Annotated in this window: 380 protein-coding genes, 5 tRNA genes and 2 pseudogenes (1 of these 387 running past the window's edge); 203 read left to right on the top strand and 184 right to left on the bottom strand. The window is 44.7% G+C overall.

Going from position 1 to position 428,194, the window contains the following annotated elements; all coding sequences use genetic code 11:
• Both IM792_RS08595 and IM792_RS08590 read right to left on the bottom strand, forming a co-directional pair.
• Positions 1–321 (bottom strand): annotated as a pseudogene (locus IM792_RS08595) (phosphoglucosamine mutase); the annotation flags it as partial.
• Positions 322–406: 85 nt separating this feature from the next.
• Positions 407–1,111, bottom strand: a complete 705-nt coding sequence (locus IM792_RS08590; RefSeq protein WP_194101412.1) for a hypothetical protein — start codon at positions 1,109–1,111, stop codon at positions 407–409.
• 243 nt (positions 1,112–1,354) lie between these two features.
• Between IM792_RS08590 and IM792_RS08585 the strand changes: the two genes are divergently transcribed.
• Together IM792_RS08585 and IM792_RS08580 are read left to right on the top strand one after the other, a co-directional pair.
• Complete coding sequence (locus IM792_RS08585) at positions 1,355–1,918, top strand: phosphatase PAP2 family protein (protein ID WP_194101411.1); 564 nt, start codon at positions 1,355–1,357, stop codon at positions 1,916–1,918.
• Between the two features lie 9 nt (positions 1,919–1,927).
• On the top strand, positions 1,928–2,638 hold the full coding sequence (locus IM792_RS08580; protein WP_194101410.1) for a ZIP family metal transporter: 711 nt from the start codon (positions 1,928–1,930) through the stop codon (positions 2,636–2,638).
• Between the two features lie 4 nt (positions 2,639–2,642).
• Here IM792_RS08580 and IM792_RS08575 read toward each other — a convergent pair whose 3' ends face one another.
• The 8 genes from IM792_RS08575 to nusB form a co-directional block, all read right to left on the bottom strand.
• Entirely contained in the window at positions 2,643–3,092 is a 450-nt protein-coding gene (locus tag IM792_RS08575; RefSeq protein WP_194101409.1) for a MarR family transcriptional regulator, read from the bottom strand.
• 35 nt (positions 3,093–3,127) lie between these two features.
• Entirely contained in the window at positions 3,128–3,286 is a 159-nt protein-coding gene (locus IM792_RS08570) for a DUF5522 domain-containing protein (RefSeq protein ID WP_194101408.1), read from the bottom strand.
• A complete protein-coding gene (locus IM792_RS08565; protein WP_194101407.1) occupies positions 3,286–4,224 on the bottom strand; it encodes an MBL fold metallo-hydrolase in 939 nt (312 codons plus the stop codon). The genes IM792_RS08570 and IM792_RS08565 overlap by 1 nt, the downstream gene beginning before the upstream one ends.
• Entirely contained in the window at positions 4,224–4,817 is a 594-nt protein-coding gene (coaE, locus tag IM792_RS08560) for a dephospho-CoA kinase (RefSeq protein WP_194101406.1), read from the bottom strand. Before coaE ends, IM792_RS08565 begins: the two co-directional genes overlap by 1 nt.
• Positions 4,817–5,764 (bottom strand): YbbR-like domain-containing protein, encoded by a 948-nt coding sequence (locus IM792_RS08555; protein WP_194101405.1) that lies wholly within the window; start codon positions 5,762–5,764, stop codon positions 4,817–4,819. Before IM792_RS08555 ends, coaE begins: the two co-directional genes overlap by 1 nt.
• A 66-nt stretch (positions 5,765–5,830) precedes the next feature.
• Entirely contained in the window at positions 5,831–6,124 is a 294-nt protein-coding gene (gene yajC, locus IM792_RS08550; RefSeq protein ID WP_194101404.1) for a preprotein translocase subunit YajC, read from the bottom strand.
• A gap of 35 nt (positions 6,125–6,159) precedes the next feature.
• Complete coding sequence (locus IM792_RS08545; protein ID WP_194101403.1) at positions 6,160–6,600, bottom strand: DUF1573 domain-containing protein; 441 nt, start codon at positions 6,598–6,600, stop codon at positions 6,160–6,162.
• A gap of 44 nt (positions 6,601–6,644) precedes the next feature.
• On the bottom strand, positions 6,645–7,592 hold the full coding sequence (nusB, locus tag IM792_RS08540) for a transcription antitermination factor NusB (RefSeq protein ID WP_194101402.1): 948 nt from the start codon (positions 7,590–7,592) through the stop codon (positions 6,645–6,647).
• A gap of 202 nt (positions 7,593–7,794) precedes the next feature.
• Here nusB and IM792_RS08535 point away from each other — a divergent pair, with 202 nt between their 5' ends.
• On the top strand, positions 7,795–9,579 hold the full coding sequence (locus tag IM792_RS08535; protein ID WP_194101401.1) for an ABC transporter ATP-binding protein: 1,785 nt from the start codon (positions 7,795–7,797) through the stop codon (positions 9,577–9,579).
• A gap of 131 nt (positions 9,580–9,710) precedes the next feature.
• Complete coding sequence (locus IM792_RS08530; RefSeq protein WP_194101400.1) at positions 9,711–10,037, top strand: DUF3276 family protein; 327 nt, start codon at positions 9,711–9,713, stop codon at positions 10,035–10,037.
• A 114-nt stretch (positions 10,038–10,151) separates the two neighbouring features.
• Here the strand turns inward: IM792_RS08530 and IM792_RS08525 are convergent, their stop codons facing one another.
• Positions 10,152–10,736, bottom strand: a complete 585-nt coding sequence (locus IM792_RS08525; RefSeq protein WP_194101399.1) for a hypothetical protein — start codon at positions 10,734–10,736, stop codon at positions 10,152–10,154.
• Between the two features lie 235 nt (positions 10,737–10,971).
• On the opposite strand from IM792_RS08525, the gene IM792_RS08520 reads away from it, so the two are divergent.
• The gene (locus IM792_RS08520; protein ID WP_194101398.1) at positions 10,972–11,571 is read left to right on the top strand and encodes a Crp/Fnr family transcriptional regulator; all 600 of its coding nucleotides are present in this window, start codon (positions 10,972–10,974) and stop codon (positions 11,569–11,571) included.
• Positions 11,572–11,576: 5 nt separating this feature from the next.
• Here IM792_RS08520 and mgtE read toward each other — a convergent pair whose 3' ends face one another.
• The gene (mgtE, locus tag IM792_RS08515; protein WP_194101397.1) at positions 11,577–12,947 is read right to left on the bottom strand and encodes a magnesium transporter; all 1,371 of its coding nucleotides are present in this window, start codon (positions 12,945–12,947) and stop codon (positions 11,577–11,579) included.
• A gap of 197 nt (positions 12,948–13,144) precedes the next feature.
• Between mgtE and ychF the strand changes: the two genes are divergently transcribed.
• From ychF to IM792_RS08500, 3 genes are all read left to right on the top strand, one after another.
• Positions 13,145–14,245: a redox-regulated ATPase YchF gene (gene ychF / locus IM792_RS08510; protein ID WP_194101396.1), complete on the top strand. Its 1,101-nt coding sequence runs from the start codon at positions 13,145–13,147 to the stop codon at positions 14,243–14,245.
• A 266-nt stretch (positions 14,246–14,511) separates the two neighbouring features.
• Entirely contained in the window at positions 14,512–15,330 is an 819-nt protein-coding gene (locus IM792_RS08505; protein ID WP_194101395.1) for a GNAT family N-acetyltransferase, read from the top strand.
• A gap of 91 nt (positions 15,331–15,421) precedes the next feature.
• Positions 15,422–17,224, top strand: coding sequence for a DUF885 domain-containing protein (locus IM792_RS08500; protein WP_194101394.1), 1,803 nt, complete (start codon positions 15,422–15,424; stop codon positions 17,222–17,224).
• A 71-nt stretch (positions 17,225–17,295) separates the two neighbouring features.
• Here IM792_RS08500 and IM792_RS08495 read toward each other — a convergent pair whose 3' ends face one another.
• From IM792_RS08495 to IM792_RS08455, 9 genes are all read right to left on the bottom strand, one after another.
• Positions 17,296–20,673: a ThuA domain-containing protein gene (locus IM792_RS08495; protein ID WP_194101393.1), complete on the bottom strand. Its 3,378-nt coding sequence runs from the start codon at positions 20,671–20,673 to the stop codon at positions 17,296–17,298.
• A gap of 38 nt (positions 20,674–20,711) precedes the next feature.
• The gene (locus IM792_RS08490) at positions 20,712–21,611 is read right to left on the bottom strand and encodes a TIM barrel protein (RefSeq protein ID WP_194101392.1); all 900 of its coding nucleotides are present in this window, start codon (positions 21,609–21,611) and stop codon (positions 20,712–20,714) included.
• A 193-nt stretch (positions 21,612–21,804) separates the two neighbouring features.
• Positions 21,805–22,785 carry an arabinan endo-1,5-alpha-L-arabinosidase gene (locus IM792_RS08485; RefSeq protein WP_194101391.1) on the bottom strand — a complete coding sequence of 327 codons (981 nt, stop codon included), beginning with the start codon at positions 22,783–22,785 and terminating at the stop codon, positions 21,805–21,807.
• Positions 22,786–22,789: 4 nt separating this feature from the next.
• Positions 22,790–25,144: a glycoside hydrolase family 127 protein gene (locus IM792_RS08480; protein WP_194101390.1), complete on the bottom strand. Its 2,355-nt coding sequence runs from the start codon at positions 25,142–25,144 to the stop codon at positions 22,790–22,792.
• 6 nt (positions 25,145–25,150) lie between these two features.
• Positions 25,151–26,146 carry a glycoside hydrolase family 43 protein gene (locus IM792_RS08475; protein WP_194101389.1) on the bottom strand — a complete coding sequence of 332 codons (996 nt, stop codon included), beginning with the start codon at positions 26,144–26,146 and terminating at the stop codon, positions 25,151–25,153.
• Between the two features lie 15 nt (positions 26,147–26,161).
• Entirely contained in the window at positions 26,162–27,799 is a 1,638-nt protein-coding gene (locus tag IM792_RS08470) for an alpha-L-fucosidase (protein ID WP_228084988.1), read from the bottom strand.
• Positions 27,800–27,809: 10 nt separating this feature from the next.
• Complete coding sequence (locus tag IM792_RS08465) at positions 27,810–29,783, bottom strand: alpha-L-arabinofuranosidase C-terminal domain-containing protein (protein WP_228084987.1); 1,974 nt, start codon at positions 29,781–29,783, stop codon at positions 27,810–27,812.
• Between the two features lie 29 nt (positions 29,784–29,812).
• A complete protein-coding gene (locus IM792_RS08460; protein ID WP_194101388.1) occupies positions 29,813–31,354 on the bottom strand; it encodes an alpha-L-arabinofuranosidase C-terminal domain-containing protein in 1,542 nt (513 codons plus the stop codon).
• 40 nt (positions 31,355–31,394) lie between these two features.
• Positions 31,395–32,531, bottom strand: coding sequence for an aldose epimerase family protein (locus tag IM792_RS08455; protein ID WP_228084986.1), 1,137 nt, complete (start codon positions 32,529–32,531; stop codon positions 31,395–31,397).
• A gap of 312 nt (positions 32,532–32,843) precedes the next feature.
• Here IM792_RS08455 and IM792_RS08450 point away from each other — a divergent pair, with 312 nt between their 5' ends.
• The 17 genes from IM792_RS08450 to IM792_RS08370 all read left to right on the top strand — a co-directional run bounded on the left by IM792_RS08450 (position 32,844) and on the right by IM792_RS08370 (position 57,687).
• Positions 32,844–33,554 (top strand): NUDIX domain-containing protein, encoded by a 711-nt coding sequence (locus IM792_RS08450; protein ID WP_194101386.1) that lies wholly within the window; start codon positions 32,844–32,846, stop codon positions 33,552–33,554.
• A 131-nt stretch (positions 33,555–33,685) separates the two neighbouring features.
• A complete protein-coding gene (locus tag IM792_RS08445; RefSeq protein WP_194101385.1) occupies positions 33,686–35,386 on the top strand; it encodes a ribulokinase in 1,701 nt (566 codons plus the stop codon).
• Positions 35,383–36,084 carry an L-ribulose-5-phosphate 4-epimerase gene (locus IM792_RS08440; protein ID WP_194101384.1) on the top strand — a complete coding sequence of 234 codons (702 nt, stop codon included), beginning with the start codon at positions 35,383–35,385 and terminating at the stop codon, positions 36,082–36,084. Before IM792_RS08445 ends, IM792_RS08440 begins: the two co-directional genes overlap by 4 nt.
• A 16-nt stretch (positions 36,085–36,100) precedes the next feature.
• Entirely contained in the window at positions 36,101–38,005 is a 1,905-nt protein-coding gene (locus IM792_RS08435) for a glycoside hydrolase family 97 protein (protein WP_194101383.1), read from the top strand.
• A gap of 36 nt (positions 38,006–38,041) precedes the next feature.
• On the top strand, positions 38,042–39,532 hold the full coding sequence (gene araA / locus IM792_RS08430) for an L-arabinose isomerase (protein ID WP_194101382.1): 1,491 nt from the start codon (positions 38,042–38,044) through the stop codon (positions 39,530–39,532).
• Between the two features lie 73 nt (positions 39,533–39,605).
• On the top strand, positions 39,606–41,306 hold the full coding sequence (locus IM792_RS08425; RefSeq protein ID WP_194101381.1) for a sodium/solute symporter: 1,701 nt from the start codon (positions 39,606–39,608) through the stop codon (positions 41,304–41,306).
• Between the two features lie 179 nt (positions 41,307–41,485).
• Positions 41,486–42,067, top strand: coding sequence for an HPP family protein (locus IM792_RS08420; protein WP_194101380.1), 582 nt, complete (start codon positions 41,486–41,488; stop codon positions 42,065–42,067).
• 96 nt (positions 42,068–42,163) lie between these two features.
• Complete coding sequence (locus tag IM792_RS08415; protein ID WP_194101379.1) at positions 42,164–43,048, top strand: oxidoreductase; 885 nt, start codon at positions 42,164–42,166, stop codon at positions 43,046–43,048.
• Between the two features lie 83 nt (positions 43,049–43,131).
• Complete coding sequence (locus IM792_RS08410) at positions 43,132–43,950, top strand: AraC family transcriptional regulator (protein ID WP_194101378.1); 819 nt, start codon at positions 43,132–43,134, stop codon at positions 43,948–43,950.
• 125 nt (positions 43,951–44,075) lie between these two features.
• Positions 44,076–46,841: a substrate-binding domain-containing protein gene (locus IM792_RS08405; protein WP_228084985.1), complete on the top strand. Its 2,766-nt coding sequence runs from the start codon at positions 44,076–44,078 to the stop codon at positions 46,839–46,841.
• 352 nt (positions 46,842–47,193) lie between these two features.
• A complete protein-coding gene (locus tag IM792_RS08400) occupies positions 47,194–48,519 on the top strand; it encodes a sugar porter family MFS transporter (RefSeq protein ID WP_194101377.1) in 1,326 nt (441 codons plus the stop codon).
• 11 nt (positions 48,520–48,530) lie between these two features.
• A complete protein-coding gene (locus IM792_RS08395) occupies positions 48,531–49,433 on the top strand; it encodes a carbohydrate kinase (RefSeq protein WP_194101376.1) in 903 nt (300 codons plus the stop codon).
• An 18-nt stretch (positions 49,434–49,451) separates the two neighbouring features.
• On the top strand, positions 49,452–52,535 hold the full coding sequence (locus tag IM792_RS08390; RefSeq protein WP_194101375.1) for a TonB-dependent receptor: 3,084 nt from the start codon (positions 49,452–49,454) through the stop codon (positions 52,533–52,535).
• A gap of 13 nt (positions 52,536–52,548) precedes the next feature.
• Positions 52,549–54,264: a RagB/SusD family nutrient uptake outer membrane protein gene (locus IM792_RS08385; RefSeq protein ID WP_194101374.1), complete on the top strand. Its 1,716-nt coding sequence runs from the start codon at positions 52,549–52,551 to the stop codon at positions 54,262–54,264.
• A gap of 67 nt (positions 54,265–54,331) precedes the next feature.
• Positions 54,332–55,981: a DUF4980 domain-containing protein gene (locus IM792_RS08380; RefSeq protein WP_194101373.1), complete on the top strand. Its 1,650-nt coding sequence runs from the start codon at positions 54,332–54,334 to the stop codon at positions 55,979–55,981.
• 25 nt (positions 55,982–56,006) lie between these two features.
• A complete protein-coding gene (locus IM792_RS08375; RefSeq protein WP_194101372.1) occupies positions 56,007–57,545 on the top strand; it encodes a glycoside hydrolase family 172 protein in 1,539 nt (512 codons plus the stop codon).
• Between the two features lie 70 nt (positions 57,546–57,615).
• A tRNA-Arg gene (locus IM792_RS08370) sits at positions 57,616–57,687 on the top strand.
• A 59-nt stretch (positions 57,688–57,746) separates the two neighbouring features.
• Here the strand turns inward: IM792_RS08370 and IM792_RS08365 are convergent.
• Complete coding sequence (locus IM792_RS08365; protein ID WP_194101371.1) at positions 57,747–58,874, bottom strand: carboxypeptidase-like regulatory domain-containing protein; 1,128 nt, start codon at positions 58,872–58,874, stop codon at positions 57,747–57,749.
• On the opposite strand from IM792_RS08365, the gene IM792_RS21395 reads away from it, so the two are divergent.
• From IM792_RS21395 to IM792_RS08345, 5 genes are all read left to right on the top strand, one after another.
• On the top strand, positions 58,864–58,995 hold the full coding sequence (locus tag IM792_RS21395) for a hypothetical protein (RefSeq protein WP_255521460.1): 132 nt from the start codon (positions 58,864–58,866) through the stop codon (positions 58,993–58,995). The two genes, IM792_RS08365 and IM792_RS21395, sit on opposite strands and share 11 nt — an antisense overlap.
• A gap of 105 nt (positions 58,996–59,100) precedes the next feature.
• Positions 59,101–59,718 carry a hypothetical protein gene (locus IM792_RS08360; protein WP_194101370.1) on the top strand — a complete coding sequence of 206 codons (618 nt, stop codon included), beginning with the start codon at positions 59,101–59,103 and terminating at the stop codon, positions 59,716–59,718.
• Positions 59,719–59,759: 41 nt separating this feature from the next.
• On the top strand, positions 59,760–60,455 hold the full coding sequence (locus IM792_RS08355; RefSeq protein ID WP_194101369.1) for a GNAT family N-acetyltransferase: 696 nt from the start codon (positions 59,760–59,762) through the stop codon (positions 60,453–60,455).
• A 170-nt stretch (positions 60,456–60,625) separates the two neighbouring features.
• Positions 60,626–62,362, top strand: a complete 1,737-nt coding sequence (locus IM792_RS08350; protein WP_194101368.1) for a phospho-sugar mutase — start codon at positions 60,626–60,628, stop codon at positions 62,360–62,362.
• Positions 62,363–62,490: 128 nt separating this feature from the next.
• The gene (locus tag IM792_RS08345; RefSeq protein WP_194101367.1) at positions 62,491–64,482 is read left to right on the top strand and encodes a PAS domain S-box protein; all 1,992 of its coding nucleotides are present in this window, start codon (positions 62,491–62,493) and stop codon (positions 64,480–64,482) included.
• A gap of 52 nt (positions 64,483–64,534) precedes the next feature.
• Here the strand turns inward: IM792_RS08345 and IM792_RS08340 are convergent, their stop codons facing one another.
• Both IM792_RS08340 and IM792_RS08335 read right to left on the bottom strand, forming a co-directional pair.
• Entirely contained in the window at positions 64,535–65,380 is an 846-nt protein-coding gene (locus IM792_RS08340) for an SPFH domain-containing protein (protein ID WP_194101366.1), read from the bottom strand.
• A 16-nt stretch (positions 65,381–65,396) separates the two neighbouring features.
• A complete protein-coding gene (locus IM792_RS08335; protein WP_194101365.1) occupies positions 65,397–65,576 on the bottom strand; it encodes a hypothetical protein in 180 nt (59 codons plus the stop codon).
• A 276-nt stretch (positions 65,577–65,852) separates the two neighbouring features.
• Here IM792_RS08335 and IM792_RS08330 point away from each other — a divergent pair, with 276 nt between their 5' ends.
• Entirely contained in the window at positions 65,853–66,593 is a 741-nt protein-coding gene (locus IM792_RS08330) for a peptidase (RefSeq protein ID WP_194101364.1), read from the top strand.
• Positions 66,594–66,602: 9 nt separating this feature from the next.
• Entirely contained in the window at positions 66,603–67,451 is an 849-nt protein-coding gene (locus IM792_RS08325; protein WP_194101363.1) for a transglutaminase family protein, read from the top strand.
• Here the strand turns inward: IM792_RS08325 and IM792_RS08320 are convergent.
• Both IM792_RS08320 and IM792_RS08315 read right to left on the bottom strand, forming a co-directional pair.
• Positions 67,448–67,849, bottom strand: a complete 402-nt coding sequence (locus IM792_RS08320) for a transmembrane 220 family protein (protein WP_194101362.1) — start codon at positions 67,847–67,849, stop codon at positions 67,448–67,450. The two genes, IM792_RS08325 and IM792_RS08320, sit on opposite strands and share 4 nt — an antisense overlap.
• Positions 67,850–67,882: 33 nt before the next feature.
• Positions 67,883–68,245 (bottom strand): hypothetical protein, encoded by a 363-nt coding sequence (locus tag IM792_RS08315; protein WP_194101361.1) that lies wholly within the window; start codon positions 68,243–68,245, stop codon positions 67,883–67,885.
• Positions 68,246–68,320: 75 nt separating this feature from the next.
• On the opposite strand from IM792_RS08315, the gene IM792_RS08310 reads away from it, so the two are divergent.
• Positions 68,321–68,821, top strand: coding sequence for a TspO/MBR family protein (locus tag IM792_RS08310; RefSeq protein WP_194101360.1), 501 nt, complete (start codon positions 68,321–68,323; stop codon positions 68,819–68,821).
• Between the two features lie 45 nt (positions 68,822–68,866).
• Complete coding sequence (locus IM792_RS08305) at positions 68,867–69,397, top strand: hypothetical protein (protein WP_194101359.1); 531 nt, start codon at positions 68,867–68,869, stop codon at positions 69,395–69,397.
• Positions 69,398–69,406: 9 nt separating this feature from the next.
• On the opposite strand, the gene IM792_RS08300 is transcribed toward IM792_RS08305, so the two are convergent.
• A complete protein-coding gene (locus IM792_RS08300) occupies positions 69,407–71,746 on the bottom strand; it encodes a BamA/TamA family outer membrane protein (RefSeq protein ID WP_194101358.1) in 2,340 nt (779 codons plus the stop codon).
• 44 nt (positions 71,747–71,790) lie between these two features.
• Here IM792_RS08300 and IM792_RS08295 point away from each other — a divergent pair, with 44 nt between their 5' ends.
• The 3 genes from IM792_RS08295 (at position 71,791) to IM792_RS08285 (ending at position 72,866) form a co-directional block, all read left to right on the top strand.
• Entirely contained in the window at positions 71,791–72,540 is a 750-nt protein-coding gene (locus tag IM792_RS08295; protein ID WP_194101357.1) for an RNA methyltransferase, read from the top strand.
• A gap of 49 nt (positions 72,541–72,589) precedes the next feature.
• A tRNA-Cys gene (locus IM792_RS08290) sits at positions 72,590–72,660 on the top strand.
• A gap of 35 nt (positions 72,661–72,695) precedes the next feature.
• Positions 72,696–72,866, top strand: a complete 171-nt coding sequence (locus tag IM792_RS08285) for a spore protein (RefSeq protein WP_194101356.1) — start codon at positions 72,696–72,698, stop codon at positions 72,864–72,866.
• A gap of 39 nt (positions 72,867–72,905) precedes the next feature.
• Here the strand turns inward: IM792_RS08285 and IM792_RS08280 are convergent, their stop codons facing one another.
• The gene (locus IM792_RS08280) at positions 72,906–73,943 is read right to left on the bottom strand and encodes a quinone-dependent dihydroorotate dehydrogenase (RefSeq protein WP_194101355.1); all 1,038 of its coding nucleotides are present in this window, start codon (positions 73,941–73,943) and stop codon (positions 72,906–72,908) included.
• A 295-nt stretch (positions 73,944–74,238) separates the two neighbouring features.
• Here IM792_RS08280 and IM792_RS08275 point away from each other — a divergent pair, with 295 nt between their 5' ends.
• Genes IM792_RS08275 through IM792_RS08265 form a run of 3 tightly spaced genes read left to right on the top strand, consistent with a single transcriptional unit; the run spans position 74,239 to position 78,044 of the window.
• Entirely contained in the window at positions 74,239–76,149 is a 1,911-nt protein-coding gene (locus tag IM792_RS08275; RefSeq protein WP_194101354.1) for an ABC-F family ATP-binding cassette domain-containing protein, read from the top strand.
• 55 nt (positions 76,150–76,204) lie between these two features.
• Positions 76,205–77,470, top strand: coding sequence for a DUF5103 domain-containing protein (locus IM792_RS08270; protein ID WP_194101353.1), 1,266 nt, complete (start codon positions 76,205–76,207; stop codon positions 77,468–77,470).
• 46 nt (positions 77,471–77,516) lie between these two features.
• Positions 77,517–78,044, top strand: a complete 528-nt coding sequence (locus IM792_RS08265) for an acyl-CoA thioesterase (RefSeq protein ID WP_194101352.1) — start codon at positions 77,517–77,519, stop codon at positions 78,042–78,044.
• Here the strand turns inward: IM792_RS08265 and IM792_RS08260 are convergent, their stop codons facing one another.
• A complete protein-coding gene (locus IM792_RS08260) occupies positions 78,045–78,836 on the bottom strand; it encodes a DUF3050 domain-containing protein (RefSeq protein ID WP_347343804.1) in 792 nt (263 codons plus the stop codon). It abuts the gene before it with no gap.
• A gap of 116 nt (positions 78,837–78,952) precedes the next feature.
• Between IM792_RS08260 and IM792_RS08255 the strand changes: the two genes are divergently transcribed.
• A complete protein-coding gene (locus tag IM792_RS08255; RefSeq protein ID WP_194101351.1) occupies positions 78,953–79,714 on the top strand; it encodes a hypothetical protein in 762 nt (253 codons plus the stop codon).
• A gap of 65 nt (positions 79,715–79,779) precedes the next feature.
• Entirely contained in the window at positions 79,780–80,406 is a 627-nt protein-coding gene (locus IM792_RS08250; RefSeq protein WP_194101350.1) for a hypothetical protein, read from the top strand.
• 8 nt (positions 80,407–80,414) lie between these two features.
• Here the strand turns inward: IM792_RS08250 and fmt are convergent, their stop codons facing one another.
• Both fmt and IM792_RS08240 read right to left on the bottom strand, forming a co-directional pair.
• Positions 80,415–81,332, bottom strand: coding sequence for a methionyl-tRNA formyltransferase (gene fmt / locus IM792_RS08245; RefSeq protein ID WP_194101349.1), 918 nt, complete (start codon positions 81,330–81,332; stop codon positions 80,415–80,417).
• A gap of 83 nt (positions 81,333–81,415) precedes the next feature.
• Complete coding sequence (locus IM792_RS08240; RefSeq protein ID WP_194101348.1) at positions 81,416–82,666, bottom strand: DUF1343 domain-containing protein; 1,251 nt, start codon at positions 82,664–82,666, stop codon at positions 81,416–81,418.
• A gap of 85 nt (positions 82,667–82,751) precedes the next feature.
• On the opposite strand from IM792_RS08240, the gene IM792_RS08235 reads away from it, so the two are divergent.
• Positions 82,752–83,972: an FtsX-like permease family protein gene (locus IM792_RS08235; protein ID WP_194101347.1), complete on the top strand. Its 1,221-nt coding sequence runs from the start codon at positions 82,752–82,754 to the stop codon at positions 83,970–83,972.
• A 2-nt stretch (positions 83,973–83,974) separates the two neighbouring features.
• Here IM792_RS08235 and IM792_RS08230 read toward each other — a convergent pair whose 3' ends face one another.
• The gene (locus tag IM792_RS08230) at positions 83,975–84,808 is read right to left on the bottom strand and encodes an aminotransferase class IV (protein WP_194101346.1); all 834 of its coding nucleotides are present in this window, start codon (positions 84,806–84,808) and stop codon (positions 83,975–83,977) included.
• A gap of 71 nt (positions 84,809–84,879) precedes the next feature.
• Positions 84,880–85,923, bottom strand: coding sequence for an RluA family pseudouridine synthase (locus IM792_RS08225; protein WP_194101345.1), 1,044 nt, complete (start codon positions 85,921–85,923; stop codon positions 84,880–84,882).
• A gap of 117 nt (positions 85,924–86,040) precedes the next feature.
• On the opposite strand from IM792_RS08225, the gene IM792_RS08220 reads away from it, so the two are divergent.
• The 6 genes and pseudogenes from IM792_RS08220 to IM792_RS08195 all read left to right on the top strand — a co-directional run bounded on the left by IM792_RS08220 (position 86,041) and on the right by IM792_RS08195 (position 91,154).
• Positions 86,041–86,418 carry a hypothetical protein gene (locus tag IM792_RS08220; RefSeq protein WP_194101344.1) on the top strand — a complete coding sequence of 126 codons (378 nt, stop codon included), beginning with the start codon at positions 86,041–86,043 and terminating at the stop codon, positions 86,416–86,418.
• A gap of 64 nt (positions 86,419–86,482) precedes the next feature.
• Positions 86,483–87,370, top strand: a complete 888-nt coding sequence (locus tag IM792_RS08215) for a pyridoxal-phosphate dependent enzyme (RefSeq protein WP_194101343.1) — start codon at positions 86,483–86,485, stop codon at positions 87,368–87,370.
• A 176-nt stretch (positions 87,371–87,546) separates the two neighbouring features.
• Complete coding sequence (locus IM792_RS08210; protein WP_194101342.1) at positions 87,547–88,518, top strand: hypothetical protein; 972 nt, start codon at positions 87,547–87,549, stop codon at positions 88,516–88,518.
• Positions 88,519–88,534: 16 nt separating this feature from the next.
• On the top strand, positions 88,535–88,972 hold the full coding sequence (locus IM792_RS08205) for a hypothetical protein (protein ID WP_194101341.1): 438 nt from the start codon (positions 88,535–88,537) through the stop codon (positions 88,970–88,972).
• Between the two features lie 218 nt (positions 88,973–89,190).
• A pseudogene (gene lat, locus IM792_RS08200) lies at positions 89,191–90,516 on the top strand (L-lysine 6-transaminase).
• A 218-nt stretch (positions 90,517–90,734) separates the two neighbouring features.
• Positions 90,735–91,154 carry a hypothetical protein gene (locus IM792_RS08195; protein WP_194101340.1) on the top strand — a complete coding sequence of 140 codons (420 nt, stop codon included), beginning with the start codon at positions 90,735–90,737 and terminating at the stop codon, positions 91,152–91,154.
• A gap of 3 nt (positions 91,155–91,157) precedes the next feature.
• Here IM792_RS08195 and bshB1 read toward each other — a convergent pair whose 3' ends face one another.
• From bshB1 to IM792_RS08180, 3 genes are read right to left on the bottom strand one after another with little or no spacing between them, the layout of a single operon-like run.
• Entirely contained in the window at positions 91,158–91,883 is a 726-nt protein-coding gene (bshB1, locus tag IM792_RS08190; protein ID WP_194101339.1) for a bacillithiol biosynthesis deacetylase BshB1, read from the bottom strand.
• A 5-nt stretch (positions 91,884–91,888) separates the two neighbouring features.
• The gene (locus tag IM792_RS08185; RefSeq protein WP_194101338.1) at positions 91,889–92,392 is read right to left on the bottom strand and encodes a glutathione peroxidase; all 504 of its coding nucleotides are present in this window, start codon (positions 92,390–92,392) and stop codon (positions 91,889–91,891) included.
• Position 92,393: 1 nt separating this feature from the next.
• Positions 92,394–93,017: a DUF4294 domain-containing protein gene (locus IM792_RS08180; RefSeq protein WP_194101337.1), complete on the bottom strand. Its 624-nt coding sequence runs from the start codon at positions 93,015–93,017 to the stop codon at positions 92,394–92,396.
• 111 nt (positions 93,018–93,128) lie between these two features.
• On the opposite strand from IM792_RS08180, the gene IM792_RS08175 reads away from it, so the two are divergent.
• The 4 genes from IM792_RS08175 to IM792_RS08160 all read left to right on the top strand — a co-directional run bounded on the left by IM792_RS08175 (position 93,129) and on the right by IM792_RS08160 (position 98,732).
• Entirely contained in the window at positions 93,129–95,369 is a 2,241-nt protein-coding gene (locus IM792_RS08175) for a bifunctional (p)ppGpp synthetase/guanosine-3',5'-bis(diphosphate) 3'-pyrophosphohydrolase (RefSeq protein ID WP_194101336.1), read from the top strand.
• A 231-nt stretch (positions 95,370–95,600) separates the two neighbouring features.
• Positions 95,601–96,068: a transcriptional repressor gene (locus tag IM792_RS08170; protein ID WP_194101335.1), complete on the top strand. Its 468-nt coding sequence runs from the start codon at positions 95,601–95,603 to the stop codon at positions 96,066–96,068.
• A gap of 36 nt (positions 96,069–96,104) precedes the next feature.
• Entirely contained in the window at positions 96,105–97,382 is a 1,278-nt protein-coding gene (locus IM792_RS08165) for an adenylosuccinate synthase (RefSeq protein ID WP_194101334.1), read from the top strand.
• 75 nt (positions 97,383–97,457) lie between these two features.
• On the top strand, positions 97,458–98,732 hold the full coding sequence (locus IM792_RS08160; RefSeq protein WP_194101333.1) for an anthranilate synthase component I family protein: 1,275 nt from the start codon (positions 97,458–97,460) through the stop codon (positions 98,730–98,732).
• Here IM792_RS08160 and IM792_RS08155 read toward each other — a convergent pair.
• Genes IM792_RS08155 through IM792_RS08130 form a run of 6 tightly spaced genes read right to left on the bottom strand, consistent with a single transcriptional unit; the run spans position 98,715 to position 103,411 of the window.
• Complete coding sequence (locus IM792_RS08155) at positions 98,715–99,791, bottom strand: serine hydrolase (protein WP_194101332.1); 1,077 nt, start codon at positions 99,789–99,791, stop codon at positions 98,715–98,717. The genes IM792_RS08160 and IM792_RS08155 overlap by 18 nt on opposite strands.
• Positions 99,792–99,830: 39 nt before the next feature.
• Complete coding sequence (locus IM792_RS08150) at positions 99,831–100,571, bottom strand: DUF2071 domain-containing protein (RefSeq protein WP_194101331.1); 741 nt, start codon at positions 100,569–100,571, stop codon at positions 99,831–99,833.
• Between the two features lie 46 nt (positions 100,572–100,617).
• Complete coding sequence (locus IM792_RS08145) at positions 100,618–101,427, bottom strand: M48 family metallopeptidase (protein ID WP_194101330.1); 810 nt, start codon at positions 101,425–101,427, stop codon at positions 100,618–100,620.
• A gap of 5 nt (positions 101,428–101,432) precedes the next feature.
• On the bottom strand, positions 101,433–102,080 hold the full coding sequence (gene plsY, locus IM792_RS08140; RefSeq protein WP_194101329.1) for a glycerol-3-phosphate 1-O-acyltransferase PlsY: 648 nt from the start codon (positions 102,078–102,080) through the stop codon (positions 101,433–101,435).
• Positions 102,081–102,127: 47 nt separating this feature from the next.
• On the bottom strand, positions 102,128–102,970 hold the full coding sequence (gene nadC / locus IM792_RS08135; protein WP_194101328.1) for a carboxylating nicotinate-nucleotide diphosphorylase: 843 nt from the start codon (positions 102,968–102,970) through the stop codon (positions 102,128–102,130).
• Between the two features lie 45 nt (positions 102,971–103,015).
• On the bottom strand, positions 103,016–103,411 hold the full coding sequence (locus tag IM792_RS08130; RefSeq protein ID WP_194101327.1) for a DUF4783 domain-containing protein: 396 nt from the start codon (positions 103,409–103,411) through the stop codon (positions 103,016–103,018).
• A gap of 98 nt (positions 103,412–103,509) precedes the next feature.
• On the opposite strand from IM792_RS08130, the gene gpmI reads away from it, so the two are divergent.
• Both gpmI and IM792_RS08120 read left to right on the top strand, forming a co-directional pair.
• Positions 103,510–105,033: a 2,3-bisphosphoglycerate-independent phosphoglycerate mutase gene (gene gpmI / locus IM792_RS08125; protein WP_194101326.1), complete on the top strand. Its 1,524-nt coding sequence runs from the start codon at positions 103,510–103,512 to the stop codon at positions 105,031–105,033.
• On the top strand, positions 105,020–105,559 hold the full coding sequence (locus IM792_RS08120; protein ID WP_194101325.1) for a hypothetical protein: 540 nt from the start codon (positions 105,020–105,022) through the stop codon (positions 105,557–105,559). The genes gpmI and IM792_RS08120 overlap by 14 nt, the downstream gene beginning before the upstream one ends.
• On the opposite strand, the gene IM792_RS08115 is transcribed toward IM792_RS08120, so the two are convergent.
• Positions 105,556–106,188 (bottom strand): tetratricopeptide repeat protein, encoded by a 633-nt coding sequence (locus tag IM792_RS08115; RefSeq protein WP_194101324.1) that lies wholly within the window; start codon positions 106,186–106,188, stop codon positions 105,556–105,558. The genes IM792_RS08120 and IM792_RS08115 overlap by 4 nt on opposite strands.
• Positions 106,189–106,525: 337 nt before the next feature.
• On the opposite strand from IM792_RS08115, the gene lon reads away from it, so the two are divergent.
• Together lon and IM792_RS08105 are read left to right on the top strand one after the other, a co-directional pair.
• A complete protein-coding gene (gene lon, locus IM792_RS08110) occupies positions 106,526–109,003 on the top strand; it encodes an endopeptidase La (protein WP_194101323.1) in 2,478 nt (825 codons plus the stop codon).
• Between the two features lie 83 nt (positions 109,004–109,086).
• Entirely contained in the window at positions 109,087–110,040 is a 954-nt protein-coding gene (locus tag IM792_RS08105) for a lipid A deacylase LpxR family protein (protein ID WP_194101322.1), read from the top strand.
• Here the strand turns inward: IM792_RS08105 and arfB are convergent.
• The gene (gene arfB / locus IM792_RS08100; protein WP_194101321.1) at positions 110,037–110,447 is read right to left on the bottom strand and encodes an alternative ribosome rescue aminoacyl-tRNA hydrolase ArfB; all 411 of its coding nucleotides are present in this window, start codon (positions 110,445–110,447) and stop codon (positions 110,037–110,039) included. The two genes, IM792_RS08105 and arfB, sit on opposite strands and share 4 nt — an antisense overlap.
• Before the next feature lie 60 nt (positions 110,448–110,507).
• Here arfB and cmk point away from each other — a divergent pair, with 60 nt between their 5' ends.
• The gene (gene cmk, locus IM792_RS08095) at positions 110,508–111,185 is read left to right on the top strand and encodes a (d)CMP kinase (protein WP_194101320.1); all 678 of its coding nucleotides are present in this window, start codon (positions 110,508–110,510) and stop codon (positions 111,183–111,185) included.
• Here the strand turns inward: cmk and IM792_RS08090 are convergent.
• Positions 111,175–111,639, bottom strand: coding sequence for a dCMP deaminase family protein (locus IM792_RS08090; RefSeq protein WP_194101319.1), 465 nt, complete (start codon positions 111,637–111,639; stop codon positions 111,175–111,177). The two genes, cmk and IM792_RS08090, sit on opposite strands and share 11 nt — an antisense overlap.
• A 165-nt stretch (positions 111,640–111,804) precedes the next feature.
• Positions 111,805–113,415 carry an MFS transporter gene (locus IM792_RS08085; protein WP_194101318.1) on the bottom strand — a complete coding sequence of 537 codons (1,611 nt, stop codon included), beginning with the start codon at positions 113,413–113,415 and terminating at the stop codon, positions 111,805–111,807.
• A 168-nt stretch (positions 113,416–113,583) separates the two neighbouring features.
• Here IM792_RS08085 and IM792_RS08080 point away from each other — a divergent pair, with 168 nt between their 5' ends.
• Complete coding sequence (locus tag IM792_RS08080) at positions 113,584–114,318, top strand: LysE family transporter (protein ID WP_194101317.1); 735 nt, start codon at positions 113,584–113,586, stop codon at positions 114,316–114,318.
• 380 nt (positions 114,319–114,698) lie between these two features.
• Here IM792_RS08080 and IM792_RS08075 read toward each other — a convergent pair whose 3' ends face one another.
• The 12 genes from IM792_RS08075 to nuoH all read right to left on the bottom strand — a co-directional run bounded on the left by IM792_RS08075 (position 114,699) and on the right by nuoH (position 129,700).
• Complete coding sequence (locus IM792_RS08075; protein ID WP_194101316.1) at positions 114,699–116,606, bottom strand: class II glutamine amidotransferase; 1,908 nt, start codon at positions 116,604–116,606, stop codon at positions 114,699–114,701.
• Between the two features lie 109 nt (positions 116,607–116,715).
• On the bottom strand, positions 116,716–117,771 hold the full coding sequence (locus IM792_RS08070) for an acyltransferase (protein WP_194101315.1): 1,056 nt from the start codon (positions 117,769–117,771) through the stop codon (positions 116,716–116,718).
• A gap of 72 nt (positions 117,772–117,843) precedes the next feature.
• Positions 117,844–119,151, bottom strand: coding sequence for an ammonium transporter (locus IM792_RS08065; RefSeq protein ID WP_194101314.1), 1,308 nt, complete (start codon positions 119,149–119,151; stop codon positions 117,844–117,846).
• A 107-nt stretch (positions 119,152–119,258) separates the two neighbouring features.
• The gene (locus IM792_RS08060) at positions 119,259–120,764 is read right to left on the bottom strand and encodes an NADH-quinone oxidoreductase subunit N (protein ID WP_194101313.1); all 1,506 of its coding nucleotides are present in this window, start codon (positions 120,762–120,764) and stop codon (positions 119,259–119,261) included.
• On the bottom strand, positions 120,765–122,618 hold the full coding sequence (locus IM792_RS08055) for a DUF4139 domain-containing protein (RefSeq protein WP_194101312.1): 1,854 nt from the start codon (positions 122,616–122,618) through the stop codon (positions 120,765–120,767). It lies immediately after the preceding gene.
• Positions 122,619–122,712: 94 nt separating this feature from the next.
• Positions 122,713–124,314, bottom strand: coding sequence for an NADH-quinone oxidoreductase subunit M (locus IM792_RS08050; RefSeq protein ID WP_194101311.1), 1,602 nt, complete (start codon positions 124,312–124,314; stop codon positions 122,713–122,715).
• Positions 124,315–124,321: 7 nt separating this feature from the next.
• The gene (locus IM792_RS08045) at positions 124,322–126,379 is read right to left on the bottom strand and encodes an NADH-quinone oxidoreductase subunit L (protein ID WP_228084984.1); all 2,058 of its coding nucleotides are present in this window, start codon (positions 126,377–126,379) and stop codon (positions 124,322–124,324) included.
• Between the two features lie 3 nt (positions 126,380–126,382).
• The gene (locus tag IM792_RS08040; protein ID WP_194101310.1) at positions 126,383–126,952 is read right to left on the bottom strand and encodes a TonB-dependent receptor plug domain-containing protein; all 570 of its coding nucleotides are present in this window, start codon (positions 126,950–126,952) and stop codon (positions 126,383–126,385) included.
• Between the two features lie 2 nt (positions 126,953–126,954).
• Complete coding sequence (nuoK, locus tag IM792_RS08035) at positions 126,955–127,260, bottom strand: NADH-quinone oxidoreductase subunit NuoK (RefSeq protein ID WP_194101309.1); 306 nt, start codon at positions 127,258–127,260, stop codon at positions 126,955–126,957.
• On the bottom strand, positions 127,257–127,805 hold the full coding sequence (locus IM792_RS08030; protein WP_194101308.1) for an NADH-quinone oxidoreductase subunit J: 549 nt from the start codon (positions 127,803–127,805) through the stop codon (positions 127,257–127,259). Before IM792_RS08030 ends, nuoK begins: the two co-directional genes overlap by 4 nt.
• Positions 127,802–128,389, bottom strand: coding sequence for a 4Fe-4S binding protein (locus IM792_RS08025; protein WP_194101307.1), 588 nt, complete (start codon positions 128,387–128,389; stop codon positions 127,802–127,804). The genes IM792_RS08030 and IM792_RS08025 overlap by 4 nt, the downstream gene beginning before the upstream one ends.
• 240 nt (positions 128,390–128,629) lie before the next feature.
• Positions 128,630–129,700, bottom strand: a complete 1,071-nt coding sequence (nuoH, locus tag IM792_RS08020) for an NADH-quinone oxidoreductase subunit NuoH (RefSeq protein WP_194101306.1) — start codon at positions 129,698–129,700, stop codon at positions 128,630–128,632.
• Positions 129,701–130,061: 361 nt separating this feature from the next.
• Between nuoH and IM792_RS08015 the strand changes: the two genes are divergently transcribed.
• Positions 130,062–130,436, top strand: coding sequence for a hypothetical protein (locus IM792_RS08015; protein WP_194101305.1), 375 nt, complete (start codon positions 130,062–130,064; stop codon positions 130,434–130,436).
• Here IM792_RS08015 and IM792_RS08010 read toward each other — a convergent pair.
• Positions 130,433–131,101: a phosphatase PAP2 family protein gene (locus tag IM792_RS08010; protein ID WP_194101304.1), complete on the bottom strand. Its 669-nt coding sequence runs from the start codon at positions 131,099–131,101 to the stop codon at positions 130,433–130,435. The two genes, IM792_RS08015 and IM792_RS08010, sit on opposite strands and share 4 nt — an antisense overlap.
• Before the next feature lie 84 nt (positions 131,102–131,185).
• On the opposite strand from IM792_RS08010, the gene IM792_RS08005 reads away from it, so the two are divergent.
• Positions 131,186–132,913, top strand: coding sequence for an amino acid permease (locus IM792_RS08005; protein WP_194101303.1), 1,728 nt, complete (start codon positions 131,186–131,188; stop codon positions 132,911–132,913).
• On the opposite strand, the gene IM792_RS08000 is transcribed toward IM792_RS08005, so the two are convergent.
• The 18 genes from IM792_RS08000 to dnaE form a co-directional block, all read right to left on the bottom strand.
• Positions 132,910–133,917: a glycosyltransferase family 4 protein gene (locus IM792_RS08000; RefSeq protein WP_194101302.1), complete on the bottom strand. Its 1,008-nt coding sequence runs from the start codon at positions 133,915–133,917 to the stop codon at positions 132,910–132,912. The two genes, IM792_RS08005 and IM792_RS08000, sit on opposite strands and share 4 nt — an antisense overlap.
• The gene (locus IM792_RS07995) at positions 133,918–136,194 is read right to left on the bottom strand and encodes a glycosyltransferase family 4 protein (protein WP_194101301.1); all 2,277 of its coding nucleotides are present in this window, start codon (positions 136,192–136,194) and stop codon (positions 133,918–133,920) included.
• A gap of 258 nt (positions 136,195–136,452) precedes the next feature.
• Entirely contained in the window at positions 136,453–137,640 is a 1,188-nt protein-coding gene (locus IM792_RS07990) for an aspartate aminotransferase family protein (RefSeq protein ID WP_194101300.1), read from the bottom strand.
• A gap of 652 nt (positions 137,641–138,292) precedes the next feature.
• Positions 138,293–139,123 (bottom strand): glutamate racemase, encoded by an 831-nt coding sequence (murI, locus tag IM792_RS07985; protein ID WP_194101299.1) that lies wholly within the window; start codon positions 139,121–139,123, stop codon positions 138,293–138,295.
• A 65-nt stretch (positions 139,124–139,188) separates the two neighbouring features.
• Positions 139,189–139,698 carry an OmpH family outer membrane protein gene (locus tag IM792_RS07980; RefSeq protein ID WP_194101298.1) on the bottom strand — a complete coding sequence of 170 codons (510 nt, stop codon included), beginning with the start codon at positions 139,696–139,698 and terminating at the stop codon, positions 139,189–139,191.
• A 56-nt stretch (positions 139,699–139,754) separates the two neighbouring features.
• The gene (locus IM792_RS07975; RefSeq protein WP_194101297.1) at positions 139,755–140,285 is read right to left on the bottom strand and encodes an OmpH family outer membrane protein; all 531 of its coding nucleotides are present in this window, start codon (positions 140,283–140,285) and stop codon (positions 139,755–139,757) included.
• Positions 140,286–140,300: 15 nt separating this feature from the next.
• Complete coding sequence (bamA, locus tag IM792_RS07970; protein WP_194101296.1) at positions 140,301–142,829, bottom strand: outer membrane protein assembly factor BamA; 2,529 nt, start codon at positions 142,827–142,829, stop codon at positions 140,301–140,303.
• A 63-nt stretch (positions 142,830–142,892) separates the two neighbouring features.
• The gene (locus IM792_RS07965) at positions 142,893–143,627 is read right to left on the bottom strand and encodes an isoprenyl transferase (RefSeq protein WP_194101295.1); all 735 of its coding nucleotides are present in this window, start codon (positions 143,625–143,627) and stop codon (positions 142,893–142,895) included.
• A gap of 217 nt (positions 143,628–143,844) precedes the next feature.
• A complete protein-coding gene (locus IM792_RS07960; protein WP_194101294.1) occupies positions 143,845–144,372 on the bottom strand; it encodes a biopolymer transporter ExbD in 528 nt (175 codons plus the stop codon).
• A gap of 92 nt (positions 144,373–144,464) precedes the next feature.
• Positions 144,465–145,256, bottom strand: coding sequence for a DUF6089 family protein (locus IM792_RS07955; RefSeq protein WP_194101293.1), 792 nt, complete (start codon positions 145,254–145,256; stop codon positions 144,465–144,467).
• Positions 145,257–145,265: 9 nt separating this feature from the next.
• Complete coding sequence (locus IM792_RS07950) at positions 145,266–146,147, bottom strand: NAD kinase (protein WP_194101292.1); 882 nt, start codon at positions 146,145–146,147, stop codon at positions 145,266–145,268.
• 11 nt (positions 146,148–146,158) lie between these two features.
• A complete protein-coding gene (locus tag IM792_RS07945; protein WP_194101291.1) occupies positions 146,159–146,821 on the bottom strand; it encodes a CBS domain-containing protein in 663 nt (220 codons plus the stop codon).
• Between the two features lie 3 nt (positions 146,822–146,824).
• Complete coding sequence (locus tag IM792_RS07940) at positions 146,825–147,586, bottom strand: alpha/beta hydrolase (protein WP_194101290.1); 762 nt, start codon at positions 147,584–147,586, stop codon at positions 146,825–146,827.
• Positions 147,587–147,693: 107 nt separating this feature from the next.
• Entirely contained in the window at positions 147,694–148,143 is a 450-nt protein-coding gene (locus IM792_RS07935; protein WP_194101289.1) for a GatB/YqeY domain-containing protein, read from the bottom strand.
• A gap of 314 nt (positions 148,144–148,457) precedes the next feature.
• Entirely contained in the window at positions 148,458–149,222 is a 765-nt protein-coding gene (locus tag IM792_RS07930) for an SDR family oxidoreductase (RefSeq protein ID WP_194101288.1), read from the bottom strand.
• A gap of 76 nt (positions 149,223–149,298) precedes the next feature.
• Complete coding sequence (locus IM792_RS07925) at positions 149,299–150,042, bottom strand: outer membrane beta-barrel protein (RefSeq protein ID WP_194101287.1); 744 nt, start codon at positions 150,040–150,042, stop codon at positions 149,299–149,301.
• Entirely contained in the window at positions 150,039–150,770 is a 732-nt protein-coding gene (gene ubiE / locus IM792_RS07920) for a bifunctional demethylmenaquinone methyltransferase/2-methoxy-6-polyprenyl-1,4-benzoquinol methylase UbiE (RefSeq protein ID WP_194101286.1), read from the bottom strand. The genes IM792_RS07925 and ubiE overlap by 4 nt, the downstream gene beginning before the upstream one ends.
• Before the next feature lie 686 nt (positions 150,771–151,456).
• A complete protein-coding gene (gene dnaE / locus IM792_RS07915; RefSeq protein WP_194101285.1) occupies positions 151,457–155,047 on the bottom strand; it encodes a DNA polymerase III subunit alpha in 3,591 nt (1,196 codons plus the stop codon).
• A gap of 238 nt (positions 155,048–155,285) precedes the next feature.
• Here dnaE and IM792_RS07910 point away from each other — a divergent pair, with 238 nt between their 5' ends.
• The 7 genes from IM792_RS07910 (at position 155,286) to IM792_RS07880 (ending at position 167,029) form a co-directional block, all read left to right on the top strand.
• Positions 155,286–160,436 carry a translocation/assembly module TamB domain-containing protein gene (locus tag IM792_RS07910; RefSeq protein ID WP_194101284.1) on the top strand — a complete coding sequence of 1,717 codons (5,151 nt, stop codon included), beginning with the start codon at positions 155,286–155,288 and terminating at the stop codon, positions 160,434–160,436.
• 4 nt (positions 160,437–160,440) lie between these two features.
• Positions 160,441–162,732 (top strand): BamA/TamA family outer membrane protein, encoded by a 2,292-nt coding sequence (locus IM792_RS07905; RefSeq protein WP_194101283.1) that lies wholly within the window; start codon positions 160,441–160,443, stop codon positions 162,730–162,732.
• A gap of 245 nt (positions 162,733–162,977) precedes the next feature.
• Complete coding sequence (locus IM792_RS07900) at positions 162,978–163,730, top strand: glucose 1-dehydrogenase (RefSeq protein WP_194101282.1); 753 nt, start codon at positions 162,978–162,980, stop codon at positions 163,728–163,730.
• Positions 163,731–164,377: 647 nt separating this feature from the next.
• Positions 164,378–165,712 carry an argininosuccinate lyase gene (argH, locus tag IM792_RS07895; protein ID WP_194101281.1) on the top strand — a complete coding sequence of 445 codons (1,335 nt, stop codon included), beginning with the start codon at positions 164,378–164,380 and terminating at the stop codon, positions 165,710–165,712.
• Position 165,713: 1 nt separating this feature from the next.
• On the top strand, positions 165,714–166,043 hold the full coding sequence (locus IM792_RS07890; protein WP_194101280.1) for a multidrug efflux SMR transporter: 330 nt from the start codon (positions 165,714–165,716) through the stop codon (positions 166,041–166,043).
• A gap of 4 nt (positions 166,044–166,047) precedes the next feature.
• On the top strand, positions 166,048–166,290 hold the full coding sequence (locus tag IM792_RS07885; RefSeq protein WP_194101279.1) for a YwbE family protein: 243 nt from the start codon (positions 166,048–166,050) through the stop codon (positions 166,288–166,290).
• Between the two features lie 52 nt (positions 166,291–166,342).
• Entirely contained in the window at positions 166,343–167,029 is a 687-nt protein-coding gene (locus tag IM792_RS07880; RefSeq protein ID WP_194101278.1) for a DUF1345 domain-containing protein, read from the top strand.
• 52 nt (positions 167,030–167,081) lie between these two features.
• On the opposite strand, the gene IM792_RS07875 is transcribed toward IM792_RS07880, so the two are convergent.
• Entirely contained in the window at positions 167,082–167,753 is a 672-nt protein-coding gene (locus tag IM792_RS07875) for a lipid-binding SYLF domain-containing protein (protein ID WP_194101277.1), read from the bottom strand.
• Between the two features lie 156 nt (positions 167,754–167,909).
• Between IM792_RS07875 and IM792_RS07870 the strand changes: the two genes are divergently transcribed.
• The 3 genes from IM792_RS07870 to IM792_RS07860 are packed head-to-tail and all read left to right on the top strand — an operon-like array spanning position 167,910 to position 170,810.
• Entirely contained in the window at positions 167,910–168,896 is a 987-nt protein-coding gene (locus IM792_RS07870; protein ID WP_194101276.1) for an acyl transferase, read from the top strand.
• Between the two features lie 60 nt (positions 168,897–168,956).
• Positions 168,957–169,616 (top strand): PH domain-containing protein, encoded by a 660-nt coding sequence (locus tag IM792_RS07865; RefSeq protein WP_194101275.1) that lies wholly within the window; start codon positions 168,957–168,959, stop codon positions 169,614–169,616.
• A gap of 30 nt (positions 169,617–169,646) precedes the next feature.
• Complete coding sequence (locus tag IM792_RS07860) at positions 169,647–170,810, top strand: hypothetical protein (protein ID WP_194101274.1); 1,164 nt, start codon at positions 169,647–169,649, stop codon at positions 170,808–170,810.
• A gap of 4 nt (positions 170,811–170,814) precedes the next feature.
• On the opposite strand, the gene IM792_RS07855 is transcribed toward IM792_RS07860, so the two are convergent.
• Genes IM792_RS07855 through tyrS form a run of 3 tightly spaced genes read right to left on the bottom strand, consistent with a single transcriptional unit; the run spans position 170,815 to position 173,086 of the window.
• Entirely contained in the window at positions 170,815–171,270 is a 456-nt protein-coding gene (locus tag IM792_RS07855) for an RES family NAD+ phosphorylase (protein ID WP_194101273.1), read from the bottom strand.
• Between the two features lie 6 nt (positions 171,271–171,276).
• Positions 171,277–171,753: an antitoxin Xre/MbcA/ParS toxin-binding domain-containing protein gene (locus IM792_RS07850; RefSeq protein ID WP_228084983.1), complete on the bottom strand. Its 477-nt coding sequence runs from the start codon at positions 171,751–171,753 to the stop codon at positions 171,277–171,279.
• A gap of 52 nt (positions 171,754–171,805) precedes the next feature.
• Positions 171,806–173,086 carry a tyrosine--tRNA ligase gene (gene tyrS / locus IM792_RS07845; protein ID WP_194101271.1) on the bottom strand — a complete coding sequence of 427 codons (1,281 nt, stop codon included), beginning with the start codon at positions 173,084–173,086 and terminating at the stop codon, positions 171,806–171,808.
• Between the two features lie 112 nt (positions 173,087–173,198).
• Here tyrS and IM792_RS07840 point away from each other — a divergent pair, with 112 nt between their 5' ends.
• The 3 genes from IM792_RS07840 to IM792_RS07830 all read left to right on the top strand — a co-directional run bounded on the left by IM792_RS07840 (position 173,199) and on the right by IM792_RS07830 (position 176,528).
• Positions 173,199–173,885: a hypothetical protein gene (locus IM792_RS07840; protein WP_194101270.1), complete on the top strand. Its 687-nt coding sequence runs from the start codon at positions 173,199–173,201 to the stop codon at positions 173,883–173,885.
• 119 nt (positions 173,886–174,004) lie between these two features.
• On the top strand, positions 174,005–175,951 hold the full coding sequence (rpsA, locus tag IM792_RS07835; RefSeq protein WP_194101269.1) for a 30S ribosomal protein S1: 1,947 nt from the start codon (positions 174,005–174,007) through the stop codon (positions 175,949–175,951).
• Positions 175,952–176,126: 175 nt separating this feature from the next.
• Complete coding sequence (locus IM792_RS07830; RefSeq protein WP_194101268.1) at positions 176,127–176,528, top strand: hypothetical protein; 402 nt, start codon at positions 176,127–176,129, stop codon at positions 176,526–176,528.
• 63 nt (positions 176,529–176,591) lie between these two features.
• Here IM792_RS07830 and IM792_RS07825 read toward each other — a convergent pair whose 3' ends face one another.
• Positions 176,592–177,395 carry an SDR family oxidoreductase gene (locus IM792_RS07825; protein WP_194101267.1) on the bottom strand — a complete coding sequence of 268 codons (804 nt, stop codon included), beginning with the start codon at positions 177,393–177,395 and terminating at the stop codon, positions 176,592–176,594.
• 167 nt (positions 177,396–177,562) lie between these two features.
• Here IM792_RS07825 and IM792_RS07820 point away from each other — a divergent pair, with 167 nt between their 5' ends.
• Entirely contained in the window at positions 177,563–180,367 is a 2,805-nt protein-coding gene (locus IM792_RS07820) for an ATP-binding protein (RefSeq protein WP_194101266.1), read from the top strand.
• 512 nt (positions 180,368–180,879) lie between these two features.
• Positions 180,880–182,460: a M20/M25/M40 family metallo-hydrolase gene (locus IM792_RS07815; protein ID WP_194101265.1), complete on the top strand. Its 1,581-nt coding sequence runs from the start codon at positions 180,880–180,882 to the stop codon at positions 182,458–182,460.
• Between the two features lie 78 nt (positions 182,461–182,538).
• On the opposite strand, the gene IM792_RS07810 is transcribed toward IM792_RS07815, so the two are convergent.
• Positions 182,539–182,748, bottom strand: a complete 210-nt coding sequence (locus IM792_RS07810; RefSeq protein ID WP_194101264.1) for a hypothetical protein — start codon at positions 182,746–182,748, stop codon at positions 182,539–182,541.
• Positions 182,749–182,850: 102 nt separating this feature from the next.
• On the opposite strand from IM792_RS07810, the gene IM792_RS07805 reads away from it, so the two are divergent.
• Positions 182,851–183,252, top strand: coding sequence for a hypothetical protein (locus tag IM792_RS07805; protein WP_194101263.1), 402 nt, complete (start codon positions 182,851–182,853; stop codon positions 183,250–183,252).
• A gap of 805 nt (positions 183,253–184,057) precedes the next feature.
• Here the strand turns inward: IM792_RS07805 and IM792_RS07800 are convergent.
• The gene (locus tag IM792_RS07800) at positions 184,058–184,636 is read right to left on the bottom strand and encodes a GNAT family protein (RefSeq protein WP_194101262.1); all 579 of its coding nucleotides are present in this window, start codon (positions 184,634–184,636) and stop codon (positions 184,058–184,060) included.
• 116 nt (positions 184,637–184,752) lie between these two features.
• On the opposite strand from IM792_RS07800, the gene IM792_RS07795 reads away from it, so the two are divergent.
• Together IM792_RS07795 and IM792_RS07790 are read left to right on the top strand one after the other, a co-directional pair.
• Complete coding sequence (locus IM792_RS07795) at positions 184,753–184,974, top strand: hypothetical protein (RefSeq protein WP_194101261.1); 222 nt, start codon at positions 184,753–184,755, stop codon at positions 184,972–184,974.
• Positions 184,967–185,323, top strand: coding sequence for an addiction module toxin RelE (locus IM792_RS07790; RefSeq protein WP_194101260.1), 357 nt, complete (start codon positions 184,967–184,969; stop codon positions 185,321–185,323). Before IM792_RS07795 ends, IM792_RS07790 begins: the two co-directional genes overlap by 8 nt.
• 6 nt (positions 185,324–185,329) lie before the next feature.
• Here IM792_RS07790 and IM792_RS07785 read toward each other — a convergent pair whose 3' ends face one another.
• Together IM792_RS07785 and IM792_RS07780 are read right to left on the bottom strand one after the other, a co-directional pair.
• On the bottom strand, positions 185,330–186,394 hold the full coding sequence (locus IM792_RS07785) for a M20 family metallo-hydrolase (protein ID WP_194101259.1): 1,065 nt from the start codon (positions 186,392–186,394) through the stop codon (positions 185,330–185,332).
• Positions 186,395–186,468: 74 nt separating this feature from the next.
• Positions 186,469–187,782: an MFS transporter gene (locus IM792_RS07780; RefSeq protein WP_194101258.1), complete on the bottom strand. Its 1,314-nt coding sequence runs from the start codon at positions 187,780–187,782 to the stop codon at positions 186,469–186,471.
• Between the two features lie 184 nt (positions 187,783–187,966).
• Between IM792_RS07780 and IM792_RS07775 the strand changes: the two genes are divergently transcribed.
• The 5 genes from IM792_RS07775 to IM792_RS07755 all read left to right on the top strand — a co-directional run bounded on the left by IM792_RS07775 (position 187,967) and on the right by IM792_RS07755 (position 193,691).
• On the top strand, positions 187,967–189,253 hold the full coding sequence (locus IM792_RS07775; protein WP_194101257.1) for a DUF2851 family protein: 1,287 nt from the start codon (positions 187,967–187,969) through the stop codon (positions 189,251–189,253).
• 1 nt (position 189,254) lies between these two features.
• On the top strand, positions 189,255–189,476 hold the full coding sequence (locus IM792_RS07770) for a PspC family transcriptional regulator (protein WP_194101256.1): 222 nt from the start codon (positions 189,255–189,257) through the stop codon (positions 189,474–189,476).
• Positions 189,477–189,619: 143 nt separating this feature from the next.
• Complete coding sequence (locus IM792_RS07765) at positions 189,620–192,622, top strand: PAS domain S-box protein (protein ID WP_194101255.1); 3,003 nt, start codon at positions 189,620–189,622, stop codon at positions 192,620–192,622.
• Between the two features lie 39 nt (positions 192,623–192,661).
• The gene (locus IM792_RS07760; RefSeq protein ID WP_194101254.1) at positions 192,662–193,042 is read left to right on the top strand and encodes a response regulator; all 381 of its coding nucleotides are present in this window, start codon (positions 192,662–192,664) and stop codon (positions 193,040–193,042) included.
• Between the two features lie 211 nt (positions 193,043–193,253).
• A complete protein-coding gene (locus tag IM792_RS07755) occupies positions 193,254–193,691 on the top strand; it encodes a DUF2147 domain-containing protein (RefSeq protein ID WP_194101253.1) in 438 nt (145 codons plus the stop codon).
• 43 nt (positions 193,692–193,734) lie between these two features.
• Here the strand turns inward: IM792_RS07755 and IM792_RS21275 are convergent, their stop codons facing one another.
• The 3 genes from IM792_RS21275 to IM792_RS07745 form a co-directional block, all read right to left on the bottom strand.
• The gene (locus IM792_RS21275) at positions 193,735–193,971 is read right to left on the bottom strand and encodes a hypothetical protein (protein ID WP_228084982.1); all 237 of its coding nucleotides are present in this window, start codon (positions 193,969–193,971) and stop codon (positions 193,735–193,737) included.
• A gap of 201 nt (positions 193,972–194,172) precedes the next feature.
• Positions 194,173–194,796, bottom strand: coding sequence for a type I restriction endonuclease (locus IM792_RS21270; RefSeq protein WP_228084981.1), 624 nt, complete (start codon positions 194,794–194,796; stop codon positions 194,173–194,175).
• Between the two features lie 150 nt (positions 194,797–194,946).
• Positions 194,947–195,516, bottom strand: a complete 570-nt coding sequence (locus tag IM792_RS07745; RefSeq protein ID WP_194101252.1) for a YceI family protein — start codon at positions 195,514–195,516, stop codon at positions 194,947–194,949.
• A gap of 276 nt (positions 195,517–195,792) precedes the next feature.
• On the opposite strand from IM792_RS07745, the gene IM792_RS07740 reads away from it, so the two are divergent.
• Positions 195,793–198,747 (top strand): T9SS type A sorting domain-containing protein, encoded by a 2,955-nt coding sequence (locus IM792_RS07740; RefSeq protein WP_194101251.1) that lies wholly within the window; start codon positions 195,793–195,795, stop codon positions 198,745–198,747.
• Positions 198,748–198,750: 3 nt separating this feature from the next.
• Here IM792_RS07740 and IM792_RS07735 read toward each other — a convergent pair whose 3' ends face one another.
• The gene (locus IM792_RS07735) at positions 198,751–198,903 is read right to left on the bottom strand and encodes a hypothetical protein (protein WP_194101250.1); all 153 of its coding nucleotides are present in this window, start codon (positions 198,901–198,903) and stop codon (positions 198,751–198,753) included.
• 90 nt (positions 198,904–198,993) lie between these two features.
• Positions 198,994–199,290, bottom strand: a complete 297-nt coding sequence (gene trxA / locus IM792_RS07730) for a thioredoxin (protein WP_194101249.1) — start codon at positions 199,288–199,290, stop codon at positions 198,994–198,996.
• 146 nt (positions 199,291–199,436) lie between these two features.
• Here trxA (IM792_RS07730) and IM792_RS07725 point away from each other — a divergent pair, with 146 nt between their 5' ends.
• The 6 genes from IM792_RS07725 to IM792_RS07700 all read left to right on the top strand — a co-directional run bounded on the left by IM792_RS07725 (position 199,437) and on the right by IM792_RS07700 (position 204,509).
• The gene (locus IM792_RS07725; RefSeq protein ID WP_194101248.1) at positions 199,437–200,000 is read left to right on the top strand and encodes a hypothetical protein; all 564 of its coding nucleotides are present in this window, start codon (positions 199,437–199,439) and stop codon (positions 199,998–200,000) included.
• Positions 200,001–200,090: 90 nt separating this feature from the next.
• On the top strand, positions 200,091–200,963 hold the full coding sequence (locus IM792_RS07720; protein WP_194101247.1) for a helix-turn-helix domain-containing protein: 873 nt from the start codon (positions 200,091–200,093) through the stop codon (positions 200,961–200,963).
• A 4-nt stretch (positions 200,964–200,967) separates the two neighbouring features.
• Positions 200,968–201,402 (top strand): DUF983 domain-containing protein, encoded by a 435-nt coding sequence (locus IM792_RS07715; protein WP_194101246.1) that lies wholly within the window; start codon positions 200,968–200,970, stop codon positions 201,400–201,402.
• Between the two features lie 280 nt (positions 201,403–201,682).
• Entirely contained in the window at positions 201,683–202,030 is a 348-nt protein-coding gene (locus IM792_RS07710; protein WP_194101245.1) for a hypothetical protein, read from the top strand.
• A 229-nt stretch (positions 202,031–202,259) separates the two neighbouring features.
• The gene (locus tag IM792_RS07705; RefSeq protein WP_194101244.1) at positions 202,260–203,516 is read left to right on the top strand and encodes a metallophosphoesterase; all 1,257 of its coding nucleotides are present in this window, start codon (positions 202,260–202,262) and stop codon (positions 203,514–203,516) included.
• Positions 203,517–203,855: 339 nt separating this feature from the next.
• On the top strand, positions 203,856–204,509 hold the full coding sequence (locus tag IM792_RS07700; protein WP_194101243.1) for an HAD family hydrolase: 654 nt from the start codon (positions 203,856–203,858) through the stop codon (positions 204,507–204,509).
• Positions 204,510–204,573: 64 nt separating this feature from the next.
• On the opposite strand, the gene IM792_RS07695 is transcribed toward IM792_RS07700, so the two are convergent.
• Together IM792_RS07695 and IM792_RS07690 are read right to left on the bottom strand one after the other, a co-directional pair.
• Positions 204,574–207,624 carry a DUF2723 domain-containing protein gene (locus tag IM792_RS07695; RefSeq protein ID WP_228084980.1) on the bottom strand — a complete coding sequence of 1,017 codons (3,051 nt, stop codon included), beginning with the start codon at positions 207,622–207,624 and terminating at the stop codon, positions 204,574–204,576.
• 83 nt (positions 207,625–207,707) lie between these two features.
• Complete coding sequence (locus IM792_RS07690; protein ID WP_194101242.1) at positions 207,708–207,989, bottom strand: hypothetical protein; 282 nt, start codon at positions 207,987–207,989, stop codon at positions 207,708–207,710.
• Positions 207,990–208,136: 147 nt separating this feature from the next.
• Here IM792_RS07690 and IM792_RS07685 point away from each other — a divergent pair, with 147 nt between their 5' ends.
• The 3 genes from IM792_RS07685 to IM792_RS07675 all read left to right on the top strand — a co-directional run bounded on the left by IM792_RS07685 (position 208,137) and on the right by IM792_RS07675 (position 211,264).
• Positions 208,137–209,741 (top strand): gliding motility protein RemB, encoded by a 1,605-nt coding sequence (locus IM792_RS07685; RefSeq protein ID WP_228084979.1) that lies wholly within the window; start codon positions 208,137–208,139, stop codon positions 209,739–209,741.
• 77 nt (positions 209,742–209,818) lie between these two features.
• The gene (locus IM792_RS07680) at positions 209,819–210,592 is read left to right on the top strand and encodes a DNA-formamidopyrimidine glycosylase family protein (RefSeq protein ID WP_194101241.1); all 774 of its coding nucleotides are present in this window, start codon (positions 209,819–209,821) and stop codon (positions 210,590–210,592) included.
• Positions 210,593–210,604: 12 nt separating this feature from the next.
• Entirely contained in the window at positions 210,605–211,264 is a 660-nt protein-coding gene (locus tag IM792_RS07675; RefSeq protein WP_194101240.1) for an MBL fold metallo-hydrolase, read from the top strand.
• 145 nt (positions 211,265–211,409) lie between these two features.
• On the opposite strand, the gene IM792_RS07670 is transcribed toward IM792_RS07675, so the two are convergent.
• From IM792_RS07670 to IM792_RS07660, 3 genes are all read right to left on the bottom strand, one after another.
• Entirely contained in the window at positions 211,410–211,556 is a 147-nt protein-coding gene (locus IM792_RS07670) for a hypothetical protein (RefSeq protein ID WP_194101239.1), read from the bottom strand.
• Between the two features lie 1,015 nt (positions 211,557–212,571).
• Positions 212,572–212,988 carry a hypothetical protein gene (locus IM792_RS07665; RefSeq protein ID WP_194101238.1) on the bottom strand — a complete coding sequence of 139 codons (417 nt, stop codon included), beginning with the start codon at positions 212,986–212,988 and terminating at the stop codon, positions 212,572–212,574.
• A gap of 120 nt (positions 212,989–213,108) precedes the next feature.
• Positions 213,109–213,312: a hypothetical protein gene (locus tag IM792_RS07660; RefSeq protein ID WP_194101237.1), complete on the bottom strand. Its 204-nt coding sequence runs from the start codon at positions 213,310–213,312 to the stop codon at positions 213,109–213,111.
• Positions 213,313–213,454: 142 nt separating this feature from the next.
• Between IM792_RS07660 and IM792_RS07655 the strand changes: the two genes are divergently transcribed.
• The 4 genes from IM792_RS07655 to IM792_RS07640 all read left to right on the top strand — a co-directional run bounded on the left by IM792_RS07655 (position 213,455) and on the right by IM792_RS07640 (position 215,533).
• Positions 213,455–214,159 carry a S24 family peptidase gene (locus IM792_RS07655; RefSeq protein ID WP_194101236.1) on the top strand — a complete coding sequence of 235 codons (705 nt, stop codon included), beginning with the start codon at positions 213,455–213,457 and terminating at the stop codon, positions 214,157–214,159.
• Between the two features lie 28 nt (positions 214,160–214,187).
• A complete protein-coding gene (locus IM792_RS07650; RefSeq protein ID WP_194101235.1) occupies positions 214,188–214,691 on the top strand; it encodes a GNAT family N-acetyltransferase in 504 nt (167 codons plus the stop codon).
• A gap of 78 nt (positions 214,692–214,769) precedes the next feature.
• On the top strand, positions 214,770–215,111 hold the full coding sequence (locus tag IM792_RS07645) for a hypothetical protein (protein WP_194101234.1): 342 nt from the start codon (positions 214,770–214,772) through the stop codon (positions 215,109–215,111).
• 65 nt (positions 215,112–215,176) lie between these two features.
• On the top strand, positions 215,177–215,533 hold the full coding sequence (locus IM792_RS07640) for a helix-turn-helix transcriptional regulator (RefSeq protein ID WP_194101233.1): 357 nt from the start codon (positions 215,177–215,179) through the stop codon (positions 215,531–215,533).
• A 59-nt stretch (positions 215,534–215,592) separates the two neighbouring features.
• Here the strand turns inward: IM792_RS07640 and IM792_RS07635 are convergent, their stop codons facing one another.
• The 5 genes from IM792_RS07635 to IM792_RS07615 form a co-directional block, all read right to left on the bottom strand.
• Complete coding sequence (locus tag IM792_RS07635; protein WP_194101232.1) at positions 215,593–216,048, bottom strand: PA2169 family four-helix-bundle protein; 456 nt, start codon at positions 216,046–216,048, stop codon at positions 215,593–215,595.
• A gap of 45 nt (positions 216,049–216,093) precedes the next feature.
• Entirely contained in the window at positions 216,094–217,812 is a 1,719-nt protein-coding gene (locus tag IM792_RS07630; RefSeq protein WP_347343803.1) for an FAD/NAD(P)-binding protein, read from the bottom strand.
• 127 nt (positions 217,813–217,939) lie between these two features.
• Positions 217,940–220,855: an FAD-binding and (Fe-S)-binding domain-containing protein gene (locus tag IM792_RS07625; protein WP_194101231.1), complete on the bottom strand. Its 2,916-nt coding sequence runs from the start codon at positions 220,853–220,855 to the stop codon at positions 217,940–217,942.
• A gap of 3 nt (positions 220,856–220,858) precedes the next feature.
• On the bottom strand, positions 220,859–222,397 hold the full coding sequence (locus IM792_RS07620; RefSeq protein WP_194101230.1) for an aldehyde dehydrogenase family protein: 1,539 nt from the start codon (positions 222,395–222,397) through the stop codon (positions 220,859–220,861).
• Positions 222,397–223,302 carry a DUF1338 domain-containing protein gene (locus IM792_RS07615; RefSeq protein WP_194101229.1) on the bottom strand — a complete coding sequence of 302 codons (906 nt, stop codon included), beginning with the start codon at positions 223,300–223,302 and terminating at the stop codon, positions 222,397–222,399. The genes IM792_RS07620 and IM792_RS07615 overlap by 1 nt, the downstream gene beginning before the upstream one ends.
• Before the next feature lie 211 nt (positions 223,303–223,513).
• Here IM792_RS07615 and IM792_RS07610 point away from each other — a divergent pair, with 211 nt between their 5' ends.
• The 3 genes from IM792_RS07610 to IM792_RS07600 all read left to right on the top strand — a co-directional run bounded on the left by IM792_RS07610 (position 223,514) and on the right by IM792_RS07600 (position 226,314).
• Positions 223,514–224,380, top strand: coding sequence for an alpha/beta hydrolase (locus tag IM792_RS07610; RefSeq protein ID WP_194101228.1), 867 nt, complete (start codon positions 223,514–223,516; stop codon positions 224,378–224,380).
• Positions 224,381–224,390: 10 nt separating this feature from the next.
• Entirely contained in the window at positions 224,391–225,239 is an 849-nt protein-coding gene (locus IM792_RS07605) for an alpha/beta hydrolase (RefSeq protein ID WP_194101227.1), read from the top strand.
• Positions 225,240–225,348: 109 nt separating this feature from the next.
• Positions 225,349–226,314, top strand: coding sequence for a hypothetical protein (locus tag IM792_RS07600; protein ID WP_194101226.1), 966 nt, complete (start codon positions 225,349–225,351; stop codon positions 226,312–226,314).
• Between the two features lie 70 nt (positions 226,315–226,384).
• Here IM792_RS07600 and IM792_RS07595 read toward each other — a convergent pair whose 3' ends face one another.
• The 3 genes from IM792_RS07595 to IM792_RS07585 all read right to left on the bottom strand — a co-directional run bounded on the left by IM792_RS07595 (position 226,385) and on the right by IM792_RS07585 (position 227,915).
• The gene (locus IM792_RS07595) at positions 226,385–226,774 is read right to left on the bottom strand and encodes a RidA family protein (protein ID WP_194101225.1); all 390 of its coding nucleotides are present in this window, start codon (positions 226,772–226,774) and stop codon (positions 226,385–226,387) included.
• 90 nt (positions 226,775–226,864) lie between these two features.
• Positions 226,865–227,422: a Crp/Fnr family transcriptional regulator gene (locus IM792_RS07590; RefSeq protein WP_194101224.1), complete on the bottom strand. Its 558-nt coding sequence runs from the start codon at positions 227,420–227,422 to the stop codon at positions 226,865–226,867.
• A 13-nt stretch (positions 227,423–227,435) separates the two neighbouring features.
• Positions 227,436–227,915, bottom strand: coding sequence for a hypothetical protein (locus IM792_RS07585; RefSeq protein ID WP_194101223.1), 480 nt, complete (start codon positions 227,913–227,915; stop codon positions 227,436–227,438).
• 221 nt (positions 227,916–228,136) lie between these two features.
• On the opposite strand from IM792_RS07585, the gene IM792_RS07580 reads away from it, so the two are divergent.
• Together IM792_RS07580 and IM792_RS07575 are read left to right on the top strand one after the other, a co-directional pair.
• A complete protein-coding gene (locus IM792_RS07580; protein WP_194101222.1) occupies positions 228,137–229,003 on the top strand; it encodes a DUF808 family protein in 867 nt (288 codons plus the stop codon).
• Between the two features lie 104 nt (positions 229,004–229,107).
• Complete coding sequence (locus tag IM792_RS07575) at positions 229,108–230,178, top strand: glycoside hydrolase family 43 protein (protein ID WP_228084978.1); 1,071 nt, start codon at positions 229,108–229,110, stop codon at positions 230,176–230,178.
• A 3-nt stretch (positions 230,179–230,181) separates the two neighbouring features.
• Here the strand turns inward: IM792_RS07575 and IM792_RS07570 are convergent, their stop codons facing one another.
• Positions 230,182–230,517 (bottom strand): hypothetical protein, encoded by a 336-nt coding sequence (locus IM792_RS07570; protein WP_194101221.1) that lies wholly within the window; start codon positions 230,515–230,517, stop codon positions 230,182–230,184.
• Between the two features lie 239 nt (positions 230,518–230,756).
• Here IM792_RS07570 and IM792_RS07565 point away from each other — a divergent pair, with 239 nt between their 5' ends.
• Entirely contained in the window at positions 230,757–231,836 is a 1,080-nt protein-coding gene (locus tag IM792_RS07565; protein ID WP_194101220.1) for a glycosyltransferase family 1 protein, read from the top strand.
• On the opposite strand, the gene IM792_RS07560 is transcribed toward IM792_RS07565, so the two are convergent.
• From IM792_RS07560 to IM792_RS07535, 6 genes are all read right to left on the bottom strand, one after another.
• Positions 231,837–232,439: a sugar transferase gene (locus tag IM792_RS07560; protein WP_194101219.1), complete on the bottom strand. Its 603-nt coding sequence runs from the start codon at positions 232,437–232,439 to the stop codon at positions 231,837–231,839. It lies immediately after the preceding gene.
• The gene (locus IM792_RS07555) at positions 232,436–233,086 is read right to left on the bottom strand and encodes a PIG-L family deacetylase (protein ID WP_194101218.1); all 651 of its coding nucleotides are present in this window, start codon (positions 233,084–233,086) and stop codon (positions 232,436–232,438) included. Before IM792_RS07555 ends, IM792_RS07560 begins: the two co-directional genes overlap by 4 nt.
• Entirely contained in the window at positions 233,080–234,027 is a 948-nt protein-coding gene (locus IM792_RS07550) for an NAD(P)-dependent oxidoreductase (protein ID WP_194101217.1), read from the bottom strand. Before IM792_RS07550 ends, IM792_RS07555 begins: the two co-directional genes overlap by 7 nt.
• A gap of 183 nt (positions 234,028–234,210) precedes the next feature.
• Positions 234,211–235,356 carry a glycosyltransferase gene (locus tag IM792_RS07545; RefSeq protein WP_194101216.1) on the bottom strand — a complete coding sequence of 382 codons (1,146 nt, stop codon included), beginning with the start codon at positions 235,354–235,356 and terminating at the stop codon, positions 234,211–234,213.
• A complete protein-coding gene (locus tag IM792_RS07540) occupies positions 235,353–236,744 on the bottom strand; it encodes an FAD-dependent oxidoreductase (RefSeq protein WP_194101215.1) in 1,392 nt (463 codons plus the stop codon). Before IM792_RS07540 ends, IM792_RS07545 begins: the two co-directional genes overlap by 4 nt.
• Before the next feature lie 242 nt (positions 236,745–236,986).
• A complete protein-coding gene (locus IM792_RS07535) occupies positions 236,987–238,138 on the bottom strand; it encodes a glycosyl hydrolase (RefSeq protein ID WP_194101214.1) in 1,152 nt (383 codons plus the stop codon).
• Positions 238,139–238,429: 291 nt separating this feature from the next.
• Between IM792_RS07535 and IM792_RS07530 the strand changes: the two genes are divergently transcribed.
• Both IM792_RS07530 and IM792_RS07525 read left to right on the top strand, forming a co-directional pair.
• Positions 238,430–239,809 (top strand): glycosyl hydrolase family 28 protein, encoded by a 1,380-nt coding sequence (locus tag IM792_RS07530; protein WP_194101213.1) that lies wholly within the window; start codon positions 238,430–238,432, stop codon positions 239,807–239,809.
• A 171-nt stretch (positions 239,810–239,980) separates the two neighbouring features.
• Entirely contained in the window at positions 239,981–241,408 is a 1,428-nt protein-coding gene (locus IM792_RS07525) for a TonB-dependent receptor (RefSeq protein ID WP_194101212.1), read from the top strand.
• Positions 241,409–241,460: 52 nt separating this feature from the next.
• Here IM792_RS07525 and IM792_RS07520 read toward each other — a convergent pair whose 3' ends face one another.
• A complete protein-coding gene (locus tag IM792_RS07520) occupies positions 241,461–242,240 on the bottom strand; it encodes a Shedu anti-phage system protein SduA domain-containing protein (RefSeq protein ID WP_194101211.1) in 780 nt (259 codons plus the stop codon).
• Positions 242,241–242,459: 219 nt separating this feature from the next.
• On the opposite strand from IM792_RS07520, the gene IM792_RS07515 reads away from it, so the two are divergent.
• A complete protein-coding gene (locus tag IM792_RS07515) occupies positions 242,460–242,792 on the top strand; it encodes a hypothetical protein (RefSeq protein ID WP_194101210.1) in 333 nt (110 codons plus the stop codon).
• 151 nt (positions 242,793–242,943) lie between these two features.
• Here the strand turns inward: IM792_RS07515 and IM792_RS07510 are convergent, their stop codons facing one another.
• The 8 genes from IM792_RS07510 to IM792_RS07470 all read right to left on the bottom strand — a co-directional run bounded on the left by IM792_RS07510 (position 242,944) and on the right by IM792_RS07470 (position 253,006).
• The gene (locus IM792_RS07510) at positions 242,944–243,783 is read right to left on the bottom strand and encodes a hypothetical protein (protein ID WP_194101209.1); all 840 of its coding nucleotides are present in this window, start codon (positions 243,781–243,783) and stop codon (positions 242,944–242,946) included.
• Between the two features lie 283 nt (positions 243,784–244,066).
• Positions 244,067–245,830 (bottom strand): ATP-binding protein, encoded by a 1,764-nt coding sequence (locus tag IM792_RS07505; RefSeq protein ID WP_194101208.1) that lies wholly within the window; start codon positions 245,828–245,830, stop codon positions 244,067–244,069.
• On the bottom strand, positions 245,827–246,954 hold the full coding sequence (locus IM792_RS07500) for a sensor protein KdpD (protein WP_194101207.1): 1,128 nt from the start codon (positions 246,952–246,954) through the stop codon (positions 245,827–245,829). The genes IM792_RS07505 and IM792_RS07500 overlap by 4 nt, the downstream gene beginning before the upstream one ends.
• A 72-nt stretch (positions 246,955–247,026) precedes the next feature.
• Entirely contained in the window at positions 247,027–248,109 is a 1,083-nt protein-coding gene (locus IM792_RS07495; protein ID WP_194101206.1) for a porin, read from the bottom strand.
• Positions 248,110–248,189: 80 nt separating this feature from the next.
• On the bottom strand, positions 248,190–248,747 hold the full coding sequence (locus tag IM792_RS07490; RefSeq protein WP_194101205.1) for a K(+)-transporting ATPase subunit C: 558 nt from the start codon (positions 248,745–248,747) through the stop codon (positions 248,190–248,192).
• Between the two features lie 83 nt (positions 248,748–248,830).
• Entirely contained in the window at positions 248,831–250,864 is a 2,034-nt protein-coding gene (kdpB, locus tag IM792_RS07485) for a potassium-transporting ATPase subunit KdpB (RefSeq protein ID WP_194101204.1), read from the bottom strand.
• 108 nt (positions 250,865–250,972) lie between these two features.
• Complete coding sequence (gene kdpA, locus IM792_RS07480; RefSeq protein ID WP_194101203.1) at positions 250,973–252,688, bottom strand: potassium-transporting ATPase subunit KdpA; 1,716 nt, start codon at positions 252,686–252,688, stop codon at positions 250,973–250,975.
• Between the two features lie 93 nt (positions 252,689–252,781).
• On the bottom strand, positions 252,782–253,006 hold the full coding sequence (locus IM792_RS07470; protein ID WP_194101449.1) for a hypothetical protein: 225 nt from the start codon (positions 253,004–253,006) through the stop codon (positions 252,782–252,784).
• A 208-nt stretch (positions 253,007–253,214) separates the two neighbouring features.
• Between IM792_RS07470 and IM792_RS07465 the strand changes: the two genes are divergently transcribed.
• The 3 genes from IM792_RS07465 to IM792_RS07455 all read left to right on the top strand — a co-directional run bounded on the left by IM792_RS07465 (position 253,215) and on the right by IM792_RS07455 (position 256,590).
• Positions 253,215–253,532 (top strand): DUF6660 family protein, encoded by a 318-nt coding sequence (locus IM792_RS07465; protein WP_194101202.1) that lies wholly within the window; start codon positions 253,215–253,217, stop codon positions 253,530–253,532.
• Between the two features lie 63 nt (positions 253,533–253,595).
• Entirely contained in the window at positions 253,596–255,776 is a 2,181-nt protein-coding gene (locus IM792_RS07460) for a TonB-dependent receptor (protein ID WP_194101201.1), read from the top strand.
• Between the two features lie 178 nt (positions 255,777–255,954).
• Positions 255,955–256,590 (top strand): class I SAM-dependent methyltransferase, encoded by a 636-nt coding sequence (locus IM792_RS07455; RefSeq protein WP_194101200.1) that lies wholly within the window; start codon positions 255,955–255,957, stop codon positions 256,588–256,590.
• Here IM792_RS07455 and IM792_RS07450 read toward each other — a convergent pair.
• The 4 genes from IM792_RS07450 to IM792_RS07435 all read right to left on the bottom strand — a co-directional run bounded on the left by IM792_RS07450 (position 256,582) and on the right by IM792_RS07435 (position 262,742).
• The gene (locus IM792_RS07450; RefSeq protein WP_194101199.1) at positions 256,582–257,778 is read right to left on the bottom strand and encodes a PepSY-associated TM helix domain-containing protein; all 1,197 of its coding nucleotides are present in this window, start codon (positions 257,776–257,778) and stop codon (positions 256,582–256,584) included. The genes IM792_RS07455 and IM792_RS07450 overlap by 9 nt on opposite strands.
• A gap of 113 nt (positions 257,779–257,891) precedes the next feature.
• Positions 257,892–259,118, bottom strand: coding sequence for a DUF4374 domain-containing protein (locus IM792_RS07445; RefSeq protein WP_194101198.1), 1,227 nt, complete (start codon positions 259,116–259,118; stop codon positions 257,892–257,894).
• A gap of 25 nt (positions 259,119–259,143) precedes the next feature.
• Complete coding sequence (locus IM792_RS07440; protein ID WP_194101197.1) at positions 259,144–261,471, bottom strand: TonB-dependent receptor; 2,328 nt, start codon at positions 261,469–261,471, stop codon at positions 259,144–259,146.
• A 203-nt stretch (positions 261,472–261,674) separates the two neighbouring features.
• Positions 261,675–262,742 (bottom strand): hypothetical protein, encoded by a 1,068-nt coding sequence (locus IM792_RS07435; RefSeq protein ID WP_194101196.1) that lies wholly within the window; start codon positions 262,740–262,742, stop codon positions 261,675–261,677.
• A 503-nt stretch (positions 262,743–263,245) separates the two neighbouring features.
• Here IM792_RS07435 and IM792_RS07430 point away from each other — a divergent pair.
• The gene (locus IM792_RS07430; RefSeq protein ID WP_347343802.1) at positions 263,246–263,863 is read left to right on the top strand and encodes a TIGR02117 family protein; all 618 of its coding nucleotides are present in this window, start codon (positions 263,246–263,248) and stop codon (positions 263,861–263,863) included.
• Positions 263,864–264,365: 502 nt separating this feature from the next.
• Here IM792_RS07430 and IM792_RS07425 read toward each other — a convergent pair.
• A complete protein-coding gene (locus tag IM792_RS07425; protein WP_228084977.1) occupies positions 264,366–264,746 on the bottom strand; it encodes a response regulator in 381 nt (126 codons plus the stop codon).
• Positions 264,721–266,277 carry a PAS domain-containing protein gene (locus tag IM792_RS07420; protein ID WP_228084976.1) on the bottom strand — a complete coding sequence of 519 codons (1,557 nt, stop codon included), beginning with the start codon at positions 266,275–266,277 and terminating at the stop codon, positions 264,721–264,723. Before IM792_RS07420 ends, IM792_RS07425 begins: the two co-directional genes overlap by 26 nt.
• Positions 266,278–266,619: 342 nt before the next feature.
• On the opposite strand from IM792_RS07420, the gene IM792_RS07415 reads away from it, so the two are divergent.
• Positions 266,620–267,951 (top strand): putative sensor domain DACNV-containing protein, encoded by a 1,332-nt coding sequence (locus IM792_RS07415; protein WP_228084975.1) that lies wholly within the window; start codon positions 266,620–266,622, stop codon positions 267,949–267,951.
• On the opposite strand, the gene IM792_RS07410 is transcribed toward IM792_RS07415, so the two are convergent.
• The 4 genes from IM792_RS07410 to IM792_RS07395 form a co-directional block, all read right to left on the bottom strand.
• Positions 267,935–269,617, bottom strand: coding sequence for a HAMP domain-containing sensor histidine kinase (locus IM792_RS07410; RefSeq protein WP_194101193.1), 1,683 nt, complete (start codon positions 269,615–269,617; stop codon positions 267,935–267,937). The genes IM792_RS07415 and IM792_RS07410 overlap by 17 nt on opposite strands.
• 39 nt (positions 269,618–269,656) lie before the next feature.
• Positions 269,657–270,097: a hypothetical protein gene (locus tag IM792_RS07405; protein ID WP_194101192.1), complete on the bottom strand. Its 441-nt coding sequence runs from the start codon at positions 270,095–270,097 to the stop codon at positions 269,657–269,659.
• Positions 270,098–270,199: 102 nt separating this feature from the next.
• Entirely contained in the window at positions 270,200–270,919 is a 720-nt protein-coding gene (locus IM792_RS07400; protein ID WP_194101191.1) for a LytTR family DNA-binding domain-containing protein, read from the bottom strand.
• Between the two features lie 424 nt (positions 270,920–271,343).
• Positions 271,344–272,363, bottom strand: coding sequence for a hypothetical protein (locus tag IM792_RS07395; protein ID WP_194101190.1), 1,020 nt, complete (start codon positions 272,361–272,363; stop codon positions 271,344–271,346).
• Positions 272,364–272,621: 258 nt separating this feature from the next.
• On the opposite strand from IM792_RS07395, the gene IM792_RS07390 reads away from it, so the two are divergent.
• Positions 272,622–272,891: a hypothetical protein gene (locus IM792_RS07390; protein ID WP_194101189.1), complete on the top strand. Its 270-nt coding sequence runs from the start codon at positions 272,622–272,624 to the stop codon at positions 272,889–272,891.
• A gap of 637 nt (positions 272,892–273,528) precedes the next feature.
• On the opposite strand, the gene IM792_RS07385 is transcribed toward IM792_RS07390, so the two are convergent.
• The gene (locus IM792_RS07385; protein ID WP_194101188.1) at positions 273,529–273,903 is read right to left on the bottom strand and encodes a hypothetical protein; all 375 of its coding nucleotides are present in this window, start codon (positions 273,901–273,903) and stop codon (positions 273,529–273,531) included.
• 528 nt (positions 273,904–274,431) lie between these two features.
• On the bottom strand, positions 274,432–275,562 hold the full coding sequence (locus IM792_RS07380; RefSeq protein WP_194101187.1) for an alpha/beta hydrolase: 1,131 nt from the start codon (positions 275,560–275,562) through the stop codon (positions 274,432–274,434).
• Positions 275,563–275,961: 399 nt separating this feature from the next.
• Here IM792_RS07380 and IM792_RS07375 point away from each other — a divergent pair, with 399 nt between their 5' ends.
• Positions 275,962–276,990, top strand: coding sequence for a hypothetical protein (locus IM792_RS07375; RefSeq protein WP_194101186.1), 1,029 nt, complete (start codon positions 275,962–275,964; stop codon positions 276,988–276,990).
• A gap of 643 nt (positions 276,991–277,633) precedes the next feature.
• On the opposite strand, the gene IM792_RS07370 is transcribed toward IM792_RS07375, so the two are convergent.
• Positions 277,634–278,527 (bottom strand): bestrophin family ion channel, encoded by an 894-nt coding sequence (locus IM792_RS07370; protein ID WP_194101185.1) that lies wholly within the window; start codon positions 278,525–278,527, stop codon positions 277,634–277,636.
• Between the two features lie 332 nt (positions 278,528–278,859).
• Here IM792_RS07370 and IM792_RS07365 point away from each other — a divergent pair, with 332 nt between their 5' ends.
• Positions 278,860–282,045 carry a CheR family methyltransferase gene (locus IM792_RS07365; protein WP_194101184.1) on the top strand — a complete coding sequence of 1,062 codons (3,186 nt, stop codon included), beginning with the start codon at positions 278,860–278,862 and terminating at the stop codon, positions 282,043–282,045.
• A 6-nt stretch (positions 282,046–282,051) separates the two neighbouring features.
• Here IM792_RS07365 and IM792_RS07360 read toward each other — a convergent pair whose 3' ends face one another.
• The 3 genes from IM792_RS07360 to IM792_RS07350 all read right to left on the bottom strand — a co-directional run bounded on the left by IM792_RS07360 (position 282,052) and on the right by IM792_RS07350 (position 284,417).
• Positions 282,052–283,167, bottom strand: a complete 1,116-nt coding sequence (locus IM792_RS07360) for a sensor histidine kinase (RefSeq protein WP_194101183.1) — start codon at positions 283,165–283,167, stop codon at positions 282,052–282,054.
• 111 nt (positions 283,168–283,278) lie between these two features.
• The gene (locus tag IM792_RS07355; protein ID WP_194101182.1) at positions 283,279–283,509 is read right to left on the bottom strand and encodes a hypothetical protein; all 231 of its coding nucleotides are present in this window, start codon (positions 283,507–283,509) and stop codon (positions 283,279–283,281) included.
• A gap of 260 nt (positions 283,510–283,769) precedes the next feature.
• Entirely contained in the window at positions 283,770–284,417 is a 648-nt protein-coding gene (locus IM792_RS07350; protein WP_194101181.1) for a response regulator transcription factor, read from the bottom strand.
• A gap of 232 nt (positions 284,418–284,649) precedes the next feature.
• Here IM792_RS07350 and IM792_RS07345 point away from each other — a divergent pair, with 232 nt between their 5' ends.
• On the top strand, positions 284,650–285,681 hold the full coding sequence (locus tag IM792_RS07345; RefSeq protein WP_194101180.1) for a fatty acid desaturase: 1,032 nt from the start codon (positions 284,650–284,652) through the stop codon (positions 285,679–285,681).
• A gap of 31 nt (positions 285,682–285,712) precedes the next feature.
• Complete coding sequence (locus tag IM792_RS07340; protein ID WP_194101179.1) at positions 285,713–286,243, top strand: DUF892 family protein; 531 nt, start codon at positions 285,713–285,715, stop codon at positions 286,241–286,243.
• Positions 286,244–286,504: 261 nt separating this feature from the next.
• On the opposite strand, the gene IM792_RS07330 is transcribed toward IM792_RS07340, so the two are convergent.
• The 5 genes from IM792_RS07330 to IM792_RS07310 form a co-directional block, all read right to left on the bottom strand.
• The gene (locus IM792_RS07330; RefSeq protein WP_194101177.1) at positions 286,505–286,768 is read right to left on the bottom strand and encodes a hypothetical protein; all 264 of its coding nucleotides are present in this window, start codon (positions 286,766–286,768) and stop codon (positions 286,505–286,507) included.
• Between the two features lie 168 nt (positions 286,769–286,936).
• Positions 286,937–287,686, bottom strand: coding sequence for a DUF72 domain-containing protein (locus IM792_RS07325; protein WP_347343801.1), 750 nt, complete (start codon positions 287,684–287,686; stop codon positions 286,937–286,939).
• 24 nt (positions 287,687–287,710) lie between these two features.
• Positions 287,711–288,409 carry a DUF2490 domain-containing protein gene (locus tag IM792_RS07320; protein WP_194101176.1) on the bottom strand — a complete coding sequence of 233 codons (699 nt, stop codon included), beginning with the start codon at positions 288,407–288,409 and terminating at the stop codon, positions 287,711–287,713.
• Positions 288,410–288,807: 398 nt separating this feature from the next.
• A complete protein-coding gene (locus IM792_RS07315) occupies positions 288,808–289,779 on the bottom strand; it encodes an SMP-30/gluconolactonase/LRE family protein (RefSeq protein WP_194101175.1) in 972 nt (323 codons plus the stop codon).
• Position 289,780: 1 nt separating this feature from the next.
• Positions 289,781–290,959: a PQQ-dependent sugar dehydrogenase gene (locus IM792_RS07310; protein ID WP_194101174.1), complete on the bottom strand. Its 1,179-nt coding sequence runs from the start codon at positions 290,957–290,959 to the stop codon at positions 289,781–289,783.
• Positions 290,960–291,167: 208 nt separating this feature from the next.
• On the opposite strand from IM792_RS07310, the gene uvrA reads away from it, so the two are divergent.
• From uvrA to IM792_RS07290, 4 genes are all read left to right on the top strand, one after another.
• Positions 291,168–293,690, top strand: coding sequence for an excinuclease ABC subunit UvrA (gene uvrA / locus IM792_RS07305; RefSeq protein ID WP_194101173.1), 2,523 nt, complete (start codon positions 291,168–291,170; stop codon positions 293,688–293,690).
• On the top strand, positions 293,687–294,172 hold the full coding sequence (locus IM792_RS07300) for a DUF4385 domain-containing protein (protein ID WP_194101172.1): 486 nt from the start codon (positions 293,687–293,689) through the stop codon (positions 294,170–294,172). Before uvrA ends, IM792_RS07300 begins: the two co-directional genes overlap by 4 nt.
• 410 nt (positions 294,173–294,582) lie before the next feature.
• Complete coding sequence (locus tag IM792_RS07295) at positions 294,583–295,524, top strand: manganese catalase family protein (RefSeq protein WP_194101171.1); 942 nt, start codon at positions 294,583–294,585, stop codon at positions 295,522–295,524.
• A gap of 19 nt (positions 295,525–295,543) precedes the next feature.
• Complete coding sequence (locus IM792_RS07290) at positions 295,544–296,071, top strand: ferritin-like domain-containing protein (protein WP_194101170.1); 528 nt, start codon at positions 295,544–295,546, stop codon at positions 296,069–296,071.
• Positions 296,072–296,379: 308 nt separating this feature from the next.
• Here the strand turns inward: IM792_RS07290 and IM792_RS07285 are convergent, their stop codons facing one another.
• Positions 296,380–296,961, bottom strand: a complete 582-nt coding sequence (locus IM792_RS07285) for a hypothetical protein (RefSeq protein WP_194101169.1) — start codon at positions 296,959–296,961, stop codon at positions 296,380–296,382.
• A gap of 75 nt (positions 296,962–297,036) precedes the next feature.
• Positions 297,037–298,296, bottom strand: a complete 1,260-nt coding sequence (gene tal / locus IM792_RS07280) for a transaldolase (RefSeq protein ID WP_228084974.1) — start codon at positions 298,294–298,296, stop codon at positions 297,037–297,039.
• Positions 298,297–298,470: 174 nt separating this feature from the next.
• Between tal and IM792_RS07275 the strand changes: the two genes are divergently transcribed.
• The 3 genes from IM792_RS07275 (at position 298,471) to IM792_RS07265 (ending at position 302,410) form a co-directional block, all read left to right on the top strand.
• A complete protein-coding gene (locus tag IM792_RS07275) occupies positions 298,471–299,787 on the top strand; it encodes a paraquat-inducible protein A (protein WP_228084973.1) in 1,317 nt (438 codons plus the stop codon).
• On the top strand, positions 299,788–301,080 hold the full coding sequence (locus tag IM792_RS07270) for a paraquat-inducible protein A (RefSeq protein ID WP_194101168.1): 1,293 nt from the start codon (positions 299,788–299,790) through the stop codon (positions 301,078–301,080). It abuts the gene before it with no gap.
• A 220-nt stretch (positions 301,081–301,300) separates the two neighbouring features.
• Positions 301,301–302,410: an AI-2E family transporter gene (locus IM792_RS07265; RefSeq protein ID WP_194101167.1), complete on the top strand. Its 1,110-nt coding sequence runs from the start codon at positions 301,301–301,303 to the stop codon at positions 302,408–302,410.
• A gap of 8 nt (positions 302,411–302,418) precedes the next feature.
• Here IM792_RS07265 and IM792_RS07260 read toward each other — a convergent pair whose 3' ends face one another.
• The 3 genes from IM792_RS07260 to IM792_RS07250 form a co-directional block, all read right to left on the bottom strand.
• Positions 302,419–303,639, bottom strand: a complete 1,221-nt coding sequence (locus IM792_RS07260) for a BamA/TamA family outer membrane protein (protein WP_194101166.1) — start codon at positions 303,637–303,639, stop codon at positions 302,419–302,421.
• A gap of 187 nt (positions 303,640–303,826) precedes the next feature.
• Entirely contained in the window at positions 303,827–305,293 is a 1,467-nt protein-coding gene (locus tag IM792_RS07255) for a PAS domain-containing sensor histidine kinase (protein WP_194101165.1), read from the bottom strand.
• Complete coding sequence (locus IM792_RS07250) at positions 305,294–306,094, bottom strand: alpha/beta hydrolase (RefSeq protein WP_194101164.1); 801 nt, start codon at positions 306,092–306,094, stop codon at positions 305,294–305,296.
• A gap of 239 nt (positions 306,095–306,333) precedes the next feature.
• Between IM792_RS07250 and IM792_RS07245 the strand changes: the two genes are divergently transcribed.
• The 5 genes from IM792_RS07245 to IM792_RS07225 all read left to right on the top strand — a co-directional run bounded on the left by IM792_RS07245 (position 306,334) and on the right by IM792_RS07225 (position 311,312).
• Complete coding sequence (locus IM792_RS07245; RefSeq protein ID WP_194101163.1) at positions 306,334–306,528, top strand: cold shock domain-containing protein; 195 nt, start codon at positions 306,334–306,336, stop codon at positions 306,526–306,528.
• A 169-nt stretch (positions 306,529–306,697) separates the two neighbouring features.
• Positions 306,698–307,789 carry a glycosyltransferase family 4 protein gene (locus tag IM792_RS07240; protein ID WP_194101162.1) on the top strand — a complete coding sequence of 364 codons (1,092 nt, stop codon included), beginning with the start codon at positions 306,698–306,700 and terminating at the stop codon, positions 307,787–307,789.
• 3 nt (positions 307,790–307,792) lie between these two features.
• Positions 307,793–308,911, top strand: coding sequence for an acyl-CoA dehydrogenase (locus IM792_RS07235; RefSeq protein ID WP_194101161.1), 1,119 nt, complete (start codon positions 307,793–307,795; stop codon positions 308,909–308,911).
• Between the two features lie 3 nt (positions 308,912–308,914).
• The gene (locus IM792_RS07230) at positions 308,915–310,258 is read left to right on the top strand and encodes a bifunctional PIG-L family deacetylase/class I SAM-dependent methyltransferase (protein WP_194101160.1); all 1,344 of its coding nucleotides are present in this window, start codon (positions 308,915–308,917) and stop codon (positions 310,256–310,258) included.
• A gap of 40 nt (positions 310,259–310,298) precedes the next feature.
• Positions 310,299–311,312, top strand: a complete 1,014-nt coding sequence (locus IM792_RS07225) for a hypothetical protein (RefSeq protein ID WP_194101159.1) — start codon at positions 310,299–310,301, stop codon at positions 311,310–311,312.
• Here IM792_RS07225 and IM792_RS07220 read toward each other — a convergent pair.
• Together IM792_RS07220 and IM792_RS07215 are read right to left on the bottom strand one after the other, a co-directional pair.
• Positions 311,309–312,127, bottom strand: a complete 819-nt coding sequence (locus tag IM792_RS07220; RefSeq protein WP_194101158.1) for a galactosyltransferase-related protein — start codon at positions 312,125–312,127, stop codon at positions 311,309–311,311. The two genes, IM792_RS07225 and IM792_RS07220, sit on opposite strands and share 4 nt — an antisense overlap.
• Positions 312,124–313,281, bottom strand: a complete 1,158-nt coding sequence (locus IM792_RS07215; RefSeq protein WP_194101157.1) for a glycosyltransferase — start codon at positions 313,279–313,281, stop codon at positions 312,124–312,126. Before IM792_RS07215 ends, IM792_RS07220 begins: the two co-directional genes overlap by 4 nt.
• A gap of 343 nt (positions 313,282–313,624) precedes the next feature.
• On the opposite strand from IM792_RS07215, the gene IM792_RS07210 reads away from it, so the two are divergent.
• The 6 genes from IM792_RS07210 (at position 313,625) to IM792_RS07185 (ending at position 317,374) form a co-directional block, all read left to right on the top strand.
• Positions 313,625–314,386: a hypothetical protein gene (locus IM792_RS07210; protein ID WP_194101156.1), complete on the top strand. Its 762-nt coding sequence runs from the start codon at positions 313,625–313,627 to the stop codon at positions 314,384–314,386.
• 235 nt (positions 314,387–314,621) lie between these two features.
• Positions 314,622–314,888 (top strand): helix-turn-helix domain-containing protein, encoded by a 267-nt coding sequence (locus tag IM792_RS07205; RefSeq protein WP_194101155.1) that lies wholly within the window; start codon positions 314,622–314,624, stop codon positions 314,886–314,888.
• Positions 314,885–315,229, top strand: a complete 345-nt coding sequence (locus IM792_RS07200; protein ID WP_228084972.1) for a hypothetical protein — start codon at positions 314,885–314,887, stop codon at positions 315,227–315,229. The genes IM792_RS07205 and IM792_RS07200 overlap by 4 nt, the downstream gene beginning before the upstream one ends.
• A 336-nt stretch (positions 315,230–315,565) precedes the next feature.
• Positions 315,566–316,120 carry a BfmA/BtgA family mobilization protein gene (locus tag IM792_RS07195; RefSeq protein WP_194101154.1) on the top strand — a complete coding sequence of 185 codons (555 nt, stop codon included), beginning with the start codon at positions 315,566–315,568 and terminating at the stop codon, positions 316,118–316,120.
• A gap of 63 nt (positions 316,121–316,183) precedes the next feature.
• A complete protein-coding gene (locus tag IM792_RS07190) occupies positions 316,184–317,098 on the top strand; it encodes a DUF5712 family protein (RefSeq protein ID WP_194101153.1) in 915 nt (304 codons plus the stop codon).
• A gap of 21 nt (positions 317,099–317,119) precedes the next feature.
• Entirely contained in the window at positions 317,120–317,374 is a 255-nt protein-coding gene (locus IM792_RS07185; protein ID WP_194101152.1) for a hypothetical protein, read from the top strand.
• A gap of 386 nt (positions 317,375–317,760) precedes the next feature.
• On the opposite strand, the gene IM792_RS07180 is transcribed toward IM792_RS07185, so the two are convergent.
• From IM792_RS07180 to IM792_RS07170, 3 genes are all read right to left on the bottom strand, one after another.
• On the bottom strand, positions 317,761–318,996 hold the full coding sequence (locus IM792_RS07180) for a site-specific integrase (protein ID WP_194101151.1): 1,236 nt from the start codon (positions 318,994–318,996) through the stop codon (positions 317,761–317,763).
• A gap of 249 nt (positions 318,997–319,245) precedes the next feature.
• A tRNA-Lys gene (locus IM792_RS07175) sits at positions 319,246–319,318 on the bottom strand.
• A gap of 133 nt (positions 319,319–319,451) precedes the next feature.
• Entirely contained in the window at positions 319,452–320,462 is a 1,011-nt protein-coding gene (locus tag IM792_RS07170; protein WP_194101150.1) for a YCF48-related protein, read from the bottom strand.
• 103 nt (positions 320,463–320,565) lie between these two features.
• Here IM792_RS07170 and IM792_RS07165 point away from each other — a divergent pair.
• Positions 320,566–320,649 (top strand) — tRNA-Leu (locus tag IM792_RS07165).
• Positions 320,650–320,712: 63 nt separating this feature from the next.
• Positions 320,713–320,796, top strand: a tRNA-Leu gene (locus tag IM792_RS07160).
• Between the two features lie 11 nt (positions 320,797–320,807).
• Here the strand turns inward: IM792_RS07160 and IM792_RS07155 are convergent.
• The 5 genes from IM792_RS07155 to IM792_RS07135 are packed head-to-tail and all read right to left on the bottom strand — an operon-like array spanning position 320,808 to position 323,673.
• A complete protein-coding gene (locus tag IM792_RS07155; protein ID WP_194101149.1) occupies positions 320,808–321,239 on the bottom strand; it encodes a hypothetical protein in 432 nt (143 codons plus the stop codon).
• 2 nt (positions 321,240–321,241) lie between these two features.
• Positions 321,242–321,400, bottom strand: coding sequence for a hypothetical protein (locus tag IM792_RS07150; RefSeq protein WP_194101148.1), 159 nt, complete (start codon positions 321,398–321,400; stop codon positions 321,242–321,244).
• A gap of 8 nt (positions 321,401–321,408) precedes the next feature.
• Entirely contained in the window at positions 321,409–321,987 is a 579-nt protein-coding gene (locus IM792_RS07145) for a hypothetical protein (RefSeq protein ID WP_194101147.1), read from the bottom strand.
• 20 nt (positions 321,988–322,007) lie between these two features.
• Positions 322,008–323,219: a terminase large subunit gene (locus IM792_RS07140; protein ID WP_194101146.1), complete on the bottom strand. Its 1,212-nt coding sequence runs from the start codon at positions 323,217–323,219 to the stop codon at positions 322,008–322,010.
• 49 nt (positions 323,220–323,268) lie between these two features.
• On the bottom strand, positions 323,269–323,673 hold the full coding sequence (locus IM792_RS07135; RefSeq protein WP_194101145.1) for a terminase small subunit: 405 nt from the start codon (positions 323,671–323,673) through the stop codon (positions 323,269–323,271).
• 472 nt (positions 323,674–324,145) lie between these two features.
• Between IM792_RS07135 and IM792_RS07130 the strand changes: the two genes are divergently transcribed.
• The gene (locus IM792_RS07130) at positions 324,146–324,721 is read left to right on the top strand and encodes a hypothetical protein (RefSeq protein ID WP_194101144.1); all 576 of its coding nucleotides are present in this window, start codon (positions 324,146–324,148) and stop codon (positions 324,719–324,721) included.
• 10 nt (positions 324,722–324,731) lie between these two features.
• On the opposite strand, the gene IM792_RS07125 is transcribed toward IM792_RS07130, so the two are convergent.
• Positions 324,732–325,097: a VOC family protein gene (locus IM792_RS07125; RefSeq protein ID WP_194101143.1), complete on the bottom strand. Its 366-nt coding sequence runs from the start codon at positions 325,095–325,097 to the stop codon at positions 324,732–324,734.
• A gap of 206 nt (positions 325,098–325,303) precedes the next feature.
• Between IM792_RS07125 and IM792_RS07120 the strand changes: the two genes are divergently transcribed.
• A complete protein-coding gene (locus tag IM792_RS07120) occupies positions 325,304–325,537 on the top strand; it encodes a hypothetical protein (protein ID WP_194101142.1) in 234 nt (77 codons plus the stop codon).
• Positions 325,538–325,630: 93 nt separating this feature from the next.
• Here the strand turns inward: IM792_RS07120 and IM792_RS07115 are convergent, their stop codons facing one another.
• The 3 genes from IM792_RS07115 to IM792_RS07105 form a co-directional block, all read right to left on the bottom strand.
• Positions 325,631–326,842 carry an MFS transporter gene (locus tag IM792_RS07115; protein ID WP_347343800.1) on the bottom strand — a complete coding sequence of 404 codons (1,212 nt, stop codon included), beginning with the start codon at positions 326,840–326,842 and terminating at the stop codon, positions 325,631–325,633.
• Between the two features lie 454 nt (positions 326,843–327,296).
• A complete protein-coding gene (locus tag IM792_RS07110; protein ID WP_194101141.1) occupies positions 327,297–329,756 on the bottom strand; it encodes an outer membrane beta-barrel family protein in 2,460 nt (819 codons plus the stop codon).
• An 89-nt stretch (positions 329,757–329,845) separates the two neighbouring features.
• Positions 329,846–330,253 carry a Dabb family protein gene (locus IM792_RS07105; protein WP_194101140.1) on the bottom strand — a complete coding sequence of 136 codons (408 nt, stop codon included), beginning with the start codon at positions 330,251–330,253 and terminating at the stop codon, positions 329,846–329,848.
• 234 nt (positions 330,254–330,487) lie between these two features.
• Between IM792_RS07105 and IM792_RS07100 the strand changes: the two genes are divergently transcribed.
• The 6 genes from IM792_RS07100 (at position 330,488) to IM792_RS07075 (ending at position 335,857) form a co-directional block, all read left to right on the top strand.
• On the top strand, positions 330,488–330,961 hold the full coding sequence (locus IM792_RS07100; protein WP_194101139.1) for a VOC family protein: 474 nt from the start codon (positions 330,488–330,490) through the stop codon (positions 330,959–330,961).
• A 4-nt stretch (positions 330,962–330,965) separates the two neighbouring features.
• Entirely contained in the window at positions 330,966–331,373 is a 408-nt protein-coding gene (locus tag IM792_RS07095; protein WP_194101138.1) for a DUF1801 domain-containing protein, read from the top strand.
• Between the two features lie 53 nt (positions 331,374–331,426).
• Entirely contained in the window at positions 331,427–332,242 is an 816-nt protein-coding gene (locus IM792_RS07090; RefSeq protein WP_194101137.1) for an MBL fold metallo-hydrolase, read from the top strand.
• Between the two features lie 512 nt (positions 332,243–332,754).
• Complete coding sequence (gene trxA / locus IM792_RS07085) at positions 332,755–333,072, top strand: thioredoxin (RefSeq protein WP_194101136.1); 318 nt, start codon at positions 332,755–332,757, stop codon at positions 333,070–333,072.
• Between the two features lie 97 nt (positions 333,073–333,169).
• Complete coding sequence (locus tag IM792_RS07080; protein ID WP_194101135.1) at positions 333,170–334,090, top strand: DUF58 domain-containing protein; 921 nt, start codon at positions 333,170–333,172, stop codon at positions 334,088–334,090.
• Between the two features lie 300 nt (positions 334,091–334,390).
• Positions 334,391–335,857, top strand: coding sequence for a glycoside hydrolase family 130 protein (locus IM792_RS07075; RefSeq protein WP_194101134.1), 1,467 nt, complete (start codon positions 334,391–334,393; stop codon positions 335,855–335,857).
• Positions 335,858–335,922: 65 nt separating this feature from the next.
• Here IM792_RS07075 and IM792_RS07070 read toward each other — a convergent pair whose 3' ends face one another.
• Complete coding sequence (locus tag IM792_RS07070; RefSeq protein ID WP_194101133.1) at positions 335,923–337,866, bottom strand: KUP/HAK/KT family potassium transporter; 1,944 nt, start codon at positions 337,864–337,866, stop codon at positions 335,923–335,925.
• Positions 337,867–338,056: 190 nt separating this feature from the next.
• Here IM792_RS07070 and IM792_RS07065 point away from each other — a divergent pair, with 190 nt between their 5' ends.
• The 9 genes from IM792_RS07065 (at position 338,057) to IM792_RS07025 (ending at position 345,601) form a co-directional block, all read left to right on the top strand.
• Positions 338,057–338,542 carry a T9SS type A sorting domain-containing protein gene (locus tag IM792_RS07065; protein WP_194101132.1) on the top strand — a complete coding sequence of 162 codons (486 nt, stop codon included), beginning with the start codon at positions 338,057–338,059 and terminating at the stop codon, positions 338,540–338,542.
• A 278-nt stretch (positions 338,543–338,820) separates the two neighbouring features.
• The gene (locus tag IM792_RS07060) at positions 338,821–339,432 is read left to right on the top strand and encodes a fumarylacetoacetate hydrolase family protein (protein ID WP_194101131.1); all 612 of its coding nucleotides are present in this window, start codon (positions 338,821–338,823) and stop codon (positions 339,430–339,432) included.
• 6 nt (positions 339,433–339,438) lie between these two features.
• On the top strand, positions 339,439–341,154 hold the full coding sequence (locus IM792_RS07055) for a M23 family metallopeptidase (RefSeq protein WP_194101130.1): 1,716 nt from the start codon (positions 339,439–339,441) through the stop codon (positions 341,152–341,154).
• Between the two features lie 6 nt (positions 341,155–341,160).
• Complete coding sequence (gene bcp / locus IM792_RS07050; protein WP_194101129.1) at positions 341,161–341,622, top strand: thioredoxin-dependent thiol peroxidase; 462 nt, start codon at positions 341,161–341,163, stop codon at positions 341,620–341,622.
• A gap of 42 nt (positions 341,623–341,664) precedes the next feature.
• On the top strand, positions 341,665–342,540 hold the full coding sequence (locus tag IM792_RS07045; protein ID WP_347343805.1) for a transketolase: 876 nt from the start codon (positions 341,665–341,667) through the stop codon (positions 342,538–342,540).
• A 119-nt stretch (positions 342,541–342,659) separates the two neighbouring features.
• Positions 342,660–343,625, top strand: a complete 966-nt coding sequence (locus IM792_RS07040; RefSeq protein ID WP_194101127.1) for a transketolase C-terminal domain-containing protein — start codon at positions 342,660–342,662, stop codon at positions 343,623–343,625.
• Positions 343,626–343,654: 29 nt separating this feature from the next.
• Positions 343,655–344,212, top strand: a complete 558-nt coding sequence (locus tag IM792_RS07035) for a sigma-70 family RNA polymerase sigma factor (protein ID WP_194101126.1) — start codon at positions 343,655–343,657, stop codon at positions 344,210–344,212.
• A gap of 64 nt (positions 344,213–344,276) precedes the next feature.
• Positions 344,277–345,107 carry a hypothetical protein gene (locus IM792_RS07030; protein ID WP_194101125.1) on the top strand — a complete coding sequence of 277 codons (831 nt, stop codon included), beginning with the start codon at positions 344,277–344,279 and terminating at the stop codon, positions 345,105–345,107.
• Positions 345,108–345,109: 2 nt separating this feature from the next.
• Positions 345,110–345,601 (top strand): hypothetical protein, encoded by a 492-nt coding sequence (locus IM792_RS07025; protein ID WP_194101124.1) that lies wholly within the window; start codon positions 345,110–345,112, stop codon positions 345,599–345,601.
• A 364-nt stretch (positions 345,602–345,965) separates the two neighbouring features.
• On the opposite strand, the gene IM792_RS07020 is transcribed toward IM792_RS07025, so the two are convergent.
• A complete protein-coding gene (locus IM792_RS07020; protein WP_194101123.1) occupies positions 345,966–346,445 on the bottom strand; it encodes a DinB family protein in 480 nt (159 codons plus the stop codon).
• Between the two features lie 115 nt (positions 346,446–346,560).
• Between IM792_RS07020 and IM792_RS07015 the strand changes: the two genes are divergently transcribed.
• The 3 genes from IM792_RS07015 (at position 346,561) to IM792_RS07005 (ending at position 352,426) form a co-directional block, all read left to right on the top strand.
• A complete protein-coding gene (locus tag IM792_RS07015; protein WP_194101122.1) occupies positions 346,561–348,441 on the top strand; it encodes a DUF885 domain-containing protein in 1,881 nt (626 codons plus the stop codon).
• Between the two features lie 822 nt (positions 348,442–349,263).
• Entirely contained in the window at positions 349,264–350,454 is a 1,191-nt protein-coding gene (locus IM792_RS07010) for a phosphoglycerate kinase (RefSeq protein ID WP_304609750.1), read from the top strand.
• 88 nt (positions 350,455–350,542) lie between these two features.
• Complete coding sequence (locus IM792_RS07005; protein ID WP_194101120.1) at positions 350,543–352,426, top strand: CocE/NonD family hydrolase; 1,884 nt, start codon at positions 350,543–350,545, stop codon at positions 352,424–352,426.
• 19 nt (positions 352,427–352,445) lie between these two features.
• Here the strand turns inward: IM792_RS07005 and IM792_RS07000 are convergent, their stop codons facing one another.
• The 12 genes from IM792_RS07000 to hemC all read right to left on the bottom strand — a co-directional run bounded on the left by IM792_RS07000 (position 352,446) and on the right by hemC (position 364,253).
• Complete coding sequence (locus IM792_RS07000) at positions 352,446–353,444, bottom strand: ABC transporter ATP-binding protein (protein ID WP_194101119.1); 999 nt, start codon at positions 353,442–353,444, stop codon at positions 352,446–352,448.
• Positions 353,445–353,514: 70 nt separating this feature from the next.
• Positions 353,515–354,357 (bottom strand): PorT family protein, encoded by an 843-nt coding sequence (locus IM792_RS06995; protein WP_194101118.1) that lies wholly within the window; start codon positions 354,355–354,357, stop codon positions 353,515–353,517.
• Between the two features lie 31 nt (positions 354,358–354,388).
• On the bottom strand, positions 354,389–355,204 hold the full coding sequence (locus IM792_RS06990; RefSeq protein ID WP_194101117.1) for a hypothetical protein: 816 nt from the start codon (positions 355,202–355,204) through the stop codon (positions 354,389–354,391).
• A complete protein-coding gene (locus tag IM792_RS06985) occupies positions 355,176–355,745 on the bottom strand; it encodes a sigma-70 family RNA polymerase sigma factor (protein ID WP_194101431.1) in 570 nt (189 codons plus the stop codon). Before IM792_RS06985 ends, IM792_RS06990 begins: the two co-directional genes overlap by 29 nt.
• A gap of 65 nt (positions 355,746–355,810) precedes the next feature.
• Positions 355,811–356,344 carry a protoporphyrinogen oxidase HemJ gene (hemJ, locus tag IM792_RS06980; RefSeq protein WP_194101116.1) on the bottom strand — a complete coding sequence of 178 codons (534 nt, stop codon included), beginning with the start codon at positions 356,342–356,344 and terminating at the stop codon, positions 355,811–355,813.
• Positions 356,345–356,737: 393 nt separating this feature from the next.
• Entirely contained in the window at positions 356,738–357,763 is a 1,026-nt protein-coding gene (gene hemE / locus IM792_RS06975; RefSeq protein ID WP_194101115.1) for a uroporphyrinogen decarboxylase, read from the bottom strand.
• A 64-nt stretch (positions 357,764–357,827) separates the two neighbouring features.
• Positions 357,828–358,355, bottom strand: a complete 528-nt coding sequence (locus tag IM792_RS06970) for a tetratricopeptide repeat protein (protein ID WP_194101114.1) — start codon at positions 358,353–358,355, stop codon at positions 357,828–357,830.
• Entirely contained in the window at positions 358,355–359,062 is a 708-nt protein-coding gene (locus IM792_RS06965; RefSeq protein ID WP_194101113.1) for a response regulator transcription factor, read from the bottom strand. The genes IM792_RS06970 and IM792_RS06965 overlap by 1 nt, the downstream gene beginning before the upstream one ends.
• 15 nt (positions 359,063–359,077) lie before the next feature.
• The gene (locus IM792_RS06960) at positions 359,078–359,947 is read right to left on the bottom strand and encodes a HAMP domain-containing sensor histidine kinase (protein WP_194101112.1); all 870 of its coding nucleotides are present in this window, start codon (positions 359,945–359,947) and stop codon (positions 359,078–359,080) included.
• Between the two features lie 51 nt (positions 359,948–359,998).
• A complete protein-coding gene (gene hemL / locus IM792_RS06955) occupies positions 359,999–361,369 on the bottom strand; it encodes a glutamate-1-semialdehyde 2,1-aminomutase (protein ID WP_194101111.1) in 1,371 nt (456 codons plus the stop codon).
• Positions 361,370–361,620: 251 nt separating this feature from the next.
• The gene (hemB, locus tag IM792_RS06950) at positions 361,621–362,592 is read right to left on the bottom strand and encodes a porphobilinogen synthase (protein WP_194101110.1); all 972 of its coding nucleotides are present in this window, start codon (positions 362,590–362,592) and stop codon (positions 361,621–361,623) included.
• Positions 362,593–362,678: 86 nt separating this feature from the next.
• Positions 362,679–364,253: a hydroxymethylbilane synthase gene (gene hemC, locus IM792_RS06945; RefSeq protein WP_228084971.1), complete on the bottom strand. Its 1,575-nt coding sequence runs from the start codon at positions 364,251–364,253 to the stop codon at positions 362,679–362,681.
• Between the two features lie 310 nt (positions 364,254–364,563).
• Between hemC and IM792_RS06940 the strand changes: the two genes are divergently transcribed.
• The 11 genes from IM792_RS06940 (at position 364,564) to IM792_RS06890 (ending at position 379,487) form a co-directional block, all read left to right on the top strand.
• Positions 364,564–364,920, top strand: a complete 357-nt coding sequence (locus tag IM792_RS06940) for a response regulator (protein WP_194101108.1) — start codon at positions 364,564–364,566, stop codon at positions 364,918–364,920.
• Positions 364,921–365,773: 853 nt separating this feature from the next.
• Positions 365,774–366,145, top strand: coding sequence for a response regulator (locus IM792_RS06935; RefSeq protein WP_194101107.1), 372 nt, complete (start codon positions 365,774–365,776; stop codon positions 366,143–366,145).
• A 146-nt stretch (positions 366,146–366,291) separates the two neighbouring features.
• Positions 366,292–369,396, top strand: a complete 3,105-nt coding sequence (locus IM792_RS06930; protein ID WP_194101106.1) for a tetratricopeptide repeat protein — start codon at positions 366,292–366,294, stop codon at positions 369,394–369,396.
• 37 nt (positions 369,397–369,433) lie between these two features.
• A complete protein-coding gene (locus tag IM792_RS06925) occupies positions 369,434–371,242 on the top strand; it encodes a TonB-dependent receptor (RefSeq protein ID WP_194101105.1) in 1,809 nt (602 codons plus the stop codon).
• Between the two features lie 21 nt (positions 371,243–371,263).
• Complete coding sequence (locus tag IM792_RS06920; RefSeq protein ID WP_194101104.1) at positions 371,264–372,613, top strand: SPOR domain-containing protein; 1,350 nt, start codon at positions 371,264–371,266, stop codon at positions 372,611–372,613.
• Positions 372,610–373,314 (top strand): MotA/TolQ/ExbB proton channel family protein, encoded by a 705-nt coding sequence (locus IM792_RS06915; RefSeq protein WP_194101103.1) that lies wholly within the window; start codon positions 372,610–372,612, stop codon positions 373,312–373,314. The genes IM792_RS06920 and IM792_RS06915 overlap by 4 nt, the downstream gene beginning before the upstream one ends.
• A complete protein-coding gene (locus IM792_RS06910) occupies positions 373,311–373,712 on the top strand; it encodes a biopolymer transporter ExbD (protein ID WP_194101102.1) in 402 nt (133 codons plus the stop codon). Before IM792_RS06915 ends, IM792_RS06910 begins: the two co-directional genes overlap by 4 nt.
• 183 nt (positions 373,713–373,895) lie before the next feature.
• The gene (locus tag IM792_RS06905; RefSeq protein WP_194101101.1) at positions 373,896–374,705 is read left to right on the top strand and encodes a TonB family protein; all 810 of its coding nucleotides are present in this window, start codon (positions 373,896–373,898) and stop codon (positions 374,703–374,705) included.
• A 185-nt stretch (positions 374,706–374,890) separates the two neighbouring features.
• Positions 374,891–376,183 (top strand): folylpolyglutamate synthase/dihydrofolate synthase family protein, encoded by a 1,293-nt coding sequence (locus tag IM792_RS06900; protein WP_194101100.1) that lies wholly within the window; start codon positions 374,891–374,893, stop codon positions 376,181–376,183.
• A 101-nt stretch (positions 376,184–376,284) separates the two neighbouring features.
• Entirely contained in the window at positions 376,285–377,274 is a 990-nt protein-coding gene (mgrA, locus tag IM792_RS06895; protein WP_194101099.1) for an L-glyceraldehyde 3-phosphate reductase, read from the top strand.
• Between the two features lie 107 nt (positions 377,275–377,381).
• Positions 377,382–379,487: a M48 family metallopeptidase gene (locus tag IM792_RS06890; RefSeq protein WP_194101098.1), complete on the top strand. Its 2,106-nt coding sequence runs from the start codon at positions 377,382–377,384 to the stop codon at positions 379,485–379,487.
• Between the two features lie 32 nt (positions 379,488–379,519).
• Here IM792_RS06890 and IM792_RS06885 read toward each other — a convergent pair whose 3' ends face one another.
• Positions 379,520–381,181, bottom strand: coding sequence for a RagB/SusD family nutrient uptake outer membrane protein (locus IM792_RS06885; protein ID WP_194101097.1), 1,662 nt, complete (start codon positions 381,179–381,181; stop codon positions 379,520–379,522).
• 28 nt (positions 381,182–381,209) lie between these two features.
• Entirely contained in the window at positions 381,210–384,224 is a 3,015-nt protein-coding gene (locus IM792_RS06880; protein WP_194101096.1) for a SusC/RagA family TonB-linked outer membrane protein, read from the bottom strand.
• A 492-nt stretch (positions 384,225–384,716) separates the two neighbouring features.
• Between IM792_RS06880 and IM792_RS06875 the strand changes: the two genes are divergently transcribed.
• The 3 genes from IM792_RS06875 to IM792_RS06865 all read left to right on the top strand — a co-directional run bounded on the left by IM792_RS06875 (position 384,717) and on the right by IM792_RS06865 (position 387,604).
• Complete coding sequence (locus IM792_RS06875) at positions 384,717–385,400, top strand: SGNH/GDSL hydrolase family protein (protein WP_194101095.1); 684 nt, start codon at positions 384,717–384,719, stop codon at positions 385,398–385,400.
• Between the two features lie 110 nt (positions 385,401–385,510).
• Positions 385,511–386,605, top strand: coding sequence for an AI-2E family transporter (locus IM792_RS06870; protein WP_194101094.1), 1,095 nt, complete (start codon positions 385,511–385,513; stop codon positions 386,603–386,605).
• Positions 386,606–386,647: 42 nt separating this feature from the next.
• Positions 386,648–387,604, top strand: a complete 957-nt coding sequence (locus tag IM792_RS06865; RefSeq protein ID WP_228084970.1) for a 3',5'-cyclic-nucleotide phosphodiesterase — start codon at positions 386,648–386,650, stop codon at positions 387,602–387,604.
• Here IM792_RS06865 and IM792_RS06860 read toward each other — a convergent pair whose 3' ends face one another.
• Positions 387,605–388,189, bottom strand: coding sequence for a hypothetical protein (locus IM792_RS06860; RefSeq protein ID WP_194101093.1), 585 nt, complete (start codon positions 388,187–388,189; stop codon positions 387,605–387,607).
• 289 nt (positions 388,190–388,478) lie between these two features.
• Between IM792_RS06860 and IM792_RS06855 the strand changes: the two genes are divergently transcribed.
• Positions 388,479–390,875 carry an ABC transporter permease gene (locus IM792_RS06855; protein ID WP_228084969.1) on the top strand — a complete coding sequence of 799 codons (2,397 nt, stop codon included), beginning with the start codon at positions 388,479–388,481 and terminating at the stop codon, positions 390,873–390,875.
• Between the two features lie 91 nt (positions 390,876–390,966).
• Here IM792_RS06855 and IM792_RS06850 read toward each other — a convergent pair whose 3' ends face one another.
• Together IM792_RS06850 and IM792_RS06845 are read right to left on the bottom strand one after the other, a co-directional pair.
• Positions 390,967–391,461 (bottom strand): GNAT family protein, encoded by a 495-nt coding sequence (locus IM792_RS06850; protein ID WP_194101091.1) that lies wholly within the window; start codon positions 391,459–391,461, stop codon positions 390,967–390,969.
• A 4-nt stretch (positions 391,462–391,465) separates the two neighbouring features.
• A complete protein-coding gene (locus IM792_RS06845; protein ID WP_194101090.1) occupies positions 391,466–392,611 on the bottom strand; it encodes a thioredoxin-like domain-containing protein in 1,146 nt (381 codons plus the stop codon).
• Positions 392,612–392,780: 169 nt separating this feature from the next.
• Between IM792_RS06845 and IM792_RS06840 the strand changes: the two genes are divergently transcribed.
• The 7 genes from IM792_RS06840 to IM792_RS06810 all read left to right on the top strand — a co-directional run bounded on the left by IM792_RS06840 (position 392,781) and on the right by IM792_RS06810 (position 401,067).
• Positions 392,781–393,575 carry a succinate dehydrogenase cytochrome b subunit gene (locus IM792_RS06840; RefSeq protein WP_194101089.1) on the top strand — a complete coding sequence of 265 codons (795 nt, stop codon included), beginning with the start codon at positions 392,781–392,783 and terminating at the stop codon, positions 393,573–393,575.
• A 56-nt stretch (positions 393,576–393,631) separates the two neighbouring features.
• Positions 393,632–395,566: a fumarate reductase/succinate dehydrogenase flavoprotein subunit gene (locus tag IM792_RS06835; RefSeq protein ID WP_194101088.1), complete on the top strand. Its 1,935-nt coding sequence runs from the start codon at positions 393,632–393,634 to the stop codon at positions 395,564–395,566.
• Between the two features lie 82 nt (positions 395,567–395,648).
• Complete coding sequence (locus IM792_RS06830) at positions 395,649–396,434, top strand: succinate dehydrogenase/fumarate reductase iron-sulfur subunit (protein WP_228084968.1); 786 nt, start codon at positions 395,649–395,651, stop codon at positions 396,432–396,434.
• Between the two features lie 219 nt (positions 396,435–396,653).
• Positions 396,654–397,340 (top strand): DUF4397 domain-containing protein, encoded by a 687-nt coding sequence (locus IM792_RS06825; RefSeq protein ID WP_194101087.1) that lies wholly within the window; start codon positions 396,654–396,656, stop codon positions 397,338–397,340.
• 240 nt (positions 397,341–397,580) lie between these two features.
• The gene (locus IM792_RS06820; protein WP_194101086.1) at positions 397,581–399,029 is read left to right on the top strand and encodes a circularly permuted type 2 ATP-grasp protein; all 1,449 of its coding nucleotides are present in this window, start codon (positions 397,581–397,583) and stop codon (positions 399,027–399,029) included.
• Positions 399,030–399,124: 95 nt separating this feature from the next.
• On the top strand, positions 399,125–400,060 hold the full coding sequence (locus tag IM792_RS06815; RefSeq protein WP_194101085.1) for an alpha-E domain-containing protein: 936 nt from the start codon (positions 399,125–399,127) through the stop codon (positions 400,058–400,060).
• An 11-nt stretch (positions 400,061–400,071) separates the two neighbouring features.
• On the top strand, positions 400,072–401,067 hold the full coding sequence (locus IM792_RS06810) for a transglutaminase family protein (protein ID WP_194101084.1): 996 nt from the start codon (positions 400,072–400,074) through the stop codon (positions 401,065–401,067).
• A gap of 3 nt (positions 401,068–401,070) precedes the next feature.
• Here IM792_RS06810 and IM792_RS06805 read toward each other — a convergent pair whose 3' ends face one another.
• The 3 genes from IM792_RS06805 to IM792_RS06795 form a co-directional block, all read right to left on the bottom strand.
• On the bottom strand, positions 401,071–401,589 hold the full coding sequence (locus tag IM792_RS06805) for a redoxin domain-containing protein (RefSeq protein ID WP_194101083.1): 519 nt from the start codon (positions 401,587–401,589) through the stop codon (positions 401,071–401,073).
• A gap of 14 nt (positions 401,590–401,603) precedes the next feature.
• The gene (locus IM792_RS06800; protein WP_194101082.1) at positions 401,604–402,620 is read right to left on the bottom strand and encodes a Gfo/Idh/MocA family oxidoreductase; all 1,017 of its coding nucleotides are present in this window, start codon (positions 402,618–402,620) and stop codon (positions 401,604–401,606) included.
• Positions 402,621–402,722: 102 nt separating this feature from the next.
• Complete coding sequence (locus tag IM792_RS06795; protein WP_194101081.1) at positions 402,723–403,316, bottom strand: DUF4142 domain-containing protein; 594 nt, start codon at positions 403,314–403,316, stop codon at positions 402,723–402,725.
• A 142-nt stretch (positions 403,317–403,458) separates the two neighbouring features.
• On the opposite strand from IM792_RS06795, the gene gcvH reads away from it, so the two are divergent.
• The 9 genes from gcvH (at position 403,459) to IM792_RS06755 (ending at position 409,817) form a co-directional block, all read left to right on the top strand.
• A complete protein-coding gene (gene gcvH, locus IM792_RS06790) occupies positions 403,459–403,839 on the top strand; it encodes a glycine cleavage system protein GcvH (protein ID WP_194101080.1) in 381 nt (126 codons plus the stop codon).
• Between the two features lie 75 nt (positions 403,840–403,914).
• Positions 403,915–404,235: a VanZ family protein gene (locus IM792_RS06785; protein ID WP_228084994.1), complete on the top strand. Its 321-nt coding sequence runs from the start codon at positions 403,915–403,917 to the stop codon at positions 404,233–404,235.
• Positions 404,236–404,447: 212 nt separating this feature from the next.
• Positions 404,448–404,663, top strand: a complete 216-nt coding sequence (locus tag IM792_RS06780; protein ID WP_194101428.1) for a FeoA family protein — start codon at positions 404,448–404,450, stop codon at positions 404,661–404,663.
• 10 nt (positions 404,664–404,673) lie between these two features.
• Positions 404,674–406,788: a ferrous iron transport protein B gene (gene feoB, locus IM792_RS06775; protein ID WP_194101078.1), complete on the top strand. Its 2,115-nt coding sequence runs from the start codon at positions 404,674–404,676 to the stop codon at positions 406,786–406,788.
• A gap of 36 nt (positions 406,789–406,824) precedes the next feature.
• Positions 406,825–407,442, top strand: coding sequence for a sprT domain-containing protein (locus tag IM792_RS06770; protein WP_194101077.1), 618 nt, complete (start codon positions 406,825–406,827; stop codon positions 407,440–407,442).
• Positions 407,443–407,504: 62 nt separating this feature from the next.
• Entirely contained in the window at positions 407,505–407,924 is a 420-nt protein-coding gene (locus tag IM792_RS06765) for a hypothetical protein (RefSeq protein WP_194101076.1), read from the top strand.
• A 17-nt stretch (positions 407,925–407,941) separates the two neighbouring features.
• Positions 407,942–408,073, top strand: a complete 132-nt coding sequence (locus IM792_RS21390; protein WP_255521452.1) for a hypothetical protein — start codon at positions 407,942–407,944, stop codon at positions 408,071–408,073.
• A 91-nt stretch (positions 408,074–408,164) separates the two neighbouring features.
• The gene (locus IM792_RS06760; RefSeq protein ID WP_194101075.1) at positions 408,165–408,548 is read left to right on the top strand and encodes a hypothetical protein; all 384 of its coding nucleotides are present in this window, start codon (positions 408,165–408,167) and stop codon (positions 408,546–408,548) included.
• A gap of 99 nt (positions 408,549–408,647) precedes the next feature.
• Positions 408,648–409,817, top strand: a complete 1,170-nt coding sequence (locus IM792_RS06755) for a glycoside hydrolase family 172 protein (protein ID WP_194101074.1) — start codon at positions 408,648–408,650, stop codon at positions 409,815–409,817.
• Positions 409,818–409,879: 62 nt separating this feature from the next.
• Here the strand turns inward: IM792_RS06755 and IM792_RS06750 are convergent, their stop codons facing one another.
• On the bottom strand, positions 409,880–410,614 hold the full coding sequence (locus IM792_RS06750) for a DUF3667 domain-containing protein (protein WP_194101073.1): 735 nt from the start codon (positions 410,612–410,614) through the stop codon (positions 409,880–409,882).
• An 85-nt stretch (positions 410,615–410,699) separates the two neighbouring features.
• Here IM792_RS06750 and IM792_RS06745 point away from each other — a divergent pair, with 85 nt between their 5' ends.
• A complete protein-coding gene (locus IM792_RS06745) occupies positions 410,700–411,461 on the top strand; it encodes a helix-turn-helix transcriptional regulator (RefSeq protein WP_194101072.1) in 762 nt (253 codons plus the stop codon).
• A gap of 7 nt (positions 411,462–411,468) precedes the next feature.
• On the opposite strand, the gene IM792_RS06740 is transcribed toward IM792_RS06745, so the two are convergent.
• Positions 411,469–412,005 carry a hypothetical protein gene (locus IM792_RS06740; RefSeq protein ID WP_194101071.1) on the bottom strand — a complete coding sequence of 179 codons (537 nt, stop codon included), beginning with the start codon at positions 412,003–412,005 and terminating at the stop codon, positions 411,469–411,471.
• 351 nt (positions 412,006–412,356) lie between these two features.
• Between IM792_RS06740 and mraZ the strand changes: the two genes are divergently transcribed.
• The 14 genes from mraZ to ftsZ form a co-directional block, all read left to right on the top strand.
• Entirely contained in the window at positions 412,357–412,821 is a 465-nt protein-coding gene (gene mraZ / locus IM792_RS06735; protein WP_194101070.1) for a division/cell wall cluster transcriptional repressor MraZ, read from the top strand.
• Complete coding sequence (rsmH, locus tag IM792_RS06730; protein WP_194101069.1) at positions 412,814–413,719, top strand: 16S rRNA (cytosine(1402)-N(4))-methyltransferase RsmH; 906 nt, start codon at positions 412,814–412,816, stop codon at positions 413,717–413,719. Before mraZ ends, rsmH begins: the two co-directional genes overlap by 8 nt.
• Positions 413,716–414,126, top strand: a complete 411-nt coding sequence (locus IM792_RS06725; protein ID WP_194101068.1) for an FtsL-like putative cell division protein — start codon at positions 413,716–413,718, stop codon at positions 414,124–414,126. The genes rsmH and IM792_RS06725 overlap by 4 nt, the downstream gene beginning before the upstream one ends.
• Positions 414,116–416,218, top strand: coding sequence for a penicillin-binding protein (locus IM792_RS06720; protein ID WP_194101067.1), 2,103 nt, complete (start codon positions 414,116–414,118; stop codon positions 416,216–416,218). Before IM792_RS06725 ends, IM792_RS06720 begins: the two co-directional genes overlap by 11 nt.
• A complete protein-coding gene (locus IM792_RS06715; RefSeq protein ID WP_194101065.1) occupies positions 416,215–417,675 on the top strand; it encodes a UDP-N-acetylmuramoyl-L-alanyl-D-glutamate--2,6-diaminopimelate ligase in 1,461 nt (486 codons plus the stop codon). Before IM792_RS06720 ends, IM792_RS06715 begins: the two co-directional genes overlap by 4 nt.
• Positions 417,676–417,749: 74 nt before the next feature.
• Positions 417,750–418,091: a four helix bundle protein gene (locus IM792_RS06710; RefSeq protein ID WP_194101064.1), complete on the top strand. Its 342-nt coding sequence runs from the start codon at positions 417,750–417,752 to the stop codon at positions 418,089–418,091.
• Between the two features lie 108 nt (positions 418,092–418,199).
• Entirely contained in the window at positions 418,200–419,441 is a 1,242-nt protein-coding gene (mraY, locus tag IM792_RS06705) for a phospho-N-acetylmuramoyl-pentapeptide-transferase (protein ID WP_194101063.1), read from the top strand.
• A 145-nt stretch (positions 419,442–419,586) separates the two neighbouring features.
• On the top strand, positions 419,587–420,957 hold the full coding sequence (murD, locus tag IM792_RS06700; protein ID WP_194101062.1) for a UDP-N-acetylmuramoyl-L-alanine--D-glutamate ligase: 1,371 nt from the start codon (positions 419,587–419,589) through the stop codon (positions 420,955–420,957).
• 89 nt (positions 420,958–421,046) lie between these two features.
• A complete protein-coding gene (locus tag IM792_RS06695) occupies positions 421,047–422,198 on the top strand; it encodes an FtsW/RodA/SpoVE family cell cycle protein (RefSeq protein ID WP_194101061.1) in 1,152 nt (383 codons plus the stop codon).
• Between the two features lie 45 nt (positions 422,199–422,243).
• Positions 422,244–423,398 carry an undecaprenyldiphospho-muramoylpentapeptide beta-N-acetylglucosaminyltransferase gene (gene murG / locus IM792_RS06690; protein WP_194101427.1) on the top strand — a complete coding sequence of 385 codons (1,155 nt, stop codon included), beginning with the start codon at positions 422,244–422,246 and terminating at the stop codon, positions 423,396–423,398.
• A 49-nt stretch (positions 423,399–423,447) separates the two neighbouring features.
• Positions 423,448–424,806, top strand: coding sequence for a UDP-N-acetylmuramate--L-alanine ligase (gene murC, locus IM792_RS06685; protein WP_194101426.1), 1,359 nt, complete (start codon positions 423,448–423,450; stop codon positions 424,804–424,806).
• Positions 424,796–425,668, top strand: coding sequence for a cell division protein FtsQ (locus IM792_RS06680; protein ID WP_194101060.1), 873 nt, complete (start codon positions 424,796–424,798; stop codon positions 425,666–425,668). Before murC ends, IM792_RS06680 begins: the two co-directional genes overlap by 11 nt.
• Position 425,669: 1 nt before the next feature.
• Positions 425,670–427,019, top strand: coding sequence for a cell division protein FtsA (ftsA, locus tag IM792_RS06675; protein ID WP_194101059.1), 1,350 nt, complete (start codon positions 425,670–425,672; stop codon positions 427,017–427,019).
• Positions 427,020–427,145: 126 nt separating this feature from the next.
• A protein-coding gene (gene ftsZ / locus IM792_RS06670; RefSeq protein ID WP_194101057.1) for a cell division protein FtsZ crosses the window boundary here: on the top strand, positions 427,146–428,194 show its 5' portion. The gene runs 547 nt beyond the window's last position; the window shows 1,049 of its 1,596 coding nt (coding positions 1–1,049); its start codon is at positions 427,146–427,148; its stop codon lies off the right edge, out of view.

The following is a 428,194-nucleotide window of genomic DNA, read 5'->3' as shown; positions in this document are numbered from 1 at the left end:
GGGGTTATGGCTCGCGGTCAGGATGATACCACCTGCTGCTTTTTCAAGCGGTACGGCTATTTCTACCGTGGGTGTGGTGCTCAGGCCAAGGTCTATTACATCAATGCCCAGACCTTGCAGGGTGCCGGTTACCAGGCTGCTCACCATTTCGCCCGAGATGCGGGCATCCCGGCCGATAACGATCTTATTGATACCTGCTTTTTTTACCGCCCAGCTGCCATAGGCCGACGTGAATTTTACGATATCCAGTGGCGTTAGCCCATCGCCGGCCATGCCGCCGATGGTGCCGCGGATGCCGCTTATTGATTTGATCAGTGTCACTATAAATTAACTTTGGGGCAAAAGTAGTTATATTTAACACATATCCATAAACCACATTTTCTCCACTCTATAATGGTCAGTTTCATTAAATTTTTGATTCTAATAATTTCTGTGCTCCAACGGGGAGATATTCACTTAATAACTTAATAAAATTAGGTTTTATGTTCTCCCAAATAAATTCAAAAGACTTTTCTGTAGCTAAACTTACAGCTATACCAGTTGCCTTTTGAAAAAAATTCTCCTTACCTAACGTTAAAATATTTTCCAATCTTTCAAGAATATTTTTTACATCTTGAATCTCATCCCCTAATGCGTGATGTCCCATTTTAAGTATTTCAAGAGTTTGATTAATTGAATAAAAAGCATCTTGAATATTTGAAGTTTCCTCTGATGAAAAAACATCACCGTCTACGTTGATCCCATTCTCAGATAATTTATTATATAGAAAGAAAAGCAATAAATTAAAATTGTCTACTTGGCGGCTATGTTCAATAAGTTGTTGTTCTAATCTGTAATTATCTGATATGTCATACATGCTTTTTTGACGATCAAATTCCTCTCTAATCTTAAAAACATGAATTATTAGTTCATTAATAAAAAATGTCAATTGTTTTTGATTAGGGAATTGATATAAGTTGTCTATTATAACCTCATGTATCTTTTCACTATCGTAGCTATAATCATAAGCTATTGTGTGTATTTTTAAATAAGACTGTATTAGATTCTTGGCCTTCAGTTTAATGATACTCTGAAAATGAAAATCTGGAGCAGGTATTGATATAGTATTCATGAGTGATAAGTTTCGATGTTTAAATATTTTGGGGGATTTAGATTTAATACGTTAGTCTATAATTATAAATCTAACGTATTAGAATATATCAAAAAACAAAACCTAAGCTATAGTTTGGTTAATTTTATTTTTAAACCCGAACTATTATATTCAACTGACACAATGTAACGCCCACCATGTTTTAACCGACAATATATTGGCTATATTTGCACTCGCAAAAAAATTGGCGCTAACGTTACCCTGATGCCCGAACAACTTTTACAACTCGACCGGCATTTATTCTACTTTATTAATCACGACCTATCGAACCCGTTTTTCGACTGGCTGATGCCACTTTTGCGTAATCCTCGTTTTTGGATTCCACTGTACGTTTTCATCATTGCCTTTTGCACTTATAAGTACCGTAAAGCGGGTATTGTAATAGTATTAATGCTGGTCGCCAGCGCCGGTGTTGCCGATTTTGTGAGCGCGAGCATCATCAAACCCGCCATACAACGGGTACGCCCCTGCCGCGACCCTATTACCGCCGAAAAAGATATTCCGCGTGTGCGCTGTGGTTCGGGTTACAGCTTCCCGTCAACCCATGCCAGCGATCATTTTGCTATGGCGGCCTTTATTAGTCTTGTTTTCGCACGTCGCTGGCGGTGGATATGGTACATCAGCATGTTTTGGGCGGCAAGCATCTGCTTTGCCCAGGTATATGTAAGCGTACACTTCCCTATTGATGTAATAGGCGGCGCCTTATTCGGCATGGTGGTAGGCTTTGGCATGGCCCAACTTTTCAAAAAAATTCAACCCGGTTTCTAACATAAATTAATGAGCAACCTGCAACTTTTACTCCTGTTTTTCAGCGCCTTTTTTGGCGGTACCGCTGTTTTTTTATTTAAGGGGGGCAATCATAAATTATTAAAGATAGTGCTTGCATTTAGCGGGGCATACCTGTTTGGCATCACCGTTTTACACCTGATACCTGATGCTTACCACGGCAATGATAACCTGGTGGGCGTGTTCATCCTGATCGGTTTTATATTTCAGATAGTGCTTGAGCAGTTTTCGGATGGTATTGAACACGGGCACATACACAAGCACGGGCACGATCATGCCGCTTTTCCGTTTGGTATAATGGTAAGCCTTTGCCTGCATGCCTTTTTAGAGGGCATGCCTATTGCCGAAGGTCATCAGCATGAATTGGTTTTCGGCATAGCGCTGCATCACATCCCGGCATCATTCGCGTTGGGTAGTGTGCTTATCGCACACCATCAAAGCAAAGGGCGCATCGTGTTTTTTATCGTGCTTTTCGCGCTGATGGCACCTGCTGGTTACCTGCTGAGCAACGCGCTAAGCAATGGCGGCATAGGCAACCTGCAACAATACTTTAACCGTATTATGGGCGTGGTTATCGGTATATTTCTCCATATATCAACCACCATATTATTTGAGTCGAGCGCCGATCATAAATTCAACCTGCGCAAAATGATAGCCGTGTTGCTGGGTATCGGTATCGCCTTAGCGGGATTTTTACTGTAACAGACTATCCCCTCAACTTATCCAGTAGATCGCTTAATTGCGCGGCTTCTTCCTGGGTAATGTTATCTTTTAGCAGATCCTTTGACTTGAATTCCACATCCATTTTGGCGAGAATGTCTAAGCCTTGCTGACTGATCTGGATATCAACCGCGCGCCTGTCCTTTGAGTTCGTGCAGCGTGATACCAGACCCTTTTGTACTAGGCGGTCAACAATGCGCGACGCGTCAGACATCTTGTCGATCATGCGTTCCTTTAACAGGTTAATGGTGGCTGGTTTGGGGTACTGCCCGCGTAATATGCGCAGTATATTAAACTGTTGCGAGGTAAGGTTATACTTCTCAAAATGCGGCCGCGACTGGTTACTCATCCAGCTCGACGTGTATGTAAGGTTGATGATTACCTTATGGTAATTATCCTCAAACTTAGTGCTTTGTATCTCGTCCTCTATGCGCATAGTGTATATAATTGCCGAAACGGCAAATATGTTTATTATTTTTTAATTTGTGTATACCGTTTTTTAGCCCTAAAATTCCAGGGGCAATGCAAACATTGGTTTTTACAGCAATAACCGCGTTTTGTGTGATATTCTTTTGTGAAAACCATCAACCCATCGGCGTTAAAATAATAATCGATATTCTCCTTAAGCATTAGTTTAACAGCTTAACAAACAGGGTATCATTAAAATGCTCGCGCAGGTGTTTGCCATCGCCGTGCAGAGTCCAAACTTGTTGGGGTCGTACCTGGTTTATCATCTCCAAAATATCATTCCAATCGGCATGGTCGGATATATAGAGTGTATCCTGGCTATTCACCTGCAAATTCTTCCAGCCCGAGGCAAATAACCTCTTTACATCCTTAGCCCTGATGTAGCTATCAAAGGTGAACGGCGGCACTATGTACACATAGTCCTCCTGATTTTTCATCAGCTTACGATTATACAATTGGTGTTTGCCTAAACTAAAACCCGCCTTTTCATACACACTATTTAGCGGCATTATGCGGTGATGTACCAACACAGTTTTTTGCGGAGCATGATCATTGATCAAACGAATTAGCCTTTGGCTTTTACCCAGGCCGTAAGCGCCGAGCAGGATGTTTATCTTAATATCATTCAGCTTGCTGATCTCCGCCACCGGATCGGGGTGTTGGGTGGCAGGATTGGCAAAGGTGCTTTCGGTGATCAGCACATCGGCCTTCACCCATTCCAAAGGGTCGCAGGTGGCATCGGGTTGCAACTTAAAATCGCCGGTATATAAATAGGTTTTACCCTTGTAAGCCATTAGTATTTGTGCCGAGCCCAGCATGTGGCCTGCTGATATAAAAGTTATATCAACCCCGCCAATATTAAATGGCTGCCTGTAAGTCACTATATTAAATATACGGCCTGCATTTTTAGCGTAACGCAATTGCATAAAAGCCTGTGTGCCCGCGGTGCACCATACCTCGCGGTTACCGGCAACAGCATGGTCGGCATGGGCGTGTGATATTACGGCCTTATCAACCGGATGCACCGGGTCGATATAAAAATTGCCGTATTTGCAATAGAGGCCGTGGGCATCAAACTGCACAAAATCATCCAGTATCATCAGGCCTTAACTGCTATAAATTGCTGATGCAGGCTAAGCACCTGCGGTATAACCAATTGGCTGCCATCATTAATAATAATATGGTTGGCCAGTATTTTCTTTTCTTCTTCGTTCATCTGGCGGGCGTCGCGGCTGGCAGCTTCGTCATGGCTGATGCCGTCGCGCTGCATTACCCTTTCCAGCCTTTGCTCCAGCGGTGCCGAAACCAGTATGGTTTGATCGCATTTTTTGTATGACCCGCTCTCGAACAATATCGCCGCCTCCTTTATAACATACGGTGCCGATGTTTGGCGCAGCACCCACTCATCAAACGCCCTGAAAACGGCAGGATGCACCAAAGCATTTAACCGGGCCAGTTCATCAGCGTTATTAAAAACAATATTGGCTATATGTTTACGATTAAGTATGGCATCGGCAAAATAGGCATCGCTGCCAAAGGCTTGCTTCACCCCTTCTATCAATTCGGCATCGGTAACCATTACATTTTTGGCGGCGGCATCGGCATAAAATACGGGTATGCCCAGCACCTCAAACACGCCTGCAACGGTGGTTTTGCCGCTGCCTATGTTACCTGTTAATCCTATTTTAAGCATTATTTTTTTATAACGAAATCAACAACTGCCGGTTCAATTTTTACGATGCGGCAATACGGAGGTATACGTTTCAGTTTTACAGGCAGCGTATTATAGCCTTTTTGCTCCCACAAATTAAGGTCTACAGTGGCCTCAAAAAAGGCATCGTCCATATCGGGGTAATCGGTAAGCGAGGTCATGAAGGTTACCTTTACCTTTTGCGGCAGCACCTTAACGTTGTAGTAGTTATGATTATTGGTAACCTTTACGGGTATCTCCAGCGTTTTCTCGGTAAACTCGTCAACCGGTATTTTTACCTGTATGGTTTTGGGGTACACAGTCATGTTGATCTCGTTAACCGATTGCAGTTTAAGCTGCTTGTTAACCGATTCATCCACATTATCCATTTGCAGGGTATCGGTATTCCATGAGGTTATTCGGCTTATCAGATCGGTAGGGCCGCTAATAGTTACCATATCCGGCTTTAAAGCGATATCACCCGATTGCGCGAACTGTTTTTTATAATCAATAGAGGTAATCAGCTCAACGGGTACCTTTTTTACCCTGCGGCTCGAGAAATCGAAATACAACGTATCCGGGTCGAAGCCGATAATCTGCCGATTTGTCGGCTGGTTGGTATTGATGCGCCGTAACTGCGAGCCTAACACCACATAATCGTGCTGATCGAGCGTGCGCAGATCAACCGTGATGCTGTTATTATCATCATTAAGGCGCGAGAAGAGCATTTGCCAGCCATTACCCTGCACGGTAGCGTTAACCGTATCAGACTGTAGCGAGCGGAAAGCCCTGCGCTGCGGTACATTCTTAAAAATGATCACCTTGGGCATAGTAAAGCTATGCGGGTTTGATAGTACCGCGAATACCCAGGCAACCATAGCCAGTATAATACAGGTTGTGAATGCCGTAAGCCGTCTGCGTTCTGCCGGTGATAATTTTAATATGGGCATCGTTATAAATTAAAATGCCGTTCAATTTATAAAAACTGAACGGCACTATAAATTTAACAACTTAATTTATGATTTTGTTGCCACCGGTGCGTTAAGCGCCTTTGAGGCTTCAAGAGAGATGGCCGTTTTATCGAAACGAATTTTAGTGCCACCTTCAACTTCAATTAAAACTGTTGTTTCGGTCAGTTCAAGTACACGGCCGTGTATGCCTGATGTTGTGATTATTTTATCACCTTTTTTAAGCTCATCAGAAAATTTCTTTTGATCTTTTTGTTTCTTGATCTGCGGACGTATCATAAAGAAGTAAAACACCAATATGATGAGGCCCATCATTATTAATGATTGTGGATTAGAACCCATAGCTTTTCTTATTTAAATTAATATAGTTTTATTACTTACTTGGTTACCTCGCCTACCAAATGCACCACGGTTTGGGCAGGTATGGTATTGGCGGTAACGGTTACCAGTTTATCTTGCAGGCCGTTTTTGTTGGCGCTGTCAAAAGTTACTTTAATAGCGGCGCTCTCGCCCGGTTTTACAGGGGTTTTAGGCCACTCGGGCACAGTACAGCCGCAGCTTGCAGTAGCGTTTATTATTACCAGCGGAGATTTACCCGTGTTGGTGAACTTATATTCAAAATTCACTTTTTCGCCAGCTTTTACCTTGCCAAAATCGTGCGTTTCAACCTCAAACTTAACTACAGGCGCATTGGCCGAGTCAACTTCGGTAGTAGCTGTAGTGTTTGATTCAATACTTTCGGTATTACCTGAGTTACGCTGATTACAGGCAGCCAATATAATTACTGAGGCAGCCAGGCTAAATAATACTTTCTTCATTTACTTATACTAATATTGGTTGAATGTTGGTTCAATAATACTATTTACTCAATTAAACCACGACCGGTTTTTTTGATCTTGTTAGCGGCCTTAAGTTCAGCCAAAATCTTATCCAGTATACCGTTGATGAATGAGTTACTTTTAGGCGTACTAAATTCCTTTGATATCTCCAGGTACTCATTAATAGTAACCTTAACCGGTACTGATGAAAAATTCAGGAACTCGGTAAGCGCCATCTTCATCAACAGGGTATCCATCATGGCTATACGCTCAGGCTCCCAGTTTTGGGTTTTAACGGCAATAAGTGCCTGGTACTCCTCATCGTGGCGAACACACTCGTTGAACAGCTCGATAATAAATTCCCTGTCCTCCTCCCAGTTAACGGTAACCTCGGCAAGCTTGTTAAGCTCATAATTATCGTTCGAGAAGTTTTTGAATGTTTTGGCGATCAGGGCTTGTAACACATCCTTATCAACCGGCCAGTTAATAAATTTATCCTCAAAAACCTGCTCGGCTAATGATGATTTCAGGATCACCTTTTTAAAGATGAACTTGATGATATCCTTATCGCTATGCAGCGAATCCTCAGTCCTGTCCTGGTATTCTTTGTACTCAGGCGCGGCTTTCAGGGTGTTGAACAGTGATTTAAAAAGTTCGGGATCAAACGTCCAGTCAATCTTATACTTTTTAACCGCGGCAATATACTCCTTGTTAGCAGCTAACGAGGCGATGAAACGGTTATTAAGAATTTTAAGATTAGGGTTAAGATCTTCGGCTGTAGGCAGGTGTTTGTTGGCGCGCTCGTCGGCATCGTTTGCCGCGTAGCCTACCACTTCCTGAATAAGTGAAAGCATCCAGATGTACATCTCGTACACGGAATCAACGCTGTTTAAAAGATTTTTTTGATGGATTTTGATGTCGCGGTTGCTCGACTGGTGATAGCCGTATAACGACTGTAATACCTTTACGCGTAAGTGCCTTCTGTTTAACATTGTGTAAGAACGATCTTTGGTTCAGCTTGTTTTTGTACTTAATGTACTTATTTATTTGCTAAATGTTGTACGGCGCAAAAGTATGTGTTTTTTTCGTGTTAGCCAAGCACGATTTTATTGTTCCGGATATGTCACTAAAAAATCGCAATAGTTAATTGCCGTGCATGCCATAACAAATTGCCTATCTTTGCCGCCAGGGCTTATGAAACACCTCGCTTACCTCAATAAGTTTTTTATAAAATACCGCTGGCGCTTATTGCCGGGCATATTTTTCGTTATAGCATCAAACATATTCAGCGTATTGCCTGCACAGGTTATCCGCATAGCGTTTGATCTGGTTGCCGAGAATATCGACCTGTACCGCCTGTACGATGGGTTTAACCGCCAGCAGATCATTTACGATATTTTTGGCGCGAGCCTGATGCTTTTCGGAGCGCTAGTGCTGGTGCTGGCCTTGATACGTGGCATGTTTTTGTTTTTTATGCGGCAAACCATCATCCTGATGTCGCGGCATATTGAGTACGATCTTAAGGACGAGATATACAATCATTACCAGGCCCTGTCCATGGCATTTTACCGCCGCCACAACACCGGCGACCTCATGAACCGTGTTACCGAGGATGTTAGCCGCGTGCGCATGTACCTTGGGCCGGGCATTATGTATACCGTAAACACGGTAGTACTATTTATATTGGTGATATATGCCATGCTCACCGTAAACGTAAAGCTGGCCATTTATTCGGTATTGCCGATGCCTATACTGGCGGGTATCATTTACTACGTTAACAATATCATCAATACCCGCAGCGAGATGATACAGGAGCGCCTGTCGTCATTATCGGGCTTTGTGCAGGAAACATTTTCGGGTATACGGGTGGTAAAATCATACGTACGTGAGGCCTTTATTCGCAAAAGCTTTGCCGCCGAGAGCGAGGATTACAAAACCCACTCTATGGAGCTAGCGCGTGTGCAGGCATTATTCTTCCCGCTGATGTTGTTGCTGGTTGGCCTGAGCAATGTTATTGTATTATATGTTGGCGGCATTGAGGTAATGAACGGTAACATCACCCCCGGCAACATAGCCGAGTTTATTGTGTACCTAAGCCAGCTGATGTTCCCGGTAATGGCATTGGGTTGGGTAACCTCGCTGATACAAAGGGCTGCGGCTTCACAAAAGCGCATCAACGAGTTTTTGCATGAGCAGCCGGAAATCATCTCGGTAAACGGCATTAAAAAAACCGTAGCCGGGAATATCGAGTTCAACAATGTATCATTCACCTATCCTGATACGGGCATTAAGGCACTTAACGAGGTATCGTTCACTATAAAACCCGGCCAAATGCTGGCCATCATCGGGCGTACAGGTTCGGGCAAATCAACCATTGCCAACTTGCTAATGCGTATGTATGATACCACCGGCGGACAGATACTGATAGATGGCACGCCGATAAACCGGCTCGACCTGGATAATTACCGCTCGCAAACCGGTTTTGTACCGCAGGATGTTTTCCTTTTTTCAGACACCATTGCCCGCAACATTGCATTCGCTATTGATGTGATGGACCAGCCACGTGTTGAGCAGGCCGCCCGTGACGCGGCCGTTTATAATAACATTATTGAGCTTGAGCAGGGCTTTGATACCATGATAGGCGAGCGTGGCATCACCCTATCGGGCGGGCAAAAGCAGCGGGTATCCATAGCGCGGGCTATTTTAAAGCATCCGCAGATCATGGTTTTTGATGATTGCCTTTCGGCAGTTGATACCCGTACCGAGGAGGAGATACTGAACAACCTGGGTAAGGTAATGCAGGGCAAAACCAGCGTGATTATTGCCCACCGTATATCAACCATAAAAAATGCCGACCATATATTGGTGCTTGATGAAGGCAGCATAATTGAACAAGGTGACCACAATACCTTAATGAGCCAGAAGGGCCCCTATTTTGCTTTGTACGAAAAGCAGTTATTGGAAGAAGAAAGCGTTTAAACTGTCCCGTTTTATACAAAAATTGATAATAAAAGTTTCAAACTTTAACATAATTGCTAAGAAAATACTTGCTAATTGAATTTTTCTTTATATTTATCCCAGTCAATTCTAAAACACAACAATTTGTTAACATGGGAGATTTTGAAAACAGAGAGCGTGAGGAGGTTTTCTCAAAGAAGGTAAGAGCAGGGAAAAGAACTTATTTTTTTGACGTTAAAGCAACCCGGTCAAACGACTATTATATTACAATAACTGAAAGTAAAAAACGCCTTGAAGATGGCGCTTTCATAAAACACAAGATCTTTTTATACAAGGAAGACTTTGAAAAATTTGCCGAAGGCCTGAAAGATACCGTAGAGTATATAAAAGCCAACCAGGAGGTTAACGAAAAACGCTACGAATTTAACGAAGCCCCAGAAACCGCCAAAGCCGACGAAGACTTCTCTTTTGAGATATAACAACCCTTGTTAAAATAAACTCCTTATACTAAGCCCCGCAACAGCGGGGCTTTTTTAATGGCAAAAGCCTCCATATGTGAGGCTTTTGTTGTATAAATTAACGTTTTAGGCTTCTTACGCAGCAACAACTTTAGCAGTTTTGTTCAGCCTGAATGCTGCCAACAGGTAGTAGAATGCGCCAAAAGCGGCGTAGCCTGCCAGGCTGGTTATTCCCTTGGTTGGATCGTGCGCCAACAGGATGAACGAGGTACCGGCCAGTGTTGATTGCGCCCCGCTGATGATCATGGGCCATTGGCCGGTTAAATATCTTTTGCGGCGTATGCCTAATATCAGCTGTATCAAACCCGTGCCTATTGCCCAGGTGCCAAATACTATCAATGTTTCGGGCACGCCTTTTTGCAGGGCAAATATTACCGCTATGGTAGTTATGGTGCTGATTGCCGCATTTACAAATTGTGTAGTTTTTGATGATGTGTTGGGATTGGCACGCATATCTAAAAAGGTACCTACAACATCCCAGGCCGGATAAATTATGAGTAGAATTTCGGCAATATCCGTTCGGGCTTTGCCAACTACGGCCATCAAAATAACCCATACTATGGAGAATGCGGCACGCGTAAAATAAAGATTACGTAACGATGTGGAGGTGGCAACAGCGCTTCCTGCTACTGTTGTGTTAGGTTGTGTACTTGCTGTCATGATTCTTAAATATTTATGTTGGTTCAAAAATCCGCCTTATCACAGTACCCGTTTTTCACTTAAGTTAAAATACAAACAAAAGCTGACATTAGCATTGCAGTTACCATATTGATACTAAAGTGTGGCAACTTACTTTAGCAACCTGTATTTTATTAACTTAAGTTAAATTTTGGCAGACCCATAATGCTGAAATTTGTAACATACACCGCTTTACAGAACCACCAAAATGCTTAACATGACCGATAAGAACGATGTTGTATTTCAACATCTACAAACATTTGCCCCGCTAAATGATAAGGATATTATTGACAGCCAACCCTTTTGGAAAGCGCGAAAAATAAACAAGGGCGATTATTTTAATATGCAAAGCATGGTATGCAAGGATCTGGGTTTGGTGGTAAAGGGCATCTTCCGCATATATTACCGCAACCCGGAAACTAACGAGGAGAAGAACATCTTTTTCTTTTCCGAAAATCAGTTTGTGGTTTCATTCCGGAGTTTTATTTCGCAAACGGCCTGCTGGTATTTTATTGAAGCGATGGAGGATTCGGAGATATTCTTTATCTCGCATAAGGATCTGAATGACTTGTACGACACCCACCCCAACTGGGCTAAGTTTGGCCGCATACTGGCCGAATCTTTCTTCTCCATAGCCCAAACCCGTACCGAAGAATTTATCTTTTTCTCGCACGAGCAGCGCTATCTCCGCTTACTGGATGAGCATCCGCATATTATTGAGCGTATCCCGGCTTACCACATATCATCATACCTGGGTATAACCAACCCATCGTTAAGCCGCATGCGTAAACGTATCGAGAAAAAGAAGATTGAGTAATTAGCTTAAAGCATTATCCCTCGCAGCAGCAGTACAGCTATCGAGAAGTAGATCACCAAGCCGGTAACATCAACCAATGTAGCCACAAATGGCGCGGATGATGTGGCAGGGTCGGCACCTAAACGTTTGAGCAGTATGGGTAGCATTGATCCGCTTAGTGAGCCCCATAGTACTACTCCTATCAGTGTTATACCTACGGTCAGTCCCACCAAAAACCAATGCGGGCCATATATATCCGAAAATAACGACCACACGTATATCCTCAAAAAGCCTATGCAACCCAATACAAAACCCAGCATCAGGCCGGCCATTATTTCGCGGCGCATAACGCGCCACCAATCGCTCAGGGTAACCTCGCCCAAAGCCATCGCCTGTATAATTAATGTTGATGCCTGCGAACCACTATTACCACCGCTTGATATAATAAGCGGAATAAACAGCGCCAATATCACCGCCTTTTCAATTTCCTTTTCAAAAAAGCCCATCGCGGTAGCGGTAAGCATCTCACCTAAAAATAGTATCACCAACCAGCCCACACGCTTTTTAACAAGGGTGAATAATGATACATCCAGGTAAGGCTCGTCCAGCGCTTCGGTACCACCAATTTTTTGTATATCCTCGGTATATTCTTCGTTGGCTATCCAAAGGATATCATCCACCGTAACTATACCCAGCAACACATTTTCATCATCAACCACGGGCAGCGCCACACGGTTATTCATCCTGAAGGTGTTAATGGCTTCCTCCTGCGGGTCGGCTGCGTGGAGGGCAATCAACCGGCCATCCATCAGGTCGCTTACGCTGGTTTCGGGTTTTACCAGCAGTATCTCGCGTATACGAATATCATCCAACAGTACGCGGTTATCATCAACCACGTAAATAACATCAATGGTTTCGGAGTTTTTACCAAAACGGCGTATGTGCGATAGTACCCGGTTAACATCCCAGGTCTTTTTTACGGCGATGTAGTCGGGCGTCATCAAACGGCCAACACTATCCTCCTCATAACCTAACAGGGATAATGCTTCTCTGCGGTCGGCAGGCGGCAGGTGTAATATCAGTTTGGCCACGGCATCACCATGCAGCTCGCTAAATAGCGCTGTACGGTCATCCGGCGGCAGGCCGTTAATAATTTCGGCTACCTTGCCTCCTGAAATTTTCTTGATTATACGCTCCTGCTTGCGGAAGTCCAGTATCCTGAAAACGTTTACCGCGCGGTTTACAGAGAGTATCTCGATGAATTTAGGGCCATGCTCAGGGAGTTCGTCTATCAGCTGTTCCACATCTGATATATTCAGGTTGTTCAAGTACTCCTGAAGCGCCGCATCGTCCTCCTGCTCCAGTATTAGTTCTACCTGTTCAACCATTTCTTCCATAAGCCCTATTTTTTACATTGTTATAAACCTGATTTTCTGCTGGCAAAAGTCGTTTATTTTTTCAAAATACAGGAATTTTTTTGTGTTATCTTTGCGGCGTTTTCAAGTCCATAGCCCATAGACCATTGTCGATGGCAAACAGTACACTTAACCAGGCTATGGACCATTGGCTATCGACTATGGACTTTTAGAAACAAATGGGTTTACAATGTGGTATAGTAGGTTTGCCGAATGTGGGCAAGTCAACACTTTTTAATTGCTTATCAAACGCGAAGGCGCAGGCTGCCAACTTTCCGTTTTGTACTATTGAGCCCAATGTGGGTGTAATTACGGTGCCCGATGAGCGCCTGACCAAACTTACCGAACTGGTAAATCCTAAAAACGTGGTGCCCAACGTTATCGAGATCGTTGACATTGCGGGCCTTGTAAAAGGTGCCAGCAAAGGCGAGGGTTTGGGCAACCAGTTTTTGGCTAACATTCGCGCTACCAACGCTATCATCCACGTATTGCGTTGCTTTGATAACGATAACGTTATTCACGTTGACGGCTCGGTTGACCCTATCCGCGACAAGGAGATCATCGATACCGAATTGCAACTAAAGGATCTGGACTCGATAGAGAAAAAGATACAAAAGATAGAAAAGGCCGCCAAGGTTGGTAACGACAAGGAAGCTAAAAAAGCCTTTGAGGTATTAACCACCTACAAAAACCACCTGCTTGCCGGTAAATCGGCACGTACCGCGCCTGTTGAGGAAGAAGATAAAGAGCATATTGCTGATATATGGCTGCTTACCGCAAAACCGGTAATGTATGTTTGTAACGTTGGCGAAGCCGAAGTAAATACCGGTAACGCTTATGTTGAGGCTGTACGCGAAGCGGTTAAGGAAGAAAACGCCGAGGTACTGATCATATCTGCCCAGATAGAATCAGAAATAGCACAGCTGGAAACTTACGAGGAGCGCGAGATGTTTCTGGAAGATCTTGGTCTTGCCGAATCGGGCGTTAACAAGCTGATAAAAGCCGCTTATAAGTTGCTGAACCTGGCTACCTACTTTACCGCCGGTGTGCAGGAAGTTCGCGCGTGGACCATCACCCAGGGCTTTACCGCCCCGCAAGCAGCAGGTGTTATCCATACCGATTTTGAGAAAGGCTTTATCCGCGCCGAGGTTATCAAGTATAAGGATTTTGTGCACTACGGTTCAGAAGCCGCCTGTAAAGAAGCCGGCAAGCTATCTGTTGAAGGCAAAACTTATATAGTTGAGGATGGCGATATTATGCACTTTAGGTTTAATGTGTAAGCCCCCCAGCCCCCTGAAGGGGGAGTTAAAGAACTAAAATAATTCCTTGTCATTCCGAACGATAGAGAGGAATCTAACAGCGTTTATAAGTAAGCGACAGATTTCTCCTCGTACCTCGTTCGAAATGACAACAGTTTAGAGAGAGATTAAAACCACTCATTTTATAATATACAGAAGTCACCTTTGGGTGGCTTTTTTTGCAAGTAGTAATTTGTTGATTATCATCAACTTTATTATTAAATTTAATGCACCTTTTCGCAATTAAAATGAATAAGAGAGCATTAAAATACCTTACCTTTCTTTCTACAAGCTTATCTGTTGTTTCTGGCATCGCCGGACTATTATCTATTCAAAATAAAACACAAGCAATATTGGCTTTTGCTATAATGGCAGCACTTGCAATTTGTGGGTTGATATTTTTCTTGAAATTCAAAAGATACAATAACGGAGCTGCATACTTACAAGATTGCATTAATGCCATACAATCACCATCCGAAGAATGGGTATATCATTACGTACAAAACGAGGCTGAACTTAGATCAATATGGCGTATTAGCCAGGATTTGTATCAAGAGGATAATGTTGATTACAACACAGTATTGTCATGGTGGAAATGCTACCCTGCCGGAATATTTATTTTATGCCGAAACTCTAATATAGTTGGCTATTTTTCAATGTGGCCGATAAAGGAAGCCACCTTTAAGCAAATATCATCGGGACGCAGGCGCGAAAGGGAACTTAAAAGGCAATCCATTATTGGTAAGGATTCTACCGAACAACGCCCTTACTGGTATATCACAAATATTGTTGTTCAGAAGAAATACCGAAAAACCGACGCTATAAAAACATTGTTAAGGGAAGCATTAAGGAAATGGGTAAATGAAGGAAATTTGGCGGATGATGTAAAACTATGTGCTTTTGGCTATTCAAAAGAGGGTAAAGCGTTAATAAAAGGTTTTGGATTTCATGAGCTAAAAAGCGCTGATGAAACCGCAGATAATCTACCGCTTTATGTATTTACTTCAACTAATCAAAACATAAATATTTTGGTAAACAGATTGACAAATAATACTATTCCGAATTAATGTTTTTCCTGGTATCATATCTGGCAAAATCATTTCATTTGTAACATCAACAAAGCGTAATATTCTAATCAATATTACAATCTACTTTATAATGAATATAAGATACATCATTTCATTCTCGTCTGTAAAAAAATACCTACTTAGTATAATATTTATAACCACACATGCTGTTGTAGCACAATGTCAAGCTCAGCATAATAAAGACTGGGTAAAAACATCTGACAAGTATACGCAGATGCTGATCGAGCTGGATAAAAAGTACTCGCCGGAGTATGGTTCGTCGCAGGGTTTGGCGGAGTATGATACACTGATCAGCACCCCTACCCTGGTTAATGATATTGCCGAGCGTAAAGAGGAAGAAGCCCTGGTAAATACCTACACCAAAGCCCTGCAAACCGAAAAGGAGATACATGTACAGCAGGATCTGCAAATACTGATAGATCACCTTAAGCTGGGTTTCCGTCAGCAGGATTTTAGTCGTGGCCGTAAGGTGCCGTTTTACAACCCAACAACCTCGGTTTACGGTGGTTTAGAGGCTTTGCTTGACGAACAAACAGAGGCTTCGCGCCATGCGGCAGCGGTGGCAAGACTGCGCAAATATGCCGGATTGGAGAAAGGCTATCGCCCGCTGGTTGATATTTTGAAGGAGCGCGCGCAGCAGCAAATGGCCAAGCCGAACATGATCTACCCGGACAAGCAACAGATGGAAACTGATCTGTCGCGTAACGCGAGTGTGGTTGAGGGTATTGCCGAGCTATGTAAAAAATATGAGCTGAAAGGCTGGGAAGAACCGTACAACCTGCTCAAAAAACAACTTCTTGCTTTTGACGAATGGACCAAAACCACCATACTCCCTAAAGCCCGTACCGATTTCCGCTTACCTGCCGAGGAATATGCTATGGAACTGGAGGGTTATGGTATTGACATTCCTCCTGCCGAGGTTGCCAAAATGGCCCACACCGCCTTTACGGATATACAGAACCAAATGAAGGACATTGCCGTACAGGTAGCTAAGAACCGCAACCTGCCATCAACCGATTACCGTGATGTAATGCGCGAGTTGAAAAAAGCACAGGTGCATGGCGATTCGATAATGCCGCTGTACAAACGTACGCTTGCCGGTGTTGAGGATATCATCCGCAAGCAGCAATTGGTTACCCTGCCTAACCGCCCGGCCATAATCCGCCTGGCTACTGAGGCCGAAACGGCACAACGCCCGGCTCCTTACATGCAACCGCCGCCATTCCTTAATAATACCGGCCAGCGCGGTGTGTTTGTGCTGCCGCTTAACATGCCGCCAAAACCGGGCGAAAAGGCTGATAAGTATGATGATTTTACTTTTGATGCCGCATCATGGACGCTGGTTGCCCACGAAGCCCGCCCCGGCCACGAATTACAGTTTGATAAGATGGTGGAAGAAGGTGTATCAACCGCGCGTTCATTGTATGCCTTTAACTCTACCAATGCCGAGGGTTGGGGTTTGTATGCCGAATACATCACCAAACCTTACATGCCGCTGGAAGGGCAACTGGTATCGTTAGATTACCGCCTGCTGCGTGCCGCCCGTGCCTTCCTCGATCCGGAACTGCAAGCCGGTAAGGTTACCCAGCAACAAGCTTTGGATGTGTTGATGAAAGATGTTGTACAATCGCACGCCTTTGCGCAACAGGAGGTGGAGCGCTACACCAACCGCGCCCCCGGCCAGGCCAACAGTTATTTTTATGGCTTTACCAAGATGATACAATTACGTAAGGATACCAAAAAAGCGTTAGGCAACAAGTTCAGCGCATTACGTTTCCACGATTTCATCCTGTCGCAGGGTTTGCTGCCACCCAAGCTGATACGCCAGGCGGTGATGGATGAATTTATCCCTGCGGAAAAGGCTGCTAAGTAAGCATCTGTTTATTAAACAAAAAAGGCCTGAGTTTTATCAACTCAGGCCTTTTCGTTTATATGGCGGTCTGTTTATTTACTGCCGAAGTTTATCCAATCCACACTAATTAAGTGTTGGTTTGGTTTGTCCTTTTTAACAAATACAAAGTACAGATCATGGCGGCCTCCCGGGTCGGTTATCGGGGCGCTTAGCTCGGCGTACTTGTTCCACTCACCGGTCGGAGTAAAGTTGAGCGTGCTTATCAGCTGTCCTTTTACCGAACCTACGTGCACTTCAATAGCGCCCGCGCGGTTTAGTGATGAGTAGCGGTAAGTAAGTTCATTGATGCCTTTCAGGTCAATATCCTTAAACACCAGGAATGCCTTGTTATGTACCTCGCCTACCTTTTTGTCCTGAATGCTCATGTTGTAATGCTCATCAGCATCACCAGCCTGAACTTTTGATGGCCTGAAGATAAGGCTTGATCCGCCTGTTAATTTAGGTGCATCAGTAGCGCCTTTATCGGTATAGGCGGCAGAAAGTATATAACGGCCCTCAAACGGATTTTTAAGGTGATCTTTCAGCGTAATGGTACCTTGCGATGGTAGTATCACATCCTCTTTTTGGGTATTCAGCGTCAGTATGTATTTTACTATCTCCTGCGCGTTAGGTTTTGATATTTGCGGGTGAGCGGCCATAGAGTGCTCGCCCCAATTACCGCCACCACCTTTAATAACCTTATCGGCCAGTTTATCAACCGCGCTCTTGTCATTGGCGTAGCGTTTAGCCACCTCAACAAATGACGGCCCTACCGATTTTGCATTCACCTGGTGACAAGCCTTACAATCGCTATTCGCTATCAGCTCCTTACCGTAGTTGTAAGTTGGCGTTAAAGCCTGGTGGCCAATCAACGATTTATTGCTTTGTACCTTGGCAATGTAGTTCAGCACCACACGCACTTGTTTAGGGTCGATGGTTTTATCCTCGCTATCCTTAACATCAACCTTGTATTTTAGGGTTTGCGTTTGAGGGGTAAAGAAGGTGCCGTTTTTATCAGTGCTGATGGCTACCTGCGGCGTAGTATTACCTACCACAACCTTTACGGTATCCATGCTGCTTTTACCTGCATTGTCGGTAACTTTAAGGGTTACATTGTAAGTACCGTTTTTGGTGAAGGTAAAAGTAGGGTTAAGCTCGGTTGAACCTACCTGATCGCCATTAAAACGCCATTCGTAGGTTAGCTTATCCTCATCATCATAGTCAAAGCTTTTTTGATTGAAGGCCACCTTATATGGCGCGATGCCGATGGTATCCTTAACGTCGATCTTAGCGAACGGCGTGCGGTTGCCACCATTGTAGTCGATACGTACCAGGCGGGCATCTACGTTGTCGATACCGTAAACTGAGCCATACTCCAGCATGTAGATAGAACCATCAGGACCGATCTCCATATCAACCGGGCGACGGAAATCGCCATTGGTTTCCATAAAGCGCTCCATGCGTTTAAAGTTATGGTTTTCATCCATACGGATAATAAATACCCAGTTACGCATCCAATCGTACACAAACCAACCCTTATCAAAATACTCAGGCAATTTATTGGCCGATTGAATTTTAGGATCAAAATGAAAAACCGGGCCACCCATAGCACAACGGCCACCCTGCCCCAGCATCGGGAATTCTGAATAAGATGCGTACGGATACCAAACCATAGCGCTGGTTGTTGGCGGCAGATCCTTTAAACCGGTATTGTATGGCGATGTATTTTTAGGCGCTTTAGGGTCAAAGTTATTACCGATCACCTTTGTAGCGAAATCATAATCCTTATATGGTTTGCTGTCGCCAACAAAGTATGGCCAGCCATAGTTACCCGGCTTGCGGGCCTGGTTAAATTCATCATAACCGCGCGGGCCTTGCTTGCCATCATTACCTGCATCCGGGCCAACCTCACCCCAGTAAACGTATGATGTAGCCGTATCAACCGACATACGGTAAGGATTACGGCAGCCCATTACATAAATTTCGGGGCGGGTATTCGCCATACCTTTCGGGAACAGGTTACCCTCGGGGATAGTGTAGGTACCGTCGGCCTCCGGGTGAATACGCAATATTTTTCCGCGCAAATCATTAGTATTACCTGCCGAACGCTCCGCATCAAAAGTGACACGGTTAGGGCGTTTATCTATCGGCGCATAACCTTCTGACTCAAAAGGCACAGTATTATCACCTGTAGAGATGAACAGGTTTTTGTTTCTATCCCAAGCTAATGAACCGCCGGTGTGGGCACTCACTTCCAGCTCGATAGGTATCTCGATCAGTACTTTCTCCGATTTCAGATCCAACACGTTATCCTTGCTGATAGCAAAGCGCGAAATATGTTGCTTGGTTTTACCATCGGCTTGCGCGGTGTTGAAGAAGTACAAGAAGTTGTTTGTAGCGAAATCCGGATCGATGGTCATGCCCAACAAACCGTTCAAATACTCATCAACCGCCTTAACCGGAAATTTGTATACCAGCGTGGTTTTATTGTCTGAAGGGGTGTAAACGTAAAAGTTACCCGCACGCTCAATAAAGAACACGCGACCATCAGGCGCTACAGCCAGTTCCATCGGCTCATTTAAATCGTTTGAAAGCAGGGTTTTGGTGAAGCGGTTATCCTCCGGCTTTTTCTCTGAGTAAGCCTTTGAATAATCGAGCGGGGCATTGCTGCCAATAGCGTATTTAATACCACCTAAAACGTGTTGTAAAAACAGCGGTTCACTATAGCTTTCGTCGGTATGGCCGCCACCGGTGTAAAATGCACGACCGCCATCAAACTCATGGTACCAGGCTATAGGATGCTCGGCACCGTTGGTACCGCCCTCGTAGCTGTCCTCATCCAAATTGGCCAATACTTTCAGATCAGGCTGAATATTTTTATAGTTATACCATTCGTCGGTACGCTCCCAACGTTTTGGCAGTCCTTTGGTTGATATGTGGGTAGTATCCAACACATCAATCGCAGCGGCACGCACATTAGGGTTATTAGGGTGGCTGCTAAAGTAAGCGCCCACCAGTTTATTGTACCAGGGCCAATCGTACTCGGTATCGGCAGCGGCATGTATACCGGCGTAACCACCACCGGCCTCAATATAACGCTCAAATGCCACTTGCTGATCGGCATTTAACACGTTCATGGTAGTGCTCAAAAACACTACGGCGCTGTAGTTTTTCAGGCTATCCTCAACAAAATAATCGGCATTTTTGGTGGTATCAACTATAAAGCCGTTGGTTTTACCCAGTTGTTGCAGGGCGGCAATACCTTTTGGGATAGAGGTATGATACCAGCCCTTGGTTTTGCTGAACACCAATATACGTGGTGTTTTGTTGCTTTTTTGCGGAGATACCGTTTTACAGGCATAAAAAACGGCCGATATACAGCCGGTTATAAGTACTAATGATAATACTTTGTGGTAAACAGTTTTAAACATAAACCCTTGTTTATTATGAATGGCGGTTTGGCCTTTAATTAAACATCGCAAATTTGAACACCCTGCTTTAACGAGGCCAGCTTGTCCGGTCTTTTCGGGATAAACTCCTGGGCTACAAAGCCCTTAAAGCCGGTATCAACAATGGCTTTCATAATGGCCGGGTAGTATAGTTCCTGGCTTTCGTCAATCTCGTTACGGCCGGGTACACCACCGGTATGGTAGTGCGAAAAGTATTTATTGTACTTACGGATGGTAGCAATTACGTCGCCATCCATTATTTGCATGTGGTAAATATCGTACAGTAGCTTAAAGTGTTCTGAACCTACGGCATCGCACAGCGCTGCGCCCCATTTGGTATGGTCGCACATATAATCGTGGTGATCAACCTTACTGTTAAGCAGTTCCATCACCATTACCACCTTATGTTTTTCGGCAATCGGCATCAGGCGTTTAAGGCCAACGGCGCAGTTTTTTAGTCCTTCGGCATCATCCATACCATTACGGTTGCCCGAAAAGCAAATGATCTGCTTAAAACCGGCTGCCGCCACTTTAGGTATCACTTCCTCGTAGCTTTTCACCAGCTCATCGTGCAGTTTGGGGTTGTTAAAACCTTCGGCAATGCCTTTGCCCGCGCCTTGTGTAAGCGCGCAAACCAACCCGTATTTTTTAAGGGTTGGCCATTCTTCGGGCCCGGTCAAATCAATTGATTTAATGCCCATGGCTTTAGCGCCTTTGCAAAGATCCTCTAATGAGATATCGCCATAGCACCAACGGCAAACCGAGTGGTTGATGCGGCCTTTCAGATCATCGCTGAGTAGTGCCTCGGCGGCTGATACGCGGTTCAATAAACTTTGGCCAACAAAGGCTGCTGCTGAGGTGGCTGCCACTTTTTTGATCATATCTCTGCGTGATGAAGAGTTGTGGTTTTCGCTTTTCATTTTTTGAGTAAAGGGTTATATACCTGGTTTAATGGATGGTTTTTAAATGTACAATATAAGGTATAATTGTCAAAACTACTATTTTACCGTTCATATCAAAAAAGAGTGTTAAAATAGGTCAAAATTGTGCAATAAACGGCTAATATTAGGTTGTTAAGCTATTATTAAGCCGCTATTGTAACAGCAAAGATACTTAGTTTGCCAGTTCGGGCCAGCCGCTTTTCCAATGCATTTTTAATATCCTTAATTTCGGCCGGCCATTGTCGCGCGCGTCATACCCGTGAAACACCAAATAATCCGTTCCGTTAAGCCTTGCTACCGCGTTATGCCCGGCACCATACCAGTTACTATCCGGTTTTAATATCAGGCTGCCGCCGCCCTTGCTCATGGCGATGCCCTGCTTATCTACATAAGGGCCTTTTATATTTTTTGATCGCCCTACTATCATCTTATAATTACTTGCCGGGCCTTTGCAGCAATAATCTATCGAGGCAAACAGGTAGTAATATTTATTCTTTTTAAAGATGAATGGTGCCTCAATAGCATTAGCCCCACTTGCCGATGCATCCTTTTTACGGCTGGCTAAGGTGGGTATATTAGTTATATCATCCGCTACACTCAGCCTGCCAGCATTTAGTTTCACCATTTTCAGGCCACCCCAAAAGGAGCCGAACACGAGGTAAGGCGTACCTTTATCATCCGTGATCAGGTTTGGGTCGATAGCGTTCCAGTTGGTTTTGCCGGGATAGGATTGTATAACCCGACCGTGATCTACCCATTTAAAATCAGGGCTATCGGGATGCAGGGTTTTATTGGTAGCCACGCCTATGGCCGATGTATTTTTACCGAATGCCGATACCGAATAATACAGGTAATATAGCCCGTTGTGATATGATATATCGGGCGCCCATATATGCCCCTTAAAGCCGGGGATAGTATCAACCGCCCATTGAGGAGCTTCGGCAAAAACGAGTTTCTCACGCTTCCAATCCACCATATTAACCGACGACCACACCGATATGCCACTGCCCGTGCAGAAGATGTAATACACGCTATCCTGCTTAATAATAACCGGATCGTGAACGGATATATCCTGCTTCAAACCCTGCCCCATCCCCGCGAGGGAGAACATAAGCAAGGCAAGTATAGCAAACGGTTTCGCAAGCAGCTTCATAAGGTTATTTGATAAGCCTTACCTCAAAAACATCCGCTGTTGATGAACCCTGCTGCGCCTGGAATTTCAGCTCAAAAGTCTTTTTATTCTTCACCCCTACCGGGATGGTATACTCGGCGGTGTAAAAGCCTTTACCATCGGCATCGTTAAGCTTTGCAGCAGATATCTTTTCACCATCAATAATTACATCAAAGGCACGGTTATCGGCTTTGCTGTAGGTTACTATTAAGGTTTTTGCTGATGCGTTCGGGTTTTTAAGCATGTAGCTGAACCAAGCTCTTGAAGTACGGAAATGCCTGTCTTTATAAGTACCCGCCCAGGTTTGTTCGCCTTTAAAGGCGTGGTCGTTTTCGGGTTGCTGTTCTCCAGCGGTGAGGCGGTCAACGGTAATGGCATCCAGCTTCAGTTTGGCATCCTCTGCCTTGCGGATGCTATCCTTCATGGTCACCAGTCCGGCCTTATTGGTGTACGGCCAGTACAACATGTAGCGGGTATTGTAAAGGGTATAAAATGGTACCAGCTTCAGGTTTTTATACTGAGGCTGATCGATGCCATCAACCTTAAATTCCAACTTACTTTCGTTAACCGGCTGTACGGCGGCGGCTATATTATCCTTTTCGGCTACTATCAACGGCGCTTCATTCAACGGGCGAAGCGGCCCACCGGCCACGTGCCCCATACGACTATCATCGGCAAACAACCCGGTTTGCCCGGAGGTATCTGTAGCGGCGGCAAGCACTACCGGGCCATGTATGAACGATACCCAATCAGAGCCATCGGGCAGCGCCTCGGCCTTGGTTTGCATGGGTAGTTTTACCCTTACCACATCGCCGGTTTTCCATTTTTGGTTGATGGCTATGTAGCCGTCGGCATTGCGAGTTGCCTTTACCGGTTTATTGTTTACCCAAATCTGCATAGCGCCCACCTGAACCCATGAGGGATAGCGAAGATGCAAGGCGAATGTTTGCGATTTGTTTAACGTGATTTTGATGGTTGATTCATCACTATAAGGCAATCGTGTATTTTGCTCCAGCTTTATGCCTTTATTTGCCCAGTTTAGGATTGATGGAATAAACAGGTTCACAAAAACATCATTTGCACTGTGCGCGTAAATGTACTCGCCGTAACGACCATGATTTTCCAGCCCGCTACCCACACAGCACCAAAAGCTTTGCTGCGCACTTGAATAAACCCTGTAATGCTGCGGCCTTATCGGCGTAAAGTAAACAAAGCCGCCATCAGGGTTTTGTGAGGATAGGATATGATTATATAACGTACGCTCATAATAATCCATATACGCTGCCGAGGGCTTTGACAAAAACAAATGCCCCGTAAGCTTTAGCATGTTATACGAGTTACAGGTTTCGGGCCCCTCGCGGGTTTCTATCATCCCCGAAAAATCATTCACCGGGTTAAAGTGTTCGCTCACGCTGTTACCACCTATGGATATGGTACGATGATCTACCACATTATGCCAAAAATAATCAGCCGCGCCTGCCCAGGCCTTATCATGTGCCAGTTCGGCCACACGCATGTAGCCTATCACTTTAGGTATTTGCGTATTGGCATGTACCCCGGTAAGCGAATCCTGGTGGTGCAGCAGCGGGTTCAATATTTTTTTGTGCGAGAACTTGCGGGCCAACTCCAGGTATTTTTTATCGCCGCTTATGGCGGCAACATCAGCAAATACCTCGTTCATGCCGCCGTGTTCGCTGGTAAGCATGCGTTGTATCTGCGCGTCGCTTAGCTTTGAGGTAAGCCGGTAAGCCCAATCGGCATATTTTAACAATATGGTTTTAGCCTGCTGATTACCGCCAACTTTGTAAGCATCAATCAACCCGGCAAAAGTTTTATGTATATTGTATAGCGGCACCCATTTTTTATTGAGCGAAAAGTTATCGGCCTGAATATCTCCTGCCCCAACCTGTGCCCACATGGTTTTACCGCCGGACACACCGCCAATATAGCCGTCGCCATCTTTTTGCTGGCATAGTGCAAGCTGGGTTATCATGTAATTCAACCTGTCTTTCACCTGCTTATCGCCGGTTGAGGCATACATATAAGCCAGTGCCGAAAGGTAATGCCCGCCTATGTGCCCATCGAGCCCGGTATCTTCCCAATTGGTATAGCTTTTGGCTTTGGGTGTAAGCCCTGCTTCGCGCAGGTATGGGGCTAATAACCGGTCGGCATCCAGTTCCAATATATATTTCAGATCCGTTTGCTGTGCCGACATGAACGGCCCCGGCAACAGGCGCACCTGCGATACCGGGAAAGCCTGTAAGCCCTGAGCTGTAACCTCTCCGCAGGATAAGGCTAAACTCCCGGCCACTATCAGCATATACCACAAACGCTTCCTCATAAAATATTACTTAGCAGGCTTAATGCCCTCAGTGGTCATGATAATTTTTTTGATGGTGCCATCGGCATTGTAATACAACTGATCGATACAAACCGAACGCCTGTAACTGCCGCCATTGGTTGGCAACGAACCGTTGTGATAAATAAAATATGATTTGCCCTTAAAATCAATAATAGCCTGATGGTTGGTATTTGAATTGCCTGCCACCTCGTTTATAATACCCTTAAACTCCCAGGGGCCATTAATGCTTTTACTCATGGCATAGGCTATTTTTTCGGGGAATTGATAGGCGTACGACAGGTAGTACCAGCCTTTGCGCTTGTGTATCCAGGGTGCTTCGGTAAAGTTTGGCAGGCCGGTTATGGCTTGTATTGGGCCGTCGAGTTCCGTCATGTTGGCTTTCAGCTTGGCATAATAGCAAACTGTGTTGCCCCAAAACAGGTAGGCCTGCCCATCGTCATCAATAATTACCGATGGATCGATATCATCCCAGCTGATGCCGGTCTGCTTGGTCATATCATTAGTGATCAGCGCCGAACTACGTGCATCCTTAAATGGCCCTGTCGGACTGTCGGACACGGCAACACCTATGGCCTTACCATGAATAGTACCATGCTCAACCGCAACGTACCAGTAAAACTTACCGTTACGCTCAATTACCTGCGATGCCCAGGCATCATCCCTGGCCCACTTAAACTCCTTTACATTCAGTGGCGATGGATGCTCTTTCCAGGTCACCATATCGGCCGATGAATAGCAAAGCCACTCGTGCATTTCGTAAAAATTCTTTTCAAGCGGCGGCACATCATGGCCGGTATACAGGTAAACGCTATCCTTATACACAAAAGCAGCCGGATCGGCAGTGTATTTATTTTTGATGATGGGATTCCTCGCCAGGGTATCGGGCACTCCTTTACCTTTTTTAGCCGCCTGACCAAAGACAGTTAGCTGACCAAAGGCCAAAGCCACCAATACTGATACCTTTAAAAATTTGATATTCATTTATTTAAATACTTATTAAACAGCTCCGGTTATTTTTAAAACATAGGCATCGTTACATGGCTTCTCGGCAGGCAGCTCAACGCTCAGCCCATCCGTAGTTTGCTGAAAGGTTAACTTAGCGCTATTGCCCAGCAATAGCACATTGGTAACCTTGCCCGCGTTACCCATTGTTTTTATAAAGCTTTTGTTGTTAGCAGGCCAATCCAATAGCGTAGCATAAACGATATCGCCTTTGGTGGTAAAACGGATATCTTCGGCGGTGTATGGTTTATTTTTACCCTCGTTAAAACCCTGCGCGGCCAACGGCGCGGCAGATGCCATGGCGGGCCCTTCGCCGTATACCTTCCAGGGGCGGGTACCGTAAATACATTCGCTGTTCACCTTCATCCAGGCGGTGATGCCATCAACTACGGCGCGTTCCTTTTCGTCCATACTACCATCGCCCCTAAGCGGAACGTTGAGTAGCAGGTTACCGTTTTTGCTCACCACATCAACCAGTGTATGGATAACCGTTTTGGGCGTTTTATAGCCATTACCATCATACACCCGCCTGTCATAATGCCACTGGCCTATGCAGGTATCGGTTTGCCACGGGAATGATTCTATCTTGTTGCTTTGCCCGCGTTCAATATCCCATATCATGCACTTGCGCTGCTGCTCATCCAGTATCTTACCGAAAACAGCCGCGCGGTTTTTTCCATACTTTTTAAGGCTTTTGTTGTACAGATAAGCTGTTACCTGCAAGCCCACATCACTTACGGGCCATAGCGGCAGGGCGGTATCATCAAAGTACATCAGCTCCGGGTCGTACTGATCTATCAGGTCTATCATCCGCTTATAAAACGTATCGCAATAAGCTTTTGATGGTGGATAGGCGCCATTTTGCCAATCCCATTGCCCGTGTATGGAGCCACCGTCTAAACTATTCTTGCTTAAAGGGTGGTTCTGGGCATACAATTCCTGCGGATCTAAGCCGTCCCACCATTTTCCTTTACCATCAGCAATGGTGGCTTTACCGTCATAAGGCACACCGGCGTAGGGGCCATTTTTATCTGAACGTTGGGCTACCTCGAGCCAGCGCCAGGCATGAGCGGCATGTACGCTCACCCCAAATGGTAAGCCCTGCCTTTTAGCGGCATTGGCCCAACCCTTAAGCAGATCCTTTTCGGGGCCGATGCGTGTTGAATTCCAGCGCTGGTGCTTGCTGTTGTACAGATCAAAGTTATCGTGATGGTTGGCTAAGGCGATGAAGTATTTCGCGCCAGCATTCTTGTACAGTTCTAGCGTTTCCTCGGGATTCCAGCGCTCGGCTTTCCACTCGTTTATAACATCCTTAAAGCCAAATTTAGATGGGTGGCCGTATTTTTGGCAATGGTATTTATACTGATCACTCCCCTCCTCATACATACCACGGGCATACCAATCGCCATACTCGGGCTGACATTGCGGGCCCCAGTGCGCCCATATACCAAACTTGGCATCGCGAAACCAATCGGGCACCTGGTATTGCTCCAGCGAAGCCCAGGTTGGCTTGAACTTATCGGCCATGCTATCGCCCTGTAACGACAATAACTTGCCCGCTTTTGATCTTGATATATATAGAGCAGACAAACCCGTCAACCCTGTTTTTAATAACGATCTTCTGTTCATCATGATATATTTTCTACTTCATTTTGAGTTTGATCACTTTAAACGAGTATGGCTCGGCATCAATAACCAAACTACTGCCTGCAACAGTCAGGCTACCCTCCTTCGGCGCTATCAGTTGCGGTTGCTCCAGCGAGTTTACCACATCGGGCTTGTCGCTGGTTAAGGTGGTTACCCAAGCCTTGCTTTGGTAGCTGCTTAAACCCTTAATATCTAAACTTGCCTTATGGCTTTGGCCTGATACGTTTACCAATTTTATCAGCAACTCCTTAGTGTTTTTATTGATGGTAGCATTGGCGTAAATACCCTCCTGCCCCGCTATAGGTTGGCCGCCAAGCAGTATAGGCACCACGTTGGTACCCTTGTTTAGCGAGTACAGCTTTTGCACATAATAGTTAGGTGTGCCGTAGTGTTCCAGGTTATCAAACCATATCAAATCGGGTGCCCACTGCCAGGCATCCACATGGGCAAACAATGGCGCGTACGAGGCCATGTTCACTACATCGGCATTACGTTCAAGGCCGGTCATGAAAGCGGCTTCGGCCAACGCGGCTTCCAGGTTGTTCTTTTTCAGCGCATCGTTAACGCCCGGTACGTGGGCGGCATATTCGCCCGCGAATATTTTAGGACCATTACGGTCGTAACTATCATAACGCTTGGCATTATCCCTAAACCATTGCGGCGGGCGGTAGTAATGCTCATCCAGTATATCGGCCTTTAAACCACGAAAAGCGGTGTTCAGCGTATCAAACCTTGCCCCATCAGGATCGGTACCGGTACTGGTCACGATCTTTACCTGCGGGTATTTCTTTTTTATAGCATCGCGAAACAGCGTCCAGCGTTCAACATAGTTAGGGCCCCAGTTTTCGTTACCCACGCCCAGCATCTTCAAATTAAATTTAGCCGGATGCCCCAGGCTGATACGCAGTTTACCCCATTTGGTGCTGGCATCGCCATTGGCAAACTCGATCAGGTCGAGCGCGTCCTGCACGTAAGGGTCTATCTGGTCTACCGGTACCAGCTCGCCGCTGTTGAACTGGCAAGCCATACCGCAATTAAGTATCGGTAATGGCTCGGCACCAATATCCTCAGCCAGCATAAAATACTCCATAAAACCTAAACCAAACGACTGGAAATAATCGGGTGTTGAGCGGTGCTTGAACTCGGTATTCCAACGGTTAATAATGGTTTCGCGTTTATCAACATCGCCAATGGTTTTTTTCCATTGATAACGATTAACCAAGTATCTGCCCTCAACAATACATCCACCCGGAAAGCGGATAAAGCCGGGTTTCATATCGGCCAGCATCTGTACCAGATCGGCACGCAGGCCGTTGGCTCTGTTTTTCCAGGTATGCTGCGGGAACAGCGAAATCATATCCAGATCGATATTACCCTTGCCCTTCAGCGTGATATAAAGACTCCCCTTTGCCGCCTGTGCCGAGGCTGCAAAGCTTACATTAAACTTTTTCCATTGGGTTGATCTGGGTTGTACAATGGCACTGCCTATTGCCCTCCCGGATTCGTCACGCAGCTCAATTTGCAGACTGATGTTGCTGCCTGCCGCCTGTTTGGCTATCACCGAAAAGTTATAACCCTCGCCCTTACGGATGCCCATGCCACGGAAACCCTCGTTAGCCAGGCCAATACCCTGTGCTGATGGTACCGTCACATTAATATAATGCGGATTATCCGGTCTTTCGGCCTTGCGGTCAACCACCTTTACGGCGGTGCTGTCGCCGGTAATTTTCCAGCCCATCAGCGACTTATCAAACTCGAACGAGCGGTTTTTTACCAGTTCGGCATACAAACCGCCATCGGCACCCATATTAATATCTTCAAAAAACACACCGTACATGGTAGGTTGTATGGTTGCTTTCAGTTGTGTAGGATCAATCGTGTAAACAGCGCTGGTTTGGGCAAACGCGCTTACCGATAAGCACATCGCGCCTGCGGCCAACGCTATTTTACCTGTTTTAAAATTCATCATTAGCTATTAAACTTTATACTGATTCAATTTTATTTTTTAAGCTCTAAAACCACTATTGATATAGCCGGAAGTTTCACCTTTAACTTACCCGCCTTTACAGAGGCATCCTTAAACGCCACAGGTTTTAACTTATCGGGCACCTCGAACGTGTTATGATCCTGTAATGATTTTGAGGTGAGTATTCTGCCTGTTACCCCTTTAAAGGCTGAGCCTTCAAGATTAATATCAATATCCTGCGCGTTCTTTGGGTCGATGTTGGTTAGGGTGATGTGTGTTACGCCTGCCTTATCAACCGATGCCGAAACGGATACGGCAGGTAGCTTTTCGTTACCGAACACGTAATCCTTAGTGCTTACCTCTACCGGCAACAGCGTAGCATCTTGGTGCACGTTATACATCTCCATAATATGGTAGGTTGGCGTAAGTATCATCTTTTCCTTATCGGTTAATATCACGGCCTGCAAAACGTTGATGGCTTGCGCCAGGTTGGCCATGCGTACCCTATCGGCATGGTTGTTAAATATATTGAGTGTAACACCGGCTATCAAGGCATCGCGCATGGTATTTTGCTGGTACAGGAAACCCGGGTTGGTGCCGTCTTCAACATCGTACCAGCCGCCCCACTCGTCAACCACCAGGGCTATCTTTTTCTGCGGATCGTACTTATCCATTATGGCCGAGTGTTTGGTAACCAGTTCTTCCATAAACAGGGCACTTTTCATGGTGCGGAAGTACTGATCATCAGTAAATTTTACGGCCGGACCCTTTTTATTCCATTCAATAACCGAGTAATGGTGCAGTGCCACGCCCTCCATTAAATGGCTGGGAATGTTCTTCATCAGTGTTTCCGTCCAGTGATAATCGGCCGAGTTAGCGCCCGATGCTATGCGGAACAGCTTATCACCCGTCATGAAGGTTGAATATTTACGAAACTCGTTCGAGTAGTATTCCGGCGTCATGTTACCACCGCAGCCCCAGGCCTCGTTACCTACCCCCCAAAAGCGTACGCTCCAGGGTTTATCACGCCCGTTCTCGCGGCGCAGATCGGCCATCGGGTTTTTATTGTCTGAGCCTACGTATTGTACCCAGTCGGCCAGTTCCTGTACGGTGCCGCTGCCAATGTTACCGGCCAGGTAGGGGTCGGTACCCAGCAATTCGCACATATTTAAAAAGTCGTGCGTACCAAAGCTGTTGTCCTCGGTAACGCCGCCCCACCATTTATTTACAAGGGCCGGTCGTTTATCCTTTGGGCCAATGCCGTCTTTCCAGTGATAGGTATCGGCAAAGCAGCCACCCGGCCAGCGCAGCGATGGTATCTTCATTTTTTTAAGCGCGGCCACAATATCATTACGCACACCATTGGTGTTGGGTATTTTTGAGGTATCGCCCACGTAAAAGCCGCCGTAAACACAACGGCCCAAATGCTCGGCAAAGTGGCTGTAAATGTATTTACTGATGGTGGTTTTATCCTTTGCAGCATGCACGGTAATGGTATTTTGCTGCTGGGCATAACTGCTGCCGCTTATCAGCAACAGCAGTAACACCTTTGCCGGTTTACCAAATAAGTTCATAATTCAGGTTTATTTAATGGTTATAAGTTGGTTGGATTGGTTACTTGGCTACTAAGAATTTGTAGGTAGTATAGGTTTTATACTCCTGCCCCGCCTTTAAGGTAGTGGTAGGGAACGTTGGCTGGTTCGGCGAATCCGGAAAGTGCTGTGTTTCCAAACACAATGCTGAGCGATGCTTGTAAGCAATACCGCCTTTACCATCCTGATCGGCACCGTTTAAAAAGTTACCGCTGTAAAACTGTACACCCGGCTCGGTAGTATAAACCTCCATGCTGATGCCCGTTTCCGGGCTGGATACGGTGGCTACCGGTTTTTCAAAATCGTGCTGGTTAAGTACAAAGTTATGGTCGTACCCTTTGCCGTATTTCAATTGCTGATCGTCAGCATCAATATCATGCCCAATCACTTTTGCCGAAGTAAAATCAAACGGTGTGCCTTTTACCGGTTGTAGTTTACCGGTTGGTATCAGCGTGCTATCAACCGGGGTAAAGCGGTCGGCAGCTATGTATAACTGGTGGTTGGTAATTTCGGCACCGTTATGCCCGTTCAGGTTAAAGTAGGCGTGGTTGGTAAGGTTGATAACGGTAGCCTTATCGGTAGTTGCCTTGTAGGCTATCTTAAGTTCATTTTCATCAGTTAGTTCGTAAGTAACATCAACGGTAAGCGTACCGGGATAGCCGCCCTCACCATCTTTTGATACATAGCTTAGTTCGAGCGTTTTATTATCAGCTTTTTTAACATCCCAAACCCGGGCGAAAAAGCCTTTAAAGCCACCATGCAAGGTATTCACGCCATCATTAATATCCAGTTGATATGGCTTACCATCAAGCGTAAATTTACCTTTAGCTATGCGGTTGCCATAACGACCTATCAACGCGCCAAAATATGGCTCGCCCTTTTTTTGATAGCTCTTTAACGAGTCGTAACCCAAAACCACGTCGGTCAGTTTCCCTTCACGGTCGGGCACGCAAAGGCTAACTATCCGGCCACCATAATTGGTGATGGCTACTTTGGCGCCATTGCTGTTTTTTAGGGTATAAAGGCTCACGGCTTTACCGTCAACATTGCCTTTAATATCAAAGGTCGCGCTATCGGTACGGGTGGTATCGGTGTTGTCGGTTTGTTGTTTTGCAGGGCCTCCGCAGGCGGTAATGGCTGTGGCTATCACTAAGGTCATAATTATCTGTATAGATGTATTCTTCATAAAAACGGACAATAAACAGGTTATAAGTTTTATAATTGGAGCGGTACCGCATGGGTTGGTCGGCCGCCCAAGCAGTGCTTCGAAAGTATAAATAAAAATTTAATTGTTATAAAAACACTTAAAAAAATTTAAATTTATCGCATGTAAACCTGATGAGGGCATGACAAACATTATTGCTAAAACGAACTTTTAGTACAAAAGCCCGGCCTCTTAAACATTTTTATTTTTTATAGTTCGATTAATTACATTTGCGGTTAGCTTAAAGCCCTTTTATACCAATTAAATATGCAGAAATATTCAAAACAGACCCGTTTGCTACTCGCGGTAGATTGTATTGTTTTCGGTTTTGACGGTGAAGCTTTGAAGATATTGCTGATAAAAAGAGGCTTTCAGCCCGAAAAAGGCAACTGGAGTTTAATGGGCGGCTTTGTGCAGCCCGACGAAAGTTTAGACCAGGCATCAAACCGCATACTAAAGGAGCTTACCGGCCTTGAAGGGGTTTACCTTGAACAACTGCATACCTTTGGCGACCCGCAGCGCGACCCGATTGAGCGCACAGTATCAGTAGCTTATTTTGCCCTGATTGATATTAATAAGTACGAAAAGCAGATAAATGACGATTATCATGCCGAGTGGTTCACGCTTAAACGCACCCCCAAAGTGATATTCGATCAGCAGGAAATGGTGGAGATGGCTAAGAAACGCATCAGGTATAAAGCCGCTATGCACCCTATATTATTTGAGCTTTTGCCATCAAAATTCACCATTCCGCAATTGCAAAACCTGTACGAGAATGTGTTTAACACCTCTATTGATAAACGCAACTTTAGTAAAAGGGTGTTGGCTACAGGTTTACTTATTAAGCTTAACGAAAAGGATAAGGCAGGTTCAAAACGCGGCGCATATTACTACCAGCTAAATATGCACAACTACTATTCTAAATTCCAGGCGTTTATGAACTTCATACCTAACCCCGACAGCATTTCGGCATCCTGATACAATTTAGCGCGCAGGCATTTCGTTTTTGATTAAATAATCCCCTAATGCAGAATTTTAAAAAAAAGTTCTGCAAAATTTTTATTTATCAAAATTTAAGTGTTAATTCGACACTAATTATAAATCTAATCATGAGTAATAAAGCATACGTGATCGGGGTCGACTATGGGTCAGACTCTGTACGCTCGGTTATTGTTGATGCCGCCAACGGGCAGGAAATAGCCTCATCGGTATATAATTACCCGCGCTGGCAAAAAGGCCTGTACTGCAACGCCGCCGAAAACCAATTTCGCCAGCACCCGCTCGATTATATTGAGGGTTTGGAAACCACCATTAAGGATTGTTTGCAGCAGGCCGGTGCCGATATTGCCGCCAATGTAAAAGGTATATCAGTTGATACCACGGGTTCAACCCCGGTAGCGGTTGATGCCACCGGCCATCCGCTGGCCTTACTCCCCGAGTTTAAGGAGAACCCCAACGCCATGTTTGTTTTATGGAAAGACCATACCGCTGTTGACGAAGCAGCCGAAATAAACGAGCATGCTACAAAATTCGATACCAACTATCTTAAATATGTAGGAGGCATCTACTCGTCCGAGTGGTTTTGGGCCAAGCTGCTGCACGTTATCCGTACGGATGAGGAGGTGAACAGTGCCCTGCACTCGTGGGTTGAGCATTGCGATTGGATTCCGTTTTTGCTTACCGGCGGTAATGATGTTAAGCAGATAAAACGCAGCCGTTGCGCCGCGGGCCATAAAGCCCTTTGGGCTGAGGAATTTGACGGCCTGCCGCCTGATGATTTCTTTTCATCCCTTGATCCCTTGCTGACCGGCATTACAGGGAAGCTTTTTGCAGACACCTATACATCCGACGTTGCCGCCGGAACATTGAGTACCGATTGGGCCGAAAGGTTAGGCCTGCCAACCGATGTGGTGGTTGGCGTTGGCGCTTTCGACGCGCACATGGGTGCCGTGGGTGGGCAAATTGAACCTTACTACTTAAGCAAAGTAATGGGTACCTCAACCTGCGATATGATGGTGGTACCCACTGCCGATATTGAAGGCAAAACCGTACGCGGTATTTGCGGGCAGGTAAATGGCTCGGTAATACCCGGCATGATCGGCCTCGAAGCCGGGCAATCTGCCTTTGGCGATACCTATGCCTGGTTTAAAAACCTGTTGAGCTGGCCGCTGAATAACCTGCTGGCAAACTCAAAAGTGATCGACGAGGCTACCGCCGAAAAACTGAAGGAAGAAATAGCCGACCAGATCATCCCCGAACTAAGTCGCCAGGCAGCCTTACTACCTATTGAAAATGACAGCGAACTGGCTATCGACTGGTTTAACGGTCGCCGTACACCTGATGCCAACCAGTTGCTTACCGGCACCATAGCCGGGTTAAGTTTAGGTAGCGATGCACCCCGTGTTTTCCGCGCGCTGGCCGAGGCTACCTGCTTTGGCGCGAAAAGTATTGTTGACCGTTTTATTGAGGAAGGTATCCCGGTTAAGGGTATCATCGGTATAGGTGGTGTGGCTAAAAAATCACCGTTCGTTATGCAAATGATGGCCGATATTTTGGGTATGCCTATCCGTATCCATCAGTTTAAACATACCTGTGCGCTGGGCGCGGCCATGTTTGCCACGGTAATTTCGGGTATCTACCCTACTACCGAGGAAGCGATGGAGGCTATGGGGCGTGGTTTTGATGTGGAGTACACGCCAAACCCTGACAATGCCGCCGTTTATGCCGACCGCTATCAGCAATATAAAACCCTGGGTGCCGACATTGCCAAACAGATAACCGATAAAGAAAAAACCACCGTAACGGCATGAGCAAAAAATATAACGATATAAGGGAAAGCGCTTACGAGGCCAACATGCAACTACCCAAATTAGGGCTGGTGCTGTTCACCTTTGGCAACGTTAGCGCCGCCGACCGCAACGAGGGCGTATTTGCCATAAAGCCCAGCGGCGTACCTTACGAAAAGCTATCGCCAAAAAAAATGGTGATAGTAGATTTTGACGGTAATACTATTGAGGGCGATCTGAGGCCATCGTCGGACACTAAAACGCACGCTGTTTTATACAAACATTGGGAGAACATTAACGGCATAGTGCATACCCACTCAACCTACGCCACCGCCTGGGCGCAAACCCAGCGCGATATACCCATTTACGGTACCACCCATGCCGATCATCTAACGGTTGATGTGCCTTGCGCCCCGCCAATGGATGATGATATGATAAAGGGAGATTATGAGCATGAAACCGGTTTCCAGATCATGAACTGCTTTAAGGAGAAAGGCCTGAGTTACGAGGATGTGGAGATGATACTGGTAGGCAACCACGCCCCCTTTACCTGGGGCAAAACGCCCGATAAGGCGGTATACAATAGCGCCGTGCTTGAAAGCGTAGCCCAAATGGCATACCTCACCGAGCAGATAAAGCCGCTTACCCCCCGCATGAAAGATGCCCTTATACAAAAACACTTTGAACGCAAACACGGCCCAAACTCATACTACGGCCAATAACCTAAAGCCCCCTACTATGTATAAATATATATTTTTAATATGTATCAGTATGCTGGCGGTTTGTGCCAATGCGCAAACTGTTAGCAGTCCCGACAAGAACATCACGGTTAATTTTAGTCTGAAAGCGGGTAAACCCGTTTACTCGGTAAGCTATAAGGGCACACCGGTAATATTACAGTCGGCTTTGGGTATAGCGCAAAGCAACGGCAACTTTTACAGCGGCTTAAAGCTTAGAGGCATCAAAAACAGTTTGGGCGGTCAGATGTATACTATGGTGAACGCCAAAAAGCATCACATCACCTATAATTTTTCTCAATTTATTTACAAACTTACCAACCAGACAGGTAAGCAAATGGATGTGATATTCCAGGTATCAAATGATGGAGTGGCATTCCGCTATTACTTTCCGGATGGTGGTAAAAATGGCGCTGTTATCAATAAGGAATATACCGAATACCGCTTTGCTCGATCAACCAAAACATGGCTGCAACCCAAGGCCGACGCGCAAAGCGGCTGGGAAAAAAGCAATCCATCGTACGAGGAATATTACGAGCAGGATGTTAAGGCGGGCAACTACGCTAAAAACGGCTGGATATACCCTGCCCTATTTAAAAGCGGAAATACATGGGCACTGATAACTGAGGCGGGTATGGATGGCAGCTATTGCGGTACTACCTTAAAAAACAATTCGTTAAGCAGCACTTACCATATCAATTTCCCTAACAAGATTGAAGTTTTTACAGGGCAGGATGCCTTGCCTAAAAACGTTGTTTATACTCCTTGGCGCGTTATCGCTATAGGCGGTTTAAAAACCATTGTTGAATCAACCCTGGGTACCGATGTAGCTGCGCATAATATTTCTTTGCCCGATAAATCAATCGTAAAACCCGGCAAAGCTGCCTGGAGCTGGATAACCAGCAAGGATGATTCCATTACCTATACCGAGCAGATACGCTATGTTGACCTGGCTGCCAAAATGAAATGGCAATACTGCCTTGTGGATGTTAACTGGGATAGCAAGATAGGTTACGACAAAATAAAGCAATTGGCCGATTATGGCGCTACTAAAAACGTAGGCATCATATTATGGTATAACTCCGCGGGTGATTGGAACACGGTAAAATATCAACCTAAAGATAAATTACTGACACACGAAAGCAGGGATAAGGAGTTTGCCCGTTTGCATAAAATGGGAATAAAGGGCGTTAAGATCGATTTCTTTGGTGGCGATGGCCGCTCGATGATACAGTATTATGTAGATATTTTAAAGGATGCCGCGACACATGGTTTACTGGTGAACTTTCATGGCGCTACCCTCCCGAGGGGCTGGGCCCGCACCTACTCGCACCTGATGACCACCGAGGCCGTTAAAGGTTTTGAAATGGTGACCTTTGAACAGGTTGGTGCCGATAAACAGGCCAACCATTGCGCCATGCTGCCATTTACCCGCAACGCGTTCGATCCGATGGATTTTACGCCCATGAACCTGTACAAAATAAACACGCATGTAAAACGCAAAACTACCAGTGCCTTTGAGCTGGCTACCAGCGTGCTGTTTTTGTCGGGCATACAGCACTATGCCGAATCGCCGGAGGGAATGACGCATGTGCCTGATTACGTGGTATCGTTCCTGCAAACACTGCCTAACTATTGGGATGATGTTCGCTTTGTAGATGGCTACCCGGGCAAATCAGTAGTAATAGCCCGCCAAAGTGGCAAAAAGTGGTACATAGCAGGTATTAACGGCGAAAATGAAGGTAAGGAAGTTACCATCAACCTTAAGGATTTCAAAACTACCAAAGCCAAACTGATAACTGACGGTGCTGAACCATTAAGCTTTACGCAAAGCGATGTACCGGCCGATCAACCCGCAAAAATCACCATGAAGGGCAATGGCGGCTTTGTACTGGTATTAGAATAAACAACCGAAAAACTGATTAAAATACGCAATAAGAACATGATAGATCTGAAAACATTTGAAGTTTGGTTTATAACCGGCAGTCAGCACCTATACGGCGAGGAAACCCTGAACCAGGTTGCCGAGCACTCAAAGCAATTAGCGGCAGCGCTTGATAGCGCGGCGCAAATTCCGGTGCGTGTGGTGTTCAAGCCTACGGTAAAAACTACCGAAGAAATTTACGCTACCATACAAGAGGCCAACGTTGCCGAAAACGTAATAGGCATCATTACCTGGATGCATACCTTTTCGCCTGCCAAAATGTGGATTCGCGGGTTAAGCATCCTCAAAAAACCGATGCTGCATTTGCATACACAATTCAACCGCGATATTCCGTGGAGTTCGATAGATATGGATTTCATGAACCTGAACCAAAGTGCGCATGGCGACAGGGAGTTTGGTTTCATGGTATCGCGCATGCGTAAAAACCGCAAGGTGGTAGTTGGCCACTGGCAGGATGAAGAAGTACTGAGCCAGATAGGTTCATGGACACGTGCTGCCGCCGGCTGGCATGATTGGCAGGGAGCGAAATTTGCCCGCTTTGGCGATAACATGCGCTACGTTGCCGTTACCGATGGCGACAAGGTAGAAGCCGAACTTAAATTTGGCTTCGCGGTAAACAGCTATGGTATTGGCGATCTGGTGGCGTTGATCGATGGCGTTAGCGAAGAAGCGATCGATACACTGATCAGTGAATATGAAAGCACTTATACCCTTGCTGATGATTTGAAACGCGGCGGTGCAAAGCATTCATCGGTGTACGAGGCAGCTAAAATTGAGCTTGGCCTGCGTAAGTTTTTAGCTGATGGCAACTTTAAGGGCTTTACCGATACGTTTGAAGACTTGCACGGTATGGTACAATTACCGGGCCTTGCCGTACAACGTTTATTAGCCGATGGCTATGGCTTTGCCGGTGAGGGCGATTGGAAAACCGTGGCCCTGGTACGTGCCTTTAAGGTGATGGGCAGCGGCCTGCCGGGTGGCAACGCCTTTATGGAAGATTATACCTATCACTTCGACCCGAATAACGCGCTGGTATTAGGCTCGCACATGCTGGAGGTTGATGCCTCATTGGCTAACGGCAAGGCAAGCTTAGAGGTGCACCCGCTGGGTATTGGCGGCAAGGCCGATCCGGCGAGGCTGGTTTTCAACGTATCAGGCGGCGCGGCTTTAAATGCTTCGCTGATTGATATGGGTAACCGTTTCCGTTTGTTGGTGAATGAGGTGGAGGCTGTTGAACCGCAGAATGATCTGCCTAACCTACCTGTAGCCCGTGTGTTATGGAAACCACTGCCTGATATGAAAACCGGCTGTGCCGCGTGGATATATGCCGGTGGCGCCCACCATACCGCCTACAGCCAAAACCTGACCGCCGAAATGATACAGGATTTTGCCGACATGGCCGACATCGAATTCCTGCGCATTGGCAAGGACACCACGATAGAAAGTTTCCGTAATGAACTTCGCTGGAACGAAGTAGCCTACAAATAATTATATTAGCGGGCCGACAATATAAGATGGGCTTTTATTGTCGGCCTTTAAAATCAATAAAACCCTAATTTTTATGAGTAAATTCTCAACTATTGATATTGTTGTGTTCGTTATCTACTTCATTGTAGTAACAGGATACGGAATATGGGTGTATCGCCTAAAAAAACACAAAGGCGTATCCGATTCAAAAGACTTTTTTCTGGCCGAGGGGTCATTAACCTGGTGGGCCATCGGTGCCTCGCTCATTGCCTCCAACATCTCGGCCGAGCAATTCATCGGCATGAGTGGTAATGGCTTTGTGGTAGGTATTGCCGTTGCCGCCTACGAATGGGTAGCTGCCATAGCGCTAATTATTGTGGCGGTGTGGTTTATACCTGTCTATCTCAAAAACAAGATATTCACCATGCCGCAGTTCCTCGAAACGCGGTACAACGAAACGGTGAGCCTTATCATGGCCATATTCTGGCTGTTTTTGTACGTATTTGTAAACCTTACCTCCATCCTTTACCTGGGTGCTTTGGCTATTGACAACATTGCAGGCGGCGGTTATTTCCATTTAATTATTATCGTAATGGCCCTGTTCGCCCTCATTATCACCCTGGGTGGTATGAAGGTTATTGGATTTACCGATGTGATACAGGTATTGGTATTGATCATCGGCGGTTTAGCTACAACCTACATTGCCCTTACGTTGGTGAGCGAGCAATTTGGTTTGGGTAAGGATGTTTGGGGAGGCGTTACCGCCATGATGAAGGATGCGCCCGATCACTTTAAAATGATCATCGAAAAACCAAAACCGGGTGCAACGCAGGGCGAGATCAATAAATACCTGATGCTGCCCGGCATAGCCATGTATTTTGCCGGCCAATGGATAGTGAACCTGAACTATTGGGGCTGTAACCAATACATTACCCAACGCGCGCTGGGTGCCGATCTGAAAACTGCACGTACCGGTATCTTGTTCGCCGGTTTCTTAAAACTGGGTATGCCTGTTATTGTGATGCTGCCGGGTATTGCCGCTTATGTATTGTATAAAAACGGCGGTATACAAAACGAAATGGCACCGGGTGGTCACTTTAATGCGGATAATGCTTACTCGGCCATATTGGGCTTTTTACCTACGGGATTAAAGGGCTTATCATTGGCGGCATTAACCGCGGCCATTGTAGCCTCATTAGCAGGTAAGGCCAACAGTATATCAACCATATTTACATTAGATATCTACAAGAAATACATTAATAAAGAAGCCGGTGAAAAGAAACTCGTTATCATAGGTCGATTAACCATTTTGGCAGCCATGGTACTTTCTATCCTGCTTACCTGGAAAGATTTGCTGGGCATTGGCGGTGAGGGTGGTTTTACCTTCATCCAAAAATATACGGGCTTTATTAGTCCGGGTATATTCGCCATGTTCCTGCTGGGTATGTTCTGGAAACGTACTACAGGCCCTGCGGCTATCGCGGGTATACTTACCGGTTTTGGCATGTCGGTATTGTTTAACAACTACGCCCCTGCCCTGTTCGGTAACGAAACCTTTTTGTACACCGCCTACCCTAACGGCAAGGGTGGTTACGAAATACCGTTCCTGATCTGTATGGGCTTATCATTCTTGTTCACCATGATAGTGATGGTACTGATCAGCTTACGCGGACCAAAGGTAAACCCGAAAGCCTTTGTGCTGGACACATCGATGTTCAGGGTAGCGCCATCAACCATGGCACTTATTGTAGTTACCTTATTGGTTATAGCAGCGCTTTACGTACGCTTCTGGTAAAAAAGTCTTTTGTTCCACTTAACTAAGTAATGGGCAGTTCCTGAAATATCAGGGCTGCCTTTTTAGTTTGATGCGGGTGATGTGAATCAACTACTACAGCAGAAGCATTATAAAAACCATCCCGAAATACACTTTATCCTAACCAAACACTTCATAAATATTAAATTCGCAATATTTTTATGAAGAAAGCAATTCAACATCACGCCAAAAGAGCTAAATATATCATCTATAAAGAAACCCTTGTCGATTTCAGGGAGCACTTGTGGACATTCATCGGATCGTTTTTAGGTATCGGTATTATCGGTTTTTTGAGCAGCCAACACTTTACCGCTTATGATAATCTTTTCCTGATAGGCTCGTTCGGGGCATCGTCGGTATTGATATACGGGGCTATTAATAGTCCGCTGGCGCAACCGCGTAACTTAATTGGCGGCCATGTGCTTTGCGCCATTGTTGGTGTAACTATTCATAAGCTGATACCGGGTGAGGTGTGGCTCACGGCGGCTCTTTCGGTTTCGTTAGCCATAGTTACCATGCAGATCACCAAAACCCTGCACCCACCCGGCGGTGCTACCGCGCTGATCGCCAACATTGGTTCGGCTAAAATACAGGCTTTGGGATACTTTTATGTGTTGAGCCCGGTACTGTCGGGTGTGCTGATACTGTTTTTTGTGGCGGTAATTTGTAATAATGCAACTTCGCACCGTAGCTATCCTAAAAATAAGGGTTGGTATAAATTCTGGCTGCGCAGGTACAATTAAGCCATGAGCTTTTTAACAAAGTAAACTTGAGCCATACAACAAAGCGCCGGGCTTAAAAGTGCCATACTTTTGTGTTGTAATCAAATAAAAAATACAATGACAAAAATATGGTTCATAACCGGCAGCTCCCGCGGATTGGGACGCAGCCTTACCAAAGCGGTATTAAAAAGCGGCGATAAAGTTGCCGCCACAGCACGCAACATCAGTCAGCTGGATGATCTGGTGCAACAATATGGCGACCAGATATTACCCATCAAATTAGATGTTACCAATTACGAACAGGTATACCAAACCGTTGCCGATACCATAAAGCATTTTGGCCGTATTGATGTGCTGGTAAACAATGCAGGCTTTGGCATCATTGGCGCTGCCGAGGCTTATACGGATGAGCAGGTACGCAGCCAACTGGAAACCAACCTGTATGCCCCTATCGAGATAACCCGCGCGGTATTGCCTTACATGCGCAAACAAGGCAGCGGCCGCATATTGCAGATCAGTTCGGTAGGCGGGCGGGTAGGCAACCCGGGGTTAACCATGTACCAGGCCGCTAAGTTTGGTTTGGGTGGCTTTACCGAGGCTTTGGCTAAAGAGGTTGCCCCGCTGGGTATTTATGTAACCAGTGTTGAGCCGGGCGGTTTCCGTACGGATTGGGCCGGCGCATCCATGAGTTACGCTCCCGAAATTGAGGGCTACGATACTGTTAAACAGCGTACCGACTTTTTTAAGAGCGGCAACTTTGTACCCGTGGGCGATCCGGACAAGGCGGCCCAGGTAATGGTTGATCTGGCTGTACACCCCGCCCCGCCGGTGCATTTGGTGTTAGGCAGCGAGGCTATCGGCATACTCAAAAATGCCAACCAAACCCGTGATGCCGAAATGGAAACATGGCTGCCCGTAAGCCTTTCAACCGACCACGATGAGGCTGCCGACTTTTTAAACTCGCCGCAAGGCCAGTGGTATACCAAAAACAATAAGAAGTAAAAACAGGTATCTGTATTTTGCAGCGGTAGCGCACGGCTTGGCAAACACCGTGTGCTACCTGCTTTTTTGTAAATTTGAAAATAATGGCCGATACAAAAACCGATAAGCTAAGCTCACCCATAACCTACTCGTGCTATTACAGCCGCAACCGTTCGGGCGAGCAGTTTGTGCCCGAGCACGTGCTGAGCTATCAGATATCGGGCACACTTACCGTAAATAATGGCGATAAGGATTTTATTTTTAACGAGGGCGATTTCCGTTTTGTGAGGCGCAACCAACTGCTAAAGTTCACCAAGCAGCCGCCACAGGGCGGTGTGTTCAAATCGGTATCCATCTATCTCGATCAAATGGCGCTGCAAAATTTTAGTCGCGAATACGCCCATGATGCCTTACATGGTAAGCCCTTCACCAACGACCCGGTGATATTACTGAACGGCGATAGTTTTTTAAAAGGCTTTATGGATTCGCTGATGCCTTATATTGAGGGCGATCAGCCTGCCGACCAACAGCTACAAGTACTGAAACAGCGTGAGGCCATCATGCTACTGCTGCGCTCACACCCTGAAATGAAGGATATTCTGTTTGATTTTAGTGAGCCGGGTAAAATCGATCTGGAAGCTTTTATGAACAAGAATTTCCATTTTAACGTGCACCTTAACCGCTTTGCTTACTTAACCGGGCGCAGCCTGGCCACCTTTAAGCGCGATTTTGAACATATCTTCCACAACTCGCCAAGCCGCTGGTTACAGCAACGCCGCCTGCAGGAAGCCTATTACCTTATGCGCGAGAAAGGCCGCACTCCGTCTGACGTATACCTCGAAGTTGGGTTTGAGGATCTGTCGCATTTCTCGTTCTCGTTTAAAAAGATGTATGGTACGCCGCCGTCAAAAATAGCGGGCTAACAGAGCGTAGTCAGCTGTTTAAATCAGCATATTAAACTTGCCTTTACCCTATTTTTTCTTAGATTTAGTGCTTAAAATCCTGTATCCTATCGGGCATACCAGTTTTAAACCTGCACTTACATTCAATGAGAAAGATCCATACAGCTTATATATTGCTGGCATTGCTATTGCCGTTAATGCTGTTTACCGGCTGTCAAAATAAAAAAGAGCGCACGGCATACCGCATAGGTTTTTCGCAATGTGTGGGTACCGATCTGTGGCGCAAAACCATGCTCGATGAAATGAAGATAGAGCTATCGCTGCACCCCGGTACAAAATTCATTTATACCGATGCCCAAAACAGCAGCAGCAAACAAATAGCGCATGTACGCAAAATGTTGCGCCAGGGTATCGATCTACTCATCATCTCCCCTAACGAAGCCCAACCCCTTACCGAAATTGTTGAGGAAGTTTATAATAAAGGCATACCCGTAGTTATTATCGATCGTAAAACATCATCGGCACTTTATACGGCTTATGTTGGGGCCGATAACTATCAGCTGGGCAAAATGGCGGGCGAGTATATTGGCTCTACCTCAAAGGGCAAAGCATCGGTTTTAGAAGTAATGGGACTGCCCGGTTCATCGCCCGCTATTGAACGCGACAGGGGTTTTCGGGATGGATTGAAACAGTTTCCGGATGTGCATATCGCCACAAAGGTTTATGGCGACTGGCTAAAACCCAACACACGCAGGCAACTGGCCCGCATAAAAGATGAACTACCGGGTATAGATGCCGTTTTTGCCCATAACGATGTAATGGCTTCGGGCGTTAGCGAATCGTTACAGGCGCTGCAAACCGCATCGGCAGCACGTATTGTAGGGGTTGATGCGCTGCCCGGTCAGGGTGGTGGTTTGCAAATGATAGCCGGTAAGGTTATTGATGCCAGCGTACTATACCCTACCGGCGGTAAGGAAGCTATTGCCACCGCTTTTAAGATATTGAATAAGGAACCTTTCTCACGCGAGAACATCCTTAAATCGCTGGTGATCGACTCGGCCAACGTGCAGCTCATGAACCTGCAATGGGACAAGGTGCAAAGCCAGCAAAAGGATATTGAGCACCAGCAATTACTGATAGCCGAGCAGCAAAACATATACAACAACCAGCAAATAGTACTCGATATTATTGTGATAGCCCTGGTGCTTACGGTAATATTTGGCGGACTGGCATTTTACTCGCTTAACGAGAATCGCAAGATCAACAAAAGCCTGAATGCCAAGAACGGGGAGATCATGTCGCAGCGAAACCAGTTGCTCGAAATGTCGGCACGTGCGGAGGTAGCTACAGAGGCCAAGCTAAACTTTTTTACCAATGTATCGCACGAGTTTCGTACGCCGCTTACGCTGATATTATCGCCCTTGCAAGATATGATGAACAATCAGAAACTGATGGCCATGGAGGGCAAAAGCATGCGCCTCATACATCAGAACAGTCACCGCCTGCTGCGCATGGTTAACCAGATAATTGATTACCGAAAAATAGAGTACGATAAACAAAGCATTAAAACCGCCGAGGGTAACCTGGTAGCCTTTGTGCGCGATGTGGTTGATAACTTTAGGATGCATGCGCAAAAGCAGCATATATCGCTCACCATATCATCGGCAGAGAGTGATATAAAATGCTGGTTTGATGCCGCCATGCTCGAAAAGGTATTTTTTAACCTGCTGGCCAATGCCATAAAATTTACCGGCGAAAAGGGGCGCATTAAGGTAAAGATAACCCGGTTAAATGACCATGTAGAAATTGACGTGCAGGATACCGGCGTAGGTATGAGCACTGAGGAATTGAAACTTGTTTTTGATCATTTTTATCAGAGCGATCACATACCTTTGAATGGCTCGGGTATCGGGCTTTCGTTGTCAAAGGAGATCGTAGCCCTGCACCACGGCCACATTAACGTAACCAGCGAAAAATGGCATGGCAGCACCTTTACTGTAAGCCTGCCATTAGGTAACACGCATTTAAGCGATGATGAACGATCAGTACTGCCGGGCAACTGGGCGGGGATGGAAACACGATCGGCCATATATAATGCCGATATTAAGGAGCCGGTAAAGGTTACTGATAACCGTCCGTTTGATGAGCCCAAGCATCACTCCATACTTATTGTTGAGGATAATACCGAACTGCTGGATTACCTGGCAGATAAATTTTCGGCAGACTATGAGGTGTTCACCGCCACCACCGGTACCGATGCCATTACCAAGGCTTATGAGCTGGTGCCTGATCTTATTCTGTCCGACGTGGTTTTGCCTGAAGTATCAGGCAAAACGCTGTGCGAAAAGTTGAAGTCGGATGTGCGCACATCGCATATACCTATTATACTGCTTACCGCGCAGGGCAGCATGGAGCAGCAAATATCGGGCATTAATGCCATGGCCGATCTGTACATTACCAAACCATTTAACATGGAGCATTTACAGGCCAGCGTAAATAACCTGCTGCATAACCGCCGCTTGCTTAAGGATAGGTTCACCAGCGATATTACGCCACTTGAACGCGCATCAGGCTCAAGGCAAATAGACAAGAAATTCCTGAATGACTTTGCCGGTATTGTAGAGCAAAACCTATCGAACGATAAATTTAATGTTGATGATATATGCAAGGTGATAGGCGTATCGCGCATACAATTGTACCGCAAGGTTAAGGCCCTGCTGGGTTGCAGCATTACCGACTATATTTTAAACAGGCGACTAAAAAAAGCCACCTACCTGCTGCTTAACGAAGACATGACCATTGCCGAAATAACCTACGCCGTAGGCTTTTCAAACCCCAACTATTTCGCCACCGTATTTAAGGGCAAATACAACTGTACCCCCAGCGAGTACAAGCGCAAAACTCAGGTTTAATATATAACACATAAAACTTATTCAAGGCCGGTTAATCCGGCCTTTTTTGTTTTGCAGCGTTGGGTAAACCTGGCAAACTATTACCGTCATCATAAAAAAGCACCATAATTAGCGCTAAGGTGTGCTTAATGGTGTATTAAACACACCCCTACAGCTATGTAACATAACCAAACATACATAGTAACAAAACCTAACATCGGTTTAAATAAACCGCACCATCAAAACATCAAAATACTAAAAATCAACACATTAACAAATGTTACATTTTTAATGCTTTTTGATAGAAGATTGCAGCCTGCACCCTACCCGGCAACATAATTTGCGGCAGTAACCAATAATAAAACTATACTTTATGAACAAAAACTCTGTGCTGGCCTGGTCAATGGTCGTGGCGCTTGGCGGCTTCCTGTTCGGGTTTGATACCGCCGTAATTTCCGGAGCCGAGAAGGCCATACAGCAATATTGGGAGCTTACCGTATTTGAACACGGCCTCACCATATCCATTGCCTTAATAGGCACAGTGATCGGTTCATTGTTAGGCGCCAAACCGTCGGATATGTTTGGCCGTAAGAACACGCTTTACTTTGTGGCCGCTGCCTACCTGCTATCATCATTAGGTACTGCATTCGCCAATAACTGGACCATATTCCTGATATTCCGGTTTTTGGGTGGCTTGGGTGTAGGCATATCATCGGTAACGGCTCCTATCTACATTTCAGAAGTATCGCCTGCCGACAGGCGGGGTAAGCTGGTAGGACTTTTTCAATTTAATGTAGTGCTGGGCATCCTGGTATCATACCTGTCAAACTACCTCATCAGCCAAATGGGCGACGATAGCTGGCGCTTTATGCTGGGTGTACAGGCCGTGCCGTCATTGGTGTTTCTTGTACTGATCAGGTTCATCCCCGAAAGCCCGCGCTGGCTCATTCTGCATAAAAAAGAATTTACCAGGGCCAAAGCCATATTAGATATTATTGACCCCCTAAACAGCGAGCAGGAGCTGCAAACCATAAAGGCATCAACCCATTCAACTCCCGGCCATCAGGATAATTTATTATCGGGCCATTACCGTACGCCAATAGTTTTGGCCGTGCTGTTCGCCTTTTTTAACCAGGTATCGGGCATCAATGCCATTATATATTACGCTCCGCGGATATTTGAAATGGCCGGGCTTGGGGCTCATACCTCGCTGCTATCAACCGTGGGTATTGGCGTTATTAACTTTGTGTTTACGCTGGCGGCAATTAATATTATTGACAAGGTTGGCCGCCGTACGCTGATGCTCATTGGCTCATTCGGGCTCATCAGTTCGTTATTATTGGTTGCATTCTCATTTAACAACGCGGCGCAAAGCGGGTTCTCCATACCGGTATACATCATGATATTTATCGCCTTTTTCGCCTTTTCGCAGGGGGCGGTTATATGGGTATTTATATCCGAGATATTCCCTAACTCGGTACGTGCAAAGGGGCAAACCCTGGGCAGCTCTACCCATTGGATAATGGCGGCGGCGATAGCCTTCTGCTTCCCCTACTTTGCCGAGAAACTGGGCGGCCAAACCACCTTCCTGTTCTTCGCCGCCATGATGGTGTGCCAACTCATTTTTGTATGGAAGTTTATGCCCGAAACCAAGGGTCGCAGCCTCGAACAAATTGAAACCAACCTTATCACGCATTAATCCCGAAAGCTATGTTACATCAACAAAATTTAGCTGTTTGCTACGGCGAAGTATTATGGGATATTTTACCCGATGGACCACAAGCAGGCGGCGCGCCGCTCAATGTATGCTATCACCTCAATAAGTTGGGCCTACCGGCAGGCATGATCAGCCGCATTGGTGATGATGAGAATGGCCGCGAGCTGATGGCATTGATCAAATCGGCCGGTATTGCTGCCGGGCTGATACAAACCGACAACGTTTACAAAACCGGCGTGGTTATAGCCGATGTTAACGGTAGCGAGGAGGTAAAATATACCATAGTATCGCCCGTAGCGTGGGATCATATCGTGTATAACGATGAGCAAACAGAGGTATTATCCGCCGCGCGGTACCTGGTTTACGGCACCCTGGCATCACGCGAGGCTACCTCGCGCGACACCCTTTTTAAACTGCTTGAAACAGATGCCATAAAGGTGTTTGACGTTAACCTTCGTCCGCCGCATTTTACACCTACCCTGCTGCACGATCTGCTTTTGAAAACCGATATACTGAAATGTAACCAGGAGGAGATCAACATTATATGCGAACTATTCGGCGCGCCGGATGATAACCATAGCCAGATACTTTTTTTGCAGGAGAAATTCGGCCTGAGCGAGATAATACTAACCCGTGGCCGCAACGGGGCACTATATTTTAATGGCAGCGATGTTTTCCAGGCGCATCCGCCGATCATAAAAATGGCCGATACCATTGGCAGCGGCGATGCTTTTTTAGCTGCCTTTATTTACAACCATAATCAGAGTAAACCCGCACAAACCATTATAGATAACGCCGTAGCCATGGGCGCTTTTGTGGCCTCAAAAAAAGGTGGCTGCCCTGCCTACCAACCAACCGAACTGCACGAGTTTTTGAACTTACACCTACAGTTATAAACCAAATTAAAACCAACAATGAGAAAACTATTACTTTTTTGCTGCCTGCTAACAGCGCTGGCGCAAAGCGGGTTGGCACAAACGCCAACCATTACCGGTAACGTTACCGATCAAAATTCGGCGCCGCTTGAGGGCGTTACCGTTACCGTGATCGAAACACAAAAGGCCATGATCACTGATGCTAAGGGTGGCTTTAGCATACAGGCAGCCGTGGGCCAAACCCTGAATTTTAGCTATATGGGCGCGCAAAGCGTTACCCGTAAAATTAGCAGTACCGATAAGCTTACCATTACTTTAGAGGTAAGCAACACCAACCTGAACGAGGTGGTGGTAACCGGTTACCAAAAGGAACGTAAAAAGGATTTAACGGGTGCCGTATCGGTAGTAAACACTAAGGATATTAAGGATATTCCGCTGGGTAACCCGGTTAAGGCATTACAGGGCCGTGTGGCCGGTGTTAACATTACTACTGATGGTAACCCCGGTGGCGGCGCTACGGTGCGCATACGTGGTATCGGTACGTTAAATAATAACGACCCATTGTACGTAATTGACGGAGTACCAACCAAGCGCGGTTTGCAGGAGCTTAACCCTGATGATATTGAATCGATACAAGTACTGAAGGATGCATCATCGGCATCAATTTATGGTTCGCGCGCGGCAAGCGGTGTAATTATTGTTACTACTAAACGCGCCAAAGCAGGCCAAAGCCGTATATCATTCAACGGGTCAACCTCATTGCAATTCAACACCTCAAAGCTTGATGTATTGAACACTAACGACCGTGGCCGTGCATACTGGCAAGCGGCAGTTAACGACAGGCAAGACCCTAACCTTAACTCAACCTATAAATATGAGTGGAATAACAATTTTGATAATCCTGCACTTACACGTGTGGTATTACCTGAGTTTTTGGATGCCGCGCAAACCATGCGCCCGGCAGATACCCGTTGGTTTGATGAAATATCGCAAACATCAGTAATTCAACAATATGGCCTTGATGTATCAAACGGTACCGAAAAAAGCAACTCCCTGTTCTCAGTTAGTTATTATGATAATAAAGGCATCATCAAAGAAACCCGTAACCAAAAAATGACCGTAAGGTTCAACTCTGATTATAGTTTATTTGGCGGACGTTTAAAAATTGGCGAGAACTTCTCAGGCTCATACATCCGTAACCCAATGTTGCCTTTGGGCGATATTACAGGCTTATCGCAGATCAACTTCTCTATACTGCCGGTACGTACCATTGATGGTGGCTGGGGTGGCCCGGTGGCCGGTATGGCCGACAGGCAAAACCCGGTTAGGCTGATAGAGGATAACAAGCAAAACATCAACCACCTGGGCCGTGTGTTCGGTAATGCTTATGCTGATCTGTCTATACTGCCAAACCTTAAATTTTCAACCAGTTATGGTATTGATTATGCTGTGAACTTTAACCGTACGCTGCGTAAATCATACGTTTCGGGCTATTTGGTCGATCCATCAAACGCGGTAACCGCCAACAGTGCTTACGATGGTAACCTGATATGGAAAAACCAGTTATCATACAACCTGGAGATGAAGAAGCATAAACTGGATATGTTCATCGCCCATGAGCAGATCAGTGTAATGAACCGTAATCACTCGGGCAGTCGCCAGGGTTTCGCCCTGGAGGATATGAGCTACGCTTACCTTAGCGTGGGCGCATCCGATCAGTTGAATGGCGGCGGCGGTACCGGCAATGCGTTATTATCAGTTTTCGGTCGTGTTAACTACTCTTATAATGATCGTTATATAGCCTCTGTTACGCTTCGTCGCGATGGTTCATCAAGATTTGGCGCCAACAACAGGTATGGTATATTCCCGGCAGCATCATTAGGCTGGCGTGTAAGCGAGGAGGCATTTGTTAAAGATCACCTGCCATTTATTTCGGACTTGAAAGTACGTTACGGCTGGGGTAAAACCGGTAACCAGGAGTTTGGCGACTACGGTACCCAAACGCTGTACTCGGCTATATATGGCACCAACCCTACAGGCGGGTTTGATGGCGGCGCCGCTTACGATATAGGTGGCGGTGGTACCGGTCAGCTCCCATCGGGCTTTGTGATGGTGCAAACCGGCAACCCTAACCTGAAATGGGAAAGCAAGGTAGAAAACAACTACGGTATCGATTTTGGCTTGTGGAATAACAAGATAACAGGCTCTATCGATTACTTTACAAAAACCACCAGCGATATATTGATCAGGCCGGCATACCTTGCTGTAAAGGGCAACGGCGGCGACCGTTACGCCAATGGCGCTACTGTTGATAACAAAGGTTTTGAGATGGTGTTGAACTACTCGACCTCGTTTAGCGATTGGCGCGTTGACCTAACCGGTAACTTCTCAACCTATCGTAATAAAATAACTGAATTACCTGCGGAGATATTAACCTCATACCCGGGTAATGGTACCGATAAAAATATCCTTGGCCGATCAGTTAACTCCATGTTTGGTTGGGTAGCTGATGGTATTTTCCAAAACCAGGCCGAGGTTGATGCCTCACCCGCGCAGCCGGGTAAAGGTGTTGGCCGTATCCGCTACAAGGACTTAAATGGCGATAACGTGATCAACGATCGCGACCGTGATTACATTGGCCGTGGCGACCCTGACTTTATGTATGGTTTTAATGCCAACATCAGCTACAAGAATTTCGATCTGTCGTTCTTTTTGCAAGGCGTGCAGGGTAATGATGTAAACAATACCTACAAAGGATTGAGTGATTTTTCATCACTTGCACCGGGTGCTAACTGGGGCTCACGCACCTTACAAGCCTGGACACCACAAAACACATCATCAACCATACCGGCGCTTACCACGGTTGACAGAAATAACGAAGGCCGTTTTTCAACCTATTTTATTGAAAGCGGATCGTACCTGAAATTACGTAATGTGCAGATAGGTTATAACCTGCGCAACGCTTTAGAAAAATTGAAAGTGCAAAACGCGAGGATATTTATACAAGCCAACAACCTGCTTACTATAAAATCATCGTCGTACACCGCGCCCGATCCGGAAAACCCGGGCAACGGTTTCCCTATCCCGGTAATAACTACAGTTGGGTTAAATATTACTTTTTAAACATTAAATCAACATGAAAAAATATATTCTATTGCTGATTGCGGTTACGTTGATAGCCGTATCATGTCAGAAGAATCTTGATCAATTACCGCAAGGCTTTGCATCAGATGAATTATTGAACAAGCCCGAAAACGTTGAAAAAATGCTGATCTCGGCATACTCAGCATTGGGTAACGATGCCTTTGCCGCGCCTTACAGCAACCTATGGTCATACGGTAGTGTGCGTAGCGGTGATGCTTACAAAGGTGGTGATGGCCCGGGTGATGTGGGTGACTTTCACGCTTACGAAACATTCGCCCTTAACCGTGTTGATATCGGCGCGTCGGATGTTACCTGGTTCAGACTGTATGTTGGTGTTGGCCGTGCTAATGATGCCCTTGCCAGGATCAACAACCTGACCGAAGATGTTTACCCGCTAAAGGTTCAGCGCCAGGCCGAGGCTCGTTTTTTAAGAGGCCACTTCTATTTTTTGCTTAAGATACTTTACAAGCACATACCTTACATTGACGAAAATATGGATAAGGCAAGCTACGATTCGGTATCAAACCGATCGTACTCAAGCAACCAGCTTTGGGATAAGATAGCCGATGATTTCAGATTCGCGGCGGATAACCTGCCGGGTACTCAGACTGATAAAGGTCGCCCAACATCACTGTCGGCAAAGGCTTATTTGGCTAAAACATTACTTTATCAGGCTTACACGCAGGATGAGAACAACAACGTAACCGGCATTGATCAGGCTAAACTTACCGAGGTAAACAGCTTGTGCGACGATGTAATAGCCGGCCCTTTCTCCCTTTTCCCGGATTATGCCCAAAACTTTTTATCGCAGTTTGAAAACGGTTCTGAATCGGTATTCGCTATACAATACTCGCAGAATGATGGTACACAGTTTGGCCGTATTGATAACGGGCACTCGCTTAATTACCCCATGAACCAGGAGTATGGCTGCTGCGGTTTCCACGTGCCAAGTTATAACCTGATCAACGCCTTTGTTACCACAACACAGGGTTTGCCTGATTTTGCCAACTATAACAACAACGAAATAGGCAAACAAGGCGATTACGATACCCACTCGTTCGATCCGCGACTTGACCATACTGCCGCTATACCGGGGCACCCATATAAATACCGTCCGTCGTTCATTTATCAGTCTACATGGTCGCGCGCGCCGCAAATTTACGGGCCGATGCTGAGCATGAAAGAAACCGTATTGTTTGATGACCCGGCATTTAAACGTTTCCCTCCTTTTATGTCGAGCTCAAAGAACTGGATGATCATTCGCTTCTCGGACGTGATGCTGATGAAAGCCGAAGCGCTTATTGAGTTGGGCCGTGAGATGGAAGCCCTGCCGCTGATCAACGCCATCAGAACACGTGCGGCCAACAGTACCGGCAGGTTGAAAATGACTGATGGATCATTTACATCAAATTACCTGATCAACACCTATCAGCCCGGCGTAAACTGCACCTGGACCAATGATTATGCCCGCCAGGCCATGCGCTACGAACGCCGCGTAGAGTTTGCCATGGAAGGTTACCGCTTTTTTGACCTGGTGCGCTGGGGTATTGCGGCTGAATACATGAATGCGTACTTTGCCAAAGAGAAAACACGGGTTACCCACCTCAATGATGCATTGTTTAAAAAGAACCGCGACGAGTATTTGCCTATACCATTAAACCAGGTAAACTTTAGTAAAGGGCTTTACAAACAAAATACCGGATGGTAAATTGCACATGGTAAGCCCGCGGGCTTACCATGCCATTATAAACTTGTTAATATAAAAATACTGAACCATGAATACTACTATTAAAGCTATGCTTACCTGTTGTATTGCCGCTTGCAGCATACTACAGGCCCAGGCTGCCGATCTGCCCATCAAGATCACTAAACGTTATTTGAATTTCCCCATATCGCAGGAGCAAAAAAGGGGGAACATGAAATTCTCAATAGGTGGCAAAAAAGAACGTGAGTTTAAGATACGCCTGGCAAACGGCGAGCCTGAATACTGGGTATTTTGTGATATGACGCAGTATAAGGGCAAAACCATCACCATTAGCTATGATGGCGATAACGCGGGCCTCTCAAAAATTTATCAGGATGACAAGATAGCCGGGCAGGACTCCATGTACCACGAAAAGAACCGCCCGCAGTTTCATTTCAGCACCCGTCGTGGTTGGATAAATGACCCTAACGGCTTGATATTTTACGAGGGTGAGTATCACCTGTTTTATCAGCATAACCCTTATGAAAAGGAATGGGAAAACATGTCATGGGGCCATGCCGTGAGTAAGGATATGATACACTGGCAGGAGTTGCCGGTAGCGCTTCACCCTGATGATCTGGGTACCATGTTCTCGGGCTCGGCTGTTATTGACTATAATAATACCGCCGGTTTTAACAAAGGCAAAACCCCGGCCATGATAGCTACTTACACGGTTGACGGGCACGACAAGCAGGTACAGTGCATGGCCTACAGCCTTGATAAAGGCCGCATCTGGACCAAGTATAAAGGCAACCCGCTTATTGACTCAAAGGAGAAATGGAACAGCCGCGATACCCGCGACCCGCGTGTATTTTGGTACGAGCCGGGCAAGCACTGGGTATTGGTGTTGAACGAGCGTGATGGTCACTCTATCTACAACTCTGCCAACCTTAAAGACTGGACCTTTCAAAGCCATACAACCGGTTTTTGGGAATGCCCTGATCTGTTTGAACTACCTGTTGATGGCGACAAGAGCAAAAGCAAATGGGTGATGTACGGCGCTTCGGACACATATATGATAGGCTCGTTTGATGGTAAAAAATTCACGCCTGAATCGGGCAAGCATTACTTTACTACGGGTACTATTTACGCCGCGCAAACCATAACCAATATACCGGAGAGTGACGGCCGCAGGATACAGATAGGCTGGAGCCGTTTATCGCACCCGGGCATGCCATTTAATGGTATGATGCTGTTGCCTACCGAGCTTACCTTGAAAACTACCAAGGATGGTATACGCCTGTTCAGCACACCGGTAAAGGAAACCGAGCAGCTGTTTGAAAAAGCCGGGCAGTGGAGCAACCTTAAAGAGGCCGACGCTAACGATAAGCTGAAAACATATAACACCAGCGATCGCCTGCGTATAAAAACAACCGTCAAACTATCGCACGCTACAAGCGCGGGGCTTAACCTGTTCGGTCAGCATATTATTGATTACGATATGAACATGAACCTCATTAACGGCACCTTCTACTCGCCAGAGGACATGACCAGCATGGAACTGACCGCCGATATTTACATTGACCGCACATCGGTTGAAGTATTTATTGATAACGGGGCTTACTCCTACTCGTTCCAGCGCAAGGCGGATGCTAAAAACACCGAGGGTTTCCATTTTTGGGGTACTAACATCGATGTAAAGAACCTGGAGGTTTATACCGTAAAATCAATATGGGAATAGCATGATCCTATAAAAATCATCGGCTATGAAAAGCAAAATTCTATGTATTACAGGGTGGCTAATATTGGCCACCCTTAATAGTTTCGGCCAAAATAAGGTTACACTGGCATCATTACTCAAAGAGATGACAGACCCCGAAGCGGTTACCCGTATGCCTAAACCGGCCTATATTTTAAAGCAAACCAGCAGTTACGACAGGCATTCCATAGCACCTGGCAAGCCTGGGTGGTTTGCCAATGATGATCATACCCATTACATCCGTAAGGAAGTAAACTCCGGCCGTACCGAACAGGTAATGCTTGATGAGGATGGCCCCGGCGCTATTGTACGCTTTTGGGAAACTACCTTTAAACGCCCCGGCAAACTGCGCATCTACTTTGATAATGAAACCGATGCCCGCATCACCATAGATGGGTACGATTTGATGAAGTTCCCGTACGCGGCGGGTAAGGCCCTGCTGGCACCGCACTCCAGCTACGAGCCTTTGCAAAAAGGCGGCAGTACCTTATACCTGCCTCTACCCTTTAGCAAGCATTGCAAGGTTACCTGGCAGGAGGCTGACAGTACCGCCAAAGAGCCTCGTTACTACCAGATAAACTTTAGGCGATACCCCAAAGGCACCCGTGTTGAAACCTTTAGCGATGAAGTATTTGCACGTAACACCCAACTGATAACACAGGTAAATGAGCAGCTTTTAAATCCTAAGCATTCACCGTCAATAAGGTTGGTGCATAAGGTGGCTAAAGACTTAAAACCTGGTGATGAACTGCCTTTAAAATTAGGCGGCAGCAATACCGCTATCGGTTTCATCCAGGTATGGTTGGATGATTCGACCGCTTATACCGATAAGAATTTGCGCTCGCTATACATTAAAGCTGAGTTTGATGGCAAAACCACCATCAACTGCCCCGTGAGTGATTTTTTTGGCAGCGGTGCCGGCAATAACGCTATACAAAGCTGGTATCGTACCGTAACAAGCGGCGATGTTTTGGAATGCCGGTGGGTTATGCCTTATACCCGGTCGGTACGTATCAGTATAATAAATATGGGCGATACCATGCTGCATACCCATCTTGAAGCGGATTCTCAGCCTTACAAATGGACATCACGCAGTATGTATTTTAACGCGGCCACAAGGGCGCAAAAGGATGTACCCATCCGCCGCACAGAGGCCGATAAACCTTTGGAGTGGGACTTGCTCAACCTAACAGGCAAAGGCGTATTTATGGGCGAAACCCTGGCCATAGACAACCACATACACAAATGGTATGGCGAGGGCGATCAAAAGCTTTGGGTTGATGGTGAGCCGTTTCCATCCGAATATGGTACCGGGTTGGAAGATTACTACAATACATCATGGGCGCCGGTGGTACTTTATCAAACCCCGTTCGCCAATGCTGTACGTGCCGATCAGCCTGATTCATTCGGCGAGAACACCTTTACCCGCACCCGTAATCTGGACGCGGTACCGTTCGACAAAAGTTTCAGGTTTAGCCTGGAGATGCTGGGCTGGGACAATGGCACAGCCGACGTAACAGCCACCAGCTACTGGTACGCCCGGTAAAAAGAAAAATAAACCCAATTGAACAACAAGGTACAGCCGTTTTGGTAATTTACCATATATTTACGCCATTGTTCCCGTAGTTCAATGGATAGAATGGCTGATTCCGGTTCAGCTGATATGAGTTCGAATCTCGTCGGGAACACCGGTTAAAAAGCCTCTCTTTTTAATTAAAAGAGAGGCTTTTTTTGTATCAGGATAAAACTACAATTTTGCTGTAGGCTGACCAGGTTTTGCAGGATAATACTCAAACGGCAACTGATCGGCAACACGGCGCAGGGCCATATTGCCTTGTATGGTAAAGTTATGCTGGCCGGAGGCATCGCCTTTCTGGTCTATCATGGCACCGTCGGTTAGCAGATACATGAGCGTACAATTAGTTGTGATAGGCACCTGCTTTTTGCGGGCATCAACATATAACAGCCGTTGTTTGGCGGCTTGCTTGGGCGCGTATGTAATAAACAGTTTGGTAAACTGCAATCGCATTAAACTATCCAGCCCAAGTTTTGATATGGTATACAGATCGATCTCATTCGGGTCAATGTTAACATACTCGCGATCGTCGCCGCCACCGACTACGGGCACCCTTTCATAAGCCTGGTGTATCAGGAAACCCTCCTCGCGGGCGTTGCTGTTATATAATCCCCTGAAAAACTGCATTAACGAACCTTGATAGGCTTTTGCCCTGGCATCGGCCCAAATACCTTTTTGCTTGTCGTTACCCGGCAGCTCCTCGAAAGTACTGTTACCTGAAAAGCTCGCGTGATCCTGCGTGGCATGGTAGCTAAAGTTATTGAGCAGATACCGCACCTTATAGCCCAGCGCTTCGTTCTCTACTATGATCAGATCATCAGCATAAGCTGTGAGCATGTCCGCTTTTTTATCAAACTTTAAATGCAACGTTTCGGGGTTAAGTATCCGGCATTTTTTGGCATTGACCGAACCACCCAAAAACACCTTCTGAAACATTTTGTAGTTCTCCTCCCTATCCTTTTTATTGCCTCCGGAGCTTATAATCACCTCGGTCAATAAAATATCTGTGGGGTGCAGGGTTATTTTCAGGTCTATTACAGGTTCAGTTAAAATAACCGTTTCGGTGTGTTTGGCGAACCCCATCATAGATACTGATAGCTGGTAAGTACCCGCCTGCAATCCATCAAAGCGGAAGGTACCATCCTTGCCGGTGCTGGTCATTTTGGTCATGCCCACAATAAATACTGTTGCGGATGGGATGGGGCGGCTCAGGCTGTCGGTGAGTTTACCGGTTAACAAATGGGTTGATTGTGCTGCGGATGATAGCGTGCATCCGAATGTCAATACAATGAAAAACATAAGCGATCTGGTAGCTCTGCTTAACGTTGTACAAACTGATAAGGGTGATTGGTTGGCAGACATTGTAAAGGTTTATGTTGAAACAATTATACAAAACGAAACCCATTTACAGCAACTATAAAAAGTTATTTTTTAAGCACTTATAAGTGATTCGATATCCTTTATTGATTTCTGATTAAACCAAAAGCGCGGCCAACACTCCTACCTGTATAACACAACCAAAACCATGAACAACATACTTAAACACATCACCGTATTCTCTCTATTTTTTGTAATAGGCAACTACTGTAAGGCGCAAAGTAATTTTAAGATAAATGCCAATATATCCGGTGGCAAGGCCCGCATAACATCGGTATACCTGGAAGATGAAGGCATAACCATTTTTATGGATAACCTTGGCCGCCTGCACGATGTTTATTTGTATGATACCGACCAATATTACGATGCCGTGTATGATAACCAAACATCAGCCCTGGGCAACGAGGTTGAATATTACCCTGCCGACTATATATGGACCGAGTTGCGGAACAAGATAAAGCGCATAGGCAAAACCTATATTACCTATTACGATCGCTTTAGTTTTGACGAACTACAAGGCAAAATAAAATCAATAGGTAATTTATACCTCACCTATTACGACCGTTTTGGATGGGATGAACTGAAAGGCAAGGTAAGATCAATAGACACCATAAACTTTACTTATTACGACCGCTTTGGCGCTAATGAGGATATAGGTAAAATGAAAAGCATCGGCAATACAACTTTCAGCTACGCAGGCCGCATGGTTAATGTGGCTGGTGATCGGGATGGGGTTGTTAATATTCGTAGGGCAGGAATTAGATAAACCACACACATCGGCATTGCATTTTTTTATAGGTTTGCCGCATGATTGATGTATTGAGCAACCCGGCCTGGTATGCCCTAACCACAGGGAATGCACGGCTTGCGCTGGGTAATAGCAGGGTTAAGTATTTTGATGAACGTGTTTCGCCTTTTGTAGGGCTTGAAGATAGCAGCGAGGATAGTTTTATTGAGCTGGCGGACATGGTGAATAACGAGGAGGGCATCCGTTTATTTATTAGTCCGGTTGAGGTGAATGTGCCTGCACCCTGGCAGGTAGTGGCTTGCGTTAACTGTTACCAAATGGTGTGGAAAGGTTCGGCCCTACCGTCTGCTTATGATGATGAGGTTACGGTATTGAACGAGAGCCATATACCCGATATGCTAGCCTTAACAAAATTAACCAACCCGGGGCCGTTCGCCATGCAAACCATTGAGTTTGGCCATTACCGTGGTGTGTTTGCCGATGGTAAACTGGTAGCCATGGCCGGGCAGCGCCTTAATCCATCACCTTATGCCGAGATCAGCGCGGTATGTACCCACCCCGATCATTTGGGCAAAGGTTATGCCCGTATGTTACTGAACCATCACATCAATCGGGTAACGGCTGCATCGGGCATTCCGTTTCTGCATGTAAAGCACGATAACGACAGGGCCATCACCGTTTATAAAAGCTTAGGATTCGAGATAAATAAGGAGCTTTTGTTTTATGTACTCCACAAAGCGGAGGGCGCTATTTAAGGTCGCTTGCCGGTTTCACATCTATTTTACTTTTTTTCACAAAAACTTAATTCAAAACGTGATTGTTATTGCTTTTAAAAGCTAAAAAAACTCGCCATATTAGCACCTCCACTGGCCGATAGCTTTTTAACAAATGGCTTATCATCAACAATAATCAAAAACATCACCATATGCAGGAAATAGATCCTATCATTCTACAAAAAGTTAACACCTGGCTCGAGGGTAATTACGATGAGCAGGTAAAGCAGGACATTCAGAAATTACTTGACGATAAAGCTTATACCGAGCTTACCGATTCGTTTTATAAAGACCTTGAATTTGGCACCGGCGGCTTACGCGGCATTATGGGTCCGGGTTCAAACCGTATCAATAAATACACCATCGGTTCGGCTACGCAGGGCCTGGCCAACTACCTTAAAAAAACCTACCCTAACGAGCAGGTTAAGGTAGCCATTGCACACGATAGCCGTAACAACTCCGATCTGTTCGCGCGCATTACTGCCGAGGTATTTTCGGCCAATGGCATATACGTTTACTTTTTTGAGGCGCTGCGCCCAACGCCTGAACTATCTTTCGCCATACGTACGCTGGGTTGTAAAAGTGGTGTAATGCTTACCGCATCGCACAATCCTAAAGAGTACAATGGTTATAAAGCTTATGGCGAGGATGGCGGCCAGTTCGTAGCACCTGCCGACGCGGCCGTTATGGACGAGGTTGCTGCCATTAAGAGCATTGACGAGGTTAAGTTTGACCGTGTTGACAGCAATATTGAACTGATAAGCACCGATATTGACGAGCAGTATCTTGATAAAATAGTAACGCTTTCGGTATCGCCGGAGGCTATCAAACGCCAAAAGGATCTGAAGATCGTGTTCTCGCCTATACATGGTACAGGTATTACCCTGGTCCCAAAGGCCTTGGAACTGTTTGGTTTTGAAAATGTGGTATTGGTTGATGAACAATCAACCCCTGATGGTAACTTCCCTACCGTGGTTTACCCTAACCCGGAGGAGAAAGAAGCCCTTACCCTCGCCCTTAAAAAAGCGCAGGAAGTGGATGCCGACCTTGTTTTGGCAACCGACCCTGATGCCGACCGTGTGGGTATCGCCGTAAAAAATACCGATAACGAGTTTATACTGCTTAACGGTAACCAAACCGGCAGTATGCTGATCAACTACCTGTTAACCGCATGGCAGGAAAAAGGCAAGCTTACCGGCAAGGAGTACATTGTTAAAACCATTGTAACATCGAACCTGATAGAAGCCATTGCCCGCGCTAAGGATGTAACTTTTTACAACACCCTTACCGGCTTTAAATACATTGGCGAGCTGATGACTCAGTTTGAGGGCAAGCAAACCTTTATTGGTGGTGGCGAAGAAAGCTACGGTTACCTGGTTGGCGAATTTGTGCGCGATAAGGATGCCGTTGTTTCAGCAGCGTTTATTGCCGAGATGACCGCTTATTACAAGGATAAAGGCAGCAGCTTGTTCGAGGCCTTGTTAGATACTTATGTTGAGTATGGTTTCTATAAAGAAAAGCTGATATCCATCACCAAAAAAGGAAAGACCGGTGCTGAGGAGATCAAGGCCCTGATGGAGAAATTCCGTAACAACCCACCTGCTACTTTGGGTGGCTCAAAGGTTATTACTTTGAAAGATTATGAACTGCGTGTTGAAACCGACCTGATCAGCAATACCACTCAGCCTATTGAGTTGCCTAAGTCGGATGTATTGCAGTTCATTACCGAGGATGGCAGCATTATATCAGCACGCCCGTCAGGTACCGAGCCTAAAATTAAATTTTATTGCAGCGTTAACGGCAAGCTGGAAAGCAAGGAAGCCTACAAGCTTACCGAAGAACAGCTTGATGCTAAGATTGATAATATAATGCAGGATCTGGGCGTGTAATATAACGCTTAACCAATACCTGTAGCAAGGCATTCGCTTTACGGCGGATGCCTTGTTTTTTTTATTTCATATATTATACATTATATTTACAACAACGACACGTTGTAGCCCATTCACCAGCAGATAAGATGATAGAAACCGATGATAAAGTTGGTGCCCCTAACCCGGTATCGGCATTGATAGATAGCCTGCCGGTAGCTGTTTACATTTGCGATACCAATGGCTATATCACGGCTTACAACAAACCCGCCCAGCAGCTATGGGCAACCACACCCATAATTGGCGAAACTAAATGGTGCGGCGCGTTTAAAACTTACACCATTGATGATACATTGCTATTGCCCGAAAAAAACGCGGCAGCGCACAGTATGTTCACCGGGGTATCGGCACCAAGCCAGGAGCTGATAGTTGAGCGGGAGGATGGCAGCAGGCGATACGTGGTGCATCATCCATCTGTAAATTATAATAACGATGGCGAGATAACCGGCATTACCAATACCTTGATTGATATTACCGCCCAAAAATTCGATGAGAATAAGCAGGCCATGCTGGCGGCCATTGTACAATCATCACAGGATGCTATTATCAGTAAAACGCTCGATGGTATTATTACCAGCTGGAACCAGGGCGCCGAGCGCCTGTTTGGCTATACCGAACAGGAAGCCATAGGCCGATCCATCATTATGCTGATACCGTATGATAGGTTGATTGAAGAAGAACTGATCATAGACCGTGTACGCAACAACCTGAGCGTTGAGCATTTTGAAACGCTGAGGAAACATAAAGACAGACACCTCATCCCGATATCGCTCACTGTATCGCCCATTAAGGATAGTAAGGGCAACATTATAGGCGCATCAAAGATAGCGCGCGACATTAGTCGCCAAAAAATGGCCGAAGAACAGTTGCAGCACTACGCCGGTAACCTGGAGATACTGAACTCGTTTGGCAAAACCATATCAGAGGATATGGATGTTCAGGGCATCCTGCAAAAGGTTACTGATGCTACTACACAGCTTACGGGTGCCAAGTTCGGCGCTTTCTTTTATAATAAATTGAACGAAAATGGCGAGGCTTATATGCTTTACACGCTATCGGGCGCGCCAAAGGAGGCTTTCGAGAAACTGGGCATGCCCCGCAACACCGATGTTTTTAAAACCACCTTTAAGGGTGAAGGCATCATCAGGGTTGATGATATAACCAAAGATGCCCGATATGGCAAAAACGCGCCGCACCATGGTATGCCTAAAGGGCATTTGCCGGTGGTTAGCTACATGGCCGTACCTGTAATTTCAAAAAGCGGGCTGGTAATTGGCGGCTTGCTGTACGGGCACCCCGAAGCGGGCAGGTTCACTAATGAGCATGAGCATTTGGTGGCAGGCGTAGCATCGCAAGCGGCTATCGCTCTTGATAATGCCAAGCTTTACGAGGAAGTACGCATGCTGAACGCCAAGAAGGATGAATTCATCGGCCTGGCGAGCCATGAGCTTAAAACTCCGGTTACGAGCATAAACGGTTACTTACAGATCATTGAACGATCGTTAGCCGGTAACGACCGTAATACGGCCTTTGTTACCAAGGCACGTATGCAGGTTAGCAAACTCAGCGCACTTATTGCCGACTTGCTGGATGTATCAAAGATCATCACCGGCAAACTCCCCCTATCATACACCGTTTTTAATTTGCAGGAGTTATTGCTTGAATCGGTTGATGTATTGCAGCAAACGCACATCAGCCATGCTATACAGATAGAGCATTGCGATAAACCCATACTCATCAAGGCCGACCAGCAACGTATTGAGCAGGTGATCATCAACCTGCTATCCAACGCGGTAAAATACTCGCCCGATGCTGATAAGGTGCTTATAAAACTGGTTGAGCGTGATGGCTACGCCGTAATTTCGGTACAGGATTTTGGCATCGGCATACCAAAGGATGAGCAGGAACGTATATTTTCACGCTTCTACAGGGTTGATAATATTGCCGATCATATATCAGGCCTTGGCATTGGCTTATACATCTGCAACGAGATCATCAGCAGGCATCAGGGTCGTTTGCGGGTAAGCAGCGAGTTAGGCAAAGGCTCCACCTTCTCGTTCGAGCTGCCCATCATCGCATAAAAAAGCCCCCGGCTGTTAACCGGAGGCCTTCAACAATACTGATAATATCCTTTTAGTCCTTAGTAATATCTTTAAACAGCTGTGGCACTGCGCCGTAGGTTGGCAACTGGCCGTTCCACTTTTCTATCATACGGGTTTGCACCAGCAGCGGGGTAAGGCTTTGCTGCCTTAGCTTATTAGCTTCTGATTCAGCACGTGCCTTAATTAGCAAGGCGGCAGCCTCACCTTCGGCTTTAGCTTTACTCACCTGCGCTTCGGCAATGGCTTGTTTGGCCTCGTTCTCGGCCTTTAAGCGGGCTTGTATAGATGCGTTCTTTTCGTCGATCATGCGCCTTAATGATGCTGGCGGCGTAATGGCCGATGTCAGCTGATCGTACACAAAGCCATCTTTAGCCAGGTTTTTGGTAAGCAGGTTCTGAATCTTATCTTCAAAGCGCTCACGGTTACTCATCACACTGTCTGATGTAAAGCTGTTGGCCACAATGCGGTAAGCATCGTAAATAGTGTTGCGCATAAACTGCTGCTCTATCTCGTTAAGCGGCTTGCGGTACTGGCGGTAAATATTGGGCACCATGGCCGGGTTAACATGATAGTTCAGTTTAGGGTCAACCTGAAATTCGGCGGCATCTTTGGTGGTTACAACAAATGGCTCGTAATCCACATTCTGTGTATAGGTAGGGAATTCAACTATCTTGGTTGTCCAGGTGTTGTACCATACACGGCCGGTAACAATGGTAATATTATCCACGCCCCTGTCGGTACCATACAGGTTTATTTTGATGCCTACGTTACCAGCATCAATATTCTCGTAAGTAAAAGGCTGAATAAATAAGGCTACAATAAGTACAATTACTATCCCACCTATGCGGAATACACGTTTAAGGTTGTTAGGTTCCATTAATAAGTATGTGTTGTTAAGTTAATTTGCGATAAATATAGCGAATGATGTAAAACACGAACACCAGGCCCAATACGGCTTGGAATATGCCTATGCCTACATACAAATTGCTGGGTTTTGATATGTTGGCCGCAGCCCACGAGAAAAGCAGAACAGCCAACACAACATCTAATAAAAGTATCAGAATATGCTTCATATGTAAAAATATAAATTCATTTGGGCGAAAAAAGAGCTGTTGTGTATATTTGTATGTGTTTTTTCTGTTTTCATAAAAGCACAAATAACCGAGCCGGGTCCCGCCTGACCCGGCTTACTTTTTTATGTAGCCGGGTATTCCCTCCATTACCATTACCGGTAAAATCAGTTTATGTTAGATAGCACACCCTTTTAAATGTTACAAAGCCTGCATTACGTTACCTTTTGTATTGCTTAATTGCTTACTTTGCCGTTGTACACCACATAGTATTTTATCATGACTTATTGCTTAGGTATAAAAGTGAAGGAAGGCTTGGTGGCCATTGCCGATACCCGCATAACATCGGGCACCGAAACCACCAACAAAAAGAAGGTTAGCATACAACAAAAAGATAATTTTTCGCTTTTTATCATGACCAGCGGGTTACGCTCGGTACGTGATAAGGCGATGGAGTATTTTACCGAATTACTTGAAACACAGGAATACAACAAGGTATACAAGGCCGTTAACGCCTTTGGCGAGCAGGTAAAACGCGCCGCCCTTGAGGATGGCGCCGCCCTTGAAAAGGCCGGACTAAAGTTTGATCTGCACACCATTATAGGTGGCCAGCTAAAGGATGATGCCGAGCATAAACTGTATCTGCTCTATCCCGAAGGTAACTGGGTGGAGCTTGGGCAGGGCGCACCGTATGTGGTTATAGGTAACTCCGGCCACGGCAAAGCCATACTGAACCGTGTGCTAAGCGAAAACTCGAGCATGAGGCTGGCATTAAAGGCTGGTTTCCTCTCTTTTGATTCGACCCGGGTAAGCTCAAATAATGTTGATTACCCGATTGATGTGATATTGTACAAAAAGGATTCGTACGAGGTTATTGAGCAGCGGTACGAGTCGCGCGATCTTGCAGCTATATCCTCGCAATGGGATGATGAATTGAAGAATGCCTTGCTCAACGTATCAGAAGACTGGATGGAAGTTGCCTTTGATAAATTACAGGACACAAATGAAAACGAAAGTTAACCACACTATATGAAGTTTAATGTACAGGCTGACATGACCTATACGGCAAATACCGCCGGTACACTCATACTAAACATCCACGCTTTGCATAATAATGCCGGCCAGGCAGTATTGCAAGAGCATTTAAACATACAGCCTTACATACCAGCCGAACAACTGCTTAATGTTAACGGCGAAAATCATTTAATACGCTTAAATGTTGAAGAACCCGGCAATATTGCCATAAGCTACCACGCCACTGTATTTAACGCCTGGAAAATGGTAGATATGGATGGCCTTGTGGAAACACCGGTACATGCGCTGCCTGCCGAGGTGTTACCGTATTTGCACCCAAGCAGGTATTGCCAGTCGGACAAGTTATTCAGGCTGGCGCATAATATGTTTGGGGAGATCAGCAATCCGTTTGTTACGGTGCTTAACATGGTGGAGTGGATACATGCCAATGTACAGTACCTGAGTGGCTCAACCAATTCAGAAACCTCGGCTTTTGATACCGTTACAGAGCAATCGGGTGTGTGCCGTGATTTCGCGCATCTGGGCATTGCCCTTTGCCGCGCCTTAACTATACCCGCGCGTTACTTTACGGGCTATGCCTACAAACTGCAACCGGCCGATTTTCATGCCTGTTTTGAGGCTTACCTGGGCGGCCAATGGGTATTGTTTGATGCCACCAAACTGGTGCCACTAAATGGTTTGGTTAAAATAGCCACCGGCCGCGACGCTGCCGACGCCGCCATTGCCAACATATTTGGCGAAATTGATTTTAACACCATGCTGGTTAACTGCACTTTTGCCGATGAGGTTTTTATACCGTTTCAATACGCGCCCAACAGCCTGCAAGGCATCAGCTACTTTTAAAATTTGTATTTGTTTTTAGGCAGCTTACCCTGACTAAAGCGGTAATATATAAAGTTGATGAGCAGCACAATCCAGCAGATAAGCAGGCCAAAAAATTCACGGGCTTCTTCTATCCAGGGCTTGGTGGCTTTCATGGTTTGTACCAGGCTTTCCTCATCGTGCTGGGTTACCCAATCAATTACGCCATTGCTGTCAAATATCTTATATATCGCGTAAGCTAAATAACCCACCAGGCCTATGTAATAAGTTACCGGGTAATACTTACCTTTTACAGCCCAAAAGCATAATAAAGCGGCGTAAAGGTAAAGGGGCACCCACAGGTATGGGTCAGGATCGTTATACTGCAAGCCTGCCGATATAACGAATAGTACGATGAAAACTATGTTAAATATCTTCATAAGCTGATTTTTTTTATTTGCCGAAGGAGGATGTTAAGCTTCGTCGGGTATAAAGTTTATCTCATCATTTTTATCAAAGGCTACATAGGCGCGTTTCCAGGGCTGATCATCGATCATTTGCCAGCGGTGTGCCGAGCCTGTGGTATCAAGCGCTATGAGTACCTCGCCGGGTTTAAGGATGAACTTTTCGCCCAGGCGGGTTTCAAACTCCAATGTACCGGTAAGGCTTATTACGTATTGTTCGGTTGGGGCATTATGCCAATCGTATGATGAACCTGCCGGCGATTCGCGAAAGCGTATACTGTTTGCCTTATGTAATTCATTCTCAACTAAAGTGCCTGTTATAAAGTGTGAATGGCCATCAGGGCCGGTATATAATTTTATAGCTTTTATCATTATCAGTAAGGTTGCCGCTAAAGTACAATAATAGCGCAAACTTATCATCAGTTGCAATTGTTGCTTAGCTGTATCATGAATACTGTAGCACAACCACATCGCAGCCCGCATTTAGGCGCACTCATAATCAGCATATTAATTACTTTGGCTATCGGCTTCACGGCCTCTTATTTTACCCGGCCCGAAATACCAGGTTGGTACGCGGGCTTGCAAAAGCCATCGTTTAGTCCGCCTAACTGGCTGTTTGCCCCGGTGTGGACCAGCCTGTACATTATTATAGGTATTGCCGCTTACCTGGTATGGCAACGGCGCGATGGCAGCAAGCTGTATGCTACTACACGCAATATATACATCGCACAGCTGGTGTTGAATTTTTCGTGGTCGATGGTGTTTTTTGGTATGCACCAGATGCTGGCCGCCTTTGTAATTATAGTACTGTTACTGATCAGTATAATTAGCTGTATCGCTAATTTTTCAAGGTTCAATAAGGCAGCATCCTGGTTAATGGTGCCCTACCTGCTTTGGGTAAGTTTTGCATCGATATTAAATTTTAGCGTTTATTTGCTCAACAAATAGCACAAAACGCTATTTTTATTTGCCGAAATCAACCGGCCCCCTTTCATGAAAAAACTTTTACTTGTTTGCCTAACCCTGCTGTTTTTTGCACCCGCTTTTGCCGATACGGTATCTATCGATCATTTCGCCGTGGTTGAAAACCCCTTCGCGCAGGATGAGGTAGCCATACAGGCAACCGATACTTTAGGCAAAGTGCGCGAGGATGTTAATGGCACCTTCAATTTCTCGATGAATGGCTTTAACGAAACATTGCAGTTTGATAAGGGGACGGCATTTTACAGGCATAAAATAGAAAAATCGACCTTTTTGTACGCCAAGCATGTAAATGATAACGGCACGCATTCCATATTATATTATGTGTATAAAAACGGCAGCAAGTTAGCTCCGTGGCATATCAGCTGGGTTTTATTGCTGGCTATACCCTGCGCGCTGATATTGCTTGCTTATATGTTTAAGCGTTTTATCATCATCGCGGTAATTATATTCATTATCTTCTTCTACTTTAACCACCACAATGGGTTAAGCGTAAGCCGCTTTTTCGAGAGTATTGTTGATGGCCTGAAAGGTATGTTTTAATACCCTTTTTTAGAAAGGTAAGCCCACGCCAAAGTTAAGCTGCATAAAGCTGTAACCCTCGCCCAATATATTACCATCGGTATCAACACCGGTTTTGTTGGCTTCGCGATAGGCACGCTTAAAGTCGCCGGTGCGGAATATTTCATCGCCATGTTTGATGAGCACCCATTGGTCGGAGCCATTGAATTGTGGGTCTTTAAATTTCAAGCCGATATCAAAACGGAACACAAAGAATTGCAGATCAAAACGCAGGCCGGTACCAATACCAATAGCGGTTGAGTTCCACAGGTTACCCAGCCTAAACTGTCCCTTCGGGTTATCCTCCTCATTTTTAAGGCGCCATACGTTACCAAAGTCCATAAAAAAGGCACCCTTCAATTTTGAGCCAAAGAAGTTATTGGCCAGCAAGTAACGATACTCGGCATTACCTACCAGTTTAACTTCGCCTACCTGATCAATGTACCTTAACTGGCTACGCAGGGTATCGGCCAAACTGCTTGTGCCATAGCTGGCACGGTTAAACTGACCGGGGCCAAGCGTACGCGGCAACCATGCCCTTATATCATTAGCGCCACCAGCATAAAAGTTCTTCTCGAATATCAAGTCGTCACTATTGCCATAAGGTATACCAACACCCGGGTTTATACGGAAGATGAACTGGCGCTCGTGCGAGAAGGTGCGGTAAAAGCGAAGATCTATTTCAGTTTTAGCGTACTGGGCGTAGTTGTAACCAAACAAGGTGCGCTTGCCGGTACTATCGGGCTTGGTGTTAAACACATGGCTTAACAAACTGAACGCGTTGCCGCCAATATCAATGCTCCCCCTAAAATACATAAAGTTGGTTAGCCAGTTCAGTTTATTGGCATTAAGCTGATAAGTATACTGGCTACCCGATGTTAATATAGTACGCCCGATAAGGTATATGTACGAGAACCTGTTTTGGCTCAGCAATAACCGGTAAGCGTTCGGGTCGATAGTACCGCGCGAAAACTCAACGAACAACGGCGTAACCGTGTGGCGTTTATCGGGAGTTTCAAAAAAGTCGTACGTAATGGAGTTTACAAAGCTTTGCCGCTTAACCAATCCTTTTTGATAAAACAACTGGTAGTTACTGGCAAAAGTAGTATGCGGCACCCCGTATTTACCCAATATGGGCGCTTTAAACGGCAATATCAATCGAGGATAGCTCAGGCTTAAACCTACCTTAAAATCCTGATTTTCTATGCTTCCGCGCGATGCTGAGTTGCTGCCGTTATCAAACAATACGCTCCAGTTTATTTTAAGCTGTAATGTTGCAGCCTGCTTAAACATGTTACGGTTGGTAAACGTGTTACCAATGTTGTAACCATACCGGCCACTGCTAAACAGAAACTCCCCCTCAATACGGTCATTCATCCTTTTCAGCGGAATGATGTCGATACGGGTATCGAGCCTGTTACTGCTATCGGCCAGTTTAGTATAAGTTGGGTTGGGCACGTTACGAAAAACGTTCAACTCCGAAAGGCGGGCAGTGGTGAGCTGCTGCCTATCAATATTATAAAGCTCTCCTTTTTTCTGGAAGATATAATCGGTTACTGTGCGTGACTTAAACCGGCCCGAGTAATCAACAAACCTGAACTGCGAATCAACCTGCAAGGTATCGGCCTGCCCTGTAGAGCGGCCTGTACTGCGCGCAATGGTAATCAGCGTGTTGTTGATCTTATATATCGGGTGATCTTTTTTGCCCGGAGGATTATCGATTACCACTTTCAGATCGACCACGCTGCTGTTATAGGTCGAATCGTAATCGTAGCTGATGTATTGGCGATAAAAATCAAAATAGCCATTACGTTTCATCACCGTGTATATCTCATCACGATCAGAAGCCAGGCTATCCCTGTCAAACCGGCTGCCCGGCTTAACGTGGGCTTTGCCTTTGTAACCTTCGTACAACGAGCGTACGCGACCATCGGCAATGCTATCGGTAAAGTTACGCACCTTAAACATCGGGCCTTCTTCGGCAGTGAATATCAGCTCGGCCTTTTTCTTTTTTATGTAGATGCTATCCTTAACCTTAGCTTTCAGGTAGCCCTTATTTTGCAGGAATTTTTCGATCTGCAAACGCGAATACTCAACCAGGCTACTATCTAAAATAGAAGGAGCCTCACCAATATTTTTTTTACCGTTTTTACTGAACAGGTAATAAAATTGCAGGTTAAGCCAGTTGTTGGGCTGCTGCTCTTTATCAACATAATTTAACGCGAGATCCTTATAATCATCATCAATACCCTTAATGGTAACCTTGCGCACAAGTGCCTGGTCGTCCTTAAGTTTGCGGGTTAAACTACAGCCCGAGGATATTATGAGCAAAAGAATAGTTAATATTGTAAGGCGATATTTAGCAGGATAAGTGTATGCTTTCAAAATCTCAGATCAATTTATTAAAATCCTTACAACATAAAAAGTTTCGTACCGAGCATGGCCTGTTCCTTGTTGAGGGCCACAAATCGGTTAATGAGTTTGCCAATTCGGCATACCAGGTTGATACCGTTTTCCAAACGTATACATCCGACCCAAAATTGCTGAATTTATCGCAAAAAATAAACAGCCAGCAAATATCATTGAACGATCTGGAAAAGATCAGCGCGTTAAAAACACCACAGGATGTTGTCGCGCTGATAAAGATACCCGATTGGCCCGCACTTAGTAACGATACGTTAAGCAAAAAGTTTTCAATTGTTTTAGATGGCATACAAGATCCCGGCAATTTGGGCACTATCATTCGCACGGCGGATTGGTTTGGCATTACCGATATTATTTGCTCGGCCGATACGGTTGATGCCTATAACCCCAAGGTGGTACAGGCCAGCATGGGTTCACTATCGCGCACCAGGCTGCATTATGTTGATATTGAACAGTTTTTAAAGCGCACGCAACTGCCCGTATTTGGCGCCCTGTTTAACGGAAAAAACATTTACGAAACTCAATTTGGCGGCGAAGGCCTCATTGTTATGGGCAATGAGGGCAACGGTATAAGGCCGGCTGTTGAGAAGCTGATACAAAAAGCCATCACCATACCAAGGGCAGGCCAGGCTGAATCACTGAACGTTGGCATAGCTACCGCCATATTTTGTTCAGAAATAAAAAGAAATACATTGAAATAAAGTTGGTAGTCAACAAAAATATTTGCTACTTTTGCGTTCCTTAAAAAATGGTCGGGTGGCCGAGTGGCTAGGCAGAGGTCTGCAAAACCTCGTACAGCGGTTCGAATCCGCTCCCGACCTCACAGGATTATTAAAGTATTAAAAAATTAAGTATCATGGGCGTTACTCGTTTAAAAAGAAAAGATAGAAGAAATAAAACTTTCTCACGTTTGGAAGTTCAATTCCTGAAACTGGCTACTAACCTGCAACCAGGCAGCCGTTCAGCTCAATCAACTAAAGATCAGTTAGCTAAAAACAACGAAGTTTTAGCTTCTTTGACCAAATAAGTTTAAAAGATCTTATTTAAAATAAAAAAATCCTGTTGGTTATACCGACAGGATTTTTTTGTTGATACGCTTTATAAGCGATGGCCCCTCGTAAATAAAGCCGGTATAAAGTTGCACCAATGATGCCCCGGCATTCAATTTCTCCACGGCATCTTCAGCCGAATGTATGCCCCCCACCCCAATGATAGGGAAAGCGCCATTTGATTTTTTATGCAGATAAGCAATAACCTCGGTTGAACGCTGCGTTAATGGCTTGCCGCTTAATCCGCCGGTTTCGGCTTTATGCGTGCCGGTTAACCCTTCACGACTGATAGTAGTATTGGTAGCTATAACACCCGCTATTTTAGTTTCGGTAACTATCTCAACAATATCATTCAGTTGATCATCGGTTAAATCAGGTGCTATTTTAAGGAGGATTGGTTTGCTTATGCCGTTTTTATTATTGCGCTGTTGCAGCGTGTTCAATATATGCATTAGCGGCTCCTTCTCCTGTAAGGCACGCAGACCGGGTGTGTTGGGCGAGCTTACGTTCACCACAAAGTAGTCAACCACATCAAATAACCTGTCAAAACATTTTATGTAATCGCTTACGGCATCCTCATTAGGTGTTACCTTATTTTTGCCGATGTTACCACCAATAATAATGCCCTCCTGCCCTTTTGGTCGGTTTTTACGGTAGGCAGCCAAACGCGCGGCAACCACATCAACTCCCAGGTTATTGAAACCCATACGGTTGATCAGCGCCTCATCAGGCGGCAGGCGGAACATGCGCGGCTTGGGGTTACCCGGTTGCGGTAGCGGCGTTACGGTTCCTACCTCAACAAAACCAAAACCAAGATTGGCCATTTCGGCTATTACTTCGCCATTTTTATCAAACCCGGCAGCAAGGCCAACAGGGTTGATAAATTTTAGTCCGAATACTTCCTTTTCCAGTCGACTATCCTTCAAATCCCACGTGGCACGACTAACGGCCGCCCCGCCGGGAAATTTATTGAACCTGCGCAGGTTGCGGGTAACAAAATAATGCACCTTCTCCGGGTCAAACTGAAACAGCAATGGTTTAAGTAAACTATACATGCCGCAAAGGTATATATTATGGTGATATTGCTGAAAGCGAATAGAGCAGAAAGCTTAAAGACCAAAGCTGAAGGCTGAAAATTGAGCAGAAGGCTGAAAGATTAAAGCCGAAAGCGAATAGAGCAGAAAGCTGAAAGACCAAAGCTGAAAGCAGAAAATAGAGCAGAAGGCTGAAAGATTAAAGCTGAAAGCTCTTTTGGCAATTACAAAATACTAAAGCTTTCTGCTTTGGTCTTTCCGCTTTAAGCTATAGACTTTAAGCTTTAAGCTCCAAAAATCGTATCTTTGCGCCCAAATGATCGCAATAAATAATCTGACGTTTGAGATAGGTGCAAGGAAATTGTATGACGAGGCTAACTGGCATATTAAACCGGGCGAAAAAATAGGCCTGATAGGCGCTAACGGAACCGGCAAAACCACGCTGCTGCGTATGATAGTGGGCGAATACAAACCTACATCGGGCACTATATCAATGGCGAAGGATCTGACCCTGGGTTATTTGAACCAGGATTTGTTATCCTACGCGTCGGACAAGAACATACTGCACGTGGCTATGGAGGCCTTTGAGCGCCAAAACCAGCTGCATACCGAAATTGAGAACCTCCTCAAAAAACTGGAAACAGATTACAGCGAAGACTTATTACACAAGCTAAGCGACAAGCAAACCGAATTTGAGGCGCTTGACGGTTACAATATTGAATACAAAGCCCACGAAATTTTGGCGGGTTTAGGTTTTAGCGAGGCCGATACACACCGCAAGCTAAGCACCTTTTCGGGTGGATGGCGTATGCGTGTTATGCTGGCTAAAATTCTGTTACAGGCACCTGATATACTGCTGCTGGATGAGCCTACCAACCACCTGGACTTACCATCAATACAATGGTTGGAGCAGTACCTGAAAGACTTTGACGGTGCGGTGATCATCGTATCGCACGATAGATGGTTTTTGGATAAGGTGATCAATCGTACGGTTGAATCGCGCAAGGGTAAACTGACCGTTTACGCGGGTAATTACTCTTTCTATCTGGAAGAAAAAGCCCTTCGTGAGGAAATTCAGCGTGGAGAGTTTAAAAACCAGCAATCAAAAATAAAGCAGGAAGAACGCCTGATTGAGCGTTTCCGTGCCAAGGCATCCAAAGCTAAAATGGCACAATCGCGCATCAAAATGCTCGATAAAATGGAGCGTGTAGATGATGTGGATGATGACAACCCAACGGTTAACTTCACGTTCAGGTTCTCTAAACAATCGGGCAGGCACGTGGTAACCCTTGAGGATATTACCAAGAAATACCCGGCTATTGATATTCTGGATAGTGCCGAGGCGGTAATTGAGAAAGGCGATAAGATAGCCCTGATTGGTGCTAACGGTCGTGGTAAATCAACCCTGTTGCGTATCATTGCCAATGCCGATAAGGACTATACCGGTACGGTAACCACAGGACACAACGTTTCAACAACCTTCTTCGCGCAGCACCAGTTGGAATCACTCCATCTGGAGAACGAGATACTGGCCGAACTGCAATCATTCGCGCCAAAACATACCGATACCGAGCTGCGTACCATATTGGGTTCGTTCCTGTTTACGGGCGATGATGTGTTTAAAAAGATCAAGGTGCTTTCGGGTGGTGAAAAATCGCGCGTGGCATTGGCCAAGGCCCTTACCGCCGATGCTAACTTTTTGGTTCTCGATGAGCCTACCAACCACCTTGACATACAATCGGTAAACATACTGATACAGGCTATACAGCAGTACGAAGGTACGGTGGTAGTAGTATCGCACGACAGGTATTTTCTGGATAATGTGGCTAACAGGATTTGGTACATTGAAGATCAAAAGATCAAGATCTACCCCGGTACTTATGCAGAGTACGAGGAATGGAACTCGAAACGTAAGTTTGATAAAGCCACTCCCACGCCTCAGCCTAAAAAGGAAGAAAAGAAGCCCGAGCCGGTTAAACAACAAAGCGACGATAAAACCCAGCAGCTTAAAAAGCTTAACCAGGAGCTTGGCAAAATGGAAAAGCAAATTGCCGATATTGAAGCCGAGGTAAAGAAACTGGAAAGCGACCTGGCCGACGATAAAATTTATTCGGACCAAAACCGGTTAAAGCAAACCAACACCGCCTACCAGCAGAAAAAGGATGAACTGGGCGCTGTAAAAGATAAATGGGAGGCTTTGGCCGAGCAGATATTGGAGTTGGAGTAAAGCCCCACCCGGCCTCCCCTAAAGGGGAGGAGATTTAACCATATTATAAACAGTTATGAGGAGAACGATCTATACTTTAATACTTTTTATTCTTCACTTAACTGCTTATGCTCAGCAATATACTGATAGCGTATACCGCACTAACATAAAAAGTATTGAGCTTTATAATCAGGGTAAAGCGGGTTCTCTGCCTGTTATCAACCTTAACTCGGGCGATAAGCTGGTGCTGGGGTTTGATGACCTTACAGGCCAAACCAGCAATTTTTATTATACCCTTGAGCATTGCGACGCGCTGTGGAATTCATCGCGCCTATCCCCTGCCGAGTACCTGCAAAGCTTTACCGAGGATCAAATCATCAACTATAAATATTCATCGGGCACATATCAAAAATATGTGCATTACGAGATCATCTTCCCTAACAGCAACATTATACCCAAATACGCGGGCAACTATATTTTAAAGGTTTATGAGGGTGGCGATCAGCAAAAGCTGGTGTTTACCCGTAAAATGTATGTGCTTAACTCGCGGGTATCGGTATCGGCTACCATGGTGCCATCAAACAATGTACAATACAGGCAAACCAACCAAAAGCTGAATTTTACAATTGACTACGGCACACTACGCATACAAAACCCGGCTACGGATATGCGTGTGCTTGTTATGCAAAACTACCGTGCCGACGCCACCATTTTAAACCGTGAGCCAATGAGCATACGCGGCACTCAGTTGGTTTATAATGATGTTAACGCTAACGATTTTCCGGGGCGTAATGAGTTCCGCTATTTTGATACGCGTACGCTTAAGGCCGGTGCACATGGCATCAACCGCATTTACCGGGATACGGGTTTTTCGGTTCAATTGAATACCGATGTTAACCGCAATGGCCAGCCTTATGAGTTTCAGTTTGATAATAATGGCAATTGGTACATTTTGAATCAGGATGGCAGCGACCCGCGGATTGATGCTGATTACGCCAAAGTATATTTTAGTTTGGATGCCCGCAAGGATGCTGCCGAGGGTACGCCTTACGTTATCGGCAGGTTTAACAACTTTAAGCCTGATGCCAACAGCGTACTGAAGTTTGATGCGGCTACCGGCAGGTTTGTAACCATGCTACAGCTAAAACAAGGCGTGTACGATTATGAATACCTTTGGGTGAACAACGCCACCAAAAAGGCTGATGATACCGTGATAGAGGGCAGCCATTACGAAACCGGGAATGAATACCAGCTGTTTATTTACTACCGTGCCCCTGGCGCCCGTTGGGAGGAGCTTGCCGGCATGCAGCAAATAAGCACCGCCAAAAACCAAAACCGGTAGCGGCTTGTATTTTGCTATATTTGCAGCAAACATCGCCGATTGTAATATGACTTTAAAAACCCCGCAAGACTCGCTTACCATAATGAACGAGCTGGTATTACCTAATGATACCAACTACCTGCACAACCTTATGGGGGGCCGCCTGTTGCATTGGATGGATATTGCCGCCGCCATATCGGCGCAAAAGCATTGCAACCGCATTGTGGTTACCGCATCGGTTGATAATGTGTCATTTCAGCAGCCTGTTAAGCTGGGCGATGTGATCAATATTGAAGCCAAGGTTACCCGCGCGTTCACTACCTCTATGGAAGTTAAGCTGGATGTATGGGCGCAAAACATGCCATCGGGCACTAACATTAAATGTAACGAGGCCTACTACACCTTTGTAGCGCTTGATGAAAATGGCCGCACCATAGCCGTGCCCGAAATTGAGCCGCAAACCGAAAAGGAACTGGAGCTTTACGCGGGCGCGTTACGTCGCCGTCAATTAAGGCTGATACTTGGCGGCCGTATGCACCCCGATGATGCTACCGAGCTTAAGGCACTGTTCACAGCCGCCAAAAAAGATATTTAATTACGCTTCCTGCTTTAAAGCGTTTATTTCGCTCAGGATACCATCCCACAGATCGATACGTGCTTGCAGGGCCTGCTTAACTACTTCGGTAGCGGCTTGCCATTTGGCATCGTCGTCGCCGCAAAGTTCAGCTGTCATTTCATACGCCAGGTGCGAGTGGTGGTCGCCGTCAACCTCAATATGACGTTCCAAATAATAAACAAAGGTATCTATCTTACCCGGGGCACTGTTGCTTATCTGCTTCACCATGCTGATGAACATACCCGGTATCAAATCCTCACGCCCAAAGGTGAATACGGCAGCTATTAAATGCTCGTGCCCTGTGGCTATCACCTCAAAAGTATGCTTTACAAATTGGGCGGCAGCGGCAGGTATACCTTCGGCATTTAGGGCCCCGGTAACGTTTTTGCCTTGGGCCAATTGCTGTAGCAGGTTGTTTATGGGCTGCACATTAAAACCGGCCTGCTCCATAGCTTGCAGGTACAGCTCAAAGTGGCTTACACGGTTGCCGTGCTGGTCAACATCGCTCTCCTCGCCCGTAACAATTTCGTTAATTAAGTAGCGGGTATTGGCGCTGCCAACAGGCACCCAGGGCACATTGGTACAGGTTAGTTTTTGTTGCAGGGCTTTTAAAAGCGACATAAAATCCCACACGGCAAAAATATGATGCTCCATAAAAACACGCAGATCATCAGCACTTTGCATTTGTTTATACAACTCATGATCTATCAATTCCGCACGTAAAGGGGCTATGGCCTGCTTTAATTGTTCTATCCTGTCCATGTACTTCATGCGGCAAAATTAACACCTTAAATATTTTTTGATTGTCATTATTCCGAAGCGCTATAAATTAGATATTTGCACAACATTTTTTAAAATGCAGTGTTGAAATATAAAACTGCCCTTACATGCTAACAGAGATATTACCAGCCGATGGTTCAGCCTTATACACTGAAACCAATATGCACAATTTGTTCCCTGAGCCGTGGAACATGGTTTCATCTGCATTATTCCTGATACCCGGTATATATTGGCTTATTAAATTAAAAGGCTTTAACAAGCGCCATGCTTTTTTAAGCTTAGCTACCTTTTTAATGCTTACCGGCTGCATTGGCAGCACGGTATACCACGGCTTTAGGCAATGGCGTTTTTTTATGTATCTGGATTGGGTGCCTATCGCGCTGCTTTGTATGCTGGCCAGCATGTTCTTTATTATTAAGGTTACGGGTAAATGGCAGTCGGCAGCGGTTGCGGTAGCGGCATTTGGCCTGGTTGAACTTGGCTTAAAGCAGTTATACATGCTGTACGATAAGCACATTATGTTCAGCATAAATTATGGAGTGATGGTATTGATGATAGTAGTGCCCCTGCTGATGCTGCTCATCAAAACCCGCTGGCGAAACGGATCATTAGTAGCGGCGGCCTTTGTAAGTTTTGGCTTCGCGCTGTTTTTCAGGATAATCGATACCGAGGCCTTGCTGCCGATGGGCACACACTTTTTATGGCATACCTTTGGCGCCATAGCCACCTCATTCATCTTCCTGTACATCTATCGCTTAAACGGCTTTACCTACATGAAGAAACGCCTGAAACACCTGAAAGAGGAAGCCCTTGTGCTGCCTATGTACAGTGATAAGGATAGTGATGTTGAAGAACGCACGGGATCGTAAGTATTTCATCTTCAAAATAATTTTAGCAAAGCGATGGTATTACTGCCATCGCTTTTTTATTTTTAATGCATGAAACCGTTATCACAAATCATTTTTACACACTTATAATTACCTCGCTTTTTTCTTGTTCATCAAATGATGAAAATAATAAACAAGCGGTTAAACCGGTAATAGACGAACAATACGCGTCAAGACTTTCGGACAGCAGGGAATATTCAAGCCCGATTGATAAGATATATAACGATCTGCTTAAAAAAGATTCAGATCTGCATGATCTTAATATGGCGATAATCAGTTTTAAGGAAACTAAATACGATAGTCTGAAAAACTACAGGCTATTCAATGGCGAATCAACCGATTACTATGTTGCCGGAAAGATAGCCGCGAAAGAGATTACAGACAGTGCTCTAAAGAAAAGCTCATTACAAATACTCGCATTAAGTGAGCAGCAATACAAAAGTAAAACCAAGGCACTTAATGAAACTGTTTTGAGCATCGCCAGGCACGATACCAGCATTCAAAATTATAACACTACCTTGAAAATCGCGGCAACTTTGGCTGTGTTAGAGAAATATCAAAACAGCAATCTCTCGAAATTCCAGAATGTTAAACGGCTTGACAGCACCGCTGCCGCTTTAGATGCCAAAACAAAGGCTATGGCCGAGGCCCACATCAAAAAGCTGAAGAAATAAGCAGGAAACTACAGCCTCACCCCTCGCAAAAACTCCTCGATGCCCATTCGCTTTTTACCTTCCAGCTGTACATCCGTTGGGGATATGTAACCGTTGGGCGCAGCGAACTTAAGGTTGGTTTTACCATCGCTTAAAAAGCCGCCGGGTTGTATGCCGGGTTCGGTTTCGGTGTATTCGGCGTTGTATATTTTTAATACCTTGCCGTTAAGGGTAGTGTAAGCGGTTGGTACAGGGCTGAGGCCGCGTATCAGGTTATATATTTTTGCTACAGGTTGTGTCCAGTCTATCGCGCCCAACTCCTTAGTTAGTTTTGGGGCGTGTTGCAATTCCTCGCCGGTAGCTAACTGATGCTGCGGATGTTCGTGGTAGCGGCCGCTCTCAATGGCCTTAACTGTTTTAACCAACAGGCCCGCGCCTTTATTCATCAGGCGGTCGTGCAGATCGCCGGCGGTTTCCTGGCCGGTAAGAGTTACTTTTTCGGTGAATAATACATCGCCGGTATCTATCTCATGTTTTAAAAAGAAGGTGGTTACACCGGTTTCCCTTTCGCCATTAATAAGCACCCAGTTTATAGGCGCGGCACCACGATATTGCGGTAACAGCGAGGCATGCAGGTTTATAGTACCCTTTGCAGGCATACTCCAAACCACCTGCGGCAACATGCGGAAGGCTACCACCACCTGCAAATCGGCATTAAGGGCGGCAAGCTGGTCTAAAAAATCGGGGCTTTTTAGCTTTTCGGGTTGTAATACCTTAATTCCGTTAGCTACGGCATATTGTTTTACGGCACTCTCGCTTACCTTTTGCCCCCTTCCGGCGGGCTTATCAGGGGCTGTAACTACAGCCACTATATCGCAACCGGCTGTTATTAACGCGTCTAACGATGCTACGGCAAATTGCGGTGTGCCCATAAATACAATTCTCATGGTAGATATTATTTTAGATGTATTGCATAAAAATAAGCAACTGGCTCGAATTGTTTGGCAACAAAATTCAGTTTTGTGCCATTTTAAGGGTACAGCAAATATTTTTTACGCATCTGCTTAAAATTGCTCAGGCCGGGCTCCCAGCTGGCCCTTATTTCGGCCTCGGTTTTACCGGCCACAATTTGTTGCTGTAAGTTTTTTGTGCCCACCAATTTCAGGAAATAAGCATTAAAAAACTTACTCTTATCCGGAAAAACCTTGTACATATCAATCACCCAGCTCAGGTTAAGCTTGCCTGTTTTTTTGAATATCGATGCATCGTATTTTCGCAAGTCGATACCATAGCAAACATTACCCTTTTGCGGCGGATTATCGCTCACTCCCGGGATGCTTACCGGCGTAAATTCAAAATCGAACTTACCCTTTAACAACGGGTGCCCCGCCACCTGGAACGGAAAATCAGTACCCCTGCCCAAACTAAACGTAGTGCCCTCAAACAAACAAATGCTTGAGTACAATAAAATAGATTGCTGCGTATTCAGGTTGGGCGATGGGTGTACAGGCAAAGTATAATCTGACTGATGGGTATAGCCCTCCATCTTCACTATCTTTAAATCGCATTGTATCCCTTTGTTGAGCCATTTTTCGCCGTTTATCATTTGGGCATACTCGGCCATTGTCATACCATGACTAATGGGTATAGGGTGCATCCCCACAAAACCTTTATAGGCAGGCTCCATAATAGGGCCATCAATTATAAAACCGTTTGGGTTAGGCCTGTCAAGCACCATAAGCGGTATCTTGTTTTCGGCGCAGGCTTCCATCAGGTAGTGCAGGGTTGATATATAGGTGTAAAAACGCGCGCCCACATCCTGAATATCAAACACCATAATATCAATGCCTTTCAAATCCTCGGGAGTGGGTTTGTAGTGCTTTCCGTATAGCGATACCACCGGCAACCCTGTAGACGGATCAACCTCATCGCCAACCTTGGCGCCATTGGCGGCGTTGCCTCTAAAACCATGCTCAGGGCCAAATATCTTTTTTATGCTGATGCCGCTTTTCAGCAGGCTATCAACCGTAAGCTTGCCATTGGTGCCAATGATAGATGTTTGGTTGATAAGCATACCCACGTTCTTACCCTTAAGCTGATCTATGTAGGCATCGGTACGGTCGGCAGCGGTAACTATGGTTGCCGGGGCATTGGTATTTACGGCAACGGTATCGGTTTTAACGGTAGCCGTCTGGTTTTCTGTGGTCGGCTGGCCGCAGGTAGTAGCGCCCAGCAACATGCCCGTGGTAGCCAAACGTAAAAATATGGTAGTATGTATCATTTTATGTTTTTCTATTGGTTATTTTAAGTAAACGTTTTTTAGCGACAAAACCGCATATTTGCGAAGTTACAAAAATCATACTGCTTTGAATTTTTCGTCGTTTATTGCCGGCCGCATCACCTTTAAGTCCAGGCGCACGTTCTCAAAACTGATCGTGCGTATTGCCGTGGTGGGCATTATGCTCGGCCTCGGGGTAATGATACTTTCATTAGCCATTGTAAAGGGCTTTAAGCAGGAAATACGCGAAAAGATACGCGGCTTTGCCGGAGATATGCAGGTAGTAAAGTTCGACCTCAACAACTCCTACGAAAATTCCCCATTTGTAAAGGATGATCATTTTGTAAAACAGGCGCTCCATAATAAAGAGATAATCAGCATAAAGCCTTTTGCTACAAAACCGGCCATTATTAAGGCCAATGACGAAATTGAGGGCATTGTACTGAAAGGCGTTGATAAAACCTACGACTGGCAGGTATTCAAAAAAACCTTGCTCGAAGGTGATGTGATCAACTTTAGCGATTCGGTAAAGGCTAATGAGCAGATCATTGTATCGCGCCAAACGGCCGACAGGCTAAAGCTTAAGGTGGGCGATGATATACTGATGTATTTTGTGCAGGAGCCCTTGCGCAAGCGTAAGCTGGTTATCAGTGGCATATACAGTTCGGGGGTTGATGAGGTTGATAAAACCTTCGTAATCGGCAGCCTGGCGCTGATACAGCGTTTGAATAACTGGGAAAGCAACGAAATTGGCGGTTATGAAGTGCGCGTAGCCAACTTTGACAGACTGGCGAAAGCCGACGCCTTTTTAGATACTGTAATACCTGTCCGCTTAAAATCATACACCATACAGCAAAACTACCCTACCATATTTGAGTGGCTTAAACTGCTTGATGTTAATGCCCGTGTAATGCTGGTGCTAATGCTTATAGTAGCGGTGATCAACATGATATCAGCCCTGCTGATCATGATACTGGAGCGTACCTCCATGATAGGTATGTTCAAGGCCTTGGGTGCCAACAACTGGAGCATACAAAAAGTATTTTTACTGAACGCCTTTTACCTGATAGGCTTAGGCTTGATATTAGGCAATATTTTCGGCCTGGGGTTGAGCCTGTTTCAATTTAAAACCCACTTCTTTCAGCTCGATCCGGCATCGTACTACATGTCATTCGTACCGGTACAGCTTAATGTAATGGATGTAGTTCTGTTGAATATAGGCACGCTGGTTATCTGCCTGCTGGTTATGCTAATACCATCAGCATTGGTGAGCAAGATACAGCCTGTTAAGGCCATCCGCTTTAAATAAGTTTAGAGTTTATTCAGCTCGTCCATCAGGCCTTTGCTCAGGCGGTTAAAATAGCGCTTTACGCCAAAACCCATTACTGATTGTATGCCACGGGTAGCATTGGTTAGGAACACCTCATCGGCCTCATACAATATCTCGGGGTTTATCTGCGCCTCGGTAACCTCAATTTTGTTGGCCTTGGCCACATTGATAATAACCTGGCGCATAACACCCTCCACACAACCCTCGCTTAAAGCCGGAGTGTACAGATGATTATTATACCAAATAAAGATGTTTGAACTGCTGGCCTCGCACAGGTAACCATTCTGGTTAAGCAGAAACACATCATCCAACCGGTTTTGCTCCTTATAAATACCCGCCATTATATAAATGAGCGAATTGCAGGTTTTGATATTTGACAGGTAGTTAGATGGCTTGGGCAGATCGGTATATACATCCATGATCAGCCCTTTTTCATTCAAAAAATAGCGTGGCTCATCAAGCGGTTGCAACTCCAGGCAGTAACCCATTTTGTTTTGCGATGGCGTGTACAACCCCTCCGCATCACGATAAACCGTTAGGCGCAAACGCGCGTGCTTTACCTTGTTGCGGGTAGCCAGTTCTTCGGCCTTATTTTTCAGGAACCAGGCATCCGTTTGCGAGTAGCCGTCAATCTTAAGTGCTTTCATGCCGCGTTGCAGTCTGTCGGCATGCAGGTCGGCAAACTTTAGCTTTCCTTTCATTAGGCGCATGCTCTCAAACAGGCCATCACCATACCTGAAACCACGGTTGCCCGTAGTTAAAAGTTTGGTATCGGCCGGTACAATTTCACCATTAAAATTGATGTATAAAGGCATGCCCTGTAATTGCGTTTTGGTGTTAGATATGAGTTTTTAGACAATGATAGCCTTATATTGTTTCGGGCAAATTACAAGTTATCATGATTGGCGGTGGCTACATACTTACGCCATTTCTCTAAAACCGCTACAAAATCGGCAGGCAACGGCGCCTCAAAGCTCACCTGTTTTTTTTGTGCAGGATGCTTAAAGCCCAACGACTGCGCATGCAGCGCCTGGCGAGGCATCAGGGCGAAACAGTTGTCAACAAACTGCTTATACTTGGTGAATACCGTGCCCTTTAATATCTTATCGCCCCCGTAAGTAGCATCGCTAAATAGTGGGTGACCAATATGTTTCATATGCGCGCGTATCTGGTGGGTACGGCCGGTTTCCAGCTGGCATTCTATCAGCGTAACATAACCCAGGCGTTCCAACACCTTATAGTGCGTAACAGACCATTTTCCTTTCTCCTCATCATCATAAACACTCATTACACGCCTGTCGCTATGGCTGCGGCCAATGTAGCCGGTAACGGTGCCATCCTCGGCAACATCGCCCCAAACCAAGGCTATGTATTTACGGTAGATGGTGTGGTCAAAAAATTGCTTGGCCAGGTAGCTCATAGAACGTTCGTTCTTGCTGATCACCAGCAAGCCTGAAGTATCCTTATCAATACGGTGTATCAGGCCCGGGCGGCCATCATTACCCGGCATGGTAGGCAGTTGCTGAAAGTGATGCACCAGCGCGTTAACCAGCGTACCGGTATAATTATTATATCCGGGGTGAACCACCATGCCCGGCTCCTTGTTCACTATCAATACATCATCATCCTCGTAGGCAATGTTTATTGGTATATCCTCAGGGTAAACTTCGGTATCGCGCGGCGGGTGAGGCAATACTACCGATATAACATCAGCCGGTTTAACCTTGTAGCTCGATTTTATTACCTTATCATTAACCAGCACATTACCCAGATCAATGGCGTTTTGTATGCGGTTGCGCGACGCGTTTTCAACACGGTGCATCAAAAATTTATCAATACGCAACAGCGATTGACCTTTATCAACCACTATACGCAGGTGTTCGTACAGATCCTGCTCGTCCTGTTCTATCAATTCTATATCTTCGGCCATTTGTGCAAAAGTAACCGTTTTTACACACATTGTTGCGCATTCGTTTAAGGTTTGTAACCTTGATCACCGGCCTGCCGTAAAATCATTTTTAACCACAACCATTTTAACCGCATCACTGTGAAAGAAGAATTTACCATATCATTATCAGAGGACGATTTAACCAATTTATTGGACTCCAATATCAGCGCCGATGAATTTATCCGGTCTGTTTTTCTTGACGAGGAGAACAGCGAAGTGCTGCAAACAAGCTGCCTTTACTATCACCACAACAAAGGCGGTGAACCTGAAATAGCCGATTTTAACATAGTTACCGATGCCTTTGACCCGCAAAACTTAAAGGGGAGCATTGTTTGTAATTTTACGGTAGAACACAGGCATCGTGGGTCAAAACTTAATTCGGAATGGAGCGAAACCGTTAAGTGGATATTTAAGATAGACCAATCAAAACAACTAATACAATTTGTGGGCGAGGATGTGCCCATAACCGACAAATAAATTTAGCACGGCGAACGATATATAGCTAATATTGCAATTTGATATTATTGCCGTATTATAGTTTATGAGTTTGGATCTGGAAATATTTAGTCCGCTACAGCAGGTGCGTTTGCCGTTGTTTACGCAGCACGGCGTGGAAGTATTCATTAAGCGCGACGACCTGATCCATCCGCTTATATCGGGCAATAAATGGCGTAAGCTTAAGTACCTGTTAAAACGGGCACAGGCCGAGGGCAAAGCCCACCTGGTAACCTTTGGCGGCGCTTACTCAAACCATTTGCTGGCAACCGCGGCGGCGGCGGCTAAATTCGGCTTTAAGGCTACGGGCTTTGTGCGCGGCGAGGAGGTGCAGAACGACACCCTGTTTTTATGCCGACTGCACGGCATGCAGCTAATATTTACCGACCGCGAAAGCTATCGCGATAAGCAGACAATATTTAGCAAGCATTATGCTGATGATACCGATGCCTTGTTTATTGACGAGGGCGGCGCATCGCCCGAGGCGGCGCTGGGTTGCAGCGAGCTGGTTGATGAATTACCATCAGCTTTCGATCACCTTTTTTGCGCCTGCGGTACCGGCACCACAGCGGCAGGCATTATAAATGGCCTGGCTAAACATGGGCACCATACCGAATTCCATGCCATAGCGGCATTAAAAGGCGGCGAGTTTTTAAGGGCCGATATTGATCAGTACCTCGATGCATCTGCCCCCTATCATCTGCACACCCAATACCATTTTGGCGGCTATGCCAAAACAACACCGGAACTGATCAATTTTATAAAGATGTTCACTTCAAGCACCGGCATCATGATAGAACCTGTATATACCGGCAAAATGATGTACGCCTTGTTTGATAGGTTAAAACAAGGTCAATTCGCGCCTGGCAGCCGCATACTGGCCGTTCATACAGGTGGTTTAATGGGCATTTTGGGGATGAAGGATAAGTTTTGAAATCTTCTATCATTCGCACATCCGTAACACATTATAGATAAATACACCGTAAAAGCACTATACAAGCACAGTTTTTTACACATAAGACACAATAGGTCAACCAATTAAGCAAATTAGGTTTACATTTATGTAACCCATAATATCCAAATCACTACCTTTTTTTTAACCTTATTGCCATGATTGATTTAAAACGCAATTGCAGTTGCAATTTATTGATCTCTTTACTCGTATTGATATGCTTAAGCGGATGTTACACTACGCGAGTTGAAACTAAATCCGGGCCCGGAACTGAAGTTAGATCTAAAACTGTTCATTCATTATTTTGGGGCTTAGTTAATAAACCACAAGTCATTACGACACCGCTTTGCGATTCATTGGGTTCAAAAGGCATGGCCGAGGTAACCGTTAAAAATAACTTAGGTTATTCGCTCATCACTGTTGTAACATTAGGTATCTGGAGCCCTATGCGTGTAGCATGGAAGTGCAGCAAGCCATGCCAAATGGCAGGGCATTTAGGTGGTGACGATAACAATTACGCTTTAGAAATTGACAATGGAACACCATTATTTCCATGGCCGCCACCCGAATTTTCAGCACGACACGTACTGAAAAAGAAATATTTTAAGGATGATAAAACACTCGGGGATATGAATAAAACCCTGGAGAATGTATTAGACCCTTTAAATTACAGCGACAGATCATATTATTATATTCCTAATGGCTTTGCTTTGGTAACCCGTATAGAGCAAATTACTAAAGACGGTCAATCTCTTAACCCGCCTGAAAGATGGAGCGTAAAGGCAAGCCCAATGAAAAATCTGAGCTTTCCCGCTTATATAAAAGCGCTCCTGTTTCCGCCGGATGGACACTTTAGGATAATAGTTTTCGCGGTTACTGATCAGCCTTTTAATTCTTCGGGTAGGAGCGTTAGCCAAAGCACAGCTATGAATTGGCTGCATGATGGTTTAAATGTTTTGCCCGACCCAATAGCTAAAAATAAACTAAGCAACAACCACAACTGCACAGTGTTGATATATGAGTTTAAAAAAGATGTTTCAAAAGATGCCAAACTGCTAAATCCGGGTACGCTTACAGGGGCCGATCATTTAATAAAATCAAAATTAATGAAGCTTTTTGATCATCAATAGCAAGCCTGATAATGTTATGAACCAATACACTCATTTAGATACAGCCCGAAATAAACTGGCAAAAATATGGTTCATCGGCGGCGGTATACCATTTGTTTTACTGATACTGCAATCAATACTCGGTAAATACGGCGATAATGTAGAGGATGCATGGACATGGTTTATACCTGCCGTTTTTCCGACGCTTACTTTAATGGTAAGTGTTATTGGCGCGGCTGCCATGAAACCCAAAGAGGATAGAATGGTACAAGGGAATTTTTTAGCGCTCACAAAAGCAACATCATATGCTTATTTAATAGCGCTTACCCTGGTTATGTTAATGCAGCCCTTTAGCCCTTACGAAGACCCTATTAAGCTTTTCTCTATATCTAATTATTTTCTGACTCCCTTACAGGGAATAGTAGTTGGGGCTTTGGCATTTCTTTTCACATCAGATACAAAACCTAACGAATAATTCGCTCACCGGCATCTAACCATATCAACACATAATCACTTTCGGGTAATTATTAATAATGATATTTCGACAATATTGATCTTGTAAATCATCCTCCTTTCTATAAAAAACGGGTTTAAACCATTTAAACCCATTTTTTTATATCCATCGGTTCAAAAACCGCTTAAATTTCATTATTTGGGCGTTTTTAGTAAGTTTGTTTATAAACCTACTAAGTTATGTACCATTTAGAAGTATCTCCGGAGAACGTGCACAACGTTTTATCTCAGCATGTTTTGGCTGATGGTTTCGACCTCACCTTTGATATGGAGAAAAGCCTCGGCGTGCGCATTTACGATTCCAAGAACAAACGCACCCTGCTCGATTTTTTCTCCTGCTTCGCGTCCGTTCCATTAGGCTATAATCACCCTAAAATGCTGAACGATGAGGAGTTTAAAAAGAACCTGTTGCTGGCCGCGCTTACCAATCCATCAAACTCTGATATATATACCGAGCAATACGCCCAGTTTGTAAGCACCTTTGCCCGTGTAGGCATGCCCGACTATCTGCTACATGCCTTCTTTATTTCGGGCGGTGCACTGGCTATTGAGAACGCCCTGAAGGTGGCTATGGACTGGAAGGTGCAAAAGAACTTTGCCCGTGGTTACACGCAGGAGAAAGGCCACAAAGTGCTGCACTTTGAGCACGCCTTTCATGGTCGCTCGGGCTATACACTGAGTTTAACCAATACCCAGGCCGTTAAAACCAAATGGTTCGCTAAGTTTGATTGGCCCAGGGTATCATTCCCTTATGTAAGCTACCCGCTTACTGATGCAAGTATGGATGAATTGCTGAAACGCGAAGCCCATTCCGTTGCTCAAATACGTAAAGCCTTTGAGGATAATAAGGATGATATATGTGCCATTATAGTGGAGCCTGTACAGGCCGAGGGCGGCGACAACCATATGCGCCGTGAATTTGCCGAGCAGCTACGCCAACTGGCCGACGAATACGAAGCCCTGCTGATATACGACGAAGTGCAAACCGGCGTTGGCCTAAGCGGTAAGTTTTGATGCCACGAACATTTTGGTGAGAAAGCCCGCCCTGATGTTATTGCCTTTGGTAAAAAAATGCAGGTTTGCGGTATACTGGCCGGTACCCGGGTTGACGAGGTTGAGCATAACACCTTCAATACCTCATCACGATTAAATTCAACCTGGGGTGGCAGCCTTACCGATATGGTGCGTGCTACTAAAATATTGGAGATAGTTGAGGAGGATAACTTGTGCGATCATGCTGCTAAAATGGGCGAGTATTTGCAAAGCGAGCTGGCACGCATAGCCCAAAAAACATCGGTAATAAGCAATATACGTGGCAAGGGTTTATTAACCGCTTTTGACTTTGCCGATCAGCAAACCCGGAACAACTTTTTGCAGGATGGATTGAGCCATAATGTTATGTTTTTAGGCTGTGGTGAACGTACTATTCGTTTCAGGCCATCGCTTATTATTGAGCAAAAAGAGATAGACGAGGGGTTAAACATTCTCGAAAAAATATTGCCTTAAATTATAAGCATAGTGTAATAATATTGCTACAAGTGCCTTTTTGACGTTAAAAAGGCACTTTTTTTATTTCAAAAGTACTATAATCGTTACAACACGTTATTATACTTGTATTATTAACGATTATAAAGCACTTATTATATACATATACTTTTTGGCACGCATACTGTTTATAGGTATGTGAAACTAACAAACAGATCTATCCTGTCATGAACAAACAAATGGAAAAACTGAAGAAGCAACTTACCGAAATATCGGAGGTGGTGAACACTTTTAAATCAGAAGCCGTGCAGGTAAAGATTGCCGAAAAGCTGTTTGATGTGCTTATCGATGCCGACCGGTTTGAAGATGGTGAGTTTGGACGCAGAGGCCAGCGTTACAGAAACGATGGCGAAAGCAGCCACGGTCTGCCTATCCGCAAAAAACCGGGCGCTACCCGTGTACTTAACCAATTGCTTGCTACCGATTTTTTCAATGTACCGCGCTCTATATCATCAATAGCTAACTACTGCAAGGAGCATTACGACTCAGACTTTAAAACATCCGAGCTATCAGGCATATTGCTTAAGCTGGTGAATGAAGATAAATTACGCCGCGAAAAAAGCCGCGATAACAACCGCTTTGATTACGTTAAGGCTTAAGCCTTAACGTAAATTAAACAGGTTATCAACCCCCAGTATTTTGGTTGATGTAAAACCTTCGGCATAGCGTACGCCAATATTTTTACCAAACTCCAGAGCGCGTGCCTCAACCACCTTAATAAAATCAGGAGATGATATGTAGGTTTGCGGCTCGTTCGGGTCCCAATCCGGGTTATGGAATTGCGAGCCGAAAGCCATTACACTCGCCACCTTTTTATCCCAATGTTCGGTAATATCAATTAAAATATCAGGCTGTATATACCTGTCCTGTATAAAATGCAGCAGCAGGTTTGGGCGCCATACATCCTGCAATTCTCCATTGCTAAATGTTTCTATACGGCGTAAGCCCGATAAAAACACCGATGCCTCAACCAGTTGGTTAGCCCGGCCATGATCGGGATGGCGGTCATGATAAGCGTTGGTAATGATAATTTCAGGCTGATATTTACGTATGGCCTCAATAACCTTTAGCTGGTACTCCTTGGTATTCTCAAAAAAGCCATCAGGTATTTCCAGGTTTTCGCGTACGGCAAGGCCCAGTATTTCGGCAGATGCGGCGGCTTCAGCGGCACGTATTTCGGCGGTGCCGCGTGTACCCAGTTCGCCAAGGGTCAAATCAATAATGCCTGCTTTTTTACCCAAAGCGATATGCTTAAGCAAGGTACCGGCACAACCTAATTCGGCATCGTCAGGATGTACAGACAATACCAGTATATCTAATTTTAACATATATTTTAAACTTTACCGGCCTCTAACAACCGGGTAATTTTTTTGCGGATCTTGGATGAAGTGGGATTGGTGAACGGATAAAAAAAGTCGACCACCCTGCCCGTACGATCGATCAGGTATTTATGAAAGTTCCATTTAGGGGTCGACGTTAAAACGCCGTTTTGCTTTTTATCAGCCAAAAATTTAAACAGGGGGTGCGCATAAGGGCCGCGTACACGCAGCTTATCAAACACCATATAGTTGGGCACATTCGCTTCACAAAAAGCGAGTAGTTCGTCGCCTTCAAGTGGTTCCTGTCGGCCAAAATCATTTGATGGAAAGGCAAGTATCTCAAAATCCTGCCCGGCAAATTCTTGTTTCAGGGCAGCCAGATCTTTAAGCTGCGGGGTAAAACCACATTGCGATGCCGTGTTAACGATCAGTAAAACCTTATTTTTAAATGCTGCTAAGTTAAGATGATCGCCGTTAAGCTTTTGAATGTCGTACTGGTAGATAGTATTCTCGGTCATTTTAATAATAAGCCCTGTCGTATCCGGATGTGCGGATAACCTCCTCAATATCCCTTTCAACTTCAGGGTCGTACTCTTGTTTTAAGTTATGCCCAAATATTCGCGCTACCGACTGCATCATAAACGCGTTCAGGCCGCCTTTTAGTTCTTTGAGCATAGCATAACTGCTGTTACCGGTTTCGCGGTCAATCAGTTTTATCAGCACCTCGCCCTGGCTAATGGTCATGTTTTTTATCTCGCGGTTAAACAGGTCTTTTATCTGTTTTTCGCAGGCCTTTACCAACTCCTTTTGTTTCTTTTTGTCGGATGTTAGTGCAAGGTCGCGCTGCAACTGGCGGTACCTTTCGCCGGCATAGCGGGCATAAGGCATAACCTTCATTACATTGTAGCGCAGGCGTTTGTATTTAAGCCGATCTTCTTCGCTGGCAAATATACGGGTATCAACTATCTTGATATCCTGCAAAACTATCCACGGCATCAGCTCACCATTATTTTCGGTAAGGTAAGTTTTGATGGTATCGTTTTTGCCTAAAACCATTTGCGGTTTGGCACCATCAGTTTGCGCTGCTACCAGCATAGGCAAACAACAACAAATGGATGACAGTATAAAACCGATAAATTTCATATATTTACTTGTATGCAAAATTAGTGCAAATTTTCAGCTAATTGGTTATTACTGGCAATTTACATTTTTTGTTACAAAATAATTATAAATACTTACACTGCAAGGCTATACATGAAAGATTTGGTGATTGACCTGGAAGCTGAGAAAAATGAGATACTAAAACGTTACCGGGCATTGCTGCGTGCAAGCAAATCAACCCTGCAAAAGGGAGATAAGCGCATGATACGCAAAGCCTTTGAAATGGCTGTTGAAAGCCATAAGGATATGCGCCGCAAATCAGGCGAGCCTTATATATACCACCCTATAGCCGTAGCGCAAATAGCCGCCGAGGAGATAGGGTTGGGTACCACATCAATTGTATGCGCCTTACTGCACGATGTTGTTGAAGATACTGATGTACAGTTAGATGATATTGAGCGCGAGTTTGGCAAAAAGGTAGCCAAGATAATTGACGGGCTCACCAAAATATCGGGCGTGTTTGATACCAACAGCTCACTACAGGCCGAGAATTTTCGTAAGATGCTGCTTACCCTGGCTGATGATGTTAGGGTGATACTGATAAAACTGGCTGATAGGTTGCATAACATGCGTACCATGGAATTCATGCCGCGCGATAAGCAGCTCAAGCTATCCTCAGAAACCGTGTACCTGTACGCTCCCCTCGCCCACCGCCTGGGGTTGTATGCCATAAAATCGGAGTTGGAAGATCTATCCATGAAATACATGGAGAAGGATACCTACCAGCTCATCAAGCGTAAGCTGAACGAGAAAAAAACTGAGCGCGAAAAATTCATCCGCGATTTTATTGAGCCTCTAAAACGCACGCTTGAAGGCCAAGGCCTGCACGCTGATGTTTTCGGGCGACCAAAATCCATCCATTCCATCTGGAACAAGATGAAGAAAAAGTCGATACCTTTTGAGGAGGTGTACGATCTGTTCGCCATACGCATTATACTGGATAGTCCGCCGGAGAGTGAAAAATCTGATTCGTGGAAGGCCTACTCTATCGTTACCGATCTGTATCGCCCTAACCCCGACCGCCTGCGCGACTGGATATCATCGCCGAAGGCAAATGGCTATGAATCGCTGCACACAACAGTAATGGGACCACGCGGCCAATGGGTTGAGGTACAGATACGTACCACCCGCATGAACGAGATTGCCGAAAAGGGTTTTGCCGCGCACTGGAAGTACAAGGAATCGAGCACAGACAGCGGGCTTGACCAATGGGTACACAAGGTGCGTGAGCTATTGAAAAACCCGGACTCGAACGCGCTCGACTTTATTGATGATTTTAAGATGAACCTCTTTTCGGACGAGATATTCATCTTTACCCCAAAAGGCGCGCTTATACAATTGCCCCTTAACGCCACCGCGCTCGATTTCGCTTTTGAGATACATACAGACGTGGGTGCAAGCTGCATAGGCGCTAAGGTAAACCATAAACTGGTGCCGCTTAACTACAAGCTGCAAAACGGCGATCAGGTGGAGATCATTACCTCGGGTAAGCAAACACCTAAAGAGGATTGGCTAAACTTTGTGGTTACCGCCAAGGCTAAAGCCAAGATAAAATCGGCCTTAAAAGAAGAAAAACGTAAGATTGCCGAAGATGGCAAAGAGATACTGGAGCGTAAGCTTAAATCGCTTAAGATAACTTATAACTCCGATAACCTGCATAAGCTGAGCTATTACTTTAAGCTGCTATCTACTCAGGATCTGTTTTATAATGTGGCCAAAGGGCTTATTGATATAAAAGATCTGCGCGAGTACCAGGCATCTGAAAAGATAATTGAGAACAAACCGCAGGATAAAATAGAGGCCGAACAGGTACAAAACCTGATCAAGAGCATTAAGGCTAAGGACAGCGATATGCTGCTGATAGGTGAAGATATGCAGAAGATAGACTACAAGCTGGCCAACTGCTGTAACCCTATCCCCGGCGATGATGTTTTTGGTTTTATTACCGTGAGCGAGGGCATCAAGATACACCGTACCAACTGCCCTAATGCCGCCAAGCTGATGGCCAATTACGGCTACCGCATTGTTAAAGCCCGCTGGACAAACCAGCACGAACTGGCCTTTTTAACCGGTTTGCGCATACGTGGTATTGACGATGTAGGTCTGATCAATAAGCTGACCACCGTAATATCAAACGATTTTAAGGTGAACATGCGCTCCATAACCGTTGATAGCGATAATGGTATTTTTGAAGGCTCAATAATGGTTTACGTGAACGATACCCAACACCTGGAAGACCTGGTGAAGAAACTGAAACAGGTACGCGGCGTAACCTCTGTTGATCGCTTTGACTCGGCCGTTGAAAAAGCCACGGTAGGTAGCGGGGAGAAATGAGTTTGTTAGTGATTGGAGGTTAGTAGTTGGTGATTGGTTTTTGCCAGCTACATTTTTAGGATTTAGAAATTAGTGTTTAGAATTTAATCCTAATTAGTATTTAGAATTTCAACGCTCAATTTTCAATTCAAAATCATAATTAATAACTAATCACTAATAACTGATCACTAATCAACTATTTTCTCGCCCATTATTAATACCTTTACTTTTTATTTTACTGCACTACTAATTATGCCCCAACAGGAAACTATAGCACTGGTAAAGAAGATATTCGAGGCCTATCTTGAAAATAAAAGCCTGCGCAAAACACCTGAGCGCTTCGCTATATTAGAGGAGATCTACTCTCGTAATGACCATTTTGATGTGGAATCGTTATACATCCACATGAAAAATAAGAAGTATCGCGTTAGTCGCGCTACGGTTTACAACACGCTCGAATTGCTGGTATCATGCGATTTGGTGACCAAACACCAGTTTGGCAAGAACATGGCCCAGTTTGAGAAATCGTACGGCTTTAAACAGCACGACCATATTATTTGTATTGACTGCGGCAAGGTGGTTGAGTTTTGCGACCCGCGCATACAGCAAATACAAAGCATGATGGGCGATATCCTTAAATTCGAGATAAAACACCACTCACTTAACCTTTACGGAAATTGTGTTAAATTAAAAGAAGGTGTTTGTGACAGAAAAGTTTAACTTTGCCGCCTTTCACACAATATTGCAATTTAAATAATGGCTGTTGATGTTTTATTAGGCCTCCAATGGGGCGACGAAGGTAAAGGTAAGATAGTTGACGTACTAAGCGCCGAATACGACCTTATAGCGCGTTTTCAGGGCGGCCCCAATGCCGGCCACACGCTGGAATTTGATGGTAAGAAATTTGTACTGAACACTATCCCTTCAGGCATTTTCTTTGATAACACCCTTAACCTGATAGGTAACGGTGTGGTTATTGACCCTATCACCCTTAAAAAGGAACTTGATAAGTTAAAAGATGCCGGCCACGATCTGCTGGCTAAAAAGAACCTGGTGATCGCTAAAAAAGCGCACCTGATATTACCAACCCACCAATTGCTTGATGCCGCGTCTGAAAAGAAAATGGGCGAAGGTAAAATTGGTTCAACCCTTAAAGGTATCGGCCCTACTTACATGGACAAAACCGGCCGTAACGGCTTGCGTATTGGCGATGTTACCCTGCCTGATTTTAAGGAACGTTACAATAAGCTGGTTGAAAAACACAAATCAATGCTGCAATCGCTTTACGGCGAAGTGGCTGATTTCAGCGAGCGCGAGCAAGCATTTTTTGAGGCTATTGACCTGATCAAACAATTCCCTTTGGTTGATTCAGAACATTTAGTGAACGATCATATTAAACAAGGTAAAAAAGTATTGGCCGAAGGTGCTCAAGGCGCCATGCTGGATATCGACTTTGGCTCGTACCCTTTTGTTACCTCATCAAACACTACCGCTGCCGGTGCGTGTACCGGTTTAGGTATCGCTCCTAAGCAAATTGGTGATGTAATAGGCATCTTCAAGGCTTATTGCACCCGCGTTGGTGGCGGCCCCTTCCCTACCGAATTGCACGACGAAACCGGCGAAGAACTGCGTAAAATAGGCCATGAATTTGGCGCTACTACCGGTCGCCCGCGCCGTACAGGCTGGATTGATCTGCCTGCTTTAAAATACGCCATTATGCTTAACGGCGTTACCCAACTGGTAATGACCAAGGCCGATGTATTAAGCGGTTTTGAGAAGATATACGCCTGCACGCATTATGATTACGCCGGCGAAACTATCGACTACATGCCGTATGATATTTGCACCATTGAACCGAAACCTGTTTTAAAGGAAATTGACGGCTGGCACGAGGATATCACCGGTATTACTGAGCTTGACCAGATACCTGCCAAACTGGCCTCGTATATTGATTTTCTGGAAGCTGAACTGGGTGTTCCGGTTAAATACCTTTCTGTTGGACCAGACAGGGTACAAACTTTGATATTACACTAAGTATCATCTAACAAAATACAGATACATTGAAAGGCCGGTTAACTCCCGGCCTTTTGTTTTTACTATTTTTGCATAGTGATTATCACACTAAACAATCCGGAAGAATTTAAACAAAAAGCACTTGCCTGGGCCAACAGCTTTGATGTAGCCTGCTGCCTTAACTCCAATAACTTTACCGATAAATACGGCAGGTTTGAAGCGCTGATAGCCGTCGGAGTAAAAGATGAACTGAGCGCCAACACAGGCAATGCCTTTGAACAGCTGGAACAATTCAGGAAAAAGCATCAGGGTTGGATAACCGGCTTTTTTGGGTACGATCTGAAGAATGAGGTGGAGAGTCTGTCCTCCACCAATCAGGATGGTTTGAACTTTCCGGATATGTATTTCTTTGCGCCAGAGCATATCATCGTAATTAAAAGTAATGAAGCTGAGGTGATCAGCAATAATGCGGATGATGTGTTAAAGAACATCGAGCAAACTTCATTACATGCAACTGATCTGCCGGTATCGGCCAATGTAAAAACGCGTTTCAGTAAAGATGAATACCTGCAAACGGCCAACAAAATAAAGCAGCATATTGCCCGTGGCGATATTTACGTAACCAACTTTTGCCATGAGTTTTATGCTGAGGATACGGTAATAGATGCCCTGGATATTTACAATAAGCTGAACAGCATCTCTCCCAACCCATTCTCTACCTATTTTAAGTTGAGGGATAAGTACATTATTTGCGCCTCGCCCGAGCGTTTTATGGCCAGGCGTAGTGATAGGCTGATATCGCAACCCATAAAAGGCACCGCCAAACGTAGCGATAACCCAGCCGAGGATGAAGCCAACAAAGCATCCTTAAAGCAACACACCAAAGAGTTACAGGAGAATGTAATGGTAGTTGATCTGGTACGAAATGACATGACACGCTCGGCCAAACCGGGTACTGTTAAAACGGAGGAACTGTTCGGGCTGTACAGCTTTAAGCAGGTACACCAAATGATATCGACCGTGGTATGCCAAAAGGATGAAGCCATAAGCGATGTGCAGGCCATAAAAAACACCTTCCCGATGGGTAGCATGACGGGCGCACCCAAAGTAAGCGCCATGCAACTGATGGAACAATACGAACGCAGTAAACGCGGCGTATACTCCGGCGCTATAGGCTATTTTAGCCCGGATGGTGATTTTGATTTTAACGTAGTGATACGCACTTTGCTGTACAACGCCAACAACAAATATCTATCCTTCCAAACCGGCAGCGCCATCACCTTTAATGCCGATGCAGAGCAGGAATATGAGGAATGTTTATTGAAGGCTAAAGCTATTTTGGAGGTATTGAACTCATCGGCTGTTTCTTAATGCAGGTATAATGTACTTGCCCAGCAGTTCAAACGCCTGTTTGGCTTTCCACGAACTATAGTTTCCCTGTGTAAACACAATTACCGCGTTTAATCGCTTAATAACAAAAATGTATTGGCCGCCGTTGCCTGATGCAAATAATAATTCCTCGTGCAAATTGGGCGTTTCCAAAACTTCGCGGTACCAGTAATTACCATAAAACGTTTGCTGCGGTATCAGTAAAGAACTTTGGCTCACTTTGGCAAAGGAAAATTGGGGGATAGGTATTCCAACATTATTCACCGCTTTTATCCATTTTTTTGAAACGATCTGATTGCCGTTCCATTTACCTTCATCCCTTACCAAGCGGCCTATCTTTAACAAGTCCGCAGGTTTTATGTAGAACGAACCACCGGTCATTCCGTTACCACTTGGGTCTACAGTCCATTTGTAATCAGTTATGCCAAGAGGATCAAAAAGATATTGCCTGGCAAAGCTCATAACTGACATATTAGTAGTTCTGGAGATGATACCACCAATAATTACCGGATTGCATGAAGTATAAGCGAATACTTTACCCGGTGTATCTTTCATCGGTCGCTCCAGCGAGAATTTAACCCAGTTATTACTTCCGGCCATCTCATCTTCACAATCTTTGGTACCGTTAAACTCCTCGCAATCAAAACCCGATTGCATATCCAGCAAATGTTGTATGGTTAATTGTTTCCTCAGAGGATCATTGATTAGTAATGAAGCATATTCAGGTAAAAAGTCATAAACCTTTTTATCGGTACTTTTTATGAATCCCTTATCAATGGCGATACCCAGCAGCAAGGCTGTTATAGACTTGAATGAAGAACGGGAATCATGCAATGAATCAGGGCTAAATTCATTAAAATATTGCTCATATATTAAACTATCAGCAACCAAAACGGAAATGCTATGTATTCCCGGGTATTCGTTTCTTGATATAGCAGCCGACATGTTTTCCAACAGCGTGCCTGCATCAACAGGTTGCTTTTGAGCCCTCAACTGCAAACAGTTGCTTATTAAAATTATGACAATAAGTACCTGTTTCATTTACAACTAAATTATGTGCGCTGGTAGTACAAAACCCAATTAAACAGTTACACGATTAATCAGCACCCGTTTCGCAGCCCTTACATTGATTTCCGACCCTTCGGCAAAGAAAACTGAATAGGGTTTTACCGTCAGGTATGGCACGAACGCGTCGCCATATAATTCCTTAATATTTACATCGAACACAAAGTCCGTCACCTCGCCTGTACTCCAGGATACATGTTCTACCTGGTATTCCATCGAGTCGGCATCCGTACGCCTGTTGTAGCCCCAGTAAAGCTCTAATATAAATTCTTCGGCACTGCCGGGTGTCATCGGCACAAAATTGTTGTTTACCGTTGCGCCGAGTTTATTCCAGTAGCCATTTAGTCGCCATTCGTACAGGTACTGCGTATGCTGGGCATCTACCTTATTGATGGCATGCCGCATGGGTAAACAGCGGTAATGCTCTTTGTACAGGGTATTGGCTATGAGGGGTATCATCGCTTTCGGTACTATCTCACTTATAAAAACAGTTCCGCGTTTCCATTCGGTACCATCAAAGTGCCGTACATAAAAGCGCAGGTTTACTTCTTCAAAGTTTACATGCCCGGGCCATTTTACGCCTAACACACGGGTATTATTAAACAGAAAACCCACCATGCTCACCAAACATTTGCCCTGCCAAAAATCAAGTTCGGTTGCGGCAGGCAGGTAAGGTTTCAAAATCTGCGGATCAACCTCGTAATTGAGCATCACCAGGTTTTTCCACGTAGCGGTAAGGAATTTAATTTTTGCCATTATCAAAAAAAATCCCGCCCCTATGAGGGGCGGGATGTAAAATACTTTATTTCTTGTAATACTTCATCGCTTCGGGAATGCGGTTTTGTATGTTTCGGATACGGGTAGCATCCGAAGGGTGAGTGCTTAAAAACTCAGGAGGCGCGCCTCCGGCTTCTTTTGATGCCGCCATGCGTTGCCAAAAACCTACCGCCTCGTTAGGGTCATAACCGGCCATGGCCATAAAGGTTAAACCTAATCTATCGGCTTCTGATTCATTATCCCTTGAATACTTCAACAATGCCAGCTGACCGCCTACACCATATAGCTGACCAATTACAGCCTGCGCGGCTTGCGATTGTCCGCTTGAGGCAGCGCCTACTACGGCACCACCGGCCTGCGCGGCCATTTGTTTTGACATTTGCTCGGCCGAGTGGCGGGCAATGGCGTGGGCTATCTCGTGGCCCATTACAACGGCCAAACCGGCATCGGTTTTAGTTACAGGTAGTATACCGCTGTATACGGCCACCTTACCGCCCGGCATACACCACGCGTTAATTTCAGGGCTTTGTATCAGGTTAAATTCCCATTTAAAGTTATACTGATCGGCATAGCCATTATCTTTCAGATATTTTTCGATAGCTACGGCCAGCTTGTTGCCTATAGTTTTTATACGCTGAGCATCGCTTGTGCCGCTAATTACCTTTGTTTTTGGGTCTGACAGTAGTTGCTGGTAGCTGGCTGCCGCCGATTGGTTTATCTGATCATCGCTAACCAGGCTGAGCTGCCTGCGGCCGGTGAGCGGTACGGTTGAACATGAATAAATAACAACACTTGCTACTAAGGCCAGCATTGCAATTGGTTTAAACGGTTTCATAGAGTTTAAGTGACTTTTTTTTTAAATAAATTAACCTTCGACTCCTTGCCTTTTAATAAGCGTTCGATGTTTTTTTGATGCGTTACCAATACCAGCAAACAAATGCACATGCCATATATAATGACCGATTTTATATACACCGGAAATATGAATGCCACACCGATGGGATAAGTAAAACCAGCCATTATTGAGCTTAATGACACATATTTGGTTACCAGCAACACAACAATGAACACCACTACACAAAGCAGGGCCGCGTGCAGGTTTATAGCCAATATCATTCCAAACAATGTTGCAACGCCCTTGCCGCCCCTAAAACCGGCAAATACCGGGAACAGGTGGCCCATTACCGCCGCTATGCCCAGGGCCAGCGCGTAATTGGTAAAGGCTACAGAATTATGAGGCCCGGTGGTTGATACACCTATAATATAAGCAAGGTTAGTGGCTGTCCATCCCTTTAAAATATCAATAAGCATTACGGGGATGCCCGCCTGCTTACCCAATACCCTGAAAGTGTTGGTAGCACCGGCATTACCGCTGCCATATTCACGCACATCAATGCCGTAAAATGATAAACCTATCCAAACAGCCGTTGGTATAGACCCGCAAAGGTAAGCCAGTATAAGTGCTGTAATTGAATAAATGGATATCATATACCCGCCGTGTGAATAAAGTTGTTAAGCGTATAGTTTATTATCATTTATTTAATTGCTTTCAGGCTCAGATCGAGGCTTTTTACCGAATGTGTTAAAGCCCCCATTGATATATAATCAACACCGCAGGCAGCATAATCGCGCACGTTTTCAATAGTGATACCGCCCGATGCCTCGGTAATATACCGGCCTTCAATAATGTTAACTGCCTGTTTAAGTACATCAAACTTAAAATTATCAAGCAATATACGGTCAACACCGCCAGTTTGCAATACCTGCTCCAATTCGTCAAGGTTACGCACCTCAATTTCAATGGCCAGTTTTTTATATGTGCCGATGTATTGCCTTGCATTTTCAATAGCCCGCCTTATGCCGCCCGAGTAATCAACATGGTTATCCTTGATCAGGATCATATCATACAACCCAAAGCGGTGGTTAACGCCGCCACCAATACGTACCGCCCATTTTTCGAGGTAACGCATGCCCGGTGTGGTTTTACGGGTATCAAGCACTTTGGTATTGGTGCCTTTAAGCAGGTCAACTATCTGGCTGGTGCGGGTGGCAATGCCACTCATGCGCTGCATGCAGTTAAGCACCAGGCGCTCGGCCACCAAAATGCTGTGCACGCTGCCCTCCACCTCAAAGGCTACATCCTTAACCTTAACGCTGTCGCCATCCTTTAAAAAGGTGGTAACCTTAAGCTCAGGGTCAACAATACTAAATATATAAAGGGCCAGCTCAACACCGGCCAGTATTCCATCTTCTTTAACCAGCAAACGCGCCTTACCAGTGGTTTGGGCCTGAATTGTGGCTAACGAGGTATGGTCGCCGTCGCCTACATCTTCGTGTAATGAGTTGGTTATAAAGTCTTTGATCAGTTCTTTGTCCAAAATTGCGTGTTTAGTGCCCCCAAAAATAAAAACAATTGATAATTATTAAGCTTTTTCGGCTTCAATCCGCAGATCAATTATCTGTAGCGTGCCTTTAACACTGTTCAGGGTGAAAGATATACGGAAAGCGCCTTTATCGGTATCTAACAGTAAAACACCTAACCGGTAGGTATTGCTTGTATTTACACGATGTAGAACCTTAACGCTTTTGGGCTTATTTTGTGTGAAGAATTTACTTAATAGCGCACCAGCCTGAGTATTAGAGTAGGTATCCTCCTTTTTCAGCAGCGAAACATCAAGCGTGGGCGCCAGCTGCTTGGTCAGGTCGGTGGCGTTGCCTTGTTTAAACAGCTCGGCAATTGTATCTATCTGGTCGGCCAGCGCGGCGGTTGGCAGCAGATAAAAAATAATTAATACCGGCAAAAAATGCAGCTTTTTCATAATCCTCGTTAGCAATTTACAATAAATTATTACAATAAAACAAGCATATTACTGCTTATAAAGTATTAAAGTTTACACAAGGCCTTTATATTTGCGATGTGGAAAATAACAAAAAACTTGTACTGATGATACTTGACGGCTGGGGATATGGCCGCCAGGATCAGTCGAACGCTATATATACAGCCAATACGCCATTTTTCGATTCGCTGTTACAGCAATATCCAAATTCTAAACTCGAAGCTTCAGGAACAGCCGTTGGTTTACCTGCCGGACAGATGGGTAACTCCGAAGTTGGGCACATGAACCTTGGCGCGGGCCGTGTGGTTTACCAGGAGCTTGGCCGCATAAATAAAGCGGTTGATGAGAATGAACTTGCCGGCAACCCGGTAATTAAGGATGCTTTTGATTATGCCAAACAAAACGGCAAGGATGTGCACTTCATCGGCCTGGTGTCTGACGGGGGGGTGCACTCACACATTTACCACCTTAAGGGTTTGGTTGATGTTAGCCAGCAATATGGTTTGGATAACGTATATATTCACGCCTTTTTAGATGGCCGCGATACCGATCCGCAATCGGGTTTAGGTTTTGTGACCGACCTGGAGCAGTACATAGCCCCTACTTCGGCCAAACTGGCATCGGCAATCGGTCGTTATTATTCAATGGACCGTGATAACCGTTGGGAGCGTGTAAAACAAGCTTATGACCTATTGGTGAACGGCACCGGCAAGCCGGTACAAAGTGTTACCGAAGCCATTGAGCAATCGTACGCCGAAGGCGTTACCGATGAGTTTGTATTGCCGATAGTAAAAACAAATAACGAAGGCGGCCCATTAGCGGTTATAAAAGAAGGCGATGTGGTGATCTGCTTCAACTTCCGTACCGACCGTGGCCGCGAGATCAGTTTGGCGCTTACCCAAAAGCCATTCCCTGAATACAATCTGCATCCGCTTAAAATAAAGTATGTAACCATGACATCGTACGACGAAACGTTCAAGGATGTTGAGGTGGTATTCCGCAAGGAGGACCTGACCAAAACCATTGGCGAGGTGTTACAGGATGCCGGTAAAACGCAAATACGTATTGCCGAAACAGAGAAATATCCGCACGTTACCTTCTTTTTCTCAGGCGGGCGTGAAAAGGAATTCGAGGGCGAAAAACGCTTATTGATCCCATCGCCAAAAGTGGCTACTTATGATCTGCAACCCGAAATGAGCGCCGAGGGTATACGAGATGCCATCATCCCTGAATTGCAGCAAAAATGGCCTGACTTTGTATGCCTTAACTTTGCCAATACCGATATGGTTGGCCATACTGGTGTATTTGAGGCCGTAGTTAAAGCTGCCGAAACAGTTGATGCCTGCACCAAAGCGGTTGTTGAAACCGGCATACAAAATGGTTACTCATTCATCATAATTGCCGATCACGGTAATGCTGATTTTATGATAAATGAGGATGGATCGCCAAATACGGCGCACACTACCAACCTGGTACCTTGCGTTATTATTGACAGCGATGTTAAAACTGTAAAAGACGGAAAGCTTGGCGATATTGCCCCAACCGTACTTAATATTCTGGGCGTTAATATCCCGGCAGAAATGACGGGCGATGTATTGGTATAAACATTTCAGAACATTCATATTATCCATAGCGATCACATCAGGCTTTAGCGAATGCAAGCCTGATGTGGCCGTTAATGGCGAGCAGTATTTTGACGTTAAGGGCTATTTTGGAAACGAAGTTGACCGGCTGACGCAAAAGCATCCGCACGTAAAAAAAACTGTGAAGCATAATCTGGAAAGCGAAAGCCACGATCTGGGTATTTCGAGCTGGAAGGATGAGCTGGGTTTGTTCACCGGATCGGACATTAATAAACCGGCCTGGCGCAGCAGCTACTCGGTTACCAAACGCGGCAATACCACCATCTACAAAGCTAAATTACCTGAGCTTAAAACCCAATCGATCACCGTTACCAATAATGGCGATAAGGTTAGCTCCATACTTATTGTTAATCATACCAGCAACCTGCTGTACACCAGTACCGAGAAATTGAATTATTACCCCGACTCGGCTTACCATATCAGCAAAGTGCAGCATGTACGCCTGCTTGGCGAAAACAGCTACGATATTGACAGTATATTTAATTAATTGCGCTTGCCGGTAGCGGTGGCCAGCTTTTCTTTTGAGAGATCGATAAGCGTTGATATATCGCTGCGGGCGGGATTGCTTTCCATCACCTTTTCCAGATCGGTAATTGAGGCGCGCAGTGAGTTGATACCGCGATTCCTGTCTGTACCGTTGGCAGCATGCTCCAATTTGAACATACCATACTCGCGGTAAGCTATACCACGATTTTGATACAATTTCATATCGTTCGGGTCGGCGCTGATGCCTATGGCTTTGGTCAGGTCCTGAATGGCTCCTAACAAATGCTTTTCCTTTTCCTGTACCGAGAGTGATACATCACGCCCTAAAAAGCTTTTTGAACGCGCCCTGTAATAATACGCCGAAGCATCAACCGGTTTAATGGCAAGCACCTTGGTGTAAGCAACAATCGATTTTTTGTAATTCTCGCTGTGGTAATAAGAGTAACCCAGCATCCAAAGGGCGTTGGCGTTGGTTGAATCAACCAGGCAAGCCTTCTCTAATTGCTTTACGGCCGATTTGAAATTACCATCCAACAAGGCCTGCTCACCCAATTTTACATAGGCGCTTTGTGCCATTGAGGTTTCAATGGTTGATACCAGTAGTAACGATATAATGGCCGATAATCTCACAATAGCTGCGCGGGTGAACAAAATTAGTATAACATTAACTAACTTTGCAACAAAATATTATGCGCTCTTGCACTAATAATGAAATTTATACCCGGTATAAATAGCAACACCGGGTGACTTTTTTTCAGCACTTAGTAATAACATACATAGTATTTATATTTTAATACAAGCTTTCTTTTTTAGCTTGTTTACAGCACGTTAACACCTTAAAGCTATATTACTGTGGTTATCACGATTATTGGCACAAGTGTTGAACCATGTATACTATCTGTTTAGAAGCATCGTTTTAAAAGCCCGTTTATACATCAGGCTGACAATATGGCGCTAAAATTTTATATTGATGAGTTACGACCCTTTTGACTTTAAAAACACTTTACCGATAATAAATGATGAGTCGGAATTCTTCCCGCTAATGTCAACCGAAGACGAAGCGGAGATGAATAACGAAGAACTCCCCGCCTCATTGCCCATATTACCGTTGCGTAATACTGTGCTTTTTCCGGGGGTGGTTATACCTATTACCGTAGGGCGCGATAAATCAATAAAACTGATACGTGATGCCAATAAAGGCGACCGCATGATAGGCGTTGTGGCCCAGCAGGATGTATCTATTGAAGATCCGGTTTTTACACAGCTGCATAATGTAGGTACGGTTGCTGTTATTATTAAAGTACTGCAAATGCCTGATGGTAACACCACGGTTATTATACAGGGTAAAAAGCGTTTTATATTAAAAGAGGAATTACAGAGCGAGCCTTACTTAAGGGCTACTATTGAACCTTTCCGCGATCTGCCAAGCAAGGAGGATAAGGAGTTCAAGGCCATGATATCATCCGTTAAGGATATGGCCATGAGCATTATACAGCTATCGCCAAACATACCGAGCGAGGCCGGTATCGCCATAAAAAATATTGAGAGCATTGCCTTCCTGATCAACTTCATCGCATCAAACATGAATGCCGATATGGAGGCCAAGCAACGTTTGCTGGAGGTTTCAAACCTGCGCGATCGTGCCAATATGGTGCTGGAGCATTTAACGCTCGACCTGCAAATGCTTGAACTGAAAAATCAGATACAAACCAAGGTACGTGTTGACCTTGACAAGCAGCAGCGCGATTATTTCCTGAATCAGCAACTGAAAACCATTCAGGAAGAACTGGGCGGTAACACCCCTGATCTGGAAATTGAGAACCTGCGCCAGCGTGCCACCAAAAAGAAATGGGCCAAAGAGGTAGCAGACCATTTTAGCAAGGAGCTTGAAAAGCTTGCCCGCACCAACCCGGCCGCTGCCGACTACTCGGTACAGATAAATTACCTGGAACTGTTGCTCGATTTGCCGTGGAGCGAATTCACCAAAGATAATTTCGACCTTAAACGCGCCCAAAAGGTGCTGGATAAGGATCACTTTGGTTTAGATAAGGTTAAGCGCCGCATTATTGAATACCTGGCCGTGCTTAAATTAAAGCACGATATGAAAGCCCCTATACTGTGCCTTGTTGGCCCTCCGGGTGTGGGTAAAACCAGTTTGGGTAAATCAATAGCCAAAGCGTTGGGGCGTAAATATGTACGTATGGCGCTGGGTGGCGTACGTGATGAGGCCGAAATTCGCGGTCACCGTAAAACCTACATTGGCGCTATGCCGGGCCGTATCATACAATCGGTAAAAAAGGCAGGCGCGGCCAATCCTGTATTTATATTGGATGAGATTGATAAAGTAGGTAACGATTTTAGGGGCGACCCATCATCAGCCCTGCTTGAGGTGCTCGACCCTGAACAGAACAGCACTTTCTACGATCATTATGTTGAGCTGGATTTCGATCTGTCGAACGTAATGTTCATCGCTACCGCTAACTCATTGAGCACTATACAGCCTGCTTTGCTTGATCGTATGGAGATCATCGAGGTGAACGGTTACACCATTGAGGAGAAGATAGAAATAGCCAAACAACACCTGTTACCTAAGCAACGCGAAGCCCACGGCCTTAAAGCGAAGGACATCGCCCTTAAAAGTGATGTTTTAGAAAAGGTGATAGAGGATTATACCCGTGAGTCGGGCGTACGATCGCTGGAGAAAAAAATAGGTTCGGTAGTACGTGGCATTGCCAAAAGCATAGCACTTGAGGAGCCATATAACACCAACGTTAACAAAAAGGATATTGAAACCATATTAGGCGCTCCTATTTACGATAAAGACCTATACGAAGGTAATGACGTTGCCGGTGTAGTTACAGGCCTGGCCTGGACATCAGTAGGCGGCGATATCCTGTTCATTGAAGCCAGTCTGAGTCCCGGCAAAGGCAAGCTAACGCTTACCGGTAGCTTGGGTGATGTAATGAAGGAGTCGGCAGTGATAGCATTAGCCTATCTGCGCGCGCATGCGGCACAGTTTAATATTGATGCCCGTTTGTTCGATCAGTGGGATGTGCACATTCACGTACCGGCTGGCGCTACACCAAAGGATGGTCCATCGGCAGGTATCACCATGCTTACTGCCCTTACATCGGCCTTTACACAGCGTAAAATAAAGCAAAATCTGGCCATGACAGGCGAGATCACCCTGCGCGGTCGTGTATTGCCTGTAGGTGGTATTAAGGAAAAGATACTGGCTGCAAAGCGCGCTAATATCAAGGATATCATCCTGTGCAAATCAAACAAGAAGGATATATTGGAGATCAAGGAAAACTATATTAAAGACCTTAACTTCCATTACGTAACCGATATGCGCGAGGTGATCAACCTGGCCCTGCTTAACGAAACAGTAAAAGAGCCTATCGACCTCACTATAAAAGAAGAACTAAAGCCTGCGCTGAATTAAATTTTAAGCAAAATATACTTTACCTTTAAAGCCGGATGCAAACCCATCCGGCTTTTTTAATTTACACTCCCCCTGTAATATTAATGAACTTTAAAAATACACTGCTATTGCTGTGCCTGCTGTTGGGCATGCAATCATTCGCGCAAACTCACCGCAACGAGTTTGGCTTTCAAAGCGATAATGACTCCTTTCTGGCTCAAGGGTCTGACCGATATTATACCAATGGCCTGTTCGTATTTTTTAGGCGAGGATTAAATGTTGATGATACCGTTCGCTTTAAAAACAAGGTATTAGGCATTGAGCTGGGCCAAAAGATATTTAACCCCGCCAGCGGTCAAATGCCCGATCGTAACATGGTTGACCGCCCCTTTGCGGGTTACCTGTACGCGGGCGCCAACCTCAACCTTTTATACAGCAACGAAAGCAACCTTAAACTGGGCGCGCAAGTAGGCATGGTTGGCCCGGCAGCGCTTGGTCGCCAGGCGCAGGAGGTTATCCATAACACCTTCGGCTTTTATGAGTTGCAGGGTTGGGAATATCAGATACGTAATAACTTCCAGTTCAATTTAGCGGGCGAATATAACCGCTTGCTTGCCCGTGCGGGTAAGGATGTGGATGTAGCCTTAAATACCTATGCCAACCTGGGTACTGGCTTTACCGGTGCGGGCGCGGGTTTTTTGGTACGATTAGGCAACTTTAATCAGCTGTTCAACTCGGTAAGTACACAAAGTACCGCCATTAAACAACGTGGCTTTGAGCCGCTTAATAAGCATGAATTTTTCTTTTACCTGCGCCCTACTTTGCGCTATGTAGCTTATGATGCTACTATAGAGGGCAGCCTGTTTAACAATAGTGCCGACGGCGTTGAGGTAAGGCTTACCCGCAAGCCTGTGGTCTTCAGCCAGCAATTCGGCATTACTTACGGCGGTGAGCGCTGGATATTTGACCTATCGGCCATCTTCCAGACAAAGGATACCAAGGAGATGCTCAAAGCCCATCAATGGGGATCGGCAACCATATTGTACCGCTTTAATTAATAATCAAATTTACGTTTGCGGCTTTCTTTTTTGGCTGATTGCTGGCGCTTGTTTTCGGCGCGGGCGGCTTTAATGGAGCGGCTTACTTTGGTAGCCTTGCGGGGCTTGTCAACTATAAGGGCTTTAGTTAGCAGGTTGACAAGCTTTTCAATCGCTTTCTCTTTATTGAGGTATTGGCTGCGTTCTTCATCACACACCACCTGCACAAAGCCATCCTTGTTAAAGCGCGATTGCAGGCGGGTGTTTATCAGCTGCTTTTCATCATCATTAAACAACAGCGAATCATCAACCGAAAAAAGTAATTCTACTTTGGTTGATACCTTGTTAACGTTTTGCCCGCCCTTGCCGCCACTCCTTGAGGTTTTATAGATCACCTCCTTTTGCAGCTCGGCCTTGTTTGCATTCATGCGGCAAATATAAATTGTTTGGCGGCGCAAAGCTTATATTTTGTATCTTGTAAGCACATTATGAATAACAATATAGTAGTAGCCATTGACGGTTTCTCGTCGTGCGGAAAAAGCACCATTGCCAAAGCCTTAGCCAAAAAACTTGATTTTGTTTACATTGATACCGGCGCCATGTACCGTGCCGTTACCCTGTATTTTTTACGTAACGAGATAGACCTGACCAACCAAACCCAGGTTGAAACCGCCTTAAGCAATATTCATATCACCTTTAAAACTAAGGATGGCCAGGCCAACCTTTTTTTAAATGATGAAGATGTATCTGAGGAGATCAGGCAGATGCATGTGGCCTCGAACGTGAGCAAGGTGGCCGCTATACCCGCCGTGCGCCATGCTATGGTTAAGCAGCAACAACTGATGGGCAAATCTATCAATATCATTATGGATGGCCGCGATATTGGTACTACCGTATTCCCTGAAGCGCAGGTAAAACTATTTATGACCGCCGACCCTAAGATACGTGCCGAGCGCCGTTACAAGGAGCTGGTAGTTAAACAGCCCGATATTACCATGGAGGAGGTTTTTGACAACCTTGCCCTGCGCGACCATGACGATACCACCCGTAAGGAAAGCCCATTGGTACAGGCCGATGACGCTATTGTTTTAGATAACAGTTACCTCACGCCCGACGAGCAATTAGCCTTCGCGCTGGATAAGATAACACCTTTTATTAAGGCATAATATCACCCTCAAACCGCTCGGCAACCACGCCGAAGCGGTTTAAAAAATCCACCCCCTCATCGCTTGGCAAACCCTTGTACGCCGCGTACGATTTATTGAAGAATACATGCTTTATGCCTGCCGAAAATATCAGCCTGGCACATGGCAGGCATGGCGATAGCGTGGTATACAATGTGGCACCCTGCAAATTAGCACCATTTTTAACAGCATACAGTATAGCGTTCTCCTCGGCATGCAATGCTAACGAGCAGCTTCCGCGCGCGTCGCGTGGGCAGCCTGTATCGGGCCATTCCTCATCGCAGTTATGGGTTCCCGCGGGCGGGCCGTTGTAGCCTATAGAAATAACGCGGGTATCTTTAACCAATACCGCACCCACATGCGCTTTAATACAATGCGACCGGCGTGCTAAGTCGGTTGCGAGGTTCATGAAAATATTATCGAAACTGGGACGCATTTTGGTGAGTAGTTAGTGGTCAATGGTGAGTGGGCATTTGTCATTAGCCAATAGTCATTGGGATGTTTTTAATACCCTATTAAACAACATTGGCCAGTTATCATCAGCATACAAAAATAATGACTAATGACAACTGACCAATGAAAAATGACTTTGTACTAAAAATTAGTGCCCGCCTCCGGTTTCTACACTATCAATATCAATACCTTGTGATTTAAGTATGGCACCTGCTTTCCAGGCAAAGAATGCCAGGTAAGCGAAGCCGATAACCGGTACGATGTATGACAGGTGGATGCCTTCCGAATCGGCCAGGATACCCTGTACCGGCGGGATGATAGAACCACCCAATATCATCATGATCAGGAATGCTGAGCCCTGGCTGGTGTATTTGCCTAAGCCTGTAACTGACAATGAGAAGATTGACGGCCACATAATTGAACAGCATAAACCACCGCTCAGGAAAGCGAAGATAGCGAACATGCCTGTAGTCATTAAACCTACAACCATTGCTATAACACCTAAAATACCGAATAAGGCCAATGTACGCACCGGTTTTTGCTGACCGATAAGGAAGCCTACGATCAGTATAGCCACACAAATTGCGTAAGGGTAAAGGTTGCTTACATCAGTACCGGTAGCACCGTTAACACCCAATATAACACCAAAGGCAACAAAAGGCACAATGATGGTCAAAATCAATTTAGCAGTTTTTGAAAGATTAAATGCCGCGATGGCACCTGTCCATCGGCCAACCATTAAGCTACCCCAGTATAGTGATATAAATGGCGCAACCTGGTCGGTAGTATAACCGCCAAATGCAGGGCTCTCTAACAAGGCACCCATATTACTTTGGATGGTTACCTCAACACCTACATACATAAAAATGGCCAGCATACCGTAAACCAATTGCGGATACTGCATAGCGCCCCAACCAGCTTTGCTTTTGCTTGATGCCGATACCGAACCTATCAATGTTAACAATACTATAGCAAGCGATGCGTATACAAAGTAAGGTTGCGGAACACCGGTAGCGGTGCTCAGCGGATCAGCCGCCAAGATAAGCAGGAACGCCACGAAAAGGATGCCCAATGGCTTATTAGCCTTATTGCTTGGTTCCATTTCCTCATCGCTGGTTACGCTTGGTAATTTTGATATCCAAAAGAATATAGCTACCGCTATGAACAAGCCCGCCAATATTAAATACAAGCTGTTTACCGAAGCTATTTTAACCTCAGATGCAGGTATTTTAGCCGCTGCTGAGCCAAACAATACAATGTTTACAATGATGGGCCCCATGATGCTGCCGAAGTTGTTGATACTACCGGCAAAATTTAAACGGTGGGTACCTGTTTCGGGGCTACCTAACGCTATAACGAACGGGTTAGCAGCAGTTTGCTGTAACGAGAAACCTAAAGCTATAATAAAGAAGGTAACCAATATAAAGGCGAACGAGCCTGAGTTGATGGCCGGTACCATAATTAACGCGCCAATGGCCGAGATGATAAGGCCAACGATGATACCATTCTTATATCCCATTTTGTTCAGTATATCAATACGTGATGCTGCTGAGGCAAAATACAGGATAAGTGAACCCATAAAATAACCACCGTAAAAGGTAAAGTCGATCAATTGCGACTCGAATTGCGTTAGGTTAAAATGTGCTTTACAAAATGGTATGAAAATACCATTTGATGCTGCCAGGAAGCCCCAGAAAAAGAACACTGTAATAATGGTATACAATGCCGATCCGTAGCTTTTCGTTTTGTTTTGTTCCATTTTATAACTTGGTTGTACGAATTTAGTTTAAAGCACTAACATAAATCAATTTTTATAATTTCCTGTTATAAGATTACATTTATTACCGCGGCCAATAGATTTTTGTACGGTTTATGAGATAAAATTGCATATTCGCATGTTCAAAAAATGCCGCCCAAGATATAGTTAATGATAGACGCCATTATTTCAGGAATCGGTATAGGGTTGATACTAACCTTTATAACCGGGCCGGTTTTTTTCTCGCTCATAAAGGTGAGTATTGAAAGGGGCTTTCAGGCAGGTGTTGCCTTCGCGCTGGGTGTAGTATCAACAGATGTTGTATTTGTTGGTGCCATACTTTTTGGCTCACAATTGATAGATATTACCCCGCAAACCAAAATTTACGCGGGTGTGGTGGGCAGTGCCATACTGCTTATTATTGGCATCTACTATATATTTAAAAAGGCCGATGTTAACTACAACAACTCTACCCCATCAAAGCTTAAGCGTACCGGTTATTTTTTGAAGGGTTTTTTTATGTGTATTTTCAACCCTACCATCCTGTTTCACTGGATGATGGTTATCGGCACCGCCAGTACCACCTACCACGAGGGCATTCCCGATCGTCGCTTAAAAATAGCTATCATGTTTTTAACGGTGCTGATCGTGCAGTTCGGCTTAGATACGCTCAAGGCCTTTTACGCCAACAAACTGCGCGACCGTATATCAGTAACCCTGGTACACAAACTAAACCAGGTGGCGGGTATAGCGCTCATCATCGCCTCGGTTATTCTGTTCGACAGGCTGATCAGCCATATTGTATTTAAGTCAGATAAGGTTTCTTACTCTCCCGAAATTCATATTGGTAAAATACCATTTAAGCAATATGTGGCTACAACAGATAATAAATATACAATCCGATAATAAGTACAACGCTTAAGATCAACTGTATATATGTTTTAATGATCGTCTTTTTATAAAACAATAAAAGCACTATCATCAATTGTAGCAACGCAAAAAACGTTGATACTCTTAGAGTATACTTATCACTTGATACTCCCTCACCGTAAATAAAGAAATGAACGAATTGAGAAGCTATTTGCAATAAGATAAATAGCAAAACATTCAGAATCGCGATCATTATAAAATTCAATACATTCTTCAATTCACGATTCATAAATATCAATTCTAAGCATTTCAAATATATCAACTCCACGCTCATTCTTGTTTATACCCCACAAACAAGAAACGCCCCGTTTCCGGAGCGTTCTGTAAATTGTGTGCAGGTTATAACCAAATAAGGCTTACATGTAAGCACGTTGGTTTTTGCCTTCCATCCAGTTAACAAAAGCGCGGTTAACCACCTTGTTGCCACCCGGAGTTGGGTAGTTACCCGAGAAATACCAATCGCCGGTATGGCCAGGGCAGGCAATGTGCAGGTTATCCAGTGTTTGGTAAATTACCCTTACCTCTGCATTTGTATTTTTTGGAGTAATGATCTGTGCAATACGATCAGATATTTCCTGATCGGTAAATGGCTCGTAAATGGCCTTTACATAGTTTACCACCTGCTCTTTAGGCAACTTGGCGCTATCCTTACATTGCTGGTAAACCTTTAATAGTACATCCTCTTTACCGGCATCCTTAAGCAAGCTTACCGCCGCCTCAAAAGCCACAAACTCGCCCATGCGCGACATATCGATACCGTAACAATCCGGGTAACGTATTTGCGGAGCTGATGACACTACCACTATTTTTTTAGGGCCTAAACGGTCAAGTATCTTCAGGATGCTTTGCTTAAGCGTAGTACCACGAACTATGGAATCATCCAGTACCACCAGCTGATCGGTTCCGTTTTTTATCAAGCCATAAGTGGTATCATAAACGTGGGCAACCATTTCGCTGCGGTCGGCATCCTGGGTGATGAAGGTACGCAGCTTAACATCCTTAATAGCGATCTTCTCTACACGTGGAGCTAATTGCAGCACCTCGGTCAGTTCTTCATCGCTAATTTTGTCGGCGCGGTTAAGCAGCCTGTCGCGCTGGTATTTTTTAATGTATTTGTGCACACCCTCAACCATGCCGTAAAAGGCAACCTCGGCAGTGTTGGGTATATATGAGAATACAGTATTCTTAATATCGTGATCAACAAAATCCAATATCTGCGGGCATAACAACCTGCCTAATTGCTTACGCTCACGGTAGATAGATGAATCGCTGCCGCGCGAGAAATAGATACGCTCAAATGAACATGCCTTTTTCTCCAATGGCTCGCTGAACATATCTTCAGATACTTCGCCATTCTTTTTAACGATCAGGGCGTGGCCGGGTTTGATCTCGTTGATCTCATCAACCGGAATATTGAAGGCGGTTTGGATAGCCGGGCGCTCAGATGCCGCAACAACTATCTCATCGTTATAATAATAGAATGCCGGGCGTATACCTACAGGGTCGCGCATTACAAACGCGTCACCGTGGCCCATTATACCGGCAATAGTATAACCACCATCCCAGTTTTTGGCTGATTTACGGAGAATTTTGGCAACGTCCAGATCATTAGCTATCAGCTTGCTGATCTCAACGTTATCATCCAGTCCCTCGCGTTTGTACTGATCGAACAAACCCTGGTTCTCGGTGTCTAAAAAGTGACCTATCTTTTCCAACACGGTAACGGTATCGGCTTTCTCTTTAGGGTGTTGCCCTAAATCGTAAAGCTGTTGCAGTAGCTCGTCAACATTGGTCATGTTAAAGTTACCGGCAATTACCAGGTTACGTGTTTTCCAGTTGTTTTGGCGCAGAAAAGGGTGACAGTTTTCGATACTATTTTTGCCATGCGTACCATAACGCAGGTGGCCTAAAAGCACCTCGCCTGTAAAGCTCACATGCTCTTTTAACCATTCGGCATCGGCAAGCTTTTCAGGAAACTCCTTTTCAATGTCAGCAAATTTTTTCTGGATGTACTCAAAAATATCAGCAACGGCGTTTGAGGCCATTGAGCGGTGGCGACTAATGTAGCGCTTACCCGGTTCAATATCCAGTTTAATGGTAGCAACACCTGCGCCATCCTGGCCGCGGTTGTGTTGTTTTTCCATTAAAAGGTACAGTTTGTTTAAGCCGTACAGCGCAGTGCCGTACTTTTGCTGATAATAAGAGAGTGGCTTTCTTAGGCGGATAAATGCCACACCGCATTCATGTTTAATCTGATCGCTCATGATTTGGAATGAGGTTGCAAAAGTAAACTTTTATTAGCGATAATCACCTATCCTATTGTCATTAAAAAAGCATTAATATTGATATTAATTTAACATCTATTTAATCACCCTAAACGGCACGTGTTGGAACAAGCTTTTTGCGCAACCATTTGCGCACAGGTTCATCGTACCATTTTAAGGCCGCTAAAGCGAATAATATAAAAAACACAAATAAGCCAATGGCTATGGGTACGTTTTGCCCGGCAGTTGGCTTGGTAACACTTATCCAATAACCATATATGTAGATAAACGGGTAATGGATGAGGTAAAGCGGGTATGATATATCACCTGCGAATTTACAAACGGCCGCCCACCTGCCGCTTACCCTGCCCCCTGCCCCGGCGGCTACCATTAACGGGAATATCAGGATGATACAGCTTACATCATATAAACCATTAAGCTGGAATCTCGGCATAAAAAATAATACGATCAATAGTAACGAGCATAGCGGATAGGTCATGGGTATACGGATCAGCTTACCCATACGGAACAGCAGTAAGCCCCCAAAGAACGGGAACACCATGCGTACCGGGCCTGCCCAAAATGTTTCAAAACTCCAGCCTAAGCCTAAATAGTTTTGATACAGGGCTGTCACAATTAAAACTATGCCCGATATAATTACCAAACCGATCAATGCCGGTTTATTTAACTTTCGGCCTGTTACCGCGTAAAGGATATTGGCGATATACTCCTGCAATAACGACCAGCATGGGCCATTAAGCGAATGGATCTCGCCCCAGCCGCGAACATCCGGCGCGGGTAAAATGGTATAGCTGATTAGGGTGACGCCAATGAGTTTGATCAGGCTGATATCAAAAGAACTGCTGCGAAACGGATCGACCCAGAAAGCAATAGCGCCCACGGTAATGCTGAATATCACCATGGGGTGCAGGCGCGCGAACCTTATTTTCAGGAATTGCCATACCGTCATATTCCCCCCCCATCTATCATCATAAGCATAGCCTACCACAAAGCCCGATAGCAGGTAAAAGAAATCAACCGCGAGGTAACCGTGGTTCATGGGGTGTGTTTCGGGCGGAAAGTTAACCTCAAGTATGTGGAAGATAACAACAAGAATGGCGGCCGTACCCCGCAATCCATCCAATATAGGGTAATGTGGTTTCATCAAATAAAAAAATGCTTATGACACCTGTAAAGTAGTCATAAGCATTTAAAATTTTAGTATGTAAACGGTTTGTTATAGTTTTTCGCCGTGCTGGCTAACGTCCAAACCAACAATTTCTTCTTCCATTGATACACGTAATGGCGATATCAGGTCGGTAACCTTTAATAATAATAACGAACCAAAGAACGCGAATATTGATGTACCTACCAGGGCTACCATCTGTATCATGAACAATTTAGTTTCACCAAAAAACAGGCCGTTACCGTTGGCAATACCCGGGTTAACGTTTTGATGAGCGAACACACCGGTAAGCACCATACCCACCATACCGCCAACACCGTGGCAAGGGAATACATCCAGCGTATCATCAATTGAGGTACGGGTGCGCCACTCTACTACCAGATTACTTACCACAGCTGATATGATACCAATTGCCAGCGAGTGCGGTACCGATACAAAGCCCGCGGCCGGTGTAATAGCCACCAAACCAACCACAGCGCCTATACAGGTACCCATGGCCGATGGCTTGCGCTTGCGCAACATATCAAAAAATATCCAGGTGATGCCTGCCGCTGCTGACGCTGTTGTGCTGGTTGCCAGCGCGCTTACCGCCAAAGCGTTTGCGCCCAAAGCCGAACCTGCATTAAAGCCGAACCAGCCAAACCACAGCAAACCTGTACCGATGATAACATACGTGATGCGCGCCGGTGAGTGCGTAGCCTCGTTACGCCGTTTTAAATAGATGGCCGATGCCAAGGCCGCCCAACCTGCCGACATGTGTACAACGGTACCACCGGCAAAATCAAGCACACCCATTTTGGCCAGTATACCATCAGGGTGCCAGGTGCTGTGTGCCAGCGGCGAGAATATGAATATGGAAAATAATATCAGGAAGATGATGTATGAATTGAAACGGATACGCTCGGCAAAAGCACCGGTAATTAATGCCGGGGTGATGATTGCGAACTTTAACTGGTACATGGCAAACAACAGCAATGGAATGGTTGGTGCCATTGGCCAGGTAGCTGTGCCCAGCATACCCTTCATCATAAAAAAGGTTGATGGGTTGCCTATAACCCCGCCTATGCTTTCGCCAAAAGCTAAACTAAAGCCGAATATACCCCAAATAACCGTGATGATAACCATACATACGATGCTTTGCAGCATGGTTGAAATCACATTTTTTTTGTTGACCATACCACCATAAAAAAAGGCTAAACCAGGTGTCATGATCAGCACCAGAGCCGTCGACATCAGCATCCAGGCGATGTCAGCACCGTTGAATTGCGATTTCTCAGTGGTATTCAGTTCAACCGAAGGATAAATAAAGGTGAGTACTAAAGCAATCAGGATTAAAAGGAAGGGAAAGTACCGTTTCATTAATTTTTCAGACAATTAAATTTAGAATGGCGTGAAAATATGATTTTTATTATAAAATCACTACTATTTTTATAGTTTTTGAAAAATTTTGAAACAAAGTATGATCTTTACAATACTTCGTACAGCCAATTTGGGAAAATACCGAACAAAATAAGCAACAACGACAACACCAGTCCTAAAAAAATCACTTTTTTATCCGAATAGTCGTGCTCAAATGATGAGGCTCCTTTCCTTAAAAACAGGTTAAGCGGAATTTTGATATAGTAAAACAGCGATACCACGGTAACAACGGCACCGGTTATCATTAAAGCAAGCAACCAAACATCATGATTTTGCTGATAAACGCTGTAAACCGACGAGAAAACGAAAAGCTTACCCGTAAATCCCGCCGAAACCGGCAAACCCGTTAGCGATATCAATACAATTACAAAGCAAACCGATACTATGGGGTATTTAAAGCCTAAGCCTTTGTATTCGGTTACCTTTTCGGCACCGGCCTGGTTGCTGAAGTAGCTGGCCAAAAGCAGCGCGGCAATATTGGCAATGGCGTATACAGCTAAATAATAGATGAGTGAATTTAACCCCTGCGGCGAATAGGTTACCACCGCCATCAGCGCGAAACCGGTATGCCCTATGCTTGAGTAGGCCAGCATACGTTTTACGTTTTGCTGCGCCACGGCGGCAAAGTTACCGGCTATCATGGTGATGACACCTATGGCCGACAGCACCAGCCTGAAATCAAAATCGGGATGAGGCACTACGGCTACAAAGGCATTCACAAAGTTTATCAGCAAGGCAAAGGCCGCAATTTTAGGCACGGTTGAAAGGTAGGCCGTAACAGGCGTAGCGGCACCTTCATAAACATCGGGCACCCAAAAATGCACGGGTACAAATGATAGTTTGAAGCCTATACCTATCAACACCAATGTGAGGGCTAACCCTACCCCGGCGCTGCCGGTAGCGGTGAGGTTCACCATAAACTTAGGGTCCCAAATATCGAGCGAGCCGGTAAAGCCGTACAGTAATGATATGCCATACAGCAGCACAGCCGACGATGCCGCACCGAATAACACGTATTTTAAACCAGCCTCGGCACTCAAACCAGTTTCAGAACAGTATGCCACCATCAAATATGATGCGATGGATACCATCTCGACCGCCAAAAAGATGGACAGCAGGTTGGTAGCCATGGCAAGTAAATGCAACCCAAGTACCGAGCCTATGGTGATGGTATACAGATCAGACAATCCTTTTTTGTGCGAGGCGAGCTTATTATCCCAAGGGAAATAAACCATAAGCAACATCGTGAGCAGATCGATGACCGCTTTAAATGATACCGTTTTACGATGAAGCAACAGCATGCCATTAAATAGCGGCTGCATACCACTACCCTTTAAAAGCATCCACCATTGGTCATAATCCTTAAAGAATACAATGATCAATCCTGCTATACCAATAGCCCGGCAGTATCTTTCGGAGTGCTTACCTATAAACAGATCGGCAAGCAGCACCAAAATAAACAGCGCGCTCAAATACAGCTCGGGCACAAAATAGTGTACGTCGCCTAATATACTGCTTAGCTGCTGGGATATGGTGGGTAACAGGTCGTGCATTTATTCTATAATAACGGATTGATCTTTAGGGTAACTTACCTGGTATTTAACCTGCAATTTTTTATCCTGCTGCGAATTTAGCATAAAACTCCATGAAAGCTTACCGTTAAGTTTATCGCTTTCGGCACCGGATGTTTGCTGCACATCTACCCCTATTGATGAATTTTGCGATACCGGAACCTGATCCTCTATCAACAAATTAACCGGCTGACTTTTGCGGTTTTTAACAGCTATGAGCCAGTCGCGGGTTACTTTACGGGTTGAGCCGAAGCTTTTTTTCTCTTTCAGATCCTTTTGCAGCGTGCGGGTAACCTGTATGCTTTTATCAACACCTAACGACAGGCTGAGCGTGTCATTAGTTGAGCGTGTATCAATCAATGATTTACCGATGAACGTGCCCTCAAAAAACAGGTTAGCCTCGCCCGATAAAAAGTTGTATTTGTTCCAGTCGGTCAGCGTTGCGGTTAAAAACACATCGGTACTCAACTTGGGCGCAACATAATACTGATAGTTTGCAGGCAGCTCAAAGCTGTTTATCTCAACCAAATATTGTTTGCCATCACCCGGAATATTATAGGGGTTTTGAATAGCGAACTCAATATTAGTTTGATTTTCAATCTGCTTAACAGTTATAGGAATGCTACTATCCACAACGGCAAGCCCGGCAACCTTGCCTCTTAGCGCCTTATCTGCATTATTGCTATAGCCATAGCCCACAACTACCACTTCGTTCAGGGTATTTTTATTCTCATTTAAATTCACGTTAAGCACCGGCTGTGTGGCCGTCATCTCACGTGTTTCATAGCCAATATAGCTATACTCCAACACCGGGTTACCGGCAGGTACTTGTAATGAGTATGAGCCTGAAGCATCAGTAACCGTACCGATTGATGTGCCCTTAACTTTAACAGTTGCGCCTATCAACATTTCGCGGCCGCTAAAAACCTTGCCGGTTACTTTGGTTATGCTGGTTGTGCTATTTAAAGCGTACATGCCAACATTCAAATAATACGGTGTTAACTCGGGTTTTGAGCCACTGGTTGTTGGGTTGCCTGTTGAGAGGGTAAGCTTTACATTACGCCAATCTTCGCCGCATTGTTGCGATACATTGGCTTTATAAACTATATTGATAGGGCTGTTAACGTTTTTAGCCCTGATATCGTAAACCGGGAACCACGACGCGTTTTTAACTACGTAGCTAAGGGTAAATGCCGCTTGCAATATTTTGGTTGATGACACAGTTACCAATACATTACTGGTAGCTTTGCTATTGCCTGCATCCATATCGTTGATCTGCTTATCAAACTTGCGCAACTGGATGTTTAGCGTGGCTATTTCATTTTTAATAGCCTGCTGCTTTTTCCTGATATCGGTTAAGCGGGTGGTTTGAAACTCCAGGGCCTGGCGCAGCTTTACCAGATCGAGGTTGTTATTTTGCCCCGATACCTGCTGATTTTTTAACAGCATGGCACTTTCTTCCTGGTATATGTTCAATAAATTGTTCTGCATGTCCAGCTTATCCTGTATCAGTTTCTTTTGCTCCTCTAACTCCTCTATCCTTTTTTCTTTCGTTTGTTCGTTTAAATAATCAAGCTCATGCTTAACCGACAGTATGGTAAACTCACCTGCCGCTTTTACCTGTATACTTTGCACATCAACATCGGGCGATATATTATCAAAAACCAATGTTGATGTTCCGGGCGTTATGCTAACCGCTGCCGTACGCATTACCTGCGCGCTGTTTAAAAACACGGTTACCCTGGTAACCTTTGAGTTTATTTTTTGCCCCTCGTAGCCTTTTGCCAGTTGCACAGCAAATAGCATACAGGCAACCATAAATAATTTTTTTAGCATGATCGTTTCAGATTTAGATGAATACTTCTGTTGTTGTTATGTACAGAAGATGCACGATCATGCGCCTTTCCATAACGAAAAGGCAGTTTTTTATTTATTTCTTTAAAAACTCCACCAAAGCCAGCACGCTGCCGTTGGCCACATCCAATACCAGCGATGGGAATATGCCCAGCGCCAGGGCCATAATGGCTAAGGGCACCAGCGTTAATGTTTCGCGGGTGTTGATATCCTTGAGGGCTGTGCGCCATATTTCGCCGCCCTTTAACAGGGGCTGGCCGAAGAACATGCGTTGCAGCGTCCATAAAAAGTAGGCCGCGCTTAATAATATGCCTATTGAACCGCCAATGGCCATCCAGTAAGGCAGCAGTCCGTTTGTGGTTGATGATTTGAAAGTACCGGCCAGCGTGAATGCCTCGGCAACGAATGCTGAAAAGCCCGGCAAACCCAGCGACGCGAAAAACGCGATCATCACAAATACGGTATACTTCGGCATAATGGTACCCAGGCCGCGGAAGTTGTAAATATCCCTGTCGTGCACGCGATTGTACACCACCCCTACCAAATAGAATAACATTGACGACAGAAAGCCGTGGCTGATCATCTGCAACACCGCACCGCTGATACCTTCGGCAGTTTGCGAGGCTATGCCCAGCAGCACAAAACCCATGTGCGATACGGATGAATAGGCTATCATACGTTTCAGATCGCGCTGGGCAAGGGCATTAAGCGCGCCATACAATATGGATATCACACCCAGCAAGCCCAACCAAAACGCTCCGGAAGATGCCACCTCCGGGAAGATGCCCAAACATATACGGATGATACCATAGCCACCTATTTTAAGCAGCACACCTGCCAGTATGATAGATACCGGGGTTGGGGCCTCTACGTGGGCAACCGGCAACCAGGTATGCAACGGCACCACAGGCACCTTAATAGCAAAGGCTACAAACAACACTACAAAACCCAATACACGGGCAGGTATACCTAATATGGTTTGCTGCGCGGCAACCGAAAATACCGAGCCATCACTGTAATTGGCAGGGTTCATCATCTGTACTATGTTGAATGTGTGACTACCTGTAGATGGATCGGTAACGGACAGGTATAAACCTACCATCACCAGCAGCATAAATACCGAACCAAATAATGTATACAGAAAGAATTTGATGGCCGCGTACTCGCGCCTAACGCCGCCCCACATCCCTATCAGGAAGTATAGTGGCAACAGCATCAGCTCATAAAACAGGTAGAACAGGAAGAAATCCAACGCGCAGAACACGCCGATAACGGCCATATCCAACAGTAAAAATAAAGCAAAAAAGCCCTTAACATTACTGCTTATCTCCCATGATGCTACCGTGGCTATCACCATAACCAAAGTACTCATTACCAGCAACGGTACCGATATGCCATCAACCCCTACAAAATAATCGATCTGCATGGTACCCATAGAGCCAAGGTCGAGGTGTATCCAGGGTAGTTTTTGAACAAACTGAAACTGATCTTCGTGGTTAATACCGCCAAAGCCCGCTCCTGTTTTAAAGTCGAGGTACATCCAAATACTCAACGCGAACTGTGCCAGCGTAGCCAGCAGGGTAATATATTTATAGCTTGCCCGTAGTGATGACGGCAGCAGCAATATTATCGCGCCGAACACTATGGGTATGAATATCAGTATCGTTAAAAGGTTCATCAGGTTATCAGATGAGTAATTTAAAAATAAACACTAAAAGCACCACCGCCAGCATGCTGTACAGGTAGTACTGCAATTTACCACCCTGAAACAACCGCACCAGGTTACCAATGCGCCGTACCAGTACGGTGATCATATAAATAATGCCGTTCACAATATAGCGATCGGCCCATTCAGCAAGTGATGATAGCAGGCCGACGATATTGCGCAGCAGGTTCACCACGCCGTCAACAACGGTACGGTCAAACCAATAAAGCAGGTTGCCTAATGCCAGCGCGCCCTTTACAAACAGCTTGTTGTAGGCAACATCAAGATACCATTGGTTGTATGATAGTTTGAACAGCCAGCCGTTTTGCCGCGCCACATAATTGCGTTTTACATACATGGCATAGGCCAGGTATATCACCATCACACTAAAAATATTTACCCCTATGGGGATCATGGTATGGTAAATATTCATCCTTTCCAAATGGTTTGATGGCAGGAAACCCTCGTACAGCCAGGCATGTTCATACAACCACGGATGCAAAGAGAACAACGGGAACAAGCTGCAAAGCGCCAGCAATATCAGCGGCAGTTTATAATTCCAGCCGCCATCGCTAATGTGCAGCTTTATATCCGGCTTAATATCCAGCAAACGGAATTTGCTGAAAAATACTTTTACTATCAGTCGGCTTACGTAAAAAGCCGTTAGCAAACTGGTTAACAATGCACCCGCGGGCACCAGTTGAAAGTACCAGGCTTTGCCTTCGGCCCATTCAAAGGCCTGTATCAGTATACCATCTTTTGACAGGTAGCCCGATGTGAATAGTAAACCGATCAACGCCAAGCTGCCTATTACTGACGTGATAAAAGTTAAAGGCAGTTTTTTACGCAGCCCGCCCATGTATAATATATTCTGCGGATCGATGTCGAGATGATTTTCGTGCTTGATGTGCTGCATCTCGTGGATAACAATACCGGCCACCAAAAACAGCAGACATTTAAAGAAAGCATGCGTAGCCAAATGGAAAAGCGACGAAGCATAAGCCCCTACTCCCATAGCCAGCACCATAAACCCAAGCTGCGATATGGTAGAATAGGCCAATATCCTTTTCAGATCGTTTTGCGTAAGGGCGATGCTCGCGGCCATAAAGGCGGTAAAGCAGCCGATAATGGCGAACACGCTTAATTCTTCGGGCGTGAATAATGGATATGCCCTGCCCAACAGGAATACACCGGCGGCCACCATGGTTGCGGCATGTATTAAGGCTGATACAGATGTTGGGCCCTCCATAGCATCAGGCAGCCAGGTATGCAGCGGAAACTGCGCCGACTTAGCCGCCATGCCTAAAAATATACCCGTAAAGGCCACATATTGCCAAAATACAGGCAACTGACCATTGGGTGCTATCCATACACCATTTTCGATGACCGACCGTGAAACCAGGCCGCCATCGCCAAATAGCTGAACCAGATCAAACGTACCATATTGCGCGAACAGGATGATGATGGCCGATAATAGTCCCACATCGCCTATCCTGTTCATGATGAAGGCTTTTTTATTGGCCTGTACCGCTTTATCGCGCGTAAACCAAAAACCTATAAGCAGGTATGATGAAAAGCCCACCAACTCCCAAAAGGCATAAAGCAGTATAGTACTATCAACCACTACCAGCGCCAGCATGCTGAAACAAAAGAAGCTGAGATAGGTAAAGTATCGGTTAAAGCGTTCATCCTCCTTCATGTAAGCCATGGAGTAGATGTGTACCGGCAGGGCGATAACAGGCACCAAGGCCAACATCATTACCGATAGGTTATTGAGCCATACACCGGCGTAAACCTTAGTAGCGCCAATGGTAAACCAAAGTTGCTGTGTATGTACGGTAGTAGTATTCCAAATGGCGGCAAAAACACTGATGGCAAACACAGCGCTCAGTAATATGGCGATGGTTGATATCCACCCGGTGATCTTTACCTTATTAGGAATAAAGTTATTGATAACCGCGGCAAGCAATGGCAATACCACCGCCACCACCGTGTGGAACGTTTGTATATGAGCTATATGGGCCTGATCGGGTATCAATGTTTAGTTTTTTTTCTTTTTGTTTTTTGTAGTTATGATGATCACACCATGAGAAGCCTTTATGCCGTAAACAGCAGTTGCCGCAACATCTTTAAGCACCTGGATTTTCTGTATATTTTCAGGCTTTATTTTTTCGAGTTTTTTGATATTCTTTTCAACGCCATCAACCAGCAATAAAGGATCACCGGGAGCTACCGTACTTAAGCAAACTAATCGTACAGGTTTTTTACCGGTTCCTAATTTATTTGTATCGATTAATCCATCTTTAGCTTTCTGTAAATAATCAGGATCAATATGTTCTAATAACGTTTCAGATGTGTCAAATACACTGACGCGGCGGTTATCAGTTTCTTTTGGGCTGATAATAATAGATACAGGCTTTTTGTATTCAAAATCACCTTTAACAGTCCACAACCCGACCAACCCGGTCGAATCAACCGCTCCCTCTTTAGCTAAAGGAATTATCGCGCCATCAGCTGATACAATATGGGGCACATATATCACTTTTTGAGCAAACGCCTTACCCGCGAATACACCCATCAGCATAAAAACAATGTAAAATATCCTTATCATGCTCAATCTCCCAGGTTATTAATTTTAGATGGGTCAATGGTTTTGTACTGCCTGTAAACATTCAGAATAATGGCCAGTGCTACGGCAGTTACCGCCGCGGCCAGCACTATGGCAAACAGGGCGAACACCTGGCCGCCATTGTTAATTTTATCGTACTTCCCAAAGGCTACCAGGTTTAATATGGCGGCATTCAGCATCAGTTCAACGCCTATCAGTATTTGTATGGCGTTGCTTTTAGCCACAACCATGTATAGGCCTATGCAAAACAGCGCCGCACTAAGCAGCAAAAACTCATTTAAGCCGATCATGCCTGCGGCTCCTTTCTGGACAAGTGTGCCGCCCCTACCAGCGCGAACATCAGCAGTATGGAGATAGCCTCAAAGGGCAACAGGTAGCGCGTCATCAGGTTTATGCCGATGTGTTCAATCAATACCGTATCAGGCTTGATCACGTTCCCCTCGGCTACGGCGGTTTTTACCCAATCGGCTTCGTTCACGTTGATCTGCCTTAAGGCAACAAACATCACCACAAAAAACATAACCGCCAGCAACACGGCAGGCAGCTTACTCAGGTTGATAAAATTGCTTTTTTGGCTCTGGATAACCTCCAACGTTTCGCGACCGGACAGCATAAAGGCGAACAGGATAAGCACCAGGATGCCCCCTACATAAATTACTATTTGGGTAACGGCCACAAAATCGGCCAGGGCAAGCACATACAAACCCGCCAGCGCGAACAGCGTAACAAAGAACATGAATACCGAACGCACCAAATTTTTAGCCGCCGCCACATACAACGCCGAAGCCAGCGCAATGGCCGACAGGATGTAGAACATAATCTTTACCAACGTCATTGCCCTTCCTCCTTCTTTTTCATGGCGGCAAGTTTGGCGGCTTGCTTTTCGGCATTTTGTTTTTCAAGGAGCATACGTTTTTCGTCGGCCTCCTCCTTCGTCATGTCCGAAAATTCGTATACCAGGTCGCTCAGTTCAAACACTGTACGGTCGTAAGTATTGGTCATGGTGATGCACTCGGTAGGGCAAACTACGGTACACAAGCCGCAGTACATGCACTTGGCCATGTCAATATCAAACTTGGCGGCATACAGTCGCTTGGTGGTACCATCAGATGTTTGGCCGATAGCTTCCGTAGCCTTTATCGATACAATATCGATACAATCAACCGGGCATATCTTAGCGCACAGATCGCACACAATACAGTCGTCCATCTCCACATCCAACTGGTATCGCCCCACTTCGGGCACGGGCAGCTGTTGTTTTGGATATTGTATAGTATTGGTTCCCTCAAGCCTTTTAAAGTAATTATCATCACTCACCCGGGTAACCTCACGTGTTTTTTTCGACGCGAACAAGTGGCCCACGGTAAGGGTCATCCCCTTCCATGCAGTAGTTAAGCCATTTATCGCGCTTTTAAACATGCTTTGTAAATTCTAAAATCTAATTTCTAAATCCTAAAATCTAAACTCTAAGTGCTAATTTCTAAATCCTAAAATCTAAACTCTAAGTGCTAATTTCTAAATACTAAAATCTAAATTCTAAACACTAAAATCTAAATCCTAAACACTAAATACTAATCTAATCTCTAACCACAAATCACCAACCTCTAACCACTGATCTCTACCCCCCACCTCACCAATCACTACTCCCCGCTCACAAAACTACATCAACCACAACCGCCATACGCCTGATATTAGTATACAGGCAAAAGCCAGTGGGGTAAGTACCTTCCAGCACAGGTTCATCAGCTGATCCACGCGCAGGCGGGGTAGCGTCCAGCGTATCCACATTTGTACGCCAACCAGTGCCAGGCTTTTTATGGCTACCCAAAATATACCCCAGAATATGCCGGTTGTCCAGTCGGCTAACCTTAACCCTGCAATGTTGGGCAGTGGCGTATTCCAGGCACCTAAAAATAGTACAACGCCTATCATTGATACCAGGAACATCATCGAATACTCGGCCAAAAAAACAAAGGCGAAACCCAAGCCCGAATACTCGGTGTGAAAACCGGCTACCAGCTCTGATTCCGCTTCCGGGATATCGAACGGGGCACGGTTCGCTTCGGCCAGCGATGCTATAAAGTATATAACGAACGCCACAATTAAATGTGGTGCCCTAAAAATGTTCCAACTCAAAATGCCGCCAATGTTGGTAACATCCCAAAAACCCAAAAACTTAACCGTTTCTGCCGATGCTACACCTTGCTGGGTGGCTATAACTTGCAGATCTAGCGATTGGGCTATCATTACCGCCGATATGATGGCGAAGCCCGCCGGTATCTCGTACGAGATTATCTGCGCGGCCGAACGCATAGCGCCCAATATGGAGTATTTATTGTTTGAGCCCCAGCCCGCCATCAATATACCCAATGTTTCTATCGAGATAATGGCGAACACATAATAGAGGCCTATGTTAATTTTTGATGGCACCAAACCCGGCCCCCAGGGTAGCGCGGCAAAGCCCATATAAACGGCTACAAAAATGATTACCGGAGCCAGCACAAACAGCCATTTATCGGCCTTGGCAGGGATGATGAGCTCCTTTTGGATCATCTTTAATATATCGGCAAAGGTTTGCAGGGTACCGAATTTTCCGGTTTCTGTAGGGCCCAGCCTATCCTGTATATAAGCCGATATTTTACGCTCGGCATATACCCCGAACAGCGCGAACAGGGCGGCAAAGGCGAATAGTCCGACAGCTACAAGAAAATATATTAGGTAATTACTCAACGTCCAAAAAAATCACTTGGCTGCAAACTTAGCAAATGCGCCGTAAATATTCTATGTATTTGGTAGATTATAATAGGATTTTGATTTATGAATTCGGGAGAGGGTTTTTTGATCTTGAATTTCGGATGTTGAATTTGGGATTTGCGTTGGATGATTGGGATATACAAATGTTAAGATAAAATAGCTTAGGCCATGTCACCCTGAGCTTGTCGAAGGGCTAACGAGTTGTGAATTAAGCGGCGAGTGCTTCGAAAAGCTCATCATGACAAAACGGTCGAAAATCGTTCGAGGATTGCTTCGTACCTCGCAATGTCGCGTTTTTAGTATCCTTTTACGATAGTGGATTTACTACCTTTACCCCGTGCCCGAAACATTAGAATTCCCCCTAACCATTACTATCCCTGATAACCATGTTCACGTTGAGCAATTCCTCAATAAACTGCTATCTATCAAAGAAAACCACGCGCTGATGTGTAACCGGTTAGAGCGTTACCATTGGGGTATGGGTACCAGTCCGGAGGTTAAGGCGTTTAGTGTTGAGTTGGTGAAGCCTGCTGCTGATGGTTTGTCGGGATCATTCAGGTGCAGGTTCAGGGTGAATTATAGCTTTACCTGTTCGGGTATTGAAAGCGGCGAGAACAATACCATTAGTTGGGATTACACAATAGACGAGATAAAAAGCGCCATCTTTTTACAGGGCGAAACACCCCTTACCCGTGATGGTGATGATATTTAGGCGGCCTGCTTTTTAAGTAACGCGTTCTGCCATTTAGGGGCATGCAAAAATTGCTTGTTATCAATAAAGCTCAGCCATAAAACAGTGGTTATTACCCCCGTTACCGAACCTGCTACCACATCCTCAAAAAAATGCTCGCTGAGGTACATGCGCGAGTAACCCGCGAATACCGCCAAAACAAAAAGCACAACACCCCAGGCCTTTTGTCGCGAAAAATAGGTAAGTACTACAGCCGTTGAAAATGCCGTAACCGAATGCCCCGAAGGGAAGCTATGCACCAGGTAAATATGTACATCTTTAACAAAGTGTATACCCTGTAAACGTTCGGCAAAGTATAGTTTGGGGCGGGGGGCATCAAACGCGAACTTTAATATCTGGGCTATAATTGATGATACGGCATAGCTTGTCGCCAACAAAAAGGCCTTTCGGTAACTTACGAACAATACCAGCACAACAGCTATCGCGATGGTGAAAAGCCCATCGCCAATGTTGGTGTAGAAACGAAAGAACAGATCGGCAGCCTCGTTATACTGGGAATTTACCGCGAAATAGATCTCCTCGCGCGAGTAAATGAATTTAAGACTCAAACAGATGACTAAAAATAACAGATACAGGACAAAAAAAATATCAATACGTCGCAGCACATCTTTTATTCCTATATTCATGGGTGCAAATTAAACCTTATACAGGTGCTATGCAAAAAAATGGTTATGTTTGGGGTTGATTGGCCTCATAAAAGCATTTAATAAATGTCGAAAAGTATATTTCGTAGAAAATCCGTTTCAAAAATTTTAGCCGATGTTGAAAGCGGTTTCAGCGACAGCGAGCATTCAGGCGGCGCAACCCACCTCACCAAAGCACTTAAAGTAAAGGATCTGACCCTGATGGGTATTGCCGCCGTAATTGGCGCCGGTATTTTCAGTACCATTGGCGAAGCCTCTTTTCATGGCGGGCCGGGGGTAAGTATCCTTTTTGTTATTACAGCCATTACCTGCGGTTTTTCGGCATTATGCTATGCCGAGTTTGCCTCGCGCATACCGGTTGCGGGCAGTGCCTATACCTATGCCTATGCTTCGTTTGGCGAACTGGTGGCCTGGATAATAGGTTGGGATTTATTAATGGAATATGCCATTGGTAACATTGCCGTGGCCATATCATGGAGTACCTATTTTGTGAATTTGCTGGAGGGTTTTCATATCCACATCCCGGCATATCTCACCATGGATTATTATACCGCCCTTAAAGCGCACGAGGACATTGAACAACTTACAGCCGGAGGCCACATTGCCGATATAACCGACAAAATGCGCCATGCTGCCGCGGCCTTCGCCAACGCGCCGGGTGCAGGTAATTTTAAGCTGATAGCCAACATACCGGCACTGCTTATTGTAGTAGCCATAACCTACCTGGTATACATCGGTATACGCGAAACTAAAAAAGCAACCAATGCTATGGTGATGTTAAAGATTGCTGTAGTGATAGCCGTTATATTGTTAGGCTTCTTTTACGTTACGCCAGCCAATTGGGACCCATTTATGCCTAACGGCTTTGGTGGTGTGATGAAGGGGGTATCGGGTGTCTTCTTTGCTTATATCGGGTTCGATGCCATATCGACCACAGCCGAAGAATGCGAGAACCCGCAGCGCGATCTGCCTCGTGGTATGATCTATTCGCTAATTATTTGTACTGTTTTATACGTGCTGATCGCCCTGGTATTAACGGGTATGGTGAGCTATAAAGATTTGCAGGTAGGCGACCCATTGGCGTTTGTATTCGCTAAGGTAGGCTTGCCTAAAATAAGCTATGTAATTTCGGTAAGCGCGGTTATTGCTACCGCCAGCGTATTGCTGATATTCCAGTTAGGGCAGCCTCGTATTTGGATGAGCATGAGTCGTGACGGTTTGTTGCCAAAGGTATTTTCACGCATTCACCCTAAATTCAAAACACCATCATTCGCTACTATAGTTACCGGTTTTGTTGTGGCCATACCAGCCCTATTCATGAACCTTACCGAGGTTACCGACCTAACCAGCATCGGCACACTGTTCGCCTTTGTATTGGTTTGCGGTGGTGTGTTGCTTTTACCTAAAGAGGCTGCTGTACAAGGGCGCTTTAAGCTACCTTACATCAATGGTAAGTTTATTGTACCTGCCTTGTTTATTGGTGCGGTTATTGGCTTTCACAAACCAGTATTTGAATTACTTTCGGGCGAGAACGTGCACGAGCGTTTCCCGCTGATATTGTTCATTATTGTAAGCGCGGGTATAGCTGTAGTATCATTTATTAAAAACCTGTCGCTAATACCGGTACTGGGTTTGTTAAGTTGCCTTTACCTCATGACCGAGCTTGGCTATATCAACTGGCTGCGCTTTTTGGCCTGGCTGGTTATCGGTTTGGTGATCTACTTTACCTACAGCTATAAAAACAGCGCGTTGGGGAAAAATCCAATTGAACTGCCGGATAATAAAACACTTTAAGCGCCCAGTATCTGCCGGTATAGTTTATAGTAATCGCCAACCATTTTATCGCACGAGAACTGTGAGGCTGCCCATTGGTAGCATTCATTCCTTTTAATGTTGGGTAGCAGACTAACGGCCTTTATGGCTTCGTCAACGTTATTTACAAGGTAACCTGTTTGCTCATGTTTTATTAACTCCGGCATCGAGCCACGATTGAATGCGATAACCGGTGTACCACAAAGCATGGATTCGGCTACACTCATGCCAAACGGTTCATCAAAGTTTATGGGGTGCAGCAAAGCTGATGCCTTGCCTAATAACTCCTTTCGTTTATCCGGCCCGGCATGACCAATGTATTGTATCTGATCATCAAGATGTGGTTCAACCTTTTCGCGGTAATAGCCCTCATCCTGAATAATGCCAGCTATCAGCAAACGTTTGCCGCTACGCCTGGCTATCTCAATAGATTCGGCAGTGCCTTTATGGTGATGTATGCGGCCAAAATAAAGCAGGTAATCTTCAGGTTCGGCGTTGAAAGCGAAATCCTTTACATCCAATCCGTTGTAAACCGTGGCCAGGTAATCCAGTTCGGCGCTTCGATCTGAATTACTGATGGACACATAATGCCCCCTCGAATTATATTTTTTATAAACCGGGATTATCTTCTCCGATGAAAAACCATGTATGGTAGTGATCAATGGTGTTTTGATCAACCCCGAATAGGTAAGCGGCAAAAAGTCAAAGTTGTTATGGATCAAATCGAACTCACTTGCCTTTTCCATCAGGTTGCTAATGTGCAGGCACTCTAAAACCTTGGCATCCTGGCCGCGGTCTTCCTCATAGCCTTGCTCGCATATCGCTTCCAGTTTACCGGCAGTAATTGAATCGCCCGTGGCAAAAAGGGTAACATCAACGCCCAGCTTTATCAAGCCCTCGGCAATGTTTGATGCTACCTGCTCCCACGGCCCGTAATGCCTGGGCGGTGTGCGCCAGGCTACGGGTGCTAATACCGCTACCTTCATTTAGCAGATCTGTACGCTGTGGCCAAACTTGTTGTACTCGTACTCCAGCTCAAAGGCTTTCAATACAGTAAGGTGCGATATCAGGTAAGCCAATGTACTTTCGGCACCCTGATTACGGTTAATGCCCGTTGGCAGTAAGCCATCGCAGCAGCCTTTGGTTTCATGGTCGTAAAGCGGTGCGCGCAACGTATTTTCGCCCAGGAACCATTTATAGCTCAGGAACATTTTTTCGATATACTCCGGCGTGCGGAATATTTTGTAGGCCTGGAAGTGCATTAATACCATGGCCATGGTTTCAATAGCCTGCTGATCGTAAGTAGGGAAGGTGCCACCACGGTAGTACCATCCATCGTTACCCACAGGGCTTAAATATCCATTAGATAAAGTCAGTTTATCCAGGAACGACATGGCTTTCATGGCTACTACACGTACTTCCTCATTACCGGTAATCTCGCATGAGTGTAGCAGTGCTAATGGCAGGATGGCGTTATCATACGTCATGCCTTCCTCAAACCATTGCCAATCGTCGCTTGCGGTATTGTTGAACGCGTCAACCAATGGTTGTGTTAGCCTTACCAGTTCCTGCATCATACCTTCGTCGGCAGGTACTGCTTGCAGGTAGAGGCTGATGCCGATAATGGTATTGGCCATTCCACGCAAATATTTAAGGGCACGAAAATGCGGGTATGATTTCTGGAATATTTCGAGCGCGAACTCACGATACGAGTTGCTGGCCGCGCAGCCTATTAAATGACCCAAAGCCCAAACGGTACGACCGAATGAATCCTCAGAACCAATCTCATCCAGATACCTCCTGTCGAAACTCAAAAAGTTGCGGAAGTTGCCATCATCAGTTTGCATGTAGTGAATGTAGCTCAAGTATATCGGCAATAACTCAAAGGCCTCTTCGCTTTTATTACGCTGATAAGCCATCAGCGCCATAATGAGCGCGCGGGCATTATCATCCAAACAATAACCTTCCTTTAAGTTAGGAATGCCATATTTAGCGTGTTGAACAATACCGGTATCATCCGTTAAGCGCAAAACATGTGTTAAGCTGAATTTTGGCAATATCTCGGGGTCAACAATGCTGTTCTTAAGTATCTTGTCGCTAAAGTCATGGCTCATGCATGATTCCTGCGCTACCTTAATAAATTCGGCACCAATAACGGGGTAACGCAAGTGCAGGCCATATTGATAAGCGTTTGTTTTCAGCTCATTCAATACAATGCTGTTATCAAGCAGTTCGTTCACAATATCGGCAAGGGCTTCTGAATTTTTAAAATCGAACAAACGGCCACGGTTATGGTCAAGCAATTCCTGCGCGTGCCAGTATGGTGTTGATACCACCGCCGCACCCGAACCAACAGCGTATGATAATGTACCGCTGGTGATCTGTGCCTCGTTTAAATATGGCGTTACATACACCTCGCAGGCGGTAAGGTAATTGATCAATTCCTCCTCAGATACGAACTTATTGATGAACGCCAGGTTTTTTGAAACGCCCAATTGAGCGGCAAGGCTTTTTAAAGAATCGCGGTATTCCTCGCCTGAGTTTTTAAGTACGCCGGGGTGCGTGTTACCTAAAATAACATACATCACATCAGGGTGCTTTTCTACAATTTTCGGTAAGGCTTTGATAACCGTTTCCAAACCCTTATTGCGGCTTAACAAACCAAAGGTGAGCAACACCCGGTGGTTTTTAAATGAAGAAAGCGACTTTACCGGATTTTCTGCGGGTGCTTCCAGATCAGGCACACCGTGTTCAATGATCTGTATCTTTTCTTCCGGAATATCATATATCGATGTAAGAAACTCTACCGCGCGCTGGCTCATCACCACAACCTTTGATGATTGCTCGGCTATCTCGCGGATGATGATGCGCTGCACATAGCTGGGTTCTTTTAGTACAGTATGTAATATCGAGATCAACGGTTTCTCCAAACGATTGATGAGCGGTAAAATATAGATTCCACTTTCTCCGCCAAAAATACCGAACTCATGCTCCAATATACAGGCATCAACCGTGCTGGTGTTGATATAGTTGGCGGCACGGATGTAATCCTTTTGATTATTTTGGCGCACTACATATTTTACCTCCTCGGGGTACTCATATTCTTCCAGATCACCCGAGTCATTCAGGGCAACTACATAACCACCGTCCGAGGGCTTTTTGCGTTCCGAAAAGTTAGCATTTATGGCGCGCATCAGGTTTTGGTTGAATGTAGCTATCCCGCATTCTCTCGGCGGATAGGTTGATATGTAGGCGATCTTCATTGGTATATGTTGATTTTAATTTTTAGTTGAATGTGCTAATGATACAATGTGTCTACGCGAACGGCTTAAAAAAAGGACACGGAATCGTCAAAAAGATGCGTTTAAAGGCTATAAATCTATCATAGGGCATCAGCACAAGCTATGTTGCACAAAGCGTACCAAAACACACTCGTTTTAATTAAAACTCAAATAGCCAACAAGCAGCTGAAGGGGCTGCCGTAAGAATGAATTATGAAAAGTGATATGTGCGTGAACTACTTAGCTATAATATTCAACAGCCTCAAGTATTATAGCACACGCTTTTTTGATCTCGGCATGACTGATGATCAAAGGCGGAGCGATGCGCATGGAGTTAGAACAATGCAAAAACCAATCGGTAATTATACCATTTTCTATACAGCGGTCGATTATTTTTTTATTCAGGTCGAAATCCTCAAACTCGGCAGCCAGCATCAATCCTTTACCCCGAACCTCTTTTATAGCCGGATGAACCAGTAACTCCTTAAACAACCGCTCTTTTTCGGCAACCTGTTCGGTCAGGTTTTCATCAAGCAGGGCTTCGAGCCCAGCCAGGCCCGCGGCGCAGCTTACCGGGTGCCCCCCAAACGTGGTGATATGCCCCAGTATCGGGTTATCCTTTAAGGCGCCCATTATTTGGTTCGATGATATGAAAGCGCCTATCGGCATACCGCCACCCAGCGCCTTGGCCAGCAGCAAAATATCCGGCTCAATACCATAATGCTGAAACGCGAACAGTTTGCCCGTACGCCCCATGCCTGCCTGTATCTCATCCAGTATAAGCAGTGTTCCGGTTTTGTCGCAACGGTGTCGCAGGGCCTGCATATATTGTATTTCGGGCACACGTATGCCCGCCTCGCCCTGTATGGTTTCAACAATTACGCAGGCGGTTTTATCCGTTATCTGTTGCAGATCGGCCAGGTTATCAAACTCAATAAAATCAACATCAGGCAACAAGGGACCGTAGCCACGCTTAAACTCATCGCTACCCATAATGCTCAACGCGCCGTGTGTACTGCCATGGTAAGAGTTTTTGCAGGCGATGATCTGCGTGCGACCAGTATGGCGCTTGGCCAGTTTCAGCGCGCCCTCCGCAGCCTCGGCACCTGAATTTACAAAGTATACCGACTGCAAATGATCAGGCAATATGGATACCAGCTTCTCGGCAAAGCGTACTTGCGGGGTTTGAACATACTCGCCGTAAACCATCAGGTGCATGTATTTATCAACCTGATCTTTTATAGCCTCAACCACCCGCGGATGCCTGTGCCCGATGCTGCTAACGCCAATGCCCGATATCAGATCCATATACGCCTTGCCCTCCGCATTATACATATACAAACCCTCGGCACGCTCAAACTCCAACAACAGCGGAAAATCAGTAGTTTGTGCATTGTGCGATAAAAATAGCTGACGTAGGGTGGGCATGAGGGGGGAGAGTTTTGAATTATTGAGTTATTGAATTATTGATTGGTGCAAAGATATTGGGTTTGGAGGTATGAGTGGAGAGTTTTGAATTATTGAATTATTGATTTTTGTGCAAAGATATTGGGTTTGGAGGGATAAATAAGCATAGAATAAAAGTACAAACCGTAAATAACCAATTCTACCGGCATCAGAAATGCCCGGAGTAGCACAAGCCCTGCCAAAGCACAAACTTTCACCGGGCAGGGCGTAGCCGGCGACTTTTGTTTCTTTTGGTCGCTCAAAAGAAATTGAGGACAGGTAATGAACTTTGCTTTATTTAGAATTTGTACTTTATTTTAGAGGTTGTGCTTTTACAATCGTCAGTCTGCTCTTGGGCGCAGAGCCCAGTTAATTCCCTTGGTGCGAAAGTAACCAAACATCAAGGCAGAAAAAACCTTCCACCCACAGGCCATACTCCCTGGCCCGGTTTTCTGCCAGGCCACCCCGCATTAGTTAATACTTCTTTTTGTCATTTCGACGAGGTACGAGGAGAAATCTTCCGCTTTACTAATGAACGTGTACAGATTTCTCCTCCGTCGAAATGACAAATTGGAATAAAAAACGCGTCATTGCGATTTCCAATGTCCTCCCCCCGGGGAGGATTTAGGAGGGGTTACTTCACCGATACATACTCCGCTACAACAGGCTCGCCGAAAAAGGCGGAGGCATGGTGGTCAAAGTCGGTGGTATCGTCGGATGTGGTGTAGAACTGTTTAGTGCTGGCCTTGGTTAGCTGCCCTTCAATTTCGGGATGGCGTTGCAGGTAGTCGGCAAGGCTGGTGGCTACTATATCGCCTTGGGCGACTACCTTAATGGTGTCGGGCAGGTGAGCCTTTATCTTGTCCTGCAATAGCGGGTAATGGGTACATGCTAATAAAAGCGTGTCAATATTGGTGGACTGCGCTTGTATGGCATCCAGGTACTCCTTTACAAAATAATCGGCACCGGGTTTTTCATATTCTCCTGTTTCAATCAACGGCACCCACATGGGGCAGGCCTGCTGGTGAACGGTTAGCTGCGGAAAAAACTTCTCTATCTCTAACAGGTACGATTGTGATTGTACCGTGCCCTTTGTGCCCAACACACCTATTTCGCCGGTTTGGGTATAGTTGCCTATTACCTCGGCTGTGGGGCGTATAACGCCAAGCACACGTTTATCATCATACTTACCAGGCATATCCTGCTGCTGTATGGTGCGCAGGGCCTTTGCCGATGCGGTATTGCATGCCAGTATAATCAGCGGACAATCCTGCTTAAAAAGCCATTGCACGCACTCCCACGTATACTCATGTATGGTTTTGAACGATCGGTTACCGTAAGGTGAGCGACCGTTATCTCCCAAATAAATATAATCATACTGAGGTAGCTGATCGGCAATGGATCGAAACACGGTTAAGCCACCGTAGCCCGAATCAAATATGCCTATAGGTTTTGTTGCTGACACTTTGCAAAAATAAAAAAAGCGCCCGTTAATGCGGGCGCTTTCAGTTTCATTATCTTGTTAATTTCTTATTTCAAACCTAAGTCAGCTTTTACTGAAGCTAACAGGTCATCAGCATCCGGAGATACTAAAAGTTCAGTTTGTGATGAATCTAACACGTAAGTATAACCTTTAGCTTTAGCAACTTTGCTTATTGAAGCGCGTGCTTTTGTAAATAATGGTCTGGTTAACTCGTTGCTTTTAGCTTCAACTTTACCTTGCGCATCCTTTTGGAAATCCTGAATACGTTTTTGCAGATCCTGCAATTCAGTTTCTTTAGCTGAACGGGTAGCATCGTTCATTGTAGCTTTATCTTTCTCGTAAGCTTGTGCTTTAGTTTGAAACTCATTACCCATAGTAGTGTAAGTGTCAACAAAAGTTTTTTGGTAAGCTTCCATTTGTGTCCTGATAGTTTTGGTTTCAGGCATTTGCTCAATCAGCTGGTTAAAATTAATGTGCGCGATCTTTTGTGCTTTTGCATACGTCCCCACAAATAACATACATACCGCAACCAAAGCAACTTTAAATAATCTTTTCATTTTTTCGTTCTGTGTGTGTTTAATATAAATAGTTCGCTATTTTATAAAATATAAATTTATTGGGCAAATGTTCCTGGTTTTAATCCTAAACGGGTTATTACCGCCGCGCTCTTATCATAGCGTGGGTTGGCATATAACATCATTACCTCGCTGTTCTTGTCAAATATCATATCAAGGTTTTCGCTTTCGGCCACTGCCTGTACCGCTTTTGACACCTTATCCTGAATTGGTTTAATCAGCGTATTGCTTTTTTGTGTCAATTCACCATCAGGGCCAAACTTAAGGCGTTGAAAATCCTTAGCGGCTTTCTCCTTGCCTACAATTTCGGCCTCGCGGCGTTTCTTCATCTCAGGGGTCATCAAAACCTGGTCGGCCTGGTAGGCTTTGTACAAGCGGTCAATCTCCTGAAACTTAGCATCAGCCTCTTTTTGCCATTGCTGTGATTGCGCGCTCAGTTGTTTTTGTGCCGATGAATACTCCGGTATATGTTTCAAAATATAATCAGAGTCAACAAAAGCAAACCTTTGTGCAAATGCACCTAAACATGCTGAAAACGTTAATAAGGCTGTAAAAATTATCTTCTTCATAAAATAATTACACAATTAATTAAATCCACCCTGTAAGCTCTGTGATATAGAGAAGTGGAATTGTCCTTTACCCGCGTCAGGCTGGCCAGGTATCTGGTCGAACCCATAACCGTAATCCAAACCAAGCAAGCCAAAGATAGGTAAAAATATCCTCGCGCCCATACCAACCGACCGTCTAACGTTAAACGGATTAAAGCGGCTAAAATTATCCCATGTGTTACCACCTTCGGCAAATGCCAGCAGGAATATGGTTGCTGATTGGCTCGCGATAACCGGGTGACGAAGCTCAAGGGTGTACTTGTTATAGATAGCGTTACCCGGGTTATCATTAGCAGTATATTGCGAACCTACCGGCACTATCGAGAAGTTTTGATAACCACGCATACCGATGATCTCGCTACCTTGCAGGAATTGATAGGTTTGCATACCATCACCACCTAACTTAAAGCGCTCGAACGGTGAAGGACCAACCTGTGAGTTATACGACCCCAGGAAACCGAAACGTGCCTGCGACATCAATACCAGTTTACCGGTAATACGCTGGAACCATTGCGCGTCAAACTTCCATTTATGGTATTCCACAAATTTGTAACGCTCCTCTGGTGTGGCAATAGCGTAGTTGGTATTGTTAAACAACGAGTATGGCGGCGTAGCCTGTACCGTGAACCTGATGTTTGAACCCGATGTTGGGTAGATAGGCGCATCTAACGAGTTACGGCTTAACTCCTGAGTAAATTTAATGTTGTATGAGGTACCGTTACGGAACAGGTACGCTGAGTAGTTATCAAGGAAGTAATGGTCAAAGTTAACCGAATAGTTTAACTGGAAGTAGTTATCAGGCCAGTTTAAACGTTTACCCAGGGTTACACCAATACCATTGATACGTAATTTATTGTAGTAAGGGCTTGATTTTGGATAGTACTGCCCTGTTGAGCTACCTTGTGTATAAGCCGATAAGCTGAAGAAGATTGGTTTTTTACCACCCAGCCAAGGCTCAGAGAACGTGAACGAGAAGTTTTGATAAGTACGACCGCTCGACTGGCCACGTATGCTCAGCCTTTGTCCGTCGCCTTTTGGCAGCGGCCTGTAAGCTTTTAGGTTGAACAGGTTGCGCAGCGAGAAGTTGTTGAACGATAAGCCCAAGGTACCCACCAGCTGGCCACCACCAAAACCACCGGATAGCTCGATCTGGTCTGAAGGTTTTTCAACCACGTTGTAAACAATATCTACCGTACCCTCCGCCGGGTTAATGTTGGTTGGGCGTGGTTCGGTTTTCTGCTCGTCAAAACTACCCAGTTGCGAAAGCTCACGGGTACTACGAATTAACAAGGTTTTATTGAATTTTTGACCGGGTTTGGTACGTATCTCACGGCGTACAACCTTATCGTTAGTTACATCATTACCCTTAACCAATACACGGTTAATGGTGTATTGCGGGCCTTCGTATACACGGATGTCCAGATCGATGGTATCGTTGTAGATACGCACCTGTACCGGATCGGCATTATAGGTCAAATATCCATCATCAAGGTAAAGGGTTGATATATCATCATTGCTCGGCGTAGGGCCTGATAACCTTTTGGTCAGCTCCTCCTCGCTAAATATATCGCCTTTTTTAATGCGCAATATCCTGTTCAAAAACTCCGAGGTATACTTTGCATTGCCCGACCATTTGATGTTACCGAAGTAATATTTAGGGCCTTCGTATACTTTTATCTTTACGTCAACGGTACGCTCATCATGCTTGGCAACAGTATCATCAACTATCTGCGCATCGCGATAACCTTCGGCCTGCATCTTTTCAATAAGCGTTTGCTTATCTTCCAGATACTTGTCATCCTTGAATTTTTTTGAACCGAATATGTTATACCATTTTTTGGTACGGGTGTTCTTTAAAAACTTACGCAGCTTTTTATCAGTAAATGCCTGGTTGCCGTCAAAGTCAATACTGTGTACCTTGATCTTGGTTTTTTTGTCAACCTTTACGTTCAATATTACTGAGCTTGAGTCGCCAGGATCGGGCTGCGGGTCCATCTTAACCTCGGTAAACAAAAAGCCTTTCTCGTTAAAGTGGCGTTTGATGATACCTGTTGTAGTATTGATAAGATTTTGGTTTACTATTTTACCTGTCTTGTCGTTCAGTTTTTTAGTAACATCCTCAATCTCGCCCTTTTTAATACCGGTAATTTTTAACCTTGATAAACGCGGCCTTTCAACCACGGCAATTTCAAGGTATACGGTATCCATATTTACTTTGGTGATATTAAGTTGAACATCATCAAACAATCCCTGGGCAAACATGTCTTTAACTACACGGGCGTTTGCTTCGCCGGGCAAAATGAGCCTGTCGCCTTTGTTTAGTTTTGATATGGTAAGGAGAACTTCCTTATCGAGGTTTTTAGCGCCGGTAACGGTTACACCACCAACAATATACTCTTTTGGGTTAAGATAATTCAAGCTATCCGCCGACTCGGTAGGTACCTGCGCCATAGCGGTTACAGAGCTTATCAGCAAAGAAAATACAGCAACTATATATTTATACATTCGGATATTTTAGTGGGCTAAAAATAATTTAAACAGTTGTTAAATAGTGTTAAAAGTAAAAATTTAGTTAAGCTGCTCGCTTGTCATACCAAAACGGCGCTCGCGCTGCTGGTAGTTAAGTATAGCCTCAAACAAATCTTCACGCCTGAAATCGGGCCATAATTTTTGAGTGAAATACAGCTCGGTATAAGCCATTTGCCAAAGCAGGTAATTGCTTATACGGTGTTCGCCGCTTGTCCTGATCATCAGTTCAGGATCGGGCATATTATGGGTATATAAATTATCGGCAAATGTTTGCTCGGTAATATCGGCAGGGTCAAGCTCACCGCTTTTAACCTTCTCGGCAATGCTTTTAACGGCATGCACCATCTCGTTACGTGAGCTGTAGCTTAATGCCAGGGTAAGTACCAGGCCGGTGTTACCCGCGGTTTTATCCATAGCCTTGGTAAGCTCGCGGTGGTTACGGGCAGGCAACATGCTTAGATCGCCAATGGCGTTAAGGCGCACGTTGTTATCCATAAAGGTACTTATCTCCTTATTAATGGTGCTTACCATAAGCTCCATCAGGGCCATTACCTCCAGTTTGGGGCGGTTCCAGTTCTCGGCCGAGAAAGCGTAAAGCGTTAAATACTTTAAGCCCAACTCGCACGATCCCTCAACTACATCCCGTACGGCAAGTACACCGTTATGATGGCCAAATACCCGGAGTTTCCCCTTGGTTTTTGCCCAGCGGCCGTTACCATCCATAATAATGGCAATATGCGCGGGCAATTTCAACAAATCGATCTGGTCTTTCATTCCTGCCGTGTTAAATAGCGGTAATTAATGGGCGCCGCAATTGTAATAAGTAAGCGCTCAGCTATTTAAATTATTTAAAATAAGCCTGTTTTTTCAGGCTACAAAGGTAAAACTTACTTTGTATTTTTTTAGTATGACGGCATAAAAGAAAAAATAAGCTTTTTTTCAACAAAAAAGCCGGGCTTGCGGGCCCGGCTGTATGGTTAAGTTCATCTTGTTAATATATACCCTTTTGCTTTAAAAGCTCAATATCATGCGGGGCGATATCGGCAATGGCGTATGCCGGTACCTGCGTTATATCCAGCTCATCAATGGTGTTCACCAGGTTTTCGTACTTGGAGCTATCGGCAGGTTTTACAATTACCATCAGGGTTTTGCCGTAGTTCTTTTTCACATAAGCCCTTGCATCCAGCAAAGCTTTGCGAACGCCGTTTTTGCCATAACCCGCTACGGTAGGTTTAAGTATGGTTTGCTCTGCACGCCCCAAATACCAAAGTGCCTTGTTATCCTTACCCAGGCATACTGTCAGTGTGCGGTTTTCTGATACCCCGTCCACAACATCCCCATTTTTATCCGGCATAATTATCGGCATCATTTTGGGCTTGCTCAACGTGGTGGTGAGCATAAAAAAGGTGATCAAAAGAAAAGCAAGGTCAACCATAGCTGTCAGATCTACACGGGTTGATGCGCGTTTGCGGGTTGGTTTTCTGCCTGATCCGGCGGCAGATGTGTTTAATTCGGCCATAATAAATAATAGTTTAGATATGTAATATATCTATTACGCCAAATTATATTTTTTATTATATGTATTTTATAAAATTTTATTCTTTTATAAAATCAATTTTGATAATAACATTTCTCTGTAACGAAAGTAAATGATATTGAGAGATTTAGGAACAGATAGGTATCGCGCTTCCGGAAATCGCCACGTTGCGTACCTGCCGTGCCTGTGTATGTTCCGGTTCGTTCGCCCGTACGATCCGATAATAAAACCGATGTTTGATTAGGCAGGGCTGATTTATCAGCATATACACCGCTAACATCATCCAGGTAATCGGTATTAGCCCAACGGTAACCTAAGTCGGCTATCAGCGTCCATTTACCGCCTATGTTATACTTTACACCTGCACCATAGGGTACTGATAGTACGGTGCCAGCGTATTGATCTTGCTGCCCTTCGGTACGTAAGGCTCGTAAACCTATTTGCCTGCCGTTAAGCTCGGTACGGGGGGCATGGCTCGCTAAACCTATACCGGCAAATACAAACGGGGTGAACACGTTTTTACCGGCATCAGGGATATAATGCATAAAATTGAACTCGCCTATCAGGCTGGTTTCCATTATGCGGTTGCTAAAGCTCAGGTTACGGTCGCGTTGCTGGCGGTTGCCTGATGTACTATCGGCAGCGCCTATCTTACCATAAGTAAACTGTAGTTTTGCCGACAAATAGCCATCAAAGTTGCGCTTAAAAAACAGGTTACCGGCAAGCCCGCTTATTTGTACAGGGTTATGCTGATTCAGATCGCCCATGTAACCGGCACCGCCTATACCTCCGCCTACTTCCCAGGTTTGGGCTTTGAGCGTTATGGTGGTAAAAAGAATTAATAGTGTAAGTAAATATTTTTGCATCCGGTAAGGCTAATAATTACGGGTATCGAGGCCCCACAACAACTTATGTCTTAACGTTGATAAGTAGTTTTCATTATTCAGCCTGATGAGATTAAGCTGAAAATCGGCCTTACTTACATTAATGCGTACCGGCTGATCGAGCACGGCAATGCGCGAATCGCACGATATAAGGTAATTGGCACTACGGGTTTCCACATCAAACGATAGTGTGCAGCAATCGGGCAGTACGGCCGGCCTTACGTTAAGGTTATGCGGAGAGATAGGCGTCAGCACCACGGTATTTGACTCCGGGAAGATGATAGGCCCGCCGCAGCTCAGCGAATAAGCGGTTGAACCTGTAGCTGTCGACACGATAATACCATCACACCAGTACGAGTTCAGGAAGTTACCATCCAGAAAGGCATGGGTGGTGATCATGGCCGAATCATCGCGCTTATGTATCGTGATCTCGTTCAGCGCGAAGTTATCTTCACCAAACAGCTTAACTTCCGAGTCGATGCGGAGCAGCGCCCGCTTATCAAGCGTATATTGTTTATTAACTACGGCATGTATGGCTGCCGCTATATCGCTTTTATTAATACTGGCCAAAAAGCCCAGCCTGCCAAAGTTGATGCCTATAACCGGGATGCCGCTGTCGCGTATCAGGGTAACGGTATCAAGCATGGTACCATCGCCGCCAAGGCTCAAAAATATGTCGATCAACCCTTTAAATGGTTGGCCCTCGGCAAGTACAGTGTAATCAACTTTGGTTATCTTATCTTGCAGATACTCGTGCAGGCGGCTGTGCACATATATTTCAACCCCGTGTTGCTGTAGGTTATCAAACACCTGCTGTATAAAGGGCAGCACCTCATTATCACTAAATGGCCTGCCGTATACTGCTATTTTCATTTGCGGGGGAATTATAGATTGAGATAATTCATCAGCGAATCATAGCGCTCCATTGAATTATCGTTTTGATTGTGATGATTAAAGGTGGCCTTTATATCATAATTATACCTTAAAAAAGTAGCGGCTATGTTTGATATATCCAGCTTATTTATCTTGAGGGTTACTTCCATGCGGGTTGAATCGGGAAAGGTGCGGATGTATGAGCTCAGCACCTGCGCGTTGTCCGACTCTATTATTTGTGCCATGTGCGCCAGCGAGTTGTTACGATTACTGATCTCCAATACAATAATGCCGCCGGGTACCGATACCGATGTAAGCTCAGCAAAGTACTCGTTCATGCTGTTAATGGATACCACACCCTGGTAATTGTTCTTTTTATCGAGCACGGGTACCACACTGAGCTTTAGTTCATGGAACATCCTGATCACATCATATATATGCTGATCAGTAAATACATACGGGTTTACCAGCGATAGCGATAGCGAACCTATCTGTGTTTCGTAATCAGGTTCTTCTATCAGGTCATCCTCAGATATAAGACCCAGAAACTGCTCCTCGTTAACAACAGGCAGGTGACTGACCTTGAACTCGGCCATCCTGTCCATCACTTTCTGCACCGTGTCAGACGTGTGGAGTGGTGGTATGGCATTCCCGATCAGGTCAATCGCAAACATGTTTTACTTTTTTAGTTTATCCAAAAACTGCCTCAGCAGTATGTTAAATCTCTCCGGCTGCTCCATCATCGGGGCATGGCCGCATTCGTCTATCCAGTGCAACTCCGCATTCGGCAGCAGCTGGTTAAATTCCTCGGCTACTTCCGGCGGGGTTATCTTATCATTCTTGCCCCAAAGCAAACCTACCGGCACGGTTATCTTATGCAGATCCTTAGCCATGTTATGCCTGATGGCTGATTTTGCCATGGCCAGTATTCTGATAACGCGGTTACGATCATTTATTGTTTGAAAAACATCGTCAACCAATTCTTTTGTAGCCGTTTTTGGGTCGTAAAAGGTGAATTCTACCTTTTCCTTCACAAAATCGTAGCTCTCGCGGCGCGGAAACGAACCGCCAAAAGCGTTCTCGTACAAACCCGAACTGCCTGAAAGCACCATCGCCTTAACATATTCGGGGTGCGACAGTACATATATTAACGATACGTGGCCACCTAACGAGTTACCTAAAACGGTAAAGTTGGTTAGCCCCTTATGTTTAACAAACTTATGCACATACTTACTCAGGGTTTTAACACCGGTGGTAAGCAGGGGCAGATCGTAAATAGGCAAAACAGGTATAATTACACGGTATTGAGATTTAAACTCCTCAATAACATCTTCCCAGTTACTAAGGGCTCCCATTAAACCATGTAACATTAGCAGTACCTCGCCTTCGCCCTCTTCAATATAGTTAAAATCTTTTTCCTGTTTAAGTGCGAACTTCATATATATACTGCCTGATCAATTAATTATAATTGCAAGTTTAGTTAATCTTGCTGTTATTATGCTGTAAAAATAGTTTATTGCCGTGTAGTTGCAATAGCGGGCAATAATTATCCTAAAATCTGTTTAATTACTTCAGATATTGTTTTGCCATCGGCTTTGCCTGCCAGCTCCTTGTTGGCGGTGCCCATAACCTTGCCCATATCCTTAACAGATGTTGCGCCAACACGGGTAATTACATCCTTTAAATAAGCCTCTAATTCGGCCCTGTCCATTTGCTTTGGCAGGTAAGCCTCAATCACGGTCATCTCCGCAGCCTCTATCTCGTACAAATCCTCACGGTTTTGCGCCTTATAAATATCAGCCGACTCCTTACGTTGCTTGATCAGCTTTTGCAGTACCTTGATCTCCGCTTCTTCACTTACTTCTTCGGCAGCGCCCTTTTCGGTTTTAGCTAATAATAATGCTGACTTTATAGCACGCAGGCCACGCAGCTTGTCGGCATCCTTTGCCAGCATGGCTTGTTTAATATCCTGATCTATTTGGGTTGATAATGACATTTCTTTATTTCGGATTTCGAATTTTCAATTTCGGATTTAAGCTGCAAAGCTAATCAATTATTGATTTACTGAATTATTGAGTTATTGATTGTGTTTAATTATTGAGTTAATGAATTAGTGATTTATTGAATTTACACTATTCTTAATTATTGGATTAGTGAATTATCGATTTATTGATTCATCTTCTCATCTGCATATCTGCACATTCGCACATCAAATTCATTTGCACATCTGCACATTCGCACATCAAATTCATTTGCATATCTGCACATTAGCACATCTGCACATCAAACTCATCCGCACATCAAACTCATCTACACATTCTTCCTATAAATACTCGTAGCACCTGCTTGCGCGGTTGGCATTACGGTAAGTTCATTAATATTTACATGCGCGGGGCGCGATGCCGCGAACCAGATGGTTTCGGCAATATCCTGCGCTACCAGTGGTTCAAAGCCCTCGTAAACTTTTTTGGCCCGATCCTTATCGCCCTTAAAGCGTACTTCAGAAAACTCCGTTTCAACCGCGCCGGGATGAACAGCCGTTACTTTGATGCCGTGCGGCAATAAGTCGAGGCGCATACCTTTATTAAGCGCGTCAACAGCGTGCTTGGTGGCACAATATACATTACCATTCGGGTAAACCTCTTTACCGGCAATTGAGCCCAGATTGATGATGTGGCCAAATCCGTTAGCGATCATCCAGTTTGATACCACCTTACTGGCATACAACAAACCTTTAATATTGGTATCTATCATGGTATCCCAATCATCGGGGTTACCATCCTGCAATGGGTCAAGCCCCTGACTAAGGCCTGCGTTGTTGATCAGTACATCCACCTTTTTCCATTCGGCCGGCAGATTCTCCAGATTGTCGATCACGGCCTGGCGGTTGCGGATATCAAACGCGGCGGTAGCCACCTCTACATTATATTGTGTGTTTATTGCCGATGCCAGGGTTTCAAGCCTATCCCGGCGGCGACCGGTAAGTATCAGATTATATCCCTCTCGGGCAAATACATGGGCACACGCTTCGCCAATGCCGGCGGTAGCCCCTGTTATTAATGCAATTTTTGCCATAAGTATGTATAACTATCGGCAGCGAAATTATGTTTTTCAAAGTAACAATATGTCGCTTTAGGGTAATGATATGGTATTATTCAAAGTACAAACTGAACTGTACCGTGTGCATACCCAGGCCGCTGAGCGGATATGTAGCCGGGTGATTTTCGGGCACCAGCACATTGCCAAAGGAGTTGGATATTTTTATTTCGGGGGATAATTTGAAGAATTCAAAATAGATATCGCAACCCAAACCCACTTCGTAAGAGGCATAGAAACGTTGTATCTTAACCATTTTTTCGAGCAGTCCTCTATCAGCATCCGGGTTTTTGCGCCCTAACGATTGGCTCAGCTTAACGCCGCCTATCAGGTAACCACGCAGATCGCCAATACGATCCGACTTTAATTTTAATTGCAGCGGAATATCAAAGCCTGTGGTGTTTATCTGCTTTTCTACAACCTGGGTTTCCGGGTCGGGCGAATCGTAGGTGTAGATCAGTTTACGGTCGGCAAATACAATGGATGGTGTTACCCGTGCTTCAAGATGATCGGTCAGGCTGTATCGTGCCAAAAAACCCACCGCGAAACCCGGCGAATTAGGCGAGCTAACACTGGTTAAGTTACCGGTTAAAGGCATCCCGGTTTCCGGATCATTAAAAGGAACCGTCCAATCGGGCTGTTTATTAATTTTGAGGTAGCTGCTGATGTAGCTGAATGAAAAGCCAAAACTAAAATCGTTCAGATCGGCGCCGCCACCCCATGCGGGCGGGCGTTGGCCAAAAGCCAATCCGGTAAAGCAAAAAATAAATATAAACGCTGTGTAAAAGGTTTTTATCATTTAACGCCTGTGTAAATTGAACAGATACCAAACGTTAAAGCGCGGTTTTTGGTATTCTTAAAACCTACTTTGTCCATAACGGCGGTAAAATTCTTTCCATCCGGAAAAGCGGCAACCGATTCGGGCAGATACGAGTACGCCCTCGCATCCTTTGAGAATAGTTTACCTATACCCGGGGTAATGTATTTAAAATAAAAATTGTAAAGCTGCTTTATCGGGAATGTGCGTGGTTTAGAGAACTCCAGCACCACTACCTTACCACCCGGTTTCAATACCCTGAAAATATCGGCCATGCCTGCTTCCAGGTTCTCGAAGTTACGTACACCATAAGCCACCGTAACGGCATCGAACTCGGTATCGCCAAAAGGCAACTTCTCCGAATCGCCCAGTTTTACCGAAAACTTATGCCCCAGATTACGCTTCGCTATCTTTTGCTCGGCAATATCAAGCATACCCCTTGAAATATCAACGCCGGTAATTTTTTCGGGCTTTAATATAGATAAGGCTTCAAAGGCAAAATCGCCGGTGCCGGTGGCAACATCCAATATATGCTGAGGCTTATCGTGCTTAAGTTCATTAATAGCCTTTTTACGCCAGATGATATCAATACCCAGCGACATAAAATGGTTCAGAAAATCGTATGTTTTTGATATGTTGTTAAACATATCGGCTACCTGCTCTTTTTTGGTAACCTGCTCGTTTTGGTATGGAGTAACTACTTTGCTCATGGCCTGTGGGCGGTAAAGATAGGTATTAGTTGATTAAATGCCGTTGCTTTAGCTTTTCTTGATTTTTATATGATTTGCGAACCCCTCCTAAATCCTCCCCGAGGGGGAGGATTTAAAAAACTTTTGTCATTTCGAACGAGGTACGAGGAGAAATCTATCGCCAGATTAGTAAACGTGTACAGATTTCTCCTCCGTCGAAATGACAAAATTTTAATAGTATAAGAGAAAACCCTTTCCCTCGGGGAGGATTTAAGAGGGGTTTAACCGAGATAAACCCATCGCTTTAATATTAAATAGGGTTACCTATTTAATACAATAGTATTAATAGTAAAACCATTATCGCATGGAATTGGTCTTATTCACAACTTCCTTAATACTTTATTTTACAGCCCCTATTGTACAATTAGTACTGTCAGCAAGGCGGACAAAAAATCGCATAAGATTTTCTGTTGGAAGTATAACAGCAGCTATATTTTTGGCGGGTGTTGTTTTGTACATTATTGCCCTCAATTTGGTAACAAGCAATATGAGTTATATTGGAGAACCATCCGATAAATTTCGCTGCGGCACCGGGCCAATGTCCTTGGCGTTTCTCATGGTTATAATTAATACCATCGTGATAATAATCACGGGTATTATCAGCTGCGCTGTTTATTTCAACAACCGCAAAAAACTACAGCACCAACTTACTTAGTATGCAACACCGGCTGCACCCTTGTTAGGTTGAATATCTCCTCCATCAGGTCATCGCTGGGGTTTACTTTGAATACCTTTGATGTGCCGCCGGTGATGAGGTCGTCCTCAAAATCTTTGATGGTGATGCGCAGGCCGCAGTTTTGTACGGGATATTTCTCGTTGTTTTGTTGAATGATGCCGAGCAGCGCGTGGATCATTTGTCCGTTAATATCGTGCAGACTTAGCGGCACCTCGATGGATTTGCTGCGGTTGTCGCGCATTTCGGAGAGCAGGCTCATTACCGTGATGCGCAGATCCCAGTTATCTTTTTGTCTGAATTTCTCTTCGATGTTACCCTTGATGTGCATAAAGAAACCATCAACCAGCAGGTTGCGGAACTTTACATAATCTTCACCAAACAAGGCAAACTCGTACGAATCATTATAATCCTCCAGCACAAAGGTACCGAATGGCTTACCGGTTTTAGTGGTTTTGTGCTGTACCGATGTCATCAAACCGCCGATGCATATTTCGCCGCGTTTACGCAACTGCGCGAAGGCTTGCATTATATCTTCGCCGCCCTCACCTGAGCGTGCCTTTTGCATCGTTTTCAGGTCGGACACATTGGTGTTGCAGAATTTTTCGAGCTCCAGCTTATAGTTATCCAACGGGTGACCGGTAAGATATATACCGATTACCTCACGTTCGTATTTCAGTTTTTCTATCAGCCCATACTCATCAGCCTCGGGCATTGGTGGCTCGGGGATATATGAGGCTACCGACCCGCCGAACAGTGATGCCTGCGAGCTGTTTTGCGTATTCTGATAATCGTTAGCGTACTTGATCAAACGCTCAACTCCTGTTAGCAACCCATTCTCCGTTTTAGTAAAGAATTGCGACCGGTTATAGCCAAAGGCATCAAAACCACCGCCATAAACCAGGTTCTCGTAGGATTTACGGTTAACACTGCGCACGTTCGAGCGGCGGGCAAAATCGTAAACAGACTCATACGGCCCGTTGGCCATACGTTCTTCAATAATACTTTCAACGGCCTTTTCGCCCACGCCCTTAACACCGGCCAAACCGAAACGCACCTCCCCTTTCCTGTTTGCCGCGAACGACATCTCTGACTCGTTAATATCCGGCCCCAAAACAACCACCCCCATGCGGCGGCACTCCTCCATAAAAAAGGAAATCTTATCGATACTGTTCTGGTTGTTCAATACCGCGGCCATGTATTCTGACGGGTAATGCGCTTTCAGGTAAGCCGTTTGGTAGGCCACAAAGGCATAACAGGTAGAGTGCGATTTATTGAACGCGTATTGCGCAAAGGCCTTCCAATCGTTCCATATCTTGGTCAGTTTATCTTTAGGGTGACCTTTGGCCATAGCCCCATCCATAAACTGCGCTTCCATTTTATTCAATACCTCTATCTGCTTTTTACCCATTGCCTTACGCAAAACGTCGGCGTCACCTTTGGTAAAGCCACCCAACTTTTGCGACAAAAGCATCACCTGCTCCTGGTAAACGGTAATACCATAGGTTTCGGCCAGGTATTCTTCCATCTCGGGCAAATCGTAAGTAATCGGCTCCTGGCCATGCTTACGCTTGATGAAGTTGGGGATGTACTCTATCGGCCCCGGGCGATACAGGGCATTCATGGCTATCAAATCCTCAAACTTATCGGGCTTAAGATCGCGCAGGTACATTTGCATACCGTCACTTTCAAACTGGAACGTACCGTTGGTATCGCCACGCTGGTAAAGTTCAAAAGTAGTAAGGTCGGTAAGCGGTATATAGTCAATATCTATCTCAACACCGTGATTTTGCTTAATGAGGCGCAGGGCATCCTTAATAATGGTTAAGGTTTTAAGACCCAAAAAGTCCATCTTGATTACGCCCGCATCCTCAATTACGCGCCCGTCAAACTGGGTAACCAACAGGTCGGAGTCCTTGGCGGTGGCAACGGGTACAATATTGGTCAGGTCATCCGGGGCGATGATGATACCCGCGGCATGCACACCCGTATTACGTACCGAGCCCTCCAGCTTTTCGGCCTCGCGAAGTACGGTACCTTTTATATCGTTTGATTTATAGATGAGTTGCAGCTCGGGCACCTGCTCAATAGCTTGTTTCAGGGTGATGCCCAACGTTTCGGGTACCAGCTTTTTAAGGGCGCTCACATCGGCCAAAGGCATATCCAGCACACGGCCAACGTCCTGTATACTGGTACGGGCAGCCATTGAACCGTAGGTAATGATTTGCGCTACCTGGTTCTTGCCATATTTATCAACCACGTAATCAATAACACGCTGACGGCCGGAGTCGTCAAAGTCGGTATCAATATCGGGCATTGACTTACGATCAGGGTTCAGGAACCTCTCGAACAGGAGGTTATACTTTATCGGGTCGATATTGGTGATGCCGATACAGTATGCCACCACCGATCCCGCTGCCGAACCACGGCCCGGACCAATGAATACGCCCATATCGCGCCCGGCCTTAATAAAGTCGGCCACGATGAGGAAGTAACCCGCGAAACCCATGGTACGTATGGTGAACAGCTCAAAGTTAATACGCTCCTCAGCTTCCGGACTAATATCAATATAACGCTCCTTGGCACCCATAAAGGTAAGGTGCTTCAGGTACTCCCACTGGTTCAGGGTATCAGCATCGGGCGTGTTGTGTATCTTAAATTCTTCGGGGATAACGAAGTTGGGCAACATGATATCGCGCTTTAGTTTCAGCGTTTCAATCTTGTCAACAATCTCGTTGGTATTATCTAATGATTCGGGCAGGTCATGAAACAGCTTGCCCATCTCGGCCTGTGTCTTAAAATAGAACTGATCGTTCGGGAAACCGAAACGGTAGCCCTTGCCTCCCTCCTCGTCTGTAGCTATGGGCGTGCTCTGCATATCGCCGGTGTTCACACACAGTAAAATATCGTGCGCGTTCGAGTCCTGCTGATCCACATAGTGCGAATCATTTGAGCAGATTATTTTTACGTTATGCTTTTTAGCGAACTTAAGCAGGGCGTTGTTCACTATCTCCTGCTCGGGTATGTTATGGCGTTGCAGCTCGATGTAAAAGTCCTCACCAAACAGATCCAACCACCATTTCAGCTCACGCTCACCGGCTTCCTCACCATTCTTCAATATCTCCTGCGGTACCGATGCACCTATGCAACAGCTGGTAGCAATAAGGCCTTTATGATATTTCAGTATCAATTCCTTATCAATACGCGGCCATTTACTGTACAGGCCCTCCATGTAACCCAGCGAACATAATTTGACCAGATTACGGTATCCTTCCGGGTTTTTGGCCAGCAGTAACTGGTGGCGCCTTATGTCCTTTTTCTCTTTGGTAAATTGCTTAATATGCCTGTCCTCAACCACGTAAAACTCGCAGCCTACAATAGGCTTTACGTTGTGCTTGCTTGCTTCCGCCACAAACTTGAACACACCGAACATGTTACCATGATCGGTAATGGCGAGGGCTTTCATACCATCGGCAGCAGCCTTTTTGTAAAGCTTGCCTATATCGGCAGCACCATCAAGTAGTGAAAACTGGGTATGTACGTGTAAGTGAGAAAAATCGGGCATAGCAACAACTCCAAATCAATTTTAAAGGCAGAATACAAAGTTATTAAAAAACAACTTCTACCCATCGAGTGTTGAAAAAACAAAAGACCGCATTTGCGCAGGCAAAAATTGCTTTTATGCTCTGTCAACCCCTTTTTATCACTATTTCCGGATTGTTTGCCCGCGGTAAAATTTCAGGTTGCACGTTTATTGTTGTTAAACACGAAGTTTTTGCTTCACCCTAAAATACATTACAATTTTGAAAAAATTTGGACGCATCGCCCTTAAAACCCTCCTTTGGATAATTGCAAGTGTTATATTTTTAATACTGCTTGTAGTTATTTTGATACAGGTACCCGCTGTACAAAACTTCGCCAAAAATAAAGCGGTAACTTTTTTACAAAATAAAATAGGCACCAAAGTAGCGATAGGTCATTTGTCGTTAGGCTTGCCAAAGCTTATTGTTTTGGAGGATGTATATTTTGAGGATCAGAAACGTGATACCCTGATAGCGGGCGATAAGCTAAAGGTAGATATCAGCCTGTTTAAATTGTTGGACAATACCGTTGAAATAAACGAGATAAACCTGCAAGGCATAACCGCCAACATTAGCCGTGGCCCCGATAGCCTTTTCAACTTTGATTATATAATGAAGGCTTTTGCCGGTGAGCAAAAAAAGGAGGTAAAGCCTACAGATACCACATCAACCATGAAGTTTGCCATAGGCGATATCATCCTCGACCGTATCAACATAAAATACAAGGATGCCACCACGGGTAACGACATTAAATTCCTGTTAGGCCACTTTGATACCCGCATTAAGGATTTTGACTTGGATAAGATGAAGTTCGGCATCCCGAAGATAAACCTATCGGGCATTAACGCTACCATTATACAAACACCAATGGGCAGCAGTGTGGCCCAAACCGCGGCAACCGATACCGCAGCCACCGAGCCGCTAAATATGGAGCTTGACCTGGGCGAGGTAGACATATCAAAAGTAAAGGTTGATTACCGCAGCGGCGAAATGGCCGCCAAGGTTGACCTGGGTAAACTGCTGGTAGCTATGGATAAGATAGACCTGAAGAAACAACAGGTAGGCATAGCCAACATCACCTTAGATCAAACCAACGCTACCGTAACCTTTGCCAAACCGCAAACCGTAGCCAAGGCTGCCGAAAAAGCGGCTAAAACGGTTGATACACTGGTATCATCACCTGCACAATCAGCATGGGCGGTAACTCTAAAGAAATTCACCATCACCAATAACAATATTAAGTTTGATAACAATGCGCAAAAGCCGCTTAAGGCAGGTTTAGACCCGGCGCACATGTTCATCAAAAACCTGAATGTTGATATCGAGAATGTATCATACAATCCTGATAGTTCATCGGGCCGCATCAATGCTGTTACCTTTAACGAGAAAAGCGGCTTCGCCCTTAAAAAATTCAATACCGACTTTTTTTACGGACCAAAAAGCGCTTACCTGAAAGACCTGCTGGTAGAAACGCCGAATACCGTGCTGCAAAAATCAGTTGAGGTTAGCTATCCATCTATTGATGCCCTGAGCAAGGATATAGGCTCATTGGGTGTTAATGCCAACCTGGATGGCAGCCGCCTGGGTATGAAGGATGTTACCCTGCTGATGCCTGCCATGGCTACCATGCCGCAAATGCGCAACCTGAGCAATGCCGTGTTCCGCATAAATGGTAAGATAGATGGCAAGGTGAGCGACCTGCACATTCGTGACTTAGAATTGCTGGGCTTTGGCACCACCCGCATCCGTGCCTCGGCAGATATGCGTGGCCTGCCCGATATGAACAAGGCCTACTTTAATGTAAACCTGAAAGAATTTAATACCAGCCGTGCCGACATATACAAACTGGCATCGGCAGGTATGATACCGCCTACGGTGAGCATACCGGCCAACATCAACCTTAAGGGTACCTTTAAAGGTAGCATGACAGATTTTGATACCAAAATGGCGCTCCGCTCAAGTTATGGCGCGGTTGATCTGACCGCCAATATGCGCGGCGGCAAACGTAAGGGCAAAGAAAAATATTCGGCCAATATAAGGGCGGTTAACCTGAATGTGGGAGCGCTTACCAAACAGCCGCAAATGGTGGGCATGGTAAGTATGTCGGCCAATATAAAAGGCGTAAGTCTCGACCCTAAACGTGCCAGCCTAAGCTTTAACGGCAATGTAGCCAAGGCTTATGTAAAGGGTTACAACTATCAAAACCTGGTAATGGAAGGCAGCGCCAGCAACGGCAGCTACGTAGCCAAAGCTTACATGAAGGACCCGAACATCAACTTTAACCTTGATGCTACGGCCAACATGAACAAAAAATATCCATCGGTAAATGCTACGCTTTTGGTTGATAGCATCAACATGCAAAACCTGAAGCTGACTAAAGACCCGATGCGTTTTCACGGCAAGCTGGTGGCTGATGTACCTACCGCCGACCCGGATTACCTGAATGCCGATATTATGCTGACCGATATGGTGCTGATACAAAAAGCGCAACGCATTCAGCTGGATACGGTAAGCCTTAAATCTACCGCTACGGCAGACAGCAGTTCATTGTGGCTTAAAACACCGATGCTTACCGCGCACATGGGCGGCAAGTACACCCTAACCGGCATTGCCCCTGCCATGCAGGACATGATAGCTAAATACTTTAACGCGGCATTAGCCACCGGCGCCAAGCCCGCGCCAAAGGTTAAATACCCGCCGCAGCAATTTAAATTTGACATGCGCTTTGTTAAAACGCCGCTGATAGAGCAGTTCGCGCCTGATTTAAAAACGCTTGACCCGGTATTGATTAACGGTAGTTTTAACAGTACAAGCGGCGAGCTATTGGTTAAGGGCACCATGCCTAAAATTGTTTACGGCGAACAGATAGTGAACAACATGGCCTTAGACATTAACACTGCCGACAGCGCGCTGAACTACAAACTATCTGTTGATGAGGTGAAGGTGTCGCCATCTATTGATATTTTGTACACCACCATATCGGGAAACCTGAAAAATGATAAACTGTTCACCAGCCTGCAAGTACGCGACCACGATAAAAAGGAACGCTACCGCATAGCCGGTACTTTGAGCGTGCTGCCACAACAATATCAGTTCAGTTTTGTGCAGGATGGCTTGTTGCTGGATTATATGCCTTGGGCTGTTAATGCCGATAACGCCTTGAGCTTTGGCAACAAGGGCATACTGGCGCACAACTTTACCATAACCAATACCAACCAGGTGCTAAGCGTTAACAGTAACCCGCAGCAGCCTAATTCGCCTATTGATGTGCAGTTCCGCAACTTTAAGATAGAAACCCTGACCAAGATGGCTCAGCAGGATTCGCTACAGGTGGGCGGTACCATTAATGGCGATGCCAACATCAGCAACTTCCAGGCATCACCGGTATTTACCGCCGCCATCAACGTTAACGATTTTAACTTTAAAGGCGATACCGTGGGCAACATAGCCCTTAAGGTTGACAACCAAACCGCCAATGCCTATGCCGCCAATGTTAGCATTACGGGCAAAGGTAATCAGGTTAATCTGAGCGGCTTGTACTATACCGCGCCTGATAGCCGTATGGATATGACGCTGAACATTGTGAAGCTGGATATGAAAAGCATACAGGGCTTTAGCTTTGGCGCTATACGTAACTCCACCGGTGATATTACCGGCTCACTAAAAATAACGGGCACCCCAACGGCACCGGCAGTACGCGGCGATATCAACTTTAATAAGGTTGGCTTCAATGTATCGATGCTTAACTCCTACTTCCGTATGCCGCAGGAGAGCATCACCTTTAATGAGCAAGGCATCCGCTTTAATGATTTTACCCTGGTTGATTCAACCGGGAACAAGGCCGTGGTATCGGGTAGTGTTTATACCAAGACCTATACCGACTTCGCTTTCGGCATGAATATTAATGCCGATAACTTCAGGGTGATCAACTCTACACAGGCAGATAACAAACTATTTTGGGGTAAACTATACATTGATACTGATGTGAAGATACGCGGCGACATGAACTCGCCTGTGGTTGATGCTACCCTCACCGTGAACGAAAAAACCGACATGACCTTTGTACTGCCAACCGCCGACCCAAGCGTTGAGGATCGCGAAGGCGTAGTTGAGTTTATTGATAAGGACGCGCCAAAACTCGACTCCATATTGCTGGCCCGTCAGCTGGATTCACTCCGTAAATCTGACGTTACGGGTATGGACGTATCGGCAACTATCAACGTACATAAAAACGCCAACTTTAACATAGTAGTTGATGAGCGCAGTGGCGATATGGTGAAAGACCTGCGCGGCGAAGCCAGTTTGAATGGCGGTATCGATCCAAGCGGTAAGATCAACCTTACCGGTAGTTACACGGTAAATCATGGTTCGTACAACTTATCGTTCGCTACGGTTAAACGCCAGTTCCTGTTCAAGAGCGGCAGTACCATACAATGGACTGGCGACCCAACCAGCGCTAATATTGACCTGACGGCCATCTATGTTGCCAATGTACCACCAGTTGATTTGATCGCCAGCCAAAGCGATGCGCAAACACTGGTAATGGCCAAGCAAAAGCTACCGTTCAATGTTAATTTGAACCTTAAAAATGAGCTTTTAAAACCAAACATCAGCTTTGATATTATTTTGCCCGACAGCAATTACTCCATGCCGCAAACTGTACTCACTACTGTTGAGAACAAGCTGGCACAGGTAAGGCAAGACCCTAACGAGCTTAATAAACAGGTATTAGGCGTATTGATACTCGGCCACTTTATAGGCGATAACCCGCTGCAAAGCCAGGGTGGTGGCGGCGGTGTTGAGGGCGCCATCCGTAACAGCGTAAGCGGCCTGCTTACCGATCAGTTGAATAACCTTGCAGGTGGGTTGGTATCAGGTGTTGATCTTGATTTTGGTTTATCATCCGGCGAGGACTACTCATCCGGTACGGCAACAAACCGAACCGATCTGAACGTAGGTGTATCCAAACGGTTCCTGAGCGACAGGCTCACGGTATCGGTAGGTAATAACTTTAACCTGGAGGGTGCACAGGCCGGGCAAAAAACCACCAATATTGCCGGTAACGTGTCGGTTAATTATAAGCTGAGCCGTGATGGTCGCTACACCTTAAGGGCTTACCGTAAGGATGAATTTGTGGTGATACAGGGTCAGATAGTTGAAACCGGCTTAGGCTTTACCCTCACTATGGATTACAATCGCTTTAGCGAGATATTCCACAAACGCACCGAAGAAGAAAAAGCCATGCGTCGTAAATACCGTCAGGAAGAAAAACGCAAAAAAGAGGAAGAAGACAAACGCAACCAGGCTCTTGAACTTAAGGATGAGCAGCAACAACAGCAACAAGAACAAAAGAAAGAGCAACCTACAAACTAAACTCATGATAAAACACATAAAATATATTTTAGTACTGTGCATATTTTTAAGCGCCTGTAGTAACACCAAATACCTGCAACCGGGGCAAAAGCTGTATACCGGCGGCAAGGTTAAAATAGTGGATAACGACAGCCTTAAAAAAAGCGACCGCAAAGCTTTGGAGGCCGACCTTACCCCTATGTTGCGCCCAAAGCCAAATTCATCATTATTAGGTTTAAGGTTTAAGCTCTACATCTATAATAAAACCCGTACTAACAAAACCAAGGGCTTTAAGCACTGGCTTAACACCAAGTTTGGCGAGCCGCCTGTATTGGCCAGCCAGGTTAATCTTGAAAAAAACAGCCAAATATTGCAAAACCGCCTGCAAAACAAAAGCTATTTCCAGGCAACGGTAAGCGGCGATACCATCAGTAAAAACAAAACCGCCAGTGCTGAATATACTGTTAGTACCGGCCCGGCATACAAAATTCGCAGTGTAACCTTCCCGAAAGGTAATGAGAGCCTTGATACCGCCATTGCGGGCACAGCCGGCGAAACACTGCTTAAACCGGGCGAAAAATACGATCTGGATATTATCAAGAACGAGCGTTTGCGCATTGATGCCAAGCTGAAAGAAAAAGGTTTTTTCTATTTCGCCCCGGAGGATATCATTATGCGGATAGACAGCACGGTGAACAATCACCAGGTTGATATTTTTGTGGCTATTAAGCCTGAGGTTAATGACCGCGACCGCCGTATATATACCATTAACAAGCTGTATGTATATCCAAACTATTCGCTTACTGATACAGCCCTGCACCTGGACGACGCGGTATCATACCGTTGGTATAACGTGGTAGACAGGAGGAAAACCATTCGCCCGTTCGCGTTTAAAAATACCGTGTTGATGCAGCCGGGTAATGTGTACAATCGTACCCAGCATAATAATTCGCTTAACCGCTTTGTGAACCTGGGGCCTTACAAATTTGTAAAGAACAGGTTTGAGCCTGCCGCAGGCGATTCATCAAAACTTGATGCATATTACTTTTTAACCCCCTACCCTAAAAAGTCTATTCAGTTAGATCTGCTTGGTCGTACCAACTCGGCCAACTTTACGGGTACCCAAATAAACTTGAACTGGAAACACCGCAACGCCTTTAAGGGTGCCGAGTTGTTAACCATGCGTTTATTCGGAAGTTCGGATGTGCAGTTCTCCGGCCAGGGTGGTGGCTTTAACGTGTACCAGGTGGGTGGTGAAATGAAGCTGACCTGGCCAAGGTTCATCGCCCCGATAAACATACGGTCGGATAACGCGTACATACCGCATACTAACCTTACTTTGGGTTATACGCTTATTAACCGTACTAATCTGTATACCCTTAACTCCTTCAACGGGTCATTCGGGTACGACTGGAAACAAAACGTACACAGAAGCCATGAGCTGAACATCCTGAACATCAATTTTGTTAATCCGGCTAACGTAACTCAGCTATATCGTGATAGTATTGCCCGCACTAATAACCCGGCCCTGCAACACGTTATTGACAGACAATTTACCTTTGGCCCAAGCTATGGCTACACATTTACTAATACTACCGAGGAATATCGTACCAATACTTTGTTCTACAACGGTCGTATAAGTTCATCGGCAGTGCTAACCGGTTTAATTTCGGGTGCTGATACATTGGCTGGTAATGTTAAAAACCTGTTTGGCACGCCATTCAATCAATACGTAAAGATTGAGAACGACCTGCGCTTTTACCATAAAACAGGCCAAAACAGTTCGATAGCTACACGTTTGATGGTTGGTGTGGGTGTACCATTCGGCAACTCAACGGTGATGCCTTATAGCCAGCAATTCTTTATAGGCGGCTCAAACAGCTTACGTGGTTTCCGGGCACGTTCAATTGGCCCGGGTACTTACTATGCCGGTCGCCCCGAAGATGGTGGTTTCCTGCCCGATCAGGCCGGTGATATACGTATTGAAGGTAACGTTGAATGGCGACCAAAACTGTTCAGCATAGTACGTGGTGCCGTATTTGTTGATGCCGGTAACATTTGGCTTATGCGCGACAACGGTGCTCAACCCGGTGCCACATTCGGCAAAGACTTTTATAAAGAACTGGCCGTGGATGCCGGTATAGGTTTACGTTTTGATGTAACAGTACTGGTGCTGCGTACCGATCTTGGCTTCCCTATCCGCAAACCGTGGCTGCCTGAAGGCCAGCGCTGGGTGATTGACAAGATAGACTTTGGCAGCAGCGCCTGGAGGCACGAGAACCTGGTGTTCAACCTGGCTATCGGTTATCCGTTTTAATCAGTTTGCGGTGAGCAGTTAACAGTTTGCTGTTAACAGTTTGCGATGGGCAGTTTGCATGCTGATCATCTTTAATTAAAATATAACCATTATAACATTTACAAAAGGCTATGTAGCGATACATGGCCTTTTGTGTTTTTGTCATCTTCCAAATCGTGCTAACATTAGGGCATATTGTGCGCATGGTTATTTAACTCAATAAGGCACTTTGTGCGTTATATATACATAAACAAATAAATAAAGTCATGTCGTTATTATTAAATAAAGTAGCCCTGGTTACCGGTGCCGGTTCGGGCATTGGTAAAGCGGTTGCACTAAAATATGCCGCCGAAGGTGCAAAGGTTGTTGTGAGCGATATTGTAGAGGATGCCGGCAATACTACCGTTAACGAAATTAAAGCCGCCGGTGGCGAAGCCATCTTCATTAAAGCTGATACCTCAACCGCCGAAGCTAACAAGCAATTAGTTGAGCAGATACTACAACATTACGGCGCGCTGCACATAACCTGCAACAACGCGGGTATAGGTGGCCCCCTATCGCAAATTGGCGATTACCCTGTTGATGGCTGGGATAAAGTGATCGCCATCAACCTGTCGGGTGTGTTTTATGGCATGCGTTACCAGATACCGGCGTTGCTGCAATCAGGTGGCGGCTCTATCATCAATATGGCATCCATATTAGGGCAGGCAGGTACTGCCAACTCAGGCGCTTATGTAGCTGCTAAACATGGTGTAGTTGGTGTTACCAAAACCGCCGCTATTGAATACGCACAACAAGGCATCCGCGTAAACTCGGTAGGCCCGGGCTACATCAAAACCCCGCTGGTTGAACGCAGCCTTGACCAGGACGCCTTAGACGCACTGGTTGGCCTGCACCCTATCGGTCGTTTAGGTACGCCTGATGAAGTAGCTGAGCTTGTGGTGTGGCTAAGTTCAGACAAGGCATCATTTGTAACCGGCGCCTACTACAATGTAGATGGTGGTTACCTGGCACGCTAATAATTTTTTCAAATATCAGGAGTAAACGCCCTGAGCCAACTGAGGGATCGATAGTAAAATGTCGGTCCTTTTTTTTGTTACGATCTATTTCAGTAACTACTAAATTTTGTCATTTCGAACGAGGTACGAGGAGAAATCTGTCGCTTAGTTATCGAACGCCTACAGATTTCTCCTCCGTCGAAATGACAAAAACAATAATGAGTGTAAATAAAAAGAGCGTCGGCCTGGCAGAAAACCGGGCCAGGGAGTATGGCCTTGCGGGCGGAAGGTTTTTTCTGCCTTGACTTTTAGTTACTTTGTGTCTAAGACAAAGTAACTGGGCTCTGCGCCCAAGAGCAGACTGACGATGGCAAAAGCACAACCACTGATTAAAGTACCTTCACTGCTCATGAGCACAAGGATGTACTTTATTTATCGTTAGTGGTTGTCACTTTCTTTTTTGCAGAAAAAAGAAAGTAACCAAAGAAAAACTGCCGGCTACGCCCTGCCCGGTGAAAGTTCCTACTTTGGTAAGACTTGTGCTACTCCGGGCATTTCTGATGCCGGTTGGTGAGGTTATTTAAGGTTTGTGCATTTGCAAAATTCACTCACTTGCGAGGTTCTTCTTTAAGACCCTCACATTCCCCTAAAATTACCATATTTGCAGCATGAGCAAACTTTGGCAAAAAACAACCAACGTTAACCAGTTAGTAGAAGATTTTACCGTAGGTCGCGACCGTGAGTTCGACAGGCAGATGGCGGCTTTTGATGTGCTTGGCTCGCTGGCACATACCCGCATGTTGCAAAGTATTGACCTGATGAGCGCCGGGGACCTTGATCTGGTGCAAGCCGAACTAAAAAACATCTACAAGGAAATAGCCAACGGCGATTTTGTTATTGAAGATAATGTAGAGGACGTACACTCGCAGGTGGAACTGCTGCTTACCCGCCGCATTGGCGAGGCCGGTAAAAAAATTCACAGCGGTCGTTCACGTAACGATCAGGTTTTGGTTGACCTGAAACTGTTTTTTCGCCACGAGTTGCAGCAGGTGGTTACCGAAACCGAGAACCTGTTTAAACAACTCATTGAACTAAGCGAAAAACATAAGGATGTTTTACTGCCGGGTTATACCCACTTACAGGTGGCCATGCCATCATCATTCGGCCTGTGGTTTGGCGCTTATGCCGAAAGTTTGGCCGATGACCTGGAGTTGGTATTAGCCGCTTACAAGATCACCAACAAAAACCCCCTGGGTTCGGCGGCGGGTTATGGCTCATCGTTCCCGCTTAACCGTACGCTTACCACGCAGTTGCTGGGTTTTGAGCGTTTAAATTATAATGTGGTTTACGCCCAAATGGGCCGTGGTAAAACCGAGCGCATTATCGCGCAGGCGCTATCGTCTATCTCGGCTACACTGGCTAAAATGGCTATGGATCAGTGCCTGTACCTGAGCCAGAATTTCGCCTTTGTAAGCTACCCCGAAAACCTGACCACCGGCAGCAGTATTATGCCGCACAAAAAAAATCCGGATGTGTGGGAGATCATGCGTGGTAAATGTAACCGCCTGCAAGCCCTGCCTAATGATGTAGCCATGATGACCACCAACCTGCCATCGGGCTATCACCGTGAGTTACAGCTATTAAAAGAGCTATTGTTCCCTGCGTTTACCGAGCTGAAGAATTGCCTGCACATGGCCACCTTTATGCTGCAAAACATCGAGGTAAAAACCAATATACTGGATGATGCCAAATACGCTTACCTGTTCAGCGTTGAAGAAGTGAACAAACAGGTGCTTAACGGCGTGCCATTCCGCGATGCTTACAAGCAGGTGGGTTTAGCCATTGAGCAAGGCAACTTTAACCCCGAAAAAACAGTGAACCACACCCACGAGGGCAGCATTGGCAACCTGGGTAATGAGCATATCACGGCGACGTTCAACGAATTGCTCTCAAACTTTAAGTTTGATAAGGTTGAACAGGCTGTAAATAAATTGGTTGAATAAAATGAACTGGTTAATATTGATCATTGCCGGCCTGTGCGAAGTGGGTTTTACTACCTGTTTGGGTAAGGCTAAAGAAGCTTCGGGCAGTTTGTATTGGTGGTGGATAGGCGGCTTCCTGTTTTTCCTGACGGTGAGTATGTTGTTGTTATACAAGGCTACCCAAACTTTGCCGCTGGGTACGGCTTATGCCGTATGGACAGGTATTGGCGCTGTGGGTACGGTGATCATCGGTATTATATTTTTTAGGGAGCCGGCCAGCTTTTGGCGCTTATTTTTTATAGCTACGCTGATAAGTTCAATTGTGGGGCTTAAATTTGTATCATCACACTAAGGTTATGGCAGGTATTCCAACATTCAGGCTCACCAGCGAGGGCGGCGGCAGCAACGGCCAGCGCCGTGAGGATATTTATCCCGGTTTAGAGGTGGATATCATCCTGAAAAAAGATCAGCGCAGCGGCAAACGCACACGCGGCATTGTCGAAAAATTACTTACCAGCGCCGCCTTTCACTCGCGTGGTATAAAGGTAAGGCTGGAGGATGGGCAGGTTGGCCGGGTAGCTGAAATAATCGGCGACTAAAATTCATCATCAACACATATAATATTTGCCGTTGTTTATCCATATTTGATATATGAGCGGCATCCCATCCAAACTGCGTACACCCAAGGGTTTCTTTCTGCGTATTGATTCGCATTACCGCCTGCTGTTTTCGCTGCTGGTGGCCGGTGGGGCATTCTTTATTTTTAAGGGCGAGTCGGTACCCGCTACCATACTAACCACGTGGATAGGTTTTGCCCTAAGCGTTATCATACTGGAATGGGTGGTATTTTTCGGTGCCCATCCGCGTGAGATACGCAAGATAGCCAGTATTGAAGATTCAAGCCGAACGCTCATATTCATCATCACGCTTTGCTCGGCACTGATCAGTCTGTCGGCTATTTACATCCTGCTCAAATCAACCAAAGGTCATTCAGACGAGGAAGTTGCCGCCCACGTGTTCCTGGCCCTGGGTGCGGTGATCACCTCGTGGTGGCTGGTGCATACCATTTTCACCATGCGTTATGCCCATGTTTATTATGATATTAAGGAGAAAGACCATACCCACGGCCTGCAATTCCCGGATGAGGAACTGCCCGATTACATCGACTTTGTATACTTCTCCTTCGTTATCGGGATGACGTTCCAGGTATCTGATGTTGAAATATCCTCGCGCCGCATACGTCGTTTAGCACTGGTGCACAGCCTGGTATCATTCGTATTCAATACCGCTATTGTTGCCCTCAGCATCAACATAGTTTCGGGCCTGGTATCAAACTAAAAAAGCCAACCCTTTCGGACTGGCTTTCAGTATATGCGTTTTAGTTCGCTGCTTACATTTTAGCTAAGGTAGCTTTCAAGGTTTTAACGGCTTCACTTTGGTTTTTTGATGCCGCGAATATCTCTTGCGATGTAGCTTTGGCACCATAAAAATTAGCTATTGATGTTTTATCGATAGCCAGGTTTGATCCGTTGATGCTTATACCGGCAAACAAGCCTTTGCTACGCGAGTATGAGTATATCTCGGCATCAAGCTCATGGTCGGTACTGGCAGTTGAGCTACGCCCAACCGGACCGGCCGTTGCCGATACATCGCCACCTATGGTAAAATCGCCGTTCTTAACTTTGGTAAGTACACCTTTGCTCTTGAATACCAATACCAGGTCTACCGATTGTACACCTATCTGGAAACCAATGCTACCACCGGTAAGGGTAATGAATACCGGGTCGCTCCAGCTGCCATCGGCCAGTTTTACCATGGCTACGCCTTTTCCGCGTTTGCCGCCAATGCCAAAACCGGCGTTTATCATTTTAGGTATTACTACCAGGCCCTGGTATTCCTGCAAAAGCTCGTGCGGTATGCTCTCCTTCATGTTGGTAAAGGCGGTTAATACCTCGGTTGATTTGGTTATTCTTTCAGTTTCCTTGCCTGCATCAGCGGCTGATGTCAGTATAAAAAACACGCTTAACAAAAGCGGGAGTTTTAAAAATTTTAGCGTTTTCATAAGTCCTTCAAATTCTTTATATCATCTATGTATTTAGCTGCAATGTTACAACCATTAACTATATAGCTTGTTTACTAAACGTGCATTTTACTTTAATATGATAGGCATAGGGTATGCTTAATTTGCATGGCCGGGCAATTAATTATCTTTGCAGCGATGAACAAACCGGGTAAAGAGCAAGTATTTTCAATAACCAACGAGGCTGAGTTTAACCGTACCGCGCTTGAGGTGTTCAACTATCAGGCTGAGCATAACATTGTTTACAAGGAGTTTCTAAGCGGATTGAATGTTGATGCCGCCTCGGTAACGGAGGTAAGTAACATCCCTTTTTTGCCTGTTGAATTCTTTAAATCGCAGGCGGTAGTTACCTCGCACGACGATATTGAGCTAACCTTTACCAGCTCGGGCACTACAGGCATGATCACCAGTCGCCACCACGTAACCGATGTAAGCTGGTATGTGGATAGCTTTCGCAAGGCGTTCAGTTTATTTTATGGCGATATAAGGGATTATACGGTGCTGGCCTTGCTGCCATCATACCTGGAACGTGAGGGATCATCACTCATTTATATGGCCGATGATCTGATCAAGCAATCTAATAATCCCGATAGCGGTTTTTACTTGTATAATCATGCCGACCTGTTTCATCAGCTTAAAAAACAACAGGAGCTAAAAAAGCCTACCTTGCTATTGGGCGTAACCTTTGCCTTGCTGAACTTTATTGAGCTGTACCCCATGAATTTCCCCGAACTGATAGTGATGGAAACCGGGGGAATGAAAGGCCGCCGTAAGGAAATGATACGCGAGGAATTACATACCACACTTTGCAAGGGCTTTGGTGTGAGTTCGATACATTCGGAGTATGGCATGACGGAGTTGCTGTCGCAAGCCTACTCCAAAGGCGAGGGTATATTTAACTGCCCGCCCTGGATGCGCATCATCACCCGCGACCCTAACGACCCATTGAGTTTAATAGGTACCGGACAAACCGGCGGCGTTAATATTATCGATCTGGCCAACATCAATTCATGCTCATTCATTGCCACTCAGGATCTGGGTAAAGTTTATGCCGATAGCTCGTTCGAGATACTGGGGCGCTTTGATAATTCGGATATTCGCGGCTGTAATTTGCTGATAGCCTAAACTTAATTTGCAGCTATCAGTATTTTGCTATTTTTGCGTTAAAGCCTAATAGCTAAACATATGATAGAGAAATTTCTAAACGATCAGCAAGATGCAGCTGCCGTTGAAAAAGTATATACCCGCCTTGTCGACTTACTTACAACCGGCGAGGAGATATTATACATAGCCGTACAAAAAAAGCCGCTGGTAAATTTATTTCCGGATTGTATAGCGCTTACTAACAAGCGTGTGCTTTTCTTTACCCCGGCCAACCTTGGTCTTTCCATTAAATTTATTGATTTTGTTTGGAAGGACATTGTTGACGTACATACCAAAGAAGAAATTATTGGCGCCGTATTCACTGTGAAAACGGTTAACGGTGCCGAAATGGGTGTTGATTACCTGCCAAAAGTGCAAGCCCGCAAGCTTTACCAATATTCGCAGGAGCGTAAAGAGGCTGAGCGTGAAGCCCGCCGCCTACGCGAACTGGAAGAAAAACGTGCCGAATCGGGCGCGGTAATGATCGATAGTCCAGGTCATGTGGCTATACAGCCGCCAGCACCTGCACCGGTTGCCGCCCCTGAGCCTGCCCCTATTCCTGAACCTGTTAAGGAAGAACCGGTAGCCAAGCCTGATGAGCTGACCGAAAAGCTGAAAAAATTAAAAATGCTTTTTGATAACAGCCTCATCTCGCAGGAAGAATACAACCAAAAGAAACTGGAATTATTAAAGGATCTGTAAGCAGATCGCGCAGCTAAGGCCGGTGTAGGTATGAAGCATATTTATTTGTTGATAATTGTATTATACTTTAGCCCGGCCTTAGCTCAACAAAAGCTGCCTGTTATAAAGGCTACCTCAAAAAGCGTTACCATTAAGGATGGTGACTTTTTGGATAAGAATGCCTGGAACCTCTCGCCTAAAATAAGGCCCGACGTTTACACGGCCGACAGAACCCGCGAAATCAAATGGGTTACCTTTTATACCGATATTGATTCTATCAGGGTGAAAGTTAAGCCTGGTACACGGTTCAACTTTGTGGTTTTGCTTAACGGTACCGATTCATGCTATACTCAAATAGCCAGCGCCATTCCGCCAAAAAAAAAGCAATTAACAGCAACAACTGATACCATCCCTTTTGAGCTCACTGCATTTAACGCCATTAAGGTTAAATGTTTAATAAACGGCACTGATACTATTAACGTCCATTTTGATGTAGGCTCGTTTGACTTTAGGATCACGCGGGATGCCATGCTCAAAAAAACGCAGCTACTTGCAGGGCAGCGCGATGCCGCCAAGCCCGATTTCAGCAAGGCTGAGAAGATCAGTAAAATACAAATGGGTAACATGGTATGGACCGATCCGGAGGTTGCCACTACTCTACAAACCGCCCACGAAATGGATGGCCGTTTTGGCTGGAACCTGTTTGAAGGTAAAGTGGTTGAAGTGAATTATGATAAACATCTGTTGCTTATCCATCCAAAATTACCCGCTTATTTAACCGGGTACGATAAGTTGAAGCTGAAATTCATCCGCTCGTTTGTTTGTGTTGGCGGTACTTTCCTGATAAACGGCAAGCGCTATGCCGGTGATTTTTTAATGGATACAGGCTCAGACAGGGCTATGATATTAGATAGCGGCTGGATAAGCCGCAATAATTTCCCTCAGAATTTAAAAGTGGCCAAACTGCTGGAGGCAACTGATCCGCGAGGGAACAAATATCCGGTTAAAACGGTGTTTACTCCTGTATACCAATTAGGCAAATTTAGGCTTGATAATGTGCCGGCACTCATGTTAACCGGTAAAAACCCGGTGGGTTTTGAAATGAATTACTTAGGTAATGATCTGCTTAAGCGCTTTAACCTGGTGTTTGATTTTCAGCACGATCTGCTGTATCTGAAGCCCAACACGCTGATAACTTCAGATTACAGGAGCTAAGGCCTTACAGCAGCCTGTCATCAAACCTGAATGGGGCTACATTCACAATTCGGGCCTTGTCCATATCCGCATGGCGTGGGTTTATCAGGTAATTAAATTCGGCAGGTACTACAATTGATGGTACGGCCATTATTAAATACTCTTGCTTTTTCAGGAAGGCATCGCCCATTTGCCGTGTCAGGGTCGATACCGATATATCATCATGCCAGTTATCCGGCAGGGTTTGGGCGTCAATATGCAGTATGCTGTCGCCGGGTATTTCGATCTCTACCAGGCAGTAATTATCGGGCACTAATAAAGGCGGTAAATGCACCAGCACTTCAAGTACGGCTAATGATCGGGATGAGGCGGTGTACAGCATCGGTCGGCCTTCGCTGTTCCAGCGGCCACCGTATAGGCGGGCGCCGGTTCCGGCAAGGTCGCGGCCGTAATCGCAACTGGTAATACGGTATACTATCATGCAGGTTTACGCGAATATGCCGTGCTCAATGCGGCCAAGTTCACGAAATACCATATCAAAGCCTGCCGAGGTATCAAGTAAAGATACCGGAGCCTCGCCTTTAAATATGTACGATGGCATTTTTATCCATTGTTTGAATTTATCGGCAGAGCCAAAAACCTCCTCGCCACGTTTGTACAGGCGAGCAAGCTCAACGGCCTTTTCGGCGTATTCCTTTTTGATGATGGCATCATCCTCGTAGCGTTGCAGGGTACGCTCAGAGATGTGCAGTATATTGGCAAGATCCTGAATGCTGAGCGATATTTTTTTGGCAAGGCTAAGCAACACGTGCTTCGGGAAGCCCTGCCTTGCCAAAGTGACTACATCAAACTCGGTATTAAATTTTAATGATTTGCTGCTACCCAATAGGTTGTAATATGGGGTAGGCGATGGCATGTAGGCTACCATCGGCTCATTCAATTCATTTTTGGTATCTTTTTTCATCTTGACCGACATTTATACAAATGTACATACAAAATGTCGGTTTTGATTTCATCTATCCAACAATTATTAAAAAATAATTTTTCTTGCCTTTTTGTGCTACAAGGTATTTGCCGTTTATCAGGTTATCGGCGTTAAAAATATCATCGGGTGTAGCTATTTTATTTTTATTTACTGATACGCCACCACCTTGAATCATTTTTTTGGCTTCGCCTTTTGAAGGGAATACCGCGGTTTTACCTGCTAATAGCTCGGTAGCGTTAATGCCTTCTTGTAGTTCTGCTAACGATATGTTGAAGTTAGGTACACCTTCAAAAATACCTTTTACTTCGGCGTCGGTCAGTTCGCTTAAAAACTCAATGCCTACGTTACCAAACAGAAAATCAGATGATTTAATGGCTTTTTCGTAAGCGGCCTCGCCATGCACACGTATGGTGATATCTTTTGCCAGAGCTTTTTGCAATACACGCAGGTGAGGCGCGGCATCATGCTCGGCGTCAAGGGCTTCAATGGTTTCCCTGTCTAACAAGGTAAATATGCGGATATAGCTTTTGGCATCGGCATCGGTGCTGTTAAGCCAAAATTGGTAAAATTGGTATGGCGATGTACGTTCAGGATCAAGCCAAACCGCGCCGCTTTCGGTTTTACCGAATTTGGTACCATCGGCTTTTTTGATAAGCTGCGTAGTTAAGGCAAATGCCGAACCGGCATCCTTACGGCGTATAAATTCGGTACCGGTAACTATGTTACCCCATTGGTCGCTGCCGCCCATTTGTAAAACGCAGTTATGGTTTTTCCATAAATGGTAAAAGTCATAACCTTGCAGCAGTTGGTATGAAAATTCAGTAAATGATAAGCCCGAACCATCTTCAAGGCGTTTCTTTACCGAATCTTTCGACATCATGTAGTTAACCGTAATGTGTTTACCTACATCGCGTATAAATTCTAAAAAGCCGAAGTTCTTGAACCAGTCATAGTTATTCACCATTATGGCGCTGTTATCGCCGGTAAAGTCCAAAAAGTTTTCCAGTTGGGCTTTTATGCCCGCTACGTTTTTTTGCAGTGTGCTTTCGTCGAGCAGGTTACGCTCCTGGCTTTTAAAGCTTGGGTCGCCTATCATGCCGGTAGCGCCGCCTACTAAGGCATAAGGCTTATGGCCTGCCTTTTGGAAATGCGTCAGCGTCATGATCTGGGTAAGGTGGCCCACGTGCAGCGAATCGGCGGTAGGGTCAAAACCAATATAGCCCGAAGCCATACCTTTATTCAGTTCTTCCTCAGTTCCGGGCATGATATCATGCAGCATGCCACGCCAGCGTAATTCTTCAACAAAGTTCATTGTACTTGATTTTCAAAAGCTGCAAAGATAAAATAATAACATTATTGCCACCGTTCTCATTAAAAATTAGTAAATTGGGATGATCGCGTAAAATTTAATTCAAACGCCACCTATGAATTTTTTGTCGCATTACTATTACGAGCGTGATAACACAAACTGCTATTTTGTGTTGGGCACTGTATTGCCCGATCTGCTCAAGAATGCTGATAAAAATGTAGTACTCCACCCCGAACGACTGGAACACCCCGACCCGCGGGTGAGCGCCCTGATAGCCGGATGGAAAAAACACCTTGAGGTTGACCGCCACTTTCACTCTGCTGAATTTTTCCTGGAACACTCACATGCGCTTAAACTTGAACTGGGCCCGGTTATTAAAGGCACACAGGTAAAACCCTTTTTTTTAGGCCATATAGCTATTGAGTTATTGTTGGATAGCCTGCTGATAACCACCGGCGAGGTTGCCCCTGATGAATTTTACGATCACCTGAATGCCTGCCAGGATGATATAATAACTGAGTTTTTGCGCTTTAGCGGCATGGATGACCCTGAAATTTTTTTGAGTTTCTTTGCCCATTTTAAGCGTGACCGTTACCTGCATACCTATGCCGAAACCCACCATATAGCCTATGCGCTTAAACGTATATGTATGCGTGTGTGGCCTACGCCTTTTACACCCGCGCAGGAGGCGGCTATTGACGCGGTGCTGATAACCTATCGCCAAAAGATAGTCAATAATTACATAGATGTATTTGATGTTGTAGGCGAGGGATTAGCATCTGATACCGAGAAAATGATGTGATGTTGATAAAAACTCCCTTAAAATCAACATTTAACATTAAATAAATTTTTTTGTACCGAAAATATATCTGTACCTTTGCAGTCCCAATTTATAATTGGGAAAAGGAGAAAAATTATTTAATGGCAAAAAAACAAGAAGCAGAAAAAGAATTAAAAGCGAAGCAAGCTGAACTTGATTCAGTAAATGCCTCTGCGCAAAAAGAAACAATTGAATCAGAAGCTGATTCATTTTCTATTGACGACATCAAACTTCAACTGGCAACCCCATCGGCAGATTTTGACTGGGATGCTGATGACAAAAAATTCGGTAACTACAATGACGAAGAGCGCCAAAAGCTTGAGCAATTGTACGATGGTACATTCAGCTCAATCACCAAAGGCGAAATCATTACAGGTACTGTAGTTAACATTAACAGCAAAGATGTTGTGTTAAACGTAGGGTTCAAGTCTGACGGTTTAGTGTCGGCTTCTGAATTCCGTGATATGCCTGACCTTAAAGTAGGCGATAAAGTTGAAGTTTTTGTTGAATCGCAGGAAGATGCTAACGGTCAGTTAGTACTTTCACGCAAACGTGCAAAAACACAACAATCATGGGAGCGCATTAATGCTGCTTTAGATAACGATGAAATCATCACCGGTTTTGTTAAGAGCCGTACCAAAGGTGGTTTAATTGTTGATATAATGGGCGTTGAAGCCTTCTTACCAGGTTCACAAATCGATATCAAACCAATCCGTGATTACGATGTGTACGTTGGTAAAACTATGGAATTCAAAGTTGTTAAAATCAACCACGAATTCAAAAACGTTGTGGTATCTCACAAAGTTCTTATCGAGGACGATCTGGAGAACCAAAAAACTGAGATTGTTGCACGCCTTGAAAAAGGCCAGGTATTGGAAGGTACCGTTAAAAACATTACTGACTTCGGTGTATTCATCGACCTTGGTGGCGTTGACGGCTTACTGCACATTACCGATATATCATGGGGCCGTATCGAGCATCCGCGTGAAGTACTTGCGCTTGATCAAAAGATCAACGTTGTTGTACTTGACTTTGATGACGAGAAAAAACGTATCGCCCTTGGCTTAAAACAACTTACCCCACACCCTTGGCAAAACCTTGATGAAACCATCCAGGTTGGTTCAAAAGTTAAAGGTAAAATTGTTACCGTTGCTGATTACGGCGCATTCCTTGAAATCACCCCTGGTGTTGAAGGTTTGATCCACGTATCAGAAATGTCATGGTCACAAAACCTGCGTAACCCACAAGAATTCCTTAAAGTAAGCGACGAGGTTGAAGCTCAGGTTCTTACTTTAGACCGCGAGGAGCGCAAAATGTCATTAGGTATTAAGCAACTAACGCCTGATCCATGGCAACAAGCTGCCGAGAAATACGCTGTTGGTACTCAACACGTAGCTACAGTTAAAAACATGACCAACTTTGGTGTGTTTGTTGAACTGGAAGACGGCATCGACGGTTTGATTCACATCTCTGACCTTTCTTGGTCTAAGAAAGTAAATCACCCTAACGAGTTTACTAAAGTTGGCGAGAAACTGAACGTTGTAGTTCTGGAGCTTGATACCGACAACCGTAAACTGAGCTTAGGCCACAAACAACTTGAAGAAAACCCTTGGGATACTTTCGAAACCGTATTCACTATCGACTCGATACATGAAGGTACAGTATTGAAAGTAACTGACAAAGGTGCTATCGTAGCTTTACCTTACGGTGTTGAAGGCTTTGCGCCAACCAAACACCTGGTTAAAGAGGACGGTACAAGCGTTAAGGCTGACGAAACTGCTGAATTCAAGATCATTGAGTTTAACAAAGAGAACAAACGCATCGTTATCTCTCACTCACGTATCTGGGAAGAAGCACGCGCCGAAGCACGCGTTCAAGACTTTGAGAACCGCAAAAAAGAAGCTAAAGCTGCCAGCAATGCTGTGAAAAAAGTGAAAGATTCAGTTGAGAAATCTACTTTAGGTGATCTTAGCGTACTTGCACAATTGAAACAACAGATGGAAGGTGCTGAAAGCGAAGCACGCAAATCTCAAGAAGAATCAAAATAAGCATTAAGTAAATTAATTCTTCATAGCAAAGCCGCTGTACCAAGGTACAGCGGCTTTTTTGTTGCCTGTGTGGTATTGTCTGCCGCGTGTCATTACAGGGGTAATAGCTGAGCGGGATTAAACTATCGCCTACAGGCATCGTCATACTTATACAAACAACGATAGAATACTTGATATGAAAAGATTGATGATAATGATAGCATTTGTGGCCGGGATAGGCATGGTGGCAAACGCGCAAACACAGGTAAAACCTCATAAAACAGCGCAGCAAAAAGCGGAGCTGTTAAGTAAAAAAATGCAGGATCAGCTGGCCTTGAACCAGGAGCAATCAACCAAGGTACATGCCATATTGTTAAAGCAGGCCACCCGTGTTGATAGTTTAAAGGCTGCCAATACCGATACAGGTAAAAAACATGGTAACCGCAAAGCTATGAAAGCTATAATGCAAACAACTGATCAGCAAATATCAGCAGTGCTGAATGCCGATCAGGCTAAAAAATATAACCAGCTTAAGGCCGAGAAGATTGAAAAGATGAAAGCGAGAAAAGCCGATAAAGCTGGTAAAGTGCAAGGTTGATTTGATGTGGTAGATTGATTATGTTTAGTGAGAAAGAGAGCGGGCGAAAGCCCGCTTTCTGTTTTATATCAGGTTGTGTACAAAAGTATAGTTTAACAGTTGGGGTACATTTACGCTATCCACCTGTTTCCATTCATTCAGCTCATCTAAAAATTCAGGTTTGGGCAATCCCGATGTTTCGGCTGCTTTAGTGTAAAAATTTGCCTTTTGCGGATGCTGCGGCGAGCAGGCATTGAATGTATGCCCGAAAGCTTTTTTATCTAATATCACCTGGCTCAAACCAATGCAATCATCCAGGTGGATCATGTTCACCGGCGCTTGTCCGTTAGGTATATCCTTTTTACCGGCAAAAAATCTACCCGCGTTACGTTCCGGTCCAAATAGGCCGCCAAAACGAATGATGGTGGTATCAAACTGGGTTTGCGCTTTCAATAATTCCTCTACTGCTAACAACACCTTTCCCGATTCTGTTGTCGGGCCGGGGAAATCAAGTTCGGTAACTACCTTATTGTTATCGCCATAAACCCCGGTTGAACTGATGTAGATTACATGTTTTACAGGGCTTGCATTAACAGTATTCACAATTTGCTGTATCCGTGCGGGATACTCGTGCGCGCCGCCGCTTTTTACCTTTGGTGGTATGGAGATGAAAAGCACATCGGTGTTAAAAAAATCAGCATCGGATTCGGTGCCTTCGGTATCAAAGTTTATTAAATATGGTTTGATGCCGTTAGCCTCTATCGTGGTCATTTTATTTGCCGAGGTAGTTGATCCCTTAACCTCAAAGCCCTTGCTTGCTAATAACCGCCCCAATGCAAGCCCGTACCAGCCGCAGCCCAAAATACTTATGCTGTAATTATTGCTCATTGTTGCCAAAACTACTAAACATTCTATAACACACTGGTAATGACCATCAATTATTGGGAATTAATTTAACCGCACGTTAAATTATGAACATTTAAATGAAAGTTTATTTTTAACACAAAATTCATAACGTTTTACTCCTTTTATTTGTATTTTAGTAGCAAATAGCTGTGAATAATCGCTTTACTTCCCTAATTTATTTAACTGTTACAATCATCCTGCTGATCTTTGTACATGGGGGCGCTATTGCGCAGCTACCTGTTGACAGCCTCGTTAAAAAAATCAAAACCATTAAGGATAATGATTCGGCCATGCTATATGCCGATGAGCAGATAGAGGTTGGCAAACTGCGAAAGGATAATGTATATCAGGCGAGGGCGCTTTATGGCAAATCGTTCAGGGTGTATATGAATGGCGACGAACTTAAGGCGCTTGATCTGGCACGCAAGGCCCATGTTCTTGTCAAATCTACCGATTCGGTTATCTATATTAAATCGGCTACTATGATAGCCTACATGCAAAGCAGGCACAATAAGGAGTTTGACGCGCTGAAGATAGCCTTTAAAGCCTTAAAACAAGCCGAACTGCACGGATGGAAACGCCTGAGCGCCGAGTGCCATATTTGTATTGCCGATATTTATCGTTCGATGGATCGGCCGTCGCAGGCGCTCAATCATGCGCAAACAGCCGCTGCCGATATGAAGGCCTCGAAGGATACGGCCATGTACATTACCACGCTTAGTACCCTGTCAAACATATATTCGCAAAGCAATTTTCAGTCAACCTACAACATTGCCAAGGCGGTTGAAAATATGGAGGTGATATTGAATGAGCCTTACGTGAGTAAACTTAGCGTGTTTGAAAAAGCGCGCTACCTCAGTAACCTCGGTCGCCTTTACGAGATGCAGAAACGGTATGACAGGGCAAGCAAGGTACTATTACAAGCTATCGATCTATCGCACCGAGAAAACTTCCCGACGATTGAAAAGCACGCGCTTAACGAACTGGCCACCCTACGGAACGACCAGGGCAGGTACCGTGAAAGTATCGATCTGTCAAACCGGGCGCTGGCCATACAATCTGACGCGCAAACCAGCCGCATGATGCAGCGCAACATCTACAACCGTTTAAGTGATGCTTACGAAGGGTTGAAGGATTACAAGCAGGCATTTAAATACTATAAGCTATATCGTAACCTGAGCGATACCATCACCAACCTCGGCCTCACCAATGCCTCGGCCGAACTTAATGAGAAATATAAGCTGGATAAGCGTTTACTGGTTGAGGAAGCTAAATCAAAAATGGCTACCCAGCAGCGTAACTTCAGCATTATTATAGCGGTAATTATTGTAATTGGTTTGATAATAGCTTACCGCTGGTACTACTACAAGCGGCAGCGCGAAACCATGATGCTGGGCAAGGAACACCAGCAGCTTGCCCGGCTCGATGCCATGAAAACCAGCTTTTTTGCCAATATAAGCCATGAACTCCGAACGCCGCTTACCCTTATTATGGGGCCGCTTGATGTACTGGTTAGCCAGGAAATATTGAGTGAGGAAAAGCGCAAGGTACACCTGGATACCGTTTGGCGTAACAGCAAAAAACTGCTGGGCATGGTAAATGAGTTGCTCGATCTGGGTAAGATAGAGGCCGGAAACCTGCCGGTACGATTGCAAAAGATACAGCTGTTGCCTTTTGTGCGTATGCTGTACCAGGGCTTTTCGGCCGCGGCCGAGCACCGGCAGATACGTTATTCTATAATTTGCAATATTGATGATAAGCTGATTGTTGAGGTTGACCGCGAAAAACTGGAAAAGGTGATCAACAACCTGATATCAAACGCGGTTAAGTTCACCCCTGCTCAGGGTGCTATCTACATAAACGCCAAAGAAAAGGCCGGTAATTTTGAGTTTACCGTAGCCAACACGGGTACAGGTATACACCCTGATGATCTGGGGCATATTTTTGACCGCTACTATCAAGGCGGCAAAGGTACTGCCGAGGGTGGTACAGGCATAGGCTTGGCCATATCGCGCGAGTTTACCGAGTTGCTTGGCGGCTCCATCGAGATAGAGAATGACTGGGGGCGTGGCGTGGTGTTCCGGATAAATTTACCGCTGACCATACTGGATGAAACGCCTTTGTTGCCCGAAGAAGAAGCCAATACCACCCAGCAGGACGTACTGGCTACGCTGAATGCCATTTACACGGTTATGGTGGTTGAGGATCATGCCGAGATGGCGTACTATATTACCTCCATATTAAAACCCATATACCATGTGGTTACGGTTAACAATGGCGCCGAGGCATTAGAGAAACTGGAAGCAATGCCGCAACCGCCGGACCTGATCGTGTCGGACGTGATGATGCCCGTGATGGATGGTTTTGAATTGCTCGAACGGCTTAAAAAACATAGCACCTATTATCGCATACCGGTGGTAATGTTAACCGCCCTTGCCGATGCCTCAAACAAACTGAAGGCTTTAAATATTGGGGTTGACGATTATATCACCAAACCATTCTTGAGTCCTGAATTGCTTGCGCGGGTAGCTAACTTGCTGAGCAACGTGCTGAGCCGTGAGATAGCCGTAGCTGTTGTAAGCGGGGATGAGCCGGATGAGGATGAGGACGAAGCCGATGAAGTAACATCATCACCTGCTGACCTGGCCTGGCTTGCCGAACTGGAAGCGCTTATACGAAGGCATGTGGGTAAAACCGATCTGAATATTGCTATGCTGAGCTACGAGTTATCCATCAGCGAGCGGCAGTTGAACCGGCGTATTAAGGCTATTACGGGCCTTACACCTAACAAATACATACGTGCCATACGTTTACAAATAGCCCGCGAGGCTATTGAGAGTGGGAAATATCGCACTGTTGCCGAAATTTCGTACGTGGCCGGTTTTGATACTCCTGCCTATTTCTCCAAACTTTTTAAGGCCCACTATGGCCGGGATGTTAACGAACTGCTGTAGTTTACAACCTGTCTGTTTTCTTTTTAGTTGATTTATTGGTAGTTAAATTTTTCTTGTCCGTTTTGTTATTTGCTCAATTGGCAGCTTTGTCAAGCTAAATGTCCGTTTTGTTACTGTGTAATTGCACACTTTTGGAACAACGAAACTATTGACCCCCCATCATGAATATTTTAATTAACGAGCAAAATTTAACGAGTATGGTTACTGCCCCTAAACCAAAAGCTATTGTTAAATGCCCGCGTTGCAGTAATGAACAGTGTGAACGTATACCGCGTGGTACAATAGTAAAAATGCTTTTTTCAGAAAATAAGAAGCACTATATGTGTACAAAATGTTTCAAGAAATTCTACAAGACAACATAGTATAATGTTATTAAAACCATCTTTATAAACTTAGGTACCCGTTCTTTATACGGTTTTAATGTGGGAGCCCTCCGGAAACGGAGGGCATTTTTTTTGGTAAAATACCTGTTGCATGTTCGGGGTGTTTTTAATCTTTCATAAATTAACGGCATGAAACTGACTGACCTTTATTTAAAACCGGCCCAAACCCTCGCGGCCGCATTGTTAATCTCGGGTGCCTTAAGTAATTATGGTGCCTACGCGCAAACCAAGGATGCCGTAGTAGATAACATTGTAAAAGAAGCTAACGAAAACTCACAGCTTAAAAATCTTGCCCACGAATTGCTTGATGTTGTAGGCCCGCGCCTGGTAGGCACGTCGCAAATGCAGCAAGCGAACAACTGGGCGGTTGAAAAGTACAAAAGCTGGGGCGTTGCCGCCCGTAACGAAAAGTGGGGCGAGTGGCGCGGCTGGGAGCGCGGCATATCGCACATTGATATGATATCGCCACGAGTGCATACCCTTGAGGCTACCCAGTTAGCCTGGAGCCCCGGCATGAAAAAGAGCGTTACTGCCGAACTGGTGATCATACCTGATGTGGCCGACTCCGTTGAGTTTAAAAAGTGGTTACCTGCCGTTAAGGGCAAATTTGTTTTAATATCAATGGTACAGCCAACCGGCCGCCCCGATTATAACTGGAAGGAATTTGCCACGCCCGAATCATTCGAGAAAATGAAGAAAGAGCGTACCGCCCAAACCGAGGCATGGGCAGCCCGCATACGCAAAACCGGCTACAATGGCCGTACCCTGCCATTGGCTTTAGAAAAAGCAGGTGCCGCCGGTGTGGTGATCAACAACTGGTCGGCAGGTTTTGGGGTTGATAAAATATTTGGCGCCTACACCAAAAAAGTGCCTACTATTGATGTAGCGCTTGAGGATTATGGTTTGCTGTACCGTTTGATAGAATCGGGCCATAAACCGAAGATCCGCGTACAAACCGAATCAAAAGAAAATGGCGTAGTGCCAACCTTTAACACCATTGCCGAAATTAAAGGTAGCGAGAAACCTAACGAATACGTGATCCTGTCGGCCCACTTCGACTCGTGGGATGGCGGCACCGGCGCTACCGATAACGGTACCGGCACACTGACCATGATGGAGGCCATGCGCATTCTGAAAAAGATATATCCAAACCCTAAGCGTACCATTTTGGTAGGGCACTGGGGCAGCGAGGAGCAGGGTTTGAACGGTTCAAAAGCTTTTGTTGAGGATCACCCGGAGATTGTAAAGAACATACAAGCCGTATTTAACCAGGATAACGGTACCGGCCGTGTGGTTAACCTAAGCGGTCAGGGTTTCCTGAATGCTTATGATTACCTGGGCCGCTGGCTGAGCAAGGTGCCTGATAGCATCCGTACCCAAATTGAAACCTCGTTCCCGGGTGCGCCTGGCCGTGGTGGGTCTGATTTTGCCTCTTTCGTAGCGGCAGGTGCTCCGGCATTTTCGCTGAGCTCGAACAGCTGGTCGTACGGTAACTATACCTGGCACACCAACCGCGATACGTATGATAAGATAGTGTTCGACGATTTGCGCAACAACGCCATGCTGGCCGCCATATTGGCCTACCTGGCCAGCGAAGATCCGGCTAAAACATCTAACGAAAAAAGTGTTATGCCAATTAACCCACGCACCGGCGAACAGGCTAAGTGGCCTGAGCAAACCTCGCCAACGCGTCGTGGTGGTTTAGATTAACATTATTTTACTTTTTATACCAACCAGCAAAGGCACCCAATTACGAGGTGCCTTTGCTGGTTAAAAAAAGATAGCATATTACTTTTTAGAAGTAGCTACAATAACAATGCCGCCCACCAGCAACACCCCACCAAGATACGGCGGCCAGCTTACGGTTTTCTCTTTATCTGCCGATACCTGAATCGGCCCCGCATCAATCAGTTTCTCTTTCTTAGTATAGGTAAATCCTGTCCATATCAGCATGGCTGCGCCTATAACTATCAATATAATTCCGGTAACTCTGTTCATAACGTTGGTTTATGTAAATGATAAGCAGCACGGGCGGGAAAATGTTTTTATTTTGGTGATAAGGTGTCGGGTTTGGTCAGATTTAAATATAAAAATACAATCATGAAACTTGAATTCTTAAATGATGTAAGCGACGGTGGAAAATTCCCGCAAGTTGTAACCGATCAACTGATAAGATTATATGATTTTGATAGCTTACAAGCAGATGCTTTAAGACAAGAAATAACAAGTGTGATCATTCAACGTGGCGAAGACCTTAAGTTATCACAGCTTAAATTCATTGAACACTTTAATTGTGATCTAACCCTGCATTTGTCTGATACTGATACAGGCATAATAGCGGTTGATGAAGCTGATTTTATTTGTGATTTAACTAAAGGTGGATATGAAAACATGGTCAACCTTTTAGAACCATTTTGTGTAGAAGCTGAAGCAGGTCATCAATGGCTTTATGAAATAGATACACCTATTGATTTTTTGTTTTCTCCCGACGGTACATGGTAGAAACAGGGGTTTAATAATAGTGCTGATATTGAAAAATAGAGCTGTTGTGGAAGTGGAGTGATGAAAACATATCGCATGGTTAACCCCTCCCTGGCCCTCCCGTGGGGAGGGAATTAAAGACTAAGAAACGTATCGGATTTTATGACTTACCGCTTTGTCATGCTGAGCTTGTCGAAGCACTCGCCTCTTGGTAAGGCTCTCGATCGCCCTTCGACAGGCTCTGGGTGACATGGTCTGGGCTAACTTTTCTCCTATTATTTTTGTCATTTCGACGAAGGAGAAATCTGTCGCTTTGTTATAGAACGTATACAGATTCCTCCTCGTACCTCGTTCGGAATGACAAGATTAAAATAAAAAAGCACAGCCCTTAAATAACCTCTCCTACCGGCATCAGAAATGCCCGGAGCTGCACAATACCTGCCTAAGCACACCCTTTCACCGGGCAGGGCGCAGCCGGCGATGCTTTATTAAGAGTTTGTGCTTTATTCAGTAGGTTGTGCTTACAATTATCGTCAGTCTGCTCTTGGGCGCAGGGCCCAGTTACTTTGTCTTAGACACAAAGTAACCAAAAGTCAAGGCAGAAAAAACCTTCCGCCCACAAGGCCATACTCCCTGGCCCGGTTTTCTGCCAGGCCGACGCGCTTTTTATTTGAAGTTTTTATAAAAGTCTTCCCCCTCGGGGAGGATTTAGGAGGGGGTGTACGAGGAGAAATCTCCCGCTTTACTAATGAACATGTACAGATTTCTCCTCCGTCGAAATGACAGGGTGAGTAAATATAAAAAACGCGTCATTGCAATAACGAGATTATATAGAAGTCATCCACAACGGACTATCAGCCCACTCACTCTTTAAAATACTATAGTAAGCAGAGCTCCGCAGAAAGCCATCGTATAATTTTAAGTGCTGCCTCACGGTGCCTTCATACTTGGCACCTAAACCAGCTATGGCTTTGCACGAGCGGATGTTACGTTCATCGGCACGGAGTTGGATGCGGTTGAGGCCGAGCACTTCAAAGCCGTAGCGCAATATCTCAAACTTCATGGCTTTGTTGAGGCCGGTGCCGCGAAACTCGGGGGCTATCCACGTCCAGCCCAGGTGGGCATGCTCGTGCTGCCATGATATTTCGGCGAGGCGGGTTGTGCCTGCTATGCAGTTGGTGGCGACATCAATAATGGTGAAAACCATACAGGTTCCCGCTTCGCGTTCGGCAATGGCTTCGGTTATGTATTTACGTAGTTCGCCGGGCTGTGAAAGATCTGTGGGGCTATACATCCAACATGCCTTATCATTGGCTATGGGTTGCAGTTCGGCCTCATCGCTCGGTTGCAGGGGGCGTAATATTACTTTGGCATTTTGCAGCGTGGGCGACAGGTTAAACTTCATAGCTTAATATTTTATGCACGATAAATCTAAACAATGTAGCTTGAACGCATGAGTGTAAGGTGAACTTTAAAAAGAATATTTTGTACATTTGATATAGTGTACTTAATCGCATAGAAATGACAACTTTAATAATGGAATTTCCTGATAACGCAACCGCTGCTGCGATATCCGGCATTATCAAGGAGGCAAAAAAGGCCGGTGCCTCGATCCATTTAGAAAATGAGCACGATCTTTCTGAGAAAGAATTTGAGCTCTTAAAGGAATCATACAAAGAAGCCCTGCAAATAAAAACAGGCAAAACCACAGCAACCCCATATACTGATCTGTGGGATGAATAATTCCGTTTTCGTTTCTGCCGCCTTTAAAAGGGAGGTTAAGCCTTTAGCAAAGAAATACAAATCGTTAAAAGAATCCTTAGACAAGCTTGTTAAAAACCTAACGGACAATCCTTACTTAGGGGATGCCTATGGTCATGATATTTTTAAAGTAAGACTGGCAGATCCGAGCAAAGGAGTTGGTAAAAGAGGCGGCTTTAGGGTTATGTATTACCATCTCCAGAAAACTGAAGATGGTATTCAAATATTAATGATGTCGATCTACGACAAATCAGAACGATCAACCATAAAAAAGGCCGACGCCATTAAAATTTTAGATGATATTTTGAAAGAGCACAATGCGGGTGAATAATTAACATCAGCAAATTTGCTCCAGCATATCTATATATATCCCTATCCCCTGCTCTATCTCATTCACATAAATAAATTCATCGGCAGTGTGTGATCGCGCCGAATCGCCGGGACCAATTTTGAGTGATGGTATATCGAGCAATGATTGGTCAGACGTGGTTGGCGAGCCGTAGGTATCTCTGCCAAGGGCAATACCGGCCTGAACGATCGGGTGGCTTTTATCTATTGATGATGGTTTAAGGCGGATAGATCGCGGCTTAACCTCGCAACTTACATGCTCACGGATAATATCCAGCACTTCCTCATTACGGTAAGCATCGGTAACGCGCACATCAACCGTAAAGGTACAGCTGGCGGGCACCACGTTATGCTGCGAACCGGCATTGATAATGGTAACCGACATTTTCACCGGCCCAAACACTTCCGACTCCTTCGGAAACCTGAAGTTGCGGAACCACTCAATATCCGTAAGCGCTTTGTAAATGGCGTTGTCGCCTTCCTCGCGGGCGGCGTGGCCGGCCTTGCCGTGGCTGGTGCAATCCAGTACCATCAATCCTTTTTCGGCAATGGCCAAGTGCATCAGGGTAGGCTCGCCTACAATACCAAAATCAAGCTTACCCAAATCAGGGATGATCAGCTCCAGGCCGTTAACGCCTGATATTTCTTCCTCAGCAGTGGTAGCCAAACAAAAGTTATATTTCAAACCCTCCTGCTCATAAAAGTACAGGAACACAGCGATCAACGATACCAAACATCCACCGGCATCATTACTGCCCAGGCCGTAAAGTTTACCATCTTCAATTTTAGCATCAAATGGATCGCGGGTATAGCCTGAGTTGGGTTTTACGGTATCGTGGTGCGAGTTAAGCAATATGGTAGGCTTAGCCGGGTCGAAATGTTTATTCCATGCCCAAAGGTTATTGAGCTTGCGGTGCACTTCGATGCCGTGCTGTTTCAGGAATTGTTCTATAAGGTCGGCAGTGCGGTCTTCCTCTTTACTGAATGAAGGTGTAGCGATCAGTTGCTGAAGCAACTGTACCGCCTGCTGAAAAAGATGCTGTTTATCGGTCATATAAATCACGGAACGATCCCGTTTGGTAAGGCGCAAAAATAAGCTTTTTTGCTGATTATTAATTTTTAGAAAAGCTATACCTCGTTGATGTATTCATCCTCAATTTTTGACGACTTGCGGGTATCGCTCATGGTACCATATATCAGCAACGATATAAATATGCATACCGTAACGTAGTAAAAGAACCATTCGGGATGGCCCTGGCTTTTTAGATACAGGGCGATATATTCAGCCGTGCCCCCAAAAAGCGATACTGCGATAGCATACGGAAAGCCTACCCCCAAAGCCCGCACATTAGCCGGAAAAAGCTCGGCCTTTACCACCGCGTTGATGGAGGTATAGCAGCTTACCACTACCAGCGCCAGCATAATGAGCATGAACGCGGGCACAGCCTCATGCGTGTTACTCAACCTGTTTAGTATGGGCACCGTTACCAGCGTGCCTAAAATACCAAAAGCGACCAATAGTGGCTTGCGCCCTATCCTATCGCTCAGCAAACCAAACAGGGGTTGCAGCAACATAAAAAACACCAGTGAGAGGGTTGATATAAGGGATGCCTCCGGCTTGCTGAATTTACTGGTATCAACCAAAAACTTTTGCATGTAGGTGGTAAATGTATAAAAGGCAACGGTACCGCCTAAAGTTAAGCCCACTACGGTAAATACCGCCCGGGGCTGCTGCGCTAAAGCACTAAGTGTACCTTTTAATGGGTTGGCACTATCCTTTTGGTTTTGGTATGATGATGATTCCTTTAAGCTGCGGCGCAGGTACATGGTGATGATTGCCAGCATAGCCCCTACCACGAACGGAATGCGCCAGCCCCAATCATGCAACTGATCTTCGCTCAGGAAAACCCTTTGCAGCAATACCAGTACGCCCATGGCCAGCAGTTGGCCCATAATGAGTGTTACATATTGAAAGCTCGAATAAAAACCACGGTGTTTTTTATCGGCCATCTCGCTGAGGTAGGTGGCGCTGGTGCCGTACTCACCACCTACACTGAGGCCTTGCAGCATGCGGGCCAGCAGTAACAATAGCGGCGCGAAAATGCCTATCCTATCATACGATGGTATTATGGCGATGATGAGCGAACCCAGGCTCATCAGCAATACCGAGAAGGTGAGCGCCGTTTTCCGTCCTTTTTTATCGGCGAACATGCCCATCAGCCAGCCGCCTATTGGTCGCATTAAAAAACCTATGGCGAATATGCCTGCCGTATTCAGCAAGCGTACGGTGGGGTTGCTGTCCTTAAAAAAGGCATCCGAAAAATATAGCGAGAACGACGAGTAGGCATACCAATCGTACCACTCTACCAAATTACCCATGGAGCCGCCAATAATGGAGCGGAGGCGTTCGGCAGTGGTGTGCGGTGCAGATGTTTGGCTCATGGTTTAAAAGTAGCTTTTTTTATGGTGAAAGCTGAAAGGTTAAAGCTGAAAGGTAAAAGGAGAAAGGTTTTGGAGTGAGTGATGAGTTTTGAGCTGAAAGGTTAAAGGATAAGGGTTTGGAGCGAGTGGGTTTAGTTAATGATGGCTTAATTGTTCAATTCATGCAAAACCATTATTTTGCGGCATGCTTATCACAGAGGATTTTTTGCACTATGTATGGAAGTTCAGGCTTTTTGACCGCGCCGAACTTAAAACGGTTGAGGGTGATGAGATAGAGGTATTCTCCGCCGGGCTGCATAACAAACATGCCGGGCCCGATTTTCAGAACGCCCGCCTGCGCATTGGCGAAACTACCTGGGCAGGTAATGTAGAGCTGCACATATCCTCGGCCGACTGGCAGCGCCACGGTCACAATACCGATAAGGCTTATGATAGTGTGATACTGCATGTAGTTTACCGCGATGACGCGCCGGTTACCCTACCCAACGGCAGGCGTATACCCACACTCGAACTGCATAACCGCATAGCGCCCGAATTGTATAACCGCTACCATAAACTCCTTTTTGGCGAGCGGCAATTTATCCCCTGCGAGGCTAATATGGCCGGGGTCGACAGCCTGTCCATGAGTACCTGGCTATCGCGCATTTTGATCGAGAGGCTCGAAAAACGGTCGGAAGCGGTATTGACCGCCCTTGCCACCAACCGTGGCGATTGGGAAGAAACTTTTTACCAGTTTTTAGCGGCCAACTTCGGCTTTAAAACCAATGCCTTGCCGTTTGAGTTGTTGGCACGTTCGCTACCGCAAATTACACTCGCCAAGCACAAAAACAATCCGCTGCAAATTGAGGCGCTCATATTTGGGCAGGCCGGTTTTTTGGATGGCGATATGGCTGATGATTATCCGCGGAAATTAAAAACCGAGTATCAATACCTTAAACACAAGCACGGCCTTAAGCCTATTGATAACCACCTATGGAAGTTTATGCGTATGCGGCCGCAAAACTTTCCTACCATCAGGCTGGCGCAATTTGCCGGGTTAATTGTACAATCAAACCATCTGCTAAGTAAAATACTGGAGATACGTGAGGTGGATATTCTGCGGAGTTTGTTTGATAGCATCAGCATCAACCCTTACTGGGAAAACCATTACCGCTTTGATGCCGAAAGCAAGCCATCGCCCAAAAACCTGGGCAAAGCCTCGGCCGATGTGCTGTTGCTTAATACGGTAGCGCTGTTTTTATTTACCTATGGCAAGCAGCACAGGCAGCAGTACCATATAAACCGTGCGCTAAAGTTGTTAGAAAGTTTACCTGCCGAAAAGAACAATATTACCGCGGATTTTGTTAATTTAGGATTGAAAATAAAAACAGCGTTTGAAAGCCAGGCATTGCTCGAACTAAAAAATAATTACTGCGACCATAAGAAATGCCTTGATTGCACCGTTGGTAATAAGATACTAAAGCTAAGCTGATATGTTACAGAGGATAATCACCTTTTTTGAGCGTTACTCTTTCGGGGTATGTACCTACCTCGGCAGCCGCTTCAATGTATCTATCGCTAAAATCCGTTTATTCTTTATCTACTCGTCGTTTTTGGCGGTAGGTTTCCCGCTGATATTCTATTTCTTCGCAGGCATAGTGCTTGATATCCGCAACTACGTTAAGCGTACCCGTACCCGCCTTACTGATTTGTAATCATTCAAATCAACATTAACCAAAAGTTAATTTTAAAGCTTCCGTTAATTGCAAATTTGTAAAACAAATCTCTCTCTCTGTTCATTTTATATAGTTAAATAATTTATGCAGAATGGCATATATTTACAAGCTTTAACTGACGAATGACTGGCAACACCCCATCTGAGGCCAATTTTGATGATACCATATTTCGCACCCTCATTGAGGAGTCGCCAACGGCCGTAGGGTTGTATGTTGGCCGCGATATGCGTATACAGCTTGCTAACGATGCCATGCTTAAGGTTTGGGGCAAAGGCAGTAATGTTATTGGCCAAACCCTGCACCAGGCCCTGCCCGAGCTGGAAGGCCAACCCTTTCATGGCTTACTTAATGATGTTTTTACCGGCGGCGAGCCTTACGAGGCTACCGAGGATCGGGTCGATCTGGTAGTTGATGGCCGTTTACAAACCTTTTACTACAACTTTACTTACAAGCCTTTAAAGGATGCTGCCGGCAAGGTATGGGGCATACTCAATACCGCTACCGATGTATCTGAACTTGTACGCACCCGCAAAAAACTGAACGAGAGCGAAGAAAGCACCCGCTTTGCCCTGTACGCCAGCGAGCTTGGTACCTGGGATCTTGATCCGCTTAACAACATCATCACCTGGGATCAACGTTGCAAGGAGCTGTATGGGTTCCCGAAGGATGATGTTACCACTTATGCCGAGGTGCTCAACAATATGCACCCCGATGATGCCGGGCGTGTTAACGAGGCGGTACAACGTGCCTTGGATATTAACTCCGGTGCCGAAGGAAATTACTTTTGCGAGTTCCGCACCATTGGCGCTACCGATAAGCGCTTGCGCTGGCTGCGCTGCAAGGGCAAGGCTTATTTTAATGCCGGGGGCACTGCCTACCGTTTTGCTGGTACTGCCATGGATATTACCCGTGAGGTGGCCGACACCCAACAGCAGCGCGAGTTAACGGCATTAGTTGCCGGCAGCGATAATATTATTTACGTTGCCGATTTAAATAACAGGCTTACCTACATTAACAAAACAGGGCAGGATGTACTGGGCATAACTGACGCCGCGGGCTTATTAGGTACCGAAATTTTTATGCCCGATGATATGCAGCGCCTGCAACGCGAGGCTTTGCCTGCCCTATTTAAAACCGGCAAATGGAAAGGCAAAATGCGGCATCGCAATCAGCTAACCGGCGAGCCTGTGCCTGTACATATCAACGCGTTTCGTATTGATGACCCGATAACCGGTAAGCCCAGCGGTTTGGCAGCCGTAAGTCGTGATATGCGGCCCGAGATTATGGCTAACAGCGAAAAGGACAAGTTATTGGCGCTGATAGATAACAGCAGCGTTTTTGTAGCGCTATCAAACCTGGATGGCTTTGTTACTTATGTGAACACCTATGGGCGTGATATGGTAGGGCTTGATAGTATTGAGGATGCACAAAGGCAAAACTCAGACTATGTAGTACCCGGCCAGATGGAAAAAATAATTGACGGCTACCGTAAAAGTATGGCCGAAACCGGCATGTGGACCGGCAAGGTGGTTTACAAGCATTTTAAAACCGGCGAACTTATACCCGTTGAGGGCAAAACCATATTGGTGTACGACCCTATAACCGGCCAGCCCGCCGGGCGTGCCAGTATAGTGCGCGACTTAAGGCAGGAAATTGCCGACAAGCAGGCCTTGCTGGAAAGTCAGCACCTGCTGTACAACATTACATCAGCATCGCCCACCGTGTTGTGGATGACCGATAAGGATGGCAATACCACCTATGTTAACCAAACCTGGATCGACTGGACAGGTCAAAGCTACGAAGAAGCTTTAGCCGGCGGCTGGTTAAACTTTATTTATGAGGATGACCGAGAACAAGCCGTTAAGGATTTTACCGAAGGCCTGAGCAATCGATCTGCATACGTATCAAACTTCAGGTTAAAGCGTAAGGACGGAGCAGTTATTTGGTGCGTAGCTAAGGGCAACCCGCAACATTATGCCGATGGCTCGTTCGCGGGTATTGTAGGTTCATGTACTGATATTACCGAGAAAACCCTGATAGACCAAAAGCTGCAACAAACCAACAGCGAGCTTACCGAGCAAATGAACCAGTTTTCGTTTGTTACCGATTTTATGCCCGTACAGCTATGGACAACCGATCTTAGCGGTGAGGTTGATTATGTGAACCACGGCATGGTTGACTATTTCGGTGTAAAGGCCGAAGATATACTGGGTTCAAACCTGCAAAAATTTGTGCATCCTGATGATATGCCTGTTATTAACCATACCTGGCAACGATCATTAGATACGGGCAAACCTTTCCAGGTAGAATTCAGGATCAGGAATGCTGAGGGTGTTTATAAATGGCACCTATCAAGGGCATTGCCTTTTTACAGCGAGGGCAATATGGTTAAATGGTTTGGCACCAATACCGATATTGATCAGCATAAACAATTGCAACGCCAAAAGGACGACTTTTTAGGCATCGCCAGTCATGAATTAAAAACGCCTGTTACCAGTATAAAAGCCTACGCCCAGGTGCTTGGCGCCATGCTTACTAAAGAGGGCGAGCACAGCAAGGCCGCGATGGTTACCCGGATGGATAGCCAGATAAACCGCCTCACCAACCTCATTGGCGATCTGCTTGATGTTACCAAGATAAACTCGGGCAGGTTGCAGTTCAACAAAACGTGGTTTAGTTTGGATGATCTGGTTAAAGAGGTGATGGACGATTTGCAACATACCACCATGAAGCATACCCTTGTGGAAAATTTTTCCCACACCGGAAATATCTACTCAGATCGTGATAGGTTGAGCCAGGTGATAGTAAACCTGATCAGCAACGCCATCAAGTATTCGCCTGCTGAGGGTGAGGTGATTGTGCGCACGCATCGCGAAAACAACACCGTAACGGTAAGCGTTGAGGATTTTGGTATCGGTATTGCAAATGATAAACAGAACAAGGTGTTTGAGCAATTTTATCGTGTAAGTGGTAATAAGCAACACACTTTTCCGGGGCTGGGGCTCGGTTTATATATCTCCTCAGAAATAATAAAACGCGAAGGCGGCAAAATGTGGGTAAACAGTGTTGAAGGCAAAGGATCAACCTTTCACTTTAGCCTGCCCGTGCCGCCCGAAAATGATTAACAATATATTTTTATACAGATACTTTTACCTTTTATTACAATGACAAGCCTGAAACATAAAAAAATAATGATAGCAGATGACGACCCCGGGATTGTTGATGCCGTTGAGATGCTGCTTGAATTTGAGGGCTACGCCGTTACCTCCACCGTTGAGGGTTCGGCAGTACTTGCACTACAGGATAACTTACCCGACTTGCTGCTGCTTGACATTTGGATGAGCGGCGAGGACGGTCGTGATATTTGCCGTTCACTTAAGGGCGATGCTACCAAAAAGCACATCCCGGTGATCATGATATCGGCCAGTAAGGATATCAAGGATTCGGCCATGCAAGCCGGCGCCGATGATTTTTTGGCCAAGCCGTTTGAGATGAATGATTTGTTAGGGAAGATAGAGGCATTGATAGCAAGGCCGACTATTTAAATAACATGTCATTTCGAACGAGGTACGAGGAGAAATCTCTCGCTTTGTTATTAAACGCAGACAGATTTCTCGCTGGCGCTTCGAAATGACAAAAAACTATAATCACGTCATTGCGAGGTACGAAGCAATCTCTGTAGGACGATCCGCAAGATAAGTCGCTCGGAGATTGCTTCGTACCTCGCAATGACGCTTAATTATACACTACCTCCCCATGATAAAAACACTCCTCACAACCGCTATAACATTACTCCTAACCCTAAACAGCACGCCCCAAAACAACGGCGATGCCATATTAGGCAAATGGACATCAGACGATAAAAAACTTGTTGTGCAGATGTATAAACATGGCGATGAGTACCGCGGCAAAATGGTTTGGTTTAAGGATGATGACAGCAAACCCATGGACCAATGGACCGACAAGCACAACCCCGACCCCAAACTTCGCGAACGTAAATTATTAGGTATGGATGTAGTTACCGGTTTGGTGCATAAAGGCGATAGTTACGAGGGCGGCTCCATCTACGAAGCCAAAAGCGGCAAAACCTGGAGCGCCGCCGCCAAGCTTGATGGCAATGATGTGTTAAAAGTAAAAGGCTACTGGCACGTAAAACTCCTTGGCCGAACGATGATATTCAGGCGGGTAAAATAGCCTGAAACAAGAACGGCGCTCCAAATGAAGCGCCGCTTTTGTTTTATAAATAACTCTTGATAGTACTCAATAGAGATTCTTTGAAAGAATATATTTCATCAAGCGTTTCAATATCTTTTTTCACGAAATTTTTGGCTTCATCAACCAAAGCAATACTTAATTTTTTCTTAGTGAAAAATAAACGACAGATTGGCTTACGATTGTTATCATCTAACAAAATAGCACAATAACTAAGCGCATCTCTTAAAATAACACGCTTAGGATCGATCAATTCACTCACAATAGATTTTATGATCATCGAAGCAAATACTTCTTCTTCGGTTGTTTCTATCTTGCTTTCAGAATCTTGAACAGATGCAGCTTCATTTAACGGCTCAACTACCTCATCTACTTTTTCAACTTGTAAGGCAGATTTTAATCTTTCATTAATGAGGTCGCTTGAATAGACAGAACAAGCCTTTTTAGTAATAGCTTTAAACTGCTATAAAACCTTTTGGGTAATTGTGCTTGGATATACTTTTCTTGCAAAATATTTAACAAAATCATCACTCGGGTCACCAAACTCCTGATGTAAAAGATGCTTTATCTGGTTTAGATATTTTAGCTCACTGGCCGTATTGGTAATATTATCAATATTAAAATATGACTTATGAAATTTCTTTAGTTCAGCAATCTCGTTCTCTTTAATATCTGTAATTTTAAACTCAAAAAATGGCTTTTCGTCCATTTTATTTGGAGTAATTAAATCTGTATAAAAACGATAATCGACGCCATTGGTCAGCAATGCAAACTTTGCAGCAGTTGTATGAAAATATCTGAATAATTGAGAGTTATGTGGGTTGAGATCTTGTGTGTAATGTTTGCACTCAACAAGTAAAATTGGATTTCCTTCGCTTAAAATTGCATAATCAACTTTTTCACCTTTCTTAATTCCGATATCTGCAATAAATTCCGGGCTTACTTCAAAAGGGTTAAACACGTCATATCCTAATAATTGGATAAACGGCATAATAAGAGCGTTTTTGGTAGCTTCTTCAGTTTGAATTTGAGGACACAATTTATCTACACGTGCAGCAAATTGCAATATGGCATCTTTGAAATCCATTTTGTGATAAGGTTTTTGTTAGTGTATTAGATTACTTAATGAGCAATTATACAAAATATTGTCTTAAAACAAAATGCTATAAAAAAACAAAAGCTCAGCATAAATATGCTGAGCTTTTTATATCGAATTACTAATTAATCGAATATAGAATTAAGCTTTGCCGAACTCGCCGTTAGCTTTAAATTCAACTTCTTCGCTTACTACGGCAGCAGGTACTGAACCTACACCAAAGTCGGTACGTTTAATGGTACCATTAACCTGGAAACCGGCAACGTCTTTTTTAGTCATCGGGCTAACTTTAGCACCACGGAACCATAGGTCAAGAGTTACTGGTTTAGTAACACCGTGCATGGTTAAGTTACCGGCAACTTTAAATTTACCGGCACCGGCAGGGGTTAATTTAGTGCTTTTGAAAGTGATGGTTGGGTATTTTGCAGCATCAAAAAAGTCGCCGCTTTTTAGGTGGGCATCACGTTTTTCGTTATCAGTATCAACTGAAGCTGTTTGTGCGGTAAAATCAAAAGTAGCATCGCTAAAATCAGCTTTTGATGAAGTGATGGTAGCGTCAAAATCTTTAAAACGACCGTCAACGTCTGACAGCATCATGTGCGTAGTAGTGAATTTCAGGTTAGCGTGAGCCTTGTCAAGCTTCCATGACGACTGTGCAAAAACAGCAGTTTGCATTAATACAGCCGCTAAAAGGATAATTGTTTTTTTCATCGTTGTGTTATTGTTATTTTATTCTTTTCGTTTTTTAAGATGAGCAAATGTAAGGATAGTTTAGTCATTCGAAAAAATATTTGTTTAAACATCTATTATATTACATCTTGATGATATTCTGCTAAACAACACCATTACAACCCCACAGAGTACCGCTGTTCTCAAATTATACACATGCGTAAACACATTGGCTGTCAGGCTATAGCTAATGTCCCGGTTTTGTAACTTAGTTGATACTTATACGTATAACACCGTATACCCTTAATTTAAATAACAATGCCGCGGGTACGTTACCTGGCTGTGTTGTATAACGTGTTGATTATGAATTTGTGCGTTCGATCTGCTTTTCACATTATAAAAACAGCCATTCTGTTTGTATTGCTTGCCTTTTCAGTATCGGCAAATGCCCAGGTTTCCGCGGGGCGCATACAGGTAAGTTCCGTTTCAACAAATAAAAATACCGGTCAAAATTATTCGTCGTGGTTGGTTGATGATCTTAACGATCTGGTACCCGAAGCATGGCAAAACAACTTTGTATATGCCGATGTAATGCTGAGGTTTAAGTACCACAGCCGCATATCGCAAATTAAACTGTATGATTATACCGGCGTATTTGAAGATAAACCCGCCGAAATATATGCCCTTAACGGCACCCAACGCACATTGTTGGGCACCTTTACCGGCCCTGCTTACGCGGTGTTTCAAATAATTGATCTGCCCGCGGCGGTTGAGGCTGATGCCATTATTGTTCATAAATACAGCAATAACATTCCGCAAAAGGTATTCGCCTATGGTACCGAGGATATCAGCAAGCCAACATCGGCAAGTATTGAGCTGGTGCCTACACTAACCGACGATACACCTGCTAATACTACACCCACCACCCCAACAACCCCTACTACCCCACCGGTTACCGAACCGGCTGATAGCTACGTAAAAATTCCGCTTGACCCAAGCCGCTGGTATCAGCTTAATAACGTGAGCGATGGTTTGCAGGGTTTATTTGATGGTGTTACCGATAAGGAAGTAACCACAGGCTGGGGCAAGCTGTTCAACAATTACGATGCCTACTATCCCGTGCCCGAAGGCGAGCATATCGACATAGCAAAAATAAAATTCTTTAATTATACCGGAGCCCTGGGCTTGTACCCGCTTACTGTTGCCGTTATTGATAGCAATGGTAAACGCACCAACATTGGTACTTACCGTGGCGGTTACTGGAACAGGTGGGTTGGCCCCTACCCTGACCGTGCCGATAAATTCACGCTGGATACTGTAGTTACCAACATAAAATACATTGTGTTGAATTGCTGGTATCAATTCCCTACGGAGATTGAGCTTTATGGTAATTATACCGCAACTCCCGGTCGCCCTACAACCCAACCTGCTGATAGCAGCGAGGTAGCAGACAAAACTTACAAGCTGCGCAACTTTATGGGTGTAAATGCTTTTGAGTGGGATTTTGAAGATCCGGTGGAGCCGTTCACTGTCGAGGCCAAAAGACTGGCGGTAATGCGCACCTTTACGCAGGTAAGGCATTATATGGACTGGGAGAAGCTGGAATCGCAACAAGGTGGTTTTACCTATGCCCCAACACATAGCGGCGGCTGGAATTACGATGCCATGTATAAGGCCTGTGTTGATAACAACATTATGATACTGGGCGATTTGAAAACGCTGCCCAACTGGCTACTGCAATCGTACCCCGAAGATGAGCGCGACTCGGAGAATATCCCGGTTAAATATGGCGCTGACTACTCGGACCCAAAATCATACATCGAACAAGCTAAAGTAGCCTTTCAATACGCGGCAAGGTATGGCAGCAATAAGTGGGTGAACAAGAGCCTGCTGTCAGTAAACGCTACTCCACGCTGGACGGACGACCCGATCAACGAAGTAAAGGTTGGTTTGAACTACGTAAAATACATTGAGTGCGATAACGAGCGCGATAAATGGTGGAAAGGCCGCAAGGCATACCAAACCTCTTATGAGTATGCCGCTAATATGTCGGCATTTTACGATGGGCATAAAAAAACACTGGGCGCAGGTGTCGGCGTAAAAAATGCCGACCCGAAAATGCTGGTGGTAATGGGTGGTTTGGCTGCCGCTAATCCCGAGTATATTATGGGTATGATTGAGTGGTGCCGCATTAACCGTGGTTACAAGGCCGATGGCACCGTAAACCTTTGCTGGGATGTGATCAATTACCATTGGTACTCGCACGATGCCGAGATGATACCTAACTCGGTACCTACCCGTGGCATGGCGCCGGAGGTGAACAACACCATGCAAAAAGCTAAGGACTTTGTGGAGATGGCCAATAAATATTGCGGCGGCATGCCGGTATGGGTTACCGAGGCCGGTTACGATGTTCACCCCAACAGCCCTATACGTGCCATACCTATCGGCAACAAAACCATTGAACAAACGCAAGCCGACTGGATTTTACGCACCGCTTTGTTATATGCCCGCAGCGGTGTTGAACGTCTGTTCTTCTACCAGGCTTATGACGATAATATTCAAAGCCCGGTACAGTACAGCTCATCGGGCTTGCTAAACCCTAACCGTACCCGTAAACTGGCGGCCGATTATTTGAATCAGTTTAACAAGATAATCGGTAAATATACCTACAAGCAATCGTTAAGCAGTACGCCGGTGATTGACCGTTATGAGTTTGAGGGCAACTCGGCTTACGTAATGTACATACCTGATGAAAAAGGCCTTACCAGTAGATACACGCTTGATTTACCAGGTATTGATTCGGCCCGTATCTACACGCCGCAGGCGGGTACTATGCTTGTTAGCAAGCGTAAAGTAAATAACGGGCAGTTTACTGTAAACATCAGCGAAACACCTGTTTTTGTGATACCTGTTGTTAAGGAGCAGGTAGATGTAGCAGCCAACGCTGTAATGTCGCTTAAACAAGGTATTAACTCGGTTAAAAAAACGGATTCGGTTGATAACAGCGCCGAAGCTTATACCATTACGCTGTACCCTAATCCATCAACCAATTATGTTAACGTGAGCTTTAAAAACGATAGCAAAAATGTGGTTAATATTAGCGTTGCCGATGCCATAAGCGGTCGCGTTTACAGCAATAAGGATTACAGTAAACCGGGCAATGATTTTTCGCAGACCATTGACATCAGTAAGATGCCGCAGGGAGTTTGCCTGGTATCAATTAAGCAAAACGACCAAACCATTGTGAAGCGGGTTATCAAAACAAATTAATACTTATATAAACTTTAAATGCCCAAACGAGAAGTACAGGGTAAACAGCGGAATAAACAGTAAAAAGAATACCCTGGCCATTTGTTGCCTGTTGCCGTTACCCTCTACTAATACATTATACAGATCGTTGCGTATGGTGTTGAATTTAGTTTTCATTTTGTGTAAGTTTTATACACAATAGAGGGTTGCGCCGTGCAATGGTTTAAAGCACCGGCGCAAAAATCAACAAAAGCAACTCATCATCAACTATATAAACTGATTGAGCACTTGCTCCAACTGCCCGGCCTGTATCACACCGGATTGGCGCCATTTGCTTTCGCTGTTCTTGAAAACCATCAACGTGGGTACGCTTTGCACGTTGTAGGCATTGGCTACTGATGGGTTTTTATCTACATCAATTTTGATAACGGTAACCTTATCGCCCATGGCATTTTTTACCTGCTGTAATATGGGCGGCATCATTTTACAAGGGCCGCACCACTCGGCCGAAAAATCGATTAATACGGGTTTTTCTGACGCGATGATATCCTGAAAGCTTGCCATAATTCAATATTTTGATTGATAATATAACAGCCCTTACCGATACTTGTTTATCATCCTTTTTCATAATTTCGAGAAAATTTACCCGCCCTTGCAACCATTATCAAACTAATGCCGTCTACATTTTATATAACCCATACCTCATAATTATGCTATCAAAAATCTACGTTACTAAATTTCCGCTTAAAGCATTCATCACAGTACTGATCATTTCGCTTGGCTTATCCGCGCAAGCGCAAAAAATAAAAACCATAGGCAACAAGCTACGTTCGGGCACATCAAATACCACCTTCTCTGTAGTGAAAGGCGCCGAAGCTGGCATAAAAATGAAGGCCGGTAAAAAACCCGTTCAACTGCTTAAGCTTACTTTTGATGTAGAGAACCGCCAAAACGATAGCCTTGCATACAAGGTAAATGTTTACCAGTTTACTGATGAAAAAGCGGGCGAAAACCTGGTTAAGCAGCAAATTACGGGCGCAATGGCACATGGCAAATCTCGCCAGGTGGTTGATCTGTCGACATACAATATTGAAGTTAGCGGCGATATTTTAGTAAGCATAGAGTGGTTGAAAAGCTCGCCGGGGCCGGAGGTTGCATTCTCTATCGGTTTATTTAACGGCGGCACTTACCATAAAGACACCGCCACAGGCGATTGGGAGAAGATACCGGTGGCAGGCATGGACTTTAACATGCAGGTATTGCAAAAAAAATAAACATAGCACATTTTACTTATCTGTAAAAAGTACCACATATACCCCGTTTATCACCATCAGTAATGGTATATAACCTATACCTTTGTTGGTATGATAAGCGGTTACCCGGTATATGATATTTGCACCCTAAGTGGCCAACAGGAACATGACCTGCTGGCCGACCGCTTTGGCGACTATCTGAAAAAGCACGATAAGCTGCATTTTCCGCATAAGCACAGCTTTTATCACTTAGTATATTTTACCAGGGGCAGCGGCACACACGTTATTGATTTTGAAACGTATGATGTTAAACCCGGTCAGGTTTATTTTATGATACCCGGCCAGGTGCACAGCTGGTTTTTTGAAGGGGAGATAGATGGATATATCATCAATTTTTCGCAGGCGTTCTTCACCTCGTTTTTACTGAGGCCTGATTACTTGGATTCTCTGCCATTTTTTAGCGGCAATACTGATGATGCCGTTATTCAGCTTAACGCCAAAACACAAAAGGCGGTTATTGCATTGTTTGAAAGCGTTATTGAGGAAAGCACACAGCATGATCGTTACAGCTTTGACATGATACGCACTGCCATGATGCGCCTTTTCACCCTTGTGGCACGCGAACATAAAAAGCATGCTGAGGTTGTAACGCCAACGTATAACCATACGCTGCTGGCCAACTTTCGTAAACTGATCGAGCAGCATTACAACACGCTTAAGCTGCCAAAGGATTACGCCGCGCTGCTGTACATTACCCCCAACCATTTAAATGCTCTTTGTAATGATATTTTGGGCGTATCGGCCGGTGAGGTGATACGTAACCGCATAATATTGGAGGCCAAGCGTATGCTGATCAACCCAAAACTAACCGTTGCCGATATTGGCGGCCGTTTAGGCTTTGCCGATAACTCGTACTTTACCCGCTTTTTTAAAAAACAGGGCGGACTAACTCCCGACGAATTCAGAAAGAACTTTAACAAATAATACTATGGCTACCCCAACATTAAAACCCGACACACAATATATACCGCAGTTTGGCGCCTTTGTAAAGGCTAAATGCCCACGCTGCCGCCGTGGCAATATGTTTGCCAACAGCATGTATAATTTGACAGGCCAAAACATGTACCACAAATGCCCGCATTGCAGCCTTACCTTTGAGCGCGAGCCAGGGTATTTTTATGTGGCCATGTATGTAAGCTATGCCCTTAACGTAGCCGAAATGGTAACCATTGCCGTGGCAACCATCATCCTCACCGGGTCTGAATCGCCGTGGTTGTATGTGGGTTTATTATTAGGGTCGATACTGGTGTTAGCGCCGTTTAACCTTCGTTACTCAAGGGTGATACTGCTTTACTGGATGACACCGAGCGCCAAATACCGCCCCGAATTATCCGGCGATCTGCCGCATGATCATGTGCATTAACATGAATGTTACAAATTTCCGGCACAGCAATTTAAGCTTATCCATACAAGGCTCATCTTATTAATTTATAAATATTTACATCTCTAAAACTCAAAATCACCGGGTTATCAATCATAAACATTTAGGTTGTATTTAGCTTAACCTGTTAAACCCTCGCCCCAAAACCGAGTTTAACATTTAAACAACCGCCGGCGCAACATTTATTTTGCCGATAATGATTGATAATTTTTTAGCGCCCGGTGGTTGTTTGCTTATGTCAAACTAAAACTTTTGAAAAGAGATGAAAACTTTAAAATTATTTGCCATTGCCATATTAACCTTCGGAGCCGTAACTGCTGCTAACGCCCAGGTACATGTTAGTGTTAGCGCCAACTTTGGCACCCCTGTACGCTACTATGCCCCACCGGTAGTAGTTGAGCAACCCGTGGTTTACGAACGCCCAATTGTTTATCACCCACGTACCGTAGTTGTTGAAAGACCGGTAGTATACCATAGCCGCGCAGTAGTTTACCGCCCGCGCACAGTGTTTTACCATGATCGCCATGTAAGGTACCGCAATGTTAAATACTACAAAGGCCACGGCAAACGTGGTCTGATCCACCAAAAAGCATACTACAGGCACCGCTAATTATGTAGATGTGCAGATATGCAAATGTGCAGATATGCAGATGAGGAGATGTGCAGATTATTAAGTCTGCACATCTTTTTTGTTTATAAATATCACTGCCTATACATTCAATCATCTGCACATTTGCACATTTGCACATTTGCATATCTGCACGTCCTCTCATCCCCACATTAAACTATTTTTACGCAGCAATTACCGTAGCTTAAGTAAATTGCGATAAATATATAATATGCACAGAGGCGGTTTTTTTATTTCCTTCCTGATATTCGCGGCAATAAGTTTGCTGCTTGACTGGTATGTATTTTCGGGTCTGCGCACACTGGCCACCGGTTGGCAATCGCGCTGGAGTAATTTGCTTGCCCGTGGCTATCTCGTTATTTCAATTGCCGTTACATTAACCTTTGTATTAGGTATAACGCTGACCGATACCTCACGCGGACTATCGCAGTTCCACATGTGGTCGCTTAGCGTGTTCCTTACCTTTTTTGTAACCAAGATAGTTTTTGTGATCGTGCTGTCGCTTGGCGATCTGGGTCGATTTGTAACGGGCATTGCATCTAATGCGGGCAAAAAAGGCATTGAGCAAAGCCGGCCTTACTTTCCGCAAAGGCGTAAGTTCATCAGCGAGATAGCGGTATTGTTAGCCGCTTTGCCTTTCAGCGGCTTTATCTATGCCATGTTTAAGGGTAAGTATGATTATAGGGTGCATCGCCACGATGTTTACTTTAAGGATCTGCCTGAAGCATTTAATGGCTTTACCATCACCCAACTATCCGACATTCATGCCGGTAGTTTTGACAATATCGATGCTGTGCAAAAGGGTATCGACAAGGTAATTGAACTTAATAGTGACCTGTTTGTTTTTACCGGCGACTTGGTGAATAACGTTGCTGAGGAGATAGAACCGTACATTGAGCGTTTTGGTAAGATCAGGGCTAAATACGGGCAGTATTCCGTTTTAGGCAACCATGATTATGCCGACTATATACAATGGGACAGCGAGCAGGCCAAAGCCAAAAATCTGGAAACCCTGAAAAAACATCACCATGAAATGGGCTTCCGCCTGATGCTGGATGAAAACATACCGCTTGAAAAAAACGGACAAAAGATAAACCTGGTAGGTGTACAAAACTGGGGTCACGGTTTTGTTAAGGTAGGCGATCTGGACAAGGCGCTGATCGGGCTGAACGAGGATGACTTCAAGGTACTCCTATCGCACGACCCTACCCATTGGGAATATGTAACCCGTTACCACAAAAATCCGGTACACCTAACCCTGGCAGGCCATACGCATGGAGCCCAGTTTGGCATTGAGGCGCCCGGCTTCCGCTGGAGCCCGGTGAAATACCGCTACCTGCAATGGGCAGGCTTCGCCGAGCAAAATGATCGTAAACTATACGTAAACCGTGGCTTCGGCTTCCTGGCATTCACCGGCAGGCTCGGCATATGGCCGGAGATAACGGTGTTGACTTTGAAAAGAGGATAAAGGGTATACAGGAACCCCTCCTAAATCCTCCCACTTGGGGAGGATTTTAAAAAATTGTCATTTCGAACGAGGTACGAGGAGAAATCTGTCGCTTTGCTATTGAACATGTACAGATTTCTCCTCCGTCGAAATGACATTGTGGATAACACATAAAAAACGCGTCATTGCGAGGTACGAAGCAATCTCTTTAGGATATTCTTCAGGACAAATCGCTCGAGGATTGCTTCGTACCTCGCAATGACGTAATTGGCTAAAAACCGTGCCCACGAAGATAATTACATAAGGAAAGTAGCATTTTCCAGACAATAAGCACCCTTGCTTTTACTACCTTTGCCGCCTATGGCAGATACTCCAACATCGTTAAAAAACATTTACGACAGCATAATTTTTGATCTCGACGGTACCTTGTGGGATAGTACCGCTAATGTGGCCGTGGCCTGGCAGGCTGCCAAGCAAAAGGTTGATTTTGTTAGGGATGATATTACACAGGCTGATGTTCGTTCAATTACCGGGATGGCTTACGATGCCATTTTTGTGAAGCTGCTGCCTTATCTGGATGATGCACAGCGTAATGAATTTAAAGCGCATTGTTCGGTAAGTGAGCTTGAAACGCTTAATGCCCTGGGCGGCGAGCTTTACCCGCAATTGGAAGAAACGCTGCAATATTTAAAGGAGCGTTATCGCCTGTTCATAGTAAGTAATTGCCAAAATGGTTATGCCGAAACATTCTTTAATTTCAGCAAGCTGAACCATTACTTTGAGGGTTTTCAGTGCTATGGCACCAAAGGGCAGCCAAAGGCAGAGAATATTGTAGATATAGTGAATGATTTTGACCTGAAAGCGCCGGTTTACATAGGCGATACCCAGGGCGATTACGATTCTACTGTTAAAGCGGGCGTACCTTTCATTTTCTGTAATTATGGCTTTGGTAAGGTAGAGAGCGGGCAGGTAGCCACTATATCAAGCTTTGGCGAGCTGAGAGATATACTTTAAGAGATTCAAATTCCTCATAAAAACAAAAGCGGGTAATGCATTGCATTACCCGCTTTTGTTTTTACTACTCCATGGGTTGTAGTATAGGGGCAAACTTTTGCTCGTATGCCCGGGTTTGCTTTTCAATTTTGGTGGCAAGCGCGTCCTGGTGGGCAGCTTTGGTATAGCGAACCATGTTGTTCAGGATGTATACCCCGAAGTTCACCGTGCGTACATCCACACTGTTCGGGCTATCCTCAAACACTGTGGCATTATAGTCCAGCTCATCCGTAAGATAATCATAAATATTTCCTGTTAGCTTATTGCCCAGTTTGTAGTCGCCTACATGGTAGGCAGCCTCGGCCATGTGCGCCTTACGGTTGGCTACATCCACAAAAGGGTCAAGGTTGGGCAGTACCTCATCAAAGCGGTTTAAAACCTTGCGGGCCATATCAGTTTTACCGTCGGCTATCAGGGCATCGGCCAGGGTCAGGAAAGTGGTGGTAAGCGTAGGGTAAAACATCACTACCGATTGCTGATCAAGAAAACGGGCATGCTTAAAGTTACCGAACTTAAACTTGTTCATCACGTTATCATACATCACTGCGGTATTTACCTTATCACCCTGATCATTCAAGGCAGTATCGGGTTTTAAGGGTAACAAGCGGTAAGTAAAACCTTCGCGGTACAGGTAATCATCCAAACCTATCATGTTGCTCATGCCCGCGGTAACGGTTAAGCATATAGGGCGCTTCCAGTTATTGTGCGCCAGCATATCCAGAATAGCGAGGTTGTTTTTTACTATCAGGTTTGAGTTGTATTTCCATACCACGCTATCGGCTATCATTTTATGTTGATTGGCGCTTACTACCTTGTTCTTGATAACATCATCGGGTTTTACGGTTATCTTAAAGTTTTTGGTAGGCAGATAATTAGCTTCCAAACCACTCTGATATTTTACATGTGTTCGCGGATCGTCTGAAGTAATAAAATCAAACAACTCCTTTACTTCTATGTGGCCGGGGATGTGCTCATCATTAAAGTAAATAATGTCGCGCACACCCTCCTTATATTTATCATAAGGCATGGTGATAGGCAGCGGTGCCGACTCATTCACCTTGTGCTGCATTTGCTTGATCAACCAATCGCTGGTGAACAGGCTCAGGTTAACCAAACGCACATCGGGCCTTATGTTTTCTACCTCCTGCGCATACCATAACGAGTAGGTATCATTATCGCCATAGGTAAACAAAATGGCATTTGGCGGGCACGATATCAGGTAGTTATAAGCCATATCGTGCGCGGTAAGTTTGGTGGAGCGATCGTGCCCGCGCCATTCCTTAAATGCCATCAACACCGGGGCGCATAACAGGCAAAGTGCGGTTGCGGCAAGCGATGCTTTCGGGAACTTAAAGCGTTGCTGCACCCATTCGCTAATGGCTACCACGCCCAAACCTATCCAAATGGCAAAGGCGTAGAATGAGCCCACATACGAATAATCGCGCTCGCGCGGCTGTATGGATGGCTGATTAACGTACAGCACAATGGCGATACCGGTAAAAAACCACAGCAGGGTTATCACCAGTGCATCGCGCTTGCGGCGCTTAAAATGGTAGTACATGCCAATTAAGCCAATAATAAGCGGCAGACCATATAATGGCATGTACGATGGGCTTTCGGTAACTGATTTAGGCAGATGTTTCATGCCGTCAAACAAACCGCTCGTCCAGTTACCGTCAAGACTGGTCATGCTTTGCTGGCCGTCCATATCGTTATAACGACCTACAAAATTCCACAGAAAATAGCGGGCATACATCTGGTATATCTGCCAGCTGAACATAAAACCCAGGTTATCCGCAAAGTTCGGCGTATGGCCATCGTCCATCTGCATCCACTGGCGATAGAATTGCGGGTCGTCGCCATCGTCACTAAACATGCGAGGCAGTATGGTATTATGATCGTACACCACGGTTTGCCTGTAGCCGGTTTTCTTGTATTTTTTTTCGCCCTTGCGGTATCGGGCCTTGCCTTGCACCTGGTCAATAGCCTGCCCATCAAAATATGGCCCGTACAGTAACGGACTTGGCGGATATTGCTCGCGGTTAAGGTAACTGGCCAGTGTAAAGGCGTTATCCGGGTGGGTATTGTTAAGCGTTGGGTTAGCCGTTGAGCGTATAGGTACATACATAAAACAACTGTAACCCAGGTACAAAAACGACAGGCACATCAGCGCCAAATGCACGTAATATTTTTTGTGTTTGATGCTGTACAGCGTACCCCAAACAATACCACCGATAAGTATGATAAAGAAAACAATGGCGCCACTATTAAAGCCTAAGCCAAGCGAGTTCACAAAAAAGAAATCGAACCAACCGGCAAATTTAACCGTGTATTGTATAATGCCGTATTGCACAAAGGCCAGCAGCGCTACTCCTAATAAAAACACCATAAAGCCCTTTTTAAAGGTGACGTTTTTATATCGCCTAAAGTAGTACACCATGGTTAGCGCCGGTATGGTAAGCAGGTTAAGCAGGTGTATACCTATGGATAGGCCCATAACGTAAGCAATAAAAACCAGCCAGCGGTCGGCACCGGGTTCATCGGCATGGGCATCCCATTTCAGTATGGCCCAAAATACCAGGGCTATACATAGTGATGACAGGGCGAACACAATGGTTTCGACAGCCGAAAACCAGAACGTATCCGAAAAAGTAAAGGCCAGCGCGCCTACCAGTCCGGCACCCATAATGCTGATGAGCCTTTGTTGGGGCATGGCATCGGCATAAGTTTTGGCGGTGAGCTTTTTGGCCAAAGCGGTAATGCTCCAAAACAAAAACATGATGGTTGCAGCGCTTGCAATGGCCGAACACAGGTTGGTAAAGTAGGCTACCTTGGTACGATCGCCAAAGGATAGCAGTGAGAACACCTTACCTATCATGGCGAAAAGCGGGTAACCCGGTTGGTGTGATACCTGCAAACGATAAGCGCAGGAGATAAATTCGCCGCAATCCCAAAAACTTACTGATTGCTCGAGCGTGAGCGTGTAGGTTATAGCGGCAACTACAAAGCAAAGCCAACCCAGCAGGTTGTTAATTTTAGTATAAGGCATGGTGGAGTGATGTAAAAGTTTCTTCAATGCCGTAAATATCCGCTTTTTACGGGGAGTAGTATGGGCATTAACCTTTTTTAACAGGAAGTGTTAAATGAGCGTTAAGACAATTACCATAATAACCAAACTATAAAAAAGTAACTACCCAGCCCCAATACGTTTACCAGCAGATATTTCCAGTTTAGCCTTTTCCTCCTGATAATGGCCTTAATGAGCGTGATAACAATAATAGCTAAGCTAATCAGGATAGCTAAAAATACACTAAACAGATCAAGCCCCATAGTACAAGGCCCCGATTTGAAGGTATCAAATGAATTAAATACCCATATCAATAACCAGGTAATTATGTAGTAGATTATTGAGTATGTAACAGGTTTAGCTTTATAGTTCATTCACGGTAAAAATAATCATAACAGTCTTAAAAACAATAGTTGCCGGTTTTACATTAGGTATGTTTACCAATGCCTGCTACGCCTTATTGATCAACATAATAAAAATTGGCCTGCAATTTTTATATCTTGTACCCATAATTAATGTAAATGCAAAACATCTACACTGTTAAACGCTGTAAGTTGATATTGGCCGCGGCCGCCGCTTTATTTTGCGGCAATGTGGCCAATGCGCAATCAGTACAGCTGCCCTACCAGTACCAGTTCTACCAAAAATTTAATGCCGATGTTTATTCAACATCAAACAACATACACACCGCGCTAAAGCCACTGCTTATTGATAGTTCGCTTACCGCGCGGTACGATTCGCTGATGAATTACGGTAACGATACCACCCACAAGGGCTGGGTTTACCGCAAGCTTTTCCGTGAGCATTTGTTTGATGTGCGCAAGGAGGATTATACCTTTTATGCCGATTACTTGCCCGACCTTACCATTGGCCGCGAGTTTAAAGGCCGTAACACCACCTGGCTTAACACTCGTGGTTTCCAGATCGGCGGTACCATAGGTACTAAATTCTCATTCTATACCAGCGGTTTTGAAAATCAGGCCCGCTTTGCCGATTATTATGATGCTTATGTAAACCGTACCGGCATGATCTCCGGCCAATCATACGACCGTAAATTCGGCAGGGAAAAAACCAAGGATTGGTCGTACGTTACGGCAGTAATATCATACACCCCCATAAAGCAGCTTAACTTTACTTTAGGGCAGGATAAGAATTTTATTGGCGATGGATACCGGTCGTTACTATTGTCGGATTTCGCGACCAATTACCCCTTCTTCCGCACTACGGTAACTTTGGGGCCAATACAATACATGGCCATGTGGGCTTACATGCAGGACAGGCAGGAACCCCGTTTTGATACCTTTGGCGATAACCGCCGCAAATGGGCAGCCTTTCATTACATCGACTGGACCATCAGCAACCGGGCATCGTTAGGCTTTTTCAACGCCTACATAGCGCCCGAAGCTAACAAGCAGGGCGTGCACCGCAGCTTTGATGTTAACTTTATTAACCCCGTATTTTTTGCCAGTTCGCTGGGCCCGTCAAGTCAACCGGGAAACTCCATTGCCGGGTTTAACGGTAAATATAAATTCCTGAACAAGCATGCCATTTACGGGCAATTCATGTTCGACCGTGTGCAAGGCAACGAGGGCAAGGCCATCACCACTACAGGCTGGCAGGCGGGCGTTCGCGGGGCTGACCTGTTCGGCGTTACCAACCTGAATTACCTGGCCGAATACAATACCGCTCAACCATACGCTTACAGCGGCGCCGAAAGACTGAGCGGTTATACTGCCTTTAGCGAACCATTGGCACATCCATTCGGCGCTAACTTTAGAGAAACTTTGGGTATACTGAATTACTCTGTAGGCAGGTTTGATCTGCAAGGGAAGGTCATCTACGCAAAATACGGCTTGGATGCCACCGCTACCGATAATAACGGCAAAAATATTCTGCTTGCCTTTAACGGCGACAATATACCGGGCACCAGCACAGGCCAGGGTTTAAGTACTACCTTAAAATACGCTGAGGGCACGGTTGGCTTTATTCTAAACCCGCGCTATAACCTGAAACTTGAGGTGGGCGGCATCTATCGTCAGTTGAGCAACACCGTGGGTACATCAAATACCACGCTGCTTACTATTGGCTTGCGCAGCACCTTCCGTAACATTTATACCGATTTTTAAGCTATCGCGCGAGCAAAATATTAAAGGCGCTGAACATAATGTTGGCGCCTTTGTTTTTTATACAAAACTGATAAGCCATGCCCGAATTACCCGATCTACAGGCGTTTAGCCATAACATCAACAAAAAGTTTAAAGGCAAAACCGTAAAAGATGTTGTTGTGCACACCGGCAAGCTCAACGTTAGTGCCGATGAGTTGAACCACACCCTGCAACACCAAAAAATTGACGAGGTATACCGCGATGGTAAGGAGCTGCACATACGTTTCGATAAAGGCGATGTGCTTGGCCTGCACCTGATGCTGCACGGAAAGCTGTTTTTATTTGAGGAAAAGAACACCAACAAATATCCCATAATTGAAATCAACTTTACCGACGATAGCGGACTTACACTTACCGATTTTCAAAAAATGGCTACTCCTACCCTCAATCCTGAAAAGAAGGAAGCACCCGACGCGCTGGACAAAACTGCCGACCTTGAGTTTTACAAAGAAGTGTTAGGCAGAAGCAGATCGGCTGTAAAAACCATATTGCTTGATCAAAAGGTAATAAGGGGTATTGGCAATGCTTATGCCGATGAAATTTTGTGGCATGCGCGGATATCCCCGTTTTCGGCAAGTAATAAAATACCGGCCGATAAAGTGAAAGTTTTAGCCAAAACCGTTCGGGATGTACTTACCGATGCCGAAAAGCAGATATTGAAAAGCAACCCCGATATTATAAATGGCGAGGTAAGGGATTTTATGCTGATACACAATGCCCGGAAAACCCACAGCCCCGATGGTGCCGAGATCAGGATAAAAGATGGCAGCCGCAAAACCTACTATACCGACGAACAGGAATTATATAAATAAACACTATTTAATATGAAGATCAGCAAATACCTGCACTCGTGCCTGTTGTTTGAGCACGAGGGCCATAAACTGTTATTTGATCCGGGTAAGTTCTCCTTTGCCGAGGGGCGTGTTACTGCCGATATGTTTGCCGGGGTTAACAGCATCGTGATCACGCACATACATCCCGATCATTTCGACCTGGATATATTGAAAAGCATTTTGGCCGTTACCGATGCAAAACTACATACCAACAGCCAGGTTGGGGAACAACTCAACAAGGCAGGGTTAGACTTTACATTGATAGAGGAGGGAGATATCACGATAGGGCCGTTCAGTCTGAAAGCCATATCGGTTACTCACGAACCATTGCTGGATAACCCCATACCACAAATGACGGCCTTTGTTATAAACGACAGAGTGCTTTACCCAGTTGATACCCTCGGCGATGAATTGCTCGATTACAAAGGCATCGAACTGCTATTGTTAGTAACCATGGCACCCTTTGCCAACGAACTACGCATTGCCGCCTTTGCCGATAAAATGCAGCCCAAGCAAATACTGCCCGTACATGATGGTTACGCCCGCGACTTTTTTATATTACAACGCTACGCCAACTACAAAAAGCACTTTGAGAAGCAGGGCATCACTTTCCACGAGGTGTACCAGATAGGGCAAAGTATTACCATCTGATAGCTATAAAACAACAAAAGTCGGAAGTTTTATGAACTTTCGGCTTACGTATAAAACAATAAAAACCCATAGGTATGTTAGCTATGGGTTTCTATCTTAGTAGACTCGATGGTCTGCTAAATCAACACTAAATGATAGCGAGAGATTATTTTCTCTTTTTATCTTTTTTAGTAGTATCAGTTTTTGCAGTATCTGTCTTAGTTGTAGTTTTTGCAGTATCTTTAGGAGCAGTTTGAGCAAATGAACCTAAAGTGAAGGCTGACAATACCAGCACGCTTAATAGCTTTTTCATAGTTTTCGGATTTTAAATTTTAATTACTTTATTTATTATACCAAACAATTACTGAATAACATACAATAAGACTACCACTCTGCTAAAAGCATCATTAAAAGCACAATAAACCCCATTTGAAATACATTTTAAGTATCTAATTATCAGATATTTAAATTTATTTTATAATTATTTTGCCGTTGACGTGCCAGATTCGTGCGGCTAAAAAAGTTGTGGAGTTATTACACAAAGTGCCTATAAATACCCCTCATAATCCTCCCCGAGGGAGAGGATTTTAATAAATGTGTTGTCATTTCGATCGAGGTACGAGGAGAAATCTGTCGCTTGACAAATGAACGCGTGCAGATTTCTCGCTATCGCTTCGAAATGACAAGTTTATTAGGCATTTTAAAAAACGACGTCATTGCAATGACGTATTGATTAACAAAACCAAAGCACAACCTTTAAATAACCTTTATTACCGGCATCAGAAATGCCCGGAGTAGCACAAGCCCAGCCAAAGCATAACCTTTCACCGGGCAGGGCGTAGCCGGCGACTTTTGTTTCTTTTGGTCGCTCAAAAGAAATTTAGGACAGGTAATGAAGCGATTTTGAGAAAGTGCTTTTATTAAGTGGTTGTACTTTTTATGAAAGTCGGCCTGCTCTTGGGCGCAGAGCCCAGTTACTTTGTCTTAGCCACAAAGTAACCAAAAGTCAAGGCAGAAAAAACCTTCCGCCCGCAAGGCCATACTCCCTGGCCCGGTTTTCTGCCAGGCCTACGCTCTTTTTGAAGAACATAATTATATTAAAGTTCTCCCCCTCGGGGAGGATTTAGGAGGGGTTGTACGAGGAGAAATCTGTCGCCTGACTATGAACGCGTGCAGATTTCTCGCTGTCGCTCGAAATGACAAGATCTTAAAAGCGATGGTTTGCGAAACCCCTCCCTAACCCTCCCGTGGGGAGGGAATTAAAAAAGCACCTTATAAAACAAAGCCGTCTACATCCCCCCCTATACTCATTAGCAGTGAAATTGCTTTTACGAAAGACTACCATCATAAACCTCATTTTCCACTAACTGTGTAAGTATGGCTTTTAATAAGGCTTCGCGGGCCCATTGTTGTTCGGTGAGGGTGGCATCGTCGCGGTACCAGGTTATGGGTTCGTTTATTTCGATGCGGGTTTTATATAGGTAGCCTTTTTTGGCGTGTACCTTGGTGCCCTCGTAACTGTTGAGTCCTTCGCTTTTTATAAGGCGGGCAAAACGGGTAAGGGGCAGGTCGAGGCGCAGGCATTCATCCAGAGTGTTCTTGTAATCCTGTTTATCTTCAAGCCATAGAGTCATAGCCTCGTCGGTAAGGTCGTGGTCGGCAATGGCAATGCGACTGTAGTTATAATCAACCGAAATTATTAACCACCATAGTTGCTGTTTTAGTTTTTGTGATAATTTGATCATGACATATGCCCCCCAACCCCCTTCAGGAGGAGCTTTGTGTTAATCGGTAGCGCGGCAAGGCAGCAACTACAGGGATTCAGATTTGATTAAATGTTTGCCCGTGCAGGGCGGTTAATTGGTTTACTTGAGCCCGGGCCGTTCCGGAAGCCAGCCCGGCAGGTATTGTTGAATTGCTGCTATCTCCTTACTCAATCTTGCACACGCCGCCGTGTAACCCTCCATCCGCGCATTGTGGAAGGTTTGCTCGTCAGCATCAGCAGGCATGTGGTTTTGTTGATTAGCCTTAACAGGCAAAAGCTCGGGTGATAGGTAGGCTATATACATGCTACAATTCTTTAAATACTGTAAATTCTTGATAAGATGTTTGGATGTTTAATTAATTAAGTTTAGCTTAGCATCAAACAACGAAACAAATATAAAGATATTTCTGTATTTATATCAAGAAATATTTACAAAATCTTTCTTTATGGATCAGTCTGCAAAACCCAACAAGATTAAAACGGTAAGACCCGAAACTTTAGAGTTCATTATACTCTACACACAGCTTCGTGGTAAGGCATTTTATAATAACACGCAATTAGCTGAGGCGCTTGGCTATAACTCGGCCAGCACAATTACGGAGATTGTTAAAAGCAGACAAAACATCGATCCAGAAAAATTAAAACTTTTTAAAGAAATCTATCAAGAATATTTATCTCCAGCCAAGAATAAAGAAAATAGTACGGCAGTTGTTACCACCAAAAGGCCATTTGAGGGTATACCCATGTACGAAGTGATAGCCACAGCCACCGGAGTTGAGGTTTATAACGATATAAATGACAGCAACCCGGTTGGCCACATGAACTTTCCGGGTATTGAGGATTGCGATTTTGCCTTACCGGTTTGGGGCCATAGCATGTACCCCTACCTGGAGAATGGTTGCTGGGTAGCGCTGAAAATAATTCACGACATGAAAATATTGCCCGGCGAGGTATACTATATTGAATGGGGCGACTACCGTATGTATAAACGCCTGCTTGCCGGTGATACTGCCGACGAGGTGATAGCCCACTCAGACAATACCACCGAAATGGTAGGCAACCGCCTTAAGTACGCGCCCTTTGTGATAAAGATTGCCGACATTAAGAAATTGTGCCTGGTAAAGGATATTCACAAAAAACACAATCACTAATACATTTTTTACATCTACTTAATTTACTATGACTATACGCGAAGCCACACTTGCCGATATATCAGAGATCATGACCATTGTTACCGAAGTGGTGCCATTAATGCAGGCATCAGGCAATTTACAATGGAGCGATGCCTACCCCAACAGCATAGTTTTTGCCAAAGACATAGAGCTGCAACAACTATGGGTTGCCGAGCATGAGGGACAAATTGCAGGGGTTACGGCCATCACCAGCCAATCGGAGCCGGATTACGCGCAGGCGGGTATTGATACCAGTATACCCGCGGTGGTTACGCACAGGCTGGCGGTTAGTCCGCGATTTCAGGGGTTGGGCATAGCGGCGGCGTTGCTTGCCCATGCGGATGTAGTTGCCCAATCGAAAAACATAAACAAGGCACAGGCCGATACCAACACGGTAAACAAGGCCATGCAACGCTTGCTTGAAAAATCGGGGTATAAAAATATGGGCGAAATTGATCTTGCCAACAAACCAGGCTTGCGCTTTATTTGCTATGAAAAAACACTAAGTTAAATTTTTTTCATTTTTTAGGCCCTCATATAAAACCATTTAGGCGCAACATTCGTAAAGGTAGTAAAATACCCTATACGCATGAACGAGTTGATTCCATACGCATACGCAGGCGCAGTTATACTTTTGCTAATATTAATATTTGATATTCGCCAGCGCAAAAAATTCAACAATATTTTAGAGAAAAGCCAGGGCTTTGAGCCTTTGCTGATGAAGCAGGCAACCGCTTCAAAACTATACAAGGTACAAACCGTACTATCGAACGTTGAAAAAGCTAACACTCCGCTTTACCACAAGGTAAGCCAAAAGCTCGACGAAACCACCAACGATTACAATACCGGCAAAATGCCTTTGCCCGAGTATGCCAACAAGTTGGATCTGATACTTAACTACATCAAAAAACACGCTCCGCACGCCGCTTAAGCTTAGGCATTAAAAAACTGCTTTAGGCTTGGCCTCATTGCCAAAATGTTTATAATTGCATCATCATGAGTGATGACGGCATTGTAAAAAGGCTTAAGGTAATTGTAAAGGAGCATGGCGGCCAGGTTGGCCTGGCATCGGCCATTGGGGTTGACCAGGGCTTTATCAGCAAGGTGATCAACCAAAAGCAGGAGATGAGCTACTACCTCATCAGCAAGCTATGCTTTCAGCTCAAATACTCTCCCGAATGGTTAATATTGGGTACCGGCGATAAGAAGATCAACAAAGCCGACGGCGCCAAACTCATTACCGAAATACAAATGCTGCGTACCGAGGTTGATATTTTACACGCCCGCATGCGCGCCTACGAAATTGAACTACACGAATTAAGAGATAAGCTGCCGGGGCAGCAAGCGGTATAAAATAAAAATGCCCGACTTATGCCGGGCATTTTTATTTTCATCCAAGATTCAAAGGCTCATTACTTAGCCGCGTCGCGCAGGGCTTTGATGCTATCATGCGCCGATTGTATATCCTGAGCTTGGGCTGTTACTGTTTCCAATGGTTCGCCACTCAGGCCACCTTCGGTAAGGGCAGTGGTGTATGCTTTTTTAATGGCATCCTCACCCCTCTCGGCTTCGCTTAAAATGCTTGCACGGTCGGTACCGCCAAACAATGATTTTACGTCGATCCACGCGCGATGCAGGGTACCGCTTACGCTGTTACCTGTTTCTACGTCGCCACCGCGTGCAGCTGTAAGGGCGGTAAGCTCCTGGCTAAATTTGCGGCTTTGTGTAGCATAGGTTTGAAACAGCTCCTTCAGGTCGATGTTCTCGTCCTTAATATCGGCAATCGCCTTTTCAAATCCCGCGATACGATCGTTATTGATCTCGATCAGATCATTCAACACGTCAATTGCTTTTTCTGTAGTTTCCATAGTTTTTTGATGTTTGGTTGATAGGTTGCAATCACTGTGCCAGCCTCAACGCATCATGGCTTTTATTACCAGTGCCGATGCCGCTTCACCAAAATCAAGCCCCGAGTAATCGGGGTTAAAACCACCTATGTATGGCACCGCTAAAATATAAATGCGCCCGTTGAAAGCCCCATAACCATCCACCGCTTCAAAGCTATCGTTTATGGCCACTCCCGGCACGGTCAAATAATAATCGCCGGTGCTATCTTTGGTCACCTTACTATCGTTTTTGGCAAGTGCGTCCTGTCCCGCATTTGGGTCACTGAATTTTAGCTTTGCGGGTGTCAGCACACGCTCATCAACCAGGCTTTTATAGGGTATATCGCTAAAGGCAAGGTGCGGCTGCCCTATGCAATCAACAAAAGTTGCATAGTGTTTGGTTTTTTGCCCGCCGTCCTCATCTGTATACGTAACGGTTACGCCTCCACCCTCGGCAGGTTCAATAGTACTGTCATCGCCCACGGCTACAATATCAAGCACACCTGCACTGTGTAACGCAAGCATCTCACCGGCAGAGCTTTGTGGCACGTAAGCTATTACGATAGATATGAGCGGCATCAGCGTTTTTTGCACCCGCAGCATATCCTCTGCCGAAAAGTATTTGGCCGGATAATTCATCGCGAAACTTAATATACCCAGCATCTCTTTCCAGTAAATGGATTCACGTTTTTTTATGGATCGCTCGGCTTCATCGTATTCAGCCTGTAACAGCTCAAAGGCATCCCGGCGTTCGCGCATACCCATCATCAAGTCAACAAATTCCTCCATCTGCATATCCTTAATACGGGCGTAAAACTCAGGATCGTTTTGTTTGATGCCATCCTTAAAGTTGTTTTCAAACACATAATCCAACGGCAAAAAACCATTGTTGGCATCGCGCTCGGCCTTAACCTCATCGGCGCTTAATACCGTATTTTTACCCAGGTGCGAATCTTCCAGATGGAAACGCATGGCAGGCAGCAAACCATTGCGCGAGTGCATCACCATCCTAAAATTCTGGCTATCAGGATATCCCTCATAGGTAAGCTTTCCATCGGCATCCTTATCAAAACTGCCATTGTATCTTGATAGCGTACGGATGGCATCAATAGCCGTTAATGATGAACCACGTATAGCCACCTCATGGTCAGCCTTAAAGGTGAGTTTTGAAGGTGGGTAAGGCGAGTCAAAATAACCCTCAACCTTGCCTTCGTATTTTTTTGGCCAGAAATGTCCGGTACAAATAGCCACACGGTGATGATAAACTTTGCACCCATCGGCAGTAACTACCTGTATCCTATCCTCATCGGGATAGTCGACCACATCGGCCACGGCGGTATTGTAGTTCACAATGGTTTCAATGCCCTTTTCCTTTGCCTGCTGCATCAGCAGCCTGAATTGCTCGGTAAGGTACTGGCCAAACAGCAATCGGGGCAGCACTTTGTATTCGTTAAAACGTTCGGGGTCTATCTTAAACTTATCGAGGGTATCCTTAGGCACGGTGCATATCCAGTCGGACACGGTAGTTACCAGTTCCGGTATCTCATTGCCCGATACGTTGGTAATATGCTCATCATTAGCGCCCGAAGCGCTGTAGGGCATACCCGCGCCAAGCCGGTCGCTTTTCTCGTAGATGGTGATTGTAACGGTTGGGTCGGCATGTTCAACAAGGCGTTTGTATAGAAACATGGCGCTCGGCCCGCCGCCTATAATGCCGATGTTGAGGTGCGTGTGTTTAAGGCTCACAGTATGGTTGTTAATATTTGTTAGTATTTTTTACACTTCTAAGATTCAATAGACATTATTAAAATAATCTAATAGTATAATTGTTTTCTTAGTAATATATTTTAGTAGACATATTGTATAGAATGCTCTACTTTTTCAGTGCATCCCACAAAACCTCGGCAGGGTGCAGGGCTACGGTGCCTGTACCATCCTTAATTTGATGGCGGCAACTGGTGCCCGGCGCGGCTATAATGGTACCGGCACCGGCATTGCGCACCGTTGGGAACAGTACCAATTCGCCTATGCGCATTGAAACATCGTAATGCTTATCCTCATACCCGAACGAACCCGCCATACCACAACAACCCGACGGAATAACATCAACCTTATAATTAACCGGCAAACCCAACACAGTTTGCGATGCAGCTTGTACATTCCAGGCCTTTTGTTGGCAGTGGCCGTGCAACAGTATTTCTTTATGTTCGGCAGTGAATTGTTCGCCGGTTATGTTGCCGTTATTTACTTCACGGGCGATGAATTCCTCGAACAGCAAGGCATTTTTCGCGAGGGTTTGCGACTGAGGCAAAAGGTCTTCGCGAACCAGATCGGGGTATTCATCCCTAAAGCTTAATATGGCCGATGGCTCGATACCGATAATCGGCGCATCATCATTAATTAATGGAGCCAGCAATTCTACATTACGTTCGGCCACCGCTTTGGCCTGCCTTAATAAACCTTTGGAGAGCATAGTACGCGAGCTTTCCAGATGTTGCGGAATGATAACCTCGTAACCCAGCGCCTGTAATAATTGAATAGCCTTTTGGCCGATACTTACATCATTATAGTTGGTAAATTCATCGCAGAAGAAGTAAACACGCTTGCCGTTCTGCTTTCCATCACGCTGCTTTTTATGCCAGTGCCGCAAGGTTTGCGGGGCAAGACAGGGCAGAGTACGTTTTGCCGAAAAGCCGAGGCTATTTTTGAGTGTGTTACCGATAGCATTATCAGCCGTAAAGAAATTGTATAAGCCCGGCCAGGCCATGCCCAACTTATTGAGCCGGGGCAACGCGGCTATCAGCTTAGCCTGCATGGGTGTGCCGTTGGCATCATAATAATGCTGCAAAAATTCGGCTTTCAGCTTGGCCATATCCACGCTTGACGGGCACTCCGAGCGGCAGCCCTTGCAGCTCAGGCACAAATCCATCACCTCCTTTATTTCGGGATGATCAAAACGGTTCAGCTTGGCCGAATTGGTGAGGTAATGGCGCAGCGTATTGGCACGGGCACGGGTGGTATCCTGCTCGTTACGGGTGGCCATGTACGATGGACACATGGTACCGCCCGCCTGCGGCGATTTACGGCAATCGCCCGAGCCATTGCACTGCTCGGCATGCTGTAATATATTTTGCCCGCGAAAACGGAACACGGTTTCAATATGCGGCACCTGCTGACCGGGTTTGTAACGCAGGTACTCATCCATTGGTGGCGTACCGGTTATTTTGCCGGGATTAAAGATGCCCTGTGGGTCCCAGGTTTGTTTGATGGCTTGCAGCAGGCTATAATTCTTCTCCCCTATCATTTGCGGAATGAATTCGCCACGCAGGCGTCCATCGCCATGCTCGCCGCTTAGCGAGCCACGATATTTCTTAACCAGTCCGGCTATTTCCTGCGCTACAATGCGGAATTTCCGCACGCCCTCAGCGGTCTTTAAGTTCAGCATCGGTCGCAAATGCAACTCCCCCGATCCGGCGTGGGCATAGTAAACGCTGTACAGACCGTGCTTCTCTAATATCTCATTAAATTCGGCTATGTAAGCGGGCAGGTCGGCGGCATCAACGGCGGTATCTTCAATAACGGCCACGGCCTTTTCATCACCGGGCAGGTTGCTTAGCAGGCCAAGCCCCGCCTTGCGTAACGACCATACCGAATTTTGCTTAGCACCCGTTAATAACGGGAAATGATAGCCCAAACCACCCTGCCGCAATTCAGCCTCCAGCCCGGCGGCAATGGCATTCAGTTCATCATAATTTTGTGCCGATAATTCAACCACCAAAATAGCCTTGGGGCTGCCTTGTACAAAAAATCGGTTAAGTGCTTGGGATGGATTATCGAGCGTACAATCCAGTATATAATGATCTATCAACTCGCACGAGCGTGGTTGATATTTAAGGGCGATAATGTTGGCATGCAAGGCCGCGTCAACAGATGGGCAATGCACACAAAGCAGCCCGGTTATTTGTGGAGGTAGTTCTTCCAGGTTCAGCTTTATCTCGGTGATAAAAGCCAGCGTACCCTCGGAGCCACATATCAGCTTACAAAAATTAAAATCATCGCCATCGGCAGTAAATGGGTTACTGTTCAGCAGCACATCAACAGCGTAGCCTGTGTTGCGACGATTAATACTGGCTTTCGGGAATTCGCGGCGTATCTCCTGCTGCGCTTCCCAATCGCCAAGCTGTTGCCTGATGGTTCGGTATAACGATGCTTCGAGCGTGTCACCCTCGCCCATGGCAATGAACTCCTCAAAATTCATCGATCTGAAAACCGCTTCGCTGCCATCGCTCAATAAGGCTTTAACCTCCAATGTATGATCGCGCGTGCTGCCATACACCAGCGAATTGGAACCACAGGCATTGTTGCCCACCATGCCGCCTATCATGGCGCGGTTGGCCGTCGAAGTTTCGGGGCCGAAGTATAAACCGTAAGGGCGCAGGTAGCGGTTCAGTTCATCGCGCACTACGCCGGGCTGTACACGCACCCACTTTTCGGCGGTATTTACTTCAATTATCTCTGTAAAATGTTTTGATACATCAACTACCACACCCTTGCCTACAACCTGCCCGGCTAATGAGGTACCGGCGGTGCGGGGTATAAGTGAGGTTTTATAATTATGGGCAAAGGCGATCAGCTTTTTCAGATCACCCTCATCCCGGGGCATAGCTACGGCCAGCGGCATTTCGGAGTAGGCGGAGGCATCCGTGGCGTAGAGTACACGCATTAGTTCGTCGGTGTACAATTCGCCTGTTAACGCCTCCCTTAATTCCCGAAGTCCGTGATCGAGCATTCCCTAAAAATCGAATTTTATGCCTTGTGCCAATGGCAGCTGGGTTGAGTAATTAATGGTATTGGTTTGCCTGCGCATATACGCTTTCCAGGCATCAGAGCCTGATTCGCGACCACCACCTGTTTCCTTTTCGCCACCGAACGCGCCGCCAATTTCGGCACCGGATGTACCGATGTTCACGTTGGCTATGCCACAATCAGATCCCGCGCCGGAAAGGAACAGCTCCGCCTCGCGCAAATTATTGGTCATGATGGCGGATGACAGGCCTTGCGGCACGCCGTTTTGCAGGGCGATGGCCTCATCCAAAGTATCGTACTTTATCAGGTATAAAATAGGCGCGAATGTTTCGTGCTGAACGATGGCGTAGCTGTTTTCCACCTCGGCAATGCAGGGCTTAACGTAGCAGCCTGACGCATACCCCTCACCATCTAACACACCGCCATCAACTACAAAGTTGCCACCCTCGGCTTTGCATTTTTCAATGGCATCAAGGTAGTTCTTCACTGCATCGGTATCTATCAGCGGCCCCATGTGGTTGTTGCTGTCCAGCGGGTTACCTATCCTTATTTGCTTGTAGGCGCTTACCAGTTTCTGCTTAAAATCATCATAAACCGAGCTGTGGATAATGAGCCTGCGGGTTGATGTGCAACGCTGCCCAGCCGTACCCACCGCGCCAAAAACGGTGCCTATAAGCGCCATTTCTAAATTAGCATCGGGCGTTATGATGATGGCATTATTGCCGCCCAGTTCAAGCAATACCTTGCCTAATCGTGCAGCCACGGCGGTTGCCACGGCTTTGCCCATTCGGGTTGAACCGGTTGCCGAAACCAGCGCCACCCGTGTATCATTAGCCATAAGGCTGCCAACCTCACGGTCGCCGATAACGAGGCCGCAAACGCCCTCGGGTACATCATTAACCTTAAATACCTTGCTGATGATATGCTGACAGGCCACGGCCGTCAATGGTGTTTTTTCGGATGGTTTCCAGATGCAGGTATTACCGCACACCAGCGCCAGCATAGCATTCCAGCTCCATACCGCTACCGGGAAGTTAAAGGCCGATATAATACCCACCACACCCAGCGGGTGGTATTGCTCGTACATGCGGTGCAACGGTCTTTCAGATTGCATGGTGAGGCCGTATAGTTGCCGGCTTTGCCCAACAGCAAAATCGCAGATGTCTATCATCTCCTGCACCTCGCCCAGGCCTTCCTGCAAGCTTTTGCCCATTTCATAGCTTACCAGCGCGCCCAGGTCATCCTTGGCTTCGCGCAGGGCATTGCCTATTTGGCGTACTATTTCGCCACGGCGGGGGGCGGGTACCGTGCGCCAGCTTTTAAAGGCCTGCTGCGCCTGTTCAACGGCGGTATCATACCCGGCTTGCGAGGCCATATTTACCTTTGCGATGGCCTTACCATCAACCGGAGAATATATGGTGCGGGCATCATCGCTATTAACATCGGCCCAAATACTGCCGGTGCTATAGGCGGGGTTAATATCGCTTATCTGTAATCTGCTTAATATCTGTTGTATATCAACCATTATTGTTTGGTTTGATTGGTGTATGTACTTTCAAAAATCTTATCGGCATTGCCGGTTTCAAAACCCTCGCGGCGTTGCGCGGTGGTTAGCTGTGCTGCCGGTATGTGGCTAAACTGGGGCAGCGGGCGGCGCTCGGCAAACTCTACGTAACTACCTGCGATAGATAGCGTTTCGCCGCCTGCAAACAGCGCTTCCTTCATTTCGGCAACGGTGCTGCTTTGGCTCAGCAAACCATCAGGGCTGGTCTTGATCTTGCCGCCCTCGGTATTCAGCCTGATGCCTAAACCCTCTGCGAAGGTATTGAAATCCTCAATAGTATTGTAACCATCCTTAAGCGCATGCACGCTAATGGTGTAGTGGTTAAGGTAATAACGATTGTAAATTACCCATGCGGCATACTCATTCTCGGCCAGCAATTGCTGATAATCGGCTTTGGTTGGGCGTTGCCATAAAGGTTGATGGAAAAATGCCGCTACCTCGGCGCCATTATCCAGATCGAGCGCATCCACCGGGTCGCTGTGTATTGCGGTGGTATATTTTTGAATAATCTGCCGCGCTTCGGCCGATAGCTCCTCTACACGTAACTCACTGATGAATATGCGCGGGTAAACAGGCTCGGGTGGTGAAAACCAGTAGGCATCCAATTTCTTCTTCTCAAAATGATAATGATCGCGCTGCGTATAGCCGTAATGCAAAAATATCTTACCAAGCGAGGCTATGCCCAGGTGCGGCAGCCCTAAAGTGCGAAAGGCAACATGATCGTTCACAATATCCTGTTGCGAATTTACCACGCCCTTATTAACCAGCGCGGCGGTTATTTGCTTAACGGCGGGCACGCCCTCACTATAGCGATCAAACAGATCGTTAAGCAACACATCCAATGGTTTTTTCTCATCAAATCTCATATCCTGAATATTTAAGCGAACCTTTTAAACAGGCATCGGGGTTTATAATTATAAAGCTAATATCTGCAAAATATGCTCAATTAACAGATAACAAACTATCACGCTTTAGTTGTTAAATTAATATGCCATATCAATGTAAAATAATATAAACATGTTCTATCTTTATACTTAACCGATAATAAACAACAAAGGTTCATCAATTCCGCCCCATATGCCCCCACTCAGATTTTTGTTATTAACGATATTACTTTTCGCCTCGGGCAGTGTTTATTCGCAGATAGCCGAGATGGATACCACCATTTACGGGCGCAACACAGCGACGGGGAAATACGCCAGCATACGCGGGTTTAAAATGTATTATGAAACTTATGGCAAGGGCGAACCGCTGCTGCTTATTCACGGCAATGGCGCCTCAATAAGCTCCTTTGTTTTGCAGATACCTTATTTTGCCAAAAACTACCAGGTTATTGTGGCCGATAGCCGTGCACAGGGTAAATCGGTCGACACATCAGATTCATTAAGTTATGAAATGATGGCTGACGATCTGAATGCCCTGTTGGATACCCTGCACCTTAAAAGCGTAAATGTTTTTGGCTGGAGCGATGGCGGCATCAATGCCTTGCTGCTCAGCTTGCGCCACCCGGATAAGGTGAAAAAACTGGCCCTTACCGGAGCTAACCTTCGCCCTGATACTACCGCTGTTGACCCGCAGGTATACAGCATGGCCATGGGCTGGAACCGCCAGATACAAGATTCGCTTAAGTTGATGAAACCACCATCGGCACAGTTGAAAAATACGGCAAAGGTGATGCACCTGCTATCATATCAACCCAATATACCTGCATCGGCATTGCATAAAATTAATTGCCCGGTGCTGGTTATAGCCGGAGATCATGACGTGATCAAGAACAGCCACACGCTTGAAATAGCCGAAAATATACCCAACTCCTACCTGTGGATAATACCCAACGCGGGCCACGCGACACCCATCTACAAAAAGGATTGGTTTAACAATACCCTTAGCGATTTTTTCAAGAAACCCTACCGCAAAATTGAGGGCGAGGCACGTTTTAATTAAGCAGCATAACATGATACGCGTTTATAATATACTATTACTACTGCTGCTTTTATGCGGTGTTACCTTTACCGCCAGGGCGCAAAAATATGGCAGCAATAGCGCCGCGGGCAAGTACGTAAAAATACGTGGCTTTAAAATGTATTACGAAACCTATGGCAGCGGCAAACCTCTGCTGTTGGTACATGGCAACGGCGGCTCCATCAGTGCCTTTGCTAACCAGATACCGTACTTCGCTAAAAACTATAAGGTGATAGCGGTTGATAGCCGCGCGCAGGGTAAGTCTGTTGACCCGGCCGATTCGTTAAGCTATGATATGATGGCCGACGACCTGAATGCCTTGCTTGATACCCTGCACATTACAAAAGTTAACCTGATAGGCTGGAGCGATGGCGGCATCAATGGCCTTGCCCTGGCCTTAAGGCACCCGGACAAAGTGGGCAAACTGGCCATTACCGGTGCCAACCTTCGCCCCGATACTACAACGCTGCATCCGTTTGTGTACGATGTAATTGCGCAAACAGATAAGCTATACAGCGATTCGCTAAAAAAAATCAGCAACAAACCCGCCCTTAAAAATGCTTACAAAGTGAACCACATGATGCTGGTTGAACCTAAAACCATACTGGCCGATCTGCATAAATTACGTTGCGAAGTATTGGTTATTGGCGGCGACCATGATGCCATACCCACCAAACATACCATTGAGATAGCCGAACACATCCCGCAATCGTACCTGTGGATCATCCCTAACTCGGGGCACTCAACCCTGGTTAATTACAAGGATGAATTTAACCGTGTGGTATCGGGCTTTTTTAAAACACCGTATAGGGTAATAAGTGGCGAGGACAGATTTAATTAAGCGCATCAGGTTACGCTATTTTAAACAACACATTATCAAAGGATTCATCAGGAATTACCATTTGTTTTTTGCGGATGAATTAGCGTAAATTACAGGCTCAATCTATACAATGAACCTGCTCACATTTAAACCATACCTTGTTGTTGCTGTAATACTGTGCCTGCTTACATCCTGCGCACGCCTTATAAACAGCCCTTATAAAACGGTAACTGTTTATACTACCCGGCCTTCAAAATTATTTTTTAATAACGATTCGCTGCTAACCAGCGAGAACCAGGCCGAAATAGTATTACGCCGCGGCAAAGCACCGGTGAAAGTAAAAATAGTTAGCGATAGCATAACCAAGAACATTACGCTTAAGGCCCATAACTCCGGGGCTTATTATTTAAACATTCCGGCTAATTTTGGCGTGGGTATGCTTGTAGATATGAGATCATCCAAAAGATATTCATATCCCTCGTACATCTATGTGAATTCGGCAGATACGCTGAGTAGGTATTACCACCACAACAGGGAGAACAAAAAGGGTAAAAACCTGCTGCATGTTTCGCTGCCGTATATCAACAGCTTTAGGCTAAGCCCCGACAACGAGCGTGTTAAAATAAACACCGGCTTTTTGGGCATTGCAGTAGGTTTTGATCATTACCATACCAACAACCAATACATTAACGCCTCCATAAGCGCGGTGATGGATAATGAGGTTTTTGTACCGATTGGGGTTGATTACCGGAGCACGCATACCAAAATGCACTCCATATATGGCAGTGTATCAAACAATCACAAAATAGGCGCGCTATCATTAGGGTATGGCATCGCCTACGCAAAAAACAACTGGACCATATTTCAATACAATGATAGCGGCACGCAAACTGATTCTGTAACACACCGGTCGGCATACATTGGCAAAACCAGCAAAAACAGGTATTCGGTGGGTTTGGTGTCATCTGCTTATTATGAGATAGTTCCCGCGTTTAACATCGGGGTTATTTACAGGCCAACATTCATAAGTTTTTCTGGCGCCAACCGGTATGAGCATTTGATCAGTATTGACCTGGTGTGGAAGATAGCGCTTTAGGCCATGTACCATAAAAAACGGAGCAGCATCTGTAATACTACTCCGTTCTTCAATAACTTCAACCCGATAATTACTTTACCGCGGTTGCTTCCAGCTCTACCTTTAAGGTTTCAAAAAGTACTTTCACTTCAAAAAAGGTGCTGGCTTGTTTAATGCCGTGCTGGCTTATCCAATCCTGCAAAATATGGAAGAGCGGGAAGAATTCTTCGTGCGATGTGGTATACACATTTAAGCGTACTATGTTGCTCAGCTCATAACCTGCCTGGCTTATCACCTGCTCCAAATTGTGTATGGCCAGTTTAAGCTGGGTTTCCATGTCGCCGGTGCTTGAGGTACCATCGGCCTCCACCGCGGCCTGCCCGGCGCAGTATAGTGTGCTTTGAACATTTTTAACTTCAACCCCTTGTACATAGTTGCGGCCGTTTTGCCACTCCCACGGATTTATGATGCGTTTTTCCATTGCTTTACTTTTTTAATTAAACATTACAAAGTTCCGTAGAATTGGCCGTAAACAACCGTGACCTACCGCACCATTATACTGTGAGGTACATCACACCAAACGGCTCAGTGTTTCGCGCGATACGCCGAGGTAGGCGGCCAGCTGGGTTTTAGGTACACGCTGTAGTAAGGCGGGGCGTTGTTTTAGCAATTGCTCATAACGCTCCTGCGCTGTCGAGGTCATTAACTCCAGTATACGCCGTTGTGAGGCTATATAGCCATAAATGGATTTTTCGAGAAAGAAGTGTTCTATTTTAGGCAGGGCGGCACACAGAGTGCGGAAATTTTGGAGCGACAGGCTAAGCACCTCTGTATCTTCAATACACTCCAGGCTCATGGTTGCCGGGGTTTGGGTATAGTAGGCCAGCAGGTCGCTCTCCCACCAATCCTCCATGGCAAAGGCCATAATGTGCTGCTTTGCAGATGCATCGGTATGTACCAGCTTTAACAGACCCGAAACCACGTAGTAATTATAAATTACCTTGTCGCCCTCCTGTATCACAAACTGGTGCTTTTTATATTTTTTGCTGATGAAGTGCTGCTGCACAAAGGCAAATTCCTCGTCGGTTAAGGGCACTACCTTTTCAATATGTTCTCTGAGGGTATGCATCCTTACAAGGCATTTACTTACCCGCGTGGCCTATAAAATAACCGATGATCAGTGCTACCAATATCAGCGCCCAACTGATGTACATGCGTAGTTTCAGCACGTTGAGGGCTTTATTTTGGTTGATGATCTGCGTTTGGTTGGCCAGCTTTTCGTTTTGCAGGCGCATGTTTTGCTGTTGTAGCTTAGCCAGTGTGCCACCTACCTCGTTTTGCCTTTGCTGCTCCATTTGGTAGCGGCGCATAAAGCCACCTTCCTTCAAAAATTTTTCGCCTTTGGGCTTTAATATCAGTCGCTCGGGTAGTTCAAACTCGCCATAACTGCCTGATACCACCACCAGCTCCTCGCGCAGCAGGGCCTGCACCATAGCAAATGCTGATGCTTCATCCTGATCAAAAAGGGCCAGTATTTGCCTGCGTGTCAGGCTGTCAGGTATACCGAATGCTTCGAGCAGGGTATCCAGCATTTCGCATTCATATTCGTTGAGGTCGGTCATCTCTGCAAATTTAATAATAACCTCCTGCTTTTTAGAAATTTTGCCCGGTACAGAAAACTTATAGCCATTTATTTAACATTTGCTTAAATAACCTTTATTTAACAGAACAAACTTTTAAAAAGTATCAGAGTTAACCAGTAAAACAAATTAACATGGCTTAATTTAACAATAATATTAATTGATATATATTGTTTGAACGTATTTTAGCACTCTAATTACACATGGCTTCAGGTTTTTTCGCGGTTTTGGATGATATAGCTGCATTGATGGACGATGTTGCGGTTACAGCAAAAGTAGCCACACGCAAAACCGCCGGTATATTGGGCGATGACCTTGCCGTAAATGCCGAAAAGGCAACCGGTTTCCTGTCATCCCGCGAGTTGCCGGTACTTTGGGCCATTACCAAGGGTTCGCTGATCAATAAACTTATCATCATCCCGATAGCGCTGCTGCTCAACTTTTTTTTCCCGATAGCGATAAAGTATATTTTGATAGCGGGTGGTTTTTACCTGGCGTTTGAGGGTGTTGAAAAGATCATCGAATTCCTTTTTCATCGCAAAAAGGAAGGACACGAAGTGGTTAAGGAAACCCAACAGGATAATAGCGATGCCGAAAAGACCAAGATCAAATCGGCCATAACTACCGACTTTATCTTATCTGTAGAGATAGTGATCATAGCCCTGGGCAGCGTGGCTGATGAAAGCCTGACTGTGCAAATAGCTACCGTGTTTATTGTAGCCTTATTAGCAACCATCGGTGTTTACGGCATAGTGGCACTTATAGTACGTATGGATGATGCCGGTTATTCGCTGATGAAAAGCTCGAACAATAAAGGCATTATATCAGCCATAGGTTCAGGGTTGATCAAATTACTGCCGATAATTATCCGTGTGCTGGGCGTTGTGGGTACCATAGCGCTGATACTGGTTTCGGGAGGCATATTTGTGCATAATATCGAGTTCATCCATCATCTTTACCCTGAAATGCCGGCCATTCTAAAAGAATTCGCGTTAGGCCTCATAGCCGGTTTGTTAGCTGTTGCCGTGCAAATGGCGGGTAAAAAAACACTGGCCGCCTTTAAGAAATAATTTTCTGCCGGGTATCAGCATTATTACAGTTTAAGCGGGTTCAATAATTTATTTTTAGATTGCCAAAAGCAACCAATTAAATTATTACCAATACTTAAATTGATATGATAGCACACCGCCCATCAAGCTGTATGCCTGTTGTAAAAGCCTTGTGGCTAACGGGTATGCTGTTCATCGTAACTCTACAATTTACCATAGCGCAATCAAAGGATGTGTGGATGCTTACCTATTTCAGGCAGCGCTACCCTACCCGTATAGAGATTGACGCGCAGGGCAAAACCGTTGAGGTGCCTTTACCTAACCCTATGCTGGTGGCGCAGCTGCATATTGCCCTATCAACCGATGGCAGGCATTGGACACCCATCAACAACAATAAACCACTGTGGGACCAGCACATGCGCGACCAGTTCATCCGCAAGGGTGCCGACGGACTTTGGCGGCTGGTAGCCACCGGCGGCGGTAAGGATGCACCCGACCGTAAAACATTCGGCCCGAGCTGCATATATGCTACCTCAAAGGATTTGATACACTGGCAGTTTGAAAAGTATTTGCCGTTGATGAAAGACGTACGCGACGAAACCGGTGCCCTGGTGAACAACATTTGGGCACCCGAGTACTTTTATGATGAAGCGACTAAGGAGTACACGCTGCTATGGTCGTCAACCTTTAAGAGTGAGGGCTGGCAGCAAAGCCGGTTGTGGTATTGTAAAACTAAGGACTGGCAATCGTTTACCCCAGCAAAAGTATTGTTCGCGCCACCGTATTCGGTGATTGATGGTACGCTGATAAAGCATAAGGGAACGTACTACCTTTTTCATAAAGAGGAAGAATTTGGCGCCAAAACCTGCGAACGCAGGGGTATCCGCGTAGCGACATCAAAAAAATTGGAAGGCCCATACAAGGTGTTTGAAGGCCCGTTGAATAAAGGCCAGATAGCCCCCACCATTACCGAAGGCCCGAGCGTAATGGCCGATCCGCTGAATAGTAAAGCCTGGCTGTTATATTATGATTACCCGATGGCCGACGACTACGGCATATCATCATCGCCCGATCTGTTGCATTGGACGATCGAGAAAGATATCAGCCTGCCGCCCGATGCCCGCCACGGCAGCCTGTCGCCGCTTACAGCCGCGGAGGCCAAAGCCTTGCAGGATGCTTTCCCGAACGAGAAATAACCGCTAATCTAATCCCGGAGCCAACAAACGCGGATTTACGCTGCCGCTGTTGGCCTCGGTTATTTTGTGCAGGTTGTAGCGCAGTTCGGGATGCTCGGTATTTACGGTTACCAAGCCGTTGTTGCTCCAGTCAATAAGCTGTTGCTTTGCCTCTGCTTGCAGGGTGGCATCATCGGTATCACCCTCTAATTTAAGCAGGTGGTCAATCACCTCATTGGCCGTACCCTCTCCCAGATCGGCAAGGGCAAAAGCCAGTCGTTCCTTTAAGGGCGCGGCCTTATCATAGTGCGCCGGTACATGCAGCGGCTGGTGTTGTTCGCGAAATTGCTCGTCGTTCATACAGGTAAATGTTTTGTATGATAAAGACAATCAGCAGGCGCATTTGTTGTACAGATGACCAACTTATGGTTTAGATTTACGCAGCGAGAAATGCGCTATTAATACTTCACAAAACTTTACATAGACTTCACAACCTGACGCTGTTAGGGCGCAAGCAAAGCGAAAAACCGATATCTTTAGCCCGATTTAGTTATTTAATAAGGCCTTATCTTGCTTATAACACACCAACACTCTACTAAATGAAACGTACCATCTACCTCAATGGCCGCTTCCTGACGGTGCCTTTAAACGGCATAAGGCGTACCGCTTTTGAGCTTATAAAAGCACTGGATGACCTGCTGGATTCGGGCGCGATAGATAAAGATAAATACACCCTCGAGATATTATATTCGGGCGAGATTGCCAACCCCGTTGAGCTAAAGCACATCAAGCTTACCAAGCGCGGCATACTCAAAGGCAATTTGTGGGAACAGCTTGAACTACCCCTGTATACCGCGGGTAAAATGCTTATTAACTTTTGCACCATTGCCCCGCTGCTAAAATCAAACCAAATATCTGTTATTCACGATGCATCGGTACTGATAAACCCGCAGTACTTTTCGCCTGCGTTTAGCAAGTGGTACAACTTCGCGGTGCCGCTTATTAACAAAAGGGCAAAGCATGTGGTAACGGTATCTGAATTTTCAAAGCAGGAGCTGCATAAAACCCTCAAGCCCGCCCGCCGGGACATGACGGTGATGTACAACGCCGGTGAGCATATACTGGATTACGAAAAACCAAGTCAGGAATTTATTGACAAGGTTGAGAAACATAAACCCTATTGCCTGAGCGTGGGTAGTTTGGCATTCCACAAAAACTTTCAGGGATTAAGCAAGGCCTTAAAAATTGCCGACATAACCAGCCACAACGTACTGATAGCGGGCGGCAAACTGGCTACCTTAGAAACATCTGAAGCTAAGGATAACCTGGTTTATTTAGGTTATGTTACCGATGCCGAGCTAAAGCATTTGTACGCTAATGCCGATCTGTTCATCTTCCCATCGTTGTATGAGGGCTTTGGTATTCCGCCGTTGGAGGCCATGAATCTGGGTTGCCCGGTAATTGCCTCGAACGCGGCATCAATGCCCGAAGTTATTGCCGACGCGGGGGCATATTTCGACCCAACAAACGTAAACGATATGGCCGCCAAAATTAAGGGGCTGCTAAATAACGCGACACGTTTACAAGAGTTAAAACAAGCCGGGTACGACAGAGCCGCCTATTTTAACTGGCATAAAAGCGCGGGCATTTTATTTAATGCCGTGGCCAAATACGTTTAACTACATGCCGGTGCGTTTTATAACCACCTGCGCTGTTTTGCAGATGATGTACATATCCAGCTGAAGGCTCTTTTTTTTGATATACAGCTTATCATAAAACTGCATTTGCCTGATGTTGATATCGCTGCGGGGGCCTACCTGCCACAGCCCGGTGAGGCCGGGTTTTACAGCATTGCGTATAGCCCTGCTTTTGGCATCGAGGCTTTCGGCCAAAAAAAGTTCAAGCGGGCGGGGGCCTACAAGCGTCATATCGCCCGTTACAATATTGATGAGCTGGGGCAGCTCATCAATACTTAACTGGCGGGCAAGTTTGGCTACGCTACCCGCTATGCGGGGATCATCGCGCAAGCAACCAAAATCCTGCATCTCACGGGCTTTCTGCTCATCATTCTTTAACAGATCGGCCAAGATCCGGTCGGCATTGGCGCGCATAGTACGCAGTTTCCATATCCTGAAAACCCTGCCATGCTTACCCTCGCGGGGCTGCCTGTAAAATATTTTGCCGGGATAGCTTATTTTAATGATGAGGCCCAATAACAGCAACAGGGGCATTATCAACACCAAAATCAAAAAACACAGTATGCGTACCAACAGATCTATCATTCCCAAAAATGTCTGGCTATCATAAAAGCTTCGGCAAATTCCATCCCGGTTTGGCTGCCACGTAAACGCATCAGGTATTCCAGGTTTTCAGGCGTTCGGCCTAATTCGTTCTCGGTATTGTACTTATCCATCGCGGTCTTTTTTTTGGCGACATTCTCAGTCGATAATCCCACAAAAAAGTTGGGCGAAAAATTATAAATAAATGCCTGATCGGTTGAGGTGGCTACTTCAAAAAACATCACCGTTTTATGTACCCTAAAGGGGCGTGTAGCTATCTCAACCGCCCGGTACAAAGCCCGGTGCGCCTGGTGCGAATCGCCGTGCCAGTGGGTCACAATAATATCGGCCCACTGCACATGGCTGTGAATAATTTGATTTATAGCCTGCACATTAAGCTCGGCCGTAAGGTCGTCAACCATATCGGCAGGCATTACCAGCTTAGCGCCCAAAATATCGCAGGCATCAGTTAACTGACTAACCAGATCTGTCCAATGTGTTACGCCTCGCTCATCTCCCCGTTTCAAGGGCAGCAGCACGCGGCAATTGGCATTGTTTATTGATGCCTTGTGTAAAAAACCACCGCAACCTATGGTTTCATCATCAGGGTGGGCTACAATGGCTAATATGTTTTTACCCGTAACTACCATGCCATACTAAACGGTTGGCTGAAACCATAAAAGTTTAACGCGGCATCTACATTATGGGCTTCCATATTTTCGTAGTAGGATAATGATTCGGCAAGGGCTTCATCATAAGGCGTATAATCTATTTTACCGATAACCTTTTCCAGCTCGGCGGTATCAGCCACCAGGCGGGTGTGCGGCGTTTCGCCGATACGCATAGGCATGTGCTTAACACCGGCGGTATTGCCAAAATAACGGTTCACTGATTCGGCAACTTCCAATACCGACATTTCAATGCCTGTACCGCAATCCATCGTATTAGGATTGTACTTGTTACGCATTACATCAACCGTAATACGGGCGGCATCCTTTACATAAAGCATATCAACGGTTTGCGTACCATCGCCATACACCTGTATCGGCAGTCCACGCATAGCCTGTATGGCAAACGTTGGTAATATTTTACGTACCGGGTACAGCTTTTGCCCTGCGCCGTAAAGGTTAAAGTACCTCAACACACTGATGCGGATAGGGTGATACCTCGTCATGAGGTTGGCAATCTTCTCGGCGGTATGCTTGGTAATGGTGTAGGTATTTAACCAAACGTTAGGCTTTGATGCCAGGAAAACTCTCGGCACCTTGCAAGCTATGGCCACCTCAAACACGTTTAAGGCTCCCATAATATTCACCTCGATAGCGCCCCTCATGGCCGATTCAAGCTCGGAGGTGCCCAGTTGCCCGGCCAGGTGGTATATCTCATCGGCACCTTCGCAGGCTAAGGTGAGGGCTTCCCTGTCCATAATGGTGCCTTCAATAAATTTGTAGTTGCGGGAAAAAGCCTCCGTGATCACGTCACGTTTACGCAAGCCCCTGTCAAAAGCGATCACTTCATCGCCACGCTGTAACAAATCGTTAACAATCACGGCTCCTAAAAAACCGGACGCGCCAAGTACAACACATTTCATAGTTTTAATGGTTTAAGTTTTTAGTTAATACGTTAATTAATCCCAATAAGCGGGGAGAAAAAAGAATTTGGTGCATTGGGCACACAAGCGAGTGCCATATACCAAATATACCATATCGGCATGCCTGCCAACGGCACGCTAAAGGGTTGTATATCAAAACGAGAAAGAAAAAACAGATGTGTATTAACGGCAGCTGAGCTGAGGTTGCAATGTTTGCTTATTGCCAAAAAAAGCCTGTTTTTTAGCCTCTACAAAAGTGTGCAATTCGCTCTCGAAACGCTGCCTGCTAAAGGTGCCCGCATAGCTGCTGATGTGTGCCGCATTGAAGAAGAACTCACCGGATTCAAACACATTTACACACTCAACAATGGCTTGCGCGGTTTGCGCGGTAAACAACAAACCGGTTTCACCATTCAGCACAGTTTCGGCACAACCGCCTTTGCCATAGGCCAAAACAGGCGTACCGCAAGCCATGGCCTCAATGGGCGATATGCCAAAATCCTCGTGCGCGGCAAAAATGAAAGCTTTGGCCTTTTGTATGTAGGTTATCAGGTTGGCCTGGGGTTGGTGACCGGTTAGGGTAACGTTGGCGGGGGCTATTTTTTTAAGTCGATCAAGTTCTGGGCCATCGCCAACAACTACCAGGCGTTTGGTGGGCATTGATCTGAAGGCTTCAATAATAAGGTCGATACGTTTATGGTAAACCAGTCGGGATGCGGTAACATAGTAATCGTCTTTCGTTTCTTCCAACGTAAAATCGTCCACATCAACTGGCGGGTAGATAACCGTGGATTCACGCCGGTATAGCTTGCGGATACGATCGGCCGTGTAATGCGAGTTGGCTATAAAATGATCGACCCGGTTGGCCGAAATTACATCCCATAACTTAAGGTAATGGAAAACCAATCGGGTAAAAACGCCCTTGATACCGCGCCTGCTGTTGCTATGGCTCAAAAACCGCTGATAAAGCTCCCATGCGGGGCGTATGGGGTTATGCAGATAACATATATGCAACTGGTCGGTATTGGTTACGGCGCCTTTGGCTACAATGAATGATGATGATAGCACTACATCATACTGATCCAAATTAAACTGCTCAACAGCCAGCGGATAAAACGGCAAATACATGCGGTATCGTTTTTTGCTCCAGGGTAGCCTTTGGATGAACGAGGTAACGAACTTTTGATCTTTTAACGGCGACCTGCTGATACCCTCCTGATTGGCTACCAACGTATAAATTGTGGAGGGATAAACCGCCACGATAGATTGCAGGGTACTATCGGCCCCGCCGGTGGCCAGCGTTAAATCGTGTACTATGGCTGTTTTCATTGGGCGATAAGGTTAACAGGTATCGGCGCAGACTGCCGGGCTTTGATGGCGGGCAACAGATCATTCACCAGTATAATACCATCGTTGAGGGCATTCTCCATACCATAGCTAAAACTTACGGAGGCATTGCGCCCGGCTATCAGCAGGTTGTTACAGGCTGATAGTTGACTGAACAATATCTCCTGATTTGCAGGCAGATCAAGATCAGGTATCTGGAAGGCGTTGTTCACCTTTTTAACTACCTTATCCATCACCTTTAGCCCGGTGAATAGTCCGGTTTTATGCAGTTCGGATGTGGTGAAGCTCAGCAATTCATCATCATTGGCCTGCCACATGGCATCATCCTTATCGCACCAATACTCAACCAATATCACGGCAAATGGTGCCTTATCGCCCTCTACATCAAACCCGTTAAAATTAGTTACCCGCGTTATCCTGATCTTATCATCATAAATGTAAAAACACTGGCCTGGCCGGGCTTCATCATAAGTAACCTGCATGTATACCAGCACATCATTACGAAAGTTGATCTGCGACTGTGGCTTTACAGCCTCTCCATAGGCATCTTTAAGGTAATTCAGCAACGGCAAAACCGGTATGGTGGCAACAAACATATCGTACTCCCGCCGGGTGCCATCGTTTAAAACGACCGCCTGTATATCGCCCGAATTGGTTGAACGCTCTAACTCGGTGATGGTGGTGGATAGAAAGAACTCACCGCCCCGGCTTTCTATCTTACCTTGCATGGCTGCCCACAGGGTTGAAAAGCCGCCATCGGGATAAATATGTTCATCCTTCGGTTTGGTGGCCCCGAAGCTTTGTTTTATTTTACGGATGATCAATGTGGTGGCCGACACTTTGCCGGTTAAGCCGATAAGTGAGCGCACAAATACTTCGGATAATTCACCTGCATTTAACGACCATATTTTACGGCAAAAATTAGCGAAGAAGTGTTTATACAGATAACCGCCCAGTAAATTTTTAGCCATAGGTGCTGCCGAACCATCCGGCTTTGATGGTGCTATCATCTGCCTGATAAATGCTGCTGATGCTTTTAAAAACTGGCCGGGGCTGAGCTTTTTAAGCACATCAAAAACAGCAGGCGGGTATATAAACAACTTGTTTAAGGTGAGTACATAGGTTTTACGCGCGTACAGCCTGAAACGCCCGTTGAGGCACTCAAATATCAGCTTTCGCACATCAGGGAAACGGGTTACGTTGAAGAAATGCGGACCGATCTCAACATTTTTATTCCATAAAGATATTGACCGGGCAAAGCCGCCCACCTCGTTAGCGCGATCGTAAACATCAACCTTAATACCGTTTTTAGAAAGCTCATGGGCTATGGTAAGGCCGGCAGGCCCTGCTCCTATTATGGCTATCTTCATGATGATGATATTTTTTGAACAAGTTTAAGTCTGCAAAAATTGAGGCCGGATGATCAGGGCGTTATCCAGCCTTATAATTGTTAGTACAAGTTAAACTTCTTGCAAAAAAATATCATTACCGGGCGGTTGATTGCCCCATATATTGAGAATGTGTGATATAGCCCCAAAAACTAAAAAGCCGGAACGCCATAAAGGCGATTCCGGCTCAGGATTAAAATCGTCGTGAACTTATATATAAACTATTATCTGAAAATACTTACTACAGGCTTTTTAGCTGAAGATGTGTAACGGGTTAACCACTTATACAAACCGTAATTTGATTCCTGGTAGCTTTTGTAAGGCTCGTCGAGTAATTCGTAAGCTATGGCAGCCTTCACTTTAGTGTTATTGCGGCATTTGGCTACAAAGCTGTTTATAAACTCACTTTGTTTATCCTCATTCACATTGCTTGATGAGTTGTAACGATAGCCAAACTCGGTGAACCAAAGCTCCTTGGTTGGGAATAAACCGGTAATTTTTGTGGTGATGTCATCAATTTTATAGCTCTTTTTGGCAGCGCCTTCCATATCCGAGTACCAGTGGTAACCAATGGCATCAAACTGAACACCATAGTTACTGCAAATGGTCAGGAAACCCCAGTGCAGCCAACCGGCATCTATCATTGTTTTGGCACCCGGGTCGTTAGCTTTGATACCCTCGTCCATACCTTTAAGGTAATAGGCAATGGCCTTGCTTTTGGTTGGGTTATAGTCGGCTATATCGCGGCCGTCGGTATTGGGCAGTAACAGATCAAGCTCCAGATCGTTACCCAGATCATAATATTCAAAGTACTCGCCATATTTAGCGGCGAAGTTAGCACCAAGGGTTCTACCTTTTTCGTAAGCCGTTTCAGGGCTATCGGCCGATTTAAAGGTACGCAGGTAAAGCATTGGCAGCAGATTTACTGACCCGCTTTTGGCAGCATCGCGCAGGGCTTCGAACAAGCCCGGGCGGTTACCTGATATTGTACCGTCAGACTGGGTTAGCACGTTAATGCGGTACCAGTTCATGCCCATTTGGTTTATCATGTCAACCTGCCTGGTGGCCGGTGTTTCCAAATAAGGCGCATCGCCAAACGGGTGACCATTTACACCTAATGACAGTGTAGTTGGCGACGTAGTAATGGGCGTGGTAGTAACAGGAGGTACAGTTGGAGTTACAGGATTTGTGGTAGTAGTTGTGTCATTATCTTTTCCGGAATTGTCGGGAGTAACACCCGGAGTAGATTGTGATGGCTTTGTGGCTACCGGCGTTTCATTAACCGGAACAACATCATTGGGTTTTGAACATGACACCAATGTAAGGCCGACAGCATACACAGCCACCGTCAGGCTCTTTGCGAAACTTTTAATCATTAGGGTTTAATTAATCAATAGTTGCAGTCTTTTACGTGGACAGAAATAAAATGTTGCAATTATTTCACACTTTTATTCACATTTAATTAATTATACTGTGTAAAATGTGTGATAACATGTATAATATCGATTTATAAGCCCTATACCATTATTTCCATGCTTACGAGAATTATATGCGGTATAGTTAAATGGCTAATATCCATCAATAACAAAAAACGATTTAGCAATACACCCTATTCATTTTTTGTTAGATTTGGTTAATTGTTGATCATACCCCCTATTAATTGATTTATGAATTATATTAGCCGCACTATCAAAAATGCCTTTCCCGGCATCGTTCTCACATCATTACTTTTCATTATCCCCGCGCTAACATTCGCGCAAAACAAAACTTATAACATAGCGCAGCTTGGTGCTAAAGGCGATGACAAGACCCTGAATACCGATATAATTAATAAGGCCATTACCCAATGTTTTAATGAGGGTGGCGGTACGGTGGTTGTTCCGCAGGGAGTGTTTGTAACTTCAACCATCTACCTTAAAAGCAACGTGAACATCAACCTGCAAAAGGGCGCTGTTTTAAAGGGAACATCAAATATTAATCTTTATAAATCGTACATTCCTGTAAAAGATCTTTCAAAATACAGCACCATAAGCACCGAGGGCAATAACTCCAACAGCGCTTACGATACCGTGTGGATGAAAGCCCTTATTATTGCTGAAGGTGCCAATAACATGAAGATATACGGCGAGGGAACCATTAGCGGCGAGCACGTGTTTAACCCTAAAGGTGAAGAAAACATGCGCGGCCCGCACACCATTGTTATAGCGAATAGCAGCAACATCAGCTTAGAGAACATTACCATAGAAAAAGCTGCCAACTACGCCATATTAGCCTATAATATTGAGAACGCCGTTTTTAAAGGTGTACACATACAGCAAGGCTGGGATGGTATACACATTCGTGGTGGTAAGAACGTACTGCTTAAAAAATGCGAACTGCAAACCGGCGACGATGCCATTGCCGGTGGTTTTTGGGAGAATTTTAAGGTAGATGATTGTGTGATCAACTCAGCGTGTAACGGCATCAGGGTTATTATGCCGGTAAATGGGTTCTATGTAACCAACTCGAAATTTGTTGGGCCGGGTAAATATCCGCACCGTACATCGGGCGCGCAAAACCGTACCAATATGCTGGCAGGCATTTACATACAGCCGGGAGGCTGGGGCAAGGTTAAGGGCGATGTAGAGGGTGTACGCATTTCAAACCTGAAGATGCACAACATGAACAACCCATTCATATTTGAGCTGCACGATGGTAACAACGCCAATGATATTACGGTTGAGAACGTAACTGCCGACTCGATAAAAAACCCGATAGCGATACACAGCGACAAGGGCTATGGTTACAAAAGCATCCTGTTTAAAAACGTTAAGGTAAGCTACACCACCAACGCCACCACACAGGCCCCATGGGCTTTAGGCGCGGCCAACGTAGAAAACCTGCGACTACAAAACGTTAAATTTTTCGCGACCGGCCAAAAACCGCAAATTGCCATTAAGCTGGATAATATAACTGCTTCATCATTCATAAAAACCAATGTGTACAGTAAGGATAATACCACTGAGGTTGAGGCGGCTAACAGCGGGAAGATAGAAACCGGCAAATAACCTTTTATTGAGAAAAATATTCACAAAAGCCCGTTTTTGACATGATCAGAAACGGGCTTTTAACATGGTATGTGCCCATAATAACACTGATTTAACGAACATTTGTTATACTTGTGTCAGCGTATAGATCCTTATCAAAACGTGCCGCATTTTACCCAATAGAAACAGTTTATGAAAGTCAATTATATCGCGACCAAACAGAAAGCCCTGGCCATTAACCTCGACCCTAAGATATACGGCTCGTTTGCCGAGATAGGTGCCGGGCAGGATATTGCCGCCCATTTTTTTAAGGCAGGCGGCGCGGCGGGTACCATAGCCAAAACCATGTCGGCTTATGATATGACCTTTTCTGACGCGATATACGGCACACAGCAGATCAAGCGGTACGTTAGTCGCCAGCGCCTTGTTGCCATGCTCGACCATGAGTATCAGTTACTTATAGAGCGCCTTGCCGAGCAGCGTGGTAGTAATACTACCTTCTTCGCCCTGTCAGGTACGTTTTCGGCGCTTAACTACCATAAAACCAATGAGGGGCATGGTTGGATAGGGGTGCGCTTTCAAACAGAGCCTAACGGTCCGCCGCACGATGTTATTTTACACGTAAAGCTGCTGGATAACGATAATATTTTGCAGCAACAGGCAGTAGGCGTATTAGGGGTAAACTTTTTGTATGCCTGCTTTTATCACCGCGATTCGCCGCAGGATTTTTTGCTATCGCTGATGCACGATCTCAGCGTTAATCGCATTCAGATAGACATGATCCATTTTGAAGGGCCTGATTTCGCGAAGATAGATAACCGCCTGATGAGCCTTTACCTGGTTAAGTATGGCTTTTCGGACGCGGCACTGTTTGGCCCTAACGGCAAAAACCAGCAACCATCAGAGATACTTTACAAAAAGCATATTGTGGTTGTGAGGGGCAGATTCCGTCCGCTGATCAATGTTCACCTGGAGATGCTTGAACGCGGCTTACAGCAATTTACCCAGGAGCCTGATATTGATAAGGATAATATTGTGGTATTGTCTGAACTCACATTACGATCGCTCAAGGAAAGGGATGCCGACGAAACCGGGCTGATTGACGAGAAGGACTTTTTAGACCGTGTGGACATTTTATGCAGCATGGGCCAAAACGTGATGATCTCAAACTTTCATGAGTATTATAAGCTGGCCTCCTATCTATCCAGCATTACCAAACTAAAAATAGGTATAGTTTTGGGTTACCCGAATTTGGAGTACATCTTCTCCGAAGAACATTATACCAACCTGCCGGGCGGCATCCTCGAATCATTCTCCACCCTGTTTAGCCGCAAAATTAAGCTATATATATACCCTACCCTGCGCAACGGCGAAATATATAACGTAGCCAAATTTACCCTGCCACCTAAACTCATCGATCTGTATGAATACCTGGTGGCCAATGACAAGATAGAAGACATACGCGACTATAACGCCAAAAACCTGCAAGTAGAAACCGACAACGTATTAAAGCTGATAAAAGACCATCGCCCCGGCTGGGAAGGATACGTACCCGAAAAAGTAGCCGACATCATTAAAGAACGCCGTTTGTTTGATTATGACCCTGATGTGGCGGGGTGAGGTTAGATTACCACAAGCGGGACGCTTGCGGGAGCGGTATTTGTGCTTTCTCTCAATCAATGACCTTTCTCCAACGATCCATGTAGCCATAGTTTGCCCAATAATCTTGTAAATTACTATGAGATAGTGTTAGCGGATGCTCAGCAAAACTCCACAATTCTCCTGGATCAGTTTCTGCAATTTTTATTGATTTCATAAATGTATCCATTGATCGAATTTCCATCTTCAAACGTTTGCCATTCTGAATTCGCCAACGACTGGCATTCTCATTTTCCCAATCTTCTTTTGTGCCTGTGACTAATATATATCGAAATTGAGCGACTGCACCGAATATACGCGTCTTTTCTCCTTTATTCTCCTCAAAATACTGTTCCCAGCTTTGCACCTGTTCAATGGCATCATACAATTTAACCGTAGGCTTGCCATTAGTTTTGAATAAGGGCATTTTGGGAGCTTCAATTTCTATCAATACCCATTCCGGCCCTGATGAGTTGTCATTTAACCATGCAAAATCGCATTTATATTCAGTGCCGAAATTTAATTCCCTAAAAATTGGCTGTATACCATACTTTCGACTATACAAATCGTAGAAAAGAAAGCTGTTATCTTTAAGAACTTTCAACAGGTCAACTTCCGAGTTTTTTTCAAATGCACTTAATATTTCAGCTTTGACAATATCAATATTCCAAGGCAAATTATTCTCATCAAATTTGTTTTTAGTGGTCGAGTCCTCTGTTTGTTTGCCTTCATTTTCTTTTTCGGATAAATCTATACAACCCGTTGGTTGAGGCTTATTACTCGATTCGGCATCTTCGATTTCATTATTTATCATTAACAAATTTACTGTTCATTCATCAGTATTTAATTATCAATGTCAACTAATAAACCTATAATTACTTCCGTATCAATCAAGGCGTTTTTCCTTTTGACCCGTACCATTAAAAGTGCTTAATGCTTTGGTGATCCTCCGCTCCCGCAAGCGTCCCGCTTGTGGTAACAAGAGCTCACATGTTTAATTAAGATTTATTACCTTACATCACAGTCCATTAATATGCTTAGTTACGATAGAGAATACCATTCAATAGGTGAAATGTTAATATCACGAAGTTTTAATTTGGAAGACAGTTGTTCCCCGAAAGACGATCTGAATAACTGGTTATTTCTTAAAATTGGGGATAAGCGTTTCAGTTATGTTTATAAGATCATAGATCCCCAATCAGCCAGATATGATGAACCATTTGCAGTAAATATGGCATTTACTGCAATTAGTTTGGTTATCAATATTGTGCAAATAGGAGTGACTTATGAAGTACTGCGAGGAGAAGAATTGATAGGATCTGTACACTTATCTACATTAAATAATCCTGGCGTAAAACTGAATTGACTTAACTACTGATCTACTAATAGAAATAGTAGATCAGACGAAGCCTCCTCCACTCCCGCAAACGTCCCACTTGTGGGCACTTTAAATTATTCAGGACGCAGAAACCAAGATTACCCGCCCGAGCAGCCATCCAACATATTATCCAATAAACCTATGGCTGCTTCCGTATTAACCAGGGTGTTTTGCCTTTTGGGCCGTACCATTCAAAAGTGCTCAATGTTGTGGTGATCCTGGCGGCTGTAAATTCATACGGGTCAACGTATAATGTTTTGCCGTCTGCCGAAAGCACACCATAATACGGGATATTATAAATTTCACTCAATGTAGGGTGGGCTCCATAAAAAGTTATGCGTGAGCCATCCTGCTTGTAATTTACCCTATGGAGTAAAGACTGATCGCCAGTGGCATATATTACATTTCCGTTTTGGATATATAAGGTTTGCCCTGGTATAGTTTCACTTGGATTAAGAAAGATAATAGCGTTCACATCCGGAAACCATTCGGGGTGCTCTGGCTGCTCCCAGGTACCTACAACGCTGGGCGCATCCTTGGGGAAAAGTTTCATATCAACCATAGATATGATGGGCGAACTACCACCGGTGATCTTTGATTTATCGGCAGAGATAGTGTAAACCTGCGGCGAATTGAATTGCTCATCGCCCGGCAGATCAAACAGTATAGTAACCTGGGTTTGCCCCTGAGCATCCTCCTCAACCTTGGTAATTTTGCCATGCACATCGCCACGACGCCATTGGGTAAGCGTTAGGTGCGACCACGCGGTAACACTATCCTTAGCCCCGAACCGTAAGGATAGCGGACGCGGATAGTAATGATTGCCTACGTTTGCAATGCCGGTATATTCCGTATTTGAAAAACTATACTCCCCCGCCGGATCGACGTTCTTAACGGTCTTGTCCTTTTTACAACCAACGCTCAATAACAGCGCAGTTAATACAGTTAGTACCTTTAGTAAATAAGTTGCTCGTTTCATTTTATATGTTTTAGGTTTGATGTTTTACAGGCAATAATTGCTTAATACAGGGGCGGGTAATAAGCAAGGCTAACGGGTGATACCCATCAGTAAAGCAGGGAGCAAATAAACAATATGCAAGCAAAACAAACTTTCGAATTTGTTGCAAATACTTTCGAATTTGTGGCGTGGCTTAGCGTGAAGTTGGGCCGTGGCTTGTAAAAAGGATTACCTAATAATATAAATTTCAATTCGCGAAAAGAAGCTTCACTTTTACCTTCGGATATTCTACAATTTATTACGCCTACTTATTTTCAGCCATAACCGGTAACGAGAAACTGAACTTGCTGCCTTCGCCTATTTCACTCTCTACCCATATACGGCCGTTTTGGGCTTCAATAAAATCCTTAGAGATAGCTAAGCCCAACCCCGATCCCGACCTGCGGGTACCATCGGTAGGTACCTGAAAATAGCGGTCAAACAACCGCTGCTGGTATTTTTTATCGATGCCATTACCCTGATCCTTAACTGAAAATTCAACGGCATTACCGTGCTCTGTTACCTGTATCACAATTTTTGATCTCTCCGGACTGTAGCGCAACGCGTTCGACAGAAAATTGATAAGCACCCAGGCTGTCTTTTCAGTGTCGGCCATTACAAATGGCAACATTTTAGCGCTGATCAGTTCAAGGCGAACATTCTTTTGCTCTGCCTGAAACTTTACCGCGTCCATAGCATAGTTAACAATTACATCAGGTGTTACCGGGCTAAACTGCAATTGCAGGTTTCCGGTTTCAACGCTTGATAGGTCGAGCAATTCGCTGGTTATTTTTAACAAGCGCTCGCTATCGTCCATTATATGTTTTACAAGGTCCGTTTGTTCCTGGTTCATTTCCCCTACCCGCTTATCGCCCAATAACTTCAGGCTCATTTTAATGGATGCGATAGGCGTTTTCAGTTCGTGCGATACGGTGGCGATAAAATTCGTTTTGGCCTCATCTCGCTCCTTAAATTCGGTAATATTCTCCAGTATGTAAACCTTACCGGCCGGGTAACTGGCTATGTTGATGCCCTCGGTATTGGCGGGTTTCATGTTCGGCACGCTTATCTCGCGGGTTTGCAGTTGAAAGTGCGCTTCCTTGCCATCTACCACAATTTTAAAGGGCTTGCCTTTTACCTGCTCATCAATAATTGATCGCAGCAGATCGTTTTGACTGGTCAGCTCGCTGATCAGTTTCCCTTCCGGGCGATCATCATGCAAACTCAATATCTTTTTTGCCGCGGTGTTGATGAATAGTATCTCCTGCTTTTCGTTCACACCAATAATGGCGTTCTGCATCTGCTCAATAATGGCCTCAATTCGTCGCTTTTCTGATAGTACGGTGGCCAGGTTGCTGTTCTCCCAATCGCGCAGGCGGGTAGCCATGTTGTTAAAGGCTTGCGCCACATCGGCAAACTCATCATCCTGCCTAAAATCTAACCGGGTAGAGTAATTTTTACGGCTGATCTCGGATATACCCTCCTGTAACTTACGCAGCGGGCCCGATATAAAACCCGGGAAATTAACGCTGAAACTAAACAGTATCAAAAAGGTAATAGTACCCGCGAAGCCCAGCAAAATAGTTGTTTTTTGTACCGATGCCTGTGCCGCGGTATGCTTGCGAACAATGGCCCGCATGTTAACGTCCTCAATATCCATCAGGGTGGCGCGTATCTGCCTTTGCGTACTGGTAAGCACAGTTAAAGGGGTATTGGGTGCAACAAGGGTATTGAATAATGCGCTCAACCTGTCAACCGCCGCCTGTTCGTCACGCTCGGTAATGTTATTTTTTTCGCGGATGAGTTGCTGCCTGAATTTAGTGGCCGAAGCGGCATCCAGCGGCAAAGGTTGCTCGTCCAATATACGGCGCATTTCGCGCACGTAGCGCAGGGTTTCGTAGTTATCCTTCAGTATCACCTGCGAGCTTTTGGCTATCTCGTTGATGTAGAACAGCGATAGCGCTCCAAAAAATATCACTACGGCAAACAAAAAGCCGAAGCCCAGCCGTAATTTGGTTTTTATTTTCATGACAGTATAACTAAGTCGGTTTCAGTAATGGCTATCTTGTTCAATAGCTGGTTAAACACGGTGGTACGCCATATCACCTGAAAAAGGCTGAGGTGCGGCTTACCAATGCAAATGGTGGTTATCTCTCGTTCCTCGGCCACATTCATAATGGTTTGCGTTATCTGGTCGCTTTTTATCTTCATCAGTTCGGCACCCAGTTCGGTAGCAAGTTTAAAGTTATTAATGAGGTGGCGTTGTTTATCAAGCTTAATGCGCTCCATACTTTCACTGCTGCTTTGCACATACAAAACTATCCACGGCGAGCGGTAATATGAAGCCAGCCTTGCTGTTTTGCGTATCACTATTTTTGCCGTTTCGTGGTTTGATGATATGCAGGCCAAAAAGCGCTCGGGCCGCAGCTTAATCTGCTTAGGTACCTCAATATCTATCTTCCGTTCCAGGTGATGGGCTACCTCCTTCAGTGCCAGCTCCCGCAGTTGCAATATCTTATCGTTCCTGAAAAAGTTTTGCAGCGCACGCTCAATCTTGCTCTTATCGTATATTTTACCGGCACGCAGTCGTTCTATCAGTTCATCAGCGGTAAGGTCAATATTCACTATCTCATCGGCAAGCTCCAATACCTTATCGGGTATACGTTCGGTTATGGTGATGCCGGTTATGTCCTCAGCCTCCTCATTCAAACTTTCCAGGTGCTGAATGTTTACGGCCGTTATCACACTGATGCCTGCCTCCAGGATATCCATTACATCCTGCCAGCGTTTGCCGTTTTTGCTACCCTCAATGTTGCTGTGCGCCAGCTCATCTACAATAACCACTTCGGGGTGGCGGTTCAGGATGGCTTGCACATCCATTTCATCCAGCTGCTTGCCTTTGTAAAATGTTGTGCGGCGGGCAATAACCGGCAAACCATCAAGCAGGGCATGGGTTTCGGCACGCATATGGGTTTCAATATAGCCTATTTGTATATCGATGCCGTTTTTTAACAACGCGTGTGCCTCCTGCAACATACGGTAGGTTTTACCTACACCGGCGCTCATGCCAATATACACCTTTAGCTTGCCCCGCCGCGACCGTTTTACCAGCTCGATGAACTCTTTTACCGAATTATCATTATTGACCGCCATAGTGTTTACTGTCGTAAAAATAAATACCGGTAAAGCAAATTGCCTTACCGGTGTGCAGTATTTTATCAGTTATTAAAATGCTACTGCAAAGCTTGCTGTTATTAATGAGTTATAGTTTACCAGGGCATCCTGCCGTGCAAATATTTTGTCCTTACTATCATACACCTTACCTTCAATACGTATCACTGCGTTGGCTACCGGTGCATAATCAATATTTAACGAGTAGCCTTTAGTTTTAAATCCGTTATCTGTACCTGTGGCTATGATCATTCCGTTCTTATCCTGGTAGTATTCAAACCTGCCTGCCAGCGCCCATTTATCAGCAAACTGGTAGCGTGCTATAGCAACCGGCGATATAATGTGTTTGCTCTCGCTGCTGCCTTTGGCCACTTTTTGCGTACCGTAATCAAAACCCGCGGTAATCCCAAACTTATTCGTTAGCTGGAATATACCGTAAAAGTTGTGGTAAAAGCGGCGAACCCTAACCGAGTCGGCACCTTCAGTACCCAGGTAGTTGCTGTAGTTAAGGGTGATGTTGTCGGTTGGTTTGTAATACACCTGTAAACCACCGGCGGGTTTGCTATTGCCGTTTTGCCTGTTAATGCGCTGCCAGCCGTTAAGGTATAAACCTACCAATGTAAGTTTGCCATTATTAGTGATATAGGTCAGTTTAGCGCCCGATTCGTAATAAGGCGTATTATCTGACGAGATGTTACGGGTAAGTACCCAGCAATCTTTTGATATAGCACTCTCAAAGCCAATGTGCGATGAAAAGATACCACCATCTAACCATAAATTAGCAGTTTTTGATAGTTTGATACCGGCGTTGGCCTCAAACACATTCTTTAGTACGCCCTGCTCGGCAGCCAGGTTGGCGTTAGCATAAGTACCGGCCATAAAAGCAAGGTTTGCGCGTATGCTACCATTGTCATAATTCGCCTTGATGAAGCCAAGGTTCAGGTTGGCCTCGTTGTGGCGATTGTGCGAGTACACGAAACCCGGACGGTTATTATCGGCAGGTTTATTAAAATCAAAGCCATAATAAAGTTCGGCGTAACCGCTAATAGTTAAGTTACCGGCTTTTTTAACAGTATCCTGAGCCTGGGCGGTTACAACGCTGCCTAATATACCGGCAGCAATTAGTAGATTTTTCATGTAAATATGGATGAATGGAATAATGCAGGGCGAATGTTATTACCCGCCTTGCAACAGGGTATTTATACAAATAGGTGACGTTATTTTTTAAGCTGATCTAAAGCTATGTTGAGTTTGAGCACGTTAACGGTTGCCGGGCCAAACAGGTGTTTTTCTGTATGCTCATTAACCAACTGGCTTACCTGCTCGGCATCAAGGCCGCGGTTTTGCGCTACGCGTTTGGCTTGTATGGCAGCACCGGCCGGCGAAATATCCGGATCGAGGCCACTGCCCGACGCGGTTACCATATCGGCAGGTATATCGCCTTTTTTAAGGTACGGGTGATATTTTAATAGCGTATCCACACGGTCGCTTACCTGTTTCAGATAGTCGGGATTGGTAGGCCCTTTGTTTGACCCTGCCGAACCGGCCGCATTATAATCTACCGCCGATGGGCGCCCCCAGAAATACTGAGGCTGATCAAACTTTTGCCCAACATTGGCATAGCCTACCACCTTGCCGTTCAGGGTGATGGTTTCGCCGTTACCCTTGCCTGCCGAAAACTTACTTACAAAGGCCACCAGCAACGGATATATTACGCATAGCAATACAGTTAGCACAACGGTTAAGCGTATTGACTGTATGATGTATTTTTTCATTTTTAAATGAGATTTAAGAACTTTTTGAACTGTATGTATTTTATTTAAAGCCTCCCCCTCGGGGAGATTTGGAGGGGTGGCGTTTAGATGAACAGGCTAATCACCAGATCTATCAACTTAATACCGATAAAAGGCGCTATCACACCACCAACACCATATATCAGCAGGTTACGACGCAGCAGCGCGCTGGCACCTATCGGTTTGTACTCCACGCCCTTTAAAGCCAGCGGTATGAGCAGCGGGATAATAATAGCGTTGAATATCACCGCCGACAGTATCGCGCTCTCCGGACTATGCAACCTCATGATGTTGATACTTTGCAATGCCGGTATCGAAGCGATAAACAGCGCCGGAACAATGGCGAAGTACTTGGCCACATCATTAGCTATACTAAAGGTGGTAAGCGTACCACGGGTTATCAGCAACTGCTTGCCTATCTCCACTATCTCGATCAGCTTGGTGGGGTCATTATCCAGATCGACCATGTTACCGGCCTCTTTGGCGGCCTGGGTACCGCTGTTCATGGCCACGCCAACATCGGCCTGGGCAAGCGCGGGGGCATCATTGGTACCGTCGCCCATCATGGCTACCAGGCGGCCTTCCTGCTGCTCGTGCTTTATGTAGTTCATTTTATCCTCGGGCTTGGCCTCGGCAATAAAATCGTCTACACCGGCTTTTTGGGCAATAAATTTTGCAGTTAGCGGATTATCGCCGGTTACCATTACGGTTTTAATACCCATTTTACGCAGGCGCTCAAAACGTTCGGCAATACCTGTTTTAATAATGTCCTGCAACTCAATAGTACCCAGCACCTTTCCGTTTTGTGCTACAACCAGCGGTGTACCACCGTTTGAGGATATGGTTTTTACCCTTTCTTCCACATCGGCAGGTACATGATTGCCGGTATTTTGCGCCAGGTTGCGCATCGAATCAAACGCGCCTTTGCGTATCTGCAAACCGTCGGGCGTATTAATGCCGCTTGAACGTGTTTCGGCCGTAAACTTGATGAACTCTGAACCCTCCGGCGCTTTTAACGATATGCTCACCTTACTTTGCGCGGCCAGCTCGATAATGGATTTACCTTCGGGAGTTTCATCAGCCAGTGATGATAATACCGCCGCCTTGATCAGATCATCGGGCAATACATCAATAGCGGGCCAAAAGTGTGTAGCCTTGCGGTTACCTATAGTGATGGTACCGGTCTTATCCAGCAGCAGCACATCAATATCTCCCGCTGTTTCAACCGCCTTGCCCGATTTGGTGATCACATTGGCCCTTAAGGCCCTGTCCATACCGGCAATACCAATGGCCGATAGCAGGCCGCCGATGGTGGTTGGTATCAAACAAACAAACAGGGAGATAAGGGCGGCAATGGTAATAGGGGTATTAGCGTAATCAGCAAAGGGTTTCAGCGTAACACATACTATGATGAATATCAGCGTAAAGCTGGCCAACAAAATGGTAAGTGCTATCTCGTTAGGTGTTTTTTGGCGCGATGCACCCTCAACCAGAGCGATCATCTTATCCAAAAAGCTCTCGCCCGGCTCGGTGGTTACCACAACCTTTATTTTGTCTGACAGTACTTTGGTACCGCCGGTAACTGACGATTTATCGCCACCAGCCTCGCGTATCACCGGGGCAGATTCGCCCGTAATGGCCGATTCATCAATAGTAGCCAAACCTTCAACTATCTCGCCATCGGTAGGGATGGTATCGCCGGGTTCGCAAATGAATTGGTCGCCCTTGCGCAACTCATTGGATGAACGGCTAATTATCGAGCCATCCTTCATCAGCACCTTTGCCGGAGTTTCCTCGCGTGTTTTGCGCAAGCTATCGGCCTGTGCCTTGCCACGTGCTTCGGCAATAGCCTCGGCAAAGTTTGCAAACAGCAGGGTAAGCAGCAGTATGATGAATATGATAAAGTTATAGATGAATGAACCCTGATCGGTATGGGTAAAGCTGTAAAAGCTCATGTAAGCCATAATCAGCGTGCCTATCTCCACGGTAAACATTACCGGGTTGCGCAACATCACCTTTGGGTTAAGTTTTATGAATGATTCTTTGAGGGCGGTTTGCACCAACGCCGGCTCAAATAATTTATTGGATTGTGATTTCATTTTGCCTCCTCTAAATCCTCTCCTTAATTTGGGAGCGGATTTTATATGTGGATTTTTTTGTTGTTCGTTTCAGTTAAGCCTCCCCTTAAGGGGAGGTTTGGTGGGGCTTTACTTCATTGAAAAATATTCGGCGATAGGGCCAAGTGCCAGCGCCGGGAAGTATGACAGGGCGTTAAGCACCAATATAACAGCCAGCGTCATCACACCGAAAGTGAATGTGTCGGTTTTAAGCGTACCGGCCGACTCGGGGATGTATTTCTTTTTGGCCAGCATACCCGCTATAGCTACCGGCCCAATGATCGGCAGAAACCTGCCCAGTATCAGTACAAAACCCGTAGCCACGTTCCAGAAAATGTTGTTATCGCCCAATCCCTCAAAGCCCGAACCGTTGTTGGCATTGGCCGAGGTCATCTCGTACAACATTTCCGAAAAACCATGATAGCCCGGGTTATTCAGCCAGTTGGCAGGCTTAACGGCCCAGTCAGCATCACCATAATTGTTGAACACAAATGCAGCCAAGGCAGTACCCGCCATAATCAGGAACGGACTTAGCAAGGTGATCATCGCGGCTATTTTTACCTCACGGGCCTCAACCTTATGGCCTAAAAACTCAGGTGTACGGCCAACCATCAAGCCCGAAATAAATACCGCTATGATGAGGTAAATAAAGTAGTTGAGTATACCCACACCGCAACCACCAAAAAAGCCGTTGATCATCATGCCCAGCAATTGCCATGCGCCCGTAAGCGGCATCGTGCTATCGTGCATACCATTTACTGATCCGGTTGATACAATAGTGGTCAGCGTGCTCCAATAACCGGTGGCTAATGGGCCAATGCGCACTTCCTTGCCCTCCATGGCGCCGGTGGTTTGCGTTATGCCTAATTTGGTAAGTGCAGGGTTGCCGCCAAGTTCGCTGCTTATGGTTGGTATCAGCAGCATAAACATACCCACCATCATCATGGCGAATATTACCCAGCCCAGCTTTTTACGGCGGATAAAGTAACCGAACCCGATGATCATAGCCATAGGCACTATCATTTGCGAAACTATCTCGGTAATGTTGGTGATGTAGTTAGGATTCTCAAGCGGGTGTGCCGAGTTGGCACCGTACCAGCCACCGCCATTGGTACCCAGGTGTTTTATGGCGATCATTTGCGCGGCCGGGCCACGAGATACGTTTACGGTATCGCCCTGTAGAGAGATGAATTGATCCTTACCCTTATAACTGGCCGTTGCGCCGTTAAATGCTAAGATGATAGCCACTACAAATGATAGCGGCAACAGCAAGCGGGTGATGACTTTAACAAAGAAATCCCAAAAGTTACCCAGGTTGGTAGTAGTTTTATCGCGAAATGCCTTGAACAAACCAACCGCCGCCGCAATACCCGTGGCCGCGCTGGTAAACATCAAAAACATGACGATGATCTGCTGGGTAAGGTATGTCAACCCACTCTCGCCCGAGTAATGCTGCAAATCGCAGTTCACCACAAAGCTGATGATGGTATTAAAGGCAAGGTCGGTGGTCATGCCGGGATTGCCGTCGGGGTTAAAAGGTAATTTATCCTGGTATATCAGCACAAAAAACCCATATACCAGCCACAGCAGGTTAATGGTAAGCATGGCCTTTAAAAACTGTTTCCAGTCCATAGGCTCACCCGGCCTGATGCCCGCGAGCTTGAACAAGCCGCTTTCCAGGGGTTTTAAAAAGTCTGTCCACACACGCTCACCCGCGAACATTTTGGCCAGGTACTTGCCGAGGGGAATGGCTATGAGCAGGGTGATCAAAAAAGAGGCGACTACGCCTAAAATTTCAGAGTTCATTTTTTGTCAGTTAAAATTTTTCGGGGTTCAGCAGCACGTATATCATGTATATGAATACGGCAATGGCGATGATGAATAATGCGATCATGAGTTTCAGATTTTTTCGAACCAATCAATTGATTTATAGAATAGCCACATGCAGATCACAATGGCCAGCAGAAGTAAAAAGGTTATCATAGCTTTTTTAATTATTTGAAAAGCTATAGCCAAAGCAGATGCCAGCGAGATAGAATTTATTTCAATTGATTGATTATTAGAACCTTGTGATTGAATCGAAATAACAGGCACAAAAAAAACCTTCCATTTTGGAAGGGTCATTTTCATTATGGTAGAGTGGCTTCAAATACCTCTTACGATGAATTCAATATTCTTGCGATAGCTGTTCAGCTATTTTATGATTGTTGTTCGATAATATATCCACAGAAAAACGGTGTGTTGAACAACGGCACTAATACCGGCGAGTAAATGAGTTAAGAAAGACTGTTAGCCGTTTGCACAATATTATAGCTATCGCTAATTTTAGGCAGTGAAACTCTTTTGCCTGATCATATCTTTTTTTGTGCTGATGCTATCAGTAAGGCCATGCTGCGCGGAGGATGCCTGCAAAGATGAAATTGGTAATAAACATGAACAAAGCAGCGGCAAGCAATCGCACGATGAAGATTGTCGGGGCTGTTCACCCTTTTTTAGCTGTGGTTCATGTATGGGTTTTATCATGCGTAAATCAGTAATTCAAACTGTTACGCTATTTCCGTTGCATCAAAAACAAAGTGTTACACCATATCATCAGCCCGAAATTAAAGAGGTTGATATCGATATCTGGCAGCCGCCCCAATTAAGTTAATTACGCTTGTGGCCATACTCATGGCTAAATTATTCTTGCTTGTATTAACTTAATTTTATTTGGATGAAACATATTTATGTGCTGTTCGCGGCGCTATGCATAACAACTATATCCAACGCTCAAAACACGTTTAAAGCCATTATTAAGGATAGCCGGTCGGGCGAAGCGTTGGCAGGTGCTACAGCATTGCTGCAAGGCAGTAATAATGGCGCAAGTGCCGATACAAATGGCATGGTAACCCTTACCAATGTACCCAATGGCAAACAGGTTATAATGCTCAGCTTTACGGGTTACCAAACCCGTATTGATACACTCTCATTTCCCCTGGCAAATAGTGAGCCTACGCAAATACAACTCATGCCCGATGATGAAAATGACGAGTTAGAGGAAGTAACCATATCGGCAACGCGCAGCAGCCGTACTATAGCCAACATACCTACCCGTGTTGAAGTAATTGCCGGTGAAGAACTCGACGAAAAAGGGAACATGAAACCCGGCGACATACGCATGCTGCTTGCTGAAAGTACAGGCATTCAAACCCAACAAATATCAGCCACCAGCGCTAACGCTACCATACGCATACAAGGGCTTGATGGGCGTTACACCCAAATGATACGTGATGGATTACCTTTGTACTCCGGGTTTTCGGGCGGTTTGGGCTTGCTGCAAATTGCTCCGCTTGATTTGAAACAGGTAGAGGTGATCAAAGGCTCGTCATCTACATTGTATGGTGGTGGTGCCATCGCGGGTTTGGTAAACCTGGTTTCAAAAACACCTACTGAAAACCGGCAGATAAACTTTTTACTGAATGGTACGTCGGCACGCGGACTTGATGCCAGCATGTTTTATGGTCAAAAATTCGGCAAGATCGGTACAACCATTTATGCGGCCTATAATCACGGTAACCCGTATGATCCGGCAGATGTTGGCCTTACGGCCATTCCCCGCTTTAACCGCTTTACGCTCAACCCCAAAATATGGATGTATTTTAACAACCGCACTACCCTGAACGTAGGTATAAATGCCACAGTTGAGAACCGGCTTGGAGGTGATGTGGAATATATTAAAGGTAACGGCAGCGCAATTCACTCGTATTTTGAGCGTAACAAAACCAACCGCTACAGCAGCCAGCTACAACTGGATCATGTGTTGAATAAAAAAGAAAAACTCACGTTTAAAAACAGCGTAAGCTATTTTGATCGCAATATCAGCCTGCCCGATTACCGGTTTTCGGGCGAGCAAATATCATCGTACAGCGAAGCCACTTACTCAGGCAACAGCGCGAACAGCGACTGGGTAGCCGGAATCAATTTTTTGACGGATAGATTTGATGAGGATATACAAAGTGACTTCCCGTTAAGGAATTATAGTTTTACCACCATAGGCGGCTTCGTACAAAATACACTGGATATTACTGAAAAGGTAACTTTAGAGAGCGGCATCCGTGCGGATCATCATAACGAGTATGGCTTTTTCTTTTTGCCAAGAGTATCAGCCTTATGGAAGATCAATGAGCATTTTACTACCCGCCTGGGCGGTGGCCTGGGTTATAAAGCGCCAACAGTATTTACCGAGGATGCCGAGCGTATACAATTCAGAAATGTATTGCCTATTGATGTGAATAGCACCCGGGCCGAGCGATCATACGGTGCCAATTATGACATTAATTACCGCACGACTTTGTTTAATGAACATGTTAGTTTTAGCATTAACCAGCTATTTTTCTATACGCGTATAAGTAACCCTATATTACTTACAGCCACAGCAAATGGCTCTTTTGCTTACCTGCAACCAACAGGCAGCCTCAACACTAAGGGCATGGAAACCAACATCAAGTTAACCTATAACTACTTTAAGCTTTTTATAGGTTATACCTTTGCTGATGTTGATCAGCGCAATGGCTCTATTAATACATCATACCCTTTAGTATCGCGCCATAGGTTAAATAATGTGCTGATGTACGAAGTTGAGGACAAATGGAAAATAGGCATAGAAGCCTACTATTTTAGTCCGCAAAGGCTAAACGACGGAGCAATGGGCAAAGCTTACTGGACCACCGGCCTGATGGCTGAAAAGCTTTGGGAACGTTTTTCCATCTTTATAAACTTTGAGAACCTCACCGATACCAGGCAAACCCGTTTCGACACAATTTATACAGGCATTATAACCAACCCCACTTTCAGAGATATTTATGCACCGCTGGATGGCTTTGTGATAAATGGCGGTGTTAAATTCAAACTTTAAAATAAGGTCAAATTTTTTTCAATCAACTATTGTTTAGAATTATTCTAAACAATATATTTGCAGCATCCGTATCATTTAACACTTTTTGATCTGTTTATTTCAAGACCTGTTTACCCGCGTAATATCCAGCGCGGGTAAATCAGGCGCTAATGATCAAATTATCACCACCCTTACCTAAATGACAAACGATAAAACATGGCTACAAAGATGGGACGAAAGGTATAGCGCTGCCGAATACGCCTTTGGTGAAGAACCGAATGTATTTTTGCGTGAACAGCTATCGCTTATTCAACCTTCAAAAATATTGTTTGCTGCCGAGGGCGAAGGCCGCAATGCTATCTTCGCGGCCAAATCAGGATGGGATGTTTCGGCTTTTGATATCAGTATCCAAGGCAAACATAAAGCCGATACACTGGCTGCCAGGCATGGCGTTAGCATTGATTACCGTATTGGAGAATTGCCCGAGCTGAATTACCTTGCCGGGGAGTTTGATGCTATTGCATTGATATACGCTCATTTTCCAGCGCACATTAAATCAGCATATCATCAGTTACTATCAACTTACCTTAAACCCGGCGGACTGTTGATACTGGAGGCCTTTGCCAAAAACCATCTGGAATATGTTTTGCAAAACGAAAAAATAGGCGGCCCTCGCGATCTGGCCTCGCTATTCTCGGCAGATGAACTCCTGACAGATTTTGCCGGTTATGACATTTTACAACTTACAGAACAGGAGGTAGAATTAAGTGAAGGCCTTTACCACAACGGCAAAGGTTGGGTTATACGCTTTGTGGGCAGAAAACTTTTATACTGAACGGTAAGCAGTTACCATTTGCCGTGTAGGTTTGGTTTTGGCCTCTTTCTGTTTTTTTGGTTGCTTTTTAGCCCACCAAATAAAAAACCCGGTTATGGGTAAACTGCCTGATATTAGGCACACTAATAATGCGATGATCTTTGTCCATATCCCCCCTACCGAGCCTACATGCAGATCGTAATTGAGGCGCATCATTTTATCGCCGCCGTTATCCGGTTTCTTATCGAGCTTTTTGAGGCTCACCTGCTCGTATGATTGCGATCTTTCATTCATCCTACGGCCAAGTTCGGGAATTAATGATACCGACCAGGCCCCGGCCTTGCCAAAAGGATAACCAATGGTGAGTATCTGGGTATTCAGGTCTTCGCCTTTGGCCTTCAGGTTTTTAAACAGAATATCCTCGTCGGGAATGTTCGAAACCTTTACCAGCGTGGTGTCCGACTGTTGACGGGCAAACCTTTCAGACTTTTGTCCGCCTGATGCAGTCCAGTACACCGCGTCCGAAAACCATTTCATACCGTATACCATGCCCGTAAGCCCTAAAACCAGGGCAATGGCCAGCGAGTAAAAGCCCAGCACGTTATGCAGATCGTGGTTTACCCGTTTAAAATTACCGCTCCACTTTACAAAAAAGGCGCGTTCGCGGGTGTTGGTTGTCCATTTCTTGGGCCACCATAATACCAGGCCGGTAATCAGCGTAATAACAAATATCAGGGTGGAGTAAGCCACTACCGGCTTGCCTATTTCGCGGGGCAGCCACAGGTTGTAATGCCCTAAAAGCATAATGCGGTAAAAATCCTTATCGAGCAATTGGTAGTGTAAGATTTTTGCCGTGTAAGGGTCAACGTATATCAACTGAAACTTTGAGCGATCACCATAATAAGGCACCACCGCCGAACGGTCTTTCCCCTGGTATACCACGGCTGATATCGCGGGCAGGTTGTACCGTTTCATCACGGCCTCTTTCAATTTTGATGGTTCGATGAACTCCTTACCGTGCGACTCGGCCGTTTGATAAGGCTGTAACCATACCCTCAGCTCCTGCTCAAAAACAAGCGCAGCCCCAGTAAGGCTTACTATAACAACCACAATACCGCTTGCCAGCCCCAGCCACAAATGCAGCCATGCTGATACACGGTAAAACAGGGAACGCTTTTTTTTAGTTTTGCTTTTAGCAGATAGAGCCATCAAATACGATATAAAAAATTAATGGACCTGACCAGACAGAGAAATCATTTTCTCCCGGCAGGTCCATTAGTATTAAAATTTCAGAAAAAATAAGAACGGGTACTCGGAGCTGATTATTTAACCCTGCCTATACCGCCAACAAACGTAGCACCAACTACAGCGCCTTTGGTTGCAGTAGCGGTAGCTACATCAATTTGGTAAATGTTGCATACACCGTTTACTGTGGCGGCAGCATAAGCTTTACCATCATCATACAAGGCAGCAAAGCTACGGCCACCATCGCCTGTAAAGGTTGGTGAGTTAGTTACAGCAGTAATAGTTTTAGCTGATAGATCAACAATTGCGAATTTAAGGTTACCATCAACCCATTGGCTGGCTTGTGTACCAGTGCTTATTTCAGCAAACAGCTTGTTGTTACCAATGTACATTGCGTGTACTATACGGCCACCGTTTGTTGCGGTTGCAGTATTAAAATAGTAGTTGGCATCAAACTCAGTTGTACCGTTAGCAATTTTCAGGATACCGGCTTCTTTGGTTGATTTTGAATAACCGTAACCGTTGTGTGCTACAGTATATACATCACCAGATTCGGTAACAAAGATACCTGAACGGGTACCGAATGAACCGGCAGGACCGGTACGTACATCCTTAATTACTTTTTGCAATGTAAAGTCGGGATAGTTATAAACAGCTACATAAGCGGTATCAGTATTGTTGGTAGCATAAGTAGCCGGATCTATCGGGTAAAATGTTTGGAAAGCGTTAGTACCTCTAACAACAATACCGGTATGTAACCATGACTCGGTATTGCTTGGGTATAAGCTGCGCATAGTTACGGTTTTAGTGCTGGTAATGCTGTTTGATGCTACATTCACGGTATAAAACTCAGCTTTCGCATCAGCAACTAATGATGCAGATGCAAAGGTTGCCAACAAAGTTTTACCCTGACCGTCAACATCCTTAATATCAGTTGCAGCGTTAGGGAAGGTTAAGCCGCTTTTGGTTGTCAGGTTGCCTGACGCGTCAAGGCTGATAACATTAACATCAGTAACACCTAAACCGCCTATGCTGAAAAAGCTTGAACCAACTGAAAGGAAATCGCGGTAACCGGTTTGTAGCAAACCATTGTTAGTAAGGCTTAATGTACCGGTCATCAGGTCATTAGTGCCTAAAACATAATTTGTTGTGGCCTCTGTTGTGGTAACACCTAAACCAAGGGTGTATACCTTTTCACCGTCAATAGGTTGAGGGTTATCGTTATCGTTGCTGCTGCATGATGCCGCCGCGATAGCAAGCGTTGAGAACAAGCTTGCTTTGATGAGTTGTTTGATGTTATACATGATCTTTAATAAATTATTGTTTGTATTATTTGGTAATGAAATAACGAAGTTTTAGAAATACCGAACGTCCCGGCTTTTGCAACCTGAAGTTATCAAACAGCATGTTATCGGTTAAATTACGGCACTCAAGTGTTATGGTGTACTTGCCGTTTTGCATGGCATAATCGGCAGAGATGTTATGCGCTATCTGGCGTGGTATAACATCTTGATTATTGTTACCTAACTGGCTGGGTGTGAGATAGTATTTTTCAACCATATTAAGGCTGTAGTTAATACCCAACTGGTTATTGCGCGCGCCAACATCCGGAATACGGGTACCCAGGTTCAAATTGCAAAACAGGTAAGGAATGTTTTGTAAACGATAACCATAATTTAAATTTCTGGTTACGATAGTGCCCGTTAAATTGGTGCTGCTTAAAAATTCAGTGCTATCAACAATATCCTGATAAGTAGCATTAACACTGGCAAATATCAGTTTTTTCCAGGCGTATCTAATTTCAAGCTCCGCACCCTTTGTAGCTACCTTACCAACGTTGGTGTTTTGACGGGCCACCGGTTGTACCTGCCCCTGGAACGGGCGAATGTAATCGCGTGCATTACGCATTATAAAGTTTCCTTCAAAATCAAACCTATGATTGTTTGATGGTTGTAAGGTGTATACCGCGCCTAAATTAAAGTTGTGGCTGCTTTCGGGCTTCAGGTTGGGGTTGGCGGCTACGTATAAGCCATCACCTAATATCTCCGTGGCTTCTGGTAACCTGTAAGCTTTCTCGTACGAAGCTTTGGCTTGTAATTGCGGTAATATAAAATAAGCCGTAGCTAAGCCATAACCGTAATGAGTGCTGTTTAGTGATGTTGTCTGATAATCAGGTGTATTATTCTGAGAAACATTTTCAAATGATTCGGCATGGAATAAATACAACTTACCAAAGGCTGTAGCTGTGAAATTACCATAATCAGTTTTCCAGCTTAAACCCATATTTTGCTTGCGCAGCCTTTGCGGCAATAAGAATGTCGGGTTGGTCGGGTCTTCCACATCACTTGCTTTTCGCTTAAAATCTGTCAATATGTAATTGTATGAAAAAGAGTGGTGCTCATTTAATCGGTACGAAAGATTAGTGGTTACAAGGCCCTCGTTATCCTTATTTTTACGCTGCGAAAGTGATTGCTCGCCCCTCCCTGCCGAATCTATCTTGCTTTGACCAAGCCAGTTATAAACAAGGCTTGAGGTATCAATAAAGCGATTGGTGCTCATGTTGTAAGCACCATACATGCTTACATCAAGCCCGGGTATAAACAAATTTGTTTTTTTGTATTTAAGTGTCGGGATGAATGAGTGGCTGCGTGCTGTACGTGCGCCGTATACCTGCTCCATAACAACACCCGTTTGTATATCCCTGTCATTACCCGAGGCTAACATGCCTATCAATAACTTATCGGCGAACTTGGTACCTGTAAAACCGGCTTCGATCTGCCCACCGGCAGATTCATAATTATCATGAAAACGACGAACATCACGCGCGGGCAGTGTTTGCCTGCTAAACAGGTCTATAGGTGCTACATTTACTTTGTAGTCATTGTCTGAATAGTTGTAGAACGCGTTGGCTTTTACAGTAAAGTGTGTATTTGGATTTGTGTATGCCCCACTTACAGCCGCACGATGGGTATTGAACGAGCCTATGGAGTACGATGCATCCAGATAATTAGCATTACTACGTGTTACCACATTAACAGCACCGCCCAAGGCATCAGTACCCAAACTAACAGGTACTACCCCTTTATAAACCTCAATACGCTCGGCAATATTAACAGGCAGGTTATTAAGTGTTAATGATGAGCCGAAGTTATCCATCGGTATACCATCCAAAAAGAATTTTACCTGGTTGCCTGTAAAGCCATTAAGCGAGAAGTTGAAGTATGAACCCAGGCCGCCTTCCTCACGTATGCGCACACCGGTTGTTCGGTTCAAAACCTGGTTAAGATCTGAAGTGGTATTGTACTGCGCTTTCAGATCAATAACATTAACCTGAAAACCCTGCTCCCGTATGTTTTGCGATGTGGTTTTGCCCTGCACATTAACTTCCTGCATTTCGGTAGCGTTACTTAGCGTTACAGTAGCTATCGTCAAAGATTGCCCGGCCTGAAGTTTTACTGATTGTGAATGGCTTTTTGAACCTGTATAGCTAATAATAAGAGTATATGAGCCTTCTTTGGCCTTCAACTCAAAACTACCATCACTTAACGACATGGTTTGGTAGCGTGTCCCTTTCAAATAAACATTGGCTGCCTCAACAGGTTTGCCACTATCGTCTGTTACTTTTCCGGTTACTACGGCTGTAGTGTTTTGAGCCATCAAAGGGCTGCTCAAAAAAAGCCCGATCAAAAAAATTAGTGAGTAACGTAATGCGTGCACGGCTATAGTTTAGTTAATAGTCGGCACAAAGATATATTTTATTTAATTTATTTAGACTTAGTTTAAATAAATTAATCCACAACTATTATCGTCACTTTTATGGTGTTCCACATATTACAGAATTTACTATTTAGCGATTTTCCTTATAACGCCGTTCCAGTATCAGCCACATAAATACCATCCGGAGTTACAGTTAACCCAATGGGTAAATAAAAGTTAGCCTGCATCGCTGGCCCGTCTTGATAGTTAAAATCTTCAGGTATATCTCCGGTGATCGCGGTCAATACCTTATTGTGCGATAAGTGAAATAATTGGTTTGATATTATTTTTCTGTCTTTGGTAAAAGATCTTACAAAAAAGAAAACATTTTGATATGGTGTAAGATTATAGTTTTTGTCCCTTCTGGTTACCGCGAAACTAATGATGCTGTGCGGATTAGTGAACTGAGGGTTTAATTTGAATACCGTAGTGACCCTACCACTCAGACTCACCTTCCTAATACTCTGACCGATGTTGTAAGCAGTTCCGTCCACCACCCATAGGTTGCCATCCTCACCAAATTTTACAAGTGTTGGCGAAGTAAAGTGAGCTTTATCACCTACGCCATCTGCAAAACCCCTTACGTCTTTTTTTCCGGCAAGTACACTCGTAACCCCATCTTTACTGTACCTGATTATGCGATGGTTCTCGCCGTCAGGGATCAAGATGCTGCTATCTGAGCCAATGGCCATGTCACCTATATACCGCAGTCTTTCTCCAACCGGCAATATCGTAAGCTTTTTATTCCAGTCCAGTTTTACGAACGTGCTGCTGTCTGCGCTGCCATCTCCTTCATGACGATTGCCTACAAAGTAAATACTCCCCTTAGCACCTGCTTTTATGCCCGTTGGGTTGTAATAGGTAAAGTATTTAGTGTAGCCTCCCTGCGGATCGATCCTGAAAATATCGTTATTAGAGCTTACATATTTAGAACCATCTGAGGCACTGCATATCAGATACGGATAAGGGATATAAGGATAATTCAGTTCCCCTCTGCCCACCACCGTACTTACTATATAATTTGTTGTGGCCGCCATCGCAACTAAAGAATCACTGTTTACCTTTTCATTATCCTGAATGATTGTTGCGGCATCCTTTTTACAGCTGCTGTAACTAATTGCGCACAACAGGCCAGCATATACCGTGAAATGCTTTACAATTTGACTTTTCATGATAGGTTAATTATTTAAATTGGTCTTTAAATCACATCGCGTTTGAATAAATACTCAGATACCATTTTCGTTAATATAACACTTAGCTTATTTCCTATCCGATAAACAGCTTGCCAGATCTTATCGATAAAAATGTAAGCGAGTCGATATATGCATTCCGAATTAATTCTTGAGAATCTACCACACACTTTTGGTAACTATAAATAATTGGTTGATTAAATTTATACGGGCTGTATTCGGAATCAATACCAATAATAGCACATTTCAGGTCTGCAATGCTCAATTCAGTAACAGACTTTTCAAACAGATGCTCAATTTGAATTTTTATCTGAGTGGTGATCGATAATACAAGTCTATTATCGCACGGAACTGAACTTTGTATACACCTTATGCATGTGTGGGTTACCTTAGCTACAAACCTGTATTAAGCTATACCAATAATTAAACATTTGAAAAAGCTGCTTAAAATTATTTTATACACCGCGATAAGCCTGATTGGGTTTGTGGCTATTTACTTAATTGCCGCCTTTACTGTACCTGTCATTGGCGTTTCGGCAGAAAAAGTTACAGATAAAGATATTACTATCTACATACTCACAAACGGTGTGCATACGGATATTGTGGTGCCTTTGAGAACAGCAGATAAAGATTGGAGCCAGGAAATTAGCTTTAAAAATGTAGTTAGGCCCGACACCAACGCTACATTGGTAGCCTTCGGCTGGGGCGACAAGGGGTTTTATTTGAACACCCCTACCTGGGCAGAGCTAAAATTCAGTGTCGCATTTAAGGCTGCATTCGGTTTAAGCAGTTCTGCCATGCATACAACGTTTTACAAAAACCTGCGCGAAAGCTCATCATGTAAAAAGATCCACATTAGCCGGGAACAATATTTAAGACTTGTAGGATATATTGAGAACAGTATAAAACTGGATTCAATGGGTCATGTGATCAATATAAAAACCACCGCCAATTATGGCGATCATGATGCTTTTTATGAGGCCAAAAGAAGATACAACTTTTTTTACACCTGTAATACCTGGGCAAATTACGCGCTAAAAGCCAGCGGACAAAAAGCATGTTTATGGACACCAAGGGACAAGCCTTTATTCGACAAATACTAAAATCTATACCATTTTATACTTACGGCCAAACTTGATTGCCGCGATAGTAAATCTATCCCCCGAATTGTACAACTTATTGCTGAATTTGAATAGATATTCTGTAGAGGTATAAAAACAAAAAACCCTTCAAATGATGTTATTTGAAGGGTTTTGCAAATTTTGGAGGGTCTTCCAGTGATCCCGCTGGGATCACTAAATATCTTTTTAACTACTAATAATCAGTGAGATAAATCCAATCAATGTACAACTCCCTTTTTAGACACCTAAAAAAGCTTGATAGAAAGAACTTTAATAAAGATACAAATTGCTAAGCTATTATTTACACAAAAAATAATTATTACACGTTAAATCTCACTATGTTCAACTTTTTAAAATAGGTAATGTATGAATTCTTCACATCTGTTTGTTACATGATTCCTTTCATAATATATGCTTAAATCTTTTTTCAACCTCCTAACAAAATTTGGATAAAAAAGAGGTGAGAGCAGAATGCTTACGATCATTAAGCTGCTATAATTTCCTGAACCCGATCGATTAAGATGTCCAGATCGAATGGCTTTGCCAAAAAAAGATTAGCACCGGCCTCATTTGCGATTCGTTCTCCCTCACGGCTGGCCGAAATGACTATAACTGGTAAACTTTTTGTTTCCGGATTCTTCCGCAAAGTTCGCAATACCTGGTCACCAGACAATACCGGCATCCAAAGATCTAGCAATATGAGATCAGGATTTTGTTTTTCAATCTCATCATATATGTGTAGGCTGTTTTTGATAGGAATGATCTTGTAGCCTGTTTCCTCCAAGATCAACTCAAGCATATCCAAGATTCCCTCATCATCATCACAGATCAATATTGTTTTATTGCTCATTAAATCTCCCTTCATCTAATGGAAGTGTGAAACTGAAAGTTGACCCGTTTCCTGGTTCGCTTTCTACCCAAAGTGTACCACCATGGTTTTTAATGATCTGGTCGCAAACATAAAGTCCGATACCCATTCCCGGAAAACGCTGTTGTATCTCACCAACACGATAGAACCGATCAAATATCTTCTTTTGTTCTTCTATTTTTATGCCCATTCCTTTATCTGAAACCGATACCTTTAAAAAGTTGCTTACCCGTGATAAATAAACTTGTACCTCCTCAGAGTCTGGTGCATACTTGATCGCGTTTGATAACAAGTTGTTAATAACCTGGATAATGTGCGACTCATCACCCGTATAATTATTTGTTGCATGGCCTCTGATAATAATATGATGAGTTTTGGTAGCCGCTTGCATATTTTCTACAGCTTCATGTATAGCTTTGTCGAAATCAAATGTTTCCTTATGCAATTCGATATTGCCGGTCTGTATTTTTGACATGTCCAGCAATTCAGCGATCAAAGAGTTTAAACGTTCTACGTATATGCCGGTCTTGTTCAATATTTCTTTAAGTTTATCACCGACAGAGTCCGGCAAGAGGCGTTGCATTACCTGAATGTAGCCTTTAATTGTTGTAAGCGGCGTTTTCAACTCATGACTGGCAATAGAAAGAAAATCATCTTTACGTCGCTCAATCTCGCGCCTGTCAGTAATGTCTTCTATAGCGATCAAAATCCGGTCTTTATATTGCCCTTCCAGTTCTATACGATGTGCATTCAGCAACATCAATTTTTTGCCTATATGAGGAAAGTCATGCTCTACCTCAAACTCTTCTACAGGGTTGTTCGTCGGTAAAATATTTTCCAGCAGCTCCTTTAATTTCCCAATGTCCCATTGACCATTTCCGAGCTCATACAATAATTTACCCTCAGTTTCTTCCCTGGAAACTTTAAAAGTTTTGAGAAAATGATCGTTAACACTCAAAACCTCAAATTCGGGGTTTAACACCACAAGACTTTCCCGGACGGTTTGAACAATACTTGAAAGATAGTCCTCACTTTCCTTAAGGCTCTTGGTTCTCTCTTGGATCTGTGATTCCATTATATTTTGCTGGTGCAATAATTCTTGTTCAGCTTTTTTGCGACGCGTAATATCGTTCTGAACACCGATAAAATAGCAAACATTACCCTGTTCGTCCTTAATTGGCGACATATAGAGTTCGTTCCAAAACAACGTCCCGTTTTTTTGATAATTTCGCATTTCAACAACGCATTCAGCACCATCTTCTACAGCCTTACGTAGTATAGATCTCTCTTTTTGGCCACGATCCTCTTTCTGCAGAAAACGACAATTGTGACCGATGATCTCATGACGTTTGTATCCAGTAATAAATTCGAATGCTTTATTACAATAGATTATCGGATTATCAGGTTGTTGATTATCTGTTAATATGATCCCGGATATGGACGAATCCAATGCCTGAATAAGCAAAGAAAGGTCTTGTTTAATCGAGTTTTCGGATAAAGTAAACTCGCCGTTTTTTAAGCTGTCCAATGTATAATTATTTAATATTTCCCCGAACATAACAAATGTTCGGCCATTCTGTCCTTATTACAAAAATATTACGATTAACTTGAAGTCTTCATTTGTCAACTATGTACTTTCGCATTTAAACTCATCAGTATCAGAACTTAACTTTCGGAAGTGATATAACTATTTTATGGAAAGTTAAAAATTCAGTTAAACCGTCATACCCTTATTGTTTCTATACAAATGATTAACGACGACTTTTTTCGCGTTCGAACCATTTCTAACAGTTACATCACGTTATCTTTTTGCAGCAACAACTTTTATCGGTCAGAGTTGTTAAGCAGGGTATTACCGCTAATTCACATTATGGCAATGTTAAACGCTCAGCCGAAAGACCTCGCACAGCATGTATTGGAGAAGCTTCAGCACAGTAGATTATACTTCGATATCCCGCCTATAGGTGTTTTAGAGGATCTTTTCGAATGCCTTTTTTTCACCAGTATGCAGACGGAGGAAAGCGATTTGGTTAAAGTGACTATTACATTAATTGATCCCGATAACCCTGATCCAAGGCCGCCACGGCGGATTGTGGCCGAACGATGGAGCTGTATCAAATTTGATGTCCCCCTGCAAATGACTATTAAGGCATTAGTTAAGCTTTCGAAAGCTTCTGATCCGTCAAGCACTTCACTGGCCGTGTATCATGACCGACAGGGGAAGCTGTTTATTTGGGGAATGATTGACCAGGCGATTCATTACCAGAGTTTTTTGAATTATGAATCAGAGTCCGGTTCGGAACAACCTGGTCTGTTCCAAGTCAGCATCAACGATATAGGAACCCTTAACGTGTTGTTTGACTATGAACTACTAGCCACATTAAAGCAGAATAAACTTATACCACGTTATCTTGATGTGTTTACAATTGGTCCCATTTCGAAAATACTGAAAGCCAATGCCGCACATCTGAAAGATGAACTGAAGTCATTTCTTTTGGATAGTCACGCAGGAGAACATTTTGAGGACTGGGAAACTTTTATGGATGGCATCTGGATACAGGCAATATCGAGATTGCTGTTGCGGATACAGAATTACCGTCATGGCGGCGCAATCCTTATAACTGACGAGCATGACGGGATCGATATTAAGTACGCGGTTCGTTATGACCGCCTTAAACATGCGATCAGCAATTATGCAAAGGAGACTGTTAATCATTACATGGCTGAAATGCAGATCGATGAGCATCTCATTTCGGGTAAAAGAGCGATCAGTAAACACAGATATCTTGAAGAATCGCGCGCCTTGCTGGCCAAACAGGAGATCGCAGACGAAATCAAGGGGTGTATTTCTTTTTTAGCATCACATACCTGTGTGGATGGAGTGTTGCTTTTCTCCCGCGACATGGTTTCACAAGGTTTTGGTGGCGTCCTGAAAACTAGAAGAATGCCCAAACGGATCTTTGTATCATCCGCAGCCACAGCCAGCCCTAAATCACTGGTCGCTGTCGATCCCGGACATTTCGGCACTCGCCACCGCTCTATGATAGCATACTGCTGGAATCATCCTGGCAGCTTGGGTTTGGTGATTTCTCAAGACGGGGACATCCGGGCGTTTTATAGGATAGAGGAAAAACTGGTTATGTGGGAGAACATCAAGACTCAGCAATTTTTGAAAAGCAACAAACTCAGACGGCGTAATTAGGGTTACCCGCTACGCTTTCGTACGGAAGATGAAAACGTATGGTTGTACCTTCTCCCAAAGAGCTTTCCAAATCTATCGCACCGCCTTCTTGCTGAACCAGCCGCCGGCATAGATACAATCCAAGGCCTGTACCTGGTTTGCCCCCAGGAATCTGGTAGTAAGGTGTAAAGAGTTTTTTTTGGAGGCTATTAGGAATACCTACACCCGTGTCGCTCACTGCCACTTCCAAACGAAAACCCGGATGTTCGAATGCGAGCTTCACACTTAGGGTAACGCCACCTACCTCAGTGTACTTTATCGCATTACTAAGCAGGTTGAGTAGGATTTGCTTCAGCCGGAAGCTGTCCCCGTAAACATATCTATCATCGACGCCAGAAGGCTGGAGACTTAAAGTGATACCTTTATTTTCTGCCATGAAGCGCATGGCCTCAACCGCATCCACAATGGCCTCAAGCAGTTTAAAAGGTCCGCTTTTGCGGCTTTCTGCATATCCCTGTTCCAATTTACTAACATCCAGCACATGATTGACGGTTTCCAGCACCAAGCCCGAAGCAAGATTAATTGCGCCAACCTTTTGTTCTTGCTGCGGTGAAAGTGTGGTTTTTTTCAACATAAACACCGCACCGTTAATCGCCATAAGCTTGTTACGAATCTCATGGCTCATAATGGCTAAGATCTCCGATTTCTGTCCTGCGAGTTTAATGGCACGCTGGCTTTCGACACGCAGGCGCCGCTCCGCAAAACCGGCTCGCCGAATATAAAAGATCAGTAAAATAATGAAAAGCAGGACTGCGGCCAACGCTATCCCCGTAAACGTATTCAGATCACGCACGGCTGCAGTGTAAGCTTTTAATGTGGCTAATCTTTTATATTCATAAATCTGATGATCTATGATCTGAAGTTGTTTGGTAAGCTGTCGTAAATCTATTAGAAGATCCAGATTGGCCAGGGTTAGTGCTTGGCTGGACGTGGATAACCGGCTGTATTCCACACCAAGCAAAGCGAGCAATTTTCTGGAATCTATATTTGTCGGCCCCCCCTTTGTTTGTTCGTGTTCCCGGACAGTCAATACTTTCACCGAATGTACAGGCCGCAGTGCATCTTTTAAACGACGCAGTAAACTAGTACGATTGGCTTCCTGACGGGTAGAAACGAGGGTATCTATTTGCTTTTTGATGGTTGCAGACGGAGCGGCTTTTAGCCTCCGGCGTAGTCCTGAATAGGTCGTCACCCGCAAAAGCGAATCAAAATTTTTACGCAGCGCTGAGAGTTCTCCTGATAATTTAATCTTCTGTTGCAATCCATTCTCAAACCTCGCGCGGCTCTCCGGAAGGGCTGGGTCTCCTTTTTGCCAGTAATGGGAAATTATACTGTTCAGGCGGCGAAAAATCGTATCCAGGCCAAGCTGATAAGCTTCTAAATTCTCTGGCCGGCCGTCAGAACTAGCTTTTTGAAATTCATTTTCAGCCATGTCCAAATCAACCAATAAGTCAGCAATACTTTGTTGGCCGGAAGCGGGTTCAAGCTGACTGCCAAGCTTTTCTAACCTAACTGTAATCCGGTGACGCAACAAAAAAGATCCTGCTGTCACAATAAATGTGAACAACAGGAATATGATGAGAATACTATTTAGTAAACCTCCGTATTTGCTCTTTCTCGTCTTCATGGTTCTGCCGAGGTAAAACACCAAAACATACCCAAAGTTTTAATCGTTCGCCTGTTGTAGATCGGCAAGCTTTTTTCTTGTCTTTTCAAGATCCTTATTAAGGTCTTTGATCTTTTTCTCGTCTTTTTCCACTTTTTCATCTGCATCTTCCGCATCCCCGGTTTCTCGGGCGGCTTTTTTGGCTGCCTTTTCCGCTTTACGGGTATCATCAGCATCTCCACCTACCGCCGAAGCAGCTTTTTTACGGCTCTTTTCCTGCGCTTCATTAGAATTGCCTCGCGCTTCTTCAGCAGTGGCTCGCTCTTCAGGCAAACGTGCTTGTATTTTTGTCAGTTCCTCCTGCAGTTCGGTTAGCTTTTCATTCAATTTGTTAACCTGTTTATTGATTTTCGCAGTATCTTTTCCAGTGGTATCTCTTTGTTCTGCTTTGACTGTGGTACCAAAACCCAAAATCAGTACTATCCATATTAAATTTTTCATCGTTATTTATTTGTTTTTAACAAATGAACAACAAGTCTTCAAGGGCTGAAAATCGCTTCGGCCAAATCCGGCTTTGGGACGATAAAAACGCCTTCCCGTCCGTTAAAGCCAATCACTAAATTCGGCTCGGAAAGCTTGTCGGTACTGTTCAGTTACCGGGATTATTGTTCGCCCAAACCGAACTGTCATGTGCTGAATAGCGTCAATCTTATCTAAGTTTATAATAAATGAACGGTGAATGCGCATAAAGCGGTGGCTGGCTAGTTTTTCTTCTAATCCTTTAAGGGTGGATAAAGCAACTATCATTTGGTCAGAAGTAAAAACCTTTACATAATCTTTAAAACTTTCCAGGTACCGGATGTCGCTGATGTTAACACGAGTAAGGTCATGCTCTACTTTTAGGAAAAGGTGGTCAGAACGCAGTTGCGATGATAACGTCGGCGGGCTCATCATTCCGCGTGCTTTAATAACTGCTCCGTAAAACTCTTCGTAGCCAAATGGCTTTACTAGGTAGTCGATAGCATCGACCTTATATCCGGCCAATGCATGTTCACGCGAACCACTGATCAGAATTACCTTGGGCGGAACAAAACCTGAGGCTGTTTTTAGCATACGGGCAAAAGTGACCCCATCAAGACCCGGAAGATTGATATCCAATATCAGCAAATCAATTTGCTTTTTCTCCAGGTCGCTTAGCGCTGAATGTGCGAAGGCATGAGTACCGATCAGTCGCAGAAAAGGCGTTTGCCTGACCATTTCACAGACGTAATCATTAACTTCCGGATCGTCATCGATGACCAGACAATTGATCGTTTGTTCCATAGGCTCTAATATACATTTCCCGGATACTTCTTCCAAACAATGCAGTTATTAAGGTCAGTCGAGAAACAGCATATTAATTTAATGACGAGTAGTTTGTTTATCGAGAAGTAAGTTGACGAAACACAACCGTGATCAGCAAGTGAAACGGGCTTATTATGTTCTACTTCATTTCGAATCATTGCTGAAGATGGAATTTCGAATATTCACTTTTGCCAGATTATCGCTTTTTAACCGCTTGGCTTAAGGCCTGGAGTTATTTGGCTGGATCTTTTTTGGCGATGAAGAAATATAATATGTTTGTTTCAACAGAATCTTATTCATATAAGCATTCAAAATGCTAACAACTAATAACAAAGCTACTGAATGAGTCATCTACCATTTGCTCATCACCGTTCGTCACGTAATTCATTATAAACGACCGTAATTATTTTCTATATATCTTCCTGATAGCACTATTGTCGCCAACAAATAGATTGTTCTGCCTAAACGAAAGTGACATAGGCGAACTGAATCTTGCGCTCACAATTGGACCGTCTACTTGCCCACGTTCTTTGGTTAATGTTATGGGAGACTCTGTATTAGTTTTCGTATTCAGGTGAGTAATTGAATTATCATTGTATAGGATGAACAGATTGCCATAGCCAGTAACGGCAAAGTTCGCATCTGTTTTAGCAGGACACAGGTCATAAATTCGCCTGTATTGTGATGTCAGTTTCAGAGGAGTACTCACTACACCCTGTAAAGTAATCTTGCGTACGCACAATCCGCTTCCACCTTTTTCATCACCATCGACCGCCCACAGGTTGCCATCAGCACCTAATTTCAACGATGTTACATAGTTAAAGCGAGCAGTGTTACCCTTACCATCAACTATTCCATAAGCATCTGTTTTACCTGCCAATATTGTTGTTGTACCGTCAGTGGTTAGTTTCAGAATTCTTTTGTGCCAGGCGTCAGCAATATACAATGTACCATCGCTGTCTACAGCTATGTCGGTAGGGCGGCTCATGCTTAATCCGACAGTTACCTCACTTACCTGTCCTGTAGGTGCCATTCTGTAGATTTTATTGTCGAAGTACGAAGTGAAGAACACATCATTATCTGTGGCTACTTTTACACCATTAGGGCTGTTGACTGTCTGTACTACAGTAGTCACCACACCGCTTGGTGTAACCTTATATACTTTATCGTTTGCGTACTCTGTGGCATATAACGTGCCATCGGCAGACCTTGCAATTCTGGAAATCATTGCAGACGGAATGTTGAATACGGTGCTTACGTATATTCCAGTCGAATCGGAACCGGAATCGTTAATGATGATTTCCGATGCATCAGATTGACTTGACGTTGGAGCCACTCCATCATCTTTTTTACAACTTTGCATGCACATGGCTAAGCAGAATGCAGCAATTGCACTCTTTAAAAGAGTAGTTTTTATTTTCATGGTAGTATAGTGTTAGATTTCAGATTTAAATTTACAACAAAGAATATTGTCGATCAACTTATTGGCTGAACAGCTTTGATACAGTTACGAGATATATTTAGCTGAGGCATTTGTATAATGATGACATAGCCAAGAATCAAAAACTTTACGCATATCCAATTTTAAAAAATATGAATTGACTGCGAAATGGGTAACATGCGGCTGTACCATAACGATTAATAATGAAAACTAATAAGATCATGAATTGTAATATCATTTATGGATTCAGCATTTTTGATTGCTCTCGATAAGGAGGATGGAACGCAGCGCCAGGTGATGGTGATTCAAGAAACTACAGGCTCGGATAAGGGTGGTATTGAGCTAATGAACAACTTTAAGCTTAATGAAGGCATTGAAGAGCTGGGTACTGTGACATTCAACGATGATTACACCGAGTGGAGCTATTTTGGTGAGCTAAATAGCGTTGACCAAAAAGCAATTGCGCAGGAGATAAAAAGCCGTTATACACAAGAACAACTTGGCGATTAAATTTGGCGACTATTAGGATTCAGACAACTTCAAGTTTATTTTAACCTAAACTTACAACTATACACACCCTCTCAAAAGCTAAAAAACCCATTTACCAGACCATGTTGGTAAAATCATTTTTTTCTAATTAGAAACATCCATCATTTGAGTTTTTGAGTGGTTTGTAGTATACCATTGAAGGCTTTGGCCGATTGTCAACACAACTCTTTCCGCCCAATATCGCCTTTCGTCCCTCCTTTCTCCGTGTGAATAGCCCGATGATAGACTTTACTTTGCTGCGAATAAAAAGTAGTTTGGAGGCATTGATTAAGCTGGAACAGACAACAGCAACCACTAATATTCTAAAGGCAATCCGGGTAGTTTTAATTCAATACGTTTTGTTAAGCAAATCACCAGATTGAATCAAATATTAAATGTAAAAACTGTCTATGATATACGATTTTTAATTCACCCAGTTTTGATTTCGCAACTCAAAGTTCTGCTTCATATTATTACCTAGCGAATAATTTATTACTGGCACGGTTATAGACATAATTAATATACATAACCGTAAAGAAAATAATATTATGAAAAAAGTAATTTTAATAGCATTAGCAGTGAGCGCCACATGTGCGTTTGGCTATGCCAAAACAATAGGTCAAAATAGTAATATCAACCATACGCCAATTGCATTTAACCAAGTTGATCGAGCGCAACAGGATACAGTGCCGGCTAACAAGAAAAGCACACGCAGAAACGTTGTTCCAAAAACAACCACACCTGGTTCAACCAATCCGACTTCAAATCCCGTGAATCCGGCAAACCCGACTACAGCGCCAAATACTATGCCGCCAACGACGAATCCTACAAGTCCAACAGTGCCACCGACTAATACAAGTCCAACAACAAGCCCCACATCTCCAACGACTACTCCATCGACGCCAACTACAAGTCCGATGACGCCTACAACAACGCCTCCGACAACCAGCCCTACATCACCGACAACGAGTCCAACAACATCGCCTACAGGCACAGGTGTAGGGACAGGAACGAGTGGCGGAACAAGTAGTGGTGGAATGTCACCTCAGAAAAAATAATATTCTTTTTATATCTATTATGCGATGTCTGACAAAAGCAGGCATCGCTTTTTTTTTGGAAACTTTTGTATAGACGATCAACTATGTAGGATATGCAATACACTTATGTAGTGATATGCTTATTAAGCCTTAGCGGAGATACTAACGGTGTTTTTAAAACAAGCAATTCACCTTGCGCGATGACTTTTAATTGTCATTTCACCTTCCCAATCTCAGTCAATCACTCGCAAATATAGCTCATTTAAACAATTCTCTTGATATGGTTTTTTTTGGATATTACTCAAAACGAATAAGCAGTCTCAACACTAGTCAATTTACATAAAGAAAGAACGTTAGAGTAGCCAACTTTATAAATAGAATCTTATTTCAACTTTATATAACTATTTTGTGTTAGTAAGGCCAATAAAACAATAAGGGCCGATGCTATACATCGACCCTTATTGTTTTATACACTTTGTTAATTATTAAAATGATTTTTTAAGCTGACTTACAGCATAAGCTTCAGCATCATGAGCTTGTGGCACCACAGCACCCATACCAAAAAACTCATGGGTTACACCATCATAATTTTTCAGATCGGTAGTCACTCCGGCGGCCTTTAGTTTATCGGCCAGCAATGTACCATCGCTTTGTAATGGGTCAATTTCGGCAGTAATAATGGTTGTTGGCGGCAAACCTTTTAAGTTAGCAGCAACCAGATTAATACGCGGGTCTTTAGCCTCGCCCATATTGTTTAGGTAATTTTTAACAAACCAGCCCATCATAGCCTTATTTAATGGTTTTGCATTAGCATTTTTAGTGTACGATGGTGTGTTCATATCTGAACCTGCAACCGGGTAAACCGCTAATACAGCTACAGGTAAATCTACTTTTTTATCGCGTGCCATAATTGCTGTATTTACAGCAAGATTACCACCGGCACTCTCGCCCGCTACAGCTACCTTTTTAGCATCTCCTTTTATAGAGGCCGCGTTTTTTAACACCCATTGATAAGCTGCAAAGGCATCATTATGCGCAACAGGGAATTTATTTTCGGGCGCTAAACGGTAGGCAACTGATACCACCACTGCTCCGGCTTTATCGGCCAGCACATTAGGCGTTGCATCGTAAACATCCAGATTGGCAATAACAAAACCGCCGCCATGGTAATAAACAATTACCGGGAATGGCCCATTACCTGATTTTGGCGTATACACACGCACATGAATGTTTCCACCGGCAACCGGGATGTCTTTACCCATGGTATCAACATTGAACACCGGCTTGGCAATTCCACTCTCCTTTATCAAATCCATTACGGCATCAGTTGGCGTATGGTTTTTGCGCGCTTGTACAGCGGTAAGGCTTTCAATAGGTTTATCGCCGTAGCTACCCAGCTTCTCAATTACGGCCCACATCTCAGGCTTAATATCCGGCGCCCAGGCCGGGTTAGCGCCTTTAGGTTTTAATGTTTTGGGTGTGTCAGTCATCATAGTATCGGCCGCCGACAAAGTGTCTGTACTATCTGATGCACTTTTTGATGAATTGCCCGAACAGGCAGCAAGTCCCAGCATGCCGCAGGCGGCCAGGATGGTGTAATAATGTTTTGTTTTCATAGTTGATGTATTGTAACATTTGAACACTTGTGGCTATACATTAGTTTCACACAACTTTCTTATTAATTACAATTTTTACCAACTATTTAAAACCACCAGCTCTAACTATTAAGGTAAATTATATATTAGTATTAAAGCTCGCTATAATCTATGGCTATTTGTATTGTGCTGTCCGTTCATTAATTGAAAGGATATCCTTCTATTAGTTTATGAGTTAAGCAAATAGAGTACAACTGTATTCAAAGTATGCATCAAAGCATTACAATTATTTTCAATGGGATCCGCATTTTAATGGCTCATCTCATAATGCGGACAAATAGTTACAATATCAGAACATATGGCGGTTAAATCAGAATTGATTTGATTTACTGTTAATTTTGATTAACCAAGAAACTGAATATGAAGTTAAATGCATTGAGAGTAATTAAGCTAATTGTACTTGTTGCCGGATCAATTGCACTGCAGCAATGCAAGAAAGAAAGTCAGTTACATGAACAAACTGAATTCATAAATTCAGATCAAACGTCTCTTGCCTTGACAACACGCAATGTGGTTACTACGGTTGCCGGCTTGCCGAACAGTCCCGGATTCGTTGATGGACAGGCAGGAAATGCACGATTTGACGGGCCTTCGGGCATCCAATTAGCTAAAGATGGAGCACTATATATTGCTGACAGAAATAACAACGCCATTCGTAAACTAAGTTCCAATGGCGTTGTAACTACACTTCTTTTAAAAACCACTGAATTTTATGGCCTTCAGAGCCCCACATCAGTTGGGGTAGATAACGCCGGCAACGTGCACGTGTTAAGTTATCTTGTTGATCAGGCTGGATTAACTTATATATTTGATAAGACCGGAAAGTTTGTAGCGGGATATGAAAGTACCTATACAGCCTTTGGCGCTTTGGCAAAAGATCCCTATGAAGATTTCTTTTGGTTCTCAAGTAGTAATAATATCTTAAAACATTTGGTAAATCCTGATGGATCGACCGGGAGGGACAATGTTCCCTATAATAAAAACTTACTAACAGAAGAAGAGCAAGGCAGAGGGCAAAGTTACAGGGGATTATTTATAGGGAGAAACCGTGTGGTATATTTTACTATTGGTGCCCGCCTCTTTAAATATACTCCCAATGGTGTAACAGCGCAGCTTTATCCAAATTTAAATTTAGGCGATATAAATAGTATTGTTTTAAATGCGGACAGCCGAACTATGTATCTGGCCGCAGGTGGAAAAATTGAAAAAATTGAGAATGGTAAACTAACTATATTGGCAGGGCCCAACAGTGCCACGCCCGATGGCCAAGACGGCATTGGTATGAAAGCAGACGTTCACGCTTACAGCCTCGCTTTGACGGATCACGAAAACAGTCTTTATTTTTCGGATTATGGAACAAATACTATTCGTAAAATAATGCTTAAATAGCCACACACAATAAAGATTCCTGGTGGTCTGACGAGGGTAATGATGTAAAAATGTATGCCGAACGTTGGTAGATGATTTGTCCAATAATTACGGGATTCAAATAAGAGTGTTTCAACTTTTAAAACCCGAGCAACACTTGACTCTTACACCGCAACTAGAAACCGACATATAGTCATCATCTCGAAAATTGACTAACACCTTATCACAGTCTATACTGGTCGACACTCATTGAGTTTAAATCATGAAAATCGAATGCCATTATAATTTCCATTAATAGTAAATAGGAAATAATTATCCCGATTACCCACATAATTATCTTAGTTATAAGGCTCATTTTTCAAATGTAATAAATGCCCCCTAAACAGCTTTTAACTATCAGCAAGGAATTGGTTTGAGCTTATTAAAAAAAGTGGAATATATTAGTTTGATTATGACAATGTTTTTCCAGCGTACGTTGGCAAACAGTTAACATCATAATATTCCGTTTGGTAAATTTTTGACTTCGAAACTCCATTATGGACAGGAATAAAGCCCCCTTTTAAAGGGGGCGAATATCGGATAAAACGCATCAGCAATTAAGATACAAAAATAGGTTTTTATTGCCTAAAAAGCAATTTTATATTTAAACGATACCGTATTAATTTTACATCAAAACACCGCTTCTCGGCGTTTCTTTGTCAGGCAGGTTCAAATCGCCAAGCATTTCTTTTAAATCGATTTCAATAGCCTGTGATATTGCTGTAACTGGTATATCATTTTCTTTGTTAGCAAATGGATCTTGTATTTCAATGGCGATTTGCTCAATTATCAAAAAAATAAAAATGGTACAAATTGCTATCGGAATAGAGACATAACCAAACAGTTCGACCATACCAAACGGCAACAGCATAGCGAAAAGATGAACCAAGAAACTGGTAAAATAACTATATGGGATCGGAAAAGGTGTATTTTTAATTCTTTCTGCAGCACCAGCACTGTCAGTAAGCTTAGTAATAGTTTCGTTAAGCATTAAAAAATCGAAGCTGGTTATACTACCGTCCTGCTGCATTTTTCGGAACGCGTGCACATTATGAAGTAATAATAAATTGGGTACATTTCCTCTATCTATCAATCTTTCCCACTCATCCTCATATAGAAAAGATGCAACCACCTGATTAACATCCTGATTTCGTAAACGGCCTCCCATTGAATAAATAAATGCAATGTGTCGGTAAACCATACTCTGCACGTGCGCTGTTGTAATTTCTGAAGGTTGAGTTATAGTTATTAATTGTCGGGCAAGTGTTCTTGAATCGTTAACTAAAGCTCCCCATATTTTCCGGGCCTCCCACCATCTGTCATATGCTGAACTAATACGGAAACCCATTAATATTGATAAGACGATCCCGATCATGGATATAATTGGTGTCATTGAAATTTTCAATCCTGAATATTTGAGAGCAGCATATACAATTATTACAAATAAAGAGTGAAACGCAAGCCACTTCCATGTTCCGGAAAGAACCGAAGCGGCGCGAATGTTAATAGAAATGATCATATCGGCTCAACCTTATATCGTATGCATTTGTTGCCTGAGTAAAAGACCTTGTTCAGCAGTTAATACTAAGGGATTTATATTAAACAGGATGTTTAATCATAACAATTAGAATCGAATATGTTTGGATGCAAAAAGATTTCTGGATGTTTAACTTCTGCAATCAAAACAAAGTTTCATTATTTAGTATAAATCCTCATTAATACGGTTTTTACCAGATATCAATTTTTACGACTGCTACCTGAATTAATACTCTTTAAAACAAATAATTATGGATAAGTGATTTATAACCTAAATTTGATACTATCTTCACTGATACATTTATCCGGATACTAATGCTGAATGTTGCCCCTCAATATATTATAGCTATCGGCGCATCCGCAGGTGGCATGGAAGAAATTAATATATTTTTCGATCACACACCATTGGATGGGGTGGCTTACGTAATCGTTCAACATTTATCCGCTGAATTCAAGAGCAGGATGGTTGAATTATTGGCTAAGCATTCAAAGTTAATTGTTAATGAAGCAAAAAACGGAGTTAGCATTAAAAGCAATGAAGTTTACCTAATCCCACACAATAAGGTAATGATCATAAAAAATGGTCGTTTGTTCTTAACGGATAAGCATAAAAACAACGCCCCGCACCTTACAATTAACACCTTTTTGCATTCATTGGCTGTAGATAACGGAAGAAAATCAATCGCAGTTATTCTATCTGGCTTGGGTTCAGATGGAACTGAGGGTGTCAGATCAATTAAAAATGCCGGTGGTATGATCATCGCTCGTAACCCAGAAACCACTCAATTTAGCAGCATGCCTTCGCATGCTATAGCCACCGGATTAGTAGACTTCATTCTTGAGCCGGAAACTATGCCAAATGCCATTGAGGACTACGTAAAACACGAACAGATTTTTGTTGCAAATTCTGAAAGAGAAGAAGACACTATCAATGAAATTCTTGAATTAATTCGGGATAGCTCACCTCTTGATTTTTCTGATTATAAGAAACCTACAATCCTCAGGAGAACTAAAAGAAGAGCGGCATTTCATCATATAGCCTCTTTAGACGAATATTTAGATTTTTTGAGAAGAACACCTGCAGAAGCTGAGGCATTGGCAAAAGACTATTTGATAAGTGTAACATCTTTTTTCAGAGATAAGGAGGCTTTTCTACAGATTGAAAATAATGTCATACCAGACCTTTTAAGAAGACATAAACCCGGCGAAGAACTGAAGGTATGGGTAGCTGGCTGCGCTACCGGCGAAGAGGTGTACTCCCTTGCCATTATACTTTATGAGCTATTGAACCAGGAGCATAAGGATGTTGTTGTTAAAATTTTTGCAACGGATGTTGATAGTTATGCCCTCTCATATGCCGGTAAAGGCATATATAGCAATAGTATTGAAAATGACGTATCACGTGAACGTTTGGAAAAGCACTTTGTTAAAGACGGCGATTTTTACAAGATCAAAGCTGATTTACGGCAAATGGTAATTTTCGCTCAACATGATTTAGTAAAAAATCCGCCGTATTGCAATATGGATTTAGTCAGTTGCCGTAACTTACTCATTTATATGACACCACTTTTGCAACAGAAGGTTCTTAATATGCTACGTTTTGGACTGAAAAAAGAAGGTTACCTGTTTTTAGGATCGAGTGAAAATGCCGTTTCAATACTTAATGATCTGGAAGTTGTTCATAAAAAATGGCGTATTTACAAGAATCAGAGACATAAAAGAGCCGTAACATTTGAAACATTTAATCTTCCTGAGCTTATGGAAATCCATAAAACCACTGTTCCAACACGCGAAATCGTTGCAAACAATACAAATCAAACTTTGGCTGAGGCAATAATTGGAACCCTCGCAAAAGAAATTGGTTATGTAGCGATTTGCGTTGACGAAAATCATCGGGTTATAAAATCTTACGGTAACTCGTCCAAATATCTTAGGCAGGAGAATTTTAATACAAACTTACCCGAATTATTGCCGAAGCCACTTGCTATTGTTTACAATACTTTGTTTAAGGATGTGTCTAAAACCAATCAACCTGCAAGCGTAAGCAACATAATTATAAATAATAACAATAATATAATATCGGTAGATATTTCTATAAGATCCTTAATCATTAAAAAGGGTGATCCTCGTTTATTTTTGGCCGTATTTACTGACACTGAATCTGGTAGCTTGGCATCAGAAACGTCAAAGGTATTTAATGAAGGTATTTATTTTGATGAGTACACCAATAATTTAGAGGAAGAATTAAAAGAACTAAAAGTAAAGCTAAGCTCTGCGTATGAATTATTGGACGCGTCCAATGAAAATATGCAATCTTTCAATGAAGAACTTATTTCTGCAAACGAAGAAATGCAAAGCACAAACGAAGAGATGCAGTCGGTAAATGAAGAATTACACACTATTAATACCGATTATCAACTAAAGAACAAAGAGCTTCTGGAGCTAAATGACGATTTGAATAATTATTTTAGAAGCAATATCAATGGTCAGCTATTTGTAGATAATAACTTGGTGGTGATGAAGTTTTCGCCGGGAACATTAAAATTATTTAATTTATCAGAGAACGATACTGGCCGCTCTTTGAAAACTATTTCAAATAACATAAAAATTGATACCATTATTCCAGATATAGAAAAGGTTATACTGGATGCCAGCGTAATAAATAAAGAAATTGAGAGCAACAACGGCAGCTGGTATCAAGTAACGATAATGCCCTATCTTCAACTTTCAGAAAACAAGCAGAATGGCGCAATCATTACATTTAATGACGTTACTGCATTAAAGAAAGCCCACCTTGAGGTTGATAAGAAAAACAACAGCCTTATGCGAATAAATGCTGATTTGGATAACTTCGCTCATGCTACATCTCATGATCTTATAGGTCCGCTGAATAATATAGAACTTAGCATTAATACGATAAATCGTAAAATAACAGATCCTGAGATGAACCGGTTTTTAACGATCATTAATTCGTCGGTCAGAAAATTTAGCTTGATGATCAAAGAAATCGGAACAGTTGCTAAGATTGAAAATGACCGCTTAGCCAGTGAAATGGTAAACCTCGACGAACTGATCGACAATATTGAATGGAGTTTGGAGAATAAAATTGAGATATCAAAAGCAGTAATCCTGAGAAATTTCGCCGTGAAGGATATATTATTCTCGAAAAAAAACTTGAGAAGCATCCTATATAACTTGATTTCAAATGCCATTAAATACCGAAGCGAGCGAACTCCTGTCATCTTAATCAATACAACTTTAACTGCGGAAGAAACTGTTTTAACGATAGAGGACAATGGAAAAGGCATACCAGAAGACAGCATTTCTAAGGTGTTTGATATTTACAGCAGATTGAATGAAAACATAGAAGGTACTGGAATCGGATTATATCTGGTGAAAAAAATTATCAACGCGGCTGGTGGTAGTATAAGCGTTGAAAGCAATGTAAACCAAGGCAGCAAATTTACATTGCATTTCAGAACCGAAAACGTCGAAAATTGATCTTCGTTAACTGGTGTACGGTAGGATGATGGTAACCAAACTATATTCGCCACTTTTTGATTCCAGTTTAAAAGTACCATTCAATAAGTTTACCTTATTCTGAATAGTTTTCAAACCAATACCTTCATTCGAGGTTCTTTTTCGAAACCCAATGCCATTATCACGTACGATGATTACTACCTCTTTCTTATATATTTCTATTCGTACTGAAGCAATAGTAGCATGAGCGTGCTTGATGATATTCATTACCAGTTCCTGAACAATTCGATAAATAGCTAACTCCATTTGTTTATCAATCAGATTGATAATTCCAACCAACTCACAGTTGATCTGAAGGGTATGACTAAACTGACGACAAACATCATCTATGGCCTCCCTTAAACCAAACTCCTCCAAAATAGCAGGAGTTAATTCATGCGAAATTCGCCTCGTTTCTTTAATGGCTTCGTTCAAAAGTTGATCTGTTTGCTCATTGATCTCTTCGATCTTTTCCAATAATTGTGGTTTTGTCAAATGTTCTTTATCAAACTCCTGCAGTAAGCTTAACTTTACACCGTAAAGTAACTGGCCTACGCCACTATGCAAACTCTCAGCAATCCGTTTTCTTTCAATCTCCTGAATATTCAATGTAGCCCAGTAAATTTTTTGATTTTGGGCTATGACCATATTCAATCTTTCTTCTTCAGCCTTTTTACGGGCACTTATATCAAGATTTGTTGCTACCAAGCCGTCTTCTAATTTAACGAACATGCAGGAAAACCATTTATTGAAACCGTCATGAGAATAAAAATACTCCAGCTGTGCAGGTATCCCAGTATTCATTACCTTGAGCATCAACGCAAAGATGCCTACATCTCTTATACCAGGATATTCTTGGGAATAGAGTTTACCAACAAGATCAGTTCGACCGGTTTCCCTTTCCAGTTCTTTGTTAACTATTTTGATAACAAAATCAATTATCTCTCCATGCTCATCACGTTGAGCTTGCAATACAGACATACAAATAAGACTTGTATCAAATACCGACTGTAAAAGATTTTCAGAATCCTCTACCCTAACTTCATGATGACTTGACAGACTTGAAAAGGGATCCTTTTTGTTTTTTTTTGTGTTGTTAGGCATAAAAACTGCAAGTGGCGTAACTAACTGGTTTTACAAATGAACATTGTAATTTACAATTAATTAACCACGTTATTGCACAATAAATAATTGCTAATAACAAACTCCAAGAGCTTAATGCTGCTCATGAATATAAGGCAAAATCTGATCAACTATCGCCTGAACAAATTTTTTAGGGATAACGTCCGGCTTTATTTTCCATTCATTATTCACCAGATGAAGCCAGATGTTTCTACGCCCTGGAATCAGCACGATCCATCCCGGATGCGGCGCGTTCGAAACTTCCACAATTCCCAATGTTAAAAGTTTTTTGGTTTTTGGTTCTTTAACATTAATAGTGATCATATACTTTGTACTAACTTGACAGATAATTCAGTTTTTGGATACTGTGATATATGGTAACATACTTGCAAACAAGTAAAGGTGTTAGCCTAACTCTTGTTTTAATCAGAACCAGATAAAGTTGATTAAAGGAGATAGATTCAATATCCAATCAAATGTATTAACAATACTCGACCACAAACAGGTACAAATACCTGGTATGCAATGTGTTAATTACTCTATTAAAGATTGACGCGCTGAAGCAAAATGATTATTGCAGAGTATCAGATAACTCCATGAAGAATTGCATATCTGATAAGAGAAACGGTATTACGCGAGCCAGTACGATCAATTAATTGTTGACGGTGATTTTCAATAGTTCTCTTGCTTGTAAAAAGCTTATCAGCGATTTCCTGGTTAGTAAATCCTTCTGCTATCATGCTTAAGATTTCGACATCTCTTGAGCTAAAAGTGATGTCGCTGATGTTATCAGTTTTGACGTTTTCAGGAATAGTGAGCATCCGATCAAAAAATCGTGTAGTAATTTCTTCACAGATGTACTGTTTATACTTATAAATGTGTTTGATCGCGAATATCAATTCTTCAGGACTACTGTTCTTCAATAAGTAACCGCTTGCACCCAATTTTAAGGCTTTTACAATTACCTTTTCATGATCAAGCGCACTTAGAATAATAATCTTAACTTTAGTAAACTCTTTTTTGACCTGTTCGGTTAAATCCAGCCCACCTATAACCGGCATATTAATATCGGCTATAATAACGTCCACTTCAAGGCCTTTCCTAAGCAACTCCATCGCATCCGCACCGTTAGCGGCCTCACCAACAAGTTTAAAATTAGATTCCTTTTCTAACATGGATTTAAGTCCGTCACGTACAACATGATGGTCCTCGGCCAAAAGTATATTTATCATAGTCGTTTCAAATGGATAAGCAAATTTCAAGTAAATATTTGTTTAAGATAAGTATTGCTATTGATTACCAATAGGCAAAAACCCGCTATTGTTATTAATTGCGCTTGTAAATTATAATAGAGTAGTTCAACCTTTCACCTCAAGTATTTACACCGTTAATGTAAAAATCACATCTATTAATTTTACTAAACTATAATACAGCTACTCTTAAGAAAATCATTAAACACCCGGTATGCCATTCCTTGATCACGTATTACAGCCACCTTCATATGGTTGGAAGGATACTCAGAATTTTCTGATCAAACCTTCACCACGGCAAATATTAGGCGAGTTTTGCTTACGCCTGAATATTTTTAAGTCAAAAAAAAATTGGCTACCCTTATTTAGCTGGATTAAGGTTTTTTGCCTAGCTCCCTTTTTCATATGTTTTTTGATATTTTACTTAACCTGGTGGACGGCCCTATTGGCTTTTGTCTACGGAATGATTATTATGGGAACTCATGGCACCGTTTGGCTACATCGTTATTGTACCCATGGTGCATATAAATTCCGTAATAACTTTTGGCGGTTCATCACCCAAAACCTCACTATAAAAGTTATTCCGGAAGAAATTTATGTCATATCACATCACGTTCATCATACAAAATCTGATCAGCCGGGAGATCCATACAACGCTCAGGCGGGGTTTCTATATTGTTTTCTTGCAGATGTTAATCATCAACCGATCGCCAAAAATCTAACGGAACAGGATTATAACAGGGTTTGCCTTTTAATGCGGCATACGGGGATAACGGCAAATACTTATAAGCAATACCAAAGCTGGGGCTCATATGTAAATCCATGGCGCGCTGTAATATCGTGGGCACTAAATTGGTGTTTTTGGTATTTGTTGTTCTATATTATCGGCGGGCATGCCCTGGCGTTTTGCTTTTTCGGGGCAGCGGGTGTATGGGCTGTAGGCGTTCGGACTTTTAATTACGACGGCCACGCCAAAGGTAAAGATAAACAACGGGAAGGAATCGATTATCATCATGGTGATAAATCAATTAACCAACTTTGGCCAGGATTGGTAGCAGGTGAATGGCATAATAACCACCATTTATATCCCAGAAGTGCAAGAAGCGGCTTTAAACCTTATCAAATAGATCTCGCCTGGTATTTTATTTGGTTAATGAAATCTATAGGCGCTGTATCTCATTACAGGGATTACAGAAATCATTTTTATAAAGAACATATGCCTGATAAGCTTAATAAATTGTTATAAGAAACATAGAACATCTTTTTAAATAATACTCATGAGTGAATCACCAATCCCGTCAGCAAAATCTTTCCAGGGATTCTTAGAACCTGAAGAGTTAAAAGTTTTTTTCACAAGTCACCTAAGTCGTGTGTATTGTGTTAAACTCCACTTATTGGACAAGTTACCGGTTCTTGCCGACAATGTTTACTTACAAGATCTGAGGCTTGGTATAGGAGAAACATTTGATGATGTACAAATGCAAATTCACCGCATGGATGAAATTTTTTCACTCCTTGACACAGAATTTTCAATGAATCATTGTGAAGGAATGAATTCTATGTTTGAGGACGCCTTCGCGGACGTTCATCTCACAGCAGAAAAGTCTACACTATGTGATCTGGCTATATTGTATTACATGTCTAATATTGAAAGTATGGAAATGGCATCTTTTCAATTATTGCGAATGACCGCCATTAAATTAAACAATGATCATGTAAGTCAGTTATTAACCGAAAATTTTGATGAGGCAAAAGCAGACAGATCTTTGATGCTCATGATTACTGCAAAATGCTTAGCCAACTCATAGATCATGTTAATTTATGCCAACACTCCGTAAACGTTCCAGGCCGGATACCCGTTTTATTGACATTGAAGACGAATACGCTTTAATTTTCTGGGCAAAGGAGCTTGATGTTTCAACTAAGAAAATAAAAAATGCTGTTTTGGCCGTTGGCCCTTTGGTAATCGATGTTACTCGCAGATTAAAGGTAAAACCCGAATTTTAAAACTGTTAAATAATTTACGACGATAACCGCACAAAGCCAAAGCAATGTGCGGTGGCTATTGATCACTTTTGGTTTTCCTGGTCATGCCCTTCCAGCTTGACCAGCTTATTATAAATACCCAGCAGTAAAAAGGGTGCTGCCCATTGACCCACAAACAATGCGTTATGGGGTTTAGCAATAACTGCCATGGAACCAAGCGCTGCCCACAGGAACAGGTCGGAGGGTAATTTGGCTGTTTGTTCTTCGATGGCGGTTGCTACCTTACCTCGGTTTTTGTTGCATTTGTCATGGTACGTGTTTTTGTGTACAAGTGCAACAACACGCATGATAAAATGTTATCTAAAAGGATAGCTATTTTATTTTAAAGAAAATATCAAAAAGATCCATTAGTCTCAATCTGACTGTAACAAGCATTTTAAATTATGTAAGACTTATGCAAACAGAACACATTCTGCTGAAGAAAAATACTTTCACTGATTGATTCTGTCGATTATTTATAACATGCTATTTAGCATTTTCAGATTGTTCAATGCATCACCGGCTGTATTATTAAAATAGGTATAGACCATTTTACCGTCTTCGATAAACTCCCGCATATAAACGGCATATTCAGATAGGAAATCATCTTCATAACTATTCCGGTATGTCCCCCCGGGACCATGAAAGCGAAAATAAATATATGGTGCTGCAAATGACCGCAATGGCGCGGAGGATGCCGGCATGTCATGAATGACCATGGTTGTCCCTGAATTGTCCAAAAAATCATATATATACTCCGAATACCACGAACGGTGCCTGAACTCTACGGCAATAGGCCAGTTAAGATCTGGAGTTACCTCCGCCAAAATATTCACTAAGTGAGCAAACTGATTGAACGCAGCACTGCTCAGGCCTGGCGGCAACTGCACCAGCAGCATCCCTCTTTTCTGCCCCACGCTGCTGATACGCTCCAGAAACGTCAACACATCCTCGGGATTAAACTGCAAGTATTTGCAATGGGTTATTTGCTTCCAAAGTTTGAAGGTAAAACGAAAACCGTCAGGTACCTCATTGGCCCACCGGGCTAATGTTTTAGTTACCGGCAGCTTATAAAATGAGCTATTAATTTCAATTGAGTTGAACAACGAAGCATAAAAATTGAGTCGGCTTTTGTCCTGAAAGGCTGGCGGGAAATCCCGCTTTGGTATCGGTGTGAGCAAACCGCTTGTGCCCATATAAAAACCTTTTTTTCCTATCAGATTCACTGCTGTATGTTATTTATAAATACACTAAAATTGCGTTGTCAACACTAATTGCCAAACATTGGTTGTTGTATTATCTTCTATTTCCTTTTGATACCAATATAAATACCCAAATTCAGCATCTATCATTTTATTGAAACGATATCCCAGCGAAACAAAAGAACGGTTTTGATCAAAATTGCTATTGTTTACTGTTCGTTTATTGGCAATGTTAAAAAAAAGTTCATTTTGTAAACCGGCATAAAGTCCATGGGTAAATCCATTAACGCCACACAGCGGAACCTGGGCACTGATAAAAGCGCGGGCGCGCTGGGAAAAATCAGTGGATCCTTCTTCCGTTACAAAACGTTGTTCCAGGCGAAAACGTGCATTTAATTCAGTTATGCCAATATTTGTTTTGAATAGATATTGCTCGTAAATGCGATGTTCTTTGCCAAACGACTTGACATCTACCTCCTCTTCCCAATCGCCTTTATATGCATAACCTAAAGCCGCTGAATGTTTCTCATTAAAGTTATAGCTCAGAGCCCCGCGCAACAACAGCGTGTTTAGATGCCCAATTTTATCCTTATTCCGCAGCTGCACATCTGTAAGCAGATCAAATTTGTGTGTTAACTTATGAGTGTTGGTTAAGAAAAACCATCCTGCATAATTTTCTTGTCCATAGGCAACTGTTGTACTTCCAATCAACAAAATGAGCATCTGTAACCTGATAATAACATTCATTGATAGATGTATGAGCTGCATGTAAATTACAACACCATTTAAGATAAATTGTTAACGTTACACATATTCCGTCAAATTCTACAGTTACTGTGTGGCATTTCGCATTTGTTACTTCACAACAATATTTATTTTGGAAGGGCCTACCACCATCTTCATCAAAAGCAAACGATAGGTTGTCGGTGATCTTATAGACATATAGACACTACTCACCGTCAGCAAGAAGAATTACCAATAAGCAGCGAAGCAACTGCATCTGACCGAATATCTTTTATTCTTAAAAATAAAACGCAACCTACCGGGTATTCAGAGGAGTTCCAAAAGCGGCTAATGTCGTATCAACAATGGAAAATACTCAATATCGTTTATAGCCCTCAAAATTAATGACGGGCAATATCAATTCAATCTGTTGATTTTAAAACCACTTCCTGTAAGGAGAATTCGGGAGATGGCTTTTTGGTGGGATCTGCAAGTTCATTTAATTTGGAATTTAATACGAACACTTTACCATTTGCCTGCGTTGCTGTGCTAGGTTGCTGGAACCGATCTGTAGCGGCCGTGGCTGCTTTGACTTTTGCAGTTTGCCAGTTATCGGTACTTTCCAATTGAAAAACTTTGTCGACGCTTTTATTTTGAATAAGGATAAGCTGGTCTTGATCGTTTAATAGCAGCCCGTCTGCACCAGGAAAAAATTGATCAATCTTTACCCTCGTTATATTTTCAGGGTTGTTGATATCTACCTTGTATAGCACACCTGCGCGGCCATCGTCTACCAATAAAAATCCCCCGGCGTGAAATGCAATACCGTTCAGCCCAATATCTTCGCCCTTCCACAGATCGCTTTGTGCGAACACGCTGGCCACACCTTTAGCGTCTACTTTATAAATGACAGGTGAAAAGCTGTCGGTAATAAATAGGTTACCTTCCTTGTCCAGCGTAAGGTCATTGATAAAATGTTTGCCTTCAAAAAGCTTAGCCAGATCAATATCTTTTTGTTTTTTGCCTGTTTTCAGGTCAACCGCAATCACACGCCCCATCTTTTTATAGGTCGATGAATCGGAATGTTTGGAGTAATTACCGTCACTCACGCACACCCATAACAAGCCTTTCTTAGGATCTATCTTCATCCCGTAGGTAGATTTCAGATTTTTATCCTCATAGAACTTGCTGTAATTACCCTGCGCATCAACAACCCCAATGGTGCCATCTATGACAGAGCTCACATAAAACTTTCCAACTTTGGCATCATAGACTGTTCCTTCAGGATAAAGTCCTTTGACTTTGATATCGATCCTGGGTGTTTGCGCTTTAACAGATAAAACATTTGTCGATATGAGCGTGAGCACAATGATAAATTTATTGAATGTTGTCATGTTATTTACTTGCTGAGATCTTGTAAATATTTCCGTTCTCGTCATCTGAAACATAAATTGCACCTGTTTGTGCTACAATTATCCCTGCGGGCCTGCCAAAGCGGGTTTTGGCGTCCTCACTTAAGAACCCGCTGAAAAAGTCATGTACCGAAACGGGCTGTCCGTTCACGTAGTGAATCCGCTGCACTTTGTATCCTTCCGGTTTCTTGCGGTTCCATGAACCGTGCCAGGCCACAATGGCGTCGTTTTTAAATTCGGCCGGGATACCGGGCTTGTCACCTAAAAAACGAAAATCTATCGGTGCGCTATGTGCCGGGAACTCCATTACAGATGGTACCGTGGTTTTGGCATAAGCAGCTTTGGTGCCGCCCGGCGGCTCTTCGCGGGTCGGGTCGACCTGCTGTTTGCCAAATACAAGCGGCCAGCCATAGTCTCCGCCATCAATAATTTTGTTCAATTCCTCAGGCGGAATTTCGTCACCCCTCCAATCAGTACCGTTGTCACATCCCCATATGTCCCCAGTTTGCGGATGCCAGTCAAATCCAATAGTGTTACGAAGACCACGGGCGAAAATGCGGCGACCTGTACCATCAGCATTCATGACCAACATGGTAGCATGCTGCTGGTTAGTTTCCCCGCAATCATTACAATCACTACCCACGGTCATGTATAATTTACCATCTTTTCCAAAAGCGATCATGCGATTATTATGCTGGCCGCCATCCGGAAGGTCGCTCAATAATGTAGCTGTATCTGTTACCATGCCGTCAGCGGCAATCTTCCCGCGTTTCAAAGCCTTACTGGAAACCAGATACAGCCATCCCTCGTGAACCGTGATGCCATGGACATCATTGAACTGCGACCAAACCGTTTTCAGGTCATCCATTTTCCCATCGCCGTTCTTGTCAGAAAGCAATAAAACGTCGCCGACATCCCGGCGGGTAACGTAGATGCCACCATTCGCAGCTAAAGCCATCATTCTTGGCTTGCCAAGTCCGGACGCCACTATGCTTACCTGCATACCTGCCGGAACTTTTAGATTCGAAGCCATGGATTGTTTAAAATCAAGATGTGCCGGATAACTGGTATTAACCGTTGCTGTGGTGGGCGTTTCCGAAGGAAGGCCTTTTTGCGCCCTGGATGATAGCGCGGATAACATAAGCGTTAGTCCTGTCATCATTGAAAGTATTCGTGTTGATCGCATATTTAATTAATTGAGAGTGCGTTATTCTTAAAGTTGATCCATCGCGGTGTTTGCTTTTGTTCAACAATAAAACCACAGAATAGATTTAACCTGACTGACAAATATTTACTTCATAATAAAATACAATTCCAGTACTCAATTTGTATCCTTAAAAACTTAGCGATCTCTTTCTCGTTTAAATGGCATGTTTAAGAATGAAACCGATCTCTCCGGCTTTGTCCGTGTCCGCGGTGCACGCGAACACAACCTGAAGAACGTCAACCTTGATATTCCGCGTGACGCGCTGGTCGTATTTACGGGCATCTCCGGCTCTGGAAAATCTTCACTCGCTTTCGGTACCCTATTCGCCGAAGCGCAACGCCGTTACCTGGAATCGGTATCTCCCTATGCCCGCCGTTTGTTCAATCAAATGGCCATCCCGGAAGTGGACGAGATCGAAGGCCTGCCTCCGGCTGTAGCATTACAGCAGCAACGGGGTGCAGTCAGCACACGGTCATCAGTAGGCAGCGTCACTACCTTATCTAATTTACTACGGATGCTGTATTCCCGTGCCGGCGATTACCCTGAAGGTCAAGGTATCATCTACGCCGAATCGTTTTCGCCTAATACGCCGCAAGGTGCCTGCATCGAATGCCATGGCCTGGGACGTATATATGAGATCACGGAAAAAACAATGGTACCAGATGATACACTGACGATCCGTGAAAAAGCAATAGCCGCCTGGCCTTCCGCCTGGCAGGGACAAAATCAACGGGATATCCTGACTACGATGGGTTACAATATTGATGTTCCCTGGAAGGACCTGCCCAAAGAAGACAGGGACTGGATATTATTTACAGAGGAGCAACCGGTGGTGCCGGTTTATTCCGGTTATACACACGAGGAGATCCAGCGCTTTATTAAGAACAAACGCCAGCCAGATTATATGGGGACATTCACCGGTGCAAGACGCTACGTCAGGCATACATTCGCCAACTCCCAAAGCGCGCTGATGAAAAAGCGGGTCAGCCAGTATATGCTGAGCAGCGAATGCCCGCTTTGTCATGGCAAGCGACTTCGGCAGGAATCTTTATCGGTCAAATTTGCAGGTTATGATATTGCAGAACTATCAAGGCTATCGCTGGATAAGCTGGCAGCTATCTTCGGGCCTTACGCCAAGGGCGAGGCTGCTGCTCTAAAGAAAATGGCAGCTGCACATCCGGAAAAAGTAGTGGTCGCCAAACGCATCGCGGAAGACTTTGTGGCACGTTTGCAGGTAATGCTTGACCTTGGTTTGGGTTACCTGACCGTAGAAAGAAGCACACCGACCTTATCTCCGGGCGAATTGCAGCGGTTAAGGCTGGCCACACAAGTACGCTCCAACTTGTTTGGAGTGGTGTATGTTTTGGACGAGCCATCGGCAGGTCTGCATCCCGCCGATACCGAAGCACTTTTACGGGCTTTGGATAAGCTGAAAGCTGCGGGGAATTCTTTGTTTGTAGTGGAACATGAGATCGATGTGATCCGACATGCGGATTGGATCGTGGATGTTGGCCCCGCAGCCGGTGAAAACGGCGGGCACATTTTATATAGCGGCTTGCCGGAGGGCTTACGGAATGTCAAAGAATCTTTGACCCGTCATTATATTTATGAGGATGCGGTTAAAGGTGTAAGTGATCCGCGTATCGCAACAGATTGGTTAAAACTGGAAGGTATCAGCCGCAATAACCTTTTAAACCTGAATGTGGCCTTTCCTTTGAGCGTCTTAACGAGTGTGACCGGGGTATCAGGCTCTGGTAAGAGCAGCCTCGTCAGCCAGGTATTGGTGGAACTGGTAGCTGAACAGCTCGGTTTACAGTTAGATATCATGGGAGATACCGAGGCTGATCCATTGGAACAAACCGAAATAGAAACCACAGGCGGCCGCATCGTTAGCGGCATGAAAGCGCTCAAACGGTTGGTGGTCGTCGATCAGAAACCCATTGGGCGCACGCCGCGTTCCAACCTGGCCACCTATACAGGTCTGTTCGATCATGTACGAAAATTATTCGCGGCAACCCCGGCGGCTAAAGCGCGTAAATTCGATGCCGGGCGTTTTTCATTCAATGTTGCCAAAGGCCGGTGCCCGCATTGTGAGGGAGAAGGGATGGTCATGGTGGAGCTGCTTTTCCTGCCAAGTGTCTACACACCTTGCCCTACCTGTGGCGGTACCCGCTATAACCCCAAAACACTGGAAGTGCAGTATAAAGACAAGAATATTGCCGAGGTACTGGGATTGACCGTTGATGAAGCTGCCGATTTTTTTGATGAAGAGCCTGCGATCAGCCGGGCATTAGAAGTAGTCCGTGAAGTGGGTTTAGGATACCTGCGACTGGGACAGCCCGCTACTGAACTGAGCGGCGGTGAAGCGCAGCGCATCAAACTGGCTACTGAGTTACAGCGAGCGCAACACGGCCAAACCCTCTACATCCTGGATGAACCGACTACCGGCCTTCACCCCTCCGATGTAGAGCGTTTGCTGCTGCAACTCAACCGCCTCGTTGATGCCGGAAATACAGTAATATTGGTGGAGCACGACATGGAGGTAATTGCTGCAAGCGACTGGGTGATCGATATCGGGCCTTGTGCAGGTGAAGCAGGTGGCAAAATTGTAGCCGAAGGGAAGCCAGTAGATATCATCAAAAACAAGCAAAGCCGGACGGCCCATTATCTGGCTAAACATTTATGAGAAAAGATACGCCGTCCTACCTGAATTTCAATAATAAAAAATACGCTTGGAAACCCTACGTCGATTACCGTAAACATCCGGAACTATACCGCGTAGGCAAAGGAGAACAGGGTGTATTGATCTGTGAACCTTATAAGAGCGAGATCGGTCAGAACTGGCGCTTTAAAACCGAGGCCATCGCTGTTGAAAGCAGCAATAAGATCTACGCTCAATTCTTAGGATACCTTTTTTACGGCGATTTTGTAGGTGCAGATATGGCGCGGAAATATTTGCAAATGGGTTACACCCGTGCCCGACGATACGCGAATTACAAGGGTGGCCGTAAATATGACGCCGAAAACAATTATGCTTTATTACAACGAGGAACGGGGGATGACGAAAAAGCAAAATCAGCATCCGTTTTTTATGCCAAATGGAAAGATGCGGAGCAGAACGAAACTTATGTTGCAATGAAAGCTACCTGGAAAAAAGAACGTGGTTAATGTTTGCGCCTATCTTTTGAACTAATAGGTTGCGCTGCTCATGTTCTGAAAGTAACCCAAGTAGTCCCCATTCATATTTATTCGTTAAATAAACCACCGGGTTACGTCGAAACTTCAGATCTGATAGGAAGAACAAGGGGCGCATTAGCATATTTAAATATCAAAGTATCTATCATTCAGCCAGGAGGTGGGTTTGTGATATAACGGTGCAGTCATGGATGCCCCACTATTGATTACTACTGATCTGCCAGGAAAGCAGGCACAACAATATTTAATTATTTTAATAATTATTTATTCAATAGTTAAAACATAATAGATGTGGGAAGGTTGTATTTATACATCATAAACTCTCCTTACCGGGATTTTATCCTGGAATAAATCATCTACTTACGAATATTAAAACGAGCATCATGTTTCATCATGTAAAAGACCTACAATTTAATGCCAGGGTGTCGCGCCCTGACCCGCGTTTTGCCAACTTACTGTTAGAGCAATTCGGCGGAGAGAACGGCGAATTAGCCGCGGCTATGCAATATTTTACGCAGGCATTCGGCGCTAAGGCCGCGCATCCGGATAAGTACGATATGCTGATGGATATTGCCACGGAAGAATTCAGTCACCTGGAGATCGTCGGCGCTACTATCCAGATGTTACTAAAAGGTGTGAACGGCGAATTAAAGGATGCCGCTGAACAGACTGACTTTATGGTAGCCATGAACGGCAAGGCAGAAAAAGAAAGTGTGATCCACGCGGCTCTGTCAGCCAATCCGCAATTCGCTATCATCACTGGCGGTGGAGTAACTCCCCGTAACAGCCAGGGTATTCCGTGGTGTGCCTCATATGTAAACTCTAACGGTGACCTTACAGTTGACCTGCGAACAAATCTGGCCTCGGAATCAAGAGCCAAACTGGTGTACGAGCACCTGATGAAATTCACGGACGATCCTTATATCCACGAAACACTGTCTTTTTTAATGACAAGAGAAGTGACTCACTATAAGATGTTCGAGGCAGCACTGAATAGTATCCCGGATAATTTCCCGCCGGGCGTTCTGGGCGCTGATCCCCGATATCTGCAAAATGTTTATAATATGTCTGCCGGTACGGTCAGAGGTCCTTGGAATGAGGGCGAAATGCCCGGCATGGACAAAAATTGGGTATATGTTTCTGATCCTCTAACACAAGCTCAGGAAAGTGTTGGACAAACCAAATTACCGGAAGATTTCAGCACTGAATCAAAGCAAGCTGAAGAGCTTGATAGGAAAATGAGCGAAATTAAAAGTGCCGAGGAGAAACAAGCTGAACCTTCAGGCGTAGCGCAATGGAGTAATTATCAAACACTAGCAAATTAATAAATAACGCATCAATACCATGAAAACGACAACATCAAAAACAGGAAAAATGGAAAATTCAGAATTTCATGAATTTTTCGTAGACGAATTAAAAGATATTTACTGGGCTGAAAAACACCTGGCTACCTCGCTGCCTAAAATGAAAAAAGCGGCTACAAGCCCAGAACTCGCAGCGGCCTTTGATAAACATCTTGGAGAAACTAAAACCCACGTTGAAACTTTAGAAAAAGTATTCGAACTGCTGGGTGAAAAAGCCGCGGCAAAAAAATGCGATGCAATGGTGGGAATTTTGGAGGAAGCCAGCGGTATTATTGAAGACACTGAAAAAGGCACGATGATACGGGATTGTGGATTGATCTTAGGTGCGCAAAAGGTAGAGCATTATGAGATCGCTACTTATGGCGGTTTACGCACGTTAGCTGCGGCAATGGGGCATCAGGACGTTGCCGACTTATTACAGCAAACACTGGACGATGAAAAAGCTACTGATGAAGCGCTAACCGCTATTGCGGAAAGTTTAGTGAACACTGAAGCTGTTGCTGAATAATCTTAACCTGATTCAATTGATTATAAAATAAGGTTGCTGAAAGGCAGCCTTATTTTTTGACATTTTTTAATCACATGAAAAGCTTTACAATGCTGCAAGCATTTGAATAGTATTACCCGGCAAACGTTAGTCTTTGAAACCATTGCAATCTCCAACGTTGGTGGTAAATTACTGAACTTTCAGAAGATATGGTATGAAGATGATATGAATAATCTGCAAAAAGCAAATTTTGTAAATTACTCAGGACGAAAAAAATGTCTATCGTGATCATTACACGATAGACATCCATCAAAGGCTTTGATATTAAATTATTTTACATCCCCCATCACTTTGTTGGCAGTACTTTTACCGGGTAAGTAAATCTGTAATCCAAATGATAAATTCAGATTGCTTTGATAACCGGCGTTACCAAAACCGGTAGTACCATTATATTTCAGCAAAGTTTCTAACCCTATATTGGGTGTAATAAAGTATGCGAATCCTGGTCCAAATCCAAAATTTAAGCCGTTGGTATGACCGCCACCATCTGTAACGTTAATACCTCCTATTCCAACTGTACCTTCTGCGAAGATTCTTCCGTGGCGAAGTACTTCAACATCTTTCCCAGTATAATAGCGGCCTAATGCGCCTATGCCATAAGTGGTAGTGGTGCTGCTTTCTTTAGCAGTTTGCAATCCGAAATTCAAATAACCGCCAACTGCAATGTTGTCTTGAATAAACCACGCCGCTTTTGGTGTTACGTCAATACTAAATATCTTAGAATCATCTAACCCCAGATTAAGGTTGGCAAAATTGCCGCCCACAAATACATTTCCCTTTTGAATTTGCGCGTTAGCGGAAAAGCTCAAAGCTGTTAGTGCAAAGGCTGTAATTAAAGTAAATTTTTTCATTTGTTATTGTTTTTATTAAGTATTGGTTAATACATGCCATATTCGAGCCTAGATTGTTTAAGTATGGCTTATAATTTACATGGAGTTTTTTTTATCACTGATTTTTTGCGTGATAGCGGCCATTAGTTTCTTGTAAGGCTCTTCGAACTTTTGAATACCCTCTTTTTCAAGTTGAAGTGCTACTTCTTGCATATCAATTCCGTTATTGTCAAGCATCTGTAGAACACGCTGCGCGTGATCCTGTCCTTTTTCTAATTTCGCTTCCGCTGATCCATGATCTCTAAAAGCATCAATTGTGTTTAAAGGGGCTGTATTAACTGTATTCTCTCCTATTAATTCCTCAATATATCTTGTATCCCGGTAAGCCGGATTTTTATTGCCTGTACTGGCCCATAATAAGCGCTGCGGTTTGGCGCCTGCGCTGGCTAACCTTTGCCAACGGTCACCGCTGAATAACTGCTTATATAAATTATAAGCAGATTTAGCAGCAGCGATCGCCGCTTCGCCTTTCAGTTCATTAAGATTCTTTTCTTCTAAAATTGGATCAATATGTAAATCAATTCGGCTTAAAAAAAAACTTGCTACGGATGCAATCTGACTGATGGACTGACCAGAGGCCAAACGATTTTCCAATCCTTCGATGTAGGCAAGCGCAACAGCTTCGTAGCGTTCAAGGCCAAATAACAGCGTTACATTTATATTAATACCTTCACCAATTGCAGTACGTATGGCCGGAATACAAGGCAAAGTTCCGGGAATCTTGATCATTACGTTTCTACGATCAACCTTTTCCCATAGCTCCCGCGCCTGTCTTATAGTAGCATCTTCGTCCATTGCAAACATTGGAGATACCTCTAAACTTACATAACCATCAGCACCACTTACTTCCTCATTATAAACGTGTGAGAACAAATCAGCGGCCTGTTGAATATCTTTAATAGCGAGACTAAAAAAAATATTGTCGGGATCAATGTCCGTTTTGGCCATATGCAAAATATCGGCATCATAGTCTTCACTTGAAGATATTGCTTGCTCAAAAATTGCCGGATTTGATGTAACTCCACGTATACCATCCTCATCAATTAACTGCTTTAGCTTACCCGAGTTCATAATTTGCCGGTCAATAAAGTCCAGCCATATACTTTGCCTGAATTTGTTATGTATTTGCTTAACCTTATTTAAACGCTGTACATTATTTAAAAGGTCTGGAGATGATTCGATTAAATCATTATGCTGATTAGTCTTTTCCATTATAATACTTTTTATTTTTTGAATTTGAATAGTGCATTCCGGCACAATGCCATTGGTCTCAGCAGTTTGTTTTAAGCCGACCAATAATTTGTGTGTAGTAACCTGATTAGAGGAGATATATTTATAACTATAAGACAGACCAAATGTTTCAATTTATAATTAAAATACTGTCGTAATAATTTAATTTGCATTTAACCTTTTGAAGATATAAACAATCCCACTGCATTTGGGTTAATACACTCATCAACTTCAACTTCCTTGAGCACTACTCCTGATACTTCCCATTCGCCTGCTGCCAGGATTATACTAATTACGGGCTTAATGTTATTGTTGATCGCAGAATGCTTTTTCGGATACCGTTTGCAGGACTTATCAGCGAAGCAAGAGGCAATTAAGGCTGATCATTCTGAGATCAATAGTATCACCTATGGTTTATTGTCGGTCGATCAGTGGCAGGATGAAATTGCCGGAATAATCAACCGCCAGGTCAAACACTTTAAGCTTACCAAAACGCAAAAAAAAGAACTTCAGACTGAAATTGAGGAAGTGCTTTACGCGCTAATCAATAAAGCTGAAGCTATGGTGGATAAAAAGCCTGAAAGCCTTATAGGTAAAATTCGCAAGCTGGCGGTAAAAACATTTGTTAATACTGATAAGATCAAAGCCCAGGTACCGGCGATGGCAAAGACCATCATCGCTAAAGCGGACAATCCTCATCAAAAAAATAAATTGAGCGACCTTGCCATGAACAAACTAACTGATTTCCAACAGGCACGCCCCATAGACAGTGCTTTACGGGCAAATCATAAGATGTTCAATGAAATGTATCATAAATATAAGGTTGGATCGAAAACTGCACTTAACTTAAAGCTGGATACATTATTGGCAAACATTCGGACAGAGATGTATCGATACTGCTTTTTAATGTTGGCCTGCATAGTTTTCGTGCTGGGTTTATGGTGGGTTCTTCGTAAAAACGTGCAGCTGCACCCTACGCTTTTTATTCTTTCTCTCCTCTTTGCATTTATCTTGTTGGGTGTCGGATTAAGCGCGTCAATGATCGAAGTAGACTGCCGGATTAGTACCCTGGATTTTGTTTTGCTTGGTGAACATGTAGTTTTTAAAGACCAGGTATTATTCTACGAAACTAAAAGTATTTTAGGCGTAGTAAAAGTTTTGATAAAGCAACCGGAATTCGACTCAATAGCGGTGGGAATATTGATTTTGTCTTTCAGTGTGCTGTTTCCGGTTCTTAAACTGAGTTCTACAGGAGTATATTTGTTGGGCCGAAAAACTTTAGCAGAAAACCGGATTATTAAATTCTTTGCTTTTCAGTCAGGAAAATGGAGTATGGCGGACGTGATCGTCATAGCTATACTTATGACGTACATTGGATTAAATGGTTTGCTGAGCACTCAATTAGCGTTGCTGAATATCCGTTCTCAGGATCTGACACTTATATCAACAAACAATACTGCGCTTCAACCCGGCTATATCGTATTCATCAGCTTCGTACTCTACGGCCTGATATTGTCGACCATATTAAAGTATATAAAACCTTATGACGCTCATTAAATGAAGTATTCGTTTTATACCATAGGTTTATTGATAGGGCTTAGCATGTTGCTGGCTGGCGGTGTGTTTTCAGCATGGCGTATCGATCAGCTTTCCGCTGAACGCGAAAAGATCAAAGAAGATTACAGCCTTTCCAACAGTGTGAGCCTTGGTCTGTTTTCAATAGACGCCTGGCAAGACCGTATTGCGGATGTAATTAAACATCAGCTTCAAGAATTTCATATAACTCCTTCGCATAGAAAAGATCTGCAGAAAACCGTAGAAAACGAAATGCACGTGCTGGTCAAGAAAACAGTTAGTGAAATTAACCGCCCCCAAAAAAGCTTAGGTGGAAAGCTAAAAAAAATGGCTTTTAACGCACTGATTGATTCGGCAGAGTTACAAGCGCAGGTTCGACCTTTCGCCAACACTATCGTAGCGAAAATAGCCAGCCCGAAAAGTGAACGCCGGCTGAAGCGTATTGCCGGTAGTAAACTTGATCAGCTAACCGGGCAGATATATGATAGTGTAAGGATAGCAAATTATGCCGTAACCCAATACATTTACAAAAAATATCAGGTAAATGACCCAATTACTTTCAATAAGCGAGTTAATCAAAAACTCGAGCAAATTGATATAATATTATTGCGTTATGTGTACGGTTTAGCAGGAAGCATAACAGCTGCTTTAGCGCTATGGTGGATATTGCGTAAATACGTAAAGTTGCAAGTCACATTATTTATTTTCGCGCTGCTATTTGCTTTGCTGCTATTAATAACAGGTACCGTTGTACCGGTAATTGAAGTGGACGCCCGCATCCAATCGCTCGAACTGAAACTACTTGGAGAAGAAGTACTTTTCCAAAATCAGGTGTTATTTTACCAGAATAAGAGCGTCATGGGAATTGTAGGCACACTCTTATCTCAATCAAAACCTGATACCATAGTGGTCGGTGCACTAATCCTGCTATTTATTCTGATTCTGCCACTATTAAGATTAATTGCAAAGGGTATTTATGTGTTAAGCCCAAAAAACATTGCACAGCATAACGTTATACGTTACTTTACTTTTGAACTGCATAAATGGGATATGGCAGATGTAATGGTCGTTGGTATGCTGATGACCTATATCGGGTTGAACGGGATTCTAAAAAGCCAGTTATCTGCGCTTAACATTCACGATAACTCATTAAAAGTAGTAACCAATAATGGCACATCATTGCAAGCGGGTTTCTATATTTTTGCCGGTTACGTCTTATTTTCGGCTTTACTTTCCCAAATTTTCAAACAGGTTTCGCCCCATGATCAACTCTGATTATATTGAGAATTGATCAAGTAAAGTCTTTTCGGAACGTAATGCTTATAATCATTCACCGTAGAGGTCATGATTCTCTGATTTTCCCTTCACAAGCAGGTGATTAGTTCAAGTGTAATGAACGGGCGAGCCGTTACCTAATGTGTAAACATAAAGAACGAGGTATAGAACAATTTCGCAACTTTTTTGTTACAAAATAACACTCCCTAATTGCTACAGTATGCAACTCAAAATAAAAGATCAGCCTTTTTATTTACAGGCAACTGCCGTCTTGTTTGGTATTATTCTCATCGTTTATACTTTATTTACACTGGCAGATATTCTGATACCGATGGCTTTCGCGGTATTTCTCGCGATCTTATTAAACCCGGTGGTCAATCGCTTGCAACGCTGGCGTGCAGGGCGGATAGTATCTATATTGGCTACAATGGTTTTGGCGACTATTTTAGTAGTTGCACTGTTTTATTTCTTATCCAGTCAAATAGCACAATTTGGTGATTCTTTGCCCATGCTCAAACAAAAGTTTGCAGAGATATTACTGGAAACCAAACACTGGGTCACGGCTCAGTTCGGCGTCAATGAAACCAAACAGGATACCATGATAAAGAATGCGCTGGATAGCAGCCAATCTATGGTTGGCAAGACACTGAATGGTGTGTTAGGCGTATTTGCTGTAGTAGTGTTGATACCTGTCTATGTATTTTTTATCCTGTTTTATAAAACGCTTTTGCTGAATTTTATTTACGAGGTATTTGCTGAAGAAAATTCTAAGAAAGTAAGTGAGGTATTGGCAGAAACTAAATCAGCCATTCAAAGCTACATTGTCGGTCTTCTTATCGAAACATTGATTGTTGCCGTAATGAATTCGATAGCCTTGCTGCTACTGGGGGTAAAATACGCTGTGCTGATCGGAACTTTAGGTGCTATCTTAAACCTGATACCTTATTTAGGAGGGATCATAGCAATTGCTTTGCCTGTGCTGATGGCTACTGTTACTAAAGACGGCTTTGCCACCCAGTTAGGTGTAATAGGCGCCTACATTGTCATTCAGTTTATCGATAATAATATTTTAGTCCCCCGAATAGTATCCTCCAAGGTACAAATAAACGCGCTGATGTCTATCATCATTGTTTTGTTAGGCAATCAATTGTGGGGACTACCGGGCATGTTTCTGTCTATCCCTTTTGTGGCCGTTCTTAAAATTATTTTTGACCGCATTGATGGCCTTAAGCCCTGGGGCAAGTTACTGGGCGACAATATACCCACACAGCACAAAGGTGATCTGTGGAAAAATCCATTGAAAAGAAAACCTGCACTTAATCATTCATAGCTGGTAAGTTAAAACGCTTCGCCCAAATTGAGCAATATGGCACTGTAACCCTTACTCACACCATAATCAATACCAATGTTGGTGCCTGAAGCTTTGCTGAACTTTATGCGTAACCCGGTACCTGCAGCGGGATGCCAGGATTTAAACAAACTGCCTGAACCACTTACCGTATTGGCATTGGCAAATACCACAAAACCCAATAATCCGTTGCGTGTGATGTCACGACGATATTCGCTTTCTAAATAAAATAACGTACGGCCACGATAACGATTCTGGTCAATTCCACGGCCTGAGCGGTTATATGGGTCCCAACCAATACTTGGCAGATCGAGGAAGGGCGCATTGCCATTAAAAGCCGTCCATAAATAAGACCAGAAAGCCAAAGTGTTTTGCTGTAAAGGCCGCTCAGGATTCACCGGAACGTATTTACGAACATCAATATACAAGGAAGTCCAGTTTTGATTACTGCCTAAAAATTTCGGATTAACGCGATATATGATGTTAGCATAAGCTCCCGGTAAAGGGTTGACTGTATTGTTGCGGGTATCATATAATACATTAAATGCTACGCCTGACGACACGGAACTGCCATTAGTACCATAAGCGTAATTGGTAAATTGTGAGAGATCAACATTCTGATCATCACTTTTTATATTGGAGTGAAAATCAAGATTGTAACCAAAACCCGCAAAAAGATAAGGCCTCAGCTGTTTTAAAGCACTTTGATAAAAACGTATGTAATTATAATTTACCAAAGTATTTTCATCAATTTTATTAGCGCTTCCCAGCCCCCACGTTAGCTGCGGATAGTGTAAAAAACGGGTATCACCTTGAATTGTCCAGGAATTTCCTGCTAACCAGATACTGGTGCGTAACGGCAAACCAAATCGCCCTTTTAAATTCCAGTAAGGGGCAAATGTAGCTGTGGAAGCCGTGGTGGTTTCCATTGGCCCGAAATAAATACTCGCGGTTGTACTGGTCATTAAGGCCCTGCCATTAGCGCCGGGAACATTTCCTCCAAAGGGGATTAACGAAAAATAAAGTTTTTTGCCCCGCTTTGGTTTAGCTGGTTTGGAGTTAATGTTAAACAGTGATTTGGCAACGTCCAATAAGTCGGTCTGCTGTGCAGTATCTTGTTTAGAAACCGTATCGGGGATAATCGAATTGGCTGTTTGCCCCATAGCAATAACAGGCAAAACACACATGATGGTAAAAATTATATTGCGCATAATGAAATGAGTAAATGGAAATAGTAGCGTATCAGAAGCTGGAAAGTAATCCCGAATCAGATTCGGGTCGAATATGATATTATACGAACCGCTTACAATTAGATTTGTTCTATTTTGAAACGTTATGACTTTGAAGTGATGATGATTGAGAACGTCTTTACCGCGAAAGTTAACAGAGTAAATAAGTTTAAGATTGACGTCTTGCTATTGATGGATTAAAAGGCAGCGTGAACCAAAAAGTACTTCCTTCTCCTAATACGCTTTTAGCGCCTATTTCGCCACGATGTTTTTTAATAATTTCGGCACAGATATACAAGCCCAACCCTAACCCGGAATAAAGACTGCCTGTATTGCTTACCTGGTAATACCGGTCAAATAAATGAGGCAATTTTTCGGGCGTAATACCAGGCCCTTCGTCAATAATTTCTACCAGCGCAAACTCCAATGTCCGAGTTAGTCTGATCCTGATCACATTACTTTCTGGTGCGTATTTAATGGCATTAGTTATCAGGTTACTTAAAACCTGTTCTATACGCCCCTCATCGGCTATTACGGTAACGCCTTCTCCTTCAGTTATTATTTCGTATTTCTGATCAATACGGATATGATGTACATAATCACCGATAAGTTCTGCAAGATTGACTTCTGTTTTGTTTAAGCGGAGTTGACCATCATTGAACTGGCTGGCACTCAAAAGATCAGTAACCAGCTCACTAATCCGGTTCACATTGCGATTGCTTTTTTCAATCAAACCGGGAGCCATTTTATTGGTCAGATCGCCTTTCATCCGATCAAGCAACTGCAGCAGCGCTTTCAAACTGGTAATGGGCGTTTTTAGCTCGTGGCTGGCAATATTAATAAATTCATCCTTTTTTTTCATATCCTGCACATGTTCATTAATATTAGCGCAGGAACCGAACCAGTTAGTGAGATTACCTTCTTCGTCCAGAAACAATGCTGCTTTCAGCAGATGCCATTCATAAATGCCGGCTTTATCAATCAGCCTGATCCTTTTTTCAAAAGATTCACCGCTGATCAAACTTTCACGCCAATCCCTTGACAATGCCCTGCGATCATCAGGATGAACTTTCGACATGATAAATGAAACACGGGTGTCTTGCCCGTTACAATCAAAATACTGGCAAAAACGCGCGTTTACATAATCAACGTAACCATCGGGTGTAGCTGTCCAAATAATCTCGGGTACGAGGTCAGCCATGAACTGCAAGCGTTTCTGTTCTCTTTCAGATGTCTTTTTTGACAGTAGTAATTCTTTTTCAAAAGTCTTTCGTTCGGTAATATCGGTCAGCACTACATTAATAGCCAACAGCCGGTTTGCTTCATCTAATTTTGCAGAGGCATTCAACAACACCGGCAAAATAACCCCGTCTTTTTTCAGTACCTCATAGCTAAGTTCTCTTACCCCCCTATTCACAGCAGCCATCGGCCAAAAGAACATTTCGAAATGCATTTGCCCACCCTTAGACAAAAGTCCCGAAAATTTTTTACCGTGCAGTTCATTCAGCTCATACCCAAGCCATCCTAATAATGTTTGATTGATCTTGATGATATTTCCGGAAGGCGAGAGTGAGAAATAACCACAGGGAGCCTGCTGGTATAGCTCTTCCAAATCGATGATGGCTTGGCCTTCCATCTAATTTTGCTGAATATAGGAGCGGATTGCGGAAATAGTTTCTTCCGGTTCGCTGATATGAGGACAATGCCCGGTGGCTGCAAGCTGAACAAATTTATTACCAGGTGTATGCAGGTGCACATATTCGCCAACGGTTAAAGGCGCAAGTATATCATCCGAACATTGCAGTGTTAAGCTGCTAACCGTAAGCTTAGACAGATCGGCACGATTATCAGACATAAAGGTTACCCTTGCAAAATCTCTCGCCACATCCGGGTTAGTCGAACAAAAGCTGCTTGTCAGGAATTCGCCCAGCTCAGGCCTGTCAGAATTACCAATAATTACAGGTGCCATTGCGCTTGACCAACCCAGGTAATTGCTCTCCATAAATTCAAAAAGCCCTTCCAGATCCTGCTGTTCAAACCCACCGGTATAGTTCTCGGCATTCAGGTAGCGCGGCGAAGGGCCTATCAAAACCAACTTAGAGAAATACTTTGGATGCTGTATTGCTGCCAGAATACCTATTATGCTGCTGACTGAATGACCTACAAAAACGATATCCTTTAATTCGAGGGCCTCGCATATATCCAATATATCCTGCGTATATCCATCCAGTTTACTGTATTTAACTGCATTATATTGTAATATATCAGATCGGCCAGAACCGGTGTAATCAAAGAGGACTACTTTGTAATCATCGGTAAAAGCATTAATTACAAACTTCCATGCATTCTGATCACAGCCAAAACCGTGAGCGAATAAGATGACTTGGTCACCATTACCAATCACTTTAACGTTATTTCTTTTGATAATGGATTCCATAACAAGGGTTGAACTCACAAGGTACGTTTTATTTTACAAATTGATATATCATCGACCGTGTTACAACAGCTTGCATATTTTAGGCAATTTCATCAATGTCATATTTATCTTTTTTCTTTCATACCATGAAAATCGGATATTATCAAAAATCAACAGTTAATTAATTGTTATATATTTTTACCAAAAAGAAAATTAACCATATATTATATCTACCTTGCACACTTATTAAAATAAATAAAATGCAAAAAGAAGGAACAGTGAAATTTTTCAATACCCAAAAAGGTTTTGGATTTATTTCGCAAAATGACAACAGGAGCGAAATATTCGTTCACGCTACAGGACTTATTGATGAGATCCGTGAAAACGATCAGGTAGAATACGATGTAGAAGAAGGCAAAAAAGGCCTTAATGCGATCAATGTAAAAGTAATATAATACACTACTATAAAATATCGTAAAAGCATTCGCATAAAAAGCGGATGCTTTTTTTTGCTTTCTATCTTTTGATTGCTCAGTCAAGCGCTTGCATCAAACAAACTTAATATCCTCTTGTTAAAATTGAGAACGCAATAAAGCCGATTTAAATCATTCCTCCCTTCAACTTATGAAAATTGGCATAATTGCTCATCTGAAACACCCTATTAAGGCACCCTTTGCCGGTGGGCTCGAAGCTTTTACTTATGAGATCAGCCATCGTTTGACGGAACGTGGCCACGAGATAATATTATTCGCCAGTTCATCTTCTGAGGCAGGTGGTACCTTATATCCAATTCTTAATGATATTTCATATGATCCAATGTCCGGAGAACGTATAAAGAAACCGGATTTGAGTTCTGAATATATTGCCGAGCATCATGCATATTATCAACTGATGACGGAAATAGATAGAATGAACCTGGATGTGATATTCAATAATAGTTTACACTATGTGCCTGTCATGATGGCCGGCGTAATCCGAAGTCCAATGGTCATGGTATTGCATACCCCGCCTTTTTATGAACTTAAGCTGGCTGTCAGGGCCGAACAGGATTTTAAAAATATCGCATACGTAACTGTTTCCCGATCTAACGCAAACAGTTGGAGGGATTTTGTACCAGATTGCCCATTCATTCATAATGGTATTGACCTTAATAAATGGTCTTTTTACCCAGCTGGCCTGCAAAAAAATTATGCTGTCTGGTTTGGGCGGATTCATCCAGATAAAGGACTTGATCTGGCTATCCGTGCAGCTAAGCTGGCAGGAATTCCGTTAAAAGTTGCCGGTGCTATCGGCGATAAGAAATATTATAAAGAAATTATAGAGCCGCTGCTTGATGAGAATACTGAGATGCTGGGTCTTTTGAATCATCAGCAGCTGAACAAATTGATTGGTGAAGCACAGGTTTGCCTGATAACACCGGTATGGCAGGAGCCTTTTGGACTGGTTGCAGCTGAAGCAATGGCTTGCGGAACCCCGATAGCCGGCGTAAAAGCTGGTGCGCTACCAGAGATTATAACAAATGAAACCGGATTGTTAGTTAATACACATGACGCTAATGATCTGGCCAAAGCGATCCGCCAGGCAATCACTATGAACCGTCAAAAAATAAGGGAGCATGCTGAAGCAAAGCTAAATATTGATGATATGCTAACGCATTACGAAAATTTCCTGGAATCATTGATAGCGGATCGTTTGTCTGTAAACACTAATGCTTAGCCTATGCAAAACCAAAAAGCATCCAGTATCAAACTACAAGGCCTGGATGTTTGCCTTGAACGTATCGCCGCAAACGCTTCAAATATCGATGATCCGCTATCTGCACCTGTAGCTGAATTCAGATGGCTGGCTGAATGCGGGGCCCTAAAGGTAGTTTTACCAGGAGAAGCTCTTGACTTTGCCCATCCCAACACAGCGGCTCTTCTGGATCTTCTGAAAAGGATTGGTATGTCAAACCTTTCTGTTGGCCGAATTTACGAGGGACATATTAATGCCCTTTACCTTATATACCTATATGCAACGGAAACGCAAAAGCTAATATGGTATAATGCGGTTATCCACGAGCAAGCGCTGTTCGGCGTATGGAATACCCAAGCTAAAAATGGTATAGATTTTAAAAATCAGGGACAAGGTTTGACCTTATATGGTGAAAAAACATTTTGTTCCGGTGTATCTATCGTTACCCATGCGTTAGTTACCGGAAATATAGCTAACTCCGATCGAAATGGTTGGCAAATGATGATTTTGGATATGAGTAAAGTTGGCGCTGATCAGGTTGACCGAAACAGTTGGCAAACCATGGGTATGAAAGCTTCAGGAAGCTTCACGACAGACTTTACAGGATATCACGTTTCGGAAAATGAGTTGTTGGGATTACCGGGAGATTACCTTAAACAACCTTATTTTAACGGAGGGGCAATTCGGTTTGCGGCAGTACAATTTGGTGGTGCCGAAGCAATTTTGCATCATACACTGAAGTATCTTGAGAAGATGGATCGTACCGGAGATCTGTTTCAAAAGGCGCGAATAGCCGCCATGTTAATGGATATAACTACAGGAAAGCTGTGGTTGCAACAAGCAGGGATTAACTTTGATAAATGGGTAGATGATATGGAATATGCTGATCAACTGATCGCCTTTGCCAATATGACCCGTACAGTAATTGAAGATATTGGTTTAAGGGTTATGCAATCAAGCAACGTATGTGTAGGAGCAAGAGGATTGATGGCTCCGTCACCGCTTGAACTTCTAAATCGGGACCTGACCTTTTATCTCCGTCAGCCTGCGCCCGATGCGACCCGCCTGGCTATTGCCGATTATTTAATCAACCTTTATAATTAAAATATGGCAAATCCATTTGATAAAATTGCCTTTTGGGACAGCGCAATAGAGGCCGACACTGTTTTTTTAAGCAATATCAATAGCTGTTTAATACTTGCACCACATCCGGACGATGAATCTTTAGGCTGCGCCGGACTGATAGCCTTGCTACGTCAGCAAGGCTGTCGGATAACCATTGTGGTAACTACTGATGGTAGTCAATCTCATCCTAATTCCAAACAATATCCGGAAGCTGCACGTATCGCTTTACGTAAAGCGGAGACTAAGTGTGCGCTAAGCTTGTTGCAAATACCTGACGATCATATTCACTTTCTAAACGGGATAGATACTGCTCTGCCTGGAAAACATGATGAAGGTTTTTCTCAATTCAGTAGTAGGTTAATTGACATCATTGACACCGTAAATCCGCAGCTTTATGTGGTTCCCTATGAATTGGACCCACATCGCGACCATCGGGCTACCTGGCAGATTTTGAACGCAGCATTAAAAGAGGTTGAACACAACGGGATCACAGTTTGGGAGTACCCGATATGGCTATATCAAAATGCTGTTGTGGATGACCTTCCAAAGTTGCAGACCGGTGAGTTATTGTTTATCGATATTACAGCCGCTTTGGAAATAAAACGTCAGGCGATTGCCTCCCATCGCTCACAAGTAAGCAATTTAATTAGTGATGATCCTGATGGGTTCATGCTAAGTCAGGAAATGATCAACAATTTCCTGACCGGCAAAGAATACTTCATGGAGCGAAAAAGCCTTAGAAAAGAGCATACACTACCCGCTGATTATTTTCGACGTCTTTATGATCAAAATCGTGATCCCTGGAACTTTGAAGCCAGTGAATATGAACAAGAAAAGTACCAAGCGACTATCACCTATTTATCCCAACCAGTTTACAAAAATGCCCTCGAGATTGGTTGTTCCATCGGGGTACTAACAGCATTGCTTTGCACAAAGTGCGATCAGTTATTATCAATAGATATTAGCGAAACGGCGTTGGATATTGCCAAAGAACGTCTGAAAAACCATCCACATGTTCATTTCAGGCTGGCCGCTATACCTGATAGCTATCCCGATGGCAAATATGATTTAGTTGTGCTGAGCGAGGTAGGTTACTATCTCTCCATGGAAGATTTGCTGGCCACTAAACAAAAAATCTACGAAAGCTTGCTCCCTGATGGCACGCTGATCATGGTGCATTGGATACATTATGTAATTGATTATCCATTAACGGGCGATCAGGTACACCAGGTATTTATTAACGATGGTGCGTTTAGTCCGATTTCATTTAAGCGCACTAATGACTACAGGCTAAATGTATTTAGCAAATCTGCCAATGCTATATAACGTCGCATTTTATATCCATCATCACGGCTCAGGACACCTGATGCGCGCACTGGCTATAGCTCCGCACTTAAATGTTGCAGTGACCTTTTTGGGGAGTGGTTTAAGGGAATATGAACATAATATACCCTCTACAATCAGGTGCATTCATCTCCCTCCCGACATTCCGGGATTGGATGACGTGGTATGGGACGAGATAAGTACCATTGACAGCTTTCACTATGCACCACTGAACATTGCCGGTATCCGACTTCGTAATCAAATCCTAAGCGATTTCTTTGTAGTCTCGTACCCTATGCTTTTAGTGATTGATGTTTCTGTTGAGATAGCGTTGTTTGCACGTTTGTCCGGCATACCAACTATTATAGTGCGCCAACACGGTAAACGCAACGATCCCGCCCACTTAGCGGCTTATCAAAGCGCCTCCCTGTTATTGGCACCTTACGCTGCAAAACTAAGTTCAGAATGTTTACCATGGGTGGATCAGAAAACTTTTTTTTCGGGTGGTTTTTCAAAGTTCACCACCGCTGAGACTATAGTTTCTAAAATGGATAATATCTCTCAGGTAGCGGTAATGACAGGTAAAGGAGGTACAAGCATTAATATAACTTTTATTGAATATCTCGCAAAAAATTGTCCTCTTTATCATTTTCATATTATTGGAGAACTGCCTTCTAATAAATTAACATTTGAAAATATCACATTTCACGGTAGCAGTAATGATCCGGGAATGGTATTAGAACTATGCAACACTGTAATTGGCAACGCCGGTCACAACACCGTAATGGAAATAGCAGACCTGAAAAAAGCATTTATATGTATTCCGGAAAAACGTCCGTTTGATGAGCAACTACAAAAAGCACAACTTATCAAACAATACTATAACATTCCAGTTGTGCTACCTGCAGATCTGTTTACAACTGATTGGAATACATTATTGTACCAAGTCGGCAACAACTTGCCTGATTGGCAAGGAATGATTACTGAACAGGCGCTCTCACAAATATCCATAGTTATAGATGAATTGGCGAATAAGGTTTTTAGATCAAAAATTTAGATGTTCATTGAGTTCTGTAATTCGCTTTCATCCGGTGTTCGCAGTAGTTTAAGCAAATTATTCTCCCAATATATCAAACCTGCTTCTTTAAATTTCATAAGCCATCCATCCATTGGCCAGATTTGCCATTTACTATAGAAGAGGTTAGCGTTTGTTATAATATCGGAAAGATGATTTAGTGGTGGTGAGTAGCTGGAATGATATTGATGATAAGCAATGGCAGGAACGTTTTTTATTTGCACATTGTTTTTGCGCGCTTCAAAAGCAAAGTCAGTATCTTCACCGCCATAGCCTTTAAACCGCTTATCAAAACCACCTATTCGTGTAAACAAAACTTTGCTGCAGCCAAAGTTGAGCGACCAAAAAAGCTCGTAAGGTATATTAACCAAACCTGATCGGATAGGATCAGTAATACTGTGAGCCATCAGATTTTCGGGCGTAATTAAGTTTTTTCCAAAACCTGCGCTTAAATAACGTACCTGGCCCGAAAGCAGCTGGTCATCTTCCCACTGTTGATCATATATCATTAACATTTCCATTGCAGGGATGCAGTCAACATCGAGAAAAACAACTCTATTATGTCGCGCAATGGCTATTCCTGCATTGCGTGATGCAGCAAGAGGAAGATTTGTGTTGGAATAAACACTGATTTGCCTTACTGGAAAGGGCATATTAGGCAATGAGTAGGCAGCCTGATTCATATGTACGATAATCAACTCATTCGGCAACATTGGGCCAACTGCCAATCCTTGCATGGTGCGGCAAAGCGCCTCATATCTCTCACGAACAATAACAACGACAGATATCCCTTTCATGAGGCTAAAGATATTGCCGAGAAGTATTGCCTGAAGTGACTGATCACCTGCGTGATAGGTTCCAGGGCGTTTAACTTTCGCCAATTACCCTTAGCTAATTGTTCTTCAATCAATTCCCATAGTTCGCCGAAATAGCCGCAGTTTTCTATGTTCACATAAAGCCATTGAAGATCCAGCATTAACTCCGCACTCGAAGCTTCCAATCTGGAGTCGTCTATCAAAAGCTCCGACTTAATATTCCAAAGTTGGCGAAGTGTGTTTTTTAGTGTTGTTTTTTTGATCAGCGAAATCAGCGGCTCTACTTGTTGTTGCTGATTTTCCAGGGTCATGAGTCCCCATTGCTGTAATTGAACTGAAAATCCAAAATCCACTTTGCCAATCAGCCTTGCGGAGGTATAAACTTTTACCAAAGGTGATTTTCGCACTTTGGCATCTATTCGATAAAGTGCTTTTCTGAATTCTTCGTCTTCCAGATATGGAATAGCAGGGATACGGCCTGCTTTATGATAGATATCGCACGTCACAGCTAAACTTGGTCCGTAACATTGGAAATGCCTTGGCCATGGATCTGAATGACAAGGATCTAATATAGATTCCAGTCTGCTTACATGATATCGGTAACTAACATCGCGCAGATGGTGTATTTTTGATAAAGCCGGGGTGTCCCTCGGCAAAATCCGCCCCCCAACTACATCATTTCCTTTTGCCATTTCCATTAATATATAATGTATCCACTGACTGTCAACTTCACTATCTCCATCAGTAGAAACAATAATACCAAACAAATGTCCGATAGATATGAATCTTTCATACGCTTCATCCATCATCAATCTTCTTACCGTACCAATGTGTGCATCCGGTTCAGGAATATCAATTTGGGCGATGTGTAAATTAAATTCAGGATACTTGGCCTGGTAGCTTTCAGCAAAAAGGTAGGTATTATCATTACAATTGTTAGCAAGCAGTAATACCTCGTAAATTGAGGAATGCAATGACTTCCCATGTTCGTCCACCTGCCTGCGTAAAGCATCTAAAGTACGGATTAAGCCATCCTCTTCATTTTTTACCGGTACGATAACGGCTATCTGCAAAGTGCTCTCAGGCTTCGCTTTATACAGCTTATTATTTAGTTTATAGGCACTTACAGGCTGCATACATCATCTTTGAAACACAACACCTGATACGACAATAAGTTTTCTATGTTGAACACTCATTTATATTAATCGAGAAAGCATGCAATTATAATTTAATAGCTGCAAACAACTCAAACCTTTTCCTGCAGATGAAATGATTCGAAAAATTACAATATTACTTATTAGAGTGATTCTGATGTGGCTTAAATCAATATTCACAATATGATTTCTAATTCTGATTTCAATAAATCAAAATTATCTCAAAGAAGACACGACGCTTTAACTAAGGCAGATTACGTATCGAAATAGATTAATTTCAAACCAATCACTCTCCCAAAAGTTGTAGATAAAAACCGCTTTATCTATGCCGCTACCTACAACATATTTCCGCTTCCGATCCCGTTTCAACTTTTCGCCGCACCGTTTCGAGATCGGTAACCCCATCATCCAAAACAAAGCTTTAGCTGATAACTTTTTCCTGAAGAAGATATACGAACTGGACAGCGATGAATACAAGGATTATTACGATTTCCATTTCCGCTATTTCCAGCAAAAAGAAGTCGGTGAAGAAGAAGCCTTTTTCAATCATGTGACAGGCATCGTGACCGACAGGATGCACCATTACCGCAAACAAAACCCGTTCTCCTCAGCCTATCCCGAACGGATGGCCAGCGCCAAAAAACTGGAAGCCTTTTTGACTTTTTTAAAGACGGTCGACCGATGGCACCGGCTGGAACCCATCGAGTCAGTGGTCGCCGAAAAAGAGCGCGAGATCGACCGCCTGAACGAGCGGATCTCTGTCCTGGAAACGCAGCTCAAAGAGGCCACCAAATACGATCCCGGTGAGAAGGTCGTGATCAGTAAAAGCCACCTGCCGGTATTCATTTCATTAATGCTCGACTTGCAGGAACTGACCCTTCCGAACAGCAATAAACTTACCCGCTCACAGACCCAGGCACCCTGGTATAAAATGATCGCCAGATACTTTATGCACGGTGACAAACCTATCTCCATCGACACTGCCCGCAATTACTTCCCGGCACAAAAAGATGACCCACCCGCCAAATTCATCGGCATCCCTGACAAGGACAAATTATTTACCATCGTACCGACCGGTAAGGCTTAGTTCTTCTTTCTGTTTTAAGACCGAATTCCTATAGTAATGCGAAACGGTTTTCCTTGATTTTTCAATCGCACGCTTTACTTTTTCCCTGCACCTGCCGCCATTTCTGACCAAATGCCGCTATTGGTCATTCATTTTGCCTGTTTGGCCTTCACTTTTGGAACCATAGCGTTCAGGGAAACTCTTTTCAGTTTTCTACTGAACCGGTAACTATCAACCTTAAAAAAAGGAGGAAAAAATGCAGGTAGAGATGATCACCAGGGAAGACCTGAAAGAATGGAAGACAGAATTATTAGCTGAGATCAGGAAGCTGACCGGACAGGGCAGTGAAGGAGTTTCCAAACAATGGCTCAAAAGTTACGAGGTACGTAAACTACTGAAGATATCACCCGGTACCTTGCAGAACCTGCGGATCAATGGTACGCTCCGCTATACGAAGATCGGCAGCATCATGTACTACAAACTGGATGATATCAACAAGCTACTGGAAGGAGGTAAACCATGACCCATAAACCCAATTTCGGTAAGGTAAACCCGCCCGGTCATGAGCTGGCCGGGTACGGCAGGCTATTGCGCAAAATGAGCAAGGACGAGCGGCTGAACGCCACCCATATCAGCCTGTTCACTGGAATGTTTATTCAATGGCAAAGGAACGATTACCAAAGCCCTTTCCCGGTTACCAGGAAACTGCTGATGGCCCATAGCCGGATAGCCTCTATCGCCACTTACCACAAGTGCATCAGGGAGTTGGACGACTACGGTTACATCCGTTACCAGCCATCTTATCACCCAAAGAACGGCAGCCTGGTCTACTGGCCGTCCGGTTGGGAGAAAGCTTCAGCATGAACAGCAAAGACACTAAAAATTAGGATCAGGATGTATCAGTCTAACGGGATATTCAGCTATCGGTATAACGATATAAATAGCAATACAAATAACTGCACAGGCAGCTTCGCTGCTGTCCTTCCGCGAAAGCGGGGGAGCGAGCGGAAGTCGGGCAAGCCCGACTTTTCCGCTCGCCCTGCGGGGCTACGGCGGTTTTGGGTATACCTGGGGTATACTTTGCCCCCCGCCTGATATTGTAAACAAAGAAAACAGTATACCCGGCGGTATACCTAATTAACGAAAATGTCTGATTAGGATAAATCTTGAAAGAATGCGGTTTTTCAATAAGGACGACTTATGAACAAGGACACCAACAGTAAGACAATACGCTTTTCGGTAAAGACCGATGAGAAGTTGCAGGCCGTGGCCAACAAATGCGGATTAAGCAAGACCGACCTGTTACGGTATATGGCAGACTATTTTTATAAGACGAAGAAAGATCCCAGGGACCTGAATGATGAACAGCTAAAGAATGCCATCAACCGTAAGACAGATAACATCGTCGCCTTTATCAGGACACAGGAACAGGAGCTGCTGATACCGGCTAAAAAGGACATGGAGCAAATGCTGGTGCTACAGGAACAGCTGACCGCCTTATTTCAAAAAGACATCATCAGCCATAACGATCGCCAACGCAAATATTTCGATAGCCAGTCGACACTGACCGATCAGGTCATCCGGTATCTGAAGCAACAGGAAAGCCTGCAGGCAGACCGGCAAAAGCTCAAACAAAGATGCCGTGCCATACTGGAGCATTATATCCGTCATCGGGAGCAGATGGGTATCCTGAACAAACAGTCGGATAAGGATGAACTGGCCGCTTATGTGCGGCAGCAAATGGATGCGGTATGATCACCGATCAGAAAGTAAAAAGTAAAAATAATAAATGATCAAGAAACCAAAGACAACTAACCCATGCATATCAACATCAGCAAGAGCGAGACCGGGAACAATAAAGGCAGCAGTAGCCGGTTGGTGGCCTACTTGGAAAAAGAGAACCGTTTGCATGAAAAGCTAAACGATTACCACCCGGAACTATGGTTCAATTACAGTGGCCGGAACATCCGGCCTTACGAGGTCAGGCAGGTTATAGATAATAACATCGCGAAGCTCTCCAAAGACGACGCGAAGTTCTTCCTGATCAACATCAGCCCGAGTGAAAAAGAGCTGAGATACCTGAAGGAAAAGTACGGGCAAGAGGGCGCTAAAAACCATCTTAAAGAATATGCCAATACCCTGATGGACGCCTATGCCAAAAACTTTAAACGGGAGAGCATCAACTCCAACCGGGACCTGGTGTATTACGGTAAAGTAGAACGGTACCGGTACTACACTTACAAGGATCAGGAAGTACGAAAAGGCATAGCTAAAAGAGGGGAACAAAAGCTCGGGGAACAGATGCATGTACAGGTGATCGTGAGCCGGAAGGACGCCACGAATACCATCAAGCTAAGTCCGCTGAATAACTCGAGGGGGACGAACACAACACACAGTCAGAAGGTGGGACAGTTCGACCGGGTAGCGTTTAAACAGGAAGCGGAAAGGTTGTTTGATCAGCTGTTCAATTACGAGCGGAACATCGAGGAATCATTTGCCTATGCCAATACCTTGAAGCATGGCAGCTACGAGCAAAAGCAAGAGATGAAACAGTTGCGAAGCAGACAATCTACCGCACCGCAAAAAGCGATCCCCTCAACCAGCAAAGGCATCATAGAAACCTTGCTGGAAGGTCAGCATCAAGGTTATGGTGAACAGACGGTGGATGACGGTAGGCGCAGACGTAAAAAACGCAGACGTGGATATGGTTATGATGGCGGGTATTCGAGGTGAGTTTAAGCAGTAAAGAACAACATGTCCCAGCGGCACGGCAGGATGGCTTCGCCACCCGCCTTAGCCGCCGCGCGCAGGCCAGTATTCGTGCCTCATACAGGCCTGCTTTGGCCATCGCGCATAGTCCGTTTACCATCGCACCGCCATCACAAAGATAGCCGCGCCGTTCAGCGGTCAAGGGTGTATGAACAACGGCTGACGCCGTTGCCCTTGACCGCTGAACTGCTTCGGGCTGCCGGTTGTTTAAGCGGTACAATGGGGGAGTGTGTGGGATAAAAAATGCTAGGTTATTGCTTACAGGTGCATAACCTGTCTCGAATGGTCAAACTAACTTTACTATTCACGAGTAGGATCAGAGATAGTCTGAAATTAGACCATGCGGAAATGTCAACCTGTTTGAACTGCTGCAAAATGCTTACCAAAGATCAAGGTATGAGCCGGGGTTTTCGGTTGATGAATTATCGCTGAGAATGATCACTGAAATGGTTCAACGGTTGTTGGCTTGTATCCATAAAAACTTATATAACACCTAGTAGAGTAACAGATTCCTGAAACGCTGGCAAGTAGTTGGCAGGTGATAAAGACCGCCCGCCACTACATAAGCCTTCTAAAAATTTTCTTTAACGCAGCTCCCCTGCTTTTCGATGCTTTTTCCTTACGACCTAGTCAGCGGTCTTTAATAGAAGCTTACTGCGCAACAAGTTCATATCTTCGCTAATTTTTCTATCTACAACCTTTGCGTAAATTTGCGTAGTTCTCACACTCTTATGTCCAAGCATCTTGCTAACTGTTTCCATGGGAACTCCATTACTAAGTGTGATAGTGGTGGCGAATGTGTGACGCGCGCAGTGAAATGTCAGCTCTTTCTGAATACCCACTACATCCGCGATTTCTTTTAGGTAAGCATTCACCTTTTGATTGGTCAACATTGGAAAGACAGTTCCTGCATTAACTGCTTTCGGGTGATTACTATAACGCTCCACAATTTCCAGAGCCATGGGAAGTAATGGCATTCGCGAAGGTGTTCCCGTTTTTGTTCGATTAGTACTTAACCACATTTCCCGGTCAATACCTACAATTATATCGGATGGTTTAAGCTCCATTAAATCGATATATGACAATCCCGTGTAACAACTAAACAAAAACAGATCCTTTATCAATTTGAGCCTCTCTATTTTAAATACCTTATTCGATAGGCTTTCTACTTCAAATTCTGTTAAGAAAGCCCTATTCGTTTCTCTTAGCTTTATTTTATACATAACAAACGGATCTTTAACCAGCCAGTCATTAGCCAAACATTGCCGAACAATTTTTTTTAGTTTCTTGATCATTCCCATAGCGGTATTGTGCGCTATATTTTTTTCTGCTTTCAGATAATATTCATACTCAGCAATAAATTGATGGTTCAACTTATCAAGAGCTATATCTTCGATATGGTATTTAGTTCTGATAAATTGTTCTACTGAAGAATAAGCTGTCTTAAACTTTTTTAATGTGCCAATAGAATACTCTTTACCCACCAAACTTTCAAATTGATCATTGTGATATGCATAAACTTGTAATAGAGTATGAACCGGAGTTTCAGGGTCACTTTCTCCATTGTAAACACGCTTAATTGATGCGGCTGTAACATCTTTGCCTTCTGCAAGTAAATCGCGCTGAGATTCAAACAACTTGGCATTTACTTGTTCAAGCCAATTATTAATAGCGCGACTTTCTTTATTGCTTCCATTTAATCGGCCGGCTTTGTTATTCCATTGCTCCTCAAAGCAAAATCTTTGCGTATTCCATTCTACGCGCTGGCCTTCGACTGTCAATCTCACGTAGATAGGCAATTTCCCCTGTTTGCTCGTTCTTGATTTTTTTAAGTAGAACAGAATCTTGAATGTTTTCTTCATTTTTTGAACATTTAAGGTGAATAAAAATACTTCCAATGTTCTTTCAAATCAAGATATTCAATGTACAAACATGCTGATATACAGAATCTTGCCATCTAAATCGGGAGTCATAGAGTAGCAAATTAGATGACTCCCGATTTAGACACTTTTATATTGAATTTGAATGGATATTTTGTAGATATGCGAAAACAAAAAACCCTTCAAATGATGTCATTTGAAGGGTTTTGCAAATTTTGGAGGGTTTTCCAGTGATCCCGCTGGGACTCGAACCCAGGACCCCAACATTAAAAGTGTTATGCTCTACCGGCTGAGCTACGGAATCATCCTTTAAGTGATTTGGATTGTTATATCCGTTTCCTTTAAAGTGGTGCAAATATAGGAGTATGATTTAATGTGTGCAAGCCCTATTTAAAAATAATTTAACACTGCCATATTAACCCCCTAATGTACAGCGACTAAAATTTTAAAATACCTATTTTGCCTTTATCGCCTGCCAGCAAAATCAGCTTTCCGCTGGCCGATCTTAAACAAACATTGAAACTTGTGCTATCAATTTGCGTCCAGGTTTTGCCACCATTGTTAGTTACGTTAGTGCCCGATGTACCCGTTGCCACAAAGGTATCGCCCTTAATATGCTCAACACATGATTGAAAACCGCCCGGCATTTTGGCGGAAAGGTTAAATTTATTTTGCCCAACCAATACCGCGGCTACCGAATCCGGCTTTGTAAGCACTTCATAATCGCCACCTACAACAATAACTTTGTTTTTGTATTTGGTTAGGCCAAACGCCCCCTTGCTACTTTTATTTTGAGAGAGCGGGGTATTCACATATTGCCACTTTATATTTTTAACCGGCGAATAAATATATCTGGACACTGTGCCGCCCGTGGCAATGACGATGTGCCCTTGCTGCACACGCATACAAGTACCACTGGCCGCAAATGCCGCTTCGCCGGGTATGGCCTCGGGCGAATTGGTCATTTGCGCCCAGCTATCGCCACCATCCTTTGTTTCGAGCATTAAGAATTTGTTATTTATAGGGTCGCCCATGATGTAGCCGTGTTTACTGTCGGCAAAATCCATAGCGTCTAAAAAATAGGCGGCATCATTATTTTGAAAAACCAGCTTCCAGTTCAGTCCGCCATCGGTAGTTTTAAGTACCAGCGCCGGCGTTCCGGAGGCGATGATCACGGCCTCTTTTTCAGAGAATGCCTGTACATCACGAAAATCAGCTTTCTCGTATCCTTTTACCTGCTGCCAAGTCCAGTTTTCGCCGCCGTCGGTAGTAATAGCTATGTGCCCTTTACTGCCACTTATCCAAGCAACCCGATCGTTCACCACGCTCATGCCCCTGATACTTGCCGTAACTGTTTGAGGTACCGGCTTAATTGTTTGCGCCTGTAGGGTAAACGCACTGGCTGATAGCAATAATACGACGTATAAAAATTTGAGGTATTTGTTCATGAGCACTAATATAAACAGGCGTTACAATGATTTAACATTTTCTTTTACTATTTGCCGAAAGCGATTATATTTGCAGCCTCATTTGAGCCATTGGCTCATTTAAGCCCGGGTGGCGAAATTGGTAAACGTTGCGGTCTCAGAAGCCGTTGAGAATTGTCTCTTGAGAGTTCGAGTCTCTCCTCGGGCACGCCCCAAAACAAAAACAGATCAGCTTATGGCTGATCTGTTTTTGTAAATAACAAAGAGTTATGCCCAGGTGGCGAAATTGGTAGACGCACCATCTTGAGGGGGTGGCATTCGTAAGGATGTACGAGTTCGAATCTCGTTCTGGGCACTCAAAAACCTCTAAATGAGGCTTTTATACTTGTTTTTATAATACCACTCTAACAAGTATACGCCATCGCTCCAGTTCAATTTATTATCGCTTGCTGCCTGCGCGCAAAGTATTGATATGCTGTGCAGATAAGCGTTGCGCACATCAGTATCCATTTTATTTAAGTCGACCGAGGCCGTAATAATAGCATCCTCATCATCACTTACAGCCAACTTAAGCCTGATCAATATTTGTGGCAGTGCCTGCCTGAGCCATAATTTTAGTTTATCATCAATTTCGCCGGGAATCACGGCTGTTAATGCATCAACAACCGGCAAATCAATAATAGCTTTCAGATTCTCAGTTACTATTACTCCTATCTCGATCGCCTTCTTTAGGTCGGCAGACATATTTGAAAAAAGATTTTTGATAAAGTTTATGATGCTGTTTATTATCTTCTTCATAATTATTTCGTTCTATTAATGGTCACTTCCTTCATCTGCTCTTGCAGCAGGGCCACCTGTTCCTCAAGTACCTTCAACCTGATTTCGTTTACTCTGGATTGAGCTTCTTGCTGACTTTTAAGTTCGGTAATATCGGTTTGCAATTTGAAGTATGTGCCCATGACTGATATTACAATGCTATTGGCAGAGCCTCCGTTACCTTCATCATTTTTATCACATCAACAAATGCCGCCGCCTGATACTCGTTATAAGGTTTGCCTGTTGCCCGGCAGTAAAAGTATTGCGCCAGCAGCTTACCGCATGCCTGCAATGCCGGACTAAAATTGGCCTGCCAATCTGCCTCGCCATAGGTTTTAATATGGGTCGATATTTCATCAGCGATAATATCCCTGGCGGCCCAGTAAGCCCCGGCAGGTTCAATGGCCAGATCATCAATAACCTTTACCTGCTTGCTTTTACCATCTACATTAAGCGTAACTGTTTTAGGTAGCGCATCGCTGTTATACAGGTTTTTGATAGCGAAAGCCAGCCTTAATATCTGCCCGCTAAATATGGAAAGTTCCGAAGCATCCTTAACCTGTTTCAAATCATCAGCCGCCGTGCCCGATAGTATGCTGATGGCTTCCACATCGCCCAAATTTTCGGCGGCTTGCAGGGCTATCATCTGGCCAAGGGTTATTTCATCCAAAGTTTCGGGCATACGTATGCTTAACTGCCCCCGATGGGTTCGTACACTTTTTTCGATCATATAAATTTAGTTTTATCGTGTTATAAAATGCCATTCAGCAATGGGTCGGCACCCGCGTGGCTTTGCCTCACCGGCAATTTGGAGCGTACCGCGCCACTATTGTTTATACCCAGCTTATTTAGCGCCACATAGCGCAGGGCATCAATCAGGTGGTTCCAGGCGTCAACAGGCTCGTTGATGGTTCGGCCGGCACGGTCTGTTTTCCATTTATATCGGCCAAGCTCGTTGCGTAAATTGGTACTGCCGCGGGTAATATTGATTTTATATCGCTGTAAAATATCAATGGAGTTAGCCACACTATCAGCACCCTTTTTTGCCGGACTGATGTACCAGCCCATACGCCGCAACTCCTCAATTGATTTAGGTTCGGCACTATCGGCAATCACCTCGCTGTTAACGCTGAGGCCATTTTTGCGCAGTTTCGTACTGATGTCGGTATTGGTAAGCCCATGTTCATAAAAAACCTCATGCACCCACAGCTCGCCATTTTGTTTATATACCTGCAAGCAGGCTGTAGGGTCGTTAGTAAAACCAAAATCGAGGCCGGTGGCTATCAGCCGGGCATCATCGGGTATGGCTTCGCATATTTGCCAGTTGGTGAATATTAGTCCGCTTATTTTGCCGGTGAGGCCGCGAGCGTAAACCTTCCATAGCTCGGTATCAACATGCTTTAAAGCCTCAATTTTTTGCCGCACGGCATTATCCACAAATGGGTTATGCCGATGGTCGGATATGATGAGTTGTACCCCCTCCTGCCCCAGCAATTTATCGTGCACCCAAAACTCGGTATTGGGGTTATAATCAATATAAACCCGCGATTTTGTACGCAGGGCAAGCTCATTATACACCTCCCAGCTGATACCATTAGCCTCGTTAATGAACAGATAATCCCTTTTTCCTGACTTAGCATCCTGGCTATTTTCGTAGCTCCTGAACTCGATAGCGCTGCCATTTATAAACTCAAAAAAGCGGTCGCTTTTATTGTACGTTTTAATGGCGGCCATTAGCGGCGGGTTACTTTTGTAGATATTGAGCGCATCGCGTATGGCACCGGCTTTAAGGTTAGGCATATCCTGCCCGCATACGGTGATCACCAATCCGCCGGTTTCGCAAGCCAGGCAAAACAGCACCTGCAATATGGCATAGGTTTTACCCGATGATGTACCACCCTGATTAACTACAATATGAGCTTGTGAGTGATAATTATGATCAAACAATACAGATGTTTGCATAACGATTTTCAATTATGATTAAAATGATAATTGGCATAAAATATACCAATTAAAGCTCTACTTCTCGCTCGTTGTTGGCCGGTAATGCCCCCGTGCCTTGTATCTCTATCTGCAACACAGGCTGATTGATACTTATCGGCCCGATTTGCTGCTCACCTCCCCAGCCCATTGATCGCAAAGCGAAAACCGCGCCTGTGGGTGACGACAGATGGAGCAGCTTTTCATATTCGGCTTCAATTTGTAAACGTGCCTTGCGGGCAGCTTCAGCAAAGCGGCCTTGCTGCTCGTATAGGGCGAACTCCTCTCTGCTGGTAAAACCTAAATAGATTATCATTCCGCAAAAAGTTGGAGAATCCGCTTTTTTGTTAGATGGAGGCGCATCAGTACAAAACTGTAAGAAATAATTATCGACCCTTTGCTGAAAGGCTGCCGATGATGAAAATTTGACAGGCATAGGTTATGTGAGATTTGAAAGAACAACACAAATATACAGATATTTCTTTAAATATAAAGAATTTCATAAAATATTTCTCTAACTATATTTGGTGCTTATAAGTTGATAATTAACTTTAGCAGCATAGAAGCAATTGAAAAAATGATTAACAATTTAGTAATTGGAATAGTGTGTTTAATAATAGGGGCATTTATTCTGGTCAAAAATTTTAAAGATATTTTAGCGGATATAAGGGAGGATAAATTTGGAAACAACATCAAATTTTACGGTGGCGCTATCCTATTAGTTATTATTGGTTTATATATAATTTTTCGATAGCTATTCTCTACAAAGGATAAAAATGCTACCCTGACCGGCTAATCTATCTCTAAAATGCAATAAAAGTTAAATATTGTTAAAATGTACACTGGCTGCTGTTTTGCTATTGTTTTATTGAATAATTAATTAGTACTTTTAAACATAATCTGTCCGGATGGGAACTAACAAGTTTACACATTTATTTTTCTCGATCTTGTTGCTTGTTTCGGCAGTTATCAGCTCGTGCCGTAAGGACGAAGATGTGCAAAGCTTTAATAAGGACGGTAAAGACAGTACCGCCCTCTCATCATCATCGGGCAGTTTTATAGCCACCACCGGCGAATTAAGCATTACCTTTAACGATAGCACTTACGTTTTTGATGCCGAAACAGACAGCATTGCCTTTGTGCGTGTTGATACCGCAGGCAATAAATATTTTGGCATTACCGCCATTAATGATGACCATACCATGAGCTTTGGCATCAGCGGATTGGGCGAAGCGGTTAGCAAGGCAACCACCAAAGTTGAGGGCAGCCAGTTTTTATTTAATGATGAAAAGGTAGCGCCAAGCTATACCCTGAGTAAATCAGCCCATGAACTTGACCTGGGTAAGCTATCGCTTAAAAAATATACTAACGAAAAAGATGATGTAGCCGCCAAAGGTACATTCACTACCTTCCTGGCATCAGACACTACAAAGGATGCCGTACTTTACAAAGTAACCGGCAAGTTCGATATCAAGTTCAAGTAATTAATAATTACTACTCCGCCTTAAATTCAGGGTTATAGATCAGGCCGATCACATTCCCCCAGGGATCTTTTACGGTTGATACCCAAATTTCACCACCTACATTTTGCGGTTCTTCGTGCACGGTTGCTCCGGCGGCAATAAAGCGGTTGTATTCTGTATTGATATCCGTAACTCCCCAATAGGTGATCACATTATCGCCCAACGTGCTTTCATCGGGTTGCAAGCCAAGTTCGTAGCCACCTATGTTAAAGCCTATATAAAATGGCTCATCAAAGTAAGGTTCAACCTCAAAGGCCTTGGTATACCATGCTTTAGCGGCTTGCAGATCAGGCACTCTATATATAGTGGTTCGTAAACCTAATATTGACTTTTTCATTTTACTAATATGTATAATTTTCCTTTAACTATACCAACCATTTAACTACAAAAACACTACCCAAAAGCGGGTAAAAATTAAAATCGGGTTAAAACACTGTGTATCAATACAAGAAATACACCTTTTTAAGGATATTTTATTTTTTTTATTTAACTCACAACAAATTAGTGTATATATTTGTAATGTAATAACAAAAACATCTGTTTATGGAAGATATTATAAAATTCAGAATATTTTTAAGCTTCCCGTTATTAGGCCTGCTAATCCCGGACCTTGGGTTGTACTTAACCGGTTCTTCAGCATCGATTTCGATGCCCATAACGCATTTGATCATCGTTACAACATTGCTTATTTGCATAGCTGTGTTAACCGTTGGCATTTCAGTTTACAAAAAGAAACACGGTATCGAAAAATCTGCTACTCCTGTTTTTGATCTGTAAGCCCGGCAAAAAAATAATCGCCTGCAACAACGGTTTGTTGAACGGAACCTCATCAGGGGCGATAAAATTACTATCCAATTAATTGGATAAGGCTTATACTACTTTTTTTCGGCCAAAGGCAAAGTGCAATAACAGCGCTGCTACCACAAGTGCGCCTCCTAATACTGATACGCCCGTCCATTTCCAGGTTTGCCAGCAGATGCCACCCAGCCAGGTGCCCATGGCTCCGCCTACAAAATAACATACCATGTAAACTGTATTCAGCCTGTTACGCGCCTCGGGATGTAACGCGAATATAATAGCCTGATTGGTAATGTGCATAGCCTGCAAACCCAGATCGAGGAGGATAACGCCGATGATCAACCCTATAAAATAATAACCATATACGCCGAACACCAACCACGATGCCGCCATCATGATGAGCGTAATGGTGATGATGAACGAGCGGCTCATTTTATCGCTAAGCCGGCCCACTACTGATGCCGCTATAGCTCCCCCGGCACCAATGATGCCGAAAGCCCCGCTAACATCAGCCCCCTTAAAAAACGGCGGCCCTTCAAGCAGGAAAACCAGCGTGGTCCAAAACGCGCTGAAACTGGCGAAGGCCAGCATGCCACGCGCGGCAGCCAAACGCAAAGCCGGTTCGGTACGTACAAAATGAACTAACGAACGCATTAGCGAGCTGTAAGTGCCGGTAAAATTCGGCCGTACATCGGGCAGTTTTACCAGCAAGGCTATCCACAGCAAAACCATTAAACCTGCGGCTATAAAAAATATGGCTCGCCAGCCATAATGTTCACCCACAAAACCACTTAATGTACGCGAGGTAAGCACGCCGATAAGCAAGCCACTCACCACAGTACCAATGGCCTTACCACTTTCCTCGGGCTTGGCTAACTGCGCGGCAAGCGGCACAAATAGCTGCGGAATAACCGATGTTAAACCGATAAAAAAGCTGGCCACCATCAACAGCGTAATACTCTTTGCCCAACCTGCTGCTAACAGGGCTGCAACAATAAATATAAAATCGATCAGGATAAGTTTTTTGCGCCTCAGCATATCTCCCAGCGGAATAATGAGCAGCAGACCAGTGGCATACCCTATTTGGGTAAGCATGGCTATCATGCTGGCCTTTGCTTCTGTAACTTTAAACTCGGCAGCTATTTTGCCAAGCAGCGGTTGATTGTAATAGTTATTAGCCACCACCATACCCGCGCCAATGGCCATTAACCAGGTAAGCGCCGGGGTGAGTGTATGTTTAGTATTGTTATCCGTCATGAGGTAAAGCGCAAAGATAGTTACCACATAAATATTTGTGGCAACATGGGTTTATTTTTACGTGGGGAGGATATAAATAGTCCCGCTTGAAAAGTTCATTACTTGTCCTCAATTTCTTTTGAGCGACCAAAAGAAACAAAAGTCGCCGGCTACGCCCTGCCCGGTGAAAGTTTCTGCTTTGGCAAGGCTTGTGCTACTCCGGGCATTTCTGATGCCGGTAATAGAGGTTACTTACGATTTTGTGCTTGGGCTTTGTTGGATAATATTAATTCCCTCCTTGGGGAGGGCAGGGAGGGGTTTCTCCAACTATTCATTTGTATTGCGTTCTACAATCCTGTCATTTCGACGTAGGAGAAATCAGTACACGTTCATTACAAAGCGACAGATTTCTCCTTCGTCGAAATGACAAGAGTTGAATTAGTCCTTCGCTCCCTCTCCTTCAGGAGAGGGCCGGGGTGAGGTAGAAGGCCGTGGTGAAGCTCTATCTCATCCCCTCATCCTGCGATACATCACCTTGATCGCGGTTTTGTTTTTTGTTGTCGGCAGCTTTGCGGCCGGTTGAGCCGAAGCGGTAGCCGATAGAAAAGGTAACTACCCGCATAGAGAAACGCCTTGATGCATCCTGATAATATGGGTACTGCCCGGCCAGGTTATATATCTCCGAACGGAAACGGCGGGTGTTAAACATATCACGCACGTTACCGCTAATGTTCAGCTTATCGGTTATATCGTATTTAATACCTGCATCCAGTCCGTACATAGCCTTCATTTTACCTTGTGCTATTACTTGCGGACCCTGGTAATCATATCTCAGCTGTATGCCTACTTTTTTAATCGGTTTTATGTTGCCGGTAATATTGGCGTTCCAGGCATAGCCGGATGTTTCCTGCAAGCCCAAATCGGCATCGCCATCAATCTGACGGTAGTACACATTCACGTTACCGGTAACATCAAACACCTGCGAAAAATTCCATTTGGCTATCAATTCGTAACCGGCGTTGCGGGCACTGTTAACATTGGCGAAACGGGTAAGGGTACGCACGCTATCCAAAGCCACGCTTATGCGCTGAAAATTCTCGTTGGTAAGGCGGTAGTACAATGATGATGTTAGCGTAAGCGCTTTCCAGTAGTTGATATAACTTAATTCGAACGAGTGCGTATCCTCCGGCCTTAACAACGGCGTACCTTGCTGATAGTTCAGTGGGTCGCTTCTGTCCAAAAACGGTGATAGCTGCCTGTTCCGCGGGCGACTAACACGGCGGGTATAGCTCAGCTGTATAGTTTGCGCATCGCTTATTTTCTGACTCAAAAAGATGCTTGGGTAAACCCTGAAATAATCCTGCTTATTACGCACAGTGCTGGCACTATCCTGTAGCGAGGTGCGTATGTTGGCATCCTCCAGCCTTACACCCGCCTGTATACCAAAATTGCCAAACTGGCGCTGATAGTTGGCATAAACCGCGTGTATGTATTCGTTATATAAAAAGCGGTTGGTTTGGCTTAAATCGCGCTGAAACATGCCTTGGGTAAAGGCGGTATCAACCAGGTAATCATTATCATTTTCGGCAATGGTGGTGCGGTAACCGGCTTCCAGTTTGCCTTTGTTATCGGCAAAAGGCAACACATAATCAGCCTGGATATTCCAGTTGTTGCCGCGCTCCTTGTTGTAGTTGTTCTGCAAAAAGTTGGTTGCCGATACCGGTTGGTAATAACGATAGGCCGTGTTCAGATAATCGTAATTATCCTCATCACCCTTTGAGTAGCCAATATTAGCGGTCAGTTGCTCGCCCTTGCGTTTAAATTTTTGGTCGAGGTCGAGGTTAATATCATAGTTGGTACCGCTGCCATTGCTTACGTTATCCTGAATGGTTTGCTGGGTTAATCCACTTTGGCCAAACAGATCGGTTGAGCCGGTTTGGTAACGATCGCGCTGGCGGGTGTTAACGTTACCCGACAGGCTGATGGTAGTTTTATCGCCCGCGTTCCAATCGATACCCGCGCGTATGTTGTGCGAATCGAACACAAAGCTTTGATCCTGCGTTTGGTTTTGGAACAGGGTATCGGCACCAATAAAAGTCTGCCTGTTGGTATAGCCATTGCCAACCCGTTTACCGTGGCGATAGCTATAATTGGTGTACAGGTTAAATTTCGGGGTTTGATAGCCCAGGTTAAGGTTACCGTTATAGGTATCATAATTACCCGCGGTAAACGCCGCCTGCCCGTTAAAGCCAACACGTGCGTTCTTTTTAAGTATGATGTTGATGATACCCGATTGCCCTTCCGGATCGTATTTGGATGAGGGGTTGGTGATCACCTCAATGTTTTCGATAGAGCTTGCCGGTAACGATTGCAGAATATCGCTCACACTGCCACCCGTTAATGCCGATTGCTTGCCGTTGATCAGCACTCTTACATTGCTTGAGCCGCGCAGGTTTACGTTGCCATCCACGTCAACCTGTACCGATGGCACATTGCTCAGCAGATCGGTAGCAGAACCACCCTGGCTTACCAGGCTTTGATCAACGCTAAAGGTTTTTTTATCAACCCCAAGCTGTATGGTGTTGGGTTGGGCCTTAACCACAACCTCCTTAAGTACACTGGTAGCACGGGCCAGTTTTATAGCACCCAGATCAACCGCTTTTTGGCTTGGGCTGATAACGATGCTATCCTTTGTAAAACTGGTATAGCTTACAAATGTGATGCGTACCTGGTAAGCACCATCGGCCAGGCCGTTAATGGTAAACTTACCATCGAGCCCGGTTTGTACGCCTTTTACCGGTTGGTTGGTGGCCTTATCAAACAAACCTACGGTTGCAAACTCTACAGGCTTATTATTTTCGGCATCAGTAAGCAGGCCGGTAACCGAGCCGGTTTGCTGGGCATATAAATTGGTTGTAGCAAATAATAAAACAGTCAGGATTCCCTTTAACAACATTCTCATGCTGCAAAATTGCCCTTTTTAATAGCGCGGGGCGAGGATACTCTGTAACTTTATTATTATGTAACTTAATTGATAGGATAGTTTAATAACTACGCCTCAACAGCATCATACACAATTACTTTCTCCCAAAGGTGACTATGATTTTTGATGAACTCCTGATGGATGGGATGATCCTGATAAGTCTTCTGCCCTTCCAGATCGGCAAAGAACATCAGCTCTGATACACCCCAGCTATTATCAACCACGTCGCGCTTTTCGGTACTGGCCACTATGCCTACATGTATCTGCTTAATGGTTTCAATTTTAGCTAAAGCTTTTACACCCGCCACCAGTTTATCCCTATCCTCGATGGAAGTTGGATTTTTAAGCCAGAAAAACACATGGTGTACAACCGGATATTTACTTTTTGCCGATGCTAACGGTAATGCTGATGCTGCTGTTCCTGCTGCCATAACTGCTGTAGTTGCTATAAAGTTTCGTCTGCTTTTTATGCTCATAGTATTAGATTAAGGAGAGCCTAATTTAGTAAAAGTTTGGCACCCCTCCTAAATCCTCCCCGAGGGGGAGGACTTTTCTTTTGCTCCCTCTCCTTTGGAGAGGGCTGGGGTGAGGTTTCTTTGAGGCCCCTGTCGCAACCAGCCCCTTTATATGTCGCTTTTGCACAGCACGGTTAAACTTGTGGTGCGGTATGTTTGTATTATAATATCATCTAACCAATAAAAAATATCGTTATGCAAAAGATCACACCTTTCCTTTGGTTCAACAATAATGCCGAAGAAGCCATGAACTACTACCTTTCAGTTTTTAAGGATTCAAAAGAACTGAGTATAATGCGCGCCACTGATGGCATGCCTGGTGCGCCGGGTTCTGTGCTGGTAGCTTATTTTGAACTGAATGGCGTGGAGTTGTGCGCCATGAACGGCGGCCCGCAATTTAAGTTTGACGAGGCTGTATCATTTGTTGTTAACTGTAAGGATCAGGCCGAGGTTGACTATTACTGGGATACCTTTATTAAGGATGGCGGTACCGAATCAGCCTGCGGATGGCTGAAGGATAAGTTCGGCCTGTCGTGGCAGATCACCCCTACCCGCCTGATTGAGCTGATGCAGGACAAAGACCCGGTAAAGGCGCAACGCGTAGCTCAGGCCATGATGAGCATGATCAAGATAGATATTGCCGAACTGGAAAAGGCCTACGCCGGTTAACACCATGAACAGCAACGACAAACCCTTTGTAGCCAAAACGGTAGACGAATATCTGGCTACCCTGCCCGAGCCTGCCAAAACCGCGCTTGCCAACCTGCGGGCAGCCATACGCGAAGCTGCCCCACAAGCCGAGGAATGCATTAGCTACCAGATACCTACTTACAAATACAAGGGCATGCTGGTGCATTTTGCCGCCTTTAAAAACCATTGCGGGTTTTACGGTGTAAGCAAAGCGGTTATTGATCAGTACATGGATAAGCTGCCGGGCTGCAAGATAAACGGCACCACCATACAGTTTAAAGCCAGCCAAGGTTTGCCTGCCAATGTGGTGAAAGAGATAGTTGCCATTCGCCTTAAACAGAACGATGAGAATTTTGAACAGGGGCGCAAGCAGTACGGCAAAAAGAGCTGAACTCTTGCTAAAAAAATTATCATTATAAAAAACAAACCGGTATTTTTGCTGCAATGTCATTATACATTGCAGCATTAAATTCGGGCAGTAACGGCAACTGTTATTACGTTGGTAACGAGCATGAAGCCGTGTTGATAGACGTGGGTATATCCTGCCGTGAGGTGGAGCGGCGCATGGCTCGTCTTGGCTTGAATATGGGCAAGGTAAAAGCCATATTCATTTCGCACGAGCATAGCGACCACATCAGCGGCCTGGCCGTACTTTGCCGCAAATACAAGCTGCCCGTGTACATTACCCCCGGTACTATGCTGCATGGCCGTTTGATGCTTGATTGTGTAATGAACTTTACCGATCATCAACCGGTAAACATCGGCAGTTTGAACATTACCCCTTTCAGCAAACTACATGATGCCGCCGACCCTTACAGCTTTGTAGTAAGCAACGGCAACATCACCATAGGTATATTTACCGATCTGGGTGCGGTTTGCGCCAACCTTACCCGTTACTTTAAGCTTTGCCACGCCGCTTTTCTCGAAGCTAATTATGATGAGCAGATGCTCGACAGCGGCCGGTACCCATATTTTTTGAAGAAACGCATTCGCGGCGGTAAGGGGCACTTATCAAACGCGCAGGCCTTGCAGTTGTTTATTGAACACAGGCCGCCATTCATGTCGCACCTGCTGCTGGCGCACTTATCTAAAGACAATAATTCACCCGAGCTGGCCCACGAACTTTTCAACCAACATGCCGGAGATGTACACGTAGCCGTGGCCTCCCGCTACGCTGAAACAGCGGTTTATAAGGTTGACGGACAAAAAGCCGATTTTAGCACAATGGTACAATCGGTGCAGATGAGTTTGATGCTGTAGTCAGTAACCCTACACGCTTTTTTGTCATTTCGAACGAGGTACGAGGAGAAATCTGTCGCTTTGTTATGAACGCGTGTAGATTTCTCGCTATCGCTCGAAATGACAAACGTATAAGTATAAAACCCGCGTCATTGCGAGGTACGAAGCAACCCCATGGCGACTTATCGTGAAGAATGCCCTAAAGAGATTGCTTCGTACCTCGCAATGGCGTAAAAGTTATAAGTATTCAGAATGAATTTAGGAGGGGTATACTTTTTTTCGCTATCGCAATAAAAACAACAACCAATAAAACCAAAAGGAGTAAAGCTTCGTAAATAGAAATTAACAAGCCCCCCCTTCTTGTTAATAAAAAACTTACGACCTTTTGGCATAAACCATTACCTTTAGCGTCACCCCAAAGTTACTCTGGCAGGTGTAAATAATTTGATTGTCACATTGTCAGTACTGTATTTGTGGCAAGCAAATTGATTAGCATATATTTGTATAACATAAATAAAAAGGAAGAAAAGATCATGGCTTTAGAAATAACTGATGCAAACTTCGAAGAACTTGTATTAAAATCAGACAAACCGGTTTTGGTTGATTTTTGGGCAGAGTGGTGCGGCCCTTGTCGCATGGTAGGCCCTGTAGTTGAGGAGTTGGCTAAAGAATACGATGGCAAGGCTGTTGTAGGTAAAGTAAATGTTGATAACAATCCCGGCATCTCAATGAAGTTCGGCATCCGTAATATACCAGCGCTGTTGTTCTTCAAAAATGGCGAGATCGTTGACAAACAGATCGGCGCGGTGCCAAAATCAATTTTAGCAAATAAACTAAGCGCTCAGGTATAATCCTCCTGTCGTTTTTTAATATAGAAAGAGCGGTGCATATTGCATCGCTTTTTTTATGCGTTATGGTTTGGTAAACGCAAATAACTACTTTAGTGCAATGGCAAAATTAAGCGACGATCAGCACATCAGGCAACTGGCTAACCTTGAGCTGCTGGCCCGGCAGGTGGTTGAGGGGTTTATAACCGGTCTGCATCAAAGCCCTTTTCATGGTTTTTCTGTAGAGTTTGCCGAGCACCGGTTGTATAACAATGGCGAATCGGTTAAAAACATTGACTGGAAGCTGCTTGCCCGTACCGATAAATTGTTTGTAAAACAGTTTGAGGAGGAAACCAACCTGCGCTGCTATTTACTGCTGGATACTTCATCATCCATGAATTACCCGGAAAAGGGCACCAGCAAGCTGCAATTTTCTATATACGCCATGGCATCACTCATGTATCTGCTCAAAAAACAGCGCGATGCCTTTGGTTTATGCGCCTTTGCCGATCAGATCAATTTTTTAAGTGCTGCCCGTTCAACCGGTACACACCTGTTTTATCTGTTTGCCGAGTTGGAGAAAGCCTACGCCAACACCCAGCTAAATACTACCACCAACATTGCCGGTGTATTACACCATATTGCCGCCGAGGTGCACCAGCGCTCGCTTATTATTGTTTTTAGCGATATGCTCGAAAACAATGTTGACGATGATAAGCTGCAAAAACTATTTGCCGCCATACAGCACCTAAAGTTTTGCAAGCACGAGGTGATAATATTTAACGTTACCGATAAAAAACACGAGCTCGATTTTGAGTTTGATAACCGCCCCCACCATTTTATTGATATGGAAAGCGGCGAAGAAATAAAGGTGCACCCCAACCGCATCCGCGATGCCTATCGCGCCTCATTGCAGCAATACCGCCACCAGCTCGAACTCAAATGCGCCCAATACAACATCGACCTGGTTGATGCCGACATCAGCGCAGGCTACAACGAAGTATTGAAGGCTTATCTTATTAAGAGGAATAGGATGATATAGTCATTGGGGATTGGTCATTAGTCATTGGACATTAGTGGTTGGTAATTGGAGGTTAGTAGTTAGAGATTAGTTGAAAACAATATCAACCATACAAACAATGACTAATGACCATTCCAATGAAAACTCTAATGACTAATGACCATTGCCCACTGACTATTATAAAAAAAAGTAAACCAATCGTTTTGCGAATTGTGTTTAGTGGTAGTTGCAACATATTTTATCTTTTTAGCTAAAAAACAGTGAAAATAGTGCAACCAAATTGCCTGTATAGCTGTTAGTGATAAAACTTATCTATTATATATGAGACTTCCTATTGTACGCAAGCCAATACGAGTAAACCCTGATTCGAGGCGCGTAATAGCCAGATTTTTTTTCAATGGTAATGACCGTGCCAAGCAGGTAATACAAAAAGTGATGGTGATAAGTGAAGATGCCGCCTTTGGTATAGTATCGCCCATATTGCAAGAGTATTCAAAACGCCACCGTAATATTACCCGTGTGCTTAACCGCCATTGCAGCAAGTTAAAGCCATTGTTTGAGGAGCTGGGTATTGATTTTGATTCGCTTTCGGTTTATCGTAAGTTGCTGATAGGCTCATATTTTACGCATGAATATTCTATTGAGTCGGCCGCCTTTTTTAACCCGTCGATTGTTGACGACCCGGATCAAACCGAACTGGAAGAAGGGCAGCGCCGTGTCATCATGAGTTTCAGAGCTGTAGGTGAAGGGCACATATCATCCATCACCTTTCGCCGTGCTTTGTTTGATGAAAAGAACAACATTACCGTATTACCCGCGGGCAATTATATTGATGAGGCCGAGATAGTACGCAATGCCGTCTACAACAAAAAATTGTTTTTTGAAAAAGCTGTAGCCACACAAATAAATATTGATGTGCTGAAGGAGCTGGAATCAAAGCTCGACCATCATTTTGAGTATTCAAACCTGCGCCGCATTATTCTCGATTCGCAAAAATTGCAGGAAAACGATGCGCATAAATTGGAGTACGATAAAATATTATGGCTGGCCGATTCGTACTACGAAATAGTTTTTTCGCTGGATACCGATATATCCGACAGGGTTATCTTCCCGATATCTGAATACGAACGCAAGGGTATTGAGGATGCCCGCTTTGTTACGTTTACCGATGATGATGGCAACCGCACCTATTATGCCACCTATACGGCTTATGATGGCGCACTGATAATGCCTAAGCTTTTGCAAACAACCGATTTTTATAGCTTCCGCATTATGCCTTTGTATGGCGATGGCGCGCAAAATAAAAATCTGGCACTGTTTCCGCGTAAAATAAACGGCAAATACGCCATGATATCACGTATTGATGGCTGCAACAATTACATCATGTATTCGGATAAGATAAACATCTGGGAGAAACCGGTGCTGTTGCAGGAACCACGGTTTACCTGGGAGTTTATACAGATAGGTAACTGCGGTTCGCCCATTGAAACTGAGCACGGCTGGATCATGATAACACACGGTGTAGGCCCTATGCGCAGGTATGTGTTGGGTGCAAGCCTGCTGAAACTGGATGATCCGTCGGTAGAGATAGGCCGTTTAAAGGAACCATTAATTATACCAAATAGTGATGAGCGTGAGGGATATGTACCTAACGTGATTTACTCCTGCGGATCGATTGTGAATAAAAATAAGCTGATCATTCCTTATGGCCTGTCCGACTATTCAACATCATTTGTTGAGGTTGATATGGACGAGCTGATCGATAAACTAAAATCAGACGGAATATAAAACTAACAGACAGTGGACAACAAAAAAGCGGGAACTTCATCAGTTCCCGCTTTTTTTATGGTGTTTTATTGTACCCTTATCATATCCACATTATCAGGCGTGGTGAGCATCAGCGGTACCTTTTCAACCGTAACAAAGCTCAGGTCGAGGCCAAAGCCACGTTCTTCGGATAAGCTGGCCTTTTTCAACTGCACGTAGATATCCATTATCAGCTGCTCGTAAAACGACAGGTTATGCGAGCGCGACAGTGTTTTTTCGATCACCACAAAGCGGAAATCGCCAACAATGTTGTGCTTGCCCAGTGATTTGTATTTACTGGTGATGTTCACCTCACCATTCTTCACCAAATCCTCAACCACGCGGCGGAACAATACGTTTATCTGCTGCTCAACCCGGAAACCCAGCTTAAAATCGATACGGATCAATTTGCCCGGCACTAAAAAATCAACCTCGTATTCGCGGGTATAAGGCTCATCAACCACGTCAACGTGTACCAGCCAGTATATATCGGCCCGCTTGGGCTGCTTTTGCAGTATGGAGTAAATTATTTTTGATTCAACCTCCGAGTTAAAGTTGGCGCTGGTTAAATACACCAGTTGCGATGAATATTTGGGTACGGTTTCATCATCGCTCAACTCGTTTATGATCTGGAAATAATCCTCTATCTCGATGAATTTAACATAGCGGTTCTTGATCTTGCGGGCGGTATGCCACGTCCACATCACTACAAACAGCATAAAGCCTATTGATAGCGTGAACCAGCCGCCATGTACAAACTTAACCAGGTTACCTAATAAAAAGGTGCCCTCAATAAGCAGGTATACCAAAAAGAACAAGGCTATTAAATAAGCCGGAACCTTGCGGCGTTGCAAAAACTTTGATACCAGTATGGTAGTCATCAGCATGGCTACAGTGATACTTAAACCGTATGCGGCCTCCATTCTTTCTGATTTCTCGAACAGTAAAACCACTATGATACAGCCAACACACAATATCCAGTTGATGCTGGGCACATATAGCTGACCTTTTTGATCGGTAGGGTAATTAATGCGCACCTTTGGCCAAAGGTTAAGCCTAACGGCCTCGGCTATCAGCGTGAACGAGCCGGAAATCAAAGCCTGGCTGGCAATAATAGCCGCTACCGTTGCCAGGCCGATACCAAATATCAAAAAGCCCTCGGGCATAATTAAATAAAACGGATTCTTGTTACCCAGGTATTCGCCATTATGGTTAATAAGCCATACCGCCTGGCCTAAATAGTTAAGCACCAAACAGCTTTTAACATATATCCAGCTTACGCGGATGTTTGAGCGGCCGCAGTGCCCCAGATCAGAATACAGGGCTTCGGCACCAGTGGTACACAGAAAGACGGCACCCAATATCACAAAGGCATTGGGGTTATTACTCAGCAAATCGTAAGCGTAATACGGGTTAAGCGCCTTAAGCACCCACGGCATTTGTACCACCATCAGGATGCCTAATACGCCCATCATGGTAAACCACAAAAACATGATAGGCCCAAATGCCTTACCCACCAGCGAAGTACCAAACTGCTGTATAATAAACAGCATGGCTATAATAATGAGCACTATTTGATACGTAGGCAGCGTCATTTGCGGGAAACGGGTATGCAAACCCTCAATGGCTGATGATATGGTGATGGGTGGTGTAATAATACCATCGGCCAACAAGGCGCAGCCGCCTACCACGGCGGGCACAATGAGCCACCGGGCCTTACGCCGCACTAACGAGAATAGCGAGAATATGCCACCCTCGCCCTTGTTATCAGCCAATAAGGTAATTAATACGTATTTTACGGTGGTTTGCAGGGTAAGCGTCCAAAATATGCATGATACGCCGCCCAGTACAAGGCTTTCGTTTATGGCTTGCGCGCCAACAATTGCTTTAAATACGTACAACGGTGATGTACCGATGTCGCCGTAGATGATCCCTAAACTAATAAGCAGCCCGGGGACTGTCAGTTTTTGAAGGTCTTTATGACTTGACACTATATTGTATTAAATGCAACATTATAAATATTTTACCTACAAACTTAAACTTATAAAAACCGTATAAGTCAGTATATAAATTAGTGCAATATTACAGCCATTTTGTTAAAAATTGTTAAAGTATTAAATATAAAGCTTAACTTTTTGAAATGGCTTGGTGTAATTTATACATTTGTAGCAGTGTAACTGTATGAAGCAAAAATTTACTTATCTTAATTTATGGACTATAGTGATCGCAATAGCGGTGACCATGAATTTTGCTTTTGCAGGTACAACCATGGTTCAGGATAGCCTTATCCTGAAAAAAAAGGGCAAAACATCGTACTTAAAAAGCGGTTTGCCATTCACCTTGCCGCCCTTAAAACCGGGAACCGTATCAACCACAAAACTTAGCGTTAACCGCCAGGACGATAAGTTGCTCAGCAACGTACAGATATACCCCAACCCCGTTACCGACCAGATCAATCTGCGTTATGATGTTGCACGCAACACCAATGTTACCATCAAGATAGTTGATATGCTGGGTAATGATGTAGCTACCATTTTTCAGCAACGTGTTGAATCGGGCGATCAAAAGTTCACCTACATCATCAACAACAAACTCAGCCGCGGCTTCTACTTCCTCCGCATCATCGCCGGCACGGAGTCTACTATTAAGAGATTGTCTGTTTTATAGAGATTAGTGGTTAGAGGTCAGTGATTAGTGGTCATTAGTCATTGGGTCTTTTCATTGGGCAATAGTCATTAGTTATTGTTTGTATGGTTGATATTGTTTTCAACTAATCTCCAATCTCTGACTACTAATCACTCACAACTGACCACTCACTGTTCACAACTAATCTCCAACCACTAACTACTAATCACTCACTATTCACAACTGACCACTAATTACCAACCTCCAACCACCAATCTCTGAACCAAATTAATTAGCTTTGACGTTTTACCATTGCTATTATGAAGATTATTGCCATTGGGCGCAACTATGCCGAGCACGCTAAGGAGCTTAATAACCCGATACCAACCACACCAGTTATATTTATGAAGCCTGATACGGCTTTGCTTAAGGAGAATAAGCCGTTCTACTATCCCGAATTTTCGACGGATGTGCATTATGAGGCTGAGCTTGTGTTAAAGATATGCAAGGAAGGTAAGCACATCAGCGAGAAGTTTGCCGCCAATTATTATGATGAGATAGGTTTGGGTATTGATTTTACCGCCCGCGATATCCAGGCGCGCCACAAGGAAAAAGGCCTGCCCTGGGAGCTGGCCAAAAGCTTTGACGGATCGGCACCCATCAGCAACTTTTTGCCCAGGAGCCAGTTTGCCGATATGTATAATATCAACTTCAGCCTCAGTATAAATGGCGAAAAGAGGCAGGCAGGCAATACAAAGGATCTGCTTTTTTCGTTTGAACGTATCATAGCATTCGTATCGCAATACATTACCCTAAAAAAGGGCGACCTTATTTTTACCGGCACACCCGAGGGTGTAGGCCCCATAGCCATAGGCGACCACCTGGAAGGGTTTATTGAGAGTGATAAAATGCTTGATTTTTACGTGAAATAATACCGGATGATGCTAAAAAAGCTTGGGGCGCTGTTAAGCCTTATATTAATGTGCGCTGTAGCCACCGCGCAGGATGTTATACAAACCAGTTTTTACCCAAAGGATGTTTTTCGCTACCCGCTTGATCTGCCGCCAAGCACGGCAGGCTCGTTCGGTGAACTAAGGCCCAACCATTTTCACTCCGGGTTAGATTTTAAGACCAACCAGCGCACCGGTTACCCTATACATGCTATTTTAGATGGCTTTGTATCGCGCCTGCGCATACAGTATGGCGGCTTCGGCAGGGCGGTGTACATTACCCACCCCAACGGGTTTACGTCGGTATACGGGCATTTGGATAGGTTTAGTCCGGCTATTGAGGGCCTGATACGCGACTACCAGATGCAGCAGCAAAGCTACGAGGTTGATTTTCAATTGCTGCCACTTCAACTCCCGCTTCAAAAAGGCGACATTTTCGCATGGACGGGTAATGCCGGGGCTTCGGCAGGACCACACCTGCATTTTGAGCTTCGCGATAGCAAGAACGAGCAAACCATCAACCCGCAACTATTCGGCCTTACCATACCCGATGAGGTGCCACCAACCCTGCAAGCCATTGCCACCTACCATTTTGCCGATGGCGCGCCATTCAGCGAAAAAACGCCGCATATGTTTATGGCTGTGTTTGGTGCAAATGGGCAATATCGCCTAAAAAACAATCAGCCAATACATTTAAGCGGGGCAGTTGGTTTCGGCCTAACGGCTTATGATATGAATAGCGTATCGCCCAACCATAACGGCATCTATTCGGTAGAGATAAAACTGGATGGTAATACGGTGTACACCTTCGCGGTTGAGCGTTTTGGCTTCGATCAAACCCGGGCCATTAATGCTTACCTGGATTATCCGGCCTTCCTTACCTCGCGCCGCTGGATGCAGAAATGCTTTGTACCGCCGGGCAGCAACGTATCGTTATACCCGCAATCAGTAAACCGTGGTATCATCAATTTTGATGACGATGCCATGCACGATGTACAATACATAGTGCGCGATGTGGCGGGCAATACCTCCACATTGAACGTAAAGGTTAAATCATCAAAAAATGATGTTAAACCATTCGTACCTAAAGGGCCGCTTTTTCTGTACGATAAAACCAATGAGTTTAATAACGATAAGATAAAGGTGATTGTTGAGCCGGGCAACCTGTACGATAACCTCGACTTTAACTATGCCCGCCTGCCACGCAAGCCGGGCGCTTATTCAGAAACTCACCGCATACACAACCGCTTTACACCTATCCACGAAACCTTTAGCCTTTGGATAAAACCCGATAGCACCATTGGCGATAATGCCGATAAGGCCGTGCTGATCAACACTGCCGGCAACCTGGTTATCGGTAAGTTTGAGGATGGTTATGTAAAGGGGCAATGCCGCTTTTTTGGCGATTACTACATCAGGGTTGATACCGTGCCGCCGGTAATTACACCGGTGAACATTCGTGAGGGCAGTAATCTATCGGCCGCGAAAAGTATTACACTACGCATGAGCGATAACCTGTCGGGCGTGAAAAGCTATGTGGGTAAAATTGACGGCAAGTGGGTTTTGGTTGAGCACGATTACAAGACCAAATTATTAAGATATTATTTTGATGAGGATATTAAACACGGAAAACATACATTTGAACTAACCGTAACCGATGCTAAAGATAACGCATCGCAATTTAAGGCTAACTTTTACCGATAGAAAAACATGGCAACATTAGCAGCAGGCGATAAAGCTCCCGATTTTAACGCCAAAGATCAGAACGGCAAAGCCGTTTCATTGGCTGATTTTAAAGGCAAAACCGTGATACTTTACTTTTACCCAAAGGATGATACCCCCGGCTGTACTGCCGAGGCTTGCAGCTTTAGGGATAACTACCAATCGCTGCTGAGCCAAGGCTTTGAGGTGATAGGTGTAAGTACCGATGACGAGAAATCGCACAAAAAGTTTGAGAGCAAATACAGCCTGCCATTTACCCTTATTGCTGATGAAAGCAAAGAAATTGTTGAAGCATACGGCGTTTGGGTTGAAAAAAACATGTATGGCAAAAAATATATGGGCACCGCGCGTAAAACGTTTTTAATTAACGGCGATGGCATTATCACTCAAATTATTGATAAGGTTGATACCAAAAACTCATCGCAACAGGTATTAGATGTGTTGAAATAACACCTATATATCAGATTAATATTTATTTTAGCCGAAATTTAAATTTATTGCAATAAAACCTATCATTTAATGAAACAAGACATAGAGCAATTAAAACAAACCGCATCGCAGGTGCGCCGTGACATCGTAAGGATGGTACATGCCTGCCAGTCAGGTCACCCGGGCGGCTCATTAGGTTGTACCGATTTTTTGGTAGCCCTTTACTTCAACATCATGAAAAACGATCCGTCGTTTAACATGGATGCCAAGGGCGAAGACCTGTTCTTCCTATCAAACGGACACATATCGCCGGTATTTTACAGCGTACTGGCACATGCCGGTTACTTTGATAAAGCCGAGCTGGGTACCTTCCGTAAATTAAACTCAAGGTTACAAGGCCACCCAACTACGCATGAGGGTTTACCGGGTGTGCGTATCGCTTCGGGTTCATTAGGCCAGGGCCTTTCAGTTGCTATTGGCGCTGCTTTGGCTAAACGCTTAAACGGCGACGACAGCATTGTTTACACCCTGCATGGTGATGGTGAGTTACAGGAAGGCCAGATATGGGAAGCCGCCATGTTTGCTCCGCACAATAAATTAGATAGATTGATAGCTACGGTTGACTACAACGGTCAGCAAATTGATGGCCCTACCGAAATGGTATTATCATTAGGTAACCTGAAAGCAAAATTCGAGGCCTTTGGCTGGGAAGTGCTTGAGGAGCCGCATGGTAACGATATGGCCAGCGTAGTTGCTGTACTTGAAAAAGCCAAAAGCCTGACAGGTAAAGGTAAACCTATCGTTATCCTGCTTAAAACAGGCATGGGTTACGGTGTCGACTTTATGATGGGCAGCCACAAATGGCATGGTGTTGCACCTAATGATGAGCAGCTGGCTACAGCCCTTGCTCAGCTTGAGGAAACACTGGGCGATTATTAAGCCCCCCGGCCCCCTGAAGGGGGAGTTGCAGTTGCAGCGATAGTTTGATCTAAATAATATCATATCACAATAAAATATTAAAGTCCTCTCTTTTGGAGAGGATTTAGGTGAGGTAAACAATGAAAAAATATACTTACACAGATAAAAAAGATACCCGTTCGGGTTTTGGCGATGGCCTGCTTGAAGCCGGTAAACGTAACCCCGAAGTGGTTGCACTTTGTGCCGATTTGGTAGGCTCGTTAAAAATGGCTGATTTTATCAAGGCATTTCCTGAGCGCTTTTTCCAAACCGGTATTGCCGAGGCAAACATGATAGGTATGGCGGCAGGTTTAACCATTGGCGGTAAAATTCCGTTCACAGGTACCTTTGCTAACTTTTCAACCGGTCGTGTTTACGATCAGATTCGCCAGTCGGTAGCTTATTCTGACAAGAACGTAAAAATTTGCGCATCACACGCGGGCTTAACCCTGGGTGAGGATGGCGCTACACACCAGATACTGGAAGACATAGGCCTGATGAAGATGTTACCGGGTATGACGGTGATCAACCCTTGCGATTATAATCAAACCAAGGCAGCAACCATCGCTATTGCCGAGCATCATGGCCCGGTATACCTGCGTTTTGGTCGCCCGGTGGTGCCTATCTTTACTGATGCTGATCAAAAATTCGAGATCGGTAAGGCATGGATGGTTAACGAGGGTGCTGATGTATCGATCTTCGCTACCGGCCACTTGGTATGGGAAGCCATACAGGCAGGCGAAAAACTGGCCGAAGAAGGTATTGATGCCGAGATCATAAATATACACACCATTAAACCTTTGGATGCTGAGGCTGTCCTTAAATCAGTAGCAAAAACAGGTTGCGTGGTAACTGCCGAGGAGCATAACCGTTTAGGTGGCTTAGGCGATAGCATTGCGCAATTACTTGCCGTAAACAACCCTACTCCGCAAGAGTATGTGGCTGTGAACGACAGCTTTGGCGAAAGCGGTACACCTGCTCAGTTAATGACCAAATATGGTTTAGATGCTGAGCACATCATCGCCGCTGCTAAAAAAGTAATAGCACGCAAAAAACAAAACAGCTAAGTTCTTTATTTTAGGGTTAAAGATTTGATATGGCCGCACAGGCTGAAGACGAAGAAATATTAAGTAAGTTCCGCGATGAACGCACCCGGAATGAGGCTTTCAATCTGTTACTAAAAAAGTATCAGCAAAAGATCTATTGGCATATTCGCCGTATGGTTATTGACCACGACGATGCCGACGATCTTTCGCAGGATGTTTTTGTGAAGATATGGAAGAACCTGCCGGGTTTCAGGAACGACGCGCAGCTGTACACCTGGATGTACCGCATTGCCACCAACGAGTGCATTACATTTTTGAACAGAAAGAAAATGAAGAATAATGTACCGCTGGATGATGTAGCCTATGAACTGGCCGAAACACTGGCCGATTCAACATATTTTAACGGTGACAAGGCCCAGCTGAAACTACAGCAGGCCTTGCTCACCTTACCCGAAAAACAAAGGCTTGTGTTTAACATGAAGTACTTTGATGATATGAAGTACGAAGAAATATCTGAAGTGCTGGGTACCAGCGTGGGGGCGTTGAAAGCATCGTTCCACCTGGCGGTAAAAAAGATAGAGGCTTTCATTTTATCATCAAACCTATAATTTTTTTAAAGTTACTTTAAACCTTTTGCGAAAGTTATAATCTAATGAGGGTATGAAGAGCGATATGGAAACAAGAGATTGGCTAAACGAATTTACAACACTTAAACAGGTTAACCCAAATAACCCGTTTACGGTGCCCGTAGGCTATTTCGATGACCTTCGCGAACGCACTCTTTCCCTTAAAAATTTAGATGATATAACTGCACGGCAAGCCGGTTTTACCGTTCCCGAAAATTATTTTGAGGAGCTGAACGGCAACATTAGCAGCCGCATTACTGTAGCCGGCTCATTAAGTGTAGAAAATACAGGCTTTATTTTACCTGATAACTACTTTGATGAACTGAGCAACAACATTCAAAGCCGCATAAGCATTGAAGAGGCAGCAGGCAGCGAAAGCGTAGGGTTTGAGGTGCCCGAAGGTTACTTTGAAAACTTACAGCAAAACATCACCGCGCGCATTTCTATTGAGGAGGCCGTAACAGCCGACGAGCCTTTTGCCGTGCCTGCCGGTTATTTTGAAAAACTTAACGCCGCCATTTTAAGCAAAACAGTTGATGCCGATGAGCAGCCGCAGCAAACCGAACAGCAACCGGCGCAACAGCGCGGGGTGGTACGCAGGTTCATAAGCTCGGGCGTGTACCGTTACGCGGCAGCGGCGTGTGTTACCATTGCTATTGGTGCAACCTTCTTTTTAAACCGTGATACGCATTCGGCGGCTACACAAGCTAACCCGCAGCATGCCGATTCATTTTTACACAGTCGCCTGTCAAACATTCCGCTGAATGAGATACGTGGCTACGCCGAACAAAACCTTGACGCCAGCGAAACACAATCGTACATCAGCGAAAACGTTAGCGACGAGGAATTGTTGGACTATATAAATACTGAACTTTAATAATGAGCAATCTGGCCAGAGTAGTATATATTATCATATTGTTTGTGCTGGGAGTGTGCTTAAATACTAAAGCGCAGGTGCCTGATAATGCCCGTGGTTTGCGTTACCAGCAAAATAAAACCAATGCGGCAACGCAATCGCGCTTTGCCAAGCTGGCCAATGCCAAAAAGGAATATTTTGAAAGGCAGCTGAACCTAACCGCTACCGAATCAAAAAAGTTTTGGCCGCTGTACCGCCAGTACCAGCAGCAGCTTATTAATATACGCCACCTTAAGCGCCTAAATAACTCAAGCGCCCAACCCAACGGTACCGAGCAGATTAACAAAGAACTGTACTACGAAACCGAACTGGTTAACATCCACAAGCGCTACAATGAGGAGTTCATGAAAATACTGCCTGCCGAAAAGGTAAGCGAACTCTACAAAAGCGAAAAGCAATTCAACGACGAAGTGCTCAAACAACTCAGCGAGCGCAGCGAACGAGCGGGAAATTAATTATTGATTTATTGGGTGATTGAATTATTGAATTTCCATTGAATGGTAGTAATTCGGTAGTTTGATATTTTTTGAATAGTTTAAGAACCCCTCCCTGCCCTCCCCTGGGAGGGAATTAATATTTACGTCATTGCGAGGCACGAAGCAATCTCTTTAGGATATTCTTGTGTACAAATCGCTCGGGGATTGCTTCGTACCTCGCAATGGCGTGATTTTTTTAATGCCTGATAAACTTGTCATTTCGAGCGATAGCGAGAAATCTGTACGCGTTCATTACAAAGCGACAGATTTCTCTTTCGTACCTCAATCGAAATGACAAAATTTAAAAAAAGGATCATACAAAGTCCTCCCCCTCGGGGGGGGATTAGGATGCCCACGCTCCCAAAACCCTCCTTACTGCCAGTATCTCCCCGGTATGGTACGCGTTATGGTCGCCTATTTGCAAGGCCTCGCGCAGCAGGTTTTGGCCTGTGCCGTGGGCAAAGGGGGCGTATATATCTTTGGCGCTTTTCAGCAGGGCAATAAACTCTTGCAGGTCGCTTTCTATTTTTTTGAGTGAGGCATTCCAGGCTTCATCACTTTCGGGGGCGGCCTCATCGGGCCAATAGCCTTCGGGCCAGTTTGGCGATTGGTGGTTGGCATCACGACTAAATTCCAGCATATCCCATTGGGCAATGCGTATATGTTCAACCAGTTGCCATATGCTGTAGGGCATATTATCGGCCTTTACGCCGCGCAGGTTGGCGGGCAGGCCATCAACAGCTTCGGCAAAACTTACGTGGGCGCCTTTGCCGGTTAAAAAATTGGTCAGCTCATTCAGCAGTGTATCGTGGTGTGGATTCATAATATATCGTGATATTTTATAAGTTAACAATCGCAATAGCTTAAGGTTGACTAATTTTTAAACCTTTGCTTACGTTTGCACTGATAATTAAACTAAATGCCTTAAGTTTATACGCATGATTGTTACGCAACGCACCTTATATAAATTATTGCTTACCGCTATTTGCGGCTTCACTGTGCTATCAGCCTGTAAAAAGGATGGCATGGGCGGCGAACTCACCCAGGAAGAAAAGAATAACGAATCGTTCACCCGTTACGAGGGCAAATTTTTAGATGAGCTTTGGAAACTTAACCCTGATTGGGCAACATCAGTAGGTTACCATATGTACGATAGTGTGTTGGTATTGCCCAGCGAACAGAAAAAAAAGCTGGTCGACTTCGCTAAAAACAACCTCGACTCGTTAAGCCACTACCCGCAAAATGAATTGAACGCGAGCAATAAGATGGATTACCTGCTCATCCAAAACTATCTGCGTAAAACACAATGGACATACGGCTCGCTTAAGGCCTACGAGTGGGACCCAACCACTTACAACATCATTGGTGGCTTTGCTTATATTTTGAATGAGAAGTACGAGCCGCTTGCCCAAAGACTGCAAAGCTTTTACGACAAGATGGAGGCCATCCCGGCTTATTTTAAGGATGCGCAAAAGCTGGTAAAAAACCCGGTACCTGAGCTTACCGACCTGGCTATTGAGCAAATGACCGGAGGTGCCGATGTTATCGAGAAGGATTTTATTGATTCGCTCACCAAAAGCAACGTGCCCGATGTTAAGCAAAAGCTGATGCGTGAAAGGGCAAGAACCAGTGCCGCCGCTGTACGCAACTTTACTGCCTGGTTAAAAACCATTAAGAGCGATAAGGGTCGAAGCTTTAGGCTGGGTAAATCATTGTATGATGAAAAGTTTAATTACGAAATAGAATCGGCACTTACCTCGCAGCAAATGTTCAACGCCGCGGTTGAACGTAAAAAGAAACTGCACAAGGAGATGATAAAGCTGAGCAAGGAGCTTTGGCCTAAACACATGGGCGATAAAAAAATGCCGTCGGATTCGCTGGCCATAGTTGAGGAGGTTATTGGCGAACTATCGTTAAAATATGCCGAGCCATCGCAATTTCAATCGGCAATCGAGAAGCAGATACCTAAGCTGAGCGCCTTTGTTAAGGAGAAGGACTTATTAACGATGGACCCAAGCAAACCTTTGGTGGTACGTCGTGAGCCTGCGTACATGGCGGGTGTTGCCGGTGCATCGATATCATCGCCTGGGCCGTACGAAAAAAATGGTAATACGTATTACAATGTGGGCAGTCTTGAGGGTTGGGATAAAGAGCGCGCCGAGAGTTACCTGCGCGAGTACAACAACTACACCTTACAGATATTGAACATACACGAGGCTATACCCGGCCATTATACACAGCTGATATACGCCAACAAAGCGCCAAGCCTTATAAAATCTGTGTTAGGTAACGGCGCTATGGTTGAGGGCTGGGCAGTTTATGGCGAGGAGATGATGCTTGATGCAGGCTACGGCGGCAACGAGCCCGAGATGCGCCTGATGTGGTGCAAATGGAACCTGCGCACCGTATGCAACGCCATACTGGATTACAGCGTACACGCCAGCGGCATGACCAAGGAACAAGCCCTGAAACTACTCACCAAAGAAGCATTCCAGCAACAGGCCGAGGCCGAGGGCAAATGGAAACGCGTTAGCGTAAGCAGCGTGCAGCTAACCAGCTACTTTACCGGCTACCACGAAATAAAACAACTGCGCGAGGAATACAAGAAAAAAATGGCCGACAAGTATCGCCTGAAGGAGTTTAACGAGAAATTCCTGAGCTATGGCAGCGCCGCGGTAAAATACATCAAAGATGCCATGCTGATCACCGAAGTTGAAAAACCTGAAGGTGGTAAAGCCGATCAACTGGAGGATGAAAAAGAAGGCCCGGTTGATGCCCCGAAAGGTGGTGGTAAAAAGGATACTACTTCGTCTGATTGATAGCGTTTCGTTACGTCATTTCGATAGTGAAACGATCTCTGTAGGACAAGTCGCTCGGGGATTGCTTCGTACCTCGCAATGACGTGATTTTTTATCCATCTTGTCATTTCGAAGCATTAGCGAGAAATCTGTCTGCTTTCATAATCTGGCGACAAATTCCTGCTCGTACAACCCCTCCTAAACGGCGTAGCCCTCATGAGCACCATTGAAAACACTAATAACATGCAAATAATCCTCCCCGAGGGGAGGACTTCTATAAAAATTTAAAAAATAAAAGCGCGTAGGCCTGGCAGAAAACCGGGCCAGGGAGTATGGCCTGTGCGGATGAAGGTTTTTTCTGCCTTGACTTTTGGTTACTTTGTGTCTAAGACAAAGTAACTGGCCTCTGCGGCCAAGAGCAGGCTGACGATGGTAAAAGCATAACCTCCTAAATAAAACACAAACGCTCAGTAAAGCAAAGTTCATTACTTGCCCTCAACTTCTTTTGTGCAGACAAAAGAAGCAAACCTTAGCGATAGCGATCTCATGAGCACCAATAGAAAAACAAAAAACAGCGAATAAACTGCCGGCTACGCCCTGCCCGGTGAAAGTATGTGCTTTGGCAGGACTTCTGCTACTCCGGGCATTTCTGATGCCGGTAGGATAGGTTATTTTCGGTTTGTGCTTTTTATTCTCTCCCTATCGTAGGATTTAGGAGGAGTGCCCATTGTTAACACAAAATGAATTTTATCAAAAACCCGGCGCGTTTTTAACTTTTACGTTCCGTAATTGAAATAATTTGCTGATTTTGCGGCACTGCTGAATTTTACAACCAGTTTGAATATGAAAACAATAGATCAGATAAGTTTTTCGGGCAAAAAGGCCCTTGTTAGGGTTGATTTTAACGTTCCGCTTGATGGCGATTATAAAATTACCGACGATAGCCGCATCACCGCGGCATTGCCTACTATCAAAAAATTATTGAAGGATGGCGGTTCAGTAATCCTGATGTCGCACCTGGGCCGACCAAAAGATGGTCCGACCGAAAAATATTCTCTAAAACACGTTGTTGCCCACCTGTCTGACCTGCTGGGCCAGCAAGTTGAGTTTGCTGATGATTGCATTGGCGCACAGGCTACCGAAAAAGCCGCTGAGCTTGAAAAAGGCGAAGTGCTTTTATTAGAGAACCTGCGCTTTTACAAAGAGGAAGAAAAAGGCGATAAGGATTTTGCCGAAAAGCTTTCAAAATTAGGTGATGTTTACGTGAATGATGCCTTTGGTACCGCTCACCGCGCGCATGCCTCAACCGCTGTTATAGCACAGTTTTTCCCTGAAGCTAAGTACTTTGGCTACCTGATGGCTGCCGAGCTTGACAATGCCGAAAAGGTATTGAACAATTCGGCCCGCCCGTTCACTGCTATTATGGGTGGTGCCAAGGTGTCTGACAAGATACAACTGATAGAATCATTGCTTGATAAGGTTGATAACCTGATCATCGGCGGTGGTATGGCTTATACATTCGTTAAGGCTAAAGGCGGCGAAATCGGCACTTCACTATTAGAAGCTGACAAGCTTGACCTGGCTAACGAGCTGGTTGAAAAAGCTAAAGCGAAAGGTGTTAACCTGATACTGCCAACTGATTGTATAGTTGCCGATAAATTCGCTAACGACGCGCAAACAGCGGTATCTCCAAACAATACCATTAAATCTGACTGGATGGGTCTGGATATCGGCCCTGAATCAAGTGCAGCATTCGCTAAGGTGATCGAACAATCAAAAACCGTATTGTGGAACGGCCCTATGGGTGTTTTCGAGATGGAAAGCTTTGATAAAGGCACTAAAGCCGTTGCCGACGCCGTAGTTAAAGCTACTGAAAATGGCGCATTTACATTGATAGGTGGTGGTGATTCAGCAGCTGCTGTAACCAAGTTCGGCCTGTCAAATGATGTTAGCTACATGTCAACCGGTGGTGGTGCTTTGCTTGAGTATATGGAAGGCAAAGAGTTACCGGGCGTAAAAGCTATCAACGAGTAATATCTGCAAATCGAGATAAACGGGAGGCGGCCACATGGTCGCCTTTTTTGTTTATTTTTAACGCGCTATTAACACACCTCTCTTATACATGAAAAAACGCTACACCATAGCTTTATGCCTGATGCTTTTGGCCTTTGGCGTAACGGGCTTACAGGCTCAGCCCAATAACCCCGATGCCGAATACGTAAAGGCCAACTACCAAAAATTTGAATACCAGATCCCCATGCGCGATGGGGTAAAGCTGTTTACCTCGGTATATGTACCCAAGGATAAATCGAAGAAATACCCTTTCATGATGGATCGTACGCCGTACAGCGTAGCGCCTTATGGTGCCGATAAGTACAAAGGCAGCCTCGGCCCCTCGCCATTATTTTTAAAGGACGGCTATATATTTGTTTACCAGGATGTGCGCGGCCGTAACATGAGCGAGGGCATTTACGAGGAGATGACGCCCGAGCTTGAAAAGCATAAAAGCAAAAAGGACGTTGACGAGGGCACCGACACGTATGACACTATTGACTGGCTGCTTAAAAACGTTGCGGGCAACAATGGCAAAGTGGGCGTTTGGGGTATCTCCTACCCCGGCTTTTACACCACCACGGCCTTACTGAGCCGTCACCCCGCGTTGGTGGCCGCATCGCCGCAGGCACCCATTGCTGATCTGTACCGTGATGATGCCTTTCACAACGGCGCGTTTATGCTGGTGGCCAACTTTGGCTTTTACCCGGGCTTTACCAACCGGCAGGATGATAAACCTACCCAGCGCCGTGGCAGCCGTTTTGATTTTGGTACCGAGGATGGCTATAAGTTTTTTTTGGAAATGGGATCGATGCGCAACACCAACGTAAAGTACTTTAAGGATACCATTCGCCTATGGAACGAGATGATGGATCACCCCAATTACGATAAACACTGGCAGGACAGAAACGTGCTCACCCACCTGCACGATATCAAGACAGCCGTACTGGTTACCGGCGGTTGGTACGATGCCGAGGATCTGTACGGCGGCATAAACACCTATAAAGTGTTAGCCAAAAACAACCCTAAAACACCGGTTTACTGGGCTATCGGCCCGTGGGTGCATGGCGGTTGGGCACGTGGCGCGGGCGATCATTTAGGTGATGTTGATTTTGGCGGAGAAACAGGGCCGTTCTATCGCGAGAGCATAGAGTTCAAATTCTTTAGCCATTACCTGAAAGGTACCGGCAATTTTGATCTGTCTAAAATAAACGCCTTTGAAACCGGCGCTAATAAATGGAATACCTACAGCACCTGGCCACCAAAGGAGGCTGCCGAGCAAAACCTGTACTTTTTACCTAACGGCAAGCTATCGTTCACGGAGCCTGCTGCCGGGGAGAGTTTTGACGAGTTCGTATCAGACCCTAACAAGCCGGTACCATTCGTAAACAACATCAGCCTGGATATGGACCGCGAATACATGACCGCCGACCAGCGCTTTGCCGCCCAACGCCCCGACGTTTTGGTTTATCAAACCGATGTATTAACCGATGATGTTACCCTGGCGGGCGATATATGGGCCAACCTGAAAGTATCAACCACAGGTACCGATGCCGACTGGATAGTAAAGGTGATAGACGTTTACCCCGATTCGGCAAGCAGCAATAAGTTTACCGGCAAGGGCGTAACCATGTCGGGCTACCAGCAAATGGTACGCGGCGAGGCCATGCGCGGCAAATTCCGCAACAGCTTTGAAAAGCCCGAACCATTTAAGCCCGGCGAAGTAACTCCGGTAAATTTTGAGTTGCAGGATGTGCTGCACACCTTTAAAAAAGGGCACCGCATTATGGTGCAGGTACAAAGCACCTGGTTCCCGCTTATTGACAGGAATACGCAACAGTTTCAGGATATTATGAAGGCTAAGGATGGCGACTTTAAAAAGGCTACCCACAAGCTATACACCTCAAAGGCAAGCCCAAGCTTTTTAAAGGTAAGGGTGATAGAAAAGAAATAACTTAAAGCAAACAGATGGTTTAATATTCAAGCCACCTGTTTGCTTTTATATGGAGTTTTTCGCCCACGTGGTGGCTTCCTTTTTTGGGATTGTAGGAATGTATTACCACGCCATCGCGCTCTAATAACAATTCCTCGTAAAAACCTTTGAATAGTATCTCAGTAACCGTCCAGTCACGGTGACTCCAACTGCTGGTAACGGTCAGTTCGTCAGGGTAAATAACTACAGTTTCCTTTTGTGCCGATATATTGAGCAGTTTAGCCTGTGCCAAGGTAAGTACATTGCAATTACCCAAAAGCTTAGCCGTATACAAACTACCCGGATGCTGATATAATTGCTGCGGCGAACCTTGTTCAATGATCTCGCCGTTCCTCATCACCACCAATACATCAGCCATAGAGAGTACTTCGGCCGGGTCATGTGATACCATCACCACCGTAATGCCCGTTTCCTTCACCACCTGCCTGATGTCGCGCTGCAGACCATCTCTGAATGATGTATCAACCTGGTTAAAGGGCTCATCCAAAAACAGCACTTCGGGTTGGGTAACCAGCGCACGCGCTATGGCTACACGCTGCTTTTCGCCGCCGCTCAGGTCGGCTATACGCTTATCGGCCAGGTGCAGCATATTGAGTTGCTGTAATACCTTCTCCGTTTTTTCCTTTTTGGCTTTCAGGTTAGTGCTGGGTAGCAATATGGAAACATTATCGGCTACCTTGGCAAACAGGTTGAGGTCGTCGGTATGCTGGGTTACCATCTTCATGCTGTCGTGCCCGGGTATCAACTTTTCCTCGGGTCCCCAAATGCGCTCACGCTTAAATGTGATCAGCCCCGAATCGGGCGACATTAAGCCATAAAGTAATCTTAGCAAAGTGGTTTTGCCGCTGCCGCTGGCTCCTACTATGGCCGTAATGGCATTGGGCTGTACGTGCAGGTCTACATTGTTTACACCCGCGGCATGCACACCGGGGTAACGCATGCTTACGTTTGCCGCCTGCAAAAATGAATTATCAGTCATTACCGGCAAATATACATAAAACAAAAGGCCACCCGCAGGCAGCCTTTATATGGTAAAATAGTATTTTTAGTTAGAAACCGATGGTTGCACCAACCGAAAGATTCTTTAAGCCTTTTTGCGCCGGACTATCCTCAAACATATCGTTAGCGTAGTACTTGGCAAACACGCCTATGCCACCGTAGCCAACGCGTAAAAAGCCACCGTACCTAAATTGTGCCAGGTTATAACCAGCCCTGTAATGTTGTGAGCCATTCTCAACACTTTTTTGGCGTACGTGCCCATCGATCAGCAAACCGAATATAGGGCCTGCTACAACATGGAAACGGTGACCGGCCTTATCATTCTTGCTCCTCCAGTAAAATGATAGCGGCAGGCGCAGGTAGGTTGATGAAAATACATTTTTGCTGTAATCAACATCATCAACACTGTAACTCAGCTGATCCTGGAAACGCAGTGGAGTAATATTTTCGCGCAGGCGGAAACGTGTCCAGTCGAAACCTGCCGAAGCGTATATCTTAAATGAGCTGTTAAAACGGTATCCAAACTCAAACAGGTCGACACCAAAGTTACTGCTTTTCCATGAGCGGTAGCGTAAAAACTCATTCTCGGGCGATAGGGCAAAGCTGCCATTATCAACCAGCGTAGCAAAACCAATATCAACACGTGAAAAGGTTGGGCGGAATGTCCATCCCGGGTGTTTTGAACTCTCCTTGTACACGGTATCGGTATTATTGGTATTAAAGCTAAAGCGTAGCTTGCGTTTTTTGCGCACAACGGTATCAGTAACCGTGCCGTTAGCTGTGGTGGTAGTAGTTATGGTTGTAGTGGTGGTGATCACGCTGTCGGCTTTGTCCTGCGCAAACAGGGCTGTGGTAAAACCGGCAGTTATCAGGGTAAAAATCAGGCGTTTCATATATATTGTGTAGTTATTTTTTAAGGTTGATCTATTCTTCTTCTTCAGTACTTATTTTAATAATGCCGAGGTTGATGCCGGTTAGCCTTTGGCCGTCGCCGTTATCTTCAAACTCAATTATCTTATCCTTACGTTTATCAATTTTTGATACGATGGAGTTAAGCAAACCGCCAAACCCTCTGCGTTTCTTTTTCTCAGGTTGCTGAACCTCCGTTTTAGCCACCTGCGACAACCCTGCCGAAGCAATAACAACAGGCTGCGTTTTAAATGGTTGGGGCTCCTGCGAAATTGTTTGTTCGTTAAGCTTTACATCAGCATCGGGCAGTACAGGGTTTATCTGCTCCCGCGGCTGATCAACAACGGCGGCTATCAGTATTGGCTTAGATTTGATGCCCGCTATCGGTTTTAAAGGGGTAGCACGGGTTTTGGCTATTTTAGCCGGAGCCGCTTGTACTTGTGTAGTATCAGCCTTCTCCGCATCCTTACTTGCAGCCGGTGCAGCTACCGGGGCTTGTTCCTTTTGGGTGTTTTGAGTTAGGGCAGGCTGCTCGGCAACTTCATTATTATCAGCCACCCTTTTTGCAGGTTGTACCTTGCTTATGCGTTGAGTATTATCATCCGGCTTAACCTCTTGTTGTTTTAGCAGCAACAAACCGGCGGTGGCAATTACCAGTACCGATGCCGCGGCGCTGATGTAAGCCCAAAGCGGTTTCTTCTTTTTATCCTCGTCAAGCCCGGCCAATATATTGCCCCACACGTTGCCGGATGGTTCAACCTCCAGCCCATCCAGCTTGTTCCTGAACAGATCGTCGAGTTCGTTATCCTGCATTTTCATATCTTTTTCCATCGCTTTTAGCAATTAATTCCTTTAAAATAGCCCGCGCCCTTGATAGTTGCGACTTTGATGCCCCCTCGGTGATACCCACAATATCAGCTATCTCCTTATGTGAGTAACCCTCGATAGCGTACAGGTTGAACACCATGCGGTAACCGGGTGCCAGCTGCTGTATCATGCCCATTAAGTCCTTAGCGTCCAAATTAGCCACCGCTGCCGGGTTTACCGATTGCTCGTGCCCGTGTTCGCTAATATCAACCACCTGCATTATTTTATGATGCTTGCGGTAATATTCAATAGAGCTGTGCACCATTATGCGGCGTATCCACCCCTCAAATGATCCCTCGCCACGATAGTTCGCCAGGTTTTTAAACACCTTGATAAAGCCGTTCTGCAACATGTCCTCGGCCTCCATCCTATCCACCGCATAGCGCATGCACACAGCCAGCATTTTTGAAGCAAACTGCTTATACAGCATCTCGCAAGCCTTACGGTCGCCCGATTGGCAGCGCTGTATCATATCATCAATTGTAAAGGTTGGCTCCAAAAACATCATTTAAAGGTAAGATGAATGTTTGGGTGAAATGGTTGCAAGGGGTAAGAAAAAAAAGATAGATTTTATCTTTTCTCGCGGAAGTATTTATAGATCTTAACGGCAGACATGATGATCATCGAAAAAACGATGATGCCTATTACACCGAATATCCAGTTCAATGAATTTTTAAGCACCACCAAAAACACTATAGCGAACAGGAAGATGGTAGCCAGTTCGTTCCAGATGCGTAGTTGGGTTGATGTCCATTTGAAGATGCCTTTGCGCATCTGCTTGATCTTGCTTTGGCAGATGTGGTGATAGCCTATCAGCCCTAAAACAAAGGTGAGTTTGATGTGCATCCAACCCTGATGTAACCAGGCCGGTACCATAACAAGCATGGTAATACCCGCCGCCAGGGTAAGCACCATTGATGGCACGGCTATGATATACCACAGCTTTCGCTCCATGATCTCGAATTGTTCAGACAGTATACGGCGATCTGGCTCGGGCTTTTGCTGCGCTTCGGTATGGTAAATAAAAAGGCGCACAATGTAAAACAGTCCCGCCATCCAGCAGACCACAAATATGATGTGTATGGCTTTTATGTAATCGTACATGTGACCCCCGGCCCCCTAAAGGGGGAGTTTTTTCAATTTCCTTATTTATTATTTAATGTCGCTCATTAACCAATTTGTCATGCTGAGCTTGTCGAAGCATTGGTCGCTTTGTTAGCGCCTCCCGCTCGCCTTTCGACAGGCTCAGGGTGACATGGCCGCCCGCTCCTATTTTATTCGCACGTCTGCTTTAAGACATGTCCTAAAGAGATTGCTTCGTACCTCGCAATGACGAGTGGGTTTGTTCCCTCTGTCATGCTGAGCTTGTCGAAGCATTCGTCGCTTTGTAATCCCTTCGCCCGCCTTTCGACAAGCTCAGGGTTACAGTCCCCAATCATCTGCATATCCACACATCTGCAAATCGGTTCCCCCTTCAGGGGGTTAGGGGGCGAGCTTTTAATATCTAAACTCCTTGATCACCTCAACAGCGTATTTCACGTTATCAAACGGAATATCGGGCATAATGCCGTGGCCGAGGTTGAATATAAAGCCGTCCTCGCCACGCATGCGCTCAAACAGGCGGTGAATACGCTCTTTGATCACCTTTTTATCGGCATACAAAATATGCGGATCAAGGTTGCCCTGTACAGCGATGCCTTGCGGCAGGCGTTGTTTTATATCTTTCAGGTCAACATTCCAGTCGATAGAGATAACATCAGGTTTAGCCTCCGCCATCAGCGGCGCGAATACCGAGCTGCCTTTGCAGAACGATATCACCGGGATATCCTTACGGTTAAGTTTGCTGATGATCTCGGTAATGTAACGGTGCGAAAATTCGGTATAATCATCCCATGATAATGCCAGCGCCCAGCTGTCAAATATTTGCACGGCATTTACTCCGGCTGCGATTTGCAGGTTAAGGTAATCGGCAGTTACGGTAGCTATTTTTGAAAGCAGGCGATGCGCCAGCTCAGGTTCGTTATGTAGTAAAAGCTTGGTCAGCTTAAAATCTTTCGACGAGCCGCCCTCTACCAAATAGCTCATTACGGTGAACGGCGCACCGGCAAAACCTATCAGCGGAATTTTACCATCCAAACGTTGCTGTATTACTTTAATAGCATCAGCAACGTATTGCAGGCGGTGGGTAACGTCGGTTTCCAGCGCGTCAATATCAGCAGCGGTACGTACCGGGTTGGCAAACTTAGGGCCTACACCCTGGGTAAAGCTCAAATCGCCACCCATTGCTTCGCCGGTAACCAGTATATCCGAGAACAGAATAGCGGCATCAATACCCAGCAGATCAACCGGCAACATAGTAACATCAGCGGCGATCTCGGGCGTTTTGCACATCTCTAAAAACGAGTATTTGTTCTTGATGTCCCAATACTCTTTCATAAAACGGCCAGCCTGGCGCATCATCCACACCGGTGGGCGTTCTGTTTTTTCAGATAAAGCTGCCTTTATAAATAACGAATCTTTCATACCTCTCCTAAATCCTCTCCAAAGGAGAGGACTTTTTTTCCTGTCATCTTAATAATGGCAGGTACTATTTCTTTTTATTGTTTAACTCTTGTTTTAGTGTGTTCAGCACCTCGCGCATTTTGGCGGTGATGTTGTCACGATGTTTTTCGGCCAGCTCTAAAAACGCGGTGGCCTTTTCATAATTACCGTTGCGATAGCTTATGGTGGCCACATGCGTTAATGCCGCTACATGATCGTTAACCGTACGCAACGGGTATTGGGCGGCTATCTCAAAATGCTTTTCGGCTTCCTCGTAATCCCGCTTTTGCAGGCATATACTACCGAAGATGAACTCATAAAAGCCTCGTCTTTTTTTACCCAGATAGTCGGGGTTACGTATTTGCAGCAGCAGCTTTTCGGCCTTATCAAACTCCTTATTATGAAATTGTTTGGCAGCTAAAATTACCGTACCCTCCTTAAAGTATCCCCATATTACCAAACCACCCAGCATTACGGCAAGCGCACTAAGCTGATAGGTATGGTAGTAGGCAAAAACACCGGCCAAAGCCAAAAACAAAAGCGTTACTATTATACGCGCCTTGTTAGTGAACATTAGTGATGATCTTCAGTAAACTTATAACCTACCCCACGTATTGAGTGGAAATAAACCGGATTTTTTGGATCAGGCTCAAAATACTTACGGAAGGTAAGTATAAAGTTATCAATGGTACGGGTTGACGGGTATACGTCATAATTCCATACGGTTTCCAATATCTGCTCGCGCGATACGGCCTCGTTACGGCGCTCTATCAGCAACTTAAGCAGCATGGTTTCCTTTTTGGTAAGGGCGGTGATCGATCCATCCTCATTAATCAGCTCGAACGAGTTGAAGTGGATGGTTTTGTCGCCAATTTTGTAGCTGTTAAATTCTTTAAGGTCCTCACCCTTAAGGCTGCGTTTTACCAGGTTGTTAACACGCAGTATCAATTCCTCCAGGTTAAAAGGCTTGGTAAGGTAATCGTCAGCGCCTTTTTTAAGGCCCGATATTTTATCCTCATTGGTGTTCTTAGCGGTCAGGAACATGATAGGCACCTCACTGTTTTCCAGCCTGATGGTTTCTGCAACCACAAAGCCATCAATCTCGGGCATCATTACGTCCAGTATAATCAGGTTAAAGCGTTCCTCTTTAAACAGTTGCAGCGCTTTTTTACCATTTTTAGCGGTTGATACCTTGTAGCCCTCAAGCTCAAGGTTAAGTTTTATAGCTTCGAGCAGGTGTTCTTCGTCCTCTGCTAATAAAATACGTTTTTTATGTTGCATGTTTTATATGTTAGGTTATGCAAAAGTAACTTCAAATATACTACCCGATGGGTTGTTGTCTTTCACCTTAATACTGGCCTGGTGTTTATCAAGCACTTGCTTAACAATGTATAACCCCAAACCTGTACCTTTTGTGTTGCGGGTTTCCTCGCTGCCTACGCGGTAAAACCTGTCAAATATACGTGCCTTTTCAATATCGGCTATACCTATACCATTATCGGCCACCTCAAAAAGTATCTGGCCCTCGCTACGATAAAGCCTCACGTCAACAGACTGGCAGGGCTTTGAGTATTTTACAGCGTTCTCTATCAGGTTGGTAACTACTGATGTAAGCGCGAATTTATCGCCGGTTATTTCAATCTTAGGTTCAATCTCGGCATTGATGATCTGCTGATTGCAATCGCATTTGCTGATCTGCAAGCGGTTAACAATATTATCAACCAGGTTCGATAGGTTAAAGCTCGCCTTCGGGAAGGTGTATGAGCGGTTCTCAATCTTCGAGGCCAGCAGCATGTTCTCCACCATATCATCCAAACGCTCAATATCGTTCAGCGATTTATCAATAAAATCAAGCACCTGCGCTTTGGTAAGATCGCGCTTTTGGATGGTTTGCAGCAATAGTTTGATGGATGCCAATGGTGATTTAAGCTCGTGCGTTACCGATAACAAAAAGTTCTTTTTTTGCTCCTGCAACTTGCGCTCCCTGTTCATGGATTTATGCAGGTAGAACGCGCCTAAAAAAAACACGCCCACAAACATACATCCCTCGCCCATGATCATGCCACTGCGCTCGGGCTGTAGCTTAACCAGCATATATCCCCACCAGATCAGCTCGGCGACCGCGTAGGTTATTATCGCGTAAAATATAACCAATGACCTTTTCATTTCTCTAAATCTTATATATGCGTTTGTTTATATATTGGTACCGCTAATTTATTAATTATTAGACCTGAACACTACATCCAGGCTATCAAATATAGCACGTTTAGCCTTTTCAAGATCAGTTTTTGTATGAGCCGATGAAATAAAGCCAACCTCATAACCCGATGGACCAAAATAAATGCCCCTGTTCAATAACTCGCGGTGCATTTTTTTGAATTTCTCCATGCTTGCAGGCTCAATATCTTCGGCCGTACGAATATCCTTATCTGTAAAAGCGAACCAGAATATCGACCCTATGCTGAATACCTTTAGTTTATAGTTACGCGCGGTAGCAAAGCGTTGTATGGCTTCGGCAAACTCCTGCGCCTTATTGTTCAGGTCGCGGTAAAAGCCCATGCGCAGCAGCTCGGTAATTTGCGCAATACCGGCACCCATAGCTACCGGGTTGCCCGATAATGTACCCGCCTGGTAAACACTACCCACCGGCGATATATGATCCATTATTTGTGCCGATGCGCCGTAAGCGCCTACAGGCATACCACCACCGATGATTTTACCGTAGGTAATAATATCCGGCTGAATTTGGTAGTAACCGGCAGCACCCTCAAAGCCAACACGGAAGCCTGATATCACCTCATCAAATATCAGCATGGTGCCATTGGCGGTACATATCTCTCGTAAAAATTGCAGGTGTTCTTTATGTTGCAGCAGCAAACCGTTGTTGGCCGGGATAGGCTCGATGATAACAGCGGCTATCTGATCCTTAAATTCTTCAAAGGCTTTTTGCAGCGCTTCCTTATCATTTAATGATACCACAATGGTTTCATCAGCGAATGATTTGGGTACACCTGCTGATGATGTTTCACCAAAGGTTACCAGGCCCGAACCTGCCTTAACCAGCAATGAATCTGAATGGCCGTGGTAGCAACCCTCAAACTTCAATATCTTATCGCGCTTGGTATAACCCCTTGCCAGCCTGATGGCCGACATTACCGCCTCGGTACCCGAGCTTACAAAACGTATCTTTTCAATGTATTTATTATTTTTCAAGATGAGTTCGGCCAGTTCATTCTCCAAAGCCGTTGGCGCACCGAACGACATGCCGTTCTGGATAGTTTCAACCACCTTTTCGCGCACCTTGGTGTTGTTGTGGCCCAAAATAAGTGGTCCCCATGAGCAGCAAAAATCAATAAATTGGTTACCATCGGCATCCCACACATGGCAGCCATCGCCTTTTTGTATAAAAAGCGGTGTACCATATACTGATTTAAACGCCCTTACCGGCGAGTTAACTCCACCCGGAAAGTAGGTTTTGGCTTTCTCATACAATTCGGCAGATTTTTCCCTGCTTATATCCGGCTTAGCTGTAGTACTTACCGGCTTACCCTCGTCATCTGAAAACATCTTTTTAATTGAATCGAACATTGTTTTTATTTGCTGAAAGCTGAAAGCATAAGGCTTAAAGCTTTTTGTTTTTTAGTTTACTTTTCGTCTTCGTGAACCCCTCCTAAATCCTCCCCCAAGGGGGAGGACTTTCCTTTCTTTAGCCCTCCCTTTGGGAGGGTTGGGTGGGTCTAAAGAGATTGCTTCGTACCTCGCAATGACGGCTTTATTATTCCTGTCATGCTAAGCTTGTCGAAGCCATCTGCATATCCGCACATCTGCACATCAAAAAATTAAAGCCACTTATTCTCCAACACCTCTTTAGCGTGGTAGGTTAATATGGCTGTGGCACCGGCGCGGCGGATGCTCATGAGTACCTCGGTAATGGCGCGCTGCTCGTTTAGCCAGCCGTTTTGTATGGCGGCTTTGATCATGGCGTACTCGCCGCTTACGTTATAGGCCGCTATGGGCAACTCGGTACTATCTTTTAATAACTTGATCACGTCAAGATATGGCAATGCCGGTTTAACCATCAGGAAGTCGGCACCCTCGGCTTCGTCTAAACGGGCTTCGATCAATGCTTCGCGCTGATTGGCCGGGTTCATCTGGTAGCCTTTTTTGTCGCCAAACTTTGGTGCTGAGTTCAGGGCATCCCTAAACGGACCATAAAACGCGCTGGCATATTTTGCCGAGTACGACATGATGCTCACGTGCTTAAAACCGTTATCATCCAACACCCGGCGTATGTACCCTACCCTGCCATCCATCATATCCGACGGGGCAATAATGTCGGCACCGCTTTGGGCATGCGCCAGGGCCATTTTGCCTAATACCTCAAGCGTTTCATCGTTCAGTATCTCACCGTTCTCAACAATACCATCGTGGCCATCGCTGCTGTATGGGTCCATAGCTACATCGGTAATTACGCAAGATTCAGGGAACTCCTTTTTTACCTCGCTGATGGCACGCAGGTACAAACTACCCTCACGGTGGCTTTCGGTAGCGTATTTATCTTTCAGCGCCTCATCAATATTAGGGAACAGATCAAAAGAGGTCAATCCCAGTTTCATGCAGCTCTCTACCTCGCGCAACAGGTTATCAATTGAGTACCTGTAAATGCCCGGCATCGAAGCCACCTCTGTTTTCTGATTCTCACCCTCTACAATAAACAACGGAAAAATAAGGTTAGCCGCGCTCACATGCGTTTCCTGTATCATCTGGCGTATAGCCTCGCTTTTCCTGTTTCTTCTTGGTCGTTGTAACATATAGCTCAGTCCATGGACGATAGTCGATGGTCCATGGTTTTGTTGTTTTATTAAATATCTATGGTCTATCGACTATGGACCATGGACTAAATTCCAAACACCGCTTCGGCCAGGCCTATCTCGTCGGGCGAGAAGGGTAGCGTGTAGCGTACACCCATTTCCTCAAATTTCTTTCCGGTTGATTTGCCGATGGCGATCACCTTTTGGTGCGGATCGAGCAGGTTATCGGCAAAATAGGCATCCACGTTTGATGGGCTGGTAAATATCACCACATCTGCCGAGCTGGCTTCAACATCTTCTTCCAGCACGGTTTCGTAAACCGGCAGATCGATAATTTTCGTATCGGCTGATAGTCCCTGATGTATGCTCCGCATTGGGCTTGCCGCGCCGGGGAAAGTTACGGTTGTGCCATTGGCCAGCTTGGCAAACTCGGCAGCAACATCGGCAGTATCATTACCCTCGCCGGTAAACTCGGCAAAGTGACCATGACGACGCAACGCATCCTCAGAGCCTGAACCCATTACCCCGAACTTCACCTTTTTAGGCAGTTGCGGATCGAGCTTAAAGAAATATTCAACCGCGTTCTTGCTGGTAAAAAACACCCAGTCGGTATTACGCAGTATAAAGGGGTCGAGCTTGGTGATCACCGCTACGGTACGTATCAGCGAACGCGCCTCAACCTCAATACTATTTTTTGACAATGCCTTGCGGAAGTAGCTGTTCTCGCTCACCTCGCGCGAGATGAACACTTTGGCCGGATACTTTCTTTCCTTATCAAACTTGGCTACCACCTTTTCGGCCAGGCCTTCGGTAGTATCAGCCTCAATGAATAAACGGTCAGGGAAACCCTCGCCGGTATCGGCCTTTGAGGTAAACACCTGGAATTTATCCTCATCCTTACGGCAATAGCAACCCAACGGCAAATGGCAACCACCGCCAAATAGCTTAAGCACCTTACGCTCTACCGCAAGTTCGTCAGCAACATGGGTGTGGTGCAGGGCTTGCAGTGCGTTGTATAGCTCCGGGTCGTTTTCGCGTATTTGTATGGCCAGCACACCCTGGGCTGGGGCCGGTATAAATTCGGTAGGCGTTAATTCTTCAACATGAAACTCGCTTAGGTCCAAACCCAAACGGGCAACACCGGCTTTGGCCAACATAATGGCATCGTAATCCTCATCGCGCAGTTTACCTATGCGGGTTGGTACGTTGCCACGCAGATCCTCAATTTCCAGATCGGGACGAACGGCCAGTAACTGTGCCTTACGCCTGTTTGATGATGTACCTACAATAGCGCCGTACTTAACCGACAGCTTTTGGCGCACATCAACACAATCCTTTAATATTAAAAGCAGTTCGGCAGGGTCTTCACGTTCAGATACCGCCGCTATGATCAGCCCCGGAGGGTTCTCGGTAGGCAGATCCTTGTGCGAGTGCACGGCAAGGTCAATAGTGCCTGCAAGCAGTTCTTCTTCCAACTCCTTGGTAAAAAAGCCTTTGCCTTCCAGTTTATCAAAACTTAAGTTCAGGATACGGTCGCCCTGGGTTTTGATGATCTTTAATTCGGCATTGATGTTTATTGCCGCCAAACTATCCTTAACAAAGTTGGCTTGCCATAGCGCGAGTTCGCTTCCGCGGGTTCCTATTATGAGTGTCCTGTTCAAAGAGATCATGTATTTGCGACCACAAATTTAGTTTTTTAAGCCGTAGCTCGATTGATTTATTAATGATATGAAATTGGAGTGACCAAAAAAACGGCACAACCCGCATAATTTAATAATAAGTGTATATTTATAATCTGAAACTCATTTTGTAGCGTATATAGTACATTGAACATTGGTTAAAGATATTTTACTACTTTTGCAGCATTAAAAACCGAATAAGAATTACAGCCGCTGCATATTTTATACAAAAGTTATCCCGCTCCTGAATGTTCGTTTAACCTTTTCGGAATCAGCAGAAAAAAGAAATAATTTGAAACGCATTTTAGTATTAGACGATAACGAGGACATCCTTGAGATTGTTCAGGAAACCCTGTCGTACGAGCAATTTGAGGTAAAAAGCACCGCAGAGGGCGAAGAAGTACTTCCGCTTATTCAGGATTTTAAACCTCACCTGGTAATACTGGATTACCGCGTTTCGGGCATGAACGGCGGCGAAATTTGCAAGCAGATCAAGGCTCATCCTGACTATAACGATATTCCGGTTATCATCTTCTCGGCCTACATAAACAGCAATGGCGAATTGAATGCTTATGGCTGCGATGCCGTTATCAATAAGCCTTTTGATTTGGGCGAATTAGTTGATAAGGTGAACAATCTTATCCAATAAACTACACTTCTTTCTGATTAGGTCTTTCGGGCCTTGCAATAATGTTATTTGAGCGATCAAATCCATTACTCCTTTTGAGAATATTTACTATATAAAGTATTTAAATTATCAAATTCGCAATTCTTTTGAATATTTGATAATAAATAACTTGCTAATACATTCTTAATATTAAAACAATTACAAAGTTGTATATTTGGATACCCCCGAATTAATACATCTACTACCCCTAAAATTGTATTTAATATGGAAAAGCAAATCAATGATCAGGCAATTGGTCAGGCAGATCTAAAAAAAGCACATATATGTCCACATTGCCATAATGAATTATCGGGCGACCGCGTGCACCGCGGATTTTTTGTAAAAAATTTCCTGTTCTTTTTACCCTTAAAAAGATACCTGTGCTACAAGTGCAGCAAAAAAAGCTACATCTGGATTAACTAAAAGATAATAGCTTTAAACTTTTAATACCTATATTAATTGTATATTAATACGGGAAGCTTATTTTATGATTTTTCCCACCAGATTTAGGACATTAGCATGTACTAAATCTGATTAAATTGGACGAATCATACTCAGCAAAAAAGGAATACCGCTGTAAAAACTGCGGCCATATATTTCATTTCCAACTACATCGTAACTTTTTTGAGCGGATATTATCAATATTTAAGCCTTTTAAAAAGTATTTCTGCGCGCGTTGCCAGCGTTCGCACTATGTTTATCCCGAAAAAAATTAAAAGCGTGTGTATTATTATACACTTTGATACTTATAATATTACGCAATAATAGTTGGTATAAAATTTGTTAACTGCTACTTAAGGAAAAGCAAGAGAATAAGGTTGCAGGGATATTATATATGACACGGATACTGGCTGTTGATGACAACAGAGATATATTAGAAGTTATTGAGCTGATACTTGAAGATTGTGGCTATGAGGTTGAAACACTAACAAGCGGGCACCACCTGTTTGATAAAATTAGAGAGATGAACCCCGACCTGATTTTGCTTGATATTATGCTGGGCGATATGGATGGCCGCATACTTTGCGAGGAGGTTAAAAATCGTCCCGAAACCAGCAATATACCCGTAGTATTGATATCGGCAAGCCATAATATGGCTGATAGTATAGCACAAAACAGAAAGGGCGCGCCTAATGCCTTTATTGCCAAACCATTTGATATTAGCGATCTGGTTGGTACCATACAATCAAACATAGCGGCTGCCTAAGCCGCTTTTTAGGGCTATATTTTTCCACACCGGCAACATACTGAGTATACTTTCGTTAAAAAAATGTTTTCCACACTTGTTAAATACTAAGGTGGATTGCATCTTTGCCGTTTAGCTATTTTAGCGCAACCGTAAGTACGCACCGTATGATAAAACTTAAATATATTGTGCTGCCCACAGCAGCATTTTTAGTATCACAGGCCCAGGCTCAGCAAAATCCGTCGTTCCATATTTATAAAACATACCACACCGCGCTTGACTTGTTAGACAAGGGCAAATATGTTGCGGCAGCCGAGCAGTTTAAGCTTGTTGAAGCCTCAAAGATCCGCACCAGCAACCAGCCGGGCTTTGAGTCAGAAATTTCATTAATCAAAGAAAATTCACACTATTACGAAGCGCTTTGCGCCCTTGAATCGGGCAGCGACGATGCCGAGAGCATGTTTCAGCGCTTTATAAAAGAGCATCCGGAGAACCCGCTTTCAAAGCTGGCCTTTTTCCAGGTAGGTAAATCGTACTTTAAACAAGGCAAGTATAAGGAAGCGCTTGAGTGGTTCAACAAAGTTGAGGCAGGCGAATTGAATGGCCGTGAAAATACCGAGTACAAATTTCGTAAGGGCTACGCCTACTTCGCCACCGGCGATATGGTGAACGCCCAAAAGCTTTTTGCCGACGTAAAGAACAAACGCTCAGCCTTTACTGAGGATGCTACGTACTATTTTGCCTACATAGCGTATTTAAATAAGGATTATCATTTGGCGCTGTCCAATTTTGAGAAATTAAAAAACTCAAAAAAGTATGAAGCCAGCTACCCATATTATATCACAGCGGTTTACTTTTTAGATAAACGTTATGATGATGTGCTGAGCTATGCGGTACCTATTGTAAACAACACCAAGCAGCAAAACGAAACCGAGATGCTGCGCATCATAGCTGCATCGTACTTTGCTAAGGCCAACTATCCGCAGGCGGTGAGTTATTATAACCGTTTCCAAGATCGCGACCAGAACAAAACACAGAATACGCAGGATAGCTACCAAATAGGTTACGCCCACTACAAAACCGGCAACCTTAACAAGGCCGCTACCGAATTAAAGAAATTGGTTGGCCAGGCCGATACTTACAGCCAAAGCGGTAACTATACCCTGGGCGACATCTTCCTGAAACAAAACAACAAGCAGGGCGCACGTACCGCTTACCAAACCGCATCAAGGCTTGATTTTGATAAGCAGATACAGGAGGACGCGTTGTTTAACTACGCCAAACTATCGTACGAGCTTGACTTTAACACGGCAGCGCTTGAGGCTACCCGTACTTATTTAAAGAATTACCCACGCTCGGCACGTACCGAGGAGGCTAAGATATTATTGGGCGAGGTATTGCTTAACGCACGCAACTACCGTGAGGCGGTTGAGATACTGGAGCCTATCCCTAATAAATCCATCAGCGCACGTACGGCTTACCAAAAAGTAACCTATTATCGTGGTTTGGAGTTTTATAACGAGCGTGCTTTTGAGAATGCCATCGGCGTATTTCTGCGTTCGCTTACAGCACCTGTTGATCCGCAGATACAGGCGCTTACCACCTACTGGATGGCCGAGGCCATGTACGAGGTGCGTAAGTACGGCGAATCGGTTGAGAACTTCGAGAAGTTTTTGGCCATGCCCGAAGCTAAGCAAACCAACCTGAGCAACTACGCTAACTACGCCCTTGCCTACGCCGCATTTTATGATGAGCAATACGGTAAGGCCGCTAAATACTTCGAGCGCTTTTTACAGGGTACCGAAAAAGATCCTAATACGGTTAATGATGCCACCACCCGTATTGGCGATAGCTATTTTGTAATGAAAAGCTACGGCAAGGCAATGGAGTATTATAACCGCATTATCGCGCAAAAAACCAAGGGTGAGGATTACGCCTTGTTTCAGCGTGGTGTGATACAGGGTTTGCAGGGTAACTACGATACCAAGATAGCCACCCTGAATGATGTGTTGCAGCAGTTCCCTAATTCAGATTACGCGGATGACGCCTCGTTCGAGATAGCCTATACTTACTTCCTGAAAAATGATGGTGTACGCGCCAAAACTGATCTGCAAGCCATGATACAGAAGTACCCGCGAAGCAGCTACGTACCACGTGCCATTGTTACCATTGGTTTGATAGACTACAACGGCAACCAGGATGATGTAGCGGTTGAATCGTTCAAGAAGGTAGTGTCCGACTATCCATCGAGCGATGAGGCTAAGCAGGCGTTGAAACAGGTTGAGAAGATCTATACCGATAAGGGCGACGCGCAAACATTCATTAACTACGCGGGTACCACCTCCATCGGTAACTATACCACTGCCGAGCAGGAAAGCATCATGATAACCGCTGCCAACAACCTGTACCTTAAAGGCGACTGGCAGGGAACGGTGAACGCGGTGAATGCCTACTTGGATAAATTCCCTACCAAGCAGATATATGACAAGCAAGCCCGTTACCTGCGTGCGCAGGGATTGGCTAACCTGGGCCGTACACAGGAGGCTGTGGTTGATTACAACTTCATCCTGAACGACTGGACCAGTGCTTATACCGAAAAATCATTGATCAGCATGGCTAAACTTTATATCTCACAAAAGAAATATAATGATGCCGTGGTATTCCTTAAGCGTTTGGAAACCAACTCGGAGTACAAGGCCGATTATACCTACGCGGTTAACACGTTGTTGTACTGCTACGATCAGATGCAGATGTCTGACGATGTGTTGAAATACGTGGGCATTGTTCGCGCGAATGAAAAGACCGGGCAGGAAGATAAATTCCGTACAGGTTTATATGCCGGTAAGGCTAACCTTGAATTGGGTAATACTGATGCCGCTATCAAGGAGTTCAACTATACTATCAGCAACACCAAAACCGTTGCTGCGGCCGAGGCTAAGTACAACATCGCTTTAATTGAATATAATCAGGGTAAATACAAGGCATCGCAAAAAACATGTTTTGAGATAGCCAAGGATTTCCAGAACTATGAGTACTGGGCCGCCAAAACATTTGTTTTGCTGGCTGATAACTACATCAAGCTAAAGGATAATTACCAGGCTACCGCCACCCTGCAAAGTATTGTTGACAATTACGCTGTTAAGGATGATGTACTAACCGATGCGAAACAAAAACTGGCTAAACTTAAAGGTATCAAGATAACACCTGAAACTACAAAAACCGACAGTACCGATACTACCGGCACTGCCGTGCAGGACACCACCCAGCAATAACAGGAACCATCAACGAGAACCAACGAGCAACAGACACATGAAATTAAGATACACCTATATATTGTTCACCGCGCTAACAGCATGCTACGTTATGCCGGCCGGCGCGCAGGTTAAGAACACTACTAAAAAAGGGCAAAAAACCGCCACACCGGCATCGCAAAACAATGCCAAAAAACTGGGCGACGCGGCATCAAAAACCGTACAGGATACTACCAAGAAAGCAGGGCAAAACAACAAACCTAACGAGGGTGGAGCCATATCTGAGGAGATCGTGGTAACTACATCGTACAAACCGGTACTGGCCGACGCGGTGAAGATACGCCGTAACCCTGATCTGGAAGATAAGACACCTTTTAAGGCGCCGTTAACCTACAGTTCGGTTGATAAGCGTTTAACTAAGGATAACGAGATACAACAGCTCGAGGCCATGAAACGCCCGCCTGAGCGCGACTCGATACCGACCAATAACTATGTTAAGGGTGGCTTGGGTAGCATGAAAACCACTTTTGGCGAGGGCTACTTCTCAAACGGTGCCGACGAGGCTTTGCAGGTTGGTGGTTACATCAAGCACTTTTCGCAAGGTTCATCATCATTCAACAAACAAAATGAGAGCCGTAACGAGCTGGGCGTATTTGGCAAAAGCATTACTGATGAGCATACCATGCGTGGTACCATTGGTTACAAACGCCGTGGTGTGAATTTTTACGGCTACAACCGCGATCTGGAAACACCAACGCAGTTTGATCCGCAAAAACAAGCGTTCAACACCCTGTCTGCCGAGGGTGAACTGGCCAAGAACTATCGTGATGTAGAGAATGATTTTACGTATGCCTTAAAACTGAACGGTTACGTGTTCAACAACTCGTTCAACGCTAAGGAGAATAACCTGGTATTGTCGGGCTTTATCAACCAAACCGTTAAGCAGTTTTACGCGGGTTTGGCGGCATCGCTTGATCTGGGTACGCAAAAGGATAGCCTGTATTCGTACAGCAACAGCATCATCCGCCTGAACCCTTACATTAAATTCCAGGGTGAGAATTATAAGATAGACGCGGGTGTAAACATTACCAAGGAGTTTGGTTTGAGCAGCCGTTTCTCTATTTTCCCGGCGGCTAAGCTGGAGTTCCAGGTGATACCTAAATATGTGCGTTTGTTTGCCGAAGCGAAGGGCGATATCAACAAAGCATCCATCCGCGATTTTGCAGAAACCAATCCGTTCATCAACGAAAACATCACCCTTAAAAACTCTGCCGACCGCTTAGCGTTAAGCGCGGGTTTAAAAGGCACACTGGCACCGGGGCTGGGCTTTAAGGCTACCTTCTTCCGCAACAGTGTTAAGGATATGCCGCTGTTCGTGGCCGGCTTTTCAACCATTGGCGCAAACAATAAATTCAACGTAATTTATGATGACGGTACCGCTACTGTTAGCGGCTTTACCGGCGAGCTTGACTTTAAGGCTACTGACGATCTGAATATATTTGGCCGTGCCGAATTTAAGGATTACAAGATGAACACCGAGGAGCAGGCCTGGAACATGCCTAAGTTTAAACTGACCGCCGGTACCATCATCCGCATTAGTGATAAGGTGAACATTAACGGCTCGTTACTGATACGCGGCAACGCTTACGACAGGATATTTGACCCGACAAGCAGCGTAGCTAATGATTTTCAACGTGTTGAGATAAAATCGTTTGTTGACCTTAATGGCGGCGCCGAGTACAAGGTAAACAAGCAATTTACCGTATTTGTACAGGTAAATAACATACTTAACAATACAAACCCAACGTGGCTGTATTATAATAACTATGCTTTCAATATTTTTGGCGGCGTTGGTTACGCGTTTTAGTTTTTTTGTACTTTTACGGGAATGGACTTAGCCTACTACTTGATAGAATTACTGGGGCAACGTGGCGAGGTGAGTATACCGGGCTTGGGTCGTTTTTATTATGCACGGGCAAATGCCTTTTATAATGATGATGAGGCACGTGTTTACCCGCCGGGCCAATCGCTGGAGTTTGAACAGCGGCCGGTAAGCAGTAATGATACCTTTGCCGAATTCATCTCACAAAAAAAGAACATCTCCATGGCATCGGCAAAGTATTTTGTTGATCGCTATGTAAATGATATTGTGTTGGAAAGTGCCATTCGTGATTTTGCCATTGGCGATAAGGGCTGGCTGCGTAACGAGGGCAGCAAAATAGTTTTCAGGAATGCCGACAAATCCGCGGGCAGCAAAGCCTACTTTGGTTTACCGGCAATTGATCTGCCTAAAAAAGGCCAAACGGTTGTTAAAACCACAACGGTTATTTTGCAGCCTCCGCCAAGGGTTATTATTGAACCGCAGGAGCCTGCCCTACCACCGGTTGTTGAAGAAGCGCCGGTAGTTGAGCAAGCACCTGTAGTTGAGCAGCCCGAGGTAATTGAGCCAGCCGCTGTAACCCCGCAACCGGAGCCTGTTATTGTTCCTCCTGCTGAGGTTACCGAGATTAAGTTGGAACCCGCCACGCAATTCACCGACCCTATAATGGATAACTCGGAGGTTGAATATGTTGAAGACGAAAAACGCGGTTTAAACGTTTGGGTAATTACGGCTATAGTAATTGCCTTGTTGGGTGTAGCGGGCGTTGGTTTATATATGTACAACCCGCAGCTGCTGGGCATGGGCAACAAACAGGCTGCACCTGTACCGGTACCGGTTACCGATACATTGGCCAACCAGGCCGATACGCCAAAAACCGATACCACAAGTGTGGCACCGGCAGGCAAGGCGGCCGATACCAATGTACAGGGCGAGGCTCAGCAAAACATGAGCCTGAACGATACGGTAAAAACCACCGTAATAAATCCGCAGCCGGAAACTGAAAAGCAACCGGAGGCCGAAAAACCGGCAACTAAAGAACCCGCGAAAACATCGCCGGAAAAAGCTAAACCAACAACAGCAGTAAATACAAATCCGCTGAAAATGGCTTACCCTTACGCGGTTGTTATTGGTGGTTCGTTCACAAAAATTGAAGAAGCAGAGCAGTGCATAGTTAATTATAAAAAAATAGGCATGGACGCCTACATCTTAGCAGAGCCGGGTCATGGCAGAAAGCATAGGGTTGTAATAGCTACCTGTAAATCACTTGCAGATGCATATAAAGAAATAAATAAACTCAAACAATCAAAAAAAGTACGGGATGATCTATATCCCCTGGAAATCACTAAAAAACAATGACACTATTACTACAGATTGCAGATACGGCTGCACAAATGGCTGATACAGTGAACAACGCGGCAGTACCTACTGTACCGGCTGATGATTTGCGCTTTGGCGACCTGATACTGAAAGGCGGCTGGGTGATGATTCCCATTGGTATTTTAGCTGTGTTAGGCTTAGTTATATTTTTTGAAAGATATTTCACCATACGCAAAGCCGCTAAGGATGAATCGAGCCTGATGGCGCAGGTACGTGCCAGCATTATGTCGGGCAACCTGCAATCGGCCGTGGCTATATGCCGCAACAGCAATACACCGCTTGGCCGTATGCTGCAAAAAGGCTTATTACGTATAGGCAGGCCGATAAAGGATATTGAAGGCGCTATTGAAAACGTGGGTAAGCTTGAGGTATCAAAGCTTGAAAAAAATATCGGCATCATAGGTATAGTAGCCGGTATAGCGCCCATGTTCGGGTTCCTGGGTACTATCGCGGGTGTTATCCAGATATTCTATAACATCTCAAAAACTGATAACATCAGCATGGGTGTAATATCAGGCGGTTTATACGTAAAAATGGTAACCTCGGCAGCAGGTTTGTTTGTGGGTATCGTAGCTTACGTTTGCCACCACGTATTGAACATGATGGTTGATAAAGTGATACTGAAACTGGAAACCGACGCTATTGAATTTATTGACCTGTTAGAAGAACCAAGCAAATGAACCTGAGAAAAAGACACGGACGCGTAACGGCTGAGGTGCATACCTCGGCGCTGAACGACATCATGTTCTTCCTGCTGCTGTTCTTCCTCATCGCGTCAACAGTTACCAACCCGAACGTGATTAAGCTGATGCTGCCAAAATCATCATCAGGCCAATCGGTTTCTAAAAAAACCATCACGGTATCGGTAACCAAGGATCTGAAATATTACGTTGATAAAAAGGAAACCCCTGTTGATCAGCTGGAAGCTACCCTTGGCGGCTACAAAAGTTTGGCAACAGAATTGACCATAGTTTTATATGTTGACCGTACCGTAGCCATACAGGATGTGGTACAGGTAATGGACATAGCACAAAAACTGAACATTAAACTGGTATTAGCAACGGAGAAGAAAGGATAGTTCAGTTAGCTCAGTTGGCAGTTTGCAGTTGGCACAGTTTGCAGTTGACTTATATCAATGCAAATTGAGAATCGGAAACTAATAACGACACTGATAACTGCAAACTGCCCACCGCGAACTGGTAACTGAAAACTGGCAACTGCCAACCGGAAACTGCAAACTGAATACTGCACACTGAAAAGAATGGATTACCGCGAAGAAAATAATTATCCCAAGGCATTTTTGGCAACGGGCATTATACTGGCTGTGGTGCTTGCGCTGAGCTACTTTATAGTGCTGCATTCGCTGCCCAAGCAGGAGGATGGCACCGGGGGTATTTTGGTGAACTATGGTACTGTTGACGAAGGTATGGGCGATGCTTACATGAGCATGGAAGAACCATCGGTAGCTGAAAAGGCGAACAATACCCGCCCCGACAAAGTTACCCCTGCCCCACCAACTGAGGAAAAGGTGCAGGCCGATAACAGCGACAAAAATGTAGTTACCCAAAATAACGAGGACGCGCCCGAAGTGGCCGCCAATACCAAAACTCCAAGCCCAACGGTAGCCACCAAGCCCAACAAAACCGAAACCAAACCGGTGGTAAACCAAAATGCTTTGTTTAAGGGCAAAACCAACAATGGCACCGGCAGCGGCGATGGTACAGGCAACACCCCGGGCAACCAGGGCAAAACAACCGGTACCACGCTTACCAACAGCTACGATGGTACAGGCTCAGGCGGTGGCGGCGGTGCAACATCAGCACCGGGATGGGAAAGAGCACCTTCAAAACCGGATGTGGGCAATCGTTTTAACGGGAAGGTAGTTATTGAATTTACGGTAGATAATAGCGGCAACGTAATTAGTGCCGGTGTTGGTCGTGGTTCAACATTGTTAGATGATGCCCTGGTAACCAAATGTATACAGGCCGTACGCAACGCCAAAGTAACACCATCATCAAGCACAGCAGATGGCCGTAAATACACCCAGGTATTTGTATTTAAGAATCAATAAGTTGGTGAGTGGTCAGTAGTGATTAGTCATTGGAGATTGGTCATTAGTCACTTGACATTTGTGAACTGAATATTCATTAAAACAATTACTGCTGTCAGATATTGACGATCGTTATAATATACTGACCAATGACCATTGTCAAATGATTAATGCCCAATGACCATTGCCTACTGACTACTGACCATATGACCTACGCTGAAACCCTCGATTATCTGTTCAGTCAGTTGCCTATGTTTACGCGCATTGGGGCATCGGCCATAAAAAATAATCTGGATAACACCATTGCCCTTTGCCAACTGCTGGGCGATCCGCATAAAAAATTCAAAAGCATACATATTGCCGGTACTAATGGCAAAGGCTCCACATCGCACATGTTGGCCGCCATATTACAAACCGCGGGCTACAAAACCGGACTGTACACCTCCCCTCACCTAAAGGATTTCAGGGAACGCATCCGCGTTAACGGCCAAATGATACCCGAGCAAACAGTTGTTGATTTTGTAGAATACTATAAGGCCGACTTTGAGCGCATACAACCCTCATTTTTTGAGATGACGGTAGCGCTGGCCTTTGATGTTTTCGTTAAAGAGAATATAGATATAGCCATTGTTGAAGTAGGTTTGGGCGGCAGGCTCGATAGTACCAACGTGATCACGCCGCTGCTATCGCTCATTACCAACATAGGTTGGGACCACATGAACATGCTGGGCAATACCCTGCCAGAGATTGCTGGCGAAAAGGCGGGCATCATCAAACCCAATATCCCCGTCATCATCAGCGAACGGCAGGATGAGGTGGCCGATGTGTTCATCAAAAAGGCTCAAGAGCTAAATGCCCATATCACCTTCGCGGCCGATGTGTGGCAGGTAGAAGTTACCGGGCAACAGGATGATGCCTTGATACATAAAAACATTACCGCTAACAACGGCAGCCAAACATATCAACTGGATATTGACCTTACCGGCACCTATCAGCAAAAAAACATAAAAGGCGTTTTGCAAGCGGTTGAACAGTTGCGCACGCAAGGTTTTATAATAACCGATGAGCATGTACAACAAGCCCTTAGACAGGTAAAAGTATTAACCGGCTTGCACGGTCGCTGGGAAGTACTCAGCACCTCGCCCCTAACTATATGCGATACCGGCCATAACCCCGACGGTGTTGAGGAAGTACTGAAAAACATTGCCACCGTTAAGTACCGGCAACTGCACTTTGTAATAGGCATGGTGAACGATAAGGACATAAGCAAGGTACTGGCCATGCTGCCGAAGGATGCCAACTATTACTTCTGCAAACCTGATATTCCGCGCGGACTTGCCGCGGAGGACTTGCAGGTTATGGCCAATGGTTTTGGTTTAACGGGCGATACTTATCCATCGGTAACATCGGCGCTCAATGCCGCGCAGATAGCGGCCGGGGCTAACGATCTGGTATTTGCCGGGGGCAGCACCTTTGTGGTGGCCGAGATAGTTAAGTAGCGCAGCACACACTTTTGCTCATTCGTTAAAAAACGTGATAATTTAATACCGCGTTTGCCTCAAAAGCCTATTTTTACCGCCAACCAACTCATTAAAATATAATGACATATCAACCTGCAAAAAACAGATATCAGAACATGCAATACCGCCGTTGCGGTAAAAGCGGCATTAAGCTGCCCGCTATATCATTAGGCCTGTGGCATAACTTTGGCCATGTAGATGTTTACAGCAATTACCAAAAAATACTGCACCTGGCTTTCGACAGTGGCATCACTCACTTTGACCTGGCAAACAACTACGGCCCGCCTCCGGGATCGGCCGAGGAGAATTTTGGTAAGATATTGAAAGCCGATTTCAGGGGCTATCGTGATGAAATGATCATATCGAGCAAGGCAGGTTATACCATGTGGGATGGTCCGTACGGCGATTGGGGTTCAAAAAAATACCTGGTAGCCAGTTTAGATCAGAGCCTGAAACGCATGGAGCTGGATTATGTCGACATCTTCTACCATCACCGCCCTGATCCGGAAACACCGCTTGAAGAAACCATGCAAGCGTTGGATCTGATCGTGCGTCAGGGTAAGGCATTGTACGCCGGTATATCCAACTATCCGGCAGATCAAGCCGAAGAAGCCATCAAAATATTGAAGCAGCTGGGTACGCCATGCCTTATTCATCAGCCTAAATACTCTATGTTTGAGCGTTGGGTTGAGGGCGGTTTGCTGGAGGTTTTGGAAGATAACGGCGTAGGCTGCATCCCTTTCTCGCCATTGGCGCAGGGGCTGCTTACCAACAAATATCTGAATGGTATTCCGGAGGATTCTCGTGCGGCAAAATCAACCGGGTTTTTACAGAAGGATCAGGTTACCGAGGCACGCATCAGCCAAATAAAACAGTTGAATGATATTGCCGTACAACGTGGTCAAAGTCTGGCCCAAATGGCCCTGGCCTGGTTGCTGAAGGATGAACGCATAACATCGGTACTGATAGGCGCCAGCAAACCCGAGCAATTAGCCGACTCGCTGAAAGCGCTGGATAATATCCAATTCTCGGCAGATGAACTGGCCGGTATTGAAAGCATACTGAAATAACGGTTTTAACAATATTAATGGAAAGGCTATGTAATAATTACATAGCCTTTTTTTGTATTAGCCCAAAACTTATTATTTTGAGCCGGTAATAACCTTTGCTTTATTTCATGAATACCACAACACATCCTAAACCCGACAGATCGATAATTCAACCCTCAAAAGCTTTCAGGCAACAAATAATGCGCTCGGTAAATGCCATTGTGCTGTTTGTTATTGTTTACCTGCTATTACTATTAGGCGCAATAGTTTGTGCCGTAATATTTGGCGCCTTGGGCGTGGGCCTTATGGCATTAAAAATACATTGGGTAACATTAGCGCTTGGCCTTGGGCTCATATTTTCGGGGCTGATGCTGGTTTACTTTGTTATCAAATTCATCTTCAAAAAAACCGGTGAGGATACTGATGGCCGTTACGAAATATTCGAGGCCGACCAGCCCGAACTGTTCAGCTTTATCAGGCAGTTAACCACCGAAACAGGTACCGATTTCCCGAAACACGTTTACCTATCGCCAGAGGTTAATGCTTCGGTTCACTACAACTCCAGCTTTTGGAGCATGTTTTTGCCGGTGCGTAAAAATCTTACTATCGGCCTGGGATTGGTGAACAGTCTTAACCGGTCGGAGTTTAAATCGGTATTGGCGCACGAGTTCGGTCACTTTTCGCAACGCAGCATGAAATTCGGCAGCTATGTATATAACATGAACAAGGTGATATACAACATGCTGTATGATAACGAAAGCTACGAACGCATTATTGATAAATGGGCAGGCTTCCACTCCTTTTTTAGAGCCACGGCTTGGCTAAATGTGCAAATTATTAAAGGCATACAGTTTATACTTCAAAAAGTATATGTGCTTTTGAACAAGAACCACATGGGCTTATCAAGGCAAATGGAGTTTCATGCCGATGCTATATCGGCTTATGTTGCAGGCTCAAACAATGCCGTTACCGCATCAAGGCGAATTGGTATTGGCAGCATGTGCTACAATACCATACTAAACTATTGGAATGCCGAGATAAATAATAAAAAACGGGCCGATAACTTCTACCCGCAACATAGCGAAATCATTAAACATTTTTCGGCACATAACCAGCTTGCGTTTGATGCTAACGGGCTGCCAGTGGTAAGCCATCGTATTGCCGCGCTTGATAACGAGCAGGTAGTTATTGAAGATCAATGGGCATCACACCCTTCAAGCAAGGATAGGGAGGCTGCGCTTGAGGCACTGAACATTCAGCAACCCGTTGAGGACGACAGCGCCTGGACATTGTTTAACCACGCCGAACAACTGCAATGTGAGTTTACGGATAGAATGTACTCATCTATTAACGATAGCAACCAGTTTGTAAAAGTTGATTTCGCGTCTTTTAAAACAACTTATTACAAACAGGTTGATGATGACAATTATCAACCCGAATACCGGGGCTATTATAACAGGCGCCCGGTAAATACTTTTGATATTGACGAAGCCATACAACAAGCGCAAAACACCAACACCGGCCTTACATTTACCTACATTTTTACCGACGAGAAAAGCAACCTGCCCAAACGTGTTAACTCGCTTGCCGATGATATTGCCAAACTGGATGATATTATTGAAAAGCGTGTTGAAAAAAGCGTAAAGACCTTTGACTTTAAAGGATCGAAATACAAAAGTATTGAAGCAAGCGCTGTTAAGGATATTTTGGTACAGGAGCAGCAAGATGCCGAAAACCAGATAAAGGAACTGGATAAGCAACTGTTTATTACGGCCTACACCAATGCTGATGCTGGCGAACAACAAAAGCTAAAAGATGATTATGCCCTGTTATTTAAATACCAGGAGCAGGATAGTAATGACTATGAGGTATACAGCAATACATGGGCGGCGCTATCGCCGTTGTTCAATACTATGCCTTATGCTGATATTGAGCGTGCAGTTAACCAGCTATACAAAGTTGAAAAGCGCTTAAAGGAACGCCTGAACGAGATAGCCAACAGCAACATATACAAGGCTGTTACTACCCCTGAACAAGCGGAAGCCATTGAAAAATACATATCAAATAAATGGACATACTTTACACATCCCAATTATGACAATGAAGCCATTGGCGCGCTTGAGGGTGCATTGGTCAGTTACTTTGATGTAATAAACGAGCGTACGTTCAAGTTCAAAAAGGAATTATTTGAGCTACAACTCGCAGCCCTTAATAACAAAAAAGCAGGCTTGTAGGCCTGCTTTTTTGTTGAATATACCCGTGGTTATTAATAGCCCGGGTTTTGAGTTAATTTAGGATTGAGTATTACCTGTTGCAATGGTATAGCATACAGGTTACGGAATTGCTGCGATGGCTGATGATCCCACCAGCTGCCTGTGGTGAATTTATTGAAACGGATCAGGTCATCCCTGCGGAAGCCTTCAAAAATAAACTCACGGCCACGCTCGTCAAGCAACTCATCTAAGGTAAGCGTTGCTGTGGTGTAGGCATGGTCTGTCCAGTCGGCAGCGCTGTAGGCGCGTTTCTTACAGTCATTTATCAGGGTTACTGCCTCGCCGGTAGCTATGCCACCATTTTTACGCATTAAAGCTTCGGCTTTGGCAAAGTATATCCAGGTTAAGCGGTACAGGTTCCAGTCGGTATTATTGTAGTTAGGGTTTGGCGGCGTACCATCAAAACCAGCAAACTGGTTACCTAAACGATATTTGTTGAAACGCACACCGCTGTTCTCCTCACCATCGCTCATGGTTGATGATGTACCGCCCGATTTATTGCGACGGATGTTATCAACAAACACCAGTTGCTGACCATCGTACTCGTTACCACCGCGGCTAATTACAGGCTCATTAGTTTGAAAATCAACCTGCGGACCGATCAACAACCACTCTGATTTACGCTGATCCTCATCATCATATTTGGTATAGTTACCCGGTACAACCACAATACCATCATTACCATTACGGCTACCGCCATAAATATACTGTTGCTGAAAGTGGAAGAACTCACCTGTCCACGATGGCTGGAAGTTAGCCTGCTGAAACTCATAAGCTATAGAGAATATGCTCTCTTTTGACAGATTGTTATCAGGCTTAAACGCGTCAAGAATGTTGGTATCAAGTGCCATAGCACCATTCAAACCACCGGCTTCGTTATTGATCAGCTTATCGGCAGCGGCAATACAATCATCCCAACGCTGGGTGCCTGTCCATGCTTCGGCATTAAGATAAAGCTCAACCAGCATAGCGTAGCCACCGGCCTGGCTCATACGGCCCAACATACCTTTTGATAGTTTTGGCGCCTGTTCAATGTTGTCTAATATTTCCTTCTCAATAAAATCGAACACCTCTTTACGGGTTGAGTTAGCCGGATACTGATCAGTTGGTACCGGCTCTGATGGGCTCTCGGTAACTATCGGAATATTACCGAACAGATCCATCAGTTTAAGATAATGGTAAGCACGCAGTAGCTTTAACTCGGCTATATATTGAGATTTTTCCTCCTCGGTTAAGCCGATAACCGCGGCATCCTGTTTTTCAATATTTTGGATAGGCACGTTACACAAACCTATACCCCAGTACATCAGTACCCATGCCTGGTTCAGGCCACCCTCGTCAACTGTCCAGGTGTGGTAGTGAAAGCGTTTCCACTTACCGCCATCCTCACCGTGGCGGCCTTTGGTTGGCCATGCCAGCTGATCGCCCGACATTTCGGCAGCGCGCCACCAGCTATCCTGACCTGATGGGGTTCCCCAGGCATTGGCATGTGTATATGGCCTTAACACGGCCGAAATTATCTCGTTACGGTTGGTATAGAATTGATCGCTTCTTAGCGTATCATACGTACTCTCGTCGAGCTTGGTACAGGCATCTAATGATAACAGCATGGTACCCGCTACGGCGATCTTCAATATATTATTCTTGATCTTCATGACTTTCTTTTATGTGAATAGAGGTTAATTAAAATCCAAGGCTTACACCTAATAAGAACGAGCGTGTGCTTGGGTACGGACCACGGCCATCAATACCCGGGCCGAGGCCTGTATCAGGCACAAAGTCAGGATCGTTACCGCTGTAGCTGGTAAAGGTTACCAGGTTTTGGCCGGTTACGTAAGCGCGCAGGCTGCGTACCTTTTTAGTTTTAAGCTTGAAATTGTAACCAAAAGTAACCTCATCAATTTTCAGGAATGAGCCATTCTCCAGGTAATAGTCTGAATACATGTAGGTATCATTGATCTGAGCGTATTTGGTAAAGGCATCATTAAGCAGGTTACCGCCCGATACTTTATTACCGTATGACAGGGCTGTAGTGTTCAGGATGTCGAAATCAAATTTACCACGCATAAATACACGCAGGTCAAAATTCTTGTATCTGAAGTTGTTGGTCCATGAGGCGTAGTATTTTGGTATAGCGTTACCAATTGGTGCCAGATCGGTTTGATCGCGGTATGGCGAGTTATTGATCTCGGCATTTGATATCTTTTCGCCATTACGGTTGTAGAATAACCATTTGCCATCATCAGTAAAGCCGGCAAAACGCTTACCCCAAAACTGGCCAAGCGGGCCACCCTCGTAAGTGCGTATAGCGTTACCCAGATCACCGGCACCACCAATACCACCAAATGAGCGCATATCAACCTTGAATATATCATCAGAGTATGAATCCAATGTGTTTTTGGTTGTACTTGCCGCAACATCCATATTCCATGCAAAATCCTTGTACTTAATGGCTGCAAAGCTTACGGCCAACTCAATACCTTTTGCTGATATGGTACCCACGTTAGCGTAGATATTATCGCGCACGTAAGGTGGCTGCGGAGTTACGTATGAATCTAACAGATCGACCGTTTTACGCTGAAACAGGTCGAGCGCACCGGTAATACGGTTGTTGAACAAGGTGAAATCGGCACCAATGTTAAGCTCTTTCTTTTTCTCGTAACGCAGGTTCGGGTTCGGGTTACGGTCAGGGCCATAGGTTTCTCGGTACTGGCCATCAGGATACAAGTATATACCACCCGTGCCTAAAGTAACCAGCGATGCGTAGTTGTTAAAGCCTGAGTTACCGGTAATACCGTAACCAACACGCAGTTTCAGGTTATTTACAAAGTTTACATCCTTCATAAAATCCTCCTCGCTGATGGTCCAGCCTGCTGATGCCGCCGGGAAGTAACCCCATTTATGGTTGGCACCAAAACGCGACGAACCCTCGCGGCGTAAACTCACCTGTAACAGGTATTTATCTTTATAAGCATAGTTAACACGACCTAAGAAAGCGATAAGCTTATCATCATTTTTAAAGCTTGACATGGTGGCTTTGCCTGATTGCAGCTGGTTACCCGCGCCCAGGTTGTTCTCCATAAACCTATCATTCAGGAAACCGTAGTTGGCTGCCGAAAAGCCTTCGTAAACATTGTAACGGTAGCTATAACCTAATACGGCGTTGATGCTATGGTCGTCAGCAATTATTTTGTTGAACTGGATGGTTGGCTCAAAAGCATAGTTTTGGCTTAATTGAGTTGAGCGCTCGGCATAGCCACCACCCTGGTAAATATCATTCTCGCGCGAGAACTCGCCGTATATACTGCGGTACAGGCCATCAATATAGCTGTTACGCTGTACCGATCCGAATATCGAACCTTTTAAGCCTGGTATAAATTCGTACTCGGCCTTACCATCAGCTGATATGGTTGACTGCTGGCGTTTGTTAGTTTCCTGCTGTAAGCGGGCAAACTGGTTAGTACTGGTATTTTCAAAGTAGAAAGTTCCATCCTCATTATAGTTTGATAATGTTGGGTTACGTATAAGCTGATCTTCCCAGCCATCGCCACCCAAAAGATTGATCTTGGCAAAGTTACCTGCCAGGTTTACGGCTACGTTAAGCTTATCATCCAATCCTTTTTGGTTAACGCTTAAGCGTACGGTGTATTCCTTACGACCGTTCTCCTTAGCAAAGCCTTGCAGATCGCGATAGTTAACGCTGGCGCGGTAGTTTGTTTTGCTGGTACCGCCAGTCATGGCAAAGTTGTGGTTTTGCGACAGGTTACCGTGGTTAACCAACTGGTCAAAAAAGTCTGACGAGTTACCGTAATCGGTACCGGTTATCTGGCCCGAGGCTAAACGTTCCCTGAATTGCGCTGCCGTCATAAAATCAGGTATGCGGGCCAGGTACTCTTTACGGAAGTAGTTAGAGTAAGTGAACTGTGCCGGGCCTTCTTTACCTTTTTTGGTAGTTACCAAAATTACACCCGCGTTGGCGGTTGTACCGTAAATAGCCGCGCCCGAACCATCCTTCAATACGTCAATAGACGCGATATCATCCTGTTGTAACAGATCGAGGTTACCGCCGGGTATACCATCAATTACCACCAATGGCGATGCGCTACCTGTTAAAGTGGTAACACCACGTAGCTGTATGCTGGTACCGGTATTAGGGTTACTGCCCGAGCGGCTTATTTGCAAACCAGCAATTTTACCCTGAATAAGATCCATTGGGTTACGCGCGCCGCTCTGCCTAAAGTCCGACGTATCGGCGTGGCCCGTGGCCGAGGTGATCTCTCCCTTTTTTTGCGAACCGTAACCTACTACCACCACGGTATTCAATCCGCGCGATTCTTCAAGCAGGGTTACGTTAATATCAGTTTGGGTACCTACGGCTACATCCTTTGAGGTAAAACCTATTGAGGTTACGGTAAGTACTGCATTATCACCAGGTACGGTGATCTTGAACTTACCATTCATATCTGAGGCTACGGCTGTTGTTGTGCCTTTAATTTTTATAGTGGCGCCGGGTAGTGGTAATTTTTGCTTATCAACTACAGTACCGGTAATTTGCTTTTGCGCAAAGGCCTGAAGTGATAACATGCTGCTGAATAGTACAGCTAAAAAGAAAGTGAGCTTTTTCAGGGGTGGACCCTGATTGGATGTGCATTTTTTTACATGCGGACGCACCCCCGCCAGGTTAAAAGTGATCTTCATAAGATAAATTTATAAGGTGTGTAAAACCACATGCCGAGGGTAGGCACGTGCAGTATAGTTTAAATCGGCATCTAACCTATAACTTTATTTATTTAAGCACAACAAAAATATTTTTCCACATTTAAAACAATGGCTTAAATAACACTTAAACGCATCAAAAAATTGATAAACCGTTTTATTTACAGCGAAATGAAGTTTTTTGTAATATTCCCGTTACAGTTAAACCTTTTAGCAAAACTTACAGTAAAAAGGCTCGAATAACTTATAATTAAAAGGCAAAACCTTTAAGAATATCCGAACCTACACCCGGCTAATATGGAAGTTTTGATCATCCACTTTAAAACTTTTGCCTCCACCATCACCAAGCATGGTTTTTATAACCGTATATCCCGCTATTGGCGGATATTTTGCCATAATAATTGTATTTTTAACAGGCATACTTTTAGCGCGATACTTTTGCCGCAACGTACCCTCGCAATACCCCTATCATACATGAAAATTATTTTTGCCGCTGCTTTACTTCTGCTACTTGCATCGTGCCGTAAAACGAATGATGATGCATCATCAACCAGTCGCGTAAAGGTTATTAATGAGGGCATCCCTAAATATACCTCGGCCGATGTTGCCGCCGAAGTTGATGGCATGTTAACCGAAAAGCCCAAACTGGTGGTGTTGATGATAGGTACCAATGATGTATCGCGCATGGGGCCCTATAGTGATTATGCCGATAACCTTACACACATTATAGGCCGTATTAAGCATGCCGGAGCCAGGGTTTTACTGATGAGCCCGCCACCAAGAGGCATTGATGTAATTACAAGTCCCGATTATTTTTTGAACGACCGTAACGATACCATTGAAACTATTAACGACTCCTTAGCTCGCGAGCTGAACTGCTATTACCTAAACATCAACAAGGCCTTTAAGGATGCCGGAACCCCAAATGCTACCAAAAACAGCATGGTATATAACGCCATAAACAATGCCTCAAAGCCCGATGGCATACACCTGACTATAACAGGCAAAGAGTTTATTGCTGATACCCTGGCTGCATATATAAAGCAAAACTTTACCGAAGATGAATACCTTATTGTAGTTTGTATGGGCGATAGCCTTACGGCAGGCGGCTCAACAGGGTATCCGGCTTACTTGCAAAAAAAATTAAGGGCAAAATAACATCGTTACAATTACTGTTTATCAGCCCCTTACACAATATTTTTCACTAAGCACAATATTCAAAACATTCGCATCAAAATCCTGTTAGGTTCATAACTTTAACAACAGTTATGACCGGCAGAAAATTACTCCCCCCTTTTTACGAACAACTTGCTTTAGTACTTATCGGCATCATATCGCTCAGTTACCTGGTGATATTAGGCAAAGAAATACTTGACCCGCTTATGTTCGGGTTTTTATTTGCAGTGCTGCTGCTGCCCGTGTCTGATTTTTTGGAGCGTAAACTCAGGTTTCCGCGCAGTATTTCGTCATTCGCGGCAATCATTCTGTTTGTTGGCTTTATCAGCTTGGTGGGCTACCTGGTGGGTTCGCAAATATCATCGCTGGCATCAGACTGGCCTATGCTAAAAACCCAGATCACGCAATCAATAGATAGCATTCAAAGCTGGATTGAGGTATCGTTCCACATCAATACCGACAAGCAGATGAACTACGTTCACGATACCACACAAAAGATCATGGAATCGGGTACTGTGGTGCTGGGTACTACCTTCGGGGCGGTATCGTCATTGCTGCTGTTCTATGTATTTATACTGATATTCACCTTTTTTATACTGTTTTACCGCAGGTTGCTGATACGCTTTATTATGCGCGTTTTCAGCGATGACCATTCAACCACCGTGATGGATGTGGTGGAGAACATCCAAAAAATACTACGCCAGTATATTGTTGGTTTAATACTGGAGATGGTAGTTGTATCGGGTATAACCTGTGCCGTTTTTTGGATATTGAACGTTAAGTACGCCGTGCTGCTGGGCATTATTGTAGGCTTGTTCAACATCATTCCTTATATAGGCATATTTACAGCATTGCTGTTAAGCTGCATTGTAACTTTCGCTACCGGCAGTGTGCAGCAAACGGTTACGGTTGCCGTATCGGTAATTGGTATACACGCGCTGGATGCCAACGTGTTGCTACCTATCATCGTAGGCTCAAAAGTACGCTTGAACGCGCTGATTACCTTTATCGGTATTATTGTGGGTGAGATGATTTGGGGGCTGTCGGGTATGTTCCTTTCCATCCCGGTCATCGCCATCTTCAAGATCATATTTGACCGTGTGCCGAGCCTTAAACCTTGGGGCTACCTGCTTGGCGGCGAATACGAGTATGAGGACAAAGCCCAAAAAGAATTGAAAACCGAATAATAGCCTGTTTTGATGTAGCTTTGCGCATCAACAAATAATACTATGCCCGGTAAATTTTTGAGGTTATTGGCTATCGCGATGCTGTTATTTATGTCAGCATCGGCACAAAAAAAAGCACCATCATTCAGCATCATTCCGTTAGGTGTTAAGGGTGGTATTGACGAGAGCAACCTATCAGCCTATATGGTTAGCGCGGCAGGCAGCAATAACTATATATGTATGGATGCCGGCACGCTGCACTCGGGTATTGAAAAGGCCGTGAGCAAGCACACCTTTAAGGTACCAGCCGAAACGATACTCAAGCAATACATCAAGGGCTACTTTATTTCGCACGCGCACCTCGATCATGTGTCGGGCCTCATCATCAACTCGCCCGAGGATAGCACCAAAAGCATTTACGGGCTACCATCGTGCCTCGAAACTATCAAGACCCACTATTTTACCTGGGCAAGCTGGGCCAACTTTGCCGATGACGGCGAGAAACCGGCACTCAAAAAATACTCGTATAAACCTATGGAACCGGGTAAACCGGTTACCGTTGATGGTACGGGGCTAAGCGTACAGGTATTTCCGCTGAGTCACTCTAACCTTGTTGGGGCTGCCTATTTGGTAAAAAACAATGATGCTTACGTACTTTACCTGGGCGATACCGGACCCGATGAGGTAGAGAAAAGTACCAAACTGCGCGAACTATGGCAGGCCATTGTCCCGCTGATCAGCAAGGGGGAATTGAAAGGCATTATGATAGAGGTATCATATCCTAACGAGCAGCCTGATAAAAGCTTATTCGGTCACCTCACGCCTAACTGGCTGATGAAGGAGATGCAGGTGTTACAAAGCCTTACCGGCGAGGGTAAACTAAAGGGCTTTAACCTGGTGGTTACTCACGTTAAGCCTCCGCAAAAAAACATCGAAAAGTTAAAGCAGCAGCTTAAACAGCAAAACACGTTAGGCCTGAATTTGATATTCCCCCAACAGGGCAAGCGAATAGAACTCTAATTATTGCGTTTCGAGCAGATCGACGCAGTTTTTGGCTAAGGTAGCAAGGCGGGCCTTTATTCCGGCCAATCCGGCGGTATCATTTATTTTTTTGTAGAGCGAGGTAATGGTGTTCATGGTATCCTCATTCGGGTCGCAGGCCTGGGCTTTTTCCAAGTGGGCTATAGCTTTTTTTACCGATGTAATGTGTGCCCAACGGGTATCGGGAGTTGAATTAGCCTGAACTTTTTTCTCGTTATCCTCGGCCTCCTTTATATAAATGTACCCCAGGGCAAGGTGCGCCACATAGTAATTGGGCACATGCGCCACTACCCTTTCGTAATACACTTTGGCTTCGGCAGGTTGCCTTTCCTCGTAAAGCTTCCCTAATATATTATAGTAGTTAACACGGGCTTTAGGTGGCAGTGCGGCGGTATCGGCCATTATTTGTTCGGATACGCGTTCGGCATTGTCGGTATTGCCCTCAAACATAGCCATATTGAGATCGAGGTAGCTATCAAAAACAGCGGCGCTATCAACTGTTTGCGCTTTGGCAAAGGTGCCGCACAGCAGTATCATCACACAAAACATTACTCTTTTAAGCACGATAAATGTTTAACGGTTTATATTTAAATATAGTGCTATCGGGCTTATTGTCAAACGTTTTTTGTTATATAATTTGGCATCAGCACTTAAACATAAGCGAACACCAAGTGTAACGAAAGCGAACGCCCCGAACAATTAAAATCAACGCAAACAACTAATAAACAACAACTTACACGCATGGCACATAAATAGTATTTATTCATCTAAGCGAGTATTACCTATTATTTTTTAAACGATATTCATCAGCCGTATCATGCTAACACATTACCTTAAAATAGCTTTTCGAAACATGCAGAAGCAAAAAATGTATGCCGCTATCAACATCGGTGGGTTTGCCATTGGCATTGCCGCCTGTATTTTAATATCGATATACATACGTAACGAAACCAGTTACGACCAAACCAACCGCAATAAAGAGAACGTTTACCGCGTGCTTGGTAAAATGACCATGGCGGGCACTACCTTTTATGGTACAAGCTTTCAGCCGCCCATGTCAAAAGCCTTGCTGAGCGATTTTCCGCAGGTAAAAAAGGCTGGTCGCATTATGCACAACAGGCTGTTTGGCGGCACCGAGAACCAGATACGCCGCACCGACCAGGTAAACAACAACTACGAAGCCGGCTTTTGCTTTGCCGATAGTTCAACACTCGATATACTGGATATACCGATGGTTTACGGCAGCAATATAACCGCCTTAAAAGCACCCAATACGGTAGTAATATGCAAAAGCCTGGCCGATAAATACTTCCCTAAACAAAACCCGATAGGCAAAACGCTGATATTTAACAACAACACCCAAAAACCATTAACCATAGGCGGCGTAATGCAGGATTTTCCGGCTAACTCGCATATGCAGTTCAGGGGTTTTATATCACTATCGGGCCTTGGTTTTTGGGATGGTGAGCAGGAAAGCTGGTACTCCAGCAACTACGGCATCTACCTGCAAATGAATCCGGGAGTGGATATCGATGCATTCAGCAAAAAAATGAGCGACCATATACTTGACGAGTATGTGATACCAAGCATGAAGCAAAATGGGCAGGCCAATACCGCCGAGGTAAGGAAAAACGCCCACCTGATATTGCAACCACTTACTGACATCTACCTAAAATCGTACAATATTGAGGAGGATCATATTAAACATGGCGATGCACGCTTTATTTGGCTTTTTGCGGGCATAGCCGGTTTTATACTGATACTGGCCTGTATCAATTTCCTTAACCTATCCACAGCACGGTCTGCCAACCGTGCCCGCGAGGTGGGTGTGCGCAAGGTTATCGGCTCAACCCGCGCCAACCTGATCAGGCAGTTTTTAACCGAATCACTATTGTACAGTTTCTTTTCGTTCGTGCTGGGTGTTGTGCTGGCCGCGTCGGCCTTGCCGGTGTTTAACAATGTAGCCGGCACGCAGCTCGCTTTGCCATGGATGGAGTGGTGGTTGCTGCCTGCCTTAATAAGCAGCGCCATTGTTATAGGCTTAATAGCGGGAATTTACCCTGCGTTCTACCTATCCTACTTTAAACCCGCAACTACGCTAAAGGGCTCTATCAGCATGGGTACCCGCAACTCGGGCTTGCGTAGCGGACTGGTGATATTCCAGTTCACGGTATCCATTGTGCTTATCATCGGCACGGCGGTTATTTTTAAGCAGATGCAGTACATTCTTAATTCAAAAATTGGTTTTGATAAAGAGCAGGTAGTAACCATTGAGGGTGCTGATGCCCTTGGCCCGCAAACGGCAGCGTTTAAGGCAGAACTACTTAACCTGCCTTTTGTAAAGAATGTTACCGTTAGCGACTTTTTACCTATCAACAGCACCAAGCGTAACGGCAACTCGTTTTACAACGAGGGCCGTGAAAAACAGGATGCGCCTATACGCAGCCAGCATTGGGTTATTGATGAAAACTACCTGGCTACCCTGGGTATTAAACTATCAGATGGCCGCAATTTCCGTACGGATATGCCTACCGACTCGCAGGCTACCATCGTGAACAGATCAATGGTTAAGCAACTGGGGTTGAAGAATCCGCTGGGTAAGGTGATCACCAATGGTTATGAGCACCTCACCATTATAGGTGTGGTTGATGATTTTTACTACGAATCGTTAAAACAGCAGGTTGAACCTTTAGTAATGATATTGGGCAACAGCAACAGCATGGTATCAGTAAAACTAAAAAGCAGTGATATGCGCGCCGCCATTGCCGCCATAAACAGCACCTGGAAACAGTTTCAACCACACCAAACCATGCGATACGATTTTTTAGATCAAAGCTATGCCGCCATGTACAGCGATGTAAAAAGCACGCAATATATATTCACCGGTTTTTCGGTACTGGCCATTGTGGTGGCCTGTTTGGGCTTGTTCGCACTGGCAGCCTTTATGGCCGAGCAGCGCAGCAAGGAAGTAAGCATACGCAAAGTACTGGGCGCATCGGTAACCAACCTGTTCGCGCTGCTTACGGGCAACTTTCTTAAGCTGGTGCTGATATCGCTGGTTATCGCCATCCCGATCGGCTGGCTGGCCATGAACAAATGGCTGGAGGATTATGTGTACCGTATACAACTCAGCTGGGATATCTTCGCCATATCGGGCATAATAGTTATCATTATTGCCCTGGTAACCGTTTGCTGGCAGGCAGTGAGCGCGGCGCTGGTAAACCCGATAAAAAACCTGCGGTCCGAATAATAGCAACCAATCACTCTATATATAACCCCTTTAACTAACAAAGGCATTTACCGCTTGGTAAATGCCTTTTTATTTTATAATGATGCTATGCTTAACTTTTTATGATAGCGTACAAATGCTCATCCATCACCTCGCCGTTTTTAACAATGGCTGAGCGTAGTATTGCTTCAAGGGTATAGCCCGCCTTTTCGAGCACCCGTTGCGATGCCTTGTTATGGGCGAACACACCGGCGAATACCCGGATAAGGCCGATATTGAACGCGTACTCCGTCAGTAACTTCACAGCCTCAGTGGCATAGCCTTTGCCCCAATAGGGTTCGCCTAACCAATAACCTATTTCGGCATTGTTGCGGTGAATATCTATTTTTACGGTTATGCCGCCAACGCCAATAAACTCATCATCCGCAAAAATACCGAACACATGAGGTATAGCTCCGGTTACCGCGGCCTCAATAAATTCCCCGGCATCAGCAATGGTATAAGGGTGCGGAAAAATATCGCGCAGGTTACGGGCAATATTGGGGTTATCGGCCAATTGTTGCAACCTCTCGGCAGGCACATTATCAAATCCCCACAGTTTTAACATTGGGCTATTTTTTTTCCATGTAATCAGTTATCTCGAACGATATATCGTTGTACGGGATGTCGCGCTTTAATATCTTCCAGTTACCATCAAGCAGGTAATAGGTTGGTACACGGCTGATGCCCCATGCTTCCACGTTCTTTGATTCGTTACCTTTCAGATCTGAAAACTGAGGCCACTTCATGTTATCCTCTTTTATAGCTTTTAGCCAGTACTCCTTATTCTCATCCAGATCGATGCTGATGATATCAAACTCCTTACTACTGTTCACCTGGAAAAACAACTTGCTATTCATTTGCAGGTGATTTTGGCGGCTAACCTCGTTACCGGCACGCCAAAAATCGATCAGTATTATTTTTTTACCGGCGAATGCCTTGCGGTCAAAGGCTTTACCGTTGGCATCGGTACCAAAAATATCAGGCGCTGTTTGGCCGGCCACCAGTTTGGCTAAACCGGCAAGCTTGGGGCCTATCTCTTTACCCTCCTCGGTATTTTTGGCTTCATCGCTCAGCTTATTATACAGCGCGTAGTAGCGTGCAGGGTCATCCTTATAATCAACCTTTTTTATAAAGTGAGCCGCTATGGTACTTTTAGGATATTTTTCGATGAATTTTTCAATCACCGTAGCCTCAACCGCTACTTGTTCCTGCTGTAACTGCTTTAACTTATCAACCCTTTCGAGGTAAGCGGCACCTTCAAGGCTCTTACCTTCGCTGCTTCTTAAAAAGGCGCGTTCATCCTTTACCTTTTGGGCAATGTCAGCCACCAATTCATCAGCAAGGGTATAATAGGCTGATAACTCGTTTTGAATTTTTGAATCGGTTTTGATCTTAGGATACTTGGTCAGATCATTACCATTTATCTCGATGTTGTATTTGCCATCCTCCAGGTATACCTCATAAGGTATATGGGTTTTCTTGTTATCAAGCATATTGGTCACCTTTATCTGGTAATAACCGGCATATTCCAGTATCTCGTTAATTTTAAATTTACCGTCAACAATGTTATCGCCATAAAGCGGCTTGTTCAGCACATCAACAATGCCAAAAACACCATTTTTAATACCGGGCGCGGTGCCCTCTATCTCCACTCGGTCGGCACGGTTACAGGCCGAAAAAACTACTGTAATAAGTAACAGGTATAAATATTTCATGTTCATCAATATATAACAGGCGAAGATAGACTTATGTGTGTAAATTTTGTGTAACCAAATAAGTGCTTAGATTGTTTCTAAATAGCTATTAAAGCCTCATATTATGTGAACCATTTACACGGTTTTACTATTTAATAGATACTTTTGCCGAAATAATCAAAACTTCATAATGAGCGAATTTAAACAAACCTTTAACTCGTCGCTGGGCAAGAAGCTGATCATGGCTTTAACAGGCTTGTTTTTGTGTACTTTCCTAATTGTTCACCTTAGCGGTAACCTTGCACTTTTTAAACATGATAACGGCCAGGCTTTCAATGCCTACGCTAACTTCATGACGCATTTTCCGCCTATCAGGGTGGTATCGTACCTGTTGTACCTGTCAATACTGGTGCACACAATTTATGCTATTGTTTTAACGGTTAAAAACCGTAAAGCCCGTCCTGTCGGTTATGCTTCGGCAACAAAATCACCAACCTCATGGTCGTCAAAAAACATGGGTTTGCTGGGTTCTATCCTGTTTCTTTTCATCGTGATACACATGAAAGATTTTTGGTTTAAGTACCACCAGGATGATTTTACAGGCAAAAGCACCCACGTTATTCCGTTTAAGGAGTACAAAACCGACCTGGTAACCGGCGAGCAGCTTTCGGCACGTGATCTGCCTCCGGGCGATTACCACTACGCTGTATTTACCGAAGGCAGTGTTGAAACCATGGTAGCTAAAGACCTTAACCAAACCGTTGAAATTGCCTTTAAGCAATGGTGGTATGTGGCATTCTATGTAATTGCGTTAGGCGCGTTATCATTCCACTTACTGCACGGCTTTCAAAGTGCGTTCCACACTGTGGGTTGGGTTCACCGTAAATACAAACCGATCATTTACTTTATCGGCACCTGGCTTTTCGCTGTGATTATTCCGCTTGGTTTCGCGGCAATGCCGGTAGTTTATTTTTTCTGTAGATAAGGTTTATTGTTGATATGATGCGGCTGCAAGGCCGATCAAAAATATAATTGTAAGAGATGACTTTAGATGCTAAGATTCCCCAGGGCCCTTTGGCCGAAAAATGGAGCAAGCATAAATTTAACCTTAAGCTGGTTAACCCGGCCAACAAGCGTAAGTATAACATTATTGTTGTGGGTACGGGTTTGGCAGGCGCATCAGCCGCGGCTACTTTGGCCGAGCTTGGTTACAATGTTACAGCGTTTTGCTTTCAGGATAGCCCACGCCGTGCGCACTCTATTGCCGCACAAGGTGGTATAAACGCAGCAAAGAACTATCAAAATGACGGTGACAGTGTTTACCGTTTGTTTTATGATACCATTAAAGGTGGTGATTACCGTGCCCGCGAAGCCAACGTTCACCGTTTGGCCGAGGTATCAGTAAATATTATTGACCAGTGTGTGGCTCAGGGTGTGCCTTTTGCTCGCGAGTACGGCGGTTTGCTGGATAACCGCTCATTTGGTGGCGCGCAGGTATCACGTACCTTTTACGCCCGCGGCCAAACTGGACAGCAATTACTTTTAGGTGCTTACTCAGCACTTAACCGCCAAATACACCACGGCAAGGTTAAAATGTACACCCGTACCGAAATGCTTGACGTTGTTGTTGTTGATGGCCAGGCTAAAGGTATTGTTACCCGTAACCTTAAAACCGGCGAAATTGAAACACATGCAGGCCATGCCGTTTTATTATGTACCGGTGGTTACAGCAACGTGTTCTACCTGTCAACCAACGCTATCGGTTCAAACGTAACCGCGGCCTGGAGGGCACACAAACGCGGCGCTTTCTTTGCTAACCCTTGCTACACGCAAATTCACCCTACCTGTATCCCTGTTACCGGCGATCATCAGTCAAAGCTTACGCTGATGTCTGAATCGTTACGTAACGACGGACGTGTATGGGCACCAAAAACAGTAGAGATCGCTCAGCAATTACGCTCAGGCAAATTAAAAGCCAGCGATATTAAAGAGGACGACCGCGATTACTTCCTTGAAAGAAAATACCCTGCCTTCGGTAACCTTGTTCCGCGCGATGTGGCGTCACGTAACGCTAAGGAAATGGCCGATGAAGGTCGTGGTGTAGGTACATCGGGCTTTGCCGTATTCCTTGACTTTGCTGATGCTATTAAGCGTTTAGGTCAGGAAACAGTTGCCGCCAAATATGGTAACCTGTTTGATATGTACGCGCAGATCACTGCCGAAGACCCTTACAGCCAGCCAATGCGTATTTACCCTGCGGTACACTATACAATGGGTGGCCTTTGGGTTGATTATAACCTGAGCACTAACGTACCGGGATTATATGCCCTGGGCGAGTGTAACTTCTCTGACCACGGCGCTAACCGCCTTGGTGCATCAGCGTTGATGCAGGGCTTGTCTGACGGTTACTTTGTTATCCCTTACACTTTGGGTGATTACCTGGCTACCATCGGCCCTAAACCGGTTGATGTTAACCACCCTGCGTTTGAGCAAACCAAACAGGATACACTTGCATATGTAAACAAGCTGCTTGCCCTTAAGGGTAACAAAAGCGTGGTTGAATACCACCGCGAGCTTGGCCACATTATGTGGGAGTACTGTGGTATGGCACGTACCGAAGAAGGTTTGACCAAAGCTAAAGGTCTGATACAAGAGCTTAAAGCTGATTTCTGGAAAAACGCTATCGTAACCGGCGAGAATGAGGAGATCAACGCGGCGCTTGAAAGAGCCGGACGTGTTGCCGACTTTATTGAGCTTGGCGAACTGATGGTTACCGACGCGCTGATGCGTAAGGAATCATGTGGTGGCCACTTCCGCCTCGAATCGCAAACTGAAGAAGGCGAAGCATTGCGCGACGACGAAAACTTCGCATTTGCGGCAGCCTGGGAATTTAAAGGTGAAAACCAACCCGAAGAACTGCACAAAGAGGAGCTGGTATTTGAAAATGTTAAGTTAACACAGAGGAGCTATAAATAAGATTTGAGGGGCAAGAATCAAGAGGCAAGATTTTAACTCTTTATCCTGATTCCTGAATCTTAATTCTACAATCTCAATAAAGATGAGTAACGGAAATATGAACCTGACGCTTAAAGTTTGGCGCCAAAAAAATGCACAAACCTCGGGTAAGTTTGTGACCTACAAAGCTGAGAGTATTTCGGAAGACATGTCATTCCTTGAAATGCTTGACGTGGTGAACGAAAGCCTTACCAAAAAAGGTGAAGAACCTATATATTTTGATCACGATTGCCGCGAGGGCATTTGTGGTATGTGCTCGCTTTATATTAACGGCCGTCCGCATGGCCCTAAGCGCGCTATTACCACTTGCCAGTTGCACATGCGCTCTTTTAAAGATGGCGAAACCATCACTATTGAGCCTTGGCGCGCAGCCGCTTTCCCGGTACTTAAGGATCTGGCGGTTGACCGTTCAGCGTTTGATCGTATACAGCAAGCCGGTGGTTATGTATCTATCAACACAGGTGGTGTGCCTGATGCTAACGAGATAGCCATCCCTAAAGTTATTGCCGACGAGGCCTTTAACTCAGCTACCTGTATTGGTTGCGGCGCTTGTGTTGCGGCATGTAAAAATGCTTCGGCCATGTTGTTCGTATCGGCAAAGGTATCGCAGTTAGGTATGTTGCCGCAAGGCCAGCCTGAGCGTTGGAGCCGTGTACAATCAATGGTTGCGCAAATGGACGAAGAAGGTTTTGGTAACTGTACCAACACCGGTGCTTGTGAAGCCGAGTGCCCTAAAGAGATCAGCCTTACCAATATTGGCCGTATGAATAATGATTTCTTCAACGCCAAATTGTTTAAGGAAGAAGGTGTGCACGATCACGCTCAATAAATATTAAAATATCATACTATCATAAGCGCTCCGACAATACCGGGGCGCTTTTTTTATGCATGAAATTTTAATGAAAAAGTTTAGCATCAAGTACAAATTGTTGTATTTATCATACAAATGTCAGGTATCATGACATTATTAAACCCATTATTATGAGCTTATTATAAATATGGCCTTGTGTTGGATAGTGTGATCGTACAAAATTCTATTTTATAACTTATGAAAATTTTTGATCAACTAAAGAACACCAAGATCTTATCACTATCACTAATTGTACTGGCCACCGTTTCACTATCATCATGCGATAAGGATGATGACGACGCTACATCAGGCAAAGCGCAGATCCGTATAACCAACGCCGTTGAAGGCTCAGCCTCGCAGGAGCTTTATTTGGATGGTAATAAAATCAGCACATCCGCCGTGGCTTATGGCAATACCTCAAGCTATATTGAAACCAATAGCGGCGACCGCCAGGCACAATTCCGTAACGAAGGTTCGGCAACGGCCAGTACCGCTTTCGACCTTGAGCTGCAAAACAACAAGCATTACAGCGTATACTTTACCGGTAATGCCGAATCAAAAACATCAGTAGTTACTGAGGACGATACCACCGCCCCATCATCAGGCAAAGCTAAAGTACGCTTTGTGCACCTGGCATCGGCAGTAACCAGCAGTGTTGATGTAGGCCTGAGCGCCGCCAACAAAGTATTTACCGATGTAGCTTACAAAGCAGCATCAGCGTATAAGGAAGTTGACGCCAATACCAAGTTCTTTTTATACGGAGCCGGTTCAACCCAGGCTGAATTAGATATGAGCACCGCCGTACAAGTAGGTAAAATTTATACCATTTACTTATCAGGTTCAACCATAGCCACACTAAAATACACCGTAGTGGCCGAAAATTGATCCATACTAACACCTTTCTACAAAAAAGCATCGGAAATTACCGGTGCTTTTTTAGCTTACAAACAATTTTTAATTACAGTAACGGCCTAATCGGCAATATTTTATTAGATATTTCATATTTATAGCCACATTTAATTACAAATTTTTGAAAAACAATTGCCAATTATCATTATTACTTTATAAATTACGATACTTAAATACATAAATCTAAAAATTTAACATAATCGCAGCGGGCACTTTATGGAGGAATCGGCATATTTTAATAAATACAATCCCATAAATGGTGTTTGGGACGAGATGTATGGCGAGAATAGCAATGTTCGCGATCATTACCGCAAGGTTATCGACTATATCTCGCGCGAATCGGCCGATGATCTGAACAAAAAGGAAGATCTGGCCAAGCGCTTGTTCATGAGTCAGGGTATTACCTTTACCGTATACAACAGCGGCGAGGGTATAGAGAAGATCTTCCCGTTCGATATTATTCCCCGTATCATAACCGCGCAGGAATGGGCCTTTGTTGAGCGTGGTATCAAGCAACGCCTCACCGCCCTCAACCTGTTTTTAAAGGATGTTTACAGCAACCAATTCATTATAAAGGACGGCATTATCCCGATAGAGGTTATTTACTCTTGTCCGCATTTTTTGCGTGAGATGTATAACTTGCAGGTTCCTCATGATATTTACATTCATATTTCGGGTATCGATCTGATACGCGATTATGATGGTACTTTTTATGTATTGGAGGATAACCTGCGCACACCATCGGGTGTGAGCTATATGCTGGAGAATAGGGAGATCACCAAACGCTTATTCCCCGATCTGCTGCCGCAATGCGGCGTTCGCAGTGTTACCGAGTATCCATCTATATTATACAAAAACCTGCTGGCGCTATCGCCAAGGCAAATACATAACCCAACCATTGTGCTGCTTAGTCCGGGTATATACAACTCGGCCTACTTTGAGCATACCACCCTTGCCCGCCTGATGGGTGTTGAACTGGTTGAGGGGCGCGATCTGGTAGTGAACAACCATAAGGTATACATGAAAACCACCACCGGCCTGCAACAGGTTGATGTAATTTACCGTCGTGTTGATGATGATTATCTTGATCCGCTGGTGTTCAATCCATCGAGCATGCTGGGTGTGGCGGGTATAATGGGCGCGTACCGTAAAGGCAACGTAGCCATTGTAAATGCCATAGGCAATGGCGTGGCCGATGATAAGGCCGTTTATGCCTACGTGCCCGACATGATCAAGTATTACCTGAACGAGGAGCCGATACTTAAAAATGTACCCACCTATCAGCTGGGTAACCGCGATGAGCGTGAGCATGTGTTTGGCAACATCAATAAAATGGTGGTAAAACGCACCAATGGTAGCGGCGGCTACGGGATGCTGATGGGTCATGCTTCAACTGAGCAGGAGATTGAAGATTACAAGCAGGAGATCATCAAAAACCCGCGCGATTTTATAGCGCAACCAACCATCAACCTGTCGGCAGCGCCATGCTATATGCAAGGCGAACTTACACCACGCCGCATTGACCTACGGCCGTACGCGCTGTTTGGCCCAAGCGGTATTGAGATAGTGCCCGGCGGCTTAACCCGCGTAGCCCTTAAAGAAGGCTCGCTGGTGGTGAACAGCTCGCAAGGCGGGGGCAGTAAGGATACGTGGGTGTTGGCTTAAGCCCCCCGCCCCCCTAAAGGGGGAGTTTTTGAAACATGATTTAATTATAACAGAATAAAAATATATACCCCCTTTAGGGGGCCTGGGGGCCAAAAATGTTAAGTAGAGTAGCAGCAAGTTTTTATTGGTTAAGCCGTTATATTGAGCGTAGCGATGGTATTTTACGTATGCTTAAAATAAATTACGCATCATCGCAGGATACTATACAGGAGTTTACCTGGGAGCCGGTGGTACGCATTTTTGCAGGCCTGGATGATGAGGAAGCCCAAACATTGGAAAATGATACCCGCGCGGTATTAAAGTACATGGTTACGGGCAAAACCAACCCTAACAGCATCCTCAATATTATTACTCACGCCCGCGAGAATGCCCGCAGCGTGCAGGAACACATCACCAAGGACTTGTGGCAGTGCCTTAACGAGTATTACCATGCCGTAAAGGATAGCCGATTGGAACGTGCCTTGCAGCGCGAAGACCCTATCGGCATATTGGATGTGCTGATAAAACAGGTAATGCTATACTACGGCACCGTTGAAATTACTATGGAGCGTGGCGAGGGCCGCAGTTTTATGAATATTGGTAAATACCTGGAACGTGCCATACAATCGGTAGATATACTGGATATGAAATTTGTATCCATCAATGATAACCCAGACCTGCTTACCGATACCAGCTACTGGAAACACCTACTGCTATCATTAGGCGGATATGAGTTGTACCTGAAAACCTACCGTGAGGGCTTTGAGGCCGAGAATGTATTGGAGCAGGTAGTTTTGAATAACGATTTCCCTCGCTCGGTTATCTACTCGGTAAATAACATACAGCGTTATTTTGATCGTTTAAAGAATGATAACAACTTAGAGAATTTTCGCGAGATGTCGTTCCAGATCGGTCGTTTGCAAAGCCGCATTAAGTATAACTCGGTACGCAGCATACGGCAAGAGGGTTTGCACACCTTTTTAACGCAAATACGCGGCGAGCTTTACGGCATCGGCAACGCCATGAACGAGTATTATTTTGCCAACTCTTAAAACTGTACATCATGCCCGAATTCGAGATACAACACACCACCCGATACATTTACGAGGGGACCGTACGCGACAGCGCCAACCAGGTAATACTATACCCTATTGTTGATGATTACCAGGAAGTAATTAGGCAGGAAGTTACCATAACCGGCAACCCCGATGTTGATGTACATACCGATTACTTTGGCAACCAGATAGGCAGCTTTACCTATACCGATCCGCATAATGTAATGGTGATCAACTCGCGGGTACTGGTAACTACCAAGCATCGCACCTTGCCTGTTAACGATATTTTCCCATCGCACCAGTGGGAGGACCTGAAACGCCTGCAAACCATTGTACCCTATATTGATTTTTTAAAACAGGAGTATTTTGAAGGATTAGATGAATTGCAGGAAGTAGTGAACAAAGAGCGTAACAGCGATGATACCCCCTACCAGATTGTGCTACGTTTTTGCCAGTATGTGTTCGATAACTTTGAATATATAAAAGGAGTTACCACGGTTGATACCAAGCTTGACCAAATATGGAAAATGAAACAGGGCGTTTGCCAGGATTTTGCCCATATACTGATAGAGATGCTGCGCATATTACAAATACCTGCCCGTTACGTTAGCGGGTACATTTGCACCAACAGCAACGGCATGCGCGGCGAGGGCGCTACCCATGCCTGGGTGGAGGCTTTTATACCCGATTATGGCTGGCTGGGTATAGACCCTACCAATAATTGCATAGCTAATGACACCCATGTGCGTTTGGCTGTAGGCCGTAACTTTTCGGATTGTTCGCCGGTTAAGGGGGTGTACAAAGGTTCATCAAACCATAAGCTTAGCGTGACTGTATCGGTCGATCAGGAAAGCCTGCCACCGGGTCAGCACCAGGTTATTGAAGTGCCGATTGCCGATCAGGTAACTGAATTTACCAAGAACAGCTACCAGCGCTACATGGAAATGATACAAATGCAGCAGCAACAACAGCAGCAACAGCAGGAAAAACAGTTACAGCAATAACGCTTAAACTTTTTTAACCTCGGCTAAAAGCTCATTAACTGTTGGCGCCTTGGCGAATGCCTTTACCAGTTTGCCGTTTTTATCGTACAAAATGGTGAACGGGGTTTGGGCTATCTGGTAGTACTTTTGTATCGGCATATCGTAACCCTCGGTACCTACTGTAAAATTAGGGTATTTGGCCAGTTCAAACTCCTGGTAAAATGGCTTAAGCGATTCAAACCGCGTCCAGGTAACCATTACCACCTGCACTTTTGCTAATTGTTTAAATTGAGGTTTCAAAGCCTTCATCAAATCGTGGCAGTGGCCGCAATCAGGCGCGAAATAGATCAGCATCACCGGCTTGCCGGGTTTCAAATCCTTATTGGTAAAGTTGTTACTATCGGTAGTAAGTATCTTTATCGGTGCCAGCTTTTCGGTATTACGTATGGGCGACTGCTGCACATCATCGGCATTATTATTTTTAGCCTGAATGCAGCCAATAGCGGTAATAATTATTAAAGCGGCGTATATTAATTTCTTCATTAGTAATATTATAATTAGGCCTCCAGTATCTTTATCTGCCAGGCAATATGTTCTTCTGTTACCGGGTATAACGCTCCTTCACGTATGGTATGATATACCGCCTTGAAAAGATTTTTATAATCACCCTTTTTTGATGGCACCTGCTCAACCACTTTCTGGCCCTGCTCGTCAAAAGTAACCAGTTTGCCTTCGCTACCCGCGGGTTCAATACCGTAGGCGGTATCAGTTGGCATCATGCCTTCGTTAAGCTGATCTTCCTGCACATCGGTACGGGGCTTAACAAAGCTACCTAATTTACCATGTATCACAAAGGCCGGCAAATGTTCGGCAATTAGCAAACCCGCGGTTAAGTATACGTTTACCTGGTTAGGGTATTTCAGGTGCAGATTAATATAATCATCCACCTGCGAACCTTCGCGATAGCTGCCCGTGGTTTTATGCCAGCTAAGCGGGCGGCCAAACAGGGCGATGGCGTTATCCAGCAGGTGCGGACCCAGATCATATGTAATACCATTAGCCGCCATATCCTTACCCTCTTTAAAGGTTTTTGGGCCGATGGCGGCACGATACCTGTCAAACCTGAAATGCACCTCGATCAGATCACCTATGCGGCCGCTCTCTATCACCTCCTTTACCGATAGAAAGCCGCTATCCCAACGGCGGTTTTGGTATACCAGCAAATGCTTGTTTACTGATCGGGCCAGATCGAACAGTTCCTTTACCTCGGCAGTGGTTGCCGCGGCAGGTTTTTCGAGCAGTACGTGCTTGCCCGCGTTGAGGGCTTGTTTGGTGAGATCGTAATGGGTATAGTTGGGCGTGTTGATCACCACCAGCTCTATCTCATCATCAGCCAGCAATTCTTCAGTAGCGTTGTAGCTGATAATATCGGGATAATACTCGTGTGCTTTTTTTTGGTTACGCTCAACAACGGCCTTTAGCCTGAAGTTTTCGCTTGTATTTAAAAACGGCGCGTGGAACACCCTGCCCGACATGCCGAAAGCCAGTAAACCGGCTACTATAGGTGATGACATAATGCAATAATACAATTTTAGCTTAGCTGTTCTGTCTGTTAAAAGCAAAAAAAGCGGCAAGCCATTACGCTTGCCGCTCTATATTCCTGTAAACCGGTGGGCTTATTTCAGCTTATCTTTAATAGCTTTAATATGCTCCTGGTGTGCCTTAAGCTTTGGCAGTGTTTCGGTAGCGAAGGCTTTGAGGTCGGCATCCTTGGCATTTTTTGAGGCATCCTCAAATAATGATACGGCTTTGTCGTGGTCTTTTACCATTTCATCAACATAAGCCTTGTCAAACTCAGCACCTGCTTTGGCTGATAGATCGGCAGCTACTTTTTGCTCATCCTCACCTACTACGGCAGGCAGGGTAATGTTTTTAACGGTAGCTAATGCTTTCAGCTTTTCGTTAGCGGCTTTATGATCCTTGATCATGGCGGCGGCAAAAGCCTTAACATCGGCATTGGTTGATTTTTTTGTGGCCAGTTCAGATAGGGCTATTTCGGTCATGCCGGCATTAGCGGCTTCGGTCGAAAATTTTGAATCAATATCGGCAATAGTACCACTGTCGGCATCTGATGCGCTGGTACTGGTGTCGGTACTGGTGTTCAGGCTGTCGGCAGTTTCAACGGCATCTTTGTTACCGCTTTGGTTTTGACAGGCCTGGAAAGTGAAAGCGCCGAGCGCCATCATCATTACTAAACTTAGTTTTTTCATGGTAGTATATGTTATTTGTTAATAGTTAACAATATTTATACCATTGCTTAGCATACACTATTTAATTTTCGCGAAACACCCTCATTGTGTTTTTTAAAGCCAAAGTTTTTTTATTTTTGGGCACATTTAAATATTAACTGAAATGGAATTTCCGGCCGAATTAAAATACACTAAAGACCACGAGTGGATAAAAGTTGAGGGTGACCAAGCAATTATTGGTATTACCGAATTTGCACAAGGCGAACTTGGCGACATAGTTTATGTTGATATTACCACCGTTGGACAGGAAGTAGCTAAAGAAGAAGTTTTTGGCACTATTGAAGCCGTTAAAACCGTATCTGACCTGTTCATCCCAGTAACCGGTACCGTTAGCGAGGTTAACGCTGCTCTAGATAGCCAGCCCGAACTGGTTAACACCGACCCTTACGGCGAAGGCTGGATTGTAAAGATAACCCCTGCTGATTTGGCCGATATTGATGGCCTTTTATCAGCCGATGAATATAAAAGCTTAGTAGGCGCTTAATTATATATGATGCTTAAAAGTTATTGGCCCGCTATTTTGTGGGCCTTTTTTATTTTATTTATCTGCAACGTGAAGATGGGCGGCGTTAGCGATTCGCCCGCGTTTTTTGAGGGTTTTGACAAGTTGGTACATTGCGGCCTGTTTTTTACCAGTACCGTTTTATACTGCTACGGGTATTTGCATTACAACAAAAAGGCAGGTTTATCCGTATTAACAGCAGTGCTGGTAACACTGGGTATGGTAGCTTTTGGCGGAGCGATTGAGCTGTTGCAAAAATACATATTTACCTGGCGCAGTGCCGACTGGAACGACCTTTTTGCCGATACCGTAGGTATTTGTATGGGCATGTTCAGTATATTAGTTACCAGCTACGCTGTAAAGTATGCAAAAAAATAAACTATATATTTTGGCTGTGGCCTGTGCCGCGCTCCTGCTGTCATCATGCGGTATATTTAAAAAGGAATGCAATTGCCCGCATTTTGGGTATGTGCAAACTAAGGCCGAACGTCATTCATAGATCATTCTATAACATTTATATATACAAAGGCTCTCCTTATTTGGATCAGGTATAAATAAGCCTATATTTGCAGGGTTAATTTATAACTATGATGGATTTATCGCAGCTTGAAGTAGGCCAAACCGGCGTAGTAAAGGAATTTACCGATCTGGAAATGTCGGTTAAATTGATGGAGATGGGTTGCCTGCCCGGCGAAACTATAAAGGTTACCCGCGTTGCCCCACTTGGCGACCCTATAGCGATAACTGTTTCAGGCTACCAGTTAAGCCTCCGCAAGCTGGAAGCATCAACCATCATTTTACAATAGTTTTTACGATTTGAAAGCCGATATACGCGTAGCATTAGCCGGAAACCCCAACACAGGTAAATCAAGCCTATTTAACGTACTTACCGGCTTAAATCAAAAAATAGGCAATTTTCCGGGTGTTACTGTCGATAAAAAAACAGGCACAATGCAACTGCCCGATGGTCGCCACGCCGAAGTGGTGGATCTGCCCGGCACTTATAGCCTCTACCCAAAAAGTAAAGACGAATCCATTGTATTTTCGGTACTGGCCGATAAGATAGACACCGCCCGCCCCGATCTGGTGGTTGTTATACTGGATGCCACCAACCTTAAACGTAACCTGTTACTATATACCCAGATAGCCGATTTAAAGATACCGGTTATCGTGGCCCTCAATATGATGGATATGGCCCGCGCATCGGCCATACAAATTGATGTTGAGCAATTCTCAAAAAAACTTGGCGTACCCGTAGTACCTATGGCTGTGCGCAAAGGCGAGGGCATTGCCGAACTAAAACAAGCCATTGCCTACGCCAACAAAATTGCCCTGCAACCTGATAGTATCGACGTAAATGTTTTCGCGCCGGAATTGATAGGGCAAATAAGCGATGAATTACAGGTTGATAACCCTTACCTGGCATTGCAGTTAGCGCACCAGCACGAGCACCTGCGTTATTTAACGAACGAGCAAAGCGACCGTATTGAAACCCTGGAGCAGGAGCATTCATTCCACTCGCAAAAAGCGCAGGCTGCCGAAACTGTTGCCCGCTATAATTTTATAAATGATTTGCTGTACGATACGGTTAAAACGCCCGAAGCCGCGCAGCACGAAACCTTCAGCAATAAAATTGACCATATACTAACGCACAAGCTTTGGGGCTTTGTGATCTTCATGGCCATATTGCTTTTTATATTTCAGTCGATATTCGCATGGTCATCCTACCCGATGGACCTCATTGAAACACTGTTTGTTTTAGCTGAGGATGCCATGCGTAACATAATACCCGAAGGCCCGCTGGCGAGTCTGCTTATTGATGGTGTTTTAGCCGGATTAAGCGGAGTACTGGTATTCATCCCGCAAATCGCTATCCTGTTCGCTTTTATATCCATATTGGAAGATACGGGCTACATGTCGCGCGTTACATTCATGATGGATAAGCTGATGCGTAAGGTAGGCCTGAACGGAAAATCGGTAGTGCCGCTTATTGGCGGTTTTGCCTGCGCCGTACCATCCATTATGGGTACCCGCACCATCGAGAACTGGAAAGACAGGATGATCACCATAATGGTTACCCCACTGGTAGCCTGCTCAGCACGTTTACCGGTGTACACCCTGCTTATCGCCCTTGTAGTACCCGACCGTTCGGTTTGGGGAATATTTAACATGCAGGGTTTGGTGCTTACGGCTATCTATGTTTTCAGTTTGGTATCGGCCATTATTGTGGCATTCGTACTAAAATTCATCCTTAAGGTACGCGAGCGTGGTTACTTTATTATGGAGCTGCCCGTTTACCGTATGCCGAGGTGGAAGAACGTAGCCTTCGCGATGTACGATCGCTCAAAAGCCTTTGTTATACAGGCCGGTAAGGTGATCATTGCCGTATCCATTGTACTATGGGTACTGGCCTCATACGGCCCGGGCGATAGGTTTGAGCAGATAGAGCAGAAATACAGCAGCGCCGAATACAAAAAAACCAACACCCAGGAAGATATCGACCGCATAATCGCGTCTGAAAAGCTGGAGAACTCCTACGCCGGTATGCTTGGCCATACCATTGAGCCGGTAATAAAACCATTGGGTTACGATTGGAAGATAGGCATTGCCATTATCACCTCATTTGCCGCCCGCGAGGTTTTTGTGGGTACCATGGCAACCATTTACAGCGTGGAGGGCGATACGGATAACATACAATCCGTACAGGAAAAAATGGCAAGCGCCCGTAACCCGCAAACCGGGCTGCCGGTGTTTAACCTGGCCTCGGCATTTTCGCTCATGATGTTTTATGCCTTTGCCATGCAATGCGCCAGTACGGTAGCCACGGTATACCGCGAAACCAAGAGCTGGAAATGGCCCGCCATACAATTCGCTTATATGACGGTGCTGGCCTACGGCGTGGCCTTTATTACCTACCAGCTTTTAAAATAGGCTGTGGGTTAGTATCTTTGCACACAGAGGTTACCTTTGGATAAAGTACAAATTCTTGCACGTTACATGCCCCCTGATGCCGCGCCGCTTATTGGCCGCTGGATAGATCATTTTAAATGCGAATTTAAAATATCGCGCGGGCGCAGCAGTAAGTTTGGCGATTACCGTCCGCCGTTTGATGGTAAGGGGCATCGTATATCGGTAAACTTCAATTTAAATCCATACGCTTTTTTGGTTACTACCGTGCACGAGTTCGCGCACCTGCATACCTGGAACGAGCACAAGCACAAAGCCAAGCCCCACGGCACCGAGTGGAAGAACAATTTTAAGAAGATGATGCAGCCTTTTTTCGAGAAGGATGTTTTTCCGGCGGATGTTAAGCAGGCCATTGTGCGCTACCTGAATAACCCGGCGGCATCAAGCTGTTCTGACCTTAACCTGTACCGTTCGCTACGATTATATGATGAACCGAAGGAGGCCATACACACCGTCGAAAAAATAGCGGTGAATACCCTGTTCAAACTAAAGGATGGCCGTGTATTTCAAAAAGGCGAAAAGCTGCGCAAGCGATACAAATGCGTAGAAGTAGCCACCCGCCGTATCTACCTGTTTAGCCCCGTGGCCGAGGTTGAAGTTATCCCCGCAAAAGAATAAGTTTTTTAGTCATGCTTGTAGCGTAATTGCGCGCCAATGCGTAATGGCTATAAAACCTAAATATGCTTAAAAGAATTTTACTATTCGCAATTGCTTCTACTCTGCTATTATCATGCGGAAAAAAGAGCGTATCAACCTGCCAGGATAAGGTTTGTACTGAAGAATTCGCCATGATAACCATGCTGTTTAAAAACAAGAACGGCAAAGGCGAACCGTTAAGCATAATAACCGTTATTAATAAACGTACAAACCAACCGGTTGACCGTAGTACATCAGCTATGCTGGATATGGTACCCGGCGGATATCTTATTATTGATGATCTATCAACCAAAACATTATCGGAAAGCGGAGATGATATTTTGATAACCGCGACTGACAGCGCAGGCACTCAAACCAAAGCAACCACCATAAAGGTTGCGGGCGGTAAATGCGCTTGCCATGTACAAAAACTATCGGGCCCCGATACGGTGCAGTTCGATTAACACCTACCCTACATCCTATGAAAAAGACAGCCATCATCGCCGATAGCATTACCGATCAGGTGCACAATACCTCGGTAGTAATATCGGGCGGTGAGTGCGTCTGTCATGTAGAAAAACTTTCAGTACCGGACGAAGTGCGGTTCAACTAAGCAGAACTATTCTCTATAAATAGTGTTTAATTGTTGTGAGGCCCGGCCTTAAATAAGCCGGGCCATTTTTTAACTAATCCCCACCATCACCATGACCAAGTTACCCATCATGCTTTTAGCCGTACTGGCTATAAACACCTGTAACAAATCCGAAGAAAAATGCCCCGACAAGGCCTGCACCATGATGTTTGCCAGCGTGCCCGTTACCTACAACAAACCCGTTAAGGATTTTAAGGCCGTTAACCTGCGCAGCGGTCAAAACCTTACCCGTAAGGATCAAACCACAGGCACTACCTTTACCGTTGTTGATGATGGTGACCTTAAAAAACTGACAGAAGGCGGCGACGATATTGAACTTACCGCTACAGACAGTGCCACCAATGTTAGCCGTAAGGATACCGTTAAAGTATCAGGCGGTAAATGTGCCTGCCATGTGGAGCGAGTATCGGGCCCTACGGAGATCAGTTTTAATTGATTGCCGCGCGGGGTTGCTAAAGTTTTTCAATATCCGTTAATTTGAGGCAAGCCAAGGTTAACCCTGCGGCTTGCCAATTATTTTTAACAGATACCGCTTATGAAAAAACTGCTCCTCGCCCTGTTGGCTGCCGCTACCTGCATAACCGCCAAAGCCCAGCAACCCGAAAAATTTAACGGACTGGATATGAACCTGGGCAATCTGTCGCGCATGTCCGACGCTAAGACTCGCTCTATTAGTCCGGAGAATTTTACCGGCGGCAAGGGTAAGGGCGCCATGGCCGATCCGGTTAAGAACAAAGGGCAGCGCAACGTGGCCAACGCCGCCAATGAGGCCCGCGATCTGGGTATAGGCTGGAAGGTAAACCCATTTATTATAGTAAACCCCGGCGAAACCATTACCATTGCCGAAATGGAAGGCCCCGGCGCCATACAACAAATATGGATGACACCAACCGGTAACTGGCAATTCTCCATACTTCGTTTTTATTGGGATGATGAAACCGAACCATCTGTTGAGTCGCCGGTGGGTGCCTTTTTTGGGATGGGTTGGGGGAATGAGTATGCGCCGCTAAATTCATTGCCGGTAACGGTGAATCCGGGTAGCGCGTTTAACTGTTACTGGAAGATGCCTTTTCGCAAAAAATGCAGGGTAACCTTGGAGAATATCAACAAGGCCGAACCCATGCGTTTGTATTACCAGATCAACTATACCCTTACTACCATTGGCGATGATGAGGCGTACTTTCATGCCCAATACCGCCGCTCGAACCCGAACAGCACATCATTACATACCATATTGGATGGCGTTAAGGGCAAAGGTCAGTACGTGGGTACGTATATGGGCATCGGTGTAAACAATAATGGCTGGTGGGGCGAAGGCGAGATCAAATTTTTTATGGATGGCGATAAGGAATACCCGACCATAGCAGGCACAGGCACGGAGGATTATTTCTGCGGATCGTACAATTTTGACCGCGGCGGCAAGTACACCGAGTTTACCACCCCCTATGCCGGTTTACACCAGGTGATACGACCTGATGGTGCTTACAAGGCACAGCAACGTTTTGGCATGTACCGCTGGCATATTATGGACCCGGTTAGGTTTGATAAGGATTTGAAGGTAACCATACAGGACCTGGGCTGGCGCGATGGCGGCAGATACCTCGCCCAAAAATCGGACATTATAACGGTGGCCTACTGGTACCAGCGCGAACCGCACGGCAAATTCCCGAAACTGCCGGAGAAGGATCTGCTGGAGGTGAATTGATATAAAAGCGCAAAGCCTCACCACATGGTGAGGCTTTGCCGCGAATTGTAATATGATTTGGGTTAGTGTTTTATAATCGTATCTATCATCAGGCTTAAAACCAATACAGCTATGCTGAATGTTAACATACCTAACAGGTAAGCAGCAATGGCCTTAAAATAACGCCCTATCTTTTTCCCGCTGTTAAAAAAATCGCCAATGGCCCATGCCGAGTAACCCAGGCTAAAAACTGCCGAGAAAGCCATTGTTTTATAAGCAGTGATACCCTCAATTACCGCGAACAGCGAGAATATCAGCATATCCATGCCCATTACAAAACATAGCAGTATCAGTATCTCAAAAAAGTTGTAATTGCTCTTTCTAAAAAATAATTGCAGCCATAGCGCTATAAATATGCCCATTATAATATTGGCGTATCCGTAATGGCTTTGCACCCACGCGTTAATGGAGCCGGTAGCATGGTTATCCTTATCCCTCACGGTTATGTACCCTTCATCAATATGAAAAAAGTGACTGATAATAGTATATAGTAATGATGACAGGATGATAAAAATGATGGGCTTAACCAATCGGCTGCGATTTTCAATAACAAAGGTGCGTATGTTTTTACCCGGCCTAAGCAATAGCTCGCGGATGGTATAGAGAATGCCCTTTTCAAAATGCAGTACGTGCAGTACCTCGTGCTGTATGTAGTGCCCGTCTATCCGTTTCAACTGGGCGGGCTGACCGCATTGCTGGCAATAGCTATAAGATACTTCGGCGCTGCAATGGCCGCAATTTATGGTGTTAGCTTGCATAAGGTTGTTGCTGTACCGCAAAAATTAAAAAAGCCATGCACCTGCATACTACACTTTAGTGTAGATTTGCCATACCTATTCGCTAATGAACACCGACAGCAAAACCGGATTACTTACCCGCAACAAAATAACCCAGATTGCCGAAGCCGACCACCTGCAACAGCACAATTACCTGGAAACCATCAGGGCGTTTGCCCGCTTAACGTACGAAAGCGTTTATGTGATCGATTATGAGAAGATGGGCTTTGAGTATGTATCAGACAACCCCTTGTTTTTAAGCGGATACATTGCCGAACAAGTGCTGGAAATGGGCTACGAGTTTTACTTTAAAAACGTACCCGAAAAGGATTTGCAAATGCTGGGCGCCATTAACCAGGCCGGGTTTGATTTTTTTGATAAGGTGCCATTGAACGAGCGCAAGCAATACAGTATTACTTACGATTTTCACCTGATTAATAAGGATGGCAAACCTATCCTCATCAACCATAAACTTACCCCGCTATTCTTAACCGCATCGGGCAAAATGTGGAAGGCGGTTTGCGTGGTATCCATATCGCACCACCGGCAGGCGGGTAACACCTTTATTACTAAGCAGGGTACCGATAAAATTTGGCAGCTGAACATAGAAACCGGCACCTGGCACAAGTTTGTAAAGCCCGAATTAACCAAACGCGAAACCGAGGTGTTACGCCTGCACGCCCAGGGCCTTACCATTAACCAGATAGCCGAAAAAATATTTGTATCGCCCGATACGGTGAAGTACTACCGCAGGCGCATTTTTGAGCGCCTAAACGTAAGCAACATTGCCGAAGCGCTGGCCTACGCGGTGAACAGCAAGATGATTTGATCGATACTTACCTCCGTTTGCTCAGGCTGATGGCCCTTGCTATCCGCGGGCGATTATACCGTTGCAAAAAGATGGGGTAAAGGTTGAATAACACATTCAATATCAGTAATGATAATGATTTTACAAATCCGAATTTGAGGGCAACAAACACATTGAACCCTGTTACAATAAACAGGATGATCAAGTGGCCTAATTCAGCCTTTTTGGTTTGATGATGCAGGTTGATCAGGGTTTGCGTGCCCTTTGCAACCGGGTTGTTCTTTTTGTTCAGTTTTTCCCAGCCGATGATAACCAATAACTTCCTGTAAAAATTTATGCCAAGCTGCTCATATACTTTTCCACCACGCTCCCATTGCTTTGCATTATAGTATGATGATGAGAGGTCGCTTTTCAATGTTTCGGTAAAAGAAAGCGCGCCCATCATCAGCAAAAAGTTCAACGCCCAGGCAAACGAAAAACTATCCATCCTGACGAATCTGGCCAGGACATAAACCAGGGCGGCGGTTACTATCGTAATTAAGATGAGGGTTAATATTTTCCGCATGGAGAGTTTTTGCGCGGAGATTTTAATACAGCCATCCGGCGCCCAAATATAATAACTGAACGCTTCTCTCAAAAAATGGGAGAAACCTCCACCCGGCAGACAATTTCAGGGTTCGAAATAACATTTGGCTCACCAATTAGGTTTACATCGGCACAAATGCTGCATTTTCGCTCCACTTTTTCCCACCGCAGTATCCGCACTTGCAAACCACTGTTTTACAGCTTAATAATTTGAAAAAATAACACAACAAAAAGCGCACTAAAAATGTTGAAAACTTTTAGTGGGGAAAAGTGGTAGAAAGTGGGAAAAGTGATTTACTTTTACGTTACAAAAATTGTCGATATACCATAAATGTCATTCCTGTTAGGCGAATATGATTGCAAGCTGGATGCCAAAGGGCGATTAATGATCCCTTCGGACCTCAAGAAACAACTCCCCGGAGTTGAAGGGGAGGGTCTTGTGATCTTACGTGGCTTTGAAAAACAGCTGACTATATACACTAAAAAGGAATGGGAAAATACGGTAAACGACCTGAGCAAACTTAATCAATACGACAAAAAAAGTCGCGACTTTGTGCGCTTTTTCACCCGTGGAGCCATGGGCTTGTCGTTAGATTCGGCCGGCCGTGTGCTGTTGCCAAAAGCTTTGCTTGATTATGCCGGTATCGGTAACGAAGTAATAATAGCCTGTCAGCTCAACAAAATTGAGCTTTGGGCACCTGCTGCTTATGATGAACTGATGAACAGCGCGCCTGAAGATTTTGCCGCTATGGCCGAACAGGTAATGGGCAGCGCCGGAAGGAGGAACGATGAGTAACGTTTACCACGTACCTGTAATGCTTAAGGAATGTATTGACGCGCTGGCCATAAAACCCAACGGTACTTATGTTGATGTAACCTTTGGCGGTGGCGGCCATTCGCGCGAGATACTGAAACACCTGGGCCCCGATGGCCGCTTGATAGCCTTTGACCAGGATGCCGACGCGCAACGCAATATACCTGACGATGACCGCTTCACTTTTGTTGATCAGAATTTCAGGTACTTAAAAAACTTTTGCCGCCTGCATAATGCTATCCCGGTGGATGGCATTTTGGCTGATCTGGGGGTATCATCATACCAGTTCGATCAGGCTGAGCGTGGATTTTCTATCCGCTTTGATGCCGAACTGGATATGCGCATGAACCAGGCTGATACACTTACCGCAAAAGAGGTGGTGAACACCTACAGCGAGGCTGATCTGCATCGCATTTTTGGCGTTTACGGTGAGATACAAAACGCTAAATCGCTGGCCAAAACCATCGCGACAGCAAGGTTAAATACCCCGCTGAACACCATTGCCGACCTAAAGAATGCCATTAGCAACCTGATACCGCGCGGTAAGGAAAACAAATATCTGGCACAGGTATTCCAGGCATTGCGTATTGAGGTAAACCAGGAGCTGGAAGCCCTGAAGGATTTTTTAACCCAATCGGCAGAAGTGCTGGGCACAGGCGGCAGGTTGGTAGTAATGTCATATCACTCGCTGGAGGACAGGCCGGTAAAGAACTTCATCGCCAAAGGTAAATTTAGCGGCGAGGTGGAGAAAGACCTTTATGGCAACGATAAAAAACCTTTGGACGCGGTTAGTCGTGGTGCTATTACCGCGACAGAGGATGAGATAAAAAATAACAACAGGGCGCGCAGCGCGAAACTTAGAATAGCTGTAAAGAAATGACGAATCGCCTACGTAGTGAAATTGAGGAAGAAGTTGTTGAAAAGCAACTTGTGGTTGAGGAGAAGCCGGTACGTGAAATACCGGACAACTTGTTTACGCAGTTTTTAAACAAAGGCTTTGTAACCACCGAGGATGCCACCAAGGCCCTGCCTTTTATTTTATATGTAGCGTTTTTGTGTATGCTTTACATAGCCAACAGGCATTTAGCCGAGCGAAACCTGCGCGATATTGATAAGGTAAGCAAAGAAGTAAAAGAGCTTACCTGGGATTACAAATCGGCAAAGGCCGAACTGGCTTATAAAAGCACATTAACTGAAGTAGCAAAACGTACCGATACCATCGGCATAAAACAATCAATTGAACCACCTCAAAAAATAACCGTTAAGGAGGATCAAAATGGGAATTAGGACCAACATACTGCTCAGGGTTTACCTTGCTTTCGGGTTGATCCTGCTATTCGCTATTGCCGTGGTGTTTCAGCTTGGCCGTGTACAGGTTGTGCAGGGCAAAAAATGGCGCTCCATGGCCGATAGCCTTTCGGTACGTAATATGGATGTGGAGGCCGGCCGTGGTAACATATTCTCGGTTGATGGCAGCCTGCTGGCTACATCAGTACCTGAGTATGAGCTGCGTATGGATATGCTTGCCGGTGCCATTGAGGACGATAAAATATTTTACGAAAAGGTTGACTCGCTGGCTTACAAGCTATCGGGATTATTTGCTGATAAGTCGGCACGTCAGTACGCGCGCATACTACGCGAGGCCAGGCACGAAAAGGCCCGTTACTTTTTGCTGAAACGCAAGGTAACTTATCAGCAACTTAAAAAGGTTCGCCAGTTCCCTATTTTCAGCATGGGTAAATATCGTGGCGGGTTAATAGCCGTGCAAAAGAACAAGCGTATTATGCCTTTCCAAACCTTGGCGGCACGTACCATTGGCTACAAAAACGATAACATACAAAACCCGGTTGGTTTAGAAGGTGCTTTTTCCGGTTACATTAATGGCGAAAAAGGCCGCAGGCTGATGCAGCGCATTGCCGGTGGTATTTGGATGCCGGTTAATGATGGCGATTACGATATTGCCCCAAAAGAAGGTGCCGATATTATCTCGACCATCGATGTAAACTTTCAGGATGTGGTACAAACCGCGCTTGAAAAGCAAATGATAAAAAGCGACGCCCACCATGGTACCGCCATTTTAATGGAAGTTAATACCGGCGAAGTACGCGCGGTAGCCAACTTTACCAAGGTTGAGGATGGTGTTTATAAAGAGAAATTCAATTACGCCATTGCCGGTAATCAGGACCCTGGTTCTACTTTCAAGGTAGCATCGTACATGGCTTTGTTGGAGGATAACAAGGTAGATACCAATACTATGGTAAATACCGGCGTTTACCCTATCAAGGGACATACCATCAAGGATTCGCACGGCAGTATAGGTGTGGTTACCGTAAAAAAGGCATTCGAGGAATCATCAAACGCGGCGGTAGCTTATTTGGTTGATAAGGCTTATCATGATAACCAGTCAAAGTTTACCGACCACCTGTATGATTGGAAACTGAACGAAAAAATGGGTCTGCAAATTCCGGGTGAAGCGCAGCCGGTGGTAAAAAACCCTAAAAATCGCAGCTGGAATAAAAACATGAGCTTGCCGCAAATGGCCTATGGTTACGAGATGCAGCTTACACCGTTAAAAATGCTATCATTCTATAACGCCATAGCTAACGATGGTAAATATGTAGCGCCAATTTTCGTGCGCGAAATTCGTCGTTTAGGCAATACGGTTGAGCATTTTAACGCTAAAGTTATCAACCCTAAAATATGCTCTGATGTTACGCTGAGCAAAATGAAAGCTATGCTTGAGGGTGTTGTAACCGAGGGCACAGGTAAAAACATCATCAATAACCCGGTATATAAGGTTGCGGGTAAATCGGGCACGGCACAGGTGGCTGATGCTAACTTGGGTTACCGTGCAAACCGTAAATACCAGGCATCGTTTTGCGGGTACTTCCCTGCCGATAACCCTAAGTACTCATTAATAGTGGTAATTAACGATCCTAAGAATGGCTATTACGGCGCATCGGTATCGGGCCCGGTATTCAGGGAGGTTGCCGATAAGGTTTACGCTTCAGATATGCGTATTAACCAAAGCACCACCCAGCACCTGGTAGGCAACACCAGCATGCCCGATGTTAAGCAAGGCAATGTAAAAGCCCTTAAACAAGTATATAACAAGCTTGGCTTAAAACCGCTTTATGCCTCAGTGAACGGCTTAGAGAATGGCATTGATACCAGCAGCGGTATCGCCTTTGAAGATACTAAGGTTAAAAAAGGCTCGGTACCTAATGTTACCGGCATGGGCCTTAGCGATGCGCTTTATGTAATGGGCAACGCCGGTTACAAAGTAACGGCACGCGGCAGCGGCATGGTAAAAAAGCAATCGGTAACGGGTGGTAGCCTGATACCAAAGGGATCTAAAATTATACTGGAACTGCAATGAGATATTTAAGCGATATAATTGAAGGACTTGCATTTACCGAATTACAAGGCAGTGCCGACGTTGAAATAACGGCGGTTGTTTTTGATTCGCGCAAGGTGGTGCCGGGCTCGTTGTTTGTTGCCGTTAGAGGCACCGTGGTTGATGGGCACGATTATATTGAGCAAGCCGTAAAGCAAGGCGCAGCCGCCATTATTTGCGAAGAACTACCCGCCCACGTTACCGGCGAGGTAGATTTTTTAATGGTAGCCGACTCGGCCATTGCGCTGGGTATTGTTGCCGCTAATTTTTACGAGAAACCATCATCAAACCTTAAACTGGTTGGTGTTACGGGTACTAATGGTAAAACTACTATCGCTACGCTGTTATACCAGCTGTTTCGCGATATGGGTTATAAATGCGGGTTACTGTCAACCGTTGAAAATCAGATCAACGGCACCATCATCCCCTCAACCCATACCACGCCTGATCCGGTGGCTTTGAACAGTCTGCTGGCTGATATGGTTGACCAGGGTTGCGATTACTGTTTTATGGAGGTGAGCTCGCATGCGGTAGCACAGCACCGTATACAAGGCTTAACCTTTGCAGGAGGTATTTTTTCTAACCTCACGCACGATCATCTGGATTACCATAAAACATTCCTGGCTTATCGCGATGCTAAAAAGGCATTTTTTGATGGATTGCCTAAAAACGCCTTCGCGTTAACCAATGCCGATGATAAAAACGGCAGCGTAATGCTGCAAAACACCAGGGCCCACAAAAAAAGCTATGCCCTGAAAAGCATGGCCGATTATAAGGCTAAAATATTAGAGAGCGCCTTTGACGGCCTGTTGCTGAATATTGATAACGAAGAAGTATGGTTCAGGATGGTAGGCACATTTAACGCCTACAACCTGCTGGCCGTTTACGCCACTGCCATGCTGCTTGATCAGGATAAGGCAAAGGTGTTGACCAGCCTGAGCAAATTGCCGGGTGCCGAAGGTCGTTTTGATTATATAGTAGCGCCTAACAAGGTAATAGGCATTGTTGATTACGCCCACACGCCTGATGCGGTGCAGAATGTATTAAGCACTATTCATGACATACGCAAGGGCGACGAAAAGGTGATAACCGTAATTGGCTGCGGCGGCGATCGTGATAAAACCAAACGCCCGGTGATGGCAAAGGTGGCCTGCGAGTGGAGCGACAACGTTATACTAACATCCGATAATCCGCGCAGCGAAGACCCTGCACAAATTATCGAAGATATGAAGGAGGGTGTTGACCCGGCATTTAAACGCCATGTGCTCAGCATTACCGACAGGCGTGAGGCCATAAAAACAGCCTGCACTTTAGCTAAACCCGGCGATGTGATACTACTTGCCGGCAAAGGCCACGAAAAGTACCAGGAAATAAACGGCGTACGCAACCACTTTGACGACATGGAAGAATTGGTGGCGCTTTTTAAAGAGATGGTGTAAGTGATAGATGTGCGAATGTGCGGATGTGCGAATGTGCAGATGGGTTAATGATTAGATAAATAGATAATTATAAGATGGATAGTAAACCGAATTTGATAGTTGATCTCACCTATGATTTTTCTTTGAAGATCATCGAGTTTACTGAGCTTTTGGAGAGCAACAGAAAATTCAACATGGCTAATCAATTATTCAGAAGCGGTACATCTATAGGGGCAAATGTGAGCGAGGCTCAGGGTGCACAAAGCAAAGATGACTTTAGACACAAATGCAAAATTGCTTATAAGGAAGCTGAAGAAACTAAATATTGGCTAAGGTTATGTAAACATGCCGAAAGCTACCCGTTTCAGGCAGACTTGTTAGAGGATATACAGTCAATAATAAGAGTATTAGGAAAGATAATTTCATCAACACATTAAACAACTAAGTAAATAACAAATGAGCCAAGCTATCTGCATATCTGCACATCCGCAAATCTGCACATTCGCAAATCAACTCATCTGCTTATTCACTAATAAATATTAAACATGCTGTATTACCTGTTTCAATACCTCAACGAAAAATTCCACATTCCGGGGGCGGGGGTGTTTCAGTACATCACGTTCCGTACGGCTATGTCGGTAATTACGTCGTTAATTATTACTACAGTATACGGTCGCAGGCTAATTGATTACCTGCGCTACAAACAGGTGGGCGAAACCGTGCGTAACCTGGGCCTGGAAGGCCAGATGCAAAAACAGGGCACGCCAACTATGGGTGGTATCATTATCATACTGGGTATTATAGTGCCTACGCTGTTGTTCGCCAAGCTGGAGAATATCTACATCATCATGATGCTGGTAACTACCATTTGGCTGGGTGCTATCGGTTTTTTGGATGATTACATCAAGGTATTTAAAAAGAATAAAGAGGGCCTTGCAGGGCGGTTCAAGATCACCGGGCAGGTGATCCTTGCTCTTTTTATCGGCTGGACCATGTATTTTAACGACAGCATCATCATCCGCCAGGAAGTAAAACTACCGGTAACGTATGATGCCCCGGTATCATTCCACATGCGCGATAACGTGCCGGTTTATACACAGGATATCAAGTCGACCATCACAACCCTGCCCTTTTACAAGAATAACGAGTTCGACTACAGTAAGGTATTGAAATTCACCGGCGAGGGTTATGAGCAATATACACTGGTGGTGTTCCTGTTCTTCGTCATCATAATTATAACCGGTATATCTAACGGTGCCAATATAACCGATGGTATTGATGGCCTGGCAACGGGTACATCGGCCATAATTGGTATCACGCTGGCTATACTGGCCTATGTGTCGGGTAATACGGTAATGGCCGATTACCTGAATATTATGTACATACCCAACTCGGCCGAGCTGGTAATTTTTGCCGGTGCCTTTGTGGGCGCGTGTGTGGGCTTTTTGTGGTACAACTCCTATCCTGCCCAGGTATTTATGGGCGATACAGGCAGTTTGGCCATAGGCGGTATCATAGCGGTATTCGCTATCATGATACACAAGGAGCTGATGCTGCCAATACTTTGCGGCATATTCATCGTAGAGAATATGTCGGTAATTATGCAGGTATCATACTTTAAATACACTAAAAAGAAATACGGTGAGGGCCGCAGGATATTCCTGATGTCGCCACTACACCACCACTACCAAAAAAAGGGCTACCACGAATCAAAGATCGTTACCCGCTTCTGGATATTAGGTATCATGTTGGCAATCATAGCGATCATAACATTGAAGCTGAGATAGTGAGGGGTGAATGGTGAGTAGTCAGTAGTGAGTGGTCAGTGGTGATTGGTGGTTAGAGTTTAGAGATTAGTAATTAGAGAATAGATAGGAACAAAAAATCGGTGAGATCATAAATCAATCGGTGAAATCATAGTAAACAAAATCAGTGGAATCACAAAAAAACATATCAACTCCTAACACACGGGCAAAGCTTGTGGTGCTTGGCGCGGGCGAGAGCGGCGTGGGCGCGGCATACCTTGCGCAGCACAAGGGTTTTGATGTTTTTGTGTCGGATTTTGGGCCTATTGCCGATAAATACAAGGCGCAGCTTCAACAGTGGAATATTCGCTTTGAGGAGCAGCAACACACCGAAGCTGAGATACTGGCCGCTACCGAGGTAGTGAAAAGTCCGGGGATACCAGAGAAGGCGCCGATCATCAAAAAACTGCGTGAGCAGGGTACGCCGGTAATATCTGAGATAGAATTCGCGGGCAGGTATACCGAGGCGAAGATGATCTGCATAACCGGATCGAACGGAAAAACTACCACCACCAGCCTTACCTACCACATCCTGAAAAACGCGGGATTGAACGTAGGCCTGGCCGGCAACATAGGCAACAGCTTTGCCTACCAGGTAGCTACCGAAAGCTTTGACCATTATGTGTTAGAGATAAGCAGTTTTATGCTTGATGATATGTACCAGTTTAAGGCGGATATAGCGGTGTTGCTCAACATAACACCCGACCACCTGGACAGATACGATTATAAACTGGAAAACTACGCGGCATCAAAGTTTCGCATTACGCAGAACCAAACGGAGCACGACTATTTTATATACTGTGCCGATGATGCCGAAACACTAAAGGGTTTGCAAAGCCGCACGTTTGGCGCGCAGGTGCTGCCCTTTTCAATAGAGAAGAATATACAACCGGGTGCATACCTGGAGAACGACAATATTGTCATCAACATACATCAAGAACATTTTACAATGTCAATTAAAGATCTGGCCCTACAGGGGAAGCACAACATCTACAATTCAATGGCATCGGGCATAGTAGCCAAGGTGCTTGAATTACGGAATGAGAGTATGAGGGAGAGCATGGGCAACTTTAAGAACATTGAGCACAGGCTTGAGTTTGTTGCCAAAATATCGGGCATCAGCTTTATTAATGATTCAAAGGCTACCAACGTTAACTCGACATGGTATGCGCTGGAGAGCATGACAACCGATGTAGTGCTGATACTTGGCGGTGTTGACAAGGGCAATGACTATGGTATGCTTAAGGATCTGGTAAAGCAAAAGGTGAAAGCCATTGTATGCCTCGGCAAGGATAACAAACGCATACACGATGCTTTTGAGGATGATGTTGATGTAATAGTGAACACCTTTTCGGCACAGGAAGCAGCACAGATCGCTTTCCATTTAGCCGAGAAAGGCGATACCGTATTACTATCACCGGCCTGCGCCAGCTTCGATCTGTTTAAGAACTACGAAGACCGCGGCCAGCAATTTAAGGATGCAGTAAGGGAGTTATAGAGCCCCCTAACCCCCTGAAGGGGGAACCGGAGTTTTAAATATTAAAATTTTAAAAGCCCTCTCCTTGGGAGAGGGTTGGGAGAGGTAAAATGTTAAACGCGATACTAAATAACACTAAAGGCGACCGCTGGATATGGCTGATCGTGATCGTGCTGTCGGTTATTTCGCTGATGGCTGTATATAGTTCAACGGGTACTATTGCTTACAAGCATGGCACCGGCGCCGAATCATACCTGATGAAGCACCTGGCCATGATAGTGGCGGGTATCGCGCTCATGTACATATCGCACAAGCTGGATTACCGTTACTATGCCGGTATATCAAAGCTGTTAATGATTGTTACCATACCACTGCTGCTTTATACACTTTTGTTTGGTAGCCACGTAAATGATGCCAGCCGCTGGATAGCCCTACCTGGTGGATTGACCTTTCAAACATCGGATTTGGCTAAGCTATCATTGATAACCTATCTGGCCCGTACACTATCGCGCAAGCAGGAGAATATTAAGGATGTTAAACAATCCTTCGTACCAATAATGGGTTCGGTATGTTTAGTTTTCGTACTTATCGCGCCCGCTGGTTTATCAACAGCTATTATGCTTTTTGGCGTAAGTATATTATTACTTATTGTAGGGCGTATCAGCATTAAGCAAATTTCGCTGGTTTGTTTAGCAGGCGTTGTGTTGTTAGCCGGCGTAATGTTATTTGGTGGTCGCAGAGATACTTATGTATCCCGCATCAACGCATTCATGCACCCTGAAAAGGCCGATCCTGATAAGTCGTTCCAATCTGACCATGCTAAGATAGCCATAGCCACAGGTGGTTTTGTAGGTAAAGGGCCCGGTAACAGTACCGAGCGTAACTACCTGCCTCACCCCTATTCGGATTTTATATACGCCACCATTATTGAGGAGTATGGCATGCTGGGCGGCATAGTATTGGTAGGCATCTACCTTTTCCTGCTTTACCGCTGCATCAAGATAGTAACCAAGGCACCCAAGGCGTTTGGCGCGCTGCTTGCGGCAGGGCTAAGTTTCAGCTTAACCATACAGGCATTCGCTAATATGGCCGTAGCAGTGGGCTTAGGGCCGGTAACCGGTGTGCCGCTACCACTGGTAAGTATGGGTGGTACATCCATATTGTTTACAAGTGTGGCCTTTGGCATCATATTATCAGTAAGCAGGGATATTGATGAACCTAAAAAAGTAGTAGTTGGCGAGATAAGGGAAGTAGCGGTTTAAGGAGCCCCCGGCCCCTAAAGGGGAGTAATGAAAAAGAATTAAATGATGGATCAAACTAAAAATATAAACAACGCAAACCTCCCCCTTCAGGGGGCCGGGGGGCGGCGTATTATTATAAGCGGTGGCGGTACGGGCGGGCATATTTTCCCGGCGGTATCAATTGCCAATGCCCTGAAAAAGCTCGATCCATCAACCGAGATATTGTTTGTAGGTGCCGAAGGCCGTATGGAAATGGAGAAAGTTCCGGCGGCGGGTTACAAGATCATCGGCCTGAATATACAGGGCATACAGCGCGGTTCAATTATCAAGAACCTCCTGTTCCCTTTTAAACTGATAGGCAGCGTACGCGCGGCGCTTAAGATCATTAAAGATTTTAAACCCGATGCCGCTGTTGGCGTGGGTGGTTATGCCTCGGGACCGTTATTATACGCGGCATCGCTAAAAGGTATACCAACGCTTATACAGGAGCAAAATTCATATGCCGGCGTAACCAACAAATGGCTGGGTAAAAAGGCCAAAAAAATATGTGTTGCGTTTGATGGGATGGACAAATTCTTCCCTGCCGAGCGCATCATTAAAACCGGCAATCCGGTACGTAAGGAGTCGGTAAGCATTACGGGCAAGCAAATGCAGGCGCTGGAATTGTACAGCCTGTCGGCACATAAAAAAACAGTGCTGATATTGGGCGGCAGTTTAGGTGCACGTACCCTTAACCTGAGCATACAGGCCGGCCTGCAAAAATTTATTGATGCCGATGTACAGGTAATATGGCAAACAGGCAAATATTACTACAAAAGCATTATAGAGCAGTTGGGCGAGAATATTCATCCCAATATACAGGTGCGCGAGTTTTTAAACCGTATGGATCTGGCTTATGCCGCGGCGGATATCATTATATCGCGCGCCGGGGCGGGCACTATTGCCGAGCTGTGCGAGGTTAAAAAGCCGGTGATACTGGTGCCATCGCCAAACGTGGCTGAGGACCATCAAACCAAAAACGCTTTAGCATTGGTACAGGAGAATGCTGCCAAGTTTGTAGCCGACCGCGATGCCGAGGCCAAACTGGTTGACAAGACCCTGGAATTACTGAACGATAAACAGAAACAAAAAATATTAAGCAACAACATTGGCAAGCTGGCTATGCCCAATGCCGATGAAGTAATTGCGAAAGAGGTTATCCAAATAACAATTAACAATTAAACAATAAGGTTCCCTCTTTGCAAGTAGAGGGGCCTTATTTTAAGTGATGATGGAATTAAGCAACATAATACGGGTTTACCTGGTGGGCATTGGCGGCATCGGCATGAGTGGCCTTGCGCGCTATTTCCATCAGTTAGGTTGTGTTGTTTGCGGATACGACAAAACACCTACCGACCTTACCGATAGCCTGCGCAATGAGGGCATCTGTATTATATTTGAGGACAAGCCTGCCGAAATACAAATGAGCTTTCAGCAGCCTGATGATAGCACACTGATCATCTACACCCCTGCTATCCCGAAGGAATCGGCTATATTGAACTTTTTTGTTGATAAAGGCTTTACGCTGTACAAACGCTCGCAGGTATTGGGCCTCATCAGTGCCAGCAGGTATACCGTGGCGGTGGCAGGTACGCATGGTAAAACCACCACATCAAGCATGATAGCCCATATCCTGAAAGATTCGGGCAAGGATTGTTCGGCTTTTTTGGGTGGCATATCATCCAACTACCAAACCAATGTGCTGTTCGGTAAAAATGATATAGTAGTGGTTGAGGCCGATGAGTATGATCGCTCATTCCTTACCCTGCACCCTGATATTGCCGTGGTAACCTCAATGGATGCCGATCATTTGGATATATATGGCGATCACTCGCACTTAACCGAATCGTTCACGCTATTCGCTTCGCAAATAAAACAGGGCGGGCAGCTGATACATAAACAAGGCTTACCATTAGTTAACGGCAGCACCTATACCATAAACGGTGAAGCTGATGCCGTGGCTGAGAACATCCGTGTAGAGAATGGTAATTTCTACTTCGATTTCAAAAACAGCACGGTAAGCATCGGCAACATTTGCCTGGGTATTGCCGGCTTGCATAATATTGAAAATGCCGTGGCATCTATTGAGGTAGCGTTGCGTTTAGAGGTAAGCGCCGGTGCCATTAAAAGCGCGCTCGAATCATTCAGAGGGGTTAAACGCCGCTTTGAGTATATAGTAAAAACCGGTAAACACATTTTTATTGATGATTACGCCCACCACCCCGAGGAGTTGCGTGCCGCCATATCATCGGTAAAAACATTATATCCTGATAAAAAGCTGACCACCATATTTCAGCCGCATCTGTACACCCGCACCCGCGATTTTGCCGATGGCTTTGCCGAGGTGCTGGATATGTGCGACGAGCTGCTGATGCTTGACATTTATCCCGCCCGCGAACTGCCGATTGAGGGTGTAGATTCAGAACTGATACTCAGCAAGATGAAATTGTGGAATAAGCGCAAATGTGGAAAACAAGAAACGATAGAAATAATAGAAAATGAAAAACCTGAGCTACTTTTAACGGTAGGTGCAGGTGATATTGACCAGTTGGTACAACCATTAAAAAAGGTGCTTGAATATGTCGCGTAAACGTATATGGAACCGCATACTTGTTGGCTTTGCCTGGGTAATTTGCCTGGGTGGCCTGGTTGTGCTCATGAGTTTTATCGAGATAAAAAAGGCTGAAGTGGTATGCAAGGGTATTAAGGTATATATACCCGGCAACCAATATTTTATTGACAGGCAGGAGGTAGATAATATTTTGCACACCACCAGCAACACGCTTGAAGGCCGGCGCCTGGAGAATATTAACATACACGACCTGGAAACGCAGCTAAAAGGCAACCCCTTTGTGGAGTTTGCCAAGGTATATACAGATATGGACGGCATGATCAAGGTTGAGATAACCCAGCGCCAGCCCATACTGCGGGTAATTAACCGTTTTGATCAGGATTATTATGTTGATCAGCATGGGTTAAAAATGCCGTTATCAAACAACTATACCGCGCGTGTGGTGGTGGCTAACGGTTATATTGATGAGCTTTTTGCCAACCGTGTTGATACGCTGCATAGTAAACTGGCAACATCGCTGTACAAAACGGCCGAGTACATCCACAAGGATTCGTTGTGGGATGCGCAGGTAGCGCAGATATATGTTAACCCGGCGCATGAGATTGAGCTGATACCCCGCGTGGGTAATCAAAAAATATTGTTAGGCAATGCCGATTCGCTTGATATTAAATTCCGTAACCTGAAGGCCTTTTACACCCAGGCCTTGCCAAAGGTGGGCTGGGATAAATACAAGGCCTTGAATGTTAAGTACACCAACCAGGTAATAGGCATCAAGAACGAGGACAGCAAGGCCGACAGCGCCAAAAAGAAAAGTGCCCCCATAAAAAAGGACACGACAAAGAAACTGAATAACGACACATCGCAAATAAAACAACAGTAAAATGGACAAGGGTTTATCACAAGAAAAAAGTTCGCCGATCATTGTAGGGTTGGATATCGGGACTACAAAAATATGCGCCATTGTTGGCCGCCGCAGCAAGAACGGGAAGATAGAGGTATTGGGTATAGGCAAGGCGGAATCGGCCGGTGTTACCCGTGGTATGGTGTCAAACATTGATAAAACCGTGCAGGGCATTTCACAATCTGTTGATGTTGCCGGTACACAATCAAATGTTGAAATAAAGGTAGTGAACGTGGGTATTGCCGGTCAGCATATCAAAAGCTTGCAGCACCGTGGTTTGATAACCCGTCGCGATCTGCAAAGCGAAATATCCCGCAAGGATATTGATAAGCTGATCGAGGATATGTACAACCTGGTGATGCCCCCGGGCGAGGAGATCATCCATGTATTGCCGCAGGAGTTTACTGTTGATAACGAGCCGGGCATTAAAGATCCTATCGGGATGGCAGGCGTGCGTTTGGAGGCTAACTTCCATATTATTTCCGGTCAAGTTACCGCTATCAAAAACATAGTAAAATGTGTTAACAAGGCACACCTGGAAAGTTCTGAGCTGATACTGGAGCCGCTGGCCTCGTCAGAGTCGGTATTAAGCGATGAGGAAAAAGAAGCCGGTGTGGTATTGGTTGATATTGGTGGTGGTACTACTGATGTGGCCATCTTTCACGAAGGTATTATCCGTCACACAGCCGTTATTCCATTTGGCGGTAATAGTGTAACTGAGGATATTCGCGAGGGCTGTTCAGTAATGCGCAACATCGCCGAGCAGTTGAAAGTACGTTTCGGCTCGGCCCTGGCTGATGAGAACAAGGAGAACGAGATAGTTTGCGTACCGGGTTTGCGCGGTCGTGAACCGAAGGAGATATCGGTTAAAAATCTGGCATTCGTTATTCAGGCTCGTATGGAGGAGATCATTGAGCATGTGTACTACGAGATCAAATCATCAGGCTACGAGAAGAAACTGATTGCCGGTATAGTTATAACCGGTGGCGGCGCGCAGCTTAAACACCTTACCCAACTTGTTGAATATGTAACCGGCCTGGATTGCCGCGTGGGTTACCCTAATGAGCACCTGGCCAAAAACGAGGTTTTACCAAAAGGCATTTACGAGGAGCTGCAAAGCCCGACCTTTGCCACAGGTATAGGCCTGCTGATAAAAGGCATCCAGAAAATGGAGTATGATACGCTTACGCTTACCGCCCCTGCCGTAGCAAAACCTGAGAAGGTTAAATACACCGGCGAGGAGAAAAAATACGGCTTACTGAGTAAAATATTAGAGAGCGGTAAAAAGTTTATTAAGGATGACATCAAGGATGAGGACTTCCTGAAGTAATTATTCACAAACGAAAACTTTTCCACAATATCGACAATTGTGGAAAAACATTGTGGAAAAAGTTATAATATTACGATAGAGAATTCTGACTGATCGTCAAAATACATTTAGCTGAAACAAAGAGATATGCAGTTTGAGATGTTAAAAGAAAAATCGTCAATCATCAAGGTTATTGGTGTTGGCGGTGGTGGTGGCAACGCTGTAAACCACATGTACAGGCAGGGAATTACCGGTGTTGATTTCATTATTTGTAACACCGATGCACAAGCTTTAGAGCTTAGCCCTATCCCCAATAAAGTACAGTTAGGTGCCAGCCTTACCGAAGGTATGGGCGCAGGTTCGATACCCGAAGTTGGCAAAAACTCAGCTATCGAAAATATTGACGATATAAAGCAGATGCTTGGCACCAATACCAAAATGCTGTTTATTACAGCGGGTATGGGTGGTGGCACCGGTACAGGCGCAAGCCCTATCATTGCCAAAGCAGCCCGCGAATTGGATATACTTACCGTAGGTATCATAACCACCCCGTTCTCGTTTGAAGGCAAACGCCGTAAAATGCAGGCCGAGGAAGGTTTGGAAGAACTGAAAAAATATGTTGACTCGTACCTGGTGATCTCGAACGACAGGTTACGCCAGATATTTGGCAATCTTACCCTGGGTTCGGCATTTGGCCAGGCTGATAATATTTTGACCACTGCCGCCAAAGGCATTGCCGAGATCATTACCCTGCCGGGCTATATCAACGTTGACTTTAAGGATGTGCGCACTGTAATGAAGGATAGCGGCGTAGCCATAATGGGTAGCAGTTCTGCCGATGGCGAAAACCGTGCCCTAAAAGCGGTTGAAGGTGCTTTGGCATCGCCACTGTTAAAGGATAACGAAATTGAGGGTGCACGCTACATCCTGTTAAACATTACCTCGGGCGATAAAGAGGTAACTATGGATGAAGTAAGCGTAATTACCGATTACATACAGGAAGAAGCAGGCCTTGCCGCCGACCTGATTTGGGGTAATTGCCGCGACGAGAATTTAGGTGACAAAATATCGGTTACTATTATAGCTACAGGTTTCCAAACCAAGGATGAGCGCGAGAAAGAGATCAGCAACAAGAAAGTAGTTTCGATGCTGATACCTGAAGATGCGCCAATGGTTAAACCGGTTAATGAGTTCAT

It is taken from the genome of Mucilaginibacter sp. JRF (genome assembly GCF_015223065.1).
GTDB lineage: Bacteria > Bacteroidota > Bacteroidia > Sphingobacteriales > Sphingobacteriaceae > Mucilaginibacter.
This window is presented reverse-complemented; position numbering and strand designations above follow the sequence as displayed.

Bases quoted from the DNA above. Each gene is read 5' to 3' on its own strand.
- IM792_RS07945 (WP_194101291.1), bottom strand. From the start codon at position 146,821: ATGTTTGCGATTGACCTGATCGGGAATGCCATACCACCACTCCACACG.
- IM792_RS07065 (WP_194101132.1), top strand. From the start codon at position 338,057: ATGAAGCAAAAATTTACTTATCTTAATTTATGGACTATAGTGATCGCA.
- mraZ (WP_194101070.1), top strand. From the start codon at position 412,357: ATGTCATTCCTGTTAGGCGAATATGATTGCAAGCTGGATGCCAAAGGG.
- IM792_RS07620 (WP_194101230.1), bottom strand. From the start codon at position 222,397: ATGGTTGATATACAACAGATATTAAGCAGATTACAGATAAGCGATATT.
- IM792_RS07515 (WP_194101210.1), top strand. From the start codon at position 242,460: ATGCTTAGTTACGATAGAGAATACCATTCAATAGGTGAAATGTTAATA.
- IM792_RS08335 (WP_194101365.1), bottom strand. From the start codon at position 65,576: ATGAAGCATATTCTGATACTTTTATTAGATGTTGTGTTGGCTGTTCTG.
- IM792_RS08185 (WP_194101338.1), bottom strand. From the start codon at position 92,392: ATGACCGAGAATACTATCTACCAGTACGACATTCAAAAGCTTAACGGC.
- IM792_RS07055 (WP_194101130.1), top strand. From the start codon at position 339,439: ATGATGCTAAAAAAGCTTGGGGCGCTGTTAAGCCTTATATTAATGTGC.
- IM792_RS08380 (WP_194101373.1), top strand. From the start codon at position 54,332: ATGAATACTACTATTAAAGCTATGCTTACCTGTTGTATTGCCGCTTGC.
- IM792_RS07535 (WP_194101214.1), bottom strand. From the start codon at position 238,138: ATGATTAAAAGTTTCGCAAAGAGCCTGACGGTGGCTGTGTATGCTGTC.
- IM792_RS06755 (WP_194101074.1), top strand. From the start codon at position 408,648: ATGAAAAAACTGCTCCTCGCCCTGTTGGCTGCCGCTACCTGCATAACC.
- IM792_RS06870 (WP_194101094.1), top strand. From the start codon at position 385,511: ATGACCGGCAGAAAATTACTCCCCCCTTTTTACGAACAACTTGCTTTA.
- hemB (WP_194101110.1), bottom strand. From the start codon at position 362,592: ATGTTACAACGACCAAGAAGAAACAGGAAAAGCGAGGCTATACGCCAG.
- IM792_RS08175 (WP_194101336.1), top strand. From the start codon at position 93,129: ATGAAAGATTTGGTGATTGACCTGGAAGCTGAGAAAAATGAGATACTA.
- IM792_RS06965 (WP_194101113.1), bottom strand. From the start codon at position 359,062: ATGCAACATAAAAAACGTATTTTATTAGCAGAGGACGAAGAACACCTG.
- IM792_RS07770 (WP_194101256.1), top strand. From the start codon at position 189,255: ATGTTACAGAGGATAATCACCTTTTTTGAGCGTTACTCTTTCGGGGTA.
- IM792_RS07395 (WP_194101190.1), bottom strand. From the start codon at position 272,363: ATGAAAATAAAAACTACTCTTTTAAAGAGTGCAATTGCTGCATTCTGC.
- IM792_RS08570 (WP_194101408.1), bottom strand. From the start codon at position 3,286: ATGCTTAAGGAGAATATCGATTATTATTTTAACGCCGATGGGTTGATG.
- IM792_RS07310 (WP_194101174.1), bottom strand. From the start codon at position 290,959: ATGATGACAGGACTAACGCTTATGTTATCCGCGCTATCATCCAGGGCG.
- IM792_RS07270 (WP_194101168.1), top strand. From the start codon at position 299,788: ATGAAGTATTCGTTTTATACCATAGGTTTATTGATAGGGCTTAGCATG.
- IM792_RS07330 (WP_194101177.1), bottom strand. From the start codon at position 286,768: ATGCGTGTTGTTGCACTTGTACACAAAAACACGTACCATGACAAATGC.
- IM792_RS06795 (WP_194101081.1), bottom strand. From the start codon at position 403,316: ATGAAAAAACTAAGTTTAGTAATGATGATGGCGCTCGGCGCTTTCACT.
- IM792_RS08475 (WP_194101389.1), bottom strand. From the start codon at position 26,146: ATGAATATCAAATTTTTAAAGGTATCAGTATTGGTGGCTTTGGCCTTT.
- IM792_RS07365 (WP_194101184.1), top strand. From the start codon at position 278,860: ATGCTGAATGTTGCCCCTCAATATATTATAGCTATCGGCGCATCCGCA.
- IM792_RS07755 (WP_194101253.1), top strand. From the start codon at position 193,254: ATGATAAAAACACTCCTCACAACCGCTATAACATTACTCCTAACCCTA.
- IM792_RS07840 (WP_194101270.1), top strand. From the start codon at position 173,199: ATGAATTTTTTGTCGCATTACTATTACGAGCGTGATAACACAAACTGC.
- IM792_RS08215 (WP_194101343.1), top strand. From the start codon at position 86,483: ATGAGTTTGGATCTGGAAATATTTAGTCCGCTACAGCAGGTGCGTTTG.
- IM792_RS06865 (WP_228084970.1), top strand. From the start codon at position 386,648: ATGCCCGGTAAATTTTTGAGGTTATTGGCTATCGCGATGCTGTTATTT.
- IM792_RS07785 (WP_194101259.1), bottom strand. From the start codon at position 186,394: ATGACCGATAAACAGCATCTTTTTCAGCAGGCGGTACAGTTGCTTCAG.
- IM792_RS07375 (WP_194101186.1), top strand. From the start codon at position 275,962: ATGAAGTTAAATGCATTGAGAGTAATTAAGCTAATTGTACTTGTTGCC.
- IM792_RS07735 (WP_194101250.1), bottom strand. From the start codon at position 198,903: ATGAAAACTAAATTCAACACCATACGCAACGATCTGTATAATGTATTA.
- IM792_RS07760 (WP_194101254.1), top strand. From the start codon at position 192,662: ATGACAAGCCTGAAACATAAAAAAATAATGATAGCAGATGACGACCCC.
- IM792_RS08025 (WP_194101307.1), bottom strand. From the start codon at position 128,389: ATGTTTAAAAGCGCGATAAATGGCTTAACTACTGCATGGAAGGGGATG.
- murG (WP_194101427.1), top strand. From the start codon at position 422,244: ATGGATCAAACTAAAAATATAAACAACGCAAACCTCCCCCTTCAGGGG.
- mgrA (WP_194101099.1), top strand. From the start codon at position 376,285: ATGACATATCAACCTGCAAAAAACAGATATCAGAACATGCAATACCGC.
- rpsA (WP_194101269.1), top strand. From the start codon at position 174,005: ATGGCAAAAAAACAAGAAGCAGAAAAAGAATTAAAAGCGAAGCAAGCT.
- murC (WP_194101426.1), top strand. From the start codon at position 423,448: ATGGAATTAAGCAACATAATACGGGTTTACCTGGTGGGCATTGGCGGC.
- IM792_RS06800 (WP_194101082.1), bottom strand. From the start codon at position 402,620: ATGTCATCACCTATAGTAGCCGGTTTACTGGCTTTCGGCATGTCGGGC.
- bshB1 (WP_194101339.1), bottom strand. From the start codon at position 91,883: ATGTTAAAATTAGATATACTGGTATTGTCTGTACATCCTGACGATGCC.
- IM792_RS07870 (WP_194101276.1), top strand. From the start codon at position 167,910: ATGAACAAACCGGGTAAAGAGCAAGTATTTTCAATAACCAACGAGGCT.
- IM792_RS06820 (WP_194101086.1), top strand. From the start codon at position 397,581: ATGGAGGAATCGGCATATTTTAATAAATACAATCCCATAAATGGTGTT.
- IM792_RS07700 (WP_194101243.1), top strand. From the start codon at position 203,856: ATGGCAGATACTCCAACATCGTTAAAAAACATTTACGACAGCATAATT.
- IM792_RS07880 (WP_194101278.1), top strand. From the start codon at position 166,343: ATGAGCGGCATCCCATCCAAACTGCGTACACCCAAGGGTTTCTTTCTG.
- nuoK (WP_194101309.1), bottom strand. From the start codon at position 127,260: ATGATCGGCTTAAATGAGTTTTTGCTGCTTAGTGCGGCGCTGTTTTGC.
- bamA (WP_194101296.1), bottom strand. From the start codon at position 142,829: ATGTATAAATATATAGTTGCTGTATTTTCTTTGCTGATAAGCTCTGTA.
- IM792_RS06745 (WP_194101072.1), top strand. From the start codon at position 410,700: ATGAACACCGACAGCAAAACCGGATTACTTACCCGCAACAAAATAACC.
- IM792_RS07015 (WP_194101122.1), top strand. From the start codon at position 346,561: ATGATTGTTACGCAACGCACCTTATATAAATTATTGCTTACCGCTATT.
- IM792_RS07905 (WP_194101283.1), top strand. From the start codon at position 160,441: ATGATAAAACACATAAAATATATTTTAGTACTGTGCATATTTTTAAGC.
- IM792_RS08060 (WP_194101313.1), bottom strand. From the start codon at position 120,764: ATGCACGACCTGTTACCCACCATATCCCAGCAGCTAAGCAGTATATTA.
- IM792_RS07400 (WP_194101191.1), bottom strand. From the start codon at position 270,919: ATGGAACAAACGATCAATTGTCTGGTCATCGATGACGATCCGGAAGTT.
- IM792_RS07560 (WP_194101219.1), bottom strand. From the start codon at position 232,439: ATGATAGATCTGTTGGTACGCATACTGTGTTTTTTGATTTTGGTGTTG.
- IM792_RS06805 (WP_194101083.1), bottom strand. From the start codon at position 401,589: ATGAAGAAATTAATATACGCCGCTTTAATAATTATTACCGCTATTGGC.
- IM792_RS08165 (WP_194101334.1), top strand. From the start codon at position 96,105: ATGGCTGTTGATGTTTTATTAGGCCTCCAATGGGGCGACGAAGGTAAA.
- IM792_RS07960 (WP_194101294.1), bottom strand. From the start codon at position 144,372: ATGGCCGAATTAAACACATCTGCCGCCGGATCAGGCAGAAAACCAACC.
- IM792_RS08285 (WP_194101356.1), top strand. From the start codon at position 72,696: ATGGGCGTTACTCGTTTAAAAAGAAAAGATAGAAGAAATAAAACTTTC.
- IM792_RS08585 (WP_194101411.1), top strand. From the start codon at position 1,355: ATGCCCGAACAACTTTTACAACTCGACCGGCATTTATTCTACTTTATT.
- IM792_RS07670 (WP_194101239.1), bottom strand. From the start codon at position 211,556: ATGAAAAAGCTATTAAGCGTGCTGGTATTGTCAGCCTTCACTTTAGGT.
- IM792_RS07350 (WP_194101181.1), bottom strand. From the start codon at position 284,417: ATGATAAATATACTTTTGGCCGAGGACCATCATGTTGTACGTGACGGA.
- IM792_RS07550 (WP_194101217.1), bottom strand. From the start codon at position 234,027: ATGAAATGTGTTGTACTTGGCGCGTCCGGTTTTTTAGGAGCCGTGATT.
- IM792_RS07265 (WP_194101167.1), top strand. From the start codon at position 301,301: ATGCAACTCAAAATAAAAGATCAGCCTTTTTATTTACAGGCAACTGCC.
- IM792_RS07860 (WP_194101274.1), top strand. From the start codon at position 169,647: ATGAAGCATATTTATTTGTTGATAATTGTATTATACTTTAGCCCGGCC.
- IM792_RS08575 (WP_194101409.1), bottom strand. From the start codon at position 3,092: ATGCGCATAGAGGACGAGATACAAAGCACTAAGTTTGAGGATAATTAC.
- kdpB (WP_194101204.1), bottom strand. From the start codon at position 250,864: ATGAAATCACAATCCAATAAATTATTTGAGCCGGCGTTGGTGCAAACC.
- IM792_RS08505 (WP_194101395.1), top strand. From the start codon at position 14,512: ATGAATAAGAGAGCATTAAAATACCTTACCTTTCTTTCTACAAGCTTA.
- IM792_RS08230 (WP_194101346.1), bottom strand. From the start codon at position 84,808: ATGCCTTTATACATCAATTTTAATGGTGAAATTGTACCGGCCGATACC.
- IM792_RS07740 (WP_194101251.1), top strand. From the start codon at position 195,793: ATGCCGCGGGTACGTTACCTGGCTGTGTTGTATAACGTGTTGATTATG.
- IM792_RS07170 (WP_194101150.1), bottom strand. From the start codon at position 320,462: ATGAACAAATACCTCAAATTTTTATACGTCGTATTATTGCTATCAGCC.
- kdpA (WP_194101203.1), bottom strand. From the start codon at position 252,688: ATGAACTCTGAAATTTTAGGCGTAGTCGCCTCTTTTTTGATCACCCTG.
- plsY (WP_194101329.1), bottom strand. From the start codon at position 102,080: ATGATATCCATTTATTCAATTACAGCACTTATACTGGCTTACCTTTGC.
- IM792_RS07520 (WP_194101211.1), bottom strand. From the start codon at position 242,240: ATGATAAATAATGAAATCGAAGATGCCGAATCGAGTAATAAGCCTCAA.
- IM792_RS06855 (WP_228084969.1), top strand. From the start codon at position 388,479: ATGCAGAAGCAAAAAATGTATGCCGCTATCAACATCGGTGGGTTTGCC.
- IM792_RS07200 (WP_228084972.1), top strand. From the start codon at position 314,885: ATGACCCATAAACCCAATTTCGGTAAGGTAAACCCGCCCGGTCATGAG.
- IM792_RS08390 (WP_194101375.1), top strand. From the start codon at position 49,452: ATGAGAAAACTATTACTTTTTTGCTGCCTGCTAACAGCGCTGGCGCAA.
- IM792_RS07885 (WP_194101279.1), top strand. From the start codon at position 166,048: ATGGCAGGTATTCCAACATTCAGGCTCACCAGCGAGGGCGGCGGCAGC.
- IM792_RS07010 (WP_304609750.1), top strand. From the start codon at position 349,264: ATGAAAACAATAGATCAGATAAGTTTTTCGGGCAAAAAGGCCCTTGTT.
- IM792_RS06970 (WP_194101114.1), bottom strand. From the start codon at position 358,355: ATGTTCACTAACAAGGCGCGTATAATAGTAACGCTTTTGTTTTTGGCT.
- IM792_RS07410 (WP_194101193.1), bottom strand. From the start codon at position 269,617: ATGAAGACGAGAAAGAGCAAATACGGAGGTTTACTAAATAGTATTCTC.
- IM792_RS07340 (WP_194101179.1), top strand. From the start codon at position 285,713: ATGAGTGAATCACCAATCCCGTCAGCAAAATCTTTCCAGGGATTCTTA.
- IM792_RS08365 (WP_194101371.1), bottom strand. From the start codon at position 58,874: ATGTTTTTCATTGTATTGACATTCGGATGCACGCTATCATCCGCAGCA.
- IM792_RS08275 (WP_194101354.1), top strand. From the start codon at position 74,239: ATGATCGCAATAAATAATCTGACGTTTGAGATAGGTGCAAGGAAATTG.
- IM792_RS07990 (WP_194101300.1), bottom strand. From the start codon at position 137,640: ATGCCCACCCTACGTCAGCTATTTTTATCGCACAATGCACAAACTACT.
- IM792_RS08555 (WP_194101405.1), bottom strand. From the start codon at position 5,764: ATGCCCATATTAAAATTATCACCGGCAGAACGCAGACGGCTTACGGCA.
- IM792_RS06960 (WP_194101112.1), bottom strand. From the start codon at position 359,947: ATGAAAAGGTCATTGGTTATATTTTACGCGATAATAACCTACGCGGTC.
- IM792_RS08495 (WP_194101393.1), bottom strand. From the start codon at position 20,673: ATGTTTAAAACTGTTTACCACAAAGTATTATCATTAGTACTTATAACC.
- IM792_RS06905 (WP_194101101.1), top strand. From the start codon at position 373,896: ATGGATTACCGCGAAGAAAATAATTATCCCAAGGCATTTTTGGCAACG.
- arfB (WP_194101321.1), bottom strand. From the start codon at position 110,447: ATGAATGCAAACAAGGCCGAGCTGCAAAAGGAGGTGATCTATAAAACC.
- IM792_RS07110 (WP_194101141.1), bottom strand. From the start codon at position 329,756: ATGAGAATGTTGTTAAAGGGAATCCTGACTGTTTTATTATTTGCTACA.
- IM792_RS07625 (WP_194101231.1), bottom strand. From the start codon at position 220,855: ATGCTCGATCACGGACTTCGGGAATTAAGGGAGGCGTTAACAGGCGAA.
- IM792_RS08440 (WP_194101384.1), top strand. From the start codon at position 35,383: ATGAGCAAAAAATATAACGATATAAGGGAAAGCGCTTACGAGGCCAAC.
- IM792_RS08050 (WP_194101311.1), bottom strand. From the start codon at position 124,314: ATGAACCTTTTAACGATACTGATATTCATACCCATAGTGTTCGGCGCG.
- IM792_RS08420 (WP_194101380.1), top strand. From the start codon at position 41,486: ATGAAGAAAGCAATTCAACATCACGCCAAAAGAGCTAAATATATCATC.
- IM792_RS07435 (WP_194101196.1), bottom strand. From the start codon at position 262,742: ATGAAAAGTCAAATTGTAAAGCATTTCACGGTATATGCTGGCCTGTTG.
- IM792_RS07405 (WP_194101192.1), bottom strand. From the start codon at position 270,097: ATGAAAAATTTAATATGGATAGTACTGATTTTGGGTTTTGGTACCACA.
- IM792_RS07775 (WP_194101257.1), top strand. From the start codon at position 187,967: ATGCTTATCACAGAGGATTTTTTGCACTATGTATGGAAGTTCAGGCTT.
- IM792_RS07530 (WP_194101213.1), top strand. From the start codon at position 238,430: ATGAATTATATTAGCCGCACTATCAAAAATGCCTTTCCCGGCATCGTT.
- IM792_RS07225 (WP_194101159.1), top strand. From the start codon at position 310,299: ATGCGCGCACTGGCTATAGCTCCGCACTTAAATGTTGCAGTGACCTTT.
- IM792_RS07800 (WP_194101262.1), bottom strand. From the start codon at position 184,636: ATGAAGTTTAACCTGTCGCCCACGCTGCAAAATGCCAAAGTAATATTA.
- IM792_RS06750 (WP_194101073.1), bottom strand. From the start codon at position 410,614: ATGCAAGCTAACACCATAAATTGCGGCCATTGCAGCGCCGAAGTATCT.
- IM792_RS08360 (WP_194101370.1), top strand. From the start codon at position 59,101: ATGAACAACATACTTAAACACATCACCGTATTCTCTCTATTTTTTGTA.
- IM792_RS08385 (WP_194101374.1), top strand. From the start codon at position 52,549: ATGAAAAAATATATTCTATTGCTGATTGCGGTTACGTTGATAGCCGTA.
- IM792_RS07140 (WP_194101146.1), bottom strand. From the start codon at position 323,219: ATGCAAACATCTGTATTGTTTGATCATAATTATCACTCACAAGCTCAT.
- IM792_RS06915 (WP_194101103.1), top strand. From the start codon at position 372,610: ATGACACTATTACTACAGATTGCAGATACGGCTGCACAAATGGCTGAT.
- IM792_RS08170 (WP_194101335.1), top strand. From the start codon at position 95,601: ATGCCCCAACAGGAAACTATAGCACTGGTAAAGAAGATATTCGAGGCC.
- IM792_RS06710 (WP_194101064.1), top strand. From the start codon at position 417,750: ATGGATAGTAAACCGAATTTGATAGTTGATCTCACCTATGATTTTTCT.
- hemL (WP_194101111.1), bottom strand. From the start codon at position 361,369: ATGTTCGATTCAATTAAAAAGATGTTTTCAGATGACGAGGGTAAGCCG.
- IM792_RS08375 (WP_194101372.1), top strand. From the start codon at position 56,007: ATGAAAAGCAAAATTCTATGTATTACAGGGTGGCTAATATTGGCCACC.
- IM792_RS06840 (WP_194101089.1), top strand. From the start codon at position 392,781: ATGAGCGAATTTAAACAAACCTTTAACTCGTCGCTGGGCAAGAAGCTG.
- IM792_RS07490 (WP_194101205.1), bottom strand. From the start codon at position 248,747: ATGAAAAAATACATCATACAGTCAATACGCTTAACCGTTGTGCTAACT.
- IM792_RS07345 (WP_194101180.1), top strand. From the start codon at position 284,650: ATGCCATTCCTTGATCACGTATTACAGCCACCTTCATATGGTTGGAAG.
- IM792_RS07715 (WP_194101246.1), top strand. From the start codon at position 200,968: ATGGCTACCCCAACATTAAAACCCGACACACAATATATACCGCAGTTT.
- IM792_RS06785 (WP_228084994.1), top strand. From the start codon at position 403,915: ATGGGCGGCGTTAGCGATTCGCCCGCGTTTTTTGAGGGTTTTGACAAG.
- dnaE (WP_194101285.1), bottom strand. From the start codon at position 155,047: ATGCCCGATTTTTCTCACTTACACGTACATACCCAGTTTTCACTACTT.
- IM792_RS07470 (WP_194101449.1), bottom strand. From the start codon at position 253,006: ATGACCCTTCCAAAATGGAAGGTTTTTTTTGTGCCTGTTATTTCGATT.
- IM792_RS06910 (WP_194101102.1), top strand. From the start codon at position 373,311: ATGAACCTGAGAAAAAGACACGGACGCGTAACGGCTGAGGTGCATACC.
- IM792_RS08270 (WP_194101353.1), top strand. From the start codon at position 76,205: ATGAGGAGAACGATCTATACTTTAATACTTTTTATTCTTCACTTAACT.
- IM792_RS08405 (WP_228084985.1), top strand. From the start codon at position 44,076: ATGAGAAAGATCCATACAGCTTATATATTGCTGGCATTGCTATTGCCG.
- IM792_RS07370 (WP_194101185.1), bottom strand. From the start codon at position 278,527: ATGATCATTTCTATTAACATTCGCGCCGCTTCGGTTCTTTCCGGAACA.
- IM792_RS07545 (WP_194101216.1), bottom strand. From the start codon at position 235,356: ATGAAAACAGCCATAGTACACGATTTAACGCTGGCCACCGGCGGGGCC.
- IM792_RS07665 (WP_194101238.1), bottom strand. From the start codon at position 212,988: ATGATCAAATTATCACAAAAACTAAAACAGCAACTATGGTGGTTAATA.
- IM792_RS06920 (WP_194101104.1), top strand. From the start codon at position 371,264: ATGGACTTAGCCTACTACTTGATAGAATTACTGGGGCAACGTGGCGAG.
- IM792_RS08450 (WP_194101386.1), top strand. From the start codon at position 32,844: ATGCAGAAATATTCAAAACAGACCCGTTTGCTACTCGCGGTAGATTGT.
- IM792_RS07135 (WP_194101145.1), bottom strand. From the start codon at position 323,673: ATGCCTGTCAAATTTTCATCATCGGCAGCCTTTCAGCAAAGGGTCGAT.
- IM792_RS08150 (WP_194101331.1), bottom strand. From the start codon at position 100,571: ATGGCAAAAATTAAATTCCTTACCGCTACGTGGAAAAACCTGGTGATG.
- IM792_RS08305 (WP_194101359.1), top strand. From the start codon at position 68,867: ATGAAAAAACTTTTACTTGTTTGCCTAACCCTGCTGTTTTTTGCACCC.
- IM792_RS08005 (WP_194101303.1), top strand. From the start codon at position 131,186: ATGTCGAAAAGTATATTTCGTAGAAAATCCGTTTCAAAAATTTTAGCC.
- IM792_RS07105 (WP_194101140.1), bottom strand. From the start codon at position 330,253: ATGAGCATAAAAAGCAGACGAAACTTTATAGCAACTACAGCAGTTATG.
- IM792_RS07975 (WP_194101297.1), bottom strand. From the start codon at position 140,285: ATGAAGAAGATAATTTTTACAGCCTTATTAACGTTTTCAGCATGTTTA.
- IM792_RS07955 (WP_194101293.1), bottom strand. From the start codon at position 145,256: ATGCAAAAATATTTACTTACACTATTAATTCTTTTTACCACCATAACG.
- IM792_RS08065 (WP_194101314.1), bottom strand. From the start codon at position 119,151: ATGAAACGGTACTTTCCCTTCCTTTTAATCCTGATTGCTTTAGTACTC.
- IM792_RS06760 (WP_194101075.1), top strand. From the start codon at position 408,165: ATGACCAAGTTACCCATCATGCTTTTAGCCGTACTGGCTATAAACACC.
- IM792_RS08590 (WP_194101412.1), bottom strand. From the start codon at position 1,111: ATGAATACTATATCAATACCTGCTCCAGATTTTCATTTTCAGAGTATC.
- mgtE (WP_194101397.1), bottom strand. From the start codon at position 12,947: ATGGAAGAAATGGTTGAACAGGTAGAACTAATACTGGAGCAGGAGGAC.
- IM792_RS06885 (WP_194101097.1), bottom strand. From the start codon at position 381,181: ATGAAGATCAAGAATAATATATTGAAGATCGCCGTAGCGGGTACCATG.
- IM792_RS06835 (WP_194101088.1), top strand. From the start codon at position 393,632: ATGACTTTAGATGCTAAGATTCCCCAGGGCCCTTTGGCCGAAAAATGG.
- IM792_RS07195 (WP_194101154.1), top strand. From the start codon at position 315,566: ATGAACAAGGACACCAACAGTAAGACAATACGCTTTTCGGTAAAGACC.
- IM792_RS08210 (WP_194101342.1), top strand. From the start codon at position 87,547: ATGATTGATTTAAAACGCAATTGCAGTTGCAATTTATTGATCTCTTTA.
- IM792_RS08225 (WP_194101345.1), bottom strand. From the start codon at position 85,923: ATGGCCGAAGATATAGAATTGATAGAACAGGACGAGCAGGATCTGTAC.
- IM792_RS06780 (WP_194101428.1), top strand. From the start codon at position 404,448: ATGGATTTATCGCAGCTTGAAGTAGGCCAAACCGGCGTAGTAAAGGAA.
- IM792_RS07505 (WP_194101208.1), bottom strand. From the start codon at position 245,830: ATGAAAATAAAAACCAAATTACGGCTGGGCTTCGGCTTTTTGTTTGCC.
- IM792_RS07765 (WP_194101255.1), top strand. From the start codon at position 189,620: ATGACTGGCAACACCCCATCTGAGGCCAATTTTGATGATACCATATTT.
- IM792_RS07215 (WP_194101157.1), bottom strand. From the start codon at position 313,281: ATGCAGCCTGTAAGTGCCTATAAACTAAATAATAAGCTGTATAAAGCG.
- IM792_RS07980 (WP_194101298.1), bottom strand. From the start codon at position 139,698: ATGAAAAGATTATTTAAAGTTGCTTTGGTTGCGGTATGTATGTTATTT.
- IM792_RS07690 (WP_194101242.1), bottom strand. From the start codon at position 207,989: ATGAACTATAAAGCTAAACCTGTTACATACTCAATAATCTACTACATA.
- IM792_RS07130 (WP_194101144.1), top strand. From the start codon at position 324,146: ATGGGAACTAACAAGTTTACACATTTATTTTTCTCGATCTTGTTGCTT.
- IM792_RS21270 (WP_228084981.1), bottom strand. From the start codon at position 194,796: ATGGATTTCAAAGATGCCATATTGCAATTTGCTGCACGTGTAGATAAA.
- IM792_RS06680 (WP_194101060.1), top strand. From the start codon at position 424,796: ATGTCGCGTAAACGTATATGGAACCGCATACTTGTTGGCTTTGCCTGG.
- IM792_RS06850 (WP_194101091.1), bottom strand. From the start codon at position 391,461: ATGTTAAAACTGTGGGGATTTGATAATGTGCCTGCCGAGAGGTTGCAA.
- IM792_RS08480 (WP_194101390.1), bottom strand. From the start codon at position 25,144: ATGAGGAAGCGTTTGTGGTATATGCTGATAGTGGCCGGGAGTTTAGCC.
- IM792_RS08410 (WP_194101378.1), top strand. From the start codon at position 43,132: ATGGCCGATACAAAAACCGATAAGCTAAGCTCACCCATAACCTACTCG.
- rsmH (WP_194101069.1), top strand. From the start codon at position 412,814: ATGAGTAACGTTTACCACGTACCTGTAATGCTTAAGGAATGTATTGAC.
- IM792_RS08530 (WP_194101400.1), top strand. From the start codon at position 9,711: ATGGGAGATTTTGAAAACAGAGAGCGTGAGGAGGTTTTCTCAAAGAAG.
- IM792_RS08000 (WP_194101302.1), bottom strand. From the start codon at position 133,917: ATGAAGGTAGCGGTATTAGCACCCGTAGCCTGGCGCACACCGCCCAGG.
- IM792_RS07780 (WP_194101258.1), bottom strand. From the start codon at position 187,782: ATGAGCCAAACATCTGCACCGCACACCACTGCCGAACGCCTCCGCTCC.
- IM792_RS08010 (WP_194101304.1), bottom strand. From the start codon at position 131,101: ATGAATATAGGAATAAAAGATGTGCTGCGACGTATTGATATTTTTTTT.
- IM792_RS08090 (WP_194101319.1), bottom strand. From the start codon at position 111,639: ATGCGTCCCAGTTTCGATAATATTTTCATGAACCTCGCAACCGACTTA.
- IM792_RS07605 (WP_194101227.1), top strand. From the start codon at position 224,391: ATGATACGCGTTTATAATATACTATTACTACTGCTGCTTTTATGCGGT.
- IM792_RS07020 (WP_194101123.1), bottom strand. From the start codon at position 346,445: ATGAATCCACACCACGATACACTGCTGAATGAGCTGACCAATTTTTTA.
- IM792_RS07940 (WP_194101290.1), bottom strand. From the start codon at position 147,586: ATGAAGTTCGCACTTAAACAGGAAAAAGATTTTAACTATATTGAAGAG.
- coaE (WP_194101406.1), bottom strand. From the start codon at position 4,817: ATGCTTAAAATAGGATTAACAGGTAACATAGGCAGCGGCAAAACCACC.
- IM792_RS06725 (WP_194101068.1), top strand. From the start codon at position 413,716: ATGACGAATCGCCTACGTAGTGAAATTGAGGAAGAAGTTGTTGAAAAG.
- IM792_RS06985 (WP_194101431.1), bottom strand. From the start codon at position 355,745: ATGTTTTTGGAGCCAACCTTTACAATTGATGATATGATACAGCGCTGC.
- IM792_RS07815 (WP_194101265.1), top strand. From the start codon at position 180,880: ATGAAACTGACTGACCTTTATTTAAAACCGGCCCAAACCCTCGCGGCC.
- IM792_RS07580 (WP_194101222.1), top strand. From the start codon at position 228,137: ATGGCTTCAGGTTTTTTCGCGGTTTTGGATGATATAGCTGCATTGATG.
- bcp (WP_194101129.1), top strand. From the start codon at position 341,161: ATGGCAACATTAGCAGCAGGCGATAAAGCTCCCGATTTTAACGCCAAA.
- IM792_RS08055 (WP_194101312.1), bottom strand. From the start codon at position 122,618: ATGCTAAAAAAATTATTTATGGTTGCCTGTATGCTATTTGCTGTGCAA.
- IM792_RS07720 (WP_194101247.1), top strand. From the start codon at position 200,091: ATGATAAGCGGTTACCCGGTATATGATATTTGCACCCTAAGTGGCCAA.
- IM792_RS07440 (WP_194101197.1), bottom strand. From the start codon at position 261,471: ATGGCTCAAAACACTACAGCCGTAGTAACCGGAAAAGTAACAGACGAT.
- IM792_RS08080 (WP_194101317.1), top strand. From the start codon at position 113,584: ATGATAGACGCCATTATTTCAGGAATCGGTATAGGGTTGATACTAACC.
- IM792_RS08415 (WP_194101379.1), top strand. From the start codon at position 42,164: ATGACAAAAATATGGTTCATAACCGGCAGCTCCCGCGGATTGGGACGC.
- IM792_RS08485 (WP_194101391.1), bottom strand. From the start codon at position 22,785: ATGAAGCTGCTTGCGAAACCGTTTGCTATACTTGCCTTGCTTATGTTC.
- IM792_RS07300 (WP_194101172.1), top strand. From the start codon at position 293,687: ATGAGAAAAGATACGCCGTCCTACCTGAATTTCAATAATAAAAAATAC.
- IM792_RS08280 (WP_194101355.1), bottom strand. From the start codon at position 73,943: ATGTATAGTTTACTTAAACCATTGCTGTTTCAGTTTGACCCGGAGAAG.
- IM792_RS07685 (WP_228084979.1), top strand. From the start codon at position 208,137: ATGCAAAACATCTACACTGTTAAACGCTGTAAGTTGATATTGGCCGCG.
- ubiE (WP_194101286.1), bottom strand. From the start codon at position 150,770: ATGAGCAAAGTAGTTACTCCATACCAAAACGAGCAGGTTACCAAAAAA.
- IM792_RS08445 (WP_194101385.1), top strand. From the start codon at position 33,686: ATGAGTAATAAAGCATACGTGATCGGGGTCGACTATGGGTCAGACTCT.
- IM792_RS07495 (WP_194101206.1), bottom strand. From the start codon at position 248,109: ATGAAAAATCTACTAATTGCTGCCGGTATATTAGGCAGCGTTGTAACC.
- IM792_RS07725 (WP_194101248.1), top strand. From the start codon at position 199,437: ATGCTATCAAAAATCTACGTTACTAAATTTCCGCTTAAAGCATTCATC.
- IM792_RS08525 (WP_194101399.1), bottom strand. From the start codon at position 10,736: ATGACAGCAAGTACACAACCTAACACAACAGTAGCAGGAAGCGCTGTT.
- IM792_RS07590 (WP_194101224.1), bottom strand. From the start codon at position 227,422: ATGCATACCCTCAGAGAACATATTGAAAAGGTAGTGCCCTTAACCGAC.
- IM792_RS08195 (WP_194101340.1), top strand. From the start codon at position 90,735: ATGGAAAAACTGAAGAAGCAACTTACCGAAATATCGGAGGTGGTGAAC.
- IM792_RS07100 (WP_194101139.1), top strand. From the start codon at position 330,488: ATGCAAAAGATCACACCTTTCCTTTGGTTCAACAATAATGCCGAAGAA.
- IM792_RS07935 (WP_194101289.1), bottom strand. From the start codon at position 148,143: ATGTCATTATCAACCCAAATAGATCAGGATATTAAACAAGCCATGCTG.
- IM792_RS07185 (WP_194101152.1), top strand. From the start codon at position 317,120: ATGTCCCAGCGGCACGGCAGGATGGCTTCGCCACCCGCCTTAGCCGCC.
- tyrS (WP_194101271.1), bottom strand. From the start codon at position 173,086: ATGAACTTTGTTGAAGAATTACGCTGGCGTGGCATGCTGCATGATATC.
- IM792_RS07005 (WP_194101120.1), top strand. From the start codon at position 350,543: ATGAAAAAACGCTACACCATAGCTTTATGCCTGATGCTTTTGGCCTTT.
- IM792_RS07540 (WP_194101215.1), bottom strand. From the start codon at position 236,744: ATGAAGATAGCCATAATAGGAGCAGGGCCTGCCGGCCTTACCATAGCC.
- IM792_RS07995 (WP_194101301.1), bottom strand. From the start codon at position 136,194: ATGAAGATCGCCTACATATCAACCTATCCGCCGAGAGAATGCGGGATA.
- IM792_RS08395 (WP_194101376.1), top strand. From the start codon at position 48,531: ATGTTACATCAACAAAATTTAGCTGTTTGCTACGGCGAAGTATTATGG.
- IM792_RS08465 (WP_228084987.1), bottom strand. From the start codon at position 29,783: ATGATGAATTTTAAAACAGGTAAAATAGCGTTGGCCGCAGGCGCGATG.
- IM792_RS07080 (WP_194101135.1), top strand. From the start codon at position 333,170: ATGGCAAAATTAAGCGACGATCAGCACATCAGGCAACTGGCTAACCTT.
- IM792_RS07235 (WP_194101161.1), top strand. From the start codon at position 307,793: ATGCAAAACCAAAAAGCATCCAGTATCAAACTACAAGGCCTGGATGTT.
- IM792_RS07450 (WP_194101199.1), bottom strand. From the start codon at position 257,778: ATGGCTCTATCTGCTAAAAGCAAAACTAAAAAAAAGCGTTCCCTGTTT.
- IM792_RS07875 (WP_194101277.1), bottom strand. From the start codon at position 167,753: ATGAAAACGCTAAAATTTTTAAAACTCCCGCTTTTGTTAAGCGTGTTT.
- IM792_RS08260 (WP_347343804.1), bottom strand. From the start codon at position 78,836: ATGAAGTACATGGACAGGATAGAACAATTAAAGCAGGCCATAGCCCCT.
- IM792_RS07155 (WP_194101149.1), bottom strand. From the start codon at position 321,239: ATGAAGAAGATAATAAACAGCATCATAAACTTTATCAAAAATCTTTTT.
- IM792_RS06715 (WP_194101065.1), top strand. From the start codon at position 416,215: ATGAGATATTTAAGCGATATAATTGAAGGACTTGCATTTACCGAATTA.
- IM792_RS07035 (WP_194101126.1), top strand. From the start codon at position 343,655: ATGGCCGCACAGGCTGAAGACGAAGAAATATTAAGTAAGTTCCGCGAT.
- IM792_RS08470 (WP_228084988.1), bottom strand. From the start codon at position 27,799: ATGATGAACAGAAGATCGTTATTAAAAACAGGGTTGACGGGTTTGTCT.
- IM792_RS08030 (WP_194101308.1), bottom strand. From the start codon at position 127,805: ATGACGTTGGTAAAGATTATGTTCTACATCCTGTCGGCCATTGCGCTG.
- IM792_RS07255 (WP_194101165.1), bottom strand. From the start codon at position 305,293: ATGGAAGGCCAAGCCATCATCGATTTGGAAGAGCTATACCAGCAGGCT.
- IM792_RS08325 (WP_194101363.1), top strand. From the start codon at position 66,603: ATGAAGTTTAATGTACAGGCTGACATGACCTATACGGCAAATACCGCC.
- ftsA (WP_194101059.1), top strand. From the start codon at position 425,670: ATGGACAAGGGTTTATCACAAGAAAAAAGTTCGCCGATCATTGTAGGG.
- IM792_RS07025 (WP_194101124.1), top strand. From the start codon at position 345,110: ATGAGCAATCTGGCCAGAGTAGTATATATTATCATATTGTTTGTGCTG.
- IM792_RS07030 (WP_194101125.1), top strand. From the start codon at position 344,277: ATGGAAACAAGAGATTGGCTAAACGAATTTACAACACTTAAACAGGTT.
- IM792_RS08180 (WP_194101337.1), bottom strand. From the start codon at position 93,017: ATGAAATTTATCGGTTTTATACTGTCATCCATTTGTTGTTGTTTGCCT.
- IM792_RS08455 (WP_228084986.1), bottom strand. From the start codon at position 32,531: ATGACCTTAGTGATAGCCACAGCCATTACCGCCTGCGGAGGCCCTGCA.
- IM792_RS07360 (WP_194101183.1), bottom strand. From the start codon at position 283,167: ATGCCTAACAACACAAAAAAAAACAAAAAGGATCCCTTTTCAAGTCTG.
- IM792_RS07640 (WP_194101233.1), top strand. From the start codon at position 215,177: ATGAGTGATGACGGCATTGTAAAAAGGCTTAAGGTAATTGTAAAGGAG.
- IM792_RS07950 (WP_194101292.1), bottom strand. From the start codon at position 146,147: ATGAAAATAGCAGTATACGGCAGGCCATTTAGTGATAATGAGGTGCTG.
- IM792_RS08310 (WP_194101360.1), top strand. From the start codon at position 68,321: ATGAATACTGTAGCACAACCACATCGCAGCCCGCATTTAGGCGCACTC.
- IM792_RS08520 (WP_194101398.1), top strand. From the start codon at position 10,972: ATGACCGATAAGAACGATGTTGTATTTCAACATCTACAAACATTTGCC.
- fmt (WP_194101349.1), bottom strand. From the start codon at position 81,332: ATGAGAATTGTATTTATGGGCACACCGCAATTTGCCGTAGCATCGTTA.
- IM792_RS08265 (WP_194101352.1), top strand. From the start codon at position 77,517: ATGACTTTAAAAACCCCGCAAGACTCGCTTACCATAATGAACGAGCTG.
- IM792_RS07645 (WP_194101234.1), top strand. From the start codon at position 214,770: ATGAACGAGTTGATTCCATACGCATACGCAGGCGCAGTTATACTTTTG.
- IM792_RS07650 (WP_194101235.1), top strand. From the start codon at position 214,188: ATGACTATACGCGAAGCCACACTTGCCGATATATCAGAGATCATGACC.
- IM792_RS08145 (WP_194101330.1), bottom strand. From the start codon at position 101,427: ATGAAACCGTTTAAACCAATTGCAATGCTGGCCTTAGTAGCAAGTGTT.
- mraY (WP_194101063.1), top strand. From the start codon at position 418,200: ATGCTGTATTACCTGTTTCAATACCTCAACGAAAAATTCCACATTCCG.
- IM792_RS08155 (WP_194101332.1), bottom strand. From the start codon at position 99,791: ATGAAACAGGTACTTATTGTCATAATTTTAATAAGCAACTGTTTGCAG.
- IM792_RS06815 (WP_194101085.1), top strand. From the start codon at position 399,125: ATGTTAAGTAGAGTAGCAGCAAGTTTTTATTGGTTAAGCCGTTATATT.
- IM792_RS06875 (WP_194101095.1), top strand. From the start codon at position 384,717: ATGAAAATTATTTTTGCCGCTGCTTTACTTCTGCTACTTGCATCGTGC.
- IM792_RS07295 (WP_194101171.1), top strand. From the start codon at position 294,583: ATGTTTCATCATGTAAAAGACCTACAATTTAATGCCAGGGTGTCGCGC.
- IM792_RS08435 (WP_194101383.1), top strand. From the start codon at position 36,101: ATGTATAAATATATATTTTTAATATGTATCAGTATGCTGGCGGTTTGT.
- IM792_RS08350 (WP_194101368.1), top strand. From the start codon at position 60,626: ATGCAGGAAATAGATCCTATCATTCTACAAAAAGTTAACACCTGGCTC.
- IM792_RS08105 (WP_194101322.1), top strand. From the start codon at position 109,087: ATGAACTTTAAAAATACACTGCTATTGCTGTGCCTGCTGTTGGGCATG.
- IM792_RS07290 (WP_194101170.1), top strand. From the start codon at position 295,544: ATGAAAACGACAACATCAAAAACAGGAAAAATGGAAAATTCAGAATTT.
- IM792_RS06825 (WP_194101087.1), top strand. From the start codon at position 396,654: ATGAAAATTTTTGATCAACTAAAGAACACCAAGATCTTATCACTATCA.
- IM792_RS07805 (WP_194101263.1), top strand. From the start codon at position 182,851: ATGAAACTTGAATTCTTAAATGATGTAAGCGACGGTGGAAAATTCCCG.
- IM792_RS08345 (WP_194101367.1), top strand. From the start codon at position 62,491: ATGATAGAAACCGATGATAAAGTTGGTGCCCCTAACCCGGTATCGGCA.
- IM792_RS08545 (WP_194101403.1), bottom strand. From the start codon at position 6,600: ATGAAGAAAGTATTATTTAGCCTGGCTGCCTCAGTAATTATATTGGCT.
- IM792_RS06900 (WP_194101100.1), top strand. From the start codon at position 374,891: ATGACCTACGCTGAAACCCTCGATTATCTGTTCAGTCAGTTGCCTATG.
- yajC (WP_194101404.1), bottom strand. From the start codon at position 6,124: ATGGGTTCTAATCCACAATCATTAATAATGATGGGCCTCATCATATTG.
- IM792_RS08315 (WP_194101361.1), bottom strand. From the start codon at position 68,245: ATGATAAAAGCTATAAAATTATATACCGGCCCTGATGGCCATTCACAC.
- IM792_RS21390 (WP_255521452.1), top strand. From the start codon at position 407,942: ATGAAAAAGACAGCCATCATCGCCGATAGCATTACCGATCAGGTGCAC.
- IM792_RS07460 (WP_194101201.1), top strand. From the start codon at position 253,596: ATGAAACATATTTATGTGCTGTTCGCGGCGCTATGCATAACAACTATA.
- IM792_RS07810 (WP_194101264.1), bottom strand. From the start codon at position 182,748: ATGAACAGAGTTACCGGAATTATATTGATAGTTATAGGCGCAGCCATG.
- IM792_RS07680 (WP_194101241.1), top strand. From the start codon at position 209,819: ATGCCCGAATTACCCGATCTACAGGCGTTTAGCCATAACATCAACAAA.
- IM792_RS07425 (WP_228084977.1), bottom strand. From the start codon at position 264,746: ATGAAGGGAGATTTAATGAGCAATAAAACAATATTGATCTGTGATGAT.
- IM792_RS07095 (WP_194101138.1), top strand. From the start codon at position 330,966: ATGAACAGCAACGACAAACCCTTTGTAGCCAAAACGGTAGACGAATAT.
- IM792_RS07615 (WP_194101229.1), bottom strand. From the start codon at position 223,302: ATGAGATTTGATGAGAAAAAACCATTGGATGTGTTGCTTAACGATCTG.
- IM792_RS07190 (WP_194101153.1), top strand. From the start codon at position 316,184: ATGCATATCAACATCAGCAAGAGCGAGACCGGGAACAATAAAGGCAGC.
- IM792_RS06930 (WP_194101106.1), top strand. From the start codon at position 366,292: ATGATAAAACTTAAATATATTGTGCTGCCCACAGCAGCATTTTTAGTA.
- IM792_RS06810 (WP_194101084.1), top strand. From the start codon at position 400,072: ATGCCCGAATTCGAGATACAACACACCACCCGATACATTTACGAGGGG.
- IM792_RS08070 (WP_194101315.1), bottom strand. From the start codon at position 117,771: ATGAAACCACATTACCCTATATTGGATGGATTGCGGGGTACGGCCGCC.
- IM792_RS06765 (WP_194101076.1), top strand. From the start codon at position 407,505: ATGCTTAAAAGAATTTTACTATTCGCAATTGCTTCTACTCTGCTATTA.
- IM792_RS07900 (WP_194101282.1), top strand. From the start codon at position 162,978: ATGTCGTTATTATTAAATAAAGTAGCCCTGGTTACCGGTGCCGGTTCG.
- IM792_RS07705 (WP_194101244.1), top strand. From the start codon at position 202,260: ATGCACAGAGGCGGTTTTTTTATTTCCTTCCTGATATTCGCGGCAATA.
- IM792_RS06880 (WP_194101096.1), bottom strand. From the start codon at position 384,224: ATGAAGATCACTTTTAACCTGGCGGGGGTGCGTCCGCATGTAAAAAAA.
- IM792_RS06935 (WP_194101107.1), top strand. From the start codon at position 365,774: ATGACACGGATACTGGCTGTTGATGACAACAGAGATATATTAGAAGTT.
- IM792_RS07415 (WP_228084975.1), top strand. From the start codon at position 266,620: ATGGCAATGTTAAACGCTCAGCCGAAAGACCTCGCACAGCATGTATTG.
- IM792_RS07145 (WP_194101147.1), bottom strand. From the start codon at position 321,987: ATGATCGAAAAAAGTGTACGAACCCATCGGGGGCAGTTAAGCATACGT.
- IM792_RS07315 (WP_194101175.1), bottom strand. From the start codon at position 289,779: ATGACAACATTCAATAAATTTATCATTGTGCTCACGCTCATATCGACA.
- IM792_RS06990 (WP_194101117.1), bottom strand. From the start codon at position 355,204: ATGGAAAAAGATATGAAAATGCAGGATAACGAACTCGACGATCTGTTC.
- IM792_RS07855 (WP_194101273.1), bottom strand. From the start codon at position 171,270: ATGATAGTATACCGTATTACCAGTTGCGATTACGGCCGCGACCTTGCC.
- IM792_RS07150 (WP_194101148.1), bottom strand. From the start codon at position 321,400: ATGGGCACATACTTCAAATTGCAAACCGATATTACCGAACTTAAAAGT.
- IM792_RS08565 (WP_194101407.1), bottom strand. From the start codon at position 4,224: ATGATACTGGATGATTTTGTGCAGTTTGATGCCCACGGCCTCTATTGC.
- IM792_RS08460 (WP_194101388.1), bottom strand. From the start codon at position 31,354: ATGAACTTATTTGGTAAACCGGCAAAGGTGTTACTGCTGTTGCTGATA.
- IM792_RS07660 (WP_194101237.1), bottom strand. From the start codon at position 213,312: ATGTATATAGCCTACCTATCACCCGAGCTTTTGCCTGTTAAGGCTAAT.
- IM792_RS07890 (WP_194101280.1), top strand. From the start codon at position 165,714: ATGAACTGGTTAATATTGATCATTGCCGGCCTGTGCGAAGTGGGTTTT.
- IM792_RS07575 (WP_228084978.1), top strand. From the start codon at position 229,108: ATGATAGCACACCGCCCATCAAGCTGTATGCCTGTTGTAAAAGCCTTG.
- trxA (WP_194101136.1), top strand. From the start codon at position 332,755: ATGGCTTTAGAAATAACTGATGCAAACTTCGAAGAACTTGTATTAAAA.
- IM792_RS07600 (WP_194101226.1), top strand. From the start codon at position 225,349: ATGAACCTGCTCACATTTAAACCATACCTTGTTGTTGCTGTAATACTG.
- cmk (WP_194101320.1), top strand. From the start codon at position 110,508: ATGAATAACAATATAGTAGTAGCCATTGACGGTTTCTCGTCGTGCGGA.
- IM792_RS07075 (WP_194101134.1), top strand. From the start codon at position 334,391: ATGAGACTTCCTATTGTACGCAAGCCAATACGAGTAAACCCTGATTCG.
- IM792_RS07865 (WP_194101275.1), top strand. From the start codon at position 168,957: ATGATAGAGAAATTTCTAAACGATCAGCAAGATGCAGCTGCCGTTGAA.
- IM792_RS07390 (WP_194101189.1), top strand. From the start codon at position 272,622: ATGGATTCAGCATTTTTGATTGCTCTCGATAAGGAGGATGGAACGCAG.
- IM792_RS08500 (WP_194101394.1), top strand. From the start codon at position 15,422: ATGAATATAAGATACATCATTTCATTCTCGTCTGTAAAAAAATACCTA.
- IM792_RS07000 (WP_194101119.1), bottom strand. From the start codon at position 353,444: ATGACTGATAATTCATTTTTGCAGGCGGCAAACGTAAGCATGCGTTAC.
- gcvH (WP_194101080.1), top strand. From the start codon at position 403,459: ATGGAATTTCCGGCCGAATTAAAATACACTAAAGACCACGAGTGGATA.
- IM792_RS07850 (WP_228084983.1), bottom strand. From the start codon at position 171,753: ATGAAAAAAGATACCAAAAATGAATTGAATGAGCCGATGGTAGCCTAC.
- IM792_RS07610 (WP_194101228.1), top strand. From the start codon at position 223,514: ATGCCCCCACTCAGATTTTTGTTATTAACGATATTACTTTTCGCCTCG.
- IM792_RS08120 (WP_194101325.1), top strand. From the start codon at position 105,020: ATGTATTGGTATAAACATTTCAGAACATTCATATTATCCATAGCGATC.
- uvrA (WP_194101173.1), top strand. From the start codon at position 291,168: ATGTTTAAGAATGAAACCGATCTCTCCGGCTTTGTCCGTGTCCGCGGT.
- IM792_RS07120 (WP_194101142.1), top strand. From the start codon at position 325,304: ATGGAAGATATTATAAAATTCAGAATATTTTTAAGCTTCCCGTTATTA.
- IM792_RS07240 (WP_194101162.1), top strand. From the start codon at position 306,698: ATGAAAATTGGCATAATTGCTCATCTGAAACACCCTATTAAGGCACCC.
- IM792_RS08205 (WP_194101341.1), top strand. From the start codon at position 88,535: ATGAACCAATACACTCATTTAGATACAGCCCGAAATAAACTGGCAAAA.
- IM792_RS07285 (WP_194101169.1), bottom strand. From the start codon at position 296,961: ATGAAAAAATTTACTTTAATTACAGCCTTTGCACTAACAGCTTTGAGC.
- IM792_RS08400 (WP_194101377.1), top strand. From the start codon at position 47,194: ATGAACAAAAACTCTGTGCTGGCCTGGTCAATGGTCGTGGCGCTTGGC.
- IM792_RS07455 (WP_194101200.1), top strand. From the start codon at position 255,955: ATGACAAACGATAAAACATGGCTACAAAGATGGGACGAAAGGTATAGC.
- IM792_RS07320 (WP_194101176.1), bottom strand. From the start codon at position 288,409: ATGAATGTTATTATCAGGTTACAGATGCTCATTTTGTTGATTGGAAGT.
- IM792_RS07795 (WP_194101261.1), top strand. From the start codon at position 184,753: ATGACAACTTTAATAATGGAATTTCCTGATAACGCAACCGCTGCTGCG.
- IM792_RS07565 (WP_194101220.1), top strand. From the start codon at position 230,757: ATGAAACGTACCATCTACCTCAATGGCCGCTTCCTGACGGTGCCTTTA.
- IM792_RS06830 (WP_228084968.1), top strand. From the start codon at position 395,649: ATGAGTAACGGAAATATGAACCTGACGCTTAAAGTTTGGCGCCAAAAA.
- IM792_RS07040 (WP_194101127.1), top strand. From the start codon at position 342,660: ATGAAAAAATATACTTACACAGATAAAAAAGATACCCGTTCGGGTTTT.
- IM792_RS07125 (WP_194101143.1), bottom strand. From the start codon at position 325,097: ATGAAAAAGTCAATATTAGGTTTACGAACCACTATATATAGAGTGCCT.
- IM792_RS07090 (WP_194101137.1), top strand. From the start codon at position 331,427: ATGTCATTATACATTGCAGCATTAAATTCGGGCAGTAACGGCAACTGT.
- IM792_RS21395 (WP_255521460.1), top strand. From the start codon at position 58,864: ATGAAAAACATAAGCGATCTGGTAGCTCTGCTTAACGTTGTACAAACT.
- IM792_RS07210 (WP_194101156.1), top strand. From the start codon at position 313,625: ATGCCGCTACCTACAACATATTTCCGCTTCCGATCCCGTTTCAACTTT.
- IM792_RS07655 (WP_194101236.1), top strand. From the start codon at position 213,455: ATGGATCAGTCTGCAAAACCCAACAAGATTAAAACGGTAAGACCCGAA.
- IM792_RS07925 (WP_194101287.1), bottom strand. From the start codon at position 150,042: ATGATAAAAACCTTTTACACAGCGTTTATATTTATTTTTTGCTTTACC.
- hemE (WP_194101115.1), bottom strand. From the start codon at position 357,763: ATGAAAGATTCGTTATTTATAAAGGCAGCTTTATCTGAAAAAACAGAA.
- IM792_RS07710 (WP_194101245.1), top strand. From the start codon at position 201,683: ATGAAAACTTTAAAATTATTTGCCATTGCCATATTAACCTTCGGAGCC.
- nusB (WP_194101402.1), bottom strand. From the start codon at position 7,592: ATGTTAAACAGAAGGCACTTACGCGTAAAGGTATTACAGTCGTTATAC.
- IM792_RS07260 (WP_194101166.1), bottom strand. From the start codon at position 303,639: ATGCGCAATATAATTTTTACCATCATGTGTGTTTTGCCTGTTATTGCT.
- IM792_RS06695 (WP_194101061.1), top strand. From the start codon at position 421,047: ATGTTAAACGCGATACTAAATAACACTAAAGGCGACCGCTGGATATGG.
- IM792_RS07220 (WP_194101158.1), bottom strand. From the start codon at position 312,127: ATGAAAGGGATATCTGTCGTTGTTATTGTTCGTGAGAGATATGAGGCG.
- IM792_RS08255 (WP_194101351.1), top strand. From the start codon at position 78,953: ATGCTAACAGAGATATTACCAGCCGATGGTTCAGCCTTATACACTGAA.
- IM792_RS07635 (WP_194101232.1), bottom strand. From the start codon at position 216,048: ATGGAAACTACAGAAAAAGCAATTGACGTGTTGAATGATCTGATCGAG.
- IM792_RS07205 (WP_194101155.1), top strand. From the start codon at position 314,622: ATGCAGGTAGAGATGATCACCAGGGAAGACCTGAAAGAATGGAAGACA.
- IM792_RS07825 (WP_194101267.1), bottom strand. From the start codon at position 177,395: ATGAGCAATAATTACAGCATAAGTATTTTGGGCTGCGGCTGGTACGGG.
- IM792_RS07930 (WP_194101288.1), bottom strand. From the start codon at position 149,222: ATGGCAAAAATTGCATTAATAACAGGGGCTACCGCCGGCATTGGCGAA.
- trxA (WP_194101249.1), bottom strand. From the start codon at position 199,290: ATGGCAAGCTTTCAGGATATCATCGCGTCAGAAAAACCCGTATTAATC.
- IM792_RS07250 (WP_194101164.1), bottom strand. From the start codon at position 306,094: ATGGAATCCATTATCAAAAGAAATAACGTTAAAGTGATTGGTAATGGT.
- IM792_RS07745 (WP_194101252.1), bottom strand. From the start codon at position 195,516: ATGAAAAAAACAATTATCCTTTTAGCGGCTGTATTAATGCAAACTGCT.
- IM792_RS07500 (WP_194101207.1), bottom strand. From the start codon at position 246,954: ATGGCGGTCAATAATGATAATTCGGTAAAAGAGTTCATCGAGCTGGTA.
- araA (WP_194101382.1), top strand. From the start codon at position 38,042: ATGATAGATCTGAAAACATTTGAAGTTTGGTTTATAACCGGCAGTCAG.
- IM792_RS07830 (WP_194101268.1), top strand. From the start codon at position 176,127: ATGAAAAGATTGATGATAATGATAGCATTTGTGGCCGGGATAGGCATG.
- IM792_RS07060 (WP_194101131.1), top strand. From the start codon at position 338,821: ATGAAGATTATTGCCATTGGGCGCAACTATGCCGAGCACGCTAAGGAG.
- IM792_RS08535 (WP_194101401.1), top strand. From the start codon at position 7,795: ATGAAACACCTCGCTTACCTCAATAAGTTTTTTATAAAATACCGCTGG.
- ychF (WP_194101396.1), top strand. From the start codon at position 13,145: ATGGGTTTACAATGTGGTATAGTAGGTTTGCCGAATGTGGGCAAGTCA.
- IM792_RS08085 (WP_194101318.1), bottom strand. From the start codon at position 113,415: ATGGAACAAAACAAAACGAAAAGCTACGGATCGGCATTGTATACCATT.
- IM792_RS07790 (WP_194101260.1), top strand. From the start codon at position 184,967: ATGAATAATTCCGTTTTCGTTTCTGCCGCCTTTAAAAGGGAGGTTAAG.
- hemJ (WP_194101116.1), bottom strand. From the start codon at position 356,344: ATGTACGATTACATAAAAGCCATACACATCATATTTGTGGTCTGCTGG.
- IM792_RS07355 (WP_194101182.1), bottom strand. From the start codon at position 283,509: ATGATCACTATTAATGTTAAAGAACCAAAAACCAAAAAACTTTTAACA.
- IM792_RS07555 (WP_194101218.1), bottom strand. From the start codon at position 233,086: ATGGTAGTTACGGGTAAAAACATATTAGCCATTGTAGCCCACCCTGAT.
- IM792_RS08040 (WP_194101310.1), bottom strand. From the start codon at position 126,952: ATGATAAGGATATTTTACATTGTTTTTATGCTGATGGGTGTATTCGCG.
- IM792_RS07965 (WP_194101295.1), bottom strand. From the start codon at position 143,627: ATGAAAGACCAGATCGATTTGTTGAAATTGCCCGCGCATATTGCCATT.
- IM792_RS08075 (WP_194101316.1), bottom strand. From the start codon at position 116,606: ATGAGCGATCAGATTAAACATGAATGCGGTGTGGCATTTATCCGCCTA.
- IM792_RS06890 (WP_194101098.1), top strand. From the start codon at position 377,382: ATGAATACCACAACACATCCTAAACCCGACAGATCGATAATTCAACCC.
- IM792_RS07230 (WP_194101160.1), top strand. From the start codon at position 308,915: ATGGCAAATCCATTTGATAAAATTGCCTTTTGGGACAGCGCAATAGAG.
- IM792_RS08425 (WP_194101381.1), top strand. From the start codon at position 39,606: ATGAGTAAATTCTCAACTATTGATATTGTTGTGTTCGTTATCTACTTC.
- IM792_RS07445 (WP_194101198.1), bottom strand. From the start codon at position 259,118: ATGTATAACATCAAACAACTCATCAAAGCAAGCTTGTTCTCAACGCTT.
- IM792_RS08320 (WP_194101362.1), bottom strand. From the start codon at position 67,849: ATGAAGATATTTAACATAGTTTTCATCGTACTATTCGTTATATCGGCA.
- IM792_RS07595 (WP_194101225.1), bottom strand. From the start codon at position 226,774: ATGGAAAAACGCATCATAAATCCGTGGGAGTGGCAAAACGGCCGCAAC.
- IM792_RS07525 (WP_194101212.1), top strand. From the start codon at position 239,981: ATGAAAGTCAATTATATCGCGACCAAACAGAAAGCCCTGGCCATTAAC.
- IM792_RS08250 (WP_194101350.1), top strand. From the start codon at position 79,780: ATGCATGAAACCGTTATCACAAATCATTTTTACACACTTATAATTACC.
- IM792_RS08295 (WP_194101357.1), top strand. From the start codon at position 71,791: ATGCTTTCAAAATCTCAGATCAATTTATTAAAATCCTTACAACATAAA.
- IM792_RS07245 (WP_194101163.1), top strand. From the start codon at position 306,334: ATGCAAAAAGAAGGAACAGTGAAATTTTTCAATACCCAAAAAGGTTTT.
- IM792_RS07585 (WP_194101223.1), bottom strand. From the start codon at position 227,915: ATGACCGACCTCAACGAATATGAATGCGAAATGCTGGATACCCTGCTC.
- IM792_RS08340 (WP_194101366.1), bottom strand. From the start codon at position 65,380: ATGGAACCTAACAACCTTAAACGTGTATTCCGCATAGGTGGGATAGTA.
- IM792_RS08490 (WP_194101392.1), bottom strand. From the start codon at position 21,611: ATGAAAAGCGAAAACCACAACTCTTCATCACGCAGAGATATGATCAAA.
- IM792_RS08240 (WP_194101348.1), bottom strand. From the start codon at position 82,666: ATGATACATACTACCATATTTTTACGTTTGGCTACCACGGGCATGTTG.
- IM792_RS07510 (WP_194101209.1), bottom strand. From the start codon at position 243,783: ATGAAACGAGCAACTTATTTACTAAAGGTACTAACTGTATTAACTGCG.
- IM792_RS06995 (WP_194101118.1), bottom strand. From the start codon at position 354,357: ATGAAACGCCTGATTTTTACCCTGATAACTGCCGGTTTTACCACAGCC.
- IM792_RS06845 (WP_194101090.1), bottom strand. From the start codon at position 392,611: ATGAAATATTTATACCTGTTACTTATTACAGTAGTTTTTTCGGCCTGT.
- IM792_RS07570 (WP_194101221.1), bottom strand. From the start codon at position 230,517: ATGAACGACGAGCAATTTCGCGAACAACACCAGCCGCTGCATGTACCG.
- IM792_RS07675 (WP_194101240.1), top strand. From the start codon at position 210,605: ATGAAGATCAGCAAATACCTGCACTCGTGCCTGTTGTTTGAGCACGAG.
- IM792_RS08355 (WP_194101369.1), top strand. From the start codon at position 59,760: ATGATTGATGTATTGAGCAACCCGGCCTGGTATGCCCTAACCACAGGG.
- IM792_RS06925 (WP_194101105.1), top strand. From the start codon at position 369,434: ATGAAATTAAGATACACCTATATATTGTTCACCGCGCTAACAGCATGC.
- IM792_RS06720 (WP_194101067.1), top strand. From the start codon at position 414,116: ATGGGAATTAGGACCAACATACTGCTCAGGGTTTACCTTGCTTTCGGG.
- argH (WP_194101281.1), top strand. From the start codon at position 164,378: ATGAGCAAACTTTGGCAAAAAACAACCAACGTTAACCAGTTAGTAGAA.
- IM792_RS07180 (WP_194101151.1), bottom strand. From the start codon at position 318,996: ATGAAGAAAACATTCAAGATTCTGTTCTACTTAAAAAAATCAAGAACG.
- IM792_RS08330 (WP_194101364.1), top strand. From the start codon at position 65,853: ATGACTTATTGCTTAGGTATAAAAGTGAAGGAAGGCTTGGTGGCCATT.
- IM792_RS08580 (WP_194101410.1), top strand. From the start codon at position 1,928: ATGAGCAACCTGCAACTTTTACTCCTGTTTTTCAGCGCCTTTTTTGGC.
- IM792_RS06740 (WP_194101071.1), bottom strand. From the start codon at position 412,005: ATGCGGAAAATATTAACCCTCATCTTAATTACGATAGTAACCGCCGCC.
- IM792_RS07380 (WP_194101187.1), bottom strand. From the start codon at position 275,562: ATGAAAACAAAACATTATTACACCATCCTGGCCGCCTGCGGCATGCTG.
- IM792_RS08130 (WP_194101327.1), bottom strand. From the start codon at position 103,411: ATGAAAAAGCTGCATTTTTTGCCGGTATTAATTATTTTTTATCTGCTG.